General features: G+C 72.8%; 371 protein-coding genes, 3 pseudogenes and 2 riboswitches. Of the genes and pseudogenes, 181 read left to right on the forward strand and 193 right to left on the reverse strand.

What is annotated here, in order from left to right; all coding sequences use genetic code 11:
• Positions 1-309: 309 nt before the first annotated feature.
• From pglX to TBIS_RS07710, 4 genes are all read left to right on the forward strand, one after another.
• Positions 310-3,897, forward strand: coding sequence for a BREX-2 system adenine-specific DNA-methyltransferase PglX (gene pglX, locus TBIS_RS07695; protein WP_013131793.1), 3,588 nt, complete (start codon positions 310-312; stop codon positions 3,895-3,897).
• Positions 3,898-3,903: 6 nt separating this feature from the next.
• Positions 3,904-7,620, forward strand: coding sequence for a BREX-2 system ATPase PglY family protein (locus tag TBIS_RS07700; RefSeq protein ID WP_013131794.1), 3,717 nt, complete (start codon positions 3,904-3,906; stop codon positions 7,618-7,620).
• A complete protein-coding gene (gene pglZ / locus TBIS_RS07705; RefSeq protein ID WP_013131795.1) occupies positions 7,617-10,442 on the forward strand; it encodes a BREX-2 system phosphatase PglZ in 2,826 nt (941 codons plus the stop codon). Before TBIS_RS07700 ends, pglZ begins: the two co-directional genes overlap by 4 nt.
• A gap of 203 nt (positions 10,443-10,645) precedes the next feature.
• Positions 10,646-11,422 (forward strand): Mut7-C RNAse domain-containing protein, encoded by a 777-nt coding sequence (locus TBIS_RS07710; protein WP_013131796.1) that lies wholly within the window; start codon positions 10,646-10,648, stop codon positions 11,420-11,422.
• 365 nt (positions 11,423-11,787) lie between these two features.
• On the opposite strand, the gene TBIS_RS07715 is transcribed toward TBIS_RS07710, so the two are convergent.
• The 5 genes from TBIS_RS07715 to TBIS_RS07735 are packed head-to-tail and all read right to left on the reverse strand — an operon-like array spanning position 11,788 to position 18,075.
• Positions 11,788-12,618 carry a nitrilase-related carbon-nitrogen hydrolase gene (locus TBIS_RS07715; protein WP_013131797.1) on the reverse strand — a complete coding sequence of 277 codons (831 nt, stop codon included), beginning with the start codon at positions 12,616-12,618 and terminating at the stop codon, positions 11,788-11,790.
• A complete protein-coding gene (locus TBIS_RS07720) occupies positions 12,615-14,003 on the reverse strand; it encodes an APC family permease (RefSeq protein WP_013131798.1) in 1,389 nt (462 codons plus the stop codon). Before TBIS_RS07720 ends, TBIS_RS07715 begins: the two co-directional genes overlap by 4 nt.
• A 10-nt stretch (positions 14,004-14,013) precedes the next feature.
• Positions 14,014-15,642 (reverse strand): amidohydrolase, encoded by a 1,629-nt coding sequence (locus TBIS_RS07725; RefSeq protein ID WP_013131799.1) that lies wholly within the window; start codon positions 15,640-15,642, stop codon positions 14,014-14,016.
• Between the two features lie 32 nt (positions 15,643-15,674).
• Positions 15,675-17,348 (reverse strand): urease subunit alpha, encoded by a 1,674-nt coding sequence (locus tag TBIS_RS07730; RefSeq protein ID WP_013131800.1) that lies wholly within the window; start codon positions 17,346-17,348, stop codon positions 15,675-15,677.
• A gap of 22 nt (positions 17,349-17,370) precedes the next feature.
• On the reverse strand, positions 17,371-18,075 hold the full coding sequence (locus TBIS_RS07735) for an urease subunit gamma (protein ID WP_013131801.1): 705 nt from the start codon (positions 18,073-18,075) through the stop codon (positions 17,371-17,373).
• A 146-nt stretch (positions 18,076-18,221) separates the two neighbouring features.
• On the opposite strand from TBIS_RS07735, the gene TBIS_RS07740 reads away from it, so the two are divergent.
• The 5 genes from TBIS_RS07740 to TBIS_RS07760 all read left to right on the forward strand — a co-directional run bounded on the left by TBIS_RS07740 (position 18,222) and on the right by TBIS_RS07760 (position 24,219).
• Entirely contained in the window at positions 18,222-19,256 is a 1,035-nt protein-coding gene (locus TBIS_RS07740) for a LacI family DNA-binding transcriptional regulator (RefSeq protein WP_013131802.1), read from the forward strand.
• An 898-nt stretch (positions 19,257-20,154) separates the two neighbouring features.
• Positions 20,155-21,222, forward strand: coding sequence for an ABC transporter substrate-binding protein (locus TBIS_RS07745; protein ID WP_013131803.1), 1,068 nt, complete (start codon positions 20,155-20,157; stop codon positions 21,220-21,222).
• Positions 21,222-22,127 (forward strand): ABC transporter permease, encoded by a 906-nt coding sequence (locus TBIS_RS07750; RefSeq protein ID WP_013131804.1) that lies wholly within the window; start codon positions 21,222-21,224, stop codon positions 22,125-22,127. The genes TBIS_RS07745 and TBIS_RS07750 overlap by 1 nt, the downstream gene beginning before the upstream one ends.
• Positions 22,103-22,846, forward strand: coding sequence for an ABC transporter ATP-binding protein (locus TBIS_RS07755; RefSeq protein WP_013131805.1), 744 nt, complete (start codon positions 22,103-22,105; stop codon positions 22,844-22,846). Before TBIS_RS07750 ends, TBIS_RS07755 begins: the two co-directional genes overlap by 25 nt.
• Positions 22,843-24,219, forward strand: coding sequence for an LLM class flavin-dependent oxidoreductase (locus TBIS_RS07760; RefSeq protein ID WP_013131806.1), 1,377 nt, complete (start codon positions 22,843-22,845; stop codon positions 24,217-24,219). Before TBIS_RS07755 ends, TBIS_RS07760 begins: the two co-directional genes overlap by 4 nt.
• A 454-nt stretch (positions 24,220-24,673) precedes the next feature.
• Here TBIS_RS07760 and TBIS_RS07765 read toward each other — a convergent pair whose 3' ends face one another.
• The 6 genes from TBIS_RS07765 to TBIS_RS18110 all read right to left on the reverse strand — a co-directional run bounded on the left by TBIS_RS07765 (position 24,674) and on the right by TBIS_RS18110 (position 32,752).
• Positions 24,674-26,140: a non-reducing end alpha-L-arabinofuranosidase family hydrolase gene (locus TBIS_RS07765; RefSeq protein ID WP_013131807.1), complete on the reverse strand. Its 1,467-nt coding sequence runs from the start codon at positions 26,138-26,140 to the stop codon at positions 24,674-24,676.
• Between the two features lie 820 nt (positions 26,141-26,960).
• Positions 26,961-27,644: a YesL family protein gene (locus tag TBIS_RS07770; protein ID WP_013131808.1), complete on the reverse strand. Its 684-nt coding sequence runs from the start codon at positions 27,642-27,644 to the stop codon at positions 26,961-26,963.
• 294 nt (positions 27,645-27,938) lie between these two features.
• Entirely contained in the window at positions 27,939-29,591 is a 1,653-nt protein-coding gene (locus TBIS_RS07775) for an ABC transporter substrate-binding protein (protein WP_241019599.1), read from the reverse strand.
• 61 nt (positions 29,592-29,652) lie between these two features.
• Complete coding sequence (locus TBIS_RS07780) at positions 29,653-30,528, reverse strand: carbohydrate ABC transporter permease (protein WP_041431332.1); 876 nt, start codon at positions 30,526-30,528, stop codon at positions 29,653-29,655.
• Complete coding sequence (locus TBIS_RS07785) at positions 30,522-31,517, reverse strand: ABC transporter permease (protein WP_013131811.1); 996 nt, start codon at positions 31,515-31,517, stop codon at positions 30,522-30,524. The genes TBIS_RS07780 and TBIS_RS07785 overlap by 7 nt, the downstream gene beginning before the upstream one ends.
• Positions 31,518-32,320: 803 nt before the next feature.
• A complete protein-coding gene (locus TBIS_RS18110; RefSeq protein ID WP_158306179.1) occupies positions 32,321-32,752 on the reverse strand; it encodes a MarR family winged helix-turn-helix transcriptional regulator in 432 nt (143 codons plus the stop codon).
• Positions 32,753-32,805: 53 nt separating this feature from the next.
• On the opposite strand from TBIS_RS18110, the gene TBIS_RS07800 reads away from it, so the two are divergent.
• Positions 32,806-34,251: an MFS transporter gene (locus TBIS_RS07800; RefSeq protein ID WP_013131814.1), complete on the forward strand. Its 1,446-nt coding sequence runs from the start codon at positions 32,806-32,808 to the stop codon at positions 34,249-34,251.
• A gap of 699 nt (positions 34,252-34,950) precedes the next feature.
• Positions 34,951-35,673 carry a glycoside hydrolase family 25 protein gene (locus TBIS_RS07805; protein ID WP_013131815.1) on the forward strand — a complete coding sequence of 241 codons (723 nt, stop codon included), beginning with the start codon at positions 34,951-34,953 and terminating at the stop codon, positions 35,671-35,673.
• Between the two features lie 355 nt (positions 35,674-36,028).
• Here the strand turns inward: TBIS_RS07805 and TBIS_RS07810 are convergent, their stop codons facing one another.
• The 3 genes from TBIS_RS07810 to TBIS_RS07820 are packed head-to-tail and all read right to left on the reverse strand — an operon-like array spanning position 36,029 to position 38,474.
• Positions 36,029-36,301: a hypothetical protein gene (locus tag TBIS_RS07810; RefSeq protein ID WP_013131816.1), complete on the reverse strand. Its 273-nt coding sequence runs from the start codon at positions 36,299-36,301 to the stop codon at positions 36,029-36,031.
• Positions 36,298-36,957 carry a SigE family RNA polymerase sigma factor gene (locus tag TBIS_RS07815; RefSeq protein WP_013131817.1) on the reverse strand — a complete coding sequence of 220 codons (660 nt, stop codon included), beginning with the start codon at positions 36,955-36,957 and terminating at the stop codon, positions 36,298-36,300. Before TBIS_RS07815 ends, TBIS_RS07810 begins: the two co-directional genes overlap by 4 nt.
• Positions 36,954-38,474 (reverse strand): sodium:solute symporter family protein, encoded by a 1,521-nt coding sequence (locus TBIS_RS07820; protein WP_013131818.1) that lies wholly within the window; start codon positions 38,472-38,474, stop codon positions 36,954-36,956. Before TBIS_RS07820 ends, TBIS_RS07815 begins: the two co-directional genes overlap by 4 nt.
• A 135-nt stretch (positions 38,475-38,609) precedes the next feature.
• Between TBIS_RS07820 and TBIS_RS07825 the strand changes: the two genes are divergently transcribed.
• From TBIS_RS07825 to TBIS_RS07835, 3 genes are all read left to right on the forward strand, one after another.
• Positions 38,610-38,861: a DUF3311 domain-containing protein gene (locus TBIS_RS07825; protein ID WP_013131819.1), complete on the forward strand. Its 252-nt coding sequence runs from the start codon at positions 38,610-38,612 to the stop codon at positions 38,859-38,861.
• Positions 38,862-38,968: 107 nt separating this feature from the next.
• Positions 38,969-41,095, forward strand: a complete 2,127-nt coding sequence (locus tag TBIS_RS07830; protein ID WP_280938085.1) for a carbon starvation CstA family protein — start codon at positions 38,969-38,971, stop codon at positions 41,093-41,095.
• Positions 41,095-41,280 (forward strand): YbdD/YjiX family protein, encoded by a 186-nt coding sequence (locus TBIS_RS07835; RefSeq protein ID WP_013131821.1) that lies wholly within the window; start codon positions 41,095-41,097, stop codon positions 41,278-41,280. Before TBIS_RS07830 ends, TBIS_RS07835 begins: the two co-directional genes overlap by 1 nt.
• 95 nt (positions 41,281-41,375) lie before the next feature.
• Here the strand turns inward: TBIS_RS07835 and TBIS_RS07840 are convergent, their stop codons facing one another.
• The gene (locus TBIS_RS07840) at positions 41,376-46,103 is read right to left on the reverse strand and encodes an AAA domain-containing protein (RefSeq protein ID WP_013131822.1); all 4,728 of its coding nucleotides are present in this window, start codon (positions 46,101-46,103) and stop codon (positions 41,376-41,378) included.
• A gap of 478 nt (positions 46,104-46,581) precedes the next feature.
• Positions 46,582-48,465 carry a propionyl-CoA synthetase gene (locus TBIS_RS07845; protein ID WP_013131823.1) on the reverse strand — a complete coding sequence of 628 codons (1,884 nt, stop codon included), beginning with the start codon at positions 48,463-48,465 and terminating at the stop codon, positions 46,582-46,584.
• A gap of 520 nt (positions 48,466-48,985) precedes the next feature.
• On the opposite strand from TBIS_RS07845, the gene TBIS_RS07850 reads away from it, so the two are divergent.
• Both TBIS_RS07850 and TBIS_RS07855 read left to right on the forward strand, forming a co-directional pair.
• Positions 48,986-49,501: a hypothetical protein gene (locus tag TBIS_RS07850; RefSeq protein WP_041431339.1), complete on the forward strand. Its 516-nt coding sequence runs from the start codon at positions 48,986-48,988 to the stop codon at positions 49,499-49,501.
• Between the two features lie 371 nt (positions 49,502-49,872).
• Positions 49,873-51,297, forward strand: a complete 1,425-nt coding sequence (locus TBIS_RS07855) for a dihydrolipoyl dehydrogenase family protein (protein ID WP_013131825.1) — start codon at positions 49,873-49,875, stop codon at positions 51,295-51,297.
• A 544-nt stretch (positions 51,298-51,841) separates the two neighbouring features.
• Here TBIS_RS07855 and TBIS_RS20220 read toward each other — a convergent pair.
• Both TBIS_RS20220 and TBIS_RS20225 read right to left on the reverse strand, forming a co-directional pair.
• A complete protein-coding gene (locus tag TBIS_RS20220; RefSeq protein WP_425263890.1) occupies positions 51,842-52,390 on the reverse strand; it encodes a winged helix DNA-binding domain-containing protein in 549 nt (182 codons plus the stop codon).
• A complete protein-coding gene (locus TBIS_RS20225) occupies positions 52,357-52,929 on the reverse strand; it encodes a DNA glycosylase AlkZ-like family protein (RefSeq protein ID WP_425263891.1) in 573 nt (190 codons plus the stop codon). Before TBIS_RS20225 ends, TBIS_RS20220 begins: the two co-directional genes overlap by 34 nt.
• Positions 52,930-53,442: 513 nt before the next feature.
• Here TBIS_RS20225 and TBIS_RS07865 point away from each other — a divergent pair.
• Entirely contained in the window at positions 53,443-56,028 is a 2,586-nt protein-coding gene (locus tag TBIS_RS07865; protein ID WP_013131826.1) for an MXAN_6230/SCO0854 family RING domain-containing protein, read from the forward strand.
• A gap of 302 nt (positions 56,029-56,330) precedes the next feature.
• On the opposite strand, the gene TBIS_RS07870 is transcribed toward TBIS_RS07865, so the two are convergent.
• Entirely contained in the window at positions 56,331-57,107 is a 777-nt protein-coding gene (locus TBIS_RS07870) for a class I SAM-dependent methyltransferase (protein ID WP_013131827.1), read from the reverse strand.
• Between the two features lie 72 nt (positions 57,108-57,179).
• Between TBIS_RS07870 and TBIS_RS07875 the strand changes: the two genes are divergently transcribed.
• Positions 57,180-57,743, forward strand: coding sequence for a CGNR zinc finger domain-containing protein (locus tag TBIS_RS07875; RefSeq protein ID WP_013131828.1), 564 nt, complete (start codon positions 57,180-57,182; stop codon positions 57,741-57,743).
• Between the two features lie 133 nt (positions 57,744-57,876).
• Here TBIS_RS07875 and TBIS_RS07880 read toward each other — a convergent pair whose 3' ends face one another.
• The 10 genes from TBIS_RS07880 to TBIS_RS07925 all read right to left on the reverse strand — a co-directional run bounded on the left by TBIS_RS07880 (position 57,877) and on the right by TBIS_RS07925 (position 69,929).
• The gene (locus TBIS_RS07880) at positions 57,877-58,875 is read right to left on the reverse strand and encodes a C-terminal binding protein (protein ID WP_013131829.1); all 999 of its coding nucleotides are present in this window, start codon (positions 58,873-58,875) and stop codon (positions 57,877-57,879) included.
• Entirely contained in the window at positions 58,862-60,472 is a 1,611-nt protein-coding gene (locus TBIS_RS07885) for a 5-guanidino-2-oxopentanoate decarboxylase (protein ID WP_013131830.1), read from the reverse strand. The genes TBIS_RS07880 and TBIS_RS07885 overlap by 14 nt, the downstream gene beginning before the upstream one ends.
• The gene (locus tag TBIS_RS07890; protein ID WP_013131831.1) at positions 60,469-61,263 is read right to left on the reverse strand and encodes an SDR family oxidoreductase; all 795 of its coding nucleotides are present in this window, start codon (positions 61,261-61,263) and stop codon (positions 60,469-60,471) included. Before TBIS_RS07890 ends, TBIS_RS07885 begins: the two co-directional genes overlap by 4 nt.
• Positions 61,260-63,353, reverse strand: coding sequence for an acetate--CoA ligase family protein (locus tag TBIS_RS07895; RefSeq protein WP_013131832.1), 2,094 nt, complete (start codon positions 63,351-63,353; stop codon positions 61,260-61,262). Before TBIS_RS07895 ends, TBIS_RS07890 begins: the two co-directional genes overlap by 4 nt.
• A complete protein-coding gene (locus tag TBIS_RS07900) occupies positions 63,350-64,519 on the reverse strand; it encodes an acyl-CoA dehydrogenase family protein (RefSeq protein WP_013131833.1) in 1,170 nt (389 codons plus the stop codon). The genes TBIS_RS07895 and TBIS_RS07900 overlap by 4 nt, the downstream gene beginning before the upstream one ends.
• Positions 64,520-64,622: 103 nt before the next feature.
• Complete coding sequence (locus TBIS_RS07905) at positions 64,623-65,753, reverse strand: ABC transporter ATP-binding protein (protein ID WP_013131834.1); 1,131 nt, start codon at positions 65,751-65,753, stop codon at positions 64,623-64,625.
• Positions 65,750-66,589: an ABC transporter permease gene (locus TBIS_RS07910; RefSeq protein WP_013131835.1), complete on the reverse strand. Its 840-nt coding sequence runs from the start codon at positions 66,587-66,589 to the stop codon at positions 65,750-65,752. Before TBIS_RS07910 ends, TBIS_RS07905 begins: the two co-directional genes overlap by 4 nt.
• Positions 66,586-67,512: an ABC transporter permease gene (locus TBIS_RS07915; protein ID WP_148231479.1), complete on the reverse strand. Its 927-nt coding sequence runs from the start codon at positions 67,510-67,512 to the stop codon at positions 66,586-66,588. The genes TBIS_RS07910 and TBIS_RS07915 overlap by 4 nt, the downstream gene beginning before the upstream one ends.
• Positions 67,497-68,555, reverse strand: a complete 1,059-nt coding sequence (locus tag TBIS_RS07920) for an ABC transporter substrate-binding protein (RefSeq protein ID WP_013131837.1) — start codon at positions 68,553-68,555, stop codon at positions 67,497-67,499. Before TBIS_RS07920 ends, TBIS_RS07915 begins: the two co-directional genes overlap by 16 nt.
• Before the next feature lie 726 nt (positions 68,556-69,281).
• Positions 69,282-69,929, reverse strand: coding sequence for a TetR/AcrR family transcriptional regulator (locus tag TBIS_RS07925; protein WP_013131838.1), 648 nt, complete (start codon positions 69,927-69,929; stop codon positions 69,282-69,284).
• 646 nt (positions 69,930-70,575) lie between these two features.
• Here TBIS_RS07925 and TBIS_RS07930 point away from each other — a divergent pair.
• The 11 genes from TBIS_RS07930 (at position 70,576) to TBIS_RS07975 (ending at position 84,208) form a co-directional block, all read left to right on the forward strand.
• On the forward strand, positions 70,576-71,928 hold the full coding sequence (locus TBIS_RS07930; RefSeq protein WP_041431343.1) for an NtaA/DmoA family FMN-dependent monooxygenase: 1,353 nt from the start codon (positions 70,576-70,578) through the stop codon (positions 71,926-71,928).
• A complete protein-coding gene (locus TBIS_RS07935; protein WP_013131840.1) occupies positions 71,925-73,109 on the forward strand; it encodes an LLM class flavin-dependent oxidoreductase in 1,185 nt (394 codons plus the stop codon). Before TBIS_RS07930 ends, TBIS_RS07935 begins: the two co-directional genes overlap by 4 nt.
• Before the next feature lie 92 nt (positions 73,110-73,201).
• The gene (locus TBIS_RS07940) at positions 73,202-74,281 is read left to right on the forward strand and encodes an LLM class flavin-dependent oxidoreductase (protein WP_013131841.1); all 1,080 of its coding nucleotides are present in this window, start codon (positions 73,202-73,204) and stop codon (positions 74,279-74,281) included.
• Entirely contained in the window at positions 74,278-75,435 is a 1,158-nt protein-coding gene (locus TBIS_RS07945; protein WP_013131842.1) for an LLM class flavin-dependent oxidoreductase, read from the forward strand. Before TBIS_RS07940 ends, TBIS_RS07945 begins: the two co-directional genes overlap by 4 nt.
• Positions 75,436-76,191: 756 nt before the next feature.
• Positions 76,192-76,326 (forward strand): hypothetical protein, encoded by a 135-nt coding sequence (locus tag TBIS_RS20060; protein WP_013131843.1) that lies wholly within the window; start codon positions 76,192-76,194, stop codon positions 76,324-76,326.
• Positions 76,326-77,453, forward strand: coding sequence for a YeiH family protein (locus TBIS_RS07950; protein ID WP_013131844.1), 1,128 nt, complete (start codon positions 76,326-76,328; stop codon positions 77,451-77,453). Before TBIS_RS20060 ends, TBIS_RS07950 begins: the two co-directional genes overlap by 1 nt.
• 532 nt (positions 77,454-77,985) lie before the next feature.
• Positions 77,986-78,690 carry an SAM-dependent methyltransferase gene (locus TBIS_RS07955; protein ID WP_013131845.1) on the forward strand — a complete coding sequence of 235 codons (705 nt, stop codon included), beginning with the start codon at positions 77,986-77,988 and terminating at the stop codon, positions 78,688-78,690.
• A gap of 496 nt (positions 78,691-79,186) precedes the next feature.
• Positions 79,187-80,794, forward strand: a complete 1,608-nt coding sequence (locus TBIS_RS07960; RefSeq protein WP_013131846.1) for an ABC transporter substrate-binding protein — start codon at positions 79,187-79,189, stop codon at positions 80,792-80,794.
• Positions 80,791-81,732 (forward strand): ABC transporter permease, encoded by a 942-nt coding sequence (locus TBIS_RS07965; protein WP_013131847.1) that lies wholly within the window; start codon positions 80,791-80,793, stop codon positions 81,730-81,732. The genes TBIS_RS07960 and TBIS_RS07965 overlap by 4 nt, the downstream gene beginning before the upstream one ends.
• On the forward strand, positions 81,732-82,568 hold the full coding sequence (locus TBIS_RS07970) for an ABC transporter permease (RefSeq protein WP_013131848.1): 837 nt from the start codon (positions 81,732-81,734) through the stop codon (positions 82,566-82,568). The genes TBIS_RS07965 and TBIS_RS07970 overlap by 1 nt, the downstream gene beginning before the upstream one ends.
• On the forward strand, positions 82,565-84,208 hold the full coding sequence (locus TBIS_RS07975; RefSeq protein ID WP_013131849.1) for a dipeptide ABC transporter ATP-binding protein: 1,644 nt from the start codon (positions 82,565-82,567) through the stop codon (positions 84,206-84,208). The genes TBIS_RS07970 and TBIS_RS07975 overlap by 4 nt, the downstream gene beginning before the upstream one ends.
• Positions 84,209-84,302: 94 nt before the next feature.
• Here TBIS_RS07975 and TBIS_RS07980 read toward each other — a convergent pair whose 3' ends face one another.
• Positions 84,303-85,394 (reverse strand): ADP-ribosylglycohydrolase family protein, encoded by a 1,092-nt coding sequence (locus TBIS_RS07980; RefSeq protein WP_013131850.1) that lies wholly within the window; start codon positions 85,392-85,394, stop codon positions 84,303-84,305.
• 120 nt (positions 85,395-85,514) lie between these two features.
• On the opposite strand from TBIS_RS07980, the gene TBIS_RS07985 reads away from it, so the two are divergent.
• On the forward strand, positions 85,515-87,137 hold the full coding sequence (locus TBIS_RS07985) for an acyl-CoA synthetase (protein ID WP_013131851.1): 1,623 nt from the start codon (positions 85,515-85,517) through the stop codon (positions 87,135-87,137).
• Positions 87,138-87,719: 582 nt separating this feature from the next.
• On the opposite strand, the gene TBIS_RS07990 is transcribed toward TBIS_RS07985, so the two are convergent.
• A complete protein-coding gene (locus TBIS_RS07990; RefSeq protein ID WP_013131852.1) occupies positions 87,720-88,205 on the reverse strand; it encodes an OsmC family protein in 486 nt (161 codons plus the stop codon).
• Positions 88,206-88,821: 616 nt separating this feature from the next.
• On the opposite strand from TBIS_RS07990, the gene TBIS_RS07995 reads away from it, so the two are divergent.
• From TBIS_RS07995 to TBIS_RS08005, 3 genes are all read left to right on the forward strand, one after another.
• On the forward strand, positions 88,822-89,334 hold the full coding sequence (locus TBIS_RS07995) for an NADPH-dependent FMN reductase (protein ID WP_013131853.1): 513 nt from the start codon (positions 88,822-88,824) through the stop codon (positions 89,332-89,334).
• A 4-nt stretch (positions 89,335-89,338) separates the two neighbouring features.
• Positions 89,339-89,845 (forward strand): flavin reductase family protein, encoded by a 507-nt coding sequence (locus TBIS_RS08000; protein WP_013131854.1) that lies wholly within the window; start codon positions 89,339-89,341, stop codon positions 89,843-89,845.
• 165 nt (positions 89,846-90,010) lie between these two features.
• Positions 90,011-90,763: an SDR family oxidoreductase gene (locus TBIS_RS08005; protein WP_013131855.1), complete on the forward strand. Its 753-nt coding sequence runs from the start codon at positions 90,011-90,013 to the stop codon at positions 90,761-90,763.
• Positions 90,764-90,871: 108 nt separating this feature from the next.
• Here the strand turns inward: TBIS_RS08005 and TBIS_RS08010 are convergent, their stop codons facing one another.
• Positions 90,872-91,705 carry a PaaX family transcriptional regulator gene (locus tag TBIS_RS08010; RefSeq protein ID WP_206771196.1) on the reverse strand — a complete coding sequence of 278 codons (834 nt, stop codon included), beginning with the start codon at positions 91,703-91,705 and terminating at the stop codon, positions 90,872-90,874.
• A gap of 107 nt (positions 91,706-91,812) precedes the next feature.
• Between TBIS_RS08010 and TBIS_RS08015 the strand changes: the two genes are divergently transcribed.
• The 9 genes from TBIS_RS08015 (at position 91,813) to icmF (ending at position 104,242) form a co-directional block, all read left to right on the forward strand.
• Positions 91,813-92,724 (forward strand): SDR family oxidoreductase, encoded by a 912-nt coding sequence (locus TBIS_RS08015; protein ID WP_013131857.1) that lies wholly within the window; start codon positions 91,813-91,815, stop codon positions 92,722-92,724.
• A 13-nt stretch (positions 92,725-92,737) separates the two neighbouring features.
• The gene (locus tag TBIS_RS08020) at positions 92,738-93,625 is read left to right on the forward strand and encodes an amidohydrolase family protein (RefSeq protein WP_041432079.1); all 888 of its coding nucleotides are present in this window, start codon (positions 92,738-92,740) and stop codon (positions 93,623-93,625) included.
• Positions 93,622-94,080, forward strand: a complete 459-nt coding sequence (locus tag TBIS_RS08025; RefSeq protein ID WP_013131859.1) for a MaoC family dehydratase — start codon at positions 93,622-93,624, stop codon at positions 94,078-94,080. The genes TBIS_RS08020 and TBIS_RS08025 overlap by 4 nt, the downstream gene beginning before the upstream one ends.
• A 694-nt stretch (positions 94,081-94,774) precedes the next feature.
• On the forward strand, positions 94,775-96,124 hold the full coding sequence (locus TBIS_RS08030; RefSeq protein WP_148231640.1) for an MFS transporter: 1,350 nt from the start codon (positions 94,775-94,777) through the stop codon (positions 96,122-96,124).
• A 16-nt stretch (positions 96,125-96,140) separates the two neighbouring features.
• On the forward strand, positions 96,141-97,670 hold the full coding sequence (locus tag TBIS_RS08035) for an acyl-CoA synthetase (RefSeq protein WP_013131861.1): 1,530 nt from the start codon (positions 96,141-96,143) through the stop codon (positions 97,668-97,670).
• Positions 97,671-97,961: 291 nt separating this feature from the next.
• Positions 97,962-98,960, forward strand: coding sequence for a MaoC family dehydratase (locus TBIS_RS08040; protein ID WP_013131862.1), 999 nt, complete (start codon positions 97,962-97,964; stop codon positions 98,958-98,960).
• A gap of 379 nt (positions 98,961-99,339) precedes the next feature.
• Complete coding sequence (locus TBIS_RS08045; RefSeq protein WP_013131863.1) at positions 99,340-99,768, forward strand: CBS domain-containing protein; 429 nt, start codon at positions 99,340-99,342, stop codon at positions 99,766-99,768.
• A 248-nt stretch (positions 99,769-100,016) separates the two neighbouring features.
• Positions 100,017-100,895 (forward strand): glycosyltransferase family 2 protein, encoded by an 879-nt coding sequence (locus TBIS_RS08050; RefSeq protein WP_013131864.1) that lies wholly within the window; start codon positions 100,017-100,019, stop codon positions 100,893-100,895.
• Positions 100,896-100,990: 95 nt separating this feature from the next.
• A complete protein-coding gene (icmF, locus tag TBIS_RS08055; RefSeq protein WP_013131865.1) occupies positions 100,991-104,242 on the forward strand; it encodes a fused isobutyryl-CoA mutase/GTPase IcmF in 3,252 nt (1,083 codons plus the stop codon).
• A gap of 344 nt (positions 104,243-104,586) precedes the next feature.
• Here icmF and TBIS_RS08060 read toward each other — a convergent pair whose 3' ends face one another.
• The 5 genes from TBIS_RS08060 to TBIS_RS08080 form a co-directional block, all read right to left on the reverse strand.
• Positions 104,587-106,290, reverse strand: a complete 1,704-nt coding sequence (locus TBIS_RS08060; RefSeq protein ID WP_013131866.1) for an AMP-binding protein — start codon at positions 106,288-106,290, stop codon at positions 104,587-104,589.
• Between the two features lie 220 nt (positions 106,291-106,510).
• Positions 106,511-107,374 carry a helix-turn-helix transcriptional regulator gene (locus TBIS_RS08065; protein ID WP_013131867.1) on the reverse strand — a complete coding sequence of 288 codons (864 nt, stop codon included), beginning with the start codon at positions 107,372-107,374 and terminating at the stop codon, positions 106,511-106,513.
• A gap of 182 nt (positions 107,375-107,556) precedes the next feature.
• Positions 107,557-108,357, reverse strand: coding sequence for an ABC transporter ATP-binding protein (locus tag TBIS_RS08070; protein ID WP_013131868.1), 801 nt, complete (start codon positions 108,355-108,357; stop codon positions 107,557-107,559).
• Positions 108,357-109,457, reverse strand: coding sequence for a FecCD family ABC transporter permease (locus TBIS_RS08075; protein WP_013131869.1), 1,101 nt, complete (start codon positions 109,455-109,457; stop codon positions 108,357-108,359). The genes TBIS_RS08070 and TBIS_RS08075 overlap by 1 nt, the downstream gene beginning before the upstream one ends.
• Positions 109,454-110,518, reverse strand: a complete 1,065-nt coding sequence (locus TBIS_RS08080) for a FecCD family ABC transporter permease (protein ID WP_013131870.1) — start codon at positions 110,516-110,518, stop codon at positions 109,454-109,456. The genes TBIS_RS08075 and TBIS_RS08080 overlap by 4 nt, the downstream gene beginning before the upstream one ends.
• Positions 110,519-110,606: 88 nt before the next feature.
• Between TBIS_RS08080 and TBIS_RS08085 the strand changes: the two genes are divergently transcribed.
• Positions 110,607-111,623 carry an ABC transporter substrate-binding protein gene (locus TBIS_RS08085; protein ID WP_013131871.1) on the forward strand — a complete coding sequence of 339 codons (1,017 nt, stop codon included), beginning with the start codon at positions 110,607-110,609 and terminating at the stop codon, positions 111,621-111,623.
• Between the two features lie 324 nt (positions 111,624-111,947).
• Entirely contained in the window at positions 111,948-112,832 is an 885-nt protein-coding gene (locus tag TBIS_RS08090) for a D-alanyl-D-alanine carboxypeptidase family protein (RefSeq protein WP_148231481.1), read from the forward strand.
• A 101-nt stretch (positions 112,833-112,933) separates the two neighbouring features.
• On the opposite strand, the gene TBIS_RS08095 is transcribed toward TBIS_RS08090, so the two are convergent.
• From TBIS_RS08095 to TBIS_RS08115, 5 genes are all read right to left on the reverse strand, one after another.
• Positions 112,934-114,187, reverse strand: coding sequence for a PP2C family protein-serine/threonine phosphatase (locus TBIS_RS08095; RefSeq protein ID WP_148231642.1), 1,254 nt, complete (start codon positions 114,185-114,187; stop codon positions 112,934-112,936).
• A gap of 263 nt (positions 114,188-114,450) precedes the next feature.
• On the reverse strand, positions 114,451-116,151 hold the full coding sequence (locus tag TBIS_RS08100; RefSeq protein ID WP_013131874.1) for an alpha/beta hydrolase: 1,701 nt from the start codon (positions 116,149-116,151) through the stop codon (positions 114,451-114,453).
• 183 nt (positions 116,152-116,334) lie between these two features.
• Entirely contained in the window at positions 116,335-116,910 is a 576-nt protein-coding gene (locus TBIS_RS08105) for a flavin reductase family protein (RefSeq protein WP_013131875.1), read from the reverse strand.
• Positions 116,911-117,332: 422 nt separating this feature from the next.
• On the reverse strand, positions 117,333-119,579 hold the full coding sequence (secD, locus tag TBIS_RS08110) for a protein translocase subunit SecD (protein ID WP_013131876.1): 2,247 nt from the start codon (positions 119,577-119,579) through the stop codon (positions 117,333-117,335).
• Positions 119,580-119,589: 10 nt separating this feature from the next.
• Positions 119,590-120,000: a hypothetical protein gene (locus TBIS_RS08115; RefSeq protein ID WP_013131877.1), complete on the reverse strand. Its 411-nt coding sequence runs from the start codon at positions 119,998-120,000 to the stop codon at positions 119,590-119,592.
• A 146-nt stretch (positions 120,001-120,146) separates the two neighbouring features.
• Here TBIS_RS08115 and TBIS_RS08120 point away from each other — a divergent pair, with 146 nt between their 5' ends.
• The 4 genes from TBIS_RS08120 to TBIS_RS08135 all read left to right on the forward strand — a co-directional run bounded on the left by TBIS_RS08120 (position 120,147) and on the right by TBIS_RS08135 (position 123,796).
• Complete coding sequence (locus TBIS_RS08120) at positions 120,147-120,545, forward strand: hypothetical protein (RefSeq protein ID WP_148231482.1); 399 nt, start codon at positions 120,147-120,149, stop codon at positions 120,543-120,545.
• 856 nt (positions 120,546-121,401) lie between these two features.
• A complete protein-coding gene (locus tag TBIS_RS08125) occupies positions 121,402-121,746 on the forward strand; it encodes a TraR/DksA family transcriptional regulator (protein WP_013131879.1) in 345 nt (114 codons plus the stop codon).
• Positions 121,747-121,868: 122 nt separating this feature from the next.
• A complete protein-coding gene (gene hsaA, locus TBIS_RS08130) occupies positions 121,869-123,035 on the forward strand; it encodes a 3-hydroxy-9,10-secoandrosta-1,3,5(10)-triene-9,17-dione monooxygenase oxygenase subunit (RefSeq protein WP_041431350.1) in 1,167 nt (388 codons plus the stop codon).
• Positions 123,036-123,166: 131 nt separating this feature from the next.
• Complete coding sequence (locus TBIS_RS08135; protein WP_013131881.1) at positions 123,167-123,796, forward strand: TetR/AcrR family transcriptional regulator; 630 nt, start codon at positions 123,167-123,169, stop codon at positions 123,794-123,796.
• Positions 123,797-123,982: 186 nt separating this feature from the next.
• Here TBIS_RS08135 and TBIS_RS08140 read toward each other — a convergent pair whose 3' ends face one another.
• A complete protein-coding gene (locus tag TBIS_RS08140; protein WP_013131882.1) occupies positions 123,983-124,543 on the reverse strand; it encodes a YceI family protein in 561 nt (186 codons plus the stop codon).
• Between the two features lie 336 nt (positions 124,544-124,879).
• Positions 124,880-126,835 carry a hypothetical protein gene (locus TBIS_RS08145; protein WP_013131883.1) on the reverse strand — a complete coding sequence of 652 codons (1,956 nt, stop codon included), beginning with the start codon at positions 126,833-126,835 and terminating at the stop codon, positions 124,880-124,882.
• A 486-nt stretch (positions 126,836-127,321) separates the two neighbouring features.
• Here TBIS_RS08145 and TBIS_RS19295 point away from each other — a divergent pair, with 486 nt between their 5' ends.
• Both TBIS_RS19295 and rraA read left to right on the forward strand, forming a co-directional pair.
• Positions 127,322-129,175 carry an N-6 DNA methylase gene (locus TBIS_RS19295; RefSeq protein WP_083785329.1) on the forward strand — a complete coding sequence of 618 codons (1,854 nt, stop codon included), beginning with the start codon at positions 127,322-127,324 and terminating at the stop codon, positions 129,173-129,175.
• A gap of 106 nt (positions 129,176-129,281) precedes the next feature.
• Positions 129,282-129,761 (forward strand): ribonuclease E activity regulator RraA, encoded by a 480-nt coding sequence (rraA, locus tag TBIS_RS08155; protein WP_013131885.1) that lies wholly within the window; start codon positions 129,282-129,284, stop codon positions 129,759-129,761.
• Positions 129,762-130,415: 654 nt separating this feature from the next.
• Here rraA and TBIS_RS08160 read toward each other — a convergent pair.
• The 8 genes from TBIS_RS08160 to TBIS_RS08200 all read right to left on the reverse strand — a co-directional run bounded on the left by TBIS_RS08160 (position 130,416) and on the right by TBIS_RS08200 (position 137,787).
• Positions 130,416-130,853 (reverse strand): SPW repeat protein, encoded by a 438-nt coding sequence (locus TBIS_RS08160; RefSeq protein ID WP_041431355.1) that lies wholly within the window; start codon positions 130,851-130,853, stop codon positions 130,416-130,418.
• 498 nt (positions 130,854-131,351) lie between these two features.
• Positions 131,352-131,942, reverse strand: coding sequence for a hypothetical protein (locus tag TBIS_RS08165; protein ID WP_013131887.1), 591 nt, complete (start codon positions 131,940-131,942; stop codon positions 131,352-131,354).
• A 65-nt stretch (positions 131,943-132,007) separates the two neighbouring features.
• A complete protein-coding gene (locus tag TBIS_RS08170; RefSeq protein WP_013131888.1) occupies positions 132,008-133,207 on the reverse strand; it encodes a hypothetical protein in 1,200 nt (399 codons plus the stop codon).
• Positions 133,204-134,100, reverse strand: coding sequence for a PP2C family serine/threonine-protein phosphatase (locus TBIS_RS08175; protein WP_013131889.1), 897 nt, complete (start codon positions 134,098-134,100; stop codon positions 133,204-133,206). The genes TBIS_RS08170 and TBIS_RS08175 overlap by 4 nt, the downstream gene beginning before the upstream one ends.
• A 24-nt stretch (positions 134,101-134,124) precedes the next feature.
• The gene (locus TBIS_RS08180; RefSeq protein ID WP_013131890.1) at positions 134,125-134,796 is read right to left on the reverse strand and encodes a vWA domain-containing protein; all 672 of its coding nucleotides are present in this window, start codon (positions 134,794-134,796) and stop codon (positions 134,125-134,127) included.
• Between the two features lie 8 nt (positions 134,797-134,804).
• The gene (locus TBIS_RS08185) at positions 134,805-135,320 is read right to left on the reverse strand and encodes a hypothetical protein (protein WP_013131891.1); all 516 of its coding nucleotides are present in this window, start codon (positions 135,318-135,320) and stop codon (positions 134,805-134,807) included.
• Complete coding sequence (locus TBIS_RS18115) at positions 135,317-136,864, reverse strand: MlaD family protein (RefSeq protein ID WP_013131892.1); 1,548 nt, start codon at positions 136,862-136,864, stop codon at positions 135,317-135,319. The genes TBIS_RS08185 and TBIS_RS18115 overlap by 4 nt, the downstream gene beginning before the upstream one ends.
• Before the next feature lie 665 nt (positions 136,865-137,529).
• A complete protein-coding gene (locus TBIS_RS08200; RefSeq protein ID WP_041432087.1) occupies positions 137,530-137,787 on the reverse strand; it encodes a winged helix-turn-helix domain-containing protein in 258 nt (85 codons plus the stop codon).
• 282 nt (positions 137,788-138,069) lie between these two features.
• Between TBIS_RS08200 and TBIS_RS08205 the strand changes: the two genes are divergently transcribed.
• Positions 138,070-138,933: a universal stress protein gene (locus TBIS_RS08205; protein ID WP_013131894.1), complete on the forward strand. Its 864-nt coding sequence runs from the start codon at positions 138,070-138,072 to the stop codon at positions 138,931-138,933.
• Positions 138,934-139,031: 98 nt separating this feature from the next.
• Positions 139,032-141,326, forward strand: coding sequence for a heavy metal translocating P-type ATPase (locus TBIS_RS08210; RefSeq protein ID WP_013131895.1), 2,295 nt, complete (start codon positions 139,032-139,034; stop codon positions 141,324-141,326).
• Between the two features lie 58 nt (positions 141,327-141,384).
• On the opposite strand, the gene TBIS_RS08215 is transcribed toward TBIS_RS08210, so the two are convergent.
• Complete coding sequence (locus tag TBIS_RS08215; RefSeq protein WP_013131896.1) at positions 141,385-142,089, reverse strand: CBS domain-containing protein; 705 nt, start codon at positions 142,087-142,089, stop codon at positions 141,385-141,387.
• A gap of 197 nt (positions 142,090-142,286) precedes the next feature.
• On the opposite strand from TBIS_RS08215, the gene TBIS_RS08220 reads away from it, so the two are divergent.
• Both TBIS_RS08220 and TBIS_RS08225 read left to right on the forward strand, forming a co-directional pair.
• Positions 142,287-142,943: a CBS domain-containing protein gene (locus tag TBIS_RS08220; RefSeq protein ID WP_013131897.1), complete on the forward strand. Its 657-nt coding sequence runs from the start codon at positions 142,287-142,289 to the stop codon at positions 142,941-142,943.
• A gap of 6 nt (positions 142,944-142,949) precedes the next feature.
• Positions 142,950-143,954 (forward strand): Acg family FMN-binding oxidoreductase, encoded by a 1,005-nt coding sequence (locus TBIS_RS08225; RefSeq protein ID WP_242384326.1) that lies wholly within the window; start codon positions 142,950-142,952, stop codon positions 143,952-143,954.
• 2 nt (positions 143,955-143,956) lie between these two features.
• Here TBIS_RS08225 and TBIS_RS08230 read toward each other — a convergent pair whose 3' ends face one another.
• Positions 143,957-145,852, reverse strand: a complete 1,896-nt coding sequence (locus TBIS_RS08230) for a multicopper oxidase family protein (protein WP_013131899.1) — start codon at positions 145,850-145,852, stop codon at positions 143,957-143,959.
• A 511-nt stretch (positions 145,853-146,363) separates the two neighbouring features.
• On the opposite strand from TBIS_RS08230, the gene TBIS_RS18120 reads away from it, so the two are divergent.
• From TBIS_RS18120 to TBIS_RS08275, 8 genes are all read left to right on the forward strand, one after another.
• Positions 146,364-146,960 (forward strand): Rv1733c family protein, encoded by a 597-nt coding sequence (locus TBIS_RS18120; protein ID WP_013131900.1) that lies wholly within the window; start codon positions 146,364-146,366, stop codon positions 146,958-146,960.
• A 153-nt stretch (positions 146,961-147,113) separates the two neighbouring features.
• A complete protein-coding gene (locus TBIS_RS08245; RefSeq protein ID WP_013131901.1) occupies positions 147,114-148,817 on the forward strand; it encodes a sensor histidine kinase in 1,704 nt (567 codons plus the stop codon).
• A gap of 483 nt (positions 148,818-149,300) precedes the next feature.
• Positions 149,301-152,126, forward strand: coding sequence for an HAD-IC family P-type ATPase (locus TBIS_RS08250; protein ID WP_013131902.1), 2,826 nt, complete (start codon positions 149,301-149,303; stop codon positions 152,124-152,126).
• Complete coding sequence (locus tag TBIS_RS08255) at positions 152,123-153,154, forward strand: ABC transporter permease (protein ID WP_013131903.1); 1,032 nt, start codon at positions 152,123-152,125, stop codon at positions 153,152-153,154. Before TBIS_RS08250 ends, TBIS_RS08255 begins: the two co-directional genes overlap by 4 nt.
• Positions 153,151-154,059 carry an ABC transporter permease gene (locus tag TBIS_RS08260; protein WP_013131904.1) on the forward strand — a complete coding sequence of 303 codons (909 nt, stop codon included), beginning with the start codon at positions 153,151-153,153 and terminating at the stop codon, positions 154,057-154,059. Before TBIS_RS08255 ends, TBIS_RS08260 begins: the two co-directional genes overlap by 4 nt.
• Before the next feature lie 4 nt (positions 154,060-154,063).
• The gene (locus TBIS_RS08265) at positions 154,064-155,089 is read left to right on the forward strand and encodes an ABC transporter ATP-binding protein (RefSeq protein ID WP_013131905.1); all 1,026 of its coding nucleotides are present in this window, start codon (positions 154,064-154,066) and stop codon (positions 155,087-155,089) included.
• A complete protein-coding gene (locus tag TBIS_RS08270; RefSeq protein ID WP_013131906.1) occupies positions 155,086-156,093 on the forward strand; it encodes an ABC transporter ATP-binding protein in 1,008 nt (335 codons plus the stop codon). Before TBIS_RS08265 ends, TBIS_RS08270 begins: the two co-directional genes overlap by 4 nt.
• Positions 156,090-156,953 (forward strand): GNAT family N-acetyltransferase, encoded by an 864-nt coding sequence (locus tag TBIS_RS08275; protein WP_013131907.1) that lies wholly within the window; start codon positions 156,090-156,092, stop codon positions 156,951-156,953. The genes TBIS_RS08270 and TBIS_RS08275 overlap by 4 nt, the downstream gene beginning before the upstream one ends.
• An 11-nt stretch (positions 156,954-156,964) precedes the next feature.
• On the opposite strand, the gene TBIS_RS08280 is transcribed toward TBIS_RS08275, so the two are convergent.
• On the reverse strand, positions 156,965-158,077 hold the full coding sequence (locus TBIS_RS08280) for an exo-beta-N-acetylmuramidase NamZ family protein (RefSeq protein ID WP_013131908.1): 1,113 nt from the start codon (positions 158,075-158,077) through the stop codon (positions 156,965-156,967).
• A gap of 26 nt (positions 158,078-158,103) precedes the next feature.
• Here TBIS_RS08280 and murQ point away from each other — a divergent pair, with 26 nt between their 5' ends.
• The 6 genes from murQ (at position 158,104) to TBIS_RS08305 (ending at position 165,378) form a co-directional block, all read left to right on the forward strand.
• The gene (gene murQ / locus TBIS_RS08285; RefSeq protein WP_013131909.1) at positions 158,104-159,009 is read left to right on the forward strand and encodes an N-acetylmuramic acid 6-phosphate etherase; all 906 of its coding nucleotides are present in this window, start codon (positions 158,104-158,106) and stop codon (positions 159,007-159,009) included.
• Positions 159,002-160,048, forward strand: coding sequence for a serine hydrolase domain-containing protein (locus TBIS_RS08290; RefSeq protein ID WP_013131910.1), 1,047 nt, complete (start codon positions 159,002-159,004; stop codon positions 160,046-160,048). The genes murQ and TBIS_RS08290 overlap by 8 nt, the downstream gene beginning before the upstream one ends.
• A 926-nt stretch (positions 160,049-160,974) precedes the next feature.
• Positions 160,975-162,786, forward strand: coding sequence for an alpha/beta hydrolase (locus tag TBIS_RS08295; protein WP_242384327.1), 1,812 nt, complete (start codon positions 160,975-160,977; stop codon positions 162,784-162,786).
• Between the two features lie 27 nt (positions 162,787-162,813).
• Positions 162,814-163,293, forward strand: coding sequence for an NADPH-dependent FMN reductase family protein (locus tag TBIS_RS08300; RefSeq protein WP_242384328.1), 480 nt, complete (start codon positions 162,814-162,816; stop codon positions 163,291-163,293).
• Between the two features lie 413 nt (positions 163,294-163,706).
• A complete protein-coding gene (locus tag TBIS_RS18605) occupies positions 163,707-164,294 on the forward strand; it encodes a hypothetical protein (protein ID WP_242384329.1) in 588 nt (195 codons plus the stop codon).
• Positions 164,295-165,069: 775 nt separating this feature from the next.
• The gene (locus TBIS_RS08305; protein WP_013131913.1) at positions 165,070-165,378 is read left to right on the forward strand and encodes an MTH1187 family thiamine-binding protein; all 309 of its coding nucleotides are present in this window, start codon (positions 165,070-165,072) and stop codon (positions 165,376-165,378) included.
• 161 nt (positions 165,379-165,539) lie between these two features.
• On the opposite strand, the gene TBIS_RS08310 is transcribed toward TBIS_RS08305, so the two are convergent.
• The 6 genes from TBIS_RS08310 to TBIS_RS08330 all read right to left on the reverse strand — a co-directional run bounded on the left by TBIS_RS08310 (position 165,540) and on the right by TBIS_RS08330 (position 170,561).
• Entirely contained in the window at positions 165,540-166,220 is a 681-nt protein-coding gene (locus TBIS_RS08310; protein WP_041431363.1) for an endonuclease V, read from the reverse strand.
• Positions 166,221-166,513: 293 nt separating this feature from the next.
• Positions 166,514-167,515, reverse strand: a complete 1,002-nt coding sequence (locus tag TBIS_RS08315) for a glutathione S-transferase family protein (RefSeq protein ID WP_013131915.1) — start codon at positions 167,513-167,515, stop codon at positions 166,514-166,516.
• 137 nt (positions 167,516-167,652) lie between these two features.
• Positions 167,653-168,147: an SPW repeat protein gene (locus TBIS_RS08320; protein ID WP_013131916.1), complete on the reverse strand. Its 495-nt coding sequence runs from the start codon at positions 168,145-168,147 to the stop codon at positions 167,653-167,655.
• A 246-nt stretch (positions 168,148-168,393) separates the two neighbouring features.
• Entirely contained in the window at positions 168,394-168,519 is a 126-nt protein-coding gene (locus tag TBIS_RS20065) for a hypothetical protein (protein ID WP_013131917.1), read from the reverse strand.
• Positions 168,520-168,809: 290 nt separating this feature from the next.
• Positions 168,810-169,310 carry a hypothetical protein gene (locus TBIS_RS18125; protein WP_013131918.1) on the reverse strand — a complete coding sequence of 167 codons (501 nt, stop codon included), beginning with the start codon at positions 169,308-169,310 and terminating at the stop codon, positions 168,810-168,812.
• Positions 169,311-169,532: 222 nt separating this feature from the next.
• A complete protein-coding gene (locus tag TBIS_RS08330; RefSeq protein WP_013131919.1) occupies positions 169,533-170,561 on the reverse strand; it encodes an ROK family protein in 1,029 nt (342 codons plus the stop codon).
• A gap of 298 nt (positions 170,562-170,859) precedes the next feature.
• Between TBIS_RS08330 and TBIS_RS08335 the strand changes: the two genes are divergently transcribed.
• Positions 170,860-171,441 (forward strand): hemerythrin domain-containing protein, encoded by a 582-nt coding sequence (locus TBIS_RS08335; protein ID WP_013131921.1) that lies wholly within the window; start codon positions 170,860-170,862, stop codon positions 171,439-171,441.
• 96 nt (positions 171,442-171,537) lie between these two features.
• Here TBIS_RS08335 and TBIS_RS08340 read toward each other — a convergent pair whose 3' ends face one another.
• The 3 genes from TBIS_RS08340 to TBIS_RS08350 all read right to left on the reverse strand — a co-directional run bounded on the left by TBIS_RS08340 (position 171,538) and on the right by TBIS_RS08350 (position 174,403).
• On the reverse strand, positions 171,538-172,737 hold the full coding sequence (locus tag TBIS_RS08340; RefSeq protein WP_013131922.1) for a hypothetical protein: 1,200 nt from the start codon (positions 172,735-172,737) through the stop codon (positions 171,538-171,540).
• Positions 172,738-172,922: 185 nt separating this feature from the next.
• On the reverse strand, positions 172,923-174,026 hold the full coding sequence (locus tag TBIS_RS08345; protein WP_013131923.1) for an MBL fold metallo-hydrolase: 1,104 nt from the start codon (positions 174,024-174,026) through the stop codon (positions 172,923-172,925).
• Positions 174,027-174,151: 125 nt separating this feature from the next.
• Positions 174,152-174,403 carry a hypothetical protein gene (locus TBIS_RS08350; protein ID WP_013131924.1) on the reverse strand — a complete coding sequence of 84 codons (252 nt, stop codon included), beginning with the start codon at positions 174,401-174,403 and terminating at the stop codon, positions 174,152-174,154.
• A 202-nt stretch (positions 174,404-174,605) separates the two neighbouring features.
• Between TBIS_RS08350 and hutU the strand changes: the two genes are divergently transcribed.
• The gene (gene hutU, locus TBIS_RS08355) at positions 174,606-176,288 is read left to right on the forward strand and encodes a urocanate hydratase (protein WP_013131925.1); all 1,683 of its coding nucleotides are present in this window, start codon (positions 174,606-174,608) and stop codon (positions 176,286-176,288) included.
• Between the two features lie 265 nt (positions 176,289-176,553).
• On the opposite strand, the gene TBIS_RS08360 is transcribed toward hutU, so the two are convergent.
• A complete protein-coding gene (locus TBIS_RS08360) occupies positions 176,554-178,869 on the reverse strand; it encodes a Tex family protein (protein WP_041431367.1) in 2,316 nt (771 codons plus the stop codon).
• A gap of 149 nt (positions 178,870-179,018) precedes the next feature.
• On the opposite strand from TBIS_RS08360, the gene TBIS_RS08365 reads away from it, so the two are divergent.
• The 3 genes from TBIS_RS08365 to TBIS_RS08375 all read left to right on the forward strand — a co-directional run bounded on the left by TBIS_RS08365 (position 179,019) and on the right by TBIS_RS08375 (position 180,643).
• Positions 179,019-179,432, forward strand: coding sequence for a PH domain-containing protein (locus TBIS_RS08365; RefSeq protein WP_206206283.1), 414 nt, complete (start codon positions 179,019-179,021; stop codon positions 179,430-179,432).
• 51 nt (positions 179,433-179,483) lie between these two features.
• Positions 179,484-179,906, forward strand: coding sequence for a DUF3592 domain-containing protein (locus TBIS_RS18130; RefSeq protein WP_013131928.1), 423 nt, complete (start codon positions 179,484-179,486; stop codon positions 179,904-179,906).
• Between the two features lie 155 nt (positions 179,907-180,061).
• The gene (locus tag TBIS_RS08375; RefSeq protein WP_148231485.1) at positions 180,062-180,643 is read left to right on the forward strand and encodes a TetR family transcriptional regulator; all 582 of its coding nucleotides are present in this window, start codon (positions 180,062-180,064) and stop codon (positions 180,641-180,643) included.
• A gap of 68 nt (positions 180,644-180,711) precedes the next feature.
• Here TBIS_RS08375 and rodA read toward each other — a convergent pair whose 3' ends face one another.
• The 4 genes from rodA to mreB all read right to left on the reverse strand — a co-directional run bounded on the left by rodA (position 180,712) and on the right by mreB (position 185,947).
• Positions 180,712-181,857 (reverse strand): rod shape-determining protein RodA, encoded by a 1,146-nt coding sequence (gene rodA / locus TBIS_RS08380; RefSeq protein ID WP_013131930.1) that lies wholly within the window; start codon positions 181,855-181,857, stop codon positions 180,712-180,714.
• On the reverse strand, positions 181,854-183,866 hold the full coding sequence (gene mrdA / locus TBIS_RS08385) for a penicillin-binding protein 2 (RefSeq protein ID WP_013131931.1): 2,013 nt from the start codon (positions 183,864-183,866) through the stop codon (positions 181,854-181,856). Before mrdA ends, rodA begins: the two co-directional genes overlap by 4 nt.
• A gap of 138 nt (positions 183,867-184,004) precedes the next feature.
• Positions 184,005-184,826: a rod shape-determining protein MreC gene (mreC, locus tag TBIS_RS08390; protein WP_013131932.1), complete on the reverse strand. Its 822-nt coding sequence runs from the start codon at positions 184,824-184,826 to the stop codon at positions 184,005-184,007.
• A gap of 86 nt (positions 184,827-184,912) precedes the next feature.
• On the reverse strand, positions 184,913-185,947 hold the full coding sequence (gene mreB / locus TBIS_RS08395; RefSeq protein ID WP_013131933.1) for a rod shape-determining protein: 1,035 nt from the start codon (positions 185,945-185,947) through the stop codon (positions 184,913-184,915).
• 320 nt (positions 185,948-186,267) lie between these two features.
• On the opposite strand from mreB, the gene TBIS_RS08400 reads away from it, so the two are divergent.
• Together TBIS_RS08400 and thyX are read left to right on the forward strand one after the other, a co-directional pair.
• Positions 186,268-188,484: an anthranilate synthase component I gene (locus tag TBIS_RS08400; protein ID WP_013131934.1), complete on the forward strand. Its 2,217-nt coding sequence runs from the start codon at positions 186,268-186,270 to the stop codon at positions 188,482-188,484.
• A 151-nt stretch (positions 188,485-188,635) separates the two neighbouring features.
• Positions 188,636-189,418, forward strand: a complete 783-nt coding sequence (gene thyX, locus TBIS_RS08405; RefSeq protein WP_013131935.1) for an FAD-dependent thymidylate synthase — start codon at positions 188,636-188,638, stop codon at positions 189,416-189,418.
• 171 nt (positions 189,419-189,589) lie between these two features.
• On the opposite strand, the gene TBIS_RS08410 is transcribed toward thyX, so the two are convergent.
• Complete coding sequence (locus TBIS_RS08410; protein WP_013131936.1) at positions 189,590-190,762, reverse strand: globin domain-containing protein; 1,173 nt, start codon at positions 190,760-190,762, stop codon at positions 189,590-189,592.
• A gap of 531 nt (positions 190,763-191,293) precedes the next feature.
• Between TBIS_RS08410 and clsA the strand changes: the two genes are divergently transcribed.
• The 8 genes from clsA (at position 191,294) to TBIS_RS08450 (ending at position 201,243) form a co-directional block, all read left to right on the forward strand.
• Positions 191,294-191,860, forward strand: coding sequence for a cardiolipin synthase ClsA (clsA, locus tag TBIS_RS08415; RefSeq protein ID WP_041432104.1), 567 nt, complete (start codon positions 191,294-191,296; stop codon positions 191,858-191,860).
• Between the two features lie 2 nt (positions 191,861-191,862).
• Positions 191,863-194,367, forward strand: a complete 2,505-nt coding sequence (locus TBIS_RS08420) for a mannose-1-phosphate guanyltransferase (RefSeq protein ID WP_013131938.1) — start codon at positions 191,863-191,865, stop codon at positions 194,365-194,367.
• A gap of 253 nt (positions 194,368-194,620) precedes the next feature.
• On the forward strand, positions 194,621-195,124 hold the full coding sequence (locus TBIS_RS08425) for an FHA domain-containing protein (protein ID WP_013131939.1): 504 nt from the start codon (positions 194,621-194,623) through the stop codon (positions 195,122-195,124).
• 20 nt (positions 195,125-195,144) lie between these two features.
• Positions 195,145-195,801 (forward strand): transcriptional regulator FtsR, encoded by a 657-nt coding sequence (gene ftsR, locus TBIS_RS08430; protein WP_013131940.1) that lies wholly within the window; start codon positions 195,145-195,147, stop codon positions 195,799-195,801.
• Between the two features lie 75 nt (positions 195,802-195,876).
• Complete coding sequence (locus TBIS_RS08435; RefSeq protein WP_013131941.1) at positions 195,877-196,347, forward strand: bifunctional nuclease family protein; 471 nt, start codon at positions 195,877-195,879, stop codon at positions 196,345-196,347.
• 154 nt (positions 196,348-196,501) lie between these two features.
• Positions 196,502-197,122 carry a MerR family transcriptional regulator gene (locus TBIS_RS08440; RefSeq protein WP_013131942.1) on the forward strand — a complete coding sequence of 207 codons (621 nt, stop codon included), beginning with the start codon at positions 196,502-196,504 and terminating at the stop codon, positions 197,120-197,122.
• A gap of 46 nt (positions 197,123-197,168) precedes the next feature.
• A riboswitch (glycine riboswitch) is annotated at positions 197,169-197,262 on the forward strand.
• Positions 197,263-197,370, forward strand: a riboswitch (glycine riboswitch).
• A 74-nt stretch (positions 197,371-197,444) separates the two neighbouring features.
• Positions 197,445-200,279 carry an aminomethyl-transferring glycine dehydrogenase gene (gcvP, locus tag TBIS_RS08445; RefSeq protein ID WP_013131943.1) on the forward strand — a complete coding sequence of 945 codons (2,835 nt, stop codon included), beginning with the start codon at positions 197,445-197,447 and terminating at the stop codon, positions 200,277-200,279.
• A gap of 433 nt (positions 200,280-200,712) precedes the next feature.
• Positions 200,713-201,243: a hypothetical protein gene (locus tag TBIS_RS08450; RefSeq protein WP_013131944.1), complete on the forward strand. Its 531-nt coding sequence runs from the start codon at positions 200,713-200,715 to the stop codon at positions 201,241-201,243.
• Between the two features lie 23 nt (positions 201,244-201,266).
• Here the strand turns inward: TBIS_RS08450 and TBIS_RS08455 are convergent, their stop codons facing one another.
• Positions 201,267-201,689: a hypothetical protein gene (locus tag TBIS_RS08455; protein ID WP_206206285.1), complete on the reverse strand. Its 423-nt coding sequence runs from the start codon at positions 201,687-201,689 to the stop codon at positions 201,267-201,269.
• 233 nt (positions 201,690-201,922) lie between these two features.
• Here TBIS_RS08455 and TBIS_RS08460 point away from each other — a divergent pair, with 233 nt between their 5' ends.
• Positions 201,923-202,522, forward strand: coding sequence for an alpha/beta hydrolase family protein (locus TBIS_RS08460; RefSeq protein ID WP_013131946.1), 600 nt, complete (start codon positions 201,923-201,925; stop codon positions 202,520-202,522).
• Positions 202,523-202,562: 40 nt separating this feature from the next.
• On the opposite strand, the gene TBIS_RS08465 is transcribed toward TBIS_RS08460, so the two are convergent.
• Together TBIS_RS08465 and TBIS_RS08470 are read right to left on the reverse strand one after the other, a co-directional pair.
• On the reverse strand, positions 202,563-202,763 hold the full coding sequence (locus TBIS_RS08465; protein ID WP_013131947.1) for a DUF5999 family protein: 201 nt from the start codon (positions 202,761-202,763) through the stop codon (positions 202,563-202,565).
• Between the two features lie 185 nt (positions 202,764-202,948).
• Entirely contained in the window at positions 202,949-203,548 is a 600-nt protein-coding gene (locus tag TBIS_RS08470) for a TetR/AcrR family transcriptional regulator C-terminal domain-containing protein (protein ID WP_013131948.1), read from the reverse strand.
• A gap of 136 nt (positions 203,549-203,684) precedes the next feature.
• On the opposite strand from TBIS_RS08470, the gene TBIS_RS08475 reads away from it, so the two are divergent.
• The gene (locus tag TBIS_RS08475) at positions 203,685-204,083 is read left to right on the forward strand and encodes a hypothetical protein (RefSeq protein WP_013131949.1); all 399 of its coding nucleotides are present in this window, start codon (positions 203,685-203,687) and stop codon (positions 204,081-204,083) included.
• Positions 204,084-204,290: 207 nt separating this feature from the next.
• Here TBIS_RS08475 and TBIS_RS08480 read toward each other — a convergent pair whose 3' ends face one another.
• From TBIS_RS08480 to TBIS_RS08490, 3 genes are all read right to left on the reverse strand, one after another.
• A complete protein-coding gene (locus TBIS_RS08480) occupies positions 204,291-205,727 on the reverse strand; it encodes an RNA polymerase sigma factor (protein ID WP_013131950.1) in 1,437 nt (478 codons plus the stop codon).
• A 135-nt stretch (positions 205,728-205,862) separates the two neighbouring features.
• Positions 205,863-206,213, reverse strand: a complete 351-nt coding sequence (locus TBIS_RS08485) for a hypothetical protein (protein ID WP_013131951.1) — start codon at positions 206,211-206,213, stop codon at positions 205,863-205,865.
• Positions 206,210-207,397, reverse strand: coding sequence for an AMP-binding protein (locus TBIS_RS08490; protein WP_242384330.1), 1,188 nt, complete (start codon positions 207,395-207,397; stop codon positions 206,210-206,212). The genes TBIS_RS08485 and TBIS_RS08490 overlap by 4 nt, the downstream gene beginning before the upstream one ends.
• Before the next feature lie 69 nt (positions 207,398-207,466).
• Here TBIS_RS08490 and menB point away from each other — a divergent pair, with 69 nt between their 5' ends.
• From menB to TBIS_RS08505, 3 genes are all read left to right on the forward strand, one after another.
• Positions 207,467-208,297: a 1,4-dihydroxy-2-naphthoyl-CoA synthase gene (menB, locus tag TBIS_RS08495; protein ID WP_013131953.1), complete on the forward strand. Its 831-nt coding sequence runs from the start codon at positions 207,467-207,469 to the stop codon at positions 208,295-208,297.
• 98 nt (positions 208,298-208,395) lie between these two features.
• Complete coding sequence (gene menD, locus TBIS_RS08500; RefSeq protein WP_013131954.1) at positions 208,396-210,045, forward strand: 2-succinyl-5-enolpyruvyl-6-hydroxy-3-cyclohexene-1-carboxylic-acid synthase; 1,650 nt, start codon at positions 208,396-208,398, stop codon at positions 210,043-210,045.
• 148 nt (positions 210,046-210,193) lie between these two features.
• Positions 210,194-210,847 (forward strand): DedA family protein, encoded by a 654-nt coding sequence (locus TBIS_RS08505; protein WP_013131955.1) that lies wholly within the window; start codon positions 210,194-210,196, stop codon positions 210,845-210,847.
• Here TBIS_RS08505 and TBIS_RS08510 read toward each other — a convergent pair.
• The gene (locus TBIS_RS08510) at positions 210,814-211,551 is read right to left on the reverse strand and encodes a GntR family transcriptional regulator (RefSeq protein WP_013131956.1); all 738 of its coding nucleotides are present in this window, start codon (positions 211,549-211,551) and stop codon (positions 210,814-210,816) included. The genes TBIS_RS08505 and TBIS_RS08510 overlap by 34 nt on opposite strands.
• Before the next feature lie 175 nt (positions 211,552-211,726).
• Between TBIS_RS08510 and TBIS_RS08515 the strand changes: the two genes are divergently transcribed.
• Genes TBIS_RS08515 through TBIS_RS08525 form a run of 3 tightly spaced genes read left to right on the forward strand, consistent with a single transcriptional unit; the run spans position 211,727 to position 214,558 of the window.
• Positions 211,727-212,701 (forward strand): sugar ABC transporter substrate-binding protein, encoded by a 975-nt coding sequence (locus TBIS_RS08515; RefSeq protein WP_013131957.1) that lies wholly within the window; start codon positions 211,727-211,729, stop codon positions 212,699-212,701.
• A gap of 43 nt (positions 212,702-212,744) precedes the next feature.
• Positions 212,745-213,779 carry an ABC transporter permease gene (locus TBIS_RS08520; RefSeq protein ID WP_013131958.1) on the forward strand — a complete coding sequence of 345 codons (1,035 nt, stop codon included), beginning with the start codon at positions 212,745-212,747 and terminating at the stop codon, positions 213,777-213,779.
• The gene (locus TBIS_RS08525) at positions 213,776-214,558 is read left to right on the forward strand and encodes an ATP-binding cassette domain-containing protein (protein WP_013131959.1); all 783 of its coding nucleotides are present in this window, start codon (positions 213,776-213,778) and stop codon (positions 214,556-214,558) included. Before TBIS_RS08520 ends, TBIS_RS08525 begins: the two co-directional genes overlap by 4 nt.
• Positions 214,559-214,939: 381 nt before the next feature.
• On the opposite strand, the gene TBIS_RS08530 is transcribed toward TBIS_RS08525, so the two are convergent.
• Positions 214,940-216,649, reverse strand: coding sequence for an ABC transporter ATP-binding protein (locus tag TBIS_RS08530; RefSeq protein ID WP_013131960.1), 1,710 nt, complete (start codon positions 216,647-216,649; stop codon positions 214,940-214,942).
• Positions 216,646-218,289 (reverse strand): ATP-binding cassette domain-containing protein, encoded by a 1,644-nt coding sequence (locus TBIS_RS08535; protein WP_013131961.1) that lies wholly within the window; start codon positions 218,287-218,289, stop codon positions 216,646-216,648. The genes TBIS_RS08530 and TBIS_RS08535 overlap by 4 nt, the downstream gene beginning before the upstream one ends.
• Before the next feature lie 723 nt (positions 218,290-219,012).
• Here TBIS_RS08535 and TBIS_RS08545 point away from each other — a divergent pair.
• On the forward strand, positions 219,013-219,633 hold the full coding sequence (locus TBIS_RS08545) for a YigZ family protein (RefSeq protein WP_013131962.1): 621 nt from the start codon (positions 219,013-219,015) through the stop codon (positions 219,631-219,633).
• A 21-nt stretch (positions 219,634-219,654) separates the two neighbouring features.
• Here the strand turns inward: TBIS_RS08545 and TBIS_RS08550 are convergent, their stop codons facing one another.
• Positions 219,655-220,884: an isochorismate synthase gene (locus tag TBIS_RS08550; protein WP_013131963.1), complete on the reverse strand. Its 1,230-nt coding sequence runs from the start codon at positions 220,882-220,884 to the stop codon at positions 219,655-219,657.
• A 147-nt stretch (positions 220,885-221,031) separates the two neighbouring features.
• Here TBIS_RS08550 and TBIS_RS08555 point away from each other — a divergent pair, with 147 nt between their 5' ends.
• Both TBIS_RS08555 and TBIS_RS08560 read left to right on the forward strand, forming a co-directional pair.
• Positions 221,032-221,865 (forward strand): SGNH/GDSL hydrolase family protein, encoded by an 834-nt coding sequence (locus TBIS_RS08555; RefSeq protein ID WP_241019620.1) that lies wholly within the window; start codon positions 221,032-221,034, stop codon positions 221,863-221,865.
• Positions 221,866-222,236: 371 nt separating this feature from the next.
• The gene (locus TBIS_RS08560) at positions 222,237-222,680 is read left to right on the forward strand and encodes a VOC family protein (protein ID WP_013131965.1); all 444 of its coding nucleotides are present in this window, start codon (positions 222,237-222,239) and stop codon (positions 222,678-222,680) included.
• 4 nt (positions 222,681-222,684) lie between these two features.
• On the opposite strand, the gene TBIS_RS08565 is transcribed toward TBIS_RS08560, so the two are convergent.
• The 6 genes from TBIS_RS08565 to TBIS_RS08590 all read right to left on the reverse strand — a co-directional run bounded on the left by TBIS_RS08565 (position 222,685) and on the right by TBIS_RS08590 (position 228,985).
• On the reverse strand, positions 222,685-223,290 hold the full coding sequence (locus TBIS_RS08565; protein WP_013131966.1) for a response regulator transcription factor: 606 nt from the start codon (positions 223,288-223,290) through the stop codon (positions 222,685-222,687).
• Entirely contained in the window at positions 223,287-224,468 is a 1,182-nt protein-coding gene (locus TBIS_RS08570; protein WP_050760475.1) for a sensor histidine kinase, read from the reverse strand. The genes TBIS_RS08565 and TBIS_RS08570 overlap by 4 nt, the downstream gene beginning before the upstream one ends.
• A 35-nt stretch (positions 224,469-224,503) precedes the next feature.
• Entirely contained in the window at positions 224,504-225,229 is a 726-nt protein-coding gene (locus TBIS_RS08575; RefSeq protein ID WP_013131968.1) for an ABC transporter permease, read from the reverse strand.
• Positions 225,229-226,116 (reverse strand): ABC transporter ATP-binding protein, encoded by an 888-nt coding sequence (locus TBIS_RS08580; protein WP_013131969.1) that lies wholly within the window; start codon positions 226,114-226,116, stop codon positions 225,229-225,231. Before TBIS_RS08580 ends, TBIS_RS08575 begins: the two co-directional genes overlap by 1 nt.
• Before the next feature lie 134 nt (positions 226,117-226,250).
• Positions 226,251-227,573 carry a glycosyltransferase family 4 protein gene (locus TBIS_RS08585; protein ID WP_013131970.1) on the reverse strand — a complete coding sequence of 441 codons (1,323 nt, stop codon included), beginning with the start codon at positions 227,571-227,573 and terminating at the stop codon, positions 226,251-226,253.
• Positions 227,574-227,935: 362 nt separating this feature from the next.
• On the reverse strand, positions 227,936-228,985 hold the full coding sequence (locus TBIS_RS08590; protein WP_013131971.1) for an Rv2578c family radical SAM protein: 1,050 nt from the start codon (positions 228,983-228,985) through the stop codon (positions 227,936-227,938).
• 134 nt (positions 228,986-229,119) lie between these two features.
• Between TBIS_RS08590 and TBIS_RS08595 the strand changes: the two genes are divergently transcribed.
• Positions 229,120-229,383 (forward strand): DUF3040 domain-containing protein, encoded by a 264-nt coding sequence (locus TBIS_RS08595; RefSeq protein WP_013131972.1) that lies wholly within the window; start codon positions 229,120-229,122, stop codon positions 229,381-229,383.
• A gap of 71 nt (positions 229,384-229,454) precedes the next feature.
• Here TBIS_RS08595 and TBIS_RS08600 read toward each other — a convergent pair whose 3' ends face one another.
• Both TBIS_RS08600 and TBIS_RS08605 read right to left on the reverse strand, forming a co-directional pair.
• A complete protein-coding gene (locus tag TBIS_RS08600; protein WP_013131973.1) occupies positions 229,455-231,077 on the reverse strand; it encodes a penicillin-binding transpeptidase domain-containing protein in 1,623 nt (540 codons plus the stop codon).
• Between the two features lie 73 nt (positions 231,078-231,150).
• Complete coding sequence (locus TBIS_RS08605) at positions 231,151-231,804, reverse strand: lysophospholipid acyltransferase family protein (protein ID WP_041432109.1); 654 nt, start codon at positions 231,802-231,804, stop codon at positions 231,151-231,153.
• 534 nt (positions 231,805-232,338) lie between these two features.
• Here TBIS_RS08605 and TBIS_RS08610 point away from each other — a divergent pair.
• On the forward strand, positions 232,339-232,605 hold the full coding sequence (locus tag TBIS_RS08610) for a GlsB/YeaQ/YmgE family stress response membrane protein (RefSeq protein WP_013131975.1): 267 nt from the start codon (positions 232,339-232,341) through the stop codon (positions 232,603-232,605).
• Positions 232,606-232,697: 92 nt separating this feature from the next.
• Here TBIS_RS08610 and TBIS_RS08615 read toward each other — a convergent pair whose 3' ends face one another.
• Complete coding sequence (locus tag TBIS_RS08615) at positions 232,698-233,651, reverse strand: tyrosine-type recombinase/integrase (protein WP_013131976.1); 954 nt, start codon at positions 233,649-233,651, stop codon at positions 232,698-232,700.
• A 570-nt stretch (positions 233,652-234,221) separates the two neighbouring features.
• Here TBIS_RS08615 and TBIS_RS18610 point away from each other — a divergent pair.
• Positions 234,222-235,040, forward strand: a pseudogene (locus TBIS_RS18610) (DMT family transporter); the annotation flags it as partial.
• A gap of 63 nt (positions 235,041-235,103) precedes the next feature.
• Here TBIS_RS18610 and TBIS_RS20230 read toward each other — a convergent pair.
• Together TBIS_RS20230 and TBIS_RS08625 are read right to left on the reverse strand one after the other, a co-directional pair.
• Complete coding sequence (locus TBIS_RS20230; protein WP_013131978.1) at positions 235,104-235,859, reverse strand: PDC sensor domain-containing protein; 756 nt, start codon at positions 235,857-235,859, stop codon at positions 235,104-235,106.
• On the reverse strand, positions 235,849-236,598 hold the full coding sequence (locus TBIS_RS08625) for a FadR/GntR family transcriptional regulator (protein ID WP_013131979.1): 750 nt from the start codon (positions 236,596-236,598) through the stop codon (positions 235,849-235,851). Before TBIS_RS08625 ends, TBIS_RS20230 begins: the two co-directional genes overlap by 11 nt.
• A 641-nt stretch (positions 236,599-237,239) precedes the next feature.
• Here TBIS_RS08625 and TBIS_RS08630 point away from each other — a divergent pair.
• From TBIS_RS08630 to TBIS_RS08710, 17 genes are all read left to right on the forward strand, one after another.
• On the forward strand, positions 237,240-238,760 hold the full coding sequence (locus TBIS_RS08630) for an APC family permease (protein ID WP_013131980.1): 1,521 nt from the start codon (positions 237,240-237,242) through the stop codon (positions 238,758-238,760).
• Between the two features lie 309 nt (positions 238,761-239,069).
• Positions 239,070-240,275: a cytochrome P450 gene (locus tag TBIS_RS08635; RefSeq protein WP_013131981.1), complete on the forward strand. Its 1,206-nt coding sequence runs from the start codon at positions 239,070-239,072 to the stop codon at positions 240,273-240,275.
• 35 nt (positions 240,276-240,310) lie between these two features.
• Entirely contained in the window at positions 240,311-240,499 is a 189-nt protein-coding gene (locus TBIS_RS08640) for a ferredoxin (RefSeq protein WP_013131982.1), read from the forward strand.
• A 34-nt stretch (positions 240,500-240,533) separates the two neighbouring features.
• Positions 240,534-241,739 carry an NAD(P)/FAD-dependent oxidoreductase gene (locus TBIS_RS08645; protein ID WP_013131983.1) on the forward strand — a complete coding sequence of 402 codons (1,206 nt, stop codon included), beginning with the start codon at positions 240,534-240,536 and terminating at the stop codon, positions 241,737-241,739.
• Positions 241,740-241,763: 24 nt separating this feature from the next.
• Positions 241,764-243,155, forward strand: a complete 1,392-nt coding sequence (locus TBIS_RS08650; protein WP_013131984.1) for a glutamine synthetase family protein — start codon at positions 241,764-241,766, stop codon at positions 243,153-243,155.
• A complete protein-coding gene (locus TBIS_RS08655; protein ID WP_013131985.1) occupies positions 243,152-243,877 on the forward strand; it encodes an ABC transporter substrate-binding protein in 726 nt (241 codons plus the stop codon). The genes TBIS_RS08650 and TBIS_RS08655 overlap by 4 nt, the downstream gene beginning before the upstream one ends.
• On the forward strand, positions 243,874-244,599 hold the full coding sequence (locus TBIS_RS08660) for a gamma-glutamyl-gamma-aminobutyrate hydrolase family protein (RefSeq protein WP_013131986.1): 726 nt from the start codon (positions 243,874-243,876) through the stop codon (positions 244,597-244,599). The genes TBIS_RS08655 and TBIS_RS08660 overlap by 4 nt, the downstream gene beginning before the upstream one ends.
• Complete coding sequence (locus TBIS_RS08665) at positions 244,596-246,110, forward strand: aldehyde dehydrogenase (protein ID WP_013131987.1); 1,515 nt, start codon at positions 244,596-244,598, stop codon at positions 246,108-246,110. Before TBIS_RS08660 ends, TBIS_RS08665 begins: the two co-directional genes overlap by 4 nt.
• Positions 246,111-246,119: 9 nt before the next feature.
• Entirely contained in the window at positions 246,120-246,914 is a 795-nt protein-coding gene (locus TBIS_RS08670) for a gamma-glutamyl-gamma-aminobutyrate hydrolase family protein (protein WP_013131988.1), read from the forward strand.
• Positions 246,915-247,003: 89 nt separating this feature from the next.
• Positions 247,004-248,512 (forward strand): aldehyde dehydrogenase (NADP(+)), encoded by a 1,509-nt coding sequence (locus tag TBIS_RS08675; protein ID WP_013131989.1) that lies wholly within the window; start codon positions 247,004-247,006, stop codon positions 248,510-248,512.
• The gene (locus TBIS_RS08680) at positions 248,509-249,717 is read left to right on the forward strand and encodes a CaiB/BaiF CoA transferase family protein (RefSeq protein ID WP_013131990.1); all 1,209 of its coding nucleotides are present in this window, start codon (positions 248,509-248,511) and stop codon (positions 249,715-249,717) included. Before TBIS_RS08675 ends, TBIS_RS08680 begins: the two co-directional genes overlap by 4 nt.
• Positions 249,714-250,895, forward strand: coding sequence for an acyl-CoA dehydrogenase family protein (locus TBIS_RS08685; RefSeq protein WP_013131991.1), 1,182 nt, complete (start codon positions 249,714-249,716; stop codon positions 250,893-250,895). Before TBIS_RS08680 ends, TBIS_RS08685 begins: the two co-directional genes overlap by 4 nt.
• A gap of 1,314 nt (positions 250,896-252,209) precedes the next feature.
• A complete protein-coding gene (locus tag TBIS_RS19300) occupies positions 252,210-253,397 on the forward strand; it encodes a coiled-coil domain-containing protein (protein ID WP_041431379.1) in 1,188 nt (395 codons plus the stop codon).
• A gap of 174 nt (positions 253,398-253,571) precedes the next feature.
• Positions 253,572-254,315: an IclR family transcriptional regulator gene (locus TBIS_RS08695; RefSeq protein WP_013131994.1), complete on the forward strand. Its 744-nt coding sequence runs from the start codon at positions 253,572-253,574 to the stop codon at positions 254,313-254,315.
• 94 nt (positions 254,316-254,409) lie between these two features.
• A complete protein-coding gene (locus TBIS_RS08700) occupies positions 254,410-255,384 on the forward strand; it encodes a thiamine pyrophosphate-dependent dehydrogenase E1 component subunit alpha (protein WP_013131995.1) in 975 nt (324 codons plus the stop codon).
• Between the two features lie 18 nt (positions 255,385-255,402).
• Positions 255,403-256,449, forward strand: a complete 1,047-nt coding sequence (locus TBIS_RS08705; RefSeq protein WP_013131996.1) for an alpha-ketoacid dehydrogenase subunit beta — start codon at positions 255,403-255,405, stop codon at positions 256,447-256,449.
• On the forward strand, positions 256,446-256,679 hold the full coding sequence (locus TBIS_RS08710; RefSeq protein ID WP_013131997.1) for a biotin/lipoyl-containing protein: 234 nt from the start codon (positions 256,446-256,448) through the stop codon (positions 256,677-256,679). Before TBIS_RS08705 ends, TBIS_RS08710 begins: the two co-directional genes overlap by 4 nt.
• Before the next feature lie 183 nt (positions 256,680-256,862).
• On the opposite strand, the gene TBIS_RS08715 is transcribed toward TBIS_RS08710, so the two are convergent.
• The 5 genes from TBIS_RS08715 to TBIS_RS08735 all read right to left on the reverse strand — a co-directional run bounded on the left by TBIS_RS08715 (position 256,863) and on the right by TBIS_RS08735 (position 263,116).
• On the reverse strand, positions 256,863-258,092 hold the full coding sequence (locus tag TBIS_RS08715) for a cation:proton antiporter (RefSeq protein WP_013131998.1): 1,230 nt from the start codon (positions 258,090-258,092) through the stop codon (positions 256,863-256,865).
• A 6-nt stretch (positions 258,093-258,098) separates the two neighbouring features.
• Positions 258,099-258,581: a cation:proton antiporter regulatory subunit gene (locus TBIS_RS08720; protein ID WP_013131999.1), complete on the reverse strand. Its 483-nt coding sequence runs from the start codon at positions 258,579-258,581 to the stop codon at positions 258,099-258,101.
• Positions 258,582-258,950: 369 nt separating this feature from the next.
• Positions 258,951-259,637, reverse strand: coding sequence for a CHAP domain-containing protein (locus TBIS_RS08725; RefSeq protein ID WP_013132000.1), 687 nt, complete (start codon positions 259,635-259,637; stop codon positions 258,951-258,953).
• 428 nt (positions 259,638-260,065) lie between these two features.
• Positions 260,066-261,418, reverse strand: coding sequence for a serine hydrolase domain-containing protein (locus TBIS_RS08730; RefSeq protein WP_013132001.1), 1,353 nt, complete (start codon positions 261,416-261,418; stop codon positions 260,066-260,068).
• A 489-nt stretch (positions 261,419-261,907) separates the two neighbouring features.
• Positions 261,908-263,116, reverse strand: a complete 1,209-nt coding sequence (locus tag TBIS_RS08735) for a helix-turn-helix domain-containing protein (protein ID WP_148231487.1) — start codon at positions 263,114-263,116, stop codon at positions 261,908-261,910.
• A gap of 464 nt (positions 263,117-263,580) precedes the next feature.
• Between TBIS_RS08735 and recD2 the strand changes: the two genes are divergently transcribed.
• Together recD2 and TBIS_RS08745 are read left to right on the forward strand one after the other, a co-directional pair.
• The gene (recD2, locus tag TBIS_RS08740; protein ID WP_013132003.1) at positions 263,581-265,821 is read left to right on the forward strand and encodes an SF1B family DNA helicase RecD2; all 2,241 of its coding nucleotides are present in this window, start codon (positions 263,581-263,583) and stop codon (positions 265,819-265,821) included.
• 503 nt (positions 265,822-266,324) lie between these two features.
• The gene (locus tag TBIS_RS08745; protein ID WP_013132004.1) at positions 266,325-267,527 is read left to right on the forward strand and encodes a L,D-transpeptidase; all 1,203 of its coding nucleotides are present in this window, start codon (positions 266,325-266,327) and stop codon (positions 267,525-267,527) included.
• A 219-nt stretch (positions 267,528-267,746) separates the two neighbouring features.
• On the opposite strand, the gene TBIS_RS08750 is transcribed toward TBIS_RS08745, so the two are convergent.
• On the reverse strand, positions 267,747-268,346 hold the full coding sequence (locus TBIS_RS08750) for a TetR/AcrR family transcriptional regulator (RefSeq protein WP_013132005.1): 600 nt from the start codon (positions 268,344-268,346) through the stop codon (positions 267,747-267,749).
• 73 nt (positions 268,347-268,419) lie between these two features.
• On the opposite strand from TBIS_RS08750, the gene TBIS_RS08755 reads away from it, so the two are divergent.
• Positions 268,420-269,247, forward strand: a complete 828-nt coding sequence (locus TBIS_RS08755; protein WP_013132006.1) for a class I SAM-dependent methyltransferase — start codon at positions 268,420-268,422, stop codon at positions 269,245-269,247.
• Between the two features lie 32 nt (positions 269,248-269,279).
• On the opposite strand, the gene TBIS_RS08760 is transcribed toward TBIS_RS08755, so the two are convergent.
• Positions 269,280-270,362, reverse strand: a complete 1,083-nt coding sequence (locus TBIS_RS08760; RefSeq protein ID WP_013132007.1) for a radical SAM protein — start codon at positions 270,360-270,362, stop codon at positions 269,280-269,282.
• Positions 270,363-270,499: 137 nt separating this feature from the next.
• On the opposite strand from TBIS_RS08760, the gene TBIS_RS08765 reads away from it, so the two are divergent.
• Positions 270,500-270,826, forward strand: coding sequence for a DMT family transporter (locus TBIS_RS08765; protein WP_013132008.1), 327 nt, complete (start codon positions 270,500-270,502; stop codon positions 270,824-270,826).
• 75 nt (positions 270,827-270,901) lie between these two features.
• Complete coding sequence (locus TBIS_RS18135; RefSeq protein WP_013132009.1) at positions 270,902-271,567, forward strand: TetR/AcrR family transcriptional regulator; 666 nt, start codon at positions 270,902-270,904, stop codon at positions 271,565-271,567.
• Between the two features lie 17 nt (positions 271,568-271,584).
• Here the strand turns inward: TBIS_RS18135 and TBIS_RS08775 are convergent, their stop codons facing one another.
• Genes TBIS_RS08775 through TBIS_RS08785 form a run of 3 tightly spaced genes read right to left on the reverse strand, consistent with a single transcriptional unit; the run spans position 271,585 to position 274,111 of the window.
• On the reverse strand, positions 271,585-272,403 hold the full coding sequence (locus TBIS_RS08775) for an ABC transporter permease (protein WP_013132010.1): 819 nt from the start codon (positions 272,401-272,403) through the stop codon (positions 271,585-271,587).
• Positions 272,403-273,173, reverse strand: a complete 771-nt coding sequence (locus tag TBIS_RS08780) for an ABC transporter permease (RefSeq protein ID WP_013132011.1) — start codon at positions 273,171-273,173, stop codon at positions 272,403-272,405. Before TBIS_RS08780 ends, TBIS_RS08775 begins: the two co-directional genes overlap by 1 nt.
• A gap of 2 nt (positions 273,174-273,175) precedes the next feature.
• Complete coding sequence (locus TBIS_RS08785) at positions 273,176-274,111, reverse strand: ABC transporter ATP-binding protein (protein ID WP_013132012.1); 936 nt, start codon at positions 274,109-274,111, stop codon at positions 273,176-273,178.
• A gap of 110 nt (positions 274,112-274,221) precedes the next feature.
• Here TBIS_RS08785 and TBIS_RS08790 point away from each other — a divergent pair, with 110 nt between their 5' ends.
• From TBIS_RS08790 to TBIS_RS08800, 4 genes are all read left to right on the forward strand, one after another.
• The gene (locus TBIS_RS08790; RefSeq protein ID WP_013132013.1) at positions 274,222-274,671 is read left to right on the forward strand and encodes a universal stress protein; all 450 of its coding nucleotides are present in this window, start codon (positions 274,222-274,224) and stop codon (positions 274,669-274,671) included.
• A gap of 249 nt (positions 274,672-274,920) precedes the next feature.
• Positions 274,921-275,529: a sensor histidine kinase gene (locus TBIS_RS19805; protein WP_050760476.1), complete on the forward strand. Its 609-nt coding sequence runs from the start codon at positions 274,921-274,923 to the stop codon at positions 275,527-275,529.
• Positions 275,526-276,419 (forward strand): sensor histidine kinase, encoded by an 894-nt coding sequence (locus TBIS_RS19810; protein WP_050760477.1) that lies wholly within the window; start codon positions 275,526-275,528, stop codon positions 276,417-276,419. The genes TBIS_RS19805 and TBIS_RS19810 overlap by 4 nt, the downstream gene beginning before the upstream one ends.
• Complete coding sequence (locus TBIS_RS08800; RefSeq protein WP_013132014.1) at positions 276,416-277,087, forward strand: response regulator; 672 nt, start codon at positions 276,416-276,418, stop codon at positions 277,085-277,087. Before TBIS_RS19810 ends, TBIS_RS08800 begins: the two co-directional genes overlap by 4 nt.
• Positions 277,088-277,149: 62 nt before the next feature.
• Here the strand turns inward: TBIS_RS08800 and TBIS_RS08805 are convergent, their stop codons facing one another.
• The 9 genes from TBIS_RS08805 to TBIS_RS08845 form a co-directional block, all read right to left on the reverse strand.
• Positions 277,150-278,451: an MFS transporter gene (locus TBIS_RS08805; protein ID WP_013132015.1), complete on the reverse strand. Its 1,302-nt coding sequence runs from the start codon at positions 278,449-278,451 to the stop codon at positions 277,150-277,152.
• A gap of 153 nt (positions 278,452-278,604) precedes the next feature.
• Entirely contained in the window at positions 278,605-279,291 is a 687-nt protein-coding gene (locus TBIS_RS08810; protein ID WP_013132016.1) for a helix-turn-helix transcriptional regulator, read from the reverse strand.
• A 433-nt stretch (positions 279,292-279,724) separates the two neighbouring features.
• Entirely contained in the window at positions 279,725-280,903 is a 1,179-nt protein-coding gene (locus TBIS_RS08815) for a glycosyltransferase family 4 protein (protein WP_013132017.1), read from the reverse strand.
• Positions 280,904-281,069: 166 nt separating this feature from the next.
• The gene (locus TBIS_RS08820) at positions 281,070-282,008 is read right to left on the reverse strand and encodes a UbiA prenyltransferase family protein (protein WP_013132018.1); all 939 of its coding nucleotides are present in this window, start codon (positions 282,006-282,008) and stop codon (positions 281,070-281,072) included.
• A gap of 15 nt (positions 282,009-282,023) precedes the next feature.
• A complete protein-coding gene (locus TBIS_RS08825) occupies positions 282,024-283,070 on the reverse strand; it encodes an NAD-dependent epimerase/dehydratase family protein (protein ID WP_013132019.1) in 1,047 nt (348 codons plus the stop codon).
• Positions 283,067-284,473 (reverse strand): aspartate aminotransferase family protein, encoded by a 1,407-nt coding sequence (locus TBIS_RS08830; RefSeq protein ID WP_013132020.1) that lies wholly within the window; start codon positions 284,471-284,473, stop codon positions 283,067-283,069. Before TBIS_RS08830 ends, TBIS_RS08825 begins: the two co-directional genes overlap by 4 nt.
• Before the next feature lie 802 nt (positions 284,474-285,275).
• Positions 285,276-286,607, reverse strand: a complete 1,332-nt coding sequence (locus tag TBIS_RS08835) for a hypothetical protein (protein ID WP_013132021.1) — start codon at positions 286,605-286,607, stop codon at positions 285,276-285,278.
• Positions 286,604-287,902 carry a glycosyltransferase family 4 protein gene (locus tag TBIS_RS08840; protein ID WP_148231488.1) on the reverse strand — a complete coding sequence of 433 codons (1,299 nt, stop codon included), beginning with the start codon at positions 287,900-287,902 and terminating at the stop codon, positions 286,604-286,606. The genes TBIS_RS08835 and TBIS_RS08840 overlap by 4 nt, the downstream gene beginning before the upstream one ends.
• Complete coding sequence (locus TBIS_RS08845; RefSeq protein WP_050760478.1) at positions 287,874-288,995, reverse strand: endonuclease/exonuclease/phosphatase family protein; 1,122 nt, start codon at positions 288,993-288,995, stop codon at positions 287,874-287,876. The genes TBIS_RS08840 and TBIS_RS08845 overlap by 29 nt, the downstream gene beginning before the upstream one ends.
• Before the next feature lie 1,565 nt (positions 288,996-290,560).
• Here TBIS_RS08845 and TBIS_RS08850 point away from each other — a divergent pair.
• Both TBIS_RS08850 and TBIS_RS08855 read left to right on the forward strand, forming a co-directional pair.
• Positions 290,561-291,655, forward strand: a complete 1,095-nt coding sequence (locus tag TBIS_RS08850) for a tyrosine-type recombinase/integrase (RefSeq protein WP_013132025.1) — start codon at positions 290,561-290,563, stop codon at positions 291,653-291,655.
• 131 nt (positions 291,656-291,786) lie between these two features.
• Positions 291,787-292,515: an SIR2 family NAD-dependent protein deacylase gene (locus TBIS_RS08855; RefSeq protein ID WP_013132026.1), complete on the forward strand. Its 729-nt coding sequence runs from the start codon at positions 291,787-291,789 to the stop codon at positions 292,513-292,515.
• Between the two features lie 248 nt (positions 292,516-292,763).
• Here TBIS_RS08855 and TBIS_RS08860 read toward each other — a convergent pair whose 3' ends face one another.
• From TBIS_RS08860 to TBIS_RS08875, 4 genes are all read right to left on the reverse strand, one after another.
• Positions 292,764-293,555: a GNAT family N-acetyltransferase gene (locus TBIS_RS08860; RefSeq protein WP_013132027.1), complete on the reverse strand. Its 792-nt coding sequence runs from the start codon at positions 293,553-293,555 to the stop codon at positions 292,764-292,766.
• Positions 293,556-293,622: 67 nt separating this feature from the next.
• Complete coding sequence (gene purB / locus TBIS_RS08865; RefSeq protein WP_013132028.1) at positions 293,623-295,050, reverse strand: adenylosuccinate lyase; 1,428 nt, start codon at positions 295,048-295,050, stop codon at positions 293,623-293,625.
• A gap of 357 nt (positions 295,051-295,407) precedes the next feature.
• Entirely contained in the window at positions 295,408-298,605 is a 3,198-nt protein-coding gene (locus TBIS_RS08870; protein WP_013132029.1) for an efflux RND transporter permease subunit, read from the reverse strand.
• Between the two features lie 650 nt (positions 298,606-299,255).
• Complete coding sequence (locus tag TBIS_RS08875; protein WP_050760655.1) at positions 299,256-299,720, reverse strand: pyridoxamine 5'-phosphate oxidase family protein; 465 nt, start codon at positions 299,718-299,720, stop codon at positions 299,256-299,258.
• A gap of 620 nt (positions 299,721-300,340) precedes the next feature.
• Between TBIS_RS08875 and TBIS_RS08880 the strand changes: the two genes are divergently transcribed.
• The 5 genes from TBIS_RS08880 to TBIS_RS08900 all read left to right on the forward strand — a co-directional run bounded on the left by TBIS_RS08880 (position 300,341) and on the right by TBIS_RS08900 (position 304,172).
• A complete protein-coding gene (locus TBIS_RS08880; protein ID WP_013132032.1) occupies positions 300,341-301,177 on the forward strand; it encodes a DMT family transporter in 837 nt (278 codons plus the stop codon).
• A 51-nt stretch (positions 301,178-301,228) separates the two neighbouring features.
• Positions 301,229-301,474 (forward strand): hypothetical protein, encoded by a 246-nt coding sequence (locus TBIS_RS08885; RefSeq protein WP_013132033.1) that lies wholly within the window; start codon positions 301,229-301,231, stop codon positions 301,472-301,474.
• A 392-nt stretch (positions 301,475-301,866) separates the two neighbouring features.
• Positions 301,867-302,475: a LysE family translocator gene (locus TBIS_RS08890; RefSeq protein WP_013132035.1), complete on the forward strand. Its 609-nt coding sequence runs from the start codon at positions 301,867-301,869 to the stop codon at positions 302,473-302,475.
• A 144-nt stretch (positions 302,476-302,619) separates the two neighbouring features.
• Positions 302,620-302,919, forward strand: a complete 300-nt coding sequence (locus tag TBIS_RS08895; protein WP_013132036.1) for a hypothetical protein — start codon at positions 302,620-302,622, stop codon at positions 302,917-302,919.
• A 41-nt stretch (positions 302,920-302,960) separates the two neighbouring features.
• Positions 302,961-304,172 (forward strand): MFS transporter, encoded by a 1,212-nt coding sequence (locus tag TBIS_RS08900; protein ID WP_013132037.1) that lies wholly within the window; start codon positions 302,961-302,963, stop codon positions 304,170-304,172.
• A 90-nt stretch (positions 304,173-304,262) separates the two neighbouring features.
• Here the strand turns inward: TBIS_RS08900 and TBIS_RS08905 are convergent, their stop codons facing one another.
• Positions 304,263-305,027 (reverse strand): sulfite exporter TauE/SafE family protein, encoded by a 765-nt coding sequence (locus TBIS_RS08905; RefSeq protein ID WP_013132038.1) that lies wholly within the window; start codon positions 305,025-305,027, stop codon positions 304,263-304,265.
• 75 nt (positions 305,028-305,102) lie between these two features.
• Positions 305,103-305,864, reverse strand: a complete 762-nt coding sequence (locus TBIS_RS08910; protein ID WP_241019630.1) for a hypothetical protein — start codon at positions 305,862-305,864, stop codon at positions 305,103-305,105.
• Positions 305,865-305,968: 104 nt separating this feature from the next.
• Here TBIS_RS08910 and TBIS_RS08915 point away from each other — a divergent pair, with 104 nt between their 5' ends.
• The 7 genes from TBIS_RS08915 to TBIS_RS08945 all read left to right on the forward strand — a co-directional run bounded on the left by TBIS_RS08915 (position 305,969) and on the right by TBIS_RS08945 (position 312,420).
• Positions 305,969-307,009 (forward strand): AAA family ATPase, encoded by a 1,041-nt coding sequence (locus TBIS_RS08915; RefSeq protein ID WP_013132040.1) that lies wholly within the window; start codon positions 305,969-305,971, stop codon positions 307,007-307,009.
• On the forward strand, positions 307,006-307,962 hold the full coding sequence (locus tag TBIS_RS08920; RefSeq protein WP_050760479.1) for a DUF58 domain-containing protein: 957 nt from the start codon (positions 307,006-307,008) through the stop codon (positions 307,960-307,962). The genes TBIS_RS08915 and TBIS_RS08920 overlap by 4 nt, the downstream gene beginning before the upstream one ends.
• On the forward strand, positions 307,959-308,906 hold the full coding sequence (locus TBIS_RS08925; protein ID WP_013132042.1) for a VWA domain-containing protein: 948 nt from the start codon (positions 307,959-307,961) through the stop codon (positions 308,904-308,906). The genes TBIS_RS08920 and TBIS_RS08925 overlap by 4 nt, the downstream gene beginning before the upstream one ends.
• A gap of 114 nt (positions 308,907-309,020) precedes the next feature.
• Entirely contained in the window at positions 309,021-309,632 is a 612-nt protein-coding gene (locus TBIS_RS08930; RefSeq protein ID WP_013132043.1) for a class I SAM-dependent methyltransferase, read from the forward strand.
• Positions 309,629-310,183, forward strand: coding sequence for a TrmH family RNA methyltransferase (locus TBIS_RS08935; RefSeq protein ID WP_013132044.1), 555 nt, complete (start codon positions 309,629-309,631; stop codon positions 310,181-310,183). Before TBIS_RS08930 ends, TBIS_RS08935 begins: the two co-directional genes overlap by 4 nt.
• Positions 310,184-310,215: 32 nt before the next feature.
• Complete coding sequence (locus tag TBIS_RS08940) at positions 310,216-311,058, forward strand: glycerophosphodiester phosphodiesterase family protein (RefSeq protein WP_013132045.1); 843 nt, start codon at positions 310,216-310,218, stop codon at positions 311,056-311,058.
• Positions 311,059-311,073: 15 nt separating this feature from the next.
• Positions 311,074-312,420, forward strand: coding sequence for an MFS transporter (locus tag TBIS_RS08945; RefSeq protein WP_013132046.1), 1,347 nt, complete (start codon positions 311,074-311,076; stop codon positions 312,418-312,420).
• A 352-nt stretch (positions 312,421-312,772) separates the two neighbouring features.
• Here the strand turns inward: TBIS_RS08945 and TBIS_RS08950 are convergent, their stop codons facing one another.
• On the reverse strand, positions 312,773-313,996 hold the full coding sequence (locus TBIS_RS08950) for an acetyl-CoA C-acetyltransferase (protein ID WP_013132047.1): 1,224 nt from the start codon (positions 313,994-313,996) through the stop codon (positions 312,773-312,775).
• A gap of 100 nt (positions 313,997-314,096) precedes the next feature.
• Positions 314,097-315,002, reverse strand: coding sequence for a LysR family transcriptional regulator (locus TBIS_RS08955; RefSeq protein ID WP_013132048.1), 906 nt, complete (start codon positions 315,000-315,002; stop codon positions 314,097-314,099).
• 350 nt (positions 315,003-315,352) lie between these two features.
• On the opposite strand from TBIS_RS08955, the gene TBIS_RS08960 reads away from it, so the two are divergent.
• Complete coding sequence (locus tag TBIS_RS08960; protein WP_013132049.1) at positions 315,353-316,513, forward strand: acyl-CoA dehydrogenase family protein; 1,161 nt, start codon at positions 315,353-315,355, stop codon at positions 316,511-316,513.
• A gap of 174 nt (positions 316,514-316,687) precedes the next feature.
• On the forward strand, positions 316,688-317,032 hold the full coding sequence (locus TBIS_RS08965; RefSeq protein WP_013132050.1) for an RNA polymerase-binding protein RbpA: 345 nt from the start codon (positions 316,688-316,690) through the stop codon (positions 317,030-317,032).
• Positions 317,033-317,459: 427 nt separating this feature from the next.
• On the opposite strand, the gene TBIS_RS08970 is transcribed toward TBIS_RS08965, so the two are convergent.
• The 10 genes from TBIS_RS08970 to TBIS_RS09000 all read right to left on the reverse strand — a co-directional run bounded on the left by TBIS_RS08970 (position 317,460) and on the right by TBIS_RS09000 (position 329,103).
• The gene (locus TBIS_RS08970; protein ID WP_013132051.1) at positions 317,460-317,972 is read right to left on the reverse strand and encodes an FxsA family protein; all 513 of its coding nucleotides are present in this window, start codon (positions 317,970-317,972) and stop codon (positions 317,460-317,462) included.
• Between the two features lie 93 nt (positions 317,973-318,065).
• Positions 318,066-318,812, reverse strand: a complete 747-nt coding sequence (locus TBIS_RS08975) for a polyprenol monophosphomannose synthase (protein ID WP_013132052.1) — start codon at positions 318,810-318,812, stop codon at positions 318,066-318,068.
• Positions 318,812-320,365: an apolipoprotein N-acyltransferase gene (gene lnt, locus TBIS_RS08980; protein WP_013132053.1), complete on the reverse strand. Its 1,554-nt coding sequence runs from the start codon at positions 320,363-320,365 to the stop codon at positions 318,812-318,814. Before lnt ends, TBIS_RS08975 begins: the two co-directional genes overlap by 1 nt.
• A gap of 889 nt (positions 320,366-321,254) precedes the next feature.
• On the reverse strand, positions 321,255-321,773 hold the full coding sequence (locus TBIS_RS18625; protein WP_204251910.1) for a hypothetical protein: 519 nt from the start codon (positions 321,771-321,773) through the stop codon (positions 321,255-321,257).
• Between the two features lie 279 nt (positions 321,774-322,052).
• The gene (locus TBIS_RS18630; RefSeq protein WP_242384331.1) at positions 322,053-322,529 is read right to left on the reverse strand and encodes a hypothetical protein; all 477 of its coding nucleotides are present in this window, start codon (positions 322,527-322,529) and stop codon (positions 322,053-322,055) included.
• A gap of 116 nt (positions 322,530-322,645) precedes the next feature.
• The gene (locus TBIS_RS18635) at positions 322,646-323,149 is read right to left on the reverse strand and encodes a hypothetical protein (RefSeq protein ID WP_013132056.1); all 504 of its coding nucleotides are present in this window, start codon (positions 323,147-323,149) and stop codon (positions 322,646-322,648) included.
• Positions 323,150-324,904 (reverse strand): alpha/beta hydrolase, encoded by a 1,755-nt coding sequence (locus TBIS_RS08985; protein ID WP_242384332.1) that lies wholly within the window; start codon positions 324,902-324,904, stop codon positions 323,150-323,152. It abuts the gene before it with no gap.
• Between the two features lie 902 nt (positions 324,905-325,806).
• A complete protein-coding gene (locus TBIS_RS08990) occupies positions 325,807-326,289 on the reverse strand; it encodes an Lrp/AsnC family transcriptional regulator (RefSeq protein WP_050760480.1) in 483 nt (160 codons plus the stop codon).
• Positions 326,290-326,507: 218 nt separating this feature from the next.
• On the reverse strand, positions 326,508-327,653 hold the full coding sequence (locus TBIS_RS08995) for an acyl-CoA dehydrogenase family protein (protein WP_013132059.1): 1,146 nt from the start codon (positions 327,651-327,653) through the stop codon (positions 326,508-326,510).
• 322 nt (positions 327,654-327,975) lie between these two features.
• Positions 327,976-329,103, reverse strand: coding sequence for a M24 family metallopeptidase (locus tag TBIS_RS09000; RefSeq protein WP_013132060.1), 1,128 nt, complete (start codon positions 329,101-329,103; stop codon positions 327,976-327,978).
• A 370-nt stretch (positions 329,104-329,473) separates the two neighbouring features.
• Here TBIS_RS09000 and TBIS_RS19055 point away from each other — a divergent pair, with 370 nt between their 5' ends.
• The 3 genes from TBIS_RS19055 to TBIS_RS09015 all read left to right on the forward strand — a co-directional run bounded on the left by TBIS_RS19055 (position 329,474) and on the right by TBIS_RS09015 (position 332,974).
• The gene (locus TBIS_RS19055; RefSeq protein ID WP_148231490.1) at positions 329,474-329,842 is read left to right on the forward strand and encodes a hypothetical protein; all 369 of its coding nucleotides are present in this window, start codon (positions 329,474-329,476) and stop codon (positions 329,840-329,842) included.
• 1,268 nt (positions 329,843-331,110) lie between these two features.
• On the forward strand, positions 331,111-332,040 hold the full coding sequence (locus TBIS_RS09010) for a PP2C family protein-serine/threonine phosphatase (protein WP_013132063.1): 930 nt from the start codon (positions 331,111-331,113) through the stop codon (positions 332,038-332,040).
• Between the two features lie 34 nt (positions 332,041-332,074).
• Positions 332,075-332,974: a 5'-3' exonuclease gene (locus TBIS_RS09015; protein ID WP_041432120.1), complete on the forward strand. Its 900-nt coding sequence runs from the start codon at positions 332,075-332,077 to the stop codon at positions 332,972-332,974.
• A 46-nt stretch (positions 332,975-333,020) separates the two neighbouring features.
• Here TBIS_RS09015 and TBIS_RS09020 read toward each other — a convergent pair whose 3' ends face one another.
• The 7 genes from TBIS_RS09020 to TBIS_RS09050 all read right to left on the reverse strand — a co-directional run bounded on the left by TBIS_RS09020 (position 333,021) and on the right by TBIS_RS09050 (position 340,664).
• Entirely contained in the window at positions 333,021-335,735 is a 2,715-nt protein-coding gene (locus TBIS_RS09020; protein ID WP_013132065.1) for a DEAD/DEAH box helicase, read from the reverse strand.
• Between the two features lie 190 nt (positions 335,736-335,925).
• A complete protein-coding gene (locus TBIS_RS09025) occupies positions 335,926-336,831 on the reverse strand; it encodes a YegS/Rv2252/BmrU family lipid kinase (protein ID WP_013132066.1) in 906 nt (301 codons plus the stop codon).
• Positions 336,832-336,864: 33 nt separating this feature from the next.
• Entirely contained in the window at positions 336,865-337,716 is an 852-nt protein-coding gene (gene tatC, locus TBIS_RS09030; protein ID WP_013132067.1) for a twin-arginine translocase subunit TatC, read from the reverse strand.
• A gap of 44 nt (positions 337,717-337,760) precedes the next feature.
• Positions 337,761-338,078, reverse strand: coding sequence for a twin-arginine translocase TatA/TatE family subunit (tatA, locus tag TBIS_RS09035; RefSeq protein ID WP_013132068.1), 318 nt, complete (start codon positions 338,076-338,078; stop codon positions 337,761-337,763).
• 64 nt (positions 338,079-338,142) lie between these two features.
• Positions 338,143-338,331 carry a hypothetical protein gene (locus TBIS_RS09040; protein WP_013132069.1) on the reverse strand — a complete coding sequence of 63 codons (189 nt, stop codon included), beginning with the start codon at positions 338,329-338,331 and terminating at the stop codon, positions 338,143-338,145.
• Between the two features lie 396 nt (positions 338,332-338,727).
• Positions 338,728-339,687 carry a helix-turn-helix transcriptional regulator gene (locus tag TBIS_RS09045; RefSeq protein WP_013132070.1) on the reverse strand — a complete coding sequence of 320 codons (960 nt, stop codon included), beginning with the start codon at positions 339,685-339,687 and terminating at the stop codon, positions 338,728-338,730.
• Between the two features lie 35 nt (positions 339,688-339,722).
• Positions 339,723-340,664 carry a helix-turn-helix transcriptional regulator gene (locus tag TBIS_RS09050; RefSeq protein ID WP_013132071.1) on the reverse strand — a complete coding sequence of 314 codons (942 nt, stop codon included), beginning with the start codon at positions 340,662-340,664 and terminating at the stop codon, positions 339,723-339,725.
• A gap of 39 nt (positions 340,665-340,703) precedes the next feature.
• Between TBIS_RS09050 and TBIS_RS09055 the strand changes: the two genes are divergently transcribed.
• A complete protein-coding gene (locus TBIS_RS09055) occupies positions 340,704-341,789 on the forward strand; it encodes a DUF3866 family protein (RefSeq protein ID WP_013132072.1) in 1,086 nt (361 codons plus the stop codon).
• Positions 341,790-341,829: 40 nt separating this feature from the next.
• Here TBIS_RS09055 and TBIS_RS09060 read toward each other — a convergent pair whose 3' ends face one another.
• From TBIS_RS09060 to prcB, 5 genes are all read right to left on the reverse strand, one after another.
• Complete coding sequence (locus tag TBIS_RS09060) at positions 341,830-342,798, reverse strand: FKBP-type peptidyl-prolyl cis-trans isomerase (RefSeq protein ID WP_013132073.1); 969 nt, start codon at positions 342,796-342,798, stop codon at positions 341,830-341,832.
• A gap of 72 nt (positions 342,799-342,870) precedes the next feature.
• Entirely contained in the window at positions 342,871-344,229 is a 1,359-nt protein-coding gene (gene pafA / locus TBIS_RS09065) for a Pup--protein ligase (RefSeq protein ID WP_013132074.1), read from the reverse strand.
• 79 nt (positions 344,230-344,308) lie between these two features.
• Positions 344,309-344,947, reverse strand: coding sequence for a hypothetical protein (locus tag TBIS_RS09070; RefSeq protein WP_013132075.1), 639 nt, complete (start codon positions 344,945-344,947; stop codon positions 344,309-344,311).
• A 156-nt stretch (positions 344,948-345,103) separates the two neighbouring features.
• On the reverse strand, positions 345,104-345,928 hold the full coding sequence (gene prcA / locus TBIS_RS09075) for a proteasome subunit alpha (RefSeq protein ID WP_083785247.1): 825 nt from the start codon (positions 345,926-345,928) through the stop codon (positions 345,104-345,106).
• Between the two features lie 26 nt (positions 345,929-345,954).
• Positions 345,955-346,770, reverse strand: a complete 816-nt coding sequence (gene prcB / locus TBIS_RS09080) for a proteasome subunit beta (protein ID WP_050760483.1) — start codon at positions 346,768-346,770, stop codon at positions 345,955-345,957.
• A gap of 445 nt (positions 346,771-347,215) precedes the next feature.
• Here prcB and TBIS_RS09085 point away from each other — a divergent pair, with 445 nt between their 5' ends.
• On the forward strand, positions 347,216-348,340 hold the full coding sequence (locus tag TBIS_RS09085; protein WP_242384257.1) for a Gfo/Idh/MocA family protein: 1,125 nt from the start codon (positions 347,216-347,218) through the stop codon (positions 348,338-348,340).
• Positions 348,341-348,627: 287 nt separating this feature from the next.
• On the opposite strand, the gene TBIS_RS09090 is transcribed toward TBIS_RS09085, so the two are convergent.
• From TBIS_RS09090 to TBIS_RS09110, 5 genes are all read right to left on the reverse strand, one after another.
• Positions 348,628-348,837: a ubiquitin-like protein Pup gene (locus tag TBIS_RS09090; RefSeq protein ID WP_013132080.1), complete on the reverse strand. Its 210-nt coding sequence runs from the start codon at positions 348,835-348,837 to the stop codon at positions 348,628-348,630.
• Between the two features lie 813 nt (positions 348,838-349,650).
• Positions 349,651-351,168, reverse strand: coding sequence for a depupylase/deamidase Dop (gene dop / locus TBIS_RS09095; protein ID WP_013132081.1), 1,518 nt, complete (start codon positions 351,166-351,168; stop codon positions 349,651-349,653).
• Positions 351,169-351,247: 79 nt separating this feature from the next.
• Positions 351,248-352,462 (reverse strand): acyltransferase family protein, encoded by a 1,215-nt coding sequence (locus tag TBIS_RS09100; protein WP_013132082.1) that lies wholly within the window; start codon positions 352,460-352,462, stop codon positions 351,248-351,250.
• 192 nt (positions 352,463-352,654) lie between these two features.
• Positions 352,655-354,418: a proteasome ATPase gene (gene arc, locus TBIS_RS09105; RefSeq protein WP_013132083.1), complete on the reverse strand. Its 1,764-nt coding sequence runs from the start codon at positions 354,416-354,418 to the stop codon at positions 352,655-352,657.
• Between the two features lie 187 nt (positions 354,419-354,605).
• Positions 354,606-355,496 (reverse strand): tRNA (adenine-N1)-methyltransferase, encoded by an 891-nt coding sequence (locus tag TBIS_RS09110; protein WP_013132084.1) that lies wholly within the window; start codon positions 355,494-355,496, stop codon positions 354,606-354,608.
• Between the two features lie 148 nt (positions 355,497-355,644).
• On the opposite strand from TBIS_RS09110, the gene TBIS_RS09115 reads away from it, so the two are divergent.
• Entirely contained in the window at positions 355,645-356,754 is a 1,110-nt protein-coding gene (locus TBIS_RS09115; RefSeq protein ID WP_013132085.1) for a GNAT family N-acetyltransferase, read from the forward strand.
• Between the two features lie 27 nt (positions 356,755-356,781).
• Here TBIS_RS09115 and TBIS_RS09120 read toward each other — a convergent pair whose 3' ends face one another.
• From TBIS_RS09120 to TBIS_RS09130, 3 genes are all read right to left on the reverse strand, one after another.
• Positions 356,782-357,786, reverse strand: a complete 1,005-nt coding sequence (locus TBIS_RS09120; protein WP_013132086.1) for an FHA domain-containing protein — start codon at positions 357,784-357,786, stop codon at positions 356,782-356,784.
• The gene (locus TBIS_RS19815) at positions 357,680-358,171 is read right to left on the reverse strand and encodes a hypothetical protein (protein ID WP_041431398.1); all 492 of its coding nucleotides are present in this window, start codon (positions 358,169-358,171) and stop codon (positions 357,680-357,682) included. The genes TBIS_RS09120 and TBIS_RS19815 overlap by 107 nt, the downstream gene beginning before the upstream one ends.
• Positions 358,172-358,372: 201 nt before the next feature.
• On the reverse strand, positions 358,373-359,503 hold the full coding sequence (locus TBIS_RS09130; RefSeq protein WP_013132088.1) for a site-2 protease family protein: 1,131 nt from the start codon (positions 359,501-359,503) through the stop codon (positions 358,373-358,375).
• Between the two features lie 127 nt (positions 359,504-359,630).
• On the opposite strand from TBIS_RS09130, the gene TBIS_RS09135 reads away from it, so the two are divergent.
• The 3 genes from TBIS_RS09135 to TBIS_RS09150 all read left to right on the forward strand — a co-directional run bounded on the left by TBIS_RS09135 (position 359,631) and on the right by TBIS_RS09150 (position 362,659).
• On the forward strand, positions 359,631-360,491 hold the full coding sequence (locus TBIS_RS09135; protein WP_013132089.1) for a RecB family exonuclease: 861 nt from the start codon (positions 359,631-359,633) through the stop codon (positions 360,489-360,491).
• Positions 360,492-360,764: 273 nt separating this feature from the next.
• On the forward strand, positions 360,765-361,982 hold the full coding sequence (locus TBIS_RS09145) for a sensor histidine kinase (protein ID WP_041431402.1): 1,218 nt from the start codon (positions 360,765-360,767) through the stop codon (positions 361,980-361,982).
• Complete coding sequence (locus TBIS_RS09150) at positions 361,979-362,659, forward strand: response regulator (RefSeq protein ID WP_013132091.1); 681 nt, start codon at positions 361,979-361,981, stop codon at positions 362,657-362,659. Before TBIS_RS09145 ends, TBIS_RS09150 begins: the two co-directional genes overlap by 4 nt.
• Here TBIS_RS09150 and TBIS_RS09155 read toward each other — a convergent pair.
• The 8 genes from TBIS_RS09155 to metH all read right to left on the reverse strand — a co-directional run bounded on the left by TBIS_RS09155 (position 362,620) and on the right by metH (position 374,350).
• Positions 362,620-363,675, reverse strand: a complete 1,056-nt coding sequence (locus TBIS_RS09155; RefSeq protein WP_050760657.1) for an ABC transporter ATP-binding protein — start codon at positions 363,673-363,675, stop codon at positions 362,620-362,622. The two genes, TBIS_RS09150 and TBIS_RS09155, sit on opposite strands and share 40 nt — an antisense overlap.
• 47 nt (positions 363,676-363,722) lie before the next feature.
• Positions 363,723-364,748 (reverse strand): ABC transporter ATP-binding protein, encoded by a 1,026-nt coding sequence (locus TBIS_RS09160; protein WP_013132093.1) that lies wholly within the window; start codon positions 364,746-364,748, stop codon positions 363,723-363,725.
• A complete protein-coding gene (locus tag TBIS_RS09165; RefSeq protein ID WP_013132094.1) occupies positions 364,745-365,761 on the reverse strand; it encodes an ABC transporter permease in 1,017 nt (338 codons plus the stop codon). Before TBIS_RS09165 ends, TBIS_RS09160 begins: the two co-directional genes overlap by 4 nt.
• A 61-nt stretch (positions 365,762-365,822) precedes the next feature.
• Complete coding sequence (locus tag TBIS_RS09170; protein ID WP_013132095.1) at positions 365,823-367,577, reverse strand: ABC transporter substrate-binding protein; 1,755 nt, start codon at positions 367,575-367,577, stop codon at positions 365,823-365,825.
• A gap of 44 nt (positions 367,578-367,621) precedes the next feature.
• Positions 367,622-368,617, reverse strand: coding sequence for an ABC transporter permease (locus TBIS_RS09175; protein WP_013132096.1), 996 nt, complete (start codon positions 368,615-368,617; stop codon positions 367,622-367,624).
• An 857-nt stretch (positions 368,618-369,474) separates the two neighbouring features.
• Positions 369,475-369,936 carry a hypothetical protein gene (locus tag TBIS_RS09180; protein WP_013132097.1) on the reverse strand — a complete coding sequence of 154 codons (462 nt, stop codon included), beginning with the start codon at positions 369,934-369,936 and terminating at the stop codon, positions 369,475-369,477.
• 67 nt (positions 369,937-370,003) lie between these two features.
• The gene (locus tag TBIS_RS09185) at positions 370,004-370,645 is read right to left on the reverse strand and encodes an HAD family hydrolase (protein WP_013132098.1); all 642 of its coding nucleotides are present in this window, start codon (positions 370,643-370,645) and stop codon (positions 370,004-370,006) included.
• Positions 370,646-370,885: 240 nt separating this feature from the next.
• Complete coding sequence (gene metH, locus TBIS_RS09190; RefSeq protein ID WP_013132099.1) at positions 370,886-374,350, reverse strand: methionine synthase; 3,465 nt, start codon at positions 374,348-374,350, stop codon at positions 370,886-370,888.
• Between the two features lie 185 nt (positions 374,351-374,535).
• Between metH and TBIS_RS09195 the strand changes: the two genes are divergently transcribed.
• Entirely contained in the window at positions 374,536-375,390 is an 855-nt protein-coding gene (locus TBIS_RS09195; RefSeq protein WP_013132100.1) for a PAC2 family protein, read from the forward strand.
• A 22-nt stretch (positions 375,391-375,412) separates the two neighbouring features.
• Here the strand turns inward: TBIS_RS09195 and TBIS_RS09200 are convergent, their stop codons facing one another.
• From TBIS_RS09200 to TBIS_RS09240, 9 genes are all read right to left on the reverse strand, one after another.
• A complete protein-coding gene (locus TBIS_RS09200; protein ID WP_013132101.1) occupies positions 375,413-377,890 on the reverse strand; it encodes a cation-translocating P-type ATPase in 2,478 nt (825 codons plus the stop codon).
• Positions 377,891-377,923: 33 nt separating this feature from the next.
• Complete coding sequence (locus TBIS_RS09205) at positions 377,924-378,439, reverse strand: hydrogenase maturation protease (RefSeq protein ID WP_013132102.1); 516 nt, start codon at positions 378,437-378,439, stop codon at positions 377,924-377,926.
• Positions 378,423-379,709 carry a Ni/Fe hydrogenase subunit alpha gene (locus TBIS_RS09210; RefSeq protein ID WP_013132103.1) on the reverse strand — a complete coding sequence of 429 codons (1,287 nt, stop codon included), beginning with the start codon at positions 379,707-379,709 and terminating at the stop codon, positions 378,423-378,425. Before TBIS_RS09210 ends, TBIS_RS09205 begins: the two co-directional genes overlap by 17 nt.
• A complete protein-coding gene (locus TBIS_RS09215; protein WP_013132104.1) occupies positions 379,699-380,514 on the reverse strand; it encodes an NADH-quinone oxidoreductase subunit B family protein in 816 nt (271 codons plus the stop codon). Before TBIS_RS09215 ends, TBIS_RS09210 begins: the two co-directional genes overlap by 11 nt.
• Positions 380,514-381,377, reverse strand: a complete 864-nt coding sequence (locus tag TBIS_RS09220; protein ID WP_013132105.1) for an FAD/NAD(P)-binding protein — start codon at positions 381,375-381,377, stop codon at positions 380,514-380,516. The genes TBIS_RS09215 and TBIS_RS09220 overlap by 1 nt, the downstream gene beginning before the upstream one ends.
• On the reverse strand, positions 381,377-382,447 hold the full coding sequence (locus TBIS_RS09225; protein WP_013132106.1) for a 4Fe-4S dicluster domain-containing protein: 1,071 nt from the start codon (positions 382,445-382,447) through the stop codon (positions 381,377-381,379). The genes TBIS_RS09220 and TBIS_RS09225 overlap by 1 nt, the downstream gene beginning before the upstream one ends.
• A 265-nt stretch (positions 382,448-382,712) precedes the next feature.
• Complete coding sequence (locus TBIS_RS09230) at positions 382,713-383,924, reverse strand: acyl-CoA dehydrogenase family protein (protein ID WP_013132107.1); 1,212 nt, start codon at positions 383,922-383,924, stop codon at positions 382,713-382,715.
• A gap of 36 nt (positions 383,925-383,960) precedes the next feature.
• Positions 383,961-384,953 (reverse strand): glucosyl-3-phosphoglycerate synthase, encoded by a 993-nt coding sequence (locus tag TBIS_RS09235; protein ID WP_013132108.1) that lies wholly within the window; start codon positions 384,951-384,953, stop codon positions 383,961-383,963.
• A gap of 189 nt (positions 384,954-385,142) precedes the next feature.
• The gene (locus tag TBIS_RS09240; RefSeq protein ID WP_013132109.1) at positions 385,143-386,615 is read right to left on the reverse strand and encodes a helix-turn-helix domain-containing protein; all 1,473 of its coding nucleotides are present in this window, start codon (positions 386,613-386,615) and stop codon (positions 385,143-385,145) included.
• 243 nt (positions 386,616-386,858) lie between these two features.
• Here TBIS_RS09240 and aceA point away from each other — a divergent pair, with 243 nt between their 5' ends.
• A complete protein-coding gene (aceA, locus tag TBIS_RS09245) occupies positions 386,859-388,151 on the forward strand; it encodes an isocitrate lyase (RefSeq protein ID WP_013132110.1) in 1,293 nt (430 codons plus the stop codon).
• A 63-nt stretch (positions 388,152-388,214) separates the two neighbouring features.
• Here aceA and TBIS_RS18150 read toward each other — a convergent pair whose 3' ends face one another.
• Both TBIS_RS18150 and TBIS_RS09255 read right to left on the reverse strand, forming a co-directional pair.
• The gene (locus tag TBIS_RS18150) at positions 388,215-389,870 is read right to left on the reverse strand and encodes a protein kinase domain-containing protein (RefSeq protein WP_013132111.1); all 1,656 of its coding nucleotides are present in this window, start codon (positions 389,868-389,870) and stop codon (positions 388,215-388,217) included.
• A gap of 302 nt (positions 389,871-390,172) precedes the next feature.
• A complete protein-coding gene (locus TBIS_RS09255; RefSeq protein WP_013132112.1) occupies positions 390,173-391,153 on the reverse strand; it encodes an alpha/beta hydrolase fold domain-containing protein in 981 nt (326 codons plus the stop codon).
• Positions 391,154-391,783: 630 nt separating this feature from the next.
• Between TBIS_RS09255 and TBIS_RS18645 the strand changes: the two genes are divergently transcribed.
• Genes TBIS_RS18645 through TBIS_RS09275 form a run of 3 tightly spaced genes read left to right on the forward strand, consistent with a single transcriptional unit; the run spans position 391,784 to position 395,350 of the window.
• The gene (locus TBIS_RS18645) at positions 391,784-392,200 is read left to right on the forward strand and encodes a universal stress protein (RefSeq protein ID WP_013132114.1); all 417 of its coding nucleotides are present in this window, start codon (positions 391,784-391,786) and stop codon (positions 392,198-392,200) included.
• A complete protein-coding gene (locus TBIS_RS18650) occupies positions 392,101-392,595 on the forward strand; it encodes a universal stress protein (protein WP_083785250.1) in 495 nt (164 codons plus the stop codon). The genes TBIS_RS18645 and TBIS_RS18650 overlap by 100 nt, the downstream gene beginning before the upstream one ends.
• A 13-nt stretch (positions 392,596-392,608) precedes the next feature.
• Complete coding sequence (locus TBIS_RS09275) at positions 392,609-395,350, forward strand: cation-translocating P-type ATPase (protein WP_013132116.1); 2,742 nt, start codon at positions 392,609-392,611, stop codon at positions 395,348-395,350.
• 333 nt (positions 395,351-395,683) lie between these two features.
• On the opposite strand, the gene TBIS_RS09280 is transcribed toward TBIS_RS09275, so the two are convergent.
• Entirely contained in the window at positions 395,684-396,160 is a 477-nt protein-coding gene (locus TBIS_RS09280; RefSeq protein ID WP_013132117.1) for a hypothetical protein, read from the reverse strand.
• 191 nt (positions 396,161-396,351) lie between these two features.
• On the opposite strand from TBIS_RS09280, the gene TBIS_RS09285 reads away from it, so the two are divergent.
• Complete coding sequence (locus TBIS_RS09285) at positions 396,352-397,770, forward strand: pyridoxal phosphate-dependent decarboxylase family protein (RefSeq protein ID WP_013132118.1); 1,419 nt, start codon at positions 396,352-396,354, stop codon at positions 397,768-397,770.
• Here the strand turns inward: TBIS_RS09285 and folP are convergent.
• Both folP and TBIS_RS09295 read right to left on the reverse strand, forming a co-directional pair.
• A complete protein-coding gene (gene folP, locus TBIS_RS09290; protein ID WP_050760485.1) occupies positions 397,761-398,675 on the reverse strand; it encodes a dihydropteroate synthase in 915 nt (304 codons plus the stop codon). The two genes, TBIS_RS09285 and folP, sit on opposite strands and share 10 nt — an antisense overlap.
• Positions 398,668-399,591, reverse strand: a complete 924-nt coding sequence (locus TBIS_RS09295) for a LysR family transcriptional regulator (protein WP_013132120.1) — start codon at positions 399,589-399,591, stop codon at positions 398,668-398,670. The genes folP and TBIS_RS09295 overlap by 8 nt, the downstream gene beginning before the upstream one ends.
• Before the next feature lie 304 nt (positions 399,592-399,895).
• On the opposite strand from TBIS_RS09295, the gene TBIS_RS09300 reads away from it, so the two are divergent.
• The 4 genes from TBIS_RS09300 to TBIS_RS09315 all read left to right on the forward strand — a co-directional run bounded on the left by TBIS_RS09300 (position 399,896) and on the right by TBIS_RS09315 (position 404,440).
• Positions 399,896-401,014 carry a neutral zinc metallopeptidase gene (locus TBIS_RS09300; protein ID WP_013132121.1) on the forward strand — a complete coding sequence of 373 codons (1,119 nt, stop codon included), beginning with the start codon at positions 399,896-399,898 and terminating at the stop codon, positions 401,012-401,014.
• Between the two features lie 96 nt (positions 401,015-401,110).
• On the forward strand, positions 401,111-402,730 hold the full coding sequence (locus TBIS_RS09305; RefSeq protein ID WP_013132122.1) for an LCP family protein: 1,620 nt from the start codon (positions 401,111-401,113) through the stop codon (positions 402,728-402,730).
• A gap of 89 nt (positions 402,731-402,819) precedes the next feature.
• On the forward strand, positions 402,820-404,181 hold the full coding sequence (locus TBIS_RS09310; protein WP_041431407.1) for a S8 family peptidase: 1,362 nt from the start codon (positions 402,820-402,822) through the stop codon (positions 404,179-404,181).
• Positions 404,182-404,215: 34 nt separating this feature from the next.
• Complete coding sequence (locus TBIS_RS09315) at positions 404,216-404,440, forward strand: hypothetical protein (protein WP_013132124.1); 225 nt, start codon at positions 404,216-404,218, stop codon at positions 404,438-404,440.
• Here the strand turns inward: TBIS_RS09315 and TBIS_RS09320 are convergent.
• The gene (locus TBIS_RS09320) at positions 404,398-405,384 is read right to left on the reverse strand and encodes an ion transporter (RefSeq protein WP_013132125.1); all 987 of its coding nucleotides are present in this window, start codon (positions 405,382-405,384) and stop codon (positions 404,398-404,400) included. The genes TBIS_RS09315 and TBIS_RS09320 overlap by 43 nt on opposite strands.
• A gap of 217 nt (positions 405,385-405,601) precedes the next feature.
• On the opposite strand from TBIS_RS09320, the pseudogene TBIS_RS19820 reads away from it, so the two are divergent.
• A pseudogene (locus TBIS_RS19820) lies at positions 405,602-405,730 on the forward strand (dihydrofolate synthase); the annotation flags it as partial.
• Between the two features lie 1,055 nt (positions 405,731-406,785).
• Here TBIS_RS19820 and TBIS_RS09325 read toward each other — a convergent pair.
• The 5 genes from TBIS_RS09325 to TBIS_RS09345 are packed head-to-tail and all read right to left on the reverse strand — an operon-like array spanning position 406,786 to position 412,556.
• Positions 406,786-407,817: a LacI family DNA-binding transcriptional regulator gene (locus TBIS_RS09325; RefSeq protein ID WP_013132127.1), complete on the reverse strand. Its 1,032-nt coding sequence runs from the start codon at positions 407,815-407,817 to the stop codon at positions 406,786-406,788.
• A gap of 10 nt (positions 407,818-407,827) precedes the next feature.
• Complete coding sequence (locus tag TBIS_RS09330) at positions 407,828-409,444, reverse strand: glycoside hydrolase family 13 protein (protein ID WP_013132128.1); 1,617 nt, start codon at positions 409,442-409,444, stop codon at positions 407,828-407,830.
• A 28-nt stretch (positions 409,445-409,472) separates the two neighbouring features.
• Positions 409,473-410,309: a sugar ABC transporter permease gene (locus TBIS_RS09335; RefSeq protein ID WP_013132129.1), complete on the reverse strand. Its 837-nt coding sequence runs from the start codon at positions 410,307-410,309 to the stop codon at positions 409,473-409,475.
• Entirely contained in the window at positions 410,306-411,259 is a 954-nt protein-coding gene (locus TBIS_RS09340; RefSeq protein WP_013132130.1) for a carbohydrate ABC transporter permease, read from the reverse strand. Before TBIS_RS09340 ends, TBIS_RS09335 begins: the two co-directional genes overlap by 4 nt.
• Positions 411,249-412,556: an extracellular solute-binding protein gene (locus TBIS_RS09345; protein ID WP_013132131.1), complete on the reverse strand. Its 1,308-nt coding sequence runs from the start codon at positions 412,554-412,556 to the stop codon at positions 411,249-411,251. The genes TBIS_RS09340 and TBIS_RS09345 overlap by 11 nt, the downstream gene beginning before the upstream one ends.
• A 397-nt stretch (positions 412,557-412,953) precedes the next feature.
• Here TBIS_RS09345 and TBIS_RS09350 point away from each other — a divergent pair, with 397 nt between their 5' ends.
• Positions 412,954-414,123 carry an ABC transporter ATP-binding protein gene (locus TBIS_RS09350; protein WP_242384258.1) on the forward strand — a complete coding sequence of 390 codons (1,170 nt, stop codon included), beginning with the start codon at positions 412,954-412,956 and terminating at the stop codon, positions 414,121-414,123.
• Positions 414,124-414,273: 150 nt separating this feature from the next.
• Here the strand turns inward: TBIS_RS09350 and TBIS_RS09355 are convergent, their stop codons facing one another.
• Positions 414,274-414,894 carry an ACT domain-containing protein gene (locus TBIS_RS09355; protein ID WP_013132133.1) on the reverse strand — a complete coding sequence of 207 codons (621 nt, stop codon included), beginning with the start codon at positions 414,892-414,894 and terminating at the stop codon, positions 414,274-414,276.
• 337 nt (positions 414,895-415,231) lie between these two features.
• Between TBIS_RS09355 and TBIS_RS09360 the strand changes: the two are divergent.
• From TBIS_RS09360 to TBIS_RS09410, 11 genes and pseudogenes are all read left to right on the forward strand, one after another.
• Positions 415,232-416,581: pseudogene (locus TBIS_RS09360) on the forward strand (sensor histidine kinase); the annotation flags it as partial.
• A gap of 317 nt (positions 416,582-416,898) precedes the next feature.
• Positions 416,899-418,380 carry a sulfatase family protein gene (locus TBIS_RS09365; RefSeq protein ID WP_013132135.1) on the forward strand — a complete coding sequence of 494 codons (1,482 nt, stop codon included), beginning with the start codon at positions 416,899-416,901 and terminating at the stop codon, positions 418,378-418,380.
• A gap of 314 nt (positions 418,381-418,694) precedes the next feature.
• Positions 418,695-420,038: an ABC transporter substrate-binding protein gene (locus tag TBIS_RS09370; protein ID WP_013132136.1), complete on the forward strand. Its 1,344-nt coding sequence runs from the start codon at positions 418,695-418,697 to the stop codon at positions 420,036-420,038.
• 189 nt (positions 420,039-420,227) lie between these two features.
• Positions 420,228-421,097 carry a carbohydrate ABC transporter permease gene (locus TBIS_RS09375; protein ID WP_242384259.1) on the forward strand — a complete coding sequence of 290 codons (870 nt, stop codon included), beginning with the start codon at positions 420,228-420,230 and terminating at the stop codon, positions 421,095-421,097.
• On the forward strand, positions 421,094-421,987 hold the full coding sequence (locus TBIS_RS09380; protein WP_013132138.1) for a carbohydrate ABC transporter permease: 894 nt from the start codon (positions 421,094-421,096) through the stop codon (positions 421,985-421,987). The genes TBIS_RS09375 and TBIS_RS09380 overlap by 4 nt, the downstream gene beginning before the upstream one ends.
• Positions 421,987-423,417: a GH1 family beta-glucosidase gene (locus TBIS_RS09385; RefSeq protein ID WP_013132139.1), complete on the forward strand. Its 1,431-nt coding sequence runs from the start codon at positions 421,987-421,989 to the stop codon at positions 423,415-423,417. Before TBIS_RS09380 ends, TBIS_RS09385 begins: the two co-directional genes overlap by 1 nt.
• 28 nt (positions 423,418-423,445) lie before the next feature.
• Complete coding sequence (locus TBIS_RS09390; RefSeq protein WP_013132140.1) at positions 423,446-424,465, forward strand: LacI family DNA-binding transcriptional regulator; 1,020 nt, start codon at positions 423,446-423,448, stop codon at positions 424,463-424,465.
• A 96-nt stretch (positions 424,466-424,561) separates the two neighbouring features.
• Positions 424,562-425,881, forward strand: a complete 1,320-nt coding sequence (locus TBIS_RS09395; RefSeq protein ID WP_013132141.1) for a GH1 family beta-glucosidase — start codon at positions 424,562-424,564, stop codon at positions 425,879-425,881.
• A gap of 35 nt (positions 425,882-425,916) precedes the next feature.
• A complete protein-coding gene (locus TBIS_RS09400; protein WP_013132142.1) occupies positions 425,917-426,789 on the forward strand; it encodes an aldose 1-epimerase family protein in 873 nt (290 codons plus the stop codon).
• A gap of 395 nt (positions 426,790-427,184) precedes the next feature.
• Entirely contained in the window at positions 427,185-428,411 is a 1,227-nt protein-coding gene (locus TBIS_RS09405; RefSeq protein ID WP_242384260.1) for an FAD-dependent oxidoreductase, read from the forward strand.
• 29 nt (positions 428,412-428,440) lie between these two features.
• The gene (locus TBIS_RS09410) at positions 428,441-429,805 is read left to right on the forward strand and encodes a class II 3-deoxy-7-phosphoheptulonate synthase (RefSeq protein WP_050760487.1); all 1,365 of its coding nucleotides are present in this window, start codon (positions 428,441-428,443) and stop codon (positions 429,803-429,805) included.
• Between the two features lie 26 nt (positions 429,806-429,831).
• On the opposite strand, the gene TBIS_RS09415 is transcribed toward TBIS_RS09410, so the two are convergent.
• Entirely contained in the window at positions 429,832-430,209 is a 378-nt protein-coding gene (locus tag TBIS_RS09415) for a thioredoxin family protein (protein WP_013132145.1), read from the reverse strand.
• A gap of 111 nt (positions 430,210-430,320) precedes the next feature.
• Here TBIS_RS09415 and ctaD point away from each other — a divergent pair, with 111 nt between their 5' ends.
• Positions 430,321-432,000 carry an aa3-type cytochrome oxidase subunit I gene (gene ctaD, locus TBIS_RS09420; RefSeq protein WP_013132146.1) on the forward strand — a complete coding sequence of 560 codons (1,680 nt, stop codon included), beginning with the start codon at positions 430,321-430,323 and terminating at the stop codon, positions 431,998-432,000.
• Between the two features lie 31 nt (positions 432,001-432,031).
• Here ctaD and TBIS_RS09425 read toward each other — a convergent pair whose 3' ends face one another.
• From TBIS_RS09425 to TBIS_RS09455, 7 genes are all read right to left on the reverse strand, one after another.
• Entirely contained in the window at positions 432,032-432,532 is a 501-nt protein-coding gene (locus TBIS_RS09425) for a universal stress protein (protein ID WP_013132147.1), read from the reverse strand.
• A gap of 140 nt (positions 432,533-432,672) precedes the next feature.
• The gene (locus TBIS_RS09430) at positions 432,673-433,227 is read right to left on the reverse strand and encodes a membrane protein (protein ID WP_013132148.1); all 555 of its coding nucleotides are present in this window, start codon (positions 433,225-433,227) and stop codon (positions 432,673-432,675) included.
• Between the two features lie 194 nt (positions 433,228-433,421).
• Positions 433,422-434,693, reverse strand: coding sequence for a S1C family serine protease (locus TBIS_RS09435; protein ID WP_013132149.1), 1,272 nt, complete (start codon positions 434,691-434,693; stop codon positions 433,422-433,424).
• Positions 434,694-434,818: 125 nt separating this feature from the next.
• Positions 434,819-436,357 (reverse strand): acyl-CoA synthetase, encoded by a 1,539-nt coding sequence (locus TBIS_RS09440; RefSeq protein WP_013132150.1) that lies wholly within the window; start codon positions 436,355-436,357, stop codon positions 434,819-434,821.
• Between the two features lie 139 nt (positions 436,358-436,496).
• Complete coding sequence (locus tag TBIS_RS09445; RefSeq protein WP_013132151.1) at positions 436,497-437,339, reverse strand: MetQ/NlpA family ABC transporter substrate-binding protein; 843 nt, start codon at positions 437,337-437,339, stop codon at positions 436,497-436,499.
• Between the two features lie 106 nt (positions 437,340-437,445).
• A complete protein-coding gene (locus tag TBIS_RS09450) occupies positions 437,446-438,102 on the reverse strand; it encodes a methionine ABC transporter permease (RefSeq protein WP_013132152.1) in 657 nt (218 codons plus the stop codon).
• Positions 438,099-439,055, reverse strand: a complete 957-nt coding sequence (locus TBIS_RS09455; protein WP_013132153.1) for a methionine ABC transporter ATP-binding protein — start codon at positions 439,053-439,055, stop codon at positions 438,099-438,101. The genes TBIS_RS09450 and TBIS_RS09455 overlap by 4 nt, the downstream gene beginning before the upstream one ends.
• Positions 439,056-439,554: 499 nt before the next feature.
• On the opposite strand from TBIS_RS09455, the gene TBIS_RS20070 reads away from it, so the two are divergent.
• On the forward strand, positions 439,555-440,931 hold the full coding sequence (locus tag TBIS_RS20070) for an FG-GAP repeat protein (protein WP_013132154.1): 1,377 nt from the start codon (positions 439,555-439,557) through the stop codon (positions 440,929-440,931).
• Here the strand turns inward: TBIS_RS20070 and TBIS_RS09465 are convergent.
• Positions 440,916-442,466 (reverse strand): alkaline phosphatase D family protein, encoded by a 1,551-nt coding sequence (locus TBIS_RS09465; RefSeq protein ID WP_041431418.1) that lies wholly within the window; start codon positions 442,464-442,466, stop codon positions 440,916-440,918. The two genes, TBIS_RS20070 and TBIS_RS09465, sit on opposite strands and share 16 nt — an antisense overlap.
• Before the next feature lie 229 nt (positions 442,467-442,695).
• Positions 442,696-443,472: an HAD-IIA family hydrolase gene (locus tag TBIS_RS09470; protein ID WP_013132156.1), complete on the reverse strand. Its 777-nt coding sequence runs from the start codon at positions 443,470-443,472 to the stop codon at positions 442,696-442,698.
• A gap of 526 nt (positions 443,473-443,998) precedes the next feature.
• Between TBIS_RS09470 and TBIS_RS09475 the strand changes: the two genes are divergently transcribed.
• The 5 genes from TBIS_RS09475 to efeB all read left to right on the forward strand — a co-directional run bounded on the left by TBIS_RS09475 (position 443,999) and on the right by efeB (position 449,282).
• Positions 443,999-444,850 carry a phosphotransferase gene (locus TBIS_RS09475; protein ID WP_013132157.1) on the forward strand — a complete coding sequence of 284 codons (852 nt, stop codon included), beginning with the start codon at positions 443,999-444,001 and terminating at the stop codon, positions 444,848-444,850.
• Between the two features lie 23 nt (positions 444,851-444,873).
• The gene (locus tag TBIS_RS09480; protein ID WP_013132158.1) at positions 444,874-445,131 is read left to right on the forward strand and encodes a TFIIB-type zinc ribbon-containing protein; all 258 of its coding nucleotides are present in this window, start codon (positions 444,874-444,876) and stop codon (positions 445,129-445,131) included.
• Positions 445,132-446,036: 905 nt separating this feature from the next.
• Positions 446,037-446,882 carry an iron uptake transporter permease EfeU gene (efeU, locus tag TBIS_RS09485; RefSeq protein WP_013132159.1) on the forward strand — a complete coding sequence of 282 codons (846 nt, stop codon included), beginning with the start codon at positions 446,037-446,039 and terminating at the stop codon, positions 446,880-446,882.
• Between the two features lie 13 nt (positions 446,883-446,895).
• Positions 446,896-448,023, forward strand: a complete 1,128-nt coding sequence (gene efeO, locus TBIS_RS09490) for an iron uptake system protein EfeO (protein WP_013132160.1) — start codon at positions 446,896-446,898, stop codon at positions 448,021-448,023.
• A complete protein-coding gene (efeB, locus tag TBIS_RS09495; RefSeq protein WP_013132161.1) occupies positions 448,020-449,282 on the forward strand; it encodes an iron uptake transporter deferrochelatase/peroxidase subunit in 1,263 nt (420 codons plus the stop codon). Before efeO ends, efeB begins: the two co-directional genes overlap by 4 nt.
• Before the next feature lie 240 nt (positions 449,283-449,522).
• Here efeB and TBIS_RS18160 read toward each other — a convergent pair whose 3' ends face one another.
• From TBIS_RS18160 to TBIS_RS09520, 5 genes are all read right to left on the reverse strand, one after another.
• Positions 449,523-450,323, reverse strand: a complete 801-nt coding sequence (locus tag TBIS_RS18160) for a DUF4352 domain-containing protein (protein ID WP_013132162.1) — start codon at positions 450,321-450,323, stop codon at positions 449,523-449,525.
• 420 nt (positions 450,324-450,743) lie between these two features.
• A complete protein-coding gene (locus tag TBIS_RS09505) occupies positions 450,744-451,511 on the reverse strand; it encodes a DUF4352 domain-containing protein (protein ID WP_013132163.1) in 768 nt (255 codons plus the stop codon).
• Between the two features lie 238 nt (positions 451,512-451,749).
• Positions 451,750-452,733, reverse strand: a complete 984-nt coding sequence (gene meaB / locus TBIS_RS09510; protein WP_013132164.1) for a methylmalonyl Co-A mutase-associated GTPase MeaB — start codon at positions 452,731-452,733, stop codon at positions 451,750-451,752.
• Positions 452,730-454,892 carry a methylmalonyl-CoA mutase gene (gene scpA, locus TBIS_RS09515; RefSeq protein ID WP_013132165.1) on the reverse strand — a complete coding sequence of 721 codons (2,163 nt, stop codon included), beginning with the start codon at positions 454,890-454,892 and terminating at the stop codon, positions 452,730-452,732. The genes meaB and scpA overlap by 4 nt, the downstream gene beginning before the upstream one ends.
• On the reverse strand, positions 454,889-456,694 hold the full coding sequence (locus tag TBIS_RS09520) for a methylmalonyl-CoA mutase family protein (RefSeq protein WP_013132166.1): 1,806 nt from the start codon (positions 456,692-456,694) through the stop codon (positions 454,889-454,891). The genes scpA and TBIS_RS09520 overlap by 4 nt, the downstream gene beginning before the upstream one ends.
• A 299-nt stretch (positions 456,695-456,993) precedes the next feature.
• On the opposite strand from TBIS_RS09520, the gene TBIS_RS09525 reads away from it, so the two are divergent.
• Both TBIS_RS09525 and TBIS_RS09530 read left to right on the forward strand, forming a co-directional pair.
• Positions 456,994-458,118 carry a DUF5925 domain-containing protein gene (locus TBIS_RS09525; protein ID WP_013132167.1) on the forward strand — a complete coding sequence of 375 codons (1,125 nt, stop codon included), beginning with the start codon at positions 456,994-456,996 and terminating at the stop codon, positions 458,116-458,118.
• Positions 458,119-458,496: 378 nt separating this feature from the next.
• Positions 458,497-459,315: a DUF4253 domain-containing protein gene (locus TBIS_RS09530; RefSeq protein ID WP_013132168.1), complete on the forward strand. Its 819-nt coding sequence runs from the start codon at positions 458,497-458,499 to the stop codon at positions 459,313-459,315.
• A 204-nt stretch (positions 459,316-459,519) separates the two neighbouring features.
• Here the strand turns inward: TBIS_RS09530 and TBIS_RS19065 are convergent, their stop codons facing one another.
• Positions 459,520-459,747: a hypothetical protein gene (locus TBIS_RS19065; RefSeq protein WP_013132169.1), complete on the reverse strand. Its 228-nt coding sequence runs from the start codon at positions 459,745-459,747 to the stop codon at positions 459,520-459,522.
• A gap of 694 nt (positions 459,748-460,441) precedes the next feature.
• On the opposite strand from TBIS_RS19065, the gene TBIS_RS09535 reads away from it, so the two are divergent.
• A complete protein-coding gene (locus TBIS_RS09535; protein ID WP_013132170.1) occupies positions 460,442-461,311 on the forward strand; it encodes a peptidoglycan recognition protein family protein in 870 nt (289 codons plus the stop codon).
• The last annotated feature ends 62 nt before the right edge of the window (positions 461,312-461,373 follow it).

Raw genomic sequence — 461,373 nt, forward strand, 5'->3', positions numbered from 1 at the left:
TACGGGTCACGCTAGGTATCCACGCCTGGATTTCAGGGCTCAGAGAAGGGAGTGCCGTCCGTAATCGGATGAGCACCACATGAGAGGCTCGCCATCTTCAGCCGACTCCGTATGCAGCCGAGCTCCCCAGAATGGTGCACGTGTTTCGGTGGCGCTTGTACCGAAATGTACTGTTCCATAACGATTTGGAGCGTTACAAGATGATTACTTCTGACCGGATTCCCCAGTGAATGTGCGGTCGTTCTTGCGAGACTTTCCGGAAATGTATGGGTGGCCCCTTATGCGTGCGTAGTCACGGAAGGTGAATAGGTGACTGTTGTCCCCGCTGCGCTGCTCAAGGACCTTCAGCGGCAGGTGACGCTCGTCGCCGAGGACCTGCGGCGGCAGGCCGAGCGGGTGCCCGAGCTCGGCGCGCGTCTGGAGGGGATGTACCGAGCCGCGAATGAGGTCGGCCGGACAGGCGAGACCTGGAACGCCTGGCTCACTGCGCAGAGCGAGCAGGCGGCGTCGTCGTGGGTGGTCGCCTGCACGTTCATCCGGTTCTGCGAGGACAACGACCTCACCGCGCACCGCTGGATCGCCTCCCGCGATGCGAACGGTAACGCGACCACCGAGGCGGCCGACGCCGAGGCCGCCTGGATCCGGCGCAACCCCCGGCTGACCGCCCGCGAGTGGCTCCGCGAGGCGTTCACCTGGTTGCGCGCGACCCGGGCCGGGCAGGCGCTCTTCCCGGACACGGACTTCGTCTGGTGGTGGGACATCTCCGCCGACATGGCCGATGCGCTGATCGCCGCGTTCCGGCGGCGTGACGCCGACGGTGTGCGGCTGGCCCACGACTTCCACAGCCCCGAGCTCGACACCCGGTTCCTCGGCGACCTCTACCAGGACCTCTCCGAGCATGTGCGCAAGCGCTACGCGTTGCTGCAGACCCCCGAGTTCATCGGGGACTTCATCCTCGACCGGACGCTCACCCCCGCGATCGACGACTTCGGGCTGGACGGGCTCAAGCTGATCGACCCGGCCTGCGGCTCGGGTCACTTCCTCCTCGGGGCGTTCGACCGGCTGCTCCAGGCCTGGGCCGCGCAGGCCCCGGGGATGGATGAGCGGGTCCGGGTGCAGAAGGTGCTCGACAGCATCCACGGCGTCGACATCAACCCGACCGCGACCGCGATCACGAAGTTCCGGCTCATGGTGGCGGCGCTCCAGGCGTGCGGGGTCACCCGGCTCGACGACCCCGGCATCCCCGCGCTGCGGCTCAACGTCGCCACCGGCGACTCGCTGCTGTATGCCAGCAAGTTCGGCGGCCGGCAGACCGAACTCCAGGTGCAGGACGGCTCACTCGTCGCGCACCGGTACGACTGGGAGGACATCGACCGGTACCCGGGAATCCTCGCGCACGGCCGCTACCACGTGGTCGTCGGCAACCCGCCGTACATCACGGTCAAGGACAAGGCGCTCAACCTGGCGTACCGCGATCGGTATCCCACCTGCCATATGAAGTACGCGCTGTCCGTGCCGTTCGCGGAGCTGTTCTTCCGGCTCGCGGTATGGGATACCGAGCGGCCCGGTTACGTCGGCCAGATCACCGCGAACTCCTTCATGAAGCGGGAGTTCGGCAAGAAGCTGATCGAGGAGTTCTTCGCGGCGAAGGTCGAACTGACCCACGTCATCGACACCTCAGGCGCGTACATCCCAGGCCATGGAACGCCCACGGTGATCCTGATCGGCAAGAACCGCGATCGGAATCGCCTCGGCACGATTCGCGCTGTGCTTGGGATCCGCGGTGAGCCATCTCAGCCTGAGGATCCACGACTGGGCTTGGTGTGGAGATCGATTAGTGGTCATATCGATCAGCCTGGTACGGAAACCGAATATGTATCCGTTGCCGATTTACCGCGCGAATGGTTCACCGCGCATCCATGGACGCTGGGCGGTGGGGGCAGTGCTCAGCTGCAGACGCTTATTGAGTCGATGGCGCAGGTGAAGCTAGGCGAGCTAGTCGAATCTATAGGAATTACCTGTTTCACGCTGGAAGATGATGTCTACGTTTTTCCGGAACGGTGTCTCGATCGGCGTATGATTCCTAAAGATTTTCGGCGTCCCATGGTGCTTGGTGATGGCCTTCGTGATTGGGGTATTAGTGTAAATGGCTCTATTTCTGTATTTCCTTATGACTTTAATTTTCTTCCTGTGGAAGTTGAAAATGAAAGAGTGCTTTATCTGCATTTTTGGCCCTATAGAACAAATCTTAGTAAAAATATCATGTTCGGGGGGAGGACGAAGGTGGCGGCTGGACTCCGATGGAGTGAATTTGGTCGCCTAACAGTGAACAAGCTACGGACGCCCCTCTCAATTACATTTGCGTTTGTGGCGACGCACAACCACTTCGTGCTTGATCGGGGTGGGAAGGTCTTCAAGCAGTCCGCGCCGGTGATCAAATTGCCCCGCGAGAAAACGGAAGACGAACACCTACGCCTTCTTGGTCTACTCAACTCTTCCACTGCCTGTTTTTGGCTTAAGCAGGTAAGTTATCCGAAGGGCGGTGACCCGATCGGCGATGAGGGCGCGCGGGTCAGCCTTGAGGGGTGGTCAGATCGATACGAGTTCACTGGCACCAAACTGCAGGATTTCCCGATCCCCGAAGGTGCACCACTGGAGCGAGCGCGTCGGCTGGACGCCCTGGCGCAGGAGCTTGCCACGGTGATGCCTCAGCACGTCTGCGCGCGGGGTGTGCCCTCCCGTGAGGCGCTCGCCGAGGCCCGGCGGCGCTACCACGAGATCCGCGCGGAGATGATCGCGGTCCAGGAGGAGCTCGACTGGGAGGTCTACAAGCTCTACGGCATCCTCGACGAGGACCTCACTTACGACGGCGACGACCTGCCCGGCCTGGCCCTCGGGCAGCGGGCGTTCGAGATCGTCCTCGGGCGCAAGGTGCTCGACGGCGAGGTCGAGACGCAGTGGTTCGCCCGGCACGGCTCCACCCCGATCCGCGACATCCCTGCCGAGTGGCCGCAAGCCTACCGCGAGCTGGTGCAGCGGCGGATCGAGATGATCGAGAACAAGCCGCTCATCGGCCTGGTCGAGCGCCCCGAGTACAAGCGGCGCTGGGCCGCCGAGCCGTACGAGAAGATGCAGGCCGAGGCGCTGCGCACCTGGCTGCTCGATCGGCTGGAGGACCGGCGCCTGTGGTTCGACGAAGCGGAACACCCCCGGGCGCTGAGCGCGGCCCAGCTCGCCGACCTGGTGCGCACGGACGCCGACTTCCGCCAGGTGCTCGACCTCTACCTGGGCCGCCCCGACTACGACATCACCGCCGAGGTGGCCGCGCTGCTCAAGGACGAGCACGTGCCGTACCTCGCCGCCTACCGCTACACCGAGAGCGGCCTGCGCAAGCGCCAGGACTGGGAGCACGTGTGGGCCCTGCAGCGCCGGGAGGACGCGGGGGAGAAGGTCGAGATTCCGGTGCCGCCCAAGTACGGCCCGAAGGACTTCGCCGCCCAGAGCTACTGGCGGCACCGCGGCAAGCTCGACGTGCCCAAGGAACGTTTCATCGGCTACCCGGGGGCCGAGCGCGACGGTGACCCCACCCCCGTGTACGGCTGGGCCGGCTGGGACCACCTGCAGCAGGCGAAGGCCCTGGCCAGCCTCATCATCGAGCGCGGCTACCCCACGGGCGATCCGCGGGTGACCCCGCTGCTCGCCGGGATCGCCGAGCTCGAGCCGTGGCTGCACCAGTGGCACAACCAGTACGACGCCGTCTACGGCGAGCCCCCGGCCGGCTTCTTCACCCGGTGGCTGGAGACCAAGCTCACCGAGCACGGCCTGACCCGTGAGGCGCTCGCCGCGTGGCGCCCCGAGACCAAGCAGCGCGGCCGGCGCGCGAGGAAGGGAGCCTGACCCCGCATGGCGACTCTGCTCAAGGACGTCATCCACATCCCCGAGGAGCTGAGCGCGAACGACTTCGTGCTCAAGCTCAGTGACGGCGTCACCGCGGTCGAGGAGACGCTGGCGAGCTACGTCGTCACCCCGCAGCTCGCTGAGGCGTTCGACGCCGCGCTGTCGTACATCAAAGGCGCGCTGGAGAAGGGCAGGAGCGACGCGGCGTTCCTGCACGGCTCGTTCGGCTCCGGCAAGAGCCACTTCATGTCCGTGCTGCACGCCGTGCTGCAGCACAACCCGCACGCCCGCCGGCTTGACGGGCTCGCCCCGGTCATCGCCAAGCACGACCACTGGCTGTCCGGGCGGCGCATCCTCTGCCTCACCTACCACCTGATCGGGGCGGAGTCGGTGGAGGCGGCCATCCTCGGTGGCTACCTGGAGCAGATCCGCCGGCTCCACCCGGACGCGCCGCTCCCCGAGCTGCACACCACCGACGGCCTGCTCGCCGACGCCGACCGGTTACGCGAGCGGCTCGGCGATGAGGCGTTCTTCGCCGGCCTCGGCGGAGGGGGCGCGCAGCCCGGCTGGGGCACCCTCGCCGCACCGTGGACCGCGGACTCCTACGAGCGGGCCCGGAACGCCCCGATCGGGGACCCCGAACGCGGCCGGCTGGTCTCCGCCCTCGTGAACTCCTACTTCTCCGGTTACGTCCAGACCGGGGCATACCTGGCGCTGGACCAGGGCCTCGAGGTGGTCAGCGCCCACGCCAAGCAGCTCGGCTACGACTGCGTGGTGCTCTTCCTCGACGAGCTGGTGCTGTGGCTCGCCTCGCGCAGCTCGGATGTGGCGTTCGTCAGCGGCGAGGGCGCCAAGGTGGCCAAGCTCGTCGAGTCGGCGGCCACCCGCCGGGCCGTGCCGCTGGTGTCCTTCGTCGCCCGGCAGCGCGACCTGCGCGACTTCCTCGGCCCGAACGTACCCGGGGCGGAGAAGTACGCGATCGGGGAGACGTTCCGCTGGTGGGAGGATCGGTTCAACAAGATCACTCTGGAGGACCGCAACCTCCCCGTCATCGTCAAGCGGCGGCTGCTGCAGCCCAAGCCGGGTGCCGAAGGCGTGCTGGAGGCCGCGTTCCGCAAGGTGACCCGGGAGCCCAAGATCTGGAACGTTCTGCTGGAGGGCCTGGACGAGTCATCCGACGCCGACGCGTTCGAGCGGACCTACCCCTTCTCCCCGGCGCTGGTCTCCACGATGGTGGCCCTCTCCAGCCTGTTGCAGCGGGAGCGCACCGCCCTGCGCACCATGGCCGAGCTGCTGCGGCGAGGCCGGGATGAGCTGACCGTCGACGACATCATCCCGGTCGGCGATGTCTACGACGTCCTCATGGACTCCGGGGTGGTGCCGCTCACCGACGAGATGAAGCAGCGTTTCGCCAACGCGCGCGCCTTGTACGAGGAGAAGCTGCTGCCGCGGCTCCTCGACCGGCACCGGCTGGCCACTCCGGACCATGCGAAAGGGCTGCCCCGCACCCACCCGTTCGTCACCGACGCCCGCCTGGTGAAGACCGCGCTGCTCGCCGCGCTCGCCCCGAACGTGCCCGCGCTGCGCGCCCTCACCGCGCAGAAGCTGGCCGCGCTCAACCACGGCACGATCGCCACCCCGCTCAAGGGAATGGAGGCGGCCCGGGTGCTGGCGCTCTTCCGCGACCTGGCCGCGTCCGGGGTGAGCGAGATCCACCTGTCCGACGACCCGGCCAACCCGCTGATCAGCATTCAGCTCGCCGGGGTGGACTACGAGCGCGTCCTCGACCGGGTCCGCCACCAGGACAGCAAGGGGGAGCGGCGCCGCCTGCTGCGCGAGCTGGTCTTCGAGTCGCTCGGGGTGACCGGGGCGAAAGCCGAGACCCTCGGCGGCACCTACACCCACTCCTTCGTCTGGCGGGGCACCCGGCGGACGGTGGACATCGTCTACGGCAACATCCGCAACGCCGATGAGCTGCCGAACTCGGCGCTGATGGCCGAAGGAGACCGCTGGAAGATCATCATCGACTTCCCGTTCGATGAGGCCGGGCACGGGCCCAACGATGACATCGCCCGGTTCGAGAACCTCCAGCGCGAGGGCGTGCGCAGCCGGACGGTGGCCTGGGTGCCCCAGTTCCTCACCGAGGCCCGGGAGAACGATCTCGGTGAGCTGGTCTGCCTGCGCTACCTGCTCGCCTCCGACGACCGCTACGAGCAGAACGCGAGCGACCTGTCGGTGCAGGACCGCGCCACCGCGAAGGTGCTGCTGCTCAACCGCAAGAGCACCCTGGAGACCAAGCTCAACCAGGTCATCCAGCAGGCGTACGGCGCGGCCAAGCCCGAGCCTGCCGACATCGACCTCGATCGCGGGCACAGCGCGTACTTCGCCACGCTCGAGCCCGGCCTCGAGCTGGGCGCTCCGGTCGGGGCGCGGCTCGCCGACTGCCTGGAGCACCTGCTCGACCAGATCCTGTCGGCGCAGTACCCGGACCACCCGAACTTCCCCGGAGAGGTGCGCCGCTCCGACCTGACCACGGTGCTGCGCTACCTGGAGCTGGCGGCCGCGGAGGAGTCCGGACGGATCCCCGTGGATCCCAAGGACCGGGAGGTGCTGCGGAAGGTCGCGAACCCGCTTCAGGTGGGGGAGGCGCTGGAGAACGCCTTCCTGTTCACCCCCGACACCTTCCCCTGGCGCAAGCACCTCATGCAGCGTGCCGCCCAGGAAGGGCTGGACCAGGTGATCAGCGTCGGGAAGCTGATCGAGTGGCTGGACGAGCCCCGGCCGCGCGGCCTGGACGCCGGCACCCGTGGCCTCGTCATCGCCGCGTTCGCGCTCATGGAGGACCGCGAGTGGTACCGCGCCGGGGAACGGGTCCCCATGCCCTCGCCGGAGCGGATCGACGCGAGCTATGAGCTGCGCCTGCCGCGCCTGCCCGACGACGCCACCTGGCGGCGCGCGGTCGGCCGCGCGGCCAGGATCTTCGAGGTGCACGTCACCGAGCTGAAGTCGGCGGCCAACGTCCGCCGGCTCGCCACCGAGGTACGCGACCAGGCCCGGCGGCTGCAGGAGCCGGCGCGCCGGCTCGTCACGGCCCTGGAGTCCCGTCGCGGCGTGCTCGCCCTGCCCGAGGACGGCGGCCGGCTCGCCACCGCCCGGAGCGCCGCCACCCTCGCCGCGACCCTCGCCGCGGAGCCCGACCCGACCACACTCGCCGAGGCACTCGCCAACGCGCCGCTCGCCGCCGGCGAGGAGGTGCTCGGGTACGCGCTGCGGACCGCCGGTGAGGTGCTGAAGGCGCTGGACGACATGGACTGGGGCCTGCTGGACGCGATCGCCTCGATCGGCGACGACCCGCGGGCCGCGGACATCCTCGACCGGCTGCGCGCGGCTGCCGGGAACGACGAGTTCGCTGAGCGTCTCGCCCCGGCACTGGCGCTCGCCCGGCGCACGGCCCAGATGCTCCTGGCGAGCCGCGTCCAGCCGCAGCCCGGACCGGGCACCGGCCCCGAGCAGCCGATCACCAGCGCCACCCTCGGCGCGGCCGCGAGCACCGGCGTGACCGCAACCGCCCAGTACACGGCTCAGGCCATCGACGACCGCGGCGCAGGCGGGCGGATCACCGTGCCCGGGCGGCGGATCGACGAGGCCATCCGCGAGCTGCGTGCCTTCGCCGCGGCGCACCCCGACACGGAGATCACCGTCACCTGGAGCGAGCGGAAGTGACCGAGACCCGGCCCATGGCAACCGACACCGCCTCTCCGGCCACCCCCTCCGGCCCTGGCTTGCGGCTCGCCACGCTGTCCGCGGTGCGGTCGATCGTGGCCCACCAGCTGAAGAAGGGAGGCTCGCGGCGGATCATCGGCATCCACGCCCTGCCCGAGTGGCATGGTGAGCCGTCCTTCACCGTGGAGGACGCCGTGGTGCACGTGCGGCCCTGCCCGTCCGCGCTCGCCGTGCGCGAGGCGCTCACAGAGCACGCGCTCACGAAGCGTGACACCAAGGACTACCTCGTCGTGCTCACCGACGTGGACGACGCCGACCTCGGCGCCGGGGTCCGGGTGCACCTGGCCGGCGGCCGGCTGCACGTGCTCCGCCCCTGGGAGATGGTCAAGGAGGCGTTCAGCGCGCACACCATCGACCCGCTGCTGCTCGACGAGCGGTGGGCGGCCGACGCGCTCATCAACCGGGAACCCGCCGGAGGCTGGCCGCCCGCGCCCGGCGGCGCCCTCACCCGCGACCACGCCCTCGGGAACCTGGCGTCCGCGGTGTTCGGGACCGACCCCGCGGGCCAGCCGTACCTCACCCCGGAGCACCTCGACGCGCCCGGCCTGCTGCTATGGACCCTCGACCCGGTCGCCGTCGCCCGGTTCACCGAGCTGCCCGAGGAGGTCCGCGACGGCCTGACCGGGTGGCTCGGCACCGTCCTCGGGCCGGCCGGCCGGTGGACGCTGCGCGCGGTCACGGCCGGGCACGGCGGGGACGCCGTCCCGCTCGCCCTGGTCGCCGGGCTGCTATGGGAGCGCGGCGCCGGGCCGTCCGCCGCCGAGGCGCGCGGCCTGGTCCGCGCCCGGCTCGGCGGGGAGGCCCTCCCCGCCGAGGAGGCACAGGCGTGGGCGCGCGCCGCCCAGGCGGCCCTCGGCAGGCTCGACCGGCCGGACGCCCTGCTGGACCGCGCCGAGGAGCTGCTCCGCGAGTTCAACGCCACCGAGGTCATCGCCCGCTCCACCCTGCTGCCGGAGGCGTACGCCATGCGGCTCCGCGAGTTCGCGCGGGCACTGCGGCAGGCCTTGCCCGGTCCCGGCCCATCGAGGCGCGTACCGGACGTGGCAGCGCTGCAGCAGGCCGAGGACGCGCACGCCCGCCTGCTCGCGCACGAGCTCGCCGGGCACAACCCACGCACCCGGACCGCCACGATGGCGCTCCGGCTGCTGCGCTGGCTCGCCACCCCCAAGCGGCCGGCGGCCACCCTGGCCGAGGCCGTGCACGAGCAGGTCCGCACCGGCGCTTATGTCGACCGGGCGTTGGCGGACGTGTGGACGGGTGACCAGGACGACGAGGTCGCCGCCGCCTACCGGGCGCTGCTGGAGGTCGCCGCCGAGCGGCGCACCGAGCGCGACCGCGTGCTCGCCCGCCACCTGGCCGCCGCCGTCGAGGCCGACAGCGAGCCCGGAACGCTGGTCCCGATCGAGTCCGCGCTCGGCACGCTGGTGCGCCCGCTCGGCCGGTCGCTCCTTCTCGTGCTCGACGGCATGACCGCGGCCGTGCTCGCCGAGCTCGCCGACGAGCTGATCCGGGACCGGTGGACCGAACTGGTGGACTCCTCGCTCGGCCACCGCCGGGCCCTGCTGCCCGCGCTCCCGACCGTCACCGAGGCCTGCCGCACCAGCCTGCTCACCGGGACGCTCCGCATCGGCGGGCAGCACGACGAGAAGGCGGCGTTCCCCGGCGCGGTCGGCGACCCGCAGGCCCGGCTGTTCCACAAGGACGACCTGCGCGCCCCCGCCGGGCACGCGCTCCACCCGGACGTGAAGGCCGCGATCGACGGCCCGGCCCGGGTGGTGGGCGTGGTGCTCAACGCCATCGACGACTCCCTCGACAAGATGGATCCCGGCGGCACCACCTGGGCTCTCGACCAGGTGCCGTACCTGCGGGCGCTCACCGAGGCGGCCCGCGCGGCCGGCCGCCGGCTCATCCTCACCTCCGACCACGGACACGTGGTGGAACGGGGAGGAACCGCACTCACCGCGCATGCCACCGGGGCCGCCCGCTGGCGTCCGGCCGGTGGGCCGGTGTCGGAGGGCGAGATCGAGATCCGGGGCCGGCGGGTCCTGCTCGGCGGCGGCGCCGTCGTCCTGCCGTGGCGGGAGGACCTGCGCTACGGTGCCAAACGCGCCGGCTACCACGGCGGCGCCTCCGCCGCCGAGGTCGCGGTGCCGTTCGCGGTGTTCAGCACGGTCGCTGGGGATGACATCGCCGGGTGGGCGCCGGCGCCCGTGCAGGAACCCACGTGGTGGAACGCGGCCCTCACCCGGGCCCAGCTCCGGGAGACGACGCGCCACGCCGGCGCGCAGCCGGGCGCGCACCGAGCAGCGGCAGCGCGTGGGACGGGTACCCGTTCCGCGAAGGGCCGCAGCCCCGAGGTCACCGGGCAGACCGAGCTGGCGCTCGACGCAGTGGCACCGGAACCCGCGGGGGAGGAGCCGGTCTCTCCGGTGGAGCGGTACCTGGACGAGCTGCTCGCCTCCGACCTGTTCCGCGAGCAGTGCGCCCGGGCTGGCCGGGTGGCCCCGGACGTCGCCCTGGTCCGCAATGTGCTGGCCGCGCTGCTCGAGGCCGGCGGGCGGCTCCATCAGTCCGCGCTCTCGGCGCAGGCGAAGGTGCCGGCCACGCGGATGACCGCCGCGCTCGCCGCGGTCCGGCGGGTGCTCAGCGTCGACGGCTACGACCCCATCGGCTACGACCCCGATGGTGAGACCGTGGTGCTCTCGGCCGACGTGCTCGCCGAGCAGTTCGGCATCCCGGTGCCGCGGCAGCCGGACCTCTAGGCGCCCGGGCTCGGCGGCCGGATCGGGCCGCCCGGCCGTGGGGGCCGGTCTGCCGGGCGGCCTCGGCCGGCTCGGCCGGGGTAAAGGGGGCCGGGCTTCGACCGCGCCGTGATGCCGGTCGGTCCCGGACGGCGTTGCGGGTTCAGCGTGATGCCGCGTTCCCCGGGCGGCGCCGGCCGGGACACGCGGCGCGGCCGCGGACGATGTCGGCCTGTCCGGCCGGGGTGGGCTGGCATGCTGAAAGGGTGGACGCCGTGCGGATCAAGGTCGATGACGAGCTCCGCCTGTTCCTGCCGGGTGGCGATCGTGATGGCGAGCGGACCGTCCGGGTGGACGGCACCTCGTCGCTCGGGCATGTGATCGAGTCGCTCGGCATCCCGCTCCCCGAGGTCGGGCACCTGGAGGTGGACGGCCGCGAGGTGCGGCCCGACTACCGGCCGCGGCCCGGTGACCTGGTCCACGTGCGCGCGGTCCAGCGGCCTCAGCCCGTGCCGGTCGATCCGCCCCGGTTCCTGCTCGACGTGCACCTCGGCACCCTGGCCCGGCGGCTGCGCCTGCTCGGCGTGGACACCGCGTACGGCAACGACCTCGACGACGACACGCTGATCGTGCTCGCCAACGACCAGCGCCGGGTGCTGCTCACCCGGGACCGCGGCCTGCTGCGCCGCAGGAGCCTGTGGCTGGGCGCGTACGTGCGGGGCAGCGACCCGGACGACCAGCTCGAGGACGTGCTCACCCGGTTCGCCCCGCCGCTCGCCCCGTGGACCCGGTGCGTCGCCTGCAACGACCGGCTCGTCCCCGTTGAGAAGCACGACATCGCGCCGCAGCTCCAGCCGGGCACCCGCCGCACGTACGACACGTTCGCCCGTTGCGCCGCCTGCGGCCGGGCCTACTGGCGGGGTGCCCACTACGACCACCTGCAGGAGATCGTGGCCCGGGCGGAACGCCTGCTCACACCCGACGGGCGTGCGGACCGCTGAGCATCCGGCTCGTTCCGTCCTCCGTCGTGCCCGCGGCCGGGCTATCCCGGTTCGCCGTGGTGCGATCGCCGTTCGCCGCGGAGCGCGGCCACGGAACCGCTCCGACCGCCACCGCGATCATCGGGTGACCCGGTGGCGGAGGCGTCCCGGCGTGCCGGGCCGTTCCCCGCGGCACGCCGCCCCGAGCACCTCTCGGCGCGGATGACCGCGTACGGCAAGCGGCCCGGCCGAGGGCGGAGACCTCGGCCGGGCCGCTTGCCGGTGACCCGATGGATCACCCTGGGACGGACCCGGGAGCGACCCGATCGCCCGATGGGCGGGCTCGCCGTGCCCGGGCGCGGACGGGCACGGCGAGCCGTGCCCGCCTAGGCCCCGGCGACCTCGCCGTAGAGGCGGGGCCGCCGGTCGGCGAGCACGTCGTTGCGCGGGGAGATCCGCTTGTCGTCCGCCGTGGCCAGGTCGCAGTCGGCCACGAGGATCTGCTCACCCTTGGCCGGGTCCGCCATGGCGAGGGGGAAGCCGTGGGGCCCGACGATCAGCGAGCCGGACACCCACTCCACACCGCGCTCGGTCCCGGTGCGGTCGGCGATGGCGAGGAACATCCGGTTGACCGAGGCGGAGGCCTGCACGCGCACCATCTCGATCGGGCGCTCACCCGGCGGCCGGGGCTCGGCCGGCCAGTTGACCGGCGCGCACACGAGCTGGGCCCCGCGGAGCGCGGCCACGCGCAGCCACTCCGGGAACTCCAGGTCGTAGCAGATGACCAGCCCGATCCGGCCGAGCTCGGTCTCCACCACCGGGGGCGGCTCGTCGCCGGCGAGGAAGATCTCCTTCTCCCGGTCCCACAGGTGGACCTTGCGGTAGATCGCCCGGACGCCGCCCGGGTCGGCGAGCACGGCGCTGTTGCGGAGCCGTCCCTCCTCGTCGAGCTCGGGGAACCCGAAGCAGACCACCAGGCCGCGGTCGCGCGCGGCACGGGCCAGGGCGGTGACGGCCGGCCCGTCCGCCGGCTGGGCCGCGCGGCGCGCCTCCGCCTCGTCGGCGAAGACGTACCCGCTGGTCACGAGCTCGGGGAGCACCACGATCCGGGCTCCCCGATCGGCCGCCGCCGCGACCGCGCGCAGCGCCCGGTCGAGGTTGCCCCCGGGGTCGCCGAGCACGGGGGCGAGCTGGCATACCGCGACCCGTACCGTCATGATCCCGCCACCGGGACGGACGCCGCCTCGTCCTCCAGGTCGATCTCACCCAGCCGCAGCTCCGGCGGGCGCTGGGTGAACATCCGCGTCAGCGCGACCAGGTAGATGAAGCCGACCCCGACCCAGGAGAGGCCCACGACGAAGGTCATGCCGGACAGGCTGGTCCACAGCCACAGGCAGAGCAGGAAGCCGATGGCCGGGAGCAGGCCGTACCGGAACAGGTCCGCGGCCGTGCGCCGGCCCTCGTCCCAGACGTAGTGCTTGATCACCGAGAGGTTCACGAAGGAGAACGCCACCAGCGCGCCGAAGCTGATCATCGTGGAGGCCAGCTCGAGGCTGATGACCAGGGCGACCAGGGAGAGCACGCCGACCGCGAGGGTGGCCCGCGAGGGGTTGCGGAACCGCGGGTGCAGGTAGCCGAAGAACCCCTTGGGGAGCACGCCGTCGCGGCCCATGGCGTACAGGATGCGGGAGACGCTCGCCTGCGAGGCCATGGCCGAGGCGAACGCCCCGGCGATGTAGGCGGCGGTGAAGAACGCGGTGAGCAGCCCGCCGCCGACGTGCTGCATCACGTCCAGCGACGCGGAGTCGACGTTGCTGAACGACTGCCACTGCGGGAAGGCCAGGTGGCCCACGTACGAGACGACGATGTAGATCACGCCACCGGCGAGGGTGGCGACCATGATGGCGAGCGGCACCCGGCGCCGCGGGTCGTGGGTCTCCTCGGACAGCGTGGAGACCGCGTCGAATCCGAGGAAGGACAGGCACAGGATGGCCGCGCCGGCGAAGATCTTGGAGAAGTCGGTCTCCCCGTCGAAGAACGGCGCGGTCAGGGACGGCACGGGCTGCCCGGCGGCGGTGCGGAGGGCGAGCACGAGGAACACCGCGAGGAAGATCGCCTGCACCGCGATCAGGATGAAGTTCATCCGGCTCACCATCCGGATGCCGAGCACGTTCAGCCCGGTGACCAGGATGATCGCGGCGAGGATGAACACCCACGTCGGGACCGCGGGGAAGGCCTCATGCAGGTAGATGCCGATGACCAGGTAGTTGATCATCGGCAGGAAGACGTAGTCGAGCATGAGGGCCCAGCCGGTCATGAACCCGACGTGCGGGCCGAAGGACTGCTGCGCGTAGGTGTAGGCCGACCCGGCGTACGGGTGGGCCTGGACCATCCGCCCGTAGCCGTAGGCGGTGAACAGCATCGCGATGAGGGTGACCACGTACGCGCCGGGCAGATGCCCCTCGGTCAGCTCGGTGACGATTCCGTACGTGGTGAACACGGTGAGCGGCACCATGTAGGCCAGGCCGAACAGCACCAGGGAGGGCAGGCCGAGCACGCGTTGCAGGCGGGTGCCGCCGGAAGTGGGCTGGGGGGTTTTCATAGAGCTCTCCTCACGGGCGCTCGTACACCACCGATCCCGCGGCGATGGTGCACACGACGCGCGCATCGCCGATCGGACCGGCGGCGGGGTCGAAGAGGTTGCGGTCGAGAACCACGAGGTCGGCGCGCTTGCCGATCGCGATGACACCGGCGTCGTCGTCGTGGTTGAGGTAGGCGGAGCCGGCGGTGAACGCGGTCAGCGCGACCGGGAGCGGCAACGCCTGTTCGGGGAGGAAGGGCGCGTTGTCGCGGTTCTCGGGGTCGATCCGGGTGACCGCGACCTCGATCTCCTCCAGCGGGTTGGCGGTGGTCACCGGCCAGTCGCTGCCCATGGCCAGGGTGGCGCCGGAGCGGAGGAGATCGCCGAACGCGTACTGAAGGTCGGCCCTGTCCCGGCCGAGGAAGGGGATGGTGAGCTCTTCCATCTGCGGTTCCATCTGCGCCCAGTACGCCTGGCAGTTGGCGATGACGCCGAGCTCGCGGAACCGCGGGATGTCCTCGGGCTGGATGAGCTGGATGTGGGCGATGTGGTGCCGGTTGTCGCTGCCGCCGTTGGCCTCCCGGGCGGCCTGCACGGCGTTGAGCGCGTTGCGGACGGCCCGGTCGCCGATGGCGTGCATGTGGACCTGGAACCCGAGCCGGTCCAGCTCGGTGACGGCCGCGTTGAGCACCTCGGGGTCGACGTAGAACAGGCCGCGGTTGTCGGTGTGCCCGCCGCAGCCGTCGCAGTACGGCTCGAGCAGCGCCCCGGTGTGGTTCTCCAGCACCCCGTCGGTCATGATCTTGACGGTGGTGGGGCGGAAGCGGGCGGTGCCCTGCTCCCGCTGGTCGAGGAAACCGGTGATCTGCTCCAGGCCGCGGTGCCGGTCCCACCAGAGCGCGCCCACCACGCGGGCGGTGAGCCGGCCCGAGGAGTCGAGCGAGCGGTAGGCGGCGAGCGTCTCCGGGGTGACCCAGGCGTCCTGCCAGCCGGTGATGCCGAGGGAGTGGAGGTGCTCCTGCGCGTTGAGGATCGCGGCCTCCCACTGCTCCCGGCTGAGGGGCGGGACGAAGCGCTCGAAGAAGGTGTACGCCGCGCCCTCGTGCAGGGTGCCGGTCGGCTCGCCGGTCTGCGGGTCCCGCTCGATCCGGCCGTCGACCGGGTCCGGGGTGTCCTTGGTGACGCCGCCGATCTCGAGCGCGGCGGAGTTGACCCACGCGCCGTGCACGTCCCGGTTGAAGAGGAAGACCGGCCGGTCCGGCACGATCGCGTCGAGGTCCTCCTTCCGGGGCGTGCCGCCGGGGAAGTACTCCATCGCCCAGCCGCCGCCGATGATCCACCGCTTGCCGGGGTTGGCCGCCGCGTACCGGGCGATGTGGTCGAGGTAGGCCTGCTTGCCGGCCAGGCCGCTGAGGTCCACGTGGAGCCGGTTGCGGCCGGCGAACGGCGCGTGGATGTGGGAGTCCTGGAACCCGGGGAGCACCATCCCGCCGCGCGCCTGGATCACGAGGGTGCGCGGGCCGATCAGCTCCTTGACGTTCGCCGCGCCGAGCGCGACGATCCGGTCTCCCCGTACGGCCACCGCGTCGGTCCAGCTCCGGGCGGCGTCGGCGGTGAAGACGGGGGCTTCGGTGATGACGAGATCTGCGTACTGGGTCACGTGGCACCTCGCCAGCAGTCGGTCCGGGTCGGTCAGAGGTGGTAGAGGCGGAAGAGGGGGACGCGCTCGGCCGGGGTGGAGGTGAGGGGCTCGCCGTCCAGGTCCACGGCGCCGGTGGCGGGATCGACGTGCACTGTTCCAATTCGTCCGTTATGCACCATATCGGCCAGCCCGATGCCGCGGGTGTTCCGTACGGCCACGCGGCGGCGGCGGGTGGGGAGCCGGTCCCGGCCGGCGTCGAGGGCCGACCGGCTGACGAAGGCGACGGCGATCTCGGCCGGGGCGGCCCCGTGGCCGCCGAACTGCGGCCCCATGACGCGCGGCTGCGCGTGCTCCACCGCCGCGTTCGGGTCCCCGGTCACGCCCCAGGCGGGGAAGCCAGCCTTGAGCACCAGGCGCGGGACGGCGGCGAACCGGGCGGGCTCCCACAAAACGATGTCGGCGAGCTTGCCCGGCTCCAGGGAGCCGATCTCGTGGGCGAGGCCGTGCGCCAGCGCGGGGTTGATGGTGAGCTTGGCCAGGTAGCGGAGGACCCGCGCGTTGTCGTGCCGCTCGTGCTCCGGCCCGCGCTCGGCCTTCATCTTCCCGGCGAGGGCGAAGGTCCGCCGGATCGTCTCCCCGGCCCGGCCCATGCCCTGGGCGTCGGAGGAGGTGATCGGGATGACGCCGAGGTCGTGGAGCACGTCCTCCGCGGCCATGGTCTGCGCCCGGATCCGGTCGCGGGCCAGCGCCTGGTCGCTGGGCAGGTCCGGAGAGAGCCCGTGGCAGGAGACGATCATGTCGAAGTGCTCGGCCACGGCGTCCCGGCCGAACGGCAGCGTCGGGTTGGTGGAGGAGCCGATGACGTTCGGCCGGCCGGCCAGGGTGAGCACGTCCGGCACGTGCCCGCCCCCGCACCCCTCGACGTGGAAGGCGTGGATGGTCCGCCCGTCCAGCACGGCGAGGGTGTCCCGCACCGACAGGCTCTCGTTCAGGCCGTCGGTGTGCAGCGCGACCTGGACGTCGTGCTCCTCGGCGACCCGCAGCGCGGTGTCGAGCGCCCGGGCGTGGGCGCCCATGTCCTCGTGCACCTTGAACCCGCAGGCGCCTCCCTCGGCCAGGGCCTCGACCAGCGGCTCCGGGCGGGAGGACGAGCCCCGCGCCAGGAACCCGATGTTGACCGGCCAGGCGTCGAAGGCGGCGAACGCGGTCCGCAACGCCCACGGCGAGTTCACCCCGACGCCCCACACCGGGCCGAACTCCTGGCCCAGGATGGTGGTCACCCCGGACGCGAGCGACGCCTCCATCACCCGCGGGGAGATCAGGTGCACGTGGGTGTCGATCGCCCCCGGGGTGGCGATGAGCCCTTCGCCACTGATGATCGTGGTCCCGGTGCCGACCACCACGTCGACCCCGTCGAGGGTGTCCGGGTTGCCGGCCCGGCCGATCGCGGTGATCCGGCCGTTCCGGATGCCGATCGACGCCTTGCGCACGCCGAGCACCGGGTCGATGATCACCACGTTCGACACGACCAGGTCGCAGGTCTCCCGCACCGAGGCGGCCTTGAGGTGGAGCCCGTCCCGGGCCGTCTTGCCGAACCCGGCGAGGAACTCCTCCCCGCGCCGCTGGGCGTCCGCCTCGACCTCCACCACCAGCCCGGTGTCGGCGAGCACGATCCGGTCCCCGGTGGTCGGCCCGTACACCGCGGCATACTCACTCCGGTTCACGCCGGCTCCTTCGCTCTCGGGTTCACGCCGGCTCCTCCGCGCCCAGGTATCCGCAGGCCCGGGCGCGCTCCAGCGCCCGCTCCTTGGCCCCCGGGGCGTCCAGCGGGCCGTCCACCAGGCCGGCGAAGCCGATCACCACGCGGTCGCCCCGGATCGGGACCAGCCGCACCTCGACGGTCGCGCCGGGGTCGAACCGCACCGCGGTTCCCGCGGGCACGGCCAGGTGCCGCCCGTACGCCTTGGCCCGGTCGAAGCGGAGCCGGGGGTTGACCTCGAAGAAGTGGAAGTGCGAGGTGACGCTGATCGGCACCGCGGCCGTGTTGGTGACCTCCAGCGTCACCGCGTCCTCGTCGTCCTCGGCGCCCGGCCCGTCCTCGTCCGTACCGGGCAGCACCGCGCCCGGCCCCGCCGGGTCCACCGCGTCGCGGCCGAACGGATCGGTGACCACGGCGAGCCGGGTCCCGTCGTCGAAGACCGCCTCGACCTGGACCTCCCGGACCACGTTGGGCACGCCGGGCAGCACGTCGTCGGCGGTGAGCACCGACCGCCCGGCCTCGATCGCCTCGTCCAGGCGGCGGCCGTCCCGGGCGGCCTCGCAGACCGTGTCCGCGATCAGCGCGATCGCCTCGGGGACGTTCAGCCGCAGCCCGCGGGCGCGGCGCGCCCGGGCCAGCTCCGCGGCGGCGAACAGCAGGAGCCGGTCGCGCTCAGTGGGCGTCAGATGCACGTGGATCACCTCATGACCCGGGTGAAATGCCCCGGGATAGGAAGGTGAGCCAGATTAGACCACGAGCAGGAACGTTCCTGCAATAGGTTGACGGAATGTTCCTCTAGAAATCTGCCGAACCGTTGCACCGTGTACCGTTGGCGGTGATGAAGGCACGAAAGCGGATCACCCTGCTGGACGTCGCCCGCGCCGCCGGCGTGTCCAAGACCACCGTCTCCGACGCCCTGAGCGGTCGCGGCAGGCTGCCCGCCGCGACCCGTGAGCGGGTGGCCGCGGTCGCCCGGGAACTGGGGTACGTCGCCAACCGGAGCGCCCGGAACCTCCGCGGCGGCCGCACCGGGGCCATCGGGCTCTACTTCCCCGACCGCACGATCGGCCTCCAGTACTACATGGACCTCGCCATCGGGGCCGCGGAGGAGGCCCTCGCGCACGACGTGGCGCTCACCCTGATCCCGGCCATCCACGACCCCGCGGACCCGCCGCCGCTCTACGTCGACGGGGTGGTCGTCTCCGACCCCATGCTCGGCGACCCCATGCTCCGGGCGCTCGCCGAGCGCCGCATCACGGTCGTCACCTGCGAGCGCGACCTGACCCCGGGCGCCCAGCACGCCGGCCGGGTGGAGTCCGACCACGGCGCGGGGATCCGCTCCCTGCTCGACCACCTCGCCGACCGGGCCGAGCGCATCGCGCTGCTCTGCCCGGGCGAGGAGACCGCGTTCGGCCTGGACATCCGCACCGCGTACCGGGCCTGGTGCGCGGAGCACGGCCGGGAGGCGCTCGTCTACGACGTGCCGTTCGTGTGCGCTCCCGAGGACGTGGGCCGGGCGGTCGCCGAGGCCCTGCGGTCACCCGGGGGAGTGGACGCGATCATCTCCGTGCCGGACGGCGGCGCGACCAGCGCGGTCCAGGCCGCCTTCCAGCAGGGCCGCCACGTGCCCGACGACCTGCTCGTCGCCTCGTACGTCGACAGCCCCAGCCTGCAGAGCCTGATCACCCCGATCACCGCGATTGACATCGCCCCCCGGGAGATGGGCCGCCGGGCGGTGCGGCTGCTCGCCGACATCCTCTCCGGCAAGGCCGAGCCGGGCACGGTCGAGGTCCTGCCGATCACGCTGAGGGTCCGGGCGAGCACCTCGCCGGCGCGCCACCGAGGCCTGGACCGGGATCTCGCCCCCTCGTAAGGGCTCGTCGGGGCCGCGTACGGCACCGCCGGTGCCTCGGCCGGCCCTGCCGGCGGCTGACCCGTCCGGCCGCGGGTCACCGCTGGCGCCCTGGCCGGCCCCGCCGGTGGCTGACCCGCCGCGTCACCGGCACCGCCGGCGCCCGGCCCCGCGCCGTCCAGCACCGCCGGCCTGGAATCGCGCTCGCCGGCGGGGCCGGACCTAACGCTTGTGGAGGTGGCCGTCCGGCCAGGCGTGCCTCGGCGCGGCCGGCCGGGATCTCACATGTGACGGGCCTCGCGTTCATGGGCGTGACGGGTCCGGGACGTCGGGTTCGCAGAGGTGGCGGGCCCGGGCACGCGTCGCCGCCGGCCTCTGCCGCGTCTTCGGCTGGACCGCCGGCCCGAGCCCGCCGCCGTACCCGGGTGACCGGGGGAGGGGACGACGCCGCCGCGGCATGCGTAGCCCGGGCGGTCCGCATGCGGGCACCCCGGCGATCGGCCCGGATCGCCGCCAGGGCGCGCCGGGGCGGTGCCGCAGCGCGGGGCATGCCGTACGGCCGGCCGGTCACGGCCGGGCGGCCGCGGCCGGGCCGGGCGGGGGCCGGATATCGCCCGGGTTGCCGTGGTGTTACGGCGCCCGCCGGAGAAGGGCGTCCGCCCAGCTCAGCGGGGCCGTCCGGGCATATTCCCTTTAAAACAAGTAGGGAATATTGACTTCGTCCGGGAACGATGCGACCGTGGGGACCATGAGTCAAGCGAGCCCCTTGACCCGGCGTGCGCACGTCGACCTGTGCCACGTCGCCAGCGCCCTGTGTCGGCGCCTCGCGTAGCAGTCACCGACCGTCCTCTCCTGCGCCGCACGGATCCGATCGTGCGAGCGGACTCCCGCACCCACACTGCTAGCGAAGGGCTACCTCATGTCCCCCCTCCCATCGCGGCGGGCCGTACGCGTGCTCGCGCCCCTCGTCATCACCGTCCTCCTGGCCACGCTGTCGGCGTGCGCCCGCGGCTCCGGGCCGTCCGGGCCGGAGCTCGCGCTCGACGCGCCGCTGCCCACCCAGGTGCCGGAGGGAACCCGGCTCCGGATCGGCGACCCCCAGACCAAGGTGGCGCTCGAGCTCTCCGGTGAGATCGGCAAGCTCTCCTTCGAGGTCGAATGGGCCAACTTCAGCGGCGGCCCCCAGACGCTCGAGGCGTTCCGCGCCGACGCGCTCGACGTCGGCTCGGTCGCCGACATCCCGCCGATCCACGCCACCTGGATCGGCCTGCCGGTCAAGATCGTCGCGGCGAAGTTCCGCAAGGACCCCCTCGACCACCCGGTCTACGAGCTCGGCATCGCCCCGGGGGTGCACGTCCGGACCCTCGCCGACCTGCGCGGCAAGCGGATCGCCTACAGCCCCGGCCAGGCGCAGGGCGCGCTCGTCCTGCGGGTGCTCCGGAAGGCCGGGCTCACCAAGGACGACGTGACGCTGGTCGAGCTGCCGAGCACCGGCGACGTCTACGTCAACGCACTCGCCAGCCGGCAGGTCGACATGGCCCCGCTCGGCGGCGTCAACATCAAGCGCTACCTCGCCAAGTACGGGGACCGCGGCGCGGCCACGATCCCCCATGGCGTCCGCGACGACCCCACCCACCTGTACGTCCGCACCGAGACCCTGCGGGATCCCGCCAAGGCCGCGGCCATCCGCGAGTACGTCCAGGCCTGGGCCCGGGCGGCCGTCTGGGTCTACGAGCACCCCGAGGAGTGGATCCAGGGCTACTACGTCAAAGACCAAGGGCTGAGCCCGGCCGACGGCGCCTACCTCGTCAAACAGGCGGGTGAGCCGGACATCCCCGCGAGCTGGACCGACGTCATCGCCCGCCACCAGGAGACCATCGACCTCCTCGCCGCGGAGAGCGGCAACCCGGTGATCAACGCGAAGGACCTCTACGACCTGCGCTTCGAGCGCGTCGCCGCCGACGCCATCAGGAAGAAGGGGGCGTGATGGCAGACACCAGAACCCGGCTCAGGCGAGTGCCGCCGGTGCCGCCGGAGGCGGGCACCTCCGCGGCGCCCACGGTGCCCGCGACCGCGGCCCCGCCCGCCCCGCCCGGCCCGGGCGGCCGCCGGGCCAGGCGCAGGCTCGGCCCCGGCGACCCCATCCGGTTCGGCCCCCTGCTCGGCCCCGCGCTCCTGCTCGGCGCCTGGGCCGCCGGCTCGGCGACCGGCCTGCTCGACCCCCGGTTCCTCCCCGCCCCGTGGACCATCGCCGGCACCGCGATCGACCTGATCGAGAGCGGCCGCCTCCAGGAGAACCTGCTCACCTCGCTGCAGCGGGTCGGCCTCGGCCTCGCCTTCGGGACGGTGCTCGGCACCGTGCTCGCGGTCGTCTCCGGGCTCAGCCGCTGGGGGGAGTCGATCATCGACGGGCCGGTGCAGATCAAGCGGGCCATCCCCACGCTGGCGCTGATGCCGCTGCTGATCCTCTGGCTCGGCATCGGCGAGGGCATGAAGATCACCACGATCACGCTCGGCGTCCTGGTGCACATCTACATCCAGACCCACAACGGCCTGCGCAGCATCGACAGCAGGTACGTCGAGCTCGCCGAGACGCTCCGGCTCACCCACCGCGACTTCATCCGCAAGGTCGTGCTCCCGGGCGCGCTGCCCGGATTCCTCATCGGGATGCGGTTCGCGGTCACCGCCGCGTGGCTGTTCCTCGCGGTCGTCGAGCAGATCAACTCCACCAGCGGGATCGGCTACATGATGGACCTCGCCCGCTCCTACGGCCAGACCGATGTGATCTTCGTCGGCATCGTCCTGTACGGCCTGCTCGGCCTGGTCTCCGACGCGGCGGTCCGCCTCGTGCAAAGGAGGGCACTGGCATGGCGGCGCACGCTGGCGGGCTGACCGCGGTGGCGCCCGCGGTGCGGGTCTCCGGCCTCACCCGGGCCTACGGCGACCGGGTCGTCCTCGACTCCCTCGACCTGGAGATCGCCCCGGGCGAGTTCGTCGCCCTGCTCGGCAAGAGCGGATCCGGCAAGAGCACCCTGCTGCGCGCCCTCGCCGGCCTCGACCACGACGTCGCGGGCGGCGGCGTGGTGGAGGTCCCCGAGCGGGTCTCCGTGGTCTTCCAGGACTCGCGGCTGCTGCCCTGGCAGCGGGTGCTCGCCAACGTCGTCCTCGGCCTCGACGGCCCCGACGCGGCCGAACGCGGCCGGGAGAGCCTCGCCGAGGTCGGGCTCGCCGGGCGGGAACGCGCCTGGCCCAACGAGCTGTCCGGCGGGGAGCAGCAGCGGGTCGCCCTCGCCCGCTCCCTGGTGCGGGAGCCCCAGCTGCTGCTCGCCGACGAGCCCTTCGGCGCGCTCGACGCGCTCACCCGGATCCGGATGCACGCGCTGCTGCGCCGGCTCTGCGACCGGCACCGGCCGGCGGTGCTGCTCGTCACCCACGACGTCGACGAGGCGATCGTGCTCGCCGACCGGGTGCTCGTCCTGTCCGACGGGCGGATCACCACCGAGCGGACCATCGACCTCGACTCACCCAGGGAATCCACCGACCCCCGCTTCGCCGAGGTGCGCGCCCACCTGCTCGCCGCGCTCGGCGTCACCGGAGAGGAGAGACCATGACCACCCCGAACCGGCAGCTGCACCTCAACCTGTTCATCTACCCGGCCGGTCACCACGAGGCCGCCTGGCGGTACCCCGGGTCCGCCCCGGACCGCGTCCTGGACATCACCTACTACCAGGAGCTCTCCCGCCGCGCCGAGGCGGCCAAGTTCGACGCGGTCTTCTTCGCCGACGGGCCGGCGCTGCCGGACAACATCCGGTACGCCAGCCGGTTCCGGCTCGAGCCGTTCACCTGGCTGTCGGGCATCGCCGTGGCCACCGAACGGATCGGGCTGATCGGCACCGCGTCCACCACCTACTTCGAGCCGTACAACCTCGCCCGGCTCTTCGCCTCCCTGGACCACCTCAGCCGGGGCCGGGCCGGGTGGAACATCGTCACCACCGGCGCAGCGAACGCGGCGCAGAACTTCGGGCTCGACGAGCACCCCGTGCACGCCGAGCGGTACGCCCGGGCCCACGAGTTCGTCGACGTGGTGACCAAGCTCTGGGACAGCTGGGAGGACGAGGCGCTGGTCGTCGACCCGGAGTCCGGGGTCTTCGCCGACACCGACCGCATCCACCCCATCGACCACGCCGGGAAGCTGTTCCGGGTGCGCGGTCCGCTCAACATCCCCCGCTCCCCGCAGGGCCGCCCGGTGTACGTGCAGGCGGGCTCGTCCGAGGACGGCAAGGCCCTCGCCGCCAGGTACGCCGAGGCCATCTTCACCGCGCACCAGACCATCGACAGCGCCCGCTCCTTCTACGCCGACATCAAGAGGCGGGCCAAGGCCGAGGGCCGCGACCCGGACCAGGTCAAGGTGCTGCCCGGGCTCAGCCCGTTCATCGGCTCCACCGAGGCCGAGGCGCTCCGGCTGCAGCGGGAGTTCAACGAGCTCACCCAGCCCGAGTACGGCCTGGAGCAGCTCCGCCGGGTGCTCGGCGTCGACCTGTCCGGCCACGACCTGGACGAGCCGTTCCCGCGCGAGCTGATCCCGGACGACCCGGAGCTCAACGCCGGCAGCCGGTTCCAGCTCATCGTCGGCATCATCGACCGGGAGCGGCCGACGATCCGGCAGCTGCTGCACCGGCTCGCGGGCGCGCGCGGGCACTGGGTCACCGCGGGCACCCCCGAGCAGATCGCCGACCGGATCGAGGAGTGGTTCACCACCGGGGCGGCGGACGGCTTCAACGTCATGCCCCCGTACCTCACCGGCGGGTTCGACGCGTTCGCCGAGCACGTGGTGCCGATCCTGCAGCGGCGCGGCCTGTTCCGCACCGAGTACACCGGCACCACCCTGCGGGACCACTACGGCCTGCCCCGGCCGCGCAGCCGGTTCGCCGCGCCGGTCGTCCCGGCGCCCCGCCGCGAGCCCGCCGCGTCCGCGCCGGCGTGACGAAGGGCGGCTCCGGTGCCCAGAGCCGCGACGGCTCGGGCTCCCGGAACCGCGACGGCTCGGGTTCCCAGGGCTACGGGTCGGCTCGCCGGATCCGCAGCCCTCGGGACCGAGGCCCCGTTCTCCGGGACGGCCGGTCCCCGGAGGGCGGGGCCGCCCCGCGCGATCGCCTGCGCTCCGAGACCTTTCGGGTGCGGAGGTTCTCGCGGTGGGGCCGGGGTACGGGTCGCGGGCCGGGGGAGAGGGGGTGAGCCGATGCCGGCTCCCCGCCGAGCCCGGCGAGCCGGACCCGTGCCGAATCCGGAAACTGAGGCGCGGGCCTCACCGGCACGGCGGCTTCAGCCCGCCCGGAAGGCCGGACCGGGCGCATGACACGGCGGGCCCGGCCGTCGCCGGGCCCGCCGTCCGGTCCTGATCACGCGCCGTGATCGCGAACCTGGCCCGGGTCAGGCCGTCAGCGCTGCAGCGTCAGCAGGGCCGGCCGGTACGGCAGAAGGTCGTAGTCCCCGCCGGAGTTGGTGGCGCGTCCCTGGTAGAGCAGCTGCAGGTTGCACGGATCGACGGTCTTGGTCTGGTCGGGGTTGGTGCGCACCAGATCGCCGTGGCTGATGTCGTTGGTCCAGGTGGCGCCGCTGTTGGCCTTGCCCGCGAACGGGTTGCTCTCGGTCGCGGCCTGCGGCGTCCACGTGCCGTCCAGGCTGGTGGCGGTGAAGGAGCGGAAGTAACGCCACCCCTGCGAGCCGATCGCCTCGACGAGCATGAGGTACTTGTTCTGGCCCTTGAGCGTGTAGACCTCGACCCCCTCGAACAGGTTGTAGGTCGAGTCGCTCATGACCACCGTCGCGGACGAGCCGAAGTTGCCGGGGAAGTTCTGGATGGGCATGCTCGCCCGGTAGATCTTGCCGTTGTCCCCGGCGAAGAACAGGTACATGTTCTTGTCATCGCCGATCAGCGTCTGGTCGATGGGCCCCGTCGCGGAACCGGAGATGCTCCCGGTGAACAGGGGCTGCTCCTCCGACCAGCTGTACGGGTTGCTCGGATCGGTGGAGGTCCGGTACGAGAAGGGGTACCGGCCCCACTGGTAGGCGAGCACCCAGATGTTCTTCGGGGCGAAGTAGATCAGCGTGGGCGCGACGGCGGAGAAGGGCGTCTCGATCTGGCGGGCCGTCGCCATGTCCGACCAGTTCGTGAAGGGGTCGAACATCATCGACCCCCATCGCGTTCCGGTGTCGTGCGTCGTCGCGTAGACCAGGTGCTTGCCGTTGTAGACGACGTTGGTGAAGTCCTTGAGCGAGACCCACCCCGACCTCGGGTTCGCCAGCGGGCCCGTCGACGTCCACCGGTACTGCGACGGCAGGTCGCAGGTGACCGACGGCGTCGGCGACGGGGTGACCGACGGCGTCGGGGACGGGGTGGACGACGGGGTCGGGGACGGAGGAGGCGTGCCCGGGCCGCCGGTGCAGGGCACACCGTTCAGCGCGAACGAGGTGGGCGCCGGGTTGGAGCCGGTCCAGGAGCCGTTGAAGCCGAAGTTCACGCTGCCGCCGCTGGGGATGTCGGCGTTGTAGTAGACGTTGGTGGCGGTGACCGACGAGCCGGACTGGGTGTGGGTGGCGTTCCAGATCTGGGTGATCTGCTGCCCGGCGCCGAAGGACCAGGTCAGCTGCCAGCCGTTGATCGCGTCACCGAGGTTGTGGATGGTGACGTTGGCGGTGAAGCCGCCCGGCCAGCTCGCGCTGATCTCATAGTCGACCCGGCAGGCGATGGCGGCCTGGGCGGGCTGCGCCGTCACCCAGCCGGCTCCGGCCAGCAGAAGGGGAACGACGCCGATCGCGAGGCGGCGGCGCAGAGTCCGCCTGGGCAGGGCCGCGGTCGGGGCGGCGGAGCTGCGTGGTGACCGCGCTCGCCAGGGCATACGCATCTGCAGATCCTCCTCATCGTTCACGTCCGGCCGCCGTCGAAGCCGCTCGGGCAGCGGCCGGAGCGGTCGTGGTCGGGCGCGCGGCAGGACCGTGCCGTGGGCCACGGGATTCAGGCAGGAGAAGCGCCGCGCGGGGTCGCTCCCGCGCGATCGACGCCGCGCCGTGTGCGCGAAGAGCGCACTCCACCAAGGCCTCGCGAACGACGGTCCTCAAGCACCTCCACTAAGAGGAGGAAATCGCCTTGCGCAGAGGTTTGTAAAGAAAAGTGTCAAATACTCCGCGAAAGTTTCATTGCTCGCCGGCGCGGGGCCGGTGACGCGCGGTGGGCCGCCCGCCGGTGCGCCGTCACGGCGACCTGGCCTTCGACCCCACCGCCCGCGCGACCTTCCCTGCGGCGTTCGCGCCCGGGAGCGCCGTCGTCACCACCGGGCTGAGCGAGCACCCGGCCCCGGGCGGCCGGCGAATCGCGTGCCCGCGGGGCACCGCGGCGGCGGCGGTTCACGCCGGTGCGGCGGCGCTCCTCCTCGTACGGCGGGGTCGCCCGGCTGCCGGAGGCCCGCTCGGCAACGACCTGTACGGCTGGCTCGCCGCCGTGGCGACCGGACCGGACCGGGCGCGGTGCCGGTGCGGCCGCATGACGGTCGCTGGAAATCTACGATGTAAAGGGCACCGCGTTTGGACACGCGTGTCCATGACTTCACCACCACGGAGGGCCGGCCATCCTGCGATCGGCGACGGAACCCGCGGCCGTTCGCGCAGCCGCCGTCCGGGTGCCCGGCGGGGGAGGAGGCGGCCACGTCCCCGGAGCGCCGGCCGGGCTCACGCGGTGAACCGCTCCATGACCTCGTCGATCATCGGCTTGCCGTTCAGCAGCAGCGCCGCGGCGAGCAGCGAGGCGAGCAGGGCGAGCACCGCCTCGGTGGCGAGCAGCGTGATGGCGGCCGCCACGATCAGCAGGCTCGCGTTGCCCACGGTGACCCGGGGCGAGCTGAACAGGAAGTACACGGCCAGCCGGGCGATGTCCCGCCCCCGGAACTCGAACAGCGAGGTGATGACGAGGGCGTTGACGAGCCACAGGGTGCCCGCCGCCGCGGTGAGCACAAGCAGCCCCGCCCACCACCGGGGCACGCCGGCGGCGGAGAAGTTCATCAGGGTCAGCCCGACGATGCTCATCCAGGCGAGCCACGGCACCCAGATCTTCAGCACGCCGCGCACGTTCATCGCGTAGCCGCGCCAGAACGCGCGGGCGGGGTGCAGGTCGGTCAGGTCGAGGCGGCGGCGGTGCACCGCGTACAGCGCGGCGGACAGCGCGGGGCCGACCGGGAGCAGGCACAGCGCGGCCAGCGGGACGTTGCCGGGATCGCGCTCGAGCAGGACGAGCCCGATCAGGCCGGGCAGGGTGGTGGCGAGGAAGAGCAGCTCGATGACGAGCAGGGTGTAGATCAGTGCGGCGGCGCGGGAGAGCGGGCCCTCACCGAACCGCCGTTCGGCCGTCGATTCCATCAATGGGGGACTCCGGAGCGATTCGTGCGGTCATGGCAGGCCGGGGGTGCCGGAGCCCGGCCGGCCACGGCCGTGCCCCGGGAGCGCCGGCGGCGGGCCGGGGCCGTCCCGCGGCGGGCCGGGAATGGCCGCGAGGGCCGGCCGCCCTCGATCTCCGCGCCGCCTGCCCGCGGAGACCAGGGGGTGACCGGCGCCCCGCGGCCGGCGGCGCGCCCGGCCGAACCCGTCCCCATCGACCAGGCGCGCCACGTCGTCACCCGCGCCGGACGCCTCCGGTGAGGCGCACGCCGAGCGTCAGCCGTGCTGCTGCTTGTACCGCTCGTACGCGTTGTTGATGAGGTTGATGTAGGCCGACATGTTCTTGCCCTCGAGCTCGGCCACGTAGGCGTCCCACTCGTCGAGGCTGCGCTTGCCGAGGATGAACTGGAGCGTGTTCTGCATGACGTGGTCCTTGAGCGGGGTCTCCCACAGCGTGGCCTGCTCGCGCTCCTCCTCGGTGAGCGGCCGGGGCGGGGCCACCGGCATCGCCCGCCGGGAGTTCATCACCTTCTGGAACTCGATCTCCTCCTCGGAGAAGGTCGACTGGAGCAGCTCGGTGCTGCCGCCGTACGCGAACACACCGTTGGAGAAGCCGAAGTCCTGCTGCAGGTGCTTGGGCGCGCCCGGGTTGAGCCCGACGAAGTCGACGTCCTTCGTGAGCCTGAACTTGCCGGAGGCGTCCCTGGTATAGGTGACCCCCTCGACGCCCCACTTGGCGAAGATCTGGCCCTCGTCGGAGTACCAGAGCCAGTCGATGAACTGCATCATGGCGACGAAGTTCCTGCTCTCCCGCGCCTTCTTGGAGATCATGATCCCGTTCTCCAGGCGCGTGTCGTTCGGCGTCGCCTTGATGGGGCCCATCGGCCCGATGGGCACCGGGATCTTGACCAGCTTGGCCTTGGGGTTCGCCTTCTTCAGCGGCGGCCGGTACTCGTTGACCAGGACCTGCGCGTTGGCGCTGATCACGAAGGACTTGCCGGACACCAGCTTCTGGATCGCCTGCTCGTCGGTCTGGGTGAAGCTGTCCGGGTCGAGCAGCCCTTCCTTCACCAGCCCGTTGAGGTACTGCAGCATCTGCCGGTACGCGTCCATCGCACCGGTGTAGACGAACTTCTGCGCGTTGGGGTCCCAGGTCACGCCGTTGAGGAAGCCCCAGCCGCCGCGGGCGCCGAACGCCATGCCGATGATGTTGAGCAGCGCGCCGCCGGGCGTGGGGTTGTTCCACCGGTCGGTCCAGGGATAGGAGTCCGGGTACTCCTCCTTCATCGCCCTGAGCACCTGGTGCAGCTCCTCCAGGGTCTGCGGGATCTGCAGCCCGAGCTTCTCGAGGATGTCGACCCGGATCGCCAGGGAGTAGTCCACCCAGTAGTCCTGGTGGAGGCCGGGGAGCAGGTAGAAGCGGCCGTCGGCCTGCCGGAGCGTGTCGATGTCGGCCTGGAGGTTCCACTTGGCGACCTTGTCCTTGAAGTGCGGCATCAGGTCGATGTAGTCGCTGACCGGCAGGATGGCGCCGGAGGCGACGAACGCGGTCTCCTGCCCCGGATAGGTCTTCGGGATGATCAGCGGGGCGTCGCCGGCGCCGATGAGCAGGCTCCGCTTGTTCTCGTAGTCGCTGAGCGGCACCACGTTCGGCTCGAGCGTCACGTTGGTGCGCTTGGTGAGCTCAGACCAGAACAACCAGTCCTTCTTGATCGGGTAGAAGGGGTGGTTGTTGTAGAGGATGCTGAACGTCAGCGGAACCGTGGCCTTGAACTGCTTGCCGACGCCGTAGTCGGGCATCGCGCCATCGCTGTGCGCCGACAGGTCCTCGCCCGAGGTCTTGCTCTTGTCGCCGTTACCGCCGTCGCCACTGCACGCGGCGAGCGCGAAGAGGGCGCCCATGGTGACGAGCGCCTGACGCCTGCTCATCTCGACCATCTGGGGGTCCTTTCCCTGGGAACGGGGTGGGTGCGGGGAAGCCTCGGGTGGGTCACCCCTTGACCGCGCCGAGCATGACGCCGGAGACGAAGTACCGCTGGACGAAGGGGTAGACCAGCAAGATCGGGATGACGGTGAGCACCATGGTCACCGACTTGATGTTCGTGGCCACGGTGAGGTTGGTGGCGTCGGCCCCGACCGAGGTCGCGGAGGTGGCCCCGGCGATGAGGTTGCGCAGGTACACGGTGACCGGGAACAGCTCCGACTTCGTCATGTAGAGGAAGGCGGAGAACCACGAGTTCCAGAAGGTGACCGCGTAGAACAGCACCATCGTGGCGATCACCGCCTTCGACAGCGGGAGCACGATCCGGAGCAGGATGCCGTAGGTGTTCAGGCCGTCGATGGCGGCGGCCTCCTCGAGCTCCTTCGGCAGGTTCTCGAAGAACGTCTTCATCACCAGGAGGTTGAAGACGCTGATCGCGTTCGGCAGGACGATGGCCCAGATGGTGTCCTTGAAGCCGAGGCTGGTGATGAGGACGTAGTTGGGGATGAGGCCGCCGGAGAAGAACATCGTGAAGACCGCGATGCCGATGAGGAACTTGCGGCCCTTCAGGTGCTGCTTCGACAGCACGTACGCGTAGCTGGTGGTCAGCACCATCGCGATGAACGTGGCGACGACCGTGTAGACCACCGTGTTGCGGTAGTTGATCCAGAACATCGGGTCGGACGCCACGTACGTGTACGTGTCGAGCGTGAACCCGACGGGGAAGATGCTGACCTTGCCGGCGCGGATGGCGTACTCGTCGCTGAACGACCGGGCGACGACGTTGAGGAACGGGTAGAGGGTGACGATCACGACGCCGGTCAGGATGACGCCGTTGATCACCCGGAATACGCGGTATCCCCTGGTCTGGTCGATGGTCACCACAGGCTGGCCCCCACCGTGCGACGGGAGATGAAGTTCGCCGACAGCACCAGGGCGAGCCCGATGATGGCCTCGAACAGCCCGATCGCCGCGGCGTAGCTGAAGTTGTTCGACACCACGCCCATCCGGTACAGGTACGTGGCGATCACGTCGGCGGTCGGGTACGTCAGCGGGTTGTAGAGCAGGAGGATCTTCTCGAACCCGACGGCCATGAACGTGCCGATGTTGAGGATGAGCAGCGTGACCACGGTGGGCCGGATGCCGGGCAGGGTCACGTGCCAGATCTGCCGCCACCGTCCCGCGCCGTCGATCCTCGCCGCCTCATAGAGCTGCGGGTCGATGGTGGTGAGCGCGGCGAGGTAGATGATCGTGCCCCAGCCGACGGTCTGCCAGACCTCGGAGGAGACGTAGACCGCGCGGAACCACTCCGGCTCCTGCAGGAAGGCGATGGGCTCGCCGCCGAGCGCGCGCAGGACCTGGTTGATCGGGCCGTCGAGCGAGACCAGCTCCATGACCATGCCGGCCACGACCACCGTGGACAGGAAGTGCGGCAGGTAGGAGACCGACTGGACGAACCGCTTGATGCGCTTGCTGACGAGCTCGTTGAGCAGCAGCGCGAGCACGATCGGCAGCGGGAAGCAGACCACCAGGGTCAGCGCCCCGAGGATCACGGTGTTGGCGAACACGTTCCAGAACGTGGGGTCGTTCAGGAACATGCGCACGTACCGCAGGCCGACCCATTCCTCGCCGAGGATGTTGCCTCCCGGCTCGAACCTCCGGAAGGCGATCACGTTGCCGATCATCGGCAGGTAGCGGAAGACCAGGAAGAAGAGGAGCGGCAGGATCGCCAGCGTGTAGAGCTGCCAATCGCGGCGCAGCGCCTCCCGCCAGGTGCGGTGGCCGGGGCGTTTCCCCCGGCGGGCGGGGCGGGTGCCGCCCGGGCTCGGGTCTCCGGTGGCCGGCGGTCTGTCGATCGTGCTGGCTGTGCTCATCCTCGTGCGTTTTCGGTGTCATCCGGGGGATGCGCACCGGCGGATGTGGCCGCCGGTGGTGGCCTCGTGCCCGGCGTCGCCGCGGTACGGCACCGCCGCCGGGCGCCCGGCACCGGGCCGGTGCGGGGCGGTGCCCGCCGCCGGACCGGCGGTGGCCCGGACCGTGGCCGGCGGTGCGGCCGCCGCCGCATGCCGCTCGAGCCGGACGGGGGAGCCGGCCCGCTCATGGCGGGGCGAACGGGCGCGGTGTGCCGAGGCGCTGGGCGGCGGCCTCGTGCCGATCGATGCCCGGCCGCTCATGTCGTTTCCCTTCGGCCCGGTGCCGCCGCGAACCACCCCCGGGATCCGGGCGGCGCCGAAAATTTCTTAGATGTCCTTTAATATTGCGGAAATATAAGAGTCGAAGTAAAGGGCAGTCAAGAGTGCGGTCAAGGGCGGATCAGGGGCGTTTCAAAGGCGTTATCGGCCGAGCTCTCGATGCTTCGCCTGTGAATCGGCGAACGGACGCTTTCGAAACTTTCGCGGTGAGCGCGGAAAGACGGCGCCGCCGCGCCCGCCGCGTGCGGCAGAGCCTCCGCCGTGGTGTTCGGACGCCGGATGGGGCGACCCGGCCGGGCGCCGCTCCACGCGCCCGGCGGCCGTGGCGACGGCGCAGGCGAATGCGATGGGGGAGGTACGCCGGCGGGGTCGGCCTCATCACACCGGCCGGCGCGCCGGTGAGCGGATCCGTCCCGCCGCCGATCGGCGGCATGCGGGCCTGACGCCCGCCCCGGCCGGTCCGCGCTCCATGTGAGGCGGTGCGGTCACCCGGTGGCGTGCGCGGCCTCGGCGTCGGCGGGGGCGCCGGCGGGATCCGGCGGGAAGCGCACGGCGGGGAGAGCCGCGTTGCGGAGGATCCGTTCGATCGTCGCGGTGGCCGAGGCGTACAGGTCCCGCCCCGCCTCGGTGAGGCGTACCAGGGAACCCCGCCCGTCGTCCGGCGACGCCGTGCGCTGCACGACGCCGGCGGCCACCATCTGGGCGATCAGCCGGGACACCTGGGGCTGGCTACGGGACACCTGCTCGGTCAGGTCGGACAGCCTCGTCCAGCCCGTCCGGGGAGCCAGGGCCGACATCAGCTCGTAGGCGCTGACACAGAGCTGGTGCTCGCGCGCGAGCTCGCGCTCGATGGTCTGTGTCAGCCGGTTGCAGACGCGCATCATGGCGAGCCAGCTGATCACCAGGTCGTCGCTCACCTTCACCACGTTACCGGAGGACATACTTTCATGCGCATGCATATATTGGGTGTATGCACGACAGCACACGGACCACCCCCGCATCCCCGCCGCCGGTGCCGCCCGCACCGGACCCACCCGCCCCCTGGAGCGCCATGGCCGTGCTCGGCGCCGCCCAGCTCATGGTCATGCTCGACTCGACGGTCGTGAACGTGGCGCTGCCCACCATCGGCCGGTCGCTCTCGGCCGGCGCCGCGGCCCAGCAGTGGACCGTCGGCTCCTACGTGCTGATGTACGGCAGCCTGCTGCTCGCCGGTGGCCGCATCTCCGACGTGTTCGGGCGCCGCCGCTCGTTCCTCGCCGGCCTGGCGCTCTTCGGCGCGGCGTCCGCACTGTGCGGCCTGGCCCCCGGCACGCCGGCGCTGATCGCCGGGCGGTTCGTGCAGGGCGCCGCCGCCGCGGTGCTGTCCGCCGCAGCGCTGTCCGCGGTGCTCGCCATCTACCGCCTGCCCGGCCAGCGCAGGCTGGCGCTGACCGCGTGGAGCGGCCTCGGCGTGGTGGGCGCGACCATCGGCGTCATCCTCGGCGGGCTGCTCACCACGACGCTCGGCTGGCGATGGGCGTTCCTGATCAATGTCCCGATCTGCGTCCTGACCGGCATCGCCGCGCTGCGCGCGGTGCCGCCGCTCTCCGCCGTGCGGCGCAGGCCGCTGCGGCTGCCGATCGCGCTGCTCACCACCGCCGGCCTGGCGGCGCTGTCGTACGGGCTGATCCGCCTGCAGGACGGTGCCGGCACGGGGGCCGCCTGGCTGGGCATTCTCGTCGCGGCGCTCCTGCTGACCCTGGTGGCCGTACGGCAGGCCCGCGCCGAGGACCCGCTGCTGCCGTTGCACCTGCTGCGGCTGCCCACGTACGCGCTGAGCAGCGTCGGGCTCTCGCTCGCCGCCGCGGTGATGATCGGCGGGACGTACCTGGCCAGCGGCTACTTCCAGCGCGCCCACGGCATGGCGGCCATCACCGCGGGTCTCGCCCTGGTGCCCATGGGGCTGTCCTCGCTCCTGGCCGCCCTTGTCGTGCCCAGGCTGGCGGGCCGCCTCGGGTTCGCGCGGCTCTACCTCTGCGCCGCGGCCGCGCAGCTCGCCGGCGCCGGGATCCTGGTCATCAGCACGGGAAACGCCCTGATCGCGGGCGTGGCGCTGGTCATCATCGGGGCGGGGCTGCCGAGCAGCTTCGTACCGCTGTACACCATCGGCTCCTCCCACGTCCGGCCGGCCGAATCCGGTGTCGGGTCCGGCCTGCTCAACACCTTCAACCAGACCGGTGCCGCGCTCGGCGTGGCCGTCGCGGGCACCGTGGCCGCCGCGGCGGCCGCCTCGTCGCTGCGGGCCGGCGCCACCGCCGCCCAGGCCGGCACCCACGCCACGAGCGCCGGCTTCGCCGTGCTCGCGGCCTGCGCCGTGCTCGCGCTGATCAACGCCACCGTGCTGATCCGGCTCACCAGGCCGGTGAGCGCACCGTGACCACGCGGCTCCGGGAACGGGGCCGTCCATCGGCGGGTCCGTGCCGAGAATCCGCACGTTATGGGCCTGCCCCCCCGCGCGTGAGCCGGCCGGCCTTGCGGGGTGAGCTTGCCGGCGGTAAGCGCACCTCCTCGTCGGCCCGGCCGGCGCCGTACCACGCTCCGCCCGGTGCGTGATCGCCGGGCGGGAGCGCGGATGACCCGGCGCCCCGGCGGCCCGGCCGCGCCTGTGCGCCCGTGTGCCGGCGGCGCCACGGCGCATCCCGTGCGGCCGGCGTGCGGGAAGGAGCGGCCGCGCGGTGGGGGAGGACGGCATGCGCGCCGGCCGCCCGTGCGGCGAGCCGGCGCGCGGGCCGTGCGGTGTGAACCCTCATGAGGAAGCGGTCACGGGCGGTACAGGACACTTTGGCAATGCGCCCTTTTTGCCCTCTTTACACCATCGTAAGGTCGAGTGTACGGTTTTGACCGAAATCGGGTGACGATTGCCATCGATCACCCGTGACATTGCCGTGACCGTGCGTCCCCTTGGGGACCAGTTCCCAGCGCAAGCGCACGGCCGCCGAATCCGCGCTCCCCGCGGAGCCGGGACACCCACCCACCCAGGGTGAAGCGCCGCGCCCCTGTGGCGCGCCGCAGGGCGCCTCCCGCCCCATCCTCTCGGCCCGGCCCGGCGGCATGGAAGCAAGGAGTCAACCCCTTCATGTTCGATTCCCTCACGTCCCTCTCCGTTACGAAGCGGCTCGCCGGCACCCTCCGGCGCCTCCGCGCCGCCCTCGCCCTCACGGCGGCCGTCGCCACGGCGGCGACCGCCCTCGCCGTGACCGGACCGGCGCACGCCGATCTCGTGCTCACCTACGGCGAGGACGTCTCCGGCCACGAGCCCGACCACGACTGGACCGCCAGCAAAGCCGAGTTCGGCATCGTCAAGGCCACCGAAGGGCTCACCTTCCGCGACCCCTCGTTCGCCCGGCACTGGCGGGAGCTGGACAAGAAGGGCATCGTGCGCGGCGCCTACCACTACGCGCACCCCCGCAACGATCCCATAGCCGAGGCCGAGCACTTCCTCTCCGTGGTGAACGAGCAGCCCGCGAAGCCCGGTGACCTGCTCGTGCTCGACCTGGAGACCACCGACGGGTACTCCGTGGACCACGTCAACGCCTGGGCCAAGAAGTGGCTCGCGCACGTGAAGGCCAAGACCGGGGCCACGCCGCTCTTCTACAGCGGCTGGAACTTCGCCAACACCTACGGCCGCGGGCTCGCCGAGTACCCGCTCTGGGTGGCCCACTACAGCCGGCCCAAGGGCGACGTCACGCCGCCCGCCGACTGGAAGGAGTGGGTCATCCACCAGTACACGGAAGACCCCATCGACATGAACGTCTCGCGGCTCACCCCTGAGCAGCTCCGCGCGTTCGGCCGTCCCTGATCCGGCGCACGGCACGCGCCCCTGCCCGCCGTACGGCACCGCGGCATCCGTCCCGCGGTGCCGTACGGCGCGGGCGGCACCGGGAACGGCACCGCGCTCCGGGGACGCGCGGCCCGGCCCTCGCGGTCTCCCGACCCGGGGTGGGTCTGCGCAAGGCCGCTCGCCGGCCGGACGGTCCGGTCCTGGGGCCGGCGCTGGCAGGTCCGCCGACCGGCGAAGCACGAGCGGCCCAAGAAGGCGACCGTCACCCGGGCGGCCGTTCGGCGGTGAGCGCCTTCACCCGGCCCGGAACCCTCGTGGTGCCCCTGCCCGCGGCGGCGCCGGGCGGGGCACGCGAAGGACGGGCCCGGGCGGGTCAGGGGGAGTGCCAGCTCGAGTGGTGGTACCGGCCCGTGGTCTCGCCGCCCGGCGGCCCGTCCGGCGTGCGGTTCAGCGCCCACAGCCCGATCAGCACGGCGAGCGTGAACACCACCACCATCAGGGAGGCCAGGGTGAGGCGGCGGCGCCGCTCGCGGCGCTTCCACTCGGCGCGGGCCCGCCGGTAGGCGTCCGGCGCCGGCTGCACCTGGGCGGCGAGCAGGTCCAGCGTCTCCCGCAACCGCTCCTCGTGCGTCGACTCGCTCGTCATGATCGTCCTTCCATGGCCCGGGTGAGCGCCGCCATGCCCCGGGCCGTGTGCGACTTGACCGCGCCACAGGAGATGCCCATGGCGGCGGCGATCTCATGCTCCCGCAGGCCCAGCCAATAGCGCAGCACCAGGGCCTCCCGCTGGCGGGCGGGCAGCCGCTTCAGCGCGGCCACCAGCTCCCGCTGGTCGTCGCGGAGGATCGCCTCGGTCTCCGCCGAGATGACCTCGTGCCCCATCTCCTGAGTGTGCTTGCGGGCGACCTGGAGGTGGCGGAGCCGCATCCGGATCAGGTTCACCACGGTCCCGCGCAGGTAGGCGAGCGCGGCGTCCACGTTGCGCAGGCGGTGCCAGCGCCGGTAGAGCTGCCAGAACGCCTCGGCGACCACGTCCTCGGCGTCGTCCGCGCCGAGCAGCACGGCGAGGCGGAGCGTCGGCGTGTAGTGCCGGGCGAAGAGGTCGGCCAGGGCCGCGTCCCGGTCGCTCATGTCCACCGGACGCGCGCCGCCCTCCGGCTCGACGGCCTGCGCGGTCGGCGCCGGGGCCGGCTCCGGGCTCGGTTCCAGGGGCGGCTCCGGGCCGACGTCCACGGCCGGCTCCGGCGGGTGCAGGCGCTCCTCGGGCGATGGCCGGGCGATGACGGGGGTCTTTCGCTTCATGCGGACCTCACGGGCAGCGAAGGGAGGGGATCGTCCGGGTGCCGCCTGGGCGTCCAGCGGCGCACGGCGGCGAGCGCGAGGGTCACCGCCGCGTTGACGACGAGGGCGACCACCGCGGCGTACGCGGGGAAGGCGACGCCGAACGCGCGCACCGTGACCAGGGCGGAGAAGCCGCCCCAGACGACCATCAGCGTCCCGGAGGCCATGCCGGCCGCCCAGCCGGCGAGCAGGGCCCGCGCGTCCCGCCACCGGGTGAACAGCCCGAGCGCCACGGCCGGGAAGGTCTGCAGGATCCAGACCCCGCCGAGCAGCTGGAGGTTGATGGCGTCCCGGTTCCGCAGCCCCAGGATGAAGGCGACCGCGCCCACCTTGGCGATCAGCGAGATCCACTGCGCGACCCTGGCCTGGTACTTGGGCGTCGCGTAGGGCTGGAAGTACTCCACGTAGATGTTGCGGACGAACAGGGCCGCCGCCGCGATCGACATCACCGCGGCGGGCACCAGCGCCCCCACCACGAGCGCCCCGAGCAGCACCCCGGTGAGCGCGGACGGCATGAGCTCCTTGACCAGCAGCGGGACCGCCGCCTCGGCCGTGCCCGAGGGCGCGTCGACCCCGGCGGCGAGCGCGGCGATCCCGAGCATGCCGAAGAGCCCGAGCACGGCCGTCCAGCCGGGCAGGGCGATGGACACCTTCCGCAGGGTCGGCGCGCTCGACGCGGCGAAGGCGGCGGTGGTCACGTGCGGGTACATGAGCAGGGCGAGCGCCGAGCCCAGGGCCAGCGTCGCGAACGCCGGGTACATGTCGGGGGAGAGCAGCAGCGGGGGGTGGCCCTCCGGGTTGCGCGCGGCGGCCTCGAACATCCGGCCGGTCCCGCCGAGCCGGTCGAGCACCGCCACCACCACCCCGATCACCGCGCCGAAGATCGCCGCCCCTTTGGCCAGGGAGATCACCGCCGGGGCGCGCAGCCCGTGCCGGAACGTGGCCACGGCGAGCACCGCGAACACCGCGATCAGCACCAGGTCCCCGCGCCACCCCTCCGGGTACAGCCCGCAGGCGCTGAGCACGGCCCGGATCCCCACGAGCTGCAGCGCGATGTACGGCATCGTGGCGAGGATCCCGGTGAGCGCGACCATCAGGCCGAGGGCCGCCGAGCCGTACCGCGCCTTCACATAGTCGGCGATCGTGATGGACCCGTGGTCGCGGGCCGCGCGCCACATCCGGGGGAGCAGCACGAACGCCAGCGGATAGACGATCACCGTGTACGGCAGGGCGAAGAACCCGACCGCGCCCGCGTCGTAGACCAGGCCCGGTACGGCGGCGAAGGTGTACGCGGTGTAGATGCTGCCGCCGAGCAGGAACCACGTGACGAGCCCGCCGAACCGGCGGTCGGCGAGCGCCCAGGACTCGAGCGAGGGAAGCTCGTCGGTGCGGCCGAACCAGCGGGCGGTCACGGCGAGGAGGGAGGTCCCGCCGAGGACGGCGAGGAACGCCGCGACCATCGGCTGGTCGATCGTCATACCCACCGCCACGGCACCGACATCGAGCTGGGTCCGGTTCACCGGCGAATGTAGTTCTAGTCGTCTGGTGGCGTAAACCAGAAGAGGTGGTTCCGCAACAAGCAGGCAACGAATCCGAGATCTGAAGGAGCCACATTGCGCGAGCTGCCCAGCCCACGGCACAGGCGCGCCGCGGCCCGCGTCCTGGCGGCGCTGTGCCTCCTCGCCCCGTGCCAGGCGCTGCTGTGGGTGCCCTGGTACGCGAAGGAGGAGCCGGCCCTGGCCGGCATCCCGTTCTTCTACACGTACCAGCTCATCTGGGTGCCGCTGACCGTGGCCCTGATGGCCGTCGCCCACCTCCTGCTCAGGTACGGCTCCCGCCGCGACGACGGCCACGGCTCATCCTGACCCGCCCGGCCCCGCATCCGCGGGCCGCCGTTGCCGCACGCCACAAGCACTCGGAGACCACCGTGACGGTTACCCCTCGTGCCAAACGCAAGCTCAATGTCAAGTCGGTGATCATCTGGACCGCCGTCTCGATCGCCGGCGCGGTCGCGTGGGGCGTGCTCGCCCTCGCCCGCGGGGAGAAGATCTCCGCGATCTGGCTGATCGTCGCCGCCCTCGGCTCGTACGCGATCGCCTACCGCTTCTACGCGAGGTTCATCGCGTACAAGGTGCTGAAGGTGGACGACACCCGGGCCACCCCGGCCGAGCGGCTGGAGGACGGGATCGACTTCCACCCCACCGACCGCCGGGTGCTGCTCGGCCACCACTTCGCCGCGATCGCGGGCGCCGGGCCGCTGGTGGGGCCGGTGCTCGCCGCGCAGATGGGCTACCTGCCCGGCACGATCTGGATCATCTTCGGCGTGATCTTCGCCGGTGCCGTGCAGGACATGGTGGTGCTGTTCCTGTCCATGCGCCGGGACGGGCGCAGCCTGGGCCAGATGGCGCGGGACGAGATCGGGAAGGTCGGCGGCGCCGTCGCGCTCATCGCCGTCCTCTCCATCATGATCATCCTGCTGGCGGTGCTGGCGATGGTCGTGGTGAACGCCCTCGCCAAGTCGCCGTGGGGCACCTTCTCGATCGCGATGACCATCCCGATCGCGCTCTTCATGGGCGTCTACCTGCGGGTGCTCCGGCCCGGGCGGGTGATCGAGACGAGCCTCATCGGCGTGGTGCTGCTCATCATCGCCATCGCCGCCGGAAGCTGGGTGGCCGAGTCCGGGCTCGCCGACACCTTCACCCTCAGCCCGCAGGCGCTCGTCGGCTGGCTCGTCGTGTACGGCTTCGCCGCCTCGGTCCTCCCGGTGTGGCTGCTGCTCGCCCCGCGTGACTACCTGTCGACCTTCATGAAGATCGGCGCCATCGCGCTGATGGCGGTGAGCGTGATCCTCGCCGCACCGGTGATGCAGACCGAGGCGGTCACCAAGTTCGCGCTCACCGGCGACGGCCCGGTCTTCGCCGGCGAGCTCTTCCCGTTCGTGTTCATCACGATCGCGTGCGGCGCGCTCTCCGGCTTCCACGCGCTCATCTCCTCGGGCACCACGCCGAAGCTGATCGAGAAGGAGTCGCAGGTCCGGCTCATCGGCTACGGCGCCATGCTCATGGAGTCGTTCGTCGCCGTCATGGCGATGATCGCCGCCTGCATCCTCGACCCGGGCCTGTACTTCGCCATGAACTCCCCGGCGGGCCTGCTCGGCCAGACCGTGGAGAGCGCCTCCGCCGCGGTGGCCAACCTCGGGTTCACCATCAGCCCCGAGGACCTGCGCGCGGCGGCCGAGGCGGTCGAGGAGGAGACCCTGATCGCCCGCACCGGCGGCGCCCCCACCCTCGCGGTGGGCATGTCCCAGATCTTCTCCTCGGTCTTCGGCGGTGAGGCGTTCAAGGCGTTCTGGTACCACTTCGCCATCATGTTCGAGGCGCTGTTCATCCTCACCACCGTGGACGCCGGCACCCGGGTCGGCCGCTTCATGCTCCAGGACACCCTGGGCAACATCTGGAAGCCGCTCGGCCAGGTCAACTGGCGGCCGGGCGTGTGGGCGACCAGCGCCATCATCGTCCTCGCCTGGGGCTACTTCCTCTGGGCCGGCGTGAACGACCCGCTCGGCGGCATCAACCAGCTCTTCCCGCTGTTCGGCATCGCCAACCAGCTCCTCGCCGCCGTCGCCCTCACGGTGGCCACCACCGCGCTGGTGAAGTCCGGCCGGCTGAAGTGGGCCTGGGTCACCGGCGTGCCGCTCGCCTGGGACGCGGCGGTGACCCTCACCGCGAGCTGGCAGAAGGTGTTCTCCTCCGACCCGACGATCGGGTTCTTCGCCCAGCGGGCCCGCTACGCCGAGGCGATCGAGCGGGGTGAGGTGCTCGCCCCGGCGAAGAGCATGGAGGACATGCACACCGTCGTGCTGAACTCGACCGTGGACGGCGTGCTCGCCGCGCTGTACGCGCTCATGGTCATCGTGATCATCGTCAACGCGCTGGTGGTGTGCGTGCGCGCGGTCAGGTCCCGCGAGCCGCTGCCCACCACCGAGGCGCCGTACGTCCGGTCGAAGCTGGAGGCGCCCTCCGGCCTGTTCGACTTCTCCGCGCGGCGGCGCCGGGAGCTGGTCGGCGCCGGCCCTGAAGGGACGTCCGGATCCTCGTGATGGTGACCCGCCTGCTCGGCCTCGTCCGGTGGTACCTCCGGGAGCTCACCGGTGAGGCCCAGTACGACCGGTACCTGGAGCGGCATCGCCGGATCCACCCGGACGCGCCCGCCATGTCGCGGCGGGAGTTCGAGCGGTGGCGCACCGACCGCATGGAGGGCAACCCGGGAAGCCGGTGCTGCTGATCCCGGAAAATTCTGTGCTGTTGAACACGGGGTGCCGGGCCGGTATCGGCTCCGGCACCCCGGTCTGTCTCGTGCCCGTTCGTGAACCGGCGTTCTCAGCCGGTGCCGTGCGCCCGGCGATAGGCCTCTATCACCTCCGCGGGGATCCGCCCCCGGCTGCCCACGGCGTATCCCTGCTGGCGGGCCCAGGCGCGGATCTGCGCCGTCGGCGTTCGTGCCGCCGCGGGACGCCCGGTTCCCGTGGCCGGACTGGCGTCGCGCCAGGGTACGGCAGGCAGCTCACCGATCGTGGGCTCCAGGTCGGAAGGGTCACCCGCCTCCAGGTCATCGTCCTCCAGGCCGTCCCACCCGGGTTCCGTGGAGAGCGTCACGGCGCGCCAGGAGTCCTCCGCAGCCGCACCCTCCGGGATGACCTCGCCCGGCCGGATGCCCCGCCGCTCGAGCTCCTCCCAGAGCGGTTTGAGCGCCGCGTCCGGATCGAAGTAGAACTCGCTTTCCCGAATCCGCCAGAACCGCCATCCCGCGCGCTTGAGCTCCCGTTCCCGGTCGAGATCGGCGGCGCGCTGCTCGGCTGTGCCGTGCCAGTGATCCCCGTCGCACTCCACAGCGAGCCGTCCTCCGGCACCGACCACGACCAGGTCGATCCGGCGGCCGCCCACCTCGTACTGCGGGATCACGTGGTAGCCGTGCTCACGGATGCGCAGGAACACCCGTTGCTCGAAGAGCGAGTCGAAGCTCGGGTGCGGCTCGTCGGGGGTCACGTCGGAGAGCGGTTCCGCGCCCAGGGCCGCCGGCGGGTTGAGCATGTAGGTGAGCAGCGAGCGCCGCAGGCATGTGGGCGCGAGCAGGTCCGGGCTGACCGAGTGGAACAGCCACATCTGGTCCCTTGCCCGCGAGGCCGCGACGTTGAAGCGCCGCTGCCACTCAGTGCTGGTCACCGCGGAGCGCCGCTCGGCGATCACCATCGACAGGAACACGACGTCGCGCTCGTCACCCTGGAAGTCGGGCGGGGTGCCGACCCGCAGCCGCCGCCGCTCCCAGTCCTTCAGGTCGAGCCGCTCGAGCAGTAGGCCGTGGATGAGCTGCACCTGCCCTGTGCCCTGAAGCACGACCACTCCGAAGGTCTTCCCGTCATAGGCCGGATCGGCGTTGCACGCCACGATCTGCTCGACGATCGCCTCGGCCTCCACGCGGTTGCGGAGCCGCGTGCTCGATCCCTCGGTCGATGCGCCGTGCACCCTGACGACCTTGAGCGGTGGCAGGCGGTCGGCGCCGAACTGCCGCAGCGGCACTAGCGGCTCGTCGGCGTAGAACTGCCGGGAGGAGAATTCGATGATCTCCGGCATGCACCGGAAGTGCTCCTTGAGCCGCAGAACCGAGCCGAACCGGGTGGCCAGCAGGTCGAACAGGCTCGAGTTGGGGGTGAAGGCGTCCCGCAGGTAGGGAGGCATGTCCGGCAGGTAGGTGGCGAGCTTCGCGAAGATCGGCTCGAGCTCGCCGCGCCTGATCGCGAGAGGCGCGCACTGCTTGTCGTCACCGACCACGATGATCCGTGGCGCGAGCCAGAGGAGGAACAGGGCGTCGATGCTCGCCTGGCTGGCCTCGTCCACGATCACGACGTCGAAGGAGTCGCGCACCGGCGGGATCGTCTCCAGCACCTGCTGAATCGGCATGATCCACGCGGGCACCGCGTCGCGGGCCACCGCCATCGCCTCCCGGGCGAGCGCCCGGTACTTCTCTGCGTACCTCCCGGTCCCCTTGCCGAGCTTGGTGATGTGATCCTGGTAAGCGCGCAGCGCGGTCGTCTGCCGGGAGTTCATCCTGGCCAGAGCGGCATCCCACGCCTGTTCCGCAGCGAGCTCCGCGGTCAGGCGCAGGGTGCGCCGGGTCGCGTCCTCGAGTTCGGCCTCCAGCTGCTGCTCCAGTCCGGGCCGTCGCTGCTCGGTGAAGAAGGTGTACGCCTTCGCCCAATGCCAGGCGCGCTCCCAGCTGGACATGTGCGGCTTCCAGGAGCCCGCTTCGGCGAGGAGCTTGAGTAGCGCCGGGTGGGCCGCCCGCACCTTGTCCGCGAGCTCGTCGCAGCGCCGCTGTTCGGCCTGCTCACGCTGGGCGGTCGCCAGGGCGTTGAGGCAGAGCTGGTAGGTGACAGCGTCGCGGGCGGCCACTGCGTTGGCCGCCTCGACCAGCTCGGGAGCCGGGGAGCCGAGCCGGATCTGCTGCTCAAGTGCGGCGTGCAGCTCCTCCAGCGCGGCGGTTGCCCGCTCAGCGGCGAGCTTGAGCCGTACCGCGCGCAGCGCCGCGCTATAGGACAGCCATTCCGCAGGAGTGCGAAGGTCGAGCCGCACGCCCGCCGAGTTGAGCAGGCCGACGGTTTCGGCCACCGCATCGGCGATTCGGCGCACCACGCTCAGCCGGTCGAAGGCGTCGGCGAGCTGCGCCGAGAGGCGCTCGAGCGGCTCATCCGGGAACTCCACGCCCACCAGCCGCCAGGCCCGCCGGAGCAGGTCGGCGATCTGCCTTCCCTCGATGTCGTCGATGACGAGGGACAGCAGCTCGGCATTCGTGGGCTGGACCCCGTCGACGGACACCTCGGCGAGGTACGGCTCGGCCGTCCGCTGCACAGCGGGACGGAGCAGCCCGCGCTTGAGCCGGTTCCCCGCGGCGAGATGGTCCCGCAGTGCCTGCATTGCCTGCAGGTACCGACCGGCCGCGCCCGGGTCCTCGAGCCGCGGATGGCTGATCGTGCGGAAGGCGATGCGCTGGGTCCGCTCCCGGAGAGCGGCGAGCCGTCCCGCTTGATCGGCGAGCTGCTGCCACAGGGCGGTCTCCCGGCCGGCGAGCGCGTCGCTCAGCGCGCGGACGGTCCAGTCGGCCGTATCCCACGCCGCGGCGTCCTCTGGCAGGCCGAGCCGGTGAAGGTCGGCCGCGATGCCGGCCGCGATCTTCTCGAGTCGGCCGATCAGCTCGGGATCGAGATGCTCCAGGCGTCCGGACACCTCGGTGGAGGCATCGCGAGCCACCATCTGGGCCGCGGCCTCATTCGCGATCAGTTCCTTGAGCCGCTCCACGGTGGGGAGCGCGGCCACGTCGGGGATCCGCTGGGAGGGCCGCGCTTTGCGCTGAGGTGTCTCCCCGGCGAGCAGCTCGACGAGCTCGGCCGCCTCACCGACGGAGATCGGCGGCTCGGCAGGCGCCGTGGGCGGCATGGGGACCGGCATCCACCGGCACTCCGCCTCCTCCCGCTTCAAGCGGCGGGCGATCTCGGCAAGGGTGCCCCGGTAGCCTGGGGCGATCTCCCGGTGGACGTAGGTCTCGGACTCACGCAGCGCCCGGATCCGATCGGTCAGCTCGGCGGCCGTGCGGCGGGCCTCCTCGAGCCGGCGGCGCGCCGCGGAGATCCGCTCGGCCTGCAGCCGGGGGTCGTAGCCGGCGTACCGGATCGACAGCTCCTTGATGCCGGTCTCCAGCTCCGCGGAGCCTCCACGGCCCACGTCGGTCATGGAGACGCACAGCCCAGCGATCTCAGGTGGCAGCTTGTCGCGCAGCACCCGCAGCGCCTGAGCCTTCTGGCTGGTGACGAGGACCCGTTGGCCCTGGGCGAGCAGCGCCGACACCAGGTTTGCGATGGTATGGGTCTTGCCGGTTCCCGGCGGGCCTTGGACGACGACGCCGTTATCCTCGTTCAGCCGAGTCATGATCATGCGCTGTTCGGGGTTGGCCGGCAGCGGGAAGAGCGGGTCTTCGCCGAGCGCGACCCGTGCACCGCTCTCCTCCAGGAAGGCCATGCGCTCTTCCGGCTCCAGTGGCCGCACGAGCTGCGCGAGACCGAGGGGCGCTGTGGCGTCCGGGCCGGTCAGCGCGGTGAGCATTGCGTCGTAGTACGCGATCAGCGACCCCCGGTCTCGCCTGCGCAGCACCAATGCGGGCGCGAGCCGTACCTCGGCCACTTCGCCGGGGGCGCCGCCCGGGGTCCAGTCCGGCCGGTAGACAGCGGGCCGCTCGAGCCCGCGATCGCACCACGCCTGCAGGATTTCACCGGCCTCGTCGCGGAGCCCGGCGCCTTCGCCGTCCCGCGCCCGCTGGCGGAGTCGGTCGGTGCGCGCGGGGGTGAACCCGGGCAGATCTGCAAGGAGCTCCCGGTCCTGCAGTACGGGGGAGGCCTCGCCCAGCACCACCTCCACGCGTTCGGTGTCGGCATCCACCCGCAGGTGGACGCGGGTGGTGAGCAGGTGGTTGCGCACGCGAGTGCCGTCCGGTGCCCGCCAGAGGAGCAGGCCGGTCGCAAGTACCAGCTCGAGCTGGTCGTCCATCTGGGACAGGCGCGTGGCGATCGAGTAGAGCCCACGATGCCAGCGCTGCTGCCGGGCGCGGTCACGTTCCTCCTCCGCCCACGCCTGCCAGACGGGCAGCCAGCGGGAGTAGGCCTCCGTGACGTCCGGCCGGTCACCTATGGTCTCCTGCCGCCAGACGGTCGTTCCATCGTCGGAGAGCACCGGTATGCTCCGGGGCCCGATTTCAGCGAGCTCGGGGACGCGCTCGGGATCGGAGAGGTCCGGTGTGACCAGCCAGCCCTCCAGGACCGACGGGGGAACAGGCGGCGGCGTGAGCCGTACGTAATCGACGGAGAGCACCGCCTCGCCGGGGCCCGCCTGGACCCGGGGCGCGATCCCGTCCGGCAGGTCAGCCAGCCACAGCACCTCGCCGTACTCGTCGACGTCCCGGATCGGGATGCGCTGAGCCGAGGCGAGGTCGCGCAGGAACTCCACCATGCGGATGGTGGAGTCGATCAGTTCGGGATCGCGGGCTCTCGACGCCATGCTCATGAAAGGCCGTCCTCCTGTGGGGGCAGAGGGGGAGCAGAGGCGAGGTCGTTCGGGTGGGACGTCCGCCGACGGCGATCAATTGTACATGTGAATAAGATTAACAGAACTATATAGCGAAAATGGTGTAAGTTTGCTACTGATGTGTTTCGAGCGATATCGCAGGAGTGCACCGGGTCCAGGTCCGCCGGGGACATCGGATCGCCCTCGGCTGCGCCCTTGCCGCATGCGACGATCCTGGCGATCGGGGGTCTTTCGTGCGATCCGGAATCTCGCCGGAATGGCTGACTCGGCGGCCGTAGCTGGCACGTTCCAAGGCAAACCGTTACATTACCCGATCGCTGCGCGTTCGTCGATCAAGTAGACCTTGTGGTGAAGCCTGTTGCGGGTGTCGCCCGCAACAGGCTTCACGCTCTCCCGCCGGCCAGTGGGGAGCCGTGCGAGTGCAGAGCCTCCGATACCGGCCGGCCTCGCGGCCGAATCAGGCGTCCCGGCCGCGCAGCAGCGGGCGCAGCCGGTCGAGCACCGCCGGGTCCTCGATCGTGGACGGCACGGGGATGTCCTTGCCGGCGGCGATCTCCCGCATCGCCTTGCGCAGGATCTTCCCGGACCTCGTCTTGGGGAGGGCGTCGACCACGACCACCTCCTTGAAGGCGGCCACCGCGCCGATGTCCTGGCGCACCCGGGCGATCAGCTCGTCACGGAGCCGGTCGGGGTCGATCTCCACCCCGGACTTCAGCACCACGAAGCCCTTCGGCACCTGCCCCTTCAGCGGGTCGCTGACGCCGATCACCGCGCATTCGGCCACGGCCGGGTGGGCGGCGAGCGCGGCCTCCATGGCCCCGGTGGAGAGCCGGTGGCCGGCCACGTTGATGATGTCGTCGGTCCGGCCCATCACGTACACGTATCCGTCCTCGTCGAGGTAGCCGCTGTCCCCGGTGAGGTAGAAGCCGGGGTACCGGGACAGGTAGGACTCGACGTAGCGCTGGTCGTCGCCCCACAGCGTCAGGAGGGTGCCGGGCGGCATCGGCAGCCGGATGCAGATCGCGCCCTCGGTGCCCCGCGGCACCTCCGCGCCGTCCGGGCCGAGCACCCGCACGTCGTACCCGGGCATCGGGAGCGTGGGCGACCCGGGCTTGATCGGAAGGAGCTCCACACCGACCGGGTTGGCGGCCACCGCCCACCCGGTCTCGGTCTGCCACCAGTGGTCCACGACGGGCACGTTGAGCTTGGCGGACGCCCAGTGGTAGGTCTCCGGGTCGAGCCGCTCCCCGGCGAGGAACAGCGTGCGGAACCCGGACAGGTCGTACTTGGCGATCTCGCGCCCGTCCGGGTCCACCTTCTTGATGGCCCGCAGCGCCGTCGGCGCGGTGAACAGCGCCTTCACCCCGTACTGGGAGATCACCCGCCAGAACGCGCCGGCGTCCGGTGTGCCCACCGGCTTGCCCTCGTACAGCACGGTGGTCGCGCCGACGAGCAGCGGCGCGTACACGATGTAGGAGTGGCCGACGACCCAGCCGACGTCGGACGCCGCCCACCAGACGTCGCCCGGCCCGATGCCGTAGATGCCGGCCATCGACCAGGACAGCGCCACCGCGTGCCCGCCGTTGTCCCGCACCACGCCCTTCGGCTTCCCGGTGGTGCCCGAGGTGTAGAGGATGTACAGCGGGTCGGTGGCGGCGAGGTCCACGCAGGGGGCCGGCTGCGCGCCCGCCATCAGCTCGTCCCAGTCGAGGTCGCGCTCGCCCATCTCCGCGCGGAGGCGCTCGCGCTGCAGCACGATGACCTTCTCCGGCGGACGCGCCGACGCGGCGATCGCCTCGTCCACGATCGGCTTGTACGGCACCACCCGGGTGGGCTCGATCCCGCAGGAGGCGCAGATCAGCACCTTCGGTGCGGCGTCGTCGATCCGGGCGGTCAGCTCCTTGGCCGCGAACCCGCCGAACACCACCGAATGGATCGCCCCCAGCCGGGCGCAGGCCAGCATGGCGACCACCGTCTGCGGCACCATCGGCATGTAGATCACCACGCGGTCGCCCTTGCCGACCCCGAGATCGCGCAGCACCCCGGCGAACCGGGCCACCTCGTCGAGGAGCTCGGCGTACGTGTAGCGGGCCGCGTTCCCGGTCACCGGCGAGTCGTAGATGAGCGCGGTGCGGTCACCGTGCCCCGCCGCCACGTGCCGGTCGAGCGCGTTGTAGCAGGTGTTGAGCCGTCCGTCCGGGAACCAGCGGTAGAACGGCGGGTTGCCGTCGTCCAGCGCGCGTTCCGGGGCGCGCGACCACGTCACGGCCTGTGCCGCGTCCAGCCAGAACTTCTCCGGGTCGGACAGGCTCGCCGCATGGACGTCGTGGTACTTGCCCATCAGTTGCTCCCTCCGAGGTGCGCGTGTCCACCGGTGCGGGCGGCGCGGCGGGCCCGCAGGCGCGTTCGGCGGCAGGGAAGCATGGGCCAGCCGGTTTGTCTCGCCCCTTCGGGCGACTTTTCGGTGGATGTCACATTTGGTGCGGCGACCGCACCCGTTGGTGCGGTGACCGGCACCCGTTGGTGCGGTGACCGCACCCGCCGGCGGTCCGGCCCGCGGTGCGGCGGTGCCATCCGGCGCTTCCCGGTGTGCCGCGAGGCGCGTCTCCCCGTGGCCGCGAAAGGCCAGGCGCCGGCCCGCGCCGCCCGTGCGGGCGAGGATCGGCCCCTTCGGCTCGCGGTCGCGGCGCCGCGGCCCGTGCCGCTCGCGTGGGTGAGGGAGCGAGGGGCTCGTGATCACAAGAGCGGGGTCGACCGGCGTTCCGCCCGCGTGGGCGAGGGAGCGCGATGAGATGCGAGGCGTTCGCTGTTTTCGCGAGCTTTCCGCCCTAGATGATCACATAAGCGGTACCGTGCCCGGCATGTCGCGAAGATCCGCGCGGTTCTGGTGGGCGCTCGCGCTCCTCGTTTCGGCCGGGGGAGCCGCACATGACCTCTTCGCCCGCGACGAGGCCGTCGGGTGGGTGACCTCGACGCACGGGGTGTGCCCGGGGTGGGAGATCCACTCCAGGATGCTGCCCCTCATCGAGGTGCTCTGGCGGCTTCCGGTGCTCTGGTACGCCGGCCTGCCCGCCGTCACCCTGGGCCACCTCGCGTCATGGATCGCCGGGCGGTACGGCCGGCCGTGGTGGGGACGCGTGGCCTGCCGTGTGCTCGCCCTGCTCCTCCTCGCCGTCCACGGGACCGTACTCGCCGCGTTCACCGTGGACCTGCTCGTCGGCCGGGGCTGTGCGGAGCTCTGGGGAGGAGGGCTCGGAGTGCGGGCCATCCTCCTCCCGGCACTGGCCCCGGCCCTCGCCGCCGCGTGCATGCTCGTCGCGGCCCGACCCGATCGCCGGCGGTCCGGCGGGCCGGTGCGCCCGGCGATGCCCGGGTGATCCCGACCCTGCCCGCCGCTGTCTCCGGCCCGCCGCCGAGCCCGTTCCGCATCGTTTCGCCCCGCGGAGCGGGGGCCGGTGCTCGGCGACACCGCGAGAGCTCGTCGCGGCGGAGCGCGGTCGCCCCGGCGTCGTGGAACAGCGCGGCGCTCAGCGCGCCCGCGGCGATTCAGCGGGCCGGCGGACCGGCTTCGGCGATCCATGTGCCGCCCTGCCCATCGCTTTCCGCCGCCTTGCCCGGCCCGGTGCGAGACTGAGACCGAGGCCATGGCCTGCGGCTCGACGCGTGCCGGGCCTTGCCGGCGGGGGCGGCGGTCCTGGGCGCCGCGCCGACGGGCGGTGGCGGGGCGGATGCGCCGGAGGTGGTGCCCATGGCGGACGCGGGCGACGTCTTCGACGTGATCGTGATCGGCGCCGGTCCCGCCGGGGAGACCGTTGCCGCGCGCGTGGTACGCGGTGGCCTGACCGCGGCGGTCGTGGAGGAACGGCTCGCCGGCGGGGAGTGCTCCTACTACGCGTGCATCCCGAGCAAGGCGCTCCTGCGGCCCGTGGGGCTGGCGGCGGAGGTGCGCCGGATGCCCGGGCTGGAGCTGCGCGGCGCCATCGACACGGCCGCGGTGCTCGCCCGGCGGGACGAGGCCGTGTCCCATCTCGACGACGGCGGCCAGGTGAGCTGGATCGAGAGCGTCCCGGCGGTGTTCGTCCGCGGCCGGGGACGCCTGGCCGGGCCGCTGCGGGTCGACGTGACGAGGCCCGAGGGCGGCGTCCGGGCGCTGCGCGCCAGGCACGCGGTCGTGATCGCCACCGGCGGCGACCCGCTGATCCCCGCCATCCCCGGGCTGCGGGAGGCGCGCCCGTGGACGAACCGGGAGGCCACGAGCGTCCGGCGGGTGCCGAAGCGGCTGATCGTGATCGGCGGCGGGCCGGTCGCCTGTGAGATGGCCCAGGCGTTGCACGCCCTCGGGGCCGAGGAGACCACGATGCTCGTCCGCGGCGATTGCCTGCTCGGGCGGGTGGAGCCGTTCGCCGGGGAGCTGCTCGCCGACTCGCTCCGGCGGTCCGGCATCGACCTGCGGTTCGGGTGCACGCCGGTCCGCGCCGAACGCCCGGTTCCCGGCGGCCCGGTGACCGTGCACGCCGGCGACGGCTCGGTGGTGGAGGCGGACGAGATCCTCGTCGCCACCGGGCGCGTGCCGGCCGTGGCCGGCATCGGCCTGGAGACGGTGGGTCTGGAGGGGCGCGGCCCGATCACGGTGGACGCGAGCATGCGCGCGATCGGTGTCCCCGGCGGCTGGCTCTACGCGGTCGGCGACGTCAACGGGCGCAACCGGCTCACCCACATGGGCAAGTACCAGGCCCGGGTGTGCGGTGACGTGATCGTCGCCCGCGCCACGGGCACCCCCGACGACCTGCCCGGGCTCCGCGACATCGCCGACGACCTGGGCGCGCCCCAGGTGATCTTCACCGACCCGGAGATCTGCGCGGTCGGGCGCACGGAGTCCCAGGCCCGCGCGGACGGCTTCCGGGTGCGCGCCGTCGAATACGACATGGGCGCGGTCGCCGGCGCCTACCTCCAGGCCGACGGCTACACCGGCCGGGCCAAGGCGGTCGTCGACGAGGACCGCCGGGTGCTCCTCGGCGTCACCTTCGCCGGCCCGGGCGTCGCCGATCTGCTCCACGCGGCCACCATCGCGGTCACCGCCGAGATCCCCCTCGACCGGCTGTGGCACGCCGTCCCCGCCTTCCCGACCGTGAGCGAGATCTGGCTCCGCCTCCTGGAGGAGTACGGCCTGTGACCGGGTGGGCTCCGCCCCGGCCATGGTCCTCCTCGCGTCCGGAGCCGAGAACCGGCGGTGATGTCGGAGGGGCGCGCGCCATGCGCCCTCCGGTCGCCTTCTCGTCGTGATCGGGCTGACGTTGAGTTCCGCTTTCACCGATTACGCGCGATCGTGGCCCCTGCTTCCCAAGCCGTGCTGTGTGACCTGGGTGCGAACCGGCGAATCGGACGCCGTCTTCGCCGACCTGGTCCGCCGTTTCGGCGGCGACGCCGCCACCGGCCGCCCGGCGACGTGGCATGACCTGGAGGCCGAGGCGTACGAGGCGCCGGACGAGGACGCCGACGGAGCCATGTGGCCGCCCGCACCGGCGCGTGGACGGTCGTCATGGAACCGTTCGCCGGGGCGTCCGTCACCGGTCCGATCGCGAGCCGGCGGTCTCCACCACCCCCTACCTCAGCGACGACGGCCATCTCACCCATCGCGACACCGCGCATCCCGATGGACCTGTGAGGGCTGGTGCGCGCGCGGCGCATCGGCGAGCGGGGACGGCGTGGTGGACGGTTCACTCTTCGACGGGGCGGAAACGGATGTCGTGGTTGTCGCAGTCGGCGGCGCCGAAGCGCAACAGTCGCTCGCCCTCGGCGATGACGGCCGCCTCCTCCGCTTTGGACAGCGGTTCGAACAGGCGGATGTCCAGGGTGGCGGTGCTTTCGGCCCGCTTGATGGCCCACAGGCCGCGCACGAAGCCGTCCACGGTCAGTGTGGCGTCGATCCAGGCGTACTTGCGCTGGTGTTCGGTCACGATGCGGGAGCGGTCGTGGTAGCTGAGCACCACGTTGTCGAGCGCGGCCAAGAACCGTACCGGGGCGGGCACGTCCGGATCCGGGAGTGGCGCATCAGGGAGGTCGAACAGCTCCCGGCCGTTCTCGTCCCGGAAGGTGCGCAGGTGCGGTCGCAGCGGCTCGATGGCCTCCTTCAGCCCGGTCAGCCCGCTCCAGGCCCGTATGTCGCTGACCGTGGCCGGGCCGAAGGCCGCCAGGTAGCGCCGGATGAGGTCGTGTACCGACGGCTTCTCGGCTAGCGGCCGGCCCAGCCAGTGCTCGGCGAGCACGAACGGTGTGGCGCCGCGCCGTCGCCACAGACCATCGGGGGCGGGTGCAGGACCGGCAGCAGGTGCTGGGCCGAGCGTGCCAGCGCCACCGGGTCTCGTCCGGGCCACCGCTCGGCCAGGGCCTTGCCCAGCTCGGGCCGGGTCACCGTGCCGGAGCCGATGATCTGGCGGGCGGCCTGTGCCAGCTCGGTCAGGTCGATGCCCGCGGTCTGGCGGCGGAAGACGCCGTTCTGCAAGGTGGCCAGCGGCTTGTCGAACAGTGGCCGGAAGCGCAGGTAGTCGTCGGCGGCCAGCAGGTGCTGGGTGCCCCGGAGCAGCATCGCCCGCACCACCTTGCGGTCATGCAGCAGGTGGGTCAGGTCCTCGATGTGAAAGCCCTCGATCCGTGACCACAGGCCGAAGTAGGGCGGGTCGGGATCCTGGCCCTGCAGGCCGACCAGGTGCTCGATCACCTTGAGGGGCGGCCAGTCGACCCGGCGCAACAGCAGCTGGCGTTCCAGTGTCGCCCGGTTGAGCGCTCGGCGGGTCAGGGTCCGCATGGTGTCCTTTCAGGTCGTTGACCGGGTCTCCAGCGGCGTCGCGAGGGGATGTTATCGACGCGCACCGACGTTCTCCCGGCACCGCTCGGAGCACCGGTGGCGCCCGACCCGCGCCCATGTCCGTGGTCTGCGGACCTGTGGGTGGGCGGCCGTATGGGGCGCAAAGGCCTCCGGCCGTGGAGAATGCCGGCCGTCTGACGGCCAGCGTTCCGCGTCAGGGCGGCGAACCCTCGCCTCTCTCCGGCCGCCGGCTTCCCATTCCGGCGCGCACGCGCAGCACGTCTGCAGCCCGAGCGCGGATCGGGCGCGGCATGGCCTCCCAATCCGGTGTGGCATCCGGGCGATCGGCGCCGATGGCGCTGATCGTGAAATGGGAGCGACAAATGATCTTTGCGCGGGTATGGTGAACGGCCCGAGGGGCGGCTCTTGGACGCGCTTCCTTCTCTCCAATCCTGACGGCATAGCGCGTCCGCTCTCCGCCTCTCTTTTCGGCTTCATGGGGGAGGGCTGCCCATGGAACAGGTGGCGCAGATGCTGCTGAGGGAGCGGCTGGTGTCACCCGAGCTGCTCGCCTTCTGCCCGGCGCTGGAGCCCGCCGGGCCGTCCCAGGAAGCGCGAGCCGTTCCGCATCCCTCCACGGCGGACGGTGTGCTCGCGCTCGAGGCCGATCTGCTCCGGCTCGGCTACGTGCTGAGCGCGCCGCTGCGGAACCGCCTGTGCGAGCTGAGCCCCGCCGACCTCGCCCACGTCGGCCGGGCCCTCATCCACGGCCTGCTCGCCAGGGTCGGCGGGCACGTCGAGCACGTCCCGCTGTTCCGCGGCTTCCCGGACACGGTGCCCGCCGACACGCTCGAGTTCTACGTGCGCCGGGTGTTCACCGTCCTGCTGCAGCGGCCGGAGCAGCCGTGCGTCCTGTGCGGGAAGGTCGCCACCGTGCGCCCGGTCTCACCCTGCGCCCACCTGGTGTGCCGCGCGTGCTGGGACGGCTCCGACTTCAGCGCGTGCCCCATCTGCCATGGCCGGATCGACCCCGCCGATCCGTTCCTCAAGCCCGCCGGCGCGGGGTCCGCCGAGGCCGCCTCCGGCACGGTGCGGGTACCGGATCGGTTCACCCTGCTCGGGCTGTGCGACGATCCGGACGCGTGGGCCAGGGACACCCTCACGGCGTTGCTGTCCCGGCGGGGAGCGCCGCGGGCCGAGGACCGTACGGCCATCACCACGCTGATCGGCTGTTTCTGGCCCCGGTCGGCCGAATGGCTGCCGGACCGCATCCCCGCCCGCGAGAGCCGGGCCATCGCGCTCGCCGCCGTCGTCCAGCGCGGCTGGTTCGAACCGCTCGCCCGGCACATCGACTCGGCGACCGACGCGCTGCGCCTGCTCTGGACCCTGATGGGCGGTGACCCGGGGCTGCGCGGGCGCCCCCCGCGCCGCACCGGCATACCCCGGCCGATCCGCCGGGCGATCCTCGCCGCGCTCGACCGGCTGTCCCTGCCCTACCTGGTCGAGGACCTGCTCCGGTACGGCGAGGCGTGGAAGCGCATGGCCGAGGTTCTCCACCCGCATGAGTTCCACCGGAGGTACCCGGACGCGGCGCTGGCGTTCGCCGTGGTGCGCGGCACCCCCTTGGAGCGGGGCACGCCGATGGCCGACGCACTGCTCGCCCGGGCCGCGGCGTACCCGGAGGTCCTGTATCTGAAGGGCGGCCGGCTGCGCGCCCGCACCTTCGCTGGCCGGGTCGAGGCCGTGCTGCGGTCCGATCCGGCCCAGGCCCTCGCCCTGCTCGCCCGCCGCCCGGGCGAGCTGCTGCGGCGCACGGCCGACCTGGCGCGCCGCGTGCCGGCCGCCGCGCTCGCCGACGCCGTGCGTGCCGCGGCGCCACGCGTCTCCCCGGCCGTGCTGATCGCGACGCTCGGCCGGATGCGCACGCCGCCGGGAGGCACGCGCATGTTCCTCCCGCGCGGCGGGGCGGCGAGGCTCTGGGTCGAGCCGGACACCCGCGCGGCCCTCCCGGGCGCTGCCGTGGCCGCGGTCTCCGTGGCCCTCGCCGAGGAGCTGCTGCGCCGGGCGTCGGCGCTCGCGCCCGTCGAACGGGCGCTGATCGACGAGGAGCTCGCCGACCTGCTCGCCCCCATCGCGGAACGGTCAGCGGCCACCTCGCTGGTGCGGTTGCCGCGCGGCAGCGTCCGGCGGATCCCGCACGGGAACCGGATCCGGCTTTTCCTGCACTGGGTCCAGCCGGAGGGCGTGCAAGTGGATCTCGATCTGTCCGTGGCCCTCTTCGACGACCGGTGGCGGTTCATCGGGCTGTGCGACTACACCAACCTGCGGCTGGCCCGGAGCGCCGCCGTCCACTCCGGCGACTTGACCTCGGCGCCCGGACCGCTGGGCGCGTCGGAGTTCGTCGATCTCGACGTACCGGCCCTGCGCACCATCGGCGGGCGGTACGCGGTGCCCGTGGTGTTCAGCTACACGGGTGTCCCGTTCGACCTGTTGGACCGCGGCTTCGCCGGGTTCATGGAGACCCCGAAGGGGCTGTTCGACCCCCTCGCCGTACGGCAGCGGTTCGACCTGACCGGCTCGGCCAAGATCTACGTGCCGTTCGTCGCCGACGTGCGGTCACGGACGCTGCGGTGGGCGGACCTCACCGTGACCGCCTTCGGCCGGTTCCACAATGTGGCGCGCCACGGCGAGCGGCTCGCCCGGATCGCATCGGCCGTGGAGGAGGCCTTCGGGCGCGGCGCGCACGTCACCCTGTGGGAGGTCGCCCGCTGGCACGCCGCGGCGCGCGCCAAGGAGGTCGTGGTACGGCACCGCGACGGCACCGCCACCCGCTACGTCCGCGGCCCGCACGAGGATGCCGCCGCCTTCGCCGTCCGCATCGGCAACCGGTCGGGTGGCGAGGATGTCCGGTCCCTCGACGAGGGGGACTGCGTCGCCGATTTCGCCGCCCTGCTCCGGGACGACGCGCCGGTGGCCGACGGGGCGGAGGTCTACGCGCTGCACCCTGAGCGCCTCGACCCGGCGAAGGTGCGGTTCCTCGACGCCCTCGACCTCGTCAGCCGGCTCGCTCCGGCCGGGGCGAGCGTCGCCTCGGCCTGACGCGCTGCCCGGCCGGAGAGCCGGGGCATGCCCGAGGGCCGCCGGCCCGGCTTGTCACCGGGCCGGTGATAGGGCCGGACCTCGAGCGCGGCGCCGGCATGCCGCGCACGCCCGCCCCGGCACTGCGCACGACGGCCCGGCGGCCCGCCCGCAATCCGGCCGCCGCCGGCCTCGGCATGAGATGGGCGGCGCGCCTGGGCGCCGGGGGAGCGGCCGGCCCAGCTCGCAGGCGGAGGAGTGGCCGGCCCACCTCGGAAGGCCGAAGCGGCGAGCCCCGCATGGCCCGTGGGCGCCGGCCGGGCTCAGGACCGGATCGCGCAGAGCAGGCGGTTGTCGCCGTGCTGCCACAGCGTGCCGATCTCGGCGAAGCCGGCGTCCCGGAGCGCGCTGACGTGCGTGCCGAGCCGCTCGGTCTCGGGGGTGCCGTGGTCGCCGTTCTGGGACCTCGCGGCGCGGAGCGCGACCGCTTCGGCGAGCGCCGGGTCGGCGGTGACCGCGTCCCACCAGGCCGTCCAGTCCTCGGGCCGCCCGGCGGCGAAGCGCCGCCGCTCGTCGAACTCGCAGACGGCGCGCTCGAGCCTCGCGAGCGTCGGGGTGGCGTGTTCGTCCAGGCTGAGCTGATCACCGTCGAGGAAGAGGCCGCCCGGGCGCAGCACGGTGGCGAGCTCCTTGTAGACCGCGCGGAGGTCGGGCTCGGCCAGCCAGTGCAGCGCGGTGGTGCTCACCGCGGCGTCGGCGGGCCGGTCGAGGCCGAGCCGTGCGCTCCAGCCCGGGGTGCGCAGGTCGAGGTCGGCGAAGATCAGGCCGGGCACGTCCCCGTACGCGGCCCGGCCGAGCGCGAGCAGGACCGGGTCGGTGTCGACCGCGATGACGGTGGCCTGCGGCAGGCGCTGCAGCAGGCGTACCGCGAGCGAACCCGGGCCGCAGCCGAGATCGATGACCAGCGGGTCGGGCCGGCCGGCCCCGGCCTCCACCGCGTCGATCAGGACGGCGAACCGCTCCTCCCGATCGGGCATGTAGCCCTCCTGCTGGCGATCCCAGCGGTCGATCCACGCCTGTGCGACGTCCTTGGTGAGCACCCGAACTCCCTTGTAACTGACAAAATGGGCGTTGTCAGTCACACCATAGGGAGCCGAGGTGTAACCGGTCAAGTGAATTTCAACAGTCACACGGATCTGGTGGTGGCGGTGGTCGTCCAGCTCGTCAACGCGCTCACCGCTGGCGAGGCGCGCGGCCGGCCGTACACGCCACCGCAGGGGGAGGAGCTGGCCGCGGCCGTCACCGGCATCCTGCGCCCGCGGCCCCCGCGCGAGGTGAGCGTGGCGGAGGCCGCCGAGCTCACGGCGTACGCGCAGGAGTTCCGCGCGGTCTTCGAGGCGGTGGCCGCGGGCGACGTCGACGCCGCGGCCGAGCGGGTCAACCGGCTGCTCGCCGAGACGGACGCCCGGCCGCACCTGGCGCGGCACGACGGCGAACCGTGGCACCTGCACTTCCACGGCCCGAACGGGACGTTCGCCGCCGACTGGGCCGCCGGCTGCGCCACCGGCCTCGCCGTGGTCCTCGGCGGTGAGTTCCACGACCGGCTGGGGGTGTGCACGGCCCCGCGCTGCGACCGGGTCTTCGTGGACACCTCCCGTAACGGGACCCGCCGGTTCTGCTCGACCGCCTGCCAGAACCGGGTGAAGACGGCCGCGTTCCGCGCCCGCCGGGCGTGAGCCGTACCGCCCGCCACGGGCGCGGGGAGACGGCGGGCCCGGCGAGAAGCGACGGGGCGCGCCTCCGCATCCGCCGGAGCCGCCGGCTGCGAGGGCTCACGCTACGGCGGTACGGCCGCCGGCCCGGCGCCGCCTATCCCTGGCGTGAGCCCGCGCGATCCCCGCGCCCCCGGACGACCACGTGGATCGGCTCCCCGGTGCGCAGCCAGGCGACCGCGTTCTCCGCCTGGGTGAGCACGTAGCTCGCGGCCGAGTGCTCCGACAGGTAGGCGGCGTGCGGGGTGAACAGGATGCGGGGGTGCCGCAGCAGCGCCCAGCCCGCGGGCGGCGGCTCGACCGGGAGCACGTCCAGCGCCGCCCCCATGAGGTGGCCGGAGTCGAGCAGGTCGGCGAGGGCGTCGTGGTCGACCAGCTCGCCGCGCGCGACGTTCGCCAGGGCCGCCCCCGGCCGCATGGCCGCGAGCTCCTCCCGCCCGAGCATCCCGCGGGTCTCCTCGGTGAGCGGCACGTGCAGGCTGACCACGTCGGAGGAGGAGAGCAGCTCGCGCAGGCCCACCCGGCGCACGCCCGGCGGCCACTGCGCGCCGCCGGCCAGCGGATCGTGCCCCAGCACCTCGCCGAACAGTCCGGAGGCCATGCCGGCCAGCCGCCGGCCGATGCGCCCCATCCCGATGATGCCGAGCGTCGCCGCGGAGATCCGCCGCGGCCGCTCGGCGGTGCCGTCCCACTCCCCGGCGCGCACCCGGCGGTCGAGGAAGGGGAGGCCGCGCAGCAGGCCGAGCGCCATGGCGAGGGCGTGCGAGGCGACCTCCTCCGTGGCCGCGTCGGGGACGTTCGCCACCCAGATGCCGCGCTCCCGCGCCGCGGCGACGTCCACCGTGTCGTACCCGGCCGACTGCGTGCAGATCAGCCTGAGCCTCGGGAGCCGGTCGAGCAGCTCGGCGGTCACCGGGCAGTAGCCGATGAGCAGGACCGCGGCGCCGGCCGCCTCCGCCGCGATCCGCTCCGGGTCGTCCGTGCCGAGGACCCGGACCCGGAAGCCGTGCCGCTCGAGCAGCGCCACGCCCGGGGCCGGGTCGAGCTCGGCCACGTCCGCGTAGACCGCGAGCGGGGCGTGGTCAGCCGGCGCCACCCTCGGGCTCCCGCACGTGCAGCAGGGTCGGGCGGTCGGCGCGGAACGCCTCCTCGAGCTCGGCGGTGAGCCGCTCCGGGTCCTCGATCGTCACCCCGTGGCAGCCCAGGCTCCGGGCGAGCCCCGGGAAGTCCGGGTGCCCGAGGTCGACCGCGAGCGGGGTGTCGCCGCGCTCCAGCATCTCCCGGCGGATCTCGCCGTACCCGCCGTTGTCCACGACCACCACGGGCAGCGCCAGGCCGGCCTGCGCGGCGGCCGCCAGCTCGGCGACGGTGAACATCACCCCGCCGTCGCCGTGCAGCGCGACCACCCGGACGCCGGGGCGGGCGAGCTTCGCCCCGATCGCCGCGGGCAGCCCGTACCCGAGCGTGCCGAGCCCGGTCGGGTAGAGGAACGCGGCCGGGCCGTACGCCGGGAGGTTGGAGAGCGCGCCGTAGTAGGCGGCCATGGTGCTGTCGCCGGCCACCACACCGTCCCGGCCGAGCGCCGCCGCCATCGCCTCGAGGATCGGCAGCCACGGGCCGCCCTCCCGGCGGGCGTCCTCCCGGATCCGGGCGCGCCACCGGGCCGCGCGGGCGGCCGCGTCCGGGGCGGGAGACCCGCCGTGCCGGTCGAGCAGCCCGGCCAGGGCGGCTGCCGCGTCACCGATCACGGAAACGTCCGGCAGCGCGTTGACGACCGCCTGGTGGGGGTCGATGTCGATGCGGACCAGCGGGCCGGTGAAGCGCAGCGGCCCGTTCCACAGGTCCGAGGGCGCCAGCTCGGTGCCGACCGCGACCACCGCGTCGCACTCGGCGATGAAGTCCCGCACGGACGGGTGGTGGATCCCGGCGCCGAGCGAGAGCGGGTGGTCCTCGGGCAGCGTGCCCTTGCCGTTCGCGGTCGTGATCACCGGCGCGCCGAGGGCCTCGGCGAGGCGGCGCAGCTCCCCCGCGGCCCCCCGGCATCCCCCGCCGGCGATGACGCCGGGCCGGGCCGCGCCCGCGAGGACCCGGGCCGCCCGGTCGAGCCGCTCCGGGCCGGGCGGCGCGGCCGGGACGGGCAGGGGAGCGACCGGGGTGACCTCGGCCCGCTGGTCGAGCAGGTCCAGCGGGATCTCCAGGTACGCGGGGCGCGGCCGCCCGGACCGCATGGCCGCGAACGCCTGCGCCACGGCGGCCGGGATCTCCGGCACGCCGGTGACCCGGTGCGCGTGGGCCACCACGGCCGCCATGGCGGCGGTCTGGTCCTTGACCTCGTGGAGGAACCCGTTGCCGTGGCCCGGGTGGGCGAGCGGCATGCCCGGGGCGATGAACAGCACGGGCACCGAGTCCGAGTACGCCTGCGCCGCGGCGGTGATCGCGTTGAGCGCCCCCGGCCCGGTCGTGGTGAGGCAGACCCCCGGCCGGCCGCTCACCCGGGCGTACCCGTCCGCCGCGTAGCCGGCGCCCTGCTCGTGCCGGGGGGAGAAGTGCCGGATCCCGTGCCCGCGCAGGTGCGCGTAGATCGGCAGGTTGTGGGTGCCGGGGATGCCGAACACCACATCGACGCCGTGCGCCGCCAGCGCGGCGACCAGCGCCTCCCCGCCGGTGACCGTGGTCTTCGCCGGATCGCTCATGCGCCTGGGTCCCCGTAGATGGCCTTGCCGAGCCACTGCCCGCCGTCGACGGTGAGCACCTCTCCGGTGATGTATGCCGCACGGTCGGACAGGAGGAACATGGCGCAGTCGGCGATCTCCTCCGGGGTGGCGAACCGGCCCATCGGCACGCTGCCGAGCACCCGCTCCCGGCCGGCGTCGGTCGCCCACAGCGCGGCGCCCGCCCCCGCGGTGTCGGTCGGGCCCGGGGCGATGCAGTTGATCCGGATGCCCCGGCCGGCCCACTCGACGGCGAGGGTGCGGGTCATCGCGAGCACGCCGGCCTTCGCGGCCGCGGAGTGCACGGTGCCGGGGTGACCGTGCCAGGCGTAGGTGGCGATCACGTTGAGGATGGCGCCGCGCCCGGCGGCGAGCATGTGCGGGGCCGCCGCCCGGGTGCAGAAGAACGTCCCGTTGAGCACGATGTCGACCACCGCGCGCCAGCCGTTCGGCGAGAGCCTCTCGGCCGGCACCACGAAGTTGCCGGCAGCGTTGTTCACCAGGGCGTCCAGCCGGCCGTACCGCTCCACGATCGAGTCGACGGCGGCGGTGACCGCGCCGGCGTCCCGGACGTCGCAGGCCACGGAGTCGCCGGTGGCGCCGAGCTCCTTCACCAGCCGGACGGTCTCCTCCAGCGGCTCCGGCCGCCGGCCGAGCACCACGATGGTGCCTCCATTGCGGGCGTACTCGAGCGCGATCGCCCGGCCGATGCCGGAGCCGCCGCCGGTCACCAGGGCGACCCGCCCGGCGAAGTCCTCTCGGGGTGGTGTCATCTGTCCTCCTCGGTGGTCTGGTCGGCGAGCACGGTGACGAGCGCGTCGACGGCGAGCACGCCGTCCGGGCCGACGCGCACCGGGTTCACCTCGATCTCGCCGCACGCGGGCAGCTCGCAGATGAGGGTGGAGATCGCGACCACGGTGCGGATCAGGCCGTCGACGTCGGCGGGCGGTCCGCCGCGCCAGCCGGTGAGCAGCGCGTGGCTGCGCAGCCGGCGGAGCATCGCGGCCACGGTGGGCGGGTCCACCGGGGCGAGCTCCAGGGCGGTGTCCCGGTACAGCTCGGCGAGCACGCCGCCGGCGCCGACCATGACGACCGGGCCGAAGGTGGGGTCCCGCCGCGCCCCGATGATCATTTCGACCGTTCCGGCCCGCGTGTCCATCTCCTCGAGCACGTACCGGCCCGGGCCCAGGGCGGCCGACATCTCCTCGAACGCCCGGCAGGCGGCGTCCGCGTCGGCGAGCCCGAGCCGCACGCCCCCGGCCTCGGTCTTGTGCGCGATCCAGTCGGCCTTCAAGACGTACGGCGGGCGCAGCCGCCGGGCCGCGGCGGCGACCTCGGCCACGGTGGTCACCGGCTCGGCGCCGGGGAAGGGAACCCCGGCGCTCTGCAGCAGCCGGCGGGCCGCGAGGTACCCGTCGAGCGGGTGCGGCCACCGGCGCGTCCCGGGGTGGGGGAGCTCCCGGCCGGGGAGCTCGGCGAGCCGCCGGGCCGCGGCGAGCCCGGCCGCGGCCGACTCGATGGTGTGGTACGTGGGCACCCCGAGCCGGCGGAGCAGGGCGACGGTCTCCGAGGCCCGGCTCATGCTGTGCAGCACCACCGGCTTGCCGTGCCGTTTCGCCGCGGTGGCGATGCGCCGGGCCACGTCCAGCTCACGGCCGGCGATCGACGGGGTGTGCTCGCCGTAGCTGCCGAAGTAACCGGTGAGCGTGACCGCGTCCGTGCCCGGGTCGGCGAGCAGGGTCTCCACCACCGTGGCGTAGGTGGTCATGTCCTGCTCCCCGCCACCGGCCAGGTCGACCGGGTTGCTCAGGCCGGCGTCCGGCGGGAGCACCGCCGCGAGCTTCTCCCGCGCGGCCTCGGGCAGCGGCTCGACCCGCAGGCCGTGCGCGGCCATGACGTCGGCCGCCACCGCGCCCTGGCCGCCGCTGTCGCCGACCACGGCGACCCGCCCGCCGCGGGGGAGCGGGGCGCCGAGCAGCGCCTGCGCGACCGCCACGAGCCGCGCTGGGGTGTCCACCCGGATCGCCCCGGCGGCCCGGCAGGCGGCGTCCACCACGTCGAGCGCCGAGGTCATCGCGCCGGTGTGGGAGCGCGCGGCGGCACGGCTTGCCTCGCTCGCGCCCACGGTGAGCACGATGGTGGGCTTGCCCGCGTCCCGGAGCCGGCGCAGCGTCCGGATCATGCGGCGGCCGTCGATGAAGCTCTCGACGTACAGCGCCACGACGCGGGTCTGCTCGTGCTCGGCGAGGTCGGCGAGCGCCTCCTCGGCGGTGACGTCGACCTGGTTGCCCACGGAGACGAACCGGGAGACCCCGAGCCCGCTGTCGGCGGCGAGGTTGGCCAGCTCGGAGCCGAGCTGCCCGCTCTGGGAGACGATGCCGAGCGGGCCGGGGGTGAACTCGCCCCAGGCGAGCTGGAGGTCGGTCGCGGCGTCGTAGATGCCCAGGCAGTTGGGGCCGACGATGCGGGCGCCGCGCCGGCGGATCTCCCGGGCCAGCTCCCGCTCGGCGCCGGGGTGGAGCGCCCGGTCGAGCCCGGCCGTGATGCCGAGGAACCCGCGGGCGCCCTTGTCGAGGGCCTCCCGTACCACCTGGGGGACGCCGGCGGCGGGGACGCAGAGCACGACGAGGTCGAGCTCGCCGGGCACGTCCCGGACGGAGGGCACGCTCTGCCGTCCCTCGATCACGGCGCCCCGGGCGTTGACGAAGTGCACCGCCCGGCGGTGCGCGCCCTTCAGCGCGCCCCTGGCGAGCCAGTGGCCCCACTTGGCGGGGTCCGCCGAGGCGCCGACCACGGTGACCGACGCGGGGTCGCGGAACACGGTGAGCGCGTCCCCGCGCTGCTCGTCGCGCGGCTCGGTCATGACGCAGCGGCGAGCCGGCGGGAGATGATCAGCCGCTGGATGTCGGAGGTGCCCTCCTCGATCTCCTCGAGCTTGGCGTCGCGCATCCACCGCTCGAGGGGGAACTCGCGGGAGTACCCCCACCCGCCGTGGGTCTGCAGCGCGGCGGCCGTCACCCAGGAGGCGTTCTCCGAGGCGACCAGCTTCGCCATGGAGGCCTCCTCGGTCACGCTCAGCCCCTGGTCGTAGAGGCGGGCGGCGCGCACGGTGAGCAGGTGCGCGGTGTCGACCTTCGCCGCCATGTCGGCGAGGCGGAAGGCGACCGCCTGGTGGTTGATGATCGCGGTGCCGAACTGCCGCCGCTCCTTGGCGTACTGCAGCGCGGCGTCCAGGGCGGCGCGGGCCAGGCCGGTGGCCGAGGCGCCGATGAGGATGCGGGAGGCGTCGAAGGTCCGCATGAGGCCGTAGAAGCCCTGCCCCTCGTCGCCGAGCCGGTTCTCCACGGGCACCCGCACGTCGTCGAGGAAGACCTCGGCGTTGACGATGCCGCGCTGGCCCATCTTCCGCATCGGCTTGCCGACGCTCAGCCCGGGCGTGTTCCGCGGCACCACGAAGGCGGTCACGCCCTTCGACCGCAGGGACGGGTCGATGGTGGCGAAGATGATGAAGTACTCCGCGTACGGCGCGTTGGAGATCCAGGTCTTCTGCCCGTTGAGCACGTAGTGGTCACCCTGCCGCACCGCGCGGGTCTGCAGGGCGGCCGCGTCGGAGCCGACGCCCGGCTCGGTGACGGCGAGCGCGGTGATCGGCGGGCGCTCGGTGCAGAGCATGCCGAGCCACTTGCGCTTCTGCTCCTCGGTGCCGAGCGCCTCGATCGGGCCGGCGAAGAACCCGTTCGAGGTGAGGAAGTTGCCGATCGAGATGTCGCCGTAGCAGAGCTCCTCCTGCACGAGGACCTGGGTGAGGAGGTCCGTCACGCCGCCCCCGCCGTACTCCTCGGGGAGCATGAAGTGGGTCAGGCCGATCTTGGCCGCCGACTCCCAAAGGTCGAGCGGTGACTCGACGTCGGCCTCGTCGACCTCGGCGGCGCGCGGCCGGATCTCCCGCTCGGCGAAGTCGCGGGCGAGCCGGATCAGCTCCTGCTGCTCCTCGGTCAGGTCTAGCGCGTCCCGTATCGCGCGGGGCATGACTCTCCTCGCTGACGTGTTCGTTCGTGATCAGGGATGAAAAGGCACAAGAAGGCATGAGAGGCCGGGCCGGCCGCGGGCCGGCCAGGGGGATCGGCCGGGGTCAGCCGACCGGCTGCGGGTCGGGCGCGGCCGCCGCCGCGGAGCCGTTGCGGAGGACGAGGGCGTCCTCCGGGCGCCAGCAGGCGATGACCGAGGTGCCCGGGGGCACGTGGCCGTGCGGGTCGTCGCTGCGGAGCCGGGCGATCACCCGGCGGCCGTCGGCGAGCCCGACCTCCACGCGCCGCTCGCCGCCGAGATAGATCAGCTCGCGCACCACGCCGCTGAGCGCGTTGTGGCCCGGCGGCACCTCGTCCGGCGGCAGGAGGATCCGCACCTTCTCCGGGCGGAGCACGATCGCCGCGGGCCCGTCGGCGGGGGCGCCCGCCACCTTGAGCCCCGCCCCGGAGGCGCCGTCGGTGAAGACGCCGCCGCGCACGGTGCCGCGGAAGATGTTCGACTCGCCGAGGAACTCGGCGGCGTACAGCTCGGCCGGCCGTTCGTAGAGCTCGTCGGGGGTGCCGACCTGGACGATCCGCCCGTCGCGCAGCAGCGCGATCCGGTCGGACATGGCCAGCGCCTCCTGCTGGTCGTGGGTGACGAACACGAAGGTGATCCCCAGCTCGCGGTGCAGCCGCTTGATCTCGATCTGGAGCTGCTCCCGGAGGCGCTTGTCGAGCGCGGCGAGCGGCTCGTCCATGAGGAGCACCTGCGGGTGGAACACGATCGCCCGGGCGAACGCGACCCGCTGCTGCTGCCCGCCGGAGAGCTGCGCGGGCATCCGCGACCGCAGGTGGCCGAGCTCGACGATGTCGAGCGCCTCCCGCACCCGCTTGACCAGCTCGTCCTTGGGCACCCGCCGGCGGCGCAGCGGGAAGGCCACGTTCTCGAAGACGGTCATGTGCGGGAAGAGGGCGTACTGCTGGAACACCATGCCGAGCCCGCGCTTGTGCGGCGGCACCCCGGTGAGGTCCCGGCCGCCGACCTCCACGGTCCCGGAGTCGGCCTTGGTGAAGCCGGCGATGATGTTGAGCAGCGTCGACTTGCCCGAGCCGCTGGCACCGAGCAACGTCATGAACTCGCCCGCCTCGATGTGCAGGGTCACGTCGTCGAGCGCGCGCAGGCCGCCGTACCGCTTGGTCACCCGGTTGAGGCGCACCGAGGCGCCGGTCGACGGCGGGGTCGGACTGGTCATCGTCGCTCCAGGGATGAGACGGCAGGGGAGGCGGCGGCCCGGGCGAGCCGGCGGTTGCGGAGGAACCGGCCGGCCGCACCGGCCGCGAAGAACGAGATGGTGAGGGTGAGCAGCATCGCCGAGACCGCCGCCACGGTCGGATCGATCCGCACCCGGACCCCGGACCACATGCGCACCGGCAGGGTGGTGATGTCGGGGCCGGAGAGGAAGATGCTCACCACGACCTCGTCCCAGCTGGTGATGAAGGAGAACAGCGCGCCAGCCGCCACGCTCGGGGCGATGATCGGCAGCGTCACCCGCAGGAAGGCCACCACCGGGCTCGCCCCGAGGCTCATCGCCGCCTGCTCCAGCCGGTGGTCGAACGACGCGAGCGCCGCGGCCACGTTCACCACCACGTACGGCACGGCGAGCGCGGTGTGCACGAGCACGAAGCCGACCGTGGTCTCGGTGACGCCCACCTCCAGCGCGACCGCGTACGCGGCGAGGCCGACGATGACGTAGGGCACGATGAGCGGGGCGATCACCAGGCCGGAGATCACCGGCTTGAGCGGCAGCCGCCCGCGGACCAGCCCCAGCGCGGCCGTGGTGCCGAGCACGACCGACAGCACCGTGACCAGGCAGGCCACCCGGAGGCTGGCGGCGGCGCTGGCGAGCCAGTCGGGGTCCTGGAAGAAGTTCTCGAACCAGCGCAGCGACCACCCCTTCGGCGGGAAGGTGAGGTAAGGGCTGTCGGAGAACGACATCAGCGCCACGATGAGCACCGGCAGCACGAGCACCAGGCCGGTGAACACGGCGAGCGCGACCAGCGCGGCGCGGGTGAGCAGACGGGTGATCATGGCTTGCTCCACAGCCACCGTCGGAGGTCGATGAACCGGCCGGCGATCGCGAGCAGCAGCAGCGTGGCGCCGAGGAGCACGGCCGCGAGCGCCGCGGCGAAGCCCCAGTTGAGCACGGAGCTCACCTGCTGCACGATCAGCTCGCCGAGCATGGTGCTCGTCGGCCCGCCGAGCAGGGCGGGGGTGATGTAGAAGCCGAGCGCCTGGATGAAGACGAGCAGTGAGCCGGCGAGCACGCCGGGGGCCGAGAGCGGGACGAAGATCCGCCAGAAGGCGAAGGAGGGCCGGGCCCCGAGCACCTCGGCGGCGCGCAGCAGGCGGCGGTCGATGCCCTGCATGGTCGCGTACAGCGGCAGCACCATGAACGGGAGCAGCACCTGGACCATGCCGATCAGCACGCCGGTGAGGTTCCGCATGAGCGGGAGGGGCTCGCTGATCAGCCCGATGGCGCGCAGCGTCTCGTTGACCACGCCCGTGTCCCGCAGCAGCAGCACGAGCGCGAACGAGCGCACCAGCAGGCTGGTCCAGAACGGCAGGAGCACGACCACGAGCAGGACGTTGCGCCAGAACGGCGGCGCCAGCGTCATCAGGTACGCGTACGGGTACCCGATGAGCAGGGTGATCACCGTGGCGGCGATGGCCGTGACGAAGGTGTTGACCAGGACCCGGGTGTAGACCGGGCTGTCCAGGATCGCCTGGAAGTTGCCGAGGCCCGGCTCGGGGTCGGTGACGCTCCTGGCGAGGATGACCGCGAGGGGCAGGATGAAGACGACCAGGAGGTAGCCCACCAGGGGGAGGGCGAGCAGGCCCCAGCCGTCGGCCAGCCGGAGCCTCCGGGTGGCCCGCGGTTCCGCCCCCGCGCGGCCGCCGGTCTGGGTGGCGGCCGGCGGGGCGTCGGTGGTGCTCATCAGGAGGCCAGCCATTCGTTGAACCGCTTGGTGACCTCGTCGTAGTGCTCGGCCCAGTAGCCGTAGTCGATGACGATGGCCCGCTTGGCCGCGTTCTCCGGCGAGGTCGGCAGCTCGGGCAGGATCTGGGGGTCGACGCGCTCCAGCGCCTTGTCGTTGATCGGCGCGTAGGCGCTCGCCTCGGTGTCGGCCGCCTGGCCGTCGAGGTCGTTCACGAAGTGGGCCATCCACTGCTGGGCGAGGTCGGCGTTGGGGTAGCCCTTGGGGATGGCCACGGTGTCGTATGAGAGGAAGTGCTCGTTCCACTCGTTGGCGACCGGCTGGCCGTCCCGGGCGGCCTGGTAGATCCGGCCGTTCCACGCCTGGACCAGCGGCGCCTCGCCGCTCGCCACGAGCTGCACCTGCTGGTCACCGGTGTCGTAGAAGACCAGGTGCTCCTTGATGCTGTCGAGCTTCCGGAACGCCCGGTCGATGTCGAGCGGGTAGAGCTTGTCGGCCGGGACGCCGTCGGCGAGCAGGGCGGCCTCGAAGATGCCGCCGGTCACGTACTTCCAGAACCCCCGCTTGCCGGGGTACTTCTGCACGTCGAAGAACTCCGCCCAGGTCTTCGGGTGGCCGTCGGGGAAGGTCTTCGTGTTGTAGGCGATGGTGAAGGCGTACTGCAGGTTGGGGATCGCGCACTCGGAGACGAGCTTCGGATCGATGGGCGAGGTGTTCACGATCGAGGTGTCGACCTTCTCGAGCAGGCCCTCCTTGCACGCGGTCACCGCGAAGTTCGGCTCGACCTCGACGATGCCCCAGGTGACCTTGCCGGCCTCGACCTGGGCTCGCAGCTTGGCGTAGTCGGTGGGCTGGTCCTGGCGGATCTCGACGCCGTTCTTCTCCGCCCACGGCTTGATGTAGGAGTTGACGTGCGCCTCCTGCGCACTGCCGCCCCACATCGTGACGGTGAGGGTCCGCTTGCCGTCGCCGGTCGCTGATCCGCCATCGCCGCACGCGGCCACCGCGGCCAGACCCAGCGCGGCGGCGACCGCCAGTGCCTTGCGCTCGACGCCCATGGTCACCTCGACATTTGACTGATCCGTCAGTTATTAACCGCTAATGATGAGAATTGGGTCACACCTTGTCAATGGTTCGGCGCGCCCGATATCGCGGGCGGATCTCGCGCGGCCGGAAGGCCCGCGGGACCGGGCGGCAGGGCGTCCGGTACGGCGCGGCCGTCACCGGGGGAGGGGGACCGCTCCGGAGACGGGCGCGTGCCCGGTCCGGTGGCGATCGCGCAGGTCGATCGAGGTGCGTCCGGGTGGCGCGGGGGGTCCCGGCCTGCCGCGGCGGTCGCCCGGGACCGGGGTGGAGCGCGGGTACGGCGGGCCGGTCAGGGCGCCGGCCGGGCGGGGCGGGACGTCACGCGGCGGTGACGAGATCGTGATCGAACGGTGATCGCGAACCGGTGCCGGGGCCGGGCGTGCGGCCGGGAGGGCCACGGTTCCCGGCTGAGCTCCCGGCGTCGTGGCACGGCCTCGGCGGCCGGTCGGCCGGCCCCGGGCGAGCGCGGTCACCGTGTCGATGGGCCTTCCATTGGTCACCGCGTCCCGTGAGCCGGCGGAGAAGGCCCGGGGCGAACGCCTGTGGTCCGGTCGTGTTGCAGGTCAGGGGAGGGGACCCCGGGCGCGAACGCCTGCAGGGTGTTCACCGCGCGCGGCAGGTCATCGGCGGGGAAGCGAGGGCGAACGCCCGCGGCGGACGCCTCGCCCGAGGCGGCCCGCTCACCAGCGGACCGGGGGTCAGGCCTGGCGCGCGGCGAACGCCGGGCCGGTGGGATCGGCGCTCTCCGGCCCCGGCTGCTGGATGAACTCGTCGATGAAGTGGTGGCAGATGCGGCGCATGCGATCGGCGTTCATGGCCCGGGAGCCGAGGATCACCTGGATCGACAGGCCGTCGATGAGGCCGATCAGGAGGTTCGCGAGCACGACCGCGTCACCGCCGCGCACCACACCCCGGGCTTGGCCGTCCCGGATGATGCCGGCGACGACGGCGCGCCACTCGCCGTAGACGCTCTCGTTGAGCTCCTGCAGGTCGGGCTCGTGGATCGCCTCGTTCCAGAGCGCGGCCCACACCCGCCAGGCCTGCACGGTCACCGGATCGATGGGCAGGTAGGAGTCGACGAACGCCCGCAGCTTGACCAGGGGGTCGTCGTCGCTCTCGAGGATGGGACGGCGGCGCTCCAGGGAGCTGCGGAAGTTGAACTCGAACGCGGCGTGCAGCAGGTCGCGCTTGGTCGGAAAGTAGTAGTGGACGGTGCCCGTCGCGGTGCCGATCCGGGCGGCCACATCGGAGACGCGCAGGGAGCGGAAGCCCTGCTCTGCGATCACCTCGCACGTGGCCGAGAGGATCTGCCGGCGCCGCTGCGCCTCAGCGCTCGGTCGTGCCATTCCCACCCCCTCGGTGATCCGGACCAGGGGCAGCTTAACTGATTCATCAGTCAGGTCGAAAACCTCCGCTGAAGGCGGGGGAGGGGGACTGGCTCGTCATGGTGGGTGTCCGCCCGGCCCGCGGCGGCGTGTCCATGGGCGCGTACCCCGTGGCCGCCCGGACATGGCGGCCCGGCACCGGGCGCTCGCTCCGCGGTGGGCCGCCAGGCGCTCGCACCGTGGTGGGGCGCCGGAGCTCGCCGCGGTGGTCCGCCGGCCGGGGTCCGGCGCCCCCGTGCGACGCCACCGCACTCTCGCCGCCCTCGTCGACGGCCTCCACCGGTCTCGGCATCCCCTCGTGCCGGGCGGCCCGGCGGATCGCGCCCGATCAGACGGTTGACCAAAACATACTTTTCCTACATATTGAATGGGTAATTCGATGAGGGGAGGAACGGTGACCGACTCCACCGGCACTCCGCGTCCCGCCCGCCCGCCCGGCACCGCCGGCGGCGGGCCGTACGGTCCCGGGCAGCGGCCCGCGGGACGGCCATCCTCCGAACCACCCCACCAGCGGCCGGCGCAGCGCCGGCGCGCCGTACCCGCCGCGACGCGCCGGACGGACCGCAGGGGCGGGGCCGGCGCGGCGGGGGAGCGGCCGCGCAAGCAGGTGCACCTGGCCGCGCACTTCCCCGGCGTGAACAACACGACGGTCTGGTCCGACCCCCGGGCGGGCAGCCAGATCGACTTCTCCTCCTTCGTCCACCTGGCCCGCACCGCGGAGCGCGGCAAGTTCGACTTCTTCTTCCTCGCGGAAGGGCTGCGCCTCCGCGAGCACAAGGGCCGCATCTACGACCTGGACGTGGTCGGCCGCCCCGAGTCGCTCACCGTGCTCGCCGCGCTCGCCGCGGTCACGGAGCGGATCGGGCTCGCCGCCACGGTCAACACCACCTTCAACGAGCCGTACGAGCTCGCCCGGCGGCTGGCCACGCTCGATCACCTCAGCGGCGGCCGGGCGGCGTGGAACGTGGTGACGAGCTTCGACGCCTTCACCGGGGCGAACTTCCGGCGCGGCGGCTACCTCGACGCGAAGGACCGCTACACCCGCGCCGCCGAGTTCCTGCGGCTCTCCCGCACGCTGTGGGACTCCTGGCAGCCCGACGCGATACTCGCCGACCAGGGGGCGGGGCGGTTCCTCCGGCCCGGCGGCATCGCCGAGGTGCGGCACGCGGGCCGGCACTTCACCATCGAGGGCCACTTCACCACCCCGCGCAGCCCGCAGGGCCACCCGGTGATCATCCAGGCCGGGGACTCCGACGAGGGCCGCGAGTTCGCCGCCTCCGCCGCCGGCGTCATCTTCACCCGGCACGCCACCCTGGAGGCGGGCAAGGCGTTCTACGCCGACGTCAAGCGCCGCCTCCCGAAGTACGGCCGGGCCCCGCACGAGCTCAAGATCATGCCGGGCGCCACGGTGGTGGTCGCGGACACCGACGCCGAGGCGGCCGAGCTCGCGGCCGAGATCCGCCGCCGGCAGGTGAGCCCGCAGACCGCGATCGCCCTGCTCGAGCAGGTCTGGGGCCGCGACCTGTCCGCCTACGACCCGGACGGGCCGCTCCCGGACATCGAGCCCGACCTCTCCTCCGACATCATCCAAGGCCGGGTACGGCACGGCGACCGGGCCGCCCTGGTGGCCCGGTGGCGGGAGGTCGCCCGGGAGAAGAACCTCACCATCCGCGAGCTGGTCATCGAGATGACCGGGCGGCAGACCTTCATCGGCTCCCCCGAGACCGTGGCCCGGCGGATCGACGAGTACGTCCAGGCCGACGCGGCGGACGGGTTCATCCTCGTGCCGCACCTCATCCCGGGCGGGCTCGACGACTTCGTCGACCGGGTCGTGCCCTTGCTGCAGGAGCGCGGCGTGTTCCGCACCGAGTACACCGGCACGACCCTCCGCGAGCACCTCGGCCTCGGCCCGGCCCCCGGCCCCGACCGGTACCTCGACCCACCCGGAGAGACCCGATGACCGAACCCATCCATCTCGCCGTCGCGCTCGACGGCGTGGGCTGGCACCCGGCGGCCTGGCGGGAGGAGTGCACGCGACCCCGGGAGATCTTCACCGCCGGGTACTGGGCGAGGCTCGTCGCCGAGGCGGAGCGCGGCCTGCTCGACTTCGTCACCTTCGAGGACGCCCTCGGCCTGCAGTCCACCCTGCCCGACGGCGTGGACGGCCGGACCGACCAGGTCCGCGGCCGGCTCGACGCCGTGCTGATCGCCGCCCGGGTCGCCCCGCTCACCACCCGGATCGGGCTGATCCCCACGGCGACCACCACCCACACCGAGCCGTTCCACGTCGCGATGGCCATCGCCACCCTCGACCACGTCAGCCGGGGGCGGGCCGGCTGGCGCGTGCGGGTCTCCCCGGGCCGGACCCACGCCCGGCACTTCGGGCGGCGCGACTTCCCCCGGATCGAACGCCTCCCCGCACCCGGCGATGGGCCGGTCGCCCGGCACATCCGGGAGCTGTTCGACGAGGCTGCGGACGCCGTGGAGGTGGCGCGCCGGCTCTGGGACAGCTGGGAGGACGACGCGGAGATCCGCGACGTGGCCACCGGCCGGTTCATCGACCGCGACAAGCTCCACTACATCGACTTCTCCGGCCGCTGGTTCAGCGTCAAAGGGCCGGCGATCACGCCGCGGCCGCCGCAGGGGCAGCCGCTCGTCACCGCGCTCGCGCACGCCCGGATCCCCTACGAGTTCGCCGCGCGCTCGGCCGACGTGGTCTACGTGACCCCGCACACCCGGGAGGAGGCCGCCGCCGTCGTGCGCGAGCTGCGGGAGATCCCCCGGGACGGGGACCCGCTGAAGATCTTCGCCGACCTCGTCGTCTTCCTCGGCCCGGACGCCGCCGCCCGCAAGGCGCGGCTCGACGACCTCGACGGCGCCGAGTTCACCTCCGACGCCGCGGTCTTCACCGGCACCGTGGAGGAGCTCGCCGACCTGCTCGAGGACTGGCGGCGGGCCGGGATCGAGGGGTACCGGCTGCGCCCCGGCGTGATCCCGCACGACCTCAAGGCCATCACCCGTGGCCTCACCGCCGCGCTCCGCAGGCGCGGCCTGTTCCGCTCCGCGTACGAGGCGCCCACCCTGCGCGGCCTGCTCGGCCTCGGCCGGCCGGTCAGCCGCTACGCCCGGGCCGTCACCTGACGGCGAGACGCTGCCCGCCCGCCGCCCGGGCGGGGCGCGGTCGCGGTGCCGCGGACGCCGTGCCGTACCGACCGGCTCAAGGGGGAACCGCCGTGAAGTTCCTGCTCATCACGATCATCCCGCATGTGCCGAACCCGCGCACCGGCGAGGTGACGCCCATCACCGAGCGGTTCCGGGAGGTGATCGCCGCCGCCGAGCTCGCCGAGGAGCTCGGCTTCGACGGCTTCGGCGTCGGCGAGCGGCACGAGCCGCCGTTCATCTCCTCGGCGCCGCCCGTGGTGCTCAGCCACATCGCCGCCAAGACCTCCCGCATCCGCCTGTTCACCGCGGTCACCACGCTGAGCCTGCTCGACCCGGTGCGGGCCTACGAGGACTACGCCACGCTCGACCACCTCTCCGGCGGCCGCCTCGAGCTGATCATCGGGAAGGGGAACGGCGCCGCCCAGGCCAGGCTGTTCAACGTCACGCCCGAGGACCAGTGGGACCGCAACCGCGAGGGCTACCGGCTGCTGCGCCGGCTCTGGCGGGAGGAGCGGGTCACCTGGGAGGGCCGCTACCGGCCGCCGCTGCGGGACGCCGTGGTCGTGCCGCGCCCGCTGCAGCGGGAGATCCGGATCTGGCACGGCAGCGCCACGAGCCGGGAGTCGGTGGAGCTGGCCGCCGAGAACGGCGACCCGCTCTTCTCGGCGAACGTCGCCCAGCCCATCGAGCCCTACGCCGAGCTGATCGACTACTACCGGGAGCGGTGGGCGTACCACGGGCACGACCCGGCCGACGCCCTGGTCGGCGCGGGGAGCGCCGGCTACTACGCGGCGCGCCGCTCCCAGGACGCGATCGAGACCTACCGGCCGATCTTCGAGGCCCGTACGGCGCGGCTGCGGCGCTCCGGCCAGGACCCGGTCTTCCCCACCCTGGAGGACGCGCTCGAGCGGAGCTCCCTCCTGGTCGGCAGCCCGCAGCAGATCATCGACAAGGTCATGCGATACCACGAGCGGTTCGGCCACGAGGTCATGCACCTGCCCGCCGACCGCGACGGCCTCACCGAGAGGCAGCAGCGGGAGACGCTCGAGCTGTTCCAGAGCGAGATCGCCCCCGTGCTGCGCAAGGAGATCCCCAGCAGGCCGTTCCCCGAACCCGTCTCGCCCACGCCGACCACCGGAGGAACCCCGTGATCGCCTCCCCGGCATCCCCCTCGGCCCCGCCCACGCTCCCGCTCTCCGTGCTCGACCTCTCGCCCATCCCGTCAGGGGGCGACGCCGGCACCGCGCTGCGCAACACCATCGACCTGGCCCGCCACGCCGAGCGGCTCGGCTACCGCCGGTACTGGCTCGCCGAGCACCACCTCGCCGCCGGGGTGGCGAGCTCGGCCCCGGCCGTGCTCATCGGCCTCGTCGCCGCGGCCACCACCCGGATCAGGGTCGGCTCCGGCGCGGTGCAGCTCGGCTACCAGACACCGCTCGCCGTGGTCGAGCAGTTCGGCATCATCGACGCGCTCCACCCGGGCCGGATCGACCTCGGCCTCGGCCGCTCCGGGCAGCGCGTGGCCGAGATCGCCGCCCGGCCCGCCGAGGAGCCCGAGCCGGCCGGGCCGCGGTGGGTCGACGGGCTGCTGATCCCGCCCCGGTTCTCCTTCGCCGGGCTCGCCGCCTCCGGCCGGCTCGCCTTCCAGGCCTCGCTGCTGCGGCCGCCCGGCGCCGAGATCCCCGACTTCGGTGAGCAGGTCGACGCGGTCCTCGCCCTTCTCGAGGGCACCTACACCTCCCCGGAGGGCTTCGACGCGCACGCCGTGCCCGGGGAGGGCGCCGACGTGGAGGTGTGGATCCTCGGCAGCAGCGGCGGGCAGAGCGCCCGGGTCGCGGGGGAGCGAGGGCTGCCGTTCGGGGCGAACTACCACGTCAGCCCGGCCACTGTGCTCGAGGCGGTGGAGGCGTACCGGAAGTGGTTCACCCCGTCCGAGTACCTCGCCGAGCCGTACGTGATCGTGTCGGCGGACGCGGTCGTGGCCGAGGACGACGCCACCGCCCGGGAGCTGGCCAAGCCGTACGGCGTGTGGGTGCACGGCATCCGCACCGGCAAGGGCGCGATCCCGTACCCGACGCCGGCCGAGGCCGACGCGTTCGAATGGAGCGAGGCCGACCGGGCGCTGGTGGCCGACCGGATCGACACCCAGTTCGTGGGCTCGCCGGAGACCGTGGTGGCCGGGCTGCGGACGCTCCGGCGGGTCACCGGGGCCGACGAGCTGCTCATCACCACGATCACCCACGACCACGCCGACCGGGTGCGCTCGTACGAGCTGCTCGCCGAGGCCTGGCGGGCGTCGGAATGAGAGGGCGGGACCGGTGACGCCCGGTACGGCGGCCGCACGCGCCCACGGGGCCCGGCACGGTGCGCGGGCCGGGCGAGCCGTGCGCGAGGAACGCCTCGCCCCGGGCGGCCGCGGTCTCGCGGGCCGCCCCGGCCAGGGGCGGTCCTGGCGTCGCGCGTACCGTGGCCGCCGGACCCGGCCCGCGCCGTCTCCCGCGCGGGGGACGACGCCCGCGCCGCGCACCGGGCGGATCGGGCCGCGTGGCCTGCTCCGGGCTTCTCACCCTGTGAGATTTCCTGAATTCCCTATTGACTTTATCGCTAAAATGCCCAAAGTAGAGGCTGTGCGAAGCAGTGAGCCGCTCGTCGCCCGCCTGCACGTCGACCTGAAGCGTCAGGCGAGCGCGCTCTGTGCCGTGCGGTGATCCGTTCACCGCGATCCGCTCGCCCATCGGCGCGACCCCATGCCGTGCCGTACCCGGACGAGACGCTCCCCCGGGAGCACGCGCCGGCCGTTCGCGCATCCCAGGAGTGAGGCACGGCCGCATGGCCGCCCCCGGTACCGGCACCCGATGTGTGCCCCGTACCGCGTCATCGGCCGCCCCGCCGCCCATCGCGCGATGATCACGGTCGGCACCCCAGGCGCCCCGGATCGCAGTTCACCACGCCCGGCGCCATCCCCGGCCCGGACACCTCGCCCACCTCCCCGGACCCCGCGCACGCGCGGGTCGTGGGCTTCCCCCATCCACCACGGCGTGAGCCGCAGAAAGGCACTCTCATGTCCACCGAAGAATCGCCCACCGCGAAGGAGACACGCTTCGCCGTCAACGAGGACTGGGCGGCCACGATCATCGGCCTGGCCCTTCTCGTGCTCGTCATCACCGGTGTGATCCCGACGGGGGTGGTGCCGTGATGAGCACCGAGACCACCGCGCCCGCCGCATCCGGCACCCGTTCCGGCACCCCCGCCTGGTACTGGGCGGCCCTCGGCGTGCTGGCCGTCCTCATCCTCGGCGCGGCCACCCGCTACCTGGAGAAGAACGTCCCCGAATGGTTCTCCGGGTCGGACCTCGCCGCGGCCATCGAGTACCCGGTCTACGCGATCGCCCTCGGCCTGGTCGGGAACGGCCTGCTCACCGTGACCGGGCTGCGGGAGCGCCTCGCCGGCGGGTTCCGCACCGAGTTCTTCATCAAGACCGGCCTGGTCCTCCTCGGCGCCTCGATCAACCTCAAGGTGATCGTCACCGCTGCCGGGCCCGCCATCATCCAGGGCATCATCCTGATCACCTCGGTGTTCCTCTTCACCTGGTGGCTCGGCGGGCGGTTCGGCCTGGACGACAAGCTCCGCGCCCTGCTCTCCTCGGCCGTGTCGATCTGCGGCGTGAGCGCGGCCATCGCCGCGGCCGGGGCCGTGCAGGCCAAGCGGGAGCAGCTCGCCTACAGCGCGAGCCTGGTGATCGTCTTCGCCCTGCCGTCGATCTTCATCCTCCCGGCCCTCGCCTCCGCGCTCGGGCTGAGCCCGGAGGTCGCCGGCGCCTGGATCGGCGGCAACATCGACACCACGGCCGCGGTCACCGCCGCCGGCGCCATCGTCGGGGAGGAGGCCCTCGCGGTCGCCTCCATCGTCAAGGTCACCCAGAACGCCCTGATCGGCGTCGTGGTGGTGCTGCTCACCGCGTACTTCGCCCTGCGCGTCGAGCGCCGGGCGGACGCGCCGCGGCCCGGCGTGGGCGAGCTGTGGCGGCGGTTCCCGAAGTTCGTGCTCGGCTTCGTCGCCGCCTCGGTGATCGCCACCTGGTACCTCACCACCGTGCCGGCCGCCGACGGCAAGGCCGTGATCGGGGTCGCCAACGACCTGCGGACCTGGTTCCTCATCCTGGCCTTCGTCAGCATCGGCCTGGAGTTCCGGGTCGCCTCGCTGCGTGAGGCCGGCTGGCGCCCGATCGGCGTGTTCGCCGCGGCCACGGTGGTCAACGTGCTGCTGGCGCTCGGCCTCGCCACCGTGCTGTTCAGCGGCTTCTCCGTCAGCGGATCGGGCTGACCGGCCGCCGGGCGGACGCCGCGGCGGGGCGCCCAGCGCGGGCGCCCCGGACGCCGCCCACCGACCTCCTACCTCCCGGCACCTTCGGGGCGGGTGCGCACCGTGCGGGGCGCGCCCGCCCGTCCCCCATCCGGGGGCGGTCGTGCGACCCGGATGGCCGGGGCGGGCTCGCGCGGTCACCCCGGCCGTGGGTGCTCCGCCGGCGGCCCATCGGCCGCACGGTCCGCCGGCCCGTCGGGACCCTGCGCGGCCGCACCGCGCGAGCCGGGCCTCCGCCGGTCCCGCCGTCCCCGCGATCGGGCGGCCGGTGCCGCCGGCCGGTCGCGCCGGGCTCACCCCCGTACGGCGCCCGGACGGCTGGCCTGCCACCCGGGCGGCCGGGAGAAGCGGCCGTCCCGCCGCGATCGGCGGCCGGTGCTGCGAGCCCGGGCCTATGTGAACGTTTCATGAGATGACTGTGTTTCCGCCGTGTCGCGGCTTTCCGGGGAAATAGGGTGTGGGCCGGACGGCTTCAAGAGCGGATGTGACGGACATGGGTAAGGGGCCACCGGGGATCGATCCCACCGTGCCGAACGCGGCCCGCATCTACGACTACCTCCTCGGGGGCAAGGAGAACTTCGCCGCGGACCGGGAGGCGGCGCGGCGGCTCCTCGAGATCTCGCCCAACCTCAGGGAGGGCTCCCGCGCGAACCGGCGCTTCCTCATCCGCGCGGTGCGCTTCATGGTCGCGAACGGCATCCGGCAGTTCCTCGACATCGGCACGGGCCTGCCCACGCAGGAGAACGTGCACGAGGTGGCGCTGAAGGTGGCGCCCGAATCGCGGATCGCCTACGTCGACAACGACCCGCAGATCAACGCCCACCTCGACCTCACCCGGCCGATCGGGCTCCTCCTCGTCGCCGTGCTGCACTTCATCGTCGACGACGAGGAGGCGGAGCGGATCGTGCGGACCCTGCGCGACCGCCTCGCGCCCGGAAGCCATCTGGCGATCAGCCACGCCACCATCGGGGACCTCGACGAGGAGCAGGAGCGCGAGGGGCGGGCGATCTACGCGCGGAGCTCCACCCGCGGGGCGATCTTCCGCTCGCACGAGCGGGTCCTGCGGTTCTTCGACGGATTCGAGCTGGTCGAGCCGGGCCTGGTGTGGCTCGATGACTGGCGGCCGGAGGAGGGGGTGCCGCGGATCCCCCGGTTCCCCGGGCTCGGTGGGTACGCCGGGGTCGGCATCCTCCGCTGACCGGGGGCGGGGACCGCGAGCACGCCCGCGGTTCCGGCGATCGCCGCCGCCCGGACCGCCCTCGCCCGGGCTGCCGGGTACGGCACGGCGGGCGCGGGATCGCGGCCCGGCGTGGCGGGTGCCATGCCGCCGGACCGCCCGTGGCGGCACGGCCGTACCGCACCCGACACCGGCGGGGCGGGGGATCCGGCCGGCGGGGCGGGGAGCCGGCCCGCACCCCGGGTCCGGGGCCCGGACGACCCCCGGGACCGGGCGGCCGGCCGCCCCGGAATACCAGGCAAGACCATGGTTGACAGGTTTTCCGGCAATACCTACTTTTTAAATCGGAAATACCGCTGATTTCCGGTGGACGTACGCCCTGCGACGCCGTCCCACCGCACCCGAACGCAGGGCGTCTCCCGGCCTCCGGCGCCCGGCCCGGCCGCGCACCGGAGGCCGGGGCACCGCCGCACCGGCGGCCGCACGGAACGACGGACCCGACAGCAGGAGAACCACGGTGAAGCTCATCAGGGGATCGCTGCCCCTCGTCCTCCTCGCCGTGCTCACCGCGTGCGGCGCGCAGACGCCGGCCGCCTCGCCCGGGACCTCCCTGACGTGGGCGATCGAGACCGAGCCGATCACGTTCAACCCGCACCAGTGGTCGCAGAACAAGGCCCGGCTGCTGGTGTTCAACCAGTTCGACGCGCTCGTGGCGCGCGACGCGAACGGGGAGTTCATCCCCTGGCTCGCCAAGTCGTGGCGGGTCTCACCCGACGGCAAGACCTACACCTTCGAGCTGCGGGACGACGTGACCTTCCACGACGGAGAGCGGTTCGACGCCGCCGCGGTCAAGGCCAACCTCGACAAGCTCCGCGAACCCGGTTACAACCCCACGGTCGCATCCATCCAGCTCCGGTGGCTGGACAGGGTCGAGGTGGTCTCGCCCACCACGGTGAAGATCACCCTGAAGCGGCCGGACGGGCTCTTCCTCGACTTCCTCGCCTCGCCGTACGCGGCGCAGGTGTCCCCCAGATCGCTGCGGACGGCGAAGGACCTGAAGGCCGGCGGCCCCGACGTGGTCGGCACCGGGCCGTTCATCCTCGACCGCCACGTCCGCGGCCAGGAGGTGCGGTACCGGCGCAACCCCGCGTACCGCTGGGCCCCGGCGAGCGCGGCCCACCAGGGGCCCGCCCACCTGGCGGAGATCACCTACCGGTTCCTCCCCGAGGGCGCGGTCCGCGTCGGCGCGCTCACCTCCGGCCAGGTCCAGGTCATCGAGGGCGTCCCGGCGACCGACATCGCCTCGATCGAGAACGACCCCGAGCTCACCCTGCAGACCGCGCTCAACTCCGGCAGCGCGTTCTCCTACTACTTCAACACCTCCCGCCCCCCGTTCGACGACAAGCGGGTACGGCAGGCCTTCCGCGAGGCGGTCGACCTCGACGCCGTGCTCGAGTCGGTCTACCGGGGCACCGCCACCCGGGCGTGGAGCATCGTGGCCCGGTCGAGCCCGTTCTACGACCCCTCCCTGGAGGGCGCCTTCGGCGGAGACGCCGCCAAGGCCAACGCCCTGCTCGACGCGGCCGGGTGGACCGGGCGGGACGCCGAAGGCTACCGCGTGAAGGACGGCGAACGGCTCACCGTCCGGCTGGTCCAGTCGGCGCCGTACGTCCGGGACCGCCGCGACGTCCTCGCCCAGGCGATCCAGGCCCAGGTCAAGCAGCGCGCCGGCATCGACCTGCAGATCCGGCTCGTCGACCAGGGCACCGCCCAGGAGGCGTTCGACCGCAACGAGTACGAGCTCTTCGAGAACTCCCGCGGCGACACCGACGCCGGCGCCGCGCTCAACCTGATCCTCCCCAAGGGCGCGGCGATCAACCGCCACCACTTCACCGACCCGAAGATCGACGAGTGGCTGGCGCAGGCCTCGGCGAGCTCCGATCCCGAAGTCCGCAAGAGGCTCTACGCCAAGGTCCAGCGGGCCGTCGTCCTCGACGAGGCCATCGTCTTCCCGCTGTACGTCCCGTCCGACCAGATCGCCGCGCACAAGAGCGTGCAGGGCCTCGGTTTCGACCCGGTGTCGGGCACCCCGCAGAGCGCCTACGACGTACGGATCGGCACATGAGACCGCGACCGCCCGCGTGGCTCGCCCCGGTGGCCCGGCGGCTCGGCACGGGCGTCGCCGTGCTGTGGACCGCGGCGACCGCCTCCTACCTCGCGCTGTGGGCCGCCCCCGGGGACACGATCGACATCCTCATCGGCGACGGACCGGACACCCCGGAGATCCGCGCGCAGATCATCAAGGAGTGGGGGCTCGACCGGCCGGAGATCGTGCAGTACCTGAGCTACCTCGGCCGGCTGCTCCAGGGCGACCTCGGCCGCTCGTACCTCCTGCAGCGCGGGGTGGGGGAGATCCTCGCCGAGCAGGTGTGGCCGACCGTGCGGCTGACCGCGGCGGCCTCGGCGATCGGAGTGGCGCTCGCCCTGGTCCTCGCCGTGGCCACGGCCGGGCGGGCCGCCTGGGCGCGCCGGCTCGTCTCGGCCGCCGAGCTGGTCTCGGTCTCCGTGCCGCCGTTCGTGATCGGCATCGTGCTGCTGTTCGTCTTCTCGTTCACCCTCGGCTGGTTCCCGGTCACCGGCGCCGAGGACCCGGCCGCGCTGGTCCTGCCCGCGACCGCGCTCGGCCTCTCGATCGCCGGGGTGCTCGGCCAGGTGCTCCGCGAAGGGCTGGAGCGCGCGCTCGAGCAGCCGTTCGCGGTCAGCGCGCGGGCGCGCGGGATCACCGAGCGGGCCCTGGTCGCCCGGCACGCGCTCCGCCACGCGCTCCTCCCGGCGGTCACCCTCGCCGGGTGGTTCACCGGAGCGCTGCTCGGCGGGGCGGTGGTCACCGAGACGCTCTTCGGCCGCCCCGGCCTCGGCCGGGTGACGCTGGACGCCGTGGCCGGCAAGGACATGCCGGTGGTCATGGCCGTGGTCATCCTCTCCGCGCTCGTCTACGTGACGATCAGCACCCTGCTCGACCTCGCCTACCGGCTCATCGACCCGCGCCTGAGGAGCGGATGATGGCGACCGCCGCACTGCCGTCCGCCCGGCCCCGCCCGCGGCCCGGGCTCATCCTCGCCGCCCTCGTGCTCGCCGTGCTCGGTGTCGCCGTCGCCCTGCCCGGCGTGATCACCGATGCCGACCCGCTCGCCGGCGACCCGGCGCTCGCCCTCGCCCCGCCCGGCCCCGAGCACCCGTTCGGCACCGACCATCTCGGCCGGGACGTCCTCGCCCGGGTCGTCCACGGGGCGCGCCACTCGCTCAGCATCGGGCTGTTCGCCACCTCGGCCGCGGTCGCCGCCGGCGTGCTGCTCGGGCTCGCCGCCGGGCTGGCGCACCGGTGGATCGACGAGGCGCTCGCCCGCCTGTTCGACGTGCTCTCCACCTTCCCCGAGCTGCTGCTCGCCCTGCTCGTCATCGCGATCACCGGCCCCGGCACCTGGAACGTCATCCTCGCCATCGGGATCGCGCAGATCCCCACCTACGCCCGGGTGGTCCGGGCCCAGACGTTCGTGGTCCGCCGGGCCGGATACGTCGAGCAGGCGGTGATCTTCGGCCACTCCCGGGCCCGGATCATCGCCCGGCACGTGCTGCCCAACGCGCTCGGCCCGATCCCGGTGCTCGCCACCATCGGGCTCGGCCAGGGGGTCATCGCCGCGTCCGGGCTGAGCTTCCTCGGGATGGGCCCGCAGCCGCCGGCGCCCGAGTGGGGGGCGATGCTCTCCGAGGCCCGCGACTACCTGCGGGTCGCCTGGTGGGAGGCGCTGTTCCCCGCCATCGCCATCACCCTGGCCGTCGTGTGCCTGACCGCCGTCGGGCGGTATCTGCAGCGTCGCTTCGAGGGGAGGACGCCATGACCGAGCTCGCCGTCACCCGCGTCACCGGCAGCACCGCCCACAACCCGCTGGTGGCCGTCGAGGACCTGCGCGTCTCCTTCCCCCGCGCCGGGGTCGAGGCCGTGCGCGGGGTCTCGCTCACCATCGCCCCCGGGGAGTGCGTCGCCCTGGTCGGGGAGTCGGGCTCCGGCAAGAGCGTCACGGCCCGCTCGCTGCTCGGCCTGGCCGGGCCGGGGGCCGTGGTCCGGGCGGCCAGGTTCGAGATCGGCGGCCGCGACGCCCGCGCGTTCACCGCCCGCGACTGGCGGCGGCTGCGCGGCCGGTTCGCCGGGCTGGTGCTGCAGGACGCGCTCGTCTCCCTCGACCCGCTGCGCACGGTCGGCGCGGAGATCGCCGAGGTGCTCGCCACCCACCGCGTCGTCCCGCGGGCGGAGCGCGCCGCCCGGATCCGCCGGCTGCTCGGCGAGGTGGGCGTGCCCGAGCCCGGGCTGCGGATGCGGCAGTACCCGCACCAGCTCTCCGGCGGGCTGCGGCAGCGCGCGCTGATCGCGTCGGCGATCGCCGGGGAGCCCGACCTGATCATCGCCGACGAGCCCACCACCGCGCTCGACGTGACCGTGCAGGCGCAGATCCTCCGGCTGCTCGCCGCGCGGAAGGCGGCGGGGACCGCGCTGCTGGTGATCAGCCACGACCTCGCCGCGGTCGCCTCGATCGCCGACCGGATCCTGGTGATGCGGGACGGGACGATCGTCGAGGAGGGGACCGCCGCCCGGGTGCTGTCCGCGCCCGGGCACCCGTACACCCGCGCCCTGCTCGCCGCCGTGCCCTCCGGGGTGTCCCGCGGCACCCGCCTCACCGCCCCCGGGCACCCGCTCCCGCCCAGGTCGCCCGACCGGTCGGCACCGGTGCTGACCGCGTCCGGCCTCTCCTTCGCGTACGGCTCGCGCACCGCGGTGGACGGGGTGTCGTTCACCCTGCACCGGGGGGAGACCCTCGGCATCGTCGGCGAGTCCGGGTCGGGGAAGACGACGCTCGCCCGGCTCGTCCTCGGCCTGCTCACCCCGCGCGCGGGCGAGGTGCGGCTGCACGGCCGCCCGTGGAGCGGCGTCCCCGAGCGCGAGCGGCGCCCCCGGCGGCGGGCCATCCAGCTCATCGCGCAGAACCCGCTGGAGTCGTTCGACCCCCGCCACACCGTGGCCCGGCTGCTCGCCGACCCGCTCGCCCGGCTGCCGCGCGCCGAGCGCCGGGCCCGCGTGCTGGAGCTCGCCGACATGGTCGCCCTGCCCCGGGACGTGCTCGACCGGCGGCCGCGCGAGCTGTCCGGGGGCGAGCGCCAGCGGGTCGCGATCGCCCGCGCGCTCGCCGGCGACCCCGACGTGCTCGTCTGCGACGAGCCCGTCTCCGCGCTGGACGTGTCGATCCAGGCCCAGGTGCTCGACCTGCTCGCCGAGCTTCAGGCGGCCCGCGGCACCGCCCTGCTGTTCATCTCCCACGACCTGGGCGTGGTCCACCACCTCAGCGACCGCGTGCTCGTCATGAGGGACGGCCGGGTCGTGGAGGAGGCCGACGCCGATGAGATCTTCTTCCGCCCGCGCCACCCGTACACCCGGGAGCTGCTCGCCGCGGTGCCGCGGCTCGGCGCCGCGGTGGGGCAGGGGTGACCCGCCCGGCCGTCCCCCGTCCGGCGCGGCCGAGCGGCCGCCGGGGCGCTGAGCCGTACGGCACGGCGACGCCGGCTCGGGGGAGCCGGGCCGCTCAGCAGCCCGGGTACGCGTCCCAGGGGACCCGGCCGCCACTGATCACGGTGGCGAGGTCGTCGGCGAGCCGGGTGATCGTGTCCCGCCCCTCCACGCGGTCCAGCCAGTGCCGGGGGAGCGCCTCCTCGCCGTACGCGGCGCCGAGGAGGTTCCCGCAGATCGCGCCGGTGGAGTCGCTGTCGCCGGAGTGGTTGACGGCGAGCAGCAGCGCCCGCTCGACGTCGCCCTCGCCCGCCAGCGCGCAGTAGACGGCGATGGCGAGCGCCTCCTCGGCGACCCAGGCGCCGCCGAGCCGCTCCACCGTCTCCGGCGCCGGGTCGGCCCCTGCGGCGAGGTCGAGCGCCTGACGGAGGCGATCGCCGGTCTCCTCGTGCCCGGGGTGCTCGGTGAGCAGGCCGACCGCGCCGGAGACGGCCCGGTCGAGCGGCTCCCCCTGCGCGAGCGAGAAGACGATCGCGGCGAACGCCCCGGCCGCCAGGTAGCCGGTGGGGTGCCCGTGGGTGATCTGGGCGCACTCGGCCGCGTTCCGGAAGGCGGTGCGGGCGTCGGGCGCGGCGAGCCCGAACGGGGCCGAGCGCATCACGGTGCCGCAGCCCTTGGAGCCGGGGTTGACCGGCCCGGGCTCGCCGAGGGCGGCGGGCCCGGGGAACTCGCTGTGCAGGCCGGACATGCAGGTGTTGCCGGGCGCGCGGCGGGCGTACAGCCAGGTCTGCTCGCGGAGCCAGCCGGTGCGGACCGGCTCGTCCGCGGGCGGCGGGGAGAAGTGGAGCTGGGTGTCGAGCCAGCGCAGGTAGGCGTGCCGGACGACGTGCACCAGCGCGCCGCCGGTCCCGCGCTCCCGCTCCCCCACCCGGGCGCGGATCAGCCCATCCACGGTGAAGAGCGTCATCTGGGTGTCGTCGGTGATCAGCCCCACCGCGCCGTCACCGCCGGTGACGAGGCCGGTCACCCCGGCGGGGCCGTACCGGGCGCGGATGGCCGCCAGCGAGTCGAACTCGACGGGGGCGCCGAGCGCGTCGCCGATCGCGCCGCCGAGGAGGCAGCCGCGCACCCTGCTCTGTAACGAGACGTCGGTCCCGGTGTCGCTCACGGTCTCTCCTTTCGCCGGTGAGACGACCGTACGCGAACCGGCAGATCTCCGCCCCCTCTTGGCAAATGGGCGTCACTTATTACTCTGTTCCGCAAATTTCGGACTCTTGCGGGAGTGATGATGACAGCTGCTGGTTCCTCGGCGCTTCCCCCGTCGACCGCCGTCGAGGTCGCCCTCGCCCGCCGTCAGTCGCTCGCGGACCTGCTCCGGCGTTCGGCCAAGCGGTACCCGGACAAGCTCGCCGTGGCCGACCGCACGGGCGCCCGTACCTACGCCGAGCTCGACGAGGACGCGTCGAGGATCGCGAACGCCCTGCTCGCCAAAGGCGTGCGCCCGGGTGAGCGGATCGCGCTCCTGTCGCGGAACAGCATGGACTACGCCCGGACCATCTTCGGGGTGGCGCGGGCCGGTGCCGTCCTCGTGCCGATCAACTTCATGCTGGGGGCGCAGGAGGTCGCCTACATCCTCGAGCACTCCTCCGCCATCGGGCTGATCGTGGAGGAGTCCCTGCTCCCCGTGGCGCAGGAGGCGGCCAAGGCGAGCGGCACCCTGCGGTTCCGCATGGTGTACGCGGACCAGCCCGTCGAGGACTGGGAGCCGTTCGCCTCCCTGCTCGAGCATGAGGACGCCACCGAGCCGGCCATCCCGATCGGCCCCGACGACCCCGCGCAGATCCTCTACACCTCCGGTACCGAGTCCCGGCCGAAGGGCGCCGTGCTCTCCCACCTCGCGCTCATCTCCCAGTACGCGAGCTGCATCGTCGACGGCGGCATGGAGTCCAGCGACGTGGAACTCCACGCCCTGCCGCTCTTCCACTGCGCCCAGCAGCACTGCTTCCTCGTGCCGGACATCTACCTCGGCGCCACCAGCCACATCCTCCCCGGGCCCGACCCGGCCGCGGTGCTCGAGGCGATCGAGCGGCACAAGGTGACCAAGTTCTTCGCCCCGCCCACGGTGTGGATCTCGCTCCTCCGCCACCCGGACTTCGACCGGCGCGACCTCTCCTCCCTCCGCAAGGGCTACTACGGCGCGTCGATCATGCCGGTCGAGGTGCTCCGGGAGATCGGGGAGCGCCTGCCGAACGTGCGGCTCTGGAACTTCTACGGCCAGACCGAGATGGCCCCGATGGCCGTCCTGCTCCGGCCGGAGGACCAGATCCGCAAGGCCGGCGCGGCCGGCAAGCCCGCGCTCAACGTCGAGACCAGGATCGTCGACTCCGACGGCAACGAGCTGCCCCCGGGCGAGATCGGGGAGATCGTCCACCGGAGCCCGCACGCGATCCTCGAGTACCTCAACGACCCGGAGAAGACCGCGGAGGCGTTCCGCGGCGGCTGGTTCCACTCCGGCGACCTCGGGGTGATGGACGAGGAGGGCTACATCACCGTGGTCGACCGGATCAAGGACATGATCAAGACGGGTGGGGAGAACGTGGCGAGCCGGGAGGTGGAGGAGGTCCTCTACCAGCACCCGGCCGTCGCCGAGGCCGCGGTCGTCGGGGTGCGGCACCCGAGCTGGATCGAGGCGGTGGTCGCGATCATCGTGCCCAAGCCGGGCATGACCGTGACCGAGGAGGAGATCCGGGCGCACGCCCGGGCGCACCTCGCCCCGTTCAAGGTGCCCAAGGCGGTGGCCTTCGCCGACTCCCTCCCGAAGAACCCGAGCGGGAAGATCCTCAAGCGGGAGCTGCGGGAGATGTACGCCGGCCTCGCCGACCGGATCCCCGGCTCCGGCTCCCGCGCCTGACGGTTGCGCGCCCGCCCGGCCGGGCCCGGGTCGCCGGGCCGGCCGGGCGCGGCGTCCGCCCGCCATCCGGCCGGCGACGGGCCGCGATCGTGTCCGGACGCGCCCTCGCCGATCCGCCGGGCGGCGCGGACCCGCCCGGCACGCGCTCCCGGCCGGGCGGCGGTACGGCCCGGCCGGTCAGCCCGGCTCGGTCCCGGGGGCGGGCGCCAGCTCGAACTCGAGGGAGACCCGCAGCTCGCCCCGTGGCCGGCCGGTGGCGCAGCCGTACCGTCACCTCGGGGATCCGTCTCCCGAGCTGGCCGACGGTGTCCACCAGGGGAGTGATGTCCCAGCGGCCGGCGGCGCGGCGCAGGAAGAGCGCGAGGCGGTGACCGAAGTCGCGGCGCACGGGCTCGTCGTCGCGCGTGTAGCGCAAGGTGATCTCGTGGGTCTCGCTCTCGTCGATCGGCAGGGCCCCGCCCGGGGCGGCCCGGCCGCGGTCCTCCGTCCTCCGGTCACCGTCGCTCATCATGGCCGGTGCGGCGCGGCGTGCCGCTGGGCGGCGGCCGGCCGCGCCTTCCCTCCCTCCAGGGAACGTCGCCGTCACCTCTGACACGGCATACCCGCGCCTCCGGGGGAGTGGCGGGGCGGCGGCTCGCACCGGACCTGGAGGGCGGGGTCGTCCTCGGCGGTACGGACCTTGATCCCGACCGCCGGGGGTGTCCGCAGGGAGCTGCAGAGCGCGCAGTGCTCCAGGGCGTTGCGGAAGGACTCCCGCAGCCCGCGGGGCATCGCCGGGGCGTCGACCGTCAGCTCGACCCGGGCGATCCGGGCGGGGGCGACCTCCAGCTCGTAGCGGGCGGTGACCTCGACCCCGGCGGGGAGCTGGCAGCGGTGCAGGTAGCGCTCGGCGCAGTGCGCGATGGCCGCGGCGATGCTCCCCACGAACAGGTCCACCGGGCTGGGGCCGGTGTCGCCGCCCCCGAAGTCGGCCGGCTGGTCGACGGGCACGGTGTGGCGCCCGGCGTGGATGACGAACCGGTCGCCGCCGTGCCAGGTGATCCGCAGGGTGTGCTCGGTCCGCGTCACGGCCGCTCCATGGGTCCCCGGGGCTCCTACCAGCCTCTTACCCCGCCGGTGGCCCTCGTGGGGCGGGGGAGCGCGGCCGGGGTCATGCCGGATTCCGCGGACCGCGGGCGGGAATCGCCGCATGGTGCGATGGAAGTAACCCTACTTTGCAAGTAGGAAATATTGACTATACGCCGGTATGGGCATAGCGTGATGACCATGAGCGATGGGCTTTACCTGACGACGCGGCCGTACGTGGACCTCGGTCACACGGCGAGCGCGCAATGTCCGGCCGCTCGCTAGCCCACGCACCGGCCATCGCCGGGCACCCCGCGTCACCGCGCCCGCGGTGAAACGGCGGCCACCCCGGCGTCCGGACGCCGCGACAGACCCGCTGCACGCGCCGCCTTCCACCACCGCGGCACCACGCCGCCCGCGCGGCCACGGCCACCTGAGCCGCGCGGCCGGCGCACCCCCGTCACCACCACGATCGCGCCCCGGCGCCATCCCGCCGCCGAACGCAAGGCCCACCCCACCCGCAGGCGACCCTTCCCCACCCGTGCCCGGCACGGCGGCCGCCCGGAACCGCGGGGCCGATCGGCGGAGCACACCCCACATCGAGGAACGAGGAGCTGACATGAGCGGGATCGTCACCCTGGTCGGCAACCCGCGAGCGCAATCCAAGACCCGGGCCGTGGCGGTCGAGGCCGCCGAGGCCATCGGCCGCCATACCGGTCTCGCCGCCGAAGAGGTGGTGGACCTATCCGCGATCGCACCGCAGCTGTTCTCGCCCGGCCCGTCCCCCGGGGTGGAGGCGGCCCTCGAGCTGGTCGCCGGGGCGAGCGTGCTGGTGGTGGCGAGCCCCACGTACAAGGCGAGCTACACCGGCCTGCTCAAGGCCTTCCTCGACCGGCTCCCGCCGAACGCCCTCTCCGGCACGGTCGCGCTGCCGTTGCTCGTGATGGGCGACCCCCGGCACGCCCTCGCCGTCGAGCTGCACCTCCGCCCGGTGCTCGTCGAGCTCGGCGCCACGGTGCCCACGCCCGGCCTCGCCGTCGTGGAGGCCGAGCTGCCCGACCTGGCCGACCTGCTCAAGCGGTGGGCGGAACAGGTCGCACCCCAGGTGACCGCCGCGACCGAGCGCAGGTGAGAACGTGACCGAGACCATCTCCAGAACCGCCGTCGACGCCACCAGATTCCGCCAGGCGCTGTCCGTGCACGCCGCGGGCGTCGTGATCATCACGGCCCGGAGCGAGGGGGTCGCCGTCGGCCTGACCGCCACCTCGTTCTCCTCGGTCAGCCTCGACCCGCCGCTCGTCTCCTTCTACATCGGCCGGGAGTCGGCGACCTGGCCCTGGCTGCGCCAGGCCGACCTGTTCGCGGTCAACATCCTCGCGGGCCACCAGGCCCAGCTCGCGGCGCGGTTCGCGCGCAAGGGGATCGACCGGTTCGCCGCCCCGACCCGCTGGAGCCCCGGGCCGTACGGCACGCCGCTGCTCGACGACGTCGCCGCCCACCTGATCTGCACGCCGTACGAGACCATGCCCATCGGCGACCACTACCTGGTCGTGGGGCTCGTCACCGACGTGAGCGTGCACGACCCCAGCCACCCGCTCCTCTACCACCGGGGCCGGTTCGGCAACTTCGTCCCGCAGACCTGACCGGGGCGCCGCGCGGGCCCGGGCGGCCATCGCCTCCCGCGCCGCACCCGGCCCGCACGGCGCCGTACCCGGTGCCCCGGCCCCGGGCTGAGGCCCCGGCATGTGCGATGATCGGCTCGGATCGATCCGCACCGCCCGCGGCGGAGGCCGGCAGGAGGGTCAAGCATGTCGAGGTTCGCTGGCAAGGTCGCCATCGTCACCGGGGCCAGCCGGGGCATCGGGTTCGCCATCGCGGAACGGCTGGTCGGCGAGGGCGCCCGGGTCTGCATCACCGCGCGGAGGCCGGAACCGCTCCAGGAGGCCGCCGACCGGTTCGGCGGCCCGGAACGCGCCATCGCCGTGCCGGGCAAGGCGCACGACCCGGAGCACCAGGCCGAGGCGGTCGCCCGGACCCTCGACGCGTTCGGGCGCATCGACGTCCTGGTCAACAACACCGGCACCAACCCGGTGTACGGCCCGCTCCTCGACCTGGAGCTCGAGGCGGCGCGGAAGATCTTCGAGGTCAACGTGCTCGCCGCGCTCGGCTGGGTGCAGCACGTGCACAAGGCCTGGTTCGCCGGCCACGGCGGGGCCGTGGTGAACGTCGCCTCGGTCGCCGGGCTCCGGCCCGCCACCGGGATCGGCATGTACGGTGCGAGCAAGGCGGCCCTCATCCACCTGACCCAGCAGCTCGCGGTCGAGCTCGCCCCGGCGGTGCGGGTCAACGCGGTGGCGCCTGCGGTGGTGAAGACGCGGTTCGCCACCGCGCTGTACGAGGGCCGCGAGGCCGAGGTCGCCGCGGCCTACCCGCTCAAGCGCCTGGGCGTGCCGGGCGACGTCGCCGGCGCGGTGGCGTACCTGGCCTCGGACGAGGCGGCATGGGTCACCGGCCAGACCATCGTGGTGGACGGCGGGATGACCTGCACCGGCGGCGTGTGACCGCGGGACGCGCACGCCCGCCTCTCACCGGCCGGCCGCGGGCCGGGACGCGACCGCCCCGTGGGCGGGCCGGTGGGCGCGCATCCCGCCGGCCGGGTGCGGACCCGGTCAGACGGCCAGCTCGTCCAGCACGGTCCGCGCGATCACCCCGGCCCGTGGCTCGTACGCCCGGGCGAGGGTCTGGAAGACCCGTTCGGCCCGGATCGCCGGCCAGTCCGCGGGCAGGTGCTCGGCGGGCAGGTGGGGATCCTGGCGGACCAGCTGCAGCCAGTCCGTGTGCAGGAGGAGCTGCCGGGCGAGGTCGTCGGGGGCGGAGGGGAGCGGGTCGCTCGTGTCCCAGCGGTTGAGGAAGGCCCGGTAGCGCGCGGCGATCTGGTCGGTGTCGAACGCCTTGCGCACGAGATCGGCCGACTCGGTGGGCTTGGCCGCCCGCGCGGTCAGCACGGTGACGTGGTCGCCGAGGTCGAGCGGCTCGAGGATCTGGGCGACGTCCTTGACCCCCGGAGCGATCCACACGCCGTTCTGGAGCAGGCCGAAGCCGGCCCAGATGAGCCGGGAGCGCAGGTCGTGCCGGGTGCTGCGGCGGCTGTCGGGGAGGGAGAACCCGACGATCGTCCAGGTGCCGTCCCAGTCGCGGTTGACCGCCCCGGTCTCCCACACCCGGCGCCGCCCGTCCTCGAGGATCGCGCTGGCGCGCGGGGTCAGGCCGAAGTACATCTTCCGCCCGCGGCGGTGCCGTTCGAGCAGGCCCCGCTTCACCATGCGGGCGAGCGTGGAGCGCACCGCCTCCTCGGACACGCCCAGCCGGGCGAACACGTCGATGATGCTGCCCGAGTAGATCGCGACCGGGCGCCCCAGCACGTAGATGCCGAGGAAGCTGAACATCAGCGACTGCGGGCGCGGGGACGGCGGTACCTGCCCTGATGCCTCGTCTGGGTGCACAGCTCGAGGGTAGACGGCGCACGACGTTCGGCAAAATCTTGACGGCTGTCAGAAATATGCAGCATATTGAATCCCGTTCTATTCCTCTCTACCCAGGGGTGAACCGCATGGATCTTTCCGGCAAGGTCGCCATCGTCACAGGTGCCGGTCGCGGGCTCGGGCGCGCGTACGCCGTGGCGCTCGCCGAAGCGGGCGCGGCCGTGGTGGTCAACGACGTGAACGCCGAGACCGCGGCGGAGACCGTCGCCGCCATCACCGGCAAGGGCGGCCGGGCCGCCGAGGTCGTCGCCCCGGTCGGCTCCTCGGAGGTCGCCCAGCGGCTGGTCGACACCGCCGTCGAGAAGTTCGGCCGGCTCGACGTGATGATCACCAACGCGGGCATCCTGCGGGACCGGGTGCTGTGGAAGATGTCCGACGAGGACTTCGACGCGGTCATCGACGTCCACCTGCGCGGCACGTTCACCTGCGCCCGCGCGGCCGCGATCCGCATGCGCGAGCAGGGGACGGGCGGCCGCCTGATCCTCATCTCCTCACCGGCCGGGCAGCGCGGCAACTTCGGGCAGACCAACTACGCCGCGGCCAAGGCGGGCATCGTGGCCATGGCCCGCACCTGGGCGATGGAGCTCGCCAAGTTCCAGATCACGGTGAACGCCGTGGTCCCGGCGGCCGCCACCGAGATGACCAAGACCATCCCGGGCCTCACCGAGATCATCGAGGAGGCCGAGCGGACCGGCCGGCCGCTGCCGGACTGGCTGCGCAAGGGCATGGGCCTCGGCACCGTGGACGACGTCGCCGGGCTCATCGTCTTCCTCGCCTCGGACGCCTCGGCCGGGATCACCGGCCAGGCGATCGGCATCGGCGGCGACAGGCTCTCGCTCTGGACCCACCCCACGGAGAAGGCGGTGGCCTTCCGCGAGGGCGGGTGGACCGCCGAGGAGATCGCCGCCTCCTGGCAGACCACCGTCGGCGCCCAGCCCGAGACCTACGGCATCCCCGCCCCGAAGATCCCGGAGGCGTGAGATGGCCGGCCGGATGAACGTCGCCGAGCTGGTCGCCATCGACGTGCACACCCACGCCGAGATCTCCAAGGACGGGCACGGATCGCTCAGCCCCGAGCTGATGGCGGCCTCGGCGGAGTACTTCAAGGCGCACGGGCGGCGGCAGCCCACCATCGACGAGATCGCCGCCTACTACCGCGAGCGGAAGATGGCCGCGGTCGTCTTCACCGTCGACGCCGAGCACGCCACCGGGCACCCGCCCATCAGCAACGAGGAGGTCGCCGAGAGCTGCGCCGAGCACGCGGACGTGCTCATCCCGTTCGCCAGCATCGACCCCTGGAAGGGCCGGGCGGGCGCGCGGGAGGCGCGCCGCCTGGTCGAGCGGTACGGCGTGCGCGGGTTCAAGTTCCACCCCTGCATCCAGGGCTTCGCCCCGAACGACCGGGTCGCCTACCCGCTCTACGAGGCGATCGAGGAGCTCGGCGTCCCCGCGCTGTTCCACACCGGCCTGACCGGCATCGGCGCCGGGGTCCCCGGGGGAGGCGGCATCCGGCTGAAGTACGGCGACCCCATGCTCATCGACGACGTGGCCGTGGACTTCCCCGAGCTGCGCATCATCCTCGCCCACCCGTCCTTCCCCTGGCAGGACGCGGCGCTCGCCGTGGCCACGCACAAGCCGTACGTCTACATCGACCTGTCCGGATGGTCGCCGAAGTACTTCCCGCCGCAGCTCGTGCGTTACGCCAACACGCTGCTCAAGGACAAGGTGCTCTTCGGCTCCGACTATCCCGTGATCACCCCGGACCGCTGGCTCGCCGACTTCGAGAAGATCGAGATCAAGCCGGAGGTCCGCCCCAAGATCCTGAAGGAGAACGCCGCGCGCCTGCTGGGGCTCGGCGGGGAAGGGAGCGTGCCGTCATGACCGTCACCGTGAACGGGCTGGAGGAGATCAAGGCGCTCGCCGGCCGGGATCTGGGCCCCGGCGAATGGCTGGAGATCACCCAGGAGCGGGTGAACGCCTTCGCCGACGCCACGGACGACCACCAGTGGATCCACGTCGATCCGGAGCGGGCGAAGGACGGGCCGTTCGGGACCACGATCGCCCACGGCTACCTGACGCTCTCCCTGATCATCCCGCTCTTCTCCCGGCTGCTCGAGATCAAGGGCGTCCGGATGAGCATCAACTACGGCCTGGACCGGGTCCGGTTCCCCAGCCCGGTCAAGGTCGGGTCGCGGATCCGGCTCGCCGGGAAGGTCGTCTCGGTCGAGGAGGTCGCCGGGAACGGCGTGCAGATGGTGCTCGACTTCACCGTCGAGGTGGAGGGCTCGGACAAGCCCGCCTGCGTCGCCCGGGCGATCTACCGCCACTACGCGTGAGCCGGCGGGGATCGCCGCCGCGGCGATCCCCGGGCTCCGCGCTCCACTGCAGGCCGTGGCGCCCACCCCCCCGGCCGCCCGCTCGCGGCCACGCGCCCGCGCCCCGGCCTCCGGCCGCCGCACCCACAGGCCCGTCTGCCGCCGCGCCCACGGGCCGGCCGCCGTGTGCACGGTCCGGCCCGTCCACGCCGTACTCTCGCGGCCGCGCGCCATCCCCGCCGCGACGCCCCGCCGCGGCCGCGCCGTCACCGCCGCCGGCACCCGTCCGCGCGCAGCCGTGCCCGGGCCCTGCGGCCTGCGGCCGCCGCCGTCACTCCTGCGGCCGCGCGCACGCACCGCCGGCGGCATCGGCTCCGCCCGGCGGCGCACCCGTGCCCGGGCGCTCCCACGTTCGCCGCCCGCCTGCGCACGCGCCCGCGCACATCCGCCCATGCCCGCCGGCGCCCGCGGCCCGGCCCGCCCCGCAACCCGGTCATCTCGGCCTCGTCATCTCGGCCTTCCGCAGGCGCGCGACCCGGCCCGCCGGCCGATCGTGCCGTCCCCGCCTGATCCGGTCATCCCAGCGCCGTGCCGTGCCGTGGTTCGACGGCGATCGATGTTCGGCAAACCATTGACGGTCGTCATATACATGCCTAACCTCGCGCTTAAACCTAGCGAGATCCGCGCCTCGCTCCCGGAAGAGGAGGGTCCGGCCATGGGCAACCCGTCATCCGCGCCTCCCCGCACGCCCCAGCTCCGCCGTGCCGTGGCGTCAGCCTTCGTGGGCAGCGTGATCGAGTACTACGACTTCCTGCTGTACGCCACCGCGTCGGCCGTGGTGTTCGACAAGGTCTTCTTCTCGAACCTCGATCCGCTCGCCGCCACGGTCGCCAGCCTCGGCACGTTCGCCACCGGCTACCTCGCCCGGCCGCTCGGCGGGATCGTCTTCGGCCACTTCGGCGACCGCCTCGGCCGGAAGCGGATGCTGGTGCTGACCATGACCCTGATGGGTGTCGCCAGCTTCCTCATCGGCCTGCTCCCCACGCCCGAGCAGATCGGCACGCTGGCGCCCATCGCGCTCGTGCTGCTCCGGGTGATCCAGGGCATCGCGGTCGGCGGTGAGTGGGGCGGTGCCGTGCTGATGTCCGCGGAGCACGCCACCGGCCGCCGGGGCCTCTGGGCGAGCTTCACCAACGCCGGAGCGCCTCTCGGCATGGTGCTCTCCACCGCCGCGCTCAGCGGGACCGCGGCGCTCGTGGGCGAGTCCGCGTTCCTGAGCTGGGGATGGCGGGTGCCGTTCCTGATCAGCATCGTCCTGCTCGGGGTCGGCCTGTTCGTGCGGCTTCGGGTCGAGGAGACCCCGGTCTTCGCCGCGGTCAAGGATCAGGCGCGCCGCCGGGTGCCGCTGGCCGACGTGCTGCGGCACCACCCCAAGCCGCTCGTGCTCGGGGTCGGTGTCGGCCTCGCCGCCTTCGTGGTGCAGGGCACGCTCACCACCTACCTGATCGCGTACGGGGTGCAGGTCGGCTTCACCCGGCAGACCGTGCTCAACGGCCTCACCCTCTCCTCCGCGCTGGCCGTGATCGGCATCCTCGGCTGGTCGGCGCTCTCCGACCGCATGGGCCGGCGGCCGATCGTCATCGCCGGCGCGCTGGTGATGGCGGTGTTCAGCTTCGCCCTGTTCCCGATGGTGAACAGCGGCAGCGCGGCCGTGCTCACCCTCGCGCTCGTGATCGGCCAGTCGGTGATCCACCCGATGATGTACGGCCCGCTCGCCGCGCTCTACGCGGAGCTCTTCCGCACCCAGAGCCGGTACACCGGGGCCTCGCTCGGCTACCAGCTCTCCGGCCTCGGCGCCGGGCTCGCCCCCGTGATCTTCGCCCAGATCGCCGCGGCGACCGGGAACAACGCAACGATCCTGATCTCCGCGACGATGGCCGCGTTCTGCCTGCTCACCGCGGTCTGCACGCTGACGCTGCGGGAGACCAGCCGCCAGGACCTCACCGCGATCGGCGTGCCGCCGGGCGGTGCGGACCGGGACCAGGCCGCCTCCGCCACCGCGTGACGAAAGGGTGCACCGAATGCGGAACGCTGGATTGGGAAGCTGGCCCGCCCGGCGGGCCCGGATGTCGCCCGGCCGCACGGCGTTCGTCTACGAGGACCGGGCGGTCACCTACGCCGAGTTCCACGAACGGGTGATGCGGCTCGCCTCCCGGCTCCGCGCCGCCGGGGTGGCCCCGGGCGATCGCGTGGCGTACCTCGGCAAGAACCACGTGGCGTTCGCGGAGAGCATGTTCGCCACGCACGCGCTCGGCGCCATCTTCGTCCCGCTCAACTTCCGGCTCGCCGCGCCGGAGATCGACTACATGCTGGAGAACTCCGGCGCCGTGCTGCTGATCTACGCGCCCGAGTGCGCGCAGACCGTGCGGGCCCTCACCGGCCGGCACGCCTTGAGGGAACGGGTGGCCCTCGGGGAGCCGGGGCCCGGGGAAGCGCAGTACGAAGCCTGGCTCTCCGAGGGCGTTCCCGAGCCCATCGACGTGCCGGTCGCGCTGGACGACACCGCGCTCATCCTCTACACGTCGGGCACGACCGGGCGTCCCAAGGGGGCGATGCTCAGCCACGCCAACCTGGTGTGGAACTGCTTCAACCTCCTGGCCAACGTGGACGTGGCCAGCGACGAGGTGACGCTGATCAGCGCCCCGCTCTTCCACGTCGCCGCGCTCAACCAGACGCTGCTGCCCACCTTCCTCAAGGGCGGCTGCTCGGTGATCATGCCGTCGTGGGACGTCGACCGGTGCTACGACCTCATCGAGAAGTACCGGGTCACCTGGATGTTCGGCGTCACCACGATGTTCGCCGCGCTCGCCTCCTCGCCGCGGTGGGCCCAGGCGGACCTGTCGTCGGTCCGCACCCTCATGTCCGGGGGAGCGCCGATCCCGGTCTCGCTGATCCGCACCTACCAGGAGCGGGGCCTGGTGTTCTGCCAGGGCTACGGGCTCACCGAGACCTCACCCGGGGCCACCTTCCTGGAGGCGGGCGAGAGCGTGCGCAAGGCCGGCTCGGCCGGGGTCCCGGTCTTCTTCACCAACGTCCGGGTGGTCCGGCCCGACCTCACCGACGTCGAGCCCGGCGAGCCCGGCGAGGTCATCATCCAGGGCCCGAACGTGACCAAGGGCTACTGGGGGAACCCGGAGGCGACCGCGGCGGCCTTCTCCGAGGGCGGCTGGTTCCACTCCGGGGACGTCGCCACGGTCGACGAGGAGGGCTACATCTATATCGTCGACCGGCTCAAGGACATGTACATCTCCGGCGGGGAGAACGTCTACCCGGCCGAGGTGGAAGGGGTGATCTTCGAGCACCCGGCCGTGGCCCAGGTCGCCGTGGTCGGGGTGCCCGACGAGAAGTGGGGAGAGGTCGGGTGCGCGTTCATCGTCACCCGCCCCGGGATGACCGTCACCGCCGAAGAGCTGCGGGAGTTCCTCCGGCCCCGCCTCGCCAAGTACAAGATCCCGGTCTACTTCGAGTTCGTGGACGACCTGCCGAAGACCGGGTCGGGCAAGATCCAGAAGACCGCGCTGCGCACGTGGCGGCGGCCCTCCCAGGGCTGATCGGCCGGCGGCCGCCGCGGAGGTGATCGGACCCTGCGGCGCGCCCGCCCCGCCCGCGGCACCGGGCCGGTGAGACCCGGTGTGCCGTGCCCCGCGCTTCGCCGGCGGCGCCGGAGCGGCCGGCACCGCCACCGCCGGTGGCGGCCTCTCCGGCACCGCCGTACCGGCCCCGCGGCCCGTTGCCCCGCCCCGCCGGGCCGCGGGACCATGGCCCCGCCGGCCGTACGGCCGGGCCTGTGCGGGCGACCCGGACACCGGTCCGGGCGGGCGGAAGGAGACGAGCTGCCGGTGATGATCGCTGAAGGGCCGTACTTCGAGGAGCTCACCGTCGGCCAGGTGTTCGACGGCGCGCCCGGGGTCACGCTCACCCCCGGGCTCGCCGCCGTCCACCAGGCCATCGTCGGCGACCGCCTCCGGCTCAGCCTCGACGCCGCGCTCTGTGACGAGGTCGTGGGGGAGGGGCCGCTCGCCCACCCGGCGCTGGTGTGGGACGTGGCGATCGGCCAGTCCACTCTGGTCACCCACCACGTGAAGGCGAACCTGTTCTACCGCGGCCTCGTGTTCCGCCGGCTGCCGGTGCTCGGTGACACGCTGCGGACCACCACCGAGGTGGTGGCCCTCCGCCAGAACCGGCCCCGGCCGGACCGCCGGCCGACCGGGCTGGCGGTGCTGCGGATCACCACCGTCGACCAGCACGGCCGGCCCGTGCTCGACTTCCTGCGCTGCGCCATGCTGCCCCTGCGCGATCCGGAGGTGCGGACCGGGCACGACACCGACCTCGCCACGGTGGGCGCGGACAGCCCGGACCCGGCCGGGGCCGCGGCCGGGCTGATCGCCGGCTGGCGGCTCGACCGGTTCCGGGAGCGGGTCCCCGGCCGGCACTTCGCCGATGTGCGGGAGGGTGAGCGGCTGGTCGTGGCCGGGGGTGACGTGGTGTCGGGCGCGCCCGAGCTCGCCCGGCTCACCCTCAACGTGGCGCAGGTGCACCACGACGCCCGGGCCGCGGGCGGGCGGCGGCTGGTGTACGGCGGGCACACGATCGGCCTCGCGCTCTCCCAGGCCGCCCGCGCCCTGCCGAACCTGGTCACGGTCGTGGCCTGGCACGGCTGCGACCACCTCGGGCCGGTCCACGAGGGCGACACCCTCACCAGCGAGGTGCAGGTGGAGCGGTGCCGGCCGCTCCCCGGCGGCGGTGGGCTCGTGCACCTCCGGTCGCTCGTGCGGGCGGCCGGCGAGGACGGCGAGCCGCGGGACGTGCTCGACTGGCGGTTCGTCGCCCTCATGGCGTGACCGCCGTGGGCACGGGCGCGGCCCGCCCGCCGCTCGCCGGCCGGGCCACCGGGCCGGCGGCGTGACGCCGGGCCCGGGCGGGGCGCCGGCGTCCCCGCTGCCGGAGCAGGACCGTCGCCCTCGCCGGGCGCACCGGCCGCGCGGAGCACGCCAGGTCGCCCGGCGGCCGGGCCGGAGCCCGTCGCCGCGGTGGCCGGGATCCCGCGGCGGCGCGCGTACCGGATCTGGGCGGCGCGGGTACCAACCGGATGTGGCCGCCCGGCGGAGGCGGAGCGCTCCCCGGGCTCGGCAGATCCCCGCGGCGCAGGTCTTTCCCCCGCGCCCGGATTGTGCGATTGTGACAGGAAGCATTCGTCCGCCCAGGTCGGGAGCGTGGCCCATGCGGATTCGCGACATCTTGCGGAAGAAGGGCAGTGCGGTGGCCACGGTGCGGCCCGACGCCACCGTCCGGGAGCTGCTCGCCAAGCTGGCCGAGCTCAACATCGGGGCCGTGGTGGTGTCCCCGGACGGGAACGCGATCGCCGGGATCGTCTCCGAGCGGGACGTGGTCCGCAGGCTGCACGAGCGGGGCGCCGGCCTCCTGGACGCCCCGGTGAGCGAGATCATGACGGTCGAGGTGCGGACCTGCGCCCCGGAGACCACCGTCGACGAGCTGCGCAGGACCATGACGGAGTACCGGATCCGGCACGTGCCCGTGGTGAGCGGCGGCCGCATGGTCGGGCTGGTGAGCATCGGCGACGTGGTCAAGAGCGCCATCGACGAGCTGGAGACCGAGCGCGAGTACCTCGTCGGCTACCTGCACGGCTGACCGGGCCCCGTGCCCGGCGGGCGCGCCGGCCTTCGGTGCCTCGTGCCCGTGGTGCCCGCCGGCCTCCGGTACCCCGTGCCGAAGGTGCGCGCCGGGCTCCGATGCCCCCATCCCGGTGGTGCGCGCCGGGCTCCGTGCCCCATGCCGCCGGGCACGGCGGTCGCCTCGCCGGTCCGCCGCGCCCGGCCTCGGCCCGCATGCCGGGGTGAGCGGGTTCACCCGGTGCCGGCGGGGTACCCAATGCCCTCGTGGGGGACCGTGACGGCGCCCCGGTGACCGTCGTGATCGCCACCCATGACCGGCGGCCCGAGCTGGTGCGCACCCTGCGCAGCCTGACCGCGCTGCCCGACGATCCGGCGATCATCGTGGTCGACAACGCCTCCTCCGACGGCACCGCGGAGGCGGTCACCGCCGGGTTCCCCGGCGTGCGCCTGATCACCCTGCCGCGCAACCTGGGCGCCGCCGCCCGCACCGCCGGCGTGCGGGCCGCCCGCACCCCGTACGTGGCCTTCAGCGACGACGACTCCTGGTGGGAGCCGGGGGCGCTGCGGCGCGCCGCCGGGATCCTCGACGCCCACCCCCGCCTCGGGCTGATCGCGGCCCGCGCCCTGGTGGGCCCCGGCCGGGCCGACGACCCGATCAACGCGCTGCTCGCCTCGGGCCCGCTCCGCCGTACCCCCGGGCTGCCCGGCCCGCCGGTGCTCGGCTTCCTGGCCTGCGCGGCGGTCGTGCGCCGCCGGGCGTACCTTGAGGCCGGCGGGTTCCACCCCGTGCTGTTCCTCGTGGGGGAGGAGCAGGTGCTGGCCATGGACCTGGCCGCCCGGGGCTGGGCGCTGGCCTACGTCCCCGAGGTGGTCGCGGTGCACGAGCCGTCCCCGCACCGTCCCCCCGCCCGCCACCGGATCCGGGTGGAGCTGCGCAACGCCCTGCTCACCGCCTGGCTGCGCCGGCCGGTCGCCCTGGCGCTCGGCCGGACCGTACGGCTGGCCCGGGCGGCCGTGCGGGACGCCGACGCCCGGGCCGCGCTCGCCGCCGCCCTCGCCCGCCTGCCCGCCGCCGTCGCCCATCGGCGGCCGGTGCCGCCGCACGTCGAGCAGGCCGTACGGGCCCTGGAGGCGGCCCGGTGACGGTTCGGGCGGGCGAGGGAGGATGCATGGACGTCCTATTTTTGGACGTCCTAGTATCTGGGGAGGAGAGTAACCATCCGGGTTGAGGAGCCTCCGTGAGCCAGCCGAAGTCGTCTGCCACCACCGGGTCACTCCACGTACCGGTGCACCCGGTGCGCTTCGTCACCGCCGCCAGCCTGTTCGACGGCCACGACGCGGCGATCACCATCATGCGCCGCCTGCTGCAGAGCCAGGGCGCCGAGGTGGTGCACCTCGGTCACGACCGCAGCGTGGACGAGGTGGTGACCGCGGCACTGCAGGAGGACGTGTGCGGCGTGGCGGTCTCCTCCTACCAGGGCGGCCACGTCGAGTACTTCAGCTACCTGGTGGAGCGGCTCGCCGAGCGCGGCGCCGGGCACGTGAAGGTGTACGGCGGGGGCGGCGGGGTGATCGTCCCGCACGAGATCGAGCTGCTCGCCCAGCGCGGGGTGCGCATCTTCAGCCCGCAGGACGGCCAGCGGCTGGGCCTCCCCGGCATGATCAACGTGCTCATCCGTGAGTGCGACGTCGACCTCACCGCCCAGAAGCCCGACCTCAACGCGCTCCTCGCCGGGGACGAGGCCGCGCTCGCCCGGGCCATCACCGTGCTCCAGGCCGGCGCCGACGAGCGGCTCGCCGCCGCGGTCCGCACCGCGGCCCAGGACCGCCGGGTCCCCGTGCTCGGCATCACCGGCACCGGCGGCTCCGGCAAGTCCTCCCTCACCGACGAGCTGGTGCGCCGGCTCCGCCGCGACAGCGAGGACAAGGTGCGGGTCGCCATCATCGCCATCGACCCCACCCGCCGCCGCGGCGGCGCGCTGCTGGGCGACCGCATCCGGATGAACTCCATCGCCCCCGGCGTGGTCTTCTACCGGTCCCTCGCCACCCGCAACCCCGGCAGCCAGCTCCCCGACCACCTCGAGGACATCATCGCCGCGTGCAAGGCCGCCGGGTACGACCTGGTCATCGTGGAGACCCCCGGCATCGGCCAGGCCGACGCGTCGATCGTGCCGTACGTCGACGTGTCGCTGTACGTGATGACCCCCGAGTTCGGCGCGCCGAGCCAGCTCGAGAAGATCGACATGCTCGACCTCGCCGACGTGGTGGCGATCAACAAGTTCGAGCGCCGGGGCGCCCAGGACGCGCTGCGGGACGTGGCCCGCCAGATGGTGCGCAACCGCGAGCTGTTCGGCACCCCCTGGCAGGAGATGCCGGTGTTCGGCACCAGCGCCGCCCGGTTCAACGACGACGGGGTGACCGCGCTCTACCACCACCTCAAGGGGCTGCTCCGCGAGCACGGGCTGCCGTCCTTCCCCGGGGTGCTGCCGACGGTGCCCGGCCGTACCTCCACCGGGCTCCGCGCGATCCTCCCGCCCGGCCGGGAGAACTACCTGTCCGAGATCGCCGAGACCGTGCGCCGGTACCACGCCACCACCGAGGAGCAGGTGGAGCTGGTCCGGCGGCGCCAGCAGCTCGCCGCCGTGCGCGACATGCTCGCCGGCGAGGACGAGCGGGCGGCGGCCGCGGTCACCGAGCTGCTGGAGGGCGTCGAGAAGCGCATCCACGCCGACGTGCGCGAACTCCTCGACAAGTGGCCCGCCACGCGCGCCGCCTATCAGGGCGAGGAGTTCGTGTACACCGTCCGGGACAAGGAGATCCGGACGCCGCTGACCCGCACCACGCTCTCCGGCACCCGGCTGCCGCGGGTGGCGCTGCCGCGCTACGAGGACCACGGCGAGCTGCTGCGCTTCCTCCGCAAGGAGAACCTGCCCGGCTACTTCCCGTTCACCGCCGGGGTGTTCCCGTTCAAGCGGACCGAGGAGGCGCCGACCCGGATGTTCGCCGGCGAGGGCGACCCGTTCCGCACCAACCGCCGGTTCCACATGCTCAGCGCCGGGCAGCCCGCGGCCCGGCTCTCCACCGCGTTCGACTCGGTCACGCTGTACGGCCGTGACCCCGACCGGCGGCCGGACATCTACGGCAAGATCGGCACCTCGGGCGTATCGATCGCCACCATCGACGACATGCGGGAGCTGTACGCCGGGTTCGACCTCTGCGCCCCGAACACCTCGGTGTCGATGACCATCAACGGCCCGGCGCCGGCGATCCTCGCCATGTTCTTCAACGTGGCGATCGACCAGCAGATCGAGAAGTTCACCGCCGAGCACGGCCGGCCGCCCACGGACGAGGAGCGGGAGCGGATCCGGGCGTGGACCCTCTCCACGGTCCGCGGCACCGTCCAGGCCGACATCCTCAAGGAGGACCAGGGCCAGAACACCTGCATCTTCTCCACCGAGTTCGCGCTGCGCTGCATGGCCGACGTCCAGGAGTGGTTCATCAAGAACCGGGTGCGCAACTTCTACTCGGTGAGCATCAGCGGGTACCACATCGCCGAGGCCGGGGCGAACCCGATCACCCAGCTCGCCTTCACGCTCGCCAACGGGTTCACCTACGTCGAGGCGTTCCTCGCCCGCGGCATGGCCGTCGACGACTTCGCGCCCAACCTCTCCTTCTTCTTCTCCAACGGGATGGACGCGGAGTACAGCGTGATCGGCCGGGTCGCCCGGCGGATCTGGGCGATCGCCATGCGCGACAAGTACGGGGCCGGGGAGCGGGCGCAGAAGCTCAAGTACCACGTGCAGACGTCGGGGCGCTCGCTGCACGCGCAGGAGATGGACTTCAACGACATCCGGACCACCCTGCAGGCCCTGTGCGCGATCTACGACAACGCCAACAGCCTGCACACCAACGCCTACGACGAGGCGATCACCACGCCGACCCCCGAGTCGGTACGGCGCGCCCTCGCCATCCAGATGATCATCGACGCCGAGTGGGGCCTGGCGGACAACGAGAACCCCCTCCAGGGCTCGTTCATCATCGAGGAGCTCACCGACCTGGTGGAGGAGGCGGTGCTCGCCGAGTTCGACCGGCTGTCGCAGCGCGGCGGCGTCCTCGGCGCGATGGAGACCGGCTACCAGCGCGGCCGGATCCAGGACGAGTCCATGCTCTACGAGCAGAAGAAGCACGACGGCTCGCTGCCGATCATCGGCGTGAACACCTTCCTCGCCGAGGACTCGGACCGGCCGCCGCGGGAGCTCAAGCTCGCCCGGGCGACCGAGGAGGAGAAGCAGTCCCAGCTCGCCCGGCTCGCCGACTTCCACGCCCGGCACGCCCACGAGGCGCCCGCGGCCCTGGAGCGGCTCAAGCAGGCGGCCACCAGCGGGGAGAACGTGTTCGAGGTGCTGATGGACGCGGTCCGGTGCTGCTCGCTCGGGCAGATCACCGAGGCGTTCTTCGAGGTCGGCGGCGAGTACCGGCGCAACATCTGACGTCCGCGGGCGCCGGCCGGTCCGCGGCGGCCGGCCGGCGCCCGTACCGGTGCGCCGAGGGCCGGGCGGTGTCCGCCACCGCCGCGCCGTGCCCCCGCGCGGGCCCGGCCCGCCCGTGAAGCACGGTGCGCGGGGAGGGAGGGAACGACAGCGGCCCCCGGGAACCGGGTGCGCCCCAGGAGCACGGTGCGCGGCCAAGCCGGTATGGCCATGGCCTGCCGGCGCAGGGCGCGCCCCGGGAGCACGGTGCGCGGGGACCGCGCCACGGCCTCGCGCCCGGGGCACCTTGTGCCCAGGCACGCGAAGGCCCGGCGCCTGCGTGGACGCCGGGCCTCCGATCAAGGTCAGCCGCGCAGCTCGGGGAACTGATCGTCCCGCCACTCCCGCTCCAGCGGGAGGTTCTTGGCGGCCGCGTCGTTCTCCCGGGCGCGGAGCTCGACCCGGCGGATCTTGCCGGAGATGGTCTTGGGCAGCTCGAAGAACTCCAGCCGCCGGATGCGCTGGTAGGGCTGGAGGTTCTCCCGGGCGTGCCGCAGGATCGCCAGCGCGGTCTCCCGGGTGGGCTCCCAGCCCGGGGCCAGGGCCACGTACGCCTTGGGCACGGCGAGCCGGATCGGGTCGGGCGCGGGCACCACGGCCGCCTCGGCCACCGCCGGGTGCTCGATCAGCACGCTCTCCAGCTCGAACGGCGAGATCTTGTAGTCGGAGGCCTTGAACACGTCGTCGGTGCGCCCGATGAACGTGATGTAGCCGTCGGCGTCGCGGCTCGCCACGTCACCGGTGTGGTAGTAGCCGCCGGCCATCGCCTCGGCGTTGCGCTCCGGGTCGCCCAGGTATCCGCTCATCAGGTTGAGCGGGCTCTTGGACAGGTCGAGGCAGATCTCGCCCTCGTCCGCCGGCTCGCCGGTGCGCGGATCGATGATCGCGATGGGGACGCCGGGCAGCGGGCGGCCCATGGAGCCGGGCTTGACCGGGGAGCCGGGGGTGTTGCCGATGAGCGCGGTGGTCTCGGTCTGGCCGAACCCGTCCCGGATGGTGATCCCCCACGCCTTCTCCACCTGCGAGATGACCTCGGGGTTGAGCGGCTCGCCGGCGGCGACCGCCTCCCGCAGCGCGCCCCGCCCGCCGGACAGGTCGGCCTGGATCAGCATCCGCCAGACCGTCGGCGGGGCGCAGAAGGTGGTGATCACCCCGCGGCGGAGCTGCTCGAGCAGGGTAGTGGCGTTGAACCGCGCGTAGTTCAGCACGAAGATCGTCGCCTCGGCGTTCCACGGCGCGAAGAAGCTGCTCCAGGCGTGCTTGGCCCACCCGGGGGAGCTGATGTTGAGGTGCACGTCCCCAGGGCGCAGCCCGATGTAGTACATCGTGGTCAGGTGCCCGACCGGGTAGGAGATCTGGGTGTGCCGCACCAGCTTGGGCCGGTTGGTCGTGCCGGAGGTGAAGTACAGCAGCAGGGTGTCGTCCGGCGCCGTGCACGCCTGGAAGGTCCGCGGGTTCTCCACCGCGTACGCGTCGTGGTAGCGGTGCCAGCCCTCGGCCTCGCCGACGCAGATCCGGGTGTAGTCCCCCTCGATCTCCGCGAACTTCTTGGTGTCCGCCTCGTTGGCGATCACGAAGCGGGCCTCGCCGCGGTGGACCCGGTCGGCCAGGTCGGCTCCTCCGGAGGCGACCGTGGTCGGCATGATGACCGCGCCGAGCTTCATGATCGCCAGCATCGACTCCCAGAGCTCCACCTGGTTGCCGAGCATCAGCAGCACCCGGTCGCCCTTGCCCACGCCCAGGCCGGCGAGCCACGTCGCCACCTGGTCGGAGCGGCGGGCCATCTCGTCGAAGCTGTACGTGCGCTCGCTGCCGTCCTCCTCGACGATCCACAGTGCCGTGCGGTCGTTGCCCCGCGCGATCACATCGAACCAGTCCGTGGCCCAGTTGAACGTCTCGCCGAAGACCGGCCAGGTGAACTCCTCGCTCGCCTTCTTGTGATCGCCTGCGCACCGCAGCAGCAGGTCACGGGCTGCGCGGAATGCCGCGGTGCTGGTCGTCTCGGGCACGCTCGACCTCCTTGTCGCCTGCGTGGGCGGCCTCATGGCAGCGGCCCCCGGGGCGGGTAGCCGCCCATGGCCGGCCCGGTGCGGTACCGGAAGGGGGACGCGCTGGACTTCGTGGGCACCCAGCATGCTGGGCCGGGACGCGGGCGGCTACCCCCGCAAGTGGGTATTTCGGTCCGGCCGCCGGGGATCGGGACGGCCTGGCGTGCCGTACGGCCGGGCCTCAAAGGAGCAGGCCGAGCCGGCGGGCCGCGACCACCGCCTCGTGCCGGTTGTGGGAGTCGAGCTTGCGCATGGTGGTGCGCATGTAGCTCTTGACCGTCTCAGGCCGCAGGCCGAGCCGCCGCGCCACCTCCGCGTACGGGCAGCCGAGGGCGACCAGGGAGAGCACGTCGAGCTCGCGCGGGGAGAGCCTGACCCGGTGGGCGGGGGCGCCGGAGTGCACGCGGGCGGTGAGCCGCCGGCTCGCCTCGAGCAGCCGGCGCCTGATGTCCTCGTCCGCCACGGCATTGGCGATCACGCGCAGCTCCGCGTCCACCTCGCGCAGCCGCTCGAGCAGCTCCTGGGCGGCCGGCTCGCCGCGGCCGGCCGCGTTCGCCTCCACCAGGGCGAGGCGCCGCTCGACCTCGTCCCGGACGCGCACCTCCTCCGCCACCGCGCGGGCCACCCGCGTCATGGTGTCCACGACCGCGTCGCCCAGCCCGATCGGCTGGCGCACCGCCCCGTAGAGCACCGCCCGGGTCCGGCCGGCCACCGTCACCGGGACCGCGGCGATGGAGCGGAGCCCTTCCCCGAGCACGGGACGGTCGTAGTGGTGGGTGATGGTCCGGGCCGTGCCGTAGTCGAGCACGCGGGCCGCCCGGGACATGGCGACCACCCGGCCGCCGAGGCCGGTGCCGGGGCGGACGGCGAGGTTCCGCAGCCCGGTGGTGCGGGCGCCGAGGAACTCGGTCAGCCGGAGGATGTTCCCGTGGACCGGCCCGCCGAAGACGACGGGCAGCCCGGTCCGCCGCTGGATGGCGCGCAGCGCGCCGCGGAGCGTGTCGGCGTCGTTGAGCCGCGGCGTGCGTGAGGGGTCGACAGGCACTGGCGTGATCGTCCTTCCGGGCCGGGATCCCGCGAGGCCGAAGGCGGTGGAGGCCGCGGATACGGGTGGGCCGGGCAACCCGGTCGGTCCATTGTCCGCAGGTTTCGCGGTGGTTCGTCAAGCCTGGGACCATGCGCCCGGAGGCCGCCGGAGCGGGCCCGCGGGCGCCGCGGACCGGGGCCTCAGACGGAGGCGGCCGGCACCCGGCGCCGCGCCTCGGGCACGATCATCGGCGTCCCGGTCTGCGGGTCGGGGATGACCTCGCAGCGCAGGCCGAAGACCTCCTCGATGAGCGCCGGGGTGATGATCCGGTTCGGGTCGCCCTCCGCCACGATCCTCCCGGCGCGCATGACGATGAGGTGGGTGGCGTACCGGCACGCCTGGTTGAGGTCGTGCAGCACGGCCACCAGGGTCCGCCCGGACTCGTGCAGCTCGGCGCACAGGTCGAGGATGTCGAACTGGTGGGCGATGTCGAGGAAGGTGGTGGGCTCGTCGAGCAGCAGGATCGGGGTCTGCTGGGCGAGCACCATGGCGAGCCACACCCGCTGCCGCTGGCCGCCGGAGAGCTCGTCGACGATCCGGTCGGCCAGCTCCGTGATGTCGGTGGCGCGCATGGCCTCGGCCACGGCCGCCTCGTCCGCGGGCGACCACTGCCGCATGAGCCGCTGGTGCGGGTAGCGGCCGCGGGCGACGAGGTCGGCGACCGTGATCCCCTCGGGGACGATGGAGGTCTGCGGGAGCAGGCCGAGCCGCCGCGCCACCTCCTTGGTGGGCATCGTGGTGATCACCTTGCCGTCGAGGTGCACGGCCCCGGCGGTGGGCTTGAGCATCCGGGCGAGCGCGCGCAGCAGGGTGGACTTGCCGCAGGCGTTGGGGCCGATGATCACGGTGAACGAGCCGTCGGGAATGACCACGTTCAGGTCGGTGGCGACTTGCCGCTCGCCGTACCCGAGCGTGAGGCCGGTTCCGGTCAGGCGCGCCATCAGCGTCGTTCCTTTCGCAGGAGGAAGGTCAGGTAGCAGCCGCCGATCGCGGCCGTCAGCACGCCGACCGGCAGCTGGGTGGGGGCGAGCAGCCGCTGCGCCAGCACGTCGGCGGCGGTGAGCAGCAGCGCGCCCATGAGCGCGGAGGTCAGCATGGTGATCCCCGGCGACCGGGCGAGGCGCCTGGCGAGCTGCGGGGCGGCCATGGCGATGAACATCACCGGCCCGGCGGCGGCCGTGGCGATCGCGCACAGCAGCACCCCGATCAGCACCGCGGCCGCGCGGACCACCTCGGCCCGGACGCCCGAGGCCACCGCCAGGTCGTCGCCGAGCTCGAGCTGGCGCAGGGGCCGTGCCAGCAGGGCGCAGGCGGGCAGCAGCACGGCCAGCGCCACCGCGACCGGGACGGCGTGGTCCCAGCCGCGCCCGCTGAGGCTGCCGGTGATCCAGGCGCCCGCGGTGGCGGCGTCGTTGATGTTCGCGCGGGTGAGCAGGTAGTCGTTCACGGCGAGGAGCAGCGCGTTCACGCCGATCCCGACGAGGATCAGCCGGTACCCGAGGACGCCGCGCCGGTAGGCGAGCAGGTAGACGAGCACCGCGCTGCCGAGGCAGCCGGCGAGCGCCCCGGCGGCGACCTGCAGCGCCGTGGCGTTGACGATGACGGCGACGATGGCGCCGGTCGCCGCGCCCTGGGTGAAGCCGATGAAGTCCGGGCTGCCGAGCGGGTTGCGGGTGAGGTTCTGGAAGATCGCCCCGCTCAGCGCGAACGCGGCGCCGACGAGCAGGCCGGTCACCACCCGGGGCGCGCGGAGCTTGGTGACGACGAACTCGGCGACCGGGGTGCCGTCCCCGAACAGGGCGGCCAGCACGTCGCCGGGCGGCAGGGTGAACTCGCCGGTCATCAGGGCGACGACGGTCACCACCGCCGTGCCGATGAGCAGGGCGAGGCCGGTGGCGGCCGACCGCGGCCGGACCCGGATCGACCACCGGCCGAGCCGGAGCGCGTGGATCGACGGCACCCTGCCCGGTGACTCGCGGGGCGGGCGCGGTTCCTCGGGTGCCGTGGCGGCGTGGAGCGGAGCCTGGTGCCGCGGGTTCATAGCCCGGCCAGCCTCCTCCGCCTGGCGAGGAGGATGAAGACGGGGGCGCCGAGGACCGAGCACATGATGCCGGCCTGCACCTCGCCGGGGGACGCGATGACCCGCCCGACGATGTCGGCGCCGAGGAGCAGCACGGGGGCGAGCAGGGCGGAGTAGGGGAGCACCCACTTCAGGTCGGGGCCGACCAGCGTGCGCACCGCGTGCGGTACGGCGAGGCCGACGAACCACAGGGGCCCGGCCGCCGCGGTGGCCGAGCCGCACAGGAGGGTCACCGCCATGCCGGTGACCATACGGGTGCGGCCCACCGCGAGCCCGAGCGCCCGCCCGGTCTCGTCGCCGAGGGCGAGCAGGTTGAGCGGCCGCGCGAGCAGCAGCCCGATGACCATCCCGGCCGCGATGAAGGGGAGGAGCCGCACGAGGACGTCCGGGGTCTGGGCGGCGAGGGAGCCGGTCATCCAGAACCGCATGCGGTCGAACGTCCGCGCGTCCATCCGGAGGATCAGCGAGGTGGCGGCGATGAACACCATGCCGAGGGCGACCCCGGCCAGGGCGAGCCGGGTGGGGCTGGCCCCGGCGCGGCCCGCCGAGCCGAGCGAGTAGACGAGCGCCGAGGCGACCGCGGCGCCGCCGAAGGCGAACCACACGTACCCGACCGGATCGGTGATCCCGAGCAGGCTGATCGCGGCGGCCACCCCGAAGGCGGCGCCTTGGTTGACCCCGAGGAGGCCGGGGTCGGCGAGCGGGTTGCGGGTCAGGCTCTGCATCAGCGCCCCGGCGAGGCCGAGGGCGGCCCCGACCGCGATGCCGAGCACGGTCCGCGGCACCCGGAGCTCGCGGATGACCGTGTGGTCACCGGAGCCGTCCGGGGCGGTGAGGGCTTCGATCACGGTGGGCAGCGGCACCTGCCGGGCGCCGAAGGCCAGGCTGAGCGCGGATATGAGCACCAGGGCGCCCGCCACGGCGATCAGCCCTGTGATCAGGGCCGTGGTGCGCCGGGAGCGCCCCGCTCGCCCGCCGGGGGGCGCGGCGGGCGCCGTGGTGGCGCCCGGTAGATTTGCCATCCCCATCTCCCCGCAAAACTTCGGTAAGGCTAACCTAAAGTCCAGCCAGTTAGGCAAGCCTAACCTTAAGGGATCACAAGGAGACAACATGCCCGTGTCGCGCAGGGCTCTGTTCGCACTTGTCGGCGGGCTCGCCACAGTGCTATCCCTCACGGCCTGCGGGGGCGGTGGGGAGACCGCCTCGGCGCCGGCCGCCTCGGCCTCGTCGAGCGCCTCCTCCGGCCCGTGGAAGTTCACCGATGACCGGGGCAAGACGATCGAGCTGCCCTCGACCCCCACCCGGGTCGTCGCCCAGGTCGGCTCGGCCGCCGCGCTCTGGGACTTCGGCATCCGGCCGGTGGGCGTCTTCGGCCCGCACAAGCTCCCCGACGGCAGCAAGGACCCGCAGGTCGGCAACGTCGACATCACCCAGGTGACCGGCCTCGGCAACGTCTGGGACGAGTTCAACGTCGAGCAGTACATCTCGCTCAAGCCGGACCTGCTCGTGAGCGGCATGTACGAGGAGGGCGTCCTCTGGTACGTGCCGGAGAAGTCCAAGGACGCGATCGAGCAGGTCGCGCCGACCGTCGGCATCATGCTGACCGGCAAGAGCGCCACCCAGGTGATCGAGAGGTACGCGGAGCTCGCCCAGTCGCTGGGCGCCGACCTCAACGCGCCCGAGGTGACCCAGGCCAAGGCCCGGTTCGAGGCGGCGACCGAGGAGCTCAAGAAGATCGGCGCCACCGGGCTGAAGGTGCTGATGATGTCCGGCGGCCCCGACACCATGTGGGTGGTCAACCCGCCCATGTACCCGGACATCCTCCACCTGACCCAGAACGGCCTGCAGGTGATCACGCCCGACAAGATCGACGAGGGCGGCTTCTGGGAGAGCCTGAGCTGGGAGAACGCCGACAAGTACGAGGCGGACGTCATCCTCTACGACGCCCGGACCCAGGCGCTCACCCTGGAGGACATGAAGAAGAAGCCCACCTTCGCCAAGCTCCCGGCGGTCCAGGCCGGCCAGGTGTACCCGTGGCGCGCCGAGACGCCGTTCAGCTACCAGGGCTACGCCGACTTCCTCGAGGAGCTCGTCAACAACCTCAAGCAGGCCAAGAAGCTCACCTGACGGCCTCGGAGCGGTTCACGCGCTTCCGTCCAGGCGTTCCCGGGCGTGGCGGATCCGGGCAGGGGAGTGCCCCGCGGGGCGGTGAGGCCTCCCGCCGCGGGGCTGCCCGGATCCCCGGGCCGTGATCGGCTACCGGGGCGGCCCGCCGCCCGCCGTCCGGCGGTGGGCGGGCGGCGGTGACCAGAGGGGCCGAGGGGACGAGAGCGCCACGCCCGCGCGAACTTTTTACCTTTAAGTCCTGTATATGGCTCAAAGGGAACTTAATGACCTGACACGCTGTATGTCGTGTACAAGGTAAAAGTTCCCCTTGTTCTTAGTGTCGGATTGACCGCGCTGCTCACCGGGGTCGCCGCCCCGGCGCAGGCCCGGCAGCCGGCCGCGGGCACGGCGGTGGCCGTGGCGGCCGCGCCCGGGCACGCCGTCGCCGGCACGGCCGCGCACAGCGTCCCCGAGGTCTACGCGCGGGCCGCGTACCTGCTCGACGCGGCCACCGGCGAGGAGCTGTACGGCAAGGCGGGGACCGAGCGCATGCCGGTGGCGAGCCTCACCAAGGTGATGACCGCCTACCTCGTGCTCCGGCAGGCGAAGCTCACCGACACCGTCGTGATCGACCCGGCCGACGTGCGGTACGCGAACGCCGGCGGCGGCACCACCGCGGGCCTGCGCGCAGGGGACCGGCTCACCGTCGAGGACCTGCTGTACGCGCTCATGCTCCCCTCGGGCGCCGACGCCGCCCACGCCCTCGCCCGCGTCTACGGCCCGGGGGTCGAGGCGTTCACCAAGCGGATGAACGACACCGCCCGGGAGCTCGGGCTCACCGACACCACCTACCTGAACGCCGACGGCCTGCCCACCCCCGAGGGCCAGAACACGTCCACCGCCCGGGACCAGGCCCGGCTCGCCGAGATCGCCCTGCGCGACCCACGGCTGAAGAAGATCACCTCGACCCAGGTCCACACGGTCGCCCGCACCGCGGACCACGCCGCGTACACCTGGCGGAACACCAACCGCCTGCTCGGCGCGCCCGGCGTCATCGGCGTCAAGACCGGCTTCACCCTGGCGGCGGGCTTCTGCCTCGCGTTCGCCGCCGAACGGGACGGCCGGCTGGTGGTCGGCGTAATCCTCGGCGAGACCGTCTCCGCCCGGCGGTACACCACCGCCCGCGCGCTGCTCGACTGGGCCGCCGAACGGGCCCCGGCCGCCCGGTGAGCCCACGCGCGTCCTCCTCATCCACCCCGCCACGGAGTCACCCGGCCATGGGCCAACCCGGGCCGGCGCCCGGGCCGCGACTCACCCGGGGAGGCGGCCGGTCAGAGGGCGAGCTCCCGCTGACGCTGGGTGCGCCACTCGACGAGCAGCACCGTGGCGTCGTCCTGGAGGATGCCGTGCTGGTGCCGGAGCACGGACTGGATCAGCCGGCGCACGGTCTCCGGGGCGGACAGGCCGTCCCGCTCCTGCCGCAGGATGAAGTCGATGAACCGCTCCAGGCCGAACCGCTCCCCGTCCGGTCCCTCGGCCTCCACGATGCCATCGGTGTAGAACAGGAGCCGGTCACCGGGCTCGAGCTGGTAGGTGGACAGGCCGGTGGTCAAACCCATCCGGAACCCCATCGGGGGCGACGGCGCCGCGGAGAGGGTCGCGACCTTCTTGCCCTGGCGCAGCACCAGCGGCGGGCAGTGGCCCCGGTTGATCCAGGTGAGCTCGCCCGTGGCGGTGTCGAGGGTGGCGAGGATGCCGGTGGCGTACCGGCTGCCGCCGAACTGATCGCCGATGGCCGCGTCGATGGCCTCGCTCGCGGCGAGGAGATCCACCCGCCCGCGCCGGGTGTTGCGGTAGGAGCCGATCGCGATGGACGCGATGAGCCCGGCCGCGGTGTCGTGCCCCATCGCGTCGAAGATCGACAGATGCACCGTCTCCCGCTCGATGGCGTAGTCGTAGGCGTCCCCGCCCACCTCGTACGCCGGCTCGAGCGCGGCGCTGATCACCACGCGCTCGTCGGCGAACGTCCCCGCGGGCATGAGGTTCCACAGCACCTCGGCGGAGAGGGTCATCGGGCGGCTGCGCACCAGGCGGGCGTAGGTGTCGCTGTGGTCCCGCTTGACCATCACCAGCATGGCCACCAGATCGGCGAGCCGGGCCGCCCACCAGCGGCGGGTCTCGTCGTCCTCCGGGGCGCCCATGCCGAGCACGCCGATCCGCTCGGTGCCGTTGAGCAGGGGCACCCACAGCCAGAGCCGGCCGTCGCCGGCCACCGGCTCATCGGCCTCGGCACGCGCCGCGTGCCTGGCCGGGACGATGGCGACGTCCCGGTAGGCGCGGCCGGCCATGGTGGTGTCGATGCGCAGGGAGGTCAGCGGCGCACCGGCCGCGTCGACCTGGCCCGGCAGCGGCACGAGGAACTCCTGCTGCAGATCGCTCACGTACAGCACGGCGTGCGTGAACCCGGCGGAGGCCGCGTGCCGGGCGACGAGGCCGGGCAGGTCCTCCATCGTGGCCAGGTGGCTGGCCTGCAGCAGCGCACCGAGCATCGGTCCGTACTCGCCGGGCACGTGACCCCCTCTCACCGCGCTCAAGCGCCTTCCTACCCCCGGTCGCCGCGGTCAGCCGGTACCGGGCCGTCGTCCCGGCCGGGCGGAGCGGAGCCGGCCGGGCACCCGGCGGATTCGCCGGGCTTCCCCCGGTCCACCGGGCGTGGCCGGGCCGTACCCTCCCCGCTCCCGCGGGGCGCCGGCCGGAGCCGAGGCCGGGGCGGCGCCGGGGCTCAGGCCGTGTGCACCGGCGTCGCCGGCGCCCCTCGGGCAGGCCCACCGCCCGGGGTGAGGTCGGGTCAGGGCCGGGGCGTGGGCACCGCGGTGGGGCCTACCGCGTACCGCTTGCCGATGGGGTGGGCGCGCTGGATGAGCGCGGTCAGCTCGGCGGTGCGCTCGTCGGTCCAGCCCTCCGGGGCGGCGATCCGCGCCCAGGCGGCGACCACCTCGCCGTCGTAGTTGTGCCCGTGGCCGGGCGGGACGTCGAGGGCGAACGCGAGGTCGGCCGTGATCTGGGAGAAGGTCACGATCGGGTACCAGCGGATGTGCGGGAGCACGTCGGCCCCGCGCGGCTCGCTCAGCCAGTCGGGCTTCTCGAAGAGGAGCCGCGGCGACCACCACACGATCGGGTCCGAGGGGTGCTGCAGGTAGACCACCCTGGGCGGATCCCACGGAGCGGACGGCTCGGCGAGGTCGGCCGGGCGGTTGGCGAACCGCACGGTCTCGCCCTTCCGGTAGATGGGGAGCACCTCCGTGCTGCCGGGGTCGCGGCCGTGCACGAAGCGCCGCCGCAGCACGCTGCTGTCCGGCGGCCCGACGAAGAGCGCCCCGTCGGTGCGATCCCGCAGGTCCTGATCGCCGGTGAACGCGGACTCGGCGCCGAACGCCCCCAGGCTCTCCCCGAAGACCAGCAGCTTGGGCCGGTGCTCGCGGGGGAGCCGCGACCACCGCTCGTACACCTGCTGGAACAGCTCCCGCCCGGCCGCCTGGGCGCGATCCCGGTCCACCAGGAACGACAGCCAGCTCGGCAGGTACGAGTACTGCATCGCGACCAGCGCGGTGTCCCCGTTGTACATGAACTCCAGCGCGGCGGCCGCCTGCGGATCCACCCACCCGGTCCCCGTGGTCGTGATCACGCAGAGGACCTTGCGCGAGAACGCGCCGGTGCGCTCCAGCTCGCGCACGGCGAGAGCGGCCCGCTCCCGGAGCGTGGCGGCCGAGTCGAGCCCCACGTAGACGCGGATCGGCTCCACCGGGGTGCGCCCGTTGAACCGCCGCAGCTCCTCCAGGCCGGGCGCGCCCGCGACGAAGTCGCGGCCCTGCCGGCCGAGCGACTCCCAGGACACCAGGGAGGACGGGCCGCCGGAGAGCGCGGCCGAGCGCGGCGGGGTCGTCCCCGGGGTCGTCTCCTGGTTGATCGCGGCGAAGCTGGTGTCGGCCGCGTCGAGCAGGGACTCGGCGAGGACGCCCTCGGCCAGGGAGAAGACCAGGACGGCGACGCAGAGCGCCGCGGCGATCTCGGCGACCAGGGCCGGCACCCAGCGGACGAGCAGCCCGCTCAGCGCCCGGGCCGCGATCCGCAGGACCCGGGCGGTGAGCAGGAAGACGAGGAACACGGCGGCGGCCACCACGGGAACCCCGAGGTAGCCGAGGCGCTCCGGCGGGGCGAGGTCCATGAGCGCGTAGATGTGGCGCTGGTCGCGGGCGCCGGCGATGAGCGACGCGGTGCACATCCCCGCCACCAGCGCCGTGATCACCCACCGGATGGCGCGCCGCCGCTCCGGTCGCGGCCGCCAGGCGATGCTCCGCCGGAGCGCGGTGCCGAGGATCACCCCGGTGAGGTACCCGGCGGCGGTGACCACCCCGGCGATGATCCCCTGGATGAGCCACGATCGCGGGAGCAGCGACGGGGTGAGCGACAGGCAGAAGAAGACCGCGGCGACGATGCTCCCCGGCGCGTCCAGTCGCAGGGCGATCCGCCCCCGCTCCCGTTCCGGCATGCGCGTTCCCCCGAAGTCCCCCTCTGATCGGACTGTCCTTGACCGCCGTCTCCGCGGAACCGGTCCCGGCCGGCGCGCGAGCGGGTCGCCCCGGTGGGCGAGGGACGTCCCGGAAGGCCGCTCGCCGGCGGTGCCGCGCCCGCGACGCCGCTCCCCGGCCGGCCGTACGGCACGGCCTGGGCGCTAGCCCCAGTGGTCGCCCCAGCCCCAGAGGTTGGGGCCGAGCGACGGCTCTGGCTCGGCGTCGATGCCGAACCTGCCGCGGAAGAAGATCAGCGGCCGCTGCTCGGTGACCGGTTCCAGCTCCAGCACCCGGCCGATCACCACGTCGTGGTCCCCGGCGGTGTGCACGGCGTGCACCTCGGCGTGGATGCGCACCAGCACATCGGGCAGGGCCGGGGTGCCCCAGCGGGACAGGCTCCACTCCAGCCCGTCGAACCGCTTCCCGGTGCGGGAGCCGAAGCGGAGGCAGAGGTCGGTCTGGTCCTCACCGAGGACGTTCACGGTGAAGCGGCCCGCTCTCCTGATCCTCGGCCAGGTGCGGCCCTTGCGGTCGGCGCAGAACAGGATGAGCGGCGGCTCCAGGGAGACGGACGCGAACGCCTGACAGGCGAAGCCGACCGGTTCCCCGCCGTCCACGGCGGTGATCACCGTGACCCCGCTCGCGAACATGCCGAGCGCCCGCCGGAACTCGGCGGGGGTGGGTGGCGCCACGCCGGCGGGGTGGGTGAGCGCCGGTTCGGTGGGCTCAGCTGTCATGACTCCTCTCGCGTCCCTTCCGCCGCCACCGTCGGGCGGCCCAATTGAAAACTACCTGGGGCCGCCGGGTTCGCGTCCGGTGGTCCTCGGCAACGGGGGAGGGATGGGCGCCGCCCGGGCAGTGGGAGCGGCCGTCACCTGCGTGGCAGGGAAAGTTTCACCCGGGGCGGGGGCGGACGCGTCGCCTGCGCGGAAGAGAGAGGAGACACCCGGGCGGTAGGGGAGGACATCACCGGCGCGACACGGAAGGCCTCACCCGGGCGGGTAGGAGGGGCATCGAGCGGCCGGTGACGGCCGGGGCCGCCCTCGGATGAGGACGGCCCCGGAAGGTCGCGGAGTGCCCGGCCCGGCCGGAGGGTCGCGGTGCCGGCCCTGCGGGTGACGGCCGCGCGGGACCGGCCGGGCGCGGAAGGCGGGCGGGCTCAGAGCACCGCGCCCGTGCCCTCGCGGGTCCGGGACGTCCGCTTCGGGCGGTGCGGCACCGGCGGGGGCTGCTTGTTGATCTTTTCGAGCTCGATCGCGGCCGGAGCGGCCACGAACGACGAGGAGAGCGTGCCCACGGTGATTCCGACGAGCAGGGCGATCGCGAAGTCCTGCAGCGAGTCGCCGCCGAAGACGGCGAGCGCGGCGAGGATGAACAGCGCACCGAGACCGGTGTTAACCGTCCGCGGGACGGTCTGCAGGATGGCGCTGTTCACCACCCCGTCGAAGACGTCCTTGCGCCGGAGCGGCCACTCCTCCCGGACGCGGTCGAACAGCACGACCTTGTCGTTCACCGAGTAACCGACGATCGTGAGCATGGCCGCGAGGAAGACACCGTCGATCGGCTTGCCGAGCCAGGCGAACAGGCCGATCACGACCATGCAGTCCAGGAAGAGCGCGAGCACCGCCGCGGTGCCGAACGTCCACCGGAACCGGTACGCGAGGTAGGCGAGCTGCGCGGCGAGCGCGAGCGAGAGCGCGATGATCGCGTTGCGCCGGAGCTCGTCACCGAGGCTCGGCCCGATCAGCTCGTCGCGCTCCTTGGTGACGTCGCCGAACCTCTTGTCGAGGGCCTCCTCGATGCGGGCCACGTCGTCCGCGGAGATCTGCCCGGTGCGCACGGAGATCGCGTCCTGCGAGCGCTGGACCACGGCCGACGGGAACCCGGCGTCCGACACCACCTGCCGCGCCGCCTCGGCGTCGACCGGCTGCTGGGTGGCGAACTCCATGATCCGGCCGCCGGTGAACTCCACGCCGAAGTTGAAGCCGCGGGCCACCGGCCCCGCGATCGCGGTGATCAGCAGGACGGCGGCGATCCCCAGCCAGATCCGCCGGCGCGCCATGAGGTTGGGGTTGCGCGTGGTCAGCCACGTCCGCACCCGGCCGATCGAGCCGAGGCCCGAGGCGCGCACCGGCACCTTGCGGATGATCAGGTCGACCAGGACCCGGGTGATCAGCATCGCCGAGATCAGCGACGCGAGCACACCGATGGACAGGGTCACGCCGAAGCCCTTGACCGGACCGGACGCCAGCCAGAACAGCAGAGCGGCCGCGAGCAGGGTGGTGATGTTGGAGTCGGCGATCGCGCTCCACGCGTTCTTGAACCCGAGCTGGCTCGCCCACTTCAGACCGCGCTCGGGTGAGGCGCGGTACTCCTCACGCGCCCGCTCGAAGACGAGCACGTTGGCGTCGACCGCCATGCCGATCGCGAGCACGAAACCGGCGAGGCCGGGGAGGGTGAGCGTGGCGCCGATCGCCACCAGGCCGGCGTAGGAGATCAGGGCGTAGGAGGCGAGCGCGATCGCGGCGAGCAGGCCGACGACCCGGTAGATGACCACGATGAAGAGCGTGGTGAGGATCACGCCGACGACGGCGGCCTTCGCGCTCGCCTCGATCGCCTCGGCGCCGAGGGTCGGGCCGACCGTCCGCTGCTCCACCAGCTCGAGCGGCACCGGCAGCGAACCGCCCTTGATCAGGACGGCGAGGTTCTGCGCCTCCTCCATGGTGAACGAGCCGGTGATCTGCGTGGAGCCGCCGGTGATGCCGACGTTGCAGCCCACGGACTCGTCCACCTGGGGGGACGAGATGATCTCGTTGTCGAGGACGATCGCGATCCGGCGCTTGGGGTCGCCGACCGGGTTGCAGGCCGCCTCACCGGTCAGCTTCTTCCAGGGGCCGGACTCCTTGAAGTCGATGGTGACGAACCACCCGGGCCCCATCTGGGGGTTGGTGCGCGCCGCCGCGTCGGTCACCGCGTCGCCGCTGATCGCGGCGGGGCCGAGGCGGAGCTTCTGACCGCTCTCGTCGGCCAGCGCGTCCTTGTCGTTCTCGTCGGCGGCGCCGAGCACCGGGTGGAAGGTGAGCTGCGCGGTCTTGCCGATGACGCTGGCGGCCTTCCGCGGGTCGAGCACGCCGGGCAGCTCGACGATGATCCGCCGCTCACCGGAGCGGACCAGGGTGGGTTCGACGACGCCGAGCGCGTCCGCCCGGCGGCGCAGGATGTCCAGGGCGCGGTCGGTGGCCTCGGCGTCGGCCTTGACCTTCGGGGAATCCTTCGCCTCGAAGACGAGCTGGGTGCCGCCGCGCAGGTCGAGGCCGAGGCGCGGGGGCATGGTCAAGGCGAAGGCGAGTGATGCCGCGATGACGGCGAGTGCCACCAGCGCGCGCCACAGAGGCGCACGGGACATGAAAGCCTCCTCAGGCTCGCGAGACGGAAACGGGGTACGGGAACGTCACGGCGAGCCGGGACGGCGGCGCCCGGGCCGGGGTGATCGCCGCGATGGCGGACGCGGGCAGGCCGTGGCCGGCGAGCGCGCCGGGCAGCGTGTCCGCGGGCCCGTGGGGGGAGGCGGCCGCGGGGAGCAGGGTCTGCCCGGCGTGCCCGGCCGTCGGTGCCTGGAGCACCAGGAGGTCCCCCTTGCCCGGGAGCACCCGCGGGAGCGGGCGGTGACCCGGGGCAGCGGCGGTGACCGCGGCCTGCTGCTCCGCCGCACCGTGGCCGGCGATGTGGCAGGCGGCCGCGTTCCGGCAGGCCGTCCGGTCCGCCCCGACCGCGAGCACGAGGGCGTGCAGCAAGAGCAGCAGGGCGGTGGCCGGTCTGCTCCGCATGCACTCCCTCCTTCGGATCCACGGGCCGCGAATCCACGGCCTCGCTCCACCGTAGTGGCAGCAGAGTACGGCCAATGCCGGCATGCGTTGATCACAGTGGGAATTAGCAGGTGCTCTTTTTCCCGTGCTGGGTTATGGTCGGCCTCATGACGACCGGTGTGCGGAGCAGGCGCCGGCCCGCCGTCCTGACCTTGGTGGCGGGCCTGGTCGCGCTCGCCCTCATGGTCGTCGTCAACGCGCCCGCGTGGCACGGCGGAGGCCCGCACGAGCGGTCCGCCGCCCACGCCGGTGGCGTGCTGACGGGCGGGACGTGGATGACGAAGCCGTCGGCGGATCAGCTGGCGGCGATCGCACCGCACCACGGCCCGGTGCTCTGGGCGCTCCGCACACCGGTGGCCCGTGTGCCCGTGCCGCCTGCGCTGATCGATGTTTGGCACGACCCGGACGCGATCCGGAGCCCGCAGCAGGCGGCGCCGCGGGACACGGGCTCACGGAGTCCTCCGGGCATCGGCCGCTCCGGTCTCCCTTCGCAGGTGCCGGCCTGAGGCGGCCGGGGCCTGCCTTTTCGCGTACGTCCGTGTCGATCTCCGCGCGACGCCGCCGGCGTCGCCGGACCCGCATGCCCGGACCGGCCGTCCGGCGTACGGCTGTGCTGCGTGCTTCCACGACCCAGGAGTGATGCCGTAGTGGCAGTGATCAGTTCAGCGCGCCGCCTCATGGAGGACGACCAGCGTCACACCGGCCAGGTGATCGAGCTCCGCACGTGGCTGCGGGAGCGGCTCAGCGCCGCCGGGAGGGGGCTCGATCTGGTCACCGGACCGCTGGAGGCGGGTGCCGCGCCCGGGCGGGCGGGCGGTGCCGTACGGGGCACGGAACGCAGCGGCCGGTCAGGGGAGCGCATCCGCCGATCGCGCCGGGACCTTCCCGCGCCCGGATCGCCGGTCGGACGAGGTGATCCCGGCCGGTACGGCATGCATCGGCGGCCTGACGCGTTCATAAGGGTGATCGAGCCATGTCATGCCCCGCAGGAGCGTCCCTCCTGTCATAGGCCCGCCCGGTTGATCGCATGAACCCGGCGGAGCCGGGCTCCGCGGGCACCCGTCAGTGACCCGGCCACGGCGGCGGGCGCCGATCCGATCACACGCTTCCCGGCGGCCGTACACGCACGGCCCGGCCCAAGTGGCGGCGCCGCACACCCCGGACCGGTCCACCGCTCCGCACCGGCTCGCGCTTGTCCCGCGCTGAGCCTGCGCGCCCGGTGGGCGGCCCACGGGCACGCGCCGCGGCCCGCCCCACCGTACGGGGCGCCGGCCCGGCCGCCGCACCCCGGCACCCGGACGCCGTCGGCCCACGGCTTGAGCACGGAATTCCTCTGATTCGTCGTCGAAAGGACTTTTCATCATGGCAGTGAGCGGCAGCGAGTCCACGGGCCTCAGCGAGGTGCAGGTACAGGCCATCCGTGAGGAGCTCGAGGAGCAGCTCGAGTGGCGCAACTCGCAGCTCAAGGAGCTCCGGGCCGTCGTGGACACCGGCGGCGCCGAGGACACGGCGCGGCTCGCGGTGCTCAACGACATCGCCGCCACCGAGCAGGCGGTCCGGGAGCTCGAGGCGACGTTGGAGCGGCTCAAGGACGGGACCTACGGCCGGTGCGACGACTGCGGGTCGGCCATCCCGTTCAACCGGCTGAAGATCCGGCCGCTCGCCCGGTACTGCATCAACTGCCAGCGGCGCCACGAGGTCCGCTGACCCGCCGGCAGCACCCACGCCGGGCCGTCCCGCGCCGATCGGGCGGCCCGGCGTGGCGTGCCCGGCGGCGGCGGAACATCATGGAGGAGCCCCTTCCCACGAGCACGAGACGGAAGGCCGCGATGAGCGAGGAGATCCTGGACACGGTCCGCACGCTGCTACCGGAGATCGCGGAACGCGCGGTCCGCGCGGACGAGAGCCGGCGGATCCCGGAGGAGACCGTCCAGGAGCTCAAGCAGGCCGGGGTCTTCCGCATGCTGCAGCCGAAACGGTACGGCGGGGCGGAGAGCGACCCGGCGCGGTTCTTCGCGGTGATCCGGGAGATCTCCGGGGCGTGCGGGTCGACCGGCTGGGTCGCCTCCCTGATGGGGGTGCACCTGTGGCAGATCGGCCTCTTCCCGGAGGCCGCCCAGGACGAGGTCTGGGGGGCGGACCCGGACGCGCTCGTCTCCTCCTCGTACGCGCCGATCGGCCGCCTCACACCGGTCGAGGGCGGCTACGAGCTGTCCGGCCACTGGAGGTTCTCCTCCGGCTGTGACCACGCGTCGTGGGCGCTCCTCGGCGCGCTCGTCCTCGGCCCGCAGGGCAGGCCGGTGGACGTCATGACCGTGCTGGTCCCCCGGGACGACTACGTGATCCAGGACGTCTGGGACGTCATCGGGCTGCGCGGCACGGGCAGCAACGACATCATCGTGGAGCGGGCGTTCGTCCCCGCGCACCGGGCGATGCGCAACGCCGAGCTGGCGCGGCCGTCCGGTCCGGGCCAGGAGGTGAACCCCGGTCCCCTGTACCGGGTGCCGTTCGCCACCCTGTTCACCACCGCGGTCACCGCGCCGCTGATCGGCATGGCCGCCGGCTGCTACCGGTCGTACATCGAGGCCATGCGCGACCGGGTGCGGCTGAGCGTGGACGGCCGCCGGTTCGCCGAGGACCAGTTCGCCCAGGTCGCGGTGGCCCGGGCGGCGTCCGAGATCGACGCGGCGATCCTGCAGACCGACCGAAACGTGCGCGAGGTGTACGAGTGCGCGGTCCGGGGCGAGGACATCCCCAGGGAGCTCCGGCTGCGGGTGCGCCGCGACCAGGTCCGGGGCACCGAGCGCGCGCTCGAGGCGATCGACATCCTGTTCAAGACCGCCGGGGGGAACTCGCTCAAGCGGAACAACCCCATCGAGCGGGCCTGGCGGGACGCGCACGCCGGGAGCGTGCACGTCGCCAACGACGTCGAGCGCGCCCTCGCCATGTACGGCAAGGGCGAGTTCGGGCTGACCGTCGAGGAGACCCTGGTCTGAGCCATCCCCGATGATCAAATCTCGGCGCGTGCCCCGGCGTGCGCCGTGATCCCCCGCGCACCGCACCGTGGTCCGGGCCCGGCGCGCCCGCGTGTAAGGTCTTCCCGGACGTAGTTGATCAAGGGGGGATCGTGCCGAGAATCGCTGAGGTCAGGGCCCCGGCGGAGCCCAGTTCGCCCGAGCAGCGGGCCAGGCATCAGCGCATCCTCCGGGCCGCGGCGCGGTTAGGGGCGGAGAAGGGCCTGGAACGCGTGCAGATGCACGAGGTGGCGAAGACCGCGGGTGTGGCGATCGCCACACTGTACCGGTACTTCCCCTCGAAGGTGCATCTGTTCACCGCCGTCATGGCCGAGCAGATCGAGCGGTTCATGAAGAACCTCCCGGCGCCGAAGCCCGGCACGAGCCCTGAGGACGCCGTCGCCGACGTGCTCGTCGAGGCGAGCAGGCAGCTGTTCCGCAAGCCCGCCCTCGCGACCGCCATGCTCCGCTCGGCGAACGCGGCGAACGCCGCCACCGTCACCGACGCGGGACGGATCGACGCCGCCTTCCGGACCATCATCCTGCGGACGCTCGGCCTGGACGAGCCCACCGCCAGGGATCTCACGCTGACCCGGCTGCTCGTGCAGTGCTGGTTCGGCGTCCTCCAGTCCAGCCTCAACGGGCGCGTGGCCATCCCCGACGCGGAGAACGACATCCGGCTCGCCTGCCGGCTGCTCCTCGCCACGCGCTCGAACGCCGCCTCGCCCGCACCGGCCGGCTGACCGGCCGCCTCGCGCGGGCGCCCATACCACCGCCCTGGCCTTGCGCAGCCGTACCCGGCGCGGATCCGGGTAAGGCGTGCGTTCACCCCCTTCACGGCGTGCCTCCGTGCCGTCCCCTCCGGCGGCGCGGCGAACCGCCGGCAGGCGGCCCACCGGAGGAGCGGCCGTGTGGCGGACCGGCGCGGGTCAGACGCGCACCGTCAGGCCGACATCGAACCGGACCTGGATGTCGTCGTCGAGCCGGAGCGCGCCGAAGAACGCGGAGAAGGGGCGGATGCCCCACCGGCTCTGCTTCACCGTGGTCGTGCCCTGCACCCAGCCGTCGACCACCCGGCAGTCCAGGACGACCGGCCGGCGGACATCCGTGATGGTGAGGTCGCCCTCACAGCGGAACGACTCCGGGGTCCCCTCGAAGCGGCGCGACTCGAAGATGATCTTCGGGTAGCGCACGCTCTTGAGCACCTTGTCGCAGATGTTCCGCTTGATCTCCGCCCGGTCGGAGTCGGTGAGCTGCTTGAGGCCGCCGGTTCCCTCTCTCACCTCCAGCGAGTCGACCTCGACCTCGACGTTCACCGAGCACTTCGCCGGATCCTCGAGATCGGCCACGGCCAGGCCGCGCCACCGCGTGGCCTCGATGGTGAGGTCGTGCCCGGCCATCGCGCCGGGCCCGCTGCGAGTGGTGTGAATGAAGAGCCGGCCCGTCTCGGGGCTCAAGACGTACCGGCCGGTGGAAACGGAAACCTCCATACAGGCACCCTAGCCACCGGCCTCGTCGCTCCCCGCACGGACCCGCCCATGATCATCGGCGTGCCGGCCATGGCGCCTGACCGGCCCGGATCCGGCCGTGGTTCCCCGGCCGCGTCCCGGCCCGCACCGGCGCCGCGGCGCCGCATCCCGCCCGCCGTGGCGGGGCGCCGGCCGGGCGGACCGGCGCCCCGTTGACGGCCTCGCTCGCACGGGCCCCCGCGGGCGGTGCACGCCCGCCCCGGCCCCGACCCTTGACGGCTTCGGTCGAACGGGCCCCGCGGCGGCCTCGCTCGGCGCAGGGGCCCGCCGGCGGCCGTCGCCGCCCGCCGGGCGGCCTCAGTTGGTCCGCGTGTTGGGCAGGTGGTCGCCGATGTAGCCGACGTAGACCTTGCCGGTCGCCCCGCCCGAGTCGTCGTAGAAGTAGATGCGCGGCGCCGGGTAGCCGACCTTTCGGAGCTTGATGTGCGCCTCCATCATGACCTGCCCGCCCGGGGCGACGCTCTCCGGGACCCGGAAGGTCCGGGGCTCGCTGAACTTCGCCCGGGTGACGACCGTCCGCGACTCCCGCATGGCGATCATCCGGGTGGAGATCGTGCGCCGGCCGGCCGGGCCGTTCGCGCACCAGTCATAGAAGCCGCCGGCGAACTCGCCGGACGAGCGCGCCCGGGCGAAGTCCTCCAGCGCGCACAGGGCGTCCCACGCCTTCGCCGCCCAGGTGCGGCGCTGCTCGGGGTAGTCGAGGTCGAGACGGGCCGCGGCCTCGTCCGTGTCCCCGATGACCACGTGCGTCAGGGACTTCCGGGCGTGGTCCAGCATCTCGCGCATGCCCTCCGGCTCGAACACGTCCTCGCCGGTCACCCCGTGGACCTGCTGCCCGGCCTCGGCGAGCCTGCGCTCCAGCCAGCGGATCCGCGCGGCCTGCTTCCGCGCGATCGCGTCGGCCTCGCCGTACTCCTCCCAGAGGAGCTCGTTCTCGGTGCGGAGGCGCTCGAGCTCCTCGGCGTGCCGGGCCTCCGGCGGGTCGGTCCCCCGCAGCTCGGTGAGCATCCGGTACACGACGGCGAGGCGGTCGTCGAGCGCGCGGATCCGGGTGAGGATCTCGCTCTCCCGCGTGCCGATGGCCAGGTCCATGGCCGCCTCGATCTCGCCCTTCAGCTTGGTGACGACCGTGTCCGCCACGGCGTCGACGAGCTCGGCCAGGTCAGGGGTCGCGGCCGGGGCGGCGGCCGGCGGGTTCTCCGCCCGGGCCGGCTTCGCGTCCGCGGCCAGGGCCGGCTTCCCGTTCACGGCCCGCTCCGGCTCCGGCCGCTCCGCGGGCGCGGGCTCGGCCGCCGCGGGCTGGACGGTCACGGCCAGGAGCTTTCGGCGCAGCTCCTCCCGCGCGGGGTCGACGGTGGGCGGCGGGGAGTGCGCGGCCTGGACGAGCTCGCTCGGCTCGGCCCGGCCGGAGAGGACCCGGTAGACGGCGGAGCGCATCCGCTGGACGTCCTCCGGCAGGGCGCGGCGGGCGGTCTCGCCGATCACCCGGTCGGCGATGCGGTCGAGGACCGCCCTGCCCTGGCTGCGGAGCGTCGGGCCGCCGGTGACCGGGTGCAGGAACGGGGTGCGCGGATCGGCGGGGTTGAGCGGGCCGTAGTAGGTGCGGATCCCGCCGCCGTACACCTCGAGCTGGTTTCCGAGCGCACGGTTGAACCGGTCCTGGGTGCGCCGGTCGGCGAGGAAGGCGACCACCGCGGTCCCGGCGATCGCGGTGGCGAGGTAGTCGGCGTGCTCCCGGCTCTCCTCGCGGCCCCGCTCGTCCGGGGAGACCACGATGATCGGCACCCTCCGCTGGGGGTCGAGCACCTCGCCGGTGAGATGGTCGACCTCGTCCTCACTGACCACCCAGGCGCTGTCCGGCAGGTGGGTCCTGCCGTCGGTGACATGGGCGGTGCGCAGGTACGCGGGGACGAATCCCGGCGCGTAGGGCTGGACCTCGGTCTCCCCGAGCTGGTCGACGGTGACAATGGCCCAGGCGGTGACGCCGTTCATGGCCTCGGCGTACACCACTCTGGTGCGGAGCGACCCGGCTCCGGACGGCTCCTCTAAGGTGTAACTGCCGCAGTCTCTGCTCTGCCGTACCGTGAGCCGTATTTCGCCCGCGGTGTGCTCGGCCCGCGGCACGCCGGCCTCGATCCGCGGCAGTCCTTTCGCTTCCACCCAGTCGGAGAACGTACGGCGGAGCCGGATGGAGATCGGGTTCAGCTTGTCCCGCAGTAACGCCTGGTACAACTGCTCCGTTCGCCTCTTCATCGTGCAAGATCCACCCCGTCGTCGTGGAGTCGGTTCGCCGCTGAGGGGCCCGGCGGTGGGGTCCGTCCGGGGCCCTCATCTTTCGATGACGTTCGAAAGCCGGTTGATGTTTGGCCGAGTTTTCCGCCGGCGACGATATATCGTGAATTCTGTGCACTGAGTGTTGTTCTGTGTACGATTGAGATTGATGCCAAATGCGGGATCGGCGCCGTCCGCGGTCGGGTGGAGGTCGTTTGCGGCCGTAGGTTCGCGATCGTGAACGGTCGTGCGGCCGGTTGGAGATCGTCATATCGCCGCGTAGCCACATAGTGGCAGCAGCGTGAGCAGGAACGTTCCGGCGCCGGGGAGACGGCGGCGATCGTGATGTGAAACCCACACACACCGGAGGCCCCGGCCCGCACCGGCTCGCCGAATGCAGTACGTTGACAACGACGCCATTACGGCGATCAGGAGAGGCAGTCAATGGACGGGGACGGGAGGCCGGAGATGACGGACGACGAGGCCACCGTCACTGCGGCCGACATCGCGCGGATCGCCGGAGTCGGCCGGGCGGCGGTGAGCAACTGGCGCCGGCGCTATGCGGACTTCCCCGAGCCGGTCGGCGGCACCGCGAGCAGCCCCACGTTCTCCCTGAAGGAGATCGAGGAGTGGCTGCGGCTGCAGGGCAAGGTCCAGGCCCTGCCGCTCCGCGAGCGCGCCTGGCAGCAGATCCGCGCCGCAACCGATGACCTGCGCCTCGGCGAGGCCGTGGCGGAAGCCGCCGAGCTGCTCTGCGGCAAGGGGACGCCGCGGCTCGTGCCCCAACAGGCCGTGGAGCTGCTCAAGGAGTACCGCGAGCAGAGCGGTGAGGAGGCCGTGCGCTTCCTCCTCGACCGCTACGCCGAGGTCCACTCCCGCCGGCTCGCCGAGACGCCGCCCGAGGTGGCCGAGTTCATGGCACGGCTGGCCGGCCCGGGCGTCCGCACCGTCCTCGACCCCGCCTGCGGGCTGGGCATCCTGCTCTCCGCCATGAAGGGCGTCGAGCACGCCTACGGGCAGGAGATCGAGGAGGCGCTGGCGCGGATCGCCAAGATCAGGCTGGACCTCACCGGGATCCCGGGCGAGGTGCGGGCCGGGGACTCGCTCCGCGACGACGCCTGGCCGGATCTCCTGGTCGACGCGGTCGTCTGCCACCCGCCGTTCAACGAGCGCAACTGGGGCTACGACGAGCTGGTGCACAGCCCGCGGTGGGAGTACGGCCTGCCGCCGAAGACCGAGTCCGAGCTCGCGTGGGTGCAGCACGCGCTCTCCCACCTCGTCCCCGGCGGCCTCGCGCTGCTCCTGCTCCCGGCCGTGGTCGCCGCTCGCCGGTCGGGGCGGCGGATCCGCAGCAACCTGCTCCGGCGCGGCGCCCTGCAGGCGGTGATCGGGCTGTCCGCGAAGACCGTCGGCGGCACCGGCCTGCCGGTGCACATCTGGATCCTCCGCAAGCCCGCGGACGACGGCCCGCCCCCGTCCCGGGTGCTCATGGCCGAAGCGGAGCCGGGCACCTTCGACGAGGTCATCGAGGTCTGGCGCGAGTTCCAGGCCGATCGCGAACGGGAGATCGACCGGCCCGGCCTGTGCCGTACCGTGCCCGTCATCGAGCTGGTCGACGACGCCGTCGACGTCACGCCCGGGCGGTACGTGGGCGCCCAGGAGGTCTCCGCGAGCGACTTCCCCGCGATCCGGGAGAGGCTCCTCCGCGGTCTCAAGCGGACCATCGAGCTGATCCCCGAGGCGGTCCCCGGCGGCGGCCGCACCATGCCCCTGGTGACCGTGTCCGAGCTGGAGCGGATCGGCGCCCTGGAGATGGTCCAGGCCGGGCGGTTCGAGATCGACGGCACCGGCCAGCCGGTCATCACCGATCAGGATCTGCTCTCCGGTTCGCGGCCGCGGGGGCAGACCAGCCCGGAGGGCCGGATCCGCCTGCGGCCGGGGGACGTCGTGGTCGCGGTCCGCGGCGGGGAGCTCGCCGCCCGGGTCATCCGGGAGAGCGGGCTGCTGCTCGGGCCACGGCTCACCCTGCTCCGGCCCGACCCCGCGCACCTCGACGCCGACTTCCTCGCCGGGTTCCTCCAAGCCACCGCCGCCGTGGCCGGCACCCCGTCCGGGATCGGCCGGTTCGACCCACGCCGTTCCCAGGTGCCGCGCCTGCCCCTGGAGGAGCAACGCAGGTACGGCGAGGCCTTCCGCCGGATCGCCGAGTTCGGCGACCAGCTCCGCGAGATCGAGCAGGCGGCGCACCGGGCGCTGGTCTCCATCGCGCTGGGCTTCGTCACCGGGACGCTGACCCCGCCCCCCGGCCGCGGATCCGCGTGACCGCCGCCCCAGCCGCGGGACGCGATCGGCGGTGGCCGGGCTCCGGGCCCGCGCGACCGCGCCCCCCGCGGAAGGCCGCTGATCGGCGGTGGCTAGGCTCCCGGGCATGAAGTTCGCCACCGCCGATCTGATCGACGAGTTCGACGCCGAGCTGGCCAGCTGTGAGACGCAGTTCATCCAGTACGGGGGACGCACCGCGTTCGCGGGGCCGATCGCGACCATCCGCTGCTTCCGCGACAACGCCCTGGTGAAGCGGGTTCTCAGCGGCCCGGGGGAGGGCCGGGTGCTGGTGGTCGACGGCGGCGGCTCCCTCGCCTCGGCCCTCATGGGCGACGTGATCGCCCGGTCCGCCGTGGAGAACGGCTGGGCCGGCGTGGTGATCAACGGGGCGGTGCGGGACGTGGCGACCCTGCGCACCCTGGACCTCGGCATAAAGGCGCTCGGGTCGAACCCGCGCAAGAGCGCCAAGGACGGCGCCGGGGAGGTGGACGTGCCGGTGAGCTTCGGGGGAGTGGAGTTCCGCCCCGGGCACTGGCTCTACAGCGACGAGGACGGCATCGTCGTGGCCGCCCGCCGCCTCATTTGATCAGGCCTGCTCGCACCGCGCACGTGAGCGCGTGTGCGAGCGTGGCCGGGATCATTCCCGTGTGCGCGGGGAGAAGATGTCGCTCAGATCGTAGAGAGCCTCGATCGCGCTGATCAGCCCCGCGTGCGCGGGAGAAGCTCCAGGAGCCCTCGTCCGAGCGTTCTCCTCCTGATCATCCCGGCGCGTGGGAGATGGCCTGGCGGTCATCGGGCCCCTGACGGCGTGCGCGACCGGGTACGCCGGACGGGGCCGCCGGCGGCCTTCGGGTCACGGGCATCCGGTGGCGCCCGTTGGCGCCGCCGGCGCGGCCGCCCCAAGGCCAGGCCAAGCGCGCCAGGAGGCGGCCGAGCCGGCCCTGCGGCCCGTACCGAGCCCTCGGCCGGGAGAAGCTCACCGCGACACCGAGGGCGGCGAGGATGAGCCGGGACGGCACCGGATGGCCGTCCGGGAGGGACCGGCCGAGCGGAAAGGGCATCGCCCGGCGGGGCCGGTGCCCGGCCTGCCCGCCGGGCGATGCATGAGCCGTCTCGAGCCGTTCCCGGGGCCGGTTGTGCGAAGCGGCCCGCGCCGTGAGCACGGCGCAGGCGTATCCCCCTTCTGCGTTCGTGCAGGCCCCGCGCTGGCGCGCCGCCTGCGCGCGTGGCGGCCGGGTTCCTACCGCCGGCCGCGTGAGCGGAACCGCATGGCGACCATCATCGCCGCCAGGCCGAGCACGAGGATGACGATCCCGGTGATGATGTTGTTCGTGATCATGCCCCCGGTGCGCACGTCACCGCCGCGCACCAGCCAGGGCGAGAAGATCGTCCAGAGGCCGAGCAGCGGGATGACCCAGCTCACTCCGTAGGTGCGGCCGAAGGCCCAGGCGCAGCCCAGGGCAAGGGCGGCCACCATCAGGCCGACGATGAGGTTGTTCACGGTGAGGGCCGTATTGCCCACGAACCCGACGATCCACGGCGAGATGGCGAGGTACACACCCGCGAGCAAGGTGAGTCCGTCCATCATCTGGGCGGGAGGCGTGGAGCCCGCCTCGTCGTATGTCCGGCGCAGTTCCGCTACGTCGGGATGGTGCTCTACGCCAGCGGGTCGGACCATGTCGTTACCACCCTTTCCTGGTCCGCGGTACCGACACCCCGGCATGTACCCGAGCACATCCTGATAAGCCCTGACCCATACCAAAGATCGGTTTTGATCCGGTAAGCGAGGAGTCGGGTTGATCAACTTACCCGCCGGCATGGGCCACGCCGGGGTTCTCCGCGCCGCCTGCGTGTCGCTGGGCGCGCAGAGCCCGCGGCGGCCCCGCACGCCGGCGAGCATTCTCGATCGGAGGGGATCATCGGCCGGAACGTGGATTGCCGCGCCGAGCCCAGGGCTCGCCGCCCCGATGACCTTCGCCGCTGCCCGACGGGGCGGCACGGACCGGCAGCGGAATCGTGATCTCCTCATACCTGACCGGAGTCGTCGTGAACCCGCGGCCCGAATTCACAGCGGGACCCACACGGGAAGGCGCATCCCGCCGGGCTCGGGCGGGACGCGCCTCCTTCCACGGGCGATGTGCCGGGGAACGCAACCGGACCGGGCGGAGCGTCCGGCTCAGCCGGAGGAGACGGGCTGGTACCGCTCGGCTCCGACCTGCGGCCGCTCCGCGGGCGCCTGCCGCCGCTGCGCCCGGCGGTTCACCGCGTACGCCACCAGTGCCGCGGCGGTCGCACAGCCGGTGGTCAGCGCGCCCACCTTGCCGCCGCTCTTGACCGGCGCCCCCCTGCCCATCACGACCGGGGCCGCCTTGATCACGCGGGACGGTCCCTTGGCCGCGGGCGGCCCGGCCGGGCGCAGCCACGCCTTGATCCACCAGGCCTCGGCGATCGCGTCGGCCAGGTACGTCGGCCGGATCCGGCCGCGGGTGACGTAGATCAGATCGATCGCCAAGAGGGTGGCGGCCGTGGCGATGCCGATCCGGCGGGCGTGCCGTACGCCCTCGGGGGAGGAGGCCGCGCGGAGCTGGCTCCAGCCCACCGCGGCGAGCAGCCCGGCGACCGTCAGCTCCAGCCAGGTGTCGGTCTTGGGGCCGAAAACCTTCTCGAAGCTGCGCCGGTGGACGATCGGCCACAGGCCGCCCACCAGGTTGAAGAATCCCTGAGCGCGGGCGAGGTCCGCCCGTTCAGTTCGGTCGCGGTCAGTCATAGGCGGCAGATGCCCCGCGACATAACGGGCAAACGTTGCAAATGACCTTCCGTTGCGCGGCCGGTTCAGCCGCGGCGATCGCCGGCCCGCGCTGAGCCGTCGTCCTCACCCGCCCCGGATTCCGGGGCGGGCCGCCCTGCCGAGGGCGCCGGCCTGGTCACCGGCACGGGTTTCGGCCGCGGGGCCGCGCCGAGCGGCGCCATGTCCCCGGGTGAGGCACGCCGTACCGGCCGGGCGACCGGAACCGTGGCCCGCCCGGACGCCGGTGCGGAGGGTTGTGGCGGCGGACTCGGGTCCCGGGGCGCGGGCGTGCGCACCGGGACGCTGCCCCGCTCCTCCCCGGGCAGGCGGATGGGGGCGGCGCGCGGCAGCGGAGCGGTGGCGGGCCGCTGCGGAGGGCGGGTCACGGCGATGCGCCTGCGGCCGCTCAGCGCCTGCACCCACTCGGCCGCGACCGGCCGGGTGCCGTACGGCCCCTGGGCGCGGGCGAACAGGTCCCGCACCGCGGCGGCCACCTCCGCGGGCAGGCCGGGGAGGAACGCGGGCTCCCGGCCCGGCCGCAGGTCCGGGCTCTGGCAGAGCACCCGGCCGATGAGGAGGGCGAGCTTGTACCGGTCGGTGTCCAGGTCGGGGCCGCTGGGCGGCTGGCAAGGATCGTCCCAGTCGGGGGTGTGCGCCTGCGGCAGCACCGGCTGCCCCGCGTGCCGCCGCATGCCGTCGCAGTCGATCAGGAAGACCCGGTACGGCGGGCCCGGACGCCAGAGGATGTTGCGGAACGACAGGTCCCCGATCACCCACCCGTGCTTGTGGAGCAGGTCGACCAGCCGGGCGGCCTGCTCCGCGATCTTGAGCCGGCCCCGGATGTCCGGCTGGTGGAGGCTCGCCCAGGACCAGTTCGGCCGGTACAGCAGGTACTGCAGCTCGACGAGCTTGAGCTTTCCGCCGATCGGGCCGTAGAAGTCGCCCGGGACCTCGGGCATGAGGAACCCGGTGACCCGGTTCCCGTCCACGACCCGGGCGACCGGCCAGGCGCACTGGGTGAGCAGCCCGTCCTGGTCCCCGGCCGTCAGCCGGTGGGCGAAGTCGACGAGCTCGGCAAGCGCGGCGCCGTTCACCTGCCCCGCCTGCCGCAGGTACTCCTTGTAGACGAAACCGGCTGCGCCCTGCACCCGGGAGACCACGCCCTGGCCGCCCTCGCCCAAGGGCTCAGGGTCGAGGACGAGCGAGTTCCGGTCCACATCCGACGGGTGCGGGGTGAAGGTCATCCGGCGACCCTCCACAGGCACACGGCCGTCCGGTCGTCGTCGTACGTCCGGGCCCGGAAGCTGAGCTGCCAGAAGAACTCCGGCAGCGAGGGCGGCTCCGGGCGGCTCCACCAGGCGGCGAGCCGGGCGCCCACCTCGGGGACCTGCAGCGGCCTGGCGAGGCCGTCGGTGCAGAGCAGGAGCATGTCCCCCGGGTAGAGGTCGGCCGTGGCCACCTCCACGTGCTCGACGTCCCGGGGGAGGGCACGGGTCACCGGGGTGGCGATCTCCTCGCCGGTCCCGGGGCCGTCGCCGCCGAAGCACGGGAACCACCGGCCCTTGTGCAGCAGCCATGCGGCGCAGTCGCCGACCCGGATGATGACGGCCCGATGCCCGGGCCGATCGGTCAGCTCCTCCACGATGGCGGTGAGGAAGGTCGTCGACAGGTCGTCCGGGGTGACCTCCGCCTCGTCACCGGCCCGGGCCCGGAGGTCGTCGGCGATGTTCTCGATGAAGCAGCGCGCCGCGGTCTGCGGCTCGCCGTGGGCGAGGAAGTCCGGCAGGTTACCCGGGGCGACCGCGCAGGCGGTGGCCGCGCCGAGGTGGGAGCGCGGCTTGCTGCCGAGGCCGTCGGCCACACAGGCGAGGAGCCGCCCGTTCCCGTCGTGCCAGAGCGCCATGGCGTCCTGCCGTGGCGTGCCGTAGTAGCGGTGCGCGTCGCCCCGTACGGAGGCGGCGCGCACCACGAGGCCGGGGAGGGCGGCGCCGTCGAGCTCGGTGTCCGGCACGTGCTCCTGCACCTCCGGCAGGGCGCCGGGCTCCGAGCGCAGCCGCGGGGTGCGGCCGATGACGAGCGGCTCGGGAATGCCGGCCGCCTCCGCCCCGGCGGTGGCGATCTCCGTGACGTGGTTCATGCGCGGGCTCTCCTACAGACCGGATCACACGGGGTCGGCGGGCAGCGTGGTGTAGCCCTTCACCTGTTCGGGGATGACCAGGCGGGCGCCGCCCGCGGGGTCGGCCGACGAGGCGACGGCCGACTGGACCACGGAGTTGAGGAGCTGCTTTGCGAACTCCCGCAGCGCCTGCGCGGGCGAGATGTCGTCGTTGGCGATGAACGCCCGGAACGTGGCGACCTGCTGCAGGGTGGTGGCGTCCACGTCGCCGAAGCCGAAGGCGAGGATGGTGGGGTGCGGCGGGAAACCGGAGTCGGTGAGGCTCCGGTACTCCTGGTGCCACTCGTACGTGGGCTGTCCATCGGTGAGGAAGAACACGCAGGGCCGGTACGGCCGGTGCCCGGCCTGCTTGAGCGCCTGGACGTCCTGCTCGATGGTGCTCTTCAGCAGGGCGAAGGCGGCGCCGTAGTTCGTGCCGCCGCGCGGGGCGAGCTGCGGGATCGAGTGGACGTCGTTGAGGTCGGAGAGCGGGAGCAGCACCTCGGCGCGGTCGCTGAACCCGATGATGCCGAGCCGGGCCCGGTCGGCCACCACGGGGTTGCTGGCGATCTCCCGGTAGATCTCGGGCAGCTCCTGGTTGATCGCGTCGAGCGGCGGCCCTTCCATGGAGTACGACTCATCGCAGACCAGGTAGAAGGGGAGAACCTGTTCGCTCATCGGTGTCCTCAGCTTCCGGGGGTGGGTGAGCAGCCGACCGAGACGAAGTAGATCTCCATCGAGATCGACCCGCGCGGTGCGGCGAGGTCGTGGAAGTTCCGGGTCGCGGCCGTGCCGAAGACGCGGGGGTACGCCCGGCGGGCCGCCGCGTTGACCCGTTTCGCGAGGTGGACGCCGTCCCCGGCGCCGCCGGCGGCGCCGAAGGTGAGCACCATGCCGGCCCGCCGACCGGTGAGCCGCTCCCGGTGGCCGCGGAGCTCCCGCCGCACCACCGCGAGCAGCTCCCCGTCCGAGGAGCCGGGGTCGACGCGGAACGCGAGCTTCAAGGGCCTCGCCTTCACCCCGGCGATCCGTGTCGCGCAGGGCGACGGCGAGGGGGTGGGCGACGCCGTTCCCCGGCCCGCCTCCGGGACGGGAGGCGGTGCCTGGGCGCCGAGCATGGTGACGGTCAGCCCCAGCAGGAGGTCGGCGAAGAGCCAGCCCGCGAGCAGCACGGGCGTGGACGGCCGGTCGCGGCCGGTCACGCGGCCCCTCCCGGTTCCGGGCCGCCCACTGGCCGGCCCTCGGCGCCTGATCCGCCGGCGGGAGCGCTCGGCCCGCCGGCCGTCCGGCCGCCTGGGGCGCCGGTCCTGGCACCGGTGGCGCCGGTGAACGCCGACGTGGCCTGCCGTACCGCGTCGTCGAGCCCGGCGACCGCGGCCCGCAGCGCGGCGAGCTCGGGGCGGGCGGCGTCGCGGACCGCGGTGGGGAGCTCCTGCAGGGTCCGCGCCAGGTCCGCCGGGAGCCGGTCCAGGGCGTCGCGCGTCTCCTGCAGCAGGTGCGCGGTACGGCCGGCCGCGTCCGAGACCAGCTCGATCCGCGCGGCGTGCGCGCTCGCCGTGTCGGCCCAGTCGCCGAGGGCCTGCCGGACCTCGGCGCCCGCGTTCTCCAGCGCGGTGGTGAAGGCGCCCGCGGCCTGGGTGACGGCGTCGGCGAGCCGGTCCCCGCTCCGGGCGGCCACCGCCTCCACCCGGCTCACCGCCGAGCCGAGGCCTGCGGTGGCGCCGGCCAGCTCCCCGACCCGGGTGTCCAGGTGGGCGGCGGTGTCCGCGACCATCCGGCCGGCCGCGGCCGTGAACTCGTCCAGCGCCTGCCGTACGCCGTCGGTCGCGGTGGTGATCAGACCGCCGACCCGGTCGCCGACGCGGTCCACCGCCGCGTCCGTCCGCCGGCCGACGGAGTCGACCGCGCCGGCGGCCCGCTCCACCGCCTCCAGCAGGTCCTTCGCCGCGTCGGTGACCGCGGTGAGGTGCGCGGTGAGCGCGGGGATCGAACCCCGCACGCCGTCGGCGGCGGCCACGAGCGCGTCCGTGGCCCGGCCGGTGGAGTCGAGCGCCTTCTCGAGCGTCGGCACCACCTTGGCGTGGACCCGGCCGATCGTCTGGCCGACCTTGCGGAGCTCCACGGCGCTCTTGCCCAGCTCCGCCTGGAAGCGGGCCGGAGAGGCGAGCCGCGCCTCGGCGAGCACCAGGGTCGCCGCGGTGAGCGCGGTGCGGAGCCGGGCCCGGAGGGCCTCGGTCCGCTCGCCCGACCGGCGCTCGGCCATCCGGCGCAGCAGGCGCTCGGCGAAGGTGACCGCGATGAGCAGGAAGATCGCGACCAGGGTGGCGAGGGCGACGCCGTCGAACCGCTGCCAGGCCGGCAGGAGGCCGTCGAATCCCTGCTGCCACAGCTCCAGGAACGGCCGGCGGGCGGCCTCGGCCCCCGCGATGGCGAGCAGCTCGCCGTAGGCCGTGGTCGCGTTCTTCAGCCCCAGCCAGGTGATCGAGATGGGGAGGAACACGAGCACGGGCTGGACCAGGCCCGCCGCGGTGAGCAGGGCGTGCCACCACCGGGCCGAGCCGGGGTGGTCCGGGCGGACCGTCTCCTCGGGCGGGAAGGCGGCGAAGAGGTCCACCTCGCACCACCGCTCCGCCAGGTCGGGGGAGAGCACGGCGTCCGCCACCTCGCGCAGCTGGGCCGCCCGGGCCGCCAGGGCCGGATGGGCGGCGAGCTCGCGCAGCTCGGCGGCCAGCTCCTGGTCCGTCAATCCGATTCCCCTCGTCCTCGGTGGCGGTGGTCGTCGTGGATCGCCTCAGGGCCGGTGCCGGCCGGCGGCGCCCTCATGCCGCTCAGGCACAGGGACCGGGCCCGGCGCCTTTCTCCGGCGGGCCGGGCCCGGTGTCGGCGCGCATGATCGCCGTTTCGCCGGTGGTCCGGCGTTGTCATGGCGATCGATTCGATCGCCGGTTGTCGATGTTAATGATTGTGAATCGAAAACACAAGAGCCTTGGTTGCAGGGCTTGTTGGTTGTACGACGGTGTCGCCCATGCCGGCACCGTCGCGAACGCCGTCGTGGCCGCGAACCTCGATGCCGTCGCGCTTCGGCGGCCGCCCGCCGAAGTGCTCGTTCTTTGCCATGGCGCCGGCCACGCCGCGGAGCGGCTGAGCTTTGCGGCCGAGGTCGGTGATCGAGTGGGCGCGAGCCTCGGCCCTTGGCGCACCGGAAGCGGCGGACTGTGCTCGGCAAGGGGGGCGTTCCGGCCCGCGCCGGGGGGTGGAGAACCGGGACGCGGCCGCTGCGAGAGGCCGCCAGAGGGGGGCACGCCACAGGCCCTCCAGGCCCGGCCCCGGCCGGTCCCGACGGCCGTTACGGCATGGGCCGACCGCGGGGACGGCTCATCGAGCGGGTACGGCGGGCTCGGGCGGCCGCCCTCAGCCGCCGCCGGTCTCCTCGGCGCGGGAGGACACGAACGCGCCCTGCCCGGGGAGCGTGTAGACGAGGCCCTCGTCGCTGAGCAGCCGGATCGCCCGGCGCACGTCCTCCGGGCCGAGGCCGTGCTCTCGCTGCAGGCTCTCCTCGGAGGGCAGCGGGCGGTCCGGCTCGATCCGCCCGCTCAGGATCTGCTCGCGCAGCACGGCCGCGAGCCTGCGGTGCGGGGCCTCGGCGCCCTGGCCGGTCGTCTCGTCCACGGTCGGACGCGTTCCCCGCCCGGCTCCGGTTAACCCGCCCTCGGCCCACAGCCGGGGCACCACCTGCCGCACGCCCGCCCGCGCCGAGCCCCGGCTCACCACCACGGGTCACAACAGCCCCGCGGGCGCGTGCTCCGCCGCCGATGGCCGGGTTCGCGCGCCACGGCCGCGGGCGGAAGGTCCCGGCCGGGTAGGACCTTCGGCGCTGCCGCGCTCCGCGCGGTACAGGTGAGATAGGAGAAGCGCCAGTGATACGGAGCCCACGGGGGATCGGAGGTGGCCATGATTCTGGTCGGGGTGGACGGTTCGCGGGCCGGTCTCGAGGCCGCCGCGTGGGCGGCCAAGGAGGCCGTGCTGCACCGCGTGCCGTTGCGGGTGGTCAACGCCGTCCCGAAGTGGGTCTGCTCGCCGACGCTGTCCGGCCGGTACGCGGCCATCGCGGCCTGGATGCGCGAGGGCGCGGACATGGTGCTCGCCGCCGCGGCCGACCGGGCCCGCAGCGAGGCCCCGGAGGTGGAGGTCAGCACCTCGATCCTCCCCGGCGACCCCCGGACCGCGCTGATCGAGGCGGCCAAGGGCGCCCGCATGCTGGTGGTCGGCAACCACGGGCTGGGCGGCTTCCGCGGGCTGCTCGTCGGCTCGGTGGCCCACGCCGTGGCCGGCCACGCCCCGTGCGACGTGGTCGTGGTGCGGGAGGCCCCGCGGCAGGTGCACGGGGAGGTGGTCGTGGGCGTGGACGGCTCCGAGCAGGGCGGGGCCGCGCTCGACTTCGCCTTCGCCGAGGCGGCCTTGCGGGGCGCGCGGGTGCGCGCGGTGCACGCGTGGACCGCGATCGACGGGAGCGGCGGCCTGCTGCCGGAACCGGACGGCGACGGCTCGGGCGGGGATCCGGGGGAGATCGGCCTGGTCAAGCAGGCGATCGCCGAGCGGCGGCGGCGCCACCCGGACGTGGAGGTCGTCGAGGAGATCGTGCAGGGCCACCCGGTCGCGGTGCTGCGCCAGGAGTCCGCCACCGCGGACCTGCTCGTCGTGGGCTCCCGGGGGCGCGGCGGGTTCGCCGGGCTGGTCCTCGGCTCGGTCAGCCAGGGGATGCTCCACCAGGCGGCCTGCCCGCTCGCCGTGATCCGCACGCCGCAGCGCGCCTGACGCCCGGAATCCGGCCGGTGGCGGCGAATCGGGTGTGATGCCCGCAATGCGCTTGGCGAGGAGCGCCTGATCACGGATGGTGGCCGAGTATGGAAGTTATGAAACGGTATGCGTTCCTCGCGGCCGCGGTCGGTGCGCTGGTCATCGGGGGAGCACTGCACCTCATCGGCGCCGGCGCCGCCGGCGACATCGCCTGGGCCGCCGGGACCGCCGTGGCGCTGGTGCCCGCGGTGTGGTGGGTCGTCTCCGACCTCCGCGCCGGCCGGTTGGGCGTCGACGCGATCGCGGTCTTAGCCCTCGGCGGCGCCCTGGCCGTACGCGAGTACTTCGCCGGGGCGGTCATCGGCCTCATGCTGGCGAGCGGCCGGCTGCTGGAGGACTTCGCGTTACGCCGGGCGCGCCGCGACCTGACCGGGCTGTACGAGCGGGCGCCCCGGTTCGCCTGGCGCTACGAGGACGGCGCCCCCCACCGGGTGCCGGTGGACGAGGTACGGCGGGGCGACCGCCTGGCCGTGCCGAGCGGGGAGATCGTCCCGGTGGACGGGACCGTGCTCTCCGGGACGGCGCTCCTCGACGAGTCCGCGCTGACCGGTGAGGCGCTGCCCGTCGAGTACGGCGCGGGGGACGCCATCGCCAGCGGTGTGGTCAACGCCGGGCAGGCGTTCGACATGCGGGCCACGGCGACCGCCGCGGAGAGCACCTACACCGGCGTGGTCCGCCTCGCCCAGGAGATCGAGGCGGGCAGCGCGCCGATGGCCCGGGTCGCCGACCGGTTCGCCGCGTGGTTCCTGCCGCTCACCCTGTTGCTCGCCGGGGGCGCGTGGCTGATCTCCGGTGAGGCGGTGCGCGCGGTGGCCGTGCTCGTCGTGGCCACCCCGTGCCCGCTGCTGCTCGCCGTGCCCGCCGCGATCGCCTCCGGCCTGTCGCGCACCGCCCGGTACGGCGTGATCGTGAAGGGTGGGGGCGCGCTGGAGACGCTGGGCAAGGCCCGCACCATCGTGCTCGACAAGACCGGAACGCTCACCGTCGGCCACCCGCGGGTGGAGGACGTCGTGGCCGCCCCCGGCTGGGACGGCACCGAGGTGCTGCGGCTGGCCGCCGCGGTCGATCAGCTCTCCTCCCACGTGGTGGCGGCCGCCGTGGTCCGGGCCGCCCGGGAGCGCGGGCTCACCCTGCCGCAGCCGGAGCAGCCCAAGGAGGACCCGGGCAGCGGGATGGAGGCGCTCGTCGGCGGGCGCCGCGTGTACGTGGGGAAGGCACGGGCCGCCGGGGCGTCCCAGTGGGAGGCGGCGCAGCGCGCCCGGGCGGCGCTCGACGGCGCGATGACCGTGTGGGTGACCGTCGACGGCGAGACCGCCGGGGTGATCATGCTCCGGGACGCGGTGCGCGGGGACGCGGGGCGGACCCTGCGCCGGCTGCGCAGCGCCGGCATCGACCGGGTGGTGATGCTCACCGGCGACCGCGCCGAGGTCGCCGAGGCGATCGCCACCGTGCTCGGCATCGACAACGTGCTCGCCGAGCAGTCGCCGGAGGGCAAGGTGGCCGGCGTCCGCGAGGAGGCGAAGCGCGCCACCACGGTCATGGTCGGGGACGGCATCAACGACGCGCCGGCGCTCGCCGCCGCGGACGTGGGCGTCGCCATGGGCGCGCGGGGCGCGGCGGTCTCCGCGCAGGCCGCGGACGTGGTGCTCACCACGGAGCGGCTCGACCGGCTCGCCGACGCGATGGACGTGGCGCGCCGGACCCGGCGCATCGCCGTGCAGAGCGCGGGCGTCGGCATCGGGCTGTCCCTGCTCGCGATGATGGTGGCCTCCGTGGGGCTGCTGCCGCCCGCCGCGGGCGCGCTGGTGCAGGAGGCGATCGACGTCGCCGTGATCCTCAACGCGCTCCGCGCGCTCGGCCCGGCCCGCGGGACCGGGATCCGGGTGGACGAGCCGACCCACGAGCTCTTGCGCCATTTCGAGCGCGAGCACGTGGAGCTGCGGCCGCCCCTGGAGCTGATCCGCGAGGTGGCCGACCGGATCGGCGACGTGCCGCCCGAGGAGACCCGTGCCGGGCTGGAGCGCGTCCTGCGGTTCCTCAACGAGGAGCTGCTGCCGCACGAGCGCGCCGAGGAGCACCGGCTCTACCCGGCGCTGGCCCGGCTGCTCGGCGCGCCGGAGGCGACGGCCACGATGAGCCGGGCGCACGCGGAGATCACCCGGCTCGCCCGCCGGATCGGCAGGCACCTGGAGCTCGCCGGGGGCACCGGGCCGGGGCCGGAGCAGCTGGACGACCTGCGCGCCTCCCTCTACGGGCTGTACGCGGTGCTCACGCTCCACTTCGCCCAGGAAGAGGAGGCCTACTTCTCGCTCACCACGGGCGAGCCCGCACCGGAGGAGCCGGCCCGCTGACCCGCGCCGGGGCCGCCCGGCCTTGGGGAGCGCCCCCGCGGCGCAGCGGACCCGGCGGTCACTTGCCCAGGACCCGGGACCGGGTGTCGTCCCGCTCCCACTCGATCTCGTCGACCACGCCGAGCACACCGTTGATCCGCTCGGCCATCCGCACGAGGATCTTGGCGTCGCTGCGGTTCTCGACCTGGCCGCTCAGCGTCACCACGCCCTCGCGGACGGAAGCCTTGAGCCGGGAGGTGTCCGTCCACAGCGCGCCGTTGATGATGTCGCGGCGGACCTCGTCGAGGATGTCCTCATCGGACCGGACGAACACCTTCAGCAGGTCGTGGCGGCTCACGATCCCGACCAGCCGGCCCTCGTCGTCCACGACCGGCAGCCGCTTGACCCCGTGCTTGCTCATCAGCCGGGCCGCGCTCACCACGCTCTTGTACGGGGTGATCGTGATCGGCGGGGCGGTCATGAGCTGCGCCGCCGTCAAGGCGCGCGCCTTCTCCTCCACGTCGCCCCCGGGCCGGCCGAGCCGCTCCCGCAGCCGGGCGCTCAGCGGGAGCTTGTAGCCCTCCCGGTAGTACTGCTCCCGCAGCTCCTCCTTGCGCAGCAGGTCCGCCTCGGAGACCACCCCGATGACGTGGCCCTCGCCGTCCACGACCGGCGCCGCGCTCACGTTGTGGGTGATCAGCACCTCGGCGATGTCCCGGAACGGGGTGCTCCCGTTGACCGAGGCGACCTGGGTGGTCATCACGTCCCGCACCTTCTTGTGCATGATCGGCTCCCTTCTCTCCGGCTCCGTTCCGCGGCGGCGGTCCGCCTCAACTCCCCAGGCAAGCGCGGCGCGTCCCGCGCGCCCAGGGGCGTACGGCTCGAAAGTGCGGCCGAAGGTCCCCTGTGATCAGGACCTTCACCGCTGACCTGCCGGAACGCGGCCGAGGCACTCTGACGGTGAGTGGGGGAGGGATCGCGATGGCGGCAACGGTGAGGGATGTCATGGGCACGGTGGCCATTGCGGTCACCATGGACGCGACGTTCACCCAGCTCGTCGAGACCATGCGCCGCTACGGGGTGGGCGCGGTCACCGTGGTCGACGCGGACCGGCGGCCGATCGGCGTGGTCTCCGAGGACGATCTCCTGCTCAAGGAGATCGAGGCCGGGGGACGGCCGTTCGGGCACTTGAGCCGGGCCGAGCGCCGCAAGGTGACGGGCACGACCGCCGCGGAGCTCATGACCACCCCGGCGATCACGGTGACGGTCGGCACGCCGATCCGGGACGCGGCGCGGCTCATGCACCGCAACCGGATCAAGCAGCTTCCCGTGATCGAACCGGCGACCGGCCGCATCGTGGGGACCGTCCACCAGGGCGACCTGCTGCGGGTGTTCGCCCGGCCGGCGGAGGAGATCAAGGCCGACGTCCGCCAGGTCGCCGAGCGGATCGGCATCGACCCCGCGCGGCTGACCATGGAGGTCGAGTCGGGGGTGCTCGCCGTGCGGGGGCGGGTGCCCCGCCGGTCGCAGGTCCGCCCCTTCGTCCTCGCGGCCCGCCGGGTCGACGGGGTGATCGAGGTCGACGCCGACCTCGGTTTCGACGTCGACGACCTGCTGATCTCCCCGCCGATGGTGTGACCCGCGATGAACAGGCCGCGAGCGGGGAACGCCCCTGGGATGATGCAGGTCCTGCGGGCCGCCGTGGAGGCGGCGGTGTGGGCGCCCTCGGTGCACAACACGCAGCCGTGGTCCTTCTGCGTGTCCGGCGCCGAGGTCAGGCTGAGCGCCGATCCGGAGCGCCGGCTGCGGGTCACCGACCCGGACGGCCGGCAGATGCTGATCAGCTGCGGTGCCGCCCTGTTCAACCTCCGGATCGCGCTCCGCGCCCTGGGCCACCGGCCCGTGGTACGGCTGCTGCCCGATCCGGACAGCCCGTTGCTGCTCGCCACCGTGCGCGCGGGGGAGCCGGCGCCGCCCGACGAGCTGGCCGGGCTCCTGTACGGCGAGATCGAGCGCCGCCGCACCCACCGGTCCGGGTTCACCGCCCTCCCGATCGCCGACGAGCTGGTCGATGAGCTGGTCGCCGCGGCCGGTAACGAGGGCGCCCGGCTGATCCCGGTGCGCGCCGACCCGATGCTGCGGGTGCTCGCCGCGCTCACCGGCGCCGCCCAGGAGATCCAGGCCACCGACCGCCGGTACGCCCTGGAGATGGCCCGCTGGGCCCGCCCGCCGGGCAGCGCCCGCCGCGACGGCGTCCCGGCGGACAGCTACCCCACCGCCCGCCGTCGCGGTGTGCCGTACCACTTCGCCGAGCGCGACTACGGCCGCGGCGAGGGCTGGGGCGGCGGGGACGAGGAGCCCATCTGCGCGGGCACCGGGCTGGTCGTCCTGCTCACCACCGAGGGGGACACCCGGGAGGACTGGCTGATCGCCGGGCAGGCGCTGCAGCGGGTCCTGCTGCAGGCCTCCGCCTACGGGGTCTCCGCGGCCTTCCACGGCCAGGCGCTGGAGATGCCCGACCTGCGGGCGTTCATCCGCCGGCACGTCTGCGGCGGGGCCCACCCGCAGCTCCTGATGCGGCTGGGGTTCGCGCTCGACGAGGCGAGCAGCGTGCGCCGCCCGGTCGCCGAGGTGCTGCGGGAGCCGTGAGCTCACGGCCCGATCCGGTACGGCCGCATCATCTCGTTGTCCTCGTGCTCCAGGATGTGGCAGTGCCACACGTACCTCCCCGCTAGGTCGAAGCGCGCCTTGACCCGGGTGACCTGCTGCGGCGGGGCGATCACCGCGTCCTTGCGGCCGCGCTCCCACGGGTACGGCCCCCGGGCCGGCCCGCGGAACGGCTCGCGGCCCACGACCTCGAACATCACCTCGTGGATGTGCATGGGGTGGGCGTCCACCGTGTGGTTGTGGAACTCCCACACCTCGACGTCGCCCACGGCCGGGTTCTCCGTGACCGGGTCGTGCCAGCCGTACGGCACCGGCCGGGCGCCCTCGACGCCGAGCAGCGCCGCCACCGGCCCCACCTCCGGGGTGGCCGATTCGCGCTCCAGCAGGGCGAGCCGGCGGGTCCGCACCGCCTCGCCCAGCGGGGCGGGGGAGGGGAGCTCCAGCCGGCCGGGCGGCACGCTGGTGTCCCGGCCGGTGAGCGCGCGGACGACGAACTTCATCACCTGGCCGGTGGTGGCCGGGTCGGCGGGGCGGTCCGACCCGTCGCCCCGGTACGGCACGTCCGGCCCCTCGTTGACCAGGTACAGCTCGGTGCCCTCCCGGACACCGGTGAAGTCGACCACCACGTCGGCCCGCTCCGCGGGGGCGAGCGTGAGCCGCTCCAGCTCCACCGGGCTCGGCAGGAACCCGCCGTCGCCGCCGACGCACCACAGCGGGAGCGCCGCACGCACCGGCCGGACCGCCGGGGACGCGGCGATCGAGAGGATGAGGGTGCGCGAGTTGCAGCCGTTGAGCAGCCGGAACCGGTATCGGCAGGGCTCCACGTCGAGCACCGGCCAGGTGACGCCGTTCACCAGCATGGTGGTGCCGAAGAACTCGGGGACCCAGATCGGCGGCACGTCACCGTGGGGCAGGTACGCGCCGGTCGCCCCGCCGGCGTCGCGGCGGTCCGGGTAGTGCAGGGCGCCGTCGGCGGTGAAGGACCGGTCCTGGACGGCCAGCGGGATCTCGTGGTACCGCAGCCCCGGGGGGTCGCCGGCCTGCGGGGCCGGCCAGGGCAGGACGCCCTGCGGCAGGTCGGCCGGGCCGCCGCGGATCAGGTAGAAGCCGGCCAGCCCGGCGTACACGTTGAGCCGGGTGATCCCCAGCGCGTGGTCGTGGTACCAGAGGGTCGCCGCCGCCTGGTCGTTGCGGTAGCGGTACACGGCCGACCCGGGCCGCCACGTCACGCCCGTCCGTTCGGCGAAGGCCTCGGCGAACTCCGCGTACCGGGACCCCTCCGCGGCGTAGCCGGCGGGGACGGTGCACGCCGCGGGAAGGAACCACGCCTCGGGGTGGCCGTCGCTGTCGTCGGGGGAGTGCCCGCCGTGCAGGTGCGTGACGATCGGAACCGGTCCCCGGTACGGCCCGGGGGTCGAGGTGAACGAGGGCCGGTGGTCGCGGTGCGCCACGCCGCCCGGCGGGTTGGCCCAGTGCAGGGTCGGATCCACGGACAGCAGGTGGGGCAGGTGGCGGCCGTCCCGGCCGACGAGCTGGTTCACCCACGTCACCTGGACCGGTCGATCGGCCCGGGCCTCGATCGTCCACGCCGGGGTGGCGAACGTCTCCGGCCGGTGGGGTGCCCCGTACCCGAAGACCGTGGTCACCGGGTACCCCGGCGGGAGCATCCGCTGCCGGAACCGCCGGACCGCGATCACGTAGGTCCCGGGGTCCTCGCCGGGCGCGGCCGGCATCACCGGCGGGATGGGCAGCGGGGTGACGTACTTGGGGATCGACCTCGGGTCGAGCTCGGGCGCGGCACCCCGGGCCGCCGGGCCCACGGCGCGAGAGCCGAGCAGGACGGCCGCGCAGCCCCGGAGGAAGTCACGCCTGGTGACCATGCCGACCTCCCCTCGTCGCCGGCTCTCGTGGTCAGCCTTCCCGCGTCGGCCGCGTTCCCTCCTCGGCCGGCCGTTCCGGAAGCCCGGGCCTCGGCCTGGTCCCTGGCGAGGTCGCCCGGCCAGGAGACCACCCGGTACCCCGGCGGGTGCGGTGATCCGCTCGGCGGGACACCTGCCGCCGGACACTTGAGGCGGGCGCGGGCGGGCGCGCCGGAACGAGGGCGCAGGGCGACCTCGCGCAGGTCCGATGCCCCGGTGCGGGCGGGCGTATCGGCGGTCCGAACGCCCGCCGATGGCCGGGCCCGGGTTGAGTCCCGGTGCCGCGGGCATACCGGCGGCCGTGGGGGCCGTGGCCGGGCGGCGCGGCGGTCACCGGGCGCATGATCTCGATCACAGGTCCTAGTGCCCGGCCGATTGGGGACTCTTGGCCCTTCTTCTCGCGCCCTCTTGCCCTGCCGCCGGTGGCCGTCACCGCGGGAAGGTGGAGTGGGACGTACACCGGAGGTGCTCGATGGGAAGGATCGCCGGTTGGATCGGTGCGCGGATTCGCCTCTACCGGCCCGACGGCAATCCGCTGCGGAGGCGTTACGACCGCCTGGAGTCCGGGCTGGTGCTGGCCCTGGTGCTCGCCTTCATGCTGTTCCTCTGGCCCGCCATGCTGGTGGGCGGGTCCGTCTACCGGGACGGCCTCGCCGACGAGCGCGTGGGGCCGGGCGCGCGCCAGCTGGTGACCGCGGTGCTCACCGAGGACGCCCCCGAGCAGATGAACGCCGCCGGGGCGGCGTTCATGGTGCGGGCCCAGGCCCGCTGGACGATGCCGGACGGGACGGCGCGCGAGGGCAAGGTGCAGGTCCGGCCGCTGACCCGGGCGGGGACCCGGGTGCAGATCTGGGTGGACGCGGACGGCCGGCCCACCACGCCGCCGAACAAGCGGGCCGAGACCATCACGAAGGCGGTCTTCGCCGCGACCGGGGTGCAGCTCGCCGCCACCCTGGGCCTGGTGCTGATCTACGTGATCGGCCGGCGGGCGCTGGACCGGCGCCGGTACCGCGAGTGGGACATCGCCTGGGCCCTCGCGGACGCCAAGTGGCGGCGCCGCCAGGTCTGAGCCACCGGCCGGCCGGCGCTCCCCGTCGGGCGGCGGACCCGGCCTCCGGTGCGCGGGCGCCGGCGATCGGGTCCACCGGGAATCCCCACGAAATGTCGAGCAGTTCGTCACCTGGACATGTGGTGCAGTGCTCCGGAGTGGGACACTGCACCTATGGTGGAAAACGAGCCGGGTCCGCTGATCCCCCACATGCGGCTCGACGAATTGCTCGCCGAGCTGCAGGTGCGGCTCAACGCCGTGCTGGTCACCCGTGACCGGGTCCACGCCCTCCTGCAGGCCGTGGTCTCCATCAGCAGCGACCTGGACCTGGAGACCGTGCTGCGGCGGCTGGTCGAGACCGCCACCGACCTGGTCGACGCCCGGTACGGGGCGATGGGCGTGATCGGCGAGGACAACACGCTCATCCAGTTCATCCCCGTCGGGCTGAGCGAAGAGGAGATCGCCAAGATCGATCACTGGCCTCGCGGCCTCGGACTGCTCGGCCTGCTGATCAAGGAGCCGCAGACGCTCCGCCTCGCCGACCTCACCAAGCACCCCCAGGCGTACGGCTTCCCGCCCGGCCACCCGCACATGCGGAGCTTCCTCGGCGTGCCGATCAAGGTGCGCGACGAGGTGTTCGGCAACCTCTACCTCGCCGACAAGCGCGGCGGGGGGAGCTTCGACGAGGACGACGAGGCGATCGTCGTCGCGCTCGCCACCGCCGCCGGCGTGGCGATCGAGAACGCCCGCCTGTACGAGGAGACCCGGCGCCGGGAGACCTGGCTCGAGGCGTCCTCGGAGATCACCACCCGGCTGCTCTCCGGCGCCGACCCCCGCGAGGTCCTCCTGCTGATCGCCCGCCGGGCCCGGGAGATGACCGAGGCCGACCTCGCCGCGATCCTGCTCCCCGCGCGGGACGACGACGGGGTGCTCCGGGTCGCGGCCGAGGACCGCGAACAGGACCGGCTGGTCACCGGCGGGGAGGTCCCCGTCGCGGGCTCGCTCGCCGGCCACGCGTTCGTCACCCGCGAGCCGGTCACCGTGAGCAACCCGGCCGACACGGAGTTCGCGCTGGGCCTCACCGGCAGGCAGCCGTACGGCCCGGTGGCCGCCGTGCCGCTCGGCGCGGCCGATGAGGTGCGCGGCGTGCTGCTGCTCGGCAAGCTCTCCGGGCGCCTGCCGTTCAGCCAGGCCGACCTGCGCATGCTCCACGCCTTCGCCGGGCACGCGGCGATCGGGCTCGAGCTCGCCGAGTCGCGCAAGTACGCCGAGCGGCTCCGGCTGCTGGAGGACCGCGACCGCATCGCCAAGGACCTGCACGACGTCGTCATCCAGCGCCTGTTCGCGGTGGCCATGACGCTGATGAGCGCGGCCCGCCTGGTGGAGGAGCGGCCGGAGGCGTCCTCGCGCCTGCAGAGCGCGATCGACGAGCTCGACGACACCATCCGGCAGATCCGCACCACGATCTTCAAGCTCCAGATGCCGGCCGAGACGGAGCAGAGCCTCCGCTCCAAGATCGTGGATCTGGTGGAGGGGGCGCGCGGCCACCTGGGGTTCATGCCGGGCCTGAGCCTGGAGGGCCGGCTGGACACCGAGATCAGCGCCGAGGTCGCCGACCACCTGCTCGCCGTGCTCCGCGAGGCGCTGTCCAACGTCGTCCGCCACGCCAAGGCCACCCGCGCGGACGTGTCGGTGCGCAGCGATGGGAAGCAGGTCACCCTGATCGTCAAGGACAACGGGGTCGGCGTCCCCGAGGGCGGCCGGCGCAGCGGCCTGCGCAACCTCGCCGAGCGCGCGGAGCGGCTCGGCGGCACCTTCGAGATCACCAGGCCGGAGGCCGGGGGGACCATGCTCACGTGGACGGCCCCGCTCGGCTAGCCGTACCACCAGGGCACCCGGCCGCGGCCGGAGCCGGTCACGGCGGGCGCACCGCGCGGCGGGCCACCGTGGCCCGGCGAGGGACTCCGGATCCGCACCGTGACGGAGTGGCCAGCGGCCGATCCCCACGCCGCGCTGAAGAGCGGTGGATCCGGGTGCAGTGGTGCCACCGCTCGGCGTCGATCACCCATACCCGGTCCGGCCCGACCAGGATGTGATCGACGTCGCCCGTGGCATCCGGCAGGGGCCGATCGGGCACGACGGCGTCGTCCACGTGGCTCACGGGCGGCCGGCACGCCGGGCCTTCCCGGGATGCCGGTGTGCCGGGCTCTCCCGGGGTGCCGGTGGGCCGGTACCTCCCGGCGCCTCCGCGGGCGCCGGCTGAGCAGCGGCTGAGCAGCGGTCGGGCAGAGGCCCAAGGTCCTCGCGGATGATGGCCTTCGCCCGCCTGGCGGACGCCCGCCCGCGTGATCTACTGGGGCCATGGACCCCGCCGAGCACACGGTCACCGGGCTCTCGCAGGAAGAGGCGGCCCGCCGGCTGGCCGAGCACGGCCCCAACGAGCTTCCCCGGCCCGAACCCCCGGCGCTGCCGGTCCGGGTGGCCCGCCACCTCGCCGACCCGCTGTCGATCCTGCTGCTGATCGCCGGCCTGGTCACCCTGCTCGTGCTCGCCGAGGTCCCCGAGGGCGCGGCCATCCTCGCCATCCTCGTGGTGAACATCGTGATCGGGGTGCGCCAGGAGACCAAGGCGGAGCGGGCGATCCAGGCGCTGCACACCCTCACCGCGCCCATGGCCAAGGTGATCCGCGACGGCACGGCGCGGCGGATCCCCGCGGCCGAGGTGGTCCCCGGCGATGTGATCGAGGTCGCCGCCGGCGATCGGGTGCCCGCCGACGCCCGGATCATCCGGGCGTCCGGGCTCGCCGTGGAGGAGGCGCTGCTCACCGGGGAGTCCCTCTCCGCTGAGAAGCACCCGGCGGAGGAGCCGGACGCGGACACCCCGCTCGGCGACCAGGCCGGGGAGCTGTTCGCCGGCACGCTCGTGGTCCGCGGGACCGGGGTGGCCGTGGTGGAGCGGACCGGGGCGCGCACCCAGATGGGCCGCATCGCCACCGCCCTGGGCGGCCGCGTCAAAGGGCCGCTCGAGGTGGAGCTCGAGACGGTGTCGCGGCGCATCGGCATCCTCGCCGTGGCGGCGGGCGCCCTCATGATCCTCATCGGGCTGACCCGGGTCGCCCGGGGCGAGGCCGCGCTGATCAACATCATCCTGGCGGGGGTCGCGCTCGCCATCGCCGCGGTCCCCGAGAGCCTGGCCGCGGCGGTCACCACCGCGCTCGCCGTGGGCTCGCAGCGCATGGCCCGGCTGGGAGTGATCGTCCGGCGCCTGCCCGCGATCGAAGGGCTCGGCTCCACCACGGTCATCGCCTGCGACAAGACCGGCACCCTCACCACCGGGCACCTCACCGTGGCCGACCATGTCGCCGTCCCCGGCGCGAACCTGTGGCTGGCCGCGCTGCGCTGCAACGACGCCCACGACGGGGTGGGCGACGCGGTCGACGTGGCGCTCGCCGCCGCGGCCGAGCGGCACGGGGCACGGCTCCCGCCGGGCGAGACCCGGCTCGCCGCCCGCCCCTTCGACGCCGAGAGCCGGTCGATGACCACCGTCACCGCGGCGCCCGGCGGGCGGCCGCTGCTCACCATCAAGGGGGCCCCCGAGGTGGTGCTCGCCCGGTGCGCGCCCGGCCCGGAGACCGAGATGCTCGCCCGGGCCGTCCCCGAGCTCACCTCCCGGGGCCTGCGCGTGCTCGCGCTCGCCGAGAAGGAGACCGATGACCTGGACGCCGACGGGCTCCGCCCCGTCGGACTGGTCGGGCTGCAGGACGAGATCCGGCCCTCGGCGCCACGGGCGATCGAGGACTGCCGTTCGGCGGGCATCCGGGTGGTGATGGTCACCGGGGACCACGCGGACACGGCCCGGTCGGTCGCCGCCGAGGTGGGCATCGACCCCCACCCCGTGGTCACCGGGTACACGCTCCGCGGGGCCGCCGACCGGGCGGCCCGGCTGCGCGAGGCGAACGTGCTCGCCCGCGTCGACCCGCAGACCAAGCTCGACCTCGTCCGGGCGCTCAAGGAGCGCGGCGAGGTGGTCGCGATGACCGGCGACGGGGTGAACGACGCCCCGGCCCTGCGCCACGCGGACGTGGGCGTCGCCGTGGCCGGTGAGGAGGGCACCGACGTGGCCCGGGAGGCCGCCGCCGTCGTGGTCACCAACGGCGAGCTGGGCACGATCGTCACCGGCGTCCGGGAGGGCCGGCGGCTCCGCCACAACGTGGCGTCGATCATCGGCTACCTGCTCACCGGGAACCTCGCCGAGATCATCCTCGTCCTCGCCGGGCTGCTGCTCTGGCCGGAGCTGGTGGTGCCGCTCTACCCCGTGCACCTGCTCTGGATCAACCTGGTGCTCGACGGCATCCCCGCCATCGCGCTCGGGGTGGACCGGCCGCCCGGGGACCCGCTCCACCTGCGCCCCAACCGGAACGGCCTGCTCTCCTGGCGTGCGCTCCGCCGCATCGGGCTGCGCGCCCTCATCGTCGCGGCCCTGGTCTTCACCGTGGTCGAGCTCGTCCGGGGGATGGGCTGGGACGCCGAGCACATCCGGTCCCAGGCGGTGCTCACCCTCGTCTTCGCCCGGCTGACCCTGGCGTACGTGGTCCGGGACGGCTCGCCGTGGAAGGTGCGGATCCACGTGCCCGCCTCGTTCTCCGACTGGGTGGCGGCGGCCAAGTCGATCAGCAGCCGGCTCAGGGACAACGGCGTCGACGCCGACGTGCTCACCTCGGCCGACTACACCCTCTACCTCAGCGAGCTCGCCGCCGGGAAGTACGACCTCGGGTTCTGGCTCATCGGCCTCGGCCCCGCGCCGTACAACATCTTCCAGCGGCTCTTCGGCCAGGCGAACGGCTGGCAGATGTTCGGCGGGCGGCTCCGGCACGTGCCGCCGGGCACCGAGGGCAACTGGATGGGCGGCCCCGAGACCGTGGACGCCGGGCCGTACGGCCGGATCAACCCCGGTGAGCTCACCGCACGGCTCAACTACGTCCCCAAGGAGGAGCAGCGGCGCATCGTCCGCATCCTCGCCCGGGCGGCGAACGAGCAGCTCCCGGTGATTCAGCTCTGGGACTACGTGAACACGCAGTTCGTCAACACCACGCGCTACACCGACTTCCCGCCCGACGACAGCGAGGCGCTGCGGCTCTCGTCCGGCGTGTGGATGCAGCTCGGGATGATCAAGAAGAGGCAGGCATGACGCAACAGGTTCAAGGCCGCGCCGCCCTGGGCATCGCCCGGCGGGTGGCCGGGCATCTGGCGCGTGGCGTGATCATGATCTGGGTGGTCGCCACGATCAGCTTCGTCGTCATCCGGATGATCCCCGGCGACCCGGTGATGGGGCAGTACGAGAGCCTCATCCAGAAGGGCATGTCGCCCGAGCAGGCCGAGCGGGCCACCGCCGTGCTGTACGGATTCCTCCCCACCGGGAGCCTGTGGGAGCAGTACCTCGGCTACCTCGGCTCACTGCTCCGCTTCGACCTCGGCCGGTCGCTCAGCACCCCGGGCGTGGAGGTCACCACCCTGATCGGGTCGGCGGCCCGGTGGACCGTGCTGCCCGTGCTCGCCGGCACGCTGCTGAGCTTCCTGCTCGGCATCGTGCTCGGCGTCTACGCGGCGATCAAGCGGTCGGGGAAGCTCGGCGACCTGCTCGCCCTCTCCGGGTCGCTCCTCCACGGCGTGCCCGTGTACGTCATCGGCCTGCTGCTCACCGCGATCTTCGCCACGCTCTGGCCCATCCTCCCGTCGGGCGGCCCGGTGGACGTCGAGTACGAGCCCGGGTTCAACCTCCCGTACCTCGCCTCGCTGCTCCACCACGCCGTGCTGCCCGTGGCCACCTACATGCTCGCCAGCTACGGCGGGTGGATCCTCGCGATGAAGTCGAACGTCGTCACCGTGCTCGGCGACGACTTCATCCTCGCCGCCGAGCTGCGCGGCATGAAGCGCGGCATCGTCTTCCGCTACATCGCCCGCAACGCGATCCTGCCGCTCTTCACCATCCTCGCGCTCTCGCTCGGCACGCTCTTCGGCGGCTCGGTCTTCATCGAGAAGATCTTCAACTACCCGGGCCTCGGGCTGCTCCTCGTGGGCAGCATCGGCGCCCGTGACTACGCGCTCATGGGCGGCGCCTTCCTGATGATCACGATCGGGATCGTGGTGGCCAACATCGTCGCCGACCTGCTCTACACCGTCATCGACCCCCGGGTCAGGAGTGGAGAGAGCACATGACCCTGACGACCGCCCCACGCCAGGCCACGGTCACCCGGGCCACGCTCCGCCGCAACTTCTGGCGCGGCGTCTGGCGGGTGCTCCGGCGCAAGCCGAGCCGGATCGCCGGCGTCGTCATCGTCGCCCTGTTCGCCGTCATGGCCGTGGTGGGCCCCATGGTCTACCCGGACCCGCTGCCGCGGGACGATGACGCGCTCTACGCCCCGCCCAGCCTGAAGCACCCGTTCGGGACCGACTTCGAGGGCACGGACGTGCTCGCGCTCGTCGTCACCGGAACCCGGTACGTGCTCCTCACCGCGGTCATCACCGCGGTGATCACGGTCGCGGTCGGCACCGCCATCGGGCTGTTCGCCGGGTTCCGGCGCGGCCGGTGGGAGACCGTGCTCATGCGGCTCACCGACATCAACCTCGCGATCCCCGGGCTGCCGCTGCTGCTCGTGCTCACCACGGTGTGGAAGTTCGAGAGCTCCTGGGAGATGGGGCTGGTGCTCGGCCTGCTCGGCTGGGGCGGCATCGCCCGCGCGGTGCGCTCCCAGACGCTCTCCCTGCGCGAGCGCGGCTTCGTCGAGGCCGCCCGCGGGCTCGGCCTGTCCACCACCCACATCATCGGCCGGGAGCTGCTGCCGAGCATGGCCCCGTACATCGCCATGAACATGCTCATCGCGGTCACCGCCGCGGTCTACTCGCAGGTCGGCCTGTTCTTCCTCGGCGTGCTGCCCTTCGAGTCGAACAACTGGGGCGTGATGCTCAACCTCGCCGTGTTCAACGGCGGGGCGCTCACTACCCCGGCCGCGCTGCCGTACCTGCTCGCGCCGCTGCTGGCGATCCTGCTGCTCACGCTCGGCGTGGTGCTGATCGTCGACGCGATGGACGAGATCTTCAACCCGAGGCTGCGGGAGGAATAGCCCGATGACCCTGACCACCACCGCCGCACCCGGGGTGCGGATCCGCGACCTCACGGTCGTCTACCGGACCCCGCACGGCGAGCTCCCCGCCGTCCGGGGGGTCGACCTCACGCTCGCCCCGGGGACGATCACCGGCGTCGTCGGCGAGTCCGGATCCGGCAAGTCGACCCTCGCGCTCTCCCTGCTCAACGCGGTCCAGCCGCCCGGCCGGATCGCGAGCGGCAGCGTGGAGATCGACGGCATCGGCGACGTGGTGCGGCTCGGCGGTGAGCGGCTCCGGCAGACCCGCGGCCGCCGCATCGGCTACGTCTTCCAGGCGGCGCAGAACTCGCTCAACCCGCTGAAGACCATCGGCAAGCAGCTCCTCGACCTCGGCCGCTCGCACGGAGTGGAGGACCTGCGCGGCCTGGTCCGCGACGCCAAGGAGCTGCTCGCCCGCATGGGCATGGACGGCGCCCGGGTGCTCGACTCCTACCAGCACGAGCTCTCCGGGGGCATGCGCCAGCGGGTCGGCATCATGCTCGCCCTCGTCCTCAACGCCAAGGTCGTCGTGCTCGACGAGCCGACCACCGCGCTCGACATGATCACCCAGGCGATGATCCTGCGGATCGTCCGGGAGATCCACGAGGAGCGCGGCCTCACCACGCTCATCATCACCCACGACGTCGGGGCGGTCGCGGAGATCGCCGACGACCTCGCCGTCATGTACGGTGGCCGCGTGGTGGAGCACGGCCCCGTGGAAGAGGTGCTCGGCAGCCCCGCCCACCCGTACACCCAGGCGCTGATCCGGGCGATCCCCCGCCTGTCCGGGGACCTGTCGCTGGCCCGCCCCCTGCCCGGGCGGCCGCCCACGCTCGGCACCCTCCCGGTCACCGGGTGCGTGTTCCGCGAGCGCTGCGACCGGCGGATGCCGATCTGCGAGACGGACGACCCCGCCCAGGTGGTCGCCGGCGGGCGCACGGTCGCCTGCCACGCGGTCGTCCCGCCGCACGCTCCCGCCGAGCCGGCCATGCGGAAGGAGTACGCGTGATCACGGGGAAGGGGATCACCAAGACCTACCGGCAGCGCGGCGGCATCCTCGGCAAGCGGACCGTGCAGGCGCTGCGCGGCGTCGACTTCGCCATCGAGAAGGGCGGAGCGGTCTCTTTCATCGGCGAATCCGGCTGCGGCAAGAGCACCCTCGGCCGGATCATCGCCGGCCTGGAGACCTACGACTCCGGTGAGATCATCATCGACGGCGTGCCCATGTCCGCGCTGAGCCGCCGGCGGCGCTGGCCGTACTTCCGGAGGATCCAGCTCATCCACCAGGACCCCTACTCGGCCCTCAACCCCACCCGCACGATCTACCAGACCCTCCAGGCGCCGCTCGCGCTCCGCGCGCGGCGGACCCGCCGCCCGAGGTCGTGGGTGGACGAGCGGGCCGAGGAGCTGCTCTCCCTGGTCGGCCTCGACCCGGGGTACGTGCTCCCGCGCTACCCCCACCAGCTCTCCGGCGGCATGCGCCAGCGGGTGGTGATCGCCCGGGCGCTCACCGTGGACCCCGACGTGCTCGTCGCCGACGAGGCCGTGTCGATGATCGACGTGTCGCTGCGGCTCGGCATCCTCGACCTCCTCAAGGACCTGCGGGAACGGCTCGGCGTGGGCGTGCTGTTCATCACCCACGACATCGCCACCGCCCGCTACCTCGGGGAGAACGGCGAGCTCTACGTGCTCTACCGCGGGGAGGTCGTCGAGCGCGGGCCGACCGAGCAGGTCATCGCCCGGCCCGTCCACCCGTACACCCAGGCGCTGCTGTCCGCGGTCCCCGTGCTGCGCGGCCGGGAGGTGGCGAGCGACCAGCGGGTCATCCCCACCGAGCCGCTCGACGAGCGGAAGGCCGGCACGGGCTGCCTGTTCGCGCCGCGCTGCCCGTTCGCCACGGACCGGTGCCGCAGCGAGCACCCCACCCTGGCCCGCTTCGAAGGGTCCGGGCAGTGGCACGCGTGCTTCCTGCCGCGGCCGCGGAGCGTCATCCCCGTGGAGGTGCCCGGGTGAGCGGGCACGCCATCGACCCGGTACGGCCCGACGACCGGGTCGCCGAGATCGCCGCGGCCGCGCTGTGGGCGGACGCCGACGAGGCCGCGCTCCTCACCCGGCGGCTCGCCGCCCCGCCCGAGGGGCGGCGGTGGACCGTGCTCGCCGACCGCGACCTGCACGGGGTGGTGTTCGCCTCCATCGGCGCGGACGGCGCCGGCCACCTGGACCTGCTCGCCGTCCACCCGGAGGCGCAGGGCCGGGGGATCGGCCGGGCGCTCGTGGCCGCGGCCGAGGAGTGGCTGCGGGACCACGGCGCCACCGAGGCGCGGTTCGCCGGCAACCCGCCCTGCTACGCCTGGCCGGGCATCGACGTCCGGTACACCCCGGCCGCCTGTCTCGCCGAGCGCCTGGGCTACGAGCGCTACCAGGTCGCCTGGAACATGACCGTCGACCTGCCGGTCCGCTGCGACGAGGCCGCGGAGACCGCCCGGCTCACCGCCGCCGGGGTCACCGTGCACGCCGCGCCGCCCGGGGAGCGGGACGCGGTGAGCGCGTTCGCGCGCGAGCACTTCTCCGACGCGTGGGCGTGGGAGGCCGAGCAGGCCATCGGCTGCCATTACGCCGTGCGCGACGGGCGGATCATCGGCTTCGCCGCCTGGGGGGCGCGGCCGTTCTGGTTCGGCCCGATGGGCACGGCCGAGGCCGCCCGCGGGCTCGGCGTGGGCCGGGTGCTGCTCTGGCGCTGCCTCGCCGAGCAGGCCGGCGCCGGCATGCGCACCGCGCAGATCGGCTGGGTGGGACCGCTCCGCTTCTACTCCCGGGCCGCGGGCGCCCGGGCGGAGCGGGTCTTCTGGCTCTACCGGCGCCGGCTCGCCTGATGCGGCCGGGGTCACCGGTACAGCGGCTCGGGCGGGCCGGACCACCCCGTGCTCCCGCACAGCCCGCGCGGATCCTCCCCGGCCTCCAGCGCCCGGCGCAGGGAGTCCGACCCCCACAGCGAGTCCAGGAACGGGCCGCAGGCGAAGTCCTCCGGGTAGAGGGTGCGCAGCACGTGGAGCACGGACACGCCGGTGAGCACCGGCCGGAACGCCTCCCGGTCGGTGACGTGCACCTGCACCCCGCGCACCGGGGTCCCGGCGTACTTCCCGGCCGTGGGGGTGAACCACGCGCCGCGGAACCGGACGCCCGGCAGGCCGAGCGCGGCCAGCTCCCGGGCGAACCGCCCGTCCACGAACGGGGCGCCGATCAGCTCGAACGGCCGGGTGGTCCCCCGGCCCTCGGACACGTTGGTCCCCTCCAGCAGGCCGGTCCCGGGGTAGACCAGGGCGGTGTCCAGGGTCGGCATGTTCGCCGACGGCATCACCCACGGCAGGCCGGTCCGGTCGAAGTACCACTCCCGCCGCCAGCCCTCCATCGGGACCACCTCCGGCTCCACGCCCAGCCGCCGCCCGGCGAGCAGGGCCATCTCACCCGCGGTGAGGCCGTGCCGGATCGGCACCGGAAGGCGGCCCAGGAACCCGGCGAACCCCGGGTCGAGCAGCGGGCCCTCCACGCGCACCCCGCCGATCGGGTTGGGGCGGTCGAGCACGACGAACCGCAGCCCCAGCCGCCCGGCCGAGGCCAGCAGGTCGTACATGGTCCACAGGTAGGTGTAGAAGCGGGTGCCGACGTCGTTGATGTCGAACACGAGCACGTCCACGCCGGAGGAGGCCACGACCTCGTCCAGCGCCGCACCCGACCGCCCGTAGGTGTCGAACACCGGCAGCCCGGTGTCCGGGTCGGCGGCGTCCGCCTCCCCGCCGCCCGCCTGCACCGTGCCGCGCAGGCCGTGCTCGGGGCCGAACAGGGCGGTCACCGGCACGCCCGCCGCGAGCAGGGCCGGTGCCGACGGCGTCAGATCGGGAAGGACTCCGGTGGGGTTGGTGATGAGGCCGGCCCGGGCACCGCCGATCCGCCGCTCACCGGCGGCCACCCGCTCCAGCCCGGTGCGCACCCGCGTCATATCGATCGAGCATCCGGATTCGAGGAATGATGAGGCAATCTCTCGCCGCTCTCGCCACCGAACAGATCGATCCCCGCTACAGCGGGATCGACACCCTGCCGACCGAGGAGATCGCCCGGCTCATGAACGAGGCCGACGCCACCGTGCCCGCCGCGGTCGGCCGGGCGATCCCGGCCATCTCCGCGGCGATCGACGCGATCGCCGAGCGGATGCGATCCGGCGGCCGGCTGCTCTATGTCGGCGCGGGCACCTCGGGGCGGCTCGCCGTGCTCGACGCCGCGGAATGCCCGCCGACGTTCGGCACCGACCCCGAGCAGGTCCAGGGCATCATCGCCGGAGGGGAGGCCGCGCTGCTCCGGCCGGTCGAGGGGGCCGAGGACGACGCCGCGGCCGGGGCCGCCGTGATCCGCGAGAAGGGGACCGGCCCGCTCGACTCCGTGGTCGGGATCTCGGCGAGCGGGCGCGCGCCGTACGTGGTCGCCGCCGTGGCCGAGGCGCGGCGGCGCGGCGCGCTCACCGTGGCGCTCACCTGCAACACCGGTACGGCCCTGGCCGCCGAGGCCGAGCACGCGATCGAGGTCGTGGTCGGGCCGGAGGTGATCGCCGGTTCGACCCGGCTGAAGGCGGGCACCGCGCAGAAGCTGGTGCTCAACATGATCTCGACGATCACGATGATCCGGTGCGGCCGGGTCTACCGGAACTACATGATCGACGTGGTGGCGAGCAACGCCAAGCTGATCGACCGGGCGACCCGCATCGTCGCCGACCTCACCGGCGCCGACCAGGAGACCGCCCGCCGTGCCCTGGAGGACGCCGGGCGCGACGTGAAGACCGCCGTGGTGATGATCGAACGCGGCCTCCCGGCGGGCGAGGCGCGGACGCTGCTCGCCCGGCACGGCCACCGGCTCGGCGACGCGCTGCGCGATGCTTGAACGGATCCTCCGCGCGGCGGTCCCCGAGGTGGCCTCCGCCGCGGTCGCGCTGATCGCGGTGGACGGGCGCACGGCCGCCGCCGCGGCGGTGGGCGAGGCCATGCGCTACGCCGACGGATCGGGGCGCCTGCTCCCCGAGCGGCCCCCGGTGGCGGCCGATGCCCTCTTCGACATCGCCTCGATCACCAAGCTCTTCACCACGGTGGTGCTGCTCGCGCTCGCCGACGCCGGGCGGCTCGCGCTGGACGACCCGGTCGCCGCGTGGCTGCCCCGGCACTACGGCCACCGGCCCGAGGTCACCATCCGCCACCTGCTCACCCACACCGCCGGGCTGCCCCCGGGGCGCCGGGTGGAGCACGAGCCGGAGGACGCCCGCTGGGAGCTGGTGCTCTCCACCCCGCAGGCCGGGCCGGTCGGCGCGCACGTCTACTCCGACGTCGGCATGATCACGGCGGGGCGGGTGGCGGAGCTCGCCGGCGGCGCTCCGCTCGACGTGCTGGTCCGGGATCTCGTCACCGCGCCGCTCGGCCTGGCGGACACGGTCTTCCGCCCGGGACCCGCCCTGCGGGAGCGGGCCGTGGCCACCGAGTACAAGCCCGAGCGGGACACCATCGCGTGCGTCCGGGGCGAGGTGCACGACGAGACCGCGTACGCGCTCGGCGGCGTGGCCGGCCACGCCGGGCTGTTCTCCACCGCCGCCGACCTGCTCCGCTTCGGTGAGGCGCTGCGCACCGGCGGCGGGGGAGTGCTCTCCCCGGCGGCGGTCGCCGAGATGCTCCGGGATCAGGGGGTGACCGGCGCCGCCTACCGGCAAGGGCTCGGGATCCGCATCGGCGATCCCGCGATCGTCGGCCCGCTCCGGGACGCGGCCGGGCATTCGGGGTTCACCGGCACCTCGCTCGTCATCGACCCCGCCCGCCGGCTCACCGTGGTGCTCTTGACCAACAACGTCCACCCGCTGCGCGGCCGGCCGGGCATCCGGGAGCTGCGCACCGCGGTGGCCGCCGAGGCGCTCCGGCTCGCCGGGTCCTCGCGCTGAAGGGGGCCGTGGGCGACGATCCCGCCCGGTGCGTGATCTCTGTTGGTGGGCGGGTGGCCCAGCGGGGTACCGCTGGGCCGGGCACCTCGTGGTGTCCCTCCCGCAGCCGCGCTCGCGGATGCCGGCGGTGGCAGACCCGACCGCCCGTGCCCATGGGACACGACCACCTCGGTGCGCGAGGCCGGCGTGCCCCAGGCAGGCGATCCCCGTGCCGGCGGACGTCAGCACCGACCGGGCGCGCCCATGCTCACCTTCCCGGCCACGAGAGCGGCCACCGGTCAAGGCCCCGGCACGGTCGGCCGCCGGGCGGTTTCGCGGTGAAGTGGTGTGCGCCCTTGGCCGGAACGGGGTGCTATTCGGCGATTTACGCCTACCTCGGTATCGCCGAAATCTTCCGTTTTAGTGATGTTCTTTCCTGAGGCAGGCTGACCTATGCTCAGTCGTACTGATCGGCCCGGTGGTGTGCCGCGCAATGGCCGGTCCTCATCCGTGCCGGATGAATCGTCGTTGAGCGCCGTCCGGGCGGCGCTGCCGGTGGCATGCATGTGTTTTTCAGGAAGGCTGCCATCGGATCGCATTCGGACACGGTGACTGCCCGGGAGGCCCGAAGGTGAGACGGGGCGCGCGCCGGTCACCGAGGCACGATGCGCTCGGGGACCGCCGTTGGCCCCGCGATGCGGTGCGGTCTGCTCGCTTCCTTGCCTGTCACAGCCCTGAGCCCTGAGATGCCCCTCATGCAGCCCTGAGGCGCCCGCGTGGCGGCTTTCACCTTAGTACCGTCATTTGTTAGACGAAAAAGGAATGACTTTTCCGTAAGCCGCGAACGAGGCATTGTGCGACTCTTGTCGCATGACAATCGGCCTGCTCATTCGATTTCATGAATTCTCATTGCCGGCCGTTGGCGCGGTATGCGAATCTGCTGGCCCGTGGCGGCGGATACGGCAACCGAATTGGAGCTCGCTTTCACCCGGGTGGTACGGCTGGGCCAGGAGTACGCGGGGGTGCTGGATTCCCCGTACCGGTGCCTGATCGCCAAGGCGTGGGTGGGCGGCGGGGCACCGGTTTTCGCCGAGGAGCTGCGGGTGCGGCGGGCCCGGGTGCAGGCCGCCTTCCAGGAGGCGGCCGCTCAGATCGCCGAGCAGATCCACCGCCAGGGCGGGCGCCGCCCGGCGGTCCCCACGTTCGCCACTCCGGCCGCGGTGGTATCCCCTGCGCCGTCGGGGTTTGCGGGGATGGACATCCCGGCGATGCAGCGGTTGATTGCGGGGTTGGAGCGGGCGGGGCAGGAGCTGCGGCATGCCGGGGCCCGGGTCGGGGCCGAACTACGCGCGTCGGGCCTGCCGGCCACCCCGGGGCATCAGATCTCCGGGGTGGGGGTGTGGGCGCAAGAGCAGGTGCCCGGCCTGCGCCGGCGGTTGGAGCGGATCCAGCGGGACTGCCCCGGTGGGTTGACCACCCCGGTGATGACCGGGTTCGGGCTGTTCGGCGGATATGCCCCCGACCGGCACGGGGTGGGCGCGCTGCTGGATGCCGCCGCTACCGGGGATGTGGTGGCGCTGCAGCGGTTGGTGGAGCTGCAGCGAACGGGCGCGGATCGTCAGCTGGCGGCCCGGGTGAACGCCTGGTGGCAGTCCCTCGGCGCCGCCGAACGGCAGCGGTTGCTCACCGGCGCCCCGCATCTCCTCGGCCGGTTGGACGGTCTTCCCGCCACGGTGCGCGATCAGGCCAATCGCGCCCATCTGGCCCAGGAGAAACAGGCCGTCACCGCCGAGCTGGCCCGGCTGCGCCAAAGCGCCCAGGCGGCGGAAGCCCGGGTCAAAGAACTGGAAGGGCGGTTGCGCCAGATCACCGCCGTGGAACGCGCCCTGGCCCTCGGCGGGCGAGACGGCCGCCCACCGGCCCTGTTGCTGCTGTTCGACCCTTCCGGCCCGGGGAAGGCCGCCATCTCCTTCGGCGATCCGGACGAGGCCACCTCGATCGTGGTCTCGGTGCCCGGCACCGGGACCACCCTCGAAGGGTTCGCCGGAGATGCGCAACGTGCGGTGAGGATATGGGACCAAGCGTCGGCGGTCGGTGGTCCCAACAGCACGATTGCTTCGATTGCATGGCTGGGATATGACGCCCCCCAGTGGGGCTCGATCCTCAGCAGTGATCGCAGCCCGGCAAATCTTGGCGCGGCTGAGAAGGGTGCGCCCGCGCTGGCGAGCTTCACCGACGGCTTGCGCGCCGCCCACCTGCCCACCACGGACGCCCGGCTGACCGTGATCGGGCACAGCTACGGATCAACCCTCACCGGGGCGGCTGCAAGGCTTCGCCCGCATGCATTCGCCGACCAGCTCATCTTTCTTGGCAGCCCTGGTGCGGGCGCCCGGCATGCAAGTGAACTGGGAGTGAAGTCGGTGTGGGTCGGTGAAGCTCCAGACGACCCAGTAGCAGATCTTGGGATATACGGTGCCGATCCCAGTGACGCAAAGTTCGGCGGGCAGAACTTCTATGTTCAAGAGGCGAGCGATTTTCCCTATTCATTGAAGGCCCACTCCATTTATTGGGAGCGTGGATCGGCTTCGCTCCGGAACCTCGGGTATCTGGTCACCGGCCAGTACGCCAAGCTCGTTCCGTTTCCGGTTCCCACTCCGTCTCCGAACCCGTCTCCCCTACCGCCTGGTCCAGCAGCGCAGCCGTCTTCCAGCGGAATTCCTGCTGGTGCGCTGCCCTCTCCGCAACCATTCGGAGGATGAATGCTCCGCCGTCTCGTCTCGACCGCCGTGCTCGCCACCCTGACCACAGGATGCGCCGGAGGGTTCATGGAGAGAACCATTACCAAGGATGAGGCCCTGCGCCGTGTTCACGAACTGATCGATGACACCGTCGCGATCATCGATCCGAAACCACGACTTGATCTCGACCCCACGACCCTGTCCGTACATCACTGTCTGGATCCGTCTGACGGCGGATCAGAAGATCGCATTTACGTCACCCGTGGCTATTACTTGCGCGGAATACCCAAGGAGAAGATCGGGGATGTGGCCAGGCAGATAAGGCGACGTTGGGAAGAGCGAGGCCACTTCATCGACTCGGTTTCGAAGGACGGCACGGTCATCGCGGCGCGATCCCGGCCCGACGACTTCACCCTCGCACTCTCGTGGACCGCCGGTGACGTCCTCATGATCGAGGTTTCCTCCTATTGCATATGGCCGAACGGGACGCCGGAGCCGAGCTCGTCGTCCGGTCCGGGAGAACCGTGACCATGAGACGGGCGGATCACGTACGGAGTGGCCGCAAGGCTGCACCCGCATGACTTCGCCGACCAGCCCATCATCCTGGGGTAGCCCTGGCGTGGGTGCCCGGCATGCCAGTGAATCGGGAGTCAGGTCGGTCTGGGTAGGCGAGGCTCCGGACGACTCGCGGACCTCGGAGTGCCGATCCCAGTGAAAAGGAGTTCGGTGCCAGAACTGTTATGTGAACTGAACTTCGTCTCTGCCTTACTCGTTGGCCGTCCACTCTAGCTATTGGAACGAGCTTCACTATCCATCAAGAACTCGGATTTCTGATCAATGTCAATATGACGATCTGACCCTTGCCGAATCGGCTGCTACGCCGAGCCCGTCTCCTGCACAGAGTTCTGTGCTTCGACAATCCTCTGACCGAGGAGAACCTCATGCCGAGCAGATGCCTTCGCCGCAACCGGCCGGAGGATGAATTCCGCATCATCGCCCTGATCGCCGCTCTCGCTTCCGTGACCGCGGGTTGTGTCGGAGGAAGAGCTGATTCAATCATGATCAAGTCAACCATGACCAAGGACGAGGCGCTCGCCCGTGTTCAGGAGCTGATCAACGATACGGTGTCCATCATTGATCCAAAGCCACGATTGGATCTCGATCCCATTACGTTGACTGTTTATCCCTGCCTTGGTTGGACGGGAGATCACACAGACGGTCGCATCTTCATCAGCCGAGCCTACCATTTGCGTGGTCTTCCCAAAGAAAAGGATAAACTCGCCGACATTGCCCGCAGCGTGAGACGCCATTGGGAGCAACGAGGTCACATTATCGAAGCGGTGTCAAGAGATGGTCTGGTCATCACCGCGCGTTCCCGATCCGATGATTTCCGTCTCTCCTTGTCGTGGACGAGCGGTGATATTCCCGGTCTCGGCGTTTCCTCTCCCTGCGTGTGGCCGAAGGGAGCTCCGGAACCCATCCCGTCCTCAGATCTCGACCGGTTATCTGAGTCTCGGCAGACTCCGTGACGCCGGGCTGATCTTGATCGGATTCCCATGCTCCCGTGCTTTCTCCCGATGGCCATCGACGCCGTCAAGAGGAGAGGAGGGTTCTGCATTTGGCTTCACGGGACTCGGGATCGTCCTCATCGCCTGACCTCCTGCTGCGTGCCTCGGGCCGTCAGCGTCTAGGGGTCGGCTAGCACGAGCTAGGCATACAGCGTCGTCCGACGGTACGCCGTGTCGAGTCCACGTCTGGCCCCCTGCCTGTCTCGGTGACTGCACCGTAGGCGGTCGCCGCCGTGGAACCGCGCTGCTCCCGGGTGAGCCCGGTGCTGGAGGCGGACGCCCGGGCCGGTCAAGGGCGCTTTGACGCGAAGGTCGAGCCCGTCGATCGCCACCTCGCCGGTAAGGAGCGCTGGCGCCGGAGCAAGCAGCAACCAGCCGGGGGATGAATGCTTCGCATTACCGTCGTGATCGCTTTAACGGTTATGACCGCAGGCTGCATGGGAGGACGTATGGAGCCGACCATGACAAGTGGCGAGGCGATGTCCTCGGTCTCGAGGTGTCCTCCCACTGCATCTGGCCGAATGGGACTCCCGAGCCGCCACCTTCGTACGACCTCGACCTGGGCAGCCCGGCAGACGTCGGAAAGCCCAGCCCCAGCTAGACGACGGAGATCCCTGTTGACGCGGTCTCGGGACGGAACCGCGCGCAGCGCGCCGGGCCGGCCGGGCATGCCCGCTCTGGACGGCAGTAGGCGTCCAGGCCGGGAGTGCTACGGTGACCGCCCGGGAGGTGAGTGATGTCGGTATTGGTGGCGTTCAGCGTCACGCCGATCGGCAAGGGGGAGGACGTCGGCGAACTGGTCGCCGAGGCGGTGCGGGTGGTCCGGGAGTCCGGGCTGCCCAACCGGACCGACGCGATGTTCACCACGATCGAGGGCGAGTCGTGGGACGAGGTGCTCGACGTGGTGAAGAAGGCGGTCGCCGCCGTGGAGCGGCGCTGCTCCCGGGTGAGCCTGGTGCTGAAGGCGGACGCCCGGGCCGGTCAGGGGCGCCTCGACGCGAAGGTCGCGTCCATCGAGCGCCACCTCGCCGGTCAGGGCAGCTAGCTGCCGGAGGTCACCACGGACCCGCCGGTGGATCCCCCGAACCGGGGGACACGGTCGGCGACGCCCACCCGAGAGCGACGCCCATCCCGTGCCGCCGCTCGACGACCACGTCCCGCCGCTCGAAGAGACCGGCGCGTCGCCGGGTGTCGCCACGGCCCTGGTCACGGGGTGGTGCCGCGGGTGAGCACCGCACGGGAGAGCCGGTCGGCGGCCCGGGTCGTCTCGGGCAGCCGGTGCCGCGGGCACAGCGCGAGCACGTTCGCGCACGCGGTGTCCAGGTCGATCCGGTTGCCCACGGAGACGAACACCGGCTTGACGTCGTCCTGCGTCCGGAGCACCCGCCCCACCACGTCGTCGCCGAGGCGCAGCTCGCTCCACGACCCGCGACGCCGTCCGGGCATCTCGTACGTTCCGACGTACGCGGTCTTGCCCACACCGATGGTCGGCAGCCCGGTGAGCACGCCCAGGTGGCAGGCGAGCCCGAACCGGCGGGGATGCGCGAGGCCGTACCCGTCGCAGACGATGAGCTCGGGCGTCCTGGTGAGCCGCTCGAGGGCGGTGATCAGGCCCGGCAGCTCGCGGAAGGCGAGCAGCCCGGGCACGTAGTCGAAGGCCACCCGTCCTGGTACGGCGACCTGTTCGAGCACCTCGAGGGTGGCGCCGTCGAGCACCACGACGGCCGCGACCAGCCGCTCGCCGGCATAGGCGACGTCCACGCCCGCCACGGTCGCCGGGTGGCGCGGGCCTGGTCCGGTGAGGTCGAGCCGGGACCGCAGCTTCTCTTGGATCGCCTCGGCCTCGTCGACCGTCGTCGGCCACGACGGCGGAGCGTCAACCTTCACGGTGGCCCACCATAGATCCTTCCGCCGGCCCGGTGGGCGGGCCGTACGGCGGGGCCGGAGCCCGACGGGCCGGGCCGTCAGGCGAGGAGGCCCGACGGCGCGCCCGGCCACGGGATCCCCGCCCGCAGGCGCGGAGGCCGGCCACGCCGGGGTGACCATCCGGCTCACCTCCGGCGCCCGCCGCATGCGCGAGGCCGGCCCGGAGCGTACGCGCACGCCCGGGCCCGGCGGCGGGGCCGGGGCGCGTGACCAGCGCCCTCGGCCGGCGCGCTATGGGAACGCGTCCGGGACGGCTAGGCGGGCAGGCCCGGCCCGAGCCGCTCCCGGCCGTGCGGGGCGTGCCAGTCGAGGACCGGCCCGGCGGGGATGATCCGCAGCGGGTTCAGCCGCGGGTGCGTCAGGTAGTAGTGGCGCTTGATGTGATCGAAGTCGGTGGTGCCGCCGAAGGCCGGGTGCTGGTACAGGTCGCGGGTGTAGCCCCACAGGTTGGGGTAGTCGGCGATGCGGCGGAGGTTCGCCTTGAAGTGGGTCACGTAGACCGTGTCGAACCGCACGAGCGTGACCCAGAGCCGGATGTCGGATTCGGTGATCCGGTCGCCGAAGAGGTACCGCCGGTCGGCGAGCCGCTCCTCGAGCTCGTCGAGCATGGCGAAGAGCTCCCGCACCGCGGTGTCGTAGGCCTCCTGGCTGGTGGCGAAGCCGCACCGGTACACCCCGTTGTTCACGTACCGGTAGATGCGGTCGTTGAGCGCGTCGATCTCGTCGCGCAGCTCGACCGGGTAGAGGTCGATGCCAGGCCTGGCCCACTCCCGGAACTGGGTGGCGAGGTCGATGGTGATGTCCGGGAAGTTGTTGCTCACGATCCGCTTGGTCTCGCGGTCCCAGAGCACCGGCACGGACACGTGGCCGTCGTAGCCCGGCTCGGTCGCCTCGTACGCCTCCCGGAGGAGGGTGAAGCCGTTGACCTCGTCGGGCCCGTGGCCGGGGCCGTGGCGGAAGGCCCACCCGCGCCCGTCGCGCACCGGGTCGACGACGGACATGGAGATGACGTCCTCGAGGCCGAGCAGGGAGCGCACGATGATCGACCGGTGCGCCCACGGGCAGGCGAGGGAGACGTACAGGTGGTAGCGGCCCGGCCGGGCGGGGTACCCGCTGCTGCCGTCCGCGGTGACGCGCCCGCGGAAGCGGTACAGCGGCCGCTGGAAGGATCCGTCGGGTCCGGTGGACTGCTTGATCTCGTAGTCGCCGTAGACGGCGAAGTCCACGGGGCTCGCGACAGGGTGCGTGGTGGTCATTGCCCCATTCTCTACCGACGGACCCGGTTAAGGCAGGCGCCCGGCGCCCGGTCCGGGCCGTGCCCGGGCAAGACCGTGCCGCGGCCGGGTCAGGTGACCGGCTGCGGCCGGCTGATCGCGGTTGCGCGGGCTCCGGTTCAGGACTGCTGCGGGCGGTCGAAGCCGCCGCCGGGCCGTTCGAAGCCGGTGCTGCGTTCGTATCCACCGCCGGTCCGGCCCTGCTGCATCATGCCGAGGCGCATGGTCGCCAGGCCGAGGGCGAGGATGATCGCACCGATGATCACGTTGTTGATGATCGTCCGTCCTTCGGTCGCTCCGCGGACCAGCCACGGCGCCACGATGGTCCACACCCCGATCAGGGGCGCGACCCAGGACAGGCCGTACGTGCGGCCGAACGCCGAGCTGTAGCTGAGGGCGAGCATGGAGACCAGCAGGCCGGTGATCAGGTTGTTCACCGTGATCCCGGTGAGGTTCTGGAACCCGACGATCCACGGTGAGAGGGCGAGGTACAGGCCGGCGACCATGTTGAGGCCGTCCGCCGTCTGCATGGTCGGGTTGGCCGAGGCGGCCTCGTACCGCGCGCGCATCTCCATGATGTCGGGATGGGTCCCGATGTCGGTGCTGTGCCTCATCGGTTCCACCCCCCTTTCGTGGTCGGACGTATTTGCAGCATACGCCCGATATGTCCGCAATATGGTGTTATGAGGGTTTTCTTAGTTCGAGGTGGTGTTGACCTGGCACGCACCGCCGGCGGGCCGGTGCGCGGCGGTTGAGCTGAGGGAGGCGCGTCCCGCATCCCACGGTGCCGGGCGGCCGGCGGGGGAGTGGGCGGCACGGGCGCGCGGCCTTACCGCGTTTCGCGTCGAACCGGGATCTTCTCAGGCGGCCGCGCCGAACTGGATCCGGAGGCCCGAGGTGATGAGGGCCTGGACCAGGCGGAGGATCAGGGCTTCCAAGAGCATCAGCGCGGCCTTGGCGAGCACTGCGGCGACGAAGTCCGACATTGGTATCCAATCTGTCTGAACTTGCTTTCATTGGGATACTCGCGGACAAACGTCGCGAAGCAGCGTAGTTTAGGTTAACGGCAGATGAACGTCCCGTGACGATACGGTGCGCGCCCGCCGGTTCGCCCCGCCCCGGATCCACCCGGTGCACGGTCCCCGGAAGCACCGCGCCAGGATCCCGCCCACGGAGCGCCGGGTCCCGTCCCCGATGGGTCCCGGTGGTCTCGCCCGCGATGAGGCCGGGGCCCTGCCCGCGTGACCCCGCCCCGGGGCGGAGACCCCGGGATCCGTCAGGCGGTGGTCCGCTTGGTGGCCCGGGTGCGGCGCGTGGTCGTGGTGGTGGTGCCCGTGGTGGTCCGCGTCCGGCGGGCCGGCTCCGTGGGCTCGCTCGCCGTCTCCCGCGGGGCCCGCAGCGGGGACCAGCGCTGCTCCCGCGCCCGGGCGCGCTGGGCGATCATCGTCCCCGCGCCGATCGCCGCGGCGATCGGCCAGTCGATCACGCCGAAGGCCGCGATGGCGGCGAGGCCGCCGTAGTAGAGCATGCGCTCCGGCGGCGGGAGGAACGTGCGGGCGATGTCGATGGCGTGCCCGAGCTCCCGCGGGGTGATGTGCGGCAGCTCCACCCGGGGCAGGTGCAGCTCCGGGGGCCGGATCTGGATCCGGACGCACGGCAGGTTCAGCGTGAGCTCACGGCGGGCGCTTCGCATGGTGTGCGGGGGGATCGGGGCCGCCGGCGGCGCGGTGGCGCCGGGCTGTTCGTAGGACGTGCGTTCCGACGTGGTGACGGTCATGCTTCCTCCCCCGAACTCCCCCGATCAGCGGACGGCCGCGAACGCCGCCGCGAACCGCTGCGTCCGCGGCGTTCGTTCGCGATGTCGTATCCATCTTCCACCGCCGCTTATCGCGTTTCGGCTGATAAGAGCCGTTGTTTGCCGAGATTTCCCGAAATGCAGATGCGCCGGTACGGCAGGCCCGCGGCCATGCCGAACGGCATCGGCGGCGCCGGCCCGCGGTCACTCCCCGCGGACCGCGGCGAGCGCGGCGAGCGCCACGCCCCGGGCACCCGCCATGTCCCGATCCCGCACCAGCGCCACCGTGGCGATCCGGCGCTGCTCGGCCCGGAGCGCGGTGTGCTCCCGCACCTTGCCGAGGAACCAGTCGCGGAAGCGCGGCGCCGCCTCCACCACGCCGCCCCCGACGAAGTACGCGTCCGGGTCGAGCACGTTGCCCAGGATGGTGAAGAGCCTGCCGATCGCGATCGCCTGCTGCTCGAAGATCTTGAGCGCGAGCGGGTCGCCGTGCTCCGCGTGGCCGCGGAGCAGCCGGGCCGCCTTGGCCAGGGGCTCGACGTCGGCGAGCTCGTGGCCGGGGAACCGGGTCAGCCAGTACGGCAGCAGGTTCCGCTCGATCCCGGTGAGCGAGGCGATGCTCTCCACGTCCCCGGTGAAGCCGCAATTGCAGGTGGGCGCCGGCTGCCCCTCCTCGAGCAGGCCGTCCAGGGGGATGTGCACGTGCCCGAGCTCGCCGGCCATGCCGGCCGCGCCCGTCACCACCCGGCCGTGCACGACGACCCCGCCGCCGAGCCCGGTGCCGACGACGGCCGCGACCGAGGAGCGCTCGTGGGCCTCGGCGCCGAAGTGGGCGTGGTGGGCGTAGAGCGCGGCCGCGTTGCCGTCGTTGAGGTACACGACCGGCAGGCCGAGCCGCGCCTCGAGCGCCCCGCGGAAGTCGAACCCGCGCCACGCGGGGTGACCGAAGTTCGTGGCCCCGGTGGACGCGATCACCCCGTTGGCGTCGGCCGGGCCGGGGGAGTCGAGCCCCACCGCGCGCACCGCCGAGCGCGGGGTGCCGGTGAGCTCGAGCACCCCTTCGAACGCGCGGACGAGCTGGGCGAGCGCGACCTCGGGGCCCTCCCGGACGAGGCTCGGCGTCTCCACCATCCGGTCCACCAGGAACCGCCCGGAGGAGTCGAGCACGGTCGCGTTGTTGCTCGTGCCGCCGTTGTCGAGCCCGACCACCACCCAGGGCGCCGTGTTCGCCATCGCACCACCTCCGCGCTACTCCGAGCGAAGAGTATGCGGGCCCGGCCGGGCGAGCACCAGCCCGTGCCGCGCCCGCGTCCCATCGCGGACGCGGTGCGCCGCCCCGCGCCGGGCCGTACCGTGGCGAACACGGATCGGATAGTCGATGTCACGCTGCGTGACACAGAAGGTGCACGGGTACTCATCTGTCACCGGCAGGCGGGAGCCCGGCATGAGGGGCGCTCCCGCCGCATTGGTGCCCGGGGGTGTCACCGCCGGCGTGCGGCGGTGGGGTACCGGATTCCGAAGGGAGAGCTTGATGACAGCGGCCCAGCCGATACCCGAGCTGATGAAGGAGAACGACGTCGTCGACCTGCTCATCCATCAGCACGGGGTGATCAGGGACATGTTCGACGAGGTGGAGCAGGCCACGGGCAGAGATCGGGAGGAGGCGTTCCGCCGCCTGGTGCGCATGCTCTCGGTGCACGAGACCGCGGAGGAGGAGATCGTGCACCCGTACGTGCGCCGCCGGATCGAGGGCGGCGCCGAGGTGATCGAGGACCGGCTGCGCGAGGAGAACCAGGCCAAGCGCCTGCTCAGCCGGATGGACCAGCTCGGCACCGACCACCCGGACTTCCTCGAGAACCTCCGCCGGCTGCGCCTGATGGTGACGCAGCACGCGCGGGCCGAGGAGCGGTACGAGTTCATGCGGATGCGGGCCGAGACCACGGCCGCCGAGCGCCGGGCCCTGGCCCTGGGCGTGCGGGCCGCCGAGGCGATGGCCCCGACCCGGCCCCGCCCTGGGGTGGAGTCGGCGACGAAGAACCTGCTCTTCGGCCCACCCGCGGCGATCATCGACCGGGCGCGCGACCTGATCCGCCGGGCGATGTCGCGGCGGTGACCGCGGGGTCGCGCCCCTGAGACCGCCTCTGATACGACGTACGGCTCCCGCCCGCCCGGGCGGGAGCCGTACCGCTGTCCGGACGGCCGCGCAGGGTCAGCGGGTCCCCATGAGCCGGAGCGGGTGGGCCCCCTCGGTCTCCATGCGGTACTCCATGCCGGACCGGGCGCGGTTCTCCTCGATGACGCGCTCGCTCGGCGGCTCCTCGCCGCCCATGATCTGCTCCTGCCAGCGCTGGAACCGCTCGTGGGCCTCCTGGACGTAGCCGGTGCCGAGCGTGGTGTAGTCGACCTGGGTGGCGATCAGCTCGCGGATGAACTGCTTGTTCGGCTCGAAGGTCACCGGCTCGGGGATGCGGTTGGGGAGCACCTCGGCGGGGTCGCGCCCGTCGTGGCGGCGCATGAGGTCGCAGGCGATGCGCAGGTGCTCGAGCTCCATGTTGAGGTGGAGCTCCCAGATCCGCTTGACCTTGGGGTCGGTCTCGGTCTGCATGAAGGAGTAGTACATGTAGCACTCGTTGTACTCGTGGATGACGAGCCGTTCCCACCAGGTCTCGCCCGGGTCCACGAGCGACTCGTAGTGCGTGACGTGCTCCTCCTCCACGAGCCCGATCTCCTGGTAGAGCTGCCGGGCGATCGGCTCCATGTACATCGGCCCGACGTTCATGTAGAAGTTCATGGTCTGCTGCTCGGCAGACATGATCGTCAGCGCGTGGAGCCGGGAGATCGGCTGGACCTTGTCCCGCTTGTACGGCTCGCGCACGTTGTCGATGGGATGCCGGTGCTGGGCGATGGTGGGCCGGCCCGGCATCACCTCGGTGAGCGCGTCGACGATCTTCTCCGCCTTGCGGTGCTCGATCATCTCGTACAGGTTGGCGTACCGGTACAGGTGGTCGAAGTCCTCGAGCACGCCGAACTGGTACGCCTGCTTCAGATAGGGATCGGGCTCCATCCGCGCGACCCAGGCGGTGAGGTCGACGGCGACCTGCTCGTACGAGATCGTCGTCTCCAGCACCGAGCTCAGGCCGGGCAGCAACCAGTTCACCACCCGTTGCTGCTGGGCCTCCATGAACCGGACGTGGGCAAGCTGCTGGCGCACCTCCGGATCCGGGCAATGCCGGGCGAACTGGTGGCTGAACCAGATCGCCTCCATCTCGATGCCGTTCATCGTGATGATGCGGCATCGGGTGTACGGGTCCGCCCGATCAGGGTCGATGGGCGTCACGTTCAGCTCGCGCCAGTTGCGCAGCTGGCGGTCGAGAGGGATCCCCCGTTCCTTCAATGGGTTGAATGTCATCAGCCGGCTCCTTCCCCCGATGGAAAGGCGCGGGGCCGTCGCCCGGACATGACAGGAGCCGTCAGGGCACCCCGCGCTGGCGCAGGGCGTACCCAGACCGCGGACCGTGGCAAACCTCGCCAACCTGGTCGAATCCGCAGGTCAACCCGGCGTTGGGGGGTTGATTGCCGAGCGCTGAGGCCGGCTCAGGCGATCTCGCGCCACCAGCCGTCCACCGGCGGCGGGTCGTCCGCGCTCACCCGCTCTCCCGGGCGCGGTACGGCGAGGCGGACGCCGTGCGCCCGTGCCTCCCGGCACAACCGTTCCACCGGATCGCTCCAGGAGTGCGGGGCGAGGCGGAACGTGCCCCAGTGCACCGGCAGCAGCAGGCCCGCGCGGAGGTCGAGGTGGGCGCGGACCGCCTCCTCCGGGGTCATGTGCACGTCCGGCCAGGCGGCGCTGTACGCGCCGATCTGGATGACCGACAGGTCGAAGGGGCCGTACGCCCGCCCGATGGCGGCGTACCCGTCGAAGTAGCCCGAGTCCCCGGTGTAAAAGACCCGCCTCCGCTCCCCGGCGACCACCCACGAGGCCCACAGGGTCGGGTTGCGGGCGATGAAGCGGCCGGAGAAGTGACGGGCCGCGGTCGCGGTGAGCCGCAGCCCGCTGAGCTTGGTCTCCTCGTCCCAGTCGAGCTCGATGATGCGGGAGGCCGGCACTCCCCACCGTTCGAGGTGGGCGCCGACCCCGAGCGGCACGGCGAACGGGGCCCGCTGCAGCCGGGTCAGCTCCCGCACCGTCGCCATGTCGAGGTGGTCGTAGTGGTCGTGGGAGATCACGATGGCGTCGAGCTCGGGGAGGCCGGCGAGCGGGACCGGGGCCGGGTGCAGGCGGCGCGGGCCGGCGATCGGCGAGGGGGAGCAGCGCTCGCTCCAGACCGGGTCGAAGAGGACCCGCCGGCCCTCGATCTCGATCAGCACCGAGGCGTGGCCGTACCAGACCACGTCGAGGTCGCTCGCGGGCCCGGGCGAGGGCGTGACGAGCGGCACGGGTCCCCGCGGGCGGCGCGGCCCGGAGCGAAGCTCACCGAGGACGGCGCGGGCGGTGCCGCGCCGCCGCCCTGACGTCGGCACCGGGTTCCGGAAGCGTCCGCCGCCGAACCGCTCCGACCGCCGGATCCGCCGGGCGCGCTCCCCGGCCGGGCGCGCGCCGAGCGCCGGCACGATGTCGCGCGCCAGCCACCCGGCGCCGGCCAGGGCGAACAGCACGCCGAGCAGCCGCAGCGCATGGCCGGACCGGCTGTCCTTCACCCGCGTGCTCCTTCCGGGACCTCGTCGGTTCACGGATCACTCTAGGCGGCCTGCCGGCCGGGTGTCCCGCCCGGCCGGCGCCGCACCGCCCGGGGGACGGGCCGCACCCGGTGCCCCTGCCGGGATCAGCGCACGCCGGGCTCGGGCGGCTCCGGCACCTGGTCCGGGCTGCCGGGCGGGCACGGCCGGGCGATCCGCGTCTCGTAGTGGAGAAAGCCCTCGCCGAAGCAGTCGGTGCACTGCTCGTTCACGCCCGCCGTGCCGGCGCTGAGGCCGAGCACCGCCGCACGATCGACGATGACGCGGCCCGATCCCAGGCAGCTGGGGCAGAGCATGCGCTCCCGATGGGCGGGGGTTGACTCCTCGTCTCCGTTCACCGAGCCTCCCTCCGGGGCACCGCGCGGCGGGCCCCGCCGGTGTCATGCTCTCAGTCTGCCGTGCCCGCCGGCGTGCCCGGGAACGAGCCGCCCGGCGGGAGCGCCCGCCGGCGCTCCCGGGCGGGTCCGGCCCGCACGCGGGCACAACCCTCTGGTGGAGGACCCGCGGGCGAGAGGGGCGCGGAGAGGAGGCCGGGCGACGGTGGACGGACGCAGGACGATCCGGGCGCCGAGAGGCCGCCGGCTGACCGCGCGCGGGTGGCCGCAGGAGGCCGCGCTGCGCATGCTCATGAACAACCTCGACCCCGAGGTGGCCGAGCACCCGGAGGAGCTGATCGTCTACGGCGGCACCGGCAAGGCCGCCCGGGACTGGCGCTCGTTCGACGCCATCGTCCGCGCCCTCACCACGCTCGCCGACGACGAGACCCTGCTCGTCCAGTCCGGGCGGCCGGTCGGCGTGCTCACCACCCACGAGTGGGCGCCCCGGGTGCTGATCGCCAACGCCAACCTCGTGGGGGAGTGGGCGACCTGGCCCGAGTTCCGGCGGCTGGAACGGCTCGGCCTCACCATGTACGGGCAGATGACCGCCGGGTCGTGGATCTACATCGGCACCCAGGGCATCCTCCAGGGCACGTACGAGACCTTCGCCGCGGTCGCGGCCGAACGGTTCGGCGGCACCCTGGCCGGCACGGTCACCCTCACCGGCGGGCTCGGCGGCATGGGCGGCGCCCAGCCGCTCGCGGTCACCCTGAACGGCGGCGTCGCGATCTGCGTGGACTGCGACCCCCGGAGCATCGAGCGCCGGATCAGGCACGGGTACCTCGACCTCCGGGCGGAGAGCCTCGACGAGGCGCTCCGGCTCGCCGAGCAGGCCCGCCGCGCCCGCCGCCCGCTCTCGATCGGGGTCGAGGCGAACGCGGCCCGGGCCGTCCCCGAGGCGCTCGCCAAGGGCGCGGAGGTCGACATCGTCACCGACCAGACCAGCGCGCACGACCCGCTGACCTACCTGCCGCTGGGCGTCGCCTTCGCGGACATGGCGGCCAAGGCGCGCGAGGACCCGGAGGGGTTCACCCGCCGGGCGCGGGAGTCGATGGCCCGGCACGTCGAGGGCATGCTCGGCTTCCTGGACGCGGGGGCGGTGGTCTTCGACTACGGCAACTCGATCCGCGGCGAGGCGCGGCTCGGCGGGTGCGCCCGCGCCTTCGACATCCCCGGGTTCGTGCCCGCCTACATCCGCCCCCTGTTCTGCGAGGGCAAGGGCCCGTTCCGGTGGGTCGCCCTCTCCGGTGACCCGGCGGACATCGCCCGGACCGACCGGGCGATCCTCGAGCTCTTCCCGGACAACGAGCCGCTCGCCCGGTGGATCCGGGCGGCGGGGGAGCGGGTCCGCTTCCAGGGTCTGCCAGCGCGCATCTGCTGGCTCGGGTACGGCGAGCGCGACCGGGCCGGGGAGCGGTTCAACGACATGGTCGCCTCGGGCGAGCTCTCCGCGCCCATCGTGATCGGCCGGGACCACCTCGACTGCGGTTCCGTGGCCTCGCCGTACCGGGAGACCGAGGGGATGGCCGACGGCTCGGACGCGATCGCCGACTGGCCGCTCCTCAACGCCATGGTCAACGTCGCCTCGGGCGCCTCCTGGGTCGCCGTCCACCACGGCGGGGGCGTCGGGATCGGCCGCTCGCTCCACGCCGGGCAGGTGGTCGTGGCGGACGGCACGGCGCTCGCCGGCGAGAAGGTGCGCCGGGTGCTCACCAACGACCCGGCGACCGGTGTGATCCGGCACGCCGACGCCGGCTACGAGCGCGCGGCCCGGGTCGCCCGGGAGCGGGGCGTGCGGATCCCCATGGACCCCGGCGCCGGTGGACCGCGGCCCGGCGCGTCCTGAGCACGGCGCGTCCCCGCCCGGCCGGCCGGCGTGCGCGCCGTACGGGCCGGCCCGGGGCACTCCGGCGGCACCCGCCGACGGGCCCGGAGCACGCCGGGATCCGCCCGCACGGGCCCGCAGCACCCGCGATCCGCCTGCACGGGCCCGGGGCACCAGGATCCACCCACCGGGGACACCCGGCCGGACCTCGGCCCGGGGAGCCCGGGCGCCTCGCCCGCCGGGAACCGAATGCCCCGAGGGCCGGGACTCCGGCGCGGGCGGGCGGCTAGCGGGCGTCCGGGCCGATCAGCCCGGCGCGGCGCAGCGCCTCGGCCATGGCGCCCCCGGCCGGGGCCGGGCGGCCCCCGGTGCGCCGTCCGCCGCGCTCACCCCGGCCCGGCCCGCGCCCGTCGCCGCAGCCCGCGCCGCCGCGCTCTCCGGGGCGGCGCGCGGCCTCGTCGTCGAGCCGCAGGGTGAGCGAGATCCGCTTGCGCGCCAGGTCGACGTCGAGCACCTTGACCCGCACGATGTCGCCGGGTTTGACCACCTCGCGCGGGTCCTTGACGAACCGGTCCGCCATCGCCGACACGTGGACCAGGCCGTCCTGGTGGACGCCGATGTCGACGAACGCGCCGAACGCGGCGACGTTGGTGACCACGCCCTCGAGCACCATCCCCGGCTTGAGGTCCTCGATCGTCTCCACGCCCTCCTTGAAGGCGGCCGTGGTGAACGTGGGCCGCGGGTCGCGCCCCGGCTTCTCCAGCTCCTTGAGGATGTCGGTCACCGTCGGCAGGCCGAACCGGTCGTCCACGAACCGGGCCGGGTCGAGCGAGCGGAGCACCCCGGTGTTGCCGATCAGCGAGCGGATGCCCATCCCGGTGGCCTCGAGGATCCGCCGGACCACCGGGTACGCCTCCGGGTGCACGCTGGAGGAGTCGAGCGGGTCGTCCCCGTCCCGGATGCGGAGGAAGCCGGCGCACTGCTCGAACGCCTTCGGCCCGAGCCGGGGAACCGACTTGAGCTGCTCCCGGGACCGGAACGGGCCGTTGGCGTCGCGGTAGGCGACGATGTTCTCCGCCAGGGCGGGGGTGATGCCGGAGACCCGGGCGAGCAGCGGCACGGAGGCGGTGTTCACGTCGACCCCGACCGCGTTCACGCAGTCCTCGACCACCGCGTCGAGCGAGCGGGAGAGCTTCACCTCGGAGACGTCGTGCTGGTACTGGCCGACGCCGATCGACTTCGGGTCGATCTTCACCAGCTCGGCGAGCGGGTCCTGGAGGCGGCGCGCGATCGAGACCGCGCCGCGCAGCGACACGTCGAGGTCGGGCAGCTCCCGGGAGGCGTACTCGGACGCGGAGTAGACCGACGCCCCGGCCTCGGAGACCATCACCTTGGTCAGGTGCGGCATCCGCCGGACCAGCTCGGCGGCGAGCCGGTCGGTCTCCCGGGAGGCGGTGCCGTTGCCGACCGCGATCAGCTCGACCGAGTGCTCGGTGGCGAGCCGGGCGAGCACCTGCAGCGACTCCTCCCACCGCCGCTGCGGTTCGTGCGGGTAGATGGTCGTGGTCGCGACCACCTTGCCGGTCCCGTCGACCACGGCGACCTTCACCCCGGTCCGCAGGCCCGGGTCGAGCCCCATGGTGGGCCGCGCCCCGGCGGGGGCGGCGAGCAGCAGGTCCCGCAGGTTCGCGGCGAAGATCCGGACCGCCTCGTCCTCGGCGGCCTGCCACAGGCGGCCGCGCAGGTCGATGCCGAGCCGGACGAGGATCCGGGTGCGCCACGCCCAGCGGACCGTGTCGGCGAGCCACCGGTCGGCCGGGCGGCCCCGGTCCTCGATGCCGAACCGCTGCGCGATGATCCGCTCGTAGTCGTTCGGCTCCTCGGCCTGGGGGTCGAAGGTGAGGCTGAGGACCTCCTCCTTCTCCCCGCGGTACATCGCGAGGATCCGGTGCGAGGGCAGGGTGGTGAACGGCTCGGCGTAGTCGAAGTAGTCCGCGTACTTGGCCCCGGACTCCTCCTTGCCCTCCCGGACGCGGGAGACGAGCCGGCCGCGCCGCCACATCCGCTCGCGCAGCTCGCCGATGAGGTCGGCGTCCTCGGAGAACCGCTCGATGAGGATGGCCCGGGCGCCCTCCAGGGCGGCCGCGGTGTCCGGCACGCCCTCGCCGAGGTACGCCTGCGCCGTGGCCTCGGGGTCGAGCGTGGGGTCGGCGAGCAGCGCGTCCGCGAGCGGCTCCAGCCCGGCCTCGCGGGCGATCTGCGCCTTGGTCCGCCGCTTTGGCTTGAACGGCAGGTAGAGGTCCTCGAGCCGGGCCTTCGTGTCGGCCGCCATGATCTGCGCCTCCAGGGCCTCGTCGAGCTTGCCCTGGGCCCGGATCGACTCGAGGATCGCCGCGCGCCGCTCCTCCAGCTCGCGCAGGTAGCGCAGCCGCTCCTCGAGGGTGCGCAGCTGCGCGTCGGTCATCATGCCCGTGGCTTCCTTGCGGTAGCGGGCGATGAACGGCACCGTGGCGCCGCCGTCGAGCAGCTCGATGGCCGCCGCCACCTGGTTTTCCCGTACGCCGAGCTCCTCGGCGATCCGCTGCTGAATGGTGGTCGTCACGATCGTTGACCCGCTTTCTTCCGGGAGGCGGCTCACCATTCTGCCGGATTCGCGGGCGGGGACGGGCCGGGAAGATCACACCGGTCCGGCCGCGCCGTGATCGGCCGGTCGCGCCCCGGCGCGGGCGGGCCGTTGTTACGCTGCCGCGGGTGACCGGTGGCGAGGGGATGGAGTGCGCATGGCGGGTGCCCTGGCAGATCATCGCGGTCAAGGCGGCCGGCGCCGTGCTCTGCGCGGTGCTGGCGGTGGCCGGTGACCCCGGGCAGCTCTTCCTCGCCGGGGTCGCCGCGCTCGGCTTCGCCGGGCTGGCCCTCCGCGACCTGCTCGTCCCGGTACGGCTCGCCGCCGGCCCGGACGGGCTGGTGATCGCCGGGCTCACCGGGCGGCGGCGGATCCCGTGGGACCGGGTGCGGGGGATCCGGGCCGAGGCGTACCGCCGGTACGGGATCACCACCGAGCTGCTGGAGATCGACACCGGGGACGACGTGCACCTCTTCAGCCGGTGGGACCTCGGCGCCCGGGTGCCCGACGTGGCCGGCGCGCTCGCGCGGCTGCGGCCCTGACCGCAAGCGGGCTGCAAGCGGGCGTCAAAGCCCCTGTCCTACGTTCCAGGCGTGCCTGACATCCTCCTGAGCATCGTCTGCGGCGGCGCCGGCCTGTTCCTCGCGGTGGCGGGGTGCCGGGAGCTGCTGAGCCTGCGGAGCTTCCGGCGGCGGGCGCTGCGCGCACCGGGCCTGGTGGTCGGGCTGCGCCGGGACGGGGTTCCCGACGAGGGCGCCGCGTGCTATCCGATCATCCGGTTCACCACGCTCGACGGCCGGCAGGTCGAGGCGCGGGCCAGGATCGGCGGCAACCCGCCGCTGTGCCGGCCCGGGCGCCAGGTCACGGTCCTGTACGACCCGGCCCGGCCGGCCGACATCAGCCTGAGCGGGCCGGTGGGCAGCGGGGCCGTGTTCTTCGGGATCCTGCTCTGCGTCGGGCTCGGGCTGCTCTTCCTGGCGGCCGGCACCGCGATCGACGCCCTCGGGGCGCTGTGACGCCGCCGCGAGGCCGCCGGGCCGCCCGCCGGGCGCGGTGCGCGCACCGCGCGCCCCGTGCACGGCCCGGCAGGACATCGCCGGTGCCTCCCCGGCCGCGCGGTGGGCGCGGCCGGGGAGGCGGCGCGCCGCGCGACGGTCATATGCTGTCGCCCATGGCAGCGGAGCGTGGCCGGAGCCGGGAGCGGCGTGAGGAACTGCTCGACGCGGCCGACCGGGTGATCCGGCGGGAGGGGCCCGAGGCGTCGATGGCCGCGATCGCCGCCGAGGCGGGGATCACCAAGCCGATCCTGTACCGGCACTTCGGCGACAAGAGCGGCCTGTACCAGGCCCTGGCCGAACGGCATGCCCGTATCGTGATCGACCGGTTGCGGCCGGAGTTCGCCCGGGCGATGGCCGACCCGCGGTCCCGGGCCCGGGCCGCGATCGGCGCCTACCTGGACACCATCTCCGCCCACCCGAACCTCTACCGGTTCCTCTTCCACCGGGCGAGCGCGGAGGACGGCAAGACCCGCAGCCAGATGGCGGCGATCGTGCGGAGCGTGGGCGAGGAGCTCGCGTCCCTGCTCCTGCAGGAGGGGGTGGTCGGCGACCCGGTGCGGGCCAGCGTGTTCGGGCACGCGTTCGTCGGCATGGTCCAGGCGATCGGCGACTGGTGGCTCGACAACCCCGGGCTCGACCGCGACACGGTGGTCGACAGCCTCGCCGACGTGATCGCCGCGGCCCTGAAGGCCTGACCGGGCGTCACCGCGGACCGGCCGTGCGTGGCGCGCCGCGGTGACCCGCACGGCGCGGCCACCGCGCGTCACAGGTGGTGCAGGTCCTTGCGCTGGATCGACATGAGCACGCCCACCGCGGCCAGGCAGGCCACCGCGGACGACCCGCCGTACGAGACGAACGGCAGCGGCACCCCGGCGATCGGGGCGAGCCGGACGACCATGCCGACGTTGACGAACGTCTGCGCGGCGAACCAGCAGACGATCCCGGCGGCGGCGAGGGTCCCGAACGGCAGGGCGGCCCGGGACGCGGTGCGCAGCGCGCGCCAGATCACGAACCAGAGCAGGACCAGGATGAGCGCCGCGCCGGCGAACCCGAGCTCCTCGCCGGCGACGGTGAAGATGAAGTCGGTGTGCTGCTCGGGGACGAACCGGCCGCCGGTCTGGTCGCCGCGGAACAGGCCGGTGCCGAGCAGCCCGCCCGAGCCGACCGTGTTCAGGGCCTGGGTGGCGTTGTACCCGGCGCCCTGCGGGTCGGCCGCGGGGTCGGCGAACGCGAGCAGCCGCTGCACCTGGTGCGGGCGGAGGAGCCCGAGCCACCAGGCGAGCGCCGCGGCGGCCGCGCCGGAGAGCACCAGGACGGCGATCCACCGCCACCGCACCCCGGCGATCACGAGCATGCCGAGCACGATCGCGGTGAGGATCATGGCGGTGCCGAGGTCGGGCTGGAGCATCACCAGGCCGAACGGCACCGCGGTGACGCCGAGCGCGAGCAGCAGGTGCACCCCGCCCGGCCGGTGCTCCCCGTCGGGCTGGTCGCCGAGCAGGGTGGCGAGGGCGAGCACGAGCGTGAGCTTGGCGAACTCGGACGGCTGCGCCTGCACCGGGCCGATGCCGAGCCACGACTGCGCGCCGTTGACGGTCTGGCCGAGCGGGGTGAGCACCAGGAGCAGGCTCACGCAGGTCAGCGCGTACGCGGGCAGGCTCCAGACCCGCAGCGTCGACAGGTCGACCAGGGCGACCACGAGCATGATCACCAGGCCGGCGAGCACGTTGACGATCTGCCGCTTCAGGTACTGCTGCGGGTCCTCCCCGGCGGCGATGAGCCGCGGCCGGGTCGCCGCCCACACCAGGACCACGCTGATCAGGGAGAGCGCGGTGACCGCGGCGGCGAGGCCCCAGTCGAGCCGGGGCAGCGGGAGGCGGCGGGCGCGGGCGGACGGTGACGTGATCACTTGGCCCCTCCGGTGAGGTCGGGCAGGCGGTCGGTGAGCCGGCCGCCGGGGAGCGCGGCGCGCTTGCCCTCGAGGCCGTAGATGCCGGACCAGATCTCCCGGGCCGCGGGCGCGGCCGCGTCGGCGCCGGCGCCGCCCTGGGTGACCACGACCACCACCACGAACCTCGGCTTGTCGGCCGGGGCGAACGAGGCGAACCAGGAGGTGTCATTCACCCCGTATGCCTCGGCGGTCCCGGTCTTCCCGGCGACCGGCAGCTCGTCGAGGGGGAACCCGGCGAACGCCCCGGCGGCGGTGCCGGAGCGGGGCACCTCGGCGAGCGCGTCCCGGATGTAGGCGAGGGTCTTGCCGGAGACGGGGAGCCGGCCGACCACCGGCGGGGTGATGGTCCGCAGCACCCGGCCGTCGGCGCCGACCACGGCCTTGCCGATCCGCGGGCTGAACAGCTTGCCGCCGTTGGCGAGCGCGGCGTACGCCCGGGCGAGCTGCAGCGGCGTGACGAGCACGTCCCCCTGGCCGATGGAGAAGTTGGCCGCGTCGCCCGGGGTCCACAGGTAGCCGGTGGCGCAGTGCTCGGCGGCCACCGCCTTGAGGTAGGCGGCCCGCTGCGGATCGGTCTTCGCCAGGGACGGGTAGCCGGTCTTGGCGGCCTTGCAGGTCTCCTCCTTGGTCTGCTCCCAGTAGGCGCGCTTCCACTCCCGGCCCGGCACCCGGCCGGCGGCCTCCCCGGGCAGGTCGATCCCGGTCTTGGCGCCGAACCCGAAGGCGCGGGCCATGCGCTGCATGGGCTCGGCCGGCCGCTTGGCCCGCTCGTCCTTCACCCACATGTCGTAGGCGAACCGGTAGAAGATCGTGTCGCAGGAGACGACGAGGGCGCGGCGCAGGTCCATGAAGCCGTAACCGATCCCGCCGAAGTTGCGGAACGACCGATCGCCGACCCGGTAGGAGCCGGAGCAGTCGTACCGGCCGTACAGGTCGTAGCCGGCGTCCACCGCCGCCGCGAGCGAGACGATCTTCCAGGTTGAGGCGGGCGGCCACTGCCCCTGGATCGCCCGGGAGACCAGCGGCTGGCCGTGCGCGGCGCTGGTGAGCCGCTTGTAGTCGGCCGGGCGGATGCCGCCGGTCCACACGGACGGGTCGTAGGAGGGGTAGGCGGCCATGGCGACCACACGGCCGGTGCGGACGTCCATGACCACCGCGGCGCCGGAGCGCGCGGACGCGGGGCGGGTCTTCCGGACGGCCCGCTCGAGCGCCTTCTCCACGACCCGCTGCACCTTGGCGTCGATGCTGGTCACCAGCGTCGCCCCGGGCTGGGGCGGCTCCTCGCGCACGACCCGCAGCACCTGGCCGGCGCTGTCCACCACGAGCTGCCGGCTGCCCTCCCGCCCGCGCAGCTCCGCGTCGTAGCTCGCCTCCAGCCCGTCGCGGCCGACGAACCGGACGCCGTACGGCCCGCCGCCCCGGGTGCTGTCGGGGCCGACGTAGCCGAGCACGTGCGCGGCGAGGCCGCCCTCGGGGTAGTCCCGGACCGGCTGGAGCTCGGCGGTGACCCCGGGGAACTCCTCGGGGCGCTCGACGATCTGCATCGCGATCCGCTCGTCGACCCCTTCGGCGACCGGGATCGGCTGGTACGGCGAGCCGGCCCAGCACGGCTTGCCCACCTTCGGCCCGCAGAGCCGCACCTTGCGGGCGATCTCCCGGTAGGGCATGCCGAGCAGGCGGGCGAGCCGGCGCAGCACGGCGCGCCCGTTGTCCGGCCGGCGGGAGAGGGTGATGTAGTCCACGGACACCGTCATCGCCGTGCGGTTGCGCACCAGCGGGCGGCCGCGCTGATCGACGATCTGCCCGCGCACGGCCGGGAGGACGACCTGGCGGGTGTGGTCCTCGACGGCCGCGCGGGCGTACCGGTCGCCGTCGATGATCTGCACCTGCCAGAGGCGGCCGAGGAGCACGAGGAACATGCAGGCGACGAGCACGTGGACGAGGAGCAGGCGCGATCGGTGCGGCATGGTCCTCCTGGGGTGCGGACGGCCGATGGCGGTCCCGCCGGGGGCGGGTGTGGGGGAGCGTCACGGGCGTGCGGGCGGTGCGGTGGGGGCGCGGACGGGCCGCGGGCCGGGGTCCCGGGCGCCGCGGAGCCCGGCGCCTCACCCGGCCCGGGCGTCGCCCGACCGGCCGGACCCGGTCACCACCCCGACCACGTCGAGGGCGCTGAACCGGACCGCGGGGCGCACCAGCGCGCTCCGGGTGAGCTGGTCCGTCGCCGGCTCCACCTCGATCACCTCGCCGATGGGGACGCCGGCCGGGTAGGGCCGCATGCCGCGGGAGCCGAGGGTCTCCACGCGCTGCCCGACCCGGAGCGGGGCGCGGGCGTCGAGCACGCGGAGGCGGAGCAGGCCGCCGCTCCGCATGCCCTCACCGGTCACGATGCCGACGTGGCGGGACCCGGCGAGCCGGGCGCCGATGCCGCTGGTGACGTCCGTGGCGAGCAGCACGGTGGCGCTGTCGGCGCCGGCCGCGATCACCCGGCCGACCAGCCCGTCGCCGCTCACCACGGCCATGTTCGGCCGCACCCCTCGCCGGGTCCCTGCGTCGATGGTCACCGTGTCGGCGCGGCCCGGGCCCTCGCCGACCGCGATCACGTGGGCGGGGACGAGGCCCGGGTACGGCGCGGCCTCGCGGAGCTCCGCGAGCCTGGCTGCCCGGTCGTGTTCGGCGCGCGCCGCCCAGAGCCGGGCGGCGAGCCGGGCGTTCTCCAGCTCGTACGCGCGGACGTCGCCCGCGTCCGAGCCGCCGAGGGCCGCCGTGCCGCCCAGGGCGGCTGAGGTTCCGCCCGCCCGGCCGGCGGGTTCGGCGCCGGCGGCGTGCCGCAGGGCGAGGCCGCCCGGGACGCCGATCACGATCAGCCCGGCGGAGGCGGCGGCCAGCAGGGCGAGGACGGGCCGCCGGGCGCGCGGCGCGCGGCGCATCTGCTCACCTCCTCCGGCTGGCTCGTGCGATCGGGGACGTGGGACGGGCGGGAGGCCCTGGGCCGCGGGAGATGGCCGGGCGGCGATCAGCGGCGCGGCTCGGGGATCAGCACGCCCTGCAGCCGGTCGAACTCCTCCAGGCAGCGGCCCGCGCCGAGGACGACCGAGTGGAGCGGGTTGTCGGCGACCTTGATCGGCATGCCGGTGACCTCGGCGAGCCGCCGGTCGAGGCCGCGCAGCAGGGCGCCGCCGCCGGTGAGCATGATCCCGTTCTCCACCAGGTCGCCGGCGAGCTCCGGCGGGCACTGGTCGAGCGCGTCCTGGATCGCGTCGATGATCGAGCGAACCGGCTCCTCGATGGCCTGCCGTACCTCATCGGCCGAGATCATCAGGGTCTTCGGCAGCCCGCTCACCAGGTCCCGGCCCCGGATCTCCATCTTCGGCTCCTCCGGATCCTGGGGGAGCGCCGACCCGATGGCGATCTTGATCTCCTCGGCGGCCCGTTCGCCGAGCAGCAGCGAGTGCTCCTTCTTGACGTACGTGATGATCGCCTGGTCGAGCTCGTTGCCGCCGATCCGGATGGAGTGGGCGGTGACGATGCCGCCGAGCGCGATGATCGCCACCTCGGTGGTGCCGCCGCCGATGTCGACCACCATGCTGCCGGTCGGCTCGCTCACCGGAAGCCCGGAGCCGATCGCGGCGGCCATCGGCTCTTCGATGATGTAGACCCGGCGCGCGCCCGCGTGGTAGCCGGCCTCCTTGACGGCGCGCTGCTCCACGCCCGTGGTGCCGCTCGGCACGGCCACGATCATCCGCGGCTGGGTGAGATAGCGCCGCCGGTGAACCTTCTGAATGAAGTAACGGAGCATTCGCTCCGCCACCTCGAGATCGGTGATGACGCCGTCGGCGAGGGGGCGGATGGCCACGATGTTCCCCGGGGTGCGGCCGATCATCTGTTTGGCCTCATTGCCCACCGCGACGATTTTCTCCGTCCTGGTGTTCAGCGCGACCACGGACGGCTCGTCGAGCACGATGCCGCGATTGCGCACGTAAACGACGGTGTTCGCGGTTCCGAGATCAACAGCGATGTCGCGGCCGAGGAAATCCATAGAAAAGCCCATGCCAGTGCAGCGTCCTAAAGCCTCCCACCGAACCCGAATTCTGTAAAATATTATAGTTACGGAAAAGCCGTGTGTGGTGTGATGTGGCCCTCCATGCCCGCGAAGAACGTACGGGTATTGAGGTATTCGTCACAGACCTCCGGTTCCACGGGGCGCGTGGTCCGGCGCCCGTCGCCGTTGCTTGATCGCCGTGCGCGTCGCTACGCTGTACGGCATGCGAGACCACGCCGCTTCGCCGATCTGGTGGTGGCGCCGCTGAACGGCGGCGCGGGTTTCGCATTGTCACGCAGCGTGGACCGGCCGCCCCGTGAGGCGGCCTTATGTATGTCCGCCCCCGGGGCATTCGACGAATCAGAGGGGCGTGGACAGTGGAGACCAGCGGATATATCACAGCCGGCAGGATCGCCGTCGAGCGCGAGGCGCGCGAGGTGCCCGAGGAGGCGCTCGAGGAGATCGTGACGGCGCTGCGGGAGCGCCGGGGCGGGGCCTTCTCCTCAGGCATGGACTACCCGGGCAGGTACAGCCGGTGGGCGTTCGGCTACGTCGATCCCTGCCTGGAGATCACGGCGCGGGGCCGGCGCGTCACGGCCCGCGCGCTCAACGACCGCGGCATGGTCGTCTTCCCGGTGATCGCCTCCTGCCTGCTCGCCGCGGGCAAGCCGGTCTCCGGGCCCGACCGGGGCTCGGTCGAGGTGGTCATCCCCGAGTCCGAGGAGCTCCTCCCGGAGGAGATGCGCAGCCGCCGGCCGACGGTGTTCAGCGCGATCCGCGAGGTGATCGCCGCGTTCAAGGGCGAGGACCCCCACCTCGGCCTGTACGGCGCGTTCGGCTACGACCTCGCCTTCCAGTTCGAGCCGATCCGGCTCCGCATCCCGCGGCCCGAGGACCAGCGCGACCTCGTCCTCCACCTGCCCGACCGGCTGGTCGTGATCGACCGGGTGCGCGAGACCAGCATGGAGTACCGCTACGAGTTCACCGTGGACGGCGTCTCCACCCGCGGCCTGCCGCGCACCGGGGAGACGATCCCGCTGGTCGCGCCCGAGCGCATCCCCCCGGGCCCGCGCAAGGGGGCCTACGCCGAGATCGTGGCCAAGGCCAAGGAGCGGTTCGCGCGGGGCGACCTGTTCGAGGTGGTGCCGAGCCAGGTCTTCTACGGCGCGTGCACCGACCCGTCCGCCTTCTACCGCGCGCTGCGCACCAGCAACCCCGCGCCGTACGAGTTCCTGCTCAACCTCGGCGACGGCGAGCACCTGGTCGGCGCGTCGCCCGAGATGTACGTGCGGGTCACCGGCGACCGGGTCGAGACCTGCCCGATCTCCGGCACCATCGCCCGCGGCGCCGACCCGGTCGAGGACGCCGAGGCGATCCGGACCCTCCTGTCCAGCGTGAAGGAGGAGTCCGAGCTCACCATGTGCACCGACGTGGACCGCAACGACAAGTCGCGGATCTGCGTGCCCGGGAGCGTGCGGGTCATCGGCCGCCGCCAGATCGAGATGTACTCCCGGCTCATCCACACGGTCGACCACATCGAGGGCCGGCTGCGCCCCGAGTTCGACGCGCTCGACGCCTTCCTCACCCACATGTGGGCGGTGACCGTCACCGGCGCGCCGAAGACCTGGGCGATGCAGTTCATCGAGGACCACGAGGACCAGCCGCGGCGCTGGTACGGCGGGGCCGTCGGCTTCCTCGGCTTCGACGGCTCGATGAACACCGGCCTGGTCCTGCGCACCGCGCAGATCCGGCACGGGGTCGCCGCGGTGCGGGCCGGGGCGACGCTGCTGTTCGACTCCGACCCCGCGGCCGAGGAGCGGGAGACCGAGCTGAAGGCGAGCGCCCTGCTCGGCGCGCTCGCCGCCGCCGAGCGGCCCGCGCAGGAGGAGCCGCCGGCGGAGCCGGCCGAGCGCCCGGGCGAGGGGCACACGGTGCTGCTCGTCGACCACGAGGACTCGTTCGTCAACACGCTCGCCGACTACTTCCGCGCCCAGGGCGCCTCGGTGGTCACCCTGCGGCACGGCTTCCCGCTGGAGAAGCTCGACGAGATCGCGCCGACCCTGGTGGTGCTGTCGCCCGGGCCCGGCTGGCCGTCCGACTTCGGCTGCTCCGCCCTGCTCGATGCCGTGTACGCCCGCGGGCTGCCGGTCTTCGGCGTCTGCCTCGGCCTCCAGGCGATGGTCGAGCACGCCGGCGGCACCCTGGAGCTCCTGCCGTACCCGGAGCACGGCAAGCGCGGCCGGATCCGGCGGGAGGGGGAGAGCGCGCTCCTCGACGGCCTGCCCGAGGAGTTCGTCGCCGCCCGCTACCACTCGCTGCACGCCAAGCGCTCCGGGGTGAAGGGGTTCACGGTGACCGCGACCACCCCGGACGGCGCGGTGATGGCGATCGAGGACGTGGCGAACCGCCGGTTCGCCGTGCAGTTCCACCCCGAGTCGATCCTCACCACCCAGGGCGGCAACGGCGCCAAGATCATCGCCAACGTGCTGCGGCTGTGCGCCGGGGCCCGGGACCGCGCCGGGCGGGCGGCCACCCCGGCCGGCTGAGCCGCACCGCCGCCCGCCGCCCCGGGCGGACGCGACGGCACGGGGAGGCCGCCGGCCCGCGGGCCGGCGGCCTCGCCCCGGGGCCGGTTCGCCCGGACGCCTCGGGTTTGGAATCCTGGGACGGTCAACGCCACACGACACGGGGAGAGCAATGCGCAGCGTCGAACCCGAGGTATTCCTCGTCGCCCGGCCGGCGGTCGACTACGACGAGCTCGCCCGCTACCTGCGGCAGATCGGCGGGGAGCGCTGGCTGGAGCGGCTGGACCGGGGCGAACTGGACGCGCAGAACCTGGCGGAGTTCGCCGGGCGGCTGTGCTACCGGTCGTTCGAGCCGGGGCTGAATCCGAACGTCGTCCGGATCCGCACCGACCAGGAGGACTACCTCCGCAACATCCTGGCGAGCGCGCACGGGAGCGTGCTGGAGCACGTGAGCTTCAGCTTCGTGCTGCACAACGTCTCCCGGGTGCTCACCCACGAGCTGGTACGGCACCGCGTCGGGGTGGCGATCTCCCAGGAGTCGCTGCGCTTCGTCCGGCTCACCGACATCCCCTTCTGGTTCCCGGAGTGGGCGCGCGAGGACGCCGAGCTGATGAAGCGGGCGACCGAGATCCTCGACCGGCTCCAGGAGTTCCAGCTGTGGATGGCCGAGCACTTCGGCCTCGACAAGGAGGGCGTGCCGTTCTCCGAGAAGAAGCACCGCACGTCGTTCATGCGGCGCTTCGCCCCCGAGGGCGTGGCCACCGGCCTGGTCTGGACGGCGAACGTGCGCACCCTCCGCCACACGATCGAGACCCGGACCGCGCCCGGCGCCGAGGAGGAGATCCGCCTGGTCTTCGGCAAGATCGGCGAGATCATGCGGAAGGAGGCGCCGGCGCTCTTCGGCGACTTCGAGGTCGAGGACGGCGCGTGGATTCCCCGCTGGCGTAAGGTCTGAGCCGGCCCGGGGCGCTCCGGCGGCCGGGCGCGTCCGGCGCGGCGGGCCGCCCTTCCGGTCACCCGGGGAGAGGCGGGGCCGCCCCTCCCCGGCGCACGTCCCCATGCCCGATCACGGAGTTCCCCGGCGGTGCCGTGGACCGATGGGCTGCAGACGGGTGCCGTGACCCGATCACCGCACCCGCGCCGGGCCGATCAGCGCGCTCGGCGGGCGCCCGTTCCGCGCGGGCGGCCGCCACGGCTGATCACGGAGCGTGTCGTAGTGGATCCGCTCCCGCGGCACGCCCGCGCGCCGCAGCCGGCGCACGGTCTCCGCCACCGTCGCGGCCGGGCCGCAGAGGTACACCTCGTGCTCCTCCCAGGGGCCGAGCCGCTCCACCGCCTCCGGCGGGGTGGCCCGCATCCCCGGAAAGGACGGGTCGTCGGAGACGACCGGCACCACCCGCAGCTTGGGGTGGGCGGCGGTCATCCGCTTCAGCTCCGCCATGTCGTAGAACTCGGCGGCCCGCCGCGCGCAGAGCAGCAGGTGGATGCGGGACGCGCCACCGGACTGCAGGGCGTGCTCGATGATCGCCTTCATCGGGGCGAGCCCGGTGCCGTCCGCCACGCAGAGGATGTCCCGGCCCGTGTCCGCGGGGACCATGGTGCCGGTCGGCGGGCCGAGCATGATCTGGTCGCCCACCCGGGTGTACCGGACCAGGGCGGAGCTGACCCAGCCGCTGGGGAGGGCCCGCACGTGGAAGCGGAGCGTGTTGTCCCGCCGCGGGGCGTTGGCGATGAAGAAGGTGCGCCAGATCCGGGGCCAGCGCGCCGTCTGCACCGGCACGTGCTGGCCGGGCTTGAACGCGAGCCGCTCGGCGGGCCGTACCGTCACCACGGCGATCTCCGCGGTGCGGCGCTCGTGGCCGATCACCTCGGCGTGCCACCAGGGCGGGCCCGGATCGGCCTCCGCCCCCGCGATCATCTCCTGGGCCGCCAGGGCGTACGCGCTGCTCCAGGCCGCCTCCACCTCCTCGTTCCACAGGTCCGCGGCGAAGCGCTTGACCGTGGCGAGGAGCGCGTCCCCCGCGGCCAGGAAGTGCTCGGCGGTCACCCCGTACTTGCGATGGTCGCGCCCGAGCCTGGCGAGGTACGGCCGCAGCCCGTCGGGATCGTCCAGCATGGAGACGATCTTCGTGAGGGCCTTGACCAGGTGCTCGTTGTGCGCGTCCATGGCCGGCGGGAACAGGGCCCGCATGTGCGGATGCTCGGCGAACAGCCGGCCGTGAAAGTACGCGGCCGCCTTGCCGCGTGCGGCCTTCACCGGCGCGAAGCTCTCCCTGACCAGGCGTGGATTGAGCGACATTGGATCGTTCCGTTCCAGGACCGGAGGCGATACCCCGGTCGTGCCGACATGCCTGACGGTTCCGGGTGAGGAACGGACACGGCCCGGCCCGCGCCGTTCACCGGGAGTCTTTCACCGGCAGCCGGGAGTCACAACCCGTTTCATCCCAATGAAAGCAAGGTGTATCCATCATGGGGATATTTCGGGCCTTTCACATTCTTCTATTCACTAATGCTGAAATAAGCGATCAGGTGGAAAAACGGATATAACGTCGGGGTGTTCACGTGCCGTCCGCGACGGGCGCGGCCCGCCGCGCCCGAGCGTCCGTCCCCGGCGTCCCGCCCGGCCGGGCGGCACCCAGCGGCGGCGGTCGACGTCGTCGTACGAGCCCGCGACCCCGACGATGCGGCCGCCGTGCACCGCGGCCACGACGATCTCGGCGGCCTGGGCCGGAGGCCGCCGCGCGACGCCGCACGTGAGCGCCTTGCGCGGCCGATGCGCTCCCGGTCCACCGGCCCGGGCGGCCGGATCGCGGGCGGTAAGGTTCGGGGCGTGGACGCTGCCGAGGACAGGATCTGGACGCTTCCCAACGCGCTGAGCACGCTCCGCCTGCTCGGCGTCCCCGTCTTCCTCTGGCTCGTGCTCGGCCCCAGGGCCGACGGCCTCGCCATCGCGCTGCTGGTCCTCGCCGGGCTGTCCGACTGGCTCGACGGGAAGCTCGCCAGGGCCTGGAACCAGACGAGCAGGCTCGGCCGCGTGATCGACCCGCTCGCCGACCGGCTCTACATCATCGCCACGCTGATCGGCCTGGTCCTGCGGGAGGCCATCCCCTGGTGGCTGGCGATCGCGGCGCCGCTGCGCGACGTGGCCCTGCTGTGGATCCCGCCGCTGCTGCGCCGCCTCGGCTACGGCCTCGCCCCGCCGGTCCACTTCCTCGGCAAGGCGGCCACGGCCGCGCTCATGTACGCCTTCCCCCTGCTCTTTCTCGCCTCCCACCACGCCTGGTACGCCGAGATCTGCTGGATCCTCGGATGGGCTTTCGCCATCTGGGGAACTGGTCTGTATTGGTGGGCCGGGGTGTTGTATGTGGTTCAGGTCCACCGGCTGACGAAGGGGTGACCGTGAAGGCCGTCGTCATGGCGGGCGGGGAGGGGACACGGCTCCGGCCGATGACCGCCACCCAGCCCAAGCCCCTGCTTCCGATCATCAACAAGCCGGTCATGGAGCACGTGCTGCGGCTGCTGAAGCGGCACGGCTACACCGAGACCGTCGTCACCGTGCAGTTCCTCGCCCCGCTCATCCGGAACTACTTCGGGGACGGGGACGAGCTCGGCCTGACCCTCCACTACGCCGCCGAGGAGATCCCCCTCGGCACCGCGGGGAGCGTGCGGAACGCCGCCGACCGGCTCCGGGACGAGCGGTTCCTCGTGATCTCCGGTGACGCGCTCACCGACATCGACCTCACCGACATGCTCCGGTTCCACCTGGAGCACGAGGCGCTGGTCACGATCGGGCTCAAGCGCGTGCCGAACCCGCTGGAGTTCGGGATCATCATCGTGGACGAGCGCGGGCGCATCCAGCGGTTCCTGGAGAAGCCCACCTGGGGCCAGGTGTTCTCCGACACGGTCAACACCGGCATCTACATCATGGAGCCGTCGGTGCTGGAGGAGGTCCCGCCCGGCCGGGCGGTCGACTGGTCCTCCGACGTCTTCCCCCGGCTCCTGGAGAAGGGCTGCCGGCTGTACGGCTACGTGGCCGAGGGCTACTGGGAGGACATCGGCACCTTCGAGAGCTACCTGAAGGCCCAGGCCGACGTCCTGGAGGGCCGGGTCAAGGTCGACATCGACGCGTTCGAGCTCGCACCGGGGGTGTGGACGGCCGAGGGCGCCTCCGTCGACCCCGAGGCCGTGCTGAAGGGCCCGCTCTACATCGGCGACTACGCCAAGGTCGAGGCCGGCGCGGAGCTGCGGGAGTACACCGTGCTCGGCAGCAACGTGGTGGTCAAGGAGGGCGCCTTCCTCCACCGCGCCGTGGTCAACGACAACGTCTACATCGGCCCCGGCGGGCACCTGCGCGGCTGCGTGATCGGCAAGAACACCGACGTCATGGCCCGGGCCCGGATCGAGGAGAACGTGGTCGTCGGCGACGAGTGCGTCATCGAGGCGGAGGCCTACGTCTCCTCCGGGGTGAAGATCTACCCGTTCAAAACGATCGAGGCCGGGGCGGTCGTCAACACCAGCGTGATCTGGGAGTCCCGCGGGCAGCGCAGCCTCTTCGGCCCGCGCGGCGTCTCCGGGCTGGTGAACGTCGAGATCACCCCCGAGCTGTGCGTACGGCTGGCGAGCGCGTACGCCACCACCCTGAAGAAGGGCGACACCGTGGTCACCTCCCGGGACGCCTCCCGCGCCGCCCGGGCGCTCAAGCGCGCCGTGATCAGCGCCCTCAACTCGAGCGCGATCAACGTGCTCGACCTCGAGGCGACCCCGCTGCCGGTCGCCCGGTTCCACACCGCCCGGCAGGACGTCAGGGGCGGGATCGCGCTGCGGACCACGGCGGGCGACCCGCAGAGCGTGGACATCGTGTTCATGGACGAGACCGGCGCCGACCTGTCCCAGGCGGCCCAGCGGAAGCTGGAGCGGGTCTTCACCCGGCAGGAATACCGCCGGGCCTTCCCCGGGGAGATCGCCGAGCTCTCCTTCCCGGCGCGGGCGGTCGACACCTACGCCCGGGAGCTGCTCCGCTGCGTGGACATCCGCGGCGTGAAGGAGAGCAACATGAAGGTCGTGGTCGACTGCGCCGGCGGCACCTCCTCGCTCGTGCTGCCCAGCCTCCTCGGCCAGGCCGGGGTGGACGTGCTCACCGTGAACAACCGGCTCGACGACGCCGCGCCCACCGAGACCCTGGCCGCGCGCCGCCGCGACCTGCAGCGCCTCGCCGAGCTCGTCGCCTCCTCCCGGGCCGCCTTCGGCGTGCGGTTCGACCCGGTGGGGGAGCGGATCTCCCTCGTCGACGAGAAGGGCCGGCTGATCAGCGACGAGCGGGCCCTGCTCGTCCTGCTCGACCTGGTGGCCGCGGAGCGGCGCGGCGGCCGGGTCGCCCTGCCCGTCACCACCACCCGGGTGGCCGAGCGCGTGTGCCGGTCGTACGGGGTTGAGGTCGAATGGACCGCGACCAGTCTCGATACGCTCACGCGGGCGGCGAGCCATCCGGATATGATCTTCGCGGGGGACGGGCGCGGTGGCTTCATCGTCCCCGAGTTCGCCCCCACGCTGGACGGCCTCGCGGTCTTCCTGCGTCTGCTCGGACTGGTCGCGCGGACCCGGATGTCGCTCAGCCAGATCGACGCCCGGATCCCCGAGGCCAAGATGCTCAAGCGAACGGTCCCCACCCCGTGGGCGCACAAGGGCACCGTGATGCGGTCGGTGGTGGAGGCCGCCGAGGGCTACCGTCTGGACACCACGGACGGTGTGCGGATCGTGGAGGACGATGGAAGCTGGGCGCTCGTGCTACCGGACCCGGCCGAGGCGGTCACCCATCTGTGGGCCGAGGGGCACGACATGGACACCGCGCAGGCGCTGCTGGAGCGCTGGGCGCGCGTGGTGGAGCAGGCGGCGGGCGCCAGGTGAGCGCTTCCGGTCCGGCGGGCGCGCCGCCTCTGGGCGGCGCGCGCCGGCCGCCCTCGATAGGGTCGTGCCGGTGGCGTCCGCCCGGCGCCATGGTGCGGCAGGGAATCCGTGTGGCGGGATGGACCACAGGGACCACATGGTTGTAGCGTTGGTCAGTCCATGTCCTGCCATGCTTCTTGACCACTGTTCCCTGATCAGCGTAAGTTGCGGCATTCGCAGTCTGAGCAAGTCGTGAGAGAGGCCGAGCCGATCGATGCCCAGCGTCTACTGCACGCAGTGCGGTCACGCCAACCCCGAGGACGCCCGTTTCTGCTCCCGATGCGGGACGCCGCTGAGCAGGGCGACGCAGGTCGCCGCCGACACGACCTCGACGATTTCACTTGAGGCGCTCGAGGCCGAGGCGGCCCAGACGCTGCTGCCGGATCGGTCGGTCGTGGAGCAGCTCCCGCCCGGCACCGCGCTCCTGGTGGTGATGCGCGGCCCGAACGCCGGTAGCCGGTTCCTCCTCGACAGCGACCTCACCACGGCGGGCCGGCACCCCGAGAGCGACATCTTCCTCGACGACGTGACCGTCTCCCGGCGGCACGCGGAGTTCTACCGGCGGGGCGGCCGGTTCACCGTCCGCGACGTCGGCAGCCTGAACGGCACCTACGTCAACCGGGAGCGCATCGAGGAGGCGCCGCTCGCGAGCGGCGACGAGGTGCAGATCGGCAAGTTCCGTCTGGTGTTCCTCACGCGCGGGCCTGGAGGGCAGTGAATCGGTGAGGAGGGAGGATCATGGGCGCGCAGGCCGTACGGGCGTTCATGAGCATCGGGGAGGTGCTCGCCCAGCTCCAGGGCGAGTTCCCTGACATCACCGTCTCCAAGATCCGGTTCCTCGAGGGCGCCGGGCTCATCGAGCCGCAGCGCAGCCCGTCCGGGTACCGCCGGTTCACGCACAAGGACGTCGAGCGCCTGCGGTACATCCTCCGGGCGCAGCGCGACCACTACCTGCCGCTCCGCGTGATCAAGTCACAGCTGGAGCAGCGCGACGCGCTGACCGAGCCCGGCCCGATCCAGGCGCCCCCGGTCAAGATGACCCGGGAGGAGCTGCTCAAGTCGGCCGGGATCGACGAGGAGCTGCTCGGCGAGATGGAGGCGTACGGCCTGGTCACCCCGGTGGCCGGCCACTACGAGGGCGAGGCGCTCGAGGTCGCCCGTAAGGTCGCCGCGCTCACCCGGTTCGGGCTGCAGCCGCGGCACCTCAGGGCGATCAAGGTGGTGGTCGAGCGGGAGGCCGCCATGATCCAGCACGCGGTGGCGCCGCTCATGCGCCGCCGCAAGCCCGGAGCGATCGCCGAGGCGGACGAGGTGGCACGGGAGATCTCCGGACTTCTCCAGGATTTGCACAACTCATTACTGCGTGACGGTGTTCGCGGCGTCCTGGGCAGATGAGGGACGCAATTGCAGCCCTGCGGTGTTACGTTGAATGCCAGGTGATATGCCGTAACGCTTGAGACGGAGCCGCCCGTGTTGCAGATGGAGGTCGTGGGGGTTCGCGTAGAGATGCCCACGAACCAGCCGATCGTCCTCCTGAAGGAGAGGGACGGCGATCGGTACCTGCCGATCTGGATCGGCATGACCGAGGCGACCGCGATCGCGCTGGCGCAGGCGGAGGAGCCTCCGCCCCGGCCGCTCACCCACGACTTGTTCCGGGACGTGCTGAACGCGCTCGGGGTGCAGCTGCAGACGGTCAACATCGTCGCCATCAGGGACGGGATCTTCTTCGCGGATCTCGTCTTCTCCAACGGCGTCGAGGTGAGCGCCCGGCCGTCGGACTCGATCGCGCTCGCCCTCCGCACCGGCGCGAAGATCTACGCCGCCGAGGAGGTCATCCAGGAGGCTGGGGTGACCATGCCGAGCGACCAGGAGGACGAGGTAGCGAAGTTCCGGGAGTTCCTGGACAAAGTCACCCCGGAAGATTTCGGTCGAGCGGGCTGACACTTCCGGCGATTCGGGAGATTAGCCTTCACGACGCGCCGGACAGGGTCGTTGACTGACGATGCGCCCGGTCCTACGGTGCAAGGGAAACCACGGTTGTAGTTCACGAACCCCCAGATCAGACCGTGGGACGAGGGAAAGCCGGAGGTCCGCAGTGGCGGTCAGCAGCGGCGAGGGTAAGACGGCCGGCAAGCACGACCCGGTCCGGGAGTCGGCCCGGGAACGGGCCGGCGAGGAGGGTCTGCTATGCGACGAGCAGCCGGTGACACTGCCCGAGGACATCGGTTACCGCGGCCCCACGGCGTGCGCAGCGGCGGGGATCACCTACCGGCAGCTCGACTACTGGGCGCGCACCGAGCTGGTGACGCCGACGATAAGGGCGGCGAACGGCTCGGGCACCCACCGGCTCTACAGTTTCCGGGACATCGTCGTCCTCAAGGTCGTCAAGCGGCTGCTCGACACGGGGGTGTCCCTGCAGCAGATCCGCACCGCCGTACGGCACCTGCGCGACCGGGGCGTTCAGGACCTCGCGCAGATCACGCTGATGAGCGACGGGGTCAGCGTCTACGAGTGCACCTCGGCCGACGAGGTGATCGACCTCCTGCAGGGAGGCCAGGGGGTGTTCGGCATCGCGCTCGGCCGGGTGTGGCGCGAGGTCGAGGGCTCGCTCGCCAAGCTGCCCGGTGAGCGGGCCATCCCCTCCGGCGGCGAGGCCGAGGCCGACCACCCGGCCGACGAGCTCGCCCGCCGGAGGAGGGCGCGCAAGACCGGGTGACCGAGGTGTCCGGCACCCGGTTGAGGGTAGAGTGACACCGCGCCGGCGACCCCGTGCGGGAGAGACCCCTGTTCGGCAGGGGCGCCGAAGGAGCAACCTTCTCCCCGGAATCTCTCAGGCACCCGTACCGCACGGGCGAGGCAACTCTGAAGAGCAGGCCCACCCGGCAGGGTGCGGCCTCACCGAAGGGGAAAGCCGGGCCCCGGCGGCCCGGTGAAGCTCTCAGGTCGGGCGACAGAGTGGGGAGACCGCAGCGAGGGCCGTGCCGTGCCACCGGACACGGCGGACGCCATGGTCTCGACCCGCCGAGGAGGCACCTGTCATGACCGACCGAGTTACGCTCTCCGACCTCGCCACCCCGCCCTTCGCCACCCGGCACATCGGGCCGTCCGACGCCGACCGGGCCAAGATGCTCGAGGTCGTCGGGTACCGCTCCGTGGCCGAGCTCGTGGCCGCCGCCACGCCCGAGGCGATCCGCACCGGCACGCCGCTCGATCTCCCCGAGCCGGCGAGTGAGGACCAGGTGCTCGCCGAGCTCCGGGCCATCGCGAGCCGCAACCGGGTCCTCACCTCCATGATCGGACTCGGCTACTACGACACGATCACGCCGGCCGTCATCCTGCGGAACGTGCTGGAGAACCCCGGGTGGTACACCGCGTACACCCCGTACCAGCCGGAGATCTCGCAGGGGCGCCTGGAGGCGCTGATCAACTTCCAGACCCTCGTCTCCGACCTCACCGGCCTGCCCGTCGCCGGCGCCTCCCTGCTGGATGAGGCGACCGCGGCCGCCGAGGCCATGGCGCTCGCCCGCCGCGCGGGCAAGGCGAAGTCCCAGGTGTTCGTGGTCGACGCCGACGCGCTGCCGCAGACCAAGGCGGTGCTCGCCACCCGCGCCGAACCGCTCGGGATCACCATCGTCGAGTCGGACCTCACCGGGGAGCTCCCCGAGTGCTTCGGCGTGCTGGTGCAGTACCCGGGGGCGAGCGGCCGGGTGGCAGGCTTCCGTGAGCTCGCCGAGCGGGCGCACGCGGCCGGGGCCATGGTGATCGCCGCGGCCGACCTGCTCGCGCTCACCCTGCTCGTGCCCCCGGGTGAGCAGGGGGCGGACATCGCCGTCGGCTCCACCCAGCGGTTCGGCGTGCCGCTGGGGTACGGCGGCCCGCACGCCGCCTACATCGCGGTGCGGGACGGGCTGCAGCGCCAGCTCCCCGGCCGGCTCGTCGGGGTCTCCAAGGACGCGGACGGGCGGCCCGCCTACCGGCTCGCGCTGCAGACCCGGGAGCAGCACATCCGCCGCGAGAAGGCCACCAGCAACATCTGCACCGCGCAGGTCCTGCTCGCCGTGGTCGCGGCGATGTACGCGGTCTACCACGGGCCGGACGGGCTCCGCCGGATCGCCCGCCGGGTCCACCGCCACGCCGCCGTGCTCGCCGCGGGCCTGCGCGCGCTCGGCGTGGAGGTGGTGCACGACCGGTTCTTCGACACCGTGCTCGCCCGGGTGCCCGGGCGTGCCCGCGAGGTGGTCGCCGCGGCCGAGGAGGCCGGGATCAACCTGCGCCTCGCGGACGACGACCACGTTGGCATCGCCTGCGACGAGAAGACCACCGCGGAGCACGTGCGGACCGTGTGGCGGGCCTTCGCCGGGCCGGACGCGGAGGTGCCGGTGCCCGCCGACCTGGACCTGACCACCCCGGACGCGCTCCCCGCCGAGCTGCTGCGCACCTCGGAGTTCCTCACCCACCCGGTGTTCAACTCCTACCACTCCGAGACGGCGATGCTCCGCTACCTGCGGCGGCTGATGGACAAGGACCTCGCCCTCGACCGGTCGATGATCCCGCTCGGCTCCTGCACGATGAAGCTCAACGCGACCACCGAGATGGAGCCGATCACCTGGCCGGAGTTCGCGGGCATCCACCCGTTCGCCCCCGCGGACCAGGCCCGGGGGTACGCCGAGCTGATCTCCTCCCTCGAGGGCTGGCTCGCCGAGATCACCGGGTACGACAAGGTGTCCATCCAGCCGAACGCGGGCTCCCAGGGCGAGCTCGCCGGGCTGCTCGCGATCCGGGGCTACCACCGCGCCCGCGGGGAGGCGCAGCGCGACGTCTGCCTCATCCCGTCCTCGGCCCACGGCACCAACGCGGCGAGCGCCGCCATGGCGGGCATGCGGGTGGTCGTCGTCGCCTGTGACGCGGACGGCAACGTCGACATGGCCGACCTCGCCGCCAAGATCGAGGCGCACCGGGACACCCTCGCCGCGATCATGGTGACCTACCCGTCGACCCACGGCGTGTTCGAGGAGACGATCACCGAGATCTGCGCCCGGGTCCACGAGGCCGGGGGCCAGGTCTACGTGGACGGCGCCAACCTCAACGCGCTCGTGGGGATCTCCCGGCTGGGCGAGCTCGGCGCGGACGTCTCGCACCTCAACCTGCACAAGACCTTCGCCATCCCGCACGGCGGGGGCGGCCCCGGTGTCGGCCCGGTGGCGGTCAAGGCCCACCTCGCCCCGCACCTCCCGGCGCACATCGCGGCCGCGCCGTACGGCTCGGCGAGCATCCTGCCGATCTCCTGGGCGTACATCCGGATGATGGGGGCGGACGGGCTGCGCCGGGCCACCGAGCAGGCGATCCTGTCGGCCAACTACCTCGCCGCGCGGCTCCGGCCGCACTACCCGGTCCTCTACACCGGGCGGGGCGGGCTGGTGGCCCACGAGTGCATCATCGACCTGCGCAAGATCACGAAGGAGACGGGGATCACGGTCGACGACGTGGCCAAGCGGCTGATCGACTACGGCTTCCACGCGCCGACCATGTCGTTCCCGGTCTCCGGGACGCTGATGATCGAGCCCACCGAGAGCGAGGACCTCACCGAGCTCGACCGCTTCGCCGACGCGATGATCGCCATCCGGCGGGAGATCGACAAGGTGGCGTCGGGCGAGTACGACCGCACCGACAACCCGCTCAAGAACGCCCCGCACACGGCCGAGCACGTGGCCGCGGACGAGTGGCCCCACCCGTACTCGCGGGCCGAGGCGGCCTACCCGGTCCCCGGGCTGCGGGCGGCCAAGTACTGGCCGCCGGTCCGCCGGATCGACCAGGCCTACGGCGACCGGAACCTCTTCTGCTCCTGCCCGCCCGTGGAGGCGTATCAGGACTGACCCGCCGGCAGCCCGCCCGCTCCGGGCGAGCGGGCGGGGCCAGGCCGGGCCCGGGCCGATAGGGGAGCGGCGCGCGTCGCCGGATGGCCGTGTGGCGGTCGAGCGACCCGGCCCGGTGGCGCCCCGGCGCGCGCCACGCCATCCCCGTCTTGCGCCTTCGACGTGCCACGACGGTGCGTCCGCGGGCCTCGCCCGGTGGCGCCCGCCGCGCGCCACGGCATCATGCCGCGGCCCGCTCCGGGTGGGCGGACGGGGAGCCCGGGCCGGGGTCCCTGGCCGGTGGGGGAGCCGCGCGCGGCGGCCCGCAACGGTGCCCGGCCGAAGGCGCGTCGGGAGCCGTGCCGTGCCGGGCGGTTCCGCCACGGCGCGGTACGGAGGCTCGTTAGGATCCTGATGATCTTCAGGACACGAGCGACCTTTGCGAGGCTCCTCCATGACGGCCATCGACTCCGAGCGGCGGATGGGCGAGGCGCGCCGGCTCGCCGAGCACGGTGACCTGGAGGCCGCCGCGGCGATCCTGGCGGAGATCGCGGCGGACGAGAGCGCGGCGGACCGGGAGGAGGCCGCGCTCGGGCTCTCCGTCCTCGCCGAGCGCATGGCCGAGCGGGCCCTGGAGGAGGGAGACCCGGAGCGGGCGGCGGACGTGCTGCGCGCGGCCCTGGCGGTGGAGTCCGTGGCCGACCGGGCGCGGCTGCGCGTCCTGCTCGGCATCGCCCACCTGGAGCTCGCCTGCCGCGAGTTCGCCGGCGCCTTACCGGACGGCGGCGGGGGAGAAGGCGACGCCGAGACCGGTGCGCTCGCCATCGAGCTGCTCGCCCGGACCCTGCCGCTGCGGGGCCGGGACGCCGACGCCGCCGCCGTCTGGCGGTACGGGCTCGGCCACCCCGATCCCGAGCTCGCCGCTCAGGTACGGCTCCGCCTCGGCCGGGACGTCCGCCCGATGGTCGAGGTGGGCGAGGACTGAGCGGCGCCGTACGGCGCGGGCGGTCAGCGGCGGCGCCGCCCGAGCGCGTTGGCGACGTTGATCGCGATGATGCCGGCCCAGGCGGCGAACATCCCGAGCGGGCCCGCGGTCTCGGCCGCGATCGCGGTGAGCGGGACCGCGATGCCGAGCGATCCCAGGGCGAGGATCAACCCGCCGCCGTCCTTCGACCGCTTCGGCCCGCCCTGCGCCTCGAGCTGCGCGGCGACCTCCTGGCGCACCCGTTCGGTGATCTGTGCGTCGATCTTGTCGAGGAAGGAGGCGACCAGGGCGTCGTCGTACTCGGGCCCGAGCTCGCGGCGGGCGCCGATGACGGCCTCGAGATCCTGCCGCTGCGCCGGGGTCAGCGGGGACCGCGGCGCCGCCGAGGACAGCGGATCATATGAGGCCGCCGGGGTGGCCGGTTCGGGTGATGAAGTCTCCGTCACGAGAGCCATTCTCGCCCATGCCCCACCCGGGTTGTTATCCCCCGTCAGGCGGACCGGCATCCGCACGGAGGAGGAGCCGGGCCCGCCCCCGAGGCGGACTAGCGCGGCCGGGAGCCCGCTCGCCGGAGACACCTCGCCTGGTCCGCCGTGCCGAGAGCCCTCGTGGTGAGCGGGCCGTCGTGCCTCGTGGTGAGCGGGCCGCCGCACCGGCCGGTCGTCGGTACGGTCGTGGCATGGAGATCGCGACCCCGCATGGCCCGGCGCTCGCCGAGGTGGACGAGCCGGCCGAGCCCCGGTTCCTCCTGGTGCTCACCCACGGTGCGATGGGCGGCATCGACTCGCCCGACCTGCTCGCGGTCCGGGACGCCGTGCTCGGCTCCGGCGGCGCGGTGGCCCGGGTCGTCCAGCCGTTCCGGCTCCGCGGCGCCCGCGCGCCCGGGTCGGCGGCGAAACAGGACGAGGCCTGGGTCGCGATCGTCGAGGCGCTGCGGCGGCGCCACCCCGGCCTGCCGCTCGTCCAGGGCGGCCGGAGCAACGGCGCGCGGGTGGCCTGCCGTACCGCCTGCGCGGCCGGGGCGGCCGCCGTGATCGCGCTCGCGTTCCCGCTCCACCCTCCGGGCAGGCCGGAGCGCTCGCGCGCGGACGAGCTGCGGAGCGCGGGATGCCCGGTCCTCGCGATCTCCGGAGGGCGGGACCCGTTCGGCATACCGGACGAGGCGGACGTCACCCGCCTGGTGGTCCTGCCCGGGGAGGGCCACGATCTGTCGAAGGACCCGGCCCGGGCCGGGGCCGAGGCGGCCCGCTGGCTGGCGGAGCGGATCCCGGCGGGCTGAGCCGGGGCGCGCCGCGGCGTGACGCGGGCGCGCCGGGACGCTACGCCGCGCCGACCGCGACGTCGGTCGGCCGGTGCGGGGCGATGACCCCGCCGTCGGGCAGCAGCTCCCCGGTGTCCTCGAAGAGCACGACGCCGTTGCAGAGCAGGCTCCACCCCTGCTCGGGGTGGGCCGCGATCACGCGGGCGGCTTCGCGGTCGGGCGCGTCCGCGCCGGGACAGGGCGGGTCATGGGGACACATCGCCGACGCTCCGTTCGGGGTCGAGGTGGTGGTGAACGGATGTCCATGGATCGGCAGGCTCGTCCCGCGGCGGAGGACATCGGCCGGGAGGCGGCCTGCGGAGCGGAGATGACGGACACCAGTCTGCTCCCCGCCGCCCGGGGCACGACATAGCCCTTTCGGGCGGTTTCCGCAGATCAGGAGGGCTATGGGCGGGTACCGGACCCGTCCCGGGCCCAGCCGGAGATGCCGGCGATGAGCGCGTCGAGCCCTTCGGCGAACTCCCGCTCGCCCTCGGCCGTCCGGACCTCGCGGACCTCCGCGTCCGGGTCGGCCCAGCCGGACCGCTGGAGCTCCACGGCGACGCTGCCGTAGACGTACGCGAGCAGCGCCCGGACGGCCGCCGGCGCGGCGTCGCCGAGCCCCGCCTCCCGGAGCTGCTCGGTCTGCTCGGTGAGCGAGGCGAGCGCGGCGCCCTTGGGCGGCCGGGTGAGGGCGAGGGAGAGCACGCCCGGGTGCTCGAGCAGCGCGGCGCGGCGCGCCCGGGCCCAGGCGCGGGCGATGTCCTGCCACCCGGCGGCCGGGCCGGGGTCGACGTGCACGGCGGTGACGTGCTCGGCGAGCGCGTCGAACAGCGCCTCCTTGCCCCGGGGGAGGTGGTGGTAGATGGCCATCGCCTCCACCTGCAGGGCGTCGCCGAGCTTGCGCATGGTGAGGCGGCGCAGGCCCTCGGCGTCCGCCAGGTGCAGGGCGGCCTCGATGATCCGTTCGCGGGACAGTGGCACGGGGGGTCGCTTGGCGGGCATGCCGCCACCCTGCCACACGGTACCTTACTTTGTAAAGGCGTCGGCCGTGCGCCGGTGCTCCCCACCGCCCTCGTCACGCCGTCCTCCGGGCAGCGCGTACGCTTATGGCGACGGTTGCCGGAACTGGAGGGCTGAGATGGCGTATTTCCGGCCACGGGTGAGCCGCGAGGCCGAGGTGCGGTACCACGCCGACCGGGAGATCGCGAAGAACGTCCCGGATCTGCTCCGGAAGGCGGTGGAGGCCGAGCGGCGCCTGGTGGACCTGCGCACCTCCGGCGCGCCCCTGGAGCAGGTGCGAGAGGCCGCGCTCGAGTACGATCGCGCCCTCGCCGACGCCCTGCGCGCCGCGGAGGCCGCGCAGCGCGCCGCGGCCGGGGTGAAGGCGTACGACAGCCGGATCGCCCGGCGGAAGGCGAAGTCCACCCCGGAGGGGGCGTTCTGGGCGGCCGAGGTGCACCGCCTGCGCACGCTGCGGGAGGCGCACCGGCTCAACGGCATCCCGCGGGTGCCGCGCCACGTCCCCAGCGCCCGCTAGGGGCCGGTCCTCCGGCCGCGGGCCCGGCGGGCGCACGCGCCGCCGTACGCCCGGGCCGGGTGGCGGACGCGCGGCCCCGGAGACGGCGACGGCCCGCGCCGGTGGGCGCGGGCCGGATCAGGCGATCTCGCGATGGCCGGCTCTAGGCCGCGCAGCTCGCTCGCCCAAGGAACGCAGGGTCGCCGCGCCACGGCGCGCGGCCGCGGCTCAGCAGGCCCAGTCCATGAGCGGCCGGGCGTTGCTGGGGTGGCGGAGCTTGGAGAGCGACTCCTTCTCGAGCTGGCGGATCCGCTCCCGGGTCAGCCCGAGCCGCTTGCCGATCTCGTCGAGGGTGTGCGGCTTGCCGTCCACCAGCCCGAAGCGCAGGCTCATGATCTTCGCCTCGCGCGGGGACAGGTTGTCGAGCATCCCCTTGAGCTGCTCCGCGAGGAGCTGCCGGTCGACGATCTCGGACGCCTCGAGCGAGTCCACGTCCTCGATCAGGTCGCCGATGCAGGTCTCCCCGTCCTCGCCGATCGTGGAGTCGAGGCTGATCGGCTGCCGGCTCGTCCGGAGCAGCTCCTCGATCTGGTCCGGCGTCTTGTCCAGCTCGACGGCCAGCTCCTCGGGGGTGGGCTCCCGGCCGAGCCGCTGGTGCATGTCCCGCTCTACCCGCGACAGCTTGGAGAGCATCTCCAGCACGTGCACGGGCAGCCGGATCGTGCGGGCCGAGTCGGCGAAGCCGCGCTGGATGGCCTGGCGGATCCACCACATGGCGTAGGTGGAGAACTTGTACCCCTTGGTGTAGTCGAACTTCTCCACCGCGCGGATCAGGCCGAGGTTGCCCTCCTGCACGACGTCGAGCAGGGACATGCCGCGGTCGGTGTACTTCTTGGCCACCGACACGACCAGCCGGAGGTTCGCCTCGAGCATGTGATCCTTGGCCCGCTTGCCGTCCTCGATGACCCACTCCAGGTCCTCGCGGAAGCCCGGCGGGAGCTTCTCACCGCTCTCCAGCGCCTGCTTGAGCTTGTACTCCGCGTACAGCCCGGCCTCGATGCGCTTGGCGAGCTCCACCTCCTGGGCGGCGGTGAGCAGGGTCCGGCGGCCGATCGACTTCAGGTACGTGTGCACCGAGTCGCCGAGCACCGACGAGGTGTCGTCGAGGTCCGCGGTCCCGCCGTCGGCGAGGTCGGCGTCCGTGATCTCGGCGTCCCGGATGTCGAGGTCCTCCGGCGCGAGGTCGTCGAGGTCCGGCTCGGCCACCTCGGCCGCACCCGCCGCGGCGGCCTCCTCGGCGTCCTTGCGGCGCCTCCGGCTCCCCGCCGTGGCCTTCGTGCGCGAGGCGGCCCGCCCGCCGGACCGGCCGGCGCGCTTCCGCTCCGCACCGGCGCGGCCGGTACGGCCGGCCGCCGTGAGGTCCGCCACGTGCTCGGGACCCGCCTCACCGCCCGCGGCCGCGTCCTCGGCGAGCTGCACCCCGGCTTCGGCGAGCTCGTGCAGGATCGAGCGCCCCTCGGCAGGGCTCACCCCCGCCTTGGCGAAGGCCGCACGCAGCTCCGACAGGGAAAGCCGGCCCTGCGCACGCCCCCGCTCCAGCAGTTCGTCGAGGGGCGTCGGGGTCGCCTGGCGCTCGGGCGAAGCCGCCATGGCGGTGCGGGGCATGGGGAACCTCCTCCAAGGCGGAGTCAGTGACGTGCGGATCGTTCAGGGGTGCGTTGCTCCGGCGGCGCGCACCGCTATCAATAACGCCCTCACGTCCAGTTTGTTCCCTCTGCCCGTTCTGCTGGGCGGCGCTGGTCACTCGCGGGGGGCGATGGTGATGGTCACCCGGGGGTCCTCGGTCCGCGGGCGATCCGCGCCCCCGCGGTCCGTCTCCAGGCCGGAGGTCAGCTCATCCACCCACCGCTCCACCTCGGAGAGGTCCGCGACGAAATCGCTCGGCGGCGCGGTGGGCGGCTTGACGCCGCGGTCGCCGGGGGACGCGGCCGGCACGTCGTCCTCGACCTCGCGCGGGATGTGGACCTCCACCCGGCGGGCGTCCTCCCCCTGGAGCCGGTTCGCCGCGGCGGCCACCGTCACGGAGACTCCCCCCACGACGACGGCGGCCACGACGCCCGCGGAGACGAGCCTCTTCCGGGTCTGATTCATGCGGACCCTCCTCCGTTTCCTGGGAACGCGCCCGAGCCGTTCCGCAACGCGACCAGATCCGGCTTCCCGTTGGGCAGCAGCGGGATCTCCGGCACCACCTCCACCACCTTCGGGGCGGCGTAGGCGGGGAGCCGCTCCTTGGCGAAGGCGCGCAGGCCGTCGCGGGTGACCTCGCCGGCCACGACGGCGACCACGACCTCCCCCCACTCGGGGTCGGGCCGGCCGACCACCGCGACGTCCCGGACGCCGGGATGCTCCGCGAGCACCCGCGCGACCGCCGAGGCGACGACCTTCTCCCCACCGGTGATGATCACATCGTCGGCCCGGCCGAGCACGGTCAGGCGGCCGTCCTCGATCACCCCGAGGTCCGAGGTGACGAACCAGCCGTCCTCGAAGGGCCGCTCCTCGCGCAGGCGGTAGCCGGTGAAGAGCACCGGGCCGCGGATCCGGATCCGCCCGTCGCCGCCGGCCTTCACCTCGACGCCGTCGAGGGGGAGGCCGTCGTACACGCACCCGCCGGCGGTCTCGCTCATCCCGTAGGTGACCACCACCCGCGCCCCGGCCCGGCGGGCCTCGTCCAGGAGCCCGGGCAGGGCGGCCGCGCCGCCGAGGAGGATGGTGCGGAAGCGCCCCAGATCGACGCCCGCGTCGATCATGCGCCGGAGCTGGGTCGGGACCAGCGACACGTGCTCGGCCCCGCTCGCGGCGGCCTCCTCCGGGGAGAACCGCGGGTGGATCACCGGGTCGGTGCCGCTCAGCAGGGACCGGACCAGCACCTGCATGCCCGAGATGTGCGAGGTCGGGAGGCAGCACAGCCAGCGCTCGCCCGGGCGCGCCCCGATCCGGCGGAGCGACGCGCGCGCCGAGGCGGTGAGCGCCCCGGCGGGCAGCTCGACGCCCTTCGGGGTCCCGGTGGACCCTGATGTGGCGATGATCACCGCCGCGTCGGACGGCACACCGCCGGGCAGGCGCCGTACCCCGTCGGGCGTGACCAGGTGGGTGGGGCGCAGCGCGGCGAGCGCGGCGTCCAGCGCCGGCCGGGGGAGGTCGGGGGAGAGCGGCAGCACCGCCGGGCCGCCGTCCAGGGCCCGCCGTACCGCCTCGAGCAGGGCCGGTCCCGGTGGGAGGAGCAGGGCGTGCACCGGGCGGTGTCCCACCGGGCGATGTCCGGGACGGTCGAGCACGGTCGTAAGGTTAGTCCGGGTATGGTGCCGCCGATGTCCCGTCGGCGAGTGAGTGGAAAAGGAGCGCGTGTGTCGAGTGCGGTCGACTGGAAGCGGTCTGGTGAGTACGAGGACATCATCTACGAGACCGCCGAGGGCATCGCGAAGATCACGATCAACCGCCCCGAGCGGCATAATGCGTTCCGCCCCACGACGCTCTTCGAGCTCAGCCAGGCCTTCCGGATCGCCCAGGAGGACACCTCGATCGGTGTGATCATCCTCACCGGGGCGGGGGACAAGGCCTTCTGCTCCGGCGGCGACCAGAAGATCCGCGGCGACGACGGGTACGTCGACGACAAGACCCACGGCATCGGCCGCCTGAACGTGCTGGACCTGCAGGTGCAGATCCGCCGCTGCCCCAAGCCGGTCATCGCGATGGTCGCCGGTTACGCGATCGGCGGCGGCAACGTGCTCCAGGTCTGCTGCGACCTGACCATCGCGGCCGACAACGCGATCTTCGGGCAGACCGGCCCCAAGGTGGGCTCGTTCGACGGCGGGTACGGCTCCTGGCTGCTCGCCGCGACCGTCGGGCTCAAGCGGGCCCGGGAGATCTGGTACCTGTGCCGCCAGTACGACGCCAAGACCGCCCTGGAGTGGGGCCTGGTCAACGCGGTGGTCCCGCTGGAGAAGCTGGAGGAGGAGACCGTCCGGTGGGCGCGCGAGCTGCTGCAGAAGTCGCCGCTCGCGCTGCGGATGCTCAAGGGCGCGCTCAACGCGGTCACCGACGGCGCCGCCGGGATGCAGCAGTTCGCCGGTGACGCCACGCTCCTGTACTACATGAGCGAGGAGGCGCAGGAGGGCCGGGACGCGTTCAAGGAGAAGCGCGCCCCGGACTTCTCCAAGTTCCCCCGCCGCCCGTGATCCCCTGATCCGCTCCGACCCCCAGCAGACGCCGCACGGAGGAGGAATCCCGTGCTCGGGACCCTGACCGCCGCCCGGCACTCCCCCGGGGAGCGGCCGTGAACCCGGCGACCGCGCTCGCGACCGTGCTCGTCGACGAGCTGGTCCGCTGCGGGATGACCGACGTGGTGCTCGCCCCCGGCTCCCGCTCGGCGCCGCTCGCCCTCGCGGTGCACAACGAGCCGCGCCTCAGGCTGCACGTCCGCATCGACGAGCGCTCGGCCTCCTTCCTCGCCCTGGGGCTGGCCAAGCGCTCCGAGCGGCCGGTCGCCGTCATCTGCACCTCGGGCACGGCCGCGGCCAACCTCCACCCGGCCGTCATCGAGGCGTCCGAGGCCGGCGTGCCCCTGCTCGTGCTCACCGCCGACCGGCCGCCCGAGCTGCGCGGCACCGGGGCGAACCAGACGATCGACCAGATCAAGCTGTACGGCTCCGCGGTGCGGTGGTTCGCCGAGGTCGGCGTGCCCGAGGAGCGGCCCGGCCAGGTCGCCTACTGGCGGTCGCTCGTCGCCCGCGCCTACCACCGGGCGCTCGGGCCGTCCGACCCCGGCCCGGTCCACCTCAACCTCGCCTTCCGGGAGCCGCTCATCCCCGACGGGGACACGAACTGGTGCGAGCCGCTCGGCGGGGACGCCACCGGCGCCTGGGTGCGGACCCGGGTCGCCCCGCCCGCGCCGGCCCTCCACCTCCCGCCGGTCCGCCGGGGCGTGCTCGTCATCGGCGACGGCGCGACCAACGTCCGGCGCTACGTGGCCGCGGCCGGGATGGCCGGGTGGCCGGTGCTCTCCGAGCCCAACGGCAACGGGCGGTACGGCGACACGGCGATCTCCACCTACCACTTCCTCCTGGGGGATCCCGCCTTCGCCGAGGCGCACCGGCCCGACGTGGTGGTCACCCTCGGCCGCCCCGGGCTCTCCCGCCCCCTGCTGTCGTGGCTGCGGACCGCGGGGGAGCACATCGTGGTGACCGGCGACCTCACCCGGTGGCCGGACCCGACCCGGTCGGCCACGCAGGTGGTCGAGGCCGTGGAGATCCCGATCGCGTCCGGCGGGGACGACTGGCTGCGCTCGTGGCGGAACGCCGAGCGGCTGGCGCGGCAGGCGCTCGACGAGGTGCTCGACTCCACCGGCCTGAGCGAGCCCCGCCTCGCCCGGGACCTGGTGGACCTGCTGCCCAACGGCTCGCTGCTGTTCTGCGGCTCGTCCATGCCGATCCGGGACCTCGACCAGACCATGCGGCCGCGGCGCGGCGTGCGGGTGATGGCCGGCCGGGGCGCGTCGGGCATCGACGGCCTGGTCTCCACGGCGATCGGCGCGGCGCTCGCGCACAACGGCCCCTGCTACGCGCTGCTCGGGGACCTCTCCCTGCTGCACGACCAGAACGGCCTGGTGATCGGCCCGCAGGAGCCCCGCCCCGACCTGTGCCTGGTGGTGGTGAACAACGACGGGGGCGGCATCTTCTCGCTGCTGCCCCAGGCGGCGCTCCGGGCCCCGTTCGAGCGGGTGTTCGGCACCCCGCACGGCGTCGACCTCGGCCATGTCGCGGCCGCCCACGGCCTGCCGTACACGCTCGTCGGCGACATCGGCGAGCTGCCGCGGGCGATCAAGGGGGACGGGCTGCGGCTCGTCGAGGTGCGCACCGACCGCGAGCGGAACGCGGCGATCCACGCGGCGATGCGCGACGCGGTGCGCGCGGCGATCCGGGGATAGCGCCCGGGAGGCGTTGCCGCCCCCGGTGGAGGACGGGTGCTCCTCCGGTCGGATCCCGGGCGCGCCGGAACCCGTCCGCCTGTGGGATGGCACAGCGCGGGCGGCACGGCAGAATGGGCGGGGTCCGCCGGCCGTCGAGGAGGAACGGATGCACGTCGACGAGTGGCTGCAGGCCATCCCCGCGACCTGGGTGTACGTGCTCGTGGGCGTGATCATCGCCCTGGAGAGCCTCGGCATCCCGCTCCCGGGCGAGATCATGCTGGTGAGCGCGGCCCTGCTCTCGTCCCAGGGGGTGGTGAGCCCGGTCCTCGTCGGGGTGTACGCGAGCGCCGGCGCGATCGTGGGGGACTCGATCGGCTACTTCATCGGGTACAAGGGCGGGGCGCCGCTCTTCGACCGGCTCGGGCGGCGCTTCCCGCGCCATTTCGGCCCCGAGCAGATCGCCAAGGCCGAGCGCCTCTTCCACCGGTACGGGGTGTGGGCGGTCTTCTTCGGGCGGTTCGTGGCGCTGCTGCGCATCCTCGTCGGCCCGCTGGCCGGCGCGCTGCGCCTGCCGTACTGGCGGTTCCTGGTGGCGAACGTGAGCGGCGGGATCGTGTGGGCGGGCGGCACCACGGCCGCGATCTACTACCTCGGCGTGGTGGCCGACCGGTGGCTGAAGGGGTTCTCCTGGGCCGGTCTGGCCCTCGCGGTGGCCGCCGGGCTGATCACCACGGTCGTGGTGAAGCGCCGGCTGGCCAGGGCGGCCGCGCCCGCGCCGGCGGCGCCTCAGCGCTCGATGAGCGTGACCTCCAGGGAGTAGTGCGAGGCGCGGTAGACGTGCGAGCCGTGCTCGACCGCCTTGCCCTGGTCGTCGTACGCGGTGCGGACCATGGTGAGCAGCGGGGCGCCCCGGCGCTCGCCGAGCAGGCGCGCCTCGGCGGCGCTCGCCGCCTTCGCCCCGATCCGCTGGTTCGCCACCCGCAACCTGATCCCGGCCGCCCGGAGCAGCTCGTAGAGGCCGTGCTCCTCCAGGGCCTCCGCGGTGAGCTGGGCCGGCCCGGCGGGCAGCCAGTTCCGCAGGATGGCGAGCGGCTCCCCCGAGGCGTAGCGCAGCCGCTGGATGTGGACGAGCTCGGTCCCGGGCTCGAGGCCGAGGGTCTCCGCCATCGCCTCGTCGGCGCTCACCCGCTCGAACGACAGCACCCGGGTGGACGGCTTCTGGCCGGCGCGGCGGAGGTCGTCGTAGAGGCTGGTGAGCTCCACCGACCGCTTGACCTGCCCGTGCACCACCTGGGTGCCGACCCCGCGCTTGCGGACGAGCAGGCCCTTGTCGACGAGGTACTGGATCGCCTGGCGGACCGTGGGCCGGGAGAGCCCGAGCCGGTCGGCGAGGAGGATCTCGTTGTCGAGCCGTGAGCCAGGGGCAAGGTCGCCCCGTCTGATCGCCTCCGAGATCTGCTCGGCGACCTGGAAATAGAGGGGGACCGGGCTCGACCGGTCGAGTTCGATCTCCAAGTGCCCCATCGTGCTCGTCCTCCTCGACGACTTGATCCTAACCGACGTCAAGATGTCCGGACAATCATCGGCAATGAGAAAGTCATATTGTCAGGACAAAGTATTGACATTGATTTCACATAGCGGTTAAAAACAAGCACCAGCGATCTCACGGGGGGGCAGGAGCCGACGTGAGGAGGAAGTGATGAAGCGGAAGATCATCGTGGTCGCCGCCGTCCTGCTCGGCGCGCTGACCGGCTGTTCCAGTGGCAACGGTGATCAGCAGGGTGCGGCGGCGCAGAGCGAAGGCGCCCAGGCGCCCGCCGCCAAGTTCGCGGTGATCACCCATGGTTCCGCCGGTGACGCCTTCTGGGATGTGGTGAAGAACGGCGCCGAGGCCGCCGCCAAGCAGTACGGCGTGACCGTCAACTACCAGAGCGACGGCGACCCGGCGAAGCAGTCCCAGCTCATCGACCAGGCGGTGAGCGAGAAGGTGGACGGCCTTGTGGTCTCGATGGCCAACCCCGAGGCGCTCAAGGAGTCGATCGCCAAGGCCGTCGCGGCGAACATTCCGGTCATCACGATCAACTCGGGGGCGGACAAGTCCAAGGAGTACGGCGCGATCACGCACGTCGGCCAGTCGGAGGAGGTTGCCGGCCAGGGCGCGGGTGAGAAGCTCAAGGAGGCCGGCGTCACCAAGCTGATCTGCGTGATCCACGAGGCCGGCAACATCGGGCTCGACCAGCGCTGCAACGGCGCCACCCAGACGCTCGGCGGCACCGTGGAGCGGCTCCAGGTCGACGTGAACGACCTCGCCGGCGTCACCTCGAAGATCAAGGCGAAGCTGCAGAGCGACTCGTCGTTCAACGGGGTGCTGACCCTGAACCCGGCCGTGGCCATCGCCGCCCGGGACGCGATCAAGGAGCTCGGCTCCTCGGTGACGCTCGCCACCTTCGACCTGTCCGGCGACGTGGTGAGCGCGATCCAGAACGGCGAGATCCTCTTCGCCGTGGACCAGCAGCAGTACCTGCAGGGCTGGCTGCCGATCACCTTCCTCTACCTCTACAAGCAGAACCTCAACACGGTCGGCGGCGGGCTGCCGGTCCACACCGGCCCGGGCTTCGTGACCAAGGAGAACGCCGCCCAGGTGGCTCAGCTCGCGAGCGGCGGCACCCGGTGACGCGCGTGGCCGGCGGAGGGTCTGTGGCCAACGGAGGGTTTGGATGACGGCCGTCGCACGTGACGAACGGATCTGGCACACCGGCTGGCTGCGCCGCATGGTCATCCGGCCGGAGCTGGGGTCGGTCGTGGGCGCGATCGCGGTGTTCGGCTTCTTCGCCGCTCAGTCGCCGGTGTTCCGGTCGGCCGACGGCGTGGCGAACTGGCTCGATCCCGCGTCGACCCTCGGCATCATGGCCGTGGCGATCTCCCTGCTGATGATCGGGGGCGAGTTCGACCTGTCGGCCGGCGTGCTCACCGGCACCTGCGGCCTGATCGTGGTCACCCTCGCCACCCAGGCGGGCTGGAACGTCTGGGCCGCCATGCTGGCCAGCCTGGCCGTCGCCCTGCTCATCGGGTTCCTCAACGGCCTGCTGGTGGTGCGCACCAAGCTGCCGAGCTTCATCGTCACCCTCGGCACGTTCCTGATGCTGCAGGGCCTGAACCTCGGCGTGACCAAGGCGCTCACCGGCACCGTCCAGGTGGGCGGCCTGCGGGACGCGTCCGGGTACGAGAGCGCGCACGCGGTGTTCGCCGGCTCGGTGACCATCGGCGGCACCGACTTCCGGATCGCGATCCTGTGGTGGCTCGCGGTCACCGCCATCGCCACCTACGTGCTGACCCGGACCAGGCCCGGCAACTGGGTGTTCGCGGTGGGCGGCGACGAGCGCGCCGCCCGGGCGGTCGGGGTGCCCGCGGCGCGGGTGAAGATCGCCCTGTTCATGACGACCGCGGGGGCGGCGTGGCTGGTCGGCTCGATCCTCGCGCTCCGGTTCGCCTCGGTGCAGGCGAACGCCGGCATCGGCCAGGAGTTCATCTACATCGTCGCGGCCGTGATCGGCGGCTGCCTGCTGACCGGTGGGTACGGCTCGCCCGTGGGGGCGGCGATCGGCGCGCTCATCTTCGGCATGGCGGACAAGGGCATCGTCTTCGCCGGCTGGGACGCCGACTGGTTCAAGTTCTTCCTCGGCGCGATGCTGCTGCTCGCCACGCTCACCAACAGCCTGGTGCGGAAGTACGCGGAGGAGGCGCGGCGGTGACGTCCCTGCTGGAGACCCGGAAGGTCGGCAAGATCTTCGGCAGCGTGATCGCGCTGCGCGACGTGTCGATGCGGGTGAACGCCGGCGAGGTCACCTGCGTGCTCGGCGACAACGGCGCCGGCAAGTCCACGCTCATCAAGATCCTTTCCGGCGTCCACCGCCCGGACTCGGGGGAGTACCTGGTGGACGGCGAGCCGGTTGCGTTCTCCGGGCCGCGGGACGCGCTCGACCGGGGCATCGCGACCGTCTACCAGGACCTCGCGATGATCCCGCTGATGTCGGTGTGGCGGAACTTCTTCCTCGGCTCGGAGCCGGTGACGAAGTTCCGCAAGTTCGACGTGGCCATGGCCAAGCGGGTCGCCCGCGAGGAGCTGCGCCGGATGGGCATCGACATCCGGGACGTGGACCAGCCGGTCGGCACGCTCTCCGGCGGGGAGCGCCAGTCGGTCGCGATCGCCCGCGCGGTCTACTTCGGCGCCCGGGTGCTCATCCTCGACGAGCCGACCTCCGCGCTCGGGGTGAAGCAGGCGGGCGTGGTGCTCCGGTACATCGCCCAGGCGCGGGACCGCGGGCTGGGCGTGGTGTTCATCACCCACAACCCGCACCACGCCTATCCGATCGGCGACCGCTTCCTCGTCCTCAACCGCGGCGCGAGCCTCGGGGAGTACACCAAGTCCGACATCAGCAAGGAGGAGCTCACCTCGCTGATGGCCGGGGGAGCGGAGCTGGAGGAGCTCGCCCATGAGCTGGCGCGGGCGCCTCAGGAATCTACGACGTAAAGGAGCGGGCCGGGTGATCACCTGGCCTACCGCTCCTCACCCCACACAACAAAGACCCAACAACCGCATGGCCGATCACGGGCCCGGCCGCCCACGGGGCGCGGCCGGGCCCGTCCGGTCTCCGCTCCGGGGTACCGCGCGAGCCCTCCGCACCACTGGACGAGCCGAGCCGTGGCCGCGCCCTCCCGCCCCGGACCCGCCGGCCGGACAAGGGTGCGGCCCGCGCATCCGAGCCCGGGGCGAGGCCGCCGCCACCGCTGGGCTTGCCCTCCTCGTGAGGCCCGTGCGGGACGTGTCCTCCTCGTGAGGTCCGCGCGCCGGAGCCCAGGTCGGCGCCCAGGCATGCCGTGCGCCTGGGGGCGGCCTAGCGTGCCGTACGGATCACCCTCCGGTGGGCCGGGCCGCCCCGGCCCTGCCGCTCCGGGTCTCGGTGACGCGGCCGTCCTCGAGGACCACGACCTGGTCGGCGAGGTGGAGGGTCGCCGGGCGGTGGGTGATCCAGACGGTGGTGCAACCGGCCAGCTCCGGGCGGAGCCGGTCGAGGAGGCGGGCCTCCGTCGCGGCGTCGAGCTGGCCGGTGACCTCGTCGCAGATCAGCAGGGCGGGGCGCCGCAGCAGCGCCTGGGCGAGGGCGAGGCGCTGCAGCTGGCCGCCGGACAGGTTGGCGCCGCGCTCGGTGAGGCGGGTGTGCAGCCCGTCGGGGAGCGCCCGGACGGTGTCGCCGAGCTCGACGGCGTCGATGACGTGCCACAGCTCGGCCTCGCCCGCGTCGGGCCGGGCGAGCCGGAGGTTCTCGGCGATGGTGCCCGAGAAGAAGAACGGCCGCTGGTCGACGAGCGCCACCCGGCGCCGCAGCTCGTCCTCGGGCAGGTCGCGCAGGTCGGCGCCGTCCACGGTGATCGTGCCGGCCGTGGGGGAGAGGCAGCGGGCGAGCAGGTAGCCCAGCGTGGACTTGCCGCTGCCGGTCGCCCCGAGGATCGCCGTCGTGGAACCCGCGGGGAGGTCGAGGTCGATGCCGTCGAGCACCGGCACGGCATGGCCGCCCGGGCCCGGGTACGCGAAGCGGACCCCGCGCAGCCGCACCTCCGCGCCCGCCGGGTTCCGCGGCGGGGCGGCCGGGCACGGGTGCTCCGGCTCCGGTGCGGGCGCGGCGTCGACGATGGCGAAGAACCGCCGCGCGGCCGCCAACGTGGTGCCGAACTCGCTCGCGAACGCCTCCACCGCGGTGAGCGCGGGCTCCAGGGCGACGGCGATCGCGATCGCGACCCACCAGGCCTGCTGGTCGATCCGCCTGTCCCGCCACAGGTGCGCCCCGGCGAGCGCCACGGCGCAGGCGGTCAGCGCGAGCACGGCCAGGTTGGCCGCGCGGCGGGCCGCGGTGCGCGCGGCCAGCGTGCGGGTGCACGAGCCCGCCTCGGCGTCGAGCTCGCCGAGGCGCCGCCGCCGGCGGTCGAGGGCGCGCAGCTGGATCAGCTCCCGCAGCCCGCCGATGGTGTCGGTGATGTGCGCGGCGATCTGCCCGCGGACGTGCTGCCGCCGCCCCGCCACCTCCCGGAGCCGCCCGCGCCACAGCGCCGGTACGGCGAGGCCGGAGAGGGCGGCCCCGGCGAGCAGGATCGCCGCGAGCGCCGGATGGGCGGCCACCGCCAGGTACCCGGCCGCGCCGAGGGAGACCACCGCGGCGGCGATCGCCGGGGCGACCGTGTGCGCGTAGAACACCTCGATCCGGTTGACGTCCTGGGTGGCCCGGGCGGTGAGGTCGCCGGAGCGGTGCCGGTGGAGCACGCCCGGCGGCTGCCGGGCGATTGCGTCGAAGAAGACGGTCCGCAGCCGGGCCAGCACGGTGAAGGCCACCCAGTGCCCGAGGTACTGCTCGCCGTAGCGCGCCGCGCCCTTCGCCGTGGCGAGCAGCAGGATGAGCCCGAGGACGGCCGCGGCGTCCGGCGCGTTCCCGCCGCGGGCCTGCGCGACCGCGTGCACGGCGAACGCGAGCAGGCCGATCCCCAGGCCGAGGTGGACGACGCGCAGCGCGGTGGAGGCGGCGAGCGGGACCGCGAACGGCCGGGCGAACGCGGCGAGCCGGCGGATCATCGCGCCACCTCCCGTGCCGCGGCGAGCTCGACCACCCGGTCGGCGACCTCCATCACCGCCGCGGAGTGCGTGGCCACGAGGATGGTCCGCGTGCCGCGCAGCCGCCGCAGCGTGTCGATGATGAGCCGCTCGGAACGGCCGTCGATGTGGCCGGTCGGCTCGTCGAGCAGCAGCACGTCGGCGTCGGTGAGCAGCGCGCGGGCGAGCGCCAGCCGCTGCGCCTGCCCGCCGGAGAGCGTGAGCCCCTCCTCGCCGACGCGCGCGTCGAGCCCGCCCGGCATCGCCTCCACCTCCTCGGCCAGGTGCGCCTGCCGCAGCGCCCACCACATCCGCTCCTCGTCGGCGTCCGGGTCGGCGAGCCGCAGGTTGCCCGCCACGGTGCCGGTGAAGAGCCAGGCGCGCTGCGGGACGAGCACGGCCCGCGCCGGCCCGCCGCCGGGCGCGGAGAGCCGGACCGTCCCCGCCCGGGGCGCGAGCTCCCCGGCGAGCACCGACAGCAGCGTTGACTTGCCCACCCCCGACGGGCCGACCAGCGCCACCATCTCCCCGTGCCCGACCCGCAGATCGACCCCGTCGAGCACGGCCGGGCCGTCACCGTACCCGGCGACGACCCCTGCCAGCTCCACCGCGGCCTCGCCGTCGCCCGCCTCCGGCGGCGGTACGGCACGGCGCTCACCCGCGCCGGCGATGGCGTGGACCACCTGGCGTTCCGCCGCCCGGCCCGCCATGGCGATGTAGAAGAACCGGCCCACGACGCCGATCGGCTCGGTCAGCAGCAGCGAGATCAGCACGAGCGCGATCGCGGTGCCCAGGGAGATCGCGCCCGCGGCGTGCCGTACCAGCGCGACCGCGGTACCCGCCCCGATCAGCGCCCCGTAGAAGGCCACGTCGGTGACGAGCAGCACGACCTGGTTGCCCGCGAGCAGGCGCATCGTGGCCCGCCGGTGCCGCTCGCTCTCCTCCGCGAGCAGCCGGGACCGCCGCCCGGCCGCGCCGAGCAGGGTGAGGAGCCGGAGCCCTTGGATGGACTCGAGGAACTGCGCCGCCAGCCGCCGGGACTGGGCCTGGTAGCCGGCCGTGGAGGTGCGGAACAGCCGCTGAAACCCGCCGATCACCAGCGGCACCGCGGCCACCACCGCGAGCAGCGCGGCCGCCGCGGCCGGGTCGGCGACCACCGCGACGACCGCCACCACGACGAGCGGGGTGGTGACCGCCGCGATGAGCTCGCCGAGGAAGCCGCCGCGCCACGCCGCGACCTTGGCGGCGCCCTCGGTGGCGAGGGAGGCGAGCGATCCCGTGACCGGGCCACGGGCCGGCCTGGACCTGCCGAGCGGGCCGCGGGCGAGGATCGCCTCATGGATCCGCTCCCGCACCGCGATCTCGGCGGTGGCCTCGCCCGCCCCGCTCGCGTGTCCCCGGCCGAGCGCCCCGGCGACGGCGAGGGCGATCCCGGCCCCCATGAGCCCGGGCCCGCGCCACCCGATCGCGCCGCCCGCCGTCACAGCGTCGATCAGGCCACCGATGCCCAGGTAGCACAGGCACAGCCCGGCCGCGCTCAGCCAGCCGCACACCACGGCGGCGAGGACGTGGCCGCGCACCGGGAGCGCCGGCCGCGGCGCGGACGGCACCGGCCCGCTCATCGCACCACCTCCGGGCGGATCCGGGCGATCTCCTCCGGCCCGCCGGCGAGGCGGGTCCCGCACGGCCCGGCCGCGCCCCGGCCCGGTGCCGCGGCCGCGATGCCGGCCGCCCGACGGCGGTGCCGTACCCGCGGCCTGGCAGGGAGATCGCCGGTTCCGGGGAGCCGGACGGGCGGGGCCGGGAGCCCCGGCGCCACCGGTGTCGCTCGATCAGCGGGTGCTCGTGTGGACATATGGCCCATACCTTGGCATGAGTGAAAACGATTTTCAAAATCGCCCATTCGGCGGGGCCGGGCGGTCATCGGTGCGGACCGGCTCGCGGGGGACGAGCGATGTCCGTTCTGAGCCCCGGCCACGGCTCACCCTGAATCGCGAGCGGCTCGTTCCGCGCGGCGCGGCCACGTCACCTCTGGCGGCGGGCGGGCGCGCCCGGTCAGGCTCGCCGCCTGCGGGCGGCCGGTCCGCCGCACCCGGCTTCGGCCGGTTCGCCGCACCGGGTGCCCGCCCACGGTCTCGCCGTACGGCGGACGCTATACCTGATCTACAACGTAAAGGCGCTGGGTCGTGGCACGCGATCCGGCCCTTCCATTCTCGCCTCAGCCCCACACACCGGCGACCGGCCAAGAGAACGCCTCAGGCAGCCCGGCACGGAGCCGGCCGGTCCGGCGGAGTGCGGTAGGCGCCGGGGATGGGGAGCGGTACCGGCCCGGATAATCTGCTCCCGTGGCCGCGACATACCGGACGATCAAGGACGTCGTCGAACACGAGACGGTCATCCGACGGTCCAGGTTCATCTGCGCGCTCGCCCCGGCCGAGTCGGAGGAGGCGGCGCAGGCGTTCATCGCCGAGCGCAAGCGGCGCCACGCGGACGCCACCCACAACTGCTCCGCCTACGTGATCGCGGGTGGGCCGCGCAGGTCCGACGATGACGGCGAGCCGGGCGGGACCGCGGGCACGCCCATGCTCGAGATGCTCATCCGGCGCGGCTACGCGGACATCGTCGCCGTGGTCACCCGGTACTTCGGCGGCATCCTCCTCGGCGCCGGCGGGCTCGCCCGCGCGTACGGCGGGGCGGTCGGGGCCGCGCTCGACCGGGCCATGCCGGTGGAGATGGTCCCGGCCTCGCTCGTCACGGTGACCGTCGATCACGCCCAGGCCGGGCGCCTGGAGAACGACCTGCGCGCCTCGCCGTACCGGCTCAGGAGCGTCGACTACGGCGCCCGGGTGACCTTCGAGGTCGCGGTGGCCCGGCACCTGCTGCCGTCGTTCGAGGAGTGGCTCGCCACCGCGACCGCCGGGCGGGCCACGACCGCCCAGGGCGGCCTGGTCTACCTGCCCGGCTGAGCCGCCGCACCGCCCGCCGGCTCAGCCCTCCAGCGCGTACTGCATGACCCGGAACTTCGCCTGCGCCTCGGCGAGCTCGGCGGCCGGGTCGGAGCCGCCCATGATGCCGCACCCGGCGAACAGCCGGGCCTCCCGCCCCGAGACCTCCGCGCAGCGCAGCGCGATGCCCCACTCGCCGTCGCCCCGGGAGTCGATCCAGCCGACCGGGCCCGCGTACCTGCCCCGGTCCATGCCCTCCAGCTCGCGGATCACCTCGATGGCGGCGTCCGTGGGCGTGCCGCCGACCGCGGCCGTGGGGTGCATGGCCGCCACCACGTCGAGCACGGAGGCGCCGTCGGAGAGCCGGCCGGTGATCCGGGTGGCGAGGTGCTGCACGTTCGGCAGCACGAGCAGGTCGGGCTCGTCCGGCACGTGCAGCTCGGCGCAGAGCGGGGCGAGGGCCTGCCGGACCGAGGCCACGGCGTAGCCGTGCTCCTCCCGGTCCTTGGCCGAGGCGTACAGCTCGGCGGCGCGCGCGGCGTCCTCGGCCGGCCCCGTGCCGCGGGAGACCGTGCCGGCGAGCACCAGCGACTCGATCGACCGGCCGATGTGCCGGACCAGCAGCTCGGGGGTGGCCCCGACCAGCCCGTCGACCGAGAACGTGTAGCACTCCGGGTACCGGTCGGCGAGCCGGGCGAGCAGCGCCCGCGGGTCGATCTCCCGCTCCGCCGTGGCGCGGAGGTCACGGGCGAGGACCACCTTGTCCAGCACGCCGGCCTTGATCTTCGCGACGGCCTGCGCCACCACGTGCTGCCACTCGGGCGCGCTCAGCGTGCCGTCGCCGTACCGGATCCGGCCGGGCTCGGTCGCCGGGGCCACGGGGAGCGTCTCGGCCTCGCCGATGGTGGTCAGCCAGGCCTGGCCCTGCCGCCGGGCGAGCACGACCCGGGGCACGACCAGCACCGAGCCGGGCACGTCCCGGTCGAAGGTGAACGAGCCGAACGCGACCGGCCCCGACCCGGGGAGGCCGACCTGGTCATCGATCCGCGCCCCCTCGAACAGGGACGCCAGCCACTCCCGGGCCCAATCGAACCGGCCCGGCCCGGGGGGTACCTCGGCGCGGGCCGCCACTCCCCAGCCGACGAGGCCCTCACCGCGCCTGATCCAGGCGTACGGTGCGGTGCCGGGAAGGTGAGCGAGGAGATCGCGGGGATCTGTCACCGCGACCGTGCGGACCACTAGGGGACGGATCAGGGCGATGCTCACCCGCATCACTTTACGCAGCCTCTGTCCATGTTCGGCACGCCCCCCTCGCCGGTAGGGCGCCGGGCCGCGGTGTCAAGCGCCGATAGCGACTCGGTCAGGGAACGGGGTGTCCGGCGCGGAAGAGCTGGAGCGCACCTCCCGGCGGTCCCTAGCGTGGTGCAGCCGGAGGTGCTGATGCTGTCGAAGATCGTGCCGGTTCTGGTGGCGCCGTCGCTGCTCGCCCCGGCGGCGGCCGCGCCCGATGTTCCCACGGTCATGGCCGCACTCGGTGACTCGATCAGCGCGGGGGTGAACGCCTGCGGGTGGTTCGTGCCGTGCACCTCACGGTCCTGGTCCACGGGTGGCCACGCGTCGGTGAAGAGCCACTACGCCCGGCTGCTCCGCCTCTCCCCGCGGCTGAGAGGGCACAACCTGAACTTCGCGGTGCCGGGCGCGACCAGCGCCGACCTGCCCCGGCAGGCGCGCAAGGCGGCCGAGCGGGGGGCGGACTACGTCACGATCCTCATCGGCGCCCAGGACGCGTGCCGCTCGTCACCGGACCGGATGACGCCGGTCGCCACCTACCGGAGCCGGATCGACGAGGCGCTGCGCGTGCTCAAGCCCACCGGGGCGCGGGTGTTCATCGCCAGCATCCCGGACCTGAAGCGGCTGTGGCGGATCGGCAAGGACAACCGCTGGGCCCGGGGCTTCTGGACGCTCGGCAGGGTCTGCCCGTCGATGCTCGCCAAACCGACGTCCACCGCCAAGCAGGACCGGATCCGGCGCGACCAGGTCCGTGAGCGGGTGATGGCGTACAACGAGCAGCTCCGCCGGGCGTGCCAGGCGTACGGCCCGCGGTGCCGTTACGACGGCGGCGCCGTCTTCTCCTATCCGTTCACGCTGAAGCACGTGAGCAAGTGGGACTACTTCCACCCCAGCGCCGAGGGGCAGCGGGCCCTCGCCGCGGTGACCTATGCCGCGGGGTTCTTCGCCCGGAAGGAGCCCTGACCCGGGGCACGCCGATGCCCAGAATGTCACCGCCGGCGCCGAGCGCGGGCGCTGCCGCATCCGGACCGGCCGCGCCCGGGTGGCCGCGGCACTCCCGGCGGAGGCCTGGGCGACGCCGGGTGCGCGCCCGGCTTCAGTGCGGACCGCGGGTGCGGGGACCCGGTGCGGACCGTGGCGTGCGGGACCCGGTGCGGACCGCGGTGTGCCGGGACCCGGTGCGGCCGGGCGCGGTCCCATGCGCTCACCGGGCACCGTGGTGGCCCCGGCGGCCCTTCGCGCCGGTGGCGCCCACCGGCGGGCCCGCGCCCCGGCGTCCCGGGAATCCGCGATCACCCGGTGTCACCGGCCGGTGATCGGCAATGTCTTGTCGCATGGCCCTGCACTGGAAGCTCGTCGTCGACTGCGCCGATCCACACCGGCAGGCCGCCTTCTGGGCCGAGGCCCTTGGCTATGAGGTGGAGGACTGCCGGCCGCTGATCGAACGGCTGCTCCGCGAGGGCGTCATCGGCGAGGGCATGGTGACACCCGACCACAGGGCGTGGCGGCGGCTGTGCGCGGTGCGGCACCCCGGCGACCCGGTCGACCCGGACACCGGCATCGGGCTGGGACGGCGGATCCTCTTCCAGGCGGTTCCCGAGCCGAAGACCGGCAAGAACCGCCTCCACATCGATCTGCACGCCGGCCCGGAGCGGCTCGACGCCGAGGTGGCCCGGCTCGAGCGGCTCGGCGCCAGGGTGCTCCGGGTCGTGGAGGAACACGGGTTCCGCCACGTGACCATGGCCGACCCGGAGGGGAACGAGTTCGACGTCCAGTGACCGTTCACAGCCAGCCGTTGTGGCGGGCCACCCGGGCCGCCTCTATCCGGTTGCGGGTACCGGTCTTGCCGATCGACGAGGACAGGTAGTTGCGGACCGTGCTCTCCGACAGGTGGAGCCGGGCCGCGATGTCGGCGACGGTGGCGCCATCGGCCGCGGCGGCGAGCACCTCGCGTTCCCGTTCGGTGAGCGGGTTCGGCCCGGCGCTGAGCGCGGCGGCCGCGAGCTCCGGGTCCACGACCAGCTCACCGCGGAGCACCCGGCGGATCGCGCCGGCCAGCTCCTCCACCGGGCCGTCCTTGACCAGGAACCCGCGGGCGCCCGCCTCCATCGCCCGGCGCAGGTACCCGGGCCGCCCGAAGGTCGTGAGGATCAGCACCCTGCACGACGGGAGACGGTCCCGCAGCTCGGCCGCGACGTCGAGCCCGCTCCGGCCGGGCATCTCGATGTCGAGCAACGCCACGTCGGGCCGGGCCGCGAGCGCGGCGGGCACGACCTCGTCCCCGGAGGAGACCTGGGCGACGACCTCGATGTCCTCCTCCATCCCGAGGAGCAGGGCGAGCGCGCCCCGCATCATGCCCTGGTCCTCGGCGAGCAGCACGGTGATCACGGGTGGTCATCCCCCTCGTACGGCACCGTCACGCGGAGCAGGAACCCGCCGCCGGCGAGCGGGCCCGCCTCCAGCGTGCCGCCCACGGCGGCGAGCCGCTCGCGCAGGCCGACCAGTCCATGGCCGCGGCGGGGTTCCGGGGCGCCGCCGCTCGTGCCACGCCGCCGGGCGGTGGGTGCTCCGGCGGTGGCGGCCGCACCGTTCCCCGAGCCGTCGTCGCGGATCTCCAGCGCCAGGCCCTCGTCCCCGGTGCGCAGCTCGATCTCGCAGCGGCGCGCGCCGCTGTGCCGGATCACGTTCGTCACGCCTTCCCGTACCGCCCAGCCGAGCAGCGCTCCGGCCTCCGGCGGGATCCGTACCTCCGCGACGCGGAGCACGGCGGTGATGCCGGCGTCGGCGAGCACCTTCCGGGCGGACGCGAGCTCGGCGGCGAAACCCTTCCCCCGGTATCCGGTGACGGCGGCGCGCACCTCGGCGAGCGCCTTGCGGCCGATCTCCTCGATGTCCGCGGCCTGCCGTGCCGCCTCCTGGCCGTCGCGCGGGGCCAGGCGCCGTACCGCCTCCGCCTTCACCACCATGACGGAGAGCGTGTGCCCGAGCAGGTCGTGCAGGTCGCGGGCGAACCGGAGCCGCTCCTCGGCGACCGCGAGCTCGGCGAGCTCCTCCCGGGTGCGCTGCAGCTCCCGGATCGCCTCCCAGAGCCTGATGATCATCGCCGGGATGAGGGCCGCGGTGGCGACGCTCCACACCAGCACCAGCGACTCGCCGACCGTCCCCCCGGTGGCGAACCTGACGGCGAACGTCACACCGCACAGCACGAGCCCGACGATCGGCAACCATCGCGTCGTGATCGCCGTGCCCACCGCGATGGCGAGCATCACCTGCAGGTAGAACCAGTTCCCCTGGAATCCGATCACGGAGGGGAGCACGACGGCGGCGAGGAGGGGGAGCGCGTGCAGCTGGGCCCGCCTGCGGTCGGAGAAGGCGAGGTGAACGGTGACCAGGTAGCCGGCCGCCGCGGCGAGCACCGCCGGAACGGCGAGCCACACGGGGTGCGAGCGGCCGTGCGCGATGTCCCACACCGGGCCGGCGCTGAGGGCGGCCCACATGTACATGCCCTTCGCGTCCGGTCCCCGTTCGCCCTCGCGGAGCGGGTCGAGCCAATGGTTCGCCCCCATGAGCCGCGATGATGGCATGGCGCCGCCGAGATCCGTCAGACCGTGCGCCCGGCCCGGCGGTAGCCGTACCCGGCGAAGAGCCCGAACACCGCCAGCCACGCGAGGAGCACGGCGAGCTCGCGCAGCCCCGGGAGCTCGCCGAAGGCGGCCTGCCGGGCCAGGGACGCGTAACCGTACGACGGGGTCCACTCGGCGATCGCGCGGAGCCAGCCGGGGAACGTGCCGACGGGCACCCAGAGGCCCCCGATGATCGACAAGCCCAGCATGATCGCGGTGTTGGCCAGCGCGGTGGCCTGACCGGACAGCAGGTAGCCGTTCGCAAGCCCGAACAGGGCGAACGGGGCCGCCCCCGCCCACAGCAGCGCCACGAGGGCGAGCCACCGCCCGGCGGCGAGGCTGACGTCGTCGACCAGGGCACCGGTGAGGAGCACCGCCCCGATCGCGGGCACCGTGACGGCCATGCCGGCGGCGACCTTTCCCGCCACCACCTGGCGGGGGAGGAGCGGGGTGAGGCGAAGCTGGCGCAGCCACCCGGCCGCCCGGTCTTCGGCGAGGCCGCTGGCGTTGGTGAACGCGCTGCCCAGCGCGCCGTACGCGGCCATGTTCACCATGACGGCGATGACGGCGTCCCGCCGGTCACCGGGGACGAGACCGAGGCCGGTGAAGATCAGGTACATGATCACCGGCATGGCGACGCCGAAGATCACATAGCCGCCGTCCCGGGCGGTCCGGATGAGCTCGAGCCTGAGGTAGCCGATCATCACACCGTCTCCTTCGCGGTGAGCGCGATGAACGCGTCCTCCAGGTCGGCGGGGGTCACCTCGATGTCCCGCACCGCTCCCGCCTGGGCGAGCGCCACCACGGTGGCGTCGGGGTCACTGCTGTGCAGGTGCACGCGGTCTCCCTGGACCTCCAGGTGGCGGACCCCGGGGAGCGTCCCGAGCCAGGCGACGTCGCCGCGCGCCGTCACCCGCACCGTGGTCAGCGCGGCCATCCGCTTGATCTCGGCGCTGGTGCCGTCCGCCACCAACCGGCCCCGGTCGATGACGACGATCCGGTCGGCGTGCTCGTCGGCCTCCTCGAGGTAGTGGGTGGAGAACAGGATCGTCTTGCCTTGGTCCGCCAGGTCCCGCATGCCGTGCCAGAACCGCCGTCTCGCCCCGGCGTCGAGCGCGGCGGTGGGCTCGTCGAGGACGATCAGGTCGGGATCGCCGATGACGGCCATCGCGAACCGCACCCGCTGGGCCTGGCCGCCGGAGAGCCGGTCCACCCGGCGGTCGCGGAGCTCGGTGATGCGGGCGAGGGCGAGCACGTGGTCGAGGGGGAGTGGCCTGGGGTAGGCGCCGGCCACGAAGGTCAGGAGCTCCCGCACGGTGACCCGGGAGATCAGGCCGCCCACCTGGGGCATGGCGCCGACGCGGCCCAGCCGTACGGCATGCTCGGGGGGACCGCCGAACAGGGTCACCTCGCCGCTGTCCGGGGGCAGGAGCCCGAGGAGCACGGCGATGGTGGTCGACTTGCCCGCCCCGTTCGGCCCGAGCAGGGCGACGGTCTGGCCCCGGGGAACGGTGAGCGTGAGGCCGTCCACCGCGCGCACGGAGCCGAAGCTCTTGGTCACCGAGGTGAGTGATAGCGCTGCGTCGTCCATGCCGGACAGGCTAGGAATCGGCCTTCCGCCGCAGGTAGATCGGCCGATCCATGGTTGGGCAGGATATTTGTCCCAAGCCACCACGACCGGCGGGCTGAAGCGCACCGCCTCGGCTCCGGCCGCGGGGCGGCCGATCAACCGGCCCCCGGCCGGAACGGCGCACCTCTCGCATCGGCCGCGCGAGGAGCCGTGCCCGGCCGCCGTGCCGCCGCGAGGCCGGTGAGGAGGCGGTCCCACTGCCGCCCGATCGAGCCGAGGTCGTAGCCCGCCGCGGTGCGCACGGCCCGGGCCCCCATCCGGCGCCGCAGCTCCTCGTCCTCGATGAGGGTGCAGATCGCGTCGGCCAGCCTGCGGACGTCTCCCATCTCGACCAGGAGCCCGTCGTGGCCGTGGGTGATCAGTTCGGCCGGCCCGGTCGGGCAGTCGAAGCTCACCACCGGCACCCCTTTGCCCATGGCCTCCAGGATGACGAGCGGCATGCCCTCGCGCCGGGAGCTGAGCACGAAGATCGAGGCCTTCTCGAGCTCGGCGGCGACGTCGCGGATGCGCCCGGCGAGCACCACCCGTCCGGTGAGGCCCATCGCGGCGATCGACTCCTGGAGCGGTTTGCGGCGCGGTCCGTCGCCGACGATGCGCAGGGTCCAGTCCGGGTGCCGGGCCGCGACGTGCGCCCACGCCTTGATCAGCATGTCGTGGCCCTTGGCGTGGGCGAGCCGGCCGATGGTGATCACCGTCTTCTCGGTGAGGGGAGAGGGGCCGCCGTCGAGCGGGGTCGCGGCGTTGGGGATCCGGGTGAGCACCCGCGGCCGAGGTCTACCGGAGCGTTCGAAGCCGCGCGTGTACGTGCCCAGGTCGGCCGCGGTGAGGGTGACCACCGCGTCGTGCCTGCCGTACCAGAGCCCGATCTGCCGGCGGACCGAGGGCCGGTGGCTGGCGAGGTTCGCGTGCTCCTGGGCGACGGTGACGACCTCCGGCCGCGCGAACCGCGCCATGATCAGGTTCAGGCCGGGGCGGGTGCCGATGAGGATGCCGTCCCGTACGGATCGGACGTACCGGGCCAGGGCGAGATCGGTGCGGAGCGTGAACCGGTGGTAGGCCGCCTCGTCCTTCGGCACCAGCGCGCTGGGCAGGCGGGACAGCAGCCCGTTGCGGCCGCCGAGCCGGTCGTCCAGGTAGCGGATGCGCACGCCGGGCGGCACGGGGAAGAAGGGCTCCGCGCTTTCCCGGATCACGCTCACGATCTCGACGTCCCGGGTCCGGGCGAGGTATCCGGCGAGGTGGAAGACCGCGCGGATCGTCCCGCCCATGCCGTTGGCGTGCAGCAGGAGGATGCGCACCCGGTCACCGCCCGCCGGCGGCGCGGAGCGGGCACGACGCCCGCCCGGCGCGGTGAGCGCCCGCCAGAGCGCCTTGACGGCACGCTGGAGCGTCGACGTCGCCCGCCGTGCCACGCTCACCCGGTTCCCCCGTCCGATGGTGATGGATCTTCTCTCTGTGTGACGGCGGATCCCGCGTCCGGGTTGTCCTGGATCGCGGGCATGCCGGGCGGCCTGCCGCGCGGTACGGCGGTGCCGCCGCTCCGGGCCGGGCCGCCGCGTGCCCGGGCCGTATCGCCGGCGGAGACGGATCGGCGGCGACGTCTCCCGGGAAGCGAGGCGCGGTGGCCGTGCCTGAGGCCAGGGGAGCGCGGAACCGGGAGCGCCGGACGCGGTCGTCCGCCGCCGGTCACGGCGCCGGACGGGTCGCCGCCGTGCTCCGGCGGCACGGCCGCGCGTGAGATCACACGGGCGCTCCAACCGACGGGTGCGCCACTCCGCGCTCAGAGCAGGGAGAGCTGTTCCGGCTCGGTCGCACGGGGCACGGCCGCCGGGCCCGGTGGCGGCGGCGGGATGCGCCGGGCGGCGCGCGGGGTGGACCGGCCGATGCCGTACTCCTCGGCGAGCTCGGCCACCCGCTGGACGATCCGCTGCTGGTACGCCTTGGGGGCGTAGGCGCCCCGGCCGTACAGCTCGCGGTAGCGGGGGACGAGCCCCGGGTGCTCCCGGGACAGCCAGGTCATGAACCACTCGCGGGCGCCGGGCCTGAGGTGCAGCACGAGCGGCGTCACGGAGGTGGCCCCGGTCTCCGCGATCCGCCGGACGGTCTCCCGGAGCCGCCGCGGTGAGTCGGTCAGGTACGGGAGGATCGGGGCCATCAGCACGCCGGACGGGATGCCGTGCGCGTTGAGCGTGGCGCACACCTCCAGCCGGGTGCGCGGGCTGGGCGTTCCCGGCTCGACCGCGCGCCACAGGTCGTCGTCGCCGGTGAACCCGACCGACACGTTCGCGCTCACCCGAGTCACCTCGGCGGCCTGGGTCAGCAGGTCGAGGTCGCGGAGGATGAGCGAGCCCTTGGTCAGGATGGAGAACGGGTTCGCCGCGTCGCGGAGCGCGGTCAGGATGCCGCGCATCAGCCGGTAGCGGCCCTCCGCCCGCTGATAGCAGTCGACGTTGGTGCCCATGGCGATGTGCCCGCCGCTCCAGGACGGCGCGGCGAGCTCCTTGCGGAGCAGCTCGGCCGCGTTCACCTTGACGATGATCTTCGAGTCGAAGTCCGGCCCGGCGTTCAGATCCAGGTACTCGTGGGTCTTCCGGGCGAAGCAGTAAACACAGGCGTGGCTGCACCCGCGGTAGGGGTTGATGGTCCACTCGAACGGGACCCGGCTGCCGGCGGGGACGCGGTTGATGATCGAGCGTGCGTGGATCTCGTAGAACGTGATGCCCCGGAACCCCGGTGTGTCGAAGGTCTGGGCCACGGCGCCGCGCGGCAGCAGCGGAATGGCGTCGCCGCCCGCCCCATCATCCGACACGCGGAGGTTCTCCCAGCGCATGATGCGATTAGAACAAACTTTCGATGAGATCGCAAGCGCGGCGATGATCGAAATGGCCGGGCAAACCAGGGCTAATGATCTTGATCACAGGGCAAAAAGAGGGCACACCACGTTGCCTTCGGGAGAGTTGCGCCATGGCCTGGTCGCAGGATGACGAGCGAATCCTCGCGATGATCGAGCGGCACCTCACCGACGAGGACCCCGAGTTCGCCGCCAGGCTCGAGTCGTTCAGCGAGCGCGTGGCGCGCGGGCGGCGCCGGCGCCGTTGGTGGGCCGTCCGCGGCGGCCCGCGCAGATCCACCGTGATCATCGCGGTGAGCTGGCTGCTGATCGCGGTATTGCTCGCCGCGCTGCTGATCACGGCGTTCCACGTCGAGGCCGCCGCGCTCTCGGGGTGACCGCCGGCCGGCCCGTGGTGCGGCCCGGGGACGCCCCGGCCCGGCGGGCGGCGGGCCGGGGAGGGGGCGGCCTAGCCGAGGGCCTTGAGGAACCTGGCGGCGATCGGGGCGGCGACCTTGCCGCCCATGCCGCCGCCTTCGACGACCACGGCGAAGGCGAGATCGCCCCGGTAGCCGATGAACCAGGCGTGCATGCCGAGCTCGGGGCCGGTGCCGAACTCGGCCGACCCGGTCTTGCCCGCCGTACCGGAGGGGAGCCCGGCCCCGCGAGCGGTGCCCTCGGTGACCACGGCCCGCATCATCGCCCGCAAGTGCGCGACCACCTCGTCCGGCAGCTTCTTGGGGGTCGCCTTCTGCTTCAGGGACCGCACCAGGGTGGGCGGCCGCCACGTGCCATCGGCCACGGCGGCGGCGACCGACGCCATCACGAGCGGGCTCGCGGTGATGCGCGCCTGCCCGAACGACTCGGCGGCGAGCTCGGCGTCGCTCTCCGCCCTGGGCATGCTCCCGGAGACCGCGGGCACCCCGATGTTCAGCGGCTGGTTGAACCCGAACGAGCCGGCGAGCTCGTGCAGCTTCTTCGCACCGAGCCGGGAGGCGGCGAGCGGGGCGAACGTGGTGTTGCACGAGTGCGCGAACGCCTCACGGAGGCTGACCGAGCCGAACGACTCGTAATCGGAGTTGCGGATCCGCAGGCCGCCGACGATGACCGTCTTGGGGCAGGTGACCCGCGAGGACGGGGTGAGGCCCGTGCCGAGCAGCCCGGCCGCGGTGATCGCCTTGAACGTCGACCCGGGCGGGTAGCGGCCCTCCAGCGCCCGGTTGAACCCCCCGCGGTTGTTGGCGACCGCGAGGATCTCCCCGGTCGAGGGGCGGACCGCGACCAGCGCGGCCGGCTCCTCGACGTTCCGCACCGCGTCGGCCGCCGCCCGTTGCACGCGGAGGTCGAGCGTGGTCCGCAGCTCCTCGCCGGGCGTCCCTTCGAACCGGTGCAGGGTCTCCGTCGAGGAGCCGACCGCCTGGATCTCGATGGTGGGGGTGCCCGCGAGCCGCCGTTCGAAGGTCGCCTGGAGCCCGGCCCGGCCCACCAGGTCGCGCACCCGGTACGGCGGGCCGAGCCGCTTCACGTCCTTGGCGGTCGCCTTGTCGAGGTAGCCGACGAGCTGCTGAACGGATCCGCCGACGTCACCGCCGTCGATCCGCCGCCCGTTCGCGTCGGTGATCGCCGCCCTTGGGGGCCAGGTGACCTTGATCCGCAGCTTGGTGGCGCCGTCGAGCGCGGGGTGGACGGCGGACGGGGACCAGTCGACCTTCCAGTGCCGGTCCTTGACGGTGAGCGCGAGCCGGCCCTGGTAGGTCCACTCGCCGATGCCCTTGAGCTTCGCGGTGGCGGTGTAGGTGGCGGTGGCCTTGCCGTCGGCGGGCTCGCTCACCCGCAGGCCGGAGATGGAGACATTTGTGACGCCGAGGTTCTCGGTGAGCTGGGCGTAGGCGGCGTCGAAGCCGGGCGCGGGCGCGGCGAGCTCGGCCTTCATCGCCGCGTGATCGCCGCGCGCCCATGCGGCGGTGAACCGTTGCGCGGTCTCCAGCGGGGATCCCCGGGTGTGCAGCACGTAGTAGGCGCCGCCGCCTATCCCCGCCGCCGCCACGACGGCGACGGCTGAAACGATCGCGACCGTGCGTCCTCGTGGCACCGCGCGTACCCCCAGTCTGATCGGGATGGGCCTAAGAGCCTAACGTCGCCGCCCGCGCGCGAGGACGGCGCCTTCACCGGGAGGCGGCCTTCACGCTCGCCGCGTACCTGGGCACGTACTCCTGGCCGGACAGGCGCTGGATCGCCGCCATGACCTCGTCGGTGACCGACCTGCGGTCGCGGGCCGAGCCCGGGTCGCCGGTGAAGGTCATCGGAGGGCCGATGCGCACGCCGACCCGGACCGGCCGGGGCACCCGGCTCCCGGGTGGGAGCGCCCGGTCGGTGTTGAGCATCGCCACGGGGATCACCGGCGCCCCGGTGGTGAGCGCCAGCCAGGCCACCCCGATCTTGCCGCGGTAGAGCCGGCCGTCGGGGGAGCGGGTGCCCTCGGGGTAGATCCCGAACAGCTCACCCGCCTTGAGCACGTCCACGGCCGCCTCGAGCACGGAGCGGGCGGCCGACACGTTCTCCCGGTCGACGGCCACGGTCCCGAAGCTGCGCATCCACAGCGCGACCAGAGGGTTGCCGGTGAAGTACTCGTTCTTGGCGACGAAGCGGACCGGGCGGGGGAGCAGGGCGGGGAGGATGAACGAGTCGATCGCGGAGAGGTGGTTGGAGGCGAGGATCGCCGGCCCCTGCTCCGGCACGTGGGCGCGCCCCTCGATGGACGGCCGCCACAGCATGCGCATGGCGGGCAGGGCGACCAGCTTGGCGGCGCGGTACAGCATCGGCGGCACGGCTCTCCTCCCTCGGGTGTCGGGACACACCCTAGCGGGCGGCGCCGCGCACGCCGATCACCGGCGGCCACCCGCCGCACCGCCGGCCGGGACGCGGGTACCGCGGGACCGGCCGGGGGAGAGACCTTAAGAGAAGCGCAAAGGGCGGGAAATACGTGTACGTCCCGTGAGACGGCGTCTCACGGGACGTACACAACCAGCCGATGTGGCGGTCGCCTCCTCGGCGAATGGCACAACACGGCTCCAGCCGAACGGTATTCCGTGAAGGCGAAAGGGTGAGGCCCGGGGGACACGGACCACATCGACCAGTCACCGACTCTAACCCACTCTGCGGGGTTGTTATTCCAGCGCGCGGGTGATGTGCCTGAAATGAGCGGAAAACTGAGGTGGATCGCGGCGGGAACCGCGGCCCGCCGGAGCGCCGGAACCGCCCGTGGCCACGGGGTCGCCCGCCGTGTGAGCCGGAACCCCGCCGATCAGTTGAGCGTTGCTACGTGAGACGGGTCACAGCGAAGGAGGACGGCCATGGAGATCACCGGGATCATCTCCGCGATCATCGTCGGCATCGTGATCGGCGCGCTCGGCCGGTTAGTCCTGCCGGGCAAGCAGCGCATCTCGATCTGGCTGACCATGCTGATCGGCATCATCGCCGCGCTGCTCGGCACGGCGATCGCCGGGGCGCTCGGCGTCGCGGACACCCGGGGCATCGACTGGATCGAGCTCGCGATCCAGGTCGCGCTGGCGGCGGGCGGGGTGGCGCTGGTCACCCGCGCCTCCGGACGCGGGAAGTAGCCCATGACCGGGCCGGGTGGGACCGGGCGCGGCGGGGCGCCCGGCCGGCCGTGGCATGGCCGAGCCCGCGGGACGTCCCGGGGGCCTGGCGGTCAGCGCCGGGGGCCGGGGATGGTGAGCCGGTCGACGGCGTCCCGGCGGCGCCGCTCCGGCCGCCGGTCGTACCGCGCGGTGGTGGCGGGTGAGGCGTGGCCGACGAGGGCCTGGGCGGTCGCGAGGTCGACCCCGGCGTCGAGGAGCTCGCCGATGAACGTGCGCCGGAAGTCGTGCGGGGTCCGCTTCGCCGCGCCGGCCGCGGTGAGGCGGCGGGTGACGATGTCGGCGATCGCCTGCCCGGTCATGTGGGCGAGCCGCAGCCGCCCCGCCTTGTTGATGGGGCAGAACAGCGGCCCGTCCGCGCGCCCGCGTACGGCCAGCCACCGGTCGAGGCGTTCGGCGGCGGCCACGGTGAGGTACACGAAGCGCTCCTTGTCGCCCTTGCCGCGAACCCGGAGCGATCTGTCCCACGGGTCGAAGTCGGCGAGGGTGAGGGCGGCGACCTCCGCCCTCCGGCAGCCGGTCGAGTAGAGCAGGGCGAGCAGCGCGCCGTCCCGCCGGCCGGCCGGGGACTCGTCGGCGTCGCACACGCGGAGCGCGGCCGCGAGCATCTCCGGCTCGACGTGCCGCCCGGCCGGGAGCCGGGTGTGGCGGTAGGGCGGCAGGTCGGTGGCCCGCTGGTAGTCCTCACCGGACATCAGGCCGAGCCGCCAGGCCTCCTTGAGCACGCGCCGCAGGGCCACGAGGTGCTTGTTCACGTGGGCCGGCGACCATCCCTGCTCGCGCATGAGGGAGCGCAGCCGTACCGTGTGCTCGTACCGCAGCCGCTCCCACGGCTGGCCCGCGCCGGTCGCGCGGGGGTCACCGGTGATGAGGCGGGCGATCCGGTCGAGGCAGCCCTTCATGGTGCGCCGGGACTCGGGGCTCTGCAGGCTGTCGAGATAGGCCTGGTACGGATCGCGGAGCGGCCGGGCCGGGGTGTTCCGCTCAGGTACGGCGGGGACGTTCATCGCCAAGGATCATATTACGAATCTACAATGTAAAGCCGACTGCTTGCTTAGTTAACCCTTATCACCTCATCGCCTTTCACCGCACCACTGACAAACATCAACGACGACCAAGGCCGCGAGCGGTGCGGTGTACCGCGGCGTAGGCGCGGACTGCCGCCCGGTGGACACCTTCCCGGGTACGGGGAACGCGGCCTACGCCGCCGGCCCGGAAGGCGGGCCCACCGCGGCCGGCCGGCGTCGCCGCCGGAGTGTGATCGATCCCATGGCCGGCCGGGGGAGCGGGCCTCGGTACGGCGGCGCGGCGAGGGCTCGGCCGGGGTGCTCGCGCGAGGCTTCGGCGGGCCGGCGAAAGTTTCGGCAACGGCCGCGGCCCGCTCGCCTCCGGTATCGGCCATGTCCGGCGAGCCCGGCCTGCGGCGCGGTCGGCAGCCACCCCGAAAATCGGTCCGCACCATCCCGAAATTCGGGCATGTTGGAACAGGGTGGCTATCATTGCCCGCCGTGGCTCGCCTTGCAAGATCTCCGCTCAACGGTGACAGCCGGCGGGTCAGCCGGTCCGGCCTCGCCCGGATGGCGGCTCTGGCGCTGCTGTGGGGGTCCGGCTTCCTGTGGGTCAAGCTGGCGCTGCGGGGCTTCTCCGCGGTTCAGATCGTCTTCATCCGGTTGCTGCTGGCCTTCCTCGTCCTCGCGCCGATGGTCCTGGCGCGCGGCCTGCCCTGGCCCCGGGGCCGGCGGATCTGGGCGCACCTCTTCGTCGTGGCGCTGGTGTCGAACGCGGTGCCGTTCGTGCTGATCGGCATGGCCGAGGAGACCATCGGGTCGAACGTGGCCGGTGTGCTCAACGCGACCACCCCGATCTGGACGCTGCTGGTGGCGTTCGCGGCCGGGGTCGATCGGCACGTCACCCTGCCGAAGGCCGCGGGGCTGACGCTCGGCTTCCTGGGGGCGGTCGTCCTCTTCGCGCCGTGGCAGGCCGCGAACGAGATCGCGAGCCCTGGCGGGCTCGCCGGCCTGACCGCGGCGGCCTGCTACGGGTTCGGCTTCGTCTACACCGGCCGGTTCCTCGCCGGCCGCGGGATCAGCCCGCTGGTGCTGTCGGCCTCCCAGCTCGGCGCGGCCACCGTGCAGCTCGCCGTGGTGATGCCCTTCGCCGGGCTGACCCCGCCCACGTGGCGGGTGGATGCGGTGGCGAGCCTGCTCATCCTCAGTGTGCTCGGCACCGGCCTGGCGTTCGTGATCAACTTCCGGGTCATCGAGGAGGACGGTCCGACGATCGCGTCCACCGTCACCTATCTGGTACCCGTCGTCGCCGTGCTCCTCGGCTGGCTCGTCCTCGGCGAGAGCGTCACCGCGACCATGCTGGCCGGGATCGTCCTGATCCTCGGCGGGGTCGCCCTCACCCGGCGGCATCCGGCCGAGCTGGCCGGACGCCGGGACCGTCACGGCGGACGGTCAGGCGTCGGCGGCGAGCGCCAGCACCCAGTCGCTGTCGAGGCCGACCTCGCCCACCGCGATGAACTCGCCCTCGGCCGTCCGGGGAACCTTCCGCAGCCGGGACCCGACCAGCCAGCGGGAGGTGTTCGCCGCGATGACCCGCCCTTCGGATCCGATCAGCACCGCATCGTGGGTGGCGCCTCTTAAGGCGTTCAGCAGGAGGGGCTCGAACCGGCTCACCTGCAGGTCGGCCCCGGCCACGCCGAGGAAGGTCTCATCGATCGCCGGGTAGGTCACCGTGAAGACGTACCGGTCGGCGCCGAAGTAGTCCACGTACGGTCCGAAGACGGCTCGCCGGCCGTGGTCCCGCCCGGCGACGAACCACTCCATCTCGAAGTACTCGTACACGTCGACGCTCGACGGGTCGAGGTTGAGCCGGAGCGGCGCGAACCCCGTGCCGGTGCGCTGCCACCACTCGATGTGCCGGTCGCGGTCCGGCAGCACGCCCGCCGCCACCAGGAAGCCGAACCCGTCCGCGGCCGGCTGGGCGGTGGCCTGCTCGATCACCGTCGGTTTGATGCGGGCCAGATCGGCCACCGTGAACACCCCGCGTTCGGCCAGCGCCGCGCGCCGCAGGGCGATGACCTCGGACGCCACCACCTCCAGACGGCCGAACACCTCCCTGAGCGGCGCCCGTACCCGCTCGAGCAGGATTTCCAGCTCGTCACGGGCCCGCGCCGCTCCACCTACCGCCGTGGCGTTATCAGGACACATCAGATCCCTCCCTACCTAATCCCCCCGTAACCCCCAGATGCATCTCCACAATCCGCCGCAGGTTGCGCTCGACGTGGCGCTCGGCCAGATTTCTCGCCCGCTCGCCGTCCTCTTCGGCGATGGCCACCGCGATCGCGTGATGCTCGGCGACGACGTCCTCCAGCACGGGCTGGGGCTCGAGGGGGAGCCAGAGGAGCGCCGTGAGCTCGGCCTGGAGCGACACCTCCAGCCGGGTGAGGCGCTCGGATTGGGACGCCATCGCGACTTCGAGGTGGAAGCGGCTGTCCGCCCTGATCCGGGCTCCGACGCCTTTCGCGGCGGCGAGCTGCTCGACCAGGTGGAGCAGGCGCCGCACGTTGGCGGCCGAGGCGCGCTCGGCGGCGAGCCGGGCGGCGGTGCCCGACACGGCGAGCTGCTCGTCGGCCAGGTCGCGGAGCTCGGAGACCGTGGTGGAGCGCAGCCGCTCCTCCAGGGGAGCGAGCGGAGGGTCCTCGGGTCGCCGGACGAAGGAGCCGCCGTTGCGGCCGCGGAGGGTCTCCACCAGCCCTTGCTGCCGCAGGATCGCCAGCGCCTCCCGGAGCGTCATGGGGGAGACGCCGAGCTGGTCGGCGAACTCCGCCTCCGTGGGGAGCTGTTCCCCGTCGACGAGCAGGCCGAGCAGGATGGCTCTGCTGATGCGCTCGACGACCTCCTCAGCCCGTCCTCTGGCGTTCAGCGGGGAGATCAGCGCCGCGCGCATCACCGATACGCCTCCTCCCTCGGCGGCCACCTGCCCTCCTTCTCCCTCGTCGGCGGCGGGCTCTTGTGCGATAACCCATGACGTTGTAGTTTTCCTCACACCTTGATGGCGAAGCATAGTAGGGCCACCCGCACCCGATGCTTCAACCTTTCGGCCGGAAGAGCTCTCCGCGTTGGCTCGGTGACCACCGGTCACCGCGGTCTCACCTCCCTACCGCCGTATCCCCCGTCGTGGATCGACCAGGAGCCTGAGTGATCGCCTCCCCGTCAGCGAGCCGGCCGAGCAGACCCCCTCTGCCGGCGCGCCCGGCGGCCTCTCCGTCCCGTCCTCTGGCATCCCTCCCCGGGCAGATCGCCGCCGCGCGCGTCCGGAAGGCTCCGGCGGCCGCCGCCGGCCGAGTTCATCATCTCGTTGCAAATAGAGTCTTGTGCGATAACACATGATGTTGTAGTTTTTCTCACAACGTGATTGCGAGGCACATTTCGGGACATCCCCGTACATTGCCTCGTAAATCCGGCCGGAGAGCTCTTCTCGTCCATGGGTGACACCGCCGTCACCCCACATTCATCCACATTCACCCGCATTCACCCTTCACCACCTACCGCTGTCCCTCCCTTTCTCATGAAATCGCAGGAGCTCGAGTGACCACCTCCGCAGACGCCGTATCCAGCAAAACCGCGCAGGACAGCGATGCGGCACAGCTCGCATCACTCGGGTACACCTCGGAGTTCAAGCGGGACATGAGCATCTGGGCGAATTTCTCGCTCGGATTCACCTACTTGTCTCCCGTGGTGGCCGTTTACACCATGTTCGCCTACGGCCTGGCCACCGCCGGCCCGCCGATGATCTGGTCCCTGGTGATCGCGGGCGTGGGCCAGCTGCTGGTCGCGCTGGTCTTCAGCGAGGTCGTCGCGCAGTATCCGGTCGCGGGCGGGGTCTACCCGTGGGCCCGCCGCCTCTGGGGCCGCAAGTACGCCTGGCTGACCGGCTGGATCTACATGTGGGCGCTCTTCGTGACCATCGCCAGCGTGGCCTCCGGCGCGGGCCCGTACATCGCCTCGCTGTTCGGCTTCGAGGCCACGGTGGACACGGTCATCCTCTGCTCCCTGGGCATCCTGGTGCTGGCCACATTCATCAACTACCTGGGCACCAAGGCCCTGGCACAGGCCGCGATCATCGGCTTCGCCGCCGAGCTCACCGGCGCCATCGTGGTCGGCATCTGGCTGATCGCCACGGAGCGCCACCACAACCTGGGGATCCTCTTCGACAGCTTCGGCGCGGGCGACGGCACCAACTACCTGTGGGCGTTCGCCGCCGCGGCCCTGGTCGGCATCTACAACTACTACGGCTTCGAGGCCTGCGGTGACGTGGCCGAGGAGGTGCGCGACCCGGGCCGGACCATCCCCAAGGCCATGCGCCGCACCATCTACGTGGGCGGCGCCGCGGCCACCTTCGTCGCGGTGGCGCTCGCGCTCGCGGTCGCCGACATCCCGGCGGTCATCTCCGGGGAGGACCCCGACCCCGTCTCCAGGGTGCTCGAGCAGGCCTTCGGCACGTTCGGGTCCAAGGCCGTCCTGGTGATCGTCCTGATCTCGTTCCTGTCCTGCACGATCAGCCTGCAGGCGGCGGCCGGCCGGCTCGCGTACAGCTACGCCCGGGACGACATGATCGTGGGCAGCCGCCTGCTGCGGAAGTTCTCGCAGTCGCGGCACGTCCCCCCGTACGCCGTGCTGCTCGCGGGCCTCGTGCCCGGCGCCGTGATCCTGCTGTCGAAGTTCTCCGAGGACGCGCTCACCAAGATCGTCAGCTTCGCCTCGCTCGGCATCTACCTCGGCTTCTTCATGGTCGTGGTCGCCGCGTTCCGGGCCCGGCTGCTCGGCTGGCGGCCGAGCGGCAAGTACCGCCTCGGCGCGTGGGGCATGCCGGTGAACATCGCCGCCATGCTCTACCAGATCGTCGCGATGGTCACCCTGGCCTGGCCGCGCACGCCGGAGGCCCCCTGGTACGACAACTACATCGTGCTGCTCTCCGGGGCGGTGGTCGTCGGCGGCGGCCTGCTGTACATGGCACTGCATCGAACGTACGGGCGCAGCGAGGCCCCGTACGGCGACGCGATTCCCAAGCGGGATGACCCGGCGAGGGAACGGGTCGGCACCGCCTGACGGAAGCAACCGGCGCCGGGCGGGGCGCCGGTTGCGCATGTGTTCGCGGAAAATCGCTCACCCGCATTCTCCCGCGGCGTATGCCGCACCACAGGCGCGGAGTTCGTGCCAGGCGAGCCGGAATTTCCACCCGATTCCCGGCGCGCTCCGGGCGCCTCGGGCCGCTATTGCCCAGGACGCCCATGCCCGTGCCGGATATCCGAACGGTCAACTCGAGGAGAACCCCGGCCAACCTCTTGACATACAAACTCTAGGTTTAGATGATTTCTGGCAACCGCGAGCCCGCCTGACTGTCTTTGGAGAATCGCGATGACGGGCACGACCCTGGACACCACCGTCCCCTACCTGAACATCGCCGACCCGAGCTTCTCGATCACCTCGGACGTCGTCCACGAGGCCCGAGAGCGCAGCTGGTACGCACGGACCAACTACGGCATCGCCGTACTGCGCTACGACGAGGTCAGCAAGCTGCTCAAGCACCCGAAGGTCCGCCAGGGGAGCATCGCCTGGCCCGCCCACAACGGCATCACCGAGGGCCCGTTCGTCGACTGGTGGAACAGCTGGATCCTCAACAAGGAGGGGGAGGAGCACCACCGGCTCCGCCGGCTGATGAACCCGGCGTTCTCCCCCAAGCTGATCGCCCGCATGGTGCCGCGCTTCCAGGCCCTCGCCACCGAGCTCATCGACAACTTCGCCGAGCCGGACCGCTGCGAGTTCGTCTCCGAGTTCGCCGAGCCGTACGCGGCCCGGGTCATCGCCATCCTGCTCGGCCTGCCCGAGTCCGAGTGGCCCATCATCGCCCGGGAGTCGGCCACCCTCGGCCTCGCCATGGGCGTGACCTTCCGCCAGGAGCTGCCCAAGATCGAGCAGGCGCTGTTCACGCTCTACGACTACGTCGACGAGCTGATCGCCGACCGCCGCCGCAACGAGCGCGACGACTTCGTCACCCGCCTCGTCCAGGCCAGCCGGGACACCGACAAGCTCAGCGAGCAGGAGCTGCGCGACGGGCTGGTGCTGCTGATCTTCGGCGGCTTCGACACCACCCGCAACCAGCTCGGCCTGGCCATGCAGACCTTCACCCGGCATCCGGACCAGTGGCGGCTGCTCGCCGAGCGGCCCGAGCTCGGCCGGAACGCGGTCGAGGAGGTCATGCGGGTCAACCCGACCGTCCGCTGGGTCACCCGCGAGGCCGTGGAGGACTTCACCTTCCAGGACCTGGAGATCAAGGCCGGCACCACGATCCACCTGTTCAACGAGTCGGCCGGCACCGACCCGCGGGTGTTCGGCGAGCCGTCGTTCGACATCACCGCCCAGCGCCCGCCCCACTTCGGCTTCGGCGGCGGGGCGCACCACTGCCTCGGGCACTTCGTGGCCCGCACCGACATGTCCGAGGCGCTGCCGCTGCTCGCCAAGCGCCTCCGCGACCCGCGCATCCTCGAGGGCGCCGAGTGGCTGCCCGACTCGGGCAACACCGGCCCCGTCCGGCTGCCCATCGGCTTCACCCCGGGATCCTGAACGGCCCCAGCCCTACGAGTCGAGAGGAACAGGCAATGAAGATCACCGTCGACATGTCCCTCTGCCAGGACCACGGCCAGTGCGCCATCGCCGCTCCGGCGGTCTTCCAGATGAACGAGGAGGGCAAGCTCGTCTACGAGGCCAACCCCGACGACTCCCTGCGCGAGGAGGTCGAGCAGGCGGCCGACGTCTGCCCCGTCCAGGCCATCTTCATCGAGGACTGAGGGGCGATAGAGAACGGGTTGGGGAACGGCTGAGATGACCGCGCACATCGCCGTCGTCGGGGCCTCGCTCGCCGGTCTGCGGACCGCCGAGCAGCTCCGTGCCGCCGGGCACACCGGTCCGATCACCATCATCGGCGACGAACGCTACGCGCCGTACAACCGGCCGCCGCTGTCGAAGGAGCTGCTGTCCGAGCCGGGCGACCTGGGGCCGCAGGAGCTGCACGCCAAGGTTGCCTTCCGCCGCCGCGCCTCGCTGGCCGACGCCGACTTCCGGCTCGGTCTGCCCGTGGTCGAGGCGGACCTCGACCGGGGCCGGCTCACCCTGGAGGACGGCTCGGCAATCTCCTTCGACGGGCTGGTCGCCGCCACCGGGCTGCGGCCGCGCCGGCTCGCCGTGCCCGGGCCGGTGGCCGGCCGCCACGTCCTCCGCACTCTCGATGACTGCGTGGGGCTGCGCGGGGAGCTGCGCGAGGGCGCCAAGGTGGTGGTGGTCGGCGCGGGCTTCATCGGCTGCGAGGCGGCCGCGACCGCGCTGCGGCTGGGATGCCGGGTCACGGTCGTGGAGCCCACCGGCGCGCCGATGAACCGCGTGCTCGGCACCGAGCTCGCCGAGGCGGTGCAGCGGTACCACGAGGCGGCGGGGATCGAGTTCGTCACCCGCCGCGGCGTGACCGGCTTCACCGGCGGTGACCGCGTCACCGGCGTGGAGCTCGACGACGGCGGTGTGCTCGAGGCCGACGTGGTCATCGAGGCCATCGGCTCGCTGCCGAACGTGGAGTGGCTCGCGGGCAACGGCGCCCTCGACCTCCGCGACGGCATCCTCTGCGACAACCGGCTCTCGGCCGCGGAACGCGTCGTCGCCGTCGGCGACGTGGCCCGCTTCCCGAACCCGCTGTTCGACGAGGTCCCCCGGCGCGTCGAGCACTGGTCCATCGCGGGCGACACCGCCAAGCGCGCGGCCGCGACGCTCGTGGCGGAGCTCGGCGGCCGGGAGCCGGACCCCACCCCGTTCACGCCGATCCCCTCGTTCTGGAGCGACCAGCTCGACCTGCGCTTCCAGAGCTTCGGGCTCCCCGCCCTCGGCGACGAGGCGCGCCTCGAAGAGGGCGATTACGACAAGCTGACGGACGGCCTGCTCGTCCGTTATTTCCGGCGGTCCGTGCACGTCGGCACGATCGCCATCAACCTTCCCCCCACTCGCTATCGCGAATTCCGCGAAGCCTTCACCACCCCTGCCTGAACCCCCCAACGAAAGCGGGTCCAGATGACGAACTCCACCACTGCGACCGCGCTCGACCAGCACCGCGAGCGCAACGCGGACCTTGCGACCCTCGAGGCCCTGGAGAAGCGCATCGCCGACGCGGGCGTGCAGTACATCTACTACCAGGCCATAACCGTCACCGGCCGGGCCGTCGGGAAGGTGGTACCCGCCGACCAGCTCCGCCGCAACGCCGAGAAGGGCGTGCAGATGCACCGGACCGTGGTCGCCGACTTCCAGGCCACCCGGGACGGCACCCTCCTCGGCGGCGGTGTGGAGGCCGCCGAGATCACCGCGATCCCGGACCTGGACACCTTCACGGTGCTCCCCTGGGACCCCAGCGTCGGCCGCTTCTTCTGCCGGATGTACGAGCCCGACCACCGCCCGGAGGTGGGCGGGCAGCCCTTCGAGATCGACGTGCGCGGCAACCTCATCCGCCGCCACGAGGAGTTCACCCAGCGCACCGGGCTCGAGCTGCGCACCGGCTGCGAGCCCGAGATGACCTGGACGGGGCCGGGCCTGGAGGTCAGCACCCGTCCCGACTCCAGCACGGCCTACCGGGTCGAGTTCCTCGAGCGCTACCGCCCGATCTACCAGAAGGTCATGACCTACGCCAAGGCCATGGGCTTCACCATGATCGAGGGAGACTACGAGGACCCCGGCCAGGTCGAGCTCAACTGGCTGTTCGACACCGCCACCGCCACCGCCGACCGGGTCATCGCCTACCGGCAGATCTGCCGCCAGGTCGCCCGGGAGCTCGGCGTCAAGGCGAGCTTCATGCCCAAGCCCGCCACCGGGAAGATGGGCAACGGCTGCCACCACAACCTCAGCCTGTGGCGCGGCGACGAGAACGTCCTCGCCGAGCCCGGCCGCCGGGAGATGCACCTGACCGAGATCGGCAAGCACGCCCTCGGCGGCATCCTCACCCACGCCGCCGCGTCCATGGCCGTCATGGCGCCGACGGTCAACTCCTACAAGCGGTACTGGGACGCGGGACAGTTCGCCCCGGCGCAGATCAACTGGGGCATGGACAACAAGACCTGCACCGTCCGGCTCTCCGCCAACGGCCGGCTGGAGCTCAAGCTCCCGGACGCCATGGTCAACCCGTACCTGTCCCACACCGTCCTGCTCGCCGCCATCGAGGACGGGATCAAGAACCAGATCGACCCGGGCCCGCCGCACCAGGGCTCCAGCTACGAGGGCGAGAGCCGGTTCACCAAGCTGCCGCTCAACCTCGGTGAGGCCCTCGACGTGTTCGCCGCGGACGAGGTCCTCCGCAACGCGATCGGCAACGAGACCGTGGAGCTGTACCTCGCCTACAAGCGGGACGAGTGGGCGCGGTTCTGCAGCCACGTCACCGACTGGGAGTTCATGATGTACGCGGAGGACATCCCGTGACCGAGCCGCTGCGTTTCGCCTGCATCGACTCGGACGCGCCGCCCCTGTTCCTCCGCGCCGACCCGGTGAAGGGGCGGCGGGGCTACGAACCCGCCGTCGGCGAGCTGATCGCCGCCGAGCTCGGCCGGCCCCTGGAGTGGGTGTACCTGCCGTGGGCCGAGATGATCCCCGCCGCGCAGAGCCACAAGGTGGACGCCGTGCTCTGCGGGCAGGGGATCACCGAGGCCCGGCTCCGCCTGGTGGACTTCACCCGGCCGTACGCGATCTTCCACGAGTCGGTGCTCGTCCGCCGGGGCGACCCGGTCCGCTCGCCGGAGGACCTGCGCGGCAGGAAGGTCGCGGCCATCGCGGGCAGCACCAACATGGCCCTGGCCGAGACCTTCGAGGGCGCGATCATCGTGCCCTTCGGCGGGGACACCGACGACGTGTTCGGCGACATGCTCAACGCGCTGAAGGCCGGTGAGGTCGACGCGGTCGTCGACGACGACGTCGTCTTCGTCCCCCTCGGCGAGCACCCGGACTTCGAGCTCGCGTTCACCGTCAAGACCGGCAACCGCTGGGGCATCGGGGTCGCCAAGGACCGGCCCGATGTGCTGGCGGAGCTGGACGGCGCGCTCGCCCGGGTCATCGCCGACGGCCGGCTGGCCGCGGCCTGGGCCGAGTGGATCCCCACCCTGGAGTACCCCTTCGCGGACGCCACCCGGCCGGAGGGAGGCGCGTGACCGACCGGCCCGCCATCGCGGTGATCGGCCGCCGCGCCCGGTCCGCCTCCGGCCTGCGGTTCAGCGCCACCGTCGCCGCCGAGGCGCTGTGCGACGCGGTGTTCGAGGCCGGCGGTGAGCCGGTGGTGCTGCACGGCGGCCCGCGGCGCGCGCTCGGCGAGCTGCCGCGCCGGCTGTCCGCGTTCGCAGGGGTCGTGATGCCCGGCGGGTCGGACCTCGGTCCGGCCCGCTACGGGCAGCCGCCGCACCCGGAGACCAAGCCGGACGACGACGACCAGGACGAGCTCGACCTGGCCGTGGCGCGTGCGGTGATCTCCCTGCGCATCCCGACCCTGGCCATCTGCCGCGGCATGCAGGTGGTCAACGTCGCCTGCGGGGGCACCCTGATCCAGCACCTGCCGGACGGCCCGGTCGAGCACCTGGACGCCCACCACGAGGTCACGGTCGAGCCCGGTTCGCGCCTGGAGTCGGTGGTCGGCCCCGGGCCGTTCACCGTCTCCTCCTACCACCATCAGGCCGTCGACCGGCTCGGCCGGAACCTGCGGGTGGTGGCCCGCGCGGCCGACGGCTGCATCGAGGCGCTGGAGCACACCACCGCCGACCTGCTCGCCGTGCAATGGCATCCGGAGGACCTGGCCGGCACGTCCGCGCAGGACGGCGCACTGTTCAAGGACCTCATCGACCGCGCCAGAGCCGTAAAGGAAAAGGAAACCCCAGCATGACCGTCATACCGGAAGCCGAGGCGCGCGCCAGGCGGGAGGAGCTCGAGAAGCGCTTCGCCGGCCTGTCCTTCCCCACCCGGCTGTTCATCGACGGCCGGTACGTGGACGCGGCGAGCGGCGCCACGCTCGACCGGATCTCCCCCCGGAACGGCAAGCTGATCGCCAAGGTCGCCGCCGGGGACGAGGAGGACATCGACCGGGCTGTCGCCGCCGCCCGGCGCGCCTTCGAGAGCGGCCGGTGGTCCGGACTGCACCCGCGCGAGCGGCGCAAGGTGCTCCAGCGGCTGGCCCGCCTCGTCGAGGAGCACGCCGAGGAGCTGGCGCTGCTCGAGAGCGTCGACATGGGCAAGCCGTTCACCGACGCGCTCGCGGTCGACATCCGGGTGACCGTGCAGTGCCTCGACTTCTACGCCGAGGCGGTGGACAAGCTGTACGACGAGGTGGCCCCCACCGGCCCGGACGTCCTGGCCACCATCACCCGGGAGCCGGTCGGCGTGGTCGGCGCCGTGGTGCCGTGGAACTTCCCGCTGATGCTCGCCACCTGGAAGATCGCACCGGCGCTGGCGACCGGCAACGCGGTGGTGGTCAAGCCGGCGGAGCAGTCCCCGCTCACCGCGCTGCGCTTCGCCGAGCTGGCCGCCGAGGCGGGGGTGCCCGACGGCATCCTCAACGTCGTCCCCGGGTTCGGCCCGACCGCGGGCGCGGCCCTGGGCCGCCACCCGGACGTGGACGTGCTCACCTTCACCGGCTCCGGCGAGGTCGGCCGCCTGTTCATGCGGTACTCGGCCGAGTCCAACCTCAAGCAGGTCTCCCTGGAGCTCGGCGGCAAGTCCCCGCAGGTGGTGCTGCCCGACGCCCCCGACCTCAAGGTGGTCGCCAAGGCGATCGCCACCGGCATCTACTTCAACCAGGGCGAGGTGTGCTCGGCCGGATCCCGGCTGCTCGTCCACCGCGACATCAAGGACGAGCTGCTCGAGCTCGTCCTGGAGGAGAGCCGCCGCATCGTGGTCGGCGACCCGCTCGACCCGCGGACCGGCGTCGGCGCGCTGGTGGAGGAGAAGCACCTCGACCGGGTCCTCGGGTACGTGCACGGCGCGATCGAGGAAGGCGCCGAGAGGCTGCTCGGCGGCAACCGGATCCTGGAGGAGACCGGCGGCTACTACATGGAGCCGACCGTCTTCGACCGGGTCACCCCGGGGATGCGGATCGCCCGCGAGGAGGTGTTCGGCCCCGTGCTCGCGGTGCTCACCTTCGACGACCTCGACGAGGCCGTGCGCATCGCCAACGGCACCGACTACGGGCTCGCCGCGGCGGTGTGGACGCGGGACCTGTCGACCGCGCACCGCATGGCCCGGGCGATCAGGGCCGGCACGGTCTGGGTGAACTGCTACGACGACAGCGACATCACCGTGCCGTTCGGCGGCTACGCCCAGTCCGGGTTCGGCCGGGACAAGTCCCTGCACGCCCTGGAGAAGTACACCCAGCTCAAGTCGACATGGATCAAGCTGTGAGGTTGATCGTTGACAGGCGGTAGTGTCGTCCACCGGCATGAGGTGGAACCGGAAGGCGGCGGCTCGGGGGGCGATCCGCGGGTCGCGCTCCTGGTGTCCCTCAACTTCCCGGACATGACCGAGCACGTGGCCGACCTGGTCCGCCGGTTCACCCGCACCGCGACGACGACGCTGCGGGACCTGGGCGCGGGCTACGAGCTGTACGACACCTCCGATGTCGCGGCGCTGCCCGACCCGGCGTCGGTGACCGGGTTCGACGGCCTGCTCCTGCTCGGCGGCGGGGACATCGACCCCGAGCTGTACGGCCACCGCGGCGAGGTGCCCAACTCCTACGGCGTGGACCGCAGGGCAGACGAGTACTCGATCGCCGCGATCCGCGCCGCGGAAGAGGCCGGGCGCCCCGTGTTCGGCATCTGCCGCGGCTCGCAGCTGATCAACGTGGCGTACGGCGGCACCATCGTGCCCGACATCGAGGACTACCGGCTGCACCGGGGCGGGCCCGGCAAGCCGATGTTCCTCGATGAGAAGGTCACCATCGTGGAGGGCACCCGGGTGGCCGCCATGGCGGGCGAGCGCCGGGTCACGGTCCGGTCCGGGCACCACCAGGCCGTCGCCGAACCCGGGGAGGGCCTGGTCGTGGCGGCGCTCGCCGACGACGGCGTGATCGAGGCGGTGGAGCACCCCGAGAGATGGGTGGTCGGGGTGCAGTGGCACCCTGAGGATCCGGACGGGTCCGCCGAGCATCGGATCCGGCTGTTCGCCGCCTTCCTGGCGGCCTGCCGCGACCACCGGGCTCCCCGCTGAGCCGTACGCCACCACCGGACGGCGGCCGCCGCACGGCGGCGAACCTCGACGACCAAGGCGACCGCGATGTGAGCACACGAGGAGTGAACATGTCCGTCCAGAGCCGAGACCCGCGCACCGGGCAGGTGAACGGGGAGGTGCCCGACAGCCCGCCCGAGGCGGTCGACGCGGCGGTGTCGGCGGCGGCGGCCGCCGCCCCCCGGCTCGCCGCGGTGGCCCCCGGCGTACGGGCCGGGTGGCTGCGGGCCCTGGCCGACGCGCTGGAAGAGAACCGGCAGCGCCTGGCTACGCTGGCCGACCGGGAGACCGCGCTCGGCGAGGAGCGCCTGGGAGGGGAGGTGACCCGGACCGCGAACCAGCTGCGGCATTACGCGGCGGTCGCGGAGGAGGGCTCCTACCTCGAGGCGACGATCGACCACGGCGGTGAGGGCTCGCCGGACCTGCGGCGGGTCAACGTGCCGCTCGGCCCGGTCGCGGTGTTCGGGGCCAGCAACTTCCCGTTCGCCTTCGGGGTGCTCGGCAACGACACCGCGTCCGCGCTCGCGGCCGGCTGCCCGGTGGTGGCGAAGGCGCACCCGGCGCACCCGCTGCTCTGCACGGAGCTGCGCGATCTGGCCGTGGCCGCGCTGACCGGGGCGGGCGCGCCGGAGGGCACCTACGAGGTCGTCCACGGCTTCGCCGCCGGGGAGCGGCTGGTGCTCCACCCGGCGATCAGCGCGGTGGCGTTCACCGGGTCGCAGTCCGGTGGGCTGGCGCTGTGGCGGCTCGCCGCGAGCCGGGACGTGGTGATCCCGGTGTACGCGGAGATGGGCACGGTCAACCCGCTGGTGGTCACCCCGGGGGCCGCGCGCAAGCGCGGCGCGGAGATCGCCTCGGGGTTCGTCTCCTCGTACACGCTGGGCATGGGGCAGTTCTGCACCAAGCCCGGGCTGTTCCTCGCCCCGGCCGGCGCCGGGCTGGTGGAGGCGGTGGCCGGCGCCCTGCGGTCCGCCGCGCCGCGGGGCTGGCTGCTGACCGAGGCCATCGCGGAGGCGTACGCGTCGGGGGTGGAGCGGCTGGCCGCCGCCGGTGCCCGGGTCGTCGCCCGGGTCGACGCGCCCGAGGCCGGGTGGGCCGCCGCCCCGGCGTTGCTGTCGGTGACCGTCGCGGACCTGACGGGCAAGCCCGAGCTCCTCACCGAGTGCTTCGGCCCGGTCGCGCTCGCCTGCGAGTACGCCGACCTCGACGAGCTGCGCGCGGTGCTCGCCGTGCTGCCGGGGTCCCTGGCCGCCGCGGTCCACGCCGAGCTCGAGGAGGAGGAGCTGTTCACCGAGCTGGTGTCCACGCTGTCCCGCACCGCGGGGCGGGTCGTGGTGGACGGCTACCCGACCGGGGTCGTGGTCGGCTGGGCGCAGCAGCACGGCGGCCCCTGGCCGGCGACGACCATGCCGCAGACCACCTCGGTGGGGGCCCACGCCCTCGACCGGTTCGTCCGCCCGGTCGCCTACCAGAACGCCCCGGACCAGGTGCTGCCGCCGCCGCTGCGCGACGGCAACCCCTGGCGGCTGCCCCGGCGGGTGAACGGCCGGCTCGTCCCCGCAGCAGAGGGGGAGCGGTGAGCCGCCGGCTGCCGCTGGAAGGGGTGCTGGTCGCCGACTTCAGCCGGGTGCTCGCCGGCCCGCTCGCCACGATGACCCTGGCCGACCTCGGCGCCACCGTGATCAAGGTGGAGCGGCCGGGCTCCGGGGACGACACCCGGGCCTGGGGCCCGCCGTGGACCACCCACGCCAGCTCGTACTTCGAGTGCGTGAACCGCTCCAAGCGCAGCGTCGTGCTCGACCTGGCCGACCCCGATGACCGGGCCAAGGCGCAGGAGCTCGCCAGACGGGCCGACGTGGTGGTGGAGAACTTCCGCCCCGGTGTGCTCGGCAAGTACGGCCTCGACTACGAGTCGGTCCGGGCCGCCAACCCCGGCGTGATCTACTGCTCGATCACCGGGTTCGGCCGGGAGGGCGGCGCCCACCTGACCGGGTACGACTTCGTCGTGCAGGCCGTGGGCGGGCTGATGCACATCACCGGCCACCCGGACGGGGAGCCGACCAAGGTAGGCGTGGCGCTCGTGGACGTGCTCACCGGCAAGGACGCCGTCATCGGGATCCTCGCGGCGCTGCGCCACCGCGAGCGCACCGGCGAGGGCCAGCGCGTCGAGGTCGACCTCTTCTCCAGCTGCCTGGGCGCCCTGGTCAACCAGGCCGCCGGGTACCTGGCCACCGGGCGCAGCCCCGGCCGGCTGGGCAACCAGCACCCGAGCATCGCGCCGTACCAGACGCTGCGCTGCGCGGACGGGCTGCTCGCGGTCGCCGTCGGGAACGACGCCCAGTTCCGGGTGTTCACCCGGATCCTGGGACGGCCCGAGCTGGCCGACGACCCGCGGTTCGCCACCAACCCGGCCCGGGTGGAGCACCGCGACGAGCTCGCCGCCGCCCTGGAGGCCGCGCTCGCCGCCCGCCGGGTGGCCGAGTGGGAGGCCGACCTGCGCGCCGCCGGGATCCCGTGCGGCCAAGTGAACGACATCGGCCAGGCGATCGCCTTCGCCACCGAGCTGGGCCTGGAGCCGGTGCACGACCTCGGTGAGGAGTACCTGCCGCAGGTGCGCAACCCGGTCCGCCTGTCGGCCACCCCGCCGGCCGCGCCCGCCCCGCCGCCACGGCTGGGGGAGCACACCGACGAGGTGCTCGCCTGGCTGTCCACGCCCGATGGCCCGCTTCCGCCCCCGCTCCGCGCCGCCGCCGGCGGCGCCGCTCGCCAGGAGAACGACGAATGACGACCACCGCCACCTTCAACCCCGCCGACCCGCTCGACATCGACGCCCTGCTCAGCGAAGAGGAGATCGCCGTCCGCGACACCGTGCGCAAGTTCTGCGCCGACCGGGTCGAACCGCACATCGCGACCTGGTTCGAGGAGGGATCGCTTCCCGCGGCGCGGGAGCTCGCCCGCGAGCTCGGCCGGATCGGCGTCCTCGGCATGCACCTGGAGGGCTACGGCTGCGCCGGTATGAGCGCCGTCAGCTACGGGCTGGCCTGCCTGGAGCTGGAGGCCTGCGACTCCGGCCTCCGCTCCCTGGTCTCGGTGCAGGGCTCGCTGGCGATGTACGCGATCTGGGCGTACGGCAGCGAGGAACAGAAGAACCACTGGCTGCCCCGCATGGCCGCGGGTGAGGCCATCGGCTGCTTCGGGCTGACCGAGCCCGACCACGGCTCCGACCCGGGCTCGATGATCACGACCGCGCGCCGGGACGGGTCCGACTGGATCCTCAACGGCCGCAAGATGTGGATCACCAACGGGTCCATCGCCGACGTGGCCGTGGTCTGGGCCCGCACCGAGGAGGGCATCCGCGGCTTCCTCGTCCCGGCCGGGACCCCGGGGTTCTCCGCGCCGGAGATCAAGCACAAGCTGTCGCTGCGGGCCTCGGTGACCAGCGAGCTGGTCCTCGACGACGTGCGGCTGCCCGCCGACGCGATCCTGCCGAAGGCCGAGGGCCTGCGCGCGCCGCTGTCCTGCCTGAGCGAGGCCCGGTACGGCATCGTGTGGGGCGCGATGGGCGCGGCCCGGTCGGCGTTCGAGGCGGCCCTGGAGTACTCCAAGACGCGGACGCAGTTCGGCCGCCCGATCGCCGGGTTCCAGCTCACCCAGGCCAAGCTGGCCGACATGGCCCTGGAGCTGCACAAGGGCCTGCTGCTCGCGCTGCACCTGGGCCGGCGCAAGGACGCCCACGGGCTGCACCCGGCGCAGGTGAGCTTCGGCAAGCTCAACAACGTGCGGGAGGCGCTGCAGATCTGCCGCACCGCCCGCACGATCCTCGGCGCGAACGGGATCTCGCTGGAGTACCCGGTCATCCGGCACATGACGAACCTGGAGTCGGTGCTCACCTACGAGGGCACCTCCGAGATCCACGCGCTGGTGCTCGGCCGGGCGCTCACCGGGATCGCCGCGTTCCAGTGACCGCCGCAGCAGGCGTGCGTTGACGGGTTGCGCGGGCGCCGCCTCGCCGAGATCAGCGAACCGGGCGAGGCGGCGCCCGTTTGTGTGCGACCGTGTCAGGGGGCGGGTGCGGCCGGTTCGGCTCGCCCGGCATCGCGGCGGCCGGGCCGCCGCGATGCCGGGCGCACCGGATGCGGGAACCGGATGCCCGCCCGCGGTGTGGACGATTATCGTGACCCTGTGTATTCATCCGGCGACGCACCGTCCACAGCCCGCCTCCCTGGCTGGGGACCTGCTCCGACCGGACGCGCCGCCGCTGTGGAGCCGCCCTGGCACGCGGCCACGCCGGGCCAGCGGCCCGGCCGACCTCCTAGAGAAGGGGAGAACTCCCTAGAGAAGAGGGAGAGGTGTGCCCGCAAGGCCATCCGGGCACCGGTGGGTGGAGCGGCGACCTCGGCGTCCACACCATGGATGAGACCGAGGAGCCGTGCGACGCGCAGGCCACCGGCGGCACCATCGGCGCGGCCGTTCGTTGCCGGGCCGGCGGCCGCGGTGACCGCGCCCACTCGTGCCGGATGACCCACGTTCCCGCGCAGAAGGAGACGACGACCGGGCGCCGGACCGCGCGCAGGCGCCGCGCCGCGGGGCGTGCCGCCGTCGTCCGCGACGGGCTCGGCACCGAAGCGCTCGCCCTGCTCGTGCATGTTGTCCATGAGCTCCGGGCCCATGATCCCGTCCGCGCACATCACCGCGAGCCGCTCCTCGCGTTGCGCTCCGCCGGCTCCGGTACCGCCGTACGGAACGCCGGCGTCTCCATGCGGTCGGCGTACCCGGTAGGACGAGGGAGCCCGCTCGGGTTCGGCCGGGAGCCGGGCTCGGATCGACGCCGGAGAGGAGAGCGGCGAGCGCCCACGGGGGCGTCGCGAACACGAGGAGACGACGGCCGTCCAGCGCGACCTGCCCTGACGACCGGCGACACGTTCGCCGGCCGGGCTCGGGGATGACGGCCTCGTTGCACGCCGTGGAGCTGCCGCATCCGGCGGTTCGTCGTGCGGCGTCATGGGCGGCTCCGGCCCGGCCGCCGAGCTCGTCAAGGCGCAGGCGAAGTTCCGGGTCATGCGGTCCGCGCCGGAGGGCTGCGCCGGCGAGCGGTGGGGGCGGCTCAGGTGGGCACGTTCTGGGCCCGGATCCGATGGATGAGGACCGGTCACGGGCTGATAACTTGCGGGAATTGCACTTCTTCCAAGTGATGCATCACCTCACGTTCGCTCACCGTCCTGCAATGGATCCTATTTTTTGAATTTCTGTTTCTGGAAAATCGATAAAATCACGGGCATGACCGCCCGCGCACCGGTGAGGACGTGCCGGCACTGCGGTGCCGTGATCGAGGAGCAGCCGCGGCGCGGCCGGCCGCGGGAGTACTGCCCGGACAAGCGCTGCCAGGCGGCGGCGAAACGGGAACGCGAGCTGCGCCGGTCCGCGCCGGGCCTGGAGGGCGCCCTGGCCAGGGCGGAAGAGCTGTACGAGCGCATGGAGAAGGGCCTGGCGGCCGCGATCGAGCCGCTCGCCCAGGTGCTCGCGCAGGAGCTGAGCCCGGCGGGCGTGGAGGCGAAGATCAGCGCGATCCAGGCCGAGGCGCACACCCGCATCGCCATCGCCCGGGCCGAGCGCGAGCAGGCCATGGAGCAGGTGCGGCTGGCCCGGGAGGCCGCCGAGGCGGCCCGGCGGGACGCGGAGGAGGCGCGCCGCCAGGCCGAGGAGGCCTTCGCCGAGCGGGACACCGCGTTCGCCGACGCGGAGACCGCGCGGGAGCAGGCGCTCGCCGCGCTGCGGGAGGCGGCGAGCATCGAGCGCCGGGTACGGCAGGAGGCGGCCGAGGCCCAGCGGCGGGCCGAGCTCGCCGAGGCCGCCCGCCAGCAGGCGGTGCAGGAGCTCGCCGAACGGGTCGACCGCGCCGCGGCCGAGGTACGGCAGGCCCGGGCCGAGGCCGAGGAGGCGCTCCGGGAGCGTGACGAGGCCCGGGCGGAGGCCGCCGCCGCGCGGACCGAGGCCGAGGTCGCCCAGCGGGCCCGCCGGGAGGCCGAGCAGGCGACGGCGGCCGCGATCGCCCGCGCCCAGGCGGCGGAGGCGGAGCGCGACCGGGCGGTGGCCCGGGCCGAGGCGGAACGCGATCGGGCCGTCGCGCTCGCCCAGGAGGAGCGGGACCGGGCGCTCGCCCGGGCGGAGGCCGCCGAGGCGGCGCGCGCGCAGGCCATGGCCGAGGCCGCGAAGGCGACGGCGGAGGCGGCGCAGGCCGAGGCGCGGCGTCAAGCGGCGGAGGAGCAGGCCGCCCGCGCCATCGAGGAGGCCCGGGCGGCCGCGGCGGAGCGCGACCGGCTGCAGGCCGAGCTCACCCTGGAGCGGGCCCGGCTCGCCGATCTGCGCGTCCAGCTCGAGGTGGCCCGGCAGGAGGCGGCCGAGCTGCGGGAACGCGCGGTCGCCGCCGAGCTGCGCCTGCGCGACCGCGGCCACGACGACACCTGATCGGCCCTGCGATCAAGCCCCGCGGGCGCCGGCATCGCCGGTAACGCGACATGGACAGGCCGTTAATCGGGTCTTACGCTGAGCGCACACCGGCTCCCCACCCGATCCGGGCTCCTGTGCCGGCGCCCGCACCACGGCGTGAACCTCGGCGCAATGACGCGGGGAGGTGGAACCGTGGCCTCAGGCCCCACCCTCATCGCATCGGTGCAGCGCGCGCTCCATCTGCTGGACGCGGTGGCCTCCGGCGAGCGCCCGGCGACGGCGAAGGAACTGGCCCGCGCGGTCGGGCTGCCGCTCCCGACCACGTACCACCTGCTGCGCACCCTGGTCCACGAGGGGTACCTGCGCAAGCTCGAGGACGGCTACACCCTGGGCGAGCGGCTCACCGCCCTCACCCAGCGGGGGTCGATGCTCACCGTGCTCTCCCGCGTCCGCCCGATCATGCGGGCCGTGCGGGACGAGCTGCGCGGCGCGTGCTACCTGTCGCTGTACTCCCACGGCGAGATCAAGCTGGTCGACATCGTCGACAGCCCGGAGGCGCCCCGCGTCGACCTGTGGGTGGGCGTGCACGAGGCGGCCCACGCCACCGCCTTCGGCAAGTGCATCCTGTCCGGGCTGGACGCCGAGGCCCGGCGCGACTACCTGTCCCGGCACCGGCTCACCGACCTCACCCCGTACACGATCACCGATGTGCGGGTGCTCGAGCAGCGGCTGGCGCCCGGCCGGGACGTCTTCGACGACCGGGAGGAGTACCTGCTCGGCACCGCGTGCGTGGCCAGCCCGATCCGGGCGCCGGGCCTGATCGGCGCGATCGCGGTCTCGATCCCGGCACGGCGGTACGCCTCCGTCGCCGCGGACCCCACCCCGTTGCACCGGGCGGCCCGGCGGATCGCCCGGGCCTTCGCGATCGGCTCCTGAGCCGCGGACCGGCGGATTATCACCATCTGAAATCCGCACCGTTGTCCCGCGCCCGCGACCGGCGGACAGTGGCTTCCACAGGCAGGGAGGTCACATGGAGCCGCAGGTCAGGCTGGAACTGTATCGGACGATGGTGCTGATCCGCACCTTCGAGGAGGCCATCCGCCGCGAGTACCACGCGGACAAGAAGCCGGTCTTCGACATCGCGGCCGGGCTGATCCCCGGGGAGATGCACCTGGCCGCGGGGCAGGAACCGGTCGCGGCCGGGGTGTGCGCCCACCTGACCGCCGACGACGCCGTCACCGCCACCCACCGTCCCCACCACTTCGCGATCGCCCACGGGGTGAACCTGAACAGGCTGGCGGCCGAGATCTTCGGCCGGGTCGACGGCCTGGGCAAGGGCCGGGGCGGTCACATGCACCTGTTCGACCCGGAGACCCACTTCTCCTGCTCCGGCATCATCGCCGAGGGGTACCCGCCCGCCCTCGGCCAGGCGCTCGCCTTCAAACGGCGGGGGACCGACCGCATCGCGGTGGCCGTGACCGGGGAGGGGGCGGCGAACCAGGGCGCCTTCCACGAGTCGCTCAACCTGGCCGCGCTCTGGAAGCTGCCCGTCGTGTTCATCGTCGAGGACAACGACTGGGGCATCTCGGTGCCGCGGTCCGCGTCCACGAGCGTGCCCTCCAACGCCGTCCGCGCCGCCGCGTACGGGATCCCCGGCGAGCGGGTGGAGGACAACTCCGTCGAGGCCGTCTACCGGGTGGCGGGTGAGGCGATCGCCCGGGCCCGCGCGGGTGAAGGCCCCAGCCTCATCGAGGTGCACACCGTCCGCCTGTGGGGCCACTTCGAGGGCGACGCCCAGGGCTACCGCCCCGACCTGGCCGAGGTGGCCGAACGGGATCCGCTGCCGATCTACGAGGCCGAGCTCCGCCGCGCCGGGGTGCTCGACGACGACACGGTCAAGGCCATCGCGGCCGAGGCCTCCGAACGGGTGGAGGCCGCGATCGCGTTCGCCAAGAACAGCCCGGAACCCGACCCCGCGACCGCGCTCGACCACGTGTTCGCCTGAGCCCGGCAAGGAGAGAACATGACCGTCACCGGCACCGCAGCGCCCTCAACGGCCCAGGTCCAGCGCAGGCTGACCACCGCCAAGGCCATGGTCGAGGCCATCGCCCTGGAGATGGAACGGGACGAGAACGTCATCGTCCTCGGTGAAGACGTCGGCGCCTACGGCGGCATCTTCAGCTCCACCGCCGGCCTGCTGGAGCGGTTCGGCCCGGAGCGCGTCATCGACACCCCGATCTCGGAGACCGCGTTCATCGGGGCCGCCATCGGCGCCGCGGTCGAGGGCATGCGCCCGATCGCGGAGCTGATGTTCGTCGACTTCTTCGGCGTCTGCATGGACCAGATCTACAACCACATGGCCAAGATCCACTTCGAGTCGGGCGGCAACGTGAAGGTGCCCATGGTGCTGACCGCGGCGGTGGGCGGCGGCTACTCGGACGGCGCCCAGCACTCGCAGTGCCTGTGGGGCACGTTCGCGCACCTGCCCGGCATGAAGGTCGTGGTCCCCAGCACCCCCGCGGACGCCAAGGGGCTGATGATCTCGGCGATCCGCGACGACAACCCGGTGGTCTACCTGTTCCACAAGGGCGTGCTGGGCCTGCCGTGGATGGCCAAGAGCCGGCGCGCGGTCGGGCCCGTGCCGGAGGGGGACTACCAGGTGCCCATCGGCAAGGCGGCGATCGCCCGGCCGGGGACGGACGTGACCATCGTGACGCTGGCGCTCTCGGTGCACCACGCGCTCGACGTCGCCGAGGAGCTGGCGGAGGAGGGGATCAGCTGCGAGGTGATCGACCTGCGCAGCCTGGTGCCGCTGGACACCGAGACGATCCTGGAGTCCGTCGCCCGCACCGGCCGGCTGCTGGTGGTCGACGAGGACTACCTCTCCTACGGGGTGTCCGGGGAGGTCATCGCCCGCGTCGCCGAGCACGACCCGACCCTGCTGCGCGCCCCGGCCGCCCGGGTGTGCGTGCCCGATGTCCCGATCCCGTATGCCCGGTCCCTGGAGCAGGCGGTCCTGCCGACCCCGGACCGGATCCGCGACGCGGTGCGCCGGCTGGTGAGCGCATGACCGACGTGCCGTTCCCCGTCATCTCCGAGAACGACCCCCGGGCCGAAGGGGTGGTCTCCACCTGGTTCGCCTCGGACGGGCAGCCGGTCCGGGAGGGCGACCTGATCGCCGAGGTCGCCGTGGACAAGGTCGACGTGGAGGTGCCCGCCCCTGCCTCGGGGGTGATCCGTCTGCTGGTCGAGGAGGGCACCGTGGTACGGCAGGGCGATGTGATCGCCCGGATCGAGTAGCCGGGCCGGGCGGGAGGCCGATCCCGGGATGCCCGGGATCCCGTGCACCGGCGGGCTCACCGGGAGCGGTGGCCCGGCTCCCCGCCTGGTCCGGCCGCCACCGGGCGTTCGATGGCGCGCGATGGCGGGCGGACCGGATCCCCGGCCGTCCCAGGGCTCCCCGGTGGGGCGGCCGGTGGACCGTCACACCGGTGCGGACTGCGACTCCTCCCGGACCGCGCCGGTGGCCGAGCCGTCGCTCGGACCGGGCGTGCCGCCACCGGCGCGCTTGGTGAGCCACCGGCCCAGCGGCTCCGCCGTACGGGCGAGGAGCGGGCCGGCGACGGCGAGGATGAGCACATAGGCGGCGGCCAGCGGGCCGAGCTGCGGGTGGGCGCTGCCCGCGGTGGCCGCGAGACCGGCGATGACGATGTTGAACTCGCCCCGGGGGACGAGCGCGGCGCCGGCGCGCAGCCGGCCCTTGATCGAGACACCGGCGCGCTTGGCGGCGAACCACCCGGTGGCCGCCTTGGTGAGCACGCCGAGGACGGCGAGCAGGGCCGCGGCGCCGAGGACCGGGGGAAGCTGGGTCGGGTCGGTGTGGAGGCCGAAGAAGACGAAGAACACCGCGGCGAACAGGTCGCGCAGGGGGGTGAGCAGCTGGCGGGCCTGGTGCGCCAGCGGACCGGACAGGGCGATGCCGACGAGGAACGCGCCCACCGCGGCGGAGACCTGGAGGGCCTGCGCCAGCCCGGCCACCAGCAGGGTGAGGCCGAACACCTTCAGCAGCAGCACCTCATCCGACGGGCTGGCGATGAACCGCTCGACCTTGTGGCCGTGCCGGAGCGCGACGTAGAGGATCACGGTGATCGTGATGGCCGCCACGGCGAGGCTGACCGCGCCCTTGACGAGCCCGGCGCCGGCGAGCAGCGCGGTGACGATCGGCAGGTAGACGGCCATGGTGAGGTCCTCGAACACGAGGATCGAGAGCACCGCGGGGGTCTCCCGGTTGCCCAGCCAGCCCAGGTCGCCCAGCACCTTGGCCGTGATGCCGGATGACGTGACGTAGGTGACGCCGCCCAGGACGACGGCCATGACCGGCCCCCAGCCGAGCAGCAACGCGATGATGACGCCGGGGGCGGCGTTCAGGACGAGGTCGAGCAACCCCACCGGGGCCGAGGTGCGCAATGTGCCGACCAGCTCGTCGGCGGTGTATTCGAGGCCGAGGGTGAAGAGCAGCAGGATCACGCCCACCTCGGCGCCGATCTCGATGAACTCCTCGCTCGTGGTGAGGGGGAGGATCCCGCCGGTGCCGAACGCGAGCCCGGCGAGCAGGTACAGCGGGATGGCCGACACGGAGAACCTGACCGCGAGCGCGCCGATCAGGCCCAGGACGAGAACGATGGCCCCTAGTTCGATCAGCTTGACTGCCATGCGTGGTCACCCGGTTTGCAAGATCTCGGCCGCGGCTGAGGTTCCCTCCTCGGTGCCGACGACGACCACGACGTCACCGGCTTGGAGGAGGAAGTCGGGGCGCGGGCTGGCGATCACTTCGTGCCTGCGGACGACGGCGACGATGGACGCGCCGGTCCGGGAGCGGGTGCGGGTGTCGCCGAGCGAACGGCCGTCGTAGGGTGACCCCGCCTCTATGGGGATCTTCCGGGTGACCAGGCCTTCTACCTGCCGGTGCAGCTCGTTGAGGCGCTCCACGATCCGGCCGGTGCCGAGGAGCTCGGCGAGCACGTTGGCCTCTTCGGGGGTGAGGACCACCGTGGCGAGGGTGGTGTCCGGGTCGTCCTTGTCGAAGATCACCAGATCGCGGCGGCCGGTGTGGTGGGAGATCACGCCGATCTGGCGTCCGCGCTCGGTGGTGAGCACGTGCTGAAGCCCGATGCCCGGCAGCCCAGTCCGATCGAGGTCCACGGTCCCTCCTGACATCCTCAAGTGCCGCGCCGAACCCGCCGGCACCGCCCGCCGCGAGGCGGGGACGAGCGGTGGGCGGCGCCCGGCGATGTGTGTCGTGGTTTGCGCCGTCACGACGATAGCGATGCCGGGCCACTGCTCCGTCCCGGGTCCGGGCGTGCGCGGGGGCGGTGCTCGCAGACGGTACGGCACGGCGCGGCCGGGCGGAAAGCGGGCATCCGCCGGTGGAACGGTGGAATGTCGTGTCCGAGCCGCCGGGTGGCCGGGGTCATCCGGCCCGGGGACCGCGTCGTGGTGCGGAAAAGGCGCGCGCCCCGGCCCGTGGGAGGAGGATGCCCGGGCCGGGGCGCGCGATCATCCCGGGAGGGTCTACGGGGCGGTGTAGTACGGGTAGCCGTAGCCCACCACCTGCCAGGTGGGCCGGATCCGCTTCTCGACCGCGCCGGCGTCGGTGTTGCCCTCGATCGTGGTGATCGTGCCGTTGCCGTTGTCCGCGACGACGAAGCCGACGTGGTCGATGCCGTCGATGGTCTTCTTGCCGCTCCAGTCGAAGAACACCACGGCGCCCGGCTTGGGCTCGGTTCCCCACCGGCCGTGGCGCTCGAACCACTTGGCGTGCTCGACCGTGTAGGCGTCGGCGCCCATGACGGGCCGGATGCCGAGCTGGTCGCCGACCCAGGAGACGAACATGTCGCACCAGGGGGCGTTCGCGTAGTGGTGGATGGCGCCGCCGTCGCGGGCGACGGTCTCCCGGGCGCGGTCGGTCGACATGTACCATTCGTGGAACTTGGTCCCGCCGCCCAGGCTGTTCTCCCGGATGCCGATCTGGCTCTCGGCGAGCTTGAGGACGTCGGACGGTCCGACCTTGGGCAGGGTGCGGGCGATCTCCGCCAGGGACTGGGCGCGCGTCGCGTCGCTGTCCTCGGCCTGGACCGTTCTCACCTGCTCTGCCGAGGTCGCCTCGCTGACCTTGGCGTGCACGGGAACGGAGAGGGCGCCGGTGATGAGGGCACCACCGAGCAGGACGGCACTCAGGCGGATCTTGCGGGAATGCATGATCAGGGTCGTTCTCCCTTGCTTCCATGCCGCCGACCGGGTGGGGGCGGGCTGGGAGTTCGCCCTACGGCCTCATGCCGATTCGCCCCGGGATCGGTGGGGTCCCCGGCTCCGCCGGGAGGCGGATGCGGCGGCTGACGGACGGCCCTTGTCGGGCGCCTGCCGTGGTCCCAAGTGGATGTACTCCGATGACCAAGAAACGGTCAGTCATGCACTTAGTTGTCTCGAAGGTATTAGATGGGTACAAACCGGTCAAGTGATGACAAGTAGGGTTTTGTCTGACCGGTTGGTGGTAGGGCGGCGCGATGACCCGCGACCACCGGCGATCCGCGGGCCGTACCGGGCCGCCATGAGACCTGCGTCACATTCCGGCGGCCCGGCGTACGGCGCGGCACCCGCGTCCGGGATCTACCAGGCCGAGGCGTTGGTCACCGCCAGCCCAAAGGGTCGACTCCGCCGGGTATGGGGGCGGACGGGTCGTACGGCTCGCGGCTGAAGATGAACGTATTGAGCTCCAGATGCACTCCCTTGGGAGAGCGGACCACCCGGAGCGTCTCGCCCGCGTAGTAGCCGTCCAGGCCGAGCCAGGTGCCGTCCGGCTGGGGGACGAACCGCGACGCCCGGCCCTGGCCGCTCAGCGGGGTGAGCGACAGCCCGCGGCCCGGCAGGGCGCGCAGCACGTACGCGGCCGGGCCCCAGTACCACTGGCCGGTCAGCTCCAGCACATCGGGGTCGACCTGGACGGGCTCCCACTCGGCGGGGAGCGGCGGCTCGTGCTCGGCGAGGATGTCGAGCAGGTCCGTCGCGAGCGACGCGCGCACGCCCGAGGTGGTGTTGGCGAGCCAGACCACGGCGACGCCGTCGGACGGGTCCGTCCACAGCGAGGCGAGGAACCCCGGCATCGAACCGCCGTGCCCGGACAGCCGGCGGGCGCCCTGCGGCCCGCGGTGCCGGATGAGCTGCAGCCCGAGGCCGTACCCGGTGGTCCAGGCGTCACCGTCCTCGACCGTGACCGGCTCCCGCATCTCGGCGAGCGTCTCCGGCTTCAGCACACCCCGGGTGTCGCCGAGCAGGAACGCCGCCCACCGCGCCAGGTCGCCCGCGGTGGACCAGAGCTGACCGGCCGGGGCCATGCCCGCGTGGTCGTGCTCCGGCTCGGGCAGCAGCACGTCCGCCCACGGGTGGACCGCGTACCCGGTCGCGTGCGGAGGCCGCGGCCGTGGCGTGGTGTCCCGCATCCCGAGCGGTTCGAGGATCTCCTCCCGGATGACCTGCTCCCAGGGCGCCGACCGCTTGCGGGCCACGACCTCGCCGAGCAGGGCGTAGCCGAGGTTGGAGTAGTGGTACCGGCGGCCGGGGCGGTGCCGGGCCGTCTCCGGCCCGAGCGACGCGAGCAGGTCGGAGACGGGCACCCCGGGCGTGCGCTCCCACCACTCACCGGGCGGCTCCGCGGTCAGCCCGCCGGTGTGGGAGAGGAGCTGCGCGATCGTCACCTCGCCGACCGGCGTGCCCGGCACGTGCTTGTCCAGGGGGTCGAGCAGGTCGATCAGGCCCTCATCGCGCAGGCGCAGCACGGCGACGGCGATGAAGGTCTTGGTGATCGAGCCGATCCGGTACTGGGTGTCCTGGCCCGGCCGTTCGCCGCCGGCCCGCCCCCGGGCGCCGAACCAGGCGATCTCCCCGTCCCGGACGATCGCCGCCACCAGGGACGGGACCCGCGACCGGGCCTGCTCCTCGGCCAGCCTGCGCAGCAGCGCGCGAGCCGTGCTCTCCAGAACCATGCAGGCAACCTCCCGTGTGACGATCGCACCAGGCTAGCGCCGGGGCACGGCGCTCCGGGGCGATCGCCCCGGGCCGCGGGGAATTCCGTTGACAGCGGTTCGCCGCCCTCCGTAGGTTCCGGGAAGGCCTGACCGCAGGCCATCACCGGGGTGCGGGGATCGGTGCCCCCTCGCATACGGCGGCCTGCCGGGAACGTCCGCGGACGTCCGGTGCGACGCGCCGGAGGCTCCGCGGCCGGGGGGAACGGCCGGATCCGGGTCGCCCAGTACCGGCCCGCATCCGGAATCCAGATCCGCCATCCCCGCGGGGGACCGCTGGTGTGGCGACCTGCAGGCGGGACAGGTTCGGTCATGGGTCGTACCTCCGAGGCCCGAATGACACGGCCATGCCGATTCGGTGACGTAGCGTGGTCGCGACACGACGTACTGTCACACCCATGAGACGGTAGGGCCGGCACCCCGCCCCGGCGTTGCGTGACGGAAACCTTGTCAGATCACACCCATCCGATGGGCCAGGCCCCGCAGCTCCCGGCCGCCCGCATCACGGCGCGCCCGCTCCAGCTGCGCGGACACCAGTTCGCGGACCAGCGGGTTGTGGTACACGCGCATGGGCGAAAGCCGCTCCGCGATGCGCAGCTCCGCAACGCACTCCCTGGTGTGCCCGAGCATGGCATGCGCCCGAGCCAGCTCTATGTGCAGGGAGGACTCCCGCCCGCGGCTGGCCAGCGCTTTCGGATTCACGCTCGCGCCGAACTGGAGCGCCTGCTCCGGCCGGCCCGCCTCGACGGCCAGCAGACACCGCCAGGTGCCCACGTTCGAAGGGCCGAACCACTGCCAGGCGCCGACGCGGTCGCCAAGGCGATCAGCGACTTCCTGTGCCTCGTCGGCATGCGCGCGGGCCGTGGCATGGTCGCCATCGATCGTGGCCGCCAACGCGGCCGACAGGCGGAGCATGCCGTACACCTCATGAGCCGTCCGATCATCACCCAGGTGAGGCTGCACGGCATCCGCGGCAGCTGCGACAAGGCGGAACGCACGGTACCGCGCGACCGAAGGACGGGCGTGCGCCTGGGCGAAGCACGCGGCGCCGATCCACACCGGATCACCCAGAATGGCCGCGGCCTGGGCAGCCCGGTCCGCGGCGATCCACGCGAGATCGATCTGCCCGTTGTGGCGGAGCAGGAAGGCCGTAGCGCTGCAGACATCGACCAGCAGCCGCAGCGCCGTCGTCTTGTCGCGCTCATCGCCCGCGGCCACGTGCACGTGCAGCTCGGCGATCACGTCCGGCAGCACCCGGCACAGGGTGGCGTGGTCGGACTTCTGCCGGGCGGTGAAGATGGGGCCTTCCCAGTCCGCGGCCAGCTGCGCCACCGGCCGGGCCGGTACGTCCAGCGGGGAGGTGAGGGAGGAGTCGAGCAGTACCTCCCTGATGCGCATGACGTCGCCGTGATGCCGCACCCTGGGGATTGCCGTGGTGGCCTCGCCGAGAAGATCGTCCGTGGAGACCTGCAGCGCGTCCGCGATCCGCGCGATGTCGATCCTCTTCTCCAGCGGGATGAGCCCGTTCTCCACCCGGGAGAGCCAGCTCTTGGATCGGCCGATGAGCCCGGCAAGCTCCTCCAGGCTCTTGCCCCGATAACGCCGCGCGCGCCGGATGTTCTCGCCGATGCGCCTGTAGTCCGTGCTGGCCTCGGGCATGAGGGAAGCCCTGATTCTCACCTGAAGTCCTGACAACCTTCAGGCTAAGTACGAGGCCTTTCTCATCCATGAATCGCGATGAACTTCTGTCCCTCACCCTGGGCCTCCGGCTTCACAATCCGGTCGGATCGGCCGGACAGGCGGCCAACGACCCGGGGCGGCCTACATGAGCGGCCGCTCATCACCCTGCGTATCGCAACCCCGGCATTGCGCAACCCGATCACGATCGTGCAGACCGCGCCATGACCCGGCTCGACCGGGATCTCTTCTTGCCACGGCTCCTGCGCACAGGCGCGCGGACCGCGACCGGCGACGCGATGCACCAGCTCCCGCGGAGGGGCAGGCAGCGTTCCCCGGCGCCACCAAGGGGATCGGGCGTGTCGGTGATGGATTTATTGTGTAAAGCTACGCGGATGTAAGAGCTGATCAGACTTGCATCGCGGTTGGGCCGAGCCGCTTGCGGGGTGGGTGTGGGATTGGAGGGTTCCGAGAGGAACAAACCGAACGGCGTCACGTTGAAAGGGACCCTCGAACGGATCACGTACGTCAACGAGGAGACCGGTTACACGATCGCCCGGCTCGCCACCGAGCGCTCGGACAAGGAGCTGCTCACCGTCGTCGGGCCGCTCCTCGGCGCCCAGGTCGGCGAATCGCTGCTGCTGACCGGGCGGTGGACCACCCACCCGCGGTACGGCCGGCAGTTCGAGGTGTGGTCGTACACGACCCTGCTGCCGGCGACCATCCAGGGCATCCAGCGCTACCTCGGCTCCGGCCTGATCAAGGGCATCGGCCCGAAGATGGCCGAGCGGATCGTCAACCACTTCGGCACCGACACGCTGCGGGTGATCGAGGAGGAGCCCGAGCGGCTCACCGAGGTCCCCGGGCTCGGCCCCAAGCGGATGAAGATGATCGCCGACGCCTGGGAGGAGCAGAAGATCATCAAGGAGGTGATGGTCTTCCTCCAGGGCGTGGGCGTGTCCACCTCGATCGCGGTCCGCATCTTCAAGCAGTACGGCGAGGCGTCGATCAACGTGGTGCGCAATGAGCCGTACCGGCTCGCGGACGAGGTGTGGGGCATCGGGTTCAAGACCGCCGACGCGATCGCCCGGTCGATCGGGATCCCGCACGACAGCCCGGGCCGGGTCAAGGCCGGCCTGCGCTACACGCTCTCCCAGGCGGCCGACAACGGCCACTGCTACCTGCCGGCCCCGAACCTGATCGCCGAGGCGGTCAAGATCCTCGACGTGCCGCAGGACCTGGCCGCGAAGTGCCTGGAGGAGCTGATCGCCGAGGAGGGCGTGATCCGCGAGGACATCCCGGCCGGGGAGAACGGGGAGAGCGCCATCCCCGCCATCTACCTGGTGCCGTTCCACCGGGCGGAGCAGTCCCTGGCCGCCACCTTGCGCGGGCTCCTCACCGCCGATCGCGACCGGCTCGCGGCGTTCGCGAACGTCGACTGGGACGCGGCGTTCGACTGGCTCCACGCCCGGACCGGCGGCGCCCGGCTCGCCCCCGAGCAGGCCGAGGCCGTACGGCTCGCGCTCACCGAGAAGGTCGCGATCCTCACCGGCGGGCCGGGGTGCGGCAAGAGCTTCACCGTCCGGTCAATCGTCATGCTGGCGCGGGCCAAACGGGCCAAGGTCGTGCTCGCCGCCCCCACCGGGCGGGCGGCGAAGCGGCTCGCCGAGCTCACCGGGCACGAGGCCACCACCGTGCACCGCCTGCTCCAGCTCAGGCCCGGCGGGGACGCCTCCTTCGACCGGGACAACCCGCTCGACGCCGACCTCGTCGTGGTCGACGAGGCCTCCATGCTCGACCTGCTGCTCGCCAACAAGCTCGCCAAGGCCGTGCCGAAGGGGGCCCACCTGCTGTTCGTCGGCGACGTGGACCAGCTCCCCTCGGTCGGCGCGGGCGAGGTGCTGCGGGACCTGCTCGCCGCCCCGGAGATCCCCCGGGTACGGCTGACGCGGATCTTCCGCCAGGCCCAGGAGTCCGGGGTGGTGGTCAACGCGCACCGGGTGAACTCCGGCAAGCCGCCCCTGGTGCGGGAGTTCCCGGACTTCTTCCTGTTCCCGGCCGAGGACCCCGAGGAGATCGCCAGGCTCACCGTCGACGTTGTGGCCCGGCGCATCCCGGCCAGGTTCGGGCTCGACCCGCGGCGGGACGTGCAGGTGCTCGTCCCGATGCACCGGGGCGTCGCCGGGGCCGCCGCGCTCAACGTCGCCCTGCAGGAGGCGCTCACCCCGTACCGGGAGGGCGTCCCCGAGCGCCGGTACGGCGGGCGGGTGTTCCGCGTGGGCGACAAGGTCACCCAGCTCCGCAACAACTACGACAAGGGCGCGGCCGGGGTGTTCAACGGCACGGTCGGCGTGGTCACCGACATCTCCCTGGAGGAGAGCACGCTCACCGTCCGCACCGACGAGGACGAGAGCGTGGACTACTCCTTCGACGAGCTGGACGAGCTGGCCCACGCGTACGCGGTGAGCATCCACCGCTCACAGGGGAGCGAGTATCCGGCGGTGGTGATCCCGCTGGCGACCAGCGCGTGGATGATGCTGCAGCGCAACCTGCTCTACACCGCGATCACCCGGGCGAAGCGGCTCGTGGTCATCGTGGGGTCGAGACGGGCGATCTGGCAGGCGGTGCGGACCAAGGGGGCGGGCCGCCGCTACACCGGGCTCACCCACCGGTTGCGCGCCCGATGACGGGCGGCGTACGGTGGCACCTCGCCGATGTCGCGGGGCAGCACCGGGCGCGGCGCGCAGCGCCGGGTGCCGTGGCCGTTGATGCCGGGGCCTTCGCGGTGCCGCCGTCGTGGGGCCGGGCCGATTCGAGAGGAGCGTCACCGCCCCGGCCGGCCCGGGCGGGCGCCCGGCGGCGCGGTGTCGCCGGACCGTCGCCCGGATCGGCACCTGCGCCGGCACCATGCTTGCCACCGTCGGGACGGCGTCCACCGGGGTGGTGGCCACCCCGGGTGGTATTCGCGTGATCGTTCCGGATTCCGCCCGGCCGTCTCCCGGAACCCTGCCGGGCGGGGCCGTACCGCCCGGCGTGACCTGGTCACTCGATCGTCATTCAGCCTCTGTACAGTGATCTTCTACCGTATGGCGATACAACTGTGACCAGGTCAAGGGATGAATGCCCGCAATAATCGGCATTCCCCAATAGAGTTTTGATTAGCGCTTTGCGCGCCCATGAGGAGAGAGCGGTGAACCCTGTCACTCGTTTGAGGCTGCCGATCGCGGGGGTGGCCGTGGCCATGGTCACGGCGCTGTCGGCATGCTCCAACGGGTCGAGCGGAGAGGCGCGGAACGCCGGCGGTGAACCCCCCAAGCCGACGCCACTGATCAAGATCAGCCCGGCCAAGGGGACCGAGGTCCGCCCGGACCGCAAGGTCGTCGTCACCGCGGCGAACGGCTCGCTCGAGCAGGTCACCGTGCAGAGCGGGGGCAAGATCGTCAAGGGTGCCTTCAACCGGGCCCGTACGACCTGGGTCTCCAAGGAGCCGCTCAAGCCGGGCAGCACGTACACGGTCTCGGCCACGGCCCGCGGTGAGGGCGGCCCCGCCACGGTCACCAGCCAGTTCAACACGCTCAAGCCCAAGTACGAGCTCTACGTGGCCGATGTGACCCCGAACATCAAGGGCGAGGTCGTCGGGGTCGGCATGCCGATCATGGTCACGTTCAACCGGCCCGTGGTCGACAAGGCCGCGGTCGAACGCGCCCTCAAGGTCACCGCGGAGAAGCCCGTCCGGGGCGCCTGGCGGTGGATCAACGACCGGCTCGTCATCTACCGGCCGGAGAAGTTCTGGCCCGCCCACCAGAAGGTGAAGTTCACCGCGAACCTCGTCGGCGTCCGCGGCGGGCCGGGCATGTACGGGGTCAAGAACACCACCACGACCATCAACATCGGGGCCGCGTGGATCAGCACGGTCAACGTCAAGACCCACACCATGGTCGTCAAGCGGGACGGCAAGGTGATGCGGGTCATGAAGATCAGCGCGGGTAAGGCGACCACCCGCGAGTACACGACCACCAGCGGGATCCACCTGACCATGGAACGCGGCAACCCGGTCACCATGATCTCCCCGAACCGGAAGCCCGGCGATCCCGACTACTACAAGATGGAGGTCAACCACGCCGTCCGCATCTCCAACAGCGGCGAGTACGTCCACGCCGCGCCGTGGTCGGTGTGGGCGCAGGGGCGGGCCAACGTGAGCCACGGCTGCATCAACGCCCACCCCGACGACGCCAAGTGGTTCTACGACAACTTCCACCGGGGCGACGTGGTGAAGATCGTGGGCACGGACCGGCAGCTGGAGTGGAACAACGGCTGGGGCTTCTGGCAGCTGTCGTTCAACGAGTGGCGGAAGGGCAGCGCCCTGTACCGCGCTGCCGCGTCCCGCGCCTGACCACCGGGCCCGCCGGCTGAGGCCGAGCCGGAGATCGCGCCCGATCGGAGGACCGCTCGCGGCCACGGCGCCGCGGTTGACGGCCCTTCCGCCCACGCGCCCCTCGCTCCGCGGGCCGGGCCATGTCCCGGGGCGAGGTCGTCCTGTCTCGCCGTAGCGGGCGGGGGCGCGGGGCCGCGATGCGCGCCGGGGGAGCGGACGGTCCGGTGACGGCCCGCGTCAGCCCTGCGTGTCGCGGAGCACCCCACCGATGATCGAGTCCACCATCGCGCGGACGGCCTCCGCCTCCGGCGGGGTCCCGGTCCGGTCGGCGAACATCAGGTGCGCGGTCCCGATCAGCATCGGGGCGAGCGCCTCGACGTCGGCCTCGGGGGCGATGCGGCCCAGGTCGCGCTCTGCGGCGAGGTAGGAGGCGATCATGGTGCACGCCTCCGTCAGCACGGGGACGCCGGCCGGCCATGCCGTGCGCAGGCGGGCCCGCAGCTCATCCCGGTAGGTGACGAGCGGGACGATCGCCACGGCGACGGAGCGGAACAGCGCCGTCAGCGCGTCGGTGAGGTTGCCCGCCACGGTGCCGGTCCCGGCGGCGTGCCGCAGGGCCGCGGCCTGCTCGTCCATGCGCTGCGCGCGGTCGAGCACGAACTCCGCCAGGAAGGCGTCGAAGTCGGGGAAGTGCCGGTGCAGGACGCCCTTGGCACAGCCCGCCTCGGTGGTGACCGCGCGGCTGGTCAGCCCGCTCGGCCCGTCCCTGAGCAGCACGCGCTCTGCCGCGTCGAACAACAGCTTCCGCACCTCGCGGAGCGCCACCCCGGTCGGCACCCTGCGTGTCCTCCCTTTCTCCTCTGGGCGAAACCGCGGCTGGGAGTGGGCGAGCGCCCACTAGAGTGGGCGCATGCCCACTTCCCCGCGCGAGCCATCGTTTCCCTCCTCTAACGATCCTCACACGGCCCGGCAGGTGGCGGAGTCGTTCGGGGTGGACCCCGAGCGCTACGACCGGGCCCGCCCCCGCTACCCCGACGCCCTGGTGGAGCGGATCGTCGCCGCCAGCCCCGGCCCCGACGTCCTGGACGTCGGCTGCGGCACCGGCATCGCGGCCCGGCAGTTCCGGGCGGCCGGCTGCACGGTGCTGGGCGTCGACCCCGACGCGCGGATGGCCGGCCACGCCCGGCGCACGGGGATCGAGGTCGAGGTGGCGACGTTCGAGTCCTGGGACCCCGCCGGCCGGACCTTCGACGCGGTCATCGCGGCCCAGGCCTGGCACTGGGTCGACCCGGTCGCCGGAGCGGCCAAGGCCGCCCGCGTGCTGCGCCCCGGCGGCCTGCTCGCGATCTTCGCGCACGTCTTCGACCTGCCGCCCGCCGTCGGGGAGGCCTTCACGTCGGCCTACCGGCGGGTGGTGCCCGACGCGCCGGTCACCCTTCCCCCGCCGGGCCAGGCCATGGACATCGCGGCCCGGCTGTTCGACCGGTTCGCCGAGGGGATCCGCCGCGCCGGCGCGTTCGGTGAGCCCCAGCGGTGGCGGTTCGACCGGGAGCAGACCCACACCCGCGACGAGTTGCTGGACCTCCTGCCCACCACCGGCCTGCTCACCCGGCTCCCGGCGGACCGCCTGGCGCAGGTGCTCGCCGAGGTCGGGGCCGCCATCGACACGCTGGGCGGCGCCGTGACGATGCCGTACCGCACCGTGGCGCTCGTCGCGAAGCGGACCGGCGACTCCTGAGCCCTGCCGCCACGGGACGGCCTGCGACCGGCCTACACCAGGGCGAGCTGCCGGGCCGGGGAGCGGCGGCGCCGCCAGCGGCGCGCCGACCGGCCGATGCCGTACATCTCGGCGAGCGCCCGCACGTGCGCGGCCACCCGCTCCCGGTAGGCGGCGTCGGCGAGCGGCCCGTGCGCGTACAGCGCGCGGTAACGGGGCAGCAGGCCGGGGTGCTCCCGCTCCAGCCAGCCCAGGTACCACTCGCGGACCGGCGTGGGCAGGCGCAGCACCACCGGGATGACACTGACCGCGCCCGCCTCCGCTGCCCGGCGGACGGTGGCCTGCAGGTGGTCGGTCGAGTCGGTGATGAGCGGCAGGATCGGCGTCATCACCACGCCGCAGGGGATCCCCGCCTCGTTGAGCGCGGCGCACACCTCCAGCCGCCGCTGCGGCGTGACCGCCCCGGGCTCGACCACCCGGCGGATGCGATCGTCCACGAACCCCACCGACACCAAGACCTCGACCCGGGTCACCTGGGCCGCCTCGCGCAGCAGGTCGAGATCACGCAGCACCAGCGGGCTCTTCGTCAGCACCGTGAACGGGTTCCCGGCGTCGGCGAACGCCCGGATGACCCGCGGCATCAGCCGGTAGGCCTCCTCCACCGGCTGGTAGCAGTCACCGGTGATCCCCACCGCCACCGCCTCCCCCTGCCACCGCGGCGCGGCGAGCTCCCGCCGCAGCCGGTCGGCGACGTCGGTCTTCACCACCACGTGGGTGGCGAACTCCCGCATCGGGTCGAGCCCGAGGTGGCGGTGGCCGGGCCGGGCCGCGCAGTGGGCGCAGCCGATCGCGCACCCGCGGTACGGGCTCACCCCCCAGCGATAGGGGAGACCCTCCGCCTCCGGCACCCGGTCGATCGCGGTACGGGCCCGCACCTCGAGGCACGTGACGCCATCGACCGGGACCGCACGCCGCCCGGCCAAGGGCCGGGGCACATGCCGTTCCGCTCCGCACCCGGGGGCGCCGGCACCGGCGGGAGCGTCCGGGCCGAGAAGCGACGGCTGCACCGGCGCGCGCTCGGCGGGCAGCCTCACCCCGGCGGCCTTGGGGGAGCCGGAAGAGGCTTCGCTGCGCATAGAGATCAGTAGAACACGCATTCGACCGCTGCGCCAAGGGAACGCCGAACCGTCCCGCCGGCGCGACAAGGGTGGCCCCGTGGCGGCACGCCACCGGGTAAATTAGGACACCCGTCCCACTTTCCGGAAGGTCGTCGATGCTCGCTTGGCTGTTGCTCGCCGGTGCGATCGCCTCGGAGGTGGTCGCCACCTCCGCGCTGAAGCTGAGCAACGGGTTCAGCCGCCCGGGGTGGACCCTGGTCGTGGTCGCCGGGTACGTCGCCGCCTTCGCCATGCTCGGCTGGGCGCTGAAGCTGAAGATGCCCGTGGGGGTCGCCTACGCGGTCTGGTCGGGGGTCGGCACGGCCGCGATCGCCGCGATCGGCACCCTCTTCTTAGGGGAGACGATGAACCTCCTCAAGGCCCTGGGCATCACCCTGATCATCGGTGGTGTGGTGATCCTGAACGTCGCCGGAACGCACTGACCGGCCGATCGTTGATCCTGGTCGGAGAGGGCGCCTGCGGCGGCTCACGGACCCACCGCGGCCCACGGGACGCCCATGGAACCGAGCGCAGCGGAGGACGACGCGACCGTGCCCGAACAGGATCATCGGCCCGCCGAGCGGCCGCCGACCGGCCACCGGAGAACCGAACCGCGCCGGCGGCAGGAGCGGGCGATCCTCCGCCGCGAACGCCTGCTCGAGGCCGCCGTCGAGCTGCTCGAGGAGGGCGGCTTCACCGCGGTGACGCACCGGGCGGTCGCCAGGCGGGCCGGGGTGCCGCTCGCCGCCACCTCGTACTACTTCACCTGCCGCGCCGCGCTGCTCGCCGAGGCGTTCACCCTGCTGGTCGAACGGGAGCTGGCCGCGATCCGCGCCCACCTGGAGGCGGTCCCCGCCGACCCGCCGGACGCGCTCGCCGAAGCGCTCGTGCAGATCCTCAACCACGACCGGCAGCGGCGGCTCGGCCTGTGGGAGCTGTACCTGCAGGCCGGCCGCGACCCGGACCTGCAGCGGATCGCCCGGGCGTGGACCGACGGCTGCGATGAGATCGTCTCCTGGGTGCTCCACCGCAGCGGCCACCACGCCCGGCCGTCCCAGGTGCGTTTCGTCACCACCGTCCTGTCCGGGCTCTGGGTGGAGGGCATCGTCGAGGACCGGCTGGACGCCCGGCGGCGGATCCGCGAGGTGCTCACCCACACGCTCGCCGCCCTCCGGGCGCCCTGACACCGGGCCCCGCCGCGTCACACCAGCAACCGCTTCTCCAGCCGCCGGGCGGCGATCCAGATCCCGGCGGCCGTCAGGGCGACCAGGTAGGCGACATGCCCGATCAGCGCCACCCCGCCACCGCCCAGGCACAGCCCGCGCAGCAGCTCGACCCCATGCCACAACGGGGCGATCTGGATCACGATCTGCACCCCGGACGGGTAGTCCTCGATCGGGGCGAACGTCCCGGAGAACAGGAACAGGGCGAACTGGCCGACGGCGATCAGGTCGAAGTCCTGCCAGCCGCGCAGGAACGCGCTCACCGCCATGCCGAGCGCCCCGAACGCGACCCCGACCAGCACGGCCGCGGGGAACGCGGCGAGCGCCCGGCCCGGGGTGGCCATCCCCATCACCACCATCACGGCGAGGAAGACCGCCGAGTAGAACGCGCCGCGCACGGTCGCCCAGGCGAGCTCCCCGAGCGCGATCTCGATGGGCCGGGTCGGGGTGGCGAGCACCGCGTCGAACGTCTTGGCGTACTTCAGCTTGTGGAAGAAGTTGAACGTCGTCTCCGACAGGGCGCCCGACATCGCCGACGAGGCGAGCATCGCCGGGCCGACGAACCAGGCGTACGGCATGGCCCGGCCGTCCACGGTGATCTCCCCGATGAGCGCGCCCACCCCGACGCCGATCGACAGCAGGTACAGCAAGGGCTCGACGACGCCCGAGAGCAGCACCAGCCAGTAGGCCGCGCCGGAGCGCAGCACGGTCGTGTTGCGGTTCATCACCGCGGTCACCCGGCCGATGGAGACCGGGCGCGCGGACACCATGGATCGGGTCACGAAGGTGGTCAGCATCAGCGCTCCAGCCTCCGGCGATACGCCCGCACCGACAGGACGGTCCCGACGGCGGCGAACACCACGAGGACGCCCACATGCACCGCCAGCGGCCATGGGGTGTCCCGGCCCAGCGTGGCCGCCCGGCACATCTCGACCGCGTGCCACAGCGGAGACGCGTACGCGAACGGCCGCAGCACCTCGGGAAGCTGCGTCACCGGGAAGAACACCCCGGCCAGCAGCGTCGCGGGGATCTGCACGAAGCGGAACACCACCGTGAAGTAGTTGTCGTTCTCGATGCTCGCGGAGAACGCGGTCACCGGCGCGGCCGTCGCCACGGCGAGCAGCGCGCTCACCAGCGGGGTGGCCAGCGCCCACGGCGAGCGGAGCCCGCCGAAGAACGCCACGACCAGCAGGAAGACCACGGTCGCCACCTCCGCCCGGAACACCATGTAGAGCAGGTGCCCGTAGACCATGTGGGAGGGGCCGACCGGCGCGGCCCGCATCGCGTGGTAGGCCCGGACCCACTTGAAGTCGCCGAAGACCGGGTAGGTCGACTCGCCGAGCGCCAGGGAGAAGACCGTGGACGCGAGCACGCCGGGCACGATCCACGCCAGGTAGTCGACGCCCTCGATCGAGCCGACGTAGCCGCCGACGCCGACGCCGATGCTGAGCAGGAACAGCAGCGGGAGCACGAACGACGAGAAGACCGACGCCTGCCACAGCCGCCGGTACAGCACGAGGTGCCGTTCGAACACGGCGAGCGTGGGGGACACGGTTCCGGATGCCATGGTCAGTCCACCAACGTCCGGCCGGTCAGGCGGAGGAACACGTCTTCGAGCGTGGCGCGCCGGATCAGCACCCCCGACGGGGTGAGGCCCCGCCGGTGCACCTCGGCGAGCGCGGCGTCCCCGTCGTCGGCGTAGACGAGCACCCGGTCGGGCAGCGGGTCGATGTGCTCGCCCACCCCGTCGAGCTTGGCCGCGTACGCGGCGGTCGAGTCGAGCCCGTCGGGGAAGCGCAGCTCGAGCACCTCGGCCGTGACGTACCGCTCGATGAGCGACCGCGGCGACCCCTCCGCGATGATCTTCCCGCCGTCCATGACGACCAGCCGGTCGCAGAGCTGCTCGGCCTCGTCCATGTAGTGCGTGGTGAGCACCAGCGTGATGCCGCGCTGCTTGAGCCGGAACAGCCGCTCCCACACCAGGTGGCGCGCCTGCGGGTCCAGCCCGGTCGTCGGCTCGTCGAGCAGCACGATGTCGGGGTCGTTCACCAGCGCCCGGGCGATGGTGAGCCGGCGCTTCATCCCGCCCGACAGCGGCTCGACCTTGTGGTCCGCCCGGTCCGACAGCTGCACGAACCGCAGGAGCTCATCGGCCCGTCTCCGGCTCTCCGCCCGGGAGATCCCGAAGTACCGGGCGTAGGTGGTGAGGTTGTCGCGGACGGTCAGATCGAGGTCGAGGGTGTCGAGCTGAGGGCAGACCCCGAGCCGTGCCCGGATCTTCGTGCCGTCCCGCACCGGGTCCATGCCGAGGATGCGCAGCTCCCCCGCGGTCGGGGTGGAGACGCACCCGATCATCCGCATGGTCGAGGACTTGCCGGCGCCGTTGGGACCGAGGAAGCCGAACGCCTCACCCCGCCCGACCTCGAGATCGATTCCGTCGACGGCGGTGAAGTCACCGAAGCGTTTCACCAGGCCACGGGCGAAGATCAACGGTTCATCCGTCACGGGGTGACCCTAACCAACGGCACCGACATTCCTGCAACCGGTTTATTCCCGGCCCACCCCGGTGGAGGATTCCCCGCCCGGCCGCGCACCCCCGGGCCTACGCTTGCGGCATGAGCACGTTCGAGCTCGGCACGGATGGGCCCCGGGTGATCCTCGTGGGCGTCGACGGCTCGGAGACCTCCCTGCGCGCGGCCGCCTACGCCTGGGGGATGGCCCGCCGGCAGGGCTCGAAGGTGGTCATGGTCCACGTGACCGATCCCGGGCAGATGTCCGCGCTGGTGCCGCTGGCCTGGGCGTCGGCGATCGAGGCGGGGGAACAGGTGGTCGCCCGGCTCCGCGAGGAGATCGAGACGCTCGCCGCCTGCACCGGGGTCCGCATCCCCTACGTGCTGCGCTCGGAGGTCGGCGACCCTGCCGGGGTGCTCGCCCGGGTGGCCGACGAGATCAAGGCGGACGCCGTCGTGGTGGGCGCCTCGACCCGGGCCGGGCACCGGTTCGTCGGGTCGGTGGCGATCCGCCTGGTCCGCGCCGGACGCTGGCCGGTCACCGTGGTCCCCTGAGCGGGCCGCGCGGCCGGCGCCCCGGCCCGGCCGCGGCGTGAGCCGTACCCGCCGGCGGAACCCCGCCCGCGGTGCCCAGAACGAGCGCCGGGGCCCGCGGGGGACGGCGGGCCCCGGGACGGTGATCCGGGTCAGCCGGTCGCCGCGGACACCGGCTCGCGCGCCGCCGGTCGCGGCTCGGACGCGCCGTGGTCGTCCACGAAGGTCTGCTCGTCGAACGGCAGCCGCCCCACCGCCGTGGCGATCGGCATGGCCGCGTCCCCCGCGGTCCTCGACGCCCTCGACGACCCCGACCCCACGGCCGTGCTCCAGCCGTACGCCGAGCGGGTCCGCCGGGAGGCGGGCCTCGACTTCATCACGATCATGAACACGGACGGCCGCAGGTACACCCACCCCAACCCCCGGCAGATCGGCGGGTACTTCCTCGGCCACATCGGCCCGGCCCTGGCCGGCCGTACCTTCACCGAGACCTACACCGGCACCCTGGGGCCGTCCGTGCGGGCGGTCACGCCCGTGCGCGACGCCACCGGCCGGATCCGCGCGCTGGTCAGCGCCGGCATCACCGTGGAGAAGATCAGCGCCCAGATGCGCCGCCAGCTCGCCACCACCACCCTCACCGGAGCGATCGGCCTGATCACCGGCACCGTCGGCACCTACCTGGTGAGCACCCGCCTGCGCAGGCAGACGCACGGGCTGCGCTCGGCCGAGCTCCGCCGCATGTACGAGTACCACCAGGCGATCCTCCACGCGGTGCGGGAGGGCCTGCTCCTCGTCGACGAGCACGGGCGGCTCACCCTCGCCAACGACGCGCCCGCGACCTGCTCGGCCTGCCCGCGGACGCGGAGGGCCGGCACGTGACCGAGCTGGGGCTGCCGCCGTCCCTCACCGACCTGCTCGCCTCCGGGGAGACCCGATCCGACGAGATCCACCTCACCGGTGACCGGGTCCTCCTGGTCAGCTCGGCCAAGGTCCAGTCCGGGGCACGGGCGCACGGCACCGTGGTGACCCTGCGCGACCACACCGAGCTGCAGGCGCTCACCGGCCAGCTCGACGCGGAACGCCGCTTCGCCGAATCGCTCCGCTCCGCGGCGCACGAGGCCGCCAACCGGTTGCACACCGTCGTCGCCCTGGTCGAGCTCGGCCGTACCGAGGAGGCGGTGGCCTTCGCCACCGCGGAGCTGAAGACCGTGCAGCAGCTGACCGACCTGGTGGTCGGCGCGGTGCGCGAGCCCATCGTCGCCGCCCTGCTCCTCGGCAAGAGCGCCGAGGCCGCCGAGCGCGGGGTGGAGCTGACCATCGCCCCCGACAGCGAGCTGGACGACGTGCCGCTCCCCAGCCGGGAGGTGGTGACCATCCTCGGCAACCTCATCGACAACGCGCTGGAGGCGGCCATGCAGGGCGGCGACCCGGGCCGGGTCCTGGTGCGGGTGCGCACCGACGGCGGCCGGTTCGTCGTCCAGGTCGCCGACAACGGGCCGGGCCTGCCCCCGGACGCGGCCCGCGACGCGTTCCAGCGCGGGTGGACCACCAAGGGCGAGGGGCGGGGGATCGGCCTCGCCCTCGTCGGCCAGGCGGTCGCCCGCCTCGGCGGGACCATCGAGGTCGGCGCGGCCGATCTCGGCGGCGCCCTGTTCACGGTACGGCTGCCGCTCCCGGACCACGGCGCGGACGACCGCCGCCGGGACACCACCGGCGCCGAGGCGGCGGGGCCCGGGGAGCACGGACCGGAGGGACGGGCGAGACCGTGATCACGGTGTTGGTCGTCGACGACGAGCCGCTCACCGCGGAGGCGAACCGGCTCTACGTGGAACGGGTGCCCGGGTTCCAGGTGGCGGGCGTGGCCCACTCGGCCGCCGCGGCCCTGCGGTTCCTGCGCGACCGGCAGGTCGACCTCGTGCTCCTCGACCTCTACCTGCCGGACATGCACGGGCTCGACGTGTGCCGGTCGCTGCGCGCGGCCGGGGTGCTCGGCGACGTCATCGCGGTCACCTCCGCCCGCGACCTGTCCGTGGTCCGGTCCGCCGTCGCCGTGGGGGTCGTGCAGTACCTGATCAAACCGTTCACCTTCGCGACGCTGCGGGAGAAGCTGCTGCGGTACGCCGAGTTCCGCTCGTCCACCCGGGGCTCCGGCGAGGCCGTCTGCCAGCGGGAGGTGGACCGGGTGCTGTCCACCCTGCGGGGGACCGCGCAGGGGACCCTGCCGAAGGGGATGAGCGAGGCCACCATGGAGGCGGTGGCGCGGGTGCTCCGCGACTACCCGGCGGGCATGTCGGCCCAGGCGGTCGCGGCCGCGATCGGCGTGTCCCGGGTGACCGCGCGCCGTTACCTGGAGCACCTCGTCGAGAACGGGATCGCCCGCCGGGTGCCGCAGTACGGCGGGCCGGGCCGCCCGGAGCTGATCTACCGGCTCGGCTGACCGCCCCTTGGCCCGTAGCCCTCGGCGGCACGCGGCCCCGGCGGCCCCGTCGGACAGGGGCGTCAGCGGAGCGGCTGGTCCTTGGTCTCCCGCAGCGCGAACACGTAGACCAGCGTGGAGACCAGCGCGAGCGCCGACATGTACCAGGGGAACAGCCCGGGGTTGCCGGCGTCCTTCATGGCCGTGCCGATGAACGGCGCGGTCCCGCCGAAGATCGCCACGGTGAGCGAGTACGGCAGCCCCGCGCCCGCCGCGCGCACCCGGGTGGGGAACAGCTCGGCGTTGACCGCGGCCGAGATCGAGGTGAAGCAGCCGAGGAACACCATGCCGGTGCACTGGATGACCAGCAGGCTGGCGAAGGAGTCGGTCAGCAGGCCGAGCAGCGGCACGGGCAGCAGCGTGAAGGCCACCCCGAAGGTGATCAGCATCGGCTTGCGGCCGACGCGGTCGGAGAGCATGCCGAGCACGGGCTGGAGCACCATGAAGAACAGCAGGGCGATGGTGCCCACGGTGAGCGCCGTCCCGGGGTCGAAGCCGGCGTTCTGCTGCGCGTACGTGGGCAGGAACGTCGTCCACGTGTAGTAGGCCACGGTGCCCGCCACCGTGATGCCGACGATCAGCGCGGACTGCGCCGGGTACCGGACGAGGAACTCGAACATCCTCGGCTTCTCGGCCCGGCCCTGGCGGATCTCCTCGGCGAGCGTGGTGGTCTCGTCGGCGCCCCGGCGGATCCACAGGCCGACCAGGCCGAGCAGCGCGCCGACCAGGAACGGCACCCGCCACCCCCAGGCGTGCATGGCGTCCTCGGGCAGGAGGGCGGCGAGCGCGGCGGCCAGGCCGGAGGCGAGGAGCTGGCCGAGGGTGGTGCTCACGTACTGGAAGCTGGAGAACAGGCCGCGGCGCCCTGGCGGGGCCGACTCCACGAGGAAGGTGGTCGCCGCGGCGAACTCGCCTCCCACCGACAGGCCCTGGATCAGCCTCGCCGCGGTGAGGGTGATCGGGGCGAGCACGCCCACGGCGGCGTAGGTCGGGGTGACCCCGAGCAGCAGCGAGCCGCCGCTCATCAGGGCGATGGTGAACGTCATGGCCGCGCGGCGGCCGAACCGGTCCGCGAACACGCCGACCAGCAGCCCGCCGAGCGGGCGCATGAAGAACCCCACGGCGAAGACCGCGAAGGAGCTGAGCACCGGCACCAGCGGGTCGTCGCTCGCGGGGAAGATCTGCCCGGCGAAGTACACCGTCAGGAACGAGTAGGTGTACCAGTCGAACCATTCGACGATGTTGCCGATGTTCGCCGCGACCAGCTGGCGTGCCCGGCTGCGCGGGACGCCGATCGGTGAGCGATCACGGGTGGGCGCCGTCACTCGGGCTCCTTCCGGTCAGGGGGCATGCGGTTGCGCCTGGCGGTCGGCGCGGGCCGGGCGGTGGGACGGCCGCCGTGGCCGGCCCGGCGGGGCGGCGGCGCCGGCGGTGCGGGCCGCCGTACGCCGCGGGGAGCGGTGCGGGGCGTGGGCGCTTCATGTGCGGTCGCGCACCAGCCCGTGCCGCATGGCGATCACGGCCGCCTGGGTCCGGTTGGGGCAGTTCAGCTTGAGCAGGATGTTGCCCACCAGGCGCTTGGCGCCGTGCACCGAGATGTAGAGGCGCTGGGCGATCTCCTTGTTGCTCAGCCCGTCGGCGAGCAGCTGCAGGGCCTCCCGCTCCCGGGCGGACAGCTCCACGTACCGGGGATGGGTGCCCCTGCGCAGCATGCGGTCGGCGGAGTCGAACAGCTCCGCGACGATCTGCGACGGCATCGGCGTCTCGCTGCGCGCGACCCGGATCAGGGCGTCCTCCAGCACGTGCCGGTTGAGCTCGCGCTGGAGGATGAAACCATCGGGGCGGAGGGACAGGAGTTTTTCGATGTCCTTTGCGGTGACGTCGTCGACGAAGGCGAGGACGCGGACGTTCGCGGCCCGTGCGGCGGGCACGACGCGCTGCGCGGTATCCCACTCGGCGTAGGAGACGATGACGATTCCGACAGAGCGGAGGACCGCCGCGTCGAAATCGGCGCCGGCCGGGATTTCCTGCACCCGGCGGACCGTGTCGAGGTCGTTCAGCGCAGCCCGGAGCCCGTAGCGCAGGATCTCGTTCTCGCAGGCGATGCCCACGTCGAGCGGGATGACCAGAGGGTTGACCGTTGTACTGTTGCTCGGCCCTTCCACGCGTCCCCTCCCACGTCAAGGGTCATAACCAGAGGATCAACCGTTGGAGTGCTGCTCGGCCCGGGCACGCTTCCCCCGATGGTTGGTAACCCCAACTACCGACTGGACATTATTGATGAAACATTCCAGTTAAGCAAATATCTGGTCAACTATCGCTTAACCACATAATCCAGGGCATAGATGGCCCCCTTGGGATTTTCAAGCTGGTTTACGGTCTGTCAAGCCGTTTTTCGGCACGCGGCGAATCTGGAATTTATTCCACCGTTTCCCGGGGCCGGAAATCGGCTTTCCACACCCGTGACGGCCGCGGTCGCCGGCCCCGGCGAGAGAGGCGTTCACCGGGAGGCCGGGGCCCGTACCCGGGCCCCGGCCACCGGCTCGCGCGGGGGAGCGGCGCCCCGCCCCGAGGACCGGGCGCCCGCGCCGGGCCCCGTCAGGCCGCCTCCTCCCGCCCGGCCAACGCCGGCGGCGCCCCCGGGCCGGATCGGGCGCCCGGACGTGCCCCGAGCGAGCGGAACAGCCGCTCATAGGAGTCCAGGCAGGCCTCCAGGCTGAACAGGGACCGCGCCGCCGCGGCACCGGCCGCCCGCTCCTCCGCGGAAAGGCCGCGCAGCTCCCGGATCGCCCGCAGGATCGCGCCCGGGTCCCGGGGCGGGATCACCCGGCCGAAACCGGTGGCCACCACCGGGAACCGGCCGCCCGGGATGTCGGTCGTGATCGACGGGATGCCCGCCATCATCGCCTCCGCCTGCACGATCCCGAACGACTCCGAGATCGAAGGGAGGGCGAACACGTCGATCGAGGCGTAGAAGTCCCGCATCTGCCCGTCGTTCAGCAGGCCGAGCAGCCGCACCCGCGCGTCGTCGCCGATCGCCCGCCGGACCCGCGCGATGTCGCTGCCCCCGGCCACGTTCACGTAGTCGCCCGCCAGCAGCAGCCGGGCGTCCGGCTCCGGCAGCCGCCGGAACGCCTCGATCAGGTACACCAGCCCCTTCTCGGCCGCGATCCGCCCGGCGAAGCCGACGTGCAGCCCACCGGTCTCCCGGTACGACGGGCTGCCGCCCGCCCGGTCGTAACACGGCGCCGGGATGGCGTGCACGTTCGCCCGGCGCAGGGTCGGCCACAGCCGCGAGTACCGGGCCTGATCGTCGCTGTTCACCACCACCGCGGCCGAGTTGCGCATGGACATGCGCGCCGAGGCGTCCACCGCGCCGATCACCACCGGGCTGATCAGGCTCCGGCGCAGCCACAGGTCGATGTGGTACGTCGTCACCACCGGGGTCGGCGCGCACATCCGGGCGATCGGCCCCGCCTCCAGCATCGGGATGTGCAGGTTCGCCACCGCGGACATCCGGGCCACCCGGGCGGCGACGAACGGCAGCGACGGGCTGACCGGCCCCCGGCTGATCGTCGTCACCACCGGGCAGCGGAAGATCTCCACACCCGCCCGGCGCTCCCGCAACGGCAGGGACTTCAGGTGCTGCGACGCCACCACCGCCACCCGCCAGCCCCGCCCCGCCAGGCCCTCGGCGATCGCCCGCGCCGACTCGGTCAGCCCGCTGACGTACGGGGAGTAGTAGTTGAGGATCACGGCGAGATCGAACTCAGGCATGAAACGCCCCCATATCTCGTGATTGGTCGTCTTCTCCGGAACCAGGGCCGCGCAGCCCCGCCCGCACAGGCATCCCGGCCGCGCCCCCGACCCGGCCCGCCGACCGGCGATCGACGCCGCTCCGGCGCGGTACGGCACGCCTCACCCCGGCCGGGCCGGGGCCACGTCACCACCCCGACAGCAGATCGAGCCCGGCCAGCACCGCGGCCAGCCCGGCCGCGAGCACCGCAGTCACCACGATCACCCGGTCGCGCAGCAACGCCCGGGCCGGGTCACCGCCCACCCCGCGCACCGCCAGGAGCTGCATGTACCGGAACAGGCCGAACACCCCCAGCGGCGCCAGGGACAGCAGCGCGGCACCGCGGGGCGACACCGCGGCCGTGTCCTGGCTCAGGAACAGCAGGAACACCACCGCGGTCAGCCCCGCGCACACCGTGATCATCTGGTCGACCAGGCCCGGCGAATACCCCGCCAGCGACGGCCGATGCGCCGCCCCCGCCTCGTCCAGCTCCCGGCGCCGCTTCCCCAAGATCAAGGTCAGGCAGAGGAAGAACACGCACAGCAGCAGCCAGGGGGACGGCACCGCCTCCACCGCCAGGAACCCCGCGACGATCCGCGCCTCGAACCCGAGCACCACCACGAACAAATCGACCAGCGGCACGTGCTTCAGCCAGGCGCTGTACAGCACGTTCAGCAGCAGGTAACCCCCGACCGGCCACGCCAGCCGCGGCGACACCACCGCGACCGTGACCGCGAGCACCGCCAGCAGCCCCACCCCGACGGCCACCGCCGCCCGCACGGACACCCGGCCCGCCGCGATCGGCCGGTGCCGCTTGACCGGGTGGCGCCGGTCCCGCTCCCGGTCCGCGATGTCGTTGCCCACGTACACCACGGACGACGCCAGGATGAACACCGCCACCGCGGCGGCCAGCCGGCCCAGCGCCGGCGGCGACCACGCCGCCGGGTCCACCAGCGCGAGCGGCACCACCAGCAGGCTCTTCACCCACTGGTGCGGCCGCAGCAGCGCCAGCAGGTCACGGGGCGACCCCCGCTGCCCGGGCACGGGCCGCGCGGCCGCCGGCAGATCCAGGGAAGTGCCGGACACCCTCCCACCTCCGGGTCAGAAGAACACCTTCGAGAGGGCCAGCACGCCCTGCTTCCACGGCTCGCTGCTCGTCCGGCCGGCGCCCCGCCCGGCCGCCGACCCGCGGTTGCGCCGCCACCACTCGAACGTGGCGAGGATGGCGTCCCGGTTGGACTGCCTGGGGGAGAACCTCAGCCGCTCCCGCGCCTTGTCGATGCTCACGTACGAGTCGTAGAGCAGCTTGTACACCAGCCGGCCGTACACCGGGGAGAGCTTCAAGCGCTCCAGCAGCCGCAGCACGCTCACCGCCGGCCGGGCCGGGATCGACACCACCCGCTTGCCGTGCCCGGCCGCGTCCAGCACGGCCTGGAAGTCCTCCCGCAGCGTGCCGAACTCCGCCGCGCCCACGTTGTACGTGTCACAGGCCACCTCGTCCGGCGCCCGGAGCATGGTCACGACCGCGTCGACCAGGTCGTCCAGCCCGAGCATCTGGATGCGCACGTCGCCCCGGCCCAGCACCGGGAAGTTGCGCCCCTCCTCGGCCCACTCGAACAGCATCGAGAACAGCCCCATCCGGCCCGGGCCGAGGAACGTCTTCGGCCGCAGCACGCCCACGCACATCCCATCGGCGCGGAACCGCTCGACCAGCTCCTCCGCCTCCGCCTTCGCCGCGCTGTAGGTGTCCACCGGCTCCCTGGGGTGCTCCTCGGTCGGCACCGTCCGCGGCAGGCCGTACACCGCGGTGGAGGACACGTGCACCACCCGGGCCACCCCGGCGGCCCGCGCCGCCCGCAGCACCGAGCCCGTGCCCGCGACGATGATCGAGCGGATCTGCTCGGCCGGGTAGCTCGGCAGCGCCGAGGCGCAGTGCACCACCGCGTCCGCACCGGCGAACGCCTCCGTCATCGCGGCCGTGTCCCGGATGTCGGCCACCCGCCCGGTCAGGCCGGGCGCGGGCGGCAGCTCCCGCACGTCCACCCCGCACACCCGGTGGCCGTCCCGCAGCAGCCGCGCCACCAGGTTCGAACCGAGAATCCCCGCCGCGCCGGTCACCACGATCCGCGCGGGCGCCCCTCCCGTCACCACAGCGAGCTCACCCGCTCACGGATGAACCGGGTCAGCAGGCGGGGCATGCCCTGCGCGAGCACCGCGTCCAGCGCGTCCAGCACCCGCTCCATCTCCTCCGGCTCGGCGACCAGCGGCGGGCCGATCACCATCGGGCTGCGCCCGTTCAGCGTGTAGTAGGCGTAGATGTCGTGGTCGCGGTAGAGCGCGTCGATCACCGCGCAGGCCACCAGCTTCGGCCGGAGCTGCGGATCCCGCAGCGGCGACAGCTTGCCGGCCAGGTCGAGCAGCCGGGGACCGCCGGAGAGGAACACCCCCCACAGCGCGCCGCACCCGCGCACGTCCGCGATCTCATCCGGGTACTTCTTCTGCAGCCGCTCCAGCCCTGGCCCCAGCACCCGCTCCAGGGCCCGCGCCCGCGCCGGGTAGTCGTCCTCGATGGCGATGTTGATCGCCTCGATCGCGGTCGCCGTCTCCTCGCCGAACCCGTAGTACGTGGTGCTGGTGCTCTGCACCATCGCGTCGGCCAGGTTGTCGTACGCCTTCCGGAAGATCGGCTCCCGGGCGATGTACGCCGAGATGGACGACTTGCCGCCACCGAACGACTTCGACGTGGTCAGCACGTCCGGCACCAGGCCGGGGTAGCGCATGAAGTAGAACAGGCTCCCGGTCTTGCCCCACCCCGTGTAGATCTCGTCGAAGATCAGGACGATGTCCTCTTCGGTGCACAGCTCCCGCACGCCCCGGAGGAACTCCTCCGAGCACCACTGCATCGTCGACGCGCTGAACGGCTCGACGATCAGCGCGTACACGTCCTTCCGGTGCGCGCGCACCGCCGCGCGCACCGAGTCCAGGTCGTCGTAGCGGAAGGTGACGATCCCCGGGATCGTCGGGTAGGAGAAGCGGTGCTGCGCGCTCCCGGTGAGCCCGCCGGACCCCAGGAGCTTGCCGTGGAAGCTGATGTCCGCCCGCAGGATCGTGTTCCGCCGGCCGCCGTGGTACTTGTACGCCAGCTTGACCGCGTTCTCGACCGCCTCCGCCCCCGAGTTGGGGAGGAACGACCGCGTCAGGTCACCCGGCAGCACCTGGGCGAGGTTGTGCCCGAGAGCCGCCAGGTAGGGGGAGAAGTACGTCTTGTGCACCTCCATCCGGCGCCGCTCCTGGAACCGCATGCGCGCCGCCAGGATGCGCGGGTGGTTGTGGCCGTGGTTGAGCACGCCGACGCCACCGGTGATGTCGAGCACCTTGCGCCCGTCCCGCAGGTACAGGTACGCCCCCTCGGCGTGGTCGACCAGCTCCCAGCCGAAGCCGAACGACGTCATGAGCGTCACCTGGCTGCGGTTGATGTACCGCCGGTACATCTCGTGGACCTGGCCGACGTCGAGCTCCTCGGCCTGCTGCACGGACAAGAGTTCGGGCATGTGGGCTCCTCTCGTGTCGTGCCGTCCCGGCCCCGGCCGTCCCGGGGCGCCGGGGTGGTACGGCCATGCGAGGCGATCCGCCGGGATCGACCGGCCGTTCCGGCCGCGGGCCCGCCCGGCGGAGCGCGGGGTGCCCTGGCGCAGCGCCCGCCCGGCCGCGAATGGCCAGGTCAGCGCGGGTCACGCCGTCCTCCGGGCACCCGCCTCAGGATCACCGACGGGTACGGCGGCGCGACAGCCGCTGAAGATCGCTCTATCGAGCGGTGCCGTGGGCTACGGCGAGCCGCCCGGACGGGCTGCCCATCCGGTCACTTGACACGGCCCGGACGCGGGCGTTTCCGCGGGCCGCGGGCTGCGGACCCGCGTGGGGAGAGCGGAGACGTGAGCTTCATCTGCCGGCCCGCGCGCGGCCGGCCGCCGGCGGGACCGGTTCCGGGCCGGTGCGCGGGTCCGGATAACGGAAAAGCCCCGCTGGAGCGACTCCAGCGAGGCTCTCTCACCGAACGGACGAGGGCTTGCTTCCGGGCACCGGCGAAGCCCGGCTGACCAAGCGGGACCGGGCCGGAGCAGGACCGGCATGTGTTGCGGTCCTGCGCAAGGCACGGCACGGGGAACGGCACCCGGCAACGCCCACCGGCGGCCGCGCGGTGCCGACACGTCACCGGACCGGCCCATGGTGGGCTCCCGGCAAACAGGCCACCACCTCGGCCCGCCGGGCCACGGGGCCACCATTCCCCGGGCCGGGGAGGCGTGGCCGTACCGCAGCGATGCCGTGGGCGACCGCCGATCGGGAGTCAGCGTGTCAGCCGCGCGCCTGCTCGGGCGCCCGCGCCCGGTGCCCGGCGCCGGCCATCGCGCGCCGGATCACCGCCAGGAACCACCACACCAGGGCGATGTTGAGGACCGCGAACGCGGCGATCATGCCGGGGACGCCGCCCGCCACGGCACCGGCGGCCTGTACGGCCAGGCCGGGCAGGAACGCCACCGCCAGCGCGGCCCGGGCCGGGGCCAGGCCGAGCGACGGCTGCACGGTGAGCACGCAGAACAGCACGATCACCAGCGCGTGCGCGGCACAGCCGGCGGCGGCGAGCACCGCCCACCCCGGCACCAGCCGGTCGAGCGCCCCGGCAGCGGCCAAACCCACCACGACCAGCGCGAAGGCCCCCAGCCCGGCCAGGCCGAGGAACCACGGGGCGTACCGCAGCACCACCCGGCCGCCCGCCGACGATCGACCTTTGGCGAGCGCGGCGATCAGCAACGAGGCGAGCGAGTCGGTGAACAGGATGCCGATCACCCGGCGGCAGCTCCCTATATATAAGGCGTAGAGCCCGACCGCGGCCGGGCCGCTCGCCCGCATCAGCAGGATCACGTCGAACCCGAAGAGCAGGGTGAGCAACGACTGGCCCGTGCTGTACACCCACCCCTCACGCAGCAACGTCCGGGCGAGCCCACCGTCCCAGCCGAAAACCCGTCCCCCTCGAGCCGGAGGTCCGGCCGATGCACCCCCGAGCGCCCGGCGCAGCCCGGCGAGCATGAGCACCGCGCACGCGGCGTTGGCGACGGTGAGCAGGGCCGCGTACCGGGCCGCGTCCCCGCGCCTGGCGGCCAGGAGGGCGGCCACCGCGACCAGGTACCCCCCGGCGCAGCCCAGCCGCAGCCCGGAGGCGAGCACCTGGCGGCCGCGGATCCGCAGCAGCGACTCGGCCAGGGTCATGACCGTGGCCGAGACCCCGAGCCCGGCCGCGCACCCCAGCCCGTCCGCGGCGGCGACCGGAAGCACGCCCCGGGCCAGTGTCAGCAGCCCAGCGAACGCGGCCGACGTCAGCAGGCACGCCGCGGCGACCACGGCCAGCGCGGTCCCGGCCACCACCCCGGCGTCTGCCCGGGCGGCCATCGCCCGGCTGGCGTTGACGTGCACCCCCCACAGCATCGGGATGCCGAGGATCACGCCGACCGCCTGCAGGGTCACCAGCGTCCCGAACGCGTCGAACCCGTCGAACCGGGCGATCGCCAGGCTCGCGACCGTCATGAGCACACTCGCGGCCGCGGACATCAGCGCCGGGGACCAGGAGCGGACCTTGGCGCCGAGGCCGCCGGCGCGGGCGAGGCCCGCCGGTGGGCCGGTCCGGCTCACCGGCCGACCGCCTCGCCGTACGCCTTCAGCGTGCGGGCGGCCGCCGCCTCCCAGGAGTGGTGCTCGCGGACGTACCGGCGGGCCCGGGCGCCCAGCTCCGGATCGTCGTCGCTCACCGCCCGGGCCAGCGCGGCCGCCAGCTCGCCGGGATCCATGGTCGCGATGCGCAGGCACGCCCCCTCGGCGCCGCCGACCACGCCCTCGTCGAATCCCGGCCCGACCACCGTGCGCGCGCCCAGCGCCATCGCCTCCAGGGCGACGAAGCCGAACGGCTCGTACGCCGACGGGAACGCGCACGCGTCGGCCGCCACCAGGTGGTCCCGCAGCTCGTCCGTGTCCAGGAACCGGCAGAGCAGGTGCACCCGCTCGCCCAGCCCCAGCCCGGCCACCTGCTCGCGCAGCCGGTCGTTCAGCGACAGGTCCGGCCATCCGGTGCCCGCGGCCACCGCGGCGACGTCCAGGCCGTCGTCCACCAGCCGCTTGACCGCGTCGATCAGCTCGGCCACCCCCTTGTGCGGGGCGTACCGGCCCGCGAACACGATCAGCCGCCGCCCGTCCGGGATCCCGTACATCGACCGGATCTTGTCCCGGATGACGGCGCGTTCCGCGTCGTCCGGGCAGGCCATCCGCCACGCCTTCCCGGCGCCGTGCGAGACCACCACCACATCGCCGCGGCCGGCCAGGTGCGGGACCGCGGCCACGGTGCCGTACGACGGAACCATGATCAGCCGGGCCCGCCGGCTCAGCGCCCGGTTCAGCGCGCGCCCGAGCAGCGCGACCAGGCCCCGGCTCCCGGCGCCGAGGAAGGTCTCGGCCGAGTGGACGTGGTAGCAGACCGGGATCCGCAGCAGCATGGCGCAGGCCAGCCCGGCCGGCGCGCACATCCAGTCGTGCACCGCGACCAGATCGACCCGCGCCCGGGCGTGCAACCGCCAGGCGTACCAGACGCCCGCGAGGTTGAGCCGGGCGAACTCGGCCACCATGCCGAGGAACCAGCGGGGCCGCGCCGCGCGCGCCCAGGGCCGGGTGGCGAGCACCCGGCGCACGGTCACCGCCCCGTACCGCGACACCCGGGGCAGGTGGCGGTGCCGGGACGTGCCGACCAGATGGACATCGGCGTTCTGGGACGCCATGGCGCCGAGCAGCCCTTCGAGGTACGTGCCGATCCCGCCGTACGGGTCGGGCGGGGCGTCGGGGGAGACCATGACGACCCGCAGGCCGCCCGGCTCATGGGCACGCCCCCGGCGCGGCCGCCGGGCGTCACCGTCACCGTGAATTCGTCGGGGCTTGCGCACGATGCGTCCCTTCCGTCGTGTGGGGTGTGGCGGAGTGCGCGGCGGGCGCCTCGTCGGCGACGGCGATGCGGAACTCCTGGGCCTGGTGGTCGGAGTACGGCGCGCCGCCGGTGAAGCGGTAACCGGAGACGGTCAGGCCCGGGCTGGTGAACAGCCAGTCGAGGCGCCACACCCGGGGGAACGGGTACTCGGAGACCGGCCACGAGGCGACGGGCAGCACGGAGCCCGCCGGGGTGTGCAGCCGGGTGCCCCCGCCGAGCGGGGCGACCTCCATCCAGGCGGAGTTGAAGTCGCCGGCCACCACGACCGGGTTGCGGTTGGCGGCCAGGTCCGCGCGGAGCTTGCTCAGCTCACCGTTGCGCCACGCCCACCGCTCCGCGAGCTCCCGGTAGAACCGGCCGCTCAACGGGTCATCGCCGATCCGGAACGGCACCGGCAGGTGCACGTTGTAGAAGGAGACCGTGCGCCCGCCCACCCGGATGTCGGTGCGCTGGGCCTTGCCGCCCTTCCAATACCAGTCCGCTCCCGTCTCCGGGACCGCGTGGTCCGCGGCGACGACCGGCAGCCGGGTGAGGGTGAGCAGCTCGCCCTGGACGAGGACCCGGTAGCCGGGGAACTCCGCGCGCAACCGGGCCGAGTCGTCGATCCGGACCGGCCGGTCGCCGTCCCAGTACAGGTACTCCTGCAGGAGGTAGACGTCCGCGTCCTGGTGGCGCAAGAACGCATAGAACGCGTCCTTGTCGTCGGACATGTCCCAGTAGTTGGTGTTCCAGGCGAAGACCTTGATCGTCGTCCCCGCCGGGCCACCGGCGGTGGGCGTCGCCGTCCACCCGCGGCCGAAACCGGCCAGGTATGCCCCGGCCAGCAGCAGGACGACCAGGACCACGGAGAGCCGGCGCCGGACCGGCCTGGCGAGCGGCGTGACGACGAGCAGCAGCAGCGGCACCGCCACCATGGTCAGCGGCGGCGCGACCTCGAAGATCAGCCACGGCCACCAGCGGTCCACGAGCAGGACGTGCAGGACGAGCACGATCGCCCAGACCGCAGTGGCCGCCACCACGAGCCGGGTCCCCAGGCACCAGCGGCGCCTCACCGGTCCGGGCCGCTGCTCATCCTGAGCCGTGCCGTCGCGGGTCGCGAGCGGTGATGCTCCGTCCTCCGTTGCTTGTGTCGTGGTCATGTCAGGCGGCTCCCACAGGGCTCCGTCGCGCCGGTCCCGCGCCCGCCCGGCGCCGAACGGCCAGGTCAGCGCGGGTGCGCTCTCTTCCGGGCACGTGCTTCAGGATCACCGACGGGTACGGCGGCGCGACAGCCGCTGAAGATCGCTCCATGGAGCGGTGCCGTGGGGCACGGCGGACCGCCCGGATGGGCAGCCCATCCGGTTCGCACAGATGTTCGAATTCGGGCCGGAGTGTGGGGGAGACGTCAGGGGAGCGGCGGATGCGCGCGTCCCGCCGTGGCGCGGGGAGAACCGGCCCCGTCTCGCCGCCTCGGCCGGTGCCAGGGACGGCCGGCCCGGCACGGGGCCGGCCGGGAGCCGGTCCGGATCCGGCGGCGCACCGCGACACGCCCGGCACGCCCGCGCACGGTCCCGCCGGCACGCGGGCGACGCGGGCATGGCTCGGCCCGGCGGGACGTCGACCGGCCTCGACGCCGTACGTCAGCGCATGCCATGGGAACCACCGGCCGGCCCGCGAGGCTGTGCCGAGCACACGGCGGAGGCACGGCGGACGCCGGAAGCTCGGCGAGGAGGACGGGCGTGGAAAGGCGGCACTTCACGGTGCGCCGGGGCTCAGGGCTCTCCATGCTGTCGAGGTAAGGCCTGGTACGGATCGCGGAGCGGCCCGGGCCGAGGGGAGGGACGGGCACCGGCCTCAGGACTCAACTTGACATAATGTTCGTTATCGAGCATCAGTGAGAAGTGGTCTCCGTGGCCTTGAAAGGGCTCTGGGTGCGCTGTGCGCGCACTGGGACGGCGTACGGCGAAGGCGCGCGGCGGTGTGACCGCCGCGCGCAGGCCGGGACCGCGGGCCGGCGCGACGACGGATGCGCAGCCGGGACCGTTTACGTGAACGCCGTGTCGATCACGAAGCCGATCACGAAACCGATGTGTTCGGGGAGCCTGCGTTGCGACCGGCACGCGAAACCGGCTCGCGGTGCTCCCGCCGAACACCGCGCAGGGCTCCGCGTACGGCGCATCGAACTTGGCAGGCGAAGTCCTTTGTCGTGATCAGGCATGCCCGCTGTGCGCCATCGTGCCGGCCGCACGGCCGGCGCCGATCGCCGGTACGGCGGCGTGACGGCGTCGCGGCCGCGGGCCGAACACCGTCGGCGAACACCCGCCCGAGCCGGATACCCGGCCGCGTGCGTGATCTCGATACCGGCCGATCGTTATCGATCTTCATCCCATGATCATCAGTACCGCGTCCGGCTCCGAGTGCCCGCGCCGGAGAGGCTCTGCTGGACGCGGTGCAGTGCTCGCGCAGGGCATGACCCTGCATTTCTGTCGCAAGTCAACAAAATCCAGCTATGACCAGAAAAGAACAGCTATACCGAACAGAAGACTCATTCTGTTCGGTATAGGGCTACTTCTGTTCAGCACAGGGCTACGTTCGTTCCGCCTCGTGCGGCCCTCCCTGCCCCGGTACGGTAAAGATCATGATCCCCCCGCAGGTGATCCGGTTGACCGTGCAGGAGGCAGCCGACCGGTACATCGAATTGGTCCGGGCCAAGGCCGTGACCGGAACCCTGTCCCCCGCCACCGCCGAGGTGTACGCCCGGGACGTCGCCACGTTCGCCCGCCTCGCCGGCCCTGACCGGGTGCTCGACGACCTGACCGGTGAGGACGTGGACGCGGTACTGCTCGCTTTCGCCCGCAAACCGGACGAGCGCCGCAAGAACCCCTCCTCCCCCGGCCGGCCGGACGAGGGCCGGCAGAGCCCGGCGTCACAGCTCAGGTTCCGCCGGTCGATCTCGGGGCTGTTCCAGCACGCGGTGTCGGCGGGCTGGGTGCAGATGAACCCCATGGAGGTGTCGTCGGTGATGCCCCGGGAGCGGGGCGGGTTGCCGCCGAAGCGGCGGGCGCTCACCCGGGAGCAGGCCGAGGGCCTGATCGCGGCGGCCCGTTCGGCCGCCGCCTCCCCCGACTCGGCCACCTCGAAGCGGAAGGACCAGCGGACCGAGGTGCGCGACGCGCTCATCGTGCTCCTGCTCACCACCGTGGGACCCCGGGTGTCGGAGCTGGTCCGGGCCAACGTCGAGGACTTCTACACCAACAACGGGATCCGGTACTGGCGGATCTTCGGCAAGGGCGGCAAGACCCGGGACGTGCCGCTCCCCCGCGAGGTCGCCGAGGCGCTCGACGCGTACCTCGCCGTCCGCAAGGGCGGGGACGAGAAGGCGCTGCTGCTGTCGTGGCGCGGCCGGAGGCTGGCCCGGGGTGACGTCCAGGCGGTGATCGACCGGGTGCTGCGGCGGGTGGAGCCGGAGCGCCGGCGCAGCGTGACCCCGCACGGGCTGCGGCACACGACCGCGACGCACCTGCTTGCCGACGGCACGGACATGGACGCGGTGCGCCGGGTGCTGGGCCACGGTGACCTGTCGACGCTCGGCCGTTACCGGGACGAGCTGCCCGGCGAGCTGGAGGCGGCGATGCGCGTCCACCCCCTGCTGCGCGGCACGCCCCCAGCTGGGACCGGGAACGGCGAGCGGCCGGCCCGGCAGGCGGACCCGGCATCCGAGCCGGCCGGGTGACACCCGCCCGGGTGCCGTACCCCGCCGAAACCCGGCCGCCGGGTCCCGGCCCAGGCGGCGCTCCGGCCGAGCGGGGCCGCCCGGGGCGGGCCCGTGCCGGACCGGCCGCGCCCAGGCATACGATCGGTGCCATGAAGGTGGCCGTACTGTCGGGGGCCGGGATCTCCACCGCGTCCGGTATCCCGGATTTCCGGGGGCCGAACGGCCTATGGCGGAAGTTCCCGGATTACGAGAAGCTCGTCACCTACGACTACTACATGAGCGACCCTGAGATCCGGCGCCGCTCATGGCTGTTCCGCAGTGAGAACCCGGCCTGGACCGCGGAGCCGAACGCGGGCCACCGTGCGCTCGTCGACCTCGCCAACGCCGGCGTGGACGTGTGGATCATCACCCAGAACGTGGACCGCCTCCACCAGCGGGCCGGGTCGCCTCCGGATCGGGTGCTCGAGCTGCACGGCAACATGTTCGAGACGGTGTGCACCCAGTGCGGCGCCCGCTCGACGACCCGTGAGGCGATCGACCGGGTGCACGCCGGGGAGAGCGACCCCAGGTGCCGGAAGTGCGGCGGGATCCTGAAGACCGCCACCGTGATGTTCGGGGAGTTCCTCGACCAGCACGTCCTGGAGCAGGCGGTCAAGGTGTCCCGGGAGTGCGACGTGTTCATCGCGGTGGGCACCTCGCTCCAGGTGCACCCCGCCGCGTCGCTGGTGCAGTACGCCGTCGCCTCCGGCGCCCGGCTGATCATCGTGAACGCCGAGCCCACGCCCTACGACGACCTGGCCGACGAGGTGATCCGCGAGCCGATCAGTGAGGCCCTCCCCCGGCTGGTCGCCCGCCTCACCTCAGGCGAGCGGAGCTAGCCGTACGGCCCGGCGGGCCGTACGGCGCGGCGGCACCCCATGAGCCGCCGGGCGATAGGCGGTTGCCAGGCCCTTGCGGGGTTCCCGTCGCCGGTCGCAGGCCCCGCCGTACCGCGGACGCCACCGCGAGCCGATCGGGGGCCGGCGGCCCGAGGAAGACCGCGCCGGGAGATCACGCCGTCCGCCGACCGGCCGTGCCCTCTCCCGGCCGCGCCGCCGGCGCGCCATGGGCGCGGGCGCGGGATCGCTCAGTCGTCGAACAGGTCGTGCCCGCCCGGCTGCGGGAATCGCGCCGCGGCCACCGGGCGCCGCGCGAACCCGATCCGCTCGTAGACCCGGATGGCCGCCGCGTTCCAGTCGTCCACCATGAGCGAGGCCCGGCCGTACGTGGCGAGCAGCTCCTCGACCACGAACCGGCAGATCCGCTCCCCCAGCCCGCGGCCCCGGGCCGGTACGGCCGTCGCCACGCCGGCGAGCAGGCCGACGGTGGGCGCCGACCAGGCGTCGGCGGCGACGGCGAGCAGCTCCCCCGTGGTGCTCCGGATGCCGGCCCAGCGCCGCACGCCGGGGATGCCGGGCACGGCGTAGGACTCGGGGCTGGCCTCCTTGAGCAGCAGGTCGACCTGCGGGTCGTCCTCCGGCCGCAGCCAGGCCGGTGGCTCGACGCCGTCCGATCGGTCTCCCGGGCCGCGCCCCGGCGCCGGTGGGGTGAGCTCGCGCAGGGTCATCCAGGAGAAGTGGTGCGGCTTGTCCAGCTCCGGGATCGCGTGGGCGACGGCGTCGATGAGCTCGGCGTCGCCGAACGGGCGGAACCTCCGCCCGACCTCGGCGAGCGCGTGCCGGACGAGCGGCACGGCGTGCTCGGGCCGGCCGGCCACCGCCAGCCGGTGGCGGCGGGAGGCGTGCGGGCTCGCCACGGCGACGGCGTCCCGGTGGGCCCACGCCCGGATGCCCGGCTTCATCCCCTGGGCGGCCCACATGATCAGATCGTCGTCGCCGCAGGCGTCCGTGACCTGGTCGATGCTGGTCAGCTCACGCATGATCGAATCTGGGGGTCAACGGTGGCACAGGATATCGGGCGCCCGTTTCATCCTCCGGGCCCGGTGATCAGAGGATGGCGCCCGGGACGTAGGCGGCGGCCTCGGGGTACCGGGCGGTGATCCGCTCGATCCGGCCGACCACCTCGGCCACCTGGGCGGACGCGGCGCCGGTGAACGAGATCCGGTCGGCGAGCAGGGCGTCGAGCTCGGACCGGCCGAGCGGGAACCGCGGGTCGGCGGCGAGCCGGTCCAGCAGATCGTTGCCCGTGCCCTCGGTGCGCATGGCGAGCGCGGCGGCCACCGCGTGCTCCTTGATGATCTCGTGCGCGGTCTCCCGGCCGACGCCGGCCCGGACCGCGGCCATGAGCATCTTCGTGGTGGCGAGGAACGGCAGGTAGCGGGCGAGCTCGGCCTCGATGACTGCGGGGAACGCGCCGAACTCGTCGAGCACGGTGAGCATGGTCTCGCACAGGCCGTCGAAGGCGAAGAACGCGTCGGGCAGGGCGACCCGGCGGACCACCGAGCAGGACACGTCCCCCTCGTTCCACTGCGCCCCGGCGAGCTCCCCGGCCATGTGGGCGTAGCCGCGCAGGATGACGGTGAGGCCGTTGACGCGCTCGCACGACCGGGTGTTCATCTTGTGCGGCATGGCCGACGACCCGACCTGGCCCTCCTTGAAGCCCTCGGTGACCAGCTCGTGGCCGGCCATGAGCCGGATCGTCGTGGCGAGCGACGACGGGGCGGCGGCGAGCTGGACCAGCGTGGTGAGCACGTCGTAGTCGAGCGAGCGCGGGTACACCTGCCCCACGCTGGTGAACCGCCGGGAGAAGCCGAGGTGCGCGGCGATCCGGTCCTCAAGCTCGGCGAGCCGCGGCTCGGAGCCGAGCAGGTCGAGCATGTCCTGGGCGGTCCCGACCGGGCCCTTGATCCCGCGCAGCGGGTAGCGCTCCAGCAGGTTCTCCAGCCGCTCGAACGCGACCAGGAGCTCGTCGGCCGCGGTGGCGAACCGCTTGCCGAGGGTGGTCGCCTGGGCGGCGACGTTGTGCGACCGCCCGGCCATCACGGTCCCGCTGTGCTCGGCGGCGAGCCGGCCGAGCCGGGCCAGCATGGCGACCACCCGGTCGCGGACGTGCAGCAGGCTCTCGCGGATCTGGAGCTGCTCGACGTTCTCGGTGAGGTCGCGCGAGGTCATGCCCTTGTGGATGTGCTCGTGCCCGGCGAGCGCGTTGAACTCCTCGATCCGCGCCTTCACGTCGTGCCGGGTGACCCGCTCGCGCGCGGCGATGGAGGCGAGGTCGACCTGCTCGACCACCTTCTCGTAGTCGGCGATCACCTGCCCGGGCACGTCGACCCCGAGGTCGGCCTGGGCTTTGAGCACGGCCAGCCACAGTCTGCGCTCCAGCACCACCTTGTGCTCCGGGGACCACAGGCGGGCGAGCTCGGGCGAGGCGTAACGGGTGGCGAGAACGTTCGGGATCGACGGCTTGTCACTCACGGTGGCTCAGTCTATGTGGCGATCTGTGCGGATCTGCGGAGCGGCCGGGGCGTCGCGGGGTGGTGGCGTCTCCCGGTGGCCGGCGCCCGGCCGCGCGACCGATGCCCGCCACCGGCCGCCTCGGCCGAACCGCCAGCACGCGGCGGCGGTCTCCGGGCCGCGTCGTGGTGCCGCCCGCCGCGTCCCCGCCCGGTCCGGGCGACGGCGGCGGGCGGCCGGGCCGGGACGAAGGGCCGCCGGCTCGACGATGCCGTGGGCCCGGGGGTTCGGGTCGCCCGGAAACGGGTGGGCCCGCCCACCGGGCGGCGCGGCCGGGGTGGCCGCTCGGCCGCCGGGGCGGGCGGGCCCACGCCAGGCTCACTTGGCCGGGGTGAGGGCCTCCTTGTCGTAGACCTTCACCGAGTCGTCGTCCGCCTTCTCGGGCTTCGGCGTACGGCGCATGCGCTCCTTGGTCCGCTCGACCATCGTGTAGAGGGTGGGCACGAGCACGAGGGTCAGCAGCGTGGAGGAGACCAGCCCGCCGATCACGACGATCGCCAGCGGCCGGGAGATGAAGCCGCCGGAGCCGGTCACGCCGAGCGCCATCGGGGTGAGCGCGCAGATCGTCGCGACCGCGGTCATGAGGATCGGCCGCAGGCGGCGCCGCCCGCCCTCGATGACCGCATCGACGATGCCCATGCCCTGAGCCCGGTACTGGTTGATCAGGTCGATCAGCACGATCGCGTTGGTCACGACGATGCCGATCAGCATGAGCATGCCGATCAGCGCCGGCACGCCGAGCGCGGTGTCGGTGGCGAGCAGCAGGCCGATGGCGCCGGTCCCGGCGAACGGGATGGAGACCAGCAGGATGAGCGGCTGGATCAGGCTGCGGAACGTCGCGACCATGATCGAGTACACGATGATGACCGCGAGCGCCATGGCCAGGAGCAGGTCGGCGAAGGCCTTCTCCATGTCGGCGCTGGCCCCGCCGATCTCCCAGGTGACGCCCTCGGGCAGCTTGAGCGACTCGAGCTTGTCCGTCACCTTCGCGGTGACCTCGCCCAGGTTGCCGGCGTCGGCGATCCCGCTGACCGTCGCGGTCCGCTCCCCGTCCTGACGGGTCACCCGGGTCGGGCCGTCGACCACGGCCACGTCGGCGACGTCGCTCAGCTTGACCATGCCGGACGCGGTGGGCAGGGCGAGGTTCCGCACCTCGGTGACGCTGGCCGGGGCGTCGCCCATGCGGAGCACGATGTCGGTGGGGCGGCCGTCCCCGTCGATGGAACCGATCGGGGTCCCGCGGAAGGCCTGGGCGACGAGCTGGCCGATCGCCGCCTCGCTCAGCCCGCGCGCCGCCGCCTTCGCCCGGTCGACCTGCACCTCGACGCGCGGCGCGCTCTCCTCCAGGTTCGACGTCACATCGCGCATGCCCTCGACCTCGGCCATGGCGTCGCGGACGGTCGTGGCCGCGGTGCGCAGCGCGTCGGCGTCGGCGCCCTTGAGGATCACCTCGATCCGGTCGCTGTTGAACCCGCCGTGGCTCAGGCCGACGGTGACCTCCCCGATGTCCGGCACCTTCGCCAGCCGGTCCCGGAGCTCCTGCTCGATCGCGGGCGTGTCCGCGCCCTCGGCGAGCGTGATCGAGTACGTGGCCTGATCGGAACCGCCGCCCAGCCCGGCGAGCATGTCGCCGCCGCCCACCGTCACCTGGTAGGCCTCGATCCCGGGAACCGAGCGGAGCACGTCCTCCACCTTCTTGGCGGCCTCATCGGTGACCGCGAGGTCGGTGCCCGCCGGCATGCGCTGGGTGATCTGAGTGGTGTTGTTCCCCGTGGAGTCGAGGAAGTTCGTCTTCAGCGCCGGGGTCAGCGCCATCGTCCCGGCGAACACGACCAGGCCGATGACCACCGTGGTGAGCCTCCGCCGGGTGGCGAACCGCAGGACGGGGATGTAGGCGCGCTGCAGCGGGTTCTGCAGCTCCCGGCGCTCCGCGTCCTCCCGTACGGCCTCCGCCTCCTGCGGGCTGAACCGCGGCGTCTTCAGGAACCAGTAGGCGAGCACGGGGATCACCGTGAGCGAGACCAGCAGCGACGCGAGCAGCGCCACGGTCACGGTGATCGCGAACTGGCTGAAGAGCTGGCCGACGATCCCGCCGACGAACGCGATCGGCAGGAAGACGGCGACCGTGGTCAGCGTGGAGGACGTCACAGCGCCGGCGACCTCCCGGACCGCGGTCAGGATGGCCTGCCGCTTCTCCTCACCGTAGGAGAGGTGCCGCTTGATGTTCTCGAGCACGACGATCGAGTCGTCGACGACCCGCCCGATCGCGATCGTCAGCCCGCCGAGGGTGAGGATGTTGAGCGAGTAGTCGCGGGCCCACAGCGCGATCAGCGCGATCACCACCGACAGCGGGATCGACACCGCGGTGACCAGCGTCGACCGCACCGAGAGCAGGAAGACCAGGATCACCACGACGGCGAAGACCAGCCCGAGCAGGCCCTCGGTGGTGAGGTCCTTGATCGAGTGCTCGACGTACGGAGCCTGGTCGAAGACGATGGTCAGCTCCGCGGCGTCCCCCAGATCACGGGTGAGCCCGGGCAGCAGCTCCCGCACCTCGTGGGAGATCTGGACGGCGTTGCCGTCCGGGCGCATGGTGATCGCCACACCGAGCGTGGGCTGGCCGTTCGTGCGGGTGAACGAGGTGGCGGGAGCCTCCTTCACCTCGATCGTGGCGACGTCCCCGAGCTTGACCGGCTTGACCGCCCGCGCCTTGGCCGCGGCCGCCCGCGCGGCGTCGCCGCCCGCCGTGGCCCCCGTGCTCCCGGCGGACTGCGCACCGGGCATGAGGTACAGGTTCTTGAGGTCGTCCACGGTGCGGATGCGCTCACCGGTCTGCACGGTCAGCGCCTTGCCGTCCTTGGTGAACGAGCCGGCGGGAATCGTCACCCCGTTGGCCCGGAGCAGCTCGGGGATGGCGGTCGGCGAAAGGCCGAGCATCGCCATCTTCATCAGGTTCGGCGTGATGACGACCTGGCGCTCCCGGGCCCCGGTCACCGAGACGTCGCGGACGCCCTCGATCGCCCGGAGCTTCGGGACCATGATCCGCTCGATCTTGCCCAGCATGGCCTGCTGATCGCCAGCCTCGGCCACGGCGATGACGAGCACCGGGATGTCGTCGGTGCTCCCGGCGATGATCTGCGGATCGACCCCCGAGGGGAGCTGGGCTTTGATCCGGTTGACCGCCTGCTGCATCGACGCGACCGCGTCATCGATGTCGGTGCCGTAGTCGAAGGCGACCTGGATCTGCGCCAGACCCTCTTTGGAGGTCGAGGTGATCTCGGTCACACCCGAGATCCCCTTGAACGCGCTCTCCAGAGGCTCGGTCACCTGCTCTTCAACGATCTCCGGAGCCGCACCCGGGTACCCGGCCACCGCGAACGCGGCGGGCAGCTCGAGCGAGGGGAAGAGCTGCTGCTTCAGGGAGGGGATCGCGAAGGCGCCGAGCACCCCCAGCGCCAGCGATATCAGCAGCACCAAAGAGCGATTGGCAAGGCTCAGCCTGGCCAGGGGATTCATCCACCAGCTCCTTGAATCGAATTCGGGGAACGGCCCAAACCCTAACCGACCAGATCGCCGCGCTCGTAATCGGACTGTAAGCGCAACGAACGGCCGCGCGTGCGGGGTTTCGAGCGTTCCATCGGCGGCACATGGCCCGGCTCCCGGGTGTGCTGGAGGCCCGGCCCGGTGACGAGCCCGGCACCGGGCCGGGCCGGCGCCCGGAGCGCCCGAAGGTCGCGACGGTACGGGTGCGCGCGCCGGCCGCGATCGGTCCGTGAACGAGCGCCGGCTCGCACGGGCACCGGCCCGCTACGGCGCCGCCGGACATGCTCTCCGGCGCCCGGCAACGGGCTCCGGGGTCTCCGCGGACCCGACCCGGTGAGCCGTGCCGTGCCGGCACGGCCGCCCGGTACCACGGGCTGCGATGAGACGCCGGGCCGTGCTCGGTGTCGCCCGGCGGGCGAAAGACGGCGCCGCCGCCCGGCTCGGGACGCTCACGGGGCTGAGCCCTGGGCGCGGACCCGCATCACCGGCAAAGGCGGGCATCACCGGGCCGGCCGGCATGACCGGTCCTCGTGCACGTCCGTTCGTGGAACCACCGCTCGGTGGCACCCCTGGCACGCCCGTTCCTGGGAGCCGCCGCTCGGCGGAATTCGTTCAGCGGGCCTTCACTTACGGCGCACCACGCGGTGGCCGGAGCCTTCGCGCCACGACTCGATCACGAGCTGTTCCGTGTCGTAGTCCACGTAGGTGAGCACGGCCTCGGTGACGTCGACCCGGAACAGGTGGAAGTTCTGTCCGTGCGGGCCGCCGAACCGCTCCTTGAGCACCGGGTCGGTCACCTCCACCGCCCGTCCGGCGATCTTGGCGTCCCCGGGGTGCTCCATGCGCTCGTCCGAGGCGCTGTGGATCGCGACCCGTGGATCGCGCAGCAGATCACGGGCCTTGACCGATCCGGGCATCGACCCCAGCCACACCTCCCCGTCCGTGAACTCCACCTCCGTGCCACTGATCCTGGGCGAGCCGTCCTTGCGGAGGGTGGCCATCGTCTTGTGCTTACTGCGCCCCATGGCCGCGCGGATGTGCGCGGCGAGCTCGGGGACCTCGTGCTCGATCTCCTGCCAGGTGGCCATGGGCGCCATGATGCCCACGGCCACCGACAGAATCCGGTCCGGTGCTCGCGGCGCTGATCTGGCGGCGCCCGGTTCCCGGCGTGTGCGGCCACCACCCGGCGGATACCCGGTGTCCGGATGCCGCGCCCGGTCACCGCTCCCCCAGGGGCGCCGGTGCGGGCACCTGCGGAAGGCGGCCCGGCGTGCCGTACGCTCCGCCCTCCGGCTCGGCGGCGGGTCGAGGGCCGCGCGAGACCACCGGTCACCGGCCCCGGTCCGAGGCGGGCGCACGCCCTCGTGCCGCCACCGCGCCGGTGCCCGCCGGCTCACCACCGCCGCCGCCACGTCGGGCGATCACTCTCGCCGATGCCCGGATCCGCGCCGGACCGCAGGTTCCGGGCACTCCGTACCGCACGGCCCGGCATGGCTCCCCTGCGCGGGCCGGACGTGCGGCGTTCCGGAACACGTCGCCACGTGCCGGCCTCCGGCACGACCCGGTGGAACGGTGGACTTCCTGGGGACGCTGTGCCGTACGTCACATGTGGTACGGCCGGGAATGTGCAGCCTACTGAACTACGTTTGCAGTCTAATAGACTACCATTGAGTGTACTTTCGTTCAATGTGTTGTACTAAGGAGGGCTGTGACAGCGATCGTCTTAGCGACCACCTGCGCCATGGTCTACGGCGCCGCGGACTTCTTCGGCGGGCTCGCCACCAAGCGTTCCCGGGTGCACGCCGTCGTGGTGGTGTCGCAGCTCGCCGGGCTCGCCTTCGTCCTCGCGCTGATGCCGCTGCTGCCCGGTGAGCCCGAGCCGGCCGCGCTGCTGTGGGGCATGCTCGCCGGGCTGGCCGGCGGCGGCGGGCTGCTGCTGTTCTACCGGGCGCTGGCGACCGGAACCATGTCGGTGGTCGCCCCCATCACCGCGACGGTCTCGGCCGGCCTGCCGGTGCTGTTCGGCCTCGCCATGGGCGAGCGGCCCGGGGGGTTGGCCCTCGCGGGGATCGGGATGGCCATCATCGCCGTACTGCTGGTCAGCACGGCGCCGTCGCAGGGACCCGCCGATCGCCGGTTCGGCGCGCTCGCCGCATCGGTGATCTCCGGGGCCGGCTTCGGCGCGTTCTTCATCCTGATCGGGAACGCGCCCGAAGGCACCGGGCTGTGGCCGCTGCTCGGCGCCAGGATCGCCTCGATCGCCACGGTCGCCGCCCTCGCCCTCCTGTCCGGACGCGACCTGCGGCCCGGCCGGGGCGCGCTGCGCGCCATCCTGGTCGCCGGCGTGCTCGACATGGCCGCCAACGTACTGTACCTGTTCGCCGTGCAGCGCGGCATGCTCAGCCTGGTCGCCGTCATCGTCTCGCTCTACCCGGCCAGCACGCTGCTGCTCGCCCGGCACGTGCTCGGGGAGCGGCTCAACCCCGTGCAGATCGCCGGCGTGGGCTTCGCCCTCGGCGCGGTCACGCTGATCGCGGCGGCGTGACCGGAGCCGGGCCCCGGCACGCGCACCCGGCCGGGGTGACCGCCATCCCCGATGCGGCGCTCCCCTGACCGCGCGGTACGGCACCGCCGGCGCCGGCCGGTCGGGCCCGAGTCCCGGACGCGGGCACCGGCCGAGCTCACGATCCACCGCGGGGACATCCCGCAGCCCGAGCCCCGGGCGCAGGGCACCGGCACGGCGTCCCACCTCCACCGCGGCTCGCAGGAGCGCCTCAGGATCACCGCCCGCGGCCGTGGCGGCCGGACCGTCCGGGTCGTGGCCGTGGCCCAGATCCGGTGATGCGGCCGCCGCCCGGATCACCGTGACGGCCGCACCGTCGCGGGTGAGCCCGGCGGCGAGCCCGGTGCCGGTGCGCTCCGCCTCACCTGTGATCGCAGAGCAGACCGGCGGCCGTGCCGGGCCCTGAGCGTGCGCCGCGCCCACGGTACGGCGCGAAGCAGATCAGTCCCGACGTGATGGACCACCAGGAAGGGGTGACCATTGGCCCTGTTCCCCGCACCATTGCGACGGCAGGGTGAGCCCATGACCCACATCGCCCGTACCTCGACGGCCGACACCGCGGCCTGGGCCGGGACCGCGCGGCCCGGCCAGGAGCCGCTCCCCACGCGCCCGGCGGCCGTGGCCGGGCGGGAGGCGCCGGCGGGCCACCGTGTCCGGCGAGGAGGCGCGGCGTGAGCATCTCCTTCCTCATGACCACGCTCATCGTGGTCGCCACCCCCGGAACCGGCGTGCTCTACACGCTCTCCGCGGCGTTCTCCCAGGGCCGCAAGGCGAGCGTGATCGCCGCGCTCGGATGCACGCTCGGCAGCGTCCCGCACATGCTGGCAACGCTCACCGGCCTGGCGGCCGTGCTCCACGCGAGCGCACTGGCGTTCCAGGTCGTGAAGTACCTCGGCGTGGCCTTCCTCCTGTACCTCGCGTGGACGACGCTCCGGAAGGAGAACGCGATCCCGGTGACCGCCCGCCGGAGCGCACCGGTCTCCCCCATGCGGACGATCACCACGGCCGTGCTGATCAACCTGCTCAACCCGAAGCTCACCCTGTTCTTCCTCGCGTTCCTGCCGCAGTTCGTGAGCCCGGGCGAGCCGAATCCCGTGCTGCGCATGCTCGAGCTGAGCGCCGTCTTCATGCTGGTGTCCCTCGTGGTGTTCACGGCGTACGGCGTGTTCGCCACGGCGGTGCGCGACCGGGTGATCTCCCGGCCCCGCGTGATGGCCTGGCTGCGCCGGATCTTCGCCGGATCTTTCATCGCGCTCAGCGCCGATCTCGCGCTGAAGTGACCGGCCGATCGGGTGGCGTGGTTGGTGATTTAAGACGTTTTGTGGATGTTTGTTGGTGGTTGTTGGGGGTGTGACACCAAACCCGCGGCCTTTACAACGTAGATTCACTTGCGCTCCGCACTGAAAACACGTTCGAATGAACGTGTGAACCATGACGAGAGACCGCGGGCCATCCCGCACCCGCTCCGCATCCACGGCGGCGTGCCCGTGGCCGGCGGCATCCCCCGGAAGACCGTCCTGGCCGGGCGGGTCGCGATCCCCGGCCGCCACGTGCTCGCCGGAGAGCCCGGCGGGCACCACCGCCCCCCCTCCCGGACGGTCCCCGATCTCGGCCGGGCCGGCGCCGTGGTCCCCGGCGACGGCATGTCCCGCGGCCGGCCCGGCACGCGCACCGCCTCCGGTATCACCGTCCCGGCCCTCGCCCGGCGCCCCCGGGCCCGATGATCCCGCCATCCCGATCGACCGCCCCCTTTGGAGCCACCCGCATGCCCTCCCCCACCCTGCTGCGCGAACGCACCGCCGTCTACGGGCTCTTCCTCCTCTCCGGGCTCTCCATCGGCGCCTGGACCGCGCGCATCCCGGCGATCAAAGCGGATCTGCGCCTCACCGAGGGCGAGCTGAGCCTCGCCCTGCTCGGCATCGCCGCCGGTGCGATCGCCGGCATGCAGTTCGTCGGCCGGCTCGTCGACCGGTACGGCAGCCGCCGCACCCTGATCCCGGTGGCGATCGTGCTGGCGTTGGTCCTGGTGCCGCCCGCCTACGCCCCCAACCTGCCGGCGCTCGCCCTGGCGCTGTTCCTGTTCGGCATGGCCAATGGCGTGTACGACGTGGCGGTGAACGCGAACGCCGTGGTCGTCGAACGCGCGTACCGCAGGCCGATCATGTCCTCGTTCCACGCGGTGTTCAGCCTCGGCGGGTTCGCGGGGGCGGCGATCGGCGGGCTGTTCGCCGAGGCGGGGGCGAGCCCGCGGGTGACGTTCGTCACGGTCAGCGCCGGGCTCCTCGTCCTCGCCGTGCTCTGCGTCCGCTGGCTCATCCGCGACGACCCCGAGGAGGGGCGGGACTCCGGATCGGACCGCGCCGCCACGGGCGGCCGGGGCCGGCGGCGCCTCGGCGGCGGCGTGATCCTGCTCGGCGTGCTCGGGTTCTGCTGCCTGCTCGGGGAGGGCGCGGCGGCCGACTGGAGCTCGGTCTACCTCCGCGACACCCTCGGCTCCTCCCCCGGGTTCGCCGCCGCCGGGTACGCGGCGTTCTCGATCACGATGACCGCCGGGCGCTTCGCCGGGGACCGGCTCGCCGCCCGGTTCGGCCCGGTCGCGCTCGTCCGCGGCTGCGGGCTGCTGGCCGGCGGCGGGCTCGCGCTCGGCATCCTCGTGGGGACGCCGGTGGCCGGGGTGATCGGGTTCGGCCTGTTCGGGGCCGGGCTGTCGTGCACCGTCCCCCAGATCTTCTCGGTCGCCGGGCACAGCGACCCCGGCCGTTCCGGGCGGTCGCTCGCGGTCGTCGCCAGCCTCTCCTACATCGGTTTCCTCGCCGGCCCGGTGATCATCGGGGGCATCGCCGAGCTCACGGCGCTCTCCACCGCCCTGCTGGTCCCGGCCGTGCTCGCGCTCTTCGTCGCCGTCACCGCCCGCGCGCTGCGCGCCACCGGACCGGCCGGTGAGCTCCCGGACGCGGCGCCCAGCCGTACGGCATAGCCGGGTCCGGCGCCACCGCCCGGCCGAACCCGTGGCCGCACGCGGGATGCGGGTGGCGGTCCGCCGGCCGGCCGGCGGACCGCGCGCGGGTCAGCCGGCGAACTGGTCGTAGCCGAGCCGGGCCACCAGGGCGGCGACCACGCACAGCATGATCACCCGGACGAACCCGGCCCCGCGGCGGAGCGCCATCCGCGCCCCGAGCTGGGCTCCGGCGATGTTGCACACGGCCATGGCGAGCCCGAGGGGCCACAGCACGTGCCCTTGCGCGCCGAAGACGAGCAGCGCCCCGAGGTTGGTGCCGACGTTGATGACCTTGGCCGTCGCCGAGGCGCGCACGAAGTCCATGCCGAGGATCGCGGCGAACGCGATGATCAGGAAGGTGCCGGTCCCCGGCCCGAGAATGCCGTCGTAGAAGGCGATCGCCATGCCGGCGACGGCCACGGCCGCGGCCACCCGGCGGGCGGTGCGCAGGTGCGGGTGGGGCAGCCGGCCGAGCGACGGCCGCAGGGTCACGAACGCCGCCACCCCGAGCAGCGCGGCCAGGACCAGCGGCCGGAGCAGGTCCGGGTCGAGCATGGCCGCCGACGCCGCGCCCAGCCCGGCGAAGGCCACGGCGAGCAGCCCGGCCGGCACGGCGACCCCGCGGTCGAGCTTGATCCGCCGCGCGTAGGTCACGGCGGCCGAGGCCGTGCCGAAGATCGCGGCCGACTTGTTCGTCGCGAGCGCCTGCACCGGGGTGAGGCCCGCGAGGAGCAGCACGGGGAGCTGCAGCAGCCCGCCCCCGCCGACGACGGCGTCCACCCAGCCCGCGGCGAGCGCGGCCGCCAGCAGCAGGATCAGCTCGCCGGCCTCCACCTGGCACGCCCCTCCCTCGCGATCGACCGCCCCGAGATTACCGGCATCCCGGGTGGCGCCGGCCGGCCGCGGCGGTCAGATCGGCGCGCCCTCCTCCTCGGACTCCCCGGGCACCGGGGTGGGGCTCGCCGAGCCGTCCTGCGACGGGCTGGGGCTGGGGGACCGCTCTCCCGGCTCGGGGCTCGCCGGCTGGGGCGGCGGGGTCGGCACGAAGTTCGTGGCGGGCAGCGGCCGGGGCGGTGGCGGCTCGCCGTCGGTGCGGAACATGAGCCACAGCAGCAGGATGAGCACGGCCACGAGCGCGGTGAGCAGCGCGGAGGCGAGGAGCACGGCCCGCTGGGTCGCGACCGGGGGCGGCGGCGGGGGCGGCGGCGCCGGCAGGGCGGGCAGCGGGTGGCCGGTCCAGTAGGGCACGAAGTCGGGCCCGGTCCGCTCCCCGGTCAGCATGCCCGACACCACCACCTGCTCGAGGAACCGCTCGGCCCCGGGTTCGCCGGGCAGGTACGGCACGGCCACCCAGGGCGCGTCGCCGTCGTCCATCGCGAGGATCTCGGGGCAGGCGGCGGCCGGACGGCCGCGGAGCCGGCCGGCGAGCGCGGTGCCCCAGCCCAGCGGCCCGCCGCGCTGGATCCGGGCCGCCTCCCGCAGCGCGGCGACGAACCGGCCCCGGGCCGCCGGGTCGCGCGCGGCACCGGTGTTGAGCACGGCCACGGCGACCTCCCGGCCGTCGGGCGCCTCCCCCAGGTAGACCAGGCCGGCCGGCTCGGACCGGAGCCGTGCCCGCAGTACGAACGGCCCCAGGCGGGGCGGGTCGCCGTACTGCAAGGGTGTGAGCATGCCCCTCATCAAAACACAACGTCACCGCCGGTGTCGGCACCTGTGCCGGTGGGCAAATCGGAGAGAAGTGGATTCTCCCGCAGAGTCACGATTGAATAACGCGCATGACCGTTGCCGATGAACCCGGTGAGCCCGGGCTGGAGGACGCGCGCTGCGCGCGGGCCCAGACGCCCGACACGCACCTGCTGCGCGAGGTGCTGGCCGAGGTCCGGCGGGTGATCGTGGGCCAGGAGCACATGGTCGAGCGGCTCCTGGTGGCGCTGCTCGCCCGCGGCCACTGCCTGCTGGAAGGGGTGCCGGGGGTGGCCAAGACCCTCGCCGCGTCGACCCTGGCGACGGTGGTGGGCGGGACGTTCGCCCGCGTGCAGTTCACCCCCGACCTGGTGCCGAGCGACATCGTCGGCACCCGCGTCTTCTACCCGAGCTCCGAGCGGTTCGACATCGAGCTCGGCCCGGTCTTCGTCAACTTCCTGCTCGCGGACGAGATCAACCGCGCCCCGGCGAAGGTGCAGTCGGCGCTGCTGGAGGTGATGGCGGAGCGGCAGGTCACGCTCGCCGGGCGGACGTTCCCGCTGCCGCGCCCGTTCATCGTGCTCGCCACGCAGAACCCGATCGAGTCCGAGGGGGTGTACCCGCTGCCCGAGGTGCAGCGGGACCGGTTCCTGTTCAAGGTGCGGGTGGACCACCCCACCGCCGAGGAGGAGCTGGAGATCCTGCAGCGGATGAGCGTCCGGCCGCCGGTGCCCCGGCGGGTGCTCGACCCGGAGCGGCTGCTGCGGCTGCAGGAGATGGCCGACCAGGTGTCGGTCCACCGGCTCGTCGCCGACTACGTGGTGCGGCTGGTCATGGCGACGCGCCGGCCTGCCGAGTTCGGCATGCCCGACCTGGAGGACGTGATCGAGATCGGGGTGAGCCCGCGGGCGACGCTCGGCCTGATCGCCGCGGGGCGGGCCCTCGCGCTGCTGCGGGGCCGTGACTATCTGCTCCCCGACGACGTGCGGGACGTGGCGGTCGACGTGATGGCCCACCGGCTGATGCTCACCTTCGACGCGCTCGCCGACGATGTCGACCCCGCGGCCGTGGTGCACCGGATCCTGCAGGCCGTACCGCCCCCGCTGGCGGTGTGGAACCAGGACGCGCGGTGAGGCCGGCGGAGGGCCGGGTGGGGCCGCTCACCCGGGAGCGGACGCCGGAGCGGGCGCTGCGACGGCTGGAGCTCACCGTGCTCCGCCGGCTCGACGGGCTGCTGCACGGCCGCCACCAAGGGCTGATCCCGGGACCGGGGAGCGAACCCGGGGACGTGCGGGTGTACGTGCCGGGCGAGGACGACGTGCGCCGGATGGACTGGGCGGTGACCGCGCGCACCTCCGAGCCGCACGTCCGCGACCTCATCGCCGACCGGGAGCTGGAGACCTGGGCGCTGGTGGACCTCACCGCGAGCATGGACTTCGGCACCGCCGAGCTCGCCAAGCGCGACCTGGTGATCGCCGCGGTGGGCGCGCTCGGCATCCTCACGGCCCGGGTCGGCGACCGCTTCGGCGCGTACGTGCTGTACGGCGGGGCGGTCCACCGCTACGCGGCGCGGCCGGGCCGGGCCGCGCTCTACGGGCTGCTCCACTCGCTGATGTCCGTGCCGCCGTCGGGCGGGACGGCCGAGCTCGGCCCGGCGATCGACATGCTCTCCGCCGCGCACCCCCGGCGCGGCCTGCGGGTGATCGTCTCGGATTTCCTCGAGCCGCCCGGGGCGTGGGAGCGGCCGCTGCGCCGGCTGAGCGCCCGGCAGCAGGTGCTCGCCGTGGAGGTGATCGACCCGCGCGAGCTGGAGCTGCCCGACGTGGGCCTGGTGACGTTCACCGACCCGGAGACCGGCCGGTCCCGGGACGTGCGGCTGACCCGGCGGCTGCGCGCGGCGTACGCGGAGGCGGCGGCCGCGCAGCGGGAGGCGAACCGGGCGGCGCTGCGCCGAGCCGGCGCCGGGCACCTGGTGCTGCGGACCGATCGGGACTGGGTGGCCGACATCGCGCGGTTCGTGCTGCGGCAGCGGCGCGCCTCGCACGTGCTGCGCCGCTCGGCCGCCGCGAGGGGGGTGGCGGGATGACCTTTCTCTCACCCGGGTGGCTCTGGCTGTTCGTCCCGCTCGCGCTGCTGTGCGCCGCCTACGTGGCGGCCCAGTTCGCGCGCCGCCGCTACACCGTGCGGTTCACCAACCTGGCGCTGCTGTCGCTGGTCGCGCCGGAGCGCCCGGAGTGGCGGCGGCACGTCCCGGCCGCGCTCTTCCTGGTGATGATGAGCCTGCTGATCGTGGGGGCCGCCCGGCCGGCCGGGGAGGTGCGGGTGCCCCGAGACCGGGCGACGATCATCATCGCGGTGGACGTGTCGCTGTCGATGGAGGCCCGGGACGTGGCGCCGAACCGGCTCATCGCGGCGAAGGAGGCCGCCCAGCAGTTCGTGCGGGACCTCCCCGAGCGGTTCAACGTCGGGGTGGTGGCCTTCGCCCGGACGGCGGCGGTGGTCATCTCCCCCACCACCGATCACGCGGCGGTGACCAACGCGATCGCGGGGCTGACCACCCGCCCCGGCACCTCGATCGGGGAGGCGGTGTTCAACGCGCTCGACTCGATCCGGTCGTTCGACCGGGAGGCGGCCACCGACCCGCCGCCGGCCGCGATCGTGCTCCTCTCCGACGGGGACAACACCTCGGGCCGCCCGGTGAGCGAGGCGATCGAGGCGGCGGCGAACGCCAAGGTGCCGGTCTCGACGATCGCGTACGGCACGCCGGACGGGTACGTGATGATCGACAACCGGCCGGTGCAGGTCCCGGTGAACAAGGCCGCGCTGCAGGAGCTGTCGGAGGGCACGGGCGGCCGGGCGTACACCGCCGAGTCCGCGAGCGAGCTGCGCGAGGTTTACCAGCAGATCGGCACCTCCCTGGGCTACACGATCGAGCACCAGGAGATCACCCAGCGGTTCGTGCTCGCCGCGTGCGTGGCCGGGCTGCTCCTCGCCGTGTCGGCCCTGGCCTTCGGCACCCGCCTCCCCTGACCTGTGGACATGCGCCGCCTGGCGCGGCCTTGTGGACGCGTGCCGGCCGTACGGTTTCCACAGGACCGTGGACGGGGTCACCGGCCCGCGCCGCGCGTTGGTACGTTTGGGCGCGTGGCCCACTACTTCGAGGAGCACCCGCAGGCGGCGAGCCGGCCCGGGACGGTCACCCTCGTCCTGCCCGACCTGCACCTGCGGCTGGAGACCGACCGGGGGATGTTCTCCCCCGGCCGGATCGATCCGGGCACCCGGGTGCTGCTGGAGACCGCCCCGCCCCCGCCGCCCGAGGGGAACCTGCTCGACCTCGGCTGCGGGTACGGGTCGATCGCGTTGACGCTGGCCATGCGGGCGCCGGGTGCGACGGTGTGGGCCGTCGATGTGAATCGCCGGTCGCTGGAGCTGTGTGCGCGGAACGCCCAACGCGCCTGCCTTTACAATGTAAGGACAATGCATGCCGATGAGATGCCGGGCGACGTCCGGTTCACCGGCATCTGGTCCAACCCGCCGATCCGGATCGGCAAGGCGGCCCTGCACGCGCTGCTCACCCGGTGGCTGGACCAGCTCACCCCGGATGGGGTGGCCTACCTCGTCGTGCAGCGGCACCTCGGCGCGGACTCGCTGCACCGCTGGCTGAACGACCAGGGCTGGGCCACGACGCGGCTCGCCTCGCGCACCGGCTACCGGGTGCTGCGGGTGGCCGCCCGGGAGGGAGGAGGGGATCGATGAAGACCGCCCCGGCGCGCCGGCAGCTTCGGCCCACCGACGTCAAGCGGCTCAACCGCTCCTGGCGCTGCCGTACCCACAACCGCCTCGGGCTGATCCTCGAGTCGGTGACCGGCCCGTTCAACGTCGGGTCGGTGTTCCGCACCGCGGCCGCGTTCGGGGTGGCGGCCATCCGCCTGGCCGGGAACGCGACGCCGCCCACCCACCCCAAGGCCCAGAAGACCGCCCTGGGCACGGACCGGCTCGTCGAGTGGCACGCGCCGGTGCCGGTCACCCAGGCGATCGCGGCGATGCGGGAGGACGGGTACCGGATCGTCGCGGTCGAGATCACCGGCGACGCCGTGCCGATCTACGAGGCCGACCTCGACGGGGACGTCTGCCTGCTGCTCGGCGCGGAGGAGCACGGCGTCTCCCCCGCCGCGCTCGAGGCGGCCGACTCCGTGGTCTACATCCCGCAGGTCGGCCGGGTCGGCTCGGTCAACGTGGCGGTCGCCGCCGCGATCGCGATGGCCGAGGCGAGGCGTCAGGAATGGCGGTCATTGGACCACCCGTGACCCAAATGTTCACTTGATCGCATTCCCGCTTGATGCGGGAATCGGCATACTCTCACCTCGTGCATCGCCGTTTCGCGTTCCTCGATCATCCCGGGCCGATCGCCTTCGCCCACCGGGGTGGCGCGGCGGAGGGCCACGAGAACACCATGAGCGCGTTCGAGCGGGCCATCAAGCTCGGCTACTCCTACCTGGAGACCGACGCCCACGCGACCGCGGACGGGGTTCTCCTCGCCTTCCACGACCACACCCTCGACCGGGTCACCGACCGGACCGGCCGGATCGCCGAGCTCCCCTACCGGGAGGTGCGCAAGGCCCGGATCGGCGGCAAGCACGAGATCCCGTTGATCGAGGACCTGCTCGGCACCTGGCCGGACGTCCGGTTCAACATCGACGTCAAGGAGAGCTGGGCGATCCTGCCCCTCGCCCGGGCGATCCAGCGCACCCGCGCGCACGACCGGGTCTGCATCTGCTCGTTCTCCGACCGGCGGCTGGAGCAGGCGCGCAAGGCCGTGGGGCGGGAGATCTGCACCGCGCTCGGCCCGCGCGGGGTCCTCGCGCTGCGCGCCGCCTCCTTGGGGAACGGGTACGGCAGGCTGCTCGCCGGGCTCGCCCGCCAGGGCATCCCCTGCGCCCAGGTGCCCGCCGGGTTCCGTGGCTTCCCGATCATCACGCGGTCCTTCATCCGCACGGCCCACGCCCTCGGCATGCAGGTGCACGCCTGGACCGTCGACGACCCCGCGACCATGGAGCGGCTGCTCGACCTGGGGGTCGACGGCATCATGACCGACAACATCACCGGCCTGCGCGAACTGCTCCGGGCACGCGGGCAGTGGCACGCCGGGGAACGGCAGGGCACCCGTAAGGCGAGCGCCTGATAGGAGAACGCGCCAATGACCACCCCCCGGGTCAGCGACGAGGAGCTCACCTACGACCGCCGCGAGCAGCGCGGCTGGTACTGGTACGACTGGGCGGACTCGGCGTTCAGCACGACCGTCCTCACCGTCTTTCTCGGGCCGTACCTCACCGCGGTGGCGACCACCGCCGCCGGCGGGGCGGACGGCTTCGTCTCCTTCCTCGGGCTGGAGCTGCGGCCGAAGGCGTACTTCACCACCATGGTCACGATCTCGGTGCTGCTCCAGATCGTGATCATGCCGATCATCGGCGCCCTCGCCGACCACACCGGCCGCAAACGCGGGCTGCTCGGCGTCCTCGCCTACTTAGGGGCGTTCGCCACCATCGGGTTCTACTTCGTCTCCGGCGACCGCTACCTGCTCGGGGGCGTGCTCTTCCTCGTCGCCAACGTCGCGTTCGGGGCGGCCCGGGTCGTCTACGACGCCTTCCTGCCGCAGATCGCCGCTCCGGACGACCGCGACGCCGTCTCCAGCCGGGGGTGGGGGTTCGGCTACCTCGGCGGCGGCCTGCTCCTCGCGCTCAACCTCGCCCTCTACCTGAGCGGCCAGGTCGACGAAGGGCTCGCGGTCCGGATCAGCCTCTCCTCGGCCGGCCTGTGGTGGGCGCTGTTCACGATCCTGCCCATGCTCCGGCTCCGCGACCGCCGGCCCGACGGCGGGTACCCCACCGCCGCGCAGGCCATCGGAGGGAGCCTGCGCCAGCTCGGCCGTACCATCGCCGAGCTGCGCCGCTTCCCGCGGACCCTGCTCTTCCTCGCCGCCTACCTCGTCTACAACGACGGCATCCAGACGATCATCAGCTTCTCCGCCACCTACGCCGAGCACGAACTCGGCCTGGGCAAGAGCACGCAGATCTCCGCGATCCTCATGGTGCAGTTCGTCGCGTTCTTCGGCGCGCTCGCCCTCGGGTGGCTCGCCGCCCGGCTGGGGACGAAGCGCACCGTGCTGGCGAGCCTCGTGATCTGGATCGCGGTGGTGAGCTCCGCCTACTTCCTGCAGGCGGGCGCGGCCATCCAGTTCTACGTGCTCGCGTTCTTCATCGCCCTCGTGCTCGGCGGCACCCAGGCGCTCTCCCGGTCGCTGTACTCCCTCGTCATCCCGAAGGGCAAGGAGGCCGAGTACTTCAGCCTCTACCAGATCAGCGACAAGGGATCGGCCTTCCTCGGCTCGCTCGTGCTCACCCTCGCCCTGCAGCTCACGGACAGCTACCGCCTGGCCATCCTGTCGCTCATCGTGTTCTTCGCGCTCGGGTTCGTGCTGCTCCTCGCCCTCAACATGCCCCGGGCCATCCGCGAGGCCGGCAACGAGGTCCCCGAGCACATCTGAGCGGCCCGTTCCGGTGCGCCGCGCTGGTGGCGGGTGCGCCGGCGGCCGGGCCCGGGCCGGGTTCGGCGGGCGGCCCCGGTGGCCTGCCCGCTGCTTCGCCGGGATGACCTCACGAGCACTTGCGCGGTGGAGCCGGGCCGCCCGGTCTGCGCATCCGGGCGGAGGGGTGCGCCGCCGCGCCGGCGGCCGCGCTCGCCGCACCGGACTCACGGTGGCGGAGGGTGCGGGCCCACGGGCCGATGCGGGCGGATGGGCGGGGTGCGCGGGGCGTTCCGGGGTGCGCGGGGCGTTCCGCGGCCCGGCGGACGCGGCCAGGGGGCCTGGCGGACGCGGCCCGGGGAGACCCGCCCGCTCACGCCGGGACGCGCTCGAACACCGCGGCGAGCCCCTGGCCTCCGCCGATGCACATGGTCTCCAGCCCGTACCGGGCCTCCCGCCGCTGCATCTCCCGCGCCAGCGTGGTGAGGATGCGCGCCCCGGTCGCCCCGATCGGGTGGCCCAGGGAGATCCCGGACCCGTTGACGTTGATCCGCTCGTGGTCCGCCTCACCGAGACCGAGCTCCCGGAGGCAGGCGATCACCTGGACGGCGAACGCCTCGTTCAGCTCGATGAGGTCCATGTCGGCGAGGGACAGCCCGGCGCGCTCGAGCGCGGCGCGGGTCGCGGGCACCGGGCCGATGCCCATGGTCTCCGGCGCCACGCCCGCCCGGGCGAACGAGACCAGCCGCACCAGCGGGCGCAGGCCGAGCCGTTCGGCCGTGCCGTACGTGGTGACGAGGCAGGCGGCCGCGGCGTCGTTCTGCCCGCTCGCGTTCCCCGCGGTGACCGTCGCCTCCGGGTCGACGTCGATCATGATGGGGCGCAGCCGGGCCAGCTTCTCCAGCGTGGTGTCCGGCCGGGGGTGCTCGTCGGTGGTGACGACCGTCTCGCCCTTGCGGGTGCGCACGGTGACCGGGACGATCTCCTCGTCGAACAGCCCGGCGGCCATCGCCCGGCAGGCGCGCTGGTGGGACCGGAGCGCGAGCGCGTCCTGCTCCTCGCGGGAGATCCCGTACGCCCGGCGCAGGTTCTCGGCCGTCTCGATCATGCCGCCGGGGATCGGGTGGTGCACGCCGCCGGCGGTGACCCGGCCGCGGGCGAGGGAGTCGTGGAGCTGGAGGCTCGGCGAGGTGATCCCCCACCTGCCCTCGTGCGTGTAGTACGGGGCGGCGCTCATCACCTCCACGCCGCCCGCGATCACGATCGAGCTGAACCCGGCCTTGATCTGCATGGCCGCGTCGAGCACTGCCTGAAGCCCGGAGCCGCAGCGGCGGTCGATCTGCACCCCGCCCACCGTCTCCGGCAGGCCCGCGTCCAGCGCGGCGACCCGGCCGATGGCGGGCGCCTCCGAGCTGGGGTAGCCGTGGCCGAGGATCACCTCGTCGACCGCGTCCGGGGAGATGCCGGTGCGCTTGACCACCTCGGCGATCACCAGCGCGGCGAGCTGGGCCGGGCGCATGGTCGCGAACACGCCACCGAACCGCCCGATGGGCGTGCGCAGCGGCTCACAAATCACGATGTCGGACTTATTAGGCATGTGATCCTTTCGTCAGGCCATACGGACAAGGCCGACCATGCCACCGGGCGACTTATGGCGTCCAATACCTATTCGACATCAGATCAAGACCGGAACCGAATCAATCGGTGGCCGGTCGCGGGGTCGGCAGGGCCTGCTCCGCGACCGCCAGCACGGCCCGCAGCGCGGCAGAGGGGTTATCGGACCGCCACGCCAGCGCCGCCTGGAGCCGGATGCCCGGACCGGCGAGCCGGCGGTAGACCAGGCCGGTCTGCTGGACGTGCAGGCACGAGGAGAGCGTGAGCGTCACCCCGACCCCGGCGGCCACCAGCGCGAGGATCGTGTAGGAGTCCGGCGCCTCCTGCACGATCCGCGGGTGGAACCCCGCGTTCACGCACGCCTTCACCGTGGCGTCGCGCAGGCTCGAGCCGGCGTTCGCCGGGAAGCTGACGAACGGCTCACCCGCGAGATCGGCGAGGTCGATCCGGTCGCACCCGGCGAGCGGGTGGTCGGCGGGCAGCGCGCAGACGAGCTCCTCCTCGCCGATCACTCTGGTCTCGATCCCGGGCGTGGTGACCGGCAGGCGGACGAACCCCAGGTCGAGGCTGCCCTCCGCGACCTTCGCCAGGGCGACGTTGGCGTAGGTCTGCCCGAGCAGCACGAGCTCGATCCCCGGGTGCGCGGCCCGCACCGCCCGGGTGAGCAGCGGCAGGGTGTTGTGGCTCGACGCGCCGGCGAACCCGATCGTGACGCGCCCGTACTCGCCCCGCCCGGCCGCCCGGGCCGCGCGCGCCGCGAGGTCGAGGTCCTCCAGCACCTTGCGCGCCGGCCCGAGGAACGCCTCGCCCGCGCTGGTGAGCCGCACCGAGCGGGTGTTGCGCTCGAAGAGCTGGACGCCGAGCTCCCGTTCCAGCTGGCGGATCTGCTGGCTCAGCGGCGGCTGGGCCATCTGCAGGCGCCGCGCCGCCCGGCCGAAGTGCAGCTCCTCGGCCACCGCGACGAACGCGGTGAGATGGCGGATCTCCATCGCTGCTCCCGTCCACACCCACCCGGGAATCCATAAGTCCTCGATCTTAATTCGATCCCGATTCGGTATTGGACAGCAATCAATGGTCCCTGGCACCGTGGACCGGATCCCCCCATTCGCCGATCTTCCGGAGGAGCACGACCATGGGTGCGATCCCGCCACGGCGCCCACGCCCCACCCGCCCGGCGCCGCGTCCCCCGGCCCGCAGGAGCGCCCACCCCGCCCGCTGAGCGCCGCACCGGTCCCCTCGCGGGGACCCACGGCGTGCCTGACGACCGACGCCGGTGCCGCGGCACGCCCGGCCCGGCCGCTGCGTGAGATCACCGTCCACGACCAAGGGAGACCAGCCGATGCTCTCGAACGACTTCGGGCTCACCGAGACCCAGCGCGGCTTCAGGCGGTTGGCCGCCGAGTTCGTCGACAAAGAGATCATCCCCCACGCCCGGGAGTGGGACCGGCGCGAGCAGGTGGACCGGGCGATCGTCAAACGCCTCGGCGAGCTCGGCTTCCTCGGCCTCACCCTGCCCGAGGAGTACGGGGGTGTCGAGGCGGACATGCTCTCGTACGTGCTCGTCACCGAGGAGCTCGGCCGGGGCGACTCCGCGGTGCGGGGGATCGTCTCCGTCACCCTCGGGCTGGTGGCCAAGACGATCGCCGCGCACGGCACCGAGGAGCAGAAGCGGGAGTGGCTGCCCCGCCTGACCAGCGGTGAGGCGCTCGGGTGCTTCGCCCTCACCGAGCCGGGGACCGGGTCGGACGCCGCCTCCGTCTCCACCCGCGCGGTCCGGGACGGCGGCGACTGGGTGATCAACGGCGCGAAGATGTTCATCACCAACGGCACCTGGGCCGACCTCGCGCTCACCTTCGCCCGCACCAGCGAGAAGGGGATCACCGCGTTCCTGGTGCCGACCGACACGCCGGGCTTCCGCACCACCGAGATCCACGGCAAGCTCGGGCTGCGCGGCCAGGCCACGGCCGAGCTCACCTTCGACGAGGTGCGCGTCCCGGACTCCGCCCGGCTCGGCGAGGTGGACCGCGGGCTCGGCATCGCGCTCGGCACGCTCTCCCGGGGCCGGATCTCCGTGGCCGCGGGCGCGGTAGGCCTCGCCCAGGGCGCGCTCGACGCCGCGGTGCGGTACGCCACCGAGCGGACGCAGTTCGGCCGGCCGATCGCGTCGTTCCAGCTCGTGCAGGAGCTGCTCGCCGACTCCGCCGCCGAGATCAAGGCGGCGCGCGCCCTCACCCATCAGGTCGCGCGGATGGTGGACGCCGGCGCCACGCCCAAGGAGTACGCCACGGACGCCTCGATCGCCAAGTACTTCGCCAGTGAGATGGCGGTGCGCGTCGCCAACAACTGCCTCCAGGTCTTCGGCGGCTACGGGTACATCGACGAGTACCCGGCCGGGAAGTACCTCAGGGACGCGCGGGTGCTCACCCTCTACGAGGGCACCAGCCAGATCCAGAAGCTGATCATCGGCCGTGATCTCACCGGGGTGAACGCGCTCACCTGAGCACGCGGCCTCCCGGTCGCCGGAATCCCCGCCCCGGCCCGCGTTTCATCGGCATCGGACACCGATCGATGGGATTGGATCACGCCTTCCCTGGGAATCGAGAGACGGTGGCAGGCGTTGAACGCGGTGGCGACATACCCCTCTACGCGCGGGGACCTCAGGAGGCTTGAGAACATGGGCGAGCGTGCACTTCGCGGTACCCGGCTCGGTGCGACCAGCTACGAGAACGACCGGAACACCGACCTGGCGCCGCGCCAGGAGGTGGAGTACACGTGCCCGAAGGGCCATCGGACGGTCGTGCCGTTCGCCGCGGAGGCCGAGGTTCCGGCCACCTGGGAGTGCCGGCGCTGCGGTGGTACCGGGGTCCGCGCGGACGCCGAGTTGCCCCCGCCGAAGAAGACCAAGCCGCAGCGGACTCACTGGGACATGCTGCTCGAACGGCGCACCATCGAGGAGCTGGAAGAGGTGCTCAATGAGCGTCTCGCCATCCTCAGGGAGCAGCGCCGGAAGAGCGCGTAGCCCGTACGCCAGGGTCCCATGCGGGTCCGACGGCCGGCGGCCGGGCAGTGTGGCGGACCGGCACAGGCCAGGGTGAGGACCGGGCGGTCAACGCGTATCAGCCGAAACGTCCCCGGTGGCCGTGACCACCGGGGACGTTTTTCATGACACCGAAGTCCCTTTTCATGACGCCGGCGTCCTTCGGGGACGCTCGTGCCGTCGGCTTCCTGTGATGGAGCGGGTTCGCCGTGAGGCGCTCGCGACGCCGCCCACGCGGCTCCGCGCACCCGAGCCGGCGCCGCATTCCCGGCCGGCCCGCCCGGCCTCATTCCTTCCGGCCCGCTCGCCGCCGGTGCCGCCCCGGCCCAGGCGGGCGTCCGCGTACCCGGCGACGGGAACGCCGCCACCGGCACGACCCGCGGCGTGCGATACCGGCCGGAACCCCGCGTCAGCGGTCCGGGGATCCGGGGTCGTCCTCGATCACCGTGCCCGGCACGACCCTGCGCGGCCGCCCACCGGGCCACGCGGGGTCACCGGCCGCGGGCCCGGCGCCCGGGAAGATCGGGCCGCCGAGCGGCGGGCCGTACGCCCGGCGCGCCAGCCGCCGGGTGAAGAACCAGGTCAGCCACTGCCGCGCGATCGGCCGGGTCACGGGCAGGATCATGAAGTACCCGACGATGTCGGTGAGCAGGCCCGGGGCGAGCAGCAGGGTGCCGCCGGCGACGATCAGCGCGCCGTCGGCCAGCTCACGGTCTGGCATGCGCCCGGATCGGATGGCGTTCTGCAGGGCCGTCCACGCCCGCCTTCCCTCGCGGCGTACCAGCCAGGCGCCGAGGACGCTGCCGGCGATCAGCAGGCCGATGGTCGGCCATCCGCCGATCACCTGGCCGAGCCGGATGAGGAACCAGATCTCCAGTACCGGGACGACGAGGAAGGCGAGCAACAGCCAGACGCGCAGCATGTCGGATCTCAATCACGGGAGGGCGGACCGGACCACCGGGCCCAAGCCGGGCCCGTTATGGACAACGTACCCGCCGCCGTTCCCGGTTCCGGGCTAACGCCGCTTGCCGCGCAGCCGGGCGGGGAGACCGCGCACGCCCCACGCGGTCACCCGCCACAGGGCCTCCATCACGATGTCCCGGCTCATCTTGCTCGAGCCGATGGTGCGGTCGACGAACGTGATGGGGACCTCGGTCACCCGGAGGCCGCTCCGCACGGTGCGGAGCGTGAGGTCCACCTGGAAGCAGTAGCCCTGGGACTGGACGTCGTCCAGGCCGATCTTCTCCAGCGTCGCCGCCCGGTACGCCCGGAAGCCGGCCGTCGAGTCGCGCACCGGGAGGCCGAGCATGAATCGCACGTAGGTGTTGGCGCCGCGGGAGAGCAGCTCGCGCGAGAGCGGCCAGTTCACCACCTTGCCGCCCGGCACCCACCGGGAGCCGATCGCGAGGTCGGCGCCGTTCGCCACCGCGTCGAGCAGCTTGGGCAGCTCCTCCGGCCGGTGGGATCCGTCGGCGTCCATCTCCACGAGGACGTCGAAGCCCTCGGCGAGGCCCCAGCGGAAGCCCGCGATGTACGCGGCGCCGAGCCCTTGCTTGCCCGGGCGGTGGAGCACGTGGATGTGGTCGTCCTGGGCGGCGAGCTCGTCCGCGATCTCACCCGTGCCGTCCGGGCTGTTGTCATCGGCGACGAGCAGGTGGGCCTCGGGTACCGCCGCACGCAGCCGACGAGCGATCATCGGTAGGTTGTCGCGCTCGTTGTACGTCGGAACGATCACGAGCACCCGCCCGAGACTCCGTTCCATCAGTTCTTCCTCCGTGCCCTGTAGCCCGCCGACGCCGTGGCACCGGCTCCCATCAGTATCAGAACCCACTCGGGCAGCGCACCCACCCTCGTGGCCAGCGTCGTCGCCGTACGCACCGGGACCTGCACGACGTTCACCGCGGAGACGAGCTCTCCGGTCCGCCACAGCACCCGCCCGTCGGGGTGCACGTACGCGGAGATCCCCGTGGTCGCGGCCGTGACCACGGCCCGGTTGTGCTCGACGGCCCGCAGCTGGGACATGGCCAGCTGCTGCGGCGGCAGCACGGTGAGCGCGTAGGTGGCGTTGTTGGTCTGCACCACCAACGGGCTACCGCCGGCGTTCACCGTGTCGCGGACCACGCCGTCGAACGCTACCTCGTAGCATTCCACCGTCCCCACCGTCACCGGGCCCATTGGCAGTGCGCCGGGCGTGTCGCCGGCGATCGACTGCCTCCCGACGAGCCGGGCACGGGACGAGATCGCGAGCATCAGGTCCTGCAGCGGCGTGTACTCGCCGAAGGGGACCAGTTTCCGCTTGTCGTAATAGGCCCCGGGTCCGGTGACCGGATCCCATACCAGCCCGCGGGTCGCCCGGTGCTCGGTCCCGATGTTCACCACGGCGCCGACGAGGATCGGCACGCCGACGTCCTTCGCCGCCTCGTCGATCAGCCGCCGGGCGAACTCGTTGCGGTAGGGGTCGATGTCGGTGGAGTTCTCCGGCCAGACCACCAGGTCCGGGCGCGGCAGCCTGCCGGCGCGCACCTCCTGCGCCAGCCGGTGCGTGGCATCGGCGTGGTTGCGCAGCACGACGGCCGGCTCGTCGCCGAGGAAGTTCATCCCCCGGCCGGGCACGTTTCCCTGAACGACACCGATCCGCACGGTCCTGCCTTCGTCGACGGGCCGGGGCACCAGTAGACCCATCACCGGTACGGCTATCGCGGCGGCGAGCGTTCCGGCAATGGCCCCATCCCATCGTCGCCGGGTTGCCAGCCGGATGACCAGAGCAGATAGCAGGGTTCCGGTCAAAGCAACCATGAAAGTTACAAACGGCGCACCGGCCAGGGCCGCGAACTGGGTGTAGGGGGATTCGCCCTGGCTGAACGCGAGGCGCACCCACGGGAAGCCGCCGAACGGGATCCGGCCGCGCAGCCACTCCTGCACGACCCACAGGCAGGCCACCCACACCGGCCAGCGGCGCAGCCGCGTCACCAGCGCCACGGCGATCGACTGAGCCAGCCAGAACAGGCCCTCCACGGCCGCGACGACGAACCAGACGTCGTTCCCGATCGGGCGCAGCCAGGAGAGCGCCGGGATGAGAAAGGCGAGGGCCCCGCCGTACCCGATCCAGGCCGCCCGGCGCGGCCGGGCGCCGTACAGCGCGACGGTGAGCAGGGCGACGCCGATGGGGGCGCAGAACCACCACCCGGTGGGCGGGAAGGCGAAGAACAGCAGCAGGCCGCCGGCCGCGGAGACGGCGACACGGCCCAGTGCGCCGGGGATCCGCTTCGCAACGGCCACCGGAGCGGGCGGCGCGGCCGTCGCATTCACTGCCACGGGACTGATCTCTCCTTGTGAGTCTGCCGGTGCCGGCACACCCGGACCGCCGCGCGCGGGCGGGCCACGGGGGTGCCGGGCGGATGCCACTCTACGGCCGGTACGGCTCTCGCCCACGCCGGCCTGCGCGGACGGCTCCGCGGCCGTGGGGGGCGTGCCCGTGCGGGAGCTCACCCGGATGCGGTGGCATCCGTCTCAGGAGCCGTGAGAAGGGGGGCCCGGACGGCCCTTCGGACCGGATCCGTCCCGCGGGCGGCGAGCTCGGGGCTCCGTTGTCTACTGGGTATCCGGACCCCTCCCGGGTCCAACCCCCGCCGGTTGGGCACCCCGTTCCGGCGGACCACCGGGCTGCGCCTGGCAGTGCGCACGGAGTCACTCTCCGTCACGGACGCAGGCCCCGGCGACGCCAGGAAACGGCCAACCGGTCAGTCCCGTGCTGGACTGCGCAGCAAACTACCGAGCTCAGCTCAGATGTCAACCATGCCCCGATCACGAGAAATACCAAGTTCCTGCAGCTCCTACAGGCTTCGCGAGCCGCCACAGGGGTGCCCGTCCCGGCGAAACCGAAAAATCATGCGATCAATCGTTATGAGCATGCGATCAGGGCGCGGCGCTTTGGCCGGTGAACCACCGGCAGCGCTCCAGAGGCCTCCCGAGCCAAGTGAAGACATGGGCAGGGTCAGCACGACCTAGAGGCGGCCTCTCCCCCTGGCCATGTGATCTTGCCGTTGTGTGCCGGCTCTGCGCGCATGTGAACTGATCATGATCAAGCGTGCTGAGCCGCCAGGCGCGCACCCGGCCGCAGCCGGCGACCGACCCAGCACCGTTCCAGGCCATCATGCGAGCGCGGTGACATGCCTCTTGGCCAGGAGTCCGGCTCTCTTGATCCTCAATGTGCGACACGAACGTCGAGTTCGGAGGACGGGGAAGGCTCAGGTGTCCCATGAGGCCAAATACAAGGGGACGTCGCCCCGATGCCAAGGACGTCGCCGGCCGTCCAGGACAGAGAGAGGATGAAACCATCAGGCCGGGAACGCGCGGCGATATTCATTCCGTCTTTGGAAATCCCTTCGATGACGTGTCCCTGTTGTTGCCAATGACGTCTCACCTTTTGGGAAATTTCAAGCAGTTTCGTCTTATCCCTGGGGATACCACGCAGCCAATAGGCTCGGCTGATGTATATGCGGCCGTCCCAGTCATCCCCGACGAACCCGATACAGCGGTAAGGGGTCAGGGTGGTTGGGTCGACGTCAAGCCGCGGCCTCGGCTCGATGATGGCGACCGTATCGTTGATCAGCTCCTCCACACGGGCGAGCGCCTCGTCTTTTGTCATGGTCGGCTCCACACGTCCTCCCGTGCAGCCTGCGGTCATGACCGTTAAAGCGATCACGGCGATAATGCGAAGCATTCATCCCCCGGCTGGTTGCTATTGGCTCTGGCGCTAGGTCGTCTTAGCTGATTCTCATTCCCCAGCAAAGGCCGCGCCGATGGTGCAGTTTCTCGGTATATGTGAGGGGTGCAGTGACGGCACCGGAGATAACCCCCGCGACAGGTCCGCAGTGTGGCGCTGAAGCGCCATGAAAAGTTGTGTCCTTGCGCTACCAGTGTGAAATGCCGAGTGGCAGCCACACACTGGATGTGCCGTACCCGGCAGACCAAGCGGGTGATGGATATATGTAGAGGTTATCTAGGGGTTGGAGGAAGGGTTGGGCTCAGGAGTTCCGTTGGGCCAGATGCAAGGGGAGGAAACCTCGATGCCGAGGACGTCACCGGCCGTCCTGGATAGCGCGAGGACGAAGTCACCGGGCATGGAACGCGCTGCGATGTTTATGCCGTCTTTCGATGTTCCTTCGATCCGATAGCCACGCTGCTCCCAATGAAGCCTTACCCGCCTAGCGATATCCGCGAGTTTATCTTTGTCTCTAGGGATACCGCGCAGCCAATAGGCTCGGCTGATGTATATGCGGCCGTCCCAGTCATCCCCGACGAACCCGATACAGCGGTAAGGGGTCAGGGTGGTTGGGTCGACGTCAAGCCGCGGCCTCGGCTCGATGACGGCAACCGTGTCGTTGATCAGCTCTTCTACACGGGCGAGCGCCTCGTCTTTTGTCATGGTCGGCTCGATTTGTCCTGCAGTGCAGCTAGTGGTCACTGCGACAAGCATGGCGATCAGGATGATTGAGCACACCAGGGCTGCCAGGGAAGATGAGCTGGTCTGCGAAGTCGCGCGGGTGAAGCTTGGCGGCCAGCCCAGTGAGCGTTGATCCGCTCGCCCCATGGTCACGGTTCGCCCGGATCAGGCGACCGGCTCGGCTCCGGCGTCCCGTTCGGCCAGATGCAATGAGAGGTCGCCCCGATCATGAGAACGTCACCAGCCGTCCACGACAGGGAAAGAATGAAGTCATCGGGCCTGGAACGCGCGGCGATATTCAGTCCATTCTTGGACACTCCTTCGATAACGTGGCCCTGCTGTTCCCAGTACACCCTCACTTGCTGCGCGACTTCCGCGATTTTGTCTTTGGGAATGCCACGCAAATAGTATGCACGAGCGATGTAGATACGGTCATCGAGACCTTGGCCGGGAGGCCGTATACAGGGATAGAGCTTCAAAGTAGTTGGATCGACATCAAGCCGAGGCTTCGGGTCAATATTGGCGACCGTGTCATTGATCAGCTCTTCTACACGGGCGAGCGCCTCGTCTTTGGTAATGGTCGGCTCCATATGCCCTCGCATGCAGCCTGCAGTCATAACCATTAAAGCGATCACGACGACACTGCGAAGCATTCATCCCCCGGCTGGTTGCTGCAAGAGTATAGGAAAAGGATTCATAGTCGGATCGAGTTGAGGAAATGGGATCAGCTGATCATACTGGCCGTTGACTAGAAAAGCTAGATTCCGTATAGATGGCGATCCGCGATCCCAGTAGCTGGAATGAGCCTTGAGGGAGTAAGGAAGAATGCTGGCCGGTCGCACGTAAAAGTTCTTAGCACCGAATTTCGTGCTGCTGGGGTCAGCACCGTACACCCCGAGGTCTGCTACCGGGTCATCCGGCGCCTCCCCGACCCACACCGACTTCACTCCCAATTCACTGACATGCCGGGCACCCACACCAGGGCTGCCAAGGAAGATGAGCTGGTCGGCGAAATCATGCGGGCGGAGCTTGGCGGCCAGCCCGGTGAGCGTTGAACCGTAGCTGTGCCCGATTACCGTCAGCCGGGCGTCCGTGGCGGGCTGGTGAGCGGCGCGCAGGCCGTCGATGAAACTCGCCAGCGCGGGCGCACCCTTCTCGGCCGCGCCAAGGTTGGCCGGGCTGCGATCACTGCTGAAGATCGATCCCCATTGCGGCGCCTCATATCCGAGCCAAGCAATAGAAGCGATCTGAGCATCTGGAGCAGACGCCCACGCATGCTCCCACAACACCGCTGCGCGCTCGGCGTCGCCATCGATCCCTTCTAGGGTGGTACCGGTGCCCGGTACGGACACCACGATCGAGGTGGCCCGGTCGGGGTTACCGAAGGAGATGGCGGCCTTCCCCGGGCCGGAAGGGTCGAACAGCAGCAACAGGGCCGGTGGGCGGCCGTCTCGCCCGCCGAGGGCCAGGGCGCGTTCCACGGCGGTGATCTGGCGCAACCGCCCTTCCAGTTCTTTGACCCGGGCTTCCGCCGCCTGGGCGCTTTGGCGCAGCCGGGCCAGCTCGGCGGTGACGGCCTGTTTCTCCTGGGCCAGATAGGCGCGATTTGCCTGATCGCGCACCATGGCGGGAAGACCGTCCAACCGGCCGAGGAGATGCGGGGCGCCGGTGAGCAACCGCTGCCGTTCGGCGGCGCCGAGGGACTGCCACCAGGCGTTCACCCGGGCCGCCAGCTGACGATCCGCGCCCGTTCGCTGCAGCTCCACCAACCGCTGCAGCGCCACCACATCCCCGGTAGCGGCGGCATCCAGCAGCGCGCCCACCCCGTGCCGGTCGGGGGCATATCCGCCGAACAGCCCGAACCCGGTCATCACCGGGGTGGTCAACCCACCGGGGCAGTCCCGCTGGATCAGCTCCAACCGCCGGCGCAGGCCGGGCACCTGCTCGTGCGCCCACACCCCCACCCCGGAGATCTGATGCCCCGGGGCGGCCGGCAGGCCCGACGCGCGTAGTTCGGCCCCGACCCGGGCCCCGGCATGCCGCAGCTCCTGCCCCGCCCGCTCCAACCCCGCAATCAACCGCTGCATCGCCGGGATGTCCATCCCCGCAAACCCCGACGGCGCAGGGGATACCACCGCGGCCGGAGTGGCGAACGTGGGGACCGCCGGGCGGCGCCCGCCCTGGCGGTGGATCTGCTCGGCGATCTGAGCGGCCGCCTCCTGGAAGGCGGCCTGCACCCGGGCCCGCCGCACCCGCAGCTCCTCGGCGAAAACCGGTGCCCCGCCGCCCACCCACGCCTTGGCGATCAGGCACCGGTACGGGGAATCCAGCACCCCCGCGTACTCCCGGCCCAGCCGTACCACCCGGGTGAAAGCCAGCTCCAATTCGGTTGCCGTATCCGCCGCCACGGGCCAGCAGATTCTCACACCACGCCAACCACCGGCAATCACAACTCAAGAAAACGAATAAGAACACCGATTGCTACGCAACAGACGTCCTGCAACGACCCCCTACGCGGTTTACACGGAAAGCGCTCAATTCCGTACCATGAAGTGGAGATTGCGAAAATCTCACGGAAGGGAAGCGCCCGGACGAGGACGCGAGAGCCGCTGGGTGGAGTGAGCAGGTCGCATGGTACGTGCGCATGCCGGTGCCCGAACCTCAGGACTCGGCTCTACCAGCACCTTCGTGCATGACGACGACGCCGAGCACCGAGTGGGAAGCCGGCTGCACCGACAGAAGGGGAAAGGCGTCCGGCGTCCGGATATCTCAGTGAAGGCGTGCACGGCCCTGACCGGGTCCGCAACGCACATGCGGCGAAACGCCGCACCCATAGCCTCACCGGCGCCAGGCTCCACGGGCCGGCACACAATACGGACAATCAGCGAAGGACACCGGCTACGCGCCCTGACGGGGCACCAGAACCGCTAGGAAAGCCGCTAGCGTACTGGTACACAAATTCAGAAATATCCAACAACTTAGGCCATTAAGACGAGTAGCGGTCCGCGGCAATACCAGCACAATCCAAACCGCCGATGCGCCGTGACGGCACTGTGCGAGATTCACCGGTCAAGCACGGCCGGGCCACCGGAGACCGTGCACCGTCCGCACGTCTTGATCGGGATGAGCATCGCCAACGGGGCACTGCATCGGCGGTCGACACCTCCGGCCGGGGAAGCCGGCGCTATCTCTACCCCGCCGACCGCGGATCGAGCCGGTCGCACGTCCGACGCGGCCGCCACGGGCGGCCTCTCCCTGCATGAGAACAAGGCAGGTTCAGCGCACACGCCAGGAGCGCGGACGGGCTCGCTCAGCCCGCCGCGTCGTCGCCCTCGGCCGGCGGTTCATCGATCGGGATGGCCGGTGGACGGTGCTCGTAGGGGGTGCTGAGCACCACGATGGTGCGCGTGCTCACATTGGCGGCCGCCCGGATCTGCTGGAGCAGCTCCTCCAGGGCGAGCGGGGAGGGCACGCGCACCTTGAGGATGTAGCTCTCGTCCCCCGCCACGCTGTGGCAGGCCTCGATCTGGGCGAGGTGCCGCAGCCGTTCCGGTGCGTCGTCGGGGGCGGCCGGGTCGATCGGCTTGATCGAGATGAAGGCGGTGAGCGGGAGACCGATCGCGTCGTAGTCGATCAGCGCGGTGTACCCGCGGATGACGCCGCGTTTCTCCAGCCGCCGCACCCGCTGGTGCACCGCGGAGACGGACAGCCCGGTTCGCTTGGCCAGATCGGTGAAGCTCATCCGCCCGTCCGCCGCGAGCAGCGCCACGATCCGGCGATCGATCTCTTCCATCCCTGAAAAGGTAGCGGTGCCGCGGCCCTCGCGCCGAGAGGGGGTCACGGCCTCCTTCCCCCGCATTCCATCCGCCTCGCCAACCACGTCCGCGATTGCCTCCCCCGGCGCGCACCGGAAGCAGCGATCAACCAACAAAGATCAGGATATGGGCGACATGAGTGGTGTGCCGGGAAAACGATGATCTTCCCGGCCACCACTCCCAGTCATGTCACCGGTCAGCTCCTCGCGATCGCACGCCCGATGACGAGGCGCTGGATCTGGTTCGTGCCCTCGACGATCTGGAGGACCTTGGCCTCCCGCATGTACCGCTCGACCGGGAAGTCCTCCACGTAACCGTACCCGCCGAACACCTGCACCGCGTCGGTGGTGACCTTCATGCACATGTCGGTGGCGAAGAGCTTCGCCATCGCCGCCTGCGTGCCGTACGGCCGGCCGGCGTCCCGGAGCCGGGCCGCCTCCAGGTAGAGCGCCCGGGCCGCGGAGATCTGGGTCGCCATGTCGGCGAGCATGAACGAGATCCCCTGGAAGTCGGCGATGCGGGAGCCGAACTGCCGCCGCTCCTTGGCGTAGCGGGACGCGGCCTCGAAGGCCGCCTGGGCCACCCCGACCGCGCAGGCCGCGATGCCGAGCCGGCCGCCGTCCAGGGCCGCCATAGCGATCTTGAATCCCTCACCCTCGGCGCCCAGGAGGGCCTCCCGCCGCAGCCGCACCCCGTCGAACCGCACCTGGGCGGTCGGCGAGGAGCGCATGCCCATCTTGCGCTCGGGAGCGCCGAAGGAGAGCCCGTCCACGCCCGCCGGCACATGGAAGCAGGAGATGCCGCGCGCGCCCTCGTCCGAGGTGCGGGCCATCAGCGTGTAGAAGTCGGCCACCCCGCCGTGGGTGATCCACGCCTTCACGCCGTCGATCACGTAGCCGTCCTCGTCCGCGGCCGCGCGGGTGCGCAGCGCAGCGGCGTCGGAGCCGGAGTGCGGCTCGGAGAGGCAGTACGCGCCGAGCCACTCGCCGCCGAGCATCTTCGGCAGCAGCTCCTTGCGCTGCTCCTCGGTCCCGTACGCCGCCACGGGGAAGCAGGCGAGCGTGTGGACCGAGACCCCGAGGCCGACCGCGAGCCACGCCTTGGCGAGCTCCTCGACCACCCGCAGGTACACCTCGTACGGCTGGCCGCCCCCGCCGTACTCCTCGGGGTACGGCAGGCCGAGCAGCCCGGACGAGCCGAGCAGGAAGAACAGATCACGGGGGAAGCGCCCGGCCGACTCGTCGGCGGCGGCGCGCGGCGCGATCTCCTTGATGGCGAGATCACGGACGAGCCCGAGCAGGTCGCGTGCCTCAGGCGTGGGCAGAACCGGGTCAATGGTCATCGAAACGGATCTCCTCGACCATCCGAATTTCGGGCGGGGTTACCGACCCGTTTCGATTGTTACATCTCCCCGAATTCGCCCTTAATGCGGCATATGGTGATTCGCTAGGCCAGGTCAGCGCGGCGTCACGCCGGGAGGAGCGTGTCGCAGAGATCTGCGGCTGAGGCCGGAACGGCCCGATAACGGACGCCCTGGCCGGCCGGCGCGCCCGCGGCACGCGGCGCGCCCGGCCGGCGGAACAGGGTGCCGCCCCCGCCATACCCGTCCGGGAGTCCGGTCCGGCGGCGGCGCGCCCGGCCGGCGATCCGGCGCGTGGCCCGGGTCAGACCACGACGAGCTCGCGCGTGGTGTGGTTCAGCCGCTCACCGGCCGTCTCGCCGCAGATCACGATGTCCTCGATCCGGGCGCCGTGCCGCCCCGGCAGGTAGATCCCGGGCTCCACCGAGAACGCGAAGCCGGGCTGCATCGGCTCGGTGTTCCCGGAGACGATGTACGGCTCCTCGTGCGTCTCGAGCCCGATGCCGTGGCCGGTGCGGTGGATGAAGTACTCGCCGTACCCCGCCTCGGCGATCACCTCGCGGGCGGCCGCGTCCACCGACTCACAGGTCACGCCGGGCCGTACGTGGGCGACCGCCGCCTCCTGGGCGCGCTTGAGCACCCCGTAGTAGGCGAGGAAGTCCGCCGGGGGTTCGCCCACGCAGTACATCCGGGTGGAGTCGGAGCAGTACCCGCTCGGCATGGTGCCGCCGATGTCGATCACCACGGGCTCGCCGGGCTGGATCACCCGGTCGGACAGCTCATGGTGCGGGCTCGCGCCGTTCGGGCCGGAGCCGACGATCACGAAGTCCACCCGGGCGTGGCCGGACGCGATGATGGCGTCGGCGATGTCCCGGCCGACCTCGCGCTCGGTCCGCCCCGGCTTGAGCAGCTGCGGGATGAGCTCGTGCACGGAGTCGATCGCCGCGGCGGCCTCGGCCAGCGCGGCCTTCTCCGCGGGCGACTTGTGCATGCGCAGCTCGCGCAGCACGGACCCGGCGAGCACCTGCTCGGTGCCGGGCATCGCGGCGCGGAACCGCAGCGACTGCAGCGCCCACATGCGGTCGGCGACGCCGACCCGCTCGACCTGGCCCAGCCGGCGCGCGACCAGCGCGTACGGGTCCTCGGTCTCCTCCCAGGCGACGAACTCGATGCCCAGGCGGGCGGCGGGCGACTGCTCGGCCGCCGGCAGCTCCAAGCGCGGCACCACCAGGAACGGCTCCCCCGCGGCCGGCACCACCAGGCAGGTGAGCCGTTCGAGCTGGAGCGCGTCGTAGCCGGTGACGTAGCGGAGATCGGGGCCGGGGGTGAGCAGCAGGGCGCCGAGCCCGGCGTTCGCCGTGGCCTCCCGGACCGCCGCGAGCCGGCTCACCGGATACAGGTCTGAGAGTCGAGCAGAAGAGGTCGCTGTCACGGGACCCAATCTAGTGCCACCCCGCCGGGCCGCCGGACGGCGGCGATGCCAGGGAGCCGACCGCGCCGCAATTCCTAATACGGCCGGTACGTTTGCCCGATGCGGCCAGCCCTTTTCCCGATACGACCGAATAGGAACCAATGTCTTCCGCACCGGATAGCAAGAAATCCTATTCCGTTGAGGTCGAATTCCAATAAGCTTCCGGTTAGGCGCATCCCCGAGAGAAGGGAATCCCGTGATCACGATGTCCTCGCTCAGACGCCCGGTCACCGCCATGGCCCTGGCCTTAGGGCTTGCCGTGCCAGGACTCCTCGTCCAGCCCACTTCTACCGCTTGGGCCGCTCCCGCAAAGAAAGTCCGCTTGCGGGCAGTGAGCAAGATCGTTTTCGATGACACACGGAATGGAGTGGTCAAAACCACCCGAAAAGTCTGGGTTCCCAACGGTGGACAGCTCGGGGTCTATGGCCGCAACACCCGTTCGAAAAGTCTCATAAGCGCTTTCTACCTACGCTTTCGGGTGTACCGAGACGACGGTAAGGACGTAACCAATCAATTCTGGCGGCCGTCAATGACCACCCGCGACTACTTCCTTCGCGAAGGCGAGAAGGTGAACAAGCGCGTCGTCAACCGGAGCGGCAAGGGGCATTACTACTACATTCGAGCCGAATGCCAGCTGAGAGTAGGACACCCCTACCTTCACCGCTGCCATGGGGTATTCGCAGTGAGCAGCTGGTATTGATAGCTACCCGACGTTCTGGGTCACAGGATTCCCCTGGTCGCCGAAGAGCCGGATCGGTGCCGACCACGACCAGGGGTCGCCGGCCATACTCCACCGAATGAAGAAAAGGTCCTCGAGCGGTGGAGTCACCGTTACCGCAATTTTGAAGCGATCGCAGCACCTACCGTGAAGGCCCGGAGCACTATGCCTGCATCCGGGCCTGTCTTATACACGCCCGGTCACCTGGTACGAATCCTTGTCGCATTCTGGTGGACGCCCAGGTCGATGCAGCAGCCCTGCCTTCCCCTGGGCGGTACCGGATCTCGGCATGAACCGGGAGTCCGGTGAATCCCAGACCGACCAGTGGCCGGCCGCACCATCACCCCGGACGTGCTTCTGGCCCCACCTGGCGCCTACGGTGGCATGCACGCAGAACCCACCCGACCTGGCGCGGCCCTGCTCATGGCCCACGTGTGCCGAGATCGCCCAAGCCGACTTCCCCGGTTGGTGACCGCCCCGCTGGGCGGCACGGCGACCGGTTAGCCGACCACACCACCGCGCGCCGCGCCCGGGCATCGCCGAGCTACGCATGCTCCTGCTGACGACGGAGGAGAAACGTGATGAGCGCACCACACCCCTCGGAGCCCGGGGCCACGACGATGCGCCGCGAACCCCCCACCCGGCCGCGGCCGTGGACGTCACCGGCACGCAGCCGGCCAGATCACCGTCACGGCCTGCTCGCCCTCCGTTCAGATCGTTGACCCGTGAATCCCCCGCGGCGTCGCGCACACCCCGCAGGTCACCGACGGCGGCACAGGCCATCGCGGCGACATCGACGGCTGGAGAAACGGAGACCTCTTCGCCCGGACGATGCGCCCTGCCGGCTGAGCTACCGGACGCGGCCACGGTGCGCCCCACCTGGTCGCTCAGCGGGTGCGCCCCACCTGGTCGCTCCGAGAGAGTCGGGCAGAGGCACTCGCTGTCACGGCACCGGCTCTGGGGTGCCACCCCGCCAGGCCGCCGTCCGGCCGCTGTGCCGGCGAGCCGGCCCGCCGCCCCGCGCACGCCGGCCCGGCAAAACAAAGTTTTTCCACCGGATAGAAGAAATTCAAACCCGAGGTGGCCGAATCCTGATACGCTCCGCGGTGAGACGGTCACGATTGGTCGATCGCCGTCCTCTTCCACCCCCCGACTGTGCCGAGAGCGAGTTCTCCATGGCCGGCGTACCCGGTGGCCCTCAGCCACCTGTCTCCCCCGTAGACGACCACGGCCGGGAACGGCGGCCCGCCGTGGTCCTCCCGCAGTCCCTGTGCGTGCTGGAGCGGACCGCCGAGCTCTCGCTCGATGCCTTCGGGTCCCTCGACGGCCCAGGCCCGTTCACCGGCGCCCCGGCGCCCGGGCTCGGCCCGCCGTACCCGGGGGACCGGCCGGAGTACGGCGCGGCGTTCGCGGCGGCCCTGGCGGAGGAACGGCGGCTGATCACCGCGCTCCGTGAGGCGATCCTCCCCGGTCCCGGCGCCTCGGTCGACCTGCCGTCGGTGCGGATCGCGGTCCGCTACCTGCCCGCCGGGGAGGCGGCGCTGCTCGGGGGCGACTGGTACGAGCTCACCCCGCTCCCGGACGGGCGGATCTTCCTCGGCGTCGGGGACACCTCCGGCCACGGGGCGGCGGCGGTGGCGCGGATGGCCCAGCTCCGGCCGGCGCTGCTCGGGCTCGCCATGACCGGGGCGTCACCCGAGTCGCTGCTGGGCTGGCTCAACACCCTCGTCCTCACCAGGTTCCCCGAGACCACGGCGACCGTGGTCTGCGGCTACCTGGACGTGGCCAGGCTGCGCTTCACCTGGGCGCAGGCGGGCCACCCCGCCCCGATCCTGGTCCGCCGCGGGGGCGCGCGCCGGATCGGGGCGCCGGAGGGGGTGATCCTCGGCGCCGTGCCGGACCCGCGGTACCGGGTGCGGTGCACCGCGCTCGAGCCGGGTGACCTGCTGCTGATGTTCACCGACGGGCTGGTGGAGCGGCGCACCCGCGACATCGGCGCCGGGATGGGGCTCGCGGTCAAGGCGGCCCGTGCCGTGGCCGGCCAGCCCGACCTCGACGCCGGGCTCGACATGTTGATCGACGCGCTGGGCGGGCCGAACCCCGAGGACGACGCCTGCCTGCTCGCCCTCCAGGTCGTGGACTGCGCCGAGCGGGGTGAACCGGCCCGCTATGCGGCGTGACCCCGGGGCGCCGCAGCAGAATGAACGGGTGCTGATGCTCCTGGACACCCCGTCCCTGTACTTCCGGGCCTTCCACGGGGTCCCCGAGTCGGTGACCGCCCCGGACGGCACGCCGGTCAACGCGGTGCGCGGGCTGATCGACATGATCACCACCCTGGTACGGCGGCGCTCCCCGGCCGGGATCGCCGCGTGCATGGACGCCGACTGGCGCCCGGCGTTCCGGGTGGCCGTGCTCCCCGCGTACAAGGCGCACCGGGTCGCCGCGGACGGCGTCACCGAGCAGGTGCCGGAGGCGCTCACCGCGCAGCTCCCCGTCATCGAGCAGGTCCTGGACGCGGTCGGCATCGCCCGCATCGGCGTGCCCGGCTACGAGGCGGACGACGTGATCGGGACCCTCGCGGCCCGGGCCACCGGCGCCGTGGAGATCGTCACGGGGGATCGCGACCTGTTCCAGCTCGTCGACGACGCCAAGCCCTGCCGCGTCCTCTACACGGCGCGGGGCGTTCGCGCGCTCCAGGTGGTCGACGAGGCGTTCATCACCGCGCGGTACGGCATCCCCGGCCGGTCGTACGCGGACTTCGCGCTGCTCCGCGGCGACCCGAGCGACGGCCTCCCGGGGGTGCCGGGGATCGGTGAGCGGACCGCGGCCGCGCTGATCAGCACGTTCGGCACGCTCTCCGCCCTGCGCGCCGCGCTCGACGAGGGCGAGCCCGGCGCGATCCCCGCGGCCGCGCGCGCCAAGCTGCTCGCCGCCCGCGAGTACCTGGACGCCGCCGAGGTGGTCGTGCGGGTGGCGGCCGACGCGCCCGTCCCTGACACCGATCTCACCCTGCCGCGCGCGCCCCGTGACCCGGAGCTGCTGGTCACCCTGTCCGAGCGGTACGGCCTCGACGGCCCGCTGGGGCGGCTGCTCGACGCGCTCGGCGCCGGCTGAGCCGGTACGGCCGGCCCGCCCGGGACGGGCCGGCTCAGCACGCCGATCAGCCCACCGAGGCGTAGGCGACGACGCCGCGGCGCATGGCGTCCATCGCCTTGATCGCGTTCTGGCGCACGGTCCCGCCCTCGGGCGCCACCTCCTTGAGCTGGTCGAGCAGGTCGAGGATCTGCTTCACCCAGCGGACGAAGTCGCCCGCGGCGAGGTCGGTCTCGGTGAGCACGTCCTCCAGGCCGCACCCCTTCGCCCACCGGTACGCCGCCCAGACGAAGCCCAGGTCGGGCTCCCTGGTGAACGACAGCCCGTGCTCCTGCTCGATCTCCTCGAGCTCACCCCACAGCCGGGTCATCTCGGCGAGCGCGTCCCGGACCGGGCCGGCGGGGAGCCTCGGGCGGCGGCCGTCGTCCGGCTGCCGTGACTCGTACACCAGCGAGGAGACGCACGCGGCGAGCTCGGCCGGGTCGAGCCGCTCCCAGATCCCGGCCCGCAGGCACTCGGCGGTGAGCAGGTCGAGCTCGGTGTAGAGCTTGGCGAGCCGCCACCCCTCGGAGGTGACCGTCTCGCCCTCCAGGTAGCCGAGCCGCTCCAGCACGCCGCAGACCCGGTCGAAGGTCCGCGCGATGACGTGGGAGCGCCCCTCGATGCGGCGGCGCAGGGCCTCGGTCTCCCGGAGCAGCTTGTAATACCGTTCGGCCCACCGGGCGTGGTCCTCGCGCTCGGAGCAGCCGTGGCACGGGTGACGGCGCAGCTCCCGGCGGAGCCGGGTGATCTCCTCGTCCTCGGCCGCGTGGTCCCGCACCCGGGGCGGCTTGCCGAGGTCCCGGCCGCCGATCTTGGCGCGCAGGCTGGAGACGAGGTCGGCCCGGTCCTTCGCCGATCGGGCGTTGAAGTTCTTCGGGATCCGCACCCGCTCCACCGGCTCGACCGGCACGGCGAAGTCGGTCGGGGTCAGCCGCTTCACCTGCTTGTTGATGGTGAGGACGAGCGGGTTCGGCCCGCCCCCGCGGCCGTTGAACCCCGGATCGAGCACGACCGCCACCCCGGCCCGGCGCCCGCCGGGGACCCGGATCACGTCCCCGGGGCGCAGCGCCTCCAGGGAGCGGAGGGTCTGGGCGCGGCGGGCCATCCCCCGCTGCCGGGCCAGCTCGGCCTCCCGCTCCGACAGGCGCCGGCGGAACTCCGCGTACTCCTGGAAGTCCCCGAGGTGGCAGGTCATCGCCTGCCGGTACCCCTCGAGGGCCTCCTCGGCCTTGCGCAGCTGCCGGGCGAGGCCGACCACCGCCCGGTCGGCCTGGAACTGGGCGAAGGAGTCCTCCAGGAGGAGCCGGGCGCGCTCCCGGCCGACCTGCCCGACGAGGTTGACCGCCATGTTGTACGACGGCTGGAAGCTGGACCGCAGCGGGTAGGTGCGGGTGCCGGCCAGCCGGGCGACGCCGATCGGGTCCATGCCCGGCTGCCAGATCACCACGGCGTGGCCCTCGACGTCGATGCCCCGCCGGCCCGCCCGGCCGATGAGCTGGGTGTACTCCCCCGGGGTGAGGTCGGCGTGGGTCTCGCCGTTCCACTTGTCGAGCTTCTCGATCACGACCGAGCGGGCCGGCATGTTGATCCCGAGCGCGAGCGTCTCGGTCGCGAAGACCGCCTTCACCAGGCCCTTGGTGAACAGCTCCTCGACGATCTCCTTGAACGTGGGCAGCATGCCCGCGTGGTGGGCCGCGATGCCCCGTTCGAGGCACTCCCGCCACTCCAGGTAGCCGAGGACGGCGAGGTCCTCCTCGGGCAGGAACGCGGTGCGCTCGTCGGCGATCCGCCGGATCTCCTCCCGCTCTTCGTCGGTGGTGAGGCGGATGCCCGCGTACCGGCACTGCATCACGGCCGCGTCGCAGCCCGCCCGGGAGAAGATGAACGTGATCGCGGGCAGGAGGCCCGCGGCGTCGAGCCTCTCGATCACCTCGGGCCGGCTCGGCGGCCGGAGCCGCCCCGGCCGGGCGTACCCGCGCTTGCCGCGGAGCTGGGCGCGCCGCGCCTCGTCCCGGGAGATCCGCAGCAGCGCGGGGTTGACCCGCTGGACGCCGTCGCGGCCGGTGACGAACAGGTCGTACAGGCGGTTGCCGACCAGCATGTGCTGCCAGAGCGGCACGGGGCGGTGCTCGTCGACGATCACCGTGGTGTCGCCCCGCACCTCGCCGAGCCACTCGCCGAACTCCTCGGCGTTGCTCACCGTGGCGGAGAGCGCGACCAGCCGGACCGACTCCGGCAGGTGGATGATCACCTCTTCCCAGACCGCGCCGCGGAACCGGTCCGCCAGGTAGTGGACCTCGTCCATGACCACGTACGCGAGGCCGGAGAGGGTGCTCGACCCGGCGTACAGCATGTTGCGGAGGACCTCGGTGGTCATGACCACCACGGGGGCCTCGCCGTTGATGCTGTTGTCCCCGGTGAGCAGGCCGACCTTGGCCGCGCCGTACCTGCGGACGAGGTCGTTGTACTTCTGGTTGGAGAGCGCCTTGATCGGCGTGGTGTAGAAGCACTTGCGGCCCTGCCGCAGGGCGAGGTGGACGGCGAACTCCCCGACCACCGTCTTGCCCGATCCCGTCGGCGCGGCGACCAGAACGCCGTCCCCCGCCTCCAAGGCCCGGCACGCGTCGAGCTGGAACTCGTCGAACTCGAAGTCGTACAGGCCCCGGAACGACATGAGGGCGGGCCCCAACTCGGCCTGCTGCTGACGGAAGGCGGCATAGCGTTCCGCAGGCGTGCTCATGGCCCCCACCCTACCGACAACCGGTCACCCCGGCGGTCGCGGCGATCACCCGGCCGCGGGGCCGGCGCGGCCCGTACGGCCCGGCACCGCCCGTCCGACCGGCGGGGATTCGTGGTCGGTGAGGGTTGGGTGGTGGAGGTGTGTTGTTGTGTTTGTGACTGTGTGGATTCGGTGATACCGGCCGACGCCTTTACAACGTAGATTCCTTCGGGACGATCACGCGGATCGCGGCCGGCTCCACCGCGCAGACCGCGGGAAGCGGACCCATGCGCTCCCCGTCGGCGTAGGCGACCACGTCGGGCGCCTCCACGGTGACCCGCGCGGCGCGCCGGATGGTGACCGCCGGGTGATCGACGTGGCTCCCCCGGTACACCCGGGGGAACGCCCGGAGGAACTCCGCCTTCGACACCGCGCCGAGGATGAGCAGGTCAAGCCGGCCGTCATCGGGCCGGGCGGCCGGGCAGACGCGCATGCCCGCCCCGTAGGACCGGGTGTTGGCGACCGCGACGAGCATCGCCTCCCGCTCGATCACCTCGCCGTCGTCGATGGTGATCCGGAACGGGATCGGGGTGAACGCGCGCAGCTCCTGCACCATGGCGACCAGGTACCGCGCCATGCCCTGCGGCCGGGTCATCCGGTTGGCCCGTTCGTTGACCCGGGAGTCGAACCCGCAGGCCACCACGCTGGCGAACCACTCCTCGCCGCCGGCCGTGCGGATCCGGCCCGCGTCGAACGCGCGGACCTCACCCCCGGTCACGACGTCGGCGGCGGCCAGCGGGGACCGGCGCGGGATGCCGAGCGCGTCGGCGATGTCGTTGCCGGTGCCCACGGGGATGATGCCGAGCGGCACACCGGTGCCGGCGACCGCCTGCACCGCGAGATGGACCATGCCGTCCCCGCCGAAGGCGACCAGCGCCCCGGGGCGCCGGGCGACGGCCTCGCGGGCGCGGGCCAGGGCGTCCGCGGCGGACTCTCCCGTGATCACGGATACCGGCCGACCGGTCTGCCGCAGGCGGTCGAGGACCGGGGAGAGGAGCCGTACGGCACGGCCGGCGCGGGCGGCGGGGTTGACCAGGAGGACGAGTTCATCGGGCACACCCGGAACCTAGCCGGGGTATGCCCCGCTCGGCTAGGGCTGCGCCTGCTCCCGGGTCTGGACCGGACCGTCGAGCTCCTCCTCCAGCGCGCGGGCGCGTTCGGCCTCCTCCCGGTCCCGCTTCTTGTCGCGGAAGTACATGATCACCTCGGCGAGGTAGAACAGCCCGACCATCGGCAACGCCAGGGCGAGCATGGTGAACGGGTCCTGGCTGGGGGTGGCCACGGCGGCGAACACGAACAGGAGGAAGATCACCATCCGCTGGTGCTTGGCCACGGTCCGGAACCGCAGCACGCCGATGATGTTGAGGAACACCATCAGCAGCGGCATCAGGAACGAGATCCCGAAGACCAGCAGCATCAGCAGGACGAACCCGAGATACGCGTTGACGTCGATCAGCGGGATCGCGTTCTCCGGGACCAGCGACAGCAGCAGCGACAGGCCGCGGTCCATGGTGAAGTACGCCAGCGTGGCGCCCGCGCCGAACAGCGGGATGGCCAGGCCGAGGAAGGTGAGCGTGTAGCGCCGCTCGTTCTCGTAGAGGCCGGGGGTGACGAACGCCCAGATCTGGTAGAGCCAGACGGGCGAGCTCACCACCAGCCCGAAGATCGCCGCGACCTTGAGGTTGACGATGAACCCGTCGAGGATCCCGTGGACGACCAGGCTGCAGGCGTTCCCATCGGTGATCTTGTACGCCTGGGGAAGCCGGCAGTACGGGCCGGTGATGAAGGACCAGACCGGGTCGAAGAAGACGAAGCCCACCGCCGTGGCGACGACCATCGCCGCGATGCTCTTGATGAGGCGGCTGCGCAGCTCACGGATGTGCTCCATGAGCGTCATCCGGCCGTCGTCGGGCTGGGTCCTCGACCGTTTCAGCAGCGCCATTCGGAGATCCTGATCGGGGAAGGGGGCGGCAGGCCCCGGACGGGTCAGCTAGGCCGCTGGTCCTTGTTCGCCTCGGTCGTGCCCGACGCCTCGACCGCGGCCCGGAGGCGCCGGTTCTCCTCCTCGAGCGCGCGCAGCCGCTCCTCGACCGAGGGGGTGGCGCCCGGAGGGAGGGCCTGTGCCTGCTGCTGAGCCTTCGCCGCCGGCTGCTCCTCTTCCTCGTTCAGCTTGGACGTCTCCTTCTTGAACAGGCGGAGGGACTGGCCCAGTGCCCTGGCGGTCTCCGGCAGCTTCTTGGAGCCGAAGAGCAGCACCAGGACGAGGAGGATCAGGAGCAGTTCCGGCACACCGATCTGTGACATGACGATTCCTTAACGACGGGTGAGGTACCTCATCACCGATCGTACGCGTTAACGGCCGTGGTATTCACCCGCGCCCCACCCGGTCCGGATGGGCGCCGCCGGCCCGGCCGGCCGACCCGCCCTCCAGCCGGAGTCTCGCCCGGTGAAGCTCCCGGCCGAGATCCCGCGCGGCCGCCGCCACCCGCAGGGTGAGCACCGCGAGCACGGCGAGCCCGGCGGTGCCGATGCCGGCGGCCACGAAGATCCATGTCATGCCGCAATGCTAACCGGCCTTGCGGCGCCCCGGCGCGGGCGCACGGATACGGGGAGGACGAGGCTCGAGCGCACGCCGGAGTGGCCTCCCCGGCGCGGGCGCGCACGGACACGGGCGTTCCCGGGCCTTCTCCCGCTCCCGGCGCAGCCTCCCCGGCGCGGGCGCACGGATCACGGGGGATCGGCTTCGGGGCGGCCCACGGGCTCCGGGAGGGCCCATGGCGGTCCCCGCGCGCCCCGGCGGTGACCGGGCACGCCGGCCGGCGCCGCCGGGTCACGGTGGCCGGGGAGCGCCGGCGCGGCACGCGCGGTGGTGCGGTGCCACGCCCGGCGCGAGACGAGGGCCCCAGGCCGGACGGCGGCCGCCCGGACCGGAATCGGCCGGACGGCCCCGATGTCAGCCGCCGGCCGCGGGCTCGTAGTTGGCGAGCGCGGCCTTGGCCGCGGCGGCCACCTTGTCGGCGAGCGCGGCCGGGGAGAGCACCCGGCCGCGCTCCCCCAGCCGGAGCGCGAGCTGCACCACCCAGTCCTCGTCCCGGGCGCGCAGGGCGACCCGCAGCCGGCCGTCGCCGAGCTCGGTGACCTCCTCGCACGGGTAGTACTCGGCGGCCCAGCGCGCGTCCGGGCTGAGCTCGAGCTCGACCAGCGGGTGGTGCTCCGACGGCTGGAACACGCCCGCGGTGACGTCCATCGGCCGGGCCTCGGCCGGCGGTTCGGCCGGCACGTCGAGCACCTCCACCTCGACGATCCGGTCGATGCGGAACATCCGCATCGCCTCGGCCCGGTAGCACCAGCCCTCCAGGTAGTGCCGCCCGTCGACGACCACGACCCGGATCGGGTCGACCTCGCGCGGGGTGATCTCGTCCCGGCCCGGGACGTAGTAGCGCAGCCGGAGCCGCCGCTTGGCGCGCACCGCCTCGGTGATGGTCCGGTGGGCGCCGGGCGCGGGCCCCATGTCGATCTGCACCTGGCTGCTCACCGCGGCCGCGCCCTCGGCCGCGGCCCGCTCGAGCTTGGCGGTCACCCGGGCGAGCACGTCGCGGCCCTGGAACTCGGGGAGCTCGCCGAGCATCCGCAGCGCGACCAGCAGGGCGCTCGCCTCGTCCACGCCGAGCCGCAGCGGCCGGGCGATGGTGTCGGCGTTGTCGATGAGGATCTCCCCGCCGTCCCAGGAGACGTCGATGAGGTCGCCCGGGGTGTGCCCGGGGAGGCCGCACATCCAGACGAGCTGCAGGTCGTCGATGAGCTGCTTCTCGGTCAGGCCGAACAGCCGCGCGACCTCGGAGACCTGCGCCCCGGGGTGGGACATCAGGTACGGCACGAGCGCGAGGAGCCGCGGTAACCGGTCGGAACTCACCCGTCCTCCCCCACTGCGGACGAACCCGGTGTCGCTCATCGCAGCGCGCCCTTCAGCCGGCGGATGACCGCCTCGCGCGCGTCCGGTGGGTCGACGATCCGCGCGTTGGCCCCGAGGCCGGCGATCCACCCGGCGAACCACTCCGGGTCGGTGAACGTGACCTCGGCCTCATCCCACCCGTCCGGTCCGCTGCGCACCGACCGCGCGGCGTGGCGCAGCCCGAGGCAGGTGCCCGGGCGGATGTGGACCCGCGCCACCCGCTCGGGCGGCTGCTCCTGGAAGCCGACCATCCCCCGCAGGTCCACGCCCTCGGGGACGGTGAACGCGCCGGGCCGCCCCACCGGGGTGACCTGCCCGGCGATCCGGCTCAGCCGGAACACCCGGGGCGCGCCGCGGTCGCGGTCGTGCCCAACGAGGTACCACTTGCCGCGGCGGCAGACCACGCCCCAGGGCTCCACCACCCGGGTGCGCAGCTCCCCGCTGCTGGCCGACCGGTAGCCGAACCGCACCACCCGCCGGTCCCGCACCGCCTCCCACAGGGCGGGGAAGGCGGGGTCCCGGGTGTCGACCCGCAGCTCCAGGGGGCCCTCGGCGAGGTCGGCGTCGATCCCGGCCGCGCGCAGCTTCAGCAGCGCGCCGCTCGCCGCGCCGGCGAGGCTCGCCCGCCGCCACACCTGGGCGGCGAGCCCGAGCACCGCGGCCTCGTCCGGCTCAAGGGTGATCTCCGGCAGCTCGTACGCCTCCCGGACGATCCGGTAGCCCGGTTCGTTCTCCCACGGGTCGCGGTGCACCTCGATGGGGATGCCGATCTCGCGCAGCTCGCTCTTGTCCCGCTCGAACATGCGCTGGAAGGCCTCGTCGTTGTCCCGGTCGTAGCCGGGCACGGCCTGCCTGATCTGCTCCGCGGTCAGCGGACGCCGGGTCGCCAGCAGGCAGATCACCAGGTTGAGCAGCCGCTCGGTCTTCCTGCGCGACATCGGGCCTCCCTTCCGACCGAGAACGCTACCCTTTTCCGCATGATCAGATGGCGTAAGGGCCGGATCACCGCGGTCCGGCGGGAGTGGCCGGGCGCGATCGAGCTCGACGTCGAGCTCCCCGAGGGCGGGTGCCGGGCCCTCGCCTACCCCGCCCTGGTCGGGCGCCCGGAGCCGGGCGACACCGTGCTGCTCAACACGACCGCGCTCGCGCTCGGCCTCGGCACCGGCGGTTACGCCATCGTGGTCGCCGTGCCCGACCGGCTGCCGCCGGACCCGACCGGTCCGGGGCACCTGGTGAAGGCGCGGTACACCCCGCTGCAGGCGACCGTGCTCGGCGCCGACGAGCAGGGCTCGCCGTACCACGAGACGCTCAAGGACGCCGACTCGGTCGACGGCATGCCGGTCGTGATCGCCGACCTCCACTCGGCGCTGCCCGCCATCCTCTGCGGCCTGTACGCCGCGGCCGGCCCGTCAGGCCGGCCCCGGGTGGCGTACGTGATGCAGGACGGCGGCGCGCTGCCCGCCTGGTTCTCCATGACCTGCGCCGGGCTGAAGGAGCACGGGTGGCTCTGCGGCGTGATCACCGTGGGCCAGGCGTTCGGCGGCGATCTGGACACCGTCACCCTGCACACCGGGCTGCTCGCCGCGCGGCACGTGCTCGGGGCCGACGTCGCGGTGGTCGCCCAGGGGCCCGGGAACCTGGGGACCGGCACCCGGTGGGGGTTCTCCGGGGTGTGCGCCGGGGAGGCGGTGAACGCCGCGGCCGTGCTCGGCGGGCGCCCGGTGGCCGCGCTGCGGGTGAGCGAGGGCGACCGGCGCGAACGGCATCACGGGGTGTCGCACCACTCGCTCACCGCCTACGGGCGGGTCGCCCTCGCCCGGGCGCAGGTGGTGGTGCCCGAGCTGCCCGGGCCGTTCGGCGAGCGGGTGCGGGAGCAGGCCGCGACCCTCGCCGACCGGCACGAGCTCGTCCACGTGCCGGTCGACGGGCTGGAGGAGGCGCTCAAGGCGTCCCCGGTCCGGCTCTCCACGATGGGGCGCGGCCTGGACGAGGACCGGGCCTGCTTCCTCGCCGCGGCGGCCGCCGGGCGCCACACCGCCGCGCTGCTCGGCCTCGGCGGCTAGCGCCGGGCGCCGCCCCGGCACGGCCCGGCCCGCGGCGGCCTCAGACCGCGCCGAGCACGTCGACGACGAACACCAGGGTGTCCGTGCCCTTGATCCCGGCCTGGGCGTTGCCCTCCTTGCCGTAGCCGAGCTCCGGCGGGATCGTGATGACCACCCGGCTGCCCACGGGCACACCGGTGAGCCCGTCACTCCAGCCCTTCACCACCTGGCTCAGCGGGAAGACCGACGGGCTGCCGCGCTCCCAGCTCGAGTCGAACTGCTTGTCGGAGCCCCAGATCTTGCCGATGTAGTGGACCACGACGGTCTGGTCGGCCTTCACCTTCGGGCCGTCGCCCTTGATCACCGTCTTGACGACGAGCTTCCCGCTCGGCTTGGCGTCGGTCTTGGTGGACAGCGACGGGGCCTTGCCCTCGCCGGCGTCGGTCAGCCGGATCCCCTTGATCCCGGGGTCGGTGGACGGGCCGGTCACGGCCTTGCGCGCCTTGGAGACGATGTCGATCACCAGCACCTGGTTGGCGGTGGTGAAGTCGGTCCCCTGCTGCTTGGCCTCCTCGATCTGGTCGGAGCTCAGGGCGTCCTTGGCGACGACCGCCATCACCCGGCCGCCCGGCTTGGCACCGCGCAGCGCCTCGTACAGCACCTTCGGCAGCTGGGGGCTGACGGTGACGAACTCGCCCCGGCCCAGGTCGTAGTCGGACCCGATGTAGGGGTTGTCCTTCCCGTCCCAGTTGTAGACGGTGACGTTCGCGGCGAGGATGTCGCCGTCCTCGGCCGGTTCGCCCCCGCCCTCGCTGATCGTGCGGGAGGCCGAGACCAGGGCCGGGTTCCCGGCGGGGAACTTCACTTCGGGCTTCTTGCCGACCGCCCCCCGCACCTCGATGGCGTCCGCGGACACCCCGGCCGGGGCCGCGCTCGCCGTGGGGCTCGGTCCGGGGTCCGGCTGCGAGCTCCCGCACGCGGCGGCGAACGCCAAGGGTACGGCGGCGGCGAATGCCAATAGGCGGCGCATATCACGTCCTCGGAGAGACAGCAAGGTCCGGGTAACCCTACCCGAACCCGCTGTCAGACCGGTGTTAAAAGATCACATTCCGGCGATCAGCTTCTCCACCCGCTCGTCCACGGCGCGGAACGGGTCCTTGCAGAGCACGGTCCGCTGCGCCTGGTCGTTGAGCTTCAGGTGGACCCAGTCCACGGTGAAGTCCCGCCGCTTCTCCTGGGCCTTCCGGATGAACTCGCCGCGCAGCCGCGCCCGGGTGGTCTGCGGCGGGATCGACTTCGCCTCGAAGATCTTGATATCGCTCACCACCCGCTCGACGGCCCCGCGCCGCTGCAGCAGGTAGTACAGCCCGCGCCTGCGGTGCACGTCGTGGTAGGCGAGGTCGAGCTGGGCGACCCGGGGCGAGGAGAGCGGCAGGTCGTACTTCTGCCGGTAGCGCTCGATCAGCTGGTACTTGGTGACCCAGTCGATCTCCCGCGACACCAGGTCGAGGTCGCCGGTCTCCACCGCCCGGAGGGTCCGCTCCCACAGGTCGAGCACCCGCTTGGTGATCGCGTCCCCGCCGCGGCGGTCGACGAAGTCCATCGCCTTGGTGAGGTACTCCTGCTGGATCTCGAGCGCGGAGGCCTCGCGGCCGTTCGCCAGCCGGACCCGGCGGCGGCCGGTCATGTCGTGGGAGACCTCCCGGATCGCGCGGATCGGGTTCTCCAGGGTGAGGTCCCGCATCACCACCCCGGCCTCGATCATGCGCAGGACCAGGTCCGTCGCCCCGACCTTGAGCAACGTGGTGGTCTCGCTCATGTTCGAGTCGCCGACGATGACGTGCAGCCGCCGGAACCGCTCGGCGTCGGCGTGCGGCTCGTCCCGCGTGTTGATGATCGGCCGCGACCGGGTGGTGGCCGAGGAGACGCCCTCCCAGATGTGCTCGGCCCGCTGGGAGACGCAGTAGACGGCCCCGCGCGGGGTCTGCAGCACCTTGCCCGCGCCGCAGATGATCTGCCGGGTGACCAGGTAGGGGATGAGGATGTCGGCGAGCCGGCCGAACTCCCCATGCCGCCCCACGAGGTAGTTCTCGTGACAGCCGTACGAGTTGCCCGCAGAGTCGGTGTTGTTCTTGAACAGGTAGATGTCCCCTGCGATGCCCTCCTCGCGGAGCCGCTTCTCCGCGTCGACGAGCAGGGCCTCCAGGATGCGCTCCCCCGCCTTGTCGTGGGTGACGAGCTCCACGACGTTGTCGCACTCAGGGGTGGCGTACTCGGGGTGGCTGCCCACGTCGAGGTAGAGCCGCGCCCCGTTGCGCAGGAAGACGTTGCTCGAACGGCCCCAGGACACAACCCGCCGGAACAGGTACCGCGCCACCTCGTCCGGGGAGAGCCGCCGCTGCCCGCGGAACGTGCACGTGACGCCGTACTCGTTCTCCAGCCCGAAGATACGTCGGTCCATCACCTCACCCTATTCGGCGAAACCGGCTATCGGATAGGGATCACCTGCCTTATTGCTTCCCGGTCGCTCCGCCAACCTCTCAAGGCGTGTAAATCTCCACGACCTTGACGATCCGCGCGCCGCTCACGGTGATCAGCGCGTAGAGTTCGCTGTTCTCGATCCGGGAGATCAGCTGATCGCGGGAGCAGGGTTCGGTGCCCACGTACCGGTCGTTGATCGTCTGGTCCCCGCCGGTGCAGCCGTAGGCGCTGAGGAAGACGACGCCGGGGTGGATCGGCGCGGCGAAGACGGTGGCGTCCCCTTCGGGCGGCTCCTCGAAGCGGCCGCGCCCCGTGGGGTTCTCCACCCAGCGGACCGGGACGTACTCGGCGACGTCGGCGTCGAGCATGGTGCGCAGCCGGCCGCGGACGATGCCGTCCCGGCTGGGGCTGACGCCCTTGGAGAAGTCGTGCCCGGGGTCGGTCTGGAAGGTCGTGCCGAAGATCGGCGGTTCCTGGCCGGAGATCGGCGGCCCCCACTCCCCGCCGGGTGAGGGGGACGGGGCGGTGGGCGTCGGGGTGGCGGCGTCATCGGCGGCGCCGGCGGACGGGTACGCGGTCACCGTGACGGTGACGGTCGGCGCCGCGGTGGCGCCGCCTCCGCCGGAGCACGCGGTGAGGGAGAGGAGCGCGGCGAGAGCGGCCGCCGGGGCGCTCCCCCGCGCGAGTCGAGAGATCATCACGGACGGGTGAGCCTAGCGAAATCGGGGGTTTCGTTGCGCCCGGAACGTATGTGATCTTTTCCGGCGCACGGCCCTTTCCGGGCGCACGCCGGCGCGGCCCGGCCGCGAGGCACCGGGGCCACCGGTCACCGTCCGGGCGCTCGGCCTGGGTCGTTACTCCCCCGATGACTCCTCGGGCTCGGCCTCGTGCGCCGGCCCGGTGGGCGGCCGGCCCTCCGGGGCCTGCGGGGCGCCCGTCCCCTGCGCCGGGGCGTCCTTGCCCGCGGCCGGGGCCTCCTTGCCCGAGGACGAGGCCGCGGCCTCGGCGAGGAGGCTCTCCAGGCGGGGCCCGATGATGCGGACGAACTTGCGGTGCTCGCGGGCCCGGTCGAGGATCGCGACCTCGAGCTGGGTGGCCGGGGGACGCTCCCCGCCGGGCTCGGTGAGGGCGGTGAGCGCGGCGTCGAGGGCGCGGGGCAGGGACATGCCGTCCTCGTACCGCTGCTTGAGCCGCCCGGCCACGGCGTCGGCCTGGCCGCCGATCACGGCCATGCCCTGCTCGTCGAAGACCGAACCGTCGAAGGTGATCCGGTAGATCTGGTCCTCCTCCGGGGTGTCGCCCACCTCGGCGACGACGATCTCCACCTCGAGCGACTTGATCGACTCGGTGAAGATCATGCCGAGCTGCTGGGCGTAGAGGTTGGCCAGTCCCCGGCCGGTGACGTCGGTGCGGTTGAACGTGAAGCCGTTGATGTCCGCGTACCGGATGCCGGCGAGGCGCAGGGCCTCGAACTCGTTGTACCGCCCCACGGCGGCGAAACCGATCCGGTCGTAGATCTCGCTGATCTTGTGCAGGGCCTTGGACGGGTTCGGCGCGACGAAGAGGATGCCTTGGTCGTACTGCATGACGACCACACTGCGGCCTCGCGCGATGCCTTTCCGGGCGTATTCCGCCCGGTCTCGCATGATCTGCTCGGGCGAGGCGTAACCAAAGGGCATGGACACCGGGGGTGTTCCTCTCTTGATCAACGCAGCGGGGCGGTCGGGCCTTCGGGCTCGGTCATCCGGGCGTCCAGCATGGACCGGACGTACCGTTCGGTCTCCTCGTCGGGCAGCCGGCGGAAGCCCTCGGCCGTGATCACGGCGACCACCGGCCAGATCTTACGCGTCACGTCGGGGCCGCCGGTTCCCGCGTCGTCATCGGCCGCATCGTAGAGCGCGTTGAGGCAGACCCGGATCGCCTCCTCCACGCTGCAGCCCGGCCGGTACAGCTTCTTCAGCGAGCCGCGGGCGAAGATCGAACCGGAGCCGATCGCGTGGTAGTCGTACTGCTCGTACGGCCCGCCGCCCACGTCGTAGCTGAAGATGCGCCCCTTGCCGGTGGCCGGGTCGTACGCGGCGAAGAGCGGGATGACGACCAGGCCCTGCATGGCCATGCCGAGGTTCCCGCGGATCATGGTGGCGAGCCGGTGCGCCTTGCCCTCGGTGGAGAGCGACCGGCCCTCCGTCTTCTCGTAGTGCTCCAGCTCGACCCGGAAGAGCCGGGCCACCTCGAGCCCGATGCTCGCCGTGCCGGCGATGCCCAGGCAGGAGTAGTCGTCGGCGCGGAACACCTTCTCGATGTCCCGCTGCGAGATGTAGTTTCCGGAGGTCGCGCGTCTGTCACCCGCCATGACGACGCCGCCGTCGCAGATCACGGCGACGATCGTGGTCGCATGCGGGATCTGGTCGCCGGCCGACGCCGCGAGCGCCTCGAATCGCGTCGGCAGCAGGTTCGGCGCATGCACGCTGAGGAACTCGGTGAACGACGACGATCCCGTATACGTGAACAGGTGGTTCATCCAGGGTTGCTGAGATGCCACGCGACTCCCTCCAAGAATGCGTTGTTACGCCCGACCCTACTCATCTCATAGCGCTGGTTGCACTCTTCCCGATCAGCCGAGCGCGAACCGATCCCATGCCGCGTCCCCACCAGGGCCTCGGCGCCGGTGCCGGGCCCGTCCCGGTGACGCCCGGGCCCGCTTCGCGACGGCCGCACGCCTCGCGGCGGCCGTTCCGCCTTCCGGCAACCCGCGTGCGACCGGGGTCCTCGACCTCGAATCGAGCGAGGGACCCGGCCATCTCCCGGACGTGCACGCGGCGAGAGGATCAATGCCACTGCGCCGGGCGCCGCCGGCACCGTCCGAGCCCGCCCCCGGCGCCGTTCCCGGAGCGGCGGCGTGTAAGCACGCCCACCGGGGGTATGTGCAGGTCCCCCGTTCGCGTGCTGCCGAGGGGATGGTGCTCGTGGAGACGGTGCGTATCGGCGTCGCCGGGCTCGGGGCGATCGCCCAGGTCGCCTACCTGCCGTTGCTGGACCGGCGACGGGACCTGTTCCGCCTGGCCGCGGTCTGCGACCTGGACCGGGAGCACGCCGAGTGGTTCGGCCACCGGTTCGGGGTCCCCGCGTACGACGACCCGGAGCGCATGCTGGACGCGGGCGGCTGCGACGCGCTGCTCGTGCTCACCTCGGGCTCACACGGCGCCCTGGTGCGGGCCGCGCTCGAGCGCGGCCTGTGGGTGCTGTCGGAGGTGCCGCTCGGCTACAGCCGGGCCGAGCTGAGCGATCTCCCGGACGCGGCCCGGCTCATGGTGGGCTATATGAAGCAGTACGACCCGGCGGCGCAGCGCCTGCTCGAGTGCCTGCACGAGGCCGGCGGGCCCGAGGTGATCCGCCACCTCTGCGTCACGGTGCTGCGTCCCCCGGGGCGGACTCAGCTGCTGTTCGCCAAGCCCCGCGGCTCGCACCCCTCGCCGGCCCGGCTGTCCCGGTACGCCGACGCGGACGAGCGGTCGATCAGTGCCGCCCTCGGCGAGGAGGCGCCGAAGCCGGTGCGCCGCCTCTACGCCGAGGTGCTGCTGGAGGGCGTCTGCCTGGAGCTGTCGCTCATCCGGATGTTCACCGGGGCGCCCGCCTCGGTCGACCACGTGGCCGTCTGGCCGGCCGAGACGTACCCGCCCTCCGTCGAGGCGTCCGGCGCCCTGCCGGGCGCGGGCAGGTACGGCCTGCACTGGCACTTCCTCACCGGCTACCCCGCCTACCACCAGACGGTGGCGCTCCATCACGAGCACGGGTCGTTCGAGCTGAGCTTCCGGTGCCCCTACCTGCTCAACACGCCGAGCAGGCTGCTGATCAGGTCGCGGATCGGCACCACGGAGCGGACGCTGGTCTTCGAGGACGTGGCCGAGGCGTTCGAGCGGCAGCTCGTCGCCTTCCACCGGTTCGTCACCCAGGACGAGCGGCCGGTGAGCGGGCTCGCCGAGGCGCTCACCGACATCGCCGTGGCCCAGCGGATGATCCGCAGGTACGCCGAGGCGGCGGGCGAACCGGTCGGCGGGGAGTGCGCCGCCCTGCCCGCCGGGGGCGGGTGAGGGCGGCCCGGGCCGTTGCCGCGCCGGCCCGGGCCAGACCCGGGGCGTCCCGGGATCCCGGTCCGTGGGCGGCGCGGTGCCGGCGGCCATCGGGCGGGACCGGCGCTCACGCCAGCGACCCCGGCGCGATCGCGCCAGGGTCGCTCAGGCCGATCCACGTGACGACGGCGTCGGCGCCCGCACCGTTCGAGGTCGCGGAGGTTCGGTACGGCTCCCGCTCCGTCGGGCTCATCGACGCTCGGTGTGGCGTGCCGGGCTCGCCCGGCACCTCCGCGGTGTGACCGGGGTCACTCACCGCCCTTCTGCACGTACGACCGGACGAACTCCTCGGCGTTCTCCTCAAGGACCTCGTCGATCTCGTCCAGGATCGCGTCCACGTCGTCGGAGAGCTTCTCGTGGCGCTCCTTGACCGCGTCCGATGCCTGGACCTCGACCTCTTCGGTCTCGCGATCCTGGCGGCTGGCGCTCTTCTGCCCGCCGGTCTCCCTGGTCGCCATGGTCCATACCTCCGCTGCTCGGGGGATACCTCTAGCCTTTATCTTCCCCGAACCGGGCGATAATGCGCATGAAACCGCAGCCGGGCCGCGCCGTGGGCAATCGCCACACCAGCCACGGTAGATCGGATCGTTACCGCCCCACAACTCGGCCGTGACCGCACGCTCCCCCGCCGCCGGGATCGTTCCACGGCGCGTTTCGATCATCGACGGCTGAGCGGGCTGCGCGGCGGGGCGCGAGCCGGCTCCCCGGGCCGCCGGGGCCCGCGGCGCCCGCTCCGCCCCTCGCCGGCCGCGGACGGCCGGCCCGGCCGTGCCCGTGCGGCGGGTGCGCGCCTTCGTCGAGAACGCCGACGAGCCCGTCTGGCGGCATGTGGCGGCCACCCGGACGCCGGGGGCGTCCTCCGTCACCGTCTTCCCTCGGGGATGCCATGGAACCGCGAGAACGCCATGGAGACGGCAGCGTTCCGGGGTGCGGACGGCCGGCGTCCGCACCGGCCCGACGCCTTTACAACGTAGATTCACATCTCGCGGCGCGCTCCCGGCGCGGCGCACGGGCTCGGGTGTGGCGCGCGGGCATGGTCCTGTTCACGAGGCATGGCAGGCCCGGCGGCAGCGGGCACGGCGCACCCGGCGATAGCGGGCACGGCACGCCCGGCGGCCCGGCTCGCGGTGCAGGGCACGCCCGGCAACGCGGGCACGGCACGCCCGCCCCGCTGCATCCGGCCGGCTCCGGAGGCACTCTCTCCCCCGCCCCGGCCGGGCCCGCCGGACCAGGCACGCGCGGCGGGCCCGTGCGGCGGGCCCGGCGCGCGGTCAGCCCTCGCCGGTGAGCGCGGCGACGAGCTCGGCGGCGGTCCGGCAGCGGTCGAGCAGCTCGCCCACGTGCGCCTTGGTGCCCCGCAGCGGCTCCAGGGTGGGCACCCGCTGCAGCGACTCCCGGCCCGGGATGTCGAAGATCACCGAGTCCCACGAGGCGGCGGCGACCGAGTCGCTGTACTGCCGCAGGCACCGGCCGCGGAAGTAGGCCCGGGTGTCGGTGGGCGGGTTCTCCACCGCGTGCTCGATCTCCTCGTCCGTGACGATCCGCTCCATCCGGCCGCGCGCGACGAGCCGGTTGTACAGGCCGCGGTCGGGCCGGATGTCGGAGTACTGGAGGTCGACGAGCTGCAGGCGCGGGTGCGACCAGCTCAGCCCGTCCCTGGCCCGGTAGCCCTCGAGCAGCTCCAGCTTCGCCACCCAGTCGAGCTCCCGGGAGCACAGCATCGGGTCCTCGGCGAGCCTGGTGAGCACCGACTCCCACCGGTTGAGGACGTCCTTGGTCATCTCGTCGACGCTGGAGCCGTACCGGTCCTCCACGTACTTGCGCGCCTGCTCCAGATACTCCATCTGCATCTGCACGGCGGTCATCTTCCGCCCGTTGCGCAGCGGGATCTGGTACTTGCAGGTGGGATCGTGGGAGACCGCCCGGAGGGCGGCGACCGGGGCCTCGGGCGTCAGGTCGATGGTGAGGAACCCGTCCTCGATCATCGCGAGGACCAGCGCAGTGGTCCCCAGCTTCAAATATGTCGAAATTTCCGACATATTTGCGTCGCCGATGATCACGTGCAGCCGGCGGTACTTCTCCGGGTCGGCGTGCGGCTCGTCCCGCGTGTTGATGATCGGCCGCTTGAGCGTGGTCTCCAGGCCCACCTCGACCTCGAAGAAGTCGGCGCGCTGGCTGATCTGGAACCCCTCGCCCCGGGAGTCCTGGCCGATGCCGACCTTGCCGGCGCCGCAGACCACCTGACGGGAGACGAAGAACGGCGTCAGGTGCCGGACGATGTCGGCGAACGGCGTGGACCGGCGCATCAGGTAGTTCTCGTGGCAGCCGTACGAGGCGCCCTTGGCGTCGGTGTTGTTCTTGTAGAGCTGGATCGGGGAGTTGCCGGGGATCGCCGACGCGCGCATCGCCGCGTCGTACATGACCCGCTCCCCGGCCTTGTCCCAGATCACGGCCGCCCGCGGGTTGGTGCACTCGGGTGTCGAGTACTCCGGGTGGGCGTGGTCGACGTAGAGCCGGGCGCCGTTGGTGAGGATCACGTTGGCCAGGCCGAGATCCTCGTCGGTGAGCTGGCTCTGGTCGGCCACCTCCCGGGCGAGATCGAACCCACGGGCGTCACGGAGCGGGTTCTCCTCCTCGAAATCCCATCGAGCCCGGCGGGCCCGCGCGGCCGAAGCCGTCAGGTAGGCGTTGACGACCTGCGAAGAGGTCACCATCGCGTTGGCCCCCGGTTGCCCGGGCACGGCGATGCCGTACTCGGTCTCGATGCCCATCACCCGCCGAACCGTCATGCGCACCCCGCCTGCGTCAGGCCATCATCAGTCCTATGGTGTGAGCCTAGCCCTTTCTCTATGCCCCGCAGCCAGACGGTTACGGCACGGATGCCTCACCACTTTGCGTCAAGTGCGGGGCACCGCCGCGGCGCGCCCGCCGGGGACGGCGGACCAGGGCCGTCAGCCGGCCCCGGAGCCATCGCTGGCCGGGCGCGTCCACGAACCGGTAGACGAGATAGGACAGGACGATCGCGACCGCCATCGTCAGCAGGGCGAGCGGCCAGGGGGCGAGATCGTCCCGGTAGGACGGGATGAGCACCGCGGAGACCGTCTGGTGCAGCAGGTAAAGCGGGTAGGTGAGCGCCCCGACGGTCACCAGCCCGCGCCAGCGCACCCACCGCAGCCCGCCGAGCGCGACCGCGATCATCAGCGCGAAGATCAGCGTGATCACGACCACCACCGCCTCGGGCGGGGCCGGGAAGTGCCGGAACCCGATCAGCTTGACCCGGCCGCCCACGCGCTCCAGGGCCGCGTACAGCGACATGCCGAAGGAGGCGGCGAGGATCAGCCACGGCATGCCCGCGGCGGCCCGGGGGCCGAACCGGTGGATCAGGTAGCAGGCCATGCCCGCGATGAAGTACGGCGCCTGCCGGGGCATGAAGACGAGCAGGAGCGCCTCGTGCCGGGTGAGCTCGGCCACCAGGGCGAGCGCCAGCCAGGCCGACATGAAGACCAGGCACCGGCGCAGGGTGATCCCGAAGAGGCTGAAGATCCCCACCAGCAGGTAGAACCGGAGCTCCACCCAGAGCGACCAGAAGACGCCGGCCGCGTGGCCCACGCCGAAGGCGCTCTGCAGCATGGTGAGGTTGAGCAGGTACTCCCCGGCCGAGAGCTTGGGGTCGAACCCGGTGACCCCGCTGAACCGGTAGAGGATGAAGATCAGGACGACGGTGAACCAGTACGCCGGGTAGAGCCGGGCCGCGCGGGAGACCGCGAACTCGCCGACCGTGCGGCCCCATACGCTCATCAGGATCACGAAGCCGCTGATGAGGAAGAACAGCTCCACACCGAGGATGCCGAGCACGCTGAGCCGCGCCACGGACGGGAAGAGCTCGGTCGGGTGCTCGCCCCACAGGGAGCGGCTCGCCGCGAGGTAGTGGAAGGCCATCACGGCGAACGCGGCGATGAACCGCAGGGCGTCCAGCTCGATGAGGCGCGGGCCCTTCACCGGCCGGGGTTCCGGCGCGCCGCGGCGGCCGGGAGCGGCCGCCCGGGCACGGCCGGGGAGCCCGGAGAGCGTCGTGTCGGCCATCGGGGTCACCGAGGCGGGCGTAGGTCGATCACGCTCAGTTGGACGCGATCATCGCTCGCCCGGTTCCGGCCGTGCGGTACGGCGGGCCCGCCCGGTGAGGAGACATGACGGCCCTGAAACGGGCAGAGCGGCGCGATCCCAAGATCGCGCCGCTCTGCCCGCCGCCCGCCTCCGGGGCGGAGGTGAGTCAGCTCACAGGTACTGGCCGGTGTTGGCGACCGTGTCGATCGACCGGCCGGCCTCGGTGCCCTGCTTCCCTTGCACGAGCGTGCGGATGTACACGATCCGCTCGCCCTTCTTCCCGGAGATCCGGGCCCAATCGTCGGGGTTGGTGGTGTTGGGCAGGTCCTCGTTCTCGGAGAACTCGTCCACGCAGGCGGCGAGCAGGTGGGAGATCCGCAGGCCCTTCTGGCCGGTCTCCAGGTACTCCTTGATCGCCATCTTCTTCGCCCGGTCCACGATGTTGTGGATCATGGCGCCGGAGTTGAAGTCCTTGAAGTACAGGATCTCCTTGTCGCCGTTGGCGTAGGTGACCTCCAGGAACCGGTTCTCCTCGGTCTCGGCGTACATCCGCTCGACGACGCGCTGGATCATCGCCTGGATCGTCGCCTCGCGGTCGCCGCCGTGCTCGGCGAGGTCGTCGGCGTGGAGCGGGAGGTCCGGCACGAGGTACTTGGAGAAGATGTCCTTGGCCGCCTCCGCGTCCGGCCGCTCGATCTTGATCTTGACGTCCAGCCGGCCGGGCCGCAGGATCGCCGGGTCGATCATGTCCTCCCGGTTGGAGGCGCCGATGACGATGACGTTCTCCAGGCCCTCGACACCGTCGATCTCCGACAGGAGCTGCGGCACGATCGTGTTCTCCACGTCCGAGGAGACGCCCGACCCCCGGGTGCGGAAGATCGAGTCCATCTCGTCGAAGAACACGATCACCGGCGCGCCCTCGGACGCCTTCTCCCGGGCGCGCTGGAAGACCAGGCGGATGTGCCGCTCGGTCTCGCCGACGTACTTGTTGAGGAGCTCGGGGCCCTTGATGTTGAGGAAGAAGCTCTTCCCCGACTGGCCGGTCCGCTCCGCGACCTGCTTGGCGAGGGAGTTGGCGACCGCCTTGGCGATGAGCGTCTTGCCGCAGCCCGGCGGGCCGTACAGCAGCACGCCCTTCGGCGGGCGGAGCTTGTACTCCTTGAACAGGTCGGCGTGCAGGTAGGGAAGCTCGATGGCGTCCCTGATCTGCTCGATCTGCCGGCTGAGGCCGCCGATCTCCTCGTAGGTGACGTCCGGCACCTCCTCCAGCACGAGCTCCTCGACCTCGGCCTTCGGGATGCGCTCGTAGACGAAGTTCGAGCGGGGTTCGAGCAGGAGGGAGTCACCGGCGCGCAGCGGCTGGTCCCGCAGGGAGTGGGCCAGCCTGACCACGCGCTCCTCGTCCGCGTGCGAGATGACCAGGGCGCGCTCACCGTCGTCGAGGAGCTCCTTGAGCATGACGATCTCGCCGACCTGCTCGAAGCCGAGCGCCTCGACCACGTTCATCGCCTCGTTGAGCATGACCTCCTGGCCAGGCTTCAACGAGGAGACGTCGACGGCGGGGCTCACGTTCACCCTGAGCTTGCGCCCGCCGGTGAACACCTCGACCGTGCCGTCCTCCCTGGCGCCGATGAAGATCCCGAAACCGGAGGGTGGCTGGGCGAGGCGGTCCACCTCTTCCTTAAGGGCGACGATCTGGTCCCGCGCCTCCTTGAGGGTCGCGACCAGACGCTCGTTCTGGCTGGTCAGCGCGGCCACCTGGGCCTGTGCCTCGCGCAGGCGCTCTTCCAGGAGCCTTGTCTGCCGGGGGGTCTCGGCCAGCTTCCGCCTCAGCGCGGTCAGCTCCTCTTGCAGGAAGGAGACCTGTGCTGTGAGGTCGGCGACCTCCCTTTCGCGCTGCGCGGCTCGAGCCTCGGCATCGTCGCGAGCTGCCACGCCCCGTCACCTCCTTCCCGGTCGAGAACGACTACCCAAGACCCTACCTGTCTTGGCGCTGTACGTAACCTGGTCGATCAGTACTCGTCCGGTTACCCGGTGCGTGCGGCTTTTGGTGGCCACGAGACCCTTTCCGAGAGGGCTGGATAAGGAACACACTTAGTTGTTCCCATTTCGGACTGAATTTTCAGTTTGTGGCTGAATTGTCACACTCGCTCGATGCCCTCTCCATCTCCTCTCCATAGGCGCCCTTGGCCGGGCGCCGCCGTCTCGGCGGCGGGGTGACCCCCTCCGCCATACGACGGGCAGTGATGAGAAATCCCGTGTGGCCGACCATCCGGTGGTCCGGCCGTACGGCGAGCCCCTCGACATGCCAGTCGCGAACCAAGGTCTCCCACGCCCGGGGCTCCGTGAAACTCCCATGTTCTCGGAGAGTTTCCACAGTCTTGGACAACTGGGTCGTTGTCGCCACATAACAGCAAATAACGCCACCAGGGATGAGCATCCGCGCGGCGGTGTCCACGCACTCCCACGGGGCGAGCATGTCGAGGATCACCCGGTCCACGTCCCGCTCCTCCGCCTCGGCGAAGTCGCCGGCCACGAGCCGCCACTGCTTGACCGGGCCGCCGAAGAACCGCTCCACGTTCCGGGTGGCCACCTCGGCGAAGTCCGCCCGCCGCTCGTAGGAGGTGACCGACCCCTCCGGGCCGACCGCGCGGATCAGGTGGCAGGTGAGCGCGCCGGAGCCCACGCCGGCCTCCACCACCCGGGCCCCGGGGAAGATGTCGGCCATGGCGATGATCTGCGCCGCGTCCTTCGGGTAGATCACCGCGGCACCGCGCGGCATGGAGAGCACGTAGTCCGCGAGCAGCGGCCGGAACGCCAGGTAACCGACCCCGCGCGAGGAGTGCACCACGGACCCCTCGGGCAGACCGATCACGTCATCGTGCGAGATCGACCCGTGGTGCGAGTGGAACACACCGCCCTCTCGCAAGGTGATGGTGTGCCGCTTGTCCTTCGGATCGGTGAGCTGTACCTGATCTCCGGCCTGGAACGGGCCGCTCCTGCGAAAACCCATGGGGAACAGGCTATCGGGGCACGGCCGCGCCGCCCGCCGGCCGCGATCGCCGCCGCGGCGTCGCCCGCGGTACGGCCGTGGGCCGCGATGGACCGGCCCCGCCGCACGGGGCGGGCCCCGCGCCGGCGGGACCTGATAGAAGTGGCTCATGCCCATACCGGAGCCGATCCCCGCCGGCCCGGTCCTGCTGCGCCGGCCGGTGCCCGAGGACGCCGACGCGATCACGCGCGCCTGCGCCGACCCCGAGATCGCGCGGTTCCTCCCGGAGATCCCCGCCCCCTGCTCCCGCGGCGACGCCCTGGAGTGGATCACGAGCATCTCCCCCGCCGACTGGGCGGCGGGCGGGGCGAGCTTCGTGATCGCCGAGCGGGCGACCGGCGAGCCCCTCGGCACGATCAGGCTGGGGCCGCCCGACCGCGCCGGCAACCGCGAGGCCGGGTACTGGCTCGCGCCGTGGGCGCGGGGCCGGGGGTACGCGACGACCGCGCTCCGGGCCCTCGCCGAGCGCGCCTTCGCCGCGGGCGCCCCGCGCGTGTGGCTGCACGCCGAGGTCGAGAACATCCCCAGCCAGCTCGTCGCCCACCGGGCCGGGTTCCGGCTGGAAGGGGTGCTCCGCGGCGCCCAGCGGGCGAGGGACGGCTCGCGGCGGGACGTCGCCGCCTTCGCCAGGCTCGCCACCGACCCGGGTGATCCGGTCCGGCCCTACCTGCCGTTCCTCCCCGGCGGCTACCCCGGCGGGGAGCTCACCGACGGGGTGGTCCGGCTCACCCCGCTCACGGCGGCGGACACGGCGGCCTACCACGAGCTGATGAGCCTTCCCGACGTGGTGCGCCACCACCTGCCACCGGAGCCGCCCACGCGCGCGGAGAGCGCGGAGCGGTGCCGGTACGCGGGCCACCGCTGGCTCTCCGGGGAGCGGGCCGACCTCGCCATCCGGGACGCGGCGAGCGGCGCGTTCGCCGGGCACATCGAGCTCACCGCGATCGTGCCCGCGCTCGGCGAGGCGATGGTCGGCTACTGCGTGCATCCGGCCTTCCGCGGCCGCGGGTTCGCGACCCGCGCCCTCCGGCTGCTCGTCGGCTGGGCCTTCCGCGACACCCCGATCGCCCGGATCGTCGCCGGCACCGATCCGGCCAACACCCCGTCCCACCGGGTGCTCGAGCGGGCCGGGTTCACCCGCGAGGGCGTGGCCCGGGGCCTGCTGCCCGGCCCGGACGGCGCCCGCCACGACGACCTGCGGTGGGCGCGGCTCCGCTGAGCGCCCCGCCCGGCCGGGCGGACGCGGTCAGGCGTTCCGGCGCGCCTCGTAGCGGAGCGTCCGGGAGACGCCGACCCGCACCGTGGTGCCGGGGACGATCGGCACCGGCTCGTTGGGCCGGATGTCGTAGAAGTTCGGATCCCCGGGCGGCTGGATCTGGGTCCCGTTCACCGAGCCGAGGTCGATGAGGGTCACGTCCCAGTTGTCGAGCGCCACCCGGACGTGCCTCCGGGAGACCGACCCGTCCGGGCTGGTGACCCGCACCGGGCGCGCCTCGCCCGACTTGACCTCGGTTGCCCGCTCCGGGTCGCGCCCGATGAGGTAGTCGCCGTCGAGCGGCAGGGTCGTGCCGTCGTCGAGCACGAGCACGCCGAGCTGCGGGCGCGGCCCCTGGTACGGCACCACGGACCGCTGGTCGATCGCCGTGCCGCACACCGCGCACGTGGACGCCCGGGGGTCGTTGAAGTGGCCGTTCGGGCAGTCGACGCCATACACCATGGGCCGGGGCTCGGGCTGGGCCCCGAGGTCGAACCTGGTCGCCCCGGACGGGTCGTCCTCCTGACCGGGCCCCGCTCCCGCCCGGTTCTCCTGGCGCGGCTGCTCCTCCTCGGGCGGCCGGTCGAGCACCGGCTGCGGCCCGGAGGCGGGGCCGGGCGCCTGCACCGGGAGCGGCCCGGAGACGTACGCGGGCAGCGGCCCGGAGACCGGGCCCGGCGGCAGCGGGCCCGAGGCCGGCTCGGCCGCGTCCGGCGTGCCCGGAAGCTGGAACGAGGGCGACAGCGGGTCCCGGCCGGGGGACGGCATCGGCGAGGGAGGCGGGGGCACCACCGGCCCGCGCGGGGCGATGGGGTCCTGCGCCCCGGTCTGGTGCACCGGCTGCGGGTGGTTCTGCTGCGGGACCACGCCCAGCGGCGGGAAGGCGAGCTCACCGTGCTGGGTGTAGTCGCACTCCACGCCCGCCCCGGGCACCACCCCGCCGTCGAGCCGCGCGAACGGCCCGGGCTGGCCGGCGCCCGGCAGCCGCAGCTCCACCCTGGAGACCCGGGCCGGTCACCAGGCGATCGGTCCAGGTGAGCGCATCCCGCCCGGCGAGGCGGACCTCACCGTCCGGGCCGCCGGAGACGCTCGCCACCGCCGCGCCGCTCACGAGCACGGCGATCCCGCCGTTCGCCGGACCGGCCACCGCGCAGGAGACCGGCTCCCCGCTGAGCGACCGCTCCATGGCGCGCGCGAGGACCTGGGCCACCCGCCGGGCCAGCGCGCGGCCGTCCCCGCCGGTCACGGCGGTGTCGTTCAGCGCGGCCAGCAACTCCTCGACCGGCTGGCCGGTGGCGCACACCAGCAGCAGGCCGTTCAGGTGGGCGACGACGCCCTCGCCTGGCAGCGGGCGGACCACACCCACGCGCTGTTCCGTCACAGAACTCTCCCTCTCGGACACGCCACCGCATGATCGGCACCCCGGTCAGGAATGCCGGTATCGGAAGGACCACCCCGGAAAGTAGCAAAAAGCATGGCAGATTCCTCAGCGGCCGATGCCACCCGATCGGTGTTCGGTGCTCCCTGACGAGAACACTAATGCCCGGCTCCCGCGCTGACGAGTGCCGCCCCGCCGCCCGGGTCAGACCCCGGTGAACACCCGGTTGACATCCGAGGTCGCGAGCACGCCGTAGATCTCGCCGCCCCGCTCGACCAGGAGGTACTCCCCCGCGGGCGAGTTCCGCATCGCGTCGAGCAGCGACTCCCCCTCCAGGTCCGCCCCGAGCACGAGGGCCGGCTCCAAGGTGCGCGCCACCGCGCCCACGCTGATCCACGGCCTGCGGTGCTCGGGGGTGGCGTTCACCGCCGCCTCGTTGACGATGGCCGTCGGGCGCCCCTCGTGGTCCACGATCACCACCGCGCCGGCGCCCGCCTCCTGGGCGCGGCGCAGCGCCTCCGACAGCGGCACGTCCGCGGTCACCTCGATCGCCCGGCGGGCGAGCAGCCGCGCCCGCAGCTGCGGCAGCCGCGCGCGCACCCGGGCCACCCGGAGGGCCTGCGAGGCCCCCATCCAGATGAAGGAGGCGAGGATCAGGGTCCACACCAGCCCCCAGATGCTCGGCGGCTGCCCGGCCATCAGGTAGAACAGGAGCGGGATCGAGATCACCGCGACGGCCAGGGCGCGCCCGACCCAGGCGGCGACCGTGGTGCCGGTGACCGAGCTGCCCGCCACCTTCCACACCGCGGCGCGCAGGATCCGGCCGCCGTCGAGCGGCAGGCCCGGCAGCAGGTTGAACACGCCGACGATCAGGTTCGACGTCCACAGCTCCCAGACCAGCACGGAGAGCACCCCGTACGGCGGGAGGACGAACTCGGATAACGCGTACCCCACCCCGGCGAGGCCGAGGGAGACCAGCGGCCCGGCGAAGGCGATGGCGAACTCCCGGCCCGCCGTCTCCGGCTCGCGCTCGATCTCGGAGACGCCGCCGAGCATGTAGAGGGTGATGCGCCGCACCGGAAGGCCGTAGCGCTTCGCCACCACGCAGTGGGCGAGCTCGTGGAGGAGCACGGACAGGTACAGCAGCACGGCGAAGATCAGGGCCACCGCGTAGGTGACGGGCTCGCTGTGACCGGGCAGGCCGTCGGCCACCTGCGGCTGGACCACGACGGTGATGAGCCCTGCCACGATGAGCCAGGTCGGCGAGACGTACACCGGGATGCCGAACGGGCGCCCCATCCGCATGCCCGGTGATCCGTTGCCCGCTGTGCTCATGCCGTGTTTCCCCTCCCTCGGGCCTCGATGCTATGCGCGGCGAGGTGAGATCAGCGTAAGATCCGAGGGGCCCGGCCGGGCAACCCGCCCGCACGCCATCGTCGGCCCCGTGGCCTACAGTTCCGCCATGACCCTCCCCGAAGAGCGCACGATCATCGGCGCCCTCTCCCCGTCCCGCGCCGGTGACTTCATGACCTGCCCGCTGCTCTACCGGTTCCGGGTGATCGACCAGCTCCCGGAGCGGCCCTCGCCCGCCGCGGTGCGGGGCACCCTGGTCCACGCCGTGCTCGAGCGGCTCTACGACCTGCCGGCCGCGGCGCGGACCGTCGCGGCCGCGCGCGACCTGCTCGAGCCCGAGTGGCGGCGGCTGCTCGCCGAGGAGCCGGAGTACGCCGGGCTGTTCGCCACGGACGAGGAGCGGGACGCCTGGCTGGCCAGGGCGCGCGAGATGATCGAGCGCTACTTCACCCTGGAGGACCCGCGGCGGCTGGAGCCGGCCGAGCGGGAGATGTACATCGAGGCCGTGCTCGACAGCGGCCTGCTGCTGCGCGGCTACATCGACCGGCTCGACGTGGCGCCCACCGGTGAGGTGCGGATCGTCGACTACAAGACCGGGTCGGCGCCGGGGCCCGAGTTCGAGGCCAAGGCGCTGTTCCAGATGAAGTTCTACGGCCTGGCGCTGTGGCGTGCCCGCGGCGTGGTGCCGCGGATGCTCCAGCTCATGTACCTCGGCAGCGGGGAGGTCGTCCGGTACGTCCCCGACGAGGCGGACCTCCGGGCCACCGAGCGCAAGGTCGAGGCGCTCTGGGCGGCGATCGACCGCGCGCTGCGCTCGCGCGAGTGGCGGGCCCGCCGCTCCCGCCTGTGCGACTGGTGCGACCATCAGGCGCTCTGCCCCGAGTTCGGCGGCACCCCGCCGCCGGTGCCCGACCGGGAGCCGCGGGTGACCCTGCGCAACGGCGCGCGCTCCGCGACCGACGAGCTGTGATCCGGGGCCGCGCCCGGAGCCGGGCCGCGGGCCGGGCGCCGGGTCATGCCGCACCCCGCCGGGACCCCGCCCGGGCGTCCGCGGCCGCCCTCGTGCCGGGGCGTCACCGGGCCCCTCGGCCGGACCGGCCGGGGGTGTGCGCCGGGCCGTTCCCCGGGCCTTCGCCGGGCCGCCGGGACATCCCGCGGTCGGTGCGGATCCTCCGTGCGGAGGAGCCGCATCTCCCGCTCCGGGAAGGATAAAACCGGACGATCGACGCCTACATTGTGTTACGTGCCTCCCACCCTCGCCGATCTCCGCTCCCGATTGCAGGCCGGCCCCCCGCTCGGTGACGCGGTGCTCGCGCTGGCGCTCACCGCGGCGTCGCTCGCGTTGATCACGCTGCCGGGCCTGGAGCCGCTCGCGCGCTGGCTCGGCATCGCCCCGGCCGTCACGCGGCCGCCGGACGCGACCGGCCTGGTGCTCGCCGCGCTCTGCACGCTGCCCGTGGCCTTCCGGCGGAGCCGGCCGCTGCTGCTCCTGGCGCTCACCACCCTGCCCGAATGGGCGCTCCACTCGCTCGCCCACCCCACCGGGCTGAGCGGCCTGGCCGCGCTCATCCTGCTCTACACCGCATCGGCCGGGCGGGGCCTGGCGATGAGCCTGCTCGCCCTCGGCATGTGCGTGGTGCGGTACGCCGGTTACGTCCTGCTCGTCCCTGGCGGGCTCTTCTGGCGCGGCCACCTGGCGGTCGGCACGGTCATCGCGCTCTGCTGGCTGATCGGCCGGACCACCCGGCTGCGCCGCGCCTACCTCGCCGAGCTCGAGGAGCGGGCCGCCCGCCTGGAGCGGGCCAGGGAGGCCGACACCCGCGCCGCCCGGGCCGAGGAGCGCTCGCGCATCGCCCGGGAGCTCCACGACGTGGTGGCGCACCACGTGAGCGTCATGACCGTGCAGGCCGCGGCCGCGCGCCGGGTGCTCGACAACGCGCCCGACGCGGCCCGGGACGCGCTCACCGCCATCGAGCAGATGGGCCGGGCGGCGTTGGCCGAGATGCGCAACATCGTCGGGGTGCTCCGGACCGGCGACCCGGCCGAGCGCGCCCCGCAGCCGGGCATGCGGGACCTGCCCGCGCTCGTCGAGCAGATGCGCGAGGCGGGCCTCGCCGCCCGCCTCCGGGTCGAGGGCGTGGCGCGGCCCCTTCCGCCCGGGATCGACCTCGCCGCCTACCGCCTGGTGCAGGAGGCCCTGACCAACAGCCTGCGCCACGCCGGCCCGTCCGCCCAGGCCTGGGTGACCGTCCGGTACGACCCGGGCGAGCTCACCGTGCACGTGGAGGACGACGGCGGCCGGCCGGACGGCAAGCCCGCCGCCGGCGGCACCGGGGGCGGTCACGGCCTGGTGGGCATCCGCGAGCGCGTGGCGCTCTATGGTGGACGATTGCGGATCGGGCCCCGCCCCGGCGGAGGCTTCGAGGTCCGCGCCCACTTCCCCCTCAAGGATGGAACATGACGATCCGCGTGTTGCTCGCCGACGACCAGCCGCTGCTGCGCACGGGGTTCCGGCTCATTCTCGAGGCCGAGCAGGACATCACCGTCGTCGGCGAGGCGGGTGACGGAGCCACCGCCCTGGAGCAGGCGAGGGCGCTGCTCCCGGACGTGGTCCTGATGGACATCCGCATGCCCGGGGTGGACGGCATCGAGGCGACCCGCCGCATCGTCCGGGAGCAGAAGGGCGGGCACGTCCCCCGGGTGCTCGTGCTCACCACCTTCGACCTGGACGAGTACATCGTCGAGGCGCTCCGGGCCGGGGCGAGCGGCTTCCTGCTCAAGGACGTGCCCCCGGACGAGCTGGTGCAGGCGATCCGGGTGGTCGCCGCCGGCGACGCGATCGTCGCCCCGAGCGTGACCCGGCGGCTGCTCGACAAGTTCGCCGCGCTCCTCCCCCCGGCTGACCGTCAGCCGACCCCGGCGCTGCTCGAGCGGCTCACCGAGCGGGAGCTCGAGGTGCTCCGCCTGATCGCCAAGGGCATGTCGAACGCCGAGATCGCCGCCGAGCTCGTGGTCAGCGAGACCACGGTCAAGACGCACGTCGGCAACGTGCTGACCAAGCTCGGGCTGCGGGACCGGGTGCAGGCGGTCGTGCTCGCCTACGAGACCGGGCTGGTCGTCCCCGGGGCGTTCTCCTGACCCTCCCGGCCGCCGGCCCGCGCGGGCGCCGGCGGCTCCTCCGGGAAGTGGCAGGCCACCCGGTGGCCCGGCGCGAGCTCGACCAGCGGCGGCTCGGCCGTACGGCAGACCTCCTGGGCCTTCCAGCACCGGGTGTGGAACCGGCAGGCGGGCGGGGGGTTGAGCGGGGAGGGCACGTCCCCCTGCAGCCGGATCCGCTCCCGCCGCTCGCGGTGCCTGGGGTCGGGGATCGGCACGGCCGACAGCAGCGCCTTGGTGTACGGGTGACGGGGCGACTCGTACAGGCTCTTCCGGTCGGCCATCTCGACGATCTTGCCGAGGTACATGACGGCGACCCGGTCGCTGATGTGCCGGACCACCGACAGGTCGTGCGCGATCACCACGTAGGTGAGGTCGAACTCGCGCTGCAGGTCCTCCAGCAGGTTGATCACCTGGGCCTGGATCGACACGTCCAGCGCGGACACCGGCTCGTCCGCGATGATCAGTTTGGGCCGCAGCGCGAGGGTGCGGGCGATGCCGATCCGCTGCCGCTGGCCGCCGGAGAACTCGTGCGGGTAGCGGTTGTAGTGCTCCGGGTTGAGGCCGACCCGCTCCAGGAGCTCCTGGACGGTCGCCTTGATGCCCTTCTCCGTCGCGACCTTCTGGATCCGCAGCGGCGCGCCCACGATCGCGCCGACCGTGTGCCGGGGGTTGAGCGAGCTGTACGGGTCCTGGAAGATCATCTGGATGTCGCGGCGGAGCGGCCGCATGGCCCGCTGCGACAGGTGGGTGATGTCACGGCCGTCGAAGACGATCCGGCCGCCCGTGGGCTCGAGCAGCCGGGTGATCAGGCGGCCGGTCGTGGTCTTGCCGCACCCCGACTCGCCCACCAGGCCGAGGGTCTCGCCCTTGCGCACGTCGAAGGTGACGCCGTCCACCGCCCGGACCACCCCCACCTCCCGCTTGAACAGGCCCCGGGTGACCGGGAAGTGCTTCTCCAGCCCTTCCACCGACAGCAGCGGTTCGCCGCGTTCCATCCGCCTCTCCCCGTCCGGCGGCCCGGCCGCCGCGCCGTTCCGCCGGCTCACGACGCCTCCAGTCTCGGTCTGATCTCGTTCTCCCAGATGGCCCGCCGCTCGGCCCGGTCCAGGTGGCAGCGGAGCGCGTGCCCGGGCCCGGTCTGCAGCAGGTCGGGCACCTCGGTCCGGCACCGCTCGCCGACGCGGTCCGGGTAGTCGCACCGGACGTGGAAGGCGCAGCCGGGCGGCACGTTGATGAGCGAGGGCGGCAGCCCCCTGATCGGCATGAGCCGCTCGGACGGCTCCCGGTCGAGGCGGGGCATCGAGCCGAGCAGGCCCCAGGTGTACGGGTGCTCGGGCCGCTCGAAGATGTCCTCCACCGTGCCGTGCTCGACGCACCGGCCGGCGTACATCACCAGGACCTCGTCGGCGAGCTCGGCCACCACCCCGAGGTCGTGCGTGATGATGATCAGCGCGGCGTTGACCTCCCGCTGCAGATCCCGCATGAGGTCGAGGATCTGCGCCTGCACGGTCACGTCCAGCGCCGTGGTCGGCTCGTCGGCGATCAGCAGCTCCGGGTCGCAGCAGAGCGCCATGGCGATCATCGCGCGCTGCCGCATGCCGCCGGAGAACTCGTGCGGGTAGCTGTCCACCCGCTTGTCCGGCTGCGGGATGCCCACCCGGCCGAGCATGTCGATCGCGTGCCGGCGCGCGGCGGCCTTGCTCACGTTGTGGTGCACCCGGTAGGCCTCGATGATCTGCTCGCCGACCGTGTAGTAGGGGTGCAGCGCGGTCAGCGGGTCCTGGAAGATCATCGCCATCTTCTTGCCGCGCAGCGCCCGCACCCGCTCCGGGCTCGCGCCGACCAGCTCCTCGCCGTCGAGCCAGATCTCCCCGGAGATCCTGGCCCGGGTGCCCTTGTGCAGGCCGAGGATGCCGAGGCTGGTGACGCTCTTGCCCGAGCCCGACTCGCCGACGATGCCGAGGGTCCGGCCGCGCTCCAGCGAGAAGGACAGGCCGTCCACCGCCTTGACCAGGCCGTCGTCGGTCGGGAAGTGGATCCGCAGGTCCTTGACCTCGAGAAAGCTCATGTCAGCCTCACCCTCGGGTCGACCACGGCGTAGAGCAGGTCGACGATCAGGTTGGCGACGACGATGAAGACCGTCGCCACCATGGTCACGCCCATGATCTTGGGAAGGTCGTTGGCGGCGATCGCCTGGACCGCGTACTTCCCGATCCCCGGGAGCGAGAACGTGCTCTCGGTCAGGATGGCGCCGCCGAGCAGCAGGCCGAGGTCGAGGCCGAAGATCGTCACGATCGGGGTGAGCGCGCCGCGGAGGCCGTGCTTGACGATCACCTTGGACTCGGGCAGGCCCTTGGCCCGCGCCGTCCTGATGTAGTCCTCGCTCATGGTCTCGAGCATTCCGGCGCGGGTCAGCCGGGCGTATCCGGCCGCGTACAGGAAGGCCAGGGTGACCCACGGGAGGATCAGGTCGTACGCCCACCGCAGCGGGTTCTCCAGGAAGGGCGTGTAGCTGCCGCCCGGGGCGGTGATACCGAAGTGGTAGCTGAAGATCACCAGGGCCATCATCCCGGTGAAGAAGATCGGCAGGGACACGCCGGCGAGGGCGACGGCCATGGCGGCGCGGTCGAAGAGGGAGCCGCGGCGGAGCGCGGAGAGCACGCCGATGGCCACGCCGGTGACCAGCCAGATGACCGACGCGCCGATCGCGAGCGAGATGGTGACCGGCAGCCGGTCGAGCAGCTCCGGCCAGACGGGCTGCTTGGTGATGAAGGAGTAGCCCAGGCACGGCGCCGGGCAGTGCTCCACGCCGGCCCCGATGTCGTACTCGGTGCCGAGGAAGACGCCCTTGATCCACCGGCCGTACTGGACGATGAGCGGGTCGGTGAGCCCCAGCCGCTCCGCGATGGCCTGCGCCGTCTCCGCGGAGGCGCCCTTGCTGCCGACGTACCGGTTGGCGATGTCGAGCGGCGTGACCCCGGCGAGCCGCGGAACCACGAAGAAGATCGAGAAGGTGACGATGCTCACGATGATCAACATGAGCACCGCGGCGATCAGACGCCGGATGATGTACGCGACCATTGTCCCCCCGGCCAGGGGGACCGGCCGTGCCGGCCGGTCCCCGCATGCCTAGCCCCGACGGTTACGGCTGCTCGACGCCCATGTTCAGGTAGTCGTACATGTCGAAGGCGCCCGTGACGAACACGTTGGTCACGCCCTTGCCCCGCAGGAGCAGCGCCTTGGCCCACACCGCCGGCAGGACGTACGCGCCCTCCATGACCTTCCGGTCGATCTCACCCCAGATGGCGTCGCGCTTGGCCTTGTCCGGCTCGGCCATGGCCTTGTCGATCAGCTCGTCGATCTCCTTGCTCTTCACGCTGAGGTTGTAGTTGCCGGACTCGCGGATGGTCCGGCTGTCGACGATCTGCGACAGGAAGCCGAAGCCGTCGTTCCAGTCCGCGGCCCACCCGTGGGCGGCGAGGCCGACGTTGTTCTTCCGGGTGAACTCGGGCTTGCCGGCGTAGCTGGCGAAGTAGTCGCTGGTCGGGTAGCCCTTCAGGGTGAGCTTGATGCCGACCCGGGCGAGCGCCTGCTGGAGCGACTCGGCCGCGGCCTGCTCCTTCGGCCGGTCCGAGCGGTAGACCATGACGGTCTCGAAGCCGTCGGGGTGGCCGCAGGCCTGGAGGGCGGCCTTCGCCTTCTCCAGGTCACCGGTGCCCGTGGGGTACAGGTCGAGCTTCTGCCATCCGTCGATCGACGGCGGCATCAGGCCCGTGGCGATCTCGCCCTGGAGCTCGCCGCCGTAGGCGTTCTGCAGCCCGACCCGGTCGGCCGCGTAGATGATCGCCTTGCGGCACTCGACGTTGTCGAGCGGCGGGGTGTCGAGGATCGAGATGAACCAGGTGCGGGCGCTGGTCGGGTTGTCCGCCCGCGCCTTGAGCGCCGGGTCGCCCAGGACGGTGCCGAGGGCGGCCGCCTGCACGCCGGTGCCGGCGAGGTCGACGTGGACGTCGCCCGAGATGAGGCGGTTGTCCAGGTCGTTCGCCTCGACGCCGAGGGAGATCTCGATGCGGTCCGGGAGGGCCTTGCGGATCGGGTCGGTGTTCGGGTCCCAGTGCGGGTTGCGCACCAGGGTGTACTGCTTGCCCTCCTCGACCTTCTCGAACATGTACGGCCCGGAGGCGATCGGGTGCTGCCGGTACTTGACCCCGGTGTCCTTGTCCTTGGGGACCGGGACGGTGGACGGCAGCGCCGCGAAGTTGTCGAAGCCCGCGTACGGCTTCTTCAGGTGGAAGACGATCGTCCGGTCGTCCGGCGTCTCGATCGCCTGGTCGGTGTTGACGTCCGGCGTCTCGTAGACGCTGACGAAGTCCTTCGGCAGGTCGAGCCAGTCGTTGAAGTACGTCGGGCCGTTGACGAAGGTCTTCTTGTCGAGCGAGCGGAGCACCGCGTACTTGACGTCCTTGGACGTGATCGGGGTGCCGTCCTCGAACTTGAGGCCCTCGCGGAGCCGGTAGGTCCAGGTCTTGCCGCCGTCGGACGGGGTGCCGAGGCTCTCGGCCAGGTCGGGGACGAGCTCGCGGCCCTCCGCGCCCGGGGCGGGCTTGTAGGTGACGAGCGGCCGCCCGTAGAGCCGGAGCAGGTTCCACGAGAGGGCGTAGTAGGTGTCACCGGGGTCGATGGAGTCCCACGCCTCGGTGATCGCCATCTTCAGGGTGCCGCCCTTCTTGTCCGAAGGGTTGACCACCTTCTCCAGAGCCGCGTTGAACCCGTCGCCGGACGAGGCGGATCCACCGCCGGTGCTCTGTCCCCCGCCGCCACCGCCGCAGGCGGAGACGCCCAGCGTGAGGGCGGCTAGGGCGGCGGTGACCGCGGGCCTGGCCAGTCGCTTCTTCATTTCTCGTACCACTCCTTGCCCTGGGGAGCCGGGGACCGTTGAGATCATCGGGACGACTTGGGGTCGAGCGCGTCGCGCAGCCCGTCACCGAAGAGGTTGAAGGCCAGCACGGTGATGAAGATCGCCATGCCGGGGAAGAACATGAAGTGCGGGACCGTGTAGTACCGCACGGCCGAGGCGAGCATCCCGCCCCACGTCGGGGTCGGGGGCTGGACGCCCACGCCGAGGAAGGAGAGCGCCGCCTCGAACAGCACGTTCTGCGGGATCAGCAGGGTCGCGTAGACGAGGATCGGCGCGATCAGGTTCGGCAGGATCTCCCGGAAGAGGATGTACGGCCCGCTCGCGCCGAGGCAGCGCGCCGCGTCGACGAACTCACGCTCGCGCAGCGAGAGCGTCTGCCCGCGGATGATCCGGCCGATGTACGCCCAGTTGAAGAAACCGATGACGAAGATGAGCAGGAGGATGCGGAGGGTGTCGCCCTTGACCCCCAGCTCCGTCTCGAACTGACCGAGCACGCCGACGAGGGCCATGGCGAGGACCAGCAGGGGGAAGGCGAGGAAGACGTCCATGGCCCGGCTGATCAGGGTGTCCACCCAGCCGCGGAAGTAGCCGGCGATGACGCCGAGCGTGGTCCCGATGACCACGGACACCAGGGTGGCGAAGAAGGCGATCAGCAGGGAGATCCGCGCCCCGTACACGACCCGGCTGAACAGGTCGCGGCCGTTGACCGGCTCGACGCCGAAGAGGAACTCCTTGCTGATGCCGGTACCGCCCTTGGGCTGCATGGTCGCGGGGTCGATCATCTCCTGGTGGAACTCGTTCGGCGGGTGGCCGAACCAGTCCACGATCACCGGCGCGAAGATCGCCACCAGCACCAGGAAGATCACGACGAGACCGCCGCCCATGGCGACCTTGTCGCGCCTGAGCCGCATCCACGCGATCTGGCCGAGGGATCGGCCGCGGATGGGCGTACCGCCACCGCCTGCGACTCCGGGTTCGGCGCGCGGCTCCCCTGCGGAGACGTCGAGCGGTGCGGTCATCGGCGCGGCCCCCTGAATCCCAGTCGACGATTTCCCCGGTCGCGTGGCATGCGACCTCGAAGCGAAATTTAGGGGGTCATTTCGGGATTCCAATCCCCGGACCGGGCCTGTGGCTCAACTGTGATTAGGGCGCAATTCTTCCGTATCGAACACCCGGAAAATGTCAGAAATCAATCGTCACCGTGTGCCGAGACTGTGACATTTCCGTCGCGGAACCGATGGAGTTCCGAAACCGATTCGCAGCCGCAGCGCCCCGGCGACCTGCTCGGGCGGCGGGGCCGCCTCGGCGGAGGAGCCGAGCCGTGACCCGGGCGCCTCATCCGGGACGGCATCGCCCCGGCCGGTCCGCCCGCGCTCACCCGGGGACGGCACGCCGTCTCGGGCCCCGCGGGCTCACCCGGGTACGGCATGCCGCACCGGGCCGCGCGGGCTCGCCCGGTGCGCGCGCCTCGCCGGCCGGGCGTCCCGGCGATGCGCGAGGGCCGATGGTTCAGGGAGGGGACCAGGGCTCTACGGCAGGGGGTTGGGCGTCCGGGGCGAGCGCACATCCGAAGCGACGCCTCGGGGCGAGCGTCCACGTCCTGAAGAGGAAACGCCCGAGGCCGAAGAGGGAACGCCCGGGGCGGAACGCGCACGTCCCCGGAGCGGCACCGGCGGACGGGACGCCCATCCCGTGCGACACGCCACCGGCAATGCCGCAGGCGCGAGCGCCGTGTCCCACGGAGCGGAATCGGAAGGCGGGACGGTCATCCCGTGCAATACGCCACCGGCGAGGCCGCCGGCGCGGGCGCCATGCCCCATGGAGCGGCACCGGCGGACGGGACGCCCATCCCGTGTGGCGCGCCAGCGGCAGCGGATCAGCTGATCCCGTGCCGCTTGAGGATCTCCTCGATCTCCGCGAAGTCGTCGTCGGCCTTCCCGGCCGGGGCCTGGGCCTGGGAGCCGAGCGCGGGCCGCTCACCGGACCCCGCCGCCTGGGCCGGGGCGCGCCGGCCGGCCGTGCGCTCCCGTGCGCCGGACCGGCGGCGCAGCACGCCGGAGATCAGGAAGCAGAGCACCGACAGGCCCGCGAGCACGATCCCGGCCCACACCGCCGGGGAGAGGACCAGGCCGGTGACGAACCGGACGACCGTGGTGCCGATGGTCCACAGCGTCTGCAGCGCGCCGGTGAGGTAGGCGGCCATCGGCAGCAGCGACCAGGCGAGGCCGCGCAGCCCGGCGGCGGCGCCCCGGCGCCGGAAGGCGAGGAAGGTGAGCACCAGCCCCACGGCGGTCAGGGTGGCGCACAGCGGCAGCCAGGCGATCTGGTCGAAGGTCATGTCGGCTCCCTCGGGTCGGCCCTACCCCTCCATCCTGCCCCGCCGCCCGGACGGCGGGGCGGGCGGCTCAGCCGACGAGCGAGCGGAGCAAGCCGACGTCGGCGTGGGTGAGCGCCGGGAGCACGGTCACGCCGGGCTGCTCGGGGATCGGCAGCAGGCTGGGCACGGCCACCACCCGGCATCCGGCCGCCACCGCCGAGGCGACGCCGTTCGGCGAGTCCTCCAGCGCCACGGAACGCGCCGGATCCGCGGAGAGCATCGCCAGGGCGGTGAGGTAGGGCTCGGGGTGCGGCTTGGCGTGGGACACGTCGTCCGCCGTCACCACCACGTCGAAGTGCTCCCGGCCGATGTGCTTGAGCACGGCGTCGGCGAGCGGCCGCCGCGAGGAGGTGACCAGGCCGGTGGGGATCCCCTCGTCCCGCAGCGCGGTGAGGAGCTCCATGGCGCCGGGCATCGGGTCGACCGACTCGGTGAGCCGCCGCTCCATGCCCTCGATCAGCCACCCCGCCACCACGTCCGGGTCGACGTCGGCCCCGGTGTGCTCGAGCATGTAGGCGACCGCGCGCTTGAGCGAACCGCCGACGAGCTGCCGCTGGTGCTCTGGCCCCCAGGATCCGCCGAGGCGCTCGACCACCTCGGTCTCGACCGCGAACCACAGCCGCTCGGTGTCGACGAGCAGCCCGTCCATGTCGAAGAGCACGACGTCCACGTGTGTCCTTCCCCCGTACCTCGGTGCCGGGACACACCATGGTAAAGCGCGGCCGGAGCCTCCTGATCGGCCCCGGCCCGCCCGGCCGCGCCGCACCCCGCCCCGGCGGTGCCGTGCGCGGGTGCCGTACGGCCGCGGCCCGCGTGCGGCCCGGACCGGTCCCGCGGCCGGCGGGACCGGTTCCGGCGGGAAAGAGATGGCCGCGGGCGGGCGCGGGCCGGGCCGTGGAGCGCCGGACGGCTAGACCTTGAAGTACTTCGCCTCCGGGTGGTGGGCGATCAGGGCCGAGGTGCTCTGCTCGGGGTGGAGCTGGTACTCCTCGGAGAGGGTCACGCCGATCCGGGCGGGGTCGAGCAGCGTCATCAGGTGAACCTGGTCCTCCAGGTTCGGGCAGGCCGGGTAACCGAACGAGTACCGGCACCCGGTGATGTTCACCTTGAGCATGTCCTCGAGCGACTCGTCGCCGCCGATGCCGAGCTCGGAGCGGACCCGCGCGTGCCAGTACTCGGCGAGCGCCTCGGTGAGCTGGACCGAGAGCCCGTGCAGCTCCAGGTACTCCCGGTAGGCGTCCTTGCCGAACAGCTCGGCCGTTGCCCGCCCGATGCGGTGGCCCACGGTGACCACCTGGAAGGCGACCACGTCCACCTCCCCGGACTCCCGCGGCCGGAAGAAGTCGGCGAGGCACAGGTGCCGGTCCCGGCGCTGGCGCGGGAAGGTGAACCGGAGCCGCTCCCCGCCGTCCTCATCGAGGATGATCAGGCTGTCGCCCTCGCTCACGCAGGGGAAGTAGCCGTAGACGACCGCGGCCTCGAGCAGGTTCTCGGTGTGGAGCCGCTCCAGCCACATCCGCAGCCGTGGCCGGCCCTCGGTCTCGACGAGCTCCTCGTACGAGGGGCCGCCCTCGGCGCGGCTCGGCCGGAGCCCCCACTGGCCCATGAAGAGCGCCCGCTCGTCGATGAACGCCGCGTAGTCGGCGAGCGGGATGCCCTTGACCACCCGGTCGCCGTAGAACGGGGGCCGGGGGATCGGGTTGTCCGTGGCCACGTCGGAGCGCCGGGGCAGCTCGTCGGCCGGGGTGCGCCGGAGCACGGCCCCGGGCTTCACCCGGCGGGTGCGGAGCGGGGGAAGCGACGCGCCCTTCTCCCCGCGCTTCACCGCCATGATCGCGTCCATGAGGCGGAGCCCCTCGAAGGCGTCCCGGGCGTAGCGGACCTCCCCCTCGTAGATGTCGGCGAGGTCCTGCTCGACGTACGCGCGGGTGAGCGCGGCGCCGCCGAGGATCACCGGGTACTTGGCCGCCAGCTTCCGGGCGTTCAGCTCCTCGAGGTTCTCCTTCATCACCACCGTGGACTTGACCAGCAGGCCGGACATGCCGATCACGTCGGCCTGCTTCTCCTCGGCGGCCTGGATGATGGCGGAGATGGGCTGCTTGATGCCGAGGTTGATCACCTCGTACCCGTTGTTCGACAGGATGATGTCGACGAGGTTCTTGCCGATGTCGTGCACGTCGCCCTTGACCGTGGCGAGCACGATCCGGCCCTTGGAGACGCCCTCGACCCGCTCCATGTGCGGCTCCAGGTAGGCGACCGCGCTCTTCATGACCTCGGCCGACTGGAGCACGAACGGGAGCTGCATCTGGCCGGAGCCGAACAGGTCCCCCACGGTCTTCATGCCGTCGAGGAGGACGTCGTTGATGATCTCGAGGGCGGGCCGCTGGGTGAGCGCCTCATCGAGATCGTCCTCGAGGCCCTTGCGCTCACCGTCGATGATCCGCCGCTTGAGCCGCTCCCACAGCGGCAGCGCGGCGAGCTCGGCCGCCTTCCCCGCGGTCATGGACGCGGCGTCGGCGTCGGCGAACAGCTCCATGAACCGCTGCAGCGGGTCGTACCCCTCCCGGCGGCGGTCGTAGATGAGGTCGAGCGCGACCTGGCGCTGCTCGTCGGGGATCCGGTTCATCGGCAGGATCTTCGAGGCGTGCACGATCGCCGAGTCGAGCCCGGCGTTGACGCACTCGTTGAGGAAGACGCTGTTGAGCACCACCCGGGCGGCCGGGTTGAGGCCGAACGACACGTTCGAGATGCCCAGGGTGGTCTGCACGTCCGGGTAGCGGCGCTTGACCTCCCGGATCGCCTCGATGGTCTCCAGCGCGTCCCGGCGGCTGTCCTCCTGGCCGGTGGCGATGGGGAAGGTGAGGCAGTCGACGAGGATGTCCTCCGGCCGCATGCCCCACTCGTTCACCAGCTTCTCGATGAGCCGGGTGGCGACCCGGACCTTCCACTCGGCGGTGCGGGCCTGGCCCTCCTCGTCGATGGTGAGCGCGACCACGGCGGCGCCGTGCTCCTTGACCAGCCGCATCACCTTGGTGAACCGGGAGTCCGGGCCGTCGCCGTCCTCGAAGTTCACCGAGTTGACCACCGCCCGGCCGCCGAGCATCTCCAGCCCTGCCTCGAGCACGGCGGGCTCGGTCGAGTCGAGCACGATCGGCAGGGTCGAGGCGGTCGCGAACCGGAAGGCCAGCTCCTTCATGTCGGCGACGCCGTCCCGGCCCACGTAGTCGACGCACAGGTCGAGCATGTGCGCCCCGTCGCGCGCCTGGGCCCGGGCGATCTCCACGCACTCGTCGTACTGCCCGGCGAGCATCGCCTCGCGGAACGCCTTGGAGCCGTTGGCGTTGGTCCGCTCGCCGATCATGAGGCAGGAGGTGTCCTGCCGGAACGGCACGTGCTGGTAGAGCGAGGCGGCGCCCGCCTCCGGGCGCGGGCGGCGGGCCGACCGGGTCATCCCGGCGACCCGCTCCACCACCGTGCGCATGTGCTCGGGCGTCGTGCCGCAGCAGCCGCCCACCAGGGAGAGGCCGAACTCGCGGATGAAGGTGACGTGGGCCTCGGCGAGCTCCTCCGGCTGGAGCGGGTATCGGGCGCCCTCGGCCGTCAGCTCGGGCAGCCCGGCGTTAGGCATGCACGAGAGCGGCACCCGGGCGTGCTTGGCGAGGTAGCGCAGGTGCTCGCTCATCTCGGCCGGCCCGGTGGCGCAGTTGAGGCCGATCAGGTCGATGCCGAGCGGCTCGAGCGAGGTGAGCGCCGCGCCGATCTCGGTCCCGAGCAGCATCGTCCCGTTGGTCTCGATGGTGACCTGGGCGATGATCGGCACGTCGCGGCCGGCCTTGGCGATCGCCCGTTTCGCCCCGACGATCGCGGCCTTCGCCTGCAGCAGGTCCTGGCAGGTCTCGATGATCAGCGCGTCGACCCCGCCCGCGATGAGACCGGCCGCGTTCTGCTCGTAGGCGTCGCGGAGGAGCGCGTACGGCAGATGCCCGAGCGTGGGGAGCTTGGTCCCCGGCCCCATCGAGCCGAGGACGTACCGCGGGTGGTCGGGCGTGGACCAGTGGTCGGCCCGTTCCCGCGCCAGCCGGGCACCGGCCTCCGAGAGCTCGTAGATCCGGTCGGCGATCCCGTACTCGCCGAGCGCGGCCTGGTTGGAGTTGAAGGTGTTGGTCTCGATGCAGTCGACGCCGGCCGCGAGGTAGGCGTCGTGCACGGAGCGCACGATGTCGGGGCGGCTCACGTTGAGCACGTCGTTGCAGCCCTCGTGCCCCTGGAAGTCCTCGATGGTGGGGTGGTAGGACTGCAGCATCGTCCCCATGGCCCCGTCGGCGACCAGGATCCGCTCGGACAGCGCTTCTCGGAAGGACGGTCTGCCGGTCATGGGGAAAAGCCTATCGGCACGCCCCGCGCGACCGCGGGCGTTGATCACATGCCGGACGGTGCGCCGCGCGGCCGGGGGCTCGCCGCCGCCTCGGCGGGTATGACGGCTGATGAGACGGGAGTGACGTCCGGCTTGCCCCAAGGAATAGTCTTGGGGTGAGCAAGCGTGTACGAGGGAGGCGGCGCGTGATCGAGATCGAAGGGCTCCCCGAGCTCGTCGACCCGGTGATGATCGCCGCGTTCGAGGGGTGGAACGACGCCGCCGAAGCGGCCACGGGCGTCATCACCCACCTGGAGGCCGAGTGGAAGGCGACCCCTCTGGTCGAGCTCGACCCGGAGGACTACTACGACTTCCAGGTGACCCGGCCGTTCGTCGAGATCGGGGAGGGCAGGCAGCGGAACATCGTCTGGCCGACGACCCGCCTCCTGCTCGCCCGGCCGCCGGAGGCCGGGCGGGACGTGGTCCTGCTCCGCGGGATCGAGCCGAACATGCGCTGGCGCTCCTTCTGCGCGGAGATCATCGGGCTCTGCCAGGACCTGGGGGTGGAGCAGGCGATCCTGCTCGGCGCCCTGCTCAACGACTCGCCGCACACCCGCCCGGTCTCGGTCATGGCCACGGCGAGCGACCCGGGGATCGCCCGCTCCTACAACCTCGAGCTGACCACGTACGAGGGCCCGACCGGGATCGTCGGGGTGCTGCACGGCGCCCTCAGCGCGGCCGGGCTGCAGACGGTCTCCCTGTGGGCGTCGGTGCCGCACTACGTCGCGCAGCCGCCGAACCCCAAGGCCACGCTGGCGCTGCTGCGCCGCATCGAGGACCTGCTCGACATCCCCATGCCGTACGGGGACCTGTCCGAGGAGGCCCGGGCCTGGGAGCACGGGGTCGACGAGCTCGCCGCCCAGGACAGCGAGGTGGCCGAGTACGTGCGGGAGCTGGAGGAGCGCAAGGACGCCGCCGGCCTGCCCGAGGCGAGCGGTGAGGCGATCGCCGCGGAGTTCGAGCGCTACCTGCGCCGCCGCGAGCGCGGCACCGATCGCTGAGCGCGGTCAGGGCGCCGTACGGTCAGCCCACGGACGCCGGGCGGGACCGGCGCCGGGCGCGCACGGCCTTGTGCCCCGCGTCCACGGCGACCATGACCGGGATGGCGAGGGCGGCGAGGGCCCAGCCGCCCGGCGGCGGGAACGCGCCGCCCAGCAGCCGGGCCACCGGCGGGAAGCCGAGGAAGCACAGCAGGAGCACGGCCTCGGCCGCGATCGCCCAGAGCAGGAGCGGGTTGCCCCGCCAGGACAGCCGGCCGATCCATCGGGTCTCGCTGCGGCAGGCGAACGCGTTCGCGAACTGGGCCAGCACCACGGTGGTGAACGCGGTGCCGGAGGCCGCGGCGAGGAGGGACGGGCCCGGGTCGGCGCCGAAGGTCCAGCCGCCCAGGGTGAGCACGCCGAGGAACGCGGCCATCTCGGCGAGCGCCTGGGCGGGGCCGAGCACGCCGAAGACGCGGACGAGCAGCCGCCGGTCGATGAGGTCGCCCCGGGGCGCCCGGCCCCGCATGGTCCCCGGGTGCGCCGGCTCCGCGCCGAGGGCGAGCGCGGAGAGCAGGTCGGTGCCGATGTCGAGGGCGAGCACCTGGAGCACGCCGAGCGCGAGCGGGATCGACCCGCCGCTGAGCGCCCAGACCGCGAACGGGGTGAGCTCGGCCACGTTCGAGGTGAGGTGGTAGGTGAGGAACCGGCGCACGTTGGCGTAGGTGGCCCGGCCCAGCTCGACGGCGGCGACGATCGTGGCGAAGTGGTCGTCGAGCAGCACCAGGTCCGCGGCCTCCCGGGCGACGTCGGTGCCGGAAGCGCCCATGGCGACGCCGATGTCGGCCTCGCGCAGCGCGGGGCCGTCGTTGACCCCGTCGCCGGTCATCGCCACGACGTGGCCGCGCCCGCGGAGCGCGCGGGCGATGCGCAGCTTGTCCTCGGGGGTCACCCGGGCGACCACGACGCCGTCCCGGTCGAGCAGCTCGCCGAGCTCGCGGTCGCTGGCGGGGAACTCCGCGCCGGTGATGACGATGCTCTCCGGGCCGAGCAGGCCGACCTTCGCCGCGATGGCCTGGGCGGTGCCGGGGTGGTCGCCGGTGACCATGGCGAGCTTGATCCCGGCCGCCCGGCACTTCTCGATCGCCGCGGCGACGTCCTCCCGGGGCGGGTCCTCCAGGCCGACCAGGCCGAGCAGGGTGAGGTCGCGCTCCTCCTCCCCCCGGCCGCGGGCGACGGCGAGCACCCGCAGGCCCCGCTCGCTCATGGCGGCGAGCGCCTCCTCGGCGCCGGGGACCGGGGCGCAGAGCGGCAGCACCGAGTCCGGGGCGCCCTTGACGTGCAGCTCACCGCCGGCCACGGCGGAGGCGCGGCGGCGCTTCGGGTCGAATGGGAAGCGCCGGGTGACCTCGGCGCCGAGGTCGCAGCCGAGGCGCATGGCCTCGGCGTGCAGGGCGGCCTCCATCGGGTCGCCCACCGCCTTCCATCCGCCGTCGTGCCGCACCATCCGGCCGGTCGAGCTGAACACGGCCGAGCGCAGCACCTCGGTGGCCGGGTGCCCGGCCGTCCAGACCTCGGCCACGGTCATCTCGTTGCGGGTGAGCGTGCCGGTCTTGTCGGTGCAGATGAACGTCGCCGAGCCGAGGGTCTCCACCGCCTCCAGGTGCCGGACGAGCGCGTTCCGGCCCGCCATCCGCTGCGCCGCCCGGGCGAGCGAGAGGGTGACGGTGGGCAGCAGCCCTTCGGGGACGAGCGCGACCGTGACGCCGAGGCCGAAGAGAAAGGCCATCTCCGCGGGCATGCCGAGCACCAGGGAGACCGCGAAGAGCGCGGCGCCGGCCCCGACCGCGATGATCGCCACCGTCCGCACGACCCGGCCGAGCTGGACCTCGAGCGGGTTGCGCGGCCGGGTGGCCTGCTCGGTGAGGGAGGCGATCGCGGCGAGGCGGGTGCGGGTCCCGGTCGCCACCACCACGCCCTCGGCCGCGCCCTCCACCACGAAGGTCCCGGCGAAGGCACGGTCGCCCGGCCCCGGCCGTACGGCGACGCTCTCCCCGGTCAGCATGGACTCGTCCACGGCGAGGCCGTGGACCTCGGCGAGCTCCAGGTCGGCGGGGACGCGGTCGCCCGCCTCGAGCAGCACCACGTCGCCGGGGACGAGCTCGGCCGCGTCCACCACCGTGCGGCGGCCGTCCCGGCGGACCGTGACCCCGGCCGGGACGAGCTCGCGGAGCCGCTGCGCGGCCCGGTCGGCCCGGTACTCCTGGGCGAAGGCGAAGCCGCCGTTGATGAGCACGATCACCACGATCGCCACGGCGAGCTGCGGCATCCCGGCGAGCAGGGCGAGCCCGGCCGCCGCCCACAGGAGGAGCGCGAAGAAGTGCACCATCTCCCGCAGCAGGAGCAGCACGGGGGACGCCCGCCGGGGCGGCGGCATCCGGTTCGGCCCGTGCTCGGCCAGCCGCCGCGCCGCCTCGGCCGAGGTCAGGCCGCGGGCCGGGTTCGGCGCTCCCCTGCTCATCTCCGGACCCGTCACCTCCTACCCTCTACCCTGTCACCGCGAACGCTCTCCCGCGGGCGTACGGCCCGGGCCGCACAGGGTGCGGGCCAGGTCGCGGGCGGTCCGGGCGGCCGCGGCGCGGACCGCCGGGCTCATCGCCGCGCCGATGGCGAAGCGCTCCCCCTCGATGCCGATGAGGAGCAGCTCCCCGGGCATGCGGCCGAGCGCGCGGCCCAGGCCGAGCGCGTCGGCGAGGCCGAGCGCGTGGGAGCTGTACCGCCACCCGGGCGCGGCGGCGGTCCCGGCCCACCGGTGCACGGTGCCGGGGGCCGCCCCGGTGCGGACCGCGTCGATCACGACCGCCAGGTCGGCGCCCGCCCAGACGTCGATCAGCTCGGTGAGGTCCCCGCCCCCCTCCACGATCGCCACGCCCGGGGCGCCGCCGGCCGGGAGCTCTTCCCGCAGCACCCGGACCGTCTCCAGGCCCGCCCGGTCGTCGCCGCGCCAGTCGTTGCCGAGGCCGATCACCACGGTGCGGCCGGGCGCGGCCCGCTCACCCGAGGTCGACATCGAGCCGCAGGAAGTGGGCCGAGCAGGAGATGCACGGGTCGTGGTTGCGGATCACGCGTTCGCAGAAGGCGGCGAGCTCCGGCTTGGGCAGGTGCAGCCGGGGCTCGATGAGCTCGCGCAGGTCCGCCTCGATCCGGGACTGGTTCTGCGCGGTGGGCGGCACGATGTCGGCCTCGGCGATCAGGCCCGCCTCGTCGATGCGGTACCGGTGGTAGAGGGTGCCGCGGGGCGCCTCGGTGGCGCCGTGGCCGACCCCGGGCCTCGGCTCCACGGGGATGTACGGGGCGTCCGGCTCCTCCAGGTGCTCCAGGATGCGGAGCGCCTCGTCGCAGGCGTGCACGACCTCCACGGCGCGCACCACGATGCTCTGGAACGGGTTGCGGCAGACCGGGCCGAGCCCCGCCTCCGCCGCGGCCTGGCGGGCGAGCGGGGAGAGCCGGTCGTGGTTGACGGCGTACCGGGCGAGCGGCCCGACCAGGTAGACGGTGCCGTCGAGCCGGGCGTGGAGCGCGGTGGAGTGCGGCACCTGCTCCTCGGTCACGTGCTCCGGCCACTCGGCCACGCCGAACGCGGTGCCGTCGGAGGTGGCGACCGTGCCGGAGAGGATGGCGTACTCCTCCGGGTGCCGCAGGGCCAGGAACCGGTAGCCGAGCTCGACGTCGGGGAAGTCGAACCCGGCCACCCAGGAGACGGTGGCGAGCGCGTCGTCGCGGGCGCGGCGGAGCAGCTCGGCGACCGGGGCGAGCTCCTTGCGGGTGGGCACCCGGTAGAAGCCGCCGACGCGGACGTTCACCGGGTGGATCGGCCGGCCGCCGATGACGGCGACGAGCTCGTTGCCGGCCTTCTTGAGGGCGAGCCCGCGCTCCACGGCCTCCCGGTGGTCGGCGGCCATGGCGATCCCGCTGTCGTACCCGAGGAAGTCGGGCGCGTGCAGCAGGTGGATGTGGAGGGCGTGGGAGGCGATCCACTCGCCGTAGTAGAGGAGCAGCCGCAGGTCCCGCAGCGGCCCGGTCACCTCGGCGCCGCAGGCCGCCTCGATGGCCTGGCAGGCGCTCATCTGGTAGGCGATCGGGCAGATGCCGCAGATCCGGGCGGTGATGTCCGGCGGTTCGGTGTGGGCGCGGCCGCGCAGCAGCGCCTCGAAGAACCGCGGGGGCTCGTAGATGGTGAGCTCGAGCTCGGTGATGCGCCCGTCCCGGGCCCGGACCCGGAGGCCGCCCTCCCCCTCGACCCGGGACAGCGCGCCGATCCTGATCGTCTTATGCGTCATCGCCGGTCTCCTCGGCGTCCTCCGCCGCCTGCCGGAAGTGCTCCTCGGTCGCGTTGAAGGTCCGGTGGACGCGTACCAGCTCGGCCGTGCCCATGCCGAGCTCGCGCAGCCGCCGGTTGAGCGACGGCGGGTTGGGGCTCTCCATGGGGCCGAAGCACCCGTAGCAGCCGCGGCCGTACGCCGGGCAGATCGCCCCGCAGCCCGCCTGGGTGATCGGCCCGAGGCAGGGCGTGCCGTGCGCGACCAGGACGCAGGCGTTGCCGCGCAGCTTGCACTGCACGCAGACGCTGTGCGGGGGCACGACCGGCCGGCGGCCGGCGAGGAAGGCCGAGATCACCTCCAGGAGCTGGCCCCGGTCGATCGGGCAGCCGCGCAGCTCGAAGTCGACGGGGACGTGCGCGGAGACCGGGGACGAGCGCTCCAGGGCGGCGATGTGGTCCGGCCGGGCGTAGACCACGGAGGCGAACTCGCGCACGTCGGCGAAGTCGCGGAGCGCCTGGATGCCGCCGGCGGTGGCGCAGGCCCCGATGGTGACGAGCCGGCCGGACACCCGCCGCACGTGCCGGATCCGGTCGACCTCCTCGGGGGTGGTGATCGACCCCTCCACCAGGGAGAGGTCGTAGGGGCCCTCGCCGGCCGCGCTGGACGCCTCGAGGAAGTAGGCGATCTCCACCTCGGCGGCGAGCGCGAGCAGCTCCTCCTCGCAGTCGAGCAGGGTGAGCTGGCAGCCGTCGCAGGAGGTGAACTTCCACACGGCGAGCCGCGGGAGGCGCCTGGCGCGCCGGGCGGTCGCGGTTCCGGCCATCACAGCTCCCTCACGGTCAGCAGCCGGGCCACCCGGTCGTACGGCAGGACCGGGCCGTCGAGGCAGATGAAGTAGGGGCCGAGCTGGCAGTGGCCGCACCGCCCGACCCCGCACTTCATGTTCCGCTCCAGCGAGAGGCTCACCCGCTCCGGGGCGACCCCGCGGCGGACGAGCTCCTCGGCCGTGGCGTACATCATCGGCTCGGGCCCGCAGACGAAGGCGTGCGTGTCGCGCGGCTCGTAGACGATCCGGTCGAGCAGCCGGGTGACGAGCCCCACGTGGCCGGTCCACCCCTCGTCCGGGTGGTCCACGGTGACCCGCACGTCGATGCCGTGCCGGTCGCGCCAGCGGTCGAGCTCCCGCGGGTAGAGCAGGGTCTTCGGCACCTGGGCGCCGACGATCACGCTCACCCGGCCGTATCGGGACCGGTGCGCGGCGAGCTCCCGGATCACCGGGCGCAGCGGGGCGAGGCCGAGGCCGCCCGCGGCCACGACCACGTCCCGGCCCGCCGCGGCGGTCAGGTCGAACCCCGTGCCGTACGGCCCGCGCACGCCCACGAGGTCGCCCGGCCGCATGCGGCACAGGGCGGTGCTCACCGCGCCGACCGCGCGGATCGTCTGGACGAGGCCGCCCGAGCGCGCCCGGCCGCTGATCGAGACCGGGATCTCCCCGACGCCGGGGGCGTAGAGCATGGTGAACTGCCCTGGGGTGAACGGCGGGCAGGCCCCGGTGACCGGGGTGAGGGTGAGCGTCACGGTGTCGGACCGTTCGGCCACCCGGGAGCGCACCCGGTACGGCACGGGCGTGAGCGGGTGCGGCCCGGAGCGGGGCGCGGGCGGTTCGGTGGCCGGGATGGGTGTCATCACAGGTTCGCCAGCTCCTCGGTGACGTCGATGCCGACCGGGCACCAGGTGATGCAGCGGCCGCAGCCCACGCAGCCGTACACGCCGAACTGGTCGTACCAGGTGGAGAACTTGTGGGTGAGCCACTGGCGGTAGCGGGCCGCGGACGACCGGCGCACCGGGGTGCCGCCGAGCTCGGTGAAGCCGAGGGTGAAGCAGGAGTCCCAGACCTCGGTGCGCTCCGCCGTGCCCGTGCCGGGCACGGTGGCGTCCTCCACGGTGCTGCAGAAGCACGTGGGGCAGACCATGGTGCAGTTGGCGCAGGTGAGGCAGCGCGCCCCGACGTCCTGCCAGCGGGGCGAGTCGTGCGCGCTCGCCACCCGCTCCTTCATGCCGTCCGTGTCGACCCGGCGGCCCATCCGCGCCGCGCAGCCGCGGACCGCCTCCTCCGCGGCGGCGCGGTCGCCCGGCCCGGCCGGGGTGGCGGGCAGCGTGCCGAGGACGGCGGCGCCGCGCTCGCTGCCCGGCTCGGCGAGGAACCGGTGGGGCGCGGTCAGCTCGGTGAGCGCCAGGTCGAAGCCGGTGGTGGCCCGCGGCCCGGTCCCCATGGAGGCGCAGAAGCAGGTCCCGCCCGGGACCGTGCAGTTCACCGCGATCAGGAACAGCGCCTCCCGCCGGGCGCGGTAGTCGGGGTCGGGGTACCGCCCGCGGAGGTAGACCCGGTCGAGCACGTCGAGGGCGGCGAGGTCACAGGCCCGGACCCCGATCAGGGCGATCGCCGGGGCCTGGGGCTCGGCCTCCTCGACCGTCCCGTCCCGCAGGCGGAACAGGATGCGCCGGGGCGGGCGGAGGATGCGCTTGATCGAGTCGGGGGAGGCGGCGAAACCGAACACCGTGTCGCCGCCGCGCCGGGTGAGCCGGTACTCCCCCGGGGCCTGCTCGTCGGCCCAGCCCTGGGGCAGCTCGGCCGCGGTGGTGATCTCCTCGAACCGGATCACGCCGTCCCGCGCCACGGGGCCGACGACCGCGAACCCCTGCGCGCGCAGCGCGGCGATGAGCGGGTCGAGCGTGTCGAGCACGACGGCGTCCATGGCCGCACCTCCCCTGGTCAGGCCGGGCCGCCGCCCGGCCCGCCCACCAGGCCCGATGACGGCATGGCCGCCACCGCCGCCGGGCGGCCGGGGCGTACGGCGGGACCGATTGCGATGCTATCCCCCGGGGGGCGGACAGACCCGGATTCAGGGGGGTGATCGTCCTCACGGGGCCCGTGGGCCGGCCGGCGGGAGCGGCGGCGCCGGCCGGCCGCGGTGGGCCCGCGCCCAGGCCCCGTCGATCCGGGGCGGGCCCAGGCACTGGTCAGCGCACGGGCAGGCCGGTCACCGCCCGGCCGATGATCAGGCGCTGGATCTCGCTCGTCCCCTCGAAGATGGTGAAGATCTTGGCGTCCCGGTGCCACCGCTCCACCGGGTGCTCCCGCGTGTACCCGGCGCCGCCGAGGATCTGGATGGCCTGCTCGGTGACCCAGACCGCGGTCTCACCCGCGACCAGCTTGCTCATCGACCCCTCGGCCTGGGTGAACGGCTTGCCCTGCCGGGCCATCCAGGCGGCCCGCCAGGTCATGAGCCGGGCCATGTCGATCCGCGCGGCCATGTCGGCGAGGAGGAAGGCGATCGCCTGGTTCTCGCCGATCTTGCGGCCGAACTGCTCCCGCTCCTTGGCGTAGTCGCGGGCGTACTCGTACGCCGCCCGGGCGATGCCCACGGCCATGGCCGCCACCTGGGGCCGGGTCGTCTCGAACGTGCGCATCGCCGCCTGCCCGCCGGCCCGCTGGCCGGCGCGGACCCGGGCGAGCCGCTCGTCGAGCTTCTCCTTGCCGCCGAGCAGGCAGCGGCCGGGCACCCGCACGTTGTCGAGGATCACCTCGGCGGTGTGCGAGGCGCGGATCCCGTGCTTCTTGAACTTCTGGCCCTGGGAGAGCCCCTTGGTCCCCGGCGGCACCACGAACGAGGCCTGGCCCCGGGCGCCGAGCGACGGGTCGACCGACGCGACGATCACGTGCACGTTCGCGATCCCGCCGTTGGTGGCCCAGGTCTTCACCCCGTTGAGGACCCATTCGTCCTTGGCCTCGTCGTACACGGCCCGGGTCCGGATGGCGCCGACGTCGCTGCCCGCGTCGGGCTCGGACGCGCAGAAGGCGCCGAGCTTCACGTCACCGGGGCTGCCGAACATCTCGGGCAGCCACTCCCCCATCTGCTCGGGGGTCCCGTTCGCCGCGACCGCGGCCGCGGCGAGCCCGGTGCCGACGATCGAGAGCCCGATGCCCGCGTCGCCCCAGAAGAGCTCCTCGAACGCGACGGGGAGGCCGAGACCGGTCTCCTCGAACCACTGCTGGGCGAAGAAGTCGAGCGAGTACAGGCCGATCTTGGCCGCCTCCTCGATGATCGGCCACGGCGTCTCCTCGCGCTCGTCCCATTCGGCGGCGGCGGGGCGGACCACGTCCCGCGCGAACTCGTGCACCCAGTCGCGAACCTGGCGGACGTCCTCGCTCAACTCCAGGCTGAAGGTCACCGCGCGCTCCTCTCTGGTGTTACCAACGGTAACACTTTAGAGCGCGAACCTGGGCGGGTTGAAGCTCCGGGAGGCGTACTGCGGGATCGTCACCATCGGTGGCCGCTCGGCCACGCCGATGTTCCGCACCACCGGGAGGTGGCCGGAGGGACCGCGCTCGAACTGCGTGAGCAGCGGCGACGGCGGCTGGACCGGGATGATCCGATCCTGGCGCTCCAGCCGGAGCCAGGCGGTGTGCAGGATCTGCCCGGCCATGCTGCCGAGCGCCTTGGCCGACTGGTGGGAGTGCACCCGGCTGCCGAGGTCGACCTGGGCGAGCGCGTCGAGCCCGACCAGGTCCAGCAGGTCGATGAGGAGCCCCAGCTCGACGCCGTACCCGGTGACGAACGGCACCCGCTCCAGGGCCCAGCGCCGGCCCGCGTACTCCCCGGCGAGCGGCTGGACGAACCCGGCGAGCTCCGGCCAGTGCATGTTGAGCAGCGGCCGCGCCACCAGCTCGGTCACCCGGCCGCCCCCGGTGGCCGCGTGCTCCGGCGACCCGATCAGCGGGCGGTCGTAGCACCCTTTGACGTACGCCACCGACGAGTCGGCGAGCAGCGGGCCGACCAGGCCGCTCACGAACGAGGAGCGGAACTCCCGCAGGTCGGCGTCGATGAAGACGACCAGCTCGCCGGTGGTGACCGCGAGCGCCTTCCACAGGGCCTCGCCCTTGCCGTCGTACTCCGGCCCGCCGAGCTCGGGCAGGATGTCGTCCTGCGCGATCACGGTCGCGCCCGCCTCCGTGGCCCGGAGCGCGGTGTCGTCGGTGGAGCGGGAGTCGATCACGACGAGCTCGTCGACCAGCGGAACCGCCTCCATGAGATCGCGCCGGATCGCGGACACGATCTCCCCCACGGTCTCGGCCTCGTTCCGCGCCGGGAGCACCACGCTGATCGTGGTGTTCCCCTTCGCCGCCATCAGGGTGCTCACCGGCCAGTCGGCCGCCGACGACGTCCGGAGGGCCAGCCACGCCTCCACCTCAGGCAGCACGAAGGCCTCCCCCTTCGTCCAGATCGTGCATTGCCATCACGATAGGCGCATGGTCGCGCCGGATGGCCGCGGCACCGTACCACCCGGGGGTACCCGGCGCGGGTGACGCGCGGGTGAACGCCGGTCGCCCAGTGCGGGTCGATCCGGTGGCCGCGCGGGGCCGGCGGCCGCCGCCCGGCGGCCCGGCCGTCACTCCTCGGCCGCGTGCCGCTCCAGGAACGCGTACACGTCGGCCTCGTCGACGCCGGGGAAGGAGCCGGGCGGCAGCACGGTCAGCACGTGCGAGTTGGCGAGCGCGGACGGCCAGGCGTAGCCCTCCCACCGCTGCGCCAGCTCCGCGGGCGGGCGGCGGCAGCACTCCCCGTTCGGGCAGTTCGACTTGGTGCGGTTCGTCGTCTCGCGCCCGCGGAACCAGCGCGACTCCCGGTACGGCACGCCGAGGGTGATGGCGAACTCCTTCTCCTGGGCCGGGTCCACGTGCGCGACGCAGAAGTAGGTCCCCGTGGGCGTGTCGCAGTACTGGTAGTAGACCGAGAACCGGTCGGGCGCGGAGAACACCCGGCGGCCCGACCACTGCCGGCACATCCGCTGCCCCTCGATCGCTCCCTGCTCGTCGGCGGGGAAGACGATCCCGTCGTTCTCGTACGCCTTGTAGATGATCCCGCCGGCGTCGTTCCGCACGAAGTGGCAGAGCAGGTCGAGGTGGCGGGTGGCGAGGTTGGTGAACCGGTGCGCGGCCATCTCGTAGGAGACGGCGAACACGTCGCGCAGGTCCTCCACGGAGAGCGTCTTGTCCCGCTTGGCCTCGCGCAGGAACGGCACCGCGGCCGACTCGGGGACGAGCAGCGCGGCGGCGAAGTAGTTCGCCTCCACCCGCTGGCGGAGGAAGTCGGCGAAGTCCTTGGGCCGGTCGTGCCGGAGCGCGTAGTGGCCGAGCGTCTGCAGCAGCACGGTCCGGGGGGTGTGCATGCCGAGCTGCTGGCGCTTGAGGTAGATGCGCCGGTTGCGCAGGTCCATCACGGAGCGGGCCGACTGCGGCAGGTCCTGGACCGTGCGCAGGGTGAACCCGAAGTGCGATACCAGCGCCTGGACCATGCTCTCGGAGAGCGCGCCCCCGCGGTAGCCCACGGCGTGGAGGGCCTCGGCCGCGGCCTTCTCGATGTCCTCGAAGTAGTTGCCCAGCTCGCGCTGCTTCCGCCGGAGCTCGGCGTTGGCGAGCCGCGCCTCCTCCGGCGTGGCCGTCCCCCTGGCCTGGCGGGCCTTGAGCTCCCCGTAGAGGGCGAGGATGTGCTCGAGCACCTCGTTGGGCACCCGGGCGGAGACCTTCAGCTTGCTCAGCCCGAGCCTCATGTAGAGCGGGTCGCGCTGCGCCTCCTCCAGCGCGATCTCCAGCTGCGCCCTCCTGTTGGGGGCCTGCCGGCGCAGCAGCTCCTCGACGGGCACGTTGAGCGCGGTCGCGAGCGACTTCAGCAGCGACAGCTTGGGCTCGCGCTTGCCGTTCTCCAGGAGGGAGAGCTGGCTCGGCGCCCGCCCGACGCGTTCGGCCAGGTCAGCGAGGGTGAGCCCGCGTTGCTTGCGCAGGTGCTTGAGCCGCTGCCCGAAGGCCAGCAGGTCGAGCTCGTGCGTCAAAGACAGCTGTTCTTCGCCGGTGATGGAGGACATATCTCCGATCCTAGGCGGAAAAACGACACTTCTTCCACCCCACCTGTGACCCGCGTCACACGACTGGTCTAGTCCATATCGAAAACACTGCGGTTCTTCACCAGCGAATACTCGTAGGTATTCATGTATGGTGAAAAAGTACCAATCTTTTCTGTCGATCAACCTTGTTGATCCCGGAATCCCGGGCAGACACTGAGGACCAGCCCCAGGTGACGATTCACGCAACAAGGGAGTGACCGGGACATGACGGACCGCCTTGCCGCGGCCGCAGCCGAGCTGCGCCGCGAGTGGGAGACCAACCCGCGCTGGAAGAACGTCAAGCGGGACTACACCGCCGAGGACGTGGTGAGGCTGCGCGGATCCGTCCAGGAGGAGCACACGCTCGCCCGCCTCGGGGCCGAGCGGCTCTGGAACCTCCTGCACACCGAGGAGTACATCCACGCGCTCGGCGCGCTCACCGGTGGCCAGGCCGTGCAGATGGTGAAGGCCGGCCTCAAGGCGATCTACCTCTCCGGCTGGCAGGTGGCGGCCGACGCCAACCTCGCGTCCCAGACCTACCCGGACCAGAGCCTGTACCCGGCCAACTCCGTGCCCGCCGTGGTCCGGCGCATCAACAACGCCCTGCTCCGGGCCGACCAGATCAGCTGGGCCGAGGGCGACGAGAACGCCCCGTACTGGCTCGCCCCGATCGTGGCCGACGCCGAGGCCGGCTTCGGCGGCGTGCTGAACGCGTTCGAGCTGATGAAGGCGATGATCGCCGCCGGCGCGGCCGGGGTCCACTTCGAGGACCAGCTCGCCTCGGAGAAGAAGTGCGGCCACCTCGGCGGCAAGGTCCTGGTCCCGACCGGTCAGCACATCAAGACCCTCAACGCCGCCCGCCTCGCCGCGGACGTGCTGGGCGTGCCCACGCTGGTGATCGCGCGGACCGACGCTCAGGCCGCGACGCTCCTGACCAGCGACATCGACGAGCGGGACAAGCCGTTCGTCACCGGCGAGCGCACGCCGGAGGGCTTCTACCGGGTGCGCCCCGGCGTCGAGGCCTGCATCGCCCGCGGCCTCGCCTACGCCCCGTACGCCGACCTGCTGTGGATGGAGACCTCCACGCCGGACCTGGAGGTGGCCCGCGAGTTCGCCGAGGCGATCAAGGCCCAGTACCCGGACCAGCTCCTCGCCTACAACTGCTCGCCGTCGTTCAACTGGAAGAAGCACCTGGACGACGCGACGATCGCCAAGTTCCAGCGGGAGCTCGCGCACATGGGGTACAAGTTCCAGTTCATCACCCTGGCCGGGTTCCACTCGCTGAACTACTCGATGTTCAAGCTCGCCAAGGGCTACGCCGAGGAGGGCATGACGGCCTACGTCGAGCTGCAGCAGGCCGAGTTCGCCGCCGAGTCCCTCGGCTACACCGCCACGCGCCACCAGCGCGAGGTCGGCACCGGATACTTCGACCTGGTCAGCACGGCCATCTCGCCTGACTCCTCGACCGTGGCCCTCAAGGGCTCCACGGAGGAGGAGCAGTTCACCGAGGCTCACTGATCACGGGCGACCAGCCGCAGACAGGTCGAACTCCGAGCCCCGCCGATCAGCTGGGGCCGCAGGTCACCGCCACGGGACCTGACGGCGATCGGCGGGGCTCGGCGCTTTCCCGCCCGCGGGCGGATCGAGCGGGGCCGGCGAGGGAACGTCCGGGCTCGGCGGCTGCCCGGTCTGCGGCGGCGGGGAGAGCGGCTCCTCGGACGGGGGTGGGCTCTGGCCGCCCGGGGGCTCCCCCGGCGTCGCCGTCGGGCCGGGCCGCGGCGTGGCCGGGCGGCACGGCGGGTCCTCACCGGCCGGGCACCCGGTGGGCCGGGGCCGCACCGTGCCCCGCACCGGAGAGGGCGAGACCACGATCGGCTCCTTCACCGCCCGGGACGGCCGCGCGGATCGGGCCGGGGTGGCCGTGGGCCGCGGCCGGGGCGCCGGGGTGCCCCGCGCGGCGGCGCTCCGGGTGGGCGTGCGCGGCACCTCGGCGGGGACGGGGACGTCGATGACGCTCTCCTCCGGGCGGGGCATCACCAGCGGCGGCGCGGGTGGCTCGCCGCCGGTGCCGTGCATCCGGGCGGCACCGGTCCCGGCGGCGACCATGGTGAGGGTGGCGATGGTGATCGTCGCGAGCGCGGCGAACCCGGCCTGAGAGGCGTGGCCCGCCGTCCTCCCCGGGCGGGCCGGGCTCTCCCCGGCCGGCCGACGGCGCGCGGCCCGCGTGCGCCGGATCGTGCCGGTGAGCCCCGCCGGCCCGGCCGACCGGCCGATCTCCGCCGGCTCGGGCGACCGGCCGATCTCCGCCGGCCGCTCCGGTTCGCGGCGGTCGCCCGGCTCCCCCGGGTACGGCACGGGCCGCCAGGTGCGGGCGAGGATCTCGGCGACCGCCCGCCGCCGGTCCTCCGGCATGGCGATCCCGCCCATCGCGAGCAGCGCGGCGAGCAGCTCACCCGCGGCCGGGCGGGCCGCCGGGTCCTTGCGCAGCGCCGCGGCCGCCAGGTCGCGCAGCAGCCCGGTGACGCCGTCGATCCACGGCTCCTCGACCAGGATCCGCCGGGTGAGCACGTCGAGGTCGCCCCGGCCGAACGGGTGCCGCCCGGTCGCCGCGTACACGACCAGGCACCCCCACGAGAAGACGTCCGAGGCGGGTACGGCCCGCCCGCCGGTGAGCCGCTCCGGCGCGACCCACCCGGGGCTCCCCATGATCTGCCCGGCCTGGGTGTAGGCGAGCGCCGCGTCCTGGTCCCGGGCGATGCCGAAGTCGATCACGAACGGGCCGCGCGGGGAGAGCAGGACGTTCGCCGGCTTCAGGTCCCGGTGGACCAGCCCCGCCTCGTGGATCGCGCACAGGGCGCCGGCCGTGCCGAGGGCCACGCCGTACGCGAGGTCGGGGACGAGCGGGCCGTGCGCCTCGACCACCTGGGAGAGCGGGGGCCCGGGGATGTACTCGGTGACCAGGTACGGGCGGGTCCCGTCGACGCCGTCCTCGATGACCCCGGCCGTGCAGAACGGCACCACGCGCCGGGAGAGCTCCACCTCCGCGGCGAACCGCGCCCGCAGGGTCGGGTCGGCGAGGTGGGCCTCGTGCGGGGTCTTCACCGCGACCAGCCCGTGGCCGGGGTGCTCGGCGAGGTAGACCACGCCCATGCCGCCCGCGCCGAGCCGGCCGAGGAGCGGGTAGCGCCCGACGGCGACGGGGTCACCCGCGGTGAGCGGGCGTACACCGGGAGGCATGCCGCCAGGGAAGCCTGCACCGCCACGCGCCATCCGGAAGCCACCCTCTCAGGAAGTACCCGCACAGCACACTGTGGCCCGTCGGCCCCGGGGCGCGCCGCCGAGTGGCGCGGAGATGCCGGGTTAGGTAAGGCCAATGGCACCCGCAGGTAAGGAACTTCCGGAACCGCGCAGCTCACATACCGTGCAAATGAGACACGGGCTTGGGTGCGGCCGGCGGCGGGTGGGCGGGGCGTCGGCCAGGGCGCCGATCTCGGACGGGTGAGGGTACGGCCGGCGGCGGGTGGGCGCGGCCCGCTCGGTCACGCCGCCTCGGCGCCGGAGGCCGCCAGGAACTTCTCCACCGCGCCGAGGAACCGTTCGATGTGCCCGAAGATCCGCCGCGCCTCGGGGAGCACGTCGGAGAAGATCGGGAACACGTGCGGCATGCGGTGCCACTCCTCGTACCGCACCGGCACCCCGCTCCGCCGGGCGCGGTCGGCGACCCGCCGCGCCTCGCCGCGGAGGATCTCCGTGCTGCCGGTGACGATCATGAGGGGTGGCACGCCCGTGTAGTCGCCGTAGACCGGTGAGATGAGGGGGTCGCGGGGGTCGCGGCCGTCCGTCCACCGGCGGGCGAGCCAGTCGATCCGGCTCGCCGGGAGCATGGGGTCGGCCCACCGGTTCTCCCGGCGCGGGGGGACGGTCAGGTCGGCCCACGGGGACAGGCAGATGCCGGCGGCGGGGAGCGGCATCCCCTCGTCCCGCAGGGCGAGCAGGGTGGCGAGGGTGAGGTGGCCGCCGGCCGAGTCACCGGCGATCACGATGTCCTTCGGGCGGTGCCCGGCGTCGAGCAGCCCCTGGTACGCGGCGAGCGCGTCGGCGAGCGACTCGGTGAGGGTGTGCGACGGGCCCTGCCGGTAGTCGAGCGAGAGCACCGGGCGCCGCGCGGCCGCCGACAGCCGCCAGGTGATCGGGCGGTGGGTGGCCGGGGAGCAGACGAAGTACGCGCCGCCGTGGAAGTAGAGCACCACCTTGTCCTCGTCGAGGTCGGCGGCGCCCCGCACCCACTCGGCCCGGCACCCGCCGATCTCGTCGGGGACGATCGATACGTGACCGGGCAGGAACCGGGAGAGGTGCTCGCTCAGGCCGAGCAGCTCCCGGGCGACCACCATCCCGGGCGTGTTCCGGACGAGGACGGCGGTGACGGGCTTCATCGTCCCCCGGAGGAGCCCGTTGAGCACGGTCGTCTGCCAACTGACGGGATATTTTGGAAAAATATCCACATTCAGCTCATCAGTCACGCAACCCTCCCAAAAGGGACGTTCCCGGGTTGGCAACGGTTCTACCGGCCGGTAGGTTACGAGATATTCACAATAAGGTTTCTTTATTGTAACACCAGCAGGTCAGCGGCTATGGCCCCACAGGAGATCCGGCCGCGTTCCCGGGAGCGCGGCGGCCGGATCCCGGGCGCGGCACCGGTGCGGCCCGCCGCCACGGGGCCCGCGAGCAGGGCCACCCCGGCCGAGCGGAACCCTGGAAGAACCGCCGCCTCGGCCCCGTCGCGCGGCCGGTCCCTCACGGTCGGGCGATGCGGCGACGAGCGGCACCCGCGTGACCGGCTCCGCCTGCACCGGCTCGCCGCCCTCGGGGACGAAGGGGCCGAGGGCTCGGGCTGAGCCGGGCCGGCCGGACCGCCGCCGCGGGATCCGGGGAGGCGGCGAGCACCCCGGCCGCGTCGCACGCCTGGAAGGGCCACCGCCGTGGGCACCGGGGAGGCAGGCCGCCGCGCGCTCCAGGAACGCCGAGAACCGAGCCGTGGGCCCCAGGGAGGTAGGAGGGCGGAAAACCGGGTATGGCTGGTCCCGTTCCAGCACTCCGCCGTGATCATCCGCCGTGCGGGCGGCCGCATCGGGTGCAGGGGGCCTTGCAGCATGACCTCGCAGCGGTACCGGCGCGTCATCGTCGGCTTCGACGGATCTCCGGCGGCCGTGGCGGCGCTCGACTGGGCGTCGGCGGAGGCTCGCCTGCACGGCGCGTCCCTGGTCATCTGCACGGTGGTGCCGGACGGCCAGGAGCCGGCCACCTCGGACGCCCTCGCCACGCTGCGCCGCTCGGTGCAGGAGCTCATCGGCGGCGAGCCCGAGGTCCGCTGCGTGCCGGGCTCGCCCGCGGTCGCGCTCATCACCGCCTGCACCCCGTCGGACCTGCTCGTGCTCGGCGCCCATGGCCGCAGCGCGCGCTCGCCGGCGTGCTCCTGGGGTCGGTCAGCCGCGCGTGCCTGCACCGCGCCCCCTGCCCGGTGGCGGTGGTCCCGGCCACCGGAGAGCGGCCGCGGCACGACCGGGTGATCGCCGCGGTGGACGGCTCCGGGCCGTCCCGCCGGGCGTTGCGCGCGGCCGCGATCGAGGCCGAGCTCCGCGGGGCCTCGCTGCGGGTGGTGCACGCCGTGCACTGGGAGCCGCTCGGGGTGGAGTGGATCACCCCCACCAAGGAGCAGCTCGTGGCCTGGGGGGAGCGCCTGGTCGCCGCCGAGCTGGCCGCGACGGGCGTGCGCGCGATCACCGAGGTCGTGCACGGTCATCCCAAGGAGGTCCTGATCCAGGCCGCCCAGGAGGCCGATCTCCTCGTTTTGGGGCACCGTGGCCGCAACCCGCTCGCCGGGCTGCTGCTCGGCTCCACCAGCGAGCACTGCGCCCGCCACGCCCCGTGCCCGGTCATCGTCGTACGGCCGCCGCAGGACTGAGCCACCGGACGCCATGGACAGGCCTCGCAAGGACGCGGGCCCCGGCACGGTCGCCCGGGCCGACGCCCCGCGCCCCGCGCCCCACGAGCTGGCGCCCCATGAGGTGGTGCTCATCCACGGCAGCGACCTCGACCGCGGCCTGGACGAGCACGAGGCGCGAGACCGGCTGGAGCGGTACGGGCCGAACGTGCTGCCGCGGGCCGATACGGCCGGGTGGCCCGTCCGCTGGCTCCGCCAGTTCCACCACCCGCTGATCTACATCCTGCTCGCCTCCGCGGCGATCACGCTGCTCCTCGGCGACCTGGTGGACTCCGCGGTCATCCTCGCGGTCCTGCTGGTCAACGCGGTGGTCGGCTTCGTCCAGGAGTCCAGGGCGGAGGCCGCGCTGGACGAGCTGCGGGCGATGGCCCGCACCCGGGCGCGGGTGGTCCGCGGCGGGCGCGTGGCCGAGGTGCCCTCCGAGGAGCTCGTCCCGGGCGACCTCGTCCTCCTGGAGGCCGGGGACAAGGTCCCCGCCGACCTGCGGCTGGTGCGGGTCGCCGAGCTGTGCGCCGACGAGTCGGCGCTGACCGGTGAGTCGGTCCCGGTGGCCAAGGACGAGGTCGTGCTGCCGCAGGCGACCCCGGTCACCGACCGGCGCAACATGGTCTACTCCGGCACGGTGATCACCTCGGGCACCGCGACCGGCATCGTGGTCGCCACCGGCGCCGAGACCGAGCTGGGCAGGATCCACCGCTTCGTGACCGAGGCCGAACCCCTCGCCACCCCGCTCACGCGCAAGATCGCCCGGTTCAGCGCGATCCTGACCGCGGCCATCCTCGCCCTCTCGGCGCTCACCTTCGCGGTCGGCATGGTCCGCGGCGAGCCGGTCAAGGAGACGTTCATCGCGGCGGTCGCCCTGGCCGTCGCCGCGATCCCCGAGGGCCTGCCCGCGGTCGTCACCATCACCCTCGCCATCGGCGTCTCCCGCATGGCCGCGCGCCGGGCCGTGATCCGGCGGCTGCCCGCGGTCGAGACCCTCGGCAGCACCACGGTGATCTGCACCGACAAGACCGGCACGCTGACCGAGAACCGGATGACGGTGCGCGTCATCCGGACCCCGGACCGCACGGTGACGGTGACCGGAGCGGGGTACGCCCCCGTGGGCGAGCTGGTCGACGAGGACGGGCGGCGCGCCGACCTCGGCGAGGACGCGGCGCTGCGCTGGTCGCTGCTGGCCGGGGCCTGCTGCAACGACGCGGCGTTCCTCGGGGACCGCGCGTCCGTGGCGGGCGATCCGACCGAGGCCGCCATGCTCGTCGCCGCCGACAAGGCCGGGCTGGGACACGAGCACGCGCGGGCCCGCTTCCCGCGGATCGCCGAGCAGCCGTTCCGCCCCGAGCGCCGGTACATGGCCACCCTGCACGAGACGCCGGACCGTCCCGGTGAGTGGATCGTGTTCGTCAAGGGGGCGACCGAGCGGCTGGTGCGGATGTGCGCCTGGGAGATGATGGCCGGCGGCGAGTGCCGCCCGCTCGACGCCGGAGCCGCGCTGCGCTCCGCCGAGGAGCTGGCCGGGCAGGGGCTGCGCGTGCTGGCCACGGCGATGTGCCGGGTGCCCGCCACGGCCGGGCCGGAGGAGAGCCTGGACGCGGCCCTCCGGGCGGGGACGCTGGTCTTCACCGGCATGCAGGCGATGCTCGACCCGCCCCGGCCCGGGGCGGTCCGCGCGGTGCGCGCCTGCCGGGACGCGGGCATCTCGGTCAAGATGATCACGGGCGACCACGCCACCACCGCGGCGGCGGTCGCCCGCCGGATCGGCATCCTGCCGGGCGGGGACGTGCTCACCGGGGAGGACCTGGCCCGGCTCACCGGCCCGGAGTTCTCCGCCGCGGTCGAGCGAGCCGCGGTGTTCGCCCGGGTCTCCCCGGAGCAGAAGCTCCGCCTGGTCGTGGCGCTGCAGGAGCGGCGTCACGTGGTCGCGATGACCGGCGACGGCGTGAACGACGCGCCGGCGCTGCGGCGGGCCGACATCGGCATCGCGATGGGCCGGAGCGGCACCGAGGTCGCCAAGGACGCGGCCGACATGGTGCTCACCGACGACGACTTCGCGAGCATCGAGGCCGCCGCGGAGGAGGGCCGCGGCGTCTTCGACAACCTCACCAAGTTCATCGTGTGGACCCTGCCCACCAACGCCGGCCAGGGCCTGGTCATCCTGGTGGCCATCCTGTTCGGCCTGACCCTGCCGATGCTGCCGCTGCAGATCCTCTGGATCAACATGATCACGGCGGTGACGCTCGGCCTCACCCTCGCCTTCGAACCGAAGGAGCCCGGCATCATGCGCCGGCCGCCGCGCGACCCCGGGCGGCCCCTCCTCACCGGCGCCCTGGTGGTCCGCATCCTGCTAGTGGCCGGGCTGATGATCGCGGGCGCGCTGTGGCTGTTCGAGTGGGAGCTGCGCCGCGGCGCCGGCCTCGCCGAGGCCCGGACCGCCGCGGTCAACCTGTTCGTCATGGTGGAGCTGTGCTACCTGTTCAACTGCCGCTCCCTCACGCTGCCGGTGTGGCGGGTGGGCCTGTTCAGCAACCGCTGGTCGCTGGCCGGGGTCGCCGCGCAGATCCTCGCCCAGCTCGCGCTCACGTACCTGCCGGTGATGAACCGCCTGTTCCACACCGCGCCGATCGGCCTCGACGCCTGGCTCCGTGTGCTGGCGCTGGCGGGGGCCGCCACGCTGATCGTCGCCGTGGACAAGCGCCTCCGGGGGATGCACCTGTGACCTGCGCGCATCCAAGACCGGTGACGGCGCGCATCCGACACCGGTGAGGGCGGCCATCCCATGACCGGATGACGGAGGCGTGTCACCGTGCGCCCGCGATGGAGGGGCGTCGCCGGCGCCGGGCGCACCCTCAGGGGCGGCGGCATCGCGGCCCCGGCCGGGGGGCTCCCGCGAGCCCGCCCGGCCGGCGGCGGCCGGTACGGCACCGCGGCCGGCGGCCGGCACGCCCAGGCCGCACCGGTGGGCCTCCGCTTGAGCCGCGCACGGCCGCGCGCGGGGCGGCACGGGCGCCGGGAACGGCATGGCCGCCCCGCCGAGCGCGGGTGCGCCGGGCTAGTCGCCGGTGTCCCAGCCGGCGTCCTCCTCGTCGTCCTCGCCGTCCCACCGGCGGGCCCACCGGGACGGCATGATCACCGGGAGGAAGAGGGCGATGCCGAGCATGCCGTACACGCCGGTGGAGAGCAGGGTGAGCATGCCCCGGCTCGCCTCGGCGAGGTCCTGCTGCACTGCGGCACCGGTGGGCACCAGGCTCGCGGCGCGGGAGACGTCGAGCACGTAGACCAGCGTCCAGGCGAGCAGCACGATCGACGGCACGAACGCCGCGAGCGGGGAGACCCTGGTCACCAGGATCAGCCCGATCAGCAGGCCGAGGACGGCCATCACGCCGATCGCGATCAGAATCCGGGTGTCCTGCACCGGGTCGAGCTCCTGCGCCGCGGCGCGCGCGGCCACCTGAGCCGCCCATCCGCCGCCGAGGAGCACCGCGCCCACGACCACGAAGCCCAGCAACAGCCCGAAGAAGTGCCGCATACGCCAACTCCACCTAGCGATGAGTCCGCGCGGCAACAGTAGCCCAAACACGGCAAAGTTCATGGGCTTTCCCGGCAATCCGTCCGGCCACCGGGCCGTACCGCCCGGCGCCGGGCGGCGGTACGGTCGGGAAAGCCGCCCCGGCCGGGGCGGCGCCCCGCGCGCAGAGGAGACCTGTCGGAGGAGATCGGATGCTTCCCGAGCACGGTAAGCCGGTGCCCGAGCTGCTCGCCGAGCTGACGGCCGCCCGATCGGCCGACCTTCCGGTCGGCGGCGGGAAGGTGACCGCGTACGTGTACGACACCGGCCTGCCCGAGGTGCACGAGGCGGCGCGCCGGGCGTACCTGGAGCTCCTCGATGTCAACATGCTCGACCCGACCGTGTTCCCCAGCATGGTCGCGCTCGAGCGCGAGGTCGTCGCCGCCGCGGCCGAGCTGCTCGGCCGGCCGGGGGCGCCCGGGATCTTCACCAGCGGCGGCACGGAGTCGATCATGCTCGCGGTGAAGGCGGCCCGGGACGCCCGGCCGGAGGCGCGGCGGATCGTCCTCCCCGTGACCGCGCACCCCGCCTTCCACAAGGCCGCGCACTACCTGGGGCTGGAGGTGGTGCCGGTCCCGGTGGACCCGGAGACGTTCCGCGCCTCGGTCCCCGACGTCGAGGCGGCGGTGGACGAGCGGACCGCCCTGGTCGTGGCCTCCGCGCCGTCCTACCCGCAGGGGGTCGTCGACCCGGTGACGGAGATCGCGGCGATCGCGGCGGCGAAGGGCGTGCTCTGCCACGTCGACGCCTGCGTGGGCGGCTGGCTGCTCCCCTGGCTCCGCGAGGCGGGCGCGGACATCCCGCCGTTCGACCTCAGCGTCCCCGGGGTCACCTCGATCTCCTGCGACCTGCACAAGTACGGCTACGCGCCCAAGGGCGCTTCCGTGGTGCTGTTCGCCGACCCGGCGCTGCGCCGGAAGGCGTACTTCGCCTCGGCCGCCTGGCCCGGTTACCCGATCGTCAACGCGACCGCGCAGAGCTCCCGGTCGGCCGGGCCGCTCGCCGGGGCGTGGGCCACGCTGCGCGCCCTCGGCCGGGCCGGCTACCTGGAGCTCGCGCACCGCACGCTCGAGGCGACCCGGCGGCTGGTGAAGGGGGTGAGCGAGATCCCCGGCCTGCGGGTGCTCGGCACGCCGGAGGCGTCGCTGGTCGCGATCGCCGGCTCGCCCGAGGTGGACGTGTTCGTGCTCGCCGAGGAGGCCCGGCGCCTGGGCTGGTACCTGCAGCCGCAGCTCTCCTACGCCGGCATCCCGGCGAACGTGCACGTCACGGTCACCGGGGTCACGCTCTCCGGGGTCGACGCCATGCTCGAGGCGATCGCGTCGGCCGCGGAGGCCGCCCGGCGGCGGGGCCCGGCCCCCGTGCCGGAGGGCCTGCCCGAGCTGGTCGCCTCCCTCGACCTGGACGCGATCGGCGACGCCGAGTTCGCCGAGCTCGCCGCGTCGGTGGGCATCGACCTGCGCTCCCTGGGCGAGGGCCGGTCGGCGGCGGTCGACGCGCTGCTCGACGCGCTCGACCCGCGCACGAGGGAGGCCGTGCTCGTCCGGTTCCTCTCCGCGCTCTACTCCTGAGGGCGCGGCCCCCGGCCCTCGGCGGCGGGCCGCCCCGGGCCCCGGGCCGCGGCGGTGAGCCGGGCGACCACGCCGAGGGCCTTCCGCGCGCTCGCCGCGTCGTGGACGCGGAAGACCCGCGCGCCCTGGAGCGCGGAGACGGTGAGCGTGGCGAGGGTGCCGACGTGCCGCCGCTCCACGGGCAGCCCGCCCAGCGCCTCGCCGATGAAGTCCTTGTTCGACACGGCGACGAGGACCGGCCAGCCGGTGGCGACCAGCTCGCCGAGCCGCCGGCTCACCTCGAGCGAGTGCCAGGTGTTCTTGCCGAAGTCGTGGGCGGGGTCGATGAGGATCCGGTCCCGGGCGACCCCGGCGGCGGCCGCCCGCTCGGCGAGCGCGGTGGTGTAGCGGACCACGTCGGCCACGACGTCCTCGTACCCGATGCGGTGCGGGCGGGTGCGCGGCCGGAGCCGCCCCGCGTGGGCGCAGACCAGGCCGAGGCCGTGCTCGGCGGCGACCTCGGGGAGCGCGGGGTCCACCCCGCCCCAGGTGTCGTTGATCAGGTCGGCCCCGGCCTCGGCCACGACCTCGGCGACCTCGGAGCGCCAGGTGTCCACGCTGATGATCACGTCGGGGTGGCGCTCCCGGACCGCGGCCACCAGGCCCGCGACCCGGTCGATCTCCTCGGCGGGCCCGACCGGGTCGCCGGGGCCCGCCTTCACGCCGCCGATGTCGATGATGTCCGCCCCCTCGCCGATCAGCCGGGAGGCCGCGTCCAGGGCCGCCTGGAACGCGAAGGTGGCGCCGCGGTCGAAGAACGAGTCGGGGGTGCGGTTCACCACCGCCATGACGGCGAACTCGCCGGGGCCGAAGGAACGGCCGCGGAGACGGAGCACGGACCCTGGTCCGCGAGGCGCATCAGGCATCGAAGCCAAGCCTACCCGCGCGGATCTCCCGCGGGCCGCCGCCCGGCACCCGGCCCGATCCCGCTTCGGCGATGGCGAGGAAGTCCCGGGCCGCGTCGGGCAGCCGGCGCCGGGTGTGCACGACCGCGACGACCTTGCCCACCGGTGGGTCGAGGGACCGGACCACGAGGCCGGCGCAGCCGGACCGGTCGAGCAGGCGGCGGTACCACAGCAGCGACGCCCGGCCTTCCCGCACCACGCTCAGCCGGTCGTGCCCGGGCGGCTCGGCGGCCTCGACCGGGCGGACGCCGTACCGGGCGAACAGGTGCTCCAGGTCCCGGCGGTGCGGGCTGCCCGGGGCGGGCAGCGCGAGCGGCATCCCGTGCAGCCGGCTGACCGGCAGCGGGTCGGGGAGGTCGGCGTCCCGCGGCGCGACCAGCACGATCTCCTGGCGTTCGAACGGATGGCTCACCAGGTCGGCGGGGACCGGCAGCTCGGTGAGGCCGAGCTCCGCCCGCCGCCCGCGCAACGCGCTGACCACCCCGTCCCGGTCGCCGCAGCGCACGATCCGCACGCGCACCCCGGGGTGCTCGGCCGCGTAGGCGGGGAGCAGGCGCCCGGTGAGCCCGGGTTCGAGGAGGGGGGTCGCGGCGATGCGCAGTTCGGTTCCCCCGGCGCCGTCGCTCCGCGCCGCGAGCGCCTCGATCCGGTCGATCGCGTCGAGCGCCTCCTTGGCGAGCTTGACGACGGCGCGGCCCTGCGGGGTGACGGCGATCCCCCGGCCGGAGCGCGCGAACAGCGTGATGCCGAGTTCCCGCTCCAGGTCGCGGATCGCGCGGGACAGCGCAGGCTGCGCGACGTAGAGCGACCTCGCCGCATCCGTCATGGTGCGGTGTTCCGCGGTGGCCACCACATAGCGCAGCTGCTGCAGGTTCATGCGGAAAACGCTAGGGCAGAGCGGGCCGCCGATTCCCCGACATTCAAAAGATCACCCCGGCCGATTACCCACCGTTCTCTTCACGTCCTAGATCCACATGAGATGAAAAATCTGTATTCTTCTCCCGTCAATCTGCAAAGGGGGCAATGTAGGTAAAGGGGGCAATGTCGTGGTCTCGCAGTATCCTCCGCAGCCGCCGATGGGACGGCCTCCCTACGGGGCGGGCGGAGGATGGCAGGGCACCCCGCCGCCCGGTGGGCCGCCGGGCGGGATGTACCCGCCCCCTCCCGGAGCCGGGCAGCCGATGCCCGGGCCGTACCCCCCGCCGTACCCGCAGGGCGGTGCGCCGGCCGGCCCGCCCGGCCAGTACCCGCCGCCGCCACCGCCCGGGTGGGGACCGCACGCGCCCCAGCCGTACCTGCCGCACCCGGGAGCCCGGCAGCGCCGGCGGTCGGGCGCCGGCTCCGTGATCGGCGGCCTCATCGGGCTGATCTCCCTCGTCTTCGTCGGCCTCGCCGTGCTGGGCTCGCTCCTGGAGGAGGAGCCCGGCTCGGTGACCCCGATCAGCATGCCGACGGAGACCTACTCCCCCACCCGGGACGCCTACTCGCCGGAGCCCTACTCCCCCACGCCGGAGACCGGGTCGGCCACGCCCACGAGCGCGGTGCGCTCGAGCCCGGCCTCCACCCCGGCGCAGCGGGCGCGCCTCGACCGGTCCCTCACCAACAACACCCTCTACCGGGCCGGTGCGCTGCCGAAGACGAACTGCCGGGCGGGCAACGCGAACATCTACAACCACGCGCAGCTCAAGGCCCTGATCCTCAAGACGAGCCGGTGCATGGACCGGGCGTGGAGCACCGCGCTCAAGCGGGTGGGCATGCCGTGGTACCGGCCCGGCTACGCGATCGTGCAGACCAGGGGGCGGGGCGCCTGCGGCGACTACCCGGCGCGGGGGAGCAACGTGCCGTACTACTGCCCGGCGAACTCCACCATCTACGCCTCGACCTCGGCCGTCGCCCGGGAGTACGGCCCGCTCGGGTCGTGGCACGGGTTCATCGTCTCGTTGATGGCCCACGAGTACGGGCACCACGTCCAGAACCTGTCGGGCATCCTGCACGAGCGCTGGCGGCGGCACCTGAGCACCTCGTCGCAGAGCCAGCGGCTGCTGCTCAGCCGGCGGCTCGAGCTCCAGGCGACCTGCATGGCGGGGATGTTCATGCGCTCGGTGGAGGCCAGCTACCCGATCACCCCGGCCCGCCGCTCGGCGTTGCTGAACGCGTACAACTACCTCGGGGACAACCCGAGGGGCCCGCGGGACCACGGCAGCACCCGGAGCAACTACGCGTGGTTCCGGCAGGGGTACGTCCGGCAGAAGGCCTACCAGTGCAACACCTGGGTCATGCCAGCTTCAACGGTCTCATAACGGACATGCCCTGAAGCCATATCCTTCGTCTCGGTTGTCCAGATACGAGGGCTACAATCCATCCCCAAGCTCCACAGACGAAGAAGGCGGTGAAGCATGCGTGGCGGGGGCCCCGCTGACACGAGTGGCGGACACCCGGCGACGCTGTCCCACCCCGAGCGGCGGCCGGAACAGCCGGCCACCGGGCCCGAGCGGCCGGCCACCGGCCCCGGTCCCCGGGAACCCCGTTACGCCAAGCCGCTCACCACGGCCGCACTGATCGGCTGGACGGCGCTGTCCGCCGTGATCCCCGGAGCCGCCCACCTGCGGGCCGGGCACCGGCGCACCGGGTTCGCGCTGCTCGCCGTGTTCGGCGCGGTGCTGATCGCGGCGGTGGTCTACGGCCTGCGGTTCACCCGCGAGGCCGGGGCCGTCCTCCGGGCGAGCACCCTCAACCTGATCACGGTGGGCGCGGTGCTGTGCGCGCTCGCCTGGTTCGCCCTGGTCGTCGTGTCGTACATCACGCTCCGGCCGCAGGGGCTGTCGAGCCGCGGCCAGCTCGCCTCCGGCGTGGTGGCCGGCGTGCTGAGCGTGTCGGTGATGCTCCCGTTCGCCTTCACCGCGAGCACGATCAAGACCCTGAACGACACCCTGGACGCGATCTCCGTCACCCCCGGCGACGGCACCACGCCGTCTCCGGTCAAGGCGGAGGACCCGTGGAACGGGCGGCGGCGGCTCAACTTCCTCCTGCTCGGCGGCGACGCCGCCGGCAACCGGAGCGGCGTCCGCACCGACACCATGATCGTGGCGAGCGTCAACCTCGCCACCGGGAACACGGTGCTGTTCAGCCTCCCGCGCAACCTGCAGTACGTGCGCTTCCCGCCGGGCAGCCCGATGCACAAGCAGTTCCCGAACGGGTTCACCGCCGAGCAGGGCCTGCTCAACGCGGTCTGGTACTACGCGGACAACAACCCGCAGGTGATGGGCGGCCGCAACCGGGGAGCCCAGGCGCTCAAGGACGCGATCGGCTACACGCTGGGCCTGCACATCGACTACTACGCGATGGTCGACATGTACGGCTTCGCCCGCCTGATCGACGCTCTGGGCGGCCTGCGCATCCGGGTCCAGGAGGACATCAAGTGGGGCGGCCTCTACGGCACGGCCGGCACGATCAAGGCCGGCTACCGCAGGCTCAGCGGTGAGGAGGTGCTCTGGTACGGCCGGTCCCGGGTGGGCAGCGACGACTTCGCCCGGATGGGCCGGCAGCGCTGCATCATCGGCGCGCTCGTGCAGCAGGCCAACCCGGCGACGGTGCTCGCCAACTTCACCAAGATCGCCACGGCCACGCGGCACATGTTCCGCACCGACATCCCGCGCGACCTCTTCGAGCACCTCGTGCCGCTGGCGCTGAAGGTGAAGGACGCCAAGATCACGAGCGTCCAGTTCGTCCCGCCGTTGATCTACCCCGGCAACCCGGACTGGAACAAGATCCGCAAGATCACCCTGCAGGCGATCCGGGAGTCGGTCTCGGGCGGCGGCGCCGCCCAGGCGAGCGCCACGCAGCGCTCCACCGCCCAGGCGTCCCCGGGTACCCAGGCCCAGGCGCAGCGCACCCCCACCGTCCGGGCCCAGGAGACCCCCACCGCCCGGGCGCAGCGGACGCAGGACACGCCGCGGGAGACCCCGACCCCGCGCGACCAGGCGGCGCAGAACCTCGCCGAGGCCTGCGGCTTCTGACCGCGGAAATCCACGAACCGGTGGACGCGCGGTCACGTCGTGCCGCACTGTGGTGACGTTCCGTCACCCTCAGGCTCAGGTGGAGTGCCGTGCGCGTGCTCATCCAGCTTCGCCCGTCCCCGGACGTGGTGGCCGCGGTCGCCGACCCGTCGGCCGCGGTCGCCCCGGCCGATGTGGCGGACGGGCTGCCCGGGGTCGTCCTCGACGACGGGTTCCCGCCCGTGGCGGTGCCCCGCCCCATCCCCGCGGACCCCGGAGGCGACCCGCTCTCCCTCAACCAGCCGCTGCGCTTCTCGCTCGCCGCCGAGCACGCGTCCGTGCTCATCCGCGGCGAGATCGCCGACGACGAGGTCACCCCGCGCCTCACCCTGCTGCCCGCGACCCGGCGCGACGTGATCGCGGTCCACGCCGACCCGGTGATCGAGGCGGCCCCCACCTGCGGCGGTGACGGCCCGGTCGGCGACTGGCGCGACGTGGAGCGGCTGATGTGCGTGCCCGACCTCGCCGCCGAAGGGCTCGACGGCACCGGCGTCGCCCTGGCGATCGTGGACACGGGCATCGACACCGCCCACCTGAGCACCGTGCTCGACCGGCCGGTCACGGTCGACGAGCGGAGGAGCTGGAGCCCGGCCGGGGTGACCACCCCGCCGGGCCGGCACCGGCGCGGCCACGGCACCATGTGCGCCTTCGACGCGCTCATCACCGCTCCGCGGGCGCCCCTGCTCGACTACCCGGTCCTGCTGTCGCAGCGCCAGGGCGGCTCGGCCGTGGACGGGCTGCTCTCCGACGCGATCGCGGCGTACGCCCGGCTGCGGCAGGTGCTCGAAGAGCAGCCGCCCGAGTCGCGGGCGCTGGTGGTCAGCAACAGCTGGGGGTCGTTCTCCCCGCGGTGGGACTTCCCGCCCGGCCACCCGGGCAACTACTCGGACAATCCCGCCCACCCCTTCAACCTGATCCTCGCCAGCCTCGCCGAGGCCGGGGCCGACATCCTCTTCGCCGCCGGGAACTGCGGGCGGGAGTGCCCGGACGCCCGGTGCGCCTTCCCGGACCGGCCCATCACCGGGGCGAACTCCCACCCGCGGGCGCTCTCCATCGCCGGGGTCGACACCACCGGCAAGCGGGTCGGCTACTCCTCGCAGGGGCCGGGCCGGCTCGCCGAGCGGAAGCCGGACCTGTGCGCGTACACGCACTTCGCGGGCTCCCGCGCCTTCGGCGACTCCGAGCCCGACTCGGGCACGTCGGCCGCATGCCCGGTGGCGGCCGGGCTGGTCGCGGCGATCCGCACCCGGTGGCCGAGCACCGTGCTCTCCCCCGCCCAGCTCCGGACCCTGCTCCGCCGTACCGCGGATGACCGGAGCACCGTCGGGTACGACCACGACTACGGATACGGCATCGTGGACCCGGCCGGCGTGATCGCCGCCCTCCGCCGGCGGGCGGCGCGGGCGGCCTGATGGGGAGGACGGGCTGCGGAAGATCCTGATCACCGTGTGCCTCGCGGGCGAGCCGAGCGTGGAGTCGGCCAAGCGGGAGCTCGGCCTCGCCGACGACGAGGTGGACGACGCCTACGGGCTCGTCTGCGTCGACCCGGGGCGGCGGCTGTACGCCATGCGGGTCACCGAGGACGCCGGGCGCCGGGTGTGCGGACACGACCCGGCCGCCTCCGGCCCCTACTCCGACCCCTCGATCGCACCGTACGGGCGGGAGGACTGATCGCGCCTAGGGGTGGGCGGACCGATCGCCCCGTGCGGACGGGGTCCCCAGCGCCCGCCCCTCGATCGCACCTCACGAGCGGGAGACGCGCTCGTGCCGAGGAGCAGGCGGACCGATCGCCTCATGCGGGCAGGGAGGGAACGCGGCCGGGGCGGCACGGCGGCGGGCGGCCCGGCGTCCATGAACCGACCCGGCTCGCGGAGCTCCTCGCGGAGCTCCCTCAGCTCGGCGCGCAGGGCGGTGACCTCGGCGTAGATCGCGCTCTCCCGCGCCATCTCCTCCTCCATCGCGCTCACCACCACCGCGATGAAGAGGTTCAGCACCACGAACGTGCAGATCAGCACGAAGCCGATGAAGAACACCCAGGCCGAGGGGTGCTCCTCCATGACCTCCCTGGCCACGTCGGACCAGGCGTCCCCGGTCATGATCTGGAACAGGGTGAACAGCGACGTGGGAAGGTCGCCGAAGAGCTCGGGTGCGGTGGCGCCGTACAGCTTGGCGCCGATCACCGCCGCGACGTACAGCACCAGGCCGAGCAGCAGGATGATCGACGTCATGCCTGGGATGGCGTTGAGCAGCGCGGTGACCACCCGGCGCAGCGAGGGGATGACCGAGATCAGCCGTAGGGTGCGCAGCACGCGCAGCGCGCGGACCACGGAGATGCCGCCTCCGGCGAACGGCACCGACAGCCCGATGATCACCGTGTCGAAGATGTTCCACGGATCGCAGAAGAAGCGCAGCCGGTACGCGTAGAGCTTTGCGGCGAGCTCGGCGATGAAGACGCCCAGCGCGACGTGATCGATCGCGGAGAGGACCTCGCCATAGCGGACCACCACGTACGGCGAGGTCTCGGCACCGAGCACCGCGGCGTTCACCAGGATGACCGCGATGATGAACTGCTGGAACCGGTGCGACTCGACAACACGGCAGACGCGCTCTCGCACATGCGCTCCCGGGGATGCCTTCGCAAAATCGCCAAGATCGTAAGGGTAACAACCCTGTCTGACGCCGTTCGCGCGGTTCCGGTTCGGCGTCTCGATGCGGACGGGGCGCGCGAGCGCCGTGGGCCGCGCCGTTCCGGTGCCCGCCAACGCGGGCCGGGCCGATCCCGAGGCCGGGGAGCCCGGCCCGCGGTCACCCGCGCCACCCGGCCTCACGTCGATCGCCCAGGAGGAGGCCGGGATCGGCAAGCCGGGCGCGACGGCCGTCCTCGCCAGGCAGCGGCTTGCAGCCGCCGAGGTGCTGATGCGGCGCGTGGCCCAGGTCGGCGCCACGGTCGCGCGCGAGGGGACGGGACCGGCGGCCGCCGGGGCGCCGGCCCCGGGAGCGCACCCCGTTTCCGGTTCCCAACCATCCGCGGATTCGTCGGGACCAAAGTCCGTTGTTGCGCTGTCCGGCCGCTGATTACTGTCCGAAACGCCCGGGGAACACGGGCCCGGCAGGAGGAGGACCTCAGTGACGCATGGCGTGAGCGGTGCGGCCGCGCACCGGATCGGCGAGGCGGCGGACCGGATCGGCGGAGCCGGGCCGGCCGCGCCCGCGAGCACCGCTCCCGGGCTCGTCGTGATCATCGCTCGCGGCCGGGAGTACACTAAAGGCGTCGTCGAGGAGCAGGCCCTCACGAGCGCGGACACCGCGCTCCCGGCCTCCCGCCAGCGCTTTCTCCCCACCGCGCACCCCGCCGCACTGGCCGCCGTGCGGGGTACCGCGCCGTCCGGTGACCGCATGACCGACACCACCACGCCCGGGTCGTGGCGCGCCTGCGCGTGCGCCATCGGCACGGTGGGCGCCGTGCCGGCCGGGCACGGGCGGGCCGCGTCCCGGCGCGCCGGGCGGGGACCGGGACGATCCACCCCGGGACGGCCGACGCCTGCACCTCACGCACGCTCACGCGATCCGCGGACGATCGGTGGCGCCACCGGCTCGCCCGGTGCGATGGCCCGGCGGCGCGGGCGGCCCGAGCGGGCCGCCGGGAGCGGCGCCGTCCGGAGTCACGGCCTTGCCGATGCTGTAGCCGCCTACCTCGCAGGAACTGCGGGCGGAGTTCAGCCGGGGGCCGCGTTGCCGGTGAGCACCGGGACCGGTGCCGGTCCACGCCCTGGACGGGGCCGGGCGCCGCGCCGATCGGGATCGCGGCACGCGCCGGAATCGAAGGGGTCACGATACGGGGCCGCGACCGGCGGAGACGTTCCCCATCGAGGGAGGGCGGGCGGCGGAACGCTCAGGGCCGGGCGCGGGCCCCGGGGCTGCCGGGGCCGTCCCGGCCGGCGGCCACGGCGCGCCCCATGCGCCGAGGGCCGCACCACCCTGTGGCCGCGCCGGCCCCGCCGCGAGCGGGCCCGCGGTCAGCCGTGGGCGCGGTTCACCAGCGGCCCCGAGCCGGTGGAGCCGCGCACCACCAGCTCGGGCCGGTAGACCAGCTCCACGTGCCGGGCGGGGGTCCCGGCGATCTCCTCGAGCAGGGTCTCCACCGCGGCTGCCGCCATCGCCCCGATCGGCTTGCGCACGGTGGTGAGCGGCGGATCGGTGAACGCCATGAGCGGGGAGTCGTCGAACCCGACGACCGACACGTCCCCCGGAACCGACAGCCCGCGCTCCCGCACGGCGCGGATCGCCCCGAGCGCCATGAGGTCGCTCGCGCAGACGATTCCGGTGCAGCCGCGGTCGATGAGCACCGAGGCGGCGGCCTGGCCGCCCTCGACGGTGAAGAGCGAGTCCTGGATCAGCTCGTCGGCGTCGGTCACGCCGAGCAGCTCGGCCATGGTCTGCCGGAAGCCCTCGATCTTGCGGATGACCGGCACGAACCGCCGCTGCCCCACCGCCAGGCCGATGCGCTCGTGCCCCAGGTCCACCAGGTGCTGGACGGCGAGCCGGGCGGCGAGCCGGTCGTCCGGGGAGATGAACGGCGCCGGCACCGCCGCGTTGTACCCGTCCACGAGCACGATCGGGACGCCCCGGTCGATCAGCCGGAGGTAGCGGTCCATCCGGGCCGTGGTGTCGGCGTGCCGTCCGGAGACGAAGACGATCCCCGACACGCCCCGGTCGAGGAGCATCTCGGTGAACTCGTCCTCGGTCGCGCCCCCGGGCTCCTGGGTGCACAGGACCGGGGTGTAGCCGCGCTGGGTGAGCGCCCGCTCCACGGCCTGGGCGAACGCCGGGAAGATCGGGTTGCTCAGCTCGGGGATGACCAGGCCGATCAGGCCGTTACTGTGCTGCCGGAGCCGCTGGGGGCGCTCATACCCCATCACGTCGAGCGCGGCCAGCACCGCCTGGCGGGTGGCCGGGGAGACACCCGGCCTGCCGTTCAGCACGCGGCTCACGGTGGCTTCGCTGACCCCTGCCTGAGCGGCGATATCGGCAAGCCGGATGGTGCTCATGATCACTACCCTAGGCGTCGGACGCGGACCACCAGGTGGCCGAGTCGGGCGCGAGACGCACGGCGCCGCCGGCGTCCTCGGGCCGCTGGCTCGCGAGGAGCAGCGTACCGGGCCGGTGGCCGATCTCGATCCACTCCGGCGTCATGTTCACCAGGCAGGTCAGCGAGCGGCCGCGCCGGAACGCCAAGGTGCCGGCCGGGGCGTCCAGCCAGGTGAGCGTGCCGTCGCCGAGGTCGGGGTGCTCCCGCCGGATCCTGATCGCGGCCCGGTAGAGGTTGAGCGTGGAGCCCTCGTCCTTGAGCTGGGCCTCCACGCTGAGGTCCCGCCAGTCGCGCGGCATCGGCAGCCAGCTCTCGTACACCCCGGGCGGCGTGAAGCCGTACGGCGGCTCATCCGTGGCGGTCCACGGGATCGGGACCCGGCAGCCGTCCCGGCCGGCGCCGGGGCCGCGGAGCCGCTGCGGGTCGCGCTGGACCTCCTCCGGCAGGTCGAGCACCTCGGGCAGCCCCAGCTCCTCGCCCTGGTAGATGTAGGCGGAGCCGGGCAGGGCGAGCACGAGCAGCGCGGCCGCGCGGGCCCGGCGCAGCCCGACCTCGCCCCCGCCGTACCGGGTCACGTGCCGCTTGACGTCGTGGTTGGAGAGCACCCAGGTCGTGGGAGCGCCCACCATCGAGGCCGTGCGGATCGACTCGTCGATGACCCAGCGGAACGTGTCCGCGTCCCACGGGGCGCTGAGGAAGTGGAAGTTGAACGCCTGGTGGAGCTCGTCCGGGCGGATGTAGTTGGCGAGCCGCTCGGGCGAGGGCGCCCACGCCTCGGCCACCCCGATCCGCTCCCCGTCGTAGGAGTCGAGGATCCGCCGCCAGGAGCGGTGGATCTCGTGCACCCCGTCCTGGTCGAAGAACGGCACCGGCTTGGAGCCGATCATCTCCACGTGGCCGGGGAAGCCCACGTCCGGCAGGCCGGGCGCCTTCACCATGCCGTGGGCCACGTCGATGCGGAACCCGTCCACCCCCAGGTCGAGCCAGAACCGCAGCACGTCCTCGAACTCGGCGCGCACCTCGGGGTGCTCCCAGTTGAGGTCGGGCTGCTCGGGGGCGAACAGGTGCAGGTACCACTGCCCGTCCGCGACCCGCGTCCAGGCGGGCCCGCCGAAGACGGACTCCCAGTCGTTCGGGGGGAGCTCCCCCGACTCGCCCCTGCCGTCCCGGAAGATGTACCGCTCCCGCTCCGGGCTGCCGGGGCCGGCCTGCAGCGCGGCGACGAACCAGGGGTGGCGGTCCGAGGTGTGGTTGGGGACCACGTCGACGATGACGCGCAGCCCGCGCTGGTGGGCCTCGGCGATGAGCGCCTTGACGTCGGCGAGCGTGCCGAAGATCGGGTCGACGTCGCGGTAGTCCATCACGTCGTACCCGAAGTCGGCCATCGGCGACGGGTAGAACGGCGTGAGCCAGATGGCGTCGACGCCGAGCTCGGCGAGGTAGCGCAGCCGGCTGCGCACGCCGAGCAGGTCGCCGATGCCGTCGCCGTTGCCGTCGGCGAAGCTGCGCACGTACACCTGATAGATCACCGCGTCCCGCCACCATCGGGTGGCGGTCGGCTGCGGCCGGGCGGCGGGTTCGGTCATTGGGCTCCCCCCGAGAGTGTCGTGGTGGTCATGCCTTGGTGGCTCCGGCGGTGAGGCCGGTCACCAGGTGGCGCTGGATGAGCAGGAAGACGACGGCCGCCGGGACGGCGATGAGGACCGCCGAGGCCGTCAGCAGGCCCCACTCCGCCTTGTGCTGGCCGACGAACTGGCCGAGACCGACGGCGAGGGTGTACTTGTCGTCGCCGGTCATGAAGGCCGTGGCGTACGCGACCTCCGCCCAGGCGGTGAGGAAGGCGTAGAAGGCCGCGACCGCGAGCCCGGGCTTGGCGAGCGGCAGGATCAGCCGCCAGAACGTGCCGAACGGGGTGAGCCCGTCCACCCGGCCCGCCTCGTCGATCGACACCGGCACGGTGTCGAAGTAGCCCTTCATCATCCACGCGCAGAACGGCACGGTGGACGTGAGGTAGGCGATGATCAGCGACGGGAACCGGTTGATCAGCCCCAGCCCGGCCATGAGGTTGTAGATCGGCACGATCAGGATGGCGACGGGGAACATCTGCGTGATCAGCAGCATCCACATGATCGACCGATGGCCGGGGAACCGGAAGCGGCTCACCGCGTATCCGGTGGACGCCGAGAGCAGCACCCCGATCACCGCGGTGGCCGCGGCGACCAGGAGCGAGTTGACGGTCCAGGTGAGGAACTTGGTGTTCCCGAGCACCTGCGCGTAGTTGTCGAGCGTGGCCTGCTCGAACGGCCGGAGCGAGGCCGACTCGATGACGGCCCGCGGCTTGAACGACGTGAGCACGAGCCACGCCACGGGGAAGACCGCGATGAGGCTCGCCGCGCACAGCGTCAGGTGCAGGGCGATCGACTTGAGCGGGCTCCGCCGCGTCCCTCTCACCACGCCTCCCCCTGACGGCTCAGCGCCCGGCGGTAGGTGGCGGCCATCACGATGAGCAGGGCGAGGATCACCATGCCCCACGCGGCGGACGCCGAGTAGTTCCTGATCCCCTCGAAGGCCTCACGGTAGGCGTAGGTCACCAGGATCTCCGTGGCTCCGGCCGGTCCTCCCTTGGTGAGCAGGAAGATGACCGGGAACTGGTTGAAGGTCCAGATGGTGCCGAGCAGCACCACGGTGCGCGTCACCGGGCTCAGCCCGGGCAGGGTGATGTGCCGGAACCGCTGCCACGGCGACGCGCCGTCGACCTCCGCGGCCTCGTACAGCTCGCGCGGGATGGCCTGCAGGCCGCCCAGCATGGCGAGCATCATGAACGGCACGCCGAGCCAGACGTTGCAGGCGATGACCGAGACCTTGGCCCAGAACGGGTCGTCGAGCCAGCTGATCCCCGGGAGCCCTGCGGCCCGGAGCATCGCGTTGACCACCCCGAACTCGCCGTTGAGCAGGTACCGCCAGATGAACGCGGACACGAAGCTCGGGATGGCCCAGGGCAGCACGAGCAGCACCCGGTAGCCCGCGCGGAACCGCATCGGCCGGTTGAGCAGGAGCGCCAGGCCCAGCCCGATGCCGACGTGCAGCGCCACGCAGACCACCGTCCAGACGATGGTCCAGGCGAGGCGCTCCAGGAAGGTGGCCGAGGTGAGGATCTCCACGTAGTTGCGGAGGCCGACGAACTCGTACGTCGGGGGGATGACGTTCATCCCGATCGTGCGGCCCATGGTGGCCTCGGTCGCGTCGGTGAGCGACAGGTAGATGCCACGGGCCAGCGGGTAGCCGACGAGCACGAGCGTGACGATGACCACCGGCGCGGTCATCGCCCAGGCGTACCAGTGCCGGGCGAGGAGCCGCACCCGGGGTGCGGCCCCTCGCCCGGCGACGACCTCAGCCGTCATCCCTCACCGGCTCCAGCCCCTTGAGGATCCCCTGGTACTCCGCGGCGACCTCCTCGAGCATCTGCTCGGCGGTCGCCTGGCCGCCGGCGAGCTTCTGGTACCCCTCGAGGAGCGGCTGGAAGAGCGAGGCCGCCTCGGGGATCCACGGGCGCTCGACCGCCGACTCGATCGGCTTCTGCCACTGGACGACCTGCGGGTTGGCCTTCGCCTCCGGCAGGTCGTACGCGGAGGCGCGGGTGGGGAGCAGGCCGAGCCTGCCGGCGATCTTCGCCTGGCTCTCCTTGCTCGCCATGAACCGGATGAACAGGTAGGCGGCGTCGAGGTTCTTCGAGCCCGCGTACACGGCGTAGTCGTGGCCGCCCACGGGGGCGCCGGAGCGGACCGAGCCGGACGGGACCGGGGCGATGCCGAGGTTGTCCGGGTTGTCCTTGAACACCTTGCCGCTGAGGTTGTCGGCGTTCGACCACGGCCCGTTGAAGATCATCGCGACCTTGCCCTCCTTGAAGGCCGTGGCGACCGTGGTGTAGCTGTCCTGGAGCACGGGCTTCGCGGCCGCGCCCGACTTGATCAGATCCTCCACGATCTTGACGCCCTGGACGGCCTGCGGCGCGGCGATGGTGATCTTCTTGCCGGCCGCGTCGACGAGGTCGCCGCCCTCGCCGTAGATGAACGGCAGGAGGAAGTAGGAGTCGATGTTGAGCGCGAGGCCGTCGGCCCCGGTCTTCTCCTTGACGTCGAGCGCGACCTGCTTCAGCTCGGCCATGGTGGCCGGGGGCGCGTCGTGGCCCGCCTTCTTGAGCAGCTCCTTGTTGTAGAGCAGGCCGAGCGTGTCGGTGACCTGGGGGACGGCGTAGGTCTTGCCGTTGTACCGGCCGCTCGCCGCCGGGGTCGGCAGGAAGTCCTGCGGATCGGCGATGGCGGGGGTGCCGTCGAGCGGGGCGAGGTAGCCGAGCGAGGCGAACTCCGCCACCCAGCCGACGTCCGTGCGCAGCACGTCGGGCGCGCCGGCGCCGGACTGCGCGGCGGTCTTGAACTTGTCCCGCGCGTCGGCGAAGGGCACGTTGACGTAGTTGACCTTGATCTTCGGGTACTTCGCCTCGAACTCCTTGACCAGCTCCTGGAAGACCGGGGCCTCCGTGGTGGCGTCGGAGGTGTCCCACCAGGTGATCTCGCCCGAGACCTCACCGGGCGCCTTGCTCGGTGCAGTGGCCGGATCGGTACCGGCGGTGCCGCCGCAGGCGGTGGCCGCCAGTGCGAGGGCCGCGGCGATCGCCGCGGCGGAGATGACTCGCCGCATAGGTGCTTGCACTCCTCAGACCAGGGTTTGCGCACCGGAAGGTAACGCAATCACGGCCCTGCATGAAAGGTTTTCTGCAAGTTTCAGCAAAGTTGTGACAAGGTTGCCATATTACGGCTACCTGGAACTCCAACTGCGCTGCGTGCAAGGTCCGCTACGTCAAACGCGCAACGTTGTTAACAGTTGATCAGCGTTTCGTATGACATGTATGGACATGACCAGCGGGACGCGGTGTACTACCACATCATCCCTGTGGCCGAGGATCCGGGCGTTATGCCCGGGAGGAACGAGCTTCATGAGCACCGTCGTCCTCGAAAATGTGACAAAGGTATATCCGGGGGGATTCGTCGCCATAGACCGGATGAATCTCCGCGCAGAAGAGGGAGAGCTCCTCGTCTTGCTGGGACCCTCCGGCTGCGGTAAGTCGACCCTGCTCCGGATGATCGCCGGCCTAGAGGAGATCACCTCCGGTTCCCTGTGGCTGGACGGGCGGTTGGCCAACGACCTCACGCCACGGGAGAGAAACGTGGCCATGGTCTTTCAGAGCGGAGCGCTCTACCCGCACCGGACCGTGCGCGGCAACCTTTCCTTCCCATTGGAGATCGCCGGCGTCGAGGTCCCGGAGATCCGGGAGCGGGTGGAGGCGCTCGCCAAGGCGCTGCAGATCGAGGAGACCCTCGACCGCCGCCCCCACACCCTCTCCGGCGGCCAGCGTCAGCGGGTGGCCATGGGCCGCGCCATCCTGCGCCAGCCGTCGCTGTTCCTGATGGACGAGCCGCTGTCCAACCTGGACGCCGGCATGCGCACCGAGCTGCGCATGGAGATCTCCTCCCTGGTACGGTCGCTCGGCATCACCACGATCTACGTGACCCACGACCAGGTGGAGGCCCTCTCCCTGGCCGACCGCATCGCGATCATCAACCGCGGTGTGCTGCAGGACATCGGCACCCCGGCGCAGGTCTACAACGACCCGGCGACCGCGTTCACCGCCGCCTTCCTCAGCTCGCAGCAGCTCAACCTGCTCGCCGCGACCGTGCGGACCCCGCAGAACCAGTACGTCCTGCTCGACTTCGGGCCGAGTCAGATCGTCATCCCCTGGACCGATCCGCGGGCGTACGCGGTGTCGCGGCACACGGGGATGCAGATCATCGTCGGCATCCGGCCGGACGTGCTCGTCCCCGTGTCCGACCAGGCCGAAGGGCCCACGCTCGTCGGCCGGGTCCGCACGCTCGAGTACCACGGGCACGAGTGGCTCGCCTTCCTCGAGGCCGGCATCCCGGCCGTGAGCGTGCCGCAGCCGCCCGACCAGCGCCGCCATCTCATGGCCGGCACCACCGGCAAGGCGCGCTCGCTCATCCGCCGCATGCTCGGCCGCGAGAACGGCGCCGCGGCTCAGCCACCCTCGGCGTCCGCCCCCGCCGGCTCACACCGCCGCGCCGACCTCATCGTACGGCTGAGCAGCCGGCCGGCCTGGCGGGTGGGCGAGTACGCGCGCGTCGCCGTCGACGTCGCCCAGCTCATGCTGTTCACCATGGACGGCGCCCGCATCGACCCGCCGCGCCGCTGATCGGGTGACCGGTCCGCGGCACCGTCGCGCCGGATCTCCGGCATCCCGCTCCGCTCATCTCGGCGAATCCGCCACAGGGACGCGCCGTCACCGCCTCGCCGTAGCGGCAAGGCCCGCGCGGGTAGGCGCCCCGGCGAGCCGTCCCTCGCGTCACGCCGTCCGGCTCAGATCCCAGCCGGCGAGCAGGCCCACGATGTCGACCAGGCGCGTGATCCGGTCGAGCTCGGCCCGGTGGAAGGCGGGCCCCTGCGATCGCGCAACCACGAGGTACGCTCCGTTCAGCGGCACGCTCGCGATGTGGAGCCCTGCCTCGCTGATCGCGACGGGGCGCATCGGGGTGAGCTCGGCGACGGGCACCCGGCCGGGGAACTGCCAGCTCCCGTGCAGGACCGAGCCGGTGGCCGGCTCCAGCGCGGCGGCCCAGTCCGCGCCGAGCAGGTCGGGCATCGCGTCGACGAGGATGATCACCGCCCGGTCGGGATCGGCCGCGATGTGCCCGAGCACGTCGTAGTCAGGGGAGCTGCCCGGCACGTTGCGCGTGGGCCACACCCCTTCCACCCGGACACCGGGGAGCAGGCCGATCCGCTCACCCAGCTCCGACGGCGCGGCGCGCCCCGGCCAGGAGACCGTGAAGTCGTCGACCGCGCGCCCCGCCTGGCGTTCCAGCACGGTCATCTGCAGGATGTCGGCGCCCATCAGCCCGAAGGCCCGGGCCACCTGGCCGAGCGCCCCCGGCCGATCCGGGAGCGAGACCCGTAACCGCAGGAGCATGCGCATCACCTCCTCCGACTGCGACACATCCGACAGTGCCGGAGGCACGTTTCGCGGATGTTACGCCCGTCCGTATCCGGATGACGAAAGAAGTCGGCAAATTTCTGCCCGCTTGCACGGGGTCCGGATGCGCCTCGGCCCCGTGGCCGCGCGCCGGCGTCCGGCCTACGCATCCGGCGCATGACGGGCGCCGTCCCGCGCCGTGGGCGGCGATGGCGCGGGACAGGCGGAGCATCATGCCCCCTGGGCAGATCTTCATGCGCGTTTTGAGCAATCTTGACGATCGCTTTCCGATCTCCGGAATCTTCCTCGAGATGCCCGCAAGTAGCCTCGGGGCATGCCCCTCCCCTGGCGATGCGGGTGGTCGTTCCGAGCCCGTCTGACACTGATCGGCACTCTCGTCGCGGCGCTGGTGCTCATTCCCGCCGTGATCGCGGCGCATATCATCGTGCGCTACTCCATCGTCCGGGACATCGAGGCGGACAGCATCGCGACGGCGACCAGGGTCGCCGCCGAGGTCCGATCCGGCGGGCTGCCCTCCTCCCTGCGCCCCGACCGGAACGGCATCGATCTCATCGAGGTGGTCGACGCCCAGGGGCGGACCATCGCGGCCACCCCGGCGGCCGGGCGGCTCTCCGTGCTGACCCCGTTACGCCCCACGCCGGAGAACACGACCGTGAGCACCACCACCTGCGCGCTGCCGGAGCGCCGGTGCGTCCACCTCGCCGCGGTCCGGGTCACCCCCGGCGACGGCTCCCCCGTGGTGTACGCCGGGCGCAGCTCCCCATCGCTCCTCGGCTCCCTGCCGCCGGCCCCCTTGCTCCTGCTGCTGTCCGTCGCGCTCTGCGGGCTGATCGCCCTGGCCGCGTGGCGCTCGGCCGGGCGGCTGCTGCGCCCGGTCGCCGCGATCCGCTCCGAGCTGGCCGAGGTGGGCCGGGCCGGCGCGGCCTGCCGGCTCCGCGAGCCCCCGGGGGACGACGAGATCGCCCGGCTGGCCCGGACCGCGAACGACGCGCTCGCCCGCCTGGAGAAGTCCATCCAGCAGCAGCGGCGGTTCGCCGCCGACGCCTCGCACGAGCTCCGCACGCCGATCGCCGGGATCCGCGCGCAGCTCGAGTGCGCCCGGCTGCACCCCGAGGACACCGCCGAGGCGGTCGAGGCGGCGCTCCGCGACACCGATCGGCTCGAGTCGCTCGTCTCCGACCTGCTCCTGCTGACACGGATCGGGACCACGCCGAAGGACGCCTGGGAGCCGATCGATCTCGGGCAGCTCGCCCGTGCCGAGCTCGCCCGCCGGTCGGGGAAGGCACGGGTGGAGGACGATCTCGCCCCCGGGGTGGTGGTGAGCGGGCTGCCCTCCCAGCTCACACGGATGCTCGCCAACCTGCTCGACAACGCCGAACGGCACGCCGCCTCGGTGGTACGGGTCCGGGTCGCGCGGAGCGGGGACGAGGCCGTGCTCTCCGTGTACAACGACGGCAAGCCCATCCCCGAGGCCGACCGGGAACGGCTCTTCGAACCCTTCTACCGGACCGACCCGGCGCGGAGCCGGACCAACGGCGGGACCGGCCTCGGCCTCGCCATCGCCCGCGAGGTGGTGCAGGCCCACGGCGGCACCATCCGGGTGGAGGACACCGGCGGCGCGGGGGCGCTCTTCGTGGCCCGGCTGCCGCTCGCCGAGCACCGGGACGAGCCCGGGGTCACCGCCCCGGCGGCGGCCGGGACGGGCATCCGGCCGCTCGCCCTCCGCCGGCGCGGTCACCGCTAGGGCCGGGCGGCCGCCGGCATGTCACCGCCACGGCCGCGGCCCGGGCCACCGGCATGCCGCGGACGGCGCCCGGGCCGCCCGCGTGCCACCGGACGCCATCCCAGACCACCCGGCGCTCCGCGGTCGCCGCTCCGGGACATCGGCACGCCATGGTGGCCACCCCGGGCCATCTCGGCTACTTTCTGTGATCGGCCTGTCACGATATGAAGGTTCCCGCTCGCCGACCGGTGGTGATCATGAAGCGCGTCTCCCCGTCCCGCAGGCTCCGCGGGGCATGCGGCATCCTCACGGTCCTCGTCCTGTGCCTCGCGCTGGGGTTCCCGGCGACGGCCGCGGACCGGCCGGCGGACCGGCGGCCGAACATCGTGTTCATCCTGGCCGACGACCTCGACGCCGCGAGCCTGCCCAGGCTGCCGAACATCATGAACCTGCTGGTGCGGCAGGGCGCCACGTTCACCCGCTACTACGTGACCAACCCGTGGTGCTGCCCCTCCCGGTCGTCGATCCTCCGCTCCCAGTACGTGCACAGCCACGACGTGGTGAGCAACCGGCCGCCCACGGGCGGGTTCCCGCGCTTCCGCCCGCTCGAGCACTCCACGGTGGCCACCTGGCTGCACGACGCGGGCTACCGCACCGGCCTGCTCGGCAAGTACCTCAACCAGTACCCCAAGGGCGCGGACCGCCGGTACATCCCGCCGGGCTGGGACGAGTGGGCGGTGCCGGTGACCCGGCTCTACCAGGAGTACGGCTACGCGCTCAACGACAACGGCCGGATCCGCAAGTACGGCGAGGCCCCGGAGGACTACCTCGAGGACGTGCTGAGCGCCAAGGCGAACGCGTTCGTCTCCGGTGGCGGGCCGTTCTTCCTCTACCTCGCGCCGGTCGCGCCGCACCTGCCGGCGAACCACGCGCCCCGGCACGCGTCCGCCTTCGCCGGGGAGATCGCGCCCCGCACGCCCTCGTTCGACCAGGCCGACCTGTCCGCCGAGCCGCGATGGCTCCGGGAGCGGCCGCGGCTGACCGACCGGGACATCCGGCGGATCGATCGCGTCCACCGGAACCGGCTCCGCGCCATGCTCGGCATCGACGACATGGTGGGCGCCCTGATCGCCGCGCTCGAGCGGGCGGGCCGGCTCGACGACACGTACATCTTCTTCACCTCGGACAACGGGTTCCACCTCGGCCAGCACCGGCTGCGGCCGGGCAAGACGACCCCGTTCGAGGAGGACATCCGGGTCCCGCTCGTGGTGCGGGGGCCGGGGATCGCCCCGGGCACCACGATCGACGCGCCGGCCTCGGCCGTGGACCTCGCGCCGACGTTCGCCGACCTCGCCGGGGCCAGGGTGCCGTCGTACGCGGAGGGCCGCTCCCTGGTCCCGCTGCTGCACGGGCGGAAGGTGCCGTGGCGGGAGAGCGTGCTGGTGGAGTTCGTCCACGCCGACTACTCCCCGCAGAGCCCGCCCACCTACGCGGTGCTCCGGGCCGGCCGGTACAGCTACGTGGAGTACGAGACCGGCGAGCGGCAGCTCTACGACCTGGTCGCCGACCCGCACCAGCTCCGCAACCTCGCGGCCACCGCCGACCCGGCCCTGCTCACCGCGCTCTCGGTCCGGCTGCGGCTCCTGCGCCGCTGCTCGGGGGCCGGGTGCCGGATCGCGGACGCGCTGCCCCTGCCCCGCGCGGTTCTGATCGACGACGGGGCGCCGATCGGGGAATGAGCCGCCGGTCGTTCCGGTGCGTCGTTTCCCACCGATCGCGGGTAACAGTGGTCCGAATCCCATTCCATCCCACATCAAGTGGGAGCGCTCCCAATGTCCGGTCTGTAACACAAAAACGCTGAATACGACGCTTGGCGAGTAAGCCGTAACAATCAGGTATCGCCGTATTGACGCGGCTTCCGCTCATGGTGGACTCTCGTGGGAGCGCTCCCAAATAGCGCTGACTGACCTTCGATCACAGGCCGCGCGTTCGGGGACCGGCCTGGGATTCCCTCCCATTGATGATTCGGACCACCACCTGAGAGGGGTCGGGAATGATCGACAAGTCGCGCCGCGGCAGAAGGCTCGCTGTCGCGGTGGCGGCGACGCTGGCCCTGGGCGTCACCGCCGCCTGCGGCTCCGACAACAGCAGCTCGCGCTCGTCCTCGGACGATTCGTCCAAGGGTCCGGTCACCATCACCGTGCAGACCTTCGGCGGTGGCAAGAACTTCGGGTTGCAGGAAGCGATCGAGAAGTGGAACGCCACCCACACCGATATCAAGATCAAGCACGAGAACCTGACCGACCAGTTCGAGCAGATCTACTGGCCGCAGCTCATCCAGCAGCTCCAGTCCGGCGCCGGCGCGGGTGACGTCGTCGGCATCGAGGAGGGCGGCATGGGCCTCGCCAAGGCGCACCCCGAGTGGTGGGTCGACCTCGGCGAGTACGGCCTGACCAACCGCCAGTCGGACTTCCCCGCCTGGAAGTGGGAGAACGGCATCACCACCGACGGGAAGCTGTTCGCCCTCGGCACCGACATCGGCGGCATGAGCCTGTGCTACCGCCGCGACCTCTTCGAGAAGGCCGGGCTGCCGTCCGACCGCGAGGAGGTCAGCAAGCTCTGGCCCACCTGGGACGACTTCATCGAGGTCGGCAAGAAGTTCCAGGAGAAGATCAAGGACACCAAGTTCGTCGACGGCACCAACACGCTCTTCAACGTCGTGCTGGTGCAGGAGGCGGCGAAGCACGGCAACGTCACCTACTTCGACCGCAACAACAACCTGATCATAGACCAGAACCCGGCGGTGAAGACCGCGTTCGACTTCGCCGTGAGGATCAGCAAGGAGGGCCTCACCGCGAAGCTGCGCAACTTCACCGACGAGTGGTTCACCGGGATGAAGAAGTCGCAGTTCGCCACGCTCGGCTGCCCGTCCTGGATGCTCGGCGTGGTGAGCGGTGACAACGCGGCCGGCCCCGAGCTGAAGGGCAAGTGGGACGTGGCCGCGGTGCCCGGCGGCGGCGGCAACTGGGGCGGCTCGTGGCTCGCCGTGCCGAAGCAGACCAAGCACCCGGCCGAGGCCGCCAAGGTGGTGGACTACCTCACCAGCAAGGAAGCCCAGGTGAGCGTGTTCACCTACGCGGGGAACATGCCGAGCAACATCCAGGCTCAGCAGGACCCGGCGGTCCAGAACGCCACGAACGAGTACTTCAACAACGCCCCGATCGGCGAGATCTTCGCCAAGTCGGCCTCTTCCCTGCAGCCCGTCTTCCTCGGGATCAAGCACGCGCAGGTGAAGAACGCCGTCGAGTCGGTCATCTCGGCCATCGACGACGGCTCGGTGCCGTACGACCAGGCCTGGGAGAAGATCGTCGACGACGCCAAGAAGGCCGCGAGCTGAGACCCGCGGCCAGGTGAGCACCGGCCCGTGACGGCGATCCCTCGCCGGCGGGCCGGTCGCCTGCTTTCATCCGCTGAAAGGTGACGCATGGGCCTCCACGTCGATACCGGGCAGTCCACACGGACCCCGGTCGGACATGAGACACGGCGGCCGAGCCGGCGCAGGCGGTCCTTCTCGTCCTGGCTGGACATGAAGGCGGCGCCGTACCTCCTGATCACGCCGTACTACCTGCTTTTCTTACTCTTCGGGCTCTTCCCGCTCGGCTTCACCCTCTGGTACTCGCTCTACGACTACGACCTCGCCGGCACGGTCGAGTGGGCCGGGCTGGGCAACTACACCGCCCTGCTGGCCGACCCGGCGTTCTGGAACGCCGTGGTCAACACGCTCGCCATGTTCGTCATCGCGACCGTGCCGCAGATGCTCCTGGCCCTGATGCTCGCGAACGCACTGAACAGGCGGTTCCGGGGCCAGCTCTTCGTCCGGATGGGGGTCCTCCTCCCCCTGGTGACCTCGGTGGTCGCCGTCGCCGTGGTCTTCACCCAGCTCTACGGCCGGGACTGGGGCCTGATCAACTGGATCCTCGGCTGGTTCGGGGTGGACCCGATCCACTGGAAGGCGGAGCGCGTCCCCGCGTGGATCGCCATCTCGACGATGGTCGACTGGCGGTGGACCGGCTACAACGCGATCATCTTCCTCGCCGGGATGCAGGCCATCCCCAAGGAGCTCTACGAGGCGGCCGCGATCGACGGCGCCTCCCGCCGCCGCCAGTTCTGGCAGATCACCATCCCGATGCTCCGGCCGACGATCATCTTCGTGATCCTCAACTCGACCATCGGCGGCCTCACCCTCTTCGCCGAGCCGACCACGTTCTACAACGGCAACGTCCACGGCGGTACCAACCGGCAGTTCCAGACCGTCTCGATGTTCATCGTCGAGCAGGGCTTCCGTGAGTTCGACTACGGCTACGCCGCGGCGGCCGCGTGGATGCTCTTCGTGATGATCCTCCTCGGCTCGATCATCAACTTCCTGCTCGTCCGCCGGATCGGGGGCACACGATGACCACCCTGTCGACCAGCTCAGCTACCCGGTTCCGCGGTGCACGGCCGTCGTCCGGGGCCGCCTCTCTCTGGAAGGCCACACCGCTCACCAAGTTCGCGCTCGCCATCACGCTGATCATCTCGGCGTTCCCGCTCTACTGGATGATCGTCATCGCGTCGCGGAGCAACGCGGACGCGACCGCCGTGCCCCCGCCGTTCCTGCCGGGCGGCAACCTCGGCGAGAACATCCGGCGGGTCCTCGAGCACCCGGACGCGCACTACACCACCGGCCTGCTCAACTCGCTGATCGTCTCCAGCTCGGTGACGATCTCCGTGGTCATCATCTCCACGCTCGCCGGCTTCGCCTTCGCCCGGCTCCAGTTCAAGGGCGGCCGGGTCCTCCTGCTGCTGGTGCTGGTCACGATGATGGTCCCCCTGCAGCAGATGGGCATCGTGCCGCTGTACCGCCTGATGGTCGAGCTCGAGTGGATCGGCTCGCTCAAGGCGGTGATCTTCCCGTACCTGCTCAACGGCTTCGGCGTCTTCCTCATGACGCAGTACACCGAGCAGGCGGTCCCGCACGAGCTGGTCGAGGCCGCCCGCGTGGACGGCGCCTCCACCCTGCGCATCTGGTGGAACGTCATCCTCCCCGCGGTACGGCCCGGCATGGCGGTGCTCGGGATCAACACGTTCATGCTCACCTGGAACGACTTCATGTGGCCGCTGATCGTGCTGACCCCGGACAACCCGACGGTCCAGGTCGCGATCAACGCGCTCAACGCGAAGTACAGCACGGACTACGTGCTGATCTTCAGCGGCACCGCCGTCTCGATCCTCCCCCTCGTCATCGTGTTCCTCGCGTTCGGCCGCCAGATCATCGGCGGTCTCATGGAAGGTGCAGTCAAAGCGTGATGACTCACAGCACACCCGAGAACGAGGCGCCGGCCCTGCGGTTCCCACCGGAGTTCGTCTGGGGCGCCGCCACCTCCTCGTACCAGATCGAGGGATCGCTCTCCGCCGACGACCGCGGCACCTCCATCTGGGACGTGTTCTGCCGGCAGGACGGACGCATCCTCGGTGGCGACAACGCCGAGGTCGCGACCGACCATTACAACCGGTACCGGGAGGACGTCCGGCTCATGGCCGAGCTCGGCCTGAAGGCCTACCGGTTCTCCGTCTCCTGGCCCCGGATCCAGCCCGACGGCTCCGGCCCGTACAACGCCAAGGGCCTGGACTTCTACAAGCGGCTCGTCGACGAGCTGCTCGAGCACGGCATCGAGCCCTGGCTCACCCTCTACCACTGGGATCTCCCCCAGGCGCTCGAGGACGCGGGCGGGTGGCCGGAACGCGACACGTCGAAGCGCTTCGCCGACTTCGCGGCCACGGTCCACGCCGAGCTGAGCGACCGGGTGCGGTACTGGGCCACGGTTAACGAGCCGTGGTGCGCGGCGTTCCTCGGCTACGCCTCCGGTGAGCACGCCCCCGGGCGGCGCGAGCCGGCCGCCGCGGTGCGGGCCGCGCACCACCTCAACCTCGCGCACGGCCTGGCCGTCCAGGCGATGCGCGCGCAGAACACGCGCTCGCAGATCGGGGGCTGCGTCAACCTCTACCCGGTCTCCCCGGCCACCTCCAGCGAGGCCGACCTGGACGCCGCCCGCCGCATCGACGGCCTGCAGAACCGGTTCTTCCTCGACGCGCTGCTCAAGGGGTCCTACCCCGAGGACGTGCTCGAGGACCTGAGCCGGGTGACCGAGCACTCCTACATCGCCGACGGCGACCTGGAGGCGATCGCGGCGCCGATCGACATGCTGCTGATCAACTACTACAGCCGCTTCACCGTGACCGGTGGCGGTGGCGGCGCCCAGTCGGCCGCGGCGGCGCCGACCGGCGCCGGGTCGCCGTGGGTGGGCAGCGAGCACGTCGGCTTCGTCAGCGGCGGGCGGCCGGTGACCGCCATGGGCTGGGAGATCGACGAGAGCGGGCTGTACGAGGTGCTCACCCGGCTCGCCACCGAGTACCCGCCCCTCCCGCTGTACGTCGCGGAGAACGGCGCCGCCTTCGACGACGAGGTCGCCGAGGACGGCACCGTGCACGACCCCCGGCGGCGCGACTTCCTTGAGGCGCACGTGCGCGCCTGCCACCGGGCGATCGAGGCCGGCGTGCCGCTCAAGGGGTACTTCGTCTGGTCCCTGATGGACAACTTCGAGTGGGCCTGGGGGTACGGCAAGCGGTTCGGCCTGATCCACGTGGACTACGCGACCCAGCGGCGGACGATGAAGACGAGCGCCCGCTGGTACGCCGAGCTCATCCGGCGTGGTGGTCTGCCCCGTGATGCAGAATAAGCGCAGGAGCGGTGAGGGGGCAGGACAGATGAACGGGGACCGCCGTCCGGGCGGGAGGCCCACGCTCGAGGAGGTGGCGGCCCGCGCCGGGGTAGGCCGTGGCACCGTGTCCCGGGTGATCAACGGTTCTCCCAAGGTGAGCGCCAAGGCGCGCGAGGCGGTGCTCGCCGCCATCAAGGAGCTGGGCTACGTGCCCAACCGCGCGGCGAGGACGCTGGTCACCAACAAGACGGACACGGTCGCGCTCGTGGTGTCGGAGTCCGAGCAGCGCGTGTTCGGCGAGCCGTACTTCGCCGGGCTGGTCCGCGGGATCAGCGCCGCGCTCTCGGAGACCGGCCTGCAGCTCATCCTCGCCATGGCGCAGAGCCGCGAGGAGCACGACCGGCTGGAGGCGTTCCTCACCGCCCGCCACGTCGACGGCGTCCTGCTCACCTCGGTGCACGGGGCCGACCCGCTGCCCGCCCGCCTGGAGGAGATGGGCGTGCCGACCGTGCTCGGCGGCCGCCCGGTCGGCATCACGCCGTACAGCTATGTCGACATCGACAACCGGGCCGGGGCGCGGCAGGCGATCAAGTACCTGATCTCCAAGGGCAGGACCAAGATCGCCACCATCGCCGGCCCGCAGGACATGGGCGTGGGCGTCGACCGGCTCGCCGGGTACCGCGACGCGCTGCTCGCCACCGACATGAACGAGATGGTCGCCTACGGCGACTTCTCCGAGGAGAGCGGCGCGGCGGCCATGCGGGAGCTGCTCGACCGTCATCCGGATCTGGACGCGGTGTTCGCCGCCTCCGACGCGATGGCGCTCGGCGCGCTGCGCGCGCTGCGGGAGCGGGGCAGGTCGGTGCCCGATGACGTGGCGCTGGTCGGGTTCGAGGACTCCTCGATCGCGCTGCACAGCGACCCGCCGCTCACCACCGTGCATCAGCCGACCGAGGCGATGGGCCGCCAGATGGTGCGCCTGCTGATCGCGCGCATCAACGGCGAGCCAATCAAGCAGCCGGTGGTGATCCTCGACACCCACCTGGTGATCCGCGCCTCCGCCTGAGGCCGGGGAGCGCTCCCAAGCCAAGAGCCATTGAAATCTGCCATGATGCTTCCTGATTTGGGAGCGCTCCCACCGGCCCTTGCACAGAGGAGAGACATGGAGACCAAGCGGTTCCCCCAGGGCTTCGTCTGGGGCACGGCGACCTCCGCGTTCCAGGTGGAGGGGGCCACCACGGCCGACGGCCGGGGGGTCAGCGTGTGGGACACCTTCGCCGCCGTCCCCGGCAACGTCCGGAACGGCGACACCGGTGAGCCCGGCGCCGACCACTACCGGCGCTACGCCGAGGACCTCGACCTGATCGCGGATCTCGGCCTGAGCGGTTACCGGTTCTCGATCGCCTGGCCCCGGATCCAGCCGAACGGCTCGGGCAAGCCGAACCAGAAGGGCCTCGACTTCTACAAGAGGCTGGTCGACGGGCTCGCCGAGCGCGGTATCCGGCCGCTGCCCACCCTCTTCCACTGGGACCTCCCCCAGGCGCTGCAGGACAAGGGCGGCTGGGAGAACCGGGACACCGCCGCCAGGTTCGCCGAGTACGCCGAGATCGTCTTCGACGCCCTCGACGTGGCCGACTGGGTCACGATCAACGAGCCGAAGACCGTGGTCGACTGCGGCTACCGGTACGGCATCCACGCGCCCGGGATCAAGGACGACGCGCGGGCCTTCGTCGCCTGCCACCACCTGCTCCTCGCCCACGGCCTCGCCGCCCGGGTGCTCCACGAGCGGCACCCCAGCCGGCGGATCGGCCCGGCGCTCAACCTGCACCCGGTCTACCCGGCCGACGACAGCCCCGAGGCCGCCGCGGCGGTCCGGCACCGGGACGGGCTGGAGAACCGGCTCTACCTCGACCCCATCCTCAAGGGCGGCTACCCGGAGGACACCCTGGAGTGGATCTCCGCGCGCAGCCCGATGCCCGACCACATCCTCGACGGCGACCTGGCGATCATCGCCGAGCCCGTCGACCTGCTCGGGGTCCAGTACTACACGCCGATCTTCGTCGACGGCCGCGGCGAGCGCGTGATCAAGCACCGGACCGCGCAGGCCGACTGGCTGGAGATCTACCCGGAGGGGATGTACGACATCCTCGTCCGGCTCACCCGCGAGTACCGGCCGGTGCCCCTGGTCATCACCGAGAACGGCATCGCGACCGACGACGCGCCCGGGCCCGACGGCCGGGTCCGCGACGAGCTGCGGATCGCCTACCTGCGGGACCACCTCCACGCGGTGCACCGCGCGATCGGCGAGGGCGCCCGGGTCGAGGGGTACTTCGTGTGGTCCCTGCTCGACAACTTCGAGTGGGCCGAGGGGTACGCCCACCGCTTCGGTATCGTCTACGTCGATTACCCGACGCAGCGGCGCATCCCCAAGGACAGCGCGCTCTGGTACCGCGAGGTGGCCAAGAGCAATGAGCTGCGCTGAGGTTCCGCACGCCCCGAGCACTGAGAGGACTCCCCATGGCCGATGACGCTCTCGTGGCCGGCCGTTACGAGGCCCGGATCAGCCGGCGGGGCGGCGCCCTGCGCACGCTGCGCCACGACGGCCGCGACCTGGTGACCGGTTGGCCGGCGGACGGCCCGATCCCCCACTACAGCGGCACGGTGCTCGCCCCGTGGCCGAACCGGGTGGTCGGCGGCACGTACGACTTCGCCGGCGTCACCCACAAGCTGCCGATCAACGAGCCCGAGCGCGGCCACGCGCTGCACGGCCTCGTCACCGACCGGATCTGGGACCGCGCCGAGCAGGCCGGAGACGGCGCCCTGCGGCTGACCCACACGATCGAACCGGTGGAGGGCTACCCCTTCCGGATCGACCTCGAGGTGCGGTACGAGCTCACCCCCGCCGGCCTCACCGCGACGCTGACCGCGCGGAACACCGGCGATGAGCCCGCGCCGTACGGCTGCGGCTGGCACCCCTGGCTGCTCGCCGGGCCCGACGTCCGCGAGTACGAGCTCGACCTCCCGGCGGACCGCGTGCTGCTCACCGACGAATCCCTCGCCCCCACGGAGCTGGTGGACGTGGCGGGCACCCCGTACCGGTTCCACCCGCCCCGGCGGATCGGGGACACCGTGATCGACCACGCCTTCACCGGCGTCACCGAGGGCCGGGTCCGCGTGCGCGGCCCGGAGGGAGGCGTGGAGATCTCCTGGGATCCGGCGGTGATGCCCTGGGTGCAGGTGTGCACCGGCACCGGGCTCGGCCACCGCGGGCTCGCCGTGGAGCCGATGACCTGCCCGCCGGGCGCCTTCAACTCGGGCACCGGCGTGATCGTCCTCGAGCCCGGAGCGACCCACCGGGCCGCGTGGACGATCAGCGCCCTGGAGGGCTGAGCCCCGGGGCGTGATCTCCGCCGTTCCACCGGCCCGGGCCGCCGCGTTCGCGTGCGGCGCCGTACCGGAATGACCGCCGGGCCGTACGGCGGAGCGCGGTGTCCGGAAGCCCGAGACCGGGCACCGCGTCTGGACCGGGCGGGCCCCGCACCATCCCGCGCGGGGCCCGCTCGCGCCCGGGAGCGCGGCGGCTCGCCGGGTACGCCTTCTGGAGCGCACCCGCGGGAGGGGGCGCCGTGCCGCGGGTCATCCCGCCGCCCGGTCTTCACCGGCGGGGCCGCCGGAGCGCCCGGAAATCAGAGGTATGGTCCGGCGACCGCCGGGACGCTCCACGCCCGGGAGGCACGGCCGCCCGTCCCGCGCGGCGGAGCGCCGTTCCGCGCCCAGGAAGGCTGGTGAGGACCCATGCGGACGACGTGCGTGATCGCGGGCGGGGGCCCGCCGGGATGGTGCTCGGGCTGCTGCTGGCGCGGGCCGGGGTGGAGGTGACCGTCCTCGAGAAGCACGCCGACTTCCTGCGGGACTTCCGGGGGGACACGATCCACCCGTCCACCCTGGAGGTGCTCGACGAGATCGGGCTCGCCGAGGCCTTCCACCGCCTGCCCCACTTCAAGGCCCGGCGCATGGAGGTGCAGACCGACGAGGAGCGGATCGTCGTCGCCGACCTGAGCCGGCTCCCGGGCAGGTACCCCTACATCGCGTTCGTCCCGCAGTGGGACTTCCTCAACCTCCTGGCGTCCGAGGCGCGCGCCCACCCCACCTTCCGGCTGCTGATGAACGCCGAGGTCACCGGCCTCCTCCGGGAGGACGGGCGGATCACCGGCGTGCGCTACCGGGACGCCGCCGGCGCCGAGCACGAGATCACCGCCGTGCTCACCGTGGGGGCCGACGGGCGCCACTCGGCGGTGCGGCGGGCCGCCGGGCTCGTCCCCAAGGAGTTCGGCGCGCCGATGGACGTCGTGTGGTTCCGGCTCTCCCGGGCGCCCGGCGACCCCGAGCACCCGTTCCTCCGCATGTCCGCCGGCCACCTCATGGTGGCGCTCAAGCGCGAGACCCACTGGCAGATCGGCTTCGCCGTACCGAAGAACGGCGTCGACGAGCTGCGGGCCCAGGGGATCGCGGCGCTGCGCGCCCACGTCGCCCGGCTCCTGCCCTTCCTCGCCGACCGGGTCGGCGAGCTGCGGGGCTTCGACCAGACCGGGTACCTCCGCGTCACGGTCAACCGGGTCCGCCGCTGGCACCTGCCCGGGCTGCTGCTGATCGGGGACGCGGCGCACGCCATGTCCCCCGTGTTCGGCGTCGGGATCAACCTCGCTGTGCAGGACGCGGTGGCCACCGCGAACATCGTCGGTCCCGCCCTGCTCCGCGGCGCGGCGCCGGAGGCGCTGCTCGCCAAGGTGGAGCACCGCCGCATGGTCCCGACCGTGATCACCCAGACCGTGCAACGGGCCGTGCAAGATTTCATGATCCGCCCCACGCTCGGCGCCCGGCCGCCCGCCCTCGTCCTCGGCCGGCTGCCGTTCCTCGGCCGGTTCGTGCCCCGCTTCCTGGGCTTCGGCGTGCTGCCCGAGCACGTACGGCTCCCGGCCGCGCCAAGGGCGTCCGGCCGTACCGAGAAATGATCTCAATACGTGGACGCGTCGCAGTGCGCATGGAACGCGGTGCAATACGCTATGGACCCGTGAGCACCATCGATCTCGACACGTGGCGCCATCTGCCCGCCGCTCAGCAGCCCGACTGGCCGGACCGTGCGGAACTTGACCGGGTCGTCCGTGAGCTGGCCACCATGCCGCCGCTCGTGTTCGCCGGCGAGTGCGACCAGCTCAAGGAGCGCCTGGCCGCGGTCACCAGGGGCGAGGCGTTCGTGCTCCAGGGCGGCGACTGCGCCGAGACGTTCTCCGGCGCCACCGCCGACAACGTGCGGAACAAGCTCAAGACGCTGCTGCAGATGGCGATCGTGCTCACCTACGCGGGACGGGTCCCGGTGGTGAAGATCGGCCGGATGGCCGGTCAGTTCGCCAAGCCGCGGTCGAAGCCGGTGGAGGTCCGGGACGGCGTGGAGCTGCCCGCCTACCGGGGCGACATGGTCAACGGCTTCGACTTCACCGCCGAGGCGCGGCGTCCGGACCCGGCCCGGCTGCTGCGGGCGTACCACTGCTCGGCGGCCACCCTCAACCTCGCGCGCGCGTTCACCAAGGGCGGCTACGCCGACCTGCGCCAGGTGCACGCGTGGAACCAGGACTTCGTGGCCGAGTCCCCGGCCGGGCAGCGGTACGAGCGGCTCGCGCGGGAGATCGACCAGGCGCTCGCGTTCATCAAGGCCTGCGGCGGGGATCCGAGCGAGTTCCACACCGTCGAGTTCTACTCCTCGCACGAGGCCCTGATCCTGGAGTACGAGTCGGCGCTCACCAGGATCGACTCGCGGACCGGCCTGCCGTACGACGTGTCCGCGCACATGGTGTGGATCGGCGAGCGCACCCGCCAGCTCGACGGGGCGCACGTGGAGTTCGCCAGCAAGATCCGCAACCCGATCGGGGTGAAGCTCGGCCCCACCACCACCCCGGAAGAGGCGCTCGCGCTGATCGAGAAGCTCAACCCGGAGAACGAGCCGGGCCGGCTCACCCTCATCACCCGGATGGGCGCCAAGAAGATCCGCGACGTGCTCCCCCCGCTGGTGGAGAAGGTCACCGCGAACGGCGCGGCCGTGGCGTGGGTGTGCGACCCGATGCACGGCAACACGTTCGAGGCGCCCAGCGGGCACAAGACCCGGCGGCTGGACGACATCCTCGACGAGGTCGCCGGCTTCTTCGAGGTGCACCACGCCCTCGGCACCCACCCGGGCGGGATCCACATCGAGTTCACCGGCGACGACGTCACCGAGTGCGTCGGCGGCGGCCACGAGATCGTGGAGGAGGACCTCGCGCTCCGCTACGAGACCACCTGCGACCCGCGGCTCAACCGCAGCCAGTCCCTCGACCTGGCGTTCCGGGTCGCGGAGCTGTACCGGGCGCGCTGATCACCCGGTCACCGGGGCGTCCCCGGTCACAGGTCCTGCTGCCCGGCCTCCGACTGCTGGGCGAGCTGGGCGCGGATCTCGTCCATGTCGAGGGCGCGTACCCGCTCGATCAGCTCCTCGAGCACGGGCGCGGGCAGGGCGCCGGGCTGGGCGAAGACCTGGATCCCGTCCCTGATCGCCATGAGCGTGGGCACCGCGCTGACCTGGAAGGCCGCGGTGAGCACCGGCTGCGCGTCGGTGTCGATCCTGCCGAAGGTGATGTCCGTGTGCCGCTCTGAGGCCTGCGCGAAGATCGGCTCAAAGGCCTGGCAGGGGGCGCACCAGTCCGCCCAGAAGTCGAGCAGGACGATCCCCTTCTCCGCGATCTCGTTGAAGTTCTGTTCCGTGACGTCGACGGTCGCCATGGGGCGACTCCTTTCGTTCGGCCATCAGCGGGCATAACCAGACGCACAGCCCGAACATTCCTGGCCGTGTGGCGCCCCGACGGGCGCGCCCGCGCGAGAGGAGCCGCCGCCATGGCCGTGCGGACTAGGCAGACCACCACCGTGACGCCCAAGGGACGGCGACCAGGCACGGTGATCGTCTCCTGGCTGACGAGCACCGATCACAAGGTGATCGGTCACCTGTACCTGATCACCGCCTTCGTGTTCTTCCTGATCGGGGGCGCGATGGCGCTGGTGATCAGGGCCGAGCTCACCGTGCCGGGGCTGCAGTTCGTCAGCAACCTCCGGTACAACGAGCTGTTCACCATGCACGGCACGATCATGCTGCTGCTGTTCGCCACCCCGCTCTTCGCCGGGTTCGCGAACGCGATCATGCCGCTGCAGATCGGCGCCCCGGATGTGGCGTTCCCCCGGCTCAACATGGTGAGCTACTGGCTCTTCCTGTTCGGCGGCATCATCACGCTGAGCGGATTCTTCATGGGCGGGGCGCCCTCCTTCGGCTGGACGGGGTACACGCCGCTCTCCGAGCGCGAGTACACCCCGCAGCTCGGCGGCGACCTGTGGATCATGGGGCTGGTGCTCGCCGGGGTGGGGACCATCCTCGGCGCGGTCAACTTCATCACCACGATCATCACCAGGCGGGCGCCCGGGATGAGCACGTTCCGGATGCCGATCTTCACGTGGAACGTGCTGCTCACCTCGGTCCTGGTGCTCCTCACCTTCCCGGTGCTCGCCGCCGCGCTGCTCGCGCTCGAGGCCGATCGCAAGCTCGGCACCCGCATCTACGACCCGGAGCACGGCGGGCCGCTCATCTGGCAGCACCTGTTCTGGTTCTTCGGCCACCCCGAGGTCTACATCGTGGCGCTGCCGTTCTTCGGGATCATCACCGAGGTGATCCCGGTCTTCAGCCGCAAGCCGCTCTTCGGGTACATCGGCATGGTCGGCGCCACGATATCGATCACCGTGCTCTCCATGGCGGTGTGGGCCCACCACATGTTCGCCACCGGCCGGGTGAACCTGCCGTTCTTCGCCCTGATGACGTTCCTGATCGCCGTGCCCACCGGGGTGAAGTTCTTCAACTGGATCGGCACCATGTGGCGGGGCCACCTCAGCTTCGAAGCGCCGATGATGTTCGCGATCGGGTTCCTGCTCACGTTCCTGATCGGCGGGCTGACCGGGGTGATCCTCGCCTCTCCCCCGCTCGACTTCCACGTGCACGACAGCTACTTCGTGGTGGCCCACTTCCACTACGTGCTGTTCGGCACCGTGGTGTTCGCCATGTTCTCCGGCTTCTACTTCTGGTGGCCGAAGCTGACCGGCACGATGCTGGACGATCGCCTGGGGCAGATCCACTTCTGGATGGTCTTCCTCGGCTTCCAGCTCACCTTCCTGGTGCAGCACTGGCTGGGGGTCTCGGGGATGCCCCGCCGGTACGCGGACTACTCCGCGGTCGACGGCTTCACCGGGCTGAACGTGGTCTCGAGCGTGGGGGCGCTCGTGCTCGGCCTGTCGAACCTGCCGTTCTTCTACAACGTCTGGAAGACGGCCCGGCGCGGGGAGCGGGTCACCACCGACGACCCGTGGGGCGCCGGGGGCTCCCTGGAGTGGGCCACCTCCTGCCCGCCGCCCCGGCACAACTTCACCCGGCTCCCGCAGATCCGCTCCATCCGGCCGGCGTTCGACCTGCACTACCCGCCGGCGGCCGGCGGCGAGGCGAGCCCGCCCCCGGAGACGAGGTCCCTGGACCGCTGACCCCGCCGTCCCGTACGGCACGGCGGGGCGATCACCGGCTGCGGGCGAGCGCGCCGGCGGCCGCGCGGTCGCCGGCTCCCCGGGCGGGCGGGATCACGACCGGGCAGTGCGCCCCCTGCAGGCAGGCGGCGATCACGGGGTCGATCGACGGGTACGGCCCGCTCCGGCAGTGCCGGGCGCCGAGGACGAGCAGGTCCGCGCCGGCGCTCGCCCGGATGAGCACCTGGGCCGGCGGGCCCTCGAGCACCAGGGGCTCCACGTGGTCCGCGCCCAGCTCGGCCACCACGCGCCTGGCGAGCATGAGCGCGGCCTTGCGCTCCTCCTCGCGGGATGCCCGGCCCGCGCTGGGAGCGTAGGGGGCGTGCAGCCCGCCCGACCACTCCCACGCGTGCACCGCGAGGACCCGCGCGCCGCGCCGCCGCCCTTCCGCCGCGGCCCACCGCAGTGCGGCCAGCGACGCCGCCGATCCGTCGATGCCCACGAGGATGGTCGCCCGGCTCACGATCCCGCGCCTCCCGGCTTCCCGCTCCACCCAGTCTCTCCTTCCTTGATGAACGCCGGGTTTCGCGAGGCGAACATCTCCGTTCCCCGGCGGCCCGGCGCCGCCGCGGAGGGGCGCCGGAAAACGAGAAACGCCCGTCCTCCCGATCGAGGACGGGCGATCCGCAACCGCTACCGCAGCACCGGGTACTTCCGGACCAGAGCCGTCTGGCTCCACCACTTCCCGATGCCGACGGTGTCGCCGGCGTTCACCAGGGCGAGCCCAGCCATCAGCAGGGCGTAGATGAGGTGCTCATCCATGAACGGGTTGTTCGCGAGCGGCAGCTCCGCGGCCCACATCAGCACCATGAGCAGCGCGCCCGAGACGGCCGCGATGCGCATCCCGGCGCCGAGGACGAGGGCGATGCCGATGCCCGCCAGACCGAGCATGAAGAGCCAGTCGACCCAGGCCTGGCCGGCGAGGGAGGTGAAGAATCCGCCGAGCGCCCGGTCGGCCGTGCCCTTCAGGAAGCCGGTGGTGGGGGATCCGCCGTTGATCCAGGCCTTGGCCGCGGGGGTGGCGAACCCGAGGCCGAAGAGCTTGTCGATGAACGCCCACAGGAAGATCCAGCCGAGCGCGATGCGGGTGGCCGCCCAGACGTAGTCCGCCGCGGACGCGTGCTCCGTCCGGTGGCCGGCGACCGGGGGACGATCAGCCGCCGAAGGCCTCTGGTGCGTGGTCGCCATTTCTGACTCCTTCTCTCCTGCCGACACTGCAATCACACCGCTTTTCCGCAGGTGTCTGCAGTGCCGTACGGCTCAGGGCAGGAGCCCGGAAGTCACCAAGGCGACGGGACCTTAGGCCCGGTCTGCGCAAGGGGCGCACACGGCCGCCGGCCGTCACCCGTCCGATGACGGCCGGCCTGACGTGCGGGCGCCGCTCAGCTCGACGACTGCTCGGCCAGCGTGATGGTCACGGTCGAGGTCTTGCCGCCCCGGATGTAGGTGATGGTGACCTTGTCGCCCGGCCGCGAGGTCCGGATCGTGCCGACCAGCTTCTCGGCGCTGTCCACCACCTTGTCGTTGATCTTGGTGATGAGGTCGCCCTCGGTCAGGCCGGCCTTCTCCGCCGGGCTGCCCGGGGTGATCGCCGTGATCACGGCCCCGGACACGGTGCCCATGGCGTCGGCGACGCTCACGCCGAGGAAGGCGTGGGTGGCCTTGCCGTACTTGATGAGCTGGTCGGCGACGAGCTTCGCCGTGTTGATCGGGATGGCGAAGCCCACGCCGATGTTGCCGGAGCTGCCGCCGGAGGTGGCGATCGCGGTGTTGATGCCGATCACCTGCCCGGAGGCGTTGACGAGCGCGCCGCCGGAGTTCCCCGGGTTGATCGCGGCGTCGGTCTGGATCATCCCGCCGATCGTGGTCCGCTGCCGGCGCGACCGGCCCCACGGGAACGACTCGTCCTCGTCGCCGCTCTCGGTGAGCGTGCGGTCGAGCGCGCTGACGATCCCGGCGGTGACCGAGCCCTCCAGGCCCAGCGGGCTGCCGATCGCGAGGACCGGCTCACCGACCTGCAGCTTGTCGCTGTCGCCGAGCGCGGCGGGGGTGAGGCCGGAGACCCCCTGCGCCTGGACCACGGCGAGGTCGGTGGTGGGGTCGGTGCCCTTCAGCACGGCCGAGGCCGTCTTGCCGTCGCTGAACTTCACCGTGATCGTGCCGCCCTGCCGCACCCCGGAGACCACGTGGTTGTTGGTGAGGATCAGGCCGTCGGCGGAGAGGATCACCCCGGAACCCTCGCCGCCGCCGGTGAAGGTCTGCACCTTGAGCGAGACCACGGACGGCATGACCGCCTTGGCGACGTCGACGAGGGAGGCCGTGCCGGAGCCGCTCGACGTCCTGACCACCGGGGTGGTGACCACGGTCTCCCCGCCCTGCGTCGCGCCGACGATCAGGCCGCCGGCGACCCCACCGCCGAGGGCCACCGCGGTCAGGACCGCGGCCGCGCCCGCCCGCCGCCGCCAGTCGCCCCTGGGCTTGGGCGGCGGGCTGGGGAGCACGGCGGTGCCGAACGGCCCCTGAGCCTGGCCGCCGAAGCCCGGTCCGCCGCCGAACTGGCCTCGCTGTGGCGGAGTCTTGCCGAACTGACTCCAGCCGTGGTTGGAGAGCACTTCGGTGCCCTCCTCTGCGGACGTGTTCTCCTGAGAGCTCATCGCGATCCCCCTCATGGTTCGCCGGTACGCCCGGCCGCCGGCCGGGACACGACCAGGATGGCAAACCAGCGATAAGCTCACCCTAAGCGATCAACGGCGCGGCCCGGTCCCGTCCGCGGCAGTCGTCAGCGGCGCGCCGCCGCCCAGTACTCGTCCCTGAGCAGCCGCTTGTACAGCTTGCCCGTGGGGTGCCTGGGGAGCTCCTCCCGGAAGTCGACGCTCTTGGGGCACTTGTAGTGGGCGAGGCGCGCCCGGCAGTACTCGATCAGCTCCGCCTCCAGCTCCGGGCCGGCGTCGGCCATGGAGACGGGCTGGACCACGGCCTTGACCTGCTCGCCCATCTCCGGGTCCGGCACCCCGATCACCGCCACGTCGGCGACCTTGGGGTGCAGGGCGAGCACGTTCTCGGCCTCCTGCGGGTAGATGTTCACCCCGCCGGAGATGATCATGTACGCGCGGCGGTCGGTGAGGTAGAGGTAGCCCTCCTCGTCCACGTAGCCGATGTCGCCGAGCGTGGTCCAGCCGCGCCCCTTGGGGTCCTGGGCGGCGCGGGTCTTCTCCGGGTCGTCGTGGTAGACGAACTGCGGGCCGTCGGAGAAGTAGATCGTGCCGGTCTGCCGGGGCGGCAGCTCGTTGCCGTCCTCGTCGAGGATGTGGACGACCCCGAGCAGCGGCCGGCCCACGGTGCCCTTGTGGCTGAGCCACTCCTGGGGGCCGGCGTAGACGAACCCGTTCCCCTCGGTGCCCGCGTAGTACTCGTGGAGGATGGGGCCCCACCACTCCATCATGCGCTCCTTCACCTCCACCGGGCAGGGCGCGGCGGCGTGGACCGCGTACTTGTGGGAGGAGAGGTCGTACCGCTCGCGCACCTCGGCGGGGAGCTTGAGCATCTTGATGAACATGGTCGGGACCCACTGGGAGTGGGTGACCCGGTACTTCTCGATCAGCGCCAGGGCCTGCTCCGGGTCGAAGCGCTCCATGACCACGACGGTCGCGCCGAACCGGTGGAAGGTCATGCAGTAGCGCAGGGGCGCCGCGTGGTAGAGCGGCGCGGGCGACAGGTAGACGCTCTCGGCCGTGGGCTGGAACAGGAAGCCGATGAGCTTCATCAGCGGGCCCGGCTCCTCCAGCGGGGCCTTGGTGAGCTCGGGCTTGACGCCCTTGGGCCGCCCGGTGGTGCCCGAGGAGTAGAGCATGTCGGCGCCCTGGCACTCGTCCTCGATCGGGGTGACCGGGTGGCGGGCGATGGCCTCCTCGAAGGAGGTGAAACCGGGGGCGGTGCCGTCGAGCATGAGCCGCAGCTCGACGCCGGGCGTGGCCTCCGTGATCGAGGCGGCCACCTCGGCGAGCCGTGCCGAGGAGATGAACACCCGCGCGTTGCAGTTGTTGACGATGTACGCCAGCTCGTCGGTCTTGAGCTTGGAGTTGATCGCGGTGTAGTAGAGCCCCGAGCGGTGGGCGGCCCAGGCGATGGTCAGGAACTGGGGATGGTTCTCCAGCATGAACGCGATGTTGTCGCCGGGCCGCAGTCCCGCGGCGCGGAACAGGTGCGCGAGGCGGTTCGACTCTTCGTTCAGCTCACGGAAGGTGATCACCTGGCCGGACTCGGCCATGATCACTGCGGGCTTGTCAGGCGTGGCCGCTGCAATTGCTCCCGGATGCATGACCGAACGGTACTCGGTTTGTCGTGATCGGGCTAGGGCCCGGCGATCTCGATGCAATCACAGCGCCGGACGGCGACGGGCGGACCGCCCCGTGGCGGTCCGCCCGTTCCGAAGGCCGCGCGGGAGTTCGGCGCGGGGGTCAGAAGGCCGGGATGACCGAGCCCTTGAAGGTCTGCTCGATGTACTGCTTGACCTCGGGGCCGGTCAGCAGCCGGGCGAGCTCGGTGATCCGCGGGTCGTTCTCCTTGCCCTCGGCCACGACGAGGCCGTTGACGTACGGGTTGCCCTCGGCCTTCTCCAGGATCAGGGCGTCGGTGGCCGGGTTGAGGTCGGCCTCGAGGGCGTAGTTGCCGTTGATCACCGCGGCGTCGACGTCCGGCAGGGAGCGCGGCAGCTGGGCCGCCTCGAGCGGCTGGAACTTGAGCTTCTTCGGGTTGCCCGTGATGTCGCGCTCGGTGGCGGTGATGCCGGCGTCCGCCTTGAGGGTGATCACGCCGTTGTCGGCGAGCAGCTTCAGCGCCCGGCCGAGGTTGGTCGCGTCGTTGGGCACCGCGATCGTGGCGCCCTCGGGCAGCTCGGCCACGTTCTTGATCTTGGAGGAGTAGAGCCCGAGCGGCTCCAGGTGCACGTCGGCGACGAACGTCAGCTTGGTGCCCTTGGAGGCGTTGAAGTCCTCCAGGTACGGCCTGTGCTGGAAGTAGTTGGCGTCGAGCTGGCCGTCCTGGAGCTGCAGGTTCGGCTGCACGTAGTCGTTGAACTCGACGATCTCGATCTTCAGCCCGGCCGAGGGGGCGAGCGTGTCGGACACGAACTTGAGGATCTGCCCGTGCGGCACCGGGGTGACGCCGACCTTGAGCGGCTCGGCGGAGGCCGAGGCCGTCGCGTCGCCCGCGGCGGTCTCCGGCTCGGAGGACGAGCCGCCGCACGCGGTCAGGCCCAGGGAGAGCCCGGCGGCGAGCAACAGCCCGAGCAGCTTGCGCATGGTGGTCACCACTCCTTCAGATGACAGTGCGAAATAGGTAATAGAGGGATAAATCAGACGGTCGTGGAACGTGACACCCCACCGGCCACCCGGCGCCGGGCCGGGATCAGCGGCGGGAGAGCCGGCGGCTGACCGTGTCGCCGAGGCCCTGGACGAGCTGGACCAGCACCACGAGCACGACGACCGTGACGACCATCAGGGTGGTCTCGAACCGCTGGTAGCCGTACCGCACCGCGAGATCGCCGAGCCCGCCGCCGCCGATCACGCCGGCCATCGCCGAGTACGAGATGAGCGCGACGACGGTCACCGTGAGCGAGGCGACCAGGCCGGGCAGCGCCTCCGGGAGCAGCACCTTGACCACGACCGTGGTCCGGCTCGCGCCCATGGCCCGCGCCGCCTCCACCACGTCCCGGCTCACCTCGCGCAGCGAGGTCTCCACCAGCCGGGCGAAGAACGGCACGGCGCCGATGGTGAGCGGCACCACGGCGGCGGTGGTGCCGATCGTGGTCCCGGTGAGCAGCCGGGTGAGCGGGATCACCGCGATCATCAGCACGACGAACGGGAGCGACCGGCCGACGTTGACGATCAGCCCGAGGGCCTGGTTGAGCAGCGGCGCCGGGAACAGCCCGCCGCGGGCCGTGCCGACCAGGAGCACGCCGAGCGGCAGCCCGAACAGCGCGGTGAAGAGCGTGGACCACGCCACCATCTGCAGGGTCTGCCCGGTCGCCTCCCACAGCAGCGGGCTCATCTCCGACCAGGTCATCGGGCCACCTCCACCAGGAGTCCGAGGTCGCGCAGGTAGGCGAGGGCCGCATCGGCCCGCTCTCCGGTGAGCCGGACCAGGAGCCGGCCGGCCGGGCGGCCGGCGACGGTCTCCACCGATCCGGCGAGGATGTCGATGTCGACGTCGAACCGGCGCACGGCCTCGGAGAGGACCGGCGTCCCCCCGGGCTGCCGGCCGGTGAAGGTGATCGTCACGCTCCCGGGCTCGGGCGCCGGCAGCGGGAACAGCTCCCGGACCAGCCGGGATCCGGGCGTCGCCAGCAGGTCGGGGATCGGGCCCGCCTCCTCGATCCGGCCCGCGCTGATGATCGCCACGGAGTCGCAGACCGCCTTGATCACGTCCATCTCATGGGTGATCAGGAGGATCGTGAGCCCGAGCTCGCGGTTGAGCCGCTTCAGCAGGGCGAGGATCGCCTGCGTGGTCCCGGGGTCGAGCGCGGACGTGGCCTCGTCGGAGAGGAGCACGGCCGGCTCGCCGGCGAGCGCCCGGGCGATGCCGACACGCTGCTTCTGCCCGCCGGAGAGCTGCGCGGGGTACGCCTTGGCCTTGTCGGCGAGGCCGACGAGGTCGAGCAGCTCACCGACCCGGCGCGCCCGCTCCCGCCGCGGCACGCCCATGATCTCCAGCGGGAAGGCCACGTTCCCCGCGACCGTGCGGGACGACAGCAGCGCGAAGTGCTGGTGGATCATGCCGATGCGCATGCGGGCCCGGCGCAGCTCCCGCTCCGGCAGCGCGGTCAGCTCCTGCCCGTCGACCGTGACGGTGCCCGCGGTGGGCTGTTCGAGCAGGTTGATGCAGCGCAGCAGGGTGCTCTTGCCCGCGCCGCTCTGGCCGAGCACGCCGAAGATCTCTCCTTTGCCGACATGGAGGTCCACGCCGTCGAGGGCGACGACGGACCCGTAGACCTTGCGCAGGCCGGAAACAGTGATCACGAGATTCCCCGAAGACGACGACGGTGCAGCCGCGATGGATCGGGAATCCCGTTCAGTGCGTGCCGGGCGGGAAGGGAAGGTGGCTGATCCTGCGCAGGACCAGGTTGTCTGCGGGGGAGTTCATGAACGTGCTCTCTGCTTCGGGACGGGACGACGATCGGGGGACGGGCTCAGGCCATGGGACAGGCGCACCCGGCCGCGGCGGTACAGCGCATCATAGCCGCGCGGCGATCGTCACAGGTCCACATCACGTTCATCGCGAACATGGTAACAGGTCACGTACTTGCCACATCTTTAGGGTCTTTCGGCCGTTATTGTGCTTTTCATCACATTGTTGCGGGCACGGACGCCGGGTGCCCGGGGCCGCACCAGTGGCCCGGGCCGGCGCGGCCCTGCCCGCCGGCCGGTGGACGCCGGGTGACCGGCCCGCCGGCCGGTGGACGCCGGGTGTTCACCCGCCGGTGGCCCGGCCGTCGCGGGCGCGGGGGACCATCCGGCCATGAACGCTCAACCGGTCTCCGCCCTGCTCGCCGCCGTGCTGCTCTCCCCCGCGGCGGCTGACCCCGCCGCCTCCCCCGCCGCCGCGGACGGCTGCCCCTCCTTCATCGCCGTGGCGGCGCCGTACGCCACGGTGGACGGGCGGCCGCGCGCCGGATCGGTGACCCTGCTGCGCGGGCTGCGGCCGGCCGGGCTGCTCCACCAGGGCGCGGGCGGGCTCGGGGACGAGCCCGAGACCAACGACTCGTTCGGGTCGGCGCTGGCGCGCGGGGACTTCAACGGCGACGGCTGCGATGACCTGGCGATCGGCGCGTCCGAGGAGTTCCACGGCGCGCCCACCCCCGGAGCCGACGGTGAGGGCGTCGTCCACCTGCTGTACGGCACGCCGCACGGCCTGGAGCCGGCCGGGCGCATCGACGTCACCCTGCTGGGCCGGCGCCCCGGATCCGACCGGTTCGGCGCCGCCCTGGCCGCGGGCGACTTCGACGGGGACGGTGACGACGAGCTCGCCGTGGGCGCGCCCGGGGCCGCCGGCGGCGGCCTGGTCGGGATCTTCGGCCTCGGCGGGCGGGCGCCGCAGGCCGCGGGCGTGCCGGTCGGGCGGGCGGCGCGCTGGATCGGTGGGCGCGGGGAGGCCACGGGCCAGTTCGGGGCGGCCCTCGCCGCCGGGGACTTCGACGGGGACGGCCGGGACGATCTGGCGATCGGCGCGCCCGGCGAGGGGCGCCGGCCCGGCTCCGGGACGGTGACCGTGATCGACCCGGTGCGGCGGCGCGCGACCGTGCACACCCAGGACGGCGTCGGGATCCCGGGCGTGGCGGAGGCGTGGGACGCCTTCGGCTCCGCGCTGGCCGCGGGCGACTTCAACGGGGACGGCCGGGACGATCTGGCGATCGGCGTCCCCGGGGAGGACCTGTCCGCCGGGCGGCGGGCGATGGAGTACGGCGACGGCGTGGTCGACGTGCTGTACGGCTCCGCCCGCGGGCTCACCTCGGGAGAGGCGTGGTCCCGGCGCACCCTCACCGGCACGCCGCGCCACTCCGACCGGTTCGGGGCCGCGCTCGCCGCGGGCGACCTGAACGGCGACGGGTACGACGAGCTGATCGTGGGCGTGCCGGGCGCGGGCGCGGTCCAGGTGATCGCCGGGACCGGCTTCGGGCTGAGCGGCCGCCACGACGCGCTGATCACCGGCGGCCGGACGGGCGGATTCGGCTCCTCGGTGCTCGCCGTGGGACGGAGCATCCTCGTGGGCGCCCCGGGCGAGAGCCGGGTCACCGTGATCGAGACCCGGCCGCGGAAGGCCGGTATCGCTCCCGGGCGCGCCCGGGCCGCCGCCACCGGCCGGCCGGGCGACCTGTTCGGCTACGCGATGAGCTGAGGGTGCCCGGAGCGCACGGTGAAGCGGGCCGTGGTCCGCGCCGGCGCGCCGCGCCGGCTCACGTAGCCGAGGGTGCGGAAGTCCACGGTCATCTCCTCCGCGGTGACCCGGCACACGACGAAGCCCCGGCGCTCGTCGAGGTAGGCGATGTGGGGGTTCTCCCGGAGCAGGGCCGCGACCCGCGCGTCGTCGTGGTAGCCGTCGCCGTCGCTGGAGACGGAGGAGGTGACGAGCTCGACCGCCACCCGCGGGGAGTCCGGGTCGGCGAAGTCGGGCCGCAGCTCGGCGGCGTGGTGCATGTGCGCGTCCCCGGTGAGCACGACCGGGTTGGCCACGCCCACCTCCTTGATCCGGTGCAGCAGCCGGGCCCGCTCCGCCGCGTAGCCGTCCCAGCCGTCCATGTTGAACCGGGTGCCCGGGCCGGTCATCGCGTCCCGCTGCGCCATCAGCACCTGCTGGGCGATGAAGTTCCACCGGGCGCGCGAGCGCGCCAGGCCGTCGAGCAGCCAGCGGCGCTGGTCCGCGCCGAGGATGGTGCGCCCGGGGTCCAGCCGGTCGTGGCACCCGGCGCGCTCCCCGTCGCCGCACGCCTGGTCGTCCCGGAAGCGGCGGGTGTCGAGCAGGTGGAAGGAGGCCAGCTCTCCCCAGTGGACCCGCCGGTGGATCCGGATCGACGTGCCGCGCTGCCGCGAGCGGCGCAGCGGCATGTGCTCGTAGTAGGCGCGGAAGGCGCGGGCCCGCCGCGCGAGGAAGTCCGGGGTGCCGAGGCTGGACTCCGGCCCGGCCCAGTTGTTCTCCACCTCGTGGTCGTCGAAGGCGACCAGCCACGGCGCCGCCAGGTGGGCCGCCTGCAGGTCCGGGTCGGTCTTGTACTGGGCGTGCCGGATCCGGTAATCGGCGAGCGTCCGGCACTTGCCGCCCACGTGCTCGCGCACCGCCCCGCCCGGTGCCCGGTAGCCCAGCGGCCGGTACTCGTAGATGTAGTCGCCCAGGTGCACCACGAGGTCCGGCTCGAGCTCGGCGATCCGGCGGTAGGCGGTGTAGTAGCCGTGCTCCCAGTGCGCGCAGGAGGCCATGGCGAACGTGAGCGGCGACACCCCGGCCGGGGCCGTCCGGGTACGGCCGGCCGGGGAGATGTGCCCGCCGGCGCGGAACCGGTAGAAGTACTCCCGCCCCGGCTCCAGCCCGTCCACCTCCACGTGGACGCTGTGGGCCGTCTCCCGCCGGGCGACGGCGGTGCCGGAGGCGACCACCTTGGAGAACCGCTCGTCCGCCGCGAGCTGCCAGCCGACCTCGACGTCGTGCGCGGGCATGCCGCCGAGCCCGTCGGGCGCGGTCGGGTCGGGGGCGAGCCGCGTCCACAGCACCACGCCGGTGCCGGTGGGGTCGCCGGAGGCGATCCCCAGGGTGAACGGGTCCCGCCGGAGCGCCCGGGAGACCGGGCGGGCCGCGACCACCGCATCGGGAAGGAGCAGGCCTCCCGCCCCGGCGGCGAGTGCGGTCAGCAGGGAGCGCCGCGTGATGCCGTTCCGCATGTCTCCACTGCACCCCGGCACGGTGACCGCCTCCCCGACCGGGAGGTACCCGCGGGGAAAGCCCTGATGAACGGTTGGCCGCGCTTCCCCGTGTGCCCGTGGCCGCGGCGCGGCCTGCCGGACCAGAGGAGCAGCCGGAGCGGAGGAGCAGTGGGACCTGAGGAGAAGCGGGGCCGCGCGACCAGGGCCGGCCGCGCCGCCTGCCGTCCCGGGCCGGAACGGTCCCCCGTCAGACCAGGTGGAGAAGGTCGGCCACCGAGTCGGCCACCCGGGAGGGCCGGTACGGGTACCGGTCGATCTGATCCCGGCGGGTGACCCCGGTGAGCACGAGGATCGTGTACAGGCCCGCCTCCATGCCGCACACGATGTCGGTGTCCATCCGGTCGCCGATGATCGCCGTGCTGTCGCTGTGCGCCTCGATCCGGTTGAGCGCGCTGCGCAGCATCATCGGGTTCGGCTTGCCGACGAAGTAGGGCTCCACGCCGGTCGCCTTGGTGATCAGCGCGGCGACCGCGCCGCACGCAGGGTGCGAGCCCACGTGCGACGGCGCGACCGGGTCGGGGTTGGTCGCGATGAACCGCGCGCCCCGCTCGATCAGCCGGATCGCCGTGGTGATCGCGGAGAAGCTGTACGTGCGGGTCTCCCCGAGCACCACGTAATCGGGGTCGATGTCGGTCAGCACGTACCCGATCTCGTGCAGGGCGGTGGTGAGCCCGGCCTCGCCGATCACGTACGCGGAGCCCTCCGGGCGCTGGTCGGCGAGGAACCGCGCGGTGGCCAGGGCGGAGGTCCAGATGGACTCCGCCGGCACCTCGAGCCCGGCGGCGCGCAGCCGCGCCGACAGGTCGCGCGGGGTGTGCATGGAGTTGTTGGTCAGCACGAGGAAGCGCTTGCCGGAGGCGCGGAGCCGCGCGAGGAACTCGTCGGCCCCCGGGATGGGCTTCCACTCGCGGACCAGCACGCCGTCCATGTCGGACAGCCACGACTCGATGGCCGGCTCGCTCATGTGACCAGCATGGCAGCCGGGCCACCGCGGCCGCACCCCTGTGGCGCGGCGTTCAGTGCAAATGTCTGCAATCAGCGCTCAAGCACGCGGGCCGGCGTACCGGGTACGCGGGCTGATCGCGGCTCGGGCGGCGTCGGTGCGAGGGCTGCGTCGATGCTTGGGCTGTGGTGCGGCGCGGGATGTGGTGCGGCGCGGGATGTGGTGCGGCGCGCGCACCCATGCAGACGCCTTTACGTTGTAGATCTCAATGGCCTTGTGCGATGTCCCCGGCCTGGGCGCGGCGGTCCGCCGCTCGGGCCGCCCTGGAAGTCCCGTGCGCCGAAGGTTCGGCTTCACCGTACGGCGGCCGTGGATCGTCCCGCTCAGGCCCCGCCCTGCCGCAGGAGGATGCGCACGCGGCCCGGTTGGCGGCGCGGAGCGGGGCACGACGCCCGCCCGCCGCGGTGGGCGCCGCCAGAGCGCCGGGCCCGCCCGCCCGTGCCGCGCTCTATGGTGGTGCGCGTGAACGGTCACCGCGGCGCCCGCCATGCGCATTAGCGATCTCGTACGGCTGTCGCGCCGCGACGGGCCGGTGACCGTGCTCCGGGACGCGGCCGCGCTGGTGGTCCGGGTGGGCGACGTGGTGGTGAAGGCCCACGCCCCCGGCACCGACGAGGCGGCCCTGCGCGCCCGGCTCGAGACCGCGGCCGCGCTGCCGGGGCTGTTCCTCGCCCCGATCGGGCTGGAGCGGATGGACGGCCGGCTGATCACGATCTGGCCGGCGGCCGAGACGGTCGGCCCGGACCTCGCGGACCCCGCCCACCTGCCGTGGGAGGAGGGCGCCCGCCTGCTCGCCCGGCTGCACGCGGCTCCCCCGCCGGCCGGTTTCCCCCCGGCGGGCGGGCCGGCGCGGCTCGCCCGGGCGATGGCCCGGCTCGCCCGCGCGGAGGTCCCGCCATCGGTCACCGCGGTGATCACCGGCGCGTACCGGACCCTGCCCACGGAGCCCACGGGGAGGGTCCGGGCGCTCTGCCACGGGGACTGGCACCTCGGCCAGCTCGTCCGCCACCGGGGGCGGTGGCTCCTGATCGACGTGGACGATCTGGGAGCCGGCGATCCGGCCTGGGACCTCGCCCGCCCCGCGGCCTGGTACGCGGCCGGGCTGCTCGACCCCGCCTCCTGGGAGCGCTTCCTGTCCGCCTACCTCGCCGCCGGCGGCCGGGCCGTCACACCGGGCGACCCGTGGCGGGAACTCGACGCGCCGGCGCGGGCGTTGATCATCCAGCAAGCGGCGACCGCCGTCACCGCCCGCGAGCGGGACGGCCATGACCCCGAGACCATCGATGCGCTGCTGTCCGCCTGTGCGAGGATCGTGGCCGCCACCCGCCGCGTGATCTGACGACGAGGGAGGTACGTCGGGCGATGCAGTGCCCAAAGTGCCATGGCGTCATGCGGACCTATGACCGCAACGGCGTGCACATCGACCAGTGCGAGAACTGCCGGGGGATCTTCCTCGACTACGGCGAGCTCGAGACGCTGACCCGCATCGAGTCCCAGTGGGTGCAGCAGCACTACGGGCCCCCGCCGGCGCCCCACGGCGGCCCGGCCTGGGGCGCGCCCCACCACGGCCACTACGGTCACCGGCCGCGGAGCTGGCTGCACATGCTCTTCTCCAGCTGATCGGCCTCTTCCCCGGCCGACCGGCCCACCGGCCGGGGATCTGTGCCCCAGCCCGACCGGCGCCCGGCCCGGTACGGCCGGCCCGGCGGCCGCTCGACGGGCCGGCCGAGCACGACCGGCCCGCAGGGGACGGCTCCGGCCGGGCCGCACCTTCCCCTGCCGCAAGATCGGACCGCACCCTCCCTTGCGGCCAGACCGGGCCGCGCCCTTCCCTGAAGTGGGACGCACGCTCACGGCCAGGTAGGGCCGCAGTCCCCGGGCCAGGCAGGGCCGTACGCTTCCCCGGTCAGCCAGGGCCGCACCCTTCCCCTCAGGCGGGACGCACCTCTCGCGGGCCAGGGAGGACCGCACGCTCCCAGGGAGCCTCGCGCTTCCCCGGCCAGGCCGGGCCGCACGCTTCCGCCCGGCTAGCACCGCAGTCCCCGGGCCAGACAGGACCGTACGCTTCCCCGGCAGGCGGGGCCGTACGCTCCCCTGCCGGCACACCACCGGCGGCCCCGGCCACGGCACGCTCCCGCCGTGCACGATCCACCGCCTGCACCGCATCGCCGAGCCCATCCGTGGCCGCTCATTCCGCTTCCGCCACAGAGCCGCACCGGCTCGGTGTCACCGGCATGAGGGCCGGCGCAGGCGGCCCGGCACACCCCGCCCACCCATCCGGCCGGCGGCGCGGCCCGCCGCTCTCGATCTTCCCCTCACCCCGGCGCCCTTCCCCTGCCGGGCCGGGTACCGATGACCGTGCACGCGCAAGCCGTACGGCCTCATCTCCACGAAGCCCCGGTCCGCCCGTACCACAGACCCCTCTGGTGGACCGGCACACCCTCGGATTAAGGTATGCCTTACCTAAATTTGGCAAGGCTAACCTTTCCCTCCGAGGAAGGGCTCACCGGGAAGGGAGAGCCGGCGTGTTCGCCAGCTACCTCATCGGCCTGCGGGAAGGGCTGGAGGCGACGCTCGTCGTCACCATCCTGGTCGCCTTCCTGGTCAAGAGCGGCCGCAAGGACAAGCTGCCGCTCGTCTGGGCGGGAGTCGGGATCGCCGTCGCGCTGTCGCTCGCGGCCGGTGGGCTGCTCACGTTCACCTCCGCGGTGCTCGGCACCCGCGAGCAGGAGCTGTTCGAGGGCATCGCCTCGCTCCTCGCCACGGTCTTCGTGACCTTCATGATCTTCTGGATGAAGGCGACGTCACGCCGCCTCTCCGCGGAGCTCCGGGAGCGGCTCGACGAGGCGCTGCGCATCGGCACGGCCGCGGTCGTCGTGCTCGCCTTCGTGTCCGTCGTCCGCGAAGGCCTGGAGACCGCGCTGCTCTGGTTCGCCGCCGCCCAGGGTGCGGCGAGCAGCACCACCCCGCTGGTCGGGGTCACCCTCGGCCTGCTCACCGCTGTCGCGATCGGCTGGGGTCTGTACCGGAGCGTCCTGCGCATCGACCTCGGCCGGTTCTTCACCTGGACCGGTCTGCTGCTCATCCTCGTCGCGGCGGGCATCGTCAAGTACGGCGTGCACGACCTGCAGGAGGCGGGTGTGCTGCCCGGCCTGACCGATCAGGCCTTCGACATCAGCGGCGTCCTCGACCCGGGCGCCTGGTACACGGCGCTGCTCACCGGCATGTTCAACATCACCGCCCAGGCCACCGTCCTGGAGACCATCGCCTGGGCGCTCTACGCCGTCCCGGTGCTCGTGCTCTTCCTCCTCCCGGCCCGCAGGTCCCGCGTGCGCACCACCACCGCCGCCCCGGCTCCCCCCGCCTCGTGATCGGAGTCCATCGATGCGTACTGGCACCGCTGTCACCGTCTCCCTGCTCGCCCTCGCCGCGATCGCCGGCTGCTCGGGGACCGGTTCGCCGGGCTCCGGCTCCGGTGGGGCGGACAAGATCAGCGTCGCCGCGAGCGACACCGAGTGCACGGTGAGCGTCTCGGAGCTCCCCGCCGGGACCGCGACCTTCGCGGTGACGAACAACGGGACCAAGGTCACCGAGTTCTACGTCTACGCGCCCGGCGATCGGGTCATGGGCGAGGTGGAGAACATCGTGCCCGGGCTCACCCGCGAGCTCATCGTGGAGCTCCCGCCAGGAAACTACGAGACGGCCTGCAAGCCCGGCATGATCGGCAAGGGGATCCGCAACGCCCTGAAGGTCACCGGCGAGCACAAGCCGCTCACCGCCGACGCGAAGCTCGCCGAGGCGGTCGCGAGCTACAAGCGGTACGTCAACAGCCAGGCCGGCTCCCTGCTCGAGAAGACCAAGGAGTTCACCGACGCGGTGAAGGCCGGTGACATCGCCAAGGCGAAGGAGCTCTTCCCGATCGCCCGGACGTACTGGGAGCGCATCGAACCGGTGGCCGAGATCTTCGGGGACCTCGACCCGGCGATCGACGCGCGGGAGAACGACGTGGCCGAGGGCGAGGAGTGGACCGGCTTCCACCGGATCGAGAAGGACCTCTGGGTCACCGGGGACGTCAGCGGCGACGGGCCCATCGCCGACAAGCTCATGGCCGACGTGCGGACCCTCGTCGAGAAGGCCACCACGGTCGAGCTCTCCCCGCTGCAGCTCGCCAACGGGGCGAAGGGCCTGCTGGACGAGATCGCGACCGGCAAGATCACCGGTGAGGAGGATCGCTACTCCCACACGGACCTGTGGGACTTCGCCGCCAACCTCGACGGCAGCAAGGCGGCGGTTCAAGCGCTCCGCCCCGTGCTCGAGGAGCGCGACCCGGAGCTCGTCAAGGAGATCGACGAGGGGTTCGCCGCCGTCGAGAAGGTGCTCGGCGAGCACCGGTCAGGCGACGGCTGGAAGCTCTACACCGAGCTCGGCAAGAGCGACCTGAAGGCCCTGTCCGACGCCATCAACGCCCTCTCCGAGTCGATCAGCAAGATCGCGTCGGTGGTGCAACGATGAGCACGGCGACCGGGATCAGCAGACGCAGGCTCCTCGGCCTCGGAGTGGCCGGGGCTGCCGGGGCGGCGGCCGTCGGCGCGTTCGCCGGCCGTACGCTCCCCGGCGGATCCGCGCCCGCCCACACGGAGGCGGCGGGCGGGGCGGTGCCCTTCTACGGCAGGCACCAGGCGGGCATCACCACGCCCGCCCAGGACCACCTGCACTTCGTCGCCTTCGACGTGATCACCGAGAAGCGCGGCGAGCTCGTGGAACTGCTCCAGGAGTGGACGGCGGCCGCGGCCCGGATGACCCAGGGCAAGAGCGCCGGGCCCTTCGGCCCGGTCGGCGGCGATCCCCAGGCACCGCCGGACGACACCGGGGAGGCGCTCGACCTCCCCCCGTCCCAGCTCACGCTCACCATCGGCTTCGGCCCGTCGCTCTTCGACGAGCGGTTCGGGCTCGCCGATCGCAGGCCGCCGGCGCTGGTGGACCTGCCCTCGTTCCCCGGGGACGCGCTCATCCCCGAGATCTCCGGGGGCGACATCTGCGTGCAAGCGTGCGCGAACGATCCCCAGGTGGCCGTGCACGCGATCCGCAACCTGGCGCGGATCGGGTTCGGCAGGGTCTCGGTCCGGTACTCGCAGCTCGGATTCGGCCGCACCTCGTCCACCTCGTACGCGCAGGAGACCCCGCGCAACCTCTTCGGCTTCAAGGACGGCACCGCCAACCTCAAGCTCGAGGACGCCGCCATGCTCGACGAGCACCTGTGGGTGGCGCCCGGCGACGGCCCCGGCTGGATGACCGGCGGCACCTACCTGGTGGTCCGCAAGATCCGCATGCACATCGAGACGTGGGACCGGGCACCGCTCGCCGAGCAGGAGGCGATCTTCGGGAGGGACAAGGCGCGCGGCGCCCCGCTCACCGGCCGGGACGAGTTCGACGAGCCGGACTTCACCAAGACCGGTGCGGACGGCAAACCGGTGATCGCGGAGAACTCCCACGTGCGGCTCGCCCACCCGTCACGGCACGGCGGCGCCCGGCTCCTCCGCCGCGGCTACAACTACGTGGACGGCTCCGACGGGCTCGGGCGGCTCGACGCCGGGTTGTTCTTCATGGCCTACCAGCGCGACCCGCGCAAGCAGTTCATCCCCATCCAGATGGAGCTCGCCCGCCACGACGCGCTCAACGAGTACATCAAGCACGTCTCGAGCGGCGTCTTCGCCTGCCCGCCCGGGGTCACGGACGCCGGCGACTTCTGGGGGCGGGCCCTCTTCACCTGACCCACGCGGTGCCGGCCCCACCCGGGCACCACCACTCCCCGGCGACGGCCCCGGCGCGTGGCGAATCCGATCGACCCCGAACGGCACGGGAGGCGCCGGGTGCCCGGTCGGTGAACGCGCTGTGCTCGCACGCTCCGTACGAGCCCGCGCGGTCAGCGGCCGCGCCGCCTCCCCGGCGGGCCTACGCCAGCGCGGCCGCCGCGCCCCGGCGACATCGCGGCGGCTCCCGGCCCGGGCCCGTCAGCTCAGCCGCCACTCACCCCGCTGGTTGCCGAAGAGCCCGCTCTTCACCGCGTACAGGAACTTCGCCGCCTTCAGGTCGTTGGGGAGCTCGAACACGAGGACGCCCTTGCGGCTGTCCCCGGCGCTGATCGTCACCGACGTCAGGCTCACCCCCTCCTGGATGTTGCTGATCAGGCTCGGGCGGTGCTCCTGCCCCTCGTTGTCGACCAGCGTCGCCCCCATCCACGGGCTGTCGTTGTACACGCGGTCGCCCTTGTTCTCGATCCGGAGCTCGACGGCCACCCAGCGGTTGCCCGCCTTCGGGGTGAAGATCTCCGACTTGGGGGTCGCCCGGTCGAAGACCTTGGTGACGGTGACCGCCACCTGCTCGCCCTCGGTCCCGCGGAGCAGCAGGGTGCCGCCGAGCTCGGCCTGCTGGTAACCATCGTCACCGCTCCGGTCCCCCGGCTCCTGGCCCTGTCCGTCGCGGTTCTCGCCGGGGTCCTGCCCCAGGCCGTCCCGGTCCTGTGTCACGCCCGGGGTGGGACGGCCGGCGACCGAGGTGCTCTCATCCCCGGAGAGCAGGGCGACCACCACGCCGATGCCCACCAGCACCACGACCACGGCCGCGATGACGCCGATCACCATCCCGGCACCGGGCTTCTTCGGTGGCGGCGGTGGCGGATAGCCGTACCCGTAGGGCTGGCCGTACGGGTACGGCTGCTGGGGATACTGAGGCGGCTGCCCGCCCTGCCACATCTGCCACTGCTGGGGGTTCTGGTGGGGGTTCTGCGGGCCGGGCCCCTGGTGGTATGCCATATCCGCTCTCCGGATGACTCGACGATCGCATCTTCGGTGGGCGAGATGATCTGCTGGCGTAGGTTACCGGGGCGGAGCCACAGCAGGCGTAGCCAATTCGCGCAGTAGCCCATAACCCGCCATTCCGGCCTGGGCCGAGACAATGGTGCCGTCACCGGTGCAGCCGGCTGACCGGGAACGCAAGGGGTGCGCCGCCTGCCGCGATGGCCCGCCGCGAGGACGGCCGGTCATCAGCGGTTTCGCGGACAGGGTCACCGGGAGCAGGTCACCGGCCCGCATACGAATCTTGGGCCTCGGAAATGATCGTTTCAGCCGCGTCCGCACCATTGCGGAGACACCGACCGCCGCTCGCGCCGAAAGAGACAGGACGGCCGGTCTGGAATGAGCGGCGCATGCCGTGCCTTCTCGGTCACATGGCCGTCAGTTCAGCCGCCACACCGCCTTGCTAGCGGGTCCTCCGGAGTACCTTCCGAACAGCAGCTTCTCCGCCTTCACCCGATCGGGGAGCTCGAACACGAGGACGCCCGACGAGGTAGCCCCGGGAACCAACGGGTACGTCCCCACCGCGGACATGTTGCCGCCCTCCGCGATCCTGCTGTTGTGGCTGTCGCGCGGGACGTACTCCACCCCGTACTGATCGACCAGCCTCGCCCACCCTGCGTCGCAACAGTACAGGTCACGTGTTCCCTGCTGCTCGACCCGTAACCCGACCGCCACCCAGCGGGCGCCCGGCTGCGGGGATCGATGCCGCGGGGTCGCCGGGTCGAAGTACCCGGTCACGGTGACCGTGAGCCGCCAGTCGTCCTTCGCGAGCGTGAGGGTGTCGCCCACCCGGGCTTGCTGGGCGTCGCGGAACCTGTCCTGCCACAGCGTCTTCCCGGTATTCGAGAGGTCGTCCCACTCGGGGTCCACCACCACGACGCTCGGTGCGGCGCGGCCGGCTACCGGGGTGCCCTCACCCGCGGAGAGGCGCGAGATCACCACACCGATGCCCACGAGCACCATGACGACGACCGCGATCACGCCGATCACGACCCCGAGCTCGGGCTTCCGGGGTGGCGGCGGGGATGGATGCCCGGACACGTCCGGCCGGCCGTACGGCGACGGCCGCCCGTCCTGCGCCCGCCCATCCGGCCTCGCCTGCGACCGCGCGGAGTCCTGCGGGCCCGAGCCCTGTTCGTACGCCATGACTTGCCCTCCACGGGATGACTTCCACGAACGCGCCTGCACCGGGCGAAGTGATCTGCTGGCGTACCTTAGCGGCTTCGCACCCTAAACTGTTAATCCCATTCGCAAAGTGATTGGTCTTCACTGATTGAGCGCATGAGATCGGATACGCACATGGCCTGGCTTGTGACGAAAAGACGGGCGGCCGGTGCGGGAACGCCTCAGCGGCGCGCCCGCACCGGCCGCCCGGAAATCCGGATCACTGAGCCGCGCGCTCGCCGTCCTCGCCCGGCGGCCCGGCGGCGAAGAAGGCGCCGAGAATCCGGTCCGCGGCGAGCGACGGGGTGAGGGACCCGTCGAGGACCTGCCGCTCGATCTCCGGCGCGATCGGCGCGGCGCGCTCCCGGAGCAGGGAGAGCAGCCGGTCGGACGCGAGCGACCAGGTCCACTCCACCTGCTGGCGGGCGCGCTTCGCCGCCACGTCGATCCCCTCCTGGTGGCGGACGATCCGCTCCCACAGCTCCGGAAGGCCCGCGCCGGTGAGGCCGCTGCAGGTGAGCACGGGCGTGGAGGAGCGGAGCAGCCGCAGTGCCCCGGAGAGCTCGGCCGCGGCCTTCCGCGCAGCCTTCTCGTGCTCGCCGTCCGCCTTGTTCACCGCGATCACGTCGGCGAGCTCGAGCACGCCCTTCTTGATCCCTTGGAGCTGGTCCCCGGTGCGGGCGAGGGTGAGCACGAGGAACGTGTCGACCATGTCGGCGACGGCGGTCTCCGACTGGCCGACGCCGACGGTCTCGACCAGCACGATGTCGTACCCGGCCGCCTCCATGACGATCATCGCCTCGCGGGTGGCCTTGGCCACGCCGCCGAGCGTGCCCGCGGTCGGCGACGGCCGGATGAACGCGCGGGGATCCGCGGCGAGCTTCGTCATCCGGGTCTTGTCGCCGAGGATGCTGCCGCCGGAGCGCGGCGACGACGGGTCCACGGCGAGCACGGCCACCCGGTGCCCGCGGCCGGTCAGGTAGGTGCCGAGCGCCTCGATGAAGGTCGACTTGCCGACGCCCGGCACCCCGGAGATGCCCACCCGCCGGGCCTTGCCCGCGTGCGGGGTCAGCTCGACGAGCAGCCGCTGGGCGAGCCGCTGGTGGTCGGGCCGGGTCGACTCCACGAGCGTGATCGCCCGGGCGATCCACCGCCGGTTCCCGGAGAGCACGCCGTGGAGGTAGTCCTCCAGGGCCGCGGTCACGACGCCGGAGCGGACGCCCGGGCGAGCCGGGCCCGCAGGTCCTTCAGGAGCGCCAGCGCGGCGTCGGCGATCACGGTGCCCGGCGGGAACACCGCGCTCGCCCCGGCCTTGAGCAGCGGCTCCACGTCGTCCGGCGGGATCACCCCGCCGACGACGATCATGATGTCCCCGGCGTCGAGGTCGTCCAGCGCGCGCTTCAGCGCGGGGACGAGCGTCATGTGGCCCGCGGCGAGCGACGAGACGCCGATGATGTGCACGTCGGCCTCGACCGCCTGCCGCGCCACCTCCTCCGGCGTCTGGAAGAGCGGGCCGACGTCGACGTCGAAGCCGAGGTCGGCGAAGGCGCTCGCGATCACCTTCTGGCCGCGGTCGTGGCCGTCCTGGCCCATCTTGGCGACGAGGATCCGCGGCCGGCGGCCCTCGGCCCGCTCGAACTCCGCGCACGCGGCGCGGGCCTCTTCGACCCTGTCCCGGTCGGCCTCGCTGCGGTACACACCCGTGATGGTACGGATCTGCGCGGTGTGCCGGCCGAAGACCTTCTCCAGGGCCGCCGAGATCTCCCCGACCGTGGCCTTGGCCCGGGCGGCCCGCACCGCGAGCTCGAGCAGGTTGGCGTCGCCCGCGGCTCCCTTGGTGAGCGCGTCGAGAGCCTCGGCCACCGCCTCCGGGTCGCGCTCGGCGCGGAGCCGGCGCAGCTTCTCGATCTGCTGGTTGCGCACCGCCGTGTTGTCGACCTTGAGCACCTCCACCGGCACGTCGGAGGCGGGCCGGTACTTGTTGACGCCGATGACCGGCTGCCGGCCGGAGTCGATCCGCGCCTGGGTGCGGGCGGCCGCCTCCTCGATCCGGAGCTTCGGCAGCCCTTGCTCGATGGCGCGGGCCATGCCGCCGGCCTGCTCGACCTCCTGGATGTGCGCCCAGGCCCGCTGGGCGAGGTCGTGGGTGAGCCGCTCCACGTAGTACGAGCCGCCCCACGGGTCGATCGACCGGCGGATGCCCGACTCCTGCTGGAGCATGAGCTGGGTGTTGCGGGCGATCCGCGCGGAGAAGTCGGTCGGGAGCGCGAGCGCCTCGTCCAGCGCGTTGGTGTGCAGCGACTGGGTGTGCCCCTGGGTGGCGGCCATCGCCTCGATGCAGGTGCGCACCACGTTGTTGTAGACGTCCTGCGCGGTGAGCGACCAGCCGGAGGTCTGGCTGTGCGTGCGGAGGGAGAGGGAGCGGGGGTTCTTCGGGTTGAACTGCTTCACCAGCTTGGCCCAGAGCAGCCGCGCCGCCCGGAGCTTCGCCACCTCCATGAAGAAGTTCATCCCGATGCACCAGAAGAACGACAGCCTCGGGGCGAAGGCGTCGATGTCCAGCCCGGCCTTGATCCCGGCCCGCAGGTACTCCAGCCCGTCGGCGAGGGTGTAGGCGAGCTCCAGGTCGCAGGTGGCCCCCGCCTCCTGGATGTGGTAGCCGGAGATCGAGATCGAGTTGAACTTCGGCATGTGCCGGGAGGTGTAGGCGAAGATGTCCGAGATGATCCGCATCGACGGCCCGGGCGGGTAGATGTACGTGTTGCGGACCATGAACTCTTTGAGGATGTCGTTCTGGATGGTGCCCGTGAGCTGGTGGGGCGCCACCCCCTGCTCCTCCGCGGCGACGATGTAGAGCGCCATGATCGGCAGGACGGCGCCGTTCATGGTCATCGACACGCTCATCTTGTCGAGCGGGATGCCGTCGAACAGCTGCCGCATGTCGTAGATCGAGTCGATCGCGACCCCGGCCATGCCCACGTCACCGGCGACCCGCGGGTGGTCGGAGTCGTAGCCGCGGTGGGTGGCGAGGTCGAAGGCGACCGACAGGCCCTTCTGCCCCGCGGCGAGGTTGCGCCGGTAGAACGCGTTCGACTCCTCGGCGGTGGAGAACCCCGCGTACTGCCGGATCGTCCACGGCTGGGTGACGTACATGGTGGGGTACGGCCCGCGCAGGTAGGGCGCGATCCCCGGGTAGGTCTGGAGGAAGTCGACCCCCTCGAGGTCGGCGGCCGTGTAGCACGCCTTGACCGCGATCCCCTCGGGCGTCTGCCACACCTCGCCGTCCCGCGCGATCGCCTCACCCGGGTCCGGTACGGCTTCCGCCCCCGATGTCAGGTCGATCTGTGAAAAGTCCGGAATCATCGGGCCACTCCCAGGTCATCGAACGTGGTGCGGATCACGTCGAGCGCGTCGCAGCCGGCGTAGAGGTTGGCGTCGACACCCTCATACTCGCCCTTCCCCGCCAGCCAGACCCGTCTCGCCCCGGCCTCCTTGAGCGCGGTGGCCACCGCGGCGGCGTGCTCGGCGTACAGGGCGTCGCTGGAGCACAGGCAGGCCACGGGGGTGCCGGCGTCGCGGAACGCGGCCGCGATCGCGGCCGGGTCGGTGGCGGGGCCGCTGGTCACGGTCTCGATCCCGCCGGCGGCGAAGAGGTTGGCGGCGAACGTGGCCCGGGCCGTGTGCGCGGCGATCGGCCCGATCGTGGCGAGGAAGACCGTGGGCCGCCGCTCCTGGGCGTCGGCGATGTCGCGCAGCGCCTCGAACTCCTCGGCGTACCGGATCACCGGGAGCCCGCCCGGCCCGGCCACCGCCCGGCCGGCGAGCCCGGCCCCGGGACGGCGGGACAGCGGCCGCTCCGTGCGGTCGGGGAACTCGCTCACCCCGGTGAGCGGGTCGCGCCGGTGGGCGATGTTCGCCGCGCGCGCGGCCCGGGTGGCGGCGAGCCGCTCCGGGACGAGGCTCTCCAGGGCGGCGGCCATGCCCCCGGCCCGCTCGATCTCCTGGAACCACCGCCACGCGGCGGCGGCGAGGTCCGCGGTGAGCCGCTCGGCGTACCACGATCCGCCCGCCGGGTCGGCCACCCGCGCCACCCCGGCCTCCTCCACCAGGAGGGCGTGGGTGTTGCGCGCGATCCGCCGGGAGAACTCGTCGGGCAGGCCGAGGCAGGCGTCGAACGGCTGCACGGTCACCGCGTCCGCCCCGCCGACGCCGGCGGCGAAGCAGGCCACCGTGGTGCGGAGCATGTTCACCCACGGGTCGCGGACGCTCATCATCGCCGATGAGGTCACGGCGTGCTGCACCTGCGTCCCCGGCCCGCCGACCACCTCGGCGACCCGCGCCCACAGGCGGCGGGCCGCCCGGAGCTTGGCGATGGTGAGGAACTGATCGGCGGTGGCCGCGTAGCGGAACTCGAGCTGGCCGAGCGCCTGCTCGACCGTGAGACCGGCCTCGGTCAGCGCGCGCAGGTAGGCCACCCCGGTCGCGATGGAGCAGCCCAGCTCCTCGGCGTCACTCCCCCCGGCGTCGTGGTACGGCAGCGCGTCGACGGTGATCGCGCGGAGCCCGGGGTGCCCGGCGGACCGGCTGGCGAGCTCGGCCGCCTCGGCGAGCCGGGCGGGGATGGCGTCCCGCTGCCCGGTCCGCGCGGCCAGGCCGATCGGGTCGGCGCCCAGGTTGCCCCCGGGGATCCGCCTCCCGGCAACCAGGCGAAGGAAGGTCTCCGCCGCCTCCGCGGTGTGCTCCCCCGCGTCGAGCACGACGGGGAAGCGCTCCAGATCGACGCCGTCCAGCACGTCGGGCAGCGCGGCCGCGCCGATGGCGGCGAGGTCCAGCCAGATCGAGGTGACACCGCCCTCGAGGTCGGCCTGGATCGCCGCGCGGGTGGCGGCCGGATCGGGGTCGGCGTGGCGCTGCCGTACGTCCCAGGCGCCCGTGCGGCCCACGATGCGCGGGGCGCGCGGGAGGTCGGAGGCGTCGTGGAGCGGCGCCACGGTGACACCGTCATATGTCGTGGTGGACAGCGCCTGCTCGACGTCGTCCGCCGATCCCTGCCAGCCGGACTTCCGCAGCACCTCGGCCGCGAGCTCCCGCCACCGCTCCCGGGTGGCCTGCGGGAACTCCGCGGCGAGTCCGGTGAGTTCGCCGAGTTCGAGTGGCACCGTCATGCGACGGATGCTAGACGCAGCCCCGCGGTGACGATCGGCCGGGGTGTGGTTTGACCGCCGTCGTGTCGCGGCGGCGCGCCGCCGGGTCACGGCACGGGCGGGCCCGTCCTCCGGGCGCTCCGGGCGCGCTGCTTCCGGGCCGGGGCGCCGGGATGCGCGGCGGCGGAGCGGGGGTCGCGGCACCGGACCGGAGGCCGACCGGTCGGCTCCGGGCCATAGACTGCGACCGGCACCACGCGTGGCGTGGATCGGTGTAAATGCGTCGACAGTGAGGCTCCCCGCCCGAGACTATGGATCACATGTCCGTCCTCAAGGAGGTCGTCTTCTCCTCCCGCCCCGAAGAGGAGTCGAGCGCGGTCCCGTTGCGGTTGTGGCTCGACGACACCGACACCCCGGCCGACGTGATCGACGCGCTGGCCCTCTCCCCGTTCGCGACCGGGGCCCAGCCGTGGTCCCGGACCACGCGGCTGGAGCGGGTCCGCGCCGACGCGGCCATGACGGTTCCCGGGGGCCGGCTGCTCCGGGTCGCCCAGCACACCGACGGCCACGAGGCCCGTCTCATCGCCGGTGAGGGCTGGACGCTGCGGGTGGTCCGGCACGCCAACCGGTCGGCGACGGTGACCGCGACCGCGGTGACCGAGGAGCTGGCCGCCTCGGTGCTGGCCCAGGCGATCCGGGACGCCGAGGAGAAGGCGCCGGCGGGCGACCACGTCACCATGGGCTTCTGGTGGTCCTCGGTCCACGGCCCCCGGCGCTCGGTGAAGCCGATCACGACCTCGCCCTGGGCGGAGATCAGGCGGAACTACTCCAGCTCGGTGGTGCCGCGCCTCGACGGGCTCATGAAGACCACGCCGAAGGACATCACCGGGCGGCTGCTGCTCTTGCACGGCCCGCCGGGCACGGGCAAGACCACCCTGCTCCGCACGATCGCCCGCGAGTGGTCGAGCTGGTGCCAGGCCGACTGCGTCCTCGACCCCGAGCGGCTCTTCGGCGACCCCGGGTACCTGATGGACGTGGCGATCGGGTACGACGACCCGGATGAAGAGGACCAGCAGCGCTGGCGGCTGCTCATCCTCGAGGACTGCGACGAGCTGATCCGCGCCGAGGCCAAGCAGTCGACCGGTCAGGGCCTGTCCCGGCTGCTCAACCTCACCGACGGCCTGCTCGGGCAGGGCAGGGACGTGCTCGTCGCGATCACCACCAACGAGGACCTCGCCCGGCTCCACCCGGCGGTGGTGCGGCCGGGCCGGTGCCTGGCCAGGCTGGAGATCGGCCCGCTGGGACCGGAGGAGGCGGCGCGGTGGCTGGGCCGGCGGGACGGCATCGGCCCGTCCGGTGCCACGCTCGCCGAGCTCTACGCGCTCCGCGACGGGCACGCGGCGCCGGAGCCGGACGAGCCCGCCTCGACCGGGCTGTACCTCTGACCGCCCGTCCCGCCGGTACGGCGGGGCCCGCGCGGCCGGAGCCCGGGGTCGATCCACGCGGTACGGCGGGGCCGGAAAGGCGCGGGCGTCCGCGGTGGGAGGGGTGCTCGTGAGCGCGCACCCCGCCCGGCGCACGGGCATGACCGCGTGGGTACGGCGGGAATCTGCGGTGCGGCCGCCGATGGCGGGAGGCGGGTCGCGGGAACGCGGGCACGCCCGGCCGGCGCCCGGAACGACGTGGGCGGCCCGGCCGGCGCCCGGGGTCGTTTCCGCGGTACGGCGGGCCGGCGTGGCGGGACGCGCACGGCGCATCCGCGCATGACGCGCCGCGGGTCCGCGCACTGGGATATTCACCGGCCGGTCCGACATTATTGGCGCATGTCGGTTCACGAGCGTCGGCGGCTACCGCCGGGCCTGGAACAGCTCTTCGCTGACGGCGGCGCCGGGAGGGAGCTCACCGTCGATCTCCCTCCCGGGTCTCTCGTGTGGCCGGATCCCAAGTACGACCGGATGCGCACGCATCATCGGCCCTCGTTCTGGCTGAGCGACGATCCCGTGCCACCCGGGTTCTGGGCACGGTTGCGCCGTGAGCACCCGCGGTCCGGGCTGTGGCCGGTGCTGCTCGAGGACGGCGTGCAGCCGTGGTCGGCGGGGCAGATCGCGCCGGATTCGGTGGCGCAGATCGACCTCTTCACCGCCGAGGGGTTCATGGCCGAGGTGTGGCGGGACCTCATCGTGAGCCGCGACGTGGTGGACCTCTCCCCGTTCGGGAAGGAATGCCCCGGTCTCGCCCCACCGGGGAGGTTGATGGCCGACCCTGACACGGTCGCCGACTGGTACGCGGACATCGTGGTCCAGCGGGTCACCCCGCTGGGGCTCGTGGCGGTGGACCGGAGCGCCGACGCCCCGGTGGCGCTCGGCTGGCAGGGCGCGGTGCACCACAACGAGTGGAACGTGCCGCTCGCCGCGGTGCTCCGGAGCTGGGAGGAGAGGTTCGGCGTCCGGGTGGTCGGCATGGGGTTCGACACCCTGGAGCTCAGCGTGGCCGCTCCCCCCATGACGCTGGAGCACGCGCTCCACGTGGCGGCCGAGCACTGGACCTTCTGCCCGGACAGCATCCTGCAGGCCGGGGGATCGCTCGCCGAGTACGCCGCGCAGATCGTGGGCCGGAACGCCTGGTCGTTCTGGTGGGACTGATCCCGGCCTCGGGCGCCCTCGCGCGGGCGCCCGAGGCCGGAACCGACGCAGGCCCGGGGCGCGGATGCCGGGCGCGGGCCCGCGGTGGAGCGGGCGCCGGGTCCGGGCGTGCCCGGGCGTCCCGGCGCCCGCCGCCCCGGACCACGGCGGGCCGGCCGTGCCCGTGGCCGGGGCGGCATCACGCCGTCCGCGCGGCTCCGTACCTCACCGGTGGTGCTCGTAGAGCCGGGCCAGGTCGCTCTCCATCTGCGCCATGACCCGCTGGTACCCCTCCCAGCCGTACAGCCGGAGCAGCTCGGACTTCATCCGGAGCGTCTCCTCCTGTACCGCTTTCGGGCCCCGGCGGCGCAGCGCGTCGAGCGTGGCGCGCGCGAGCGCCTCTCGTTCGCCCCACGCCGGGGAGCCATCACGTCGGAACGCAGGGGTAGGCATGGCGTCGTGCCCTCCGCGCTACTGAGACGAACGGTGCCTTTTCCTGACGCGCGACGGGGCCGTTCGGTTGACAGCCGAGTCGGATCTCGCGCCGAACGGGGGAGCCCGCTCGGCGGAACGCACGCACCGGCCGGTGGATGGCCCGCCGGCGGCCGGCGAAGGTCCCGCCCGGGCGAGGCCGGGGCGCACCGCCGCGCCCGTGCCACCCCGCGGTGCCCGCGCCACGAGCACCCTGTTCCCCGGTCCACCGCACCGCGAGCGCACATTTATCACTTTTCCGCCTTGTATGGCCATGCCGGAAATTCCATAGAACTCCTCGGTGGCCGGAGGACGGAAATCCGGATCGGCGCGCACGGGAAAACCCGGAATCGCCCGGTTTCCTGCTTTCTCATCCTTCCTTTTCGCCGCTCGCCGCGTTTCCCCTGGCATGCACTCTTCACGCGGCCGGCACCTGATTCTCCGTACGGGTGACGGCCCTGCGCCCGCCCGCGGAACCCCCTGCTCCCGGCGGCGCACCGGCCGACCGGCCATGCCGTACCGGCACTTTCTCATAACGGGATACCCGGATAATTCGGCATACTCTACGCCGATTTCCGGCCGGTAGGAATAGCCGGGGCGGCGGATGGGCATATTCGATATCGCCTCCCACCGGACGCGGGTTTTCCGAGGACCTGCGCTCAAAGGGGGAGGGCGCATGTCGGAGATCACACGCCGGATGTTCCTCTCGGCCGGGAGCGGTATCGCCGGGGCCATTCTCCTCGCACCCGAGGTCTTCGCCGCCTCCGTCCGGCCCCGGCGGCCGCGCCGGCCCCGCATCTACACCCGGAGCGAGTGGGACGCGGCGCCACCCCGGCGCAAGGCGACGGTGACCGACCATCCGCCGGACCGGATCGTCATCCACCACACCGCCACCGCGAACACCGGCGACACCAGCCTCGAAGCGGCGTTCCGGCTCTCCCGGGCCATCCAGCGCCACCACATGCGGCGCAACGGCTGGGACGACATCGGGCAGCACTTCACGGTCAGCAGGGGCGGGTACATCCTCGAGGGCCGCAACCGCACCCTGCCCGCCATCGAGCAGGGCAAGCTCGCGGTGGGCGCCCACGTCGCCGGGCACAACAGCCGCGCGCTGGGCATCGAGACGGAGGGCACGTACATCGACGAGCTCCCCACCAAGGCCCAGCTCAACGCGCTCGTCGCGCTCGTCGCCTGGCTCTGCGCCACGTACCGGCTCGACCCCCAGAAAGCGATCATCGGGCACCGCGACCTCAACGCCACCGCCTGCCCGGGCGATCGCCTCTACGGCTACCTCGGCCGCCTCCGGGAGGACGTGGCCCGCCGCCTCGGCACGGTGCGCTCCTCGGCCGCCCGCCTCGCCGTGGCCGAGGAACCGCAGCCGGCCCTCGTGGAGCCGGGAGACGGCGAGGAGCCCGCGGAGCCGGAGCCGGGGCTCATCCGGCCGGTCGGGCGGAAGGACCGGGACGGCCGGACGGGCGACGATGCGCCGGAGGGTCCGCGCGGCCGTTGCCCGGCGGCCGGAGACGGCCCCGAACGGCTCAGCTGACCCACGGGCCTCGCCTGTTCCGCGGATCCGGACGGGACGCTCCCGCGAGCGGATGCCCCATC

The sequence above is a fragment of the Thermobispora bispora DSM 43833 genome, assembly GCF_000092645.1.
Classification (GTDB): Bacteria; Actinomycetota; Actinomycetes; order Streptosporangiales; family Streptosporangiaceae; genus Thermobispora; species Thermobispora bispora.

Excerpts from the sequence above, each read along its gene's own strand:
- TBIS_RS08120 (WP_148231482.1), top strand. The coding sequence starts at position 120,147 with ATGACGACCGGTGTGCGGAGCAGGCGCCGGCCCGCCGTCCTGACCTTG.
- TBIS_RS08080 (WP_013131870.1), bottom strand. The coding sequence starts at position 110,518 with ATGGCAAATCTACCGGGCGCCACCACGGCGCCCGCCGCGCCCCCCGGC.
- TBIS_RS18605 (WP_242384329.1), top strand. The coding sequence starts at position 163,707 with ATGCCGAGCAGATGCCTTCGCCGCAACCGGCCGGAGGATGAATTCCGC.
- TBIS_RS08340 (WP_013131922.1), bottom strand. The coding sequence starts at position 172,737 with ATGACATTCAACCCATTGAAGGAACGGGGGATCCCTCTCGACCGCCAG.
- TBIS_RS08075 (WP_013131869.1), bottom strand. The coding sequence starts at position 109,457 with ATGAACCCGCGGCACCAGGCTCCGCTCCACGCCGCCACGGCACCCGAG.
- TBIS_RS08950 (WP_013132047.1), bottom strand. The coding sequence starts at position 313,996 with ATGCCTAATAAGTCCGACATCGTGATTTGTGAGCCGCTGCGCACGCCC.
- TBIS_RS08510 (WP_013131956.1), bottom strand. The coding sequence starts at position 211,551 with ATGGGGCACTTGGAGATCGAACTCGACCGGTCGAGCCCGGTCCCCCTC.
- TBIS_RS09150 (WP_013132091.1), top strand. The coding sequence starts at position 361,979 with ATGACGATCCGCGTGTTGCTCGCCGACGACCAGCCGCTGCTGCGCACG.
- TBIS_RS08970 (WP_013132051.1), bottom strand. The coding sequence starts at position 317,972 with ATGCTGCGCGTCTGGCTGTTGCTCGCCTTCCTCGTCGTCCCGGTACTG.
- TBIS_RS09330 (WP_013132128.1), bottom strand. The coding sequence starts at position 409,444 with ATGACCGAACCCGCCGCCCGGCCGCAGCCGACCGCCACCCGATGGTGG.
- TBIS_RS07890 (WP_013131831.1), bottom strand. The coding sequence starts at position 61,263 with ATGACACCACCCCGAGAGGACTTCGCCGGGCGGGTCGCCCTGGTGACC.
- TBIS_RS08470 (WP_013131948.1), bottom strand. The coding sequence starts at position 203,548 with ATGCCCGCCAAGCGACCCCCCGTGCCACTGTCCCGCGAACGGATCATC.
- TBIS_RS09225 (WP_013132106.1), bottom strand. The coding sequence starts at position 382,447 with ATGGACGCCGTCGTGCTCGACACGCTCGACCCGCTCATCGCCGCGCTG.
- TBIS_RS08875 (WP_050760655.1), bottom strand. The coding sequence starts at position 299,720 with ATGGCCACCTGGCAGGAGATCGAGCACGAGGTCCCCGAGCTCGCCGCG.
- TBIS_RS08550 (WP_013131963.1), bottom strand. The coding sequence starts at position 220,884 with ATGCGGGTGAGCATCGCCCTGATCCGTCCCCTAGTGGTCCGCACGGTC.
- TBIS_RS08850 (WP_013132025.1), top strand. The coding sequence starts at position 290,561 with ATGATCCCCCCGCAGGTGATCCGGTTGACCGTGCAGGAGGCAGCCGAC.
- mrdA (WP_013131931.1), bottom strand. The coding sequence starts at position 183,866 with ATGCCGCACCGATCGCGCCTGCTCCTCGTCCACGTGCTCGTCGCCTGC.
- TBIS_RS07710 (WP_013131796.1), top strand. The coding sequence starts at position 10,646 with ATGTCGGCCTGTCCGGCCGGGGTGGGCTGGCATGCTGAAAGGGTGGAC.
- TBIS_RS08205 (WP_013131894.1), top strand. The coding sequence starts at position 138,070 with ATGATTCTGGTCGGGGTGGACGGTTCGCGGGCCGGTCTCGAGGCCGCC.
- TBIS_RS09070 (WP_013132075.1), bottom strand. The coding sequence starts at position 344,947 with ATGATCTCTCGACTCGCGCGGGGGAGCGCCCCGGCGGCCGCTCTCGCC.
- TBIS_RS08225 (WP_242384326.1), top strand. The coding sequence starts at position 142,950 with ATGAACAGGCCGCGAGCGGGGAACGCCCCTGGGATGATGCAGGTCCTG.
- TBIS_RS09450 (WP_013132152.1), bottom strand. The coding sequence starts at position 438,102 with ATGACCTGGTCGGAGATGAGCCCGCTGCTGTGGGAGGCGACCGGGCAG.
- TBIS_RS08885 (WP_013132033.1), top strand. The coding sequence starts at position 301,229 with ATGCGGCGCTCCCCTGACCGCGCGGTACGGCACCGCCGGCGCCGGCCG.
- TBIS_RS09180 (WP_013132097.1), bottom strand. The coding sequence starts at position 369,936 with ATGACCTTCGACCAGATCGCCTGGCTGCCGCTGTGCGCCACCCTGACC.
- TBIS_RS07920 (WP_013131837.1), bottom strand. The coding sequence starts at position 68,555 with ATGGGCGTCGAGCGCAAGGCACTGGCGGTCGCCGCCGCGCTGGGTCTG.
- TBIS_RS08870 (WP_013132029.1), bottom strand. The coding sequence starts at position 298,605 with ATGAATCCCCTGGCCAGGCTGAGCCTTGCCAATCGCTCTTTGGTGCTG.
- TBIS_RS08280 (WP_013131908.1), bottom strand. The coding sequence starts at position 158,077 with ATGACGCGGGTGCGCACCGGGCTGGAGCGGGTGGCCGCCGGTGAGCGG.
- TBIS_RS07750 (WP_013131804.1), top strand. The coding sequence starts at position 21,222 with ATGGCAGACACCAGAACCCGGCTCAGGCGAGTGCCGCCGGTGCCGCCG.
- TBIS_RS07820 (WP_013131818.1), bottom strand. The coding sequence starts at position 38,474 with ATGACGATCGACCAGCCGATGGTCGCGGCGTTCCTCGCCGTCCTCGGC.
- TBIS_RS09295 (WP_013132120.1), bottom strand. The coding sequence starts at position 399,591 with ATGAACCTGCAGCAGCTGCGCTATGTGGTGGCCACCGCGGAACACCGC.
- TBIS_RS08040 (WP_013131862.1), top strand. The coding sequence starts at position 97,962 with ATGATCGCTGAAGGGCCGTACTTCGAGGAGCTCACCGTCGGCCAGGTG.
- TBIS_RS09050 (WP_013132071.1), bottom strand. The coding sequence starts at position 340,664 with ATGTCGCGCAGGAAGACCGAGCGGCTGCTCAACCTGGTGATCTGCCTG.
- TBIS_RS09220 (WP_013132105.1), bottom strand. The coding sequence starts at position 381,377 with ATGACACCCATCCCGGCCACCGAACCGCCCGCGCCCCGCTCCGGGCCG.
- TBIS_RS07765 (WP_013131807.1), bottom strand. The coding sequence starts at position 26,140 with ATGCGTATGCCCTGGCGAGCGCGGTCACCACGCAGCTCCGCCGCCCCG.
- TBIS_RS08475 (WP_013131949.1), top strand. The coding sequence starts at position 203,685 with ATGGCGTATTTCCGGCCACGGGTGAGCCGCGAGGCCGAGGTGCGGTAC.
- tatC (WP_013132067.1), bottom strand. The coding sequence starts at position 337,716 with ATGGCGCTGCTGAAACGGTCGAGGACCCAGCCCGACGACGGCCGGATG.
- TBIS_RS07810 (WP_013131816.1), bottom strand. The coding sequence starts at position 36,301 with ATGACGAGCGAGTCGACGCACGAGGAGCGGTTGCGGGAGACGCTGGAC.
- TBIS_RS08765 (WP_013132008.1), top strand. The coding sequence starts at position 270,500 with ATGCTCGCTTGGCTGTTGCTCGCCGGTGCGATCGCCTCGGAGGTGGTC.
- thyX (WP_013131935.1), top strand. The coding sequence starts at position 188,636 with ATGCGCAGCGTCGAACCCGAGGTATTCCTCGTCGCCCGGCCGGCGGTC.
- TBIS_RS07915 (WP_148231479.1), bottom strand. The coding sequence starts at position 67,512 with ATGGCTGGCCTCCTGATGAGCACCACCGACGCCCCGCCGGCCGCCACC.
- TBIS_RS07985 (WP_013131851.1), top strand. The coding sequence starts at position 85,515 with ATGACAGCTGCTGGTTCCTCGGCGCTTCCCCCGTCGACCGCCGTCGAG.
- TBIS_RS08465 (WP_013131947.1), bottom strand. The coding sequence starts at position 202,763 with ATGTGTCCCCATGACCCGCCCTGTCCCGGCGCGGACGCGCCCGACCGC.
- TBIS_RS09375 (WP_242384259.1), top strand. The coding sequence starts at position 420,228 with ATGAAGGCGGCGCCGTACCTCCTGATCACGCCGTACTACCTGCTTTTC.
- TBIS_RS09440 (WP_013132150.1), bottom strand. The coding sequence starts at position 436,357 with ATGCATCCGGGAGCAATTGCAGCGGCCACGCCTGACAAGCCCGCAGTG.
- TBIS_RS18645 (WP_013132114.1), top strand. The coding sequence starts at position 391,784 with ATGACCTCGCAGCGGTACCGGCGCGTCATCGTCGGCTTCGACGGATCT.
- TBIS_RS20060 (WP_013131843.1), top strand. The coding sequence starts at position 76,192 with ATGTCCACCGAAGAATCGCCCACCGCGAAGGAGACACGCTTCGCCGTC.
- TBIS_RS08085 (WP_013131871.1), top strand. The coding sequence starts at position 110,607 with ATGCCCGTGTCGCGCAGGGCTCTGTTCGCACTTGTCGGCGGGCTCGCC.
- TBIS_RS19295 (WP_083785329.1), top strand. The coding sequence starts at position 127,322 with ATGACGGACGACGAGGCCACCGTCACTGCGGCCGACATCGCGCGGATC.
- TBIS_RS09135 (WP_013132089.1), top strand. The coding sequence starts at position 359,631 with ATGACCCTCCCCGAAGAGCGCACGATCATCGGCGCCCTCTCCCCGTCC.
- TBIS_RS08780 (WP_013132011.1), bottom strand. The coding sequence starts at position 273,173 with ATGGCATCCGGAACCGTGTCCCCCACGCTCGCCGTGTTCGAACGGCAC.
- TBIS_RS07770 (WP_013131808.1), bottom strand. The coding sequence starts at position 27,644 with ATGGAATCGACGGCCGAACGGCGGTTCGGTGAGGGCCCGCTCTCCCGC.
- TBIS_RS09535 (WP_013132170.1), top strand. The coding sequence starts at position 460,442 with ATGTCGGAGATCACACGCCGGATGTTCCTCTCGGCCGGGAGCGGTATC.
- TBIS_RS08425 (WP_013131939.1), top strand. The coding sequence starts at position 194,621 with ATGCCCAGCGTCTACTGCACGCAGTGCGGTCACGCCAACCCCGAGGAC.
- TBIS_RS08790 (WP_013132013.1), top strand. The coding sequence starts at position 274,222 with ATGAGCACGTTCGAGCTCGGCACGGATGGGCCCCGGGTGATCCTCGTG.
- TBIS_RS08450 (WP_013131944.1), top strand. The coding sequence starts at position 200,713 with ATGACGGCCATCGACTCCGAGCGGCGGATGGGCGAGGCGCGCCGGCTC.
- TBIS_RS07805 (WP_013131815.1), top strand. The coding sequence starts at position 34,951 with ATGTTCGATTCCCTCACGTCCCTCTCCGTTACGAAGCGGCTCGCCGGC.
- TBIS_RS08910 (WP_241019630.1), bottom strand. The coding sequence starts at position 305,864 with ATGCTCACACCCTTGCAGTACGGCGACCCGCCCCGCCTGGGGCCGTTC.
- TBIS_RS09325 (WP_013132127.1), bottom strand. The coding sequence starts at position 407,817 with ATGAGCACCATCCGGCTTGCCGATATCGCCGCTCAGGCAGGGGTCAGC.
- TBIS_RS08290 (WP_013131910.1), top strand. The coding sequence starts at position 159,002 with ATGCTTGAACGGATCCTCCGCGCGGCGGTCCCCGAGGTGGCCTCCGCC.
- TBIS_RS08330 (WP_013131919.1), bottom strand. The coding sequence starts at position 170,561 with ATGGCGAACACGGCGCCCTGGGTGGTGGTCGGGCTCGACAACGGCGGC.
- TBIS_RS08505 (WP_013131955.1), top strand. The coding sequence starts at position 210,194 with ATGCACGTCGACGAGTGGCTGCAGGCCATCCCCGCGACCTGGGTGTAC.
- TBIS_RS08610 (WP_013131975.1), top strand. The coding sequence starts at position 232,339 with ATGGAGATCACCGGGATCATCTCCGCGATCATCGTCGGCATCGTGATC.
- TBIS_RS08645 (WP_013131983.1), top strand. The coding sequence starts at position 240,534 with ATGACCGCGCACATCGCCGTCGTCGGGGCCTCGCTCGCCGGTCTGCGG.
- TBIS_RS08025 (WP_013131859.1), top strand. The coding sequence starts at position 93,622 with ATGACCGTCACCGTGAACGGGCTGGAGGAGATCAAGGCGCTCGCCGGC.
- TBIS_RS08230 (WP_013131899.1), bottom strand. The coding sequence starts at position 145,852 with ATGGTCACCAGGCGTGACTTCCTCCGGGGCTGCGCGGCCGTCCTGCTC.
- TBIS_RS07855 (WP_013131825.1), top strand. The coding sequence starts at position 49,873 with ATGGCGGACGCGGGCGACGTCTTCGACGTGATCGTGATCGGCGCCGGT.
- TBIS_RS09525 (WP_013132167.1), top strand. The coding sequence starts at position 456,994 with ATGTCCGTCCTCAAGGAGGTCGTCTTCTCCTCCCGCCCCGAAGAGGAG.
- ctaD (WP_013132146.1), top strand. The coding sequence starts at position 430,321 with ATGGCCGTGCGGACTAGGCAGACCACCACCGTGACGCCCAAGGGACGG.
- TBIS_RS19805 (WP_050760476.1), top strand. The coding sequence starts at position 274,921 with ATGGCCGCGTCCCCCGCGGTCCTCGACGCCCTCGACGACCCCGACCCC.
- TBIS_RS09505 (WP_013132163.1), bottom strand. The coding sequence starts at position 451,511 with ATGGCGTACGAACAGGGCTCGGGCCCGCAGGACTCCGCGCGGTCGCAG.
- TBIS_RS08990 (WP_050760480.1), bottom strand. The coding sequence starts at position 326,289 with ATGGAAGAGATCGATCGCCGGATCGTGGCGCTGCTCGCGGCGGACGGG.
- TBIS_RS08710 (WP_013131997.1), top strand. The coding sequence starts at position 256,446 with ATGACCGACGTGCCGTTCCCCGTCATCTCCGAGAACGACCCCCGGGCC.
- TBIS_RS08640 (WP_013131982.1), top strand. The coding sequence starts at position 240,311 with ATGAAGATCACCGTCGACATGTCCCTCTGCCAGGACCACGGCCAGTGC.
- TBIS_RS08960 (WP_013132049.1), top strand. The coding sequence starts at position 315,353 with ATGCTCTCGAACGACTTCGGGCTCACCGAGACCCAGCGCGGCTTCAGG.
- TBIS_RS08160 (WP_041431355.1), bottom strand. The coding sequence starts at position 130,853 with ATGGTCCGACCCGCTGGCGTAGAGCACCATCCCGACGTAGCGGAACTG.
- TBIS_RS08975 (WP_013132052.1), bottom strand. The coding sequence starts at position 318,812 with ATGGAACGGAGTCTCGGGCGGGTGCTCGTGATCGTTCCGACGTACAAC.
- TBIS_RS07840 (WP_013131822.1), bottom strand. The coding sequence starts at position 46,103 with ATGAGCATGGCGTCGAGAGCCCGCGATCCCGAACTGATCGACTCCACC.
- TBIS_RS08165 (WP_013131887.1), bottom strand. The coding sequence starts at position 131,942 with ATGACTGACCGCGACCGAACTGAACGGGCGGACCTCGCCCGCGCTCAG.
- TBIS_RS08140 (WP_013131882.1), bottom strand. The coding sequence starts at position 124,543 with ATGGAGGTTTCCGTTTCCACCGGCCGGTACGTCTTGAGCCCCGAGACG.
- TBIS_RS07895 (WP_013131832.1), bottom strand. The coding sequence starts at position 63,353 with ATGACCGAGCCGCGCGACGAGCAGCGCGGGGACGCGCTCACCGTGTTC.
- TBIS_RS18160 (WP_013132162.1), bottom strand. The coding sequence starts at position 450,323 with ATGGCATACCACCAGGGGCCCGGCCCGCAGAACCCCCACCAGAACCCC.
- TBIS_RS08775 (WP_013132010.1), bottom strand. The coding sequence starts at position 272,403 with ATGCTGACCACCTTCGTGACCCGATCCATGGTGTCCGCGCGCCCGGTC.
- TBIS_RS09445 (WP_013132151.1), bottom strand. The coding sequence starts at position 437,339 with ATGCGCAAGCTGCTCGGGCTGTTGCTCGCCGCCGGGCTCTCCCTGGGC.
- TBIS_RS09355 (WP_013132133.1), bottom strand. The coding sequence starts at position 414,894 with ATGCTCCTGCGGTTACGGGTCTCGCTCCCGGATCGGCCGGGGGCGCTC.
- TBIS_RS20230 (WP_013131978.1), bottom strand. The coding sequence starts at position 235,859 with ATGTGTCCTGATAACGCCACGGCGGTAGGTGGAGCGGCGCGGGCCCGT.
- TBIS_RS20070 (WP_013132154.1), top strand. The coding sequence starts at position 439,555 with ATGAACGCTCAACCGGTCTCCGCCCTGCTCGCCGCCGTGCTGCTCTCC.
- TBIS_RS09090 (WP_013132080.1), bottom strand. The coding sequence starts at position 348,837 with ATGGCGACCAGGGAGACCGGCGGGCAGAAGAGCGCCAGCCGCCAGGAT.
- TBIS_RS09175 (WP_013132096.1), bottom strand. The coding sequence starts at position 368,617 with ATGACCGCACCGCTCGACGTCTCCGCAGGGGAGCCGCGCGCCGAACCC.
- TBIS_RS18125 (WP_013131918.1), bottom strand. The coding sequence starts at position 169,310 with ATGACCGTCACCACGTCGGAACGCACGTCCTACGAACAGCCCGGCGCC.
- TBIS_RS09015 (WP_041432120.1), top strand. The coding sequence starts at position 332,075 with ATGCTCCTGGACACCCCGTCCCTGTACTTCCGGGCCTTCCACGGGGTC.
- rraA (WP_013131885.1), top strand. The coding sequence starts at position 129,282 with ATGAAGTTCGCCACCGCCGATCTGATCGACGAGTTCGACGCCGAGCTG.
- TBIS_RS08170 (WP_013131888.1), bottom strand. The coding sequence starts at position 133,207 with ATGACCTTCACCCCGCACCCGTCGGATGTGGACCGGAACTCGCTCGTC.
- TBIS_RS09300 (WP_013132121.1), top strand. The coding sequence starts at position 399,896 with ATGCCCGGGCCGTACCCCCCGCCGTACCCGCAGGGCGGTGCGCCGGCC.
- TBIS_RS08145 (WP_013131883.1), bottom strand. The coding sequence starts at position 126,835 with ATGAAGAGGCGAACGGAGCAGTTGTACCAGGCGTTACTGCGGGACAAG.
- TBIS_RS09285 (WP_013132118.1), top strand. The coding sequence starts at position 396,352 with ATGCTTCCCGAGCACGGTAAGCCGGTGCCCGAGCTGCTCGCCGAGCTG.
- TBIS_RS18625 (WP_204251910.1), bottom strand. The coding sequence starts at position 321,773 with ATGCTTCGCATTATCGCCGTGATCGCTTTAACGGTCATGACCGCAGGC.
- TBIS_RS08535 (WP_013131961.1), bottom strand. The coding sequence starts at position 218,289 with ATGAGCGGGCCGGTGCCGTCCGCGCCGCGGCCGGCGCTCCCGGTGCGC.
- TBIS_RS09385 (WP_013132139.1), top strand. The coding sequence starts at position 421,987 with ATGACTCACAGCACACCCGAGAACGAGGCGCCGGCCCTGCGGTTCCCA.
- tatA (WP_013132068.1), bottom strand. The coding sequence starts at position 338,078 with ATGTCACAGATCGGTGTGCCGGAACTGCTCCTGATCCTCCTCGTCCTG.
- TBIS_RS07935 (WP_013131840.1), top strand. The coding sequence starts at position 71,925 with ATGACCGAACCCATCCATCTCGCCGTCGCGCTCGACGGCGTGGGCTGG.
- TBIS_RS08530 (WP_013131960.1), bottom strand. The coding sequence starts at position 216,649 with ATGATCCGCCGGCTCGCCGCGTTCGCCCGGCCGTTCGCGGTCCCGCTC.
- TBIS_RS09400 (WP_013132142.1), top strand. The coding sequence starts at position 425,917 with ATGGCCGATGACGCTCTCGTGGCCGGCCGTTACGAGGCCCGGATCAGC.
- mreC (WP_013131932.1), bottom strand. The coding sequence starts at position 184,826 with ATGCGCCGCGCGCCGCGCGCCCGGCGGCCCGTCCTCGCCCTGCTGGCC.
- TBIS_RS09215 (WP_013132104.1), bottom strand. The coding sequence starts at position 380,514 with ATGGCCGGAACCGCGACCGCCCGGCGCGCCAGGCGCCTCCCGCGGCTC.
- TBIS_RS08915 (WP_013132040.1), top strand. The coding sequence starts at position 305,969 with ATGACCGTTGCCGATGAACCCGGTGAGCCCGGGCTGGAGGACGCGCGC.
- TBIS_RS08335 (WP_013131921.1), top strand. The coding sequence starts at position 170,860 with ATGACAGCGGCCCAGCCGATACCCGAGCTGATGAAGGAGAACGACGTC.
- pafA (WP_013132074.1), bottom strand. The coding sequence starts at position 344,229 with ATGGACCGACGTATCTTCGGGCTGGAGAACGAGTACGGCGTCACGTGC.
- TBIS_RS08245 (WP_013131901.1), top strand. The coding sequence starts at position 147,114 with ATGGTGGAAAACGAGCCGGGTCCGCTGATCCCCCACATGCGGCTCGAC.
- TBIS_RS09370 (WP_013132136.1), top strand. The coding sequence starts at position 418,695 with ATGATCGACAAGTCGCGCCGCGGCAGAAGGCTCGCTGTCGCGGTGGCG.
- TBIS_RS07970 (WP_013131848.1), top strand. The coding sequence starts at position 81,732 with ATGGCGACCGCCGCACTGCCGTCCGCCCGGCCCCGCCCGCGGCCCGGG.
- TBIS_RS09240 (WP_013132109.1), bottom strand. The coding sequence starts at position 386,615 with ATGTCCTCCATCACCGGCGAAGAACAGCTGTCTTTGACGCACGAGCTC.
- TBIS_RS07975 (WP_013131849.1), top strand. The coding sequence starts at position 82,565 with ATGACCGAGCTCGCCGTCACCCGCGTCACCGGCAGCACCGCCCACAAC.
- TBIS_RS09115 (WP_013132085.1), top strand. The coding sequence starts at position 355,645 with ATGCCCATACCGGAGCCGATCCCCGCCGGCCCGGTCCTGCTGCGCCGG.
- TBIS_RS08685 (WP_013131991.1), top strand. The coding sequence starts at position 249,714 with ATGACGACCACCGCCACCTTCAACCCCGCCGACCCGCTCGACATCGAC.
- TBIS_RS09415 (WP_013132145.1), bottom strand. The coding sequence starts at position 430,209 with ATGGCGACCGTCGACGTCACGGAACAGAACTTCAACGAGATCGCGGAG.
- TBIS_RS09275 (WP_013132116.1), top strand. The coding sequence starts at position 392,609 with ATGGACAGGCCTCGCAAGGACGCGGGCCCCGGCACGGTCGCCCGGGCC.
- TBIS_RS09475 (WP_013132157.1), top strand. The coding sequence starts at position 443,999 with ATGCGCATTAGCGATCTCGTACGGCTGTCGCGCCGCGACGGGCCGGTG.
- TBIS_RS09305 (WP_013132122.1), top strand. The coding sequence starts at position 401,111 with ATGCGTGGCGGGGGCCCCGCTGACACGAGTGGCGGACACCCGGCGACG.
- TBIS_RS07955 (WP_013131845.1), top strand. The coding sequence starts at position 77,986 with ATGGGTAAGGGGCCACCGGGGATCGATCCCACCGTGCCGAACGCGGCC.
- TBIS_RS09435 (WP_013132149.1), bottom strand. The coding sequence starts at position 434,693 with ATGAGCTCTCAGGAGAACACGTCCGCAGAGGAGGGCACCGAAGTGCTC.
- TBIS_RS08480 (WP_013131950.1), bottom strand. The coding sequence starts at position 205,727 with ATGCCCCGCACCGCCATGGCGGCTTCGCCCGAGCGCCAGGCGACCCCG.
- TBIS_RS09155 (WP_050760657.1), bottom strand. The coding sequence starts at position 363,675 with ATGGAACGCGGCGAACCGCTGCTGTCGGTGGAAGGGCTGGAGAAGCAC.
- TBIS_RS08935 (WP_013132044.1), top strand. The coding sequence starts at position 309,629 with ATGAAGACCGCCCCGGCGCGCCGGCAGCTTCGGCCCACCGACGTCAAG.
- gcvP (WP_013131943.1), top strand. The coding sequence starts at position 197,445 with ATGACCGACCGAGTTACGCTCTCCGACCTCGCCACCCCGCCCTTCGCC.
- TBIS_RS08020 (WP_041432079.1), top strand. The coding sequence starts at position 92,738 with ATGAACGTCGCCGAGCTGGTCGCCATCGACGTGCACACCCACGCCGAG.
- TBIS_RS07835 (WP_013131821.1), top strand. The coding sequence starts at position 41,095 with ATGGTGACCCGCCTGCTCGGCCTCGTCCGGTGGTACCTCCGGGAGCTC.
- TBIS_RS08995 (WP_013132059.1), bottom strand. The coding sequence starts at position 327,653 with ATGACCATTGACCCGGTTCTGCCCACGCCTGAGGCACGCGACCTGCTC.
- TBIS_RS08605 (WP_041432109.1), bottom strand. The coding sequence starts at position 231,804 with ATGCTGTACCGCGCCGCCAAGCTGGTCGCCCTGCCCGCCATGCGCATG.
- TBIS_RS07995 (WP_013131853.1), top strand. The coding sequence starts at position 88,822 with ATGAGCGGGATCGTCACCCTGGTCGGCAACCCGCGAGCGCAATCCAAG.
- TBIS_RS08215 (WP_013131896.1), bottom strand. The coding sequence starts at position 142,089 with ATGCACAAGAAGGTGCGGGACGTGATGACCACCCAGGTCGCCTCGGTC.
- TBIS_RS08860 (WP_013132027.1), bottom strand. The coding sequence starts at position 293,555 with ATGCGTGAGCTGACCAGCATCGACCAGGTCACGGACGCCTGCGGCGAC.
- TBIS_RS08925 (WP_013132042.1), top strand. The coding sequence starts at position 307,959 with ATGACCTTTCTCTCACCCGGGTGGCTCTGGCTGTTCGTCCCGCTCGCG.
- TBIS_RS09280 (WP_013132117.1), bottom strand. The coding sequence starts at position 396,160 with ATGCGGCACTTCTTCGGGCTGTTGCTGGGCTTCGTGGTCGTGGGCGCG.
- TBIS_RS07900 (WP_013131833.1), bottom strand. The coding sequence starts at position 64,519 with ATGCCCCGCGCGATACGGGACGCGCTAGACCTGACCGAGGAGCAGCAG.
- TBIS_RS18135 (WP_013132009.1), top strand. The coding sequence starts at position 270,902 with ATGGAACCGAGCGCAGCGGAGGACGACGCGACCGTGCCCGAACAGGAT.
- scpA (WP_013132165.1), bottom strand. The coding sequence starts at position 454,892 with ATGATTCCGGACTTTTCACAGATCGACCTGACATCGGGGGCGGAAGCC.
- TBIS_RS19300 (WP_041431379.1), top strand. The coding sequence starts at position 252,210 with ATGACCGCCCGCGCACCGGTGAGGACGTGCCGGCACTGCGGTGCCGTG.
- TBIS_RS20225 (WP_425263891.1), bottom strand. The coding sequence starts at position 52,929 with ATGCGGACCCTGACCCGCCGAGCGCTCAACCGGGCGACACTGGAACGC.
- hsaA (WP_041431350.1), top strand. The coding sequence starts at position 121,869 with ATGAGCGAGGAGATCCTGGACACGGTCCGCACGCTGCTACCGGAGATC.
- TBIS_RS08700 (WP_013131995.1), top strand. The coding sequence starts at position 254,410 with ATGGAGCCGCAGGTCAGGCTGGAACTGTATCGGACGATGGTGCTGATC.
- TBIS_RS08945 (WP_013132046.1), top strand. The coding sequence starts at position 311,074 with ATGACCACCCCCCGGGTCAGCGACGAGGAGCTCACCTACGACCGCCGC.
- TBIS_RS08315 (WP_013131915.1), bottom strand. The coding sequence starts at position 167,515 with ATGACCACCACGCACCCTGTCGCGAGCCCCGTGGACTTCGCCGTCTAC.
- TBIS_RS08005 (WP_013131855.1), top strand. The coding sequence starts at position 90,011 with ATGTCGAGGTTCGCTGGCAAGGTCGCCATCGTCACCGGGGCCAGCCGG.
- TBIS_RS08725 (WP_013132000.1), bottom strand. The coding sequence starts at position 259,637 with ATGCATTCCCGCAAGATCCGCCTGAGTGCCGTCCTGCTCGGTGGTGCC.
- TBIS_RS08035 (WP_013131861.1), top strand. The coding sequence starts at position 96,141 with ATGCGGAACGCTGGATTGGGAAGCTGGCCCGCCCGGCGGGCCCGGATG.
- TBIS_RS07925 (WP_013131838.1), bottom strand. The coding sequence starts at position 69,929 with ATGGCACGACCGAGCGCTGAGGCGCAGCGGCGCCGGCAGATCCTCTCG.
- TBIS_RS07700 (WP_013131794.1), top strand. The coding sequence starts at position 3,904 with ATGGCGACTCTGCTCAAGGACGTCATCCACATCCCCGAGGAGCTGAGC.
- dop (WP_013132081.1), bottom strand. The coding sequence starts at position 351,168 with ATGACGGTTCGGCGGGTGATGGGCATCGAGACCGAGTACGGCATCGCC.
- TBIS_RS07745 (WP_013131803.1), top strand. The coding sequence starts at position 20,155 with ATGTCCCCCCTCCCATCGCGGCGGGCCGTACGCGTGCTCGCGCCCCTC.
- TBIS_RS08705 (WP_013131996.1), top strand. The coding sequence starts at position 255,403 with ATGACCGTCACCGGCACCGCAGCGCCCTCAACGGCCCAGGTCCAGCGC.
- TBIS_RS09020 (WP_013132065.1), bottom strand. The coding sequence starts at position 335,735 with ATGAGCACGCCTGCGGAACGCTATGCCGCCTTCCGTCAGCAGCAGGCC.
- metH (WP_013132099.1), bottom strand. The coding sequence starts at position 374,350 with ATGACCGGCAGACCGTCCTTCCGAGAAGCGCTGTCCGAGCGGATCCTG.
- TBIS_RS08250 (WP_013131902.1), top strand. The coding sequence starts at position 149,301 with ATGGACCCCGCCGAGCACACGGTCACCGGGCTCTCGCAGGAAGAGGCG.
- TBIS_RS09055 (WP_013132072.1), top strand. The coding sequence starts at position 340,704 with ATGATCAGATGGCGTAAGGGCCGGATCACCGCGGTCCGGCGGGAGTGG.
- TBIS_RS08375 (WP_148231485.1), top strand. The coding sequence starts at position 180,062 with ATGGCAGCGGAGCGTGGCCGGAGCCGGGAGCGGCGTGAGGAACTGCTC.
- TBIS_RS09205 (WP_013132102.1), bottom strand. The coding sequence starts at position 378,439 with ATGTCGACCTCGGGTGAGCGGGCCGCGCCCGGCCGCACCGTGGTGATC.
- TBIS_RS08590 (WP_013131971.1), bottom strand. The coding sequence starts at position 228,985 with ATGCGCTGGGAGAACCTCCGCGTGTCGGATGATGGGGCGGGCGGCGAC.
- TBIS_RS09340 (WP_013132130.1), bottom strand. The coding sequence starts at position 411,259 with ATGACGGCTGAGGTCGTCGCCGGGCGAGGGGCCGCACCCCGGGTGCGG.
- TBIS_RS07865 (WP_013131826.1), top strand. The coding sequence starts at position 53,443 with ATGGAACAGGTGGCGCAGATGCTGCTGAGGGAGCGGCTGGTGTCACCC.
- TBIS_RS08755 (WP_013132006.1), top strand. The coding sequence starts at position 268,420 with ATGCCCACTTCCCCGCGCGAGCCATCGTTTCCCTCCTCTAACGATCCT.
- TBIS_RS08320 (WP_013131916.1), bottom strand. The coding sequence starts at position 168,147 with ATGAGGCACAGCACCGACATCGGGACCCATCCCGACATCATGGAGATG.
- TBIS_RS08650 (WP_013131984.1), top strand. The coding sequence starts at position 241,764 with ATGACGAACTCCACCACTGCGACCGCGCTCGACCAGCACCGCGAGCGC.
- efeO (WP_013132160.1), top strand. The coding sequence starts at position 446,896 with ATGCGTACTGGCACCGCTGTCACCGTCTCCCTGCTCGCCCTCGCCGCG.
- TBIS_RS08580 (WP_013131969.1), bottom strand. The coding sequence starts at position 226,116 with ATGGACGACGCAGCGCTATCACTCACCTCGGTGACCAAGAGCTTCGGC.
- TBIS_RS09160 (WP_013132093.1), bottom strand. The coding sequence starts at position 364,748 with ATGAGCTTTCTCGAGGTCAAGGACCTGCGGATCCACTTCCCGACCGAC.
- TBIS_RS08520 (WP_013131958.1), top strand. The coding sequence starts at position 212,745 with ATGACGGCCGTCGCACGTGACGAACGGATCTGGCACACCGGCTGGCTG.
- TBIS_RS08265 (WP_013131905.1), top strand. The coding sequence starts at position 154,064 with ATGACCCTGACCACCACCGCCGCACCCGGGGTGCGGATCCGCGACCTC.
- TBIS_RS07740 (WP_013131802.1), top strand. The coding sequence starts at position 18,222 with ATGAAGGCACGAAAGCGGATCACCCTGCTGGACGTCGCCCGCGCCGCC.
- TBIS_RS08675 (WP_013131989.1), top strand. The coding sequence starts at position 247,004 with ATGTCCGTCCAGAGCCGAGACCCGCGCACCGGGCAGGTGAACGGGGAG.
- efeB (WP_013132161.1), top strand. The coding sequence starts at position 448,020 with ATGAGCACGGCGACCGGGATCAGCAGACGCAGGCTCCTCGGCCTCGGA.
- TBIS_RS08830 (WP_013132020.1), bottom strand. The coding sequence starts at position 284,473 with ATGCCCGAACTCTTGTCCGTGCAGCAGGCCGAGGAGCTCGACGTCGGC.
- prcB (WP_050760483.1), bottom strand. The coding sequence starts at position 346,770 with ATGAACCACCTGTTCACGTATACGGGATCGTCGTCGTTCACCGAGTTC.
- TBIS_RS09520 (WP_013132166.1), bottom strand. The coding sequence starts at position 456,694 with ATGACGGTGCCACTCGAACTCGGCGAACTCACCGGACTCGCCGCGGAG.
- secD (WP_013131876.1), bottom strand. The coding sequence starts at position 119,579 with ATGTCCCGTGCGCCTCTGTGGCGCGCGCTGGTGGCACTCGCCGTCATC.
- TBIS_RS09200 (WP_013132101.1), bottom strand. The coding sequence starts at position 377,890 with ATGAGCAGGGGAGCGCCGAACCCGGCCCGCGGCCTGACCTCGGCCGAG.
- TBIS_RS09430 (WP_013132148.1), bottom strand. The coding sequence starts at position 433,227 with ATGGCGACCACGCACCAGAGGCCTTCGGCGGCTGATCGTCCCCCGGTC.
- TBIS_RS08015 (WP_013131857.1), top strand. The coding sequence starts at position 91,813 with ATGGATCTTTCCGGCAAGGTCGCCATCGTCACAGGTGCCGGTCGCGGG.
- TBIS_RS20065 (WP_013131917.1), bottom strand. The coding sequence starts at position 168,519 with ATGTCGGACTTCGTCGCCGCAGTGCTCGCCAAGGCCGCGCTGATGCTC.
- TBIS_RS09410 (WP_050760487.1), top strand. The coding sequence starts at position 428,441 with ATGGAACGCGGTGCAATACGCTATGGACCCGTGAGCACCATCGATCTC.
- TBIS_RS09345 (WP_013132131.1), bottom strand. The coding sequence starts at position 412,556 with ATGCGGCGAGTCATCTCCGCCGCGGCGATCGCCGCGGCCCTCGCACTG.
- TBIS_RS08175 (WP_013131889.1), bottom strand. The coding sequence starts at position 134,100 with ATGAACCACGTCACGGAGATCGCCACCGCCGGGGCGGAGGCGGCCGGC.
- TBIS_RS07905 (WP_013131834.1), bottom strand. The coding sequence starts at position 65,753 with ATGACCAGTCCGACCCCGCCGTCGACCGGCGCCTCGGTGCGCCTCAAC.
- TBIS_RS09480 (WP_013132158.1), top strand. The coding sequence starts at position 444,874 with ATGCAGTGCCCAAAGTGCCATGGCGTCATGCGGACCTATGACCGCAAC.
- TBIS_RS09530 (WP_013132168.1), top strand. The coding sequence starts at position 458,497 with ATGTCGGTTCACGAGCGTCGGCGGCTACCGCCGGGCCTGGAACAGCTC.
- TBIS_RS07845 (WP_013131823.1), bottom strand. The coding sequence starts at position 48,465 with ATGGGCAAGTACCACGACGTCCATGCGGCGAGCCTGTCCGACCCGGAG.
- TBIS_RS09365 (WP_013132135.1), top strand. The coding sequence starts at position 416,899 with ATGAAGCGCGTCTCCCCGTCCCGCAGGCTCCGCGGGGCATGCGGCATC.
- TBIS_RS07760 (WP_013131806.1), top strand. The coding sequence starts at position 22,843 with ATGACCACCCCGAACCGGCAGCTGCACCTCAACCTGTTCATCTACCCG.
- TBIS_RS07965 (WP_013131847.1), top strand. The coding sequence starts at position 80,791 with ATGAGACCGCGACCGCCCGCGTGGCTCGCCCCGGTGGCCCGGCGGCTC.
- TBIS_RS07885 (WP_013131830.1), bottom strand. The coding sequence starts at position 60,472 with ATGAGCGATCCGGCGAAGACCACGGTCACCGGCGGGGAGGCGCTGGTC.
- TBIS_RS09210 (WP_013132103.1), bottom strand. The coding sequence starts at position 379,709 with ATGACGCATAAGACGATCAGGATCGGCGCGCTGTCCCGGGTCGAGGGG.
- TBIS_RS09395 (WP_013132141.1), top strand. The coding sequence starts at position 424,562 with ATGGAGACCAAGCGGTTCCCCCAGGGCTTCGTCTGGGGCACGGCGACC.
- TBIS_RS08410 (WP_013131936.1), bottom strand. The coding sequence starts at position 190,762 with ATGTCGCTCAATCCACGCCTGGTCAGGGAGAGCTTCGCGCCGGTGAAG.
- TBIS_RS09465 (WP_041431418.1), bottom strand. The coding sequence starts at position 442,466 with ATGCGGAACGGCATCACGCGGCGCTCCCTGCTGACCGCACTCGCCGCC.
- TBIS_RS08760 (WP_013132007.1), bottom strand. The coding sequence starts at position 270,362 with ATGCGCAGCGAAGCCTCTTCCGGCTCCCCCAAGGCCGCCGGGGTGAGG.
- TBIS_RS08955 (WP_013132048.1), bottom strand. The coding sequence starts at position 315,002 with ATGGAGATCCGCCATCTCACCGCGTTCGTCGCGGTGGCCGAGGAGCTG.
- TBIS_RS07800 (WP_013131814.1), top strand. The coding sequence starts at position 32,806 with ATGCACGACAGCACACGGACCACCCCCGCATCCCCGCCGCCGGTGCCG.
- TBIS_RS09110 (WP_013132084.1), bottom strand. The coding sequence starts at position 355,496 with ATGGGTTTTCGCAGGAGCGGCCCGTTCCAGGCCGGAGATCAGGTACAG.
- TBIS_RS08220 (WP_013131897.1), top strand. The coding sequence starts at position 142,287 with ATGGCGGCAACGGTGAGGGATGTCATGGGCACGGTGGCCATTGCGGTC.
- TBIS_RS08305 (WP_013131913.1), top strand. The coding sequence starts at position 165,070 with ATGTCGGTATTGGTGGCGTTCAGCGTCACGCCGATCGGCAAGGGGGAG.
- TBIS_RS09165 (WP_013132094.1), bottom strand. The coding sequence starts at position 365,761 with ATGGTCGCGTACATCATCCGGCGTCTGATCGCCGCGGTGCTCATGTTG.
- TBIS_RS08105 (WP_013131875.1), bottom strand. The coding sequence starts at position 116,910 with ATGACAGCTGAGCCCACCGAACCGGCGCTCACCCACCCCGCCGGCGTG.
- TBIS_RS08100 (WP_013131874.1), bottom strand. The coding sequence starts at position 116,151 with ATGCCGGAACGGGAGCGGGGGCGGATCGCCCTGCGACTGGACGCGCCG.
- TBIS_RS08965 (WP_013132050.1), top strand. The coding sequence starts at position 316,688 with ATGGGCGAGCGTGCACTTCGCGGTACCCGGCTCGGTGCGACCAGCTAC.
- TBIS_RS08735 (WP_148231487.1), bottom strand. The coding sequence starts at position 263,116 with ATGCCCGAGGCCAGCACGGACTACAGGCGCATCGGCGAGAACATCCGG.
- TBIS_RS07910 (WP_013131835.1), bottom strand. The coding sequence starts at position 66,589 with ATGATCACCCGTCTGCTCACCCGCGCCGCGCTGGTCGCGCTCGCCGTG.
- TBIS_RS08900 (WP_013132037.1), top strand. The coding sequence starts at position 302,961 with ATGCCCTCCCCCACCCTGCTGCGCGAACGCACCGCCGTCTACGGGCTC.
- TBIS_RS08855 (WP_013132026.1), top strand. The coding sequence starts at position 291,787 with ATGAAGGTGGCCGTACTGTCGGGGGCCGGGATCTCCACCGCGTCCGGT.
- TBIS_RS09040 (WP_013132069.1), bottom strand. The coding sequence starts at position 338,331 with ATGACATGGATCTTCGTGGCCGCCGGCATCGGCACCGCCGGGCTCGCC.
- folP (WP_050760485.1), bottom strand. The coding sequence starts at position 398,675 with ATGCCTGATGCGCCTCGCGGACCAGGGTCCGTGCTCCGTCTCCGCGGC.
- TBIS_RS19065 (WP_013132169.1), bottom strand. The coding sequence starts at position 459,747 with ATGCCTACCCCTGCGTTCCGACGTGATGGCTCCCCGGCGTGGGGCGAA.
- TBIS_RS07785 (WP_013131811.1), bottom strand. The coding sequence starts at position 31,517 with ATGAGCACAGCCAGCACGATCGACAGACCGCCGGCCACCGGAGACCCG.
- TBIS_RS08400 (WP_013131934.1), top strand. The coding sequence starts at position 186,268 with ATGTATGTCCGCCCCCGGGGCATTCGACGAATCAGAGGGGCGTGGACA.
- TBIS_RS08730 (WP_013132001.1), bottom strand. The coding sequence starts at position 261,418 with ATGGTTCTGGAGAGCACGGCTCGCGCGCTGCTGCGCAGGCTGGCCGAG.
- TBIS_RS08665 (WP_013131987.1), top strand. The coding sequence starts at position 244,596 with ATGACCGTCATACCGGAAGCCGAGGCGCGCGCCAGGCGGGAGGAGCTC.
- TBIS_RS09060 (WP_013132073.1), bottom strand. The coding sequence starts at position 342,798 with ATGCGCCGCCTATTGGCATTCGCCGCCGCCGTACCCTTGGCGTTCGCC.
- TBIS_RS08030 (WP_148231640.1), top strand. The coding sequence starts at position 94,775 with ATGGGCAACCCGTCATCCGCGCCTCCCCGCACGCCCCAGCTCCGCCGT.
- TBIS_RS08625 (WP_013131979.1), bottom strand. The coding sequence starts at position 236,598 with ATGCGCGCGGCGCTGATCTCCCCGCTGAACGCCAGAGGACGGGCTGAG.
- TBIS_RS07950 (WP_013131844.1), top strand. The coding sequence starts at position 76,326 with ATGAGCACCGAGACCACCGCGCCCGCCGCATCCGGCACCCGTTCCGGC.
- prcA (WP_083785247.1), bottom strand. The coding sequence starts at position 345,928 with ATGCCCTTTGGTTACGCCTCGCCCGAGCAGATCATGCGAGACCGGGCG.
- TBIS_RS08260 (WP_013131904.1), top strand. The coding sequence starts at position 153,151 with ATGACCCTGACGACCGCCCCACGCCAGGCCACGGTCACCCGGGCCACG.
- ftsR (WP_013131940.1), top strand. The coding sequence starts at position 195,145 with ATGGGCGCGCAGGCCGTACGGGCGTTCATGAGCATCGGGGAGGTGCTC.
- TBIS_RS09380 (WP_013132138.1), top strand. The coding sequence starts at position 421,094 with ATGACCACCCTGTCGACCAGCTCAGCTACCCGGTTCCGCGGTGCACGG.
- TBIS_RS07850 (WP_041431339.1), top strand. The coding sequence starts at position 48,986 with ATGTCGCGAAGATCCGCGCGGTTCTGGTGGGCGCTCGCGCTCCTCGTT.
- TBIS_RS08255 (WP_013131903.1), top strand. The coding sequence starts at position 152,123 with ATGACGCAACAGGTTCAAGGCCGCGCCGCCCTGGGCATCGCCCGGCGG.
- TBIS_RS09130 (WP_013132088.1), bottom strand. The coding sequence starts at position 359,503 with ATGAGCACAGCGGGCAACGGATCACCGGGCATGCGGATGGGGCGCCCG.
- TBIS_RS08635 (WP_013131981.1), top strand. The coding sequence starts at position 239,070 with ATGACGGGCACGACCCTGGACACCACCGTCCCCTACCTGAACATCGCC.
- TBIS_RS09470 (WP_013132156.1), bottom strand. The coding sequence starts at position 443,472 with ATGAGCGAGCCGGCCATCGAGTCGTGGCTGTCCGACATGGACGGCGTG.
- TBIS_RS08125 (WP_013131879.1), top strand. The coding sequence starts at position 121,402 with ATGGCAGTGAGCGGCAGCGAGTCCACGGGCCTCAGCGAGGTGCAGGTA.
- aceA (WP_013132110.1), top strand. The coding sequence starts at position 386,859 with ATGACGGACCGCCTTGCCGCGGCCGCAGCCGAGCTGCGCCGCGAGTGG.
- TBIS_RS18635 (WP_013132056.1), bottom strand. The coding sequence starts at position 323,149 with ATGCTTCGCAGTGTCGTCGTGATCGCTTTAATGGTTATGACTGCAGGC.
- TBIS_RS08045 (WP_013131863.1), top strand. The coding sequence starts at position 99,340 with ATGCGGATTCGCGACATCTTGCGGAAGAAGGGCAGTGCGGTGGCCACG.
- TBIS_RS07720 (WP_013131798.1), bottom strand. The coding sequence starts at position 14,003 with ATGAAAACCCCCCAGCCCACTTCCGGCGGCACCCGCCTGCAACGCGTG.
- TBIS_RS08715 (WP_013131998.1), bottom strand. The coding sequence starts at position 258,092 with ATGGCAGTCAAGCTGATCGAACTAGGGGCCATCGTTCTCGTCCTGGGC.
- TBIS_RS07815 (WP_013131817.1), bottom strand. The coding sequence starts at position 36,957 with ATGAAGCGAAAGACCCCCGTCATCGCCCGGCCATCGCCCGAGGAGCGC.
- TBIS_RS09100 (WP_013132082.1), bottom strand. The coding sequence starts at position 352,462 with ATGGCCGACACGACGCTCTCCGGGCTCCCCGGCCGTGCCCGGGCGGCC.
- TBIS_RS08115 (WP_013131877.1), bottom strand. The coding sequence starts at position 120,000 with ATGCGGAGCAGACCGGCCACCGCCCTGCTGCTCTTGCTGCACGCCCTC.
- TBIS_RS08180 (WP_013131890.1), bottom strand. The coding sequence starts at position 134,796 with ATGAGCGAACAGGTTCTCCCCTTCTACCTGGTCTGCGATGAGTCGTAC.
- TBIS_RS08940 (WP_013132045.1), top strand. The coding sequence starts at position 310,216 with ATGCGGGAATCGGCATACTCTCACCTCGTGCATCGCCGTTTCGCGTTC.
- murQ (WP_013131909.1), top strand. The coding sequence starts at position 158,104 with ATGATGAGGCAATCTCTCGCCGCTCTCGCCACCGAACAGATCGATCCC.
- TBIS_RS08575 (WP_013131968.1), bottom strand. The coding sequence starts at position 225,229 with ATGATCGGCTACCTCAGGCTCGAGCTCATCCGGACCGCCCGGGACGGC.
- TBIS_RS08210 (WP_013131895.1), top strand. The coding sequence starts at position 139,032 with ATGAAACGGTATGCGTTCCTCGCGGCCGCGGTCGGTGCGCTGGTCATC.
- TBIS_RS08485 (WP_013131951.1), bottom strand. The coding sequence starts at position 206,213 with ATGAATCAGACCCGGAAGAGGCTCGTCTCCGCGGGCGTCGTGGCCGCC.
- TBIS_RS08070 (WP_013131868.1), bottom strand. The coding sequence starts at position 108,357 with ATGGCGCGCCTGACCGGAACCGGCCTCACGCTCGGGTACGGCGAGCGG.
- TBIS_RS08595 (WP_013131972.1), top strand. The coding sequence starts at position 229,120 with ATGGCCTGGTCGCAGGATGACGAGCGAATCCTCGCGATGATCGAGCGG.
- TBIS_RS07715 (WP_013131797.1), bottom strand. The coding sequence starts at position 12,618 with ATGACGGTACGGGTCGCGGTATGCCAGCTCGCCCCCGTGCTCGGCGAC.
- mreB (WP_013131933.1), bottom strand. The coding sequence starts at position 185,947 with ATGGGCTTTTCTATGGATTTCCTCGGCCGCGACATCGCTGTTGATCTC.
- TBIS_RS18630 (WP_242384331.1), bottom strand. The coding sequence starts at position 322,529 with ATGCTTGTCGCAGTGACCACTAGCTGCACTGCAGGACAAATCGAGCCG.
- TBIS_RS08615 (WP_013131976.1), bottom strand. The coding sequence starts at position 233,651 with ATGAACGTCCCCGCCGTACCTGAGCGGAACACCCCGGCCCGGCCGCTC.
- TBIS_RS08570 (WP_050760475.1), bottom strand. The coding sequence starts at position 224,468 with ATGGGGGCGAACCATTGGCTCGACCCGCTCCGCGAGGGCGAACGGGGA.
- TBIS_RS08815 (WP_013132017.1), bottom strand. The coding sequence starts at position 280,903 with ATGCCTGAGTTCGATCTCGCCGTGATCCTCAACTACTACTCCCCGTAC.
- TBIS_RS18120 (WP_013131900.1), top strand. The coding sequence starts at position 146,364 with ATGGGAAGGATCGCCGGTTGGATCGGTGCGCGGATTCGCCTCTACCGG.
- TBIS_RS09390 (WP_013132140.1), top strand. The coding sequence starts at position 423,446 with ATGAACGGGGACCGCCGTCCGGGCGGGAGGCCCACGCTCGAGGAGGTG.
- TBIS_RS07775 (WP_241019599.1), bottom strand. The coding sequence starts at position 29,591 with ATGAGCAGGCGTCAGGCGCTCGTCACCATGGGCGCCCTCTTCGCGCTC.
- TBIS_RS09170 (WP_013132095.1), bottom strand. The coding sequence starts at position 367,577 with ATGAAGAAGCGACTGGCCAGGCCCGCGGTCACCGCCGCCCTAGCCGCC.
- TBIS_RS18150 (WP_013132111.1), bottom strand. The coding sequence starts at position 389,870 with ATGCCTCCCGGTGTACGCCCGCTCACCGCGGGTGACCCCGTCGCCGTC.
- TBIS_RS08460 (WP_013131946.1), top strand. The coding sequence starts at position 201,923 with ATGGAGATCGCGACCCCGCATGGCCCGGCGCTCGCCGAGGTGGACGAG.
- TBIS_RS07755 (WP_013131805.1), top strand. The coding sequence starts at position 22,103 with ATGGCGGCGCACGCTGGCGGGCTGACCGCGGTGGCGCCCGCGGTGCGG.
- TBIS_RS08560 (WP_013131965.1), top strand. The coding sequence starts at position 222,237 with ATGGCCCTGCACTGGAAGCTCGTCGTCGACTGCGCCGATCCACACCGG.
- TBIS_RS08515 (WP_013131957.1), top strand. The coding sequence starts at position 211,727 with ATGAAGCGGAAGATCATCGTGGTCGCCGCCGTCCTGCTCGGCGCGCTG.